This window comes from Streptosporangium roseum DSM 43021 (assembly GCF_000024865.1).
GTDB lineage: Bacteria > Actinomycetota > Actinomycetes > Streptosporangiales > Streptosporangiaceae > Streptosporangium > Streptosporangium roseum.
This window is the reverse complement of record NC_013595.1, coordinates 4,346,976-4,808,348: the sequence shown is the minus strand read 5'-3', so window position 1 is coordinate 4,808,348 and position 461,373 is coordinate 4,346,976. Positions and strand designations below refer to the sequence as shown.

Here is a 461,373-nt window from a genome sequence, read left to right as displayed (position 1 = left end):
GTTTCGACCCCGCAGACGGCGCATCTGCGGGTGTCCACACCCCAGCGGTACGGCCTGCCGATCACGTCCCGCCGAGCCCGGCGCAAGGTCTCGTCCACGCATGACGACCTGTGGCAGAGCCCCACCAACTCGGCCAGGTCTCCGTCGCCCATGAGCGCCGCCGAAGGCGGATCCGCCGGCGACGGTTCTCGCCCGGCCGATCTCACCGCACCGTTCCGGGACGCCTCGACGCGTAAGGTTTCGCGGGCAAGCGCCACAGCACCGCCGAGCGGCGTCGGCCGGTCTTGTTCGCGTGGACGCTCGCCGGAGATGAGCCTCACCCAGCTGCCGAGAGGTGCCCTCTCCGCGGACGAGACCTGAAGGAGCACCGGGATGCCCAGCTCTCTGGCAGTCGCGCAGCGCCGGCCGACGCCGGAACCTGTCACGAAAGCGCATGCCCGTACGCCGTGGGCGAGGAGATCGCGGACAATGCCCGAGGCCACGTCCTCGTCATCCGATCGAGTGGCTATCACGCCGACCTGTATCGGTGCGATGTCCGGATGAAACCTCGGGCCGGTCACCGTACCGGAGTGCTGGAGCAACGCCAGCACCAGCCTTGCCGAGAAGGCGAAGTTCAGCATGGGCATGGACGCACCGTCGTACCGCACCCCGAAGGTGTCGCTGAACCTGACCCCGAGGTCGTAGACCGAGGTCAGAATCGTGATCTCGCCGTTGGGCAGAATCGTCACGAGCTCCAGCCGACGGTCCGCGTAGAGCTTGGGGGCGGTGGAGTCGTAGATCCGCTCGACGGCGAAGGTGGGAAGGCCGATGTCCAGGCACACCTGTTGCGGACCCCGCACCAGGAAGTCCAGGTCCGAGACGAATCCGTCGGCCCCGCCGTGTCCACCTGGCCGGCTGCCCGGCGGCACGGCTACCTGTGCCTCGAAGAACGGCCAGACAAAGCGCTCCTTCCACAGGGGCCGCGGAGTGCTCGTCTCGTGCCGCCCCACGGTGCGGACGCAGAACACCCGGTAGGGCGGTGTCCGCCCCTGGGCGACCCACCCGGCGAACAGGCCGCATACCTGCGCCTCGATGGACGACGCGACGACCTGGCGGGAGTCCTCCGAGCCCACGAAGTACAGCTGCCGGCGGAAGTCCTTGATCGACTCTGCCTGCCGCTCCAGAATCTCCTCGTTGACCAACGTGGGGAGAAGGATCTCTTCGTAGCCGGCTGTCCGGAAGAGATCACTGAACCGGGTGAGCACCCGATCCACCAGGTCGAATCCGTGCGGCAGCCACGCGCTCGCCCCGGCGAACGGATAGCCGGGGTCGATCAGCTCGGTCCTGCGAAGGTCGTGCGGGCTGTGCGGCCACAGCCCCGCGGGCTGTCGCGACATCATCGCACCGCCCCGTCATGGTCACTCTCGTGACGGGGAACAGCCGAGCCGGACGCGGACAGGCCGCTCGGGCCGATGTAGACGAGAGCCACCCGGCATGGTTCCAAGGCTCCCCTGCGGTTCATGTACCGTATCCGCGCCTTGGCCACCAGCTCACCCGGCAGTTCCTGCCAGATGCCGACGATCTCGCCACCGACGCGCCAGATCCGAGCGGGCATGCCGGTGACGCACCATTGCTGTTCGGACATGACTGCGGCCGGAGCGAGGTCCCTCAGCACGTCCTCTACGGCCCCGGCAGCCTCTCCCAGCGTGTCACGGCCGAGGTCGTCGTGGTCGGAGGCGTGTGCCGCCGCGACGGCTCCGCCGAGACAGACGACATCCTCCGAGGTCCCGCGGCTGTCGATACCCGGCCCGTGTGCCGCGCTCACGAACTGGTAACCCAGCGGCAACTGCCGCCAGGACCATTGCCGGGAGGCCAGCATCGGCAACGGCTGCAAGCAGAGGCCGGCCATGCCCAGCCATCCGCAGATCTTGCTGGAGTCTCCGGCGGTGATGGGCAGCATGGTCACCCCCGGAGCCAGCCACGGGCGTACGAGGTCGACCACCGACGGAGGGACCACGAAAGGCAGGTGCGTGCGGTGGAAGCCGTGAGAAGCCAGCGCCAGCTCAACGCCTCGCAACCGGTCCTTGACCCGGAGGAGCGACTCGCCCGTCAAGACGGTCATCGGGGCACGCGGAGCAGGTAGTAGGTCAAGAACCCGAACCGCAGCCGCTGCTCCCGGTCCAGCTCACGTTCGATCCGGCGGAGGTCCTCCACGTGTATCCCGCTGAAGTCGAGATCGGGAAAGGCGGCGTACCGGTCGGGGTCCAGGTCGCGCAGCCGCTCGCCGACTTCCTCGTAGAACCGGTCCAGGTCGGCGTCACCCCGGTTGTAGTACTCCCTCTTCCCCAGGAACACATGTGCGCCGTCGCTGATTGTGATCTCCAGCCCGAGCTCGGCGGCGAGATCGGGCACCGAGATCTCTTCATGATCGTCCTCGTAGACCCTGTCGGCTCGCTCCATCGCCGTGATGAACGACCGGAAGACCGGAGAACTCTCGTTCGGTACGGCCACGAGCACGTGAGACCTGGCCAGGCTTCTGCTCAGGTCCAGAAAGGACAGTTGACCGGCCCGATCGAAATGCTCGATCACACCGACGTGCAGGACGAGGTCAGCCTGCAGGTTCCCGACTGTCACAGGGTCGTTGAAGTCACCGAGGATCAGCGTCGGCGCATCCATCCCCATGCTTTTCACAGCGGCTTCGGCGAGACGCAGTGCCGCCGGGTCCCTGTCGACGCCGACCGACTCCACGCCGCACGAGGCCAGCTGCGACAGCAGCGTCGCCGATCCGCAGCCCAGTTCCAGCGCGGAGCGTTCCGTGGTTCCGGCCGGCCAGCAGTTCTCCAGCAGGATGTCTCGCACGTTGAGCAGTGACTGCCACTTGGTCGGCTGCCAGTCGATGTATCCCGAGCCGGGTCGATCCGACAGGAACTTTTCGAAGTCTTCCAGTGTCCGCTGCCAATACGATGCCATTGGTATCCCCAAGAACGATGAAGGTTACGGGTCGTTTCGTTTCGGCCCGCCCATGGGTGGCAGGATCTCGAAGCCTCCCCTGGTCAGGGCTGAAGCGCGATGCCGTTGAGCCGGGGCACCAGTTGCAGTTCGCGGATGTCGTCGCTGCGGAGCAGCCACATGAGCCAGCGTTCGATTCCGAGGCCGAATCCCGCAGTGCGCATCGGCCGGGCGCGTTTCATGCGCAGGTACCAGTCGTAGGAGGCCGGGGACACCTCGTGGTGCTCGAGTGCCCGCAGGGCTTCCTCGCCGTTCATGTGGCGCTCCCCGCATCCGACGACCTCACCGATTCCGAAGAGGAGGTCCGCGTTCAGCGCCGTGCGCGTGGAGTCGCCGGCGTACGCCTGGTAGAAGGGGACCGACAGGTGGTCGTAATGGCTCACCCAGAGCACTGGATGGACAGTGCGCAGCAATTCCTGCTCGCCGGCGCGGGTCAGAGTCCGCCAGCCGTCCTCATGCCGGACGAAACGTGGCTGGTCGTCGAGGAGCGAGACCGCCTCGTCGAAGGTGATGCGTGGATACCGGTCGGCGCCGATGACCGCGTCCACGTGTCCGAGCCCACCGGCGACTTCGGCGATCCTGGATCCGAACTCGTTGACCGCGGCGCCGGTCAGGTGCCGCACGTAGGCGTCCACCAACGTCATGACGTCGGTCAGCCCGCCCGGTATCTCGGCCTCGCTGTGGAAGAACTGGTTGAGGTGGGTGGGATCGGCGTCCTCACCGCGAAAGCTCGGCATGATGTACCAGGCGCCCGCACCGTTCAACCGGCACCCGTACTCCAGCATGAACTGCATCGAGTCCGCGAGATAGGTCTTGACGCCGAACATGTCGACGCTCACCGGGACCGAGTCGCTTCCCCGCCCCATGGGGCTGGAGATCGTGTCCGTGGTGATCGGCAGGTTCAGGAACTTGGCGTTGCGCTTCTTCCAGAATGCTGACGACTCGACGAGGACCAGGTCCTGGAGGTCGGCGAGCAGACGATAGAACGGCTCGTCCAGGATATCCAGGAAGCGGGAATCGGCGGGACGCCATCCATAGTGCGAGTCGGGTCCGAAAACTGTATCCAGCTGAGTCAATGTCGCTCCTCCGAGTTGCGATGACCTGGCCCACTCACCGTCTCCTGCCCGCATTCCGATCCGGTCCTCTCTGCCTCCCCCTCCCGTCATGGCGAGCGGAAACGGAACGGGAATCACGGATCGTAGGTTGGCAGCCAGAACGCCGGCCTGGTTGACCGTCATGGGTTGTTCGTGGATCGCGCGGCCCCGTTCGGGCACCCCCGACCCGGCCCTGCGGCTGATCCTCGCCGTTGGGAAGCGAACGAGCTGGACGCATGTGCGGTGACGCCTTGAGGCGCCTCGCCGGCTCGTCATGCTCCGCCGCATTCGATTTTCGGAGGTTCATTGCGTGCCGAGACGATTCTGGGTGCCCTGCGGTTGCGTTTCGCCGTCTTCTCCGGGCGCGTGGCGGCCTGGTATTACTGCCGCACGTCGAAACCGGGCGGCGGGGTGATAGCCGGAAGAGTGACGTTGGCACTCGCGCCCGACGCCCTGGGCAGACTGACGGCTTCGAGGAACGTCGTTGTGGTCAGCGGAACCAATGGCAAGACCACGACGACCAGGATGATCGCTGAAATGCTCAGATCGGTTGGCCGGATAGCCAGCAACGACACGGGAGCCAACATGCCCGCCGGGCTTGTCACGGCGATAATCCAGGACAGGCCGTTCGACTTCGCGGTGCTCGAGGTCGACGAGCGCTACTTACCCGGGGTCTGCGCCGAAACCAGTCCGGAAGTGGTTGTGCTCCTCAATCTCAGTCGCGACCAGCTCGACAGGAATCCGGAGCCCTCACTCGTCGCCGAGGCCTGGCGGAGGATGTCCAGCGATGTGACGTCGCACGTCGTCGCCAACTGCGACGACCCCCACATTGTCTGGGCGGTCTCCGGCTTTCCGCAGGTCACCTGGGTATCCATGGGAGACGAATGGCGTGATTCGTGGTGGTGCCCGTCCTGCAGCCAGGCTCTGACCCGCAGTTCCTCCCGCCACTGGGCCTGTCGTGGTTGCCCGCTGGAACGCCCCGTCCCCCAGTGGTCGGCCGGAGAACGCTCCGTGACCTACCTGCCCGGAGCCGAAACCTTCGATCTCAGGCTCCGCCTGCCCGGACGTGTCAACGTCGCCAACGCCGCCATCGCGCTGGCCGTGACCACCACGCTCGAACAGCCCGCCACAACGATGGCGGCGGGTCTGGCCGAGGTCAGGTCGGTAGCCGGGCGCTACCAGGTGCTGGAAACTTTTGGACGGCAGATACGGTTGCTGCTGGCCAAGAACCCCGCGAGCTGGACCGAGATCTTCCACGCGATCGAGCGGGCACCGGGCGTGTTGATCATGCTCAACGCCCGGGAGCTCGACGGCCAGGACACTTCCTGGATCTGGGACGTGGACTTCCGGCGGCTGAGGGGGCGGACCGTGCTGGTGAGCGGGGAGCGCCGGCTCGATCTCGCGGTGCGTCTGGACGTGGCGGAGGTGGAGTTCAAGCTCGTCGACTCCCTGCAGGACGCTTGCGCCTTGGCACCGATCGGCATTCTCGAAGTGGTTGCCAATTACACGGCGTTCCTCGACCTGATCCGGCAGTTCAAGTAGTCCCGCGCCGCGCTCGGGTCAGCCTGTGATTCGAGTGCGCCGGGAACGCGCCCTGCGGAACAGAATCAACAGGATCAAACCCCCTCCGAGAAGCGGGCGGATCTCCACTGTGTCAAACACCTGGGGTCATCAGTGATCGAGTCAATCCTTGTCAGGGAACGGCGGAGGGCCGCCGACGCATGTGCTTGAAGAAGACTGAAGCCGTAAGCCCGATCCCCGCCATCATCGAGGTCGCCGCCGTGTTGACGATGCAGGATGCTCTCCGTGCCCTCACTGACTACTGGTCGCGTCACGGATGCACGCTGATACAGCCGTACAACTCCGAAGTCGGCGCGGGCACGCTCAATCCGGCGACCGTACTGCGGGTGCTCGGTCCGGAGCCGTGGCGGGTGGCATATGTGGAGCCCAGCGTACGGCCCGATGATGCCCGGTACGGAGAAAATCCGAACCGCCTGCAGACGCATACCCAGTTTCAGGTGATCCTCAAGCCGGACCCGGGTGATCCGCAGGAGCTTTATCTGGGGAGCCTGGCGGCCCTGGGCATCGACCTGCATGCGCACGATGTCAGATTCGTGGAGGACAACTGGGCCTCGCCAGCGTTGGGCGCATGGGGTCTCGGGTGGGAGGTGTGGCTCGATGGCCTCGAGATCACCCAGTTCACCTATTTTCAACAGGCCGGCGGGATAACGCTCGATCCCGTGCCGGTAGAGATCACCTATGGTATCGAGCGGATCATGATGGCCCTGCAGAGAGTCGATCATTTCAAGGAGATCCGTTACGCCACAGGTGTTTCGTACGGTGAGATATTCGGCCAGGCCGAGTACGAAATGAGCCGCTACTACCTCGACGAAGCGAGCACGGACGCCAACGGGCGCCTCTTCGAGGAATATGCCGCAGAGGCCCGGCGGATGCTGGACGCCCGGCTGCCGGTGCCCGCGCACAATTACGTGTTGAAGTGCTCGCACACCTTCAATGTGCTCGACTCCCGAGGGGTGGTCTCCACCACGGAGCGGGCAGCGGCCTTCAAGCGGATGCGAGGGCTGGCACGGGACGTGGCACACCTGTGGGTGGAGCGGCGGGCCGAACTCGGCCACCCGCTCGGAGTGGTCGGTCCTCCGGCGCCGGCCGAGCTGCCCGTATCGACCGCGGTGCCCGGCACTCCCGCCACCTTGGTCTTCGAGATCGGCACCGAGGAGCTGCCGGCCGGCGACGTGACCCGGACGGCCGCGACGGTGCGTGACGCGGTAGCTCGGAAGCTCGCCGCGACGCGGCTCGGCCACGGTGGGATACGCACGTACGCCACCCCCCGCCGCGTGGTCACAATTGTGGAACAGGTGCAGCCGCGCGAGCCGGACAGCGAGCAGACCGTACGCGGTCCACGCGTGAGTGTCGCCTACGCCGACGACGGCGAGCCGACCAAGGCCGCGGTCGGCTTCGCCCGCGGCCGGCAGGTGGATGTCGCCAAGCTGCGACGGATCGATGTGGACGGCGTGGCACATGTCGGGGTGGTCAGGCCAGACCCGGGCCGAGACGCCGTGGCAGTTCTCAGCGAGCTCCTGGGACAGGTCGTCGCGGAATTGCGCGCCGACAAGAACATGCGATGGAACGACCCGAAGTTGTCGTTCGTCCGGCCGTTGCGGTGGTTGCTCGCACTTCTCGGCGACGTCCCCGTGCCTCTGGCGGTCTCGGCGCTGGCCGGCGGGACCACCACCCGGGTGCTCCGGAACGCGGCCGAGCCCTCGGTCGAAGTGCCGAGCGCGGACGGCTACCTGGAGTTGCTGGCAGGAGAAGGGATCGTACTGGATCCCGCCGAGCGGCGGACCCGGATCGTCAGGGCGGCGCAGCGGCTGGCCAGGGACGTGGGCGGCGTCGTCGACGTTGAAGGCGAGTCGGCTCTCATCGACGAGATCACCAACTTGGTCGAGGAACCGACGCCGATCCGGGGCGGATTCGCCGAGGAGTACCTCGCGCTGCCATCCGAGATCCTCATGACGGTCATGCGCAAGCACCAGAGGTACTTGCCCGTGCGCGCCGCGGACGGCACGCTGATGCCGTACTTCATCACGGTCGCGAATGGCTCCTGCGATCAGGAGGTGGTCGGAACCGGGAACGAAGCGGTGCTGCGCGCTCGATACGAGGACGCGCTCTTCTTCTGGCGCGCGGATCTTGACGTGTCCCCGGACAGGTTCCGTGCGGCTCTGGACAAGCTGTCCTTCGCGGAGAATCTCGGCTCCATGGCCGATCGTGCCGATCGGATCGCCGCTGTCGCGCAGGACCTGGGTGCGTTGCCCATGGTCTTCATGACCGAGGCCGAAAGGCGGACCCTGACCCGCGCCGCCGCACTGGCGAAGTTCGATCTCGCGTCACACATGGTGGTGGAGCTCACCAGCCTCGCCGGCACCATGGCTCGAGAGTATGCCCTCCGGGCCGGCGAACCAGAGCCGGTTGCGCAGGCGCTCCATGAGATGGAACAGCCCCGGTCCGCCGGCGGACAGCTGCCACGCAGCACCCCGGGCGCGCTGCTCGCACTCGCGGATCGGCTCGACCTGCTCGTGGGGATGTTCGGCATCGGGTCCGGCCCCACCGGCCGGTCCGACCCCTTCGGTCTGCGCCGAGCGGCATCGGGCCTGGTGAGCATCCTCCGCGACCACACGGCTCTACGGTCGATGGACGTGAGCGCCTGCCTGGCCGTCGCCGCGGAACACCTCCGGGCGCGAGCCGTCGACGTTCCGGCGACGACGCTGGACGAGATCCGGGAATTCGTCACCCGCCGGTACGAGCAGCAACTTCTGGACTCCGGACAGGACCACCGGTACGTCGCCGCTGTGCTCCCCCTGGCCGGCAGTCCGGCCCGAGCAGACGAAACGCTTGCCGAGCTGCACAAGCGCGCGAAGGCACCCGACTTCGCCGAGCTTGTTGCCGCTCTCCTGCGAGTGAGACGGATCGTGCCGGCGGGCACCGCGGCGGGATACGACGCGAGCCGGCTGGTCGAGCCCTGTGAGCTCTCCCTCCACCAGGTCCTGGGCGAGGTACGGACCGCCCTGGGCGAGCAGCCCACGCGGTTGCGGGACTTCGTCGATACCGCTGCCGCGCTCGTCGGACCGGTCAACACCTTCTTCGATGAGGTCCTGGTCATGGATGAGGACGCCGACCGGCGTGCGACCCGGCTCGGTCTCCTCGCCCACATCCGCGATCTGTCGGCAGGTGTCCTCGACTGGTCCGCCCTGGGCGCCATGCCGGCCGCCGGCAAGTAGGCCGGCCGGCCGTCAGGCCGGTGGAGAGATCGAGGAGCACCGATCTACGGATGCGGCGCGGGTACGCTGCTCACCTGTCGGGCCAGCCTCCTGCGCACCGCGAACACCTCGTGCGTCCCCATCTCCTCGAAGTGATCGAGGGCTTCTCGCCACACCGTCCTCGCCGCCTCACACTGGCCCAGCCCGGCCAAGGCCCGAGCGATCCCGTCGAGCGCACGCGCGGTCTCGAGGCGATGGCCCGAGCGCAGAGCGAGCCGCTGGGCGTACCTGTGCCGTTCGAAAGCGAGGATGTAGTCACCACGATCACAGTCGATCGAACCGAGGAGGTTCTGCCCGCGAATGGCGGTGACGGAGCGCCGGGTCGTGCCGAGGATTTCCATGGCGCGCCGGCCGGCCGCCGTAGCCTCGTCCAGTTGCCCGAGGCGTCGATGCAGGTGGCCCTGCTGCACGAGAACGGCGGCCTCGTAACCGGGCATCTCGTCCGTGTGCACGAGCTCGTACGCGGTGTTCAGGGACGAGGCCGCTCCTTCGAGATCGTTCATACCCGCTTGGGCGGTTGACATGGCGAGCAGCCCCATGACTTCTCCGTTCCGGTAGCCGGAACGCCGATCGATGGAGACCGCGCGACAGGCGTCACGATGCGCGTCATCGAAGAGCCCGAGCGTTGCCTTGGTCGAGCTCGTGCTCACCAGCGTCATGCTCACCTCGCTCCAGTTCCCATGACCTTCGTGGATGTCCAGCGCGCATTTGTAGTGGTGCAGGGCCTCCTCGTAGCGTCCCAAGGCCGCGTGGAAGATACCGATCCGGCTCAGGCAGGCACCCTGGAAATCCGCATCTCCCAGCTTCTCGGCCACGGCCAGGGCCTGAACAGCCCTGTCGAGAGCCTCGCTGAACCTGCCGTAGAACCAGTCCGACACGGCGAGGTTGAGCAGAGTGCGCCCCTGGGCATGGTGATCATTGAGCTGGGCGGCGGCGTCGAAAGCCGTCTTCAGGAGAGTCAGCTGATCGTCGGAACACCCCCTGAGCTGGAGGTAGTGCGCCATCATATGAGGCAGGTGGTAGCAGTGACCATGCAGGCCCTGGCGCTGGGCCTCTTCCACCGCCATGCGGAGGTTGTGGCGCTCGGTGTCGAACCACCGCAGGGATGCTTTCCCGTCGGCCAAGGGCGGAACATGCGACGGAGGGCAGCTCAGGCAGAGCGCTACCTGCCGGCGGCCGAGATCCAGGAGGTTCGCGGCCGCCTCCGCCGTATGCAGGTAGTAGTCGAGGAGGCGATGGATCGCACGCGTGCCGGTGTGCTCGGTTTCGTGGGAGGATGCGGCGTCGCGGGCATAACTCAGGACCAGGTTGTGGTAGTTGTAGCGACCGACCTCGCGTTGGACCAGAAGCCTGGAGTCGAGTAGACCCTCGAGTAACGACTCCGCCTCGTCGACAGGTATCCCCGCCAGCGCCGCAGCGGCATAGGCGTCGTAGTCATGCCCGGGGTGCAGCCCCAACAGGCGGAAGAGCCGTTGCTGATCCGGCCTCAGCGAACCGTAGGAATGCGCGATCGCCGCGTGGACGCTCCGGTCCCCCACAACCAGCTCGCTCAGCCGCCGCCGTTCGTTCCCCAGGCGGTCGACCATGTGGGCGACACTCCACTGTGGACGGTTGTTGAGCCGGGCGGCGACGATACGCAGGGCAAGGGGCAGGCGCCCGCACATCTCTATCAGCGTCGTTACGGTCTCTCTCTCGGTGGCCAGCCGCATCGTCCCGACTACGCGCTCCAGGAGCGCACGGCTCTCGTCCGGGGTGAGAAGCTCCAGAGACTGGAGAACCGCGCCATCCACTCCGGACAGGGGCGCACGGCTGGTGATCAGCGTCACGCACCCCGGCATGCCGGGCAGGAGCGGAAGCACCTGAGCCGCGTCCGCCGTGTTGTCGAGCAGGAGTAACAGGCGCCGGCCGGCCGTCCTCATGCGCCACATCGCGATCCTGCCTTGCAGGTCATGCGGTATCTCGCCGTCCGGAACTCCCAGGGTGGAGAGCAGGGTGGCGATCGCCTCGGCCACCGGGATGGGTTTCCGACCCGGTGTGAAGCCGTTGAAGTCCACGAAGAGCTGGCCGTCGGGGAAGAGCCGAGCGAGCTTGTGGGCGGCGTGGACCGCGAATGCGGTCTTGCCGATACCCGCCATCCCGTCGATGGTGACGATCAGTGCCGTCCGATCGGCGTTCTCGGCCACCATACTCGTCAGCCTTTGGAGCTCGGCCTCCCTACCTGTGAAGTCGGGAACGTCGTACGGCAGGGCGCAAGGTCTGACCATCACGGGAACGCCGATGCCGCTCTTCGTCCGGCGGGACGGGCAATCCAGCGTCGGATCGTTTCTGAGGATCAGCTCATGCAACTTCATCAACTCGATCCCCGGATCGACCCCGAGCTCGTCGGCCAGGAGGCAGCGGACGTCTTCGTAGGTCCGCAGAGCCTCAGCATGACGGTTCGACCGGTACAGGGCCAATATCAGCTGGGTCCACAGCGTTTCCCGTAATGGATGCTCGGACACCAGGGCACGCAGGTCGGAAATCAGATCACGCGCGTGACCATGGGTAAGACGGAGATCCATCAGCCGCTCCGTCACAGCGACCCGGCGTTCGTCGAGCAACTCGGCAGCCGCCCGGATCACCGGGCCGTCGATTCCGCTCAGCGCCTGCCCCGTCCACAGGTCGAGCGCTTCCTGCAGCTCCGTCATCGCATTGACGGGTAGTCCGGACTTCTCGGCCTCGCCGGCTCGCCGTGTACGGATATCGAAAAGGCTCAGATCCAACTGGTCCTCTTCGACCACCAGGCGATAGCCGGGGCCGTCCGTCACGATGCTCTGCCCGCCACCGCCCAGGCGATTGCGTAGATCGGCGACCATTTTCCGGATCTGATGGTGCGCTGTAGCGGGGGCCGCCTCCCCCCAGGTCGCCTGGACCAGGCGGGAGACGGGAATGATCCTGTTCGATTCCAGCAGTAGCGTGGCCATGACACGTTGCTGGCGCATGCCTCCGAGCGGCACCTTCCGGCCGCCTGACGAGACTTCCAGTGGGCCTAAAATCTTATAATTCAACCCTGCCCCTTCGTGTTCGGAATACGGGTGTGCGGCAAGCGCTTACCACAGGCATGCCATGCGACCCGTGGCGCATGTGTGGCGAATGAGGCTCCCACCGGGGATCTACCGAACTTTCGGTCCCCCGGTTGATCGGAGCCCCAGTGAGCCGGCGTTGGCGCCGGCAGCCGATGAACTCAGCGTCCCATCCCATGGTGTCCGGACAGTGATTCATGGCGTTCGGCCTTGTTCGGAACAGTTCGAGACGCAGATCGTGCCGGTGACGAGCGGGTGTGCCCCTCCTGACAGCCGTCGCACCCCGGGCAGGGCTGAAGCGTTCTCGGCTGGTGAGACGGCCCGGACCGGGCCGGGACACGGACCCGGGGGCCCCGGGTGCCGGATGGCCACACGCGACCCCCGATGACCGCCGGTCGTCCAAGCCGGCCGATCACGGAAGGGGCCGCGTCAGTCGTCCTCCAGGCCCTCCAGCGCGACCCTGATCTTGGCGAAGGGCAGGAACGGAGCGGCCTCTTTCGAGAGGACCAGGTAGCCCACCGTGTCGGTGTCGACCCAGTAGCAGTGGGTCCCGTCGTCGGTGTTCTGGCAGGCGGCCGCGGCACGGGGCGGGCCGGGGCTCACGGGCACCCATCCCGTCTTCGCCCCGGCCGGCTCTCCGGCCCGCTCGGTCAGCGAGTCCAGGGCGCCCTTGATGTCGGTCACCTCGGCCTGTGCCCCGGTGGCGGAGAAAGACTGGGAGAGCTGGTCGTTCCGGTAGGTCACGGTGAGCTGCCTGCCGGCGACCTTGTGGTGCGTCCCGTCCGGGATCTCGAGCCGCTCCTCTGCGGGAGTCGCGGAAACGAAGTCCAGCGCCCCGAATTTCTCGGGGAACGGCTCCGTGAAGGATCCCGGGGTCTTCGCCGCCTCGGCCGCGACCCTCACCGGGTCCGTCTCGAGGGAATAGGTGCATCCCGCGAGGACGCCCATCATGAGCGCCACCAGGGGGATTCTTACGCTGTTCATGATCAGAGGATTCTCCGGCGCACTTGCATGACGCTTGGATCTCTCTGGTGAACACCGTCGCCCGCGGCCGTTCCCGGTACGCGGGATGAAGCCGCCCTGGACGCGCTCATCACCGATGACCGGCTAATGGCAGATCCGGGCGTCCTCGATGGTGACCGGGAGGACGGGCTTGCCGTCCACCGGTGGTGTCGGGCCTCCCGGAGCGGGCTGGATGCCACCGGCGGCGATGCGGTCCAAGACGGCGAGTCCCGCGGCGTCGACCGTCCCGAAGATCGTGTAGTTGGGCGGCAGCCCGGAGTCGGCGTAGACCAGGAAGAACTGGCTGCCGTTGGTGTCCGGTCCGGCGTTGGCCATGGCCAGTACCCCGCGCGCGTACGTCCTCCGTTCCCCGGTGGGGGTGCCCGGCCACGGCGGCAGGTCGGTGGGCAGCTCATCCTTGTACCGGTAACCCGGTCCGCCCTCGCCGGTGAAACTGGGATCGCCGCACTGCAGCACCTTCAGCCGGTCGTGGGCGGTCATCCGGTGGCACGAGGTGACGTCGTAGAACTTGTGCCGGATCAGGTGCACGAAGCTCTGCACCGTGCACGGCGCCTTGGCCGGGTCGAGGGTGAGCCCGATGTCACCGTGGTTGGTCTCAAGGACCGCGGAGACCCGCCGGGTGGGAGTACGGCGCGGGTCCGGCGGCAGCGGCACCTTGCGTACGGCCGGCTCGTCCGGAGTCTCGGTGTAGTGGCACGGGCCCTTCGTCGTCCTCGGCGGCCTGTCTCCGGCCGCGTCCGTGCCCGCCGAAGCGGGCAGCGCTCCGAACGCGACCAGCGAGCCCGTCACCGCTGCGGCTATCGCGGCGCGTGCCGCGAGACGTGACAACGCTCTGTCAGACATGGTGTCCTCCTGGGGGATGATCGACGGGCTCCCTGTGGTCTAATCGATCTGACCGAAGCCGTCAAGGGTCGCAGCTCGGAACCGCGGATCGCCCGGTCCGGGCGACCTCCGAGCCGCCGTCGCGGGCAGGAGGTCAGGTCCGCCGACCTGCCGTCGCCGGCCGGGGCCGTGGTCATGAACTCATGGAGGCCAGGGATGGCCGTTCACCGGATCGGCTCCGTGCCCCGCCCGAGGCGCCGTCCTTCGTGGAGGCGCTGCACCGGGCCTACCAGGCCGAACCACTCACCTCGCCGTAAGGGCCGGTCCGGCCGCGTGTCCGGCGGAGACGTCGACGCTCCGGGGGTCGGGGTGGGCGGCGGACCGCCGTCATGACGGCAACATTACCGGTAAGTTTCAGGAAATTTACTGAAAAGCCTTGCTGCTCTTTCATGGATCAAGCATCGTTCTGCTCACGTACGGCCGTCCCCTCCCAGCGCATCTTCGCTCTCGGAAGAAGGTCCACCCCCCCATGGAACGAACGAGACCGCCTTTGGGCCGCAGGATCCGTAATGTCCTCTTCGCCGTCGCGATCGCCGCGTGCGGTGTCACCCCGATGACCGTCACGGTCGCCACGCCTCTCGTGAACGCCGCAGCCACGCTGAACAACAGCGAGGTGACGGCCAGCCTGTGGGAGTGGAACTGGACGTCCGTCTCGGCTGCCTGTACCGATCATCTTGGCCCCGCCGGGTTCGGCGCGGTCCAGGTCGCGCCGCCGCAGGAGTCGGTCAGCCTCCCCAACAGCAAAGACGGGGTGCACCCGTGGTACGAGGTGTACCAGCCGGTCTCCTACAAGCTCGAAAGCCGGTTCGGTAACCGCCGGCAGTTCGCCGACATGGTCACCGCGTGCCACAACGCGGGTGTCCGCGTGTACGTGGACGCGGTCGTGAACCACATGGCGGGCACGGACAACCCCGGCGGCGTAACCGGCTACGCCGGAACGTCCTTCACCGGTTACGGCTACCCGGCCGTCCCGTACGGGCACGGCGACTTCCACCACCCGGGCGACAACTGCCCGACCGGCGGCGGGATCGACGACTGGAACAACGAGTCCCAGGTGACGAGCTGTGAGCTGCTGGCGCTGTCGGACCTGTACACCGAGAAGGAGGAGGTCCGCACCAAGATCGCCGGGTACCTGAACGACCTGATCGGGCTCGGCGTGGACGGCTTCCGCGTCGACGCGGTCAAGCACATGAAGAAGCCCGACTTCGCGGCGATCCTCGGCAAGCTGAACAACACCGTCGCGGAGAACAAGCGCCCGTACATCGCCCAGGAGATCTTCGACGGGGCCGGCAACGACGCCCTGAAGGCGCGGGCGTTCATCGGCAACGGCGACGTCCTGGACTTCGCCTACGCCAAGGGCGTCAAGGCCCAGTTCCAGGGTTCGATCTCCAACCTCGGGAGCATCGGGAGCTGGAACCTGGACGCGCCCAGCGCCAACGTCTTCGCCATGGTCACCAACCACGACCTGGAGCGCGACGGAGTCGTGCTGTCCTACAAGAACGGCAACGACTACAAGCTCGCCAACTACTTCGTGCTGGCCTACCCGCACGGCAAGCCGTCGGTCTACGACAGCTTCACCTGGTCCGACCGCAACCAGTCCCCGCCGGCCGACGGCAGCGGGTTCGTCACCGACACCACCTGCGGGAGCAGCTGGAACTGCCTGACCCGGTCCACCGGGATCAAGGGCATGGTCGGCTGGGCCAACGCCGCCAGGTCCGTCAAGTCCGTCTCGGACTTCAAGGCCGTCAACAGCAACGTGATCGGCTTCCACCGCGGTGACCGCGCCTGGATCGGCATCAACGACTCCGGCAGCGACAGCACCGCCGAGTTCACGACCGGCCTGGCCGACGGCGACTACTGCGACGTCATCTCCGGCGCCGCCACCACCACCGGCTGCACCGGCACCGAGGTCACCGTGTCCGGCGGCAGGGCCACCGTCAAGATCCCCGCCAACGACGCGGTCGCCATCCACGTCAACGCCAGGGCGGACACCACCAGGATCGCGACGACCTTCGACGTCACCGCCTCCCCGGCGGCGGTCACCGGAGCACGCTGAAGGTCACGGCCGGGGCGTGCCCCCTCAGCGGGTGCCCGCCGGGGCCTCCTCCCAGGCGGTTCCGAGACGGCCCGTGGAGCCGAGGTCGATGAGGCCGCTGACGCGCCGCCGGGAGCCGCCGGGGCCCGCCGCGGTGACAATCACGGTGGCACCGACGGCCGGTGGGGTCGCACAGGGGCCGTCCGAGGTTTGTGATCTGTCACAGATTTGACCGCTCAGATTTACTGCCCCCTCCAGTTCCCAGAAGACCTCCGCCAGCCCATGGTTTGGGGGGGAGAAATGTAGGCGATCACTGGAGCCCCTATGCAACGCCGCACCTTCATCGTGTCCCTCTCCGCCGTCGCTCTGTCCGGCACGCTGTGGCAGAACGCCGCGCTCGCCTCCTCGGTGGTCGCGGGAGAGAGCCCGTACGGCCCGCTCGGCGAGCCCGACGCCAACGGCGTCGCGCTGCCTGCCGGGTTCAGCAGCAGGGTGGTGGCCAGGTCGGGCCACTCCGTCGGCGGCACCCTCTGGCATCCGGCCCCGGACGGCGGCGCCTGCTTCGCCGACGGCACCGGCTGGATCTACGTCTCCAACTCCGAGGTCCCGCTGGTGGGGGGCGCTTCGGCGATCAAGTTCGGGGCCGATGGCTCGATCGAGCGGGCCTACCGGATCCTGTCGGGCACCAACCTCAACTGCGCGGGCGGGCGCACGCCATGGAACACCTGGCTCTCGTGTGAGGAGATCTTCCGCGGCAAGGTCTACGAGACCGATCCGTACGGCGCGCGCGGCGCCCAGCAGCGTCCGGCGATGGGCAAGTTCAAACACGAGGCCGCCGCCTGCGACCCCGATCACCGGGTCGTCTACCTGACCGAGGACGAGGATGACGGCTGCTTCTACCGCTTCGTTCCGAACGTCTGGGGCGAGCTGTCCAGCGGCCGTCTCGAGGTCTTCTGCACCGACAACCTCTGGCGGGCGGTACCCGACCCGGCGCCCGGCGTCTTCCAGAAGCAGACCAGGCACCAGGTGAGCGCGGCCCGGCACTTCGACGGCGGCGAGGGCTGCCACTACGCGGACGGCGTCTGCTACTTCACCGCCAAGGGCGACCGCACGGTGTGGGCCTACGACACCGGCCGCCAGACAATAACCGCGATCTATGACAGCACCGGCACGCTCACCGGCATCGACAACATCACCGGCACCCAGGGCGGTGACCTCTACGTCGCCGAGGACGGCGGCAACATGGAGATCAACATCATCACCCCGGGCCGGGTGGTCGCGCCGGTCCTGCGGCTTGACGGCCAGAGCGAGTCCGAGATCACCGGCCCCGCCTTCTCCCCCGACGGCACCCGCCTGTACTTCTCCTCCCAGCGCGGCACCAGCGGCGAGCGTGCGGGGACGGGCGGCATCACCTACGAGGTCAGCGGCCCCTTCCGCCGCTGACCCCTCCCGAGGAGCACCCCCCATGGCCCTTGCCGGAACCCTCCTGCCCATCGCACTGGCGATCATCATGTTCGGCCTCGGGCTGAGCCTGACGATCTCCGACTTCCGCCGCGTCGTCGTCTATCCGAAAGCCACCGTCGTGGCGCTCGGCTGCCAGATCCTGCTGCTGCCGGCGATCTGCTTCGGCCTGGTGATCGCCTTCGACCTGCCGGCCGCCCTCGCCGTCGGCATGATGCTGCTGGCCGCCTCGCCCGGCGGCACGACCGCCAACCTCTACAGCCACCTGTTCGGCGGTGACGTCGCGCTCAACGTGACGCTGACCGCGATCAACTCGGTGCTGGCCGTGGTGACGTTGCCACTGGTGACCAACCTGTCGCTGTCCTACTTCGACGGCGGCTCGGGCACGCTCGGCCTGCAGTTCGACAAGACCCTGCAGGTGATGGCGATCGTGCTGGTGCCGGTCGCCGCCGGCATGGCGGTCCGTGCCATGGCGCCGCGGTTCGCCGAACGGATGAACACGCCCGTGAAGATCGCGTCGGCGGTCATCCTGGCGCTGGTGATCGCCGGCGCGCTGCTCCAGGAACTCGACAACCTCGGCGGCTACATCCAGTCGGTGGGCCTGATCACGCTGGCGTTCAGCGTGATCAGCCTGACCATCGGTTACTGGGCGCCGCGCCTGGCCGGGGTACGGCGCGACCAGGCCGTCGCCTCCTGCATGGAGATCGGGATCCACAACGGCGCGCTGTCGATCGCGGTGGCGCTCTCCCTGCTGAACAGCACCCAGATGGCCATCCCGGCCGCCACCTACGGCGTGCTGATGTTCTTCACCGCGGCAGGAGCCGGGTTCCTGCTCAGATCTCGTACGGCAGAGCCGATCCTTTCCGAAGGGAGTTCAGTGTGATCCGATCAGTGATCGCCGCAATCGTCCTGGCGGTCGCCATCGCCCCGCCCGCCCAAGCCTCGGCCGGTGAGGTGTATGTGGCCCTGGGTGACTCGGCCGCCTCCGGGCCGCTGGTGCCCGACCAGGTGGTACCCGACCTCGGGTGCTGGCGCTCCAACCGCAACTACGCCCACCTCACCGCGGGGGCCATCGGAGCCGCCACGTTCCGCGACGTCACCTGCTCGGGCGCCGACACCGGGGACATGTACAGCGCGCAGGGCACCGACCTCGGCTCGGTGCCACCGCAGCTGGACGCACTCAGCCAGGACACCACGCTGGTCACCGTACAGATCGGCGCCAACGACGTGGGGCTGACCGGCTTCATCGAGGACTGCCTGAACCTGCTGCCGCCGCCCGTCGGCGACGCCTGCAACGACGACTACACGGAGAACGGGCAGGACGCCTGGCGGATCAAGACCGACGCGCTGCGTCCGAAGCTGACAGCCCTGGTCGCCGACATCCGTACCCGCGCGCCGCGGGCCAGGATCTTCGTGGTGGGCTACGGGACCTACGCCCCGCCCAACGGCTGCTACCCGCGGGTGCCGATCATCAAGCAGGACGCCAACTACATCCGCGCGACCTTGCAGTACTTCAACCGGGCACTCGCGGAGCAGGCGGCGGCGGCGGGCGTCGCCTTCATCGACCTGCAGACGCCGAGCACGGGTCACGACCCGTGCACCTCGGCGGGGACGCGGTGGATCGAGCCCTACGTCCCGGCTTCGCCGGCGACGCCTTTCCACCCCAACGCGCGTGGGATGCGCGGCTTCGCGGACGCGGTGATCACCGCCGTCAGCGGGGCGTGAGCCTCCTGGCCGCCAGCGCGGCTCCGATCTGCTGGAGCTGCGCCGGGTCGGCCGGGTCGAGGCCGGTCAAGCTCACCGCCCGCCGCAACCGGTAGTCGACGGTGTTCGGGTGCACGTGCAACAGCTCGGCCGTGCGGCGGCGGTCGAGCCCGGTCTCCAGGTAGGCCTTGAGCGTCCTGAGCAGGTCGGGGTTGTCCAGCAGGGGGTCGAGCAGACCCGCGAGCCTGGCGGTGGCCCTGCTCGGCCGGGTGAGCTGGTACTCCAGCAGCACGTCGGCCAGCAGGTAGGCGCCCGGCGGGCGCCCGAAGATCCGCGCCACCTCCAGGACCTCCTCGGCCACTCCTGCGGCGGCCGAGACCTCGGCGGGCGTCGCCTGCTCGGTCGCCGCCCAGATCGGCACCCCCGCCGCCCCGGACATCGCCTCGACGACCTCGGTCACGATCGGCACCTCGCCGCTGCAGGGCAGCAGCACGAGGCCGCCCGTCGCGTCGAGCACGAACAGGACCTGCTCGGAGGCGTAACGCTGCACGGCGGCCCTGATCCTGGCCAGCTTGCGCCGGGCGGCGATCGATCCGCCGGGCTCGTCCTGCTTCTCGTCGGGGTGCGCACCCACCGCGATCGCCATGACCAGGTAGCCGGGCGCCAGCCGTACCGCCGCCAGGGCCGTGTGATCGCCGCCGAGCAGCGCGGATACGGCGGCGTGCATGGCGTGCTGCTCCTGGCTGAGCATGCCCTCGCGCTCGCTCAGGTAGGCGGTGCATACAGCGGAGGTCACCACCTCGCTGTAGAGCAGGACGAGGCGGTTCATGTCGACCACCGCCGCGAAGTCGGCCGGCGTGGCGGTGGTGATCAGGCGGTCCCAGACCCAGCGGGTGCCCAGGTGGTAGGCCGCCAGCAGGGCTTCGAGCGGTACCCGTTCCTGGGCGCGGCGCGCGGCCGAGTCGCGTAGCGGGGCCAGCTCGGCGGAGGAGGGCGGGCGCCCGTGGCGGAACATCTCGCAGATCATCCGCAGGTTGTGCTCGGTGATCCTGGTGATGTCGCCGTCGAGCTCCTCCCTGGGCAGTCGCCGGTAGATGGGGATCTCCTCGACGAAGACGTGCACGAGCTGCCTGGCCAGGCTGGTCGCCTGGCGCTCCAGCAGCTCGTGCACGGGACATCCAGCCAGGATGAGCACGTCTGCCACTGTCTCACACCAGGTTGTGATATCTACCCATTCACTGGGACAGCGGGGAGCGAGGTGCCGGCGCTGTTTCCCGGGCCGGCGTGGCTGTCTCCGGTCGCGACCGTCCCGAGATCGGCGCGGGCCCGCCCGCCCGTGCACGCCACCCGGGACACTCCGAGGTGCTCCGGGGGCGTTGAGGTGTTGTGCATCCCGAAGGCGGTCGGGCACGCTTGGGCGGCATGGCGGAGCGTGGCGGCGGACTTGTCCACCTGAGGGTCTTCCTTTCGTCCCCGGGAGATGTGGCCGACGAGCGGGAGATCGCCCGCACCGTCGTCGAGCAGCTCCAGTACGACCCTTTCGTGCGCGGCCGCGTCACGTTCGACGTGGTCGCCTGGGACCAGCCGGGCGGCGGCGCGCCCATCACGGCGACCGAGACGCCCCAGGCCTCGATCGATCGGGGCCTCCCGCGCCCGTCCCAGTGCGACGTCGTCGTCGTGATCCTGTGGTCCCGGATGGGCACGCCGCTGCCGTTTCCCGAGTACCGCAAGCCGGATGGCGGGGCCTACCTCTCGGGCACCGAGTGGGAGTACGAGGACGCCCTGCGTGGCGCGGCGGCCGCCGGCCGGCCCACGGTGCTCGTCTACCGTCGCACCGCCAAGGTGATGCTCGACTCGGATGCCGCGGACGTGGAGGAGCGGCTGCGAGACAAACGGCTGGTGAACGAGTTCTTCGAACGGATGCGTGACCCGCGCACGGGCGCCGCGCTACGCGGCCACAAGCGCTACGGGTCGCCGGACGGCTTCCGCGCCGAGTTCCAGCACGACCTCAAGTCGCTGGTCCACCAGATCATCAACGCCGCGCCGGGCGGCGCGAAGCCGCCGCGCCGCTCGGCGGATCTGCCGCCGCCGTGGGAGGGGTCGCCGTTTCCCGGGTTGCGCGCGTTCACACCGCAGGACGCGCCGATCTTCTTCGGCAGGGGCAGGGAGACCGACGAGCTCGTGGCACGGGTGACCGCAAGCGGATTCGTGGCCGTGGTGGGGGCGAGCGGGTCGGGCAAATCCTCGCTGGTGGGTGCCGGTCTGATCCCTCGCCTCGAACTGAGCGGGACCGGGTGGATCTTTCCACGCTACGACAGGACGGACATGCGATGGTCAGGTCTGCGGTTCACCCCCGGCGAGGTGGGTGACAACCCCTTCCTCGCCACCGCGGCGAAACTCGCTCCGCTGGTGGGAGCCGACGCGGCCGTGCTGGCCGACGAACTGGCCGCCGGGCCGTACGGCATCGTCAGCCGACTGCCCGGCGGAACATCGATGATCTTCGTCGACCAGTTCGAGGAACTGTTCACCATGGTGGACCCGGCCCGCGTGCGCCCGTGGGTGCGGCTCCTTGAAGCGGCCGCGCTGTCCGGGCGGTGCCATGTCGTCATCACCCTGCGAGCGGACTTCTACCACCGTTGCCTGGCGGTCCCCGAGCTCGCCCGCCTTCTGGAGGCCGGGCAGTTTCCGCTCGGCGCCCCCACCGACACTCTGCCCGACATGATCATGCGGCCGGCCGAACGGGCAGATCTCCGGTTCGTCGAAGGACTGCCCGGCCGGATCCTGCGTGACACCGGTGGCGACGCGGACGCGCTGCCGCTGCTGGCCTACACCCTGGATGAGCTCTGCCGGGCCGGCCAGGCGGAGCGGCTGCTGGACTTCGCCACCTACGAGAGGCTCGGTGGCGTGCAGGGCGCGATCGGCACCCGGGCCGAGCACGTCTTCACCCAGCTGCTCGACGAGCAGGCGCGTGCCGCGTTCTCCCGGGTGTTCCGCGAGCTGGTGAAGGTGGACGAGCGGGGCAGGTCCACCCGCCGGAGGGCACGGCTGGCGCAGATCGCCGGGGACGGCCCCGCGCGCCGGTTCGTCGAGGTGCTGACGAACGCCCGGCTCCTCGTGCAGAGCAAGGACGAGCGCGACCAGCCCATCGTCTACGTCGCGCACGAGGCGCTGTTCGGAAGCTGGGCCCGTCTCTCCGGCTGGATCCAGGCGATCCGGGAAGACCTTCTGCTGGAGCACAAGGTCACCGCCGCCGCCGCCGAATGGGCGCAGCACGGCCGGGACGAGGCGTTCCGCTGGCCGCACGAGCGGCTGGAACCGGTCTACGCGATGGTGCGGCGCCTGGGTGCCGACCTCGACCCGGTCACCGCGGAGTTCGTCGAGCCAGAGCACGATCGGCTCTTCCCCGTGCTCCGCGATCCGGATGTGGAGACCTACCGGCGGCAGAACACCATGGACCGGTTGTTCACGATCGGCGCCACGACCGTGCCCGGCCTGCTCGACATGCTGGGCGATCCGTCAGCCGTGGCGCGGCAGGCCGCGGCCGGCGTGCTGGCCAGGCTGGGGGAACCGGCGATCGAGGGGCTGGTCGCGGCGCTGGGGCACGGCGACCCGGAGGTTCGGCTGGCGGCCCTCGGCGCGCTACGGCAGCTCGGCGACCCCCGGGTCGCGGGGAAACTCGCCCCGGCGCTGCGTGATCCCGACATCAGGGTGCGGTCAGCGGCCGTCGGCGCGCTCACCTCGTTCGGCGGACCGACGGCCAGGGATATGCTCGGCGCCGCGGTGACCGATGAGCAGGCCGACGTACGCTGGCTGGCGGCGGGCGCGCTCGGGGCGTTCGGCCCCGAGGCGGTGCCGCACCTCCTCTCCGTCGGGGATGACGACGACACCGCGACGGAGTCCGCGAGGCGCGCCCTGCTGGCGATCGGCGACCGGGGCATCGAGCCGCTGCTCGAGGGCTTACGCGGCCTGGACCCACGCCGGCGGGTCAACGCTGCGGCGACCCTCGCGGGGCTGGGGGCGTCCGCGGTTCCCGGACTTGTCGTGGCGCTCGGCGACGCCGATCCGGATGTGCGGTGGCAGGCGTGCGAGGCCCTGGCCGTGATCGCCGACGACGGCTGCGTGTCGTCGCTGACATCGACACTGGACGATGCGGAACCGGCGGTCCGCGCCGCGGCCGCGCACGCGCTCGGCGCGCTGCGCGCCGAGGGCGCCGTCGCCCGGTTGACGGCCGCACTGGTCGACGACGACCACGTCGTGCGGTGGGCGGCGACCGACGCGCTCGCCCAGATCGGCAGGACTTCGGTCCAGCCGCTGCTCGCCGCGGCGTCGGCGCCGGGCCCCGGCGGCTCGATGGTGTCGGCGGCACTGATCAGATGCGCGGACCCCTCGCTGGTCTCGGCGCTGCGGTCGGAGCACGAGTGGATACGCCGGCGGGTCATGGACGTCCTGATCAAGTGGGGTGAGCCCGCGCTGCCGGACCTGTTCGGCCTGCTGGAGGATCCCGATCATCGGACGCGCGACACGGCCGCCAGGGCGCTGGCCGGGATCGGGCACCTCGCCGTGCCCGGCCTGATCCGGCAGGCCGGCAGCGACGACCCCGACACCCGCTGCGCGGCGGGGCGCGCGCTGCGATGGATCGCCGTCGACGACACGCTCACCGAGCGTACGCCGGGCGTCCCCGGTGCCCGCCGGGCGCTGCCCGCGCTGCAGCGACTTCTCAGCGACGCCGAACCGCGTTGCCGGGACACGGCCGCCGACGCGCTGGCCGGTTTCGGGCAGGACGCGCTCCCCGTGGTGTGGCGGGGGCTGGCGGCGCCGTCGCAGCCGACCCGTGCCGCAGCGGTGCGTGCCGCCGTCAGGATCGGTCCGGCGGCGGTCCCGGGGCTGCTGGTGATGGCCGGTAAGTCCGGGAGCGTCGCGCGAGCGCCCGCGATCGAGGCGCTGCGCGCGATCGCGACACCGGCCGCGCTCTTCGGCCTCGCCGAACTGGGCATGGCGCCGGAATGACCTAGTACTGCAACGGCGCTTATGTGACGGTGTAGCCACGTTTTCGGTTTCGGCGGGCCGTGCGGATGCAGCGCGGCGGCCTCGGCCCGGCGCCCGCCCGCAGTCCTGTCCGCGTGAGCGTGTCGCGCATGACGTCGGCAAGCTCCTGCGCGGGCCTGGAACGCCCCCGCTTCCGCGGAGACCCCGAAGGCATGCGCGGACCAGAAGGTCGGTGCTGCCGGGGTGGCCACGTTCGCGGTTCTCGGCCGGCAAGTGCGTCACGGGAACATCTTCAAGCCGGCGGCAAGAGGGCCCACAAGCCGGCGGCAAGTAGCGATCGTCATCATTCGATGCGCTGGAACAGCGGGCTGCGAAGGTGCGCGTCCTCTCCTCCGGCCGCGGTGACTCCGCGCTGCTCCCCCAGGCACGCGGCGCAGAGTCTCCCGCCTCCGCCCAGAAGCCGTAACAGGGAAAAACCGCCATGAGCTTGAACCAAGAAACTACATCCGCCTCAGAGCCGATCGCCGTCGTGGGGATGGCCTGCCGACTGCCCGGCGCCCGTTCCCCCGAAGAGCTGTGGGAGCTGCTGTGCCGTGGCGAGAACACGATCTCCGAGATTCCGTCGGATCGGTTCCCCGTCGAGGAGGTCTATCACCCCGCCTCCGGCGTGCCGGGCAAGCTCGCCTCCAAGTACGGCGGTTTCGTCTCGGGCATCGACGAGTTCGACGCGGCGTTCTTCGGCATCTCGCCGCGCGAGGCGGCCACGATGGACCCCCAGCACCGCATGGTGATGGAGGTGGCCTGGGAAGCCTTCGACGACGCCGGTCTGGTGCTGGAGGAGATGCCGCAACGGACCGGAGCGGTCTTCATGGGCGTCATCACCAGCGACTACTGGGACCGCCAGTCGGGAGCCGCCGAAGAGCTCGACGTGCACACAGTGACGGGAAGCACCCGTGGCGGCAACGCGGGCCGGATCTCCCACGCCCTGAACCTCAAGGGGATGAGCGTGGCACTCGACGCCGCCTGCTCCTCCTCCCTGGTCGCCGTGCAACTCGCCGTCCAGTCACTACGCGCCGGGTCGTGCGACCTGGCCATCGCCGGTGGCGTGAACGCCATCCTCACCCCCGACCACGCCATCGGCTTCTCCCAGGGATCGATGATGGCCCTGGACGGCCAGTGCAAGGCGTTCGACGCGCGCGCCAACGGTTACGTGCGCAGCGAAGGCGCCGGCATCGTCGTGCTGAAGACCCTGTCGCGGGCGCTGGCCGACGGGGACAGGGTCCACGCGCTGATCCGCGGGGCCGCCGCGAGCAACGACGGGCACTCGGACAGTTTCATGACCCCGCAGATCCCTGGGCAGCAGGCCGCCCTGACGGCGGCCTATCGCGACGCCGGGGTGGATCCGGCGAGCGTCGCGTACGTGGAGGCGCACGGCACCGGCACCAGCGCGGGAGACCCCGTGGAGATCGCCGCCCTGGACTCGGTGCTCGGGCGGGGACGGCCCGAAGGTCGGCCGCTCCTCGTGGGGTCGGCGAAGACCAACCTCGGCCACACCGAGGGCGCGGCCGGTATCACCGGCCTGATCAAGGCCTTGCTGTGCGTGCAGCGCGGCTGGCTCCCGGCGAGCCTGAACTTCACCACGCCCAACCCTTCCATCCCCTGGGACAGCATCGGCGTGCGGGTGTGCGACAAGGGACAGCCTTGGCCGGACCTGGACGGCCCCCGCAGGGCCGGGGTCAGCAGCTTCGGCATCACCGGCACCAACGCGCACATCGTCGTCGAGGAGCCGCCCTCCGCTTCGCGGCCGGACGAGTGGAGCCGGCAGGAGGAGCGGCGCGAGGACGGCGACCGCGCGGTGCTGCTGCCGATCTCGGCGCGTACTCCCTCCGCGCTCGGCGCGCTCGCCGCACGTTACCGGGACCTGCTTGCCTCCTCGCTGCACCAGATCGCCGGCGCGGCGGGAACGCGGCGCAGCCACCACGACCAGCGGCTGGCGGTCGTCGCCGGCACGAGCGAGGAGGCCGCCGCCAAACTGGACGCTTTCGCCGCGGACGGCCACGCGGAGGGCGTGTACGCCGGCGAGGCCGATGACGTCCGTGATCCCGGCGCCCCGCACCTGACAGCGTGGGTGTTCCCCGGCCAGGGGGCGCAGTGGGTCGGCATGGGCCGCGACCTGCTCGACGAGGAGCCGGTCTTCGCCACGGCGATCGCCGACTGCGAGAACGCCATGCGCCGCTACGTCGACTGGTCACTGACCGCCGAGCTCAACGCCGCCCCTGAGACCTCCCGCCTCGCCGAGATCGATGTGGCCCAGCCGACGATCTTCGCGGTACAGGTCGCGCTCGCCCGCCTGTGGCGATCCTGGGGCTTCGAGCCCGACGCCGTGATCGGGCATTCCATGGGAGAAGTCGCGGCCGCTCACGTGTCCGGAGTCCTCGACCTCGACGACGCCGCCCGGATCATCTGCGGCCGCAGCCGGCTGATCCGTGCCACCAGCGGTCAGGGGGCGATGGCCGCGGTAGAGCTGTCGTCCGAGCGCGTCCAGGCGCTGATCGCGGAGCGGGGCGGCGCTGCGGTCCTGGCAGTGAGCAACTCCCCTACGTCCTGCGTGCTCGCCGGCGGGCCCGAGGAGATCGACGCCATCCTCCGCGACCTTGACGCCGAAGGCGTCTTCGGGCGCCGCGTACAGGTGGACATCGCCTCGCACAGCCCGCAGATGGACCCCCTCCGCGAACCGCTCCTCGAACTGCTCGCCCCCCTGCGCCCCCGGCGGGGCGACGTCCCGCTGTGCTCCACGGTCACCGGCCGCTTCCTGGACGGGGCCGGGATGGACGCGGCGTACTGGGTGGACAACCTTCGCGAGCCGGTGCTGTTCGCGGACGCCGTCCAGCATCTGGTGGAGGAGGGATTCGACACCTTCATGGAGTTCAGCCCCAACCCGCTGCTCGCCCGAGCCGTCCAGCAGAACCTGCGCCATGTCGGCAGGGACGGGGCGGTCGTCACCGCACTCGCCCGCGACACGCCCGGCCGTACCTCCCTCCTGGAGGCCGCGGCCGAGCTATACGTCAAGGGGCGGGCGATCGACTTCTCCCGGATGCAGCCCCACAGCGGACAGCACGTCCCCCTCCCCTCCTACCCCTGGCAGCACGAGCGGTACTGGAAGGACCCGGTCAGGCGGGCCGCGACCGTCCGGGACGGCGGCGGACACCCGATCACGGGCACGGCGCTCACGCTGGCCCCTGCTGGAACCCTGGTATGGGACTTCGACCTGGACGTCGAGCGACTGCCCTACCTCAACCACCACCGCGTGCACGAGATGCCGATGCTGTCCGGTACCGGCTACCACGAGCTCGCCCTGGCCGCCGGGGAGGAGGCATACGGCGACCGGTCCTTCGCCGTGGAGGAGCTCCACCTGGAGCGAGCCGTGTTCCTGACCCCTGGAACACCCCAGCGCCTCCAGGCTCGCCTCGATCCGGATGAGGCCGAGCGCGGCCGCCGCTGGACGTGCTACCTCGCCGATGTGAGCACCGGCGGGACCACGGAATGGACGCGGGTCGCCACGGCGCTGGTGCGCCACTGCTCGCCCACCGCTGGAGACCGCCACATCGACCTGCCCGACGTCGCCGGCTATCGGGAGACCGTCGACGTGGCGGAGCACTACTCCGAACTGCGCCGCCGCGGCATCAAGCAGACCGGCCCCTACCAGTCGATCGTCGCGCTCCACCGCACGGACGCGGCCGTGGCCGCCGAACTGCGGATCGACGACGCAATCACCACCGGACTGCAGCGCTACCTATGCCATCCGGCACTGCTCGACGCGGCCCTCCAGCCTGTGATGGCCGTGCTCGGCAACGGCGACACCGGGGACGACACCTATCTGCCGGTGCGCACCAGGCGCTGCCGGGTGCACGCCCGCCCGCAACCAGGCGCTCGGCTGTGGTCGACCGCCGTGCGGACCTCGACCGCGCAAGAGCCCGACCTGGTCGAGTTCGACGTGCTGGTCAGCGACGACGAGGGCCGCGTGCTCGCCTCCATCGACGGCTTCCAGATCCAGCGGCTGGTCGCCGATCCGCCGGAGGTCGTCGAGCGCAAGGCCGGCCGTCTGCTGTACGGCGTCGAGTGGGCGGAACTGGAGCCTCTCACCGACCCCGTACCCGAGCGGGCTCCCTGGCTGGTGGTGAGCGACTCCCCCCTCGGCGCCGAACTGTGCGCCTCGCTGGCGGCCGCTGGAGGCGAGCCGCTGCTGGTCCAGCCGGGTGCCGGCTACCGGAGACTCGGCCCCCACCGGTGCGTGCTCGACCTCGCCTCCACCGAGGACTGGACGATGCTCATCAAGGAGCAGTCGGAGAGCGGAGCGTGGCCCCCGAGAGCTGTCGTGCGCCTGTCCACCGCGCCCCCCGTCGAGGAGGCGACCCGGCCGGACGCGCTGGAGCGCTCCTACGAGGTGCTCGCGTTGGTCAAGGGGCTCACGAGTGATCAGCAGGCTGCTCCCCGGCTCTGGCTGGTCACCACCGCTGCCCAGACTCCGGACGGTAGCAGCGATGTCAATCCCGCGGAGACCGCCGTGTGGGGCATCGGCCGCGTGATCCCCTACGAGCATCCCGAACTGCGCTGCTCGATGATCGACCTTCCTGAGGATCCGGACTCCGGCATCCTCCGCGCCCTCTCAGCCGAGATCAGGACCGACGGGATCGAGACGGAGATCGCCTTGCGGGACGGTCGCAGATACACCGCGCGGCTCCGCCACCGACCGCTTCCCTCCGCGAGCCCGGTCCCCGTACGGCCGGATGGGACCTATCTGATCACCGGCGGCTGCGGCGGGGTCGGACTGCTCACCGCGGAGTGGCTCGTCAAGAACGGCGCGCGCCACCTCGTCCTGGTCGGCCGCGGCGGCGCTCCGGAGGGCGTGACGGACCGGATCGCCGCGATGCGGTCCGCCGGCGCGCAGGTGCTGATCGCCAGGACGGACATAGCGTCCCGGGTAGCGGTGGCGGATCTCCTCGACGACATCGCCCGGCACATGCCTTCCTTGCGGGGAGTCGTCAACTCCGCCGTCGTCCTCGACGACGGGACGCTGGCGCAGCTGGACCGTGCGCGGTTCCTCGCTCCCATGCCTCCCAAGGTCCACGGGTCATGGCACCTGCACGAACTCACCCGCCACCTGCCCCTCGACTTCTTCCTCCTCTATTCGTCCGCGGCCTCCGTGATCGGCTCACCGGGACAGGGGAACTACTCCGCGGCCAACGGCTACCAGGACGGGCTGGCCTGGCACCGGCGGGCCAACGGGCTCCCGGCCCTGACCGTCAACTGGGGACAGTGGTCCGCCACCGGACAGGTCGCCAAGGCGAGCAAGGACCTCCGGCTGAACGAGCGCGGCTTCGCCGGTTTCGCTCCCGCCGAGGGCCTGGCCGTCCTCGACCGCCTGCTCCCCTCCCTGCATGCCCAGGCGTCCGTCATGTCGTTCGACCCCACCGCCTGGACCCACTACTTCCCCGCTCTGCGCACCTCGTCCCTTCTGCGGCACCTTGTGGAAGGCGGTCCAGGGGACGCCGCCCCCGCGGCGGAGCTCGAACCGGCCGACCTTGCAGGCCTCGGCAACGAGCAGGCCGAACAGCTCATCGCGGCGTACCTGTGCACGCAGGTCGCGGCCATCGTCCAGCTCCCCCGGGCGAAGGTCGACGCGGCGCAGCGCCCGCACCGCATGGGCCTCGACTCCCTCATGGCGGTCCAGCTGCGCAACCGGATCGCGGCCGACCTCGGCGTCACCCTGCCGGTGGCGGTCTTCCTGCAACGCCGCACGATCGGCGATCTCGCCACTGTCACCCTCACCCACCTGAAGGAACCCGAAGCCGTTCCAAGCGGCTCCGATCGCTCGACGGCGGGAGGCCCCGCGGTCACGAACTCCGGGGACGGCAGGAATGACTCCGGGAGGGGACTGCAGTTGATCTGACATCACGTACCCCGCCACATGACGGATTCCGCCCGGCCTGATGGATCGGGCGGAATCTTCGTCATGATCGTCCGGCTGCTCAGGGCGGTCGATCACTCGCTACTCCTCGCCCTCCGAAACGGCGATGCCCATGCCCGGGTGCTCAGCCGGTCGACGGCTCCCAGCCCGCCGCGCTCGCGCTTCGCACAGGGCTCGCCACACCTTGACATCCGGAAGCAGCACCCTCGGCGGCATCGTCTGCGGCTCGGGCCCGACTCGCGCGTTCCCCGCCGGTGAACCCCGACGACGATCCGCGTGTGCGCCGGCTCCGCGCGGACGGCTTCTCCTGCGCTGCCCTCGCCCGGGCGTACTCCCCATGATGCCGGCGGTCACCGTTGGCGTCGCCCCAGTCAGCTCCGGCTCCGAATATCGACTTTCCGATCCAGGACATACGCCCTACGATCGGGCATCCGCCTTCCAGCGGATTCGATATCACCCTTACAGGGGACGATTTACGACAAAGCGAGCAGTCACGATACATCGGATGTCGCACAGCTTTCTTCCCCACGAGTCACTCGATGTGAGACAAGGAAGCAGAGCCCCGGCAAGACAGGGGAGCCGTTCATCGGGTTTCACGAACCCATGGACATCCTCGTAGCGACGTGCCGCTGAGATCGTAGGTGGTAAGGGTGGAGTTTCGGGTTCTTGGCCCGGTAGGGGTCCACAGCGATGGCGGGGTTCAGGTCGACCTCGGCGGTCCGCGCCCGCGTGCGGTGCTGGCCCGGTTACTGCTCGCGCAGGGGGCGGTCGTGTCTGCGGACACGTTGATCGATGACCTGTACAGCGGGGCGCCCCCAGCCAGCGCCCTGTCCAGCCTGCACTCGTATGTGTCGAATCTGCGCCGGATCATCGAGCCCGGCCGCAGCCCCCGAACTCCTCCCCTGCTGCTCCTCGGGCAGCCTCCCGGCTACCTGCTCGCCACCACGAACGTCGACGCGATCCGGTTCACCAAACTGGTCACCCGATCGGAGTCACGTCCCCCCGGTGAGGTGCTCGTCTCCCTGGACGAGGCGTTGCGGCTCTGGCGAGGCCAGCCGTACGGCGAGTTTGCCGATGAGACCTGGGCCGTCACGGATGTCAGCCGCCTTCGCGAGTTGCGCCTGGTCGCGGTCGAGCGGCGCGCCCAGGCCCTGCTGGACCTCGGCCGCCCGCAGGCGGTGATCACCCATCTGGAGACCGAGGCGGCCGCGCACCCGCTGCGCGAGCGGCTGTGGTGGCTGCTGGCCGTGGCCCTGTACCGCAGCGGGCGGCAGGCCGACGCGCTCGCCGTGCTCCGCCATGCCGGGAACCTGCTCGCCGAACAGCTCGGCCTCGACCCCGGCCCGGAACTACGGGCGCTGGAAAACGACATCCTCCGGCACTCCGACTCGCTCACGAACCCGCTCTTGACCTCCACCGCGGTGTCGGTGCCCGTACCTCCGCAGTCGCCACCGCGGCTCCTTGTCGGGCGGGAGCGGCAGCTTTCGGAGTTGAAGATGCTGCCGATACGTGCGAGTCGAAACGGCGTAGCCGTCGCAGCGGTGAGCGGTGAGCCGGGCATCGGCAAGACCCGGCTGCTGGAGGTGTTTCGCGACCAGTGCGCCGACCTCGGCTACGTGGTGCTGTGGGGCAACTGCCACAGCATGGAGGGGGCCCCGGCCCTGTGGCCGTGGCTTCAGGTGCTGCGCACGTTGGATGAGATCTGGCCGCCGCCGGACCGCCAGGCGCTGGCCGGGTTCCTCGATGAGGAGATGCCCAGCGGCTCCACCGCGGCGGCACTGCTCCACCGCAACCAGGTCATCGCTCGCTGGCTCACCGTGACCGCGCAGACCCAGCCATTGGTGATCATCCTTGACGACCTGCACTGGGCCGACCCGGCCTCACTCGCACTGCTCAGAGATGTCGCCATGCTGGCGGGCGGCGAGGCGGCGAACGTCCCGCTGACGCTGGTCGCCGCTTTCCGCGAGACGGCTTTCCGCGAGACGGCGATTCATGGCACAGCACTTCCCCGTGGCTCGTTCCATCTCTCACTGGACGGTCTGCTGGGTGAGCTCGCCCGGTACGACCTGCTTCGCATCCGGCTGACCGGCCTGGAGGTGGAGGAGGTGCGGGCGATCGCCTCGGCCATGGGCGCCGAGATGGACGAGTCCTCCGCCGAGCGCCTGTCCGAGCGGACCGGCGGCAACCCCTTCTTCGTGCGGGAAAGCGCTCGGCTGCTGGCCCAGGGGCGAGATCTGGAGGCGGTTCCCGAGGCGGTGGCCGACCTGATCCGCTGGTGGCTGGGCAGACTGGGCGCGCAGGCCGGTGAGGTTCTGGGTGTCGCCGCACTGATCGGTCGGGACTTCGACCCGGCCGTGGTCGCCGAGGTGTGCGAGACATCCGAGATCGGATGGGTGGAAGTCTACGACACGCTGGACCGGACAGCCCGGGCCGGGTTGATCGTTCCCGGTGAGGTTTCCATGGCGTTCGCCCACGACCTGGTCAGGGAGACCCTTGTCCGCGAGATCCCGCCGCTGCGCAAGGCGGTCATCCACCAGGCGGTCATGACCGCCCTGTCCTTCCGGCCAGGCGTGGACGTCACGGTCATCGCTCACCACGCGGTGGAGGCCGGCCCGGCCGCGTACGCCGATGCCACGCGCTGGGCGATCGCCGCCGCCGAACAGGCGAGCCTGCGCCTGGCCTACGAGGAGGCGGCTGTCTGGTGGGGCCGGGCGGTCGTCGCGCACGGCGCCTGCGCGGGTGACCCGGTAGAGCACGTGGAGCTGCTGCTGCGGCAGGTCCGTGCGCTGCTGGAGGCCGGGGACGTGATCGGCGCGCGACAGGCCCGTGCGAAGGCCGTACGTGCCGCCGACCGAGTCGGGGGGAACTCGGAGCTGACCGCCCGCGCCCTCACCGCACTGGATGCCCCGGCGATCTGGACACTGCGTGATTTGTACGGGGCGGCGGAGTTGTGGCTGGTGGATCGGTTCGAGGCCGCGCTGCGAGCGCTGCCCGAGGCTGACAGCCACGAGCGAGCCCTGCTGCTGGGGGGACTGGCACAGGAGCTGCACGGGACTGATGACCCCCGCGGTCACGCCTTTTCCGCCGAGGCTGTCGCGATGGCTCGCCGGCTGGGCGACCCGTATCTGCTGATGCGGATGCTCAACGCCCGGCACCTGTCGCTGCCTCAGCCGCTGCACATCCCCGAGCTGCTGGAGCTCACCGAGGAATTGCACGAGCTCGCACTGCGCACACGAATGCCGGGATTCGAACTGCTCGCCCAGATGATGTTCGCCCACCACCGGTTGGAGCTGTTCGACCTGGCCGCCGCGGACGCGGCCGCCGCCCGCTGCGACGTCATGCTGGAGCGGCTGTCATTGCCATGGCCGCGCTTTCAGCACACCATATGGCGGATCACCAGGCTCGTCCTGAGCGGGCGGTTCGACGACGCCGAAAACCTGTACGGGGAGGCCGAACGCCAGGCCACCCGGATCGGCTACTGGTATGCGGGCGGAGTGGTGGCGATCGGGCGTCTCATATTGCGCTACAACCAGGGCACCATCGCGGAGGCAGGGCCGCTGATCGACGCGATCACCGGCGTTCATCCCAGTGCGGATCACGATGCTCGGGTGCTGCAGCTGTGCGCGCAGGGCCGCGTGCGGGAGGCCCGCGCCTTGGCCGCGAACGGCTGGCCGGCACCGCCGCCGGACTGGTCGTGGCTCTCCATGACCTGCCTGCAGGGCGCGGCCCAGGCCGCCATCGGGGACCTGCCGGCCTGCCAGGTGACCTACTCGGCGCTGCTGCCGTATTCCGGGCGGATCTCAGTGGTTTCGGCGGTGGTCTGCATGGGGCCCGTCGACTGGTACCTGGCCCTGCTCGCCTCCGCGCTGGGCGACAACGCCGCCGCCTCCCGGCACCTTGAGACGCTGACACGACTGGCAGGCCAGAACGGGCTCATGTGGTGGCGGGACCGGGCAAGGTCGGCAAGTTGTGAGGTCTTTCCCCACGTGCCTTGATACTCCAGCCGAGACTCCTGACCTCATTATTGATCTCTTTATCGGTTCGATGATGTAGCACGCCGACGAAAGATCCTGCCCGCGCACTGGATGGACGGGATCTGCGTACCTTTCGGGGTTTATTTAGGGGTTTGTGGGCGGGTGGGGTTTGATCCGGATGTCCGCGGACCTCAGGTGGGGTCTCTGAGGCCCGCGGAACTGTCAGGCTCAGCCGCTGACGCGGATGACGCCACTCACCGGTGCGGGCTTGCCGCTGTTGTCGTAGATGAGCTCTCCGTTCTTCTTCCAGACCCTGACCACCAGCTGGTCGGTGTTGTCGGCCGGTTTGCCGGAGTCGATAGTGGTGATCTCGTAGGTGACGTCGACGGTCTTGTTGACCTTTCCTTCTCCGCGCAGGATCGCGGTGCCGCCGGCCACGGCGAGCACCGTGGAGGAGTCGTCGCGCAGGTCGAACCCGGGGGCGTTGTAGTGCAGCTCACCGGTGGGGGTGGTGTCCTTGTCGCGGTAGTGGGCGGTGACGTTGAGGTTCGCCTCGCCCTCCTTGGCGCAGGCGGCGTCCAGCTTGCACACTCCGGCGGGTGAGACCGTCTGCCCGGCGCCGACCAGCGAGCCGGCCGGGTCGTAGACCACCACGTAGGCCTGCTTGCCGTCGGCGGTGTCGGCCTTGGTGGCGCCGCTGTGGTTGTCGGTGACCGTCACCGAGATCGGGTACAGCCCGGCCTTGGTGAACACATGCGACCCGCTCACGGTGCCCTTGCCGCCGTGTCCGGCGACCGCTGCGGGCACCGGCTCGCCGCCGATGCTCCAGGTGGCGGTGTGCGTGTCGGCCTTACCGGAGTCGGTGAACGAGGCGCTGAGCGACACCGCCTCGCCCACCTTCGCCACCTTCGCCGGCTGCTTGGCCACCGCCGGCGCCGTCAGGGCCACCTCGGGTGCGGCGTTGGTGACGTGCACGGTCACCTGGGCGCTGCCTGAGGCGCCCTTGTCGTCGGTGACGGTCAGCACGACCGTGTAGTCACCGGCCGAGGCATAGACGTGCTCGAGCTTCAACTGCCCGGCGACCTTGGACAGCGGCTGCGGCCCGGCCCCGGCCCCGTAGTCGACCATGTAGGTCCAGGAGGTGGAATCAGAATCGGTGAAGGAGGCCGGCGCGACCCAGACGGCTCCCGCCTCCACGGTGTCGAACGCCGGGCTCACCCTGACCGTCGGGGCCTGGTTCGGGGTCTCGGCGGCCACGACCGTGGCGATGAAGGTGGCCGTGGTCTCCAGGTCGCCGTCGTCCTTCACCTTGACGGTGACCGGGTAGGTGCCCGGGGTGGCCCACTGGTGCTCCAGCGTGATCTGCTTGGCGGCGTTGGGGGTGACCGGCTGGGGGCCGGACCCGTCGCCGTAGTCCACCGTGGCCGTCCAGGAGGTGGAGTCCGGGTCGGCGAAGGTCACGGTGCGCTGCAGAACTTCGCCCGCGGTCAGCTCGACGTCGGCTCCGGCGGTGACCACCGGCGCGGTGTTGGGCGCCGCCTCGCTGATCACGTACGGCACGCCCGCATCCCCGAGGTTGTTGCTGCTGTCGTAGACCATCACCATGGCGGTGCCGCTCTTCGGGGCGGTGAAGGTGCGGGTGAGGGTGACGGTGCCGCCCCCGGGCCGCGGGGTCACCACGGCGTCCACCGGCGGTCCGTCTCCCCAGGCGACCTTGGCGGTGTGGGTGTCGCCGGCTTCGGTGTCGGTGAAGTCCACCCGCAGGGTGAACGGCTTGCCCACCTGGCCCCGCAACGGCGCGGCCGGGGCCTGCACCGCCGGGATGTCACCGGCCTTGATGCCCTTGCCGGTCAGCGGCACGGTGTAGGCCGGTGCGGCGCCGTCGGCGGTGGTGAAGGTCAGCGCACCGGTGGCCGGGCCTTCCGCGGTGGGGGCGAACTTCACCTCCACCGTGCACGCCTTGCCGACCGCCAGCTCCACCGGGCAGGCGTTGCTCTGGGTGAACGGCCCGCTGACCGCGATCACCTTCAACGGGATCGGATCATTCAGCCGGTTGGTCAACGTCACCGAACTCGGGTAGCTGACCTGGCCGACCTCCACCGGATCGGTCCAGTTGATCCCGGACGGGATCAGCAGCGGACGCACCGTCGCGGTGGTCGAAGCGGTGTTGTCGGCCGGCTTGGGGTCGGTCACCGCCAGGCTGTAGCCGCCGGTCCCCGCCTTGAGCTCGGTGCCGTTGGCTGCGTTGTCCGGGACGGTCGCGCTCACCTCGACGGTGGCGCTCCGGCCCGGCTCCAGCACCTTGGCCGTGTTACGGAACCCGCCCTTGATCGCGGTGCAGATGCCCCGCCAGGTGTCACACGTCGCGCCGGTGACGGCCTGCGGGATCAGTATGTCCAACCGCACGTCGGTCGCGGTGTCGTCACCCTTGTTGGTCACCGTGGTAGTCCAGGTCACCGTCGAGCCCGGCCCCGGCTCGGTCGCCGACACCGTCTGTTTGACCTCCAGATCCGCCCGGGCGGTGGTCGGGGTCAGCAGGAACGACCGCGCATGGGTGGAGAAGCCGGTCGGATCCGTGGTCGAACGGTCGCGGATGAAGCCCTGCGCCACGATCTGGCCGGAGGAGTTGACGTCATACAGGCGATCAAGGCCCATGCACGGCCCGGTTGTGTTCTCCTGCTCCCGCGGGCACAGCGGCCGGGGCAGCAGATCTGCCAGCGCGTACTTCTCGCCCTCCAGCCATATCACCGGCTCCCAGATCGTCTTGACCGGGGTGGAGGCGTCCTGGTCGAGCGCGCGGCCGACCACCAGCCCGTGGTCGTTGAGGGCGGTCGCCTCGCCTTCACCGAGTTCGGTCGGCTGACCGTCCTTCCACAGAACGGCGCGCGTGGGATTGTTGGGGCCGCAATCCACGCTACCCGCCACCACCTCGGCGGTGTTGACGTCATAGGCGTCGCCGTACTCATTGTCCTTGTACGGGCAACCTGGCACCGCAAGCGGCGTGGTCACCCCGTCCCGGTAGAGCGCGGGCCCCCAGTTGACGGGCTTACCGTAGATCGGGTCTCTTCCCATCACATAGTTACCAGCCACCGTGCCCCGGGCGTTGATCCGGGATGAGAAAGCGGAGGCATACCCGGAGACATAGGTGTACTTCGTGTCGAACACCGGGTTGGCGGGCAGCTGGACCGCGCCCCCCTGATCCCAGATCACATGGTCACCGCCCGCCATGCCGAACACCTGGCCGTTGTCGTTCAGGCCCAGGGCCAATCCGCCCGATTCCGGCTGCAGACTCCTGACCGAACCGTCCTTGCGGTAGACGACAGCGCGGTTGGTCCCACCCTCTCCCGACGTAGCCCAGCCGGAGACGTCCCCGGCCTCGTTGATCCCCGTGGCGACCGCCATGCACCTGTTGGTGCTGCGGGGGTCGTCGGTGCACGGCAGGTCACCCAGATTGGTGAACTCACCGGCCTGCCAGCGCACAGCGCTCGTCCTATGGGTATGGTTCTGGTCCACCGTGGCGGCGACCTGACCGCGGTCGTTGAGCGCGACGGCCCTCGTCTCCGCCGCACTTCGACCAGGCGACGCCGCACCCAGCTCGGTCACCGTGTAGGTGCCGAACCGCGCCACCACCGTGTGCGGGCCGTTCATGGTCAGCCTCAGCGCACCCGCGCCCCGCTCCTCACCGTCCACGGTCCACCCGATCGGGATCCGCCCGGCCTCAGGGGTCGCGGTCACCGTCACCTTGGTGCCGGCACGGTAGGTGTCCTGCGCCGGCGACACCGCCACCGAACCACCGGGCTGCGCCGACAACGTCAGCTCGAACTCCCGCAGATCGGGCTTCTTCACCTCGACCACATCAAGTGCGGCCCGCAGGCCCTTGGCGGTGTCGGCCTTCACCGTGACCGAATACACACCGTCGGCCAACGACTCAGAAGTGGCACCGTACACGCCGTCACCGGCGCCGCCGTCACCGCTGTTGCCGTCATCCTTCAACGACAGCTCAACACGCGCGCCGTCCTCGCCGATCACGATCGCCTGCACCGGCACCGCGGTAACCGGCTTACCGGCATCGGTGACGGTGCCTGTCACCTTGACCCGGCCATCCTCCGACGGCTGCTCCACCGTGGCCGCCACCTTCACCGGGTTACCGGCGACCCAGGCACCCAGATTGGCCGTGACCGGCTCAGTGGCCGAGTTCGTGATCTCCAGCTTCCACGCACCCGCCCGCGGTTTGGCGACGCTCAACCCCTGGACCGGCTGCTTGGCCTCATCACTGCCCGCCGCGTACTGCGCGGCCGGCTCCCCGGACGGATTACGCAACACCAACCCGACGGTCGACGGCAACGCCCCCGTCACACCGAACGCCGAACCCTGCGGGACGTCCAACGGCACACTCACCGTCTTCCCCGCCTCCACCGCAGTCGACGACGCAGCGAACACGGAACCCGCGTCCGTACCGCCATCATCCGTGGCCATGGCGGCCGGCGCGGCGGCCATGGCCGAGTCGCCGGTGACCCCCTTGGTCAACCTGGGCAGATCCGGGTCACCGTCCTTGCCCGGCACCGACGCCAGCCGCGGTTTGACGTAGGTCTCGAAATCCCACGCCGAGTCGGTCATCGACATGTGCACGGTTCCGGTCCTGGGGACGTCGGGGTAGAACCGCGCACTCCACAACGGAACGATCAGGTCACTGTCGTAGAACTCCGTGTGCTCGGGGGGAGCGACGCAGGGCAGGGGCCTGCCCACACCCGCCAGGTTGGAGGGTGTCACGCCCTTGAGGTTCGTGTACTGCTGGTTGAACACGCCGCGTACGAACCGGGTGGTGTTCTGCTCCGTGGCCGGGGAGAACGGAACGGAACCATCAGTCAGGGTGGCGTTCAGCACGACCATGTCCGCACAGGGAGTCCCCCGGTTCGGGGTGCCCATCTGCAGCATCCGATTCACCACCGGCTTGTGATCCGGCGAGCTCGGCATCTCGGTCTGGATGTACTGCCGCGTGATCAGACCGCCCATCGAGTGGGCGATGACATCGACGTGCGACGCGCCCGTCCGCGTGCGCACGTTCTCCAGGTACTTCGCCAGCTCCTTGGCGTTCTCGGCAAGCGTATTGGTCTGCTTCGACGAGTCCGACAGGTCACCGGTGTCAAGGGTGCCACCATCGGGGCCGAACTCGCCGTTACCGACGGCGAATGACCCGATATAGGGATGCAGGCCGTCCAGGATCGCATGAGCGTACCCCCATGCGATCTCTGCGTTGGACTTCCAGCCGTGCACCAGAACCACGGGCTTCGGCCTGGTAGTGATTTTCGCCGACTCGGCGAACCCCTGCCTGACACCGCCCATGTAGAGCCGCGCCTTCACATACCGGACCAGGTTCGCCTCGCCCCTCTCCCAGGCGACCCCAGCGGTGTCCCAATTCGCCCGCACGTTGACGGTCTGGTTCGGTTCGAGCTCAACCTCGATCGGTTCCACCTTGGGCAACGGCGTGTAGTCCACGGCCTCGCCCGGATTCGGCGCCTGGTACAGCCTGATCTGCGCGGAAACGGGCATGGAGCCCGGATTGGTCACCGAAACCGTGATGCGCGCCGGGTCGCCGTCGGTCACGGCCCCGGCCTCACCCCACTCCTCGGACGGGTATCTCTTGGTCTCGAGGGTGACCGAATTGATGACGGGCTTGGCGAGTCCCAGGTCGAGCAGGAAGGCATGCCCCACGCCTGTGGTCGTGTTCGTTGCGACACCGGTGATCTGACCGAGGTCGTTGATGCCGAGGGCCCTTGTCAAGCGCAGGTTCGTGCCCGCCGGCACCAGGGTGTTCAGGTCGATTCCGGCACCGCCTGCGTACATGGCGGCTCTCGTCGGCCCGGAGGAGGTCCTCATCAATCCCACGGCGATGCCCGCATTGTTGATCGCGTACGCTTCGCCGCCGAGGGGGGTGTCCTGCTCTACGGCCACACCGCTCGCGTTCCAGATGATAGGGACGATACCGCCGTTCATATTCTTCCCGTGGCCGGCGACCTGCCCCTTGTCGTTGATGTCAGCGGCCTTGGTCTCGCCGGCGTACTGCAGAATGTCCTTGGCCAGGTCGAGGGGCTGTCCGGGCTTGGTGCGGAACGCGCGTATCTCAAAGACGGACCGGTCGGGGTCCATGTCGGCGTTACCGGCCACCGAACCTGAGTTGTTCAGCGCCGAGACCCCCATGTTCTGGTCCTTGAACGCACGGAGCTGCAGTACGGACCCGTCCGGATCGCGTACCCAGCCGCCGCCCCCGATCTGCCCTTTGTTGTTGATGACCCTTCCGAAGCGCTGCTCTATGAGAGTCGCCTTGCCATCTTTGAGGACGAAGGTCTTCTCGTCATCCGGGCCCATGTCCGAAAATGTGCCGACCACAGTGCCGTCGTCGTTGATGCCCCAGGCATGGCTGTTGACGATCCCGCCGTCGCCGAGGCCCTCGAGGCTGTCGTGCAGCTGCCTGACGGATCCGCCGGAGAACAGAACGGCTCTCTGGTGGTCGTTCAAGTGAGAGACAGTGGCTGTCCCGACGACCTGGCTCATGTTGTTGATGCCCCGGGCATTGACTTTATAACCGAGGCTGCTGTAGACCCCGTCATCGCGGCCGTTGAGGGAGCCGAGATCGATGAGCTTGACCTCGCCCGCCGCGGATGCCACCTCGTTGTTCGGAGGCGGTTCGGGGGCGGATGCGGCGATCGCGGATGTGGGCAGGACGAGAGAGCCGGCCACCGCAGTGATCAGCGATATCCCTGACCATCGTGCCGCGATCCGCCGAGAGGAGGCTCGACTGAATAACCAGTGCAAAGGAGTGACTCCATGACTATGGCCGTGCCCTCCCGGGCGCGGCTTGGGAACTGGCAGTCGCCGATCGTGACCGGTCGCACCTGTAGGTCGCTTGGCCTCGCTTGTAGATCGCTTGGCCTCGATGTCAGCGAGCTTGTCGAAGATCCACAGGCGTGTGGAGGCCTGACAAGCTTCACCTGTTCCTCGTCCAGGATGAGTGGCAGGTTGCGCCGCAAGACCCCGGTGATGCGCGTGGCCGGCAAGGACTACGGCCGGGTGGCACTGGCTGGGCTGGTGTGCGCCAAGCCCGGGCAGCACACCCGGCTGATGTACCGGATGCTCCTGCGGCGGGGCAAGCCCGGGGAGGTCAAGGGCTTTGATCCCCGGCGGTTCGCAGCTGTGCTGAATGCCGCGCACGCCCGGCTCGGCGGGGCGATCGTGCTGGTGTGGGACAACGACCGCCGCCACTTGTCTGCCGCGATGCGCTCGTTGATCGATGCCCGCCCGTGGCTGACGGTCTTTTCACCTGCCCGCTTATGCGCCGGAGCTGAACCCGGCCGAGGGCGTGTGGTCGGCGCTCAAGCGCGCTTCGGCCAACCTCGCGCCTCGCGACATCGACGAACTCGCCGGAGTCGTCGCCACCAAGCTCAAACGAATAAGGACTACGAATACCTGCCCGCCACCTCCGAGAACACCATCTATCTGGCGATGGCCTCACCCCTGCTTCACCGCCTCACCCGAGCATCAATCTGATGCTTTTCAGATACCCTCTAGCTATATAACCGGTTTACGGACATGCCGGAAAGGAGTCAACGAATCGGTTGCGCTCGACGCCGCCATGTTTCAAGCTCGGCGGAGAATCGGACGAGCGAAAGGCAGCACCGAATGCGCAATCTCAGCCCGGATGAGCTCGAACGTCTGATCCGTTCTCACCGCCGCCTGAAGGTGTCACTGCTGGTCACAATCGCCGTGATCATCGCAGGGTTCGTCCTCATGGTGCTCTTCGATGTGCCGTTCCCCTCTGGGCTGGGCGTGGGCATCGGCGTGGGCATCGGGTTACTCTTGCTCATCCCGCAGCGGCGCTTACTGAACAAGCTAGGGCTCACCAACGTGGAAGCGAAGGCGATCATCGGGGCCGAGCGGGAACGCCGTACCGGCATCGCCGACCTGCCGCCGGAGGCACGCGCCAGACGTGAGGCGCGGCGGGCGAGCATCTTCCTGATCGCGGGTCTGATCCTTGTGATCGTCTTCTCCGTCGCGGCCTTTTATTTCTTCGGCCAGGCCGGTCAGACGGTGGAAGAGGATGCCCCGGTCGACCCATGGTTCGCCATCAGCTTCTTCACAGGATTCGCCGCCCTGTGCGTCGGGCCCGCCTCTCTCTGGCAGGCGAACCTGCATAAAAGGAAGGCTGACTCCTGGCGTGAGATAGCGGCGCAGGAAGTTCACTGACGGACTTGGCCCGCTGGCTGCGCCCCCTGTTTCCTCCAGCGCGAAGGGCAGGAGCGTCTTGGTGCTGTACGGCTACCACTCCGGCTCGCTCTCCTCGGCAGCCTTCAGGCGTAGCTCCTCCAGGCGCGGGGCGAGAGCGGCCAAGATGCGGTCGTGGAGCCATGCCCGCGCTCATCGGCCGGCGGCTCCTCGGGCAGGTCTGCGTTCATGCCGCCCATGCTCGCCCCGCCGGGTGATCGCGCGCAGAGAAACGGCCGCAGGCGGCTGTAACGCCACCTTGTGCACAGACGCTTACCTTTTGTGCTCATCCCTCCTCGATCTGACGCTGCTCAGCGCTTCAACCCGCCACCTGGGAGGCCATGGTTGCCTACCCTCACCTGGGAGGCGGACTCCTCGCGGCCAGCCGTCACCCGATGGGTGGCAGTAGTGGGCCGCGACTGAAAAAGCGCCCGAGCACGCGCCTCCCGCACGATGCGCACCGCACCCGCCCGAAACTCCGGATCGAAACTCCGTCTGGTCTCTCCCATACCCCGACCTCCCCCTTAGGTCAGATCTCCACGGTACGAGGGGAGGCTCAGTTGATGCCCGCACGCTTAAGAAGTCCCAACAAAATGATCTAGGAATACCGGTGATCATCTACAGGTTGATCACCTGTGTGAGGAAGGGCGAGCAGCCGCCGTGGATCATCCCGGATGAGGTGTGGGTGCGGATCGAACCGTTGTTGCCGGTCTTGCCACGCCGTACAGATCATCCGGGCCGCAACCGCCTGGACAACCGGAAGGTCCTGTCGGGCATCTTGTTCGTGCTCTACACCGGTATTGCCTGGGAGTTCCTGCCGCAAGAGCTGGGTTTCGGCTCGGGGATGACCTGCTGGCGGAGGCTACGGGACTGGCACCAGGCCGGGGTGTGGCCAGCGGGGTCGGCCCCGTCGGCGACCGAAGGCGTTGTACGCCGATCGGCGCTATGACCATGACAAGTACCGCCGGATGGTCTGGGCCGCAGGGGTCAAACCGGTCATCGCCCGCCGTGGCACGCCGCACGGCTCCGGCCTGGGTGGGCATCGCTGGGTGATCGAGCAGACGATCGCCCTGTTGCATTGGTTCCGCCGCCTGCGCATCCGCTGGGAGATTCGCGACGACATCCACGAAGCCTTCATGACCCTCGCCGCCGCCATCATCTGCTGGCGACGTGTCATCCACTGATCGTTCCGGTAGGACTTTTCATAGCAGTCGGGCCCGCGCAGCCTCACAGCCGGGATCTCAGCACGTCGACCTCACAGCCCGGCGCGAACGGGTCGAAGCCATGCTCGACCAGCCAGCGAACATTCAGCAGGCTTCGCAACGACCACCACGCGCGGATCACGTCGAGGTCGACGTCGGTGCCGTAGCCGGCGACGACGTCGCCGAGGTGCTCCTCGTGTCCGAGCGTCAAGGTGGCGAGGTCGTACAGGGCATCACCTTGGCCTGCCTCGGACCAGTCGATGATGCCCGTGATCCCGTCGCCGTCGACGAACACGTGATCGATCTGCAGGTCGCCGTGCGTGAAGACCGGTGTCCACGGCCGGAGCGCGGCCTCGGCGACCTGGCGGTTGCGGGTGACCAGGTCGGCGGACAGGACGCCGTTCGTCACGAGCCACTCGCACTCGCCATCGAGATCCGCCGCCAACTCGTCGAGGCCCCGGCCGGCCTGGCCGGGCCTGGGCGGCAACGGCGCGTCGTGCAACCTCCGGATGGCGGCGCCCGCCGCGGCCCACGATGCCGGGGACGCGGTCGACGGCTCGCCGAGGCGGCCGAGCGCCGTCCCCGGGACTGCGGCGATCGCGAACACTGGCGGCTTGTGCCACAGGACCTTTGGGGTCGGGACCGGCGCCAGGGCCATCGCCTCGACCTCGACGTCGATGCGCGCCTGATCGGCGTCCACCTTCAGGAACACGTCGCCGACGCGCAGGGTCGCGCGCTCGGAATGGGCGACGACCATTTTGACCTCATCCATGGGCGACCAGTATCCCGGGGATGATCGTCGACGTCACCGGGTTTATCGCGTGCGATTGCGCAGCTGACCGCCTCCCGCTACCAAGCGGCCTCATGCGCGACACTGACCGCTGACCAGGTCAAGTCCACCACTTTTGTTAGGAGCCCTTAGCCACGTTCTCCACTCCACGTCACGCCGCAGCGATCGTGACCCGCGGCACCAGCTTGGCCGCCATGCTGGAACACACCTACCCCCAAGCGGCAGTAGTCGCACAGTTCCGTCAAGGGGTGGCCGAGCTCAGCGCAGGATCGTGAGAAGCCGCACGCCGAAAAGCGGCGCCGAGTCCTGGCAGGCCGCCCTGGGCGCCGCACGGGAAGTCGCTCTTGTCTTGGGTTGCTAGCCTCTTCTCGCAGGTCAGGACGAGATGATCTTTTCTGGCACATGAGGCACGTTGCATTGAACACGTTTCCAGGTGTTTCGATAGGCGTCGGCGAACTGGCGCTCCCTCTTGGCTGGAGGCCCCGGCGACGGTGCTCCAGGCCGTCGGCGGGGTGGCGGATGGCGGCCAGGGGCGATCGGCTGACCGAGGTGATGGGCGAACAGATCGCGCTGCCGCTCCGGCGCACGCTGCGGTCCGAGGAGCGGGCGATGGTACGGGGGCCGGCCGAGGCGGCGCGGCAGGACCAAGAAATAACCCTTGAGTTCGTTGGGCTCGTTGTGGCCTGCACAGCCCCAGGACCTGGGCTTATCAGCTGGCGCTCCGGCTTCTTCGAGAGTTGATGAGATTTCAGGGATTCTGAAGGTCTATCGTCCTCGTCGTTCGTCTTGCTCTAACGGTGAAGGCGAGGAGGCCGGAGTTGGCGCTGGCGGTGGTGGCTTCGAGGCCGAGGCTTGATCTGGGGCCCGGGGCGGCTTGGGGCAGTGCGGTTAGCGCAGGGACTTCATGTGCGGTACGAATCGCCAGATCCGGAGGATGCTGCCCTCGATCATCCAGGTGAAGGAGTCGCGGGTAGGAGAGGGTGTGTTGCGGCCTGTCGTTAAGGAAGCTGTCACCAAATACACCCGAGCGGAGTTGACCCAGGTAGCAGGGCAATCGCGCGCCGTGAAATAGCTCTTCAGGCAGTCGTCCCAGGGGATCAGCCAGTAACGGCCCACCTGCTGCCACTCGACCTGCGGCACAGGCCAGGCCGGGTCGGATTTGGCCAGCTGCATGACCCGCTGCCGCGTCATCGACTCGCATAGCCGAGCGCGACGGCACGGCGGCGATCTCGGTCACCCTCACCAGCTCACCCGGCTTCGCGAGCGTCGCCTATGATCATGCGGATGAGCGACATCAGCGGCCCCCCGATCGCCCGAGTGGACGTGGTGCGCGACGTTCACCACGGCATCACGCTCGACGATGCCTACCGGTGGATGGAGGCGGACGGCGAGGAGTTCCACCGCTGGCTCGACGGCCAGGCCAGCCATGCCCGCGAGCAGCTGGACACCCTGCCCCGCCGGGAGGAGCTGCTGACCCGGATCCGCGAGCTGGGCGGCGCGCTCCCGCAGTACTCGGACTTCACGCTGGCGGGCGACAGGATCTTCTACCTGGCGCGCGAACCGGGCGCCAGCGTACTCGTGCTGATGGTGCGTGAGCCCGAGGGAGCGAGCAGGGTCCTGTTCGACCCGGACACCGTGCCCGGCGAGGCGCACCACGCCATCGCCTGGTACGTGCCCTCCCCCGACGGCCGCCACATCGCCTGCGCCGTCTTCCCGTCCGGGTCGGAGGAGAGCACGATCCAGGTCATTGACGTCGGCTCCAGTGCCATCCTGGAGACGATCCCGCCCACGACGCGCTTTGCCTTCCTGAGCTGGCTGGAGGACGGCCGGTCGTTCGTCTTCCACCGCTTCGTGGCTCCTCCGGCGGGCGCTCCGCCGGAGGAGCGCCGCCTGGACAGCCGTTCCTTCCTGCACCGGCTGGGCACCGACCCGGCGCGGGATGAGGTGGTGCTGGCGCGCGGGCTCAACCCCCACGTCGAGCTGACCCCGCAGGATCGGCCCTTCCTTGTGGTGCCGCCGCGCGGTGAGTGGATGCTGGCGATCGTCTCCCACGGCGCGCTCGGCCCCTGGACCAGCGAGCAGTTGAGCGATTGCTCGCTGTACGTGGCGCCACGAGCCGCGCTCGCCGATCCGGCCACCTGCCCGTGGCGGAAGGTAGCGGGCGCGGCAGACGGTGTGACCGCCTTCGCCACCAGCCACGACACCCTCTATCTGGTCTCCCATCGGGACGCGCCCCGCTCCCACGTGCTGGCCGTTCCGTTCGCCGTACCGGATCTGTCTCGAGCGCGGGTGGTCGTGCCCGCGGGTGAGCGCGTGGTGGAGGCGGTGCGGGTCGTCGGCGACCGGCTGCTGGTGCGCGATCTCGACGGTGGCGTCCATCGGGTACGGCATGCGCCCCTGCCCGGCGGCGAGCCCGCCGACCTCCCGCTGCCGGTAGAGGGCGCCATCTGGGAGTTGACCACCCACCCGGAACGGCCCGAGGCCCTGCTGCTGACGGCCGGTTGGACAGACGCGCCGCGGCTCTACCGCTACGACGGCGAAACCCTCGAGGACACCGGGCTGGCGCCCCGCTCACCGGTCGACTTCGGCGACGTGCACGCCCGCACCCTGCATGTGCCCGCGAGGGACGGAACACGGATCCCGCTCACCGTCATCCACCACAAGGACCTGGAGCTGGACGGCGACAACCCGGTCCTGCTCACCGGCTATGGCTCCCATGGCATGTCCGAGCTGCCTGAATTCCGTCCCGAGATGCTCGCCTGGTACGAGCGCGGCGGCGTCTACGCCGTGGCGCACCTGCGCGGTGGCGGCGCCTATGGCCGGGAGTGGCACGAGGCCGGGCGTGGCCTGCGCAAGGAGGCCACCATCACGGACTTCATCGACTGCGCCGAGCACCTCATCGCCCTGGGCTACACCCGGCAGGGACGGCTGGCGGGCGAGGGCGTCAGCGCCGGCGGCATCCCCACTGGCGGCGCGCTGGTGCGCCGGCCGGAGCTGTGGGCTGCCATGGCGATGCAGGTGCCGACGGTCAACGCCACACGGACCGAGTTCAGTGAGAACGGGCCGATCAACGTGCCGGAGTTCGGCAGCGTCACCACTGAGGATGGCCTGCGCGGTCTGCTGATCGCCGATGCCTACCTGCGGGTCGAGGACAGCGTGCCGTACCCGGCGGTGCTGCTGACCACCGGACGGCGCGACGCGCGGGTGCCGCCGTGGCAGCCGGCGAAGCTGGCCGCCCGCCTGCAGGCGGCCAGCGCCTCCGGCCGGCCGGTACTGCTGCGTGTTGAGGAGCACGGCGGTCACGGCGCCGGCTCGACCCGCGAGCAGGAACATGCCCTGCTCGCTGATGTGCTGGCCTTCCTGTTGCACGCTTTCGAGGCGTCACGATGAGTACGACTGAGCAGCGAGCCCTTCGTCATGGCGCGTCGCTGTCGTCCGGCGGGCCGCTCGATCCCGGCCTGCGGGTGACGCCTCCGAAGTGACCGCATGGTGCCGCCGTGCCGTCGCTGAGTACCTCGTGCCCGCCCCCGACCCGGTCGCGGCTGGCATCGACGGGTCCGGTGCACCGCGCAGCAGGAGCAGACGGACCTGTGCGGTGTCGGTCGGGGCATCGAGCGCTCTCCTCAGCGAGTTGTGGCCGGTCAGTGGCGTCGGCGGCCTGGGTCGTGTTCGGCGAGCGCGGCGGCGACGGCTTCGGTGCTGGGCCGGACGTAGATGCCGAGGGAGCGTAGGTTCCAGTGGCCGGACAGGGCCATGAGCATGGAGGATGACCAGCCGTCCTCGCCCAGGTGGGTCAGCCGGGAGTGGCGCAGCTGGTGGAGGGTGTAGCCGGCACCGGTTGGATCGATGTTCTTGGTGGCCTGCTTGAACAGGTACTCAGCATGCTCATAGGACAGGCGGGCGCGTCCGGTGAGCGGGCACAAGTCGACGGCCGCCGGAGTGCGGCCCGCACCTGGCCAGCGTATGGCCGTAGGAGAGCAAGGTGTCGGTGTCCAGGTCACGACGACGGAGAAAGGCGTCGGCGGCTTGGCCCAGGGTGGTACCGGGCAGCGGCGTGGCGGCCGCGATCACCGGGTTTTGGGCTGGATGGCGGTGACCGGTCCGTACTCGGTGAGCAGGTGCGGGGTGAGGTACACACCGGCGGCGGCGCCTTCGTGCTCGTCGGGGTCGTGGTCACGCATGATCCAGTGATTACGCTGGGTGCTGGCGGGGTCGGACGGCCGGCGAAGCCAGATGTCGCCGTCGAGATCGGCAACGGAGGTGATGTCGTAAGGGATGTCGTCGCCGGGTCCGAAGTGCGCGCCGCCGGGGACTTGCTCACGCCGCACGACGGCGACCAGGATCCGGGCGAGGGTTTCCGCTTCCCGGATGCCGGCCGCCTTGATCGGGGTACCGGTAGTAATGGCGCGGGATCCAACGGATATGCCTTCCACCTGCGCTTATGCGGAGGTCTCAGGCTGACAGGCCAGACCTGAGCCCTGTTGTCCATCCAGGCCAGAGGCATATCCGTTGGACTTCCGGCCGAAGCCACGGGGACCCCGGTCTGCGGTGTCGGGCAGGAGGTAGTGCTCCTCCAGCAGGGCGCGTGCGGCGTCGTTGTCGCTGACGGCGCACTCCCAGATCACCTGCTCGCCGTCGCCGGTGACGTGGAAGGCGAAGAACGCGCAGCATGCCTTTTCGCGGGCGGCAGTGGCGGTTTCTACCCGTGACCGCGGTGGACGCAGAAGAGCTGGTCTTCGGTGCCGTAGGGTTCGCGGTAGGAGACGATGGCGGGGCCTTGAGCGCTCAGGTGGCCGGGCAGCCGGGTGTCGGGGCTCCAGTCGGCTGAGTTGAAGCTGGTCCACCACAGGCTCTGGTCGCCGGAGCCGCGGTGCACGCAGTACAGCCTGTTGTTGAAGACGGCCAGGGCAGGGCCCTCCGCACTCCGGTGGGCGGGCAGCCGGCGAGCGGTGCTCCAGCGCGTGCCGTCGAAACTGGTCCACCACAGGAAGTGGTCAGAGCCGCCGCCGCGGAACACGCAATACAGCACGCCGGCGTAGACGGCCAGAGCGGGGTTGGAGGCCGTGAAGTGGCTGCCGAACAGCTGGTCGTTGCTCCAGCTGGTGCCGTTGAAGCGGGTCCACCACATCTGATCGCTGTTGGCGTCCCGGTAAGCGCAGTACAGCATGCCGTTGAAGGTCGCCAGGGCCGGGCCTCGGCTGGACGCGCCGTTCATGCGGGTGTCGGGGCTCCAGCGGTTGCCGTCGAAGCGGGTCCACCACAGGCGCCTGTCGTTGCCGCCGCCGCGGTGCACGCAGTACAGGAAGTTGTTGTAAACGGCCAGGGCAGGGCCGTCGGCGCTGCGATGGGCGGGGAAGGCGATATTGTCGCTCCAGCCCTCATTGCTGCCGGGGTCGTAGGCGGTCCACCAGAGCGATTCGTCCCGGTCACCGCGGTGCACGGCGTACAGCCGGCCACGGAACTCCGCCAGCGCCGGATTGGACCTGGACAGGTGGCCGGGGAATCTCTCGTTCTCGCTCCAGTTGTGGGAGGTGTTCATGGCTGTCCACCACAGCGAGGTGTCCTGCCTGGGGGCCAGAGAGATGGGGAGGAGCATCCCCGGGGCGAACCAGGGCGACACCAGCCGACAACCGTGGTCCCTGCCGACGATCTGGATGATAAGAGAACGGATCTGGAAGGAGAGCTCGATCAACCGGCCGAGCGTCCTGGGACGGATCGCCCTGGCCACGATCTCCCCTACCAGCTCCGAGATCTCGGCGGCGGCTTGGGCGGCTGCGGCGTTGAGGACGATCTCAAAGCCCCACCATCTCGGGTTGGCGTACACCTGCATACCGTTGGCGTTCAGCTGTGTCTCGATCTGGCGAGCCCTGTCTTGGTCGGCTTGGGGGAGCTGGCTGGTCTGCTCCCCGAATTCCTTGCGGGCCTTGTCCAGATACTCCTGGGAGATCCGCTGCGCCTCCTCGTGGGGGACGGAGTACGGGATGGCCTGCCAAGCGGCGAGGGCGTCGGCCTCGGCTCTGGCGTGGTCCTGGCTGGTGCTTTCATCGGGCATGCGATCACGTCCCATTCCATAGGAGGATCCGCCGTGAAGATCGTCAGCGGCCTTGAGTATCCGGCCGTGCCCCACTACCGGCAAGAGCGTGCGGGTGGCCGGATGCGGCCACGGGCACCACGGACCGTCTCGGGCCGCTTGGATACGTGGTCGCAGGCCACTGGGCCTCCGCCGTCCGGTCCGACGTCGGCAGCGGCTTCTGGACGCAGCGGCTTGTCTGTGTCGTGACGGGGTCGGGGCAGCGTGAACAGGCCAGAGTTCGGCTTCGATCAGGACGCCTCCGGCGGGCGTGTGTCGGGGTCCCCGTGGCTTCGGCCGGAAGTCCAACGGATATGCCTCTGGCCTGCATGGACAACAGGGCTCAGGCCTGGCCTGTCAGCCTGAGACCTCCGCATAAGCGCAGGTGAAAGGCATATCCGTTGGATCCCGCGCCATTACTACCGGAACCCCGATCGGCCCCGGCAGGCGTCCGTAACTCCGTCCGAAATCAATGTCCCGCAACTTGCGGATCGGAGCCGGGTTCCGGAACATGACCAATCTCCCGAGCCACTGTCCGATACCGCGTCCGAAAGCTCATTCACCCTCGACGATCAGTCCAACGGCCCTCTCGGCATCCCGTTGACCTGCATGAACAGAGCTAACCGTGCGTTCTGGTTCCGTTGCAGGTCCAGCCCCGGAGCGGGCGTGGCAAAGCCCGCACGATCGCAGTGCTGCGGCCCCCTGCCATGCCGAGGCCAGGGCGGGCCCGGCCGCGCGAGGTCCTGGTGTCGGCCGGGTGCTGCTGCGGTGAAGATCCTGGGGCCGCGACCATGGCCGCACTGCGGCGAAGACCGCCCCCTCGCGTGCGGCACGTCGCTGGGCACGGCCTACCGTCGATGTGTGAGCCTCAAGCATGGGTTGGCCTCACCGTGCACCCCGCTGCGGCGCTTCCTGGACCGGGAGCTGTCGGCGGGCAGCCGGCCTTTGCGCGCCGCCTACCGGGCCCGGCTTCCCGCCGGGCCTTTGGTCCTGCCCGGCGGGGGGCGGGTACGAGGCCGGGACGGTGGGCACCACCATTGATCAGCGGCTGCGGCCGGCCTTCACCTGCGCCGTACCGGTCGACGCCGCCACCTTGGCCGGGATCGACGTGTGCGCGACTACCACCGATGAGATCAGCAGAATGAGGGCCAGGCCGGGGATGAGGACCAGGGCGGGAATCACGCCGAGCAGTAGGCCGCCCAGCAGAGCGCCGGCGATCGAGCCGGCGACCATGATGGCGGTGAAGCGGAGGTTGGCGCCGAGCACAGCGAAGCTGCCGTCGCGGCTGTAGCGGGCGAAGCCACCAGCATGGTGGGCAGCGACACCAGCAGCGACAGGCTGCCGACGGTCTTGATGTCGACTTGAGTTTCGCCTCTCAGCCGTGCGTGTTCTCGGAAGTCGTGGTCGTCTCCGCTTCCGAAAACATGATCCTCTCGGAAGTCCCGTTGACCTGCGCAGATCGGCTCACCTTGGGGCTGAGGACACGTTCGGGAGGAGGGCGCCTTCACGGACGCCAGTGACGCATGGTCCCCATGCGTGTCAAGACGCTGATGATATTGCCGGACCGCCCTGTTATGGCCACCTCGAGTGGCCTTGTCACGCTCCAACGCCGGGCGATTGGATCGAGAGGTGATCTTCTGCGGTGCGTCACAGGCGGGTTTTCGGATGCGCCACCCGTGTCGCCGCCTGTCCTGCCCGGCCCGGTCCTCCTGCCGCGGGCGGGCCGTCGGCCCGCACCGTCCTCCAGGAAAAGGAGTCGTGACCATGACCATGCTGACCTACACCGTCCTCACCGACCCGGCGCCCCTGGAAGCGTCAGCGGCCGGGCGACCGTCCACGGGGACGGTGTACCTGGTCATCACCAACACCGGGCAGCAGGCGGCATACTGGTCCACGATCGAGGTGAAGGTGCCCGTCGGCAATGGCATCGGCGACCTCACCTCGAACTTCAACAAGATCAAGCACAAGGGCGAGTACAACGGCACCCAGTTGGTGAACTTCCAGCCGCAGGGCTCCAACGCCTTCCAGGCCACCGCCACCAGCAGCACAACGCGTTTCGCCCCCGGCGACTACATGGTGCTGAGGCTGGAGGACGTCACCGTCGCCGCCGCCGGGCTGGCCGTGCTGAAGGTGACCGAGAAGGCCGGTAGAACCAAGACCGGGCACCGGAACAGCTTCGCGGCGGTGGCGCTGGTGAAGACCACGCCAAAGGAGCTCCCAGCGCCGCGCGACTTCCGCCCGGACAAGGCCATGGTGGACGCCGGTGAAAAGCTCACGCTGAGCTGGCAGGGGTCCGCCGGCTTCCGCTACGAGATCACCTACCCGGGCGCGTCGCAGCCCGTCCCCGTCTCCGGGGGCAGCTGGTCACCGCCTAACGCCCCGAAGCGGGCCACCACCTACATCCTCACCGCCACCGACCCCGCCACTGGGCAGCGGCACTTCCTCACCACGACCGTTCAAGTGCGCAATCCCGAACTCGAAACCCTCACCGCCACCACCGAGATCAAGACACCCCGGGTCCAGGGGACCGCGACCGACTGGGGCCTCACCATCACCGGCACAGGGGCGGAGATCTCCGACGGCTCCGGCGTGAAGGGGCCGTTGACGGCCGGCAGGGCCGTGTTCGACGGCGTGCTCACCGGGTATGTGGAGGGGCCCAATAGCGGCGAGGGAGTCATCACCTTCCTCCAGGGCGGGGTGAAAGTCTGGGGCGCAGGCGGCTCCAGCGAGCGGGGCACCCTGGAGGCCCGCGGCGTGTTCACCGAGTGGGTGGAGGGGCCCAATAGCGGTGAGGGAGTCATCACCTTCCTCCAGGGCGGGGTGAAAGTCTGGGGCGCAGGCGGCTCCAGCGACCCGGGCACCCTGTACGCCGACGGCGTGGCCACCAGGTACATGAAGGGGCTAAATGACGGCGAGGGAGACATCACCTTCGTCCAGGGCGGGGTGAAAGTCTGGCGCACAATCGGCTCCAACGACCTGGGCACCCTGTACGCCGACGGCGTCGCCGCCACGTATGTGAAGGGGCTTAATCCCGGCGAGGGAGACATCACCTTCGCCCAGGGCGGGGTGAGAGTCTGGCGCAACCGCGATTCCAACGACCCGGGCACCCTGTACGCCGGCAAGGTCAACGGCATGGCCTCAGGACGGAGCACCCCCAGCTCCAGCTGGAGGCCCACCGGATGGAACTCCCTCGACATCTACGTCGACACCTCCGCAGCCGGGTTCACCAGAAGCCCCATTTACCTCATCTCCTTCGAAGGTGACGGTGGCATGCACCACGACCTCAGCATCAGTGGCGTCTACAACGTCACCGCCACCAGCTTCAGCGTTTACCTCATATGTCGCGACGACATGCCCCTGTCGCTCGCCGAGGCCGAGCGGAACGGCTGGCATATCAACTGGGTCGGCTACGAAACTCCCTGACTTCACCACCGCTCAAGGAAACAACCCCTGCACACGACATGGGCCCGGAGGATGCTCCGGGCCCATGTCGTCGTGGAGGTGATGCAGGTAAGGCGCGTTGATCACCGGTGCCCCGGCAAGCGCGTCACGTCTGTCCCGGTCCAGCGGCTCGTGCACCCTCTCACTGCACAGGAGGGGAGAACCGCCCCGGCCGCGACCGACGGTGATCGTGGACATGTGACGCCGTCGGCCAGAAATTGCACCGGCGGCGAGACCTCCGGGGTTTGATGCAACCTGAACCTGCTCGGCCGCTACAGCTTCACCGCCTCGACCCCGGCCGCTGGCGCACCAGGGGTGCGGCCGGAATACGGCAGAAACGTACCGCGCCGATCCATGATCGACAGAAGCATGGCTCTGTCCGGTCAACCGAACGACATCTCCGCAGGTAGGCGCGTCGGTAGCCATGCCGACCGCAATCCGACCCCAGGCTGAGCACGGTCATCCGCAGCCGAAACCCCCAGCCCTCGGCTTCACCGTCCGACCTGCGGATTCGACTGACCGCGGCCCGTTTCTGCCGTATTCCGGTGGCACCCCTAGTGGGCGAACGCCTCCCCGAGGCCGGTGGTGCGGCCGTTGGCCGACAGCATCCGGATCAGGTCGTAGGCGCGCATGCTGCCGGTGGTGAGCAACCCGGCCACCCGCACCATGTCCGCCCAGTGGGCGCGGATGCGGTCCAGGCGGACAGTGTGGCGGGACATGTGTTCCAGCGGCCCGTAGACCGCGCGGGTGTTGGTGCGCCACAGCCGGGTGTCGGCCAGGTCGGCGATGCGGGGCGAGAACTGGTAGCCGCAGATGGCGAACAGGCCGAACACGATGTCGGAGCAGGAGCCGGTATCGGTGATCACCGTCTCCGGTTTCGGGCCGCCGTCCAGGTTGAAGATGGCGTCCAGGATGAACGGCGAGTCACGCAAGGTACCGGGCACGACCAGGCCGCCGATGCCCATCACCTGGTCGTTTACTGGGGGAGATCACTTATTCGAGGGGTGCAGTATTCCCCTGCCGGAGGTCCTCGGCTCGGGCGGCGAGGTAGGCGCTCCAGTCCCGCTTGGCGATGTTGGCCCACCGGACGGCGGTGTTGATGTGCAGGCCGAGGATGTCGGCCAGGATCGGCGCGGGGATGTCGTCGACCAGGGCGACCAGCCCACCGCCCCAGGCGCCGGCCAAGGCGATGGACTGCTGCGCGGTGATCAGCGCGGCGTTGGCCGCATTTAGGCTGGAGCTCGCCCCGCCCTGAAGCCGCCACCAACGACCTGTCGTCGACGACAGGTCGTGCTTAGCCGTTTCCAGCAGCGGCGGGTTCTGGCGGCGCCGCTGGCAGGGTGCGGAGCCGGCTCACCGGGGAGATGATGAGCCCGATCACTACGGCGGCCGAGCCGACGGACGCCGCGGTGAGCGCACCCTTGGCGCCGACCGCACCCGTGAGGAGGCCGGCGGACAGACCGCCGAGTGCGCCGCCACCGAACAGCAAGGTGCGGAAGACCGCGGTCATGCGGCCCATCATCGCCTGCCGGGTGCTGGTCTGGCGCAGGCTGACGATGATGACATTGGCGACGCCGAGGCCCAGGTAGGTGACAAAGAAGGACAGGACGAACATTCCCACCATCACCGGCCTCGGGCCGCCCGCCAGGACGATCAGTGTCGGGCCCAGCAGGAGAGCCGTCTGAGCCACGAGATAGACCAGCCCGAGCCGGAATCGCGCGATGATCTTCCGGGAGATCACCGCGCCGATCAAGCCGCCCACGGAGGCCGTCGCGAAGATGCCGCCCAGGGTCGTGGAGTCCAGCTGCAGATCACGCGTGCCGTACAGCAGGAACATGGTCCAGACGGTGACCATGGAGAAGTTGCAGCAGAACCCGACGAGGGCCAGCGCTCGCAGGATCGGATTGCCGAAGACCCAGCGCAGACCCTCGCGCAGTTCGGTCAGCAGGCGTCTCTTCGCCGCAGGTGGTTCTGGGCATGGCTCGTGCGTGCGGATCAGCAGCAGGGACGCCAGTGACACCAGGTAGGAGAACGCGTCGACGACCAACGCCGCCGGCGCCGTCAGCGCACTGATCAGGGCACCGGCGAGCCCGGGACCGGCCACGTCAGCCGCCGACGAGCTGATCCCCATCTTGGCACCGGCCTCGACGTAGTGCTTGGGGTCCTTCACGACGGTGGGCACGAAGGACATCCAGCTCACGTCGAACAGCACCGACGCGACGCCGATGACGCAGGCGATGACCAGTAGCGGTGCCATGCTGAGGACGTCCAGCCAGGACAGGACCGGGATCAGGGCGAGCAGGACCATCCGGGTGAGGTTGGCCCACACCATGACAGGCCGCCGCCTGACCCGGTCGACCCAGACCCCGAACAGCAGAGCGAGCCCAAGGTAGGGCGCGAGCTGCAGGAACCGCAGAAGACCGACCTGCTCGTCGGTGGCATGGAAGGCATAGATCGCGGTCAGCGGCAGCGCGAGGTTGGTGACCTGGGTGCCGAGCAGCGACAGGGTCTCACCGAGCCAGAACTTCAGGAAGTCGCTGTTGCGCCACAGTCCTTCCCGCACGGAGGCAGCACCCGGCTCGGTGAGAGGTTCAGCGGTCGTCACGGCTGCCGCCTGCGACGCTGAGGTCGGCGACCGCCGCGACGACCTGGTCCACTTCCTGTTCGGTGTTGTAGTAGTGCGGCGACAGGCGCAGGCACCAGTCGATGTCCTTGTCGCCGAAGTCGAACTGCGCGAAGTGGCGGTAGCTGAGCGCCGAGTTGATACCGCGTGCGTCCATGGCGGCCTTGAACGGCTCCGGCTGCCAGCCGTCGATGGCGAAGGTGACCAGGGCGCCCAGTTGCCGGCCGTGGTCGAGCACGCGGACTCCGGGCAGATCGGCGAGCCTGTCGCGTAGGCCGGCGGCCAGGGCGGGGGTACGGCGGGCGATGGCATCCATGCCGACCTGGCGGGCGTAGCGTGCGGCGGCGGCGCAGCCGAGGACGATGGCGTAGGGGAACTCCCAGTCCTCGAATCTGGCCGCCGTCTCGACGGGCTGGTAGCGGCCCGGCTCGACCCAGCGCGCGCCGTACATGTCGATGAACAGCGGTTCGTAGCCAGCGCGCAGGACGCGGTCGGACACGTACAGGAAGCCAGAGCCGCGGGGGCCGCGCAGGAACTTGCGGCAGGTGGCGGTGAGCAGGTCGCAGCCGATCTCCGCGACGTCGATCGGGTACTGGCCGACCGACTGGCAGGCGTCGACCAGGTACAGCAGATCCAGTTCGCGGCAGAGCCGGCCGATGTCGGCGACCGGCTGGACCAGGCCGGAGTTGGTGGGGATGTGGGTGGCGGCCACCAGCCGGGGCCGGTGCTCGCGCATCAGGGCGGCCATCGCCGCCACGTCCACCCCGCCCTCGGGCACGTCAGGAGCGTGCACCAAACGCACGTCGAACCTCTTGCTCAGCGACAGGAAGGCGATCTGATTGGAGATGAAGTCGTTGCGGGTCGTGAGGATGACATCACCGGCCTCGAACGGGATCGCCGACAGGGCGGTGGAGAACGCGTGGGTGGCGCTACCGGCGAACGCGATGTTCTCGGGAGCACCGTTGATCAGGGCGGCGGTCTCGGCGTAGAACTCGCGGACTTGCTCGGCGCGGGCGGCCGAGGCCTCGTAGCCACCGATGCTCGCCTCCAGTTGCAGGTGGTCGACCATCGCGGCCAGTACAGGCGCGGCCAGCAGACCACAACCGGCGTTGTTGAAGTGCACGACGTCGCCGGCGCCGGGGGTGTCCGCGCGCAGGGCCGCGATGTCCAGAAGCGATTCTGGGGAAATCGTGGAAGCGCTATTATCAATTCTCATGTCAGACAGTAGCAGTTCTGCGGAGTTGGCGACCAGGATGCGCACGATGATCGACCGGCTGTCACCGGGTGAGCGTCTGCCCAGCAGCCGCGAGCTGATCCGGCGCTACCAGGTCGGCCCCGCCACCGTGTCACAGGCGATCGCCACGCTCGCCGCCGAAGGCCTGGTGGTCACCCGTCCAGGCAGCGGCACGTACGTGGCAGCACACGCCCAGCGGCGCGCCAAAGTGGCCGATACCGCCTGGCAGACCGTCACCCTCGCCGACCGGACCGTGGACACCCGAATCCTCACCGGCGCCGTCGGTGCGCCGCCCGCAGGTACGATCATGCTGGACGGCGGCTACCTGCATCGATCGCTCCAGCCCACCCAGATCCTGACCGCGGCGCTGGCCCGCGCCGCACGCCGCCCCGACGCCTGGGACCGCGCCCCCGCCAGCGGCCTGGCGGCCCTGCGCAGCGTGTTCGCCACCATGGCCGGCGGCGGCGTGAGCGCGGACGACATCCTGGTCACGGCCGGCGGGCAGAGCGCCCTGTCCATGGCGTTCCGGGCCATCGCGGCGCCGGGTGACCCCGTCCTGATGGAGTCGCCCACCTATCCGGGAGCGATAGCCGCCGCCAGGGCAGCCGGCCTGCGCCCGGTACCGGTGCCGATGGATGCCGACGGCCTGCAACCCGACCTCCTGGCCGACGCCTTCGCCATGACCCGCGCACGCCTGCTGTACTGCCAGCCGGCCTATCACAACCCCACCGGCACCGTGCTGGCGCCACAACGCCGCCGACAGATCATCGATGCGGCCAGGGCGGCGGGCGCATTCGTGATCGAGGACGACTTCGCGCGACACCTCGGCCACGGCACGCCGGTGCCACCGCCCCTGCTGGCCGACGATCGCGACGGCACGGTGGTCTACCTGACCTCGCTCACCAAACCGGCGGCGCCGAGCCTGCGCATCGGCGCCCTGGTGGCCCGAGGCCCGGTGATGGAACGCCTGCGCGCCACCCGCCTGGTCGACGACTTCTTCGTCACCCGCCCGCTCCAGGAAACAGCGCTCGAACTCCTTAGCTCTCCCACGTGGGAACGGCATGTCCGTTCTCTGGCCGCAGCCCTGCGGGAGCGGTGCGGAGCGCTGGCGGCCGCCGTCACGCACGAACTTCCCCACTGGACCCTCACCCGCATCCCCACGGGCGGACTGCACCTGTGGGTCCGCCTGCCGTACGGCACGGACGACACCGTGATCGCCGACACGGCTCGTCAGCACGGCGTCGCCGTCAGTGCCGGCAACCGCTACTTCGCCACCGAGCTCCCGGCGGCCTATCTACGCCTCGGCTTCGCCGCCACCGCCGACCGCACCGAGCTGATCGAAGCCGCACGCCGACTCGCATCCGCCCACGAGCACGCCGCCGGCACGCGCTGATCGAAGCGCCAAAACCACATCCACCGCCCGCGGACCTCCTAGCATTCCGCTGACCTGCAGGTCGGCCTGGGCCTTGATCCGGCGGCGACAGCCGGGTTCGTCGGCCATCCGCAGGATGTGCAGCGTCTTGGCGATCCGGCCGTAGTGCGCGATCGCATCGCCCAGCGGGGTGGGGCGGCCGTCGCGCGACAGCATCCGGATCACGTCGTGGGCGCGGACCGCGCCGGTGTGGATCGAACCGATGATGCGCAGGATGTCCCTCCAGTGCCGCTCGATGCGTCCCAGGTCGATGCCGGGCATGACGAGCATCCGAACGAAAAGTCCCGTTAGCGGAGCAGGGTCCCGCGGCTTAGAGCGCCCGGCAGTAGGCGTGCTGGGCGGTCTTAATCGAGTGCGAGAGTCCCGGTCCGGGTGATACAAGGTCTGCGTGCCTGAGCATCTCTACTTCCCCACCCTGCTGCGGATGATTGACGAGCGGTCCGCCGCGTTCCGCGCCACCGTCGCCGCGGCCCCCAGCCTCGACGCCGACGTCCCGTCCTGCCCGGGCTGGACGCTGTACGACCTGGCGAACCACCTCAGTGAGGGGGACCGCTTCTGGGCCTACATCGTGCTGAACACCGCGCCGGGCGACGAGCGGCCGAGCAAGGACGGGCTGGCGGCGCCCAGGGAGCGCAAGGCCCTCATAACCTGGCTGGCCGACTCGACGGAGCAGCTGCTTACTGCTCTGCGCGAGGCCGGCCCGGACCGGGGCTGCTGGGCCTGGTGGGAGCCGCTGGCCTCGCCGCACACGGTGGCCGCCGTGGCCCGCCGCCGCGTCCCGGAGTCGCTGATCCACACCTACGACGCCCAGCTGGCCTCCGGTACCCCGCAGGAGCTGCCGACGACCGAGGCGGGCGACGCCATCGAGGAGTTCCTCGCCACCGTCTGCACCGGCACGGTCCCGTGGCCGGGCGAGCCCGCCACCATGGACTACCACGCAGCCGAGGCTGGCTCCTGGCGCCAGACGGTGGACGCCACCGGTTCCCGCTTCACCCGCCTCACTGCGGCGGAGGCCGCCGAGAGCAAGCCCACCGCCGCCATCTACGGCACGGCGAGCGAGATGGCCCTGCTCATGTACATGCGCATCCCGGCTGGCTCGCTGCGGATGGAGGGCGACGCCGACCTGCTCCAGCAGATGCAGGGCTGGGGCTAAGACCGACCGGCAAATGGATCACTTGAGGCGTCGGGTGGTGGGGCGGCCGTCCCAGCGGTAGCGCGGGGTCGCGCGGCGGATGAGCATACGCAGCGTGACGATCGCTGCGGACAGATAGAGGTAGAAGTCCACGACGCGGCTGCGCTTCTCGGTACAGCGCCGCAACTTGCCGAAGCCGTTCATCCATGCGTGGCTCCGCTCCACCACCCACCTCTTGCCGGCCTGGATCGGGGCGGGGATGCCTTTGCGGGCGATCTCGCCAGTGAAGCCCAACTCACCAAGCGCAGATCGGGTCTTGTCGCTGTCGTAGCCGCGGTCCAGGTTCACGTTGACCCGGTCGGGCAGCTCGCCGACCTGTTCCTTGGTGACCTTCAGGGTGGGCACGAGCAGCGGGGAATCGTGCCGGTTGGCCCCGGCCGAGACGATGCCGAGCGGGACGCCGGTGGCTTCGGTGGCCACCGAACGCTTCAGGCCCTGTTTGCCTCGGTCCACCGGGGAGCGGCCGGCGCTCTCCCCGCCGCCAGGTGCCTTGGTGATGCAGCCATCCACGGAGAGTTCGTCGAGTTGCAGGCCGATCATACGGTCGTACGCCTGTAGGGCGAGCGCGTGGATCTTCTCAACTATCCCAATCTGGGCCCAGTAGTTGACGCGGCGTCTGATCGTACGGTCGGAGCAGCCCGGAGTGGCGATGCGCTCGTAGCCGGAGCCGTGGACCAGCGCAGCGATCACGTGCTCGAAGACGGTCCGGTCCGGGATGCGCGGGTTGTGGCAGCCAAGCGGGTGCGCGTCGACGTGTTCGGGAAGCAGAGCCACGAACTGGTCCCACAGGGGTCCGAGCAGGCATGATGGCAGGACAGGCACGAGCCCTCCGGTGATCACTGAGCGTAGAGAACTCCATGATCACCTGGGCTCGTGCCTGCTCGGTATCCGGGGGCGTGCTGGGCATGCCCAGCACGCCTACTACCGGGCGCTCTTAACGTGACATTCCGTTCGGGTGCGCTTCGCTGATGGATTTCCTCAGGTCGAGACCGTCAGATGAGGCAGCGGGTGTGGCATCCCTGGTTCGGAAGGGAAGTGGTCTCCTGCGGGGCTGTTCGCTCAGGTGATCGGAGTCCGTCCGGTTGGCTGGTCGGGCAGGAGGTCCGCGATTGCGGTACGTATGGCAACCCGACTCACCCCATGAGCACGCGCAAGGGCCGCGATCGAGGCACCGTTGTCCTGGAAGGCCGCCCTCACTTCCTCCAGCAGCACCTCATCGGCCGGGTGGAACCCCTCTGCGACGCCTTCGGTCCGGACCAGGAGCCCGGCCTCGGCGAGGATGTGCCGCTGCCGCAGCAGCGACTGGGTCGCGGTGGACGAGCGGGAGTAGACGATCCGCATCGGCGCTCCCCGGGAGAGTCGGACCCCCTTCTATCTGTTGGGAAATCCTGTCGTCAATTCAGACCCGTATCGGCCGTCCAGAGCGGTGTTTAATCCGCCAATGCCCGGTTTTCCGGGCTGTTCGGGGCGTGTCGGCTGCCTGTCGGGAAACCTGCTAATCCCGACACCACCGGAAAGCGCGACGCGACGCTACGCGACTCGGCTCCGTGATCTGATCGCCGAATATCACCTGAGCGGACCCCTCTCCGGCGGCTCAGGCCAGCGCGCCGGCCAGCAGGAAGATCGCGGTTCCGTGCGCGAGAGCAGCGGCGATAACACCGCTGCGCAGCCGCAGGAAAGCACAGATCAGACCCTCGTACAGGGTGAAGGTCAGCAGTGGCCAGCCGGCATCGGTGACTGTCGAGGCGAGGGAGGCGTGACAGGCGGCGAACAGCAGCGCCGCACGGATGGCGCTGGTGCGCTGTTCCAGTCGGCCCTGCAGGAATCCGCGAAACAGCACCTCCTCGGCGAGGTTGCCCGCCAGGCTGAAGGCCGGCAGCACCGGCAGCAAGGTGACGGCGACCGCTCCGCCTCGATCGGCCATCGGCGTCAGGAGCGACAGCAGCAGGACCGGGCCGGCGGCCGGCACACCTCCGCCGATGCCCCAGGCGAGCGTTGTCGGCGTGAGGCGGCCCCAGCGCACCAGCGAGCGGAGCCCGCCCTCCAAGCGCAGCACGCCGACGGTCAGGGCCAGTGTGCCGAGGCCGGACAGCAGCAGGATGCCCGCCTGGTCAGTGAAGCGCAGCCACGGTCGGCGTGGCGGCTGGCGATGGATGTCGGATCTCGACAAGGTCGTGCAGGTGTCTGCCGAACTGGTCCCTGATGATCTGTGGGAGCGGGTGGCACCGCTACTGCCGCCCCATCCCCCGCGTCGCCGGCGCCACCCTGGACGTCTGCCGATCGATGACCGTATGGCCTTGGCCGGTGTCATCTATGTCCTCCACAAAGGCGTGGCCTGAAGTGATGTGCCTGCTTCAGTCGTCGGCCGTTCCGGGGTGAGGTGCCGGCGACGGCCGCGGGACGGGACCGCCGCCGGCGTCCGGCCACGCCTGTATGAGCTCCTGCCGGCCGAACTACGTGCAGCAGGCCTGCTCGATCTCAACCAGGCGGCCGTCGATGGCTCCCACATCCGTGCCCTGAAAGGGGGGACCACGTCGGCCTCTCACCCGTCGACCGAGGCCGTCCCGGTTCCAAGCAGCACCTGATCGTCGACACCCACGGCACACCCCTGGCCGGGTGTAGCTCGTTTTCAGGGACTGGTTGACCTGGGGTTTTGAGGGTCTGCTCGCGGTGGGCGGGGTCGTTGTAGGTTCTCAAGCCGCGTGTCACTTTCTCACCGGCGATGACACCTGGATCGCACAAATGACACGAGGTTGAGATTTCCTCGCCTACGAGCCACGCAGCCCGTCTGATCAAGTGAGTGAGAAGCCACCTGGACGGGCGCTGCCTGCCTGCTGCGCCACTTCGCCAACGACGACCAACAGCGTGACGCTCCGCCGGCACCCGCTGACGATTCCTGATCAGTATCGGCGCGTTCACTCACCGGATGCGACCTCCTGTCGCGCAACTCTGAGGCTGTTTCTCCCACTGCGGACAGGCGCATCCCCGCCACCTCTTATTTGACAGTTCATTCTAGAAAGCCGTAGGTTCTGCCGTATGGCAAGGACCAAGGAGTTCGATCCTGACGCGGTGCTGCAGGCGGCCCTGGAACTGTTCTGGCAGCGGGGGTACGAGGCGACGTCGATGGCCGACCTCGTCGAGCACCTGGGAATCGGCAGAGCCAGCATCTACGCCACTTTCGGCAACAAGCGCGACTTCTACCTGAAGGCCTACGAGCGCTACCTGCAAAACGGGATCGACTTCGTCGGCCTGCTGTCACAACCGGGGCCAGTGCTGCCCGCCGTACGCGCGCTGATCGAGCGTTTCGCCGAGGAGTCCGCGCACGACGAGAAGCGCCGCGGCTGCCTGGTGGTCAACACTGCCGTGGAGGTGGCACCGCACGACCCCGCGCTAGCCCGGCGGGTGGAGTCCAACTGGGATTTCATCGAGACCACGCTGACCTCAGCGCTGACCAGGGCCCGCGCCCAGGGCGAGCTCACCGAGGAGAAGGATCCTCGGGCGCTCGCCCGGTTCCTGCTGACCGTGATGCAGGGCATGCGGGTCATCGGCAAGGGTTCCAGCGACCCCGAGCGCCTCTACGACACCGCCGCACAGGCGCTGCGCGCTCTCGAATAGCCCCGTCCTCCTCTGGCGTGGAGTTTCCGCACCCTTGAAGCGGAGCTTCGACGCCCTCAAATGAAGCGAGGCTTTCACGCCTTCAAACTAGAACGATCAGTCTAGAAAGGAAGGGTCTGTGACTACCCCACTGGCCGTCTCGCCCGCACCCACGCGGCCGACCGCCCCCGCCTTCGCTCTGCTCGGCACCGTCCAGATCGTGCTGATCTCGGGCATAACCGTCGTCTCCGTCGCCCTGCCTGCGATCCAGGACGAGTTGCGGCTCAGCGGTGGCGACCTGGCGCTGGTCAGTACGGCGTACGGGCTGGCGTTCAGCGGGTTACTGCTGCTCGGCGGCAGGCTGGCGGACCTGTATGGCAGGCGCCAGGTGTTCATGCTGGGCCTCGGTCTGTTCGGGGTTTCCTCGGCTGCGGCCGCCCTGGCCCCCGGGCTCGCCCTGCTGCTCACCGCGCGGTTCGCTCAGGGCATCGGTGCCGCCCTGGCGGCTCCCTCGGCCATGGCCCTGCTCGGCGTGCTTTTCCCCGACCCCCACAGGCGGGCCCGGGCCACCGCCGTCTGGGGTGGTCTGGCGGGCATCGGTGCGACCGGGGGCATGCTGCTGTCCGGCGTGTTCGCCGAGTGGGCGTCATGGCGGTGGGCATTCGGCGTGCCGGTGATCGCCGCGGCCCTCGCCATCGTGGCGGCACCCCGGCTACTCCCCGCCGATCGGCCGGTACGGCGTGCTCGCATCGACATCCTCGGCGCCGCACTGGTGACGGCAGGGCTCTCGACACTGAGCTACGGGCTGGTGGAGAGCTCGTACGGCCCGCTCATCGGCGGAGTCGTTCTGCTGCTCACCTTCATGGTCGTGGAATCCCGTACGGCTGCCCCTCTGGTGCCGCCGGCGTTCTTCGCCGCACCGCGAAGAGCCGTCGCGCTGGCGGCGATCGTACTTGGCTCAGCGGGCATGGCCACCAGTCTCTTCTTCCTCTCGCTCCATCTCCAGCAGGTTCGTGGCCTATCTCCGCTGCTGACCTCTGCCGCGTTCCTGCCGTACGGCGCGGTCCTGATCGGTACGGGCGCGGTCGCCGGGCGGCTACTGGGGCGCTTCGGCATCCGGATCGTTCTCACGACCGGCCTGATCATGGCCGCCGCCGGACTGGCCCTGGTCAGCAGGTTCGACGGCGCCCTCGTCGCCGGACTGCTGGTCCTGCCGTTCGGCATCGGCCTGACGTTCGCCGGCGCGACCGTGGCCGCGGTCGCCGATGTGCCCGACGAGCAGGCCGGGCTCGCCGGTGGCGTGGTCAACACCGCGATGGAGATCGGACCGACCCTCGGTCTCGCCGTACTGGTGTCACTGGCCGCGGTACAAGCCGGTGACACAACCTCCGGCTACGGCTTCGCGCTCGGCATCGCCGCTGTCGCCTTCATCCTCATCGCCCCGATCGCAGCCCTGCTACTGCGCACCCCTCAATAAGAACCCGACAAGAACTCGATAAGAAGGAGAACATCATGACCGCTCGATTCATCGGCAAGGTCGCCCTCGTCACCGGCGGCGGCTCCGGCATCGGCCGTGCGACCGCGCGGGCCTTCGCCCGTGAAGGCGCCACCGTCGTCGTCTCCGGGCGTGACGCGGAGAATCTCGACCAGACGGTCAAGCTGATCGAGGCCGAGAGCGGGCGCGCGAGTTTCGTCACCGCCGACGTCACCCGGCAGGAGGATGTCGCCCGGATGGTCGCGACGACCGTGGAGCGTCACGGCGGCCTGCACATCGCGCACAACAATGCCGGTGTCTTCGGCCAGGCCGCTCCGCTCGCCGACCTCGACGTCGACGGCTGGCGTGACGTGCTGGACGTCAACCTGACCGGCGTGTTCCTGTCGATGAAATACGAGATCCAGCACATGCGCTCGAATGGCGGAGGCACGATCGTCAACACCGCCTCCAACATCGGTGCCCATCGCAGGCTTCCGGGGGCGAGCGCGTACGCCACTTCCAAGGCGGGCGTGAGCTTCCTGACCCGCGCCGCGGCACTCGACCACATCGATGACGGCATCCGCATCAACGCGGTCAGCCCCGGAGCCAGCGACGGCCCGATGTCATCGCTGCCCGGCGAGAGCCGCGAGGAACGCGACGCCCGTCTCGCCCCGTCGATTCCGCTCGGTAGGGTCGGCAACCTCGAGGAGGTCGCCGCCACCGTGCTGTGGCTCGCCTCCCCCGAGTCCGGATTCGCCGTCGGCCACGACCTCGTCATCGACGGCGGCGCCACCGCCTGATCACAAAGCGACCCGGGATCCCCTGATCACAAGGAGAAGGTGCGCCGGCGCCATATCCGCTCTTGAACCGCATCGACCGAGTACGCGAGCAGCACAGGCTGACCCAAGAACGTTCGGGGAACCGGCTGATGTTGATCGTAAGACGATCAACCGGATCGAGAACGGCATGCACAGTCCATCACTGGACCAGGCACTTCAAGATCTCTGACGTTCTTGAAGCGCCTGCGCGGGAGCTGTTTCCCGATATGGACGGGCGCCACGGGAGAGATCCGCACCGGGCTCGTAGCTGAATCTTCTGTCGAAGTTGAAGCGGATGACTGAGCGGGGCTGGCTGAGTGAGGACGCCCCAGGCATGTTCGCGGTGACCGACAGGTGGAGGACCGGATCGCCCGGTAGAGGGGGATGTCACCGCGTCGTCACCGCCACGGTGCTTGCGCAAGAGGGCTCTTCTTCCCCAGGTTCGAAGGTGCGAACCAATGTCGGACCTAAAGAAGAGGAGCCCGGTGAAACCGTACGACACGGCCACGGTGACTGACGCGTTTGCGGCGTCGAAGGAGACCTTTGCGTATCCGGTGGGTCGGTAAACGGCAGCTCGAGCAACTGGTGCAGGCGGCTGCGGTCGATATCGACGCCTTCTACCAGCAGAAGATCCCGATCCCATGCACCACGAGCACCTTGTTGGTGCTCAGTGTGGACGGCAAGGGCATCGTGATGCGCCCCGAAGCGTTGCGGCCCGCCACCGCCAAAGCGGCCGCCCGCCGCACTCCGGCCTTCCGCACCCGTCTGGCGGCCGGGGGAAATCCTGCCGCAAGCGGATGGCCACCCTGGGGGTCGTCTACGACGCCGAACCCGCGCCACGACGTCCGCACGATGTGATCGCCGTTCCCGGCGGGCGCCACGGCCGGCGACCGTCCCGTGCCGGGCCGCACGCCAACCGCAAGTGGTTGTGCGGCTCGGTGATTGCCGACCCCCACACCGTGATCGAGAAGGTCTTCGACCACGCCGAACGCTGCGGACCCGGCTCATCGACGCTGACCCGAAATGGGGTACGGCCGGAACGCGGCGGAACCGGCCGTATCGCGGAGTTCGGTGAGCAGCGGGTTCAGCCGAGGTCGGGGAAAACCGGCCATGGGCCGATCGTGTTCGTAGTCTCGGAAGTGGACCTGGACCTCTGCGGGCCTCCCTCCTGAGGACTGCCGTCATCGCTCAGGCTGACCGCGGCCGCGATCCCCTCGGCATGCTCTTACCCGTAGCAGCACTGCCCGGGGGGGTCGCCCGCCTGGACACTGCACGGTGATGATGAGCGGCCTGAGCTGATTCCGCCCGATTCTCCATCCGTGGCAGTTCGCGGACCAGCATCGCCGGTAGCTCGAAGCCTTCCGCCGCAACAGACATCGGCAGGTGACCAGGGGCCTTTCCCTTCGGGACTTTGGCCACTACGCCGCCTGTGCGTGGGCCCGGTTGACTCTTTCCCACGCCCGCATCCAGCCGGGGCGGCCGGTGCCGCGTCGGCGGACTCGCCGCCGAGCAGGAGGTTTCCCCCGTGCCGATCGCCGAACCGCAGGCCTGCCCAGGTGAACCGGGTGAGCGGACGGCCTGCCCGGTCCGGCACGTCCACCGCGACGTCGCCGCCGCCCCCTTCATCGTCATCTGGGAGGCGACCCGCGCCTGTCCCCTGGCCTGCCTGCACTGCCGGGCCGAGGCCAGGCCCGAGCGCGACCCCGCCGAGCTGTCCACCGCCGAGGCCGTGGACCTGATGCGGCAGATCACCGCGTTCGGCCGCCCCGCCCCGCTGTTCGTCATCACCGGCGGCGACCCCTTCGAACGCCCCGACCTGTACGACCTGGTCGAGCGCGCCCGCGAGCTCGAACTGTCCCCGTCGGTCTCCCCGTCGGCCACCCCCGCCCTCACCCCCGTCGCCCTCACCCGCCTGCGCGACGCCGGCGCCTCGGTCATCTCCCTCAGCCTTGACGGGGCCACCGCCGGACGCCACGACGGCTTCCGCGGCTTCGACGGCGTCTTCACCCGGACCCTGCGCTCCTGGCAGGCCGCCTGCGACACCGGCCTCAAAGTGCAGATCAACACCACCGTCACCAAGACCAACCTGATGGACCTGCCCGACATCGCCCGCCTGGTCCGCGACCGGGGAGCACTGCTGTGGAGCCTGTTCCTGCTCATTCCCACCGGCCGGGGCCGCAGCCTGACCTCGCTGACCGCCGCCGAGACCGAGGACGTCCTCAACTTCGCCTACGACATCGGAGCCGCCGTCCCCGTCAAAGCCACCGAGGCCCACCACTTCCGCCGCATCGCCATCCAGCGGCACATCCTGCAGGCCCGCGGCGCCGACCATGTGCAGGCCCTCGGACTCGGACCGGTCTACCGCGCCCTGCACCGGCGCGCCGTACGCGCCGGTCTCGTCCGCGCCACCCGCACCCGTCGCCCCCCGATCGACGTCAGCGCCGGCCGCGGCCTGGTGTTCGTCTCCCACAACGGAGAGGTCTCCCCGTCGGGATTCCTGCCGTTACCGGCCGGAAACGTCCGCGACCGTCCGCTGACGGAGATATACCGGACCTCGCCGGTCTTCACCTCACTGCGCGACCCCGGCCTGCTGGCCGGACGCTGCGGGGCCTGCGAGTTCCGCGCCGTGTGCGGCGGATCCCGCTCCCGGGCCTACGCTACCAGCGGCGACGTCCTGGCCGAGGAACCGTGGTGCTCGTATGTGCCCGGCGGCTTCCCCTACCAGGACGAGCTGAGGAAGTATCTCGGCGCAGCCGTTGGAGCGCCGGGGCTGGGACATGACGGCGGGCCGCCACCCCGTCCGATCGGAGACGGCGGCCCGCTGAGGCCGGGCACGGACGGTGGGGTCAACTGCCGGTGATCCGGCGGCCGGAGACCTGCTCGGCCTCGATGACGATGAAATGGTCCCGCTCACCCGGCGCCCACGGCATCAGCGGCAGCCCCGCCAGCCGGGCCGCCTCCTGCGGGTCGTCCACCGCCCGCGCATGCCCCACCACGGTCACCGACCAGCCGGTCCGGCCTTGCGGGTCGAAGTCGTCGGCTTCGAAGGCCACGATGGTCCGGCGCGTCGCGGCGGCCAGCTTGGAGCCGACCGTGGTACGGATGACAATGTCAGTGCCGTCCAGCACGAAGTTGACCGGCTGCACCGCCGGCAGGGCGCGGTCGGTGAAGACGATCCTTCCGATCGGCGCCGTCGCCAGCAGAGCCATGCACTCCTGGGGGAAGAGAACCTGCAGACCGGCGGAGTCAAGTTTCATACCTTTCAGGATCGCTGAACGTCTGCGTGCGTGGGCAGGGACGAAAGTCCTTTCCTGCCCGCGCCGATGTCCCTTCCATCCGGCTCTCAGATGTCGTCGGCGGTGACAGACGAGCTTCGGAAACTTCTCAGATCCTTCCGTCGGCGACGACCAGGAGCAGTAGACGACCAGGAGCAGTAAGGGACACGATCCGTGACGGCCTCGGTCAGGTGGCCTCACCCGGTGAGGGGGCCAGTGCGCTGGTGGGGGTCGATTCGGCCGGCGCGAGTTTTCACCCTCGCCGGGCCGACCACCGATACCGATCGGGCCAGGGCGATCGCGATGCAGATTCTCGGGTGGCCGCAATGACGGCGGGCCCGGCCCGGTGAGGATCGGGCCGGGCGCGACGGTGTGTCATCCACCTGCCTGGTCCGTCGAGAGAACGACGAAGGACTTTGGTCCCTATGGCGGTGGCCTTTGAGCCTGGTCTGCGCCGGACCGGCGGGGTCTAGCGTGAATGAAGCCCCTACATGACAATCAGTGGAGAGATCCCGGACCGTGGCCGCAGAACCGATGATGGCGCGCTTTTGCGGGCACTTTCCTGGGCGCCGCCCGTTTCCGGAGGGTGGTCCGGCCGCCGCGCCCCGGGCTCCGGCGCCCGGCTCCCGTTGCTGGCCGGTGCCGCCGCCCTGCTCGCCGGCCTGTACGGGGGGCGTCGCGCTGCTGATCACCGGGGTGCCCGTGCCGGCGGCGTTCGCCGAGCAGCACGGGCCGCTGATGGCGCTTGGCTTTCTGGGCACGCTGATCTGCCTGGAGCGGGCGGTCGCGCTGCGCAGCCGCTGGGGGTACACCGCCCCGGCACTGTCGGCGCTGGGTGCCGTGGCGCTGGCGGCCGGGGCCGAGCAGACGGGCCGGCTGGCGCCGCCACGCTGGTACGGCTGGCGCGCCGGGCATCGATGGGAAGGTGACCCGAGGTGACACCGGTCGAGGTGCGTATCGAGAAGGGCCCGCCGGCCAGGTCACTCCCTGGGCCGGTGCGCCGCCGCGCCCCCTGGCACCTGCGGGCCAACGCGCTCGTGGTGGTCTGGCTGGGATTGTCGGTCGCGACCGCGCTGGCCGGTGAGGGGCTGCCGGCACCGCGCTGGCTGCTGATCCATGTTTTCCTGCTGGGTGCGGTCAGCACCGCGATCCTGATCTGGAGCGAGCACTTCGCCGTCGCGCTGCTGCGCACCCGCACACCGGATCCGCGCTGGAGCCTGGCCCGGCTCGCTCTGCTCAACGCCGCGACGGCGGCCGTGCTGTACGGCATGGCAGCCGGTCCCGCGGCGGTGGCGGTGGCCGGGGCAGGGGGGATCGTGGCCGTCGTGCTCTGGCACGCCGTCGCGCTGATACGGCTGACGCGGCGGGCGCTGCCCGGCCGGTTCGGCCACGTCATCGCCTGGTACGTGTGCGCGGCCGGGGCGCTGGCGACCGGTGGCGCCCTCGGCGGCCTGCTGGCCGCCGACGTCGGCCACGGAGCCACGCACGAGCGGTTGCACGCCGCGCACGCCCAGGTGAACCTGCTCGGCTGGGTTGGCCTAACCGTGCTCGGCACGTTGTTCACGCTCTGGCCGACCGTGCTCCGTACCCGCATGCCGGAGCGCACCCGCAAGGCCTCCTCAACCGGGCTGCGACTGGCCGTGCCCGGGCTGGCGTTGCTGACCGGCGGCCTGCTGGCGGATCTGCGCTGGGTGGCGGCGGCTGGGCTGGCGGCGTACGCGGCCGGTGCGCTGGCTGCGCTGCTGCCGCTGGCCGAGGCGGTGCGCGCGCGCCGCCCGCACACCGGGGCGGCCTGGACGCTGGCCGCCGGCGTGGTCTGGTTCGAGATCGTGCTCGCCGCCGACGCAGTGATCGTGGCCACCCGCCCGGCGGGCGAGGTGGCCGCCGCGCTGGAGCCGCTGCTGCCGCTGGTGCTGGCCGGGTTCATCGGCCAGGTGCTGCTGGGCTCGCTGCTGCACTTGCTACCGGCGGTACTGGGCGGAGGCCCGGCCCGCTTCAAGGAGAACATGGCGCTGCTGGAGCGCGGCTGGACGGTCCGCCTGGCCGCACTCAACGTCGGCGTGCCGCTGCTGGCGCTGCCGGTGCCGCGGCCGCTGACCCTGCTGGGCTGGGCCTTGGTGCTGGCATCGGCCACGGCGTTCGTCGTGCTGGCCGTGGCCGCCCTGGCGCGGGCCTGGACGGCCGAGCACCTTGAACGCCGGGCGCTCGCCTCACCCGCGCTGGCCGGGGTGATGGCCGGGTGCCTGCTGACGGCCGCCGCAGTCGTCGTCTCCGTCACCGGAGGCTCCAGCCCCGCCACCACCGTCGTCGCCACCGGCACTCGGGCGGTCGAGGTGACGCTGTCGGGCATGCGGGTCCGGCCTGCGGTGATCGAGGCCCCGCCGGGCACGGTGCTGACGCTGCGCGTCACCAACACCGACGCCCAACGGCACGACCTGCGACTGGCCACCGGGGAACGCACCCCGCTGCTGGGAGCGGGCGAGAGCGCGATGCTGACGCTCGCCCCGCTCGGCGAGGCGGTCGACGGCTGGTGCACCGTGGCCGGGCACCGGGCGGCGGGCATGACGATGCGCATCGTGCCCACCGGCGCGCTCGCCCGGCCCGGCACCGATACCGGGCACGGCGCGCACGGTTCGGCCGGACAGGCGACATCCCCCGATGGGAACGGCGGCCCGGCGACCGGCACCGGGCAGACCGGCCTGGACCTGGCCGCGCCCATGTCACCGGGGTGGAAGCCGTACAACGCGGTGCTGGCGCCCGCGCCCGGCGGCGCCGAGCACGAGGTGGAGATCCGGGTGGATGACAGCGCGGTACTGGAGGTCGCGCCCGGCGTGCGGCAGCGAATGTGGACGTTCAACGGGACCGTGCCCGGACCGGTGCTGCGCGGCACGGTGGGCGATGTGTTCACGGTGACGTTCGTCAACGGCGGCACGATGGGGCACGGCATCGACTTCCACGCCGGGGCGAACGCGCCGGACCAGGTGATGCGCACGATCCAGCCGGGTGAGCGGCTGACCTACCGGTTCCGCGCCGAACACGCGGGGGCGTGGCTGTACCACTGCTCGACGATGCCGATGACGCAGCACATCGCAGGCGGCATGTACGGGGCGGTGGTCATCGATCCGCCGGACCTGTCGCAGGTGGATCGGGAGTTCCTGCTGGTCCAGGGTGAGCTGTACCTGGGTGAGCCGGGCAGCGACGCACAGGTCGCCAAGATCCGCGAGGGCCGTCCGGACGGATGGATGTTCAACGGTACCGCCGCCGGTTACGATCATGCACCGCTGGAGGCGAAGGCGGGTGAGCGGGTGCGGATCTGGGCGGTGGCCGCCGGGCCGAGCTCGGGTACGGCACTGCATGTGGTGGGGGCGCCGTTCGACACCGTCTACAAGGAGGGCGCCTACCTGCTGCGCGAGGGGGACGCGGGGGGTGCTCAGGTGCTGGACCTGGCGCCGGCGCAGGGCGGGTTCGCCGAGCTGGTCTTTCCCGAGCCGGGCAGGTATCCGGTGGTGGACCACACCATGCGTCAGGCCGAGAGCGGGGCGCACGGTCTGTTCGAGGTAGCTGTGCCGTGAGGTTCGAAGGGCGGTCGGTGCCGATGAAGGTGAGTGTGCGGTGACGTGGTGGTCGGTGGTGCGGTTTTTGCACGTGTTGTCGGCGGCGCTGTGGGTCGGCGGACAGCTGACGGTCTCGCTGGTGGTGTTGCCGCTGGCGCGGCGGCTGCTGGACGGTGAGCGGCGCGAGCGGGTGATGCGGGCGGTGGGACGGCGGTTCGGGATGTTCACCGGGGCGGTGTTCCTTCCCGTGCAGTTGGGCAGCGGGGTGGCCATCGCCTGGCACAAGGGGGTCACGTGGGTGTCGCTGGCCGAGCCGGGTTACGGGCGGATCCTGGCGGCGAAGCTGGCGTTGTTCTGCGCGGTCATGGTCGCGGCGGGTCTGCACGGGTGGGCCACCGGCGCGGGGCGTCCCGGCTTCGCGCGGGCGATGGCGCTGGCGGCGCTGGTCGGGTCGGTCGGCGTGGTGCTGCTGGCCACCGCGCTACCGGCCACCTGAATCAGGCACTTTGCCCCGGGTATCGCTGTTCGGGCTGCCCGCGCTCAGCGCGCTGCTGCTGTTCGCGATCTGGCCGTTCACCCGGCTGGTGCACATGCTGACCGCGCCGGTCGGTTACCTCACCCGGCTGTATGTGGTCTACCGCAGCCGTGATGAGCATCGGGCCGGCGCGCGCGATCCCCGGCGCGGCCGGGAGCCGACCTCCCGGCGAACAAAGCTCCGACCGGCACAGCAGGGAGGAGCGCCGGCCGGTCGGCCGTCCCCAGGCCGGGGCACCTGACGTGGACACCGATACCCCGGCCTCGAACATCTCCGGCCAGCGGTACCGGATCGTTGCTCATGTGAGTTTCGATTACCGCTCCACCCGTCAGGCTGTCGCACGCCTCAGGTGAGCATGCCGATCTTCCCCTAGTCGCAGAAGTACAGCAGGCGGAAACTGGACGTGAAACCATCCTCCAGCTCGATGGTGCAGTCGATGTACACGCTTCTGTCGTCGCCGAACGGGCCGCTGTCGTAGCTCACCCAGAAGGCGTCTTCAGGGGTGTCCCCCCACAGTGCCCCGCTGCGCCACAGCAGGTGCAGGAAGTCCCTGATGTCCGCGGCGATGCGCGGACGCAGGCTGAGGTCGTCCGGTCGTTCGAAGATCGCCCACTCGGTTCCCCTGCGAATGTTGCGGAGGATGAAGTTGACCACCCGGCGACGGTGGATGTAGCGCCAGTCGGGATTGCTGCTCAGCGTGCGACTGCCCCAGACCACGACTCCACGGCCGGGCGACATGACCAGGGTGTTGACGCCGATCGGGTTCAGCACCTCCTGCTCGCTGTGGGAGACGACCAGCTCGACCGAACGGGCGCTCTCCAGCGACTGGTTGGCCGGCGTGTGATGGAAACCGCGCAGGAGGTCCACCCTGGCGTAGACGCCGGCGACGTGCCCGCACGGCGGCACGGAACGACTCATGCCGGTGAACGGGTCGTACACCTTGATCCACGGGTAGTACAGCGCCGCCTGGGCGCTGTCGTAGGCCGTCAGCTCCATCCGCCAGTCTCTGGCCTGCTGTGGGGAGAGGCCGGGGGGACAGTCCAGGATGACCATGCGGTCGCCGCTGAACTCGCAATGGGCTATCAGCGCGACCTGGGCGGCCCTGACGGCGTCGAGATCCATGCGACGGCGTCCGTAGGAGGTCATCAGATCCGGCGCGCAGATGATCGAGACATCCTCCAGGGGCTGCAGGGCGGCGACACCGGTACGGTGATCGACGTCTCCGACGAACGTGTCACGCAGGTCTTCGGAGTCGTGCCCGACCCGCACCACCACGCAGGCCTGCCCGCCGTTGGCGAAGAATCCGTAGACCGCGTGCGCCAGCGCGAAGCCCTCGGCGAAGTCCCCGAAGTTCTGCTGGAACTGTGCCCAGCTGTGCAGCCAGGTGGGCAGGTGAAAAGGTCCCGCCGCGGCGAAACCGACAAAGGCCGCGTGCGTATGCTCCGGTAGCCAGCGAGGCCTGGGCCGGCCCCCGAGGTCGTCTTCGACCTCTGGAGGCCGCTGCCGGAGCGGGGGCTTCGGCCCCTGCGAATACGCCACCTCCTCGAGGTAGATCCCGGGGCGAAGGTAACTTGGCATGCGCAGACTCCTCCGCGGTGGTGTGGCCGGCGGTCCGCCGCCAACCCTTGATCGCGCGCGGTCCGTTGTCAACCGGCCTTCAGCCCCCGATCCACGGCGTCTCTTCTCCGCTCGGGTCGGCGGGCGGGGAATCCGGCCGGCGTCACCGATCCGGGAAACCGGCTCCCCGATCGCCCGACGCGGCACCCCCGGGCATGCGGTGCGCCGTCAGGATTCGGACGTGGCCGTCCGGGGTGACGGCGGCACTATACACCGAACCAAGCGCTTGCTACGCTCCGGCCATGGTGTCCACGATTGTCTGGGGTACCGGCAACGTCGGCCGTGCGGCCATCCGCGCCGTCGAGGCCCACCCGGCACTGAAACTCACGGCCGTACTCGTCCACGATCCCGGCAAGGTCGGCCGCGACGCGGGCGATCTCGGCGGGCTCGGCCACGATCTGGGGGTCGCGGCGACCGACGACATCGACGCGGTGCTGGCCACCGGCCCCCGCGCCGTGGTGTACGCGGCGTCCGGCGACATCCGCCCCGACGAGGCCCTCGCCGACATCACCAGGGCGATCCGGACCGGAGCCGTGGTCGTCACCCCCTCGATGTACGCGCTCTACGACCAGCGCAACGCCCCGCCGGAGCTGCGGGAACCGGTGCTGGCCGCGATCGCGGACGGCGGCGGCTCGCTGTTCGTCTCCGGCGTCGACCCCGGCTGGGGCAACGACGTGCTGCCACTGCTGATCAGCGGGCTCGGCACCGTCGTGGACGTGATCCGCTGCCAGGAGATCTTCGACTACTCCACCTACGACCAGCCCGACTCGGTCCGGTACCTGGTCGGCATGGGCCAGCCGATGGACTACGAGCCGCCGATGATCGCGCCAACGGTCCCGACCATGGTGTGGGGCGGGCAGGTGCGGCTGATGGCCAGGGCCCTCGGCGTCGAACTCGACGAGATCCGCGAGACCCTGGACCGGCGCCCGCTCGACTCCACGGTGAGCACCAGGACGATGGGCGAGTTCGAGGCCGGCACCCAGGGCGCGGTCCGGTTCGAGGTGCAGGGCATCGTCGGGGGCGAACCCCTCATCGTCATCGAGCACGTCACCCGCATCCACCCCTCCTGCGCACCGGACTGGCCGGCGCCGCCCGACGGCGACGGGGCACACCGGGTGATCATCGAGGGCCGCCCGCGCATCGAGGTCACGGTCGAGGCCACCGACGAGGACGGCAGCCGGGCCGCGGGCGGGAACGCCACCGCGGTCGGCCGGCTGGTGAGCGCCATCGACTGGCTCGTGGAGGCGGAACCCGGACTCTACGACGCGCTCGACGTCCCGCTGCGCCCCGCAGCCGGCAAGCTCGGGAGGAGACAACCATGAACATCGACATCCCCGAGGGCAGGGACGCGATCGAGTACGTGTGGGGCGAGATGGTTCCCGGCATCGGGATCGCCGCCTCGAATTTCTCGCTGTCGGTGTACGCCAACACGACCCTCGGACTCCGCGAGTTCGAGGCCGCGCGGCTGCGGATCGCACAGATCAACGGGTGCGTCTTCTGCCTCGACTGGCGGACCGAACGGGACGGGCAGAAGGTCGAGGAGGAGTTCGCCGAGGCGGTGACCCGGTGGCGCACCACCGACGCCTTCGACGACCGCACCCGGCTGGCCGCCGAGTACGCCGAGCGGTACGCCCTGGACCACCATGGCCTGGACGACGAGTTCTGGACTCGGATGACCGCGCACTACAGCCAGCTCGAGATCGTGGAGCTGAGCATGAGCATCGGCTCCTGGCTGGCGTTCGGCCGGCTCAACCATGTGCTGGGCCTCGACACCGTGTGCACGCTGCCCAGCGGCACGTCGCCCTCCGCCGGGCGGGCAGCCGCGCCGTGACCCGGCGCTCCGGGCATGCGATCGGACAGAGGTCACTCATGAGGCATGGAGCGGCTCAACGCGTGAGCAATATGTAGAACCCGTTCTCATTTTATTGAGAGTGAGGAACAGCACATGAGCGACAACACCTCGGGCAGCACCGACTCCAAAGGGATCTCACGTCGTGGATTCATCGCTGGAACCGGTTCCATCTTGGGGGTCGCGGCCCTTACGGGTCGCGCCACCGCAGCCCAGGCGGCGGCCCTCCCCGCGGCCGCTCCGATCAGCAGTGGGGCACACGTCCCGGCCCTGGTGATCGGCACCGGATACGGCGGCTCCGTCGCCGCCCTGCGTCTCGCCCAGGCGGGCGTCGACGTGCACATGATCGAGATGGGCATGGCCTGGGACACTCCCGGCTCCGACGGCAAGATCTTCTGCAACACGCGCGAGCCGGACTACCGGTCCTACTGGCTGCGCACCAAGAGCAAGGCGCCCCTCAACTACTTCCTCGGCTTCCCGATCGACAGGAACATCCCCCGCTACACCGGGATCCTGGACGCCGAGGACTTCAGCGGCATCACGGTCTACCAGGGCCGCGGCGTCGGCGGCGGCTCGCTGGTCAACGGCGGCATGGCGGTCACCCCCAAGCGCGAGAACTTCGGCGCCGTCCTCCCGTCGGTGAACGCCGCCGAGATGTACGACATCTACTATCCGCGCGCCAACGCCGGGCTCGGGGTCAGCTCCATCGATCCGGCCTGGTTCGATTCCACCGCCTGCTACCAGTACGCCCGGGTCGGCCGCAAGCACGCCCAGCGTTCCGGCTTCCCGTTCGTCTTCGTGCCCGACGTCTACGACTGGGACTACATGAAGCAGGAGGCGGCCGGGACCGTCACCAAGTCGGCGCTGGCCGGAGAGATCCTCTACGGCAACAACCACGGCAAGAAATCGCTGCAGCAGACCTACATCGCCCGGGCCAAGGCCACCGGCAGGGTCGCCATCTCGCCGCTGCACAAGGTCACCTCGGTCGCTCCGGCGGCCGGCGGCGGCTACACGGTCGTCATCGACCAGATCAACACCAACGGCGACACCACGGCCACCAAGACCGTGACCGCGGACAGGGTGTTCTTCGCCGCCGGCAGCGTCGGCACCAGCAAACTGCTGGTCAAGCTGAAGGCCACCGGCGCACTGCCCAACCTCAACGACGAAATCGGCAAGGGCTGGGGCGACAACGGCAACGTCATGTGCGGCCGCGCCAACCACATGTGGGACCCGACCGGCAGTCTCCAGTCGGCCATCCCCTGCGCCGGCATCGACAACTGGGCCGCCGGCGGCGCGTTCGCCGAGGTCGCGCCACTGCCCACCGGGATCGAGACCTACGCCTCGTTCTACCTGTCGATCACCAAGAACCCGAACCGCGCCCAGTTCTCCTGGAACGCCGCGACCGGCAAGGTCGACCTGAACTGGCAGACCTCCTGGAAGCAGCCGTCCATCGACATGGCCAAGACGATCTTCGACAAGATCAACTCGAAGGAGGGGACGATCTACCGGACCGACCTCTTCGGCACCTACAAGATCTGGGGCGATCACCTCACCTACCACCCGCTCGGCGGCGCGGTCCTGAACAAGGCCACCGACAACTACGGCCGTCTCGCCGGCCATCCCGGCCTGTATGTCATCGACGGCTCGCTGATCCCCGGCAACACCAGCGTCAACCCGTTCGTCACCATCACGGCGCTCGCCGAACGGAACATCGAAAAGATCATAGCCACCGATCTGTGACGATGACCCGACGTGGTGGTCGGCCACGGGCGCGTGTGGCCGGCCTTCTCCGCGGGATGCACATGGTCATGCCGGATCGAACCGTGCGAGCGGTGACGGACCGCGATCGGGTAGCCGTACGCGAGCCCTGCAGGCCGTCGTCGTCGGCGCCGAGCGGTGTACGGACCTCGACCGGGTTCGGCGCCGGGCCGGCGGAACCGCCCTGGTCATATGCTTGGATCAGCGGGTTCGGTGAGATGTCCGCCTCGGTCGTCGTGGCGATCGACACAGCAGACTCCCCTGAGCGGCGGCCGGCCGGAGGGGAGGCGGCTACGTCGCACGCGTCAGCCCGCCAGGAGGAGGGCGACACCATGACCGATGCCCGGGAGGTGCGCGACAAGTACACCGCCGCGTTCAACGTGCATGACATGGACGCGCTGCTGCGCACCGTCAGCCCGACCGGGGTGACCCTCAGCCCGGAAGGCCTGTCCCAGGGCCACGAGGAACTCGCCTCATACATAGAGCAGTTCTGGGAAGCCTTTCCGGACGTCTACGCGATGGTCGTGGAGTCGTTCGACGCCGGTGACGTGGTGATCGACGAGCTGTTGATGGTGGGCACCCACAAGGGACCGTACATGATGCCCGACGGGCAGGTGATCACGCCGACGGGGCGTCCCGTGTCGCTGCGCTGCTGCTATATCTGCACGGTCGAGAACGGGCTCATCGTGAGCCTGCGCCTCTACTTCGACCAGTTGGAGCTGCGCACCCAGCTCGGCTTCCCATGTTGACCTCCTGACCCGGCGTGTTCACGGCGCAGGCGGCCGCCTTGTGGCCGCCGGCACGCCGGTCGGCCCGCCCCCGGTCCTGCGGTGGGCGCCGGATTCCGGCAACGCGGCGGGGTCACCGCCGGGCCCCGGAGAGAGCCGATCGGCCCGGCTCCGGAGGAGTGCGGTGAGGCGGGTCGCGACGGGCTGCCCGAGGAGGATTCCGAGGAGGACCAGCACCAGCCCGCAGAGCTGTCGCGCGGTGAGCGCCTCTCCTGCCATCGTGGTGCCGAGCAGTACCCCGGTCACCGGGTTCAGCAACCCGACGAGTCCCACGGTCGCCGCCGGCAGGTGCCGCAGTCCCGCGAACCAGGCGGCGAAGGCGAGAGCCGTCGCGACGACGGTGACGTAACCGAACCCGAAGATCGCGGATCCCTCCAGGGCCGGCGGCGGGCCCTCCACCGCGACGGCGAAAGGCACCAGGACGACTCCCCCGGCGATGAGCTGCCACGAGGTCGACGACAGCACGTCGACCTCCGCGCTCCATCTCCTGGCCAGTACGTAGCCGAACGACGACATCACCATGGCCGCGATGGACGCGAGCACGCCGGGCGCGCCGACGGCGGCCGCGCCGGTGAACAGCATGAGGCACACGCCCGCGATGCCGATGCCGGCTCCGGCCAGGTGCGGGATCCGCGGGCGCTCCGAGAGCAGGGACCAGGCCAGGAGCATCATCACGACGGGCGACGTCGCCATGATCGTCGAGGCCACGCTCGTCGGAAGCAGCTGAGCCGCCAGGTAGATCAGCGCGAAGAAGGCGCTCATGTTGAGAGTCCCGAGGACCAGGGATTTCCACCACCACGATCCACGCGGGCGCTGCCGGCGGACGAGGAGGAGCAGGAGTCCCGCGGGCAGTGCCCTGATGGCCGCCCCGTACAGCGGGTAGTCGGCCGGGAGGAACTCGTGGGTGACGAAGTAGTTCGTCCCCCACGCGACCGGCGCTACGGCCGTGACCAGCACCCAGCGAAAGGTAGCTTCCACGGAAGACAATATAGCTTCCTTGGAAGCTATATTGTCCTCATGAGCGAACCGCTGGATCACGTCGCCCGCATCCAGAAGGAATGGGCTCGCGAGCGCCCGGACCTGGATGTGAGCCCGCAGGGGGTGATCGGACGGCTCCACCGCCTCGCCGGGCACCTCACCGAACAGCTCTGTGTCGTCTACCGGCGGTACGGGCTCGGGGAGGGAGAGTTCGACGTCCTCGCCGCCCTCCGGCGTGCCGGCGCGCCGTTCGAGCGCGCCCCCGGAGAGCTCGCCGCCTTCACCATGGTCACCACCGGCGCGATGACCAAACGCGTCGACCGGCTCGAACGCGACGGGCTCGTCACCCGTCGCCCGAGCGAGAACGACGGCCGCGGGCGGGTGGTCGCGCTCACCGCCGCGGGCAAGGAGCTGATCGACCGGGCGTTCACCGAACACATGCGCAACGAACGCCGCCTCGTCGAGGAGCTGACCCCCGAAGAGGCCGCACAACTCGGATCACTCCTCGCCACCTGGCTGGCCCGCTTCGAAGCACCCCTCCGGCCGGAGATCTGAGCCCTTCGAGGAAAGACGCACCCCTCCGGCCGGAGATCCGGGCCCTTCGCGGAAGTACGCCGCGGTCCCGGCGCCCGCGCGTCCGGCTCCGGGCAGGGCGTGGGACCATCGAACCGGTCCGGCTCCGGTCCCCCGCACGACCTCGACGGCCGCCTCCGGCGCGCGGGTCGTCGGAGATCCCGGCTCCGGGGCATCCCCTTCCCGCTCTCACCCAGGACACGGCAGGCGCACGACGATGGGCGGTACCGAACAGACGCGGCGGCGAGGCATCCTGAACCCCCGGACGGCCGCCGAGCGCTTCCGGCTCACCCGGGAACCCGCGCCTCCGGATCTGGCGCGGTCCGTCGACGGCTACTGGATCCTCCACTGGGACCTGACCAGGCCGCACCGGCAGCGGGTCCTCACCGATCCGACGGTTCATCTGAGCTTCGCCACCGGCGGGCGGGCACGGATCACCGGCGTCGTCCGTGGCACGTTCACCGAGGAGATCTCCGGCGCCGGCCGGGTCGTGGGCGTACGGTTCCGGCCGGGAGGCTTCCGTCCCTTCCTCAAGGCCCCGGTGTCCACCCTCACCGGCCGCGTCCTCGACATCGAGGAGGTCTTCGGCCCGGCCGCCCGTACGACGGCGGACGCGATCATCGCCGAACCCTCGGTCCCCGCCGCGCTCGAACTCGCGGCCGGACTGCTGCGAAGCCGTCAGCCCGAGCCGGACCCGGCCGTCGACGAGGCCGCCGGGCTGGTCGCGGCGATCACCGGCGACCCGTCCATCCTGCGGGTGTCCCAGCTCGCCACGGCCACCGGCGTGAACACGCGCCGGCTGCAGCGACTGTTCGCCGAGTACGTCGGCGCCGGCCCCAAGTGGGTGATCCGCCGTGCCCGCATGCAGGAGGCCGCCGCACGCGCGGCCGCCGCCCCACAGGACTGGTCCACCCTCGCCGCCGAGCTCGGCTACGCCGACCAGGCCCACTTCACCCGCGACTTCACCGCCTCGACAGGCACCTCCCCGGCACGGTATTCGTGGTGCGCTCGCGCCGTGTAGCCGGCTCTCGGTGAGCTGCGGCCTCGTAGGCCGCGCGCCGGGCGCGGGGCGCGGGGCGCGGGGCGCGGGATGCGGAGCGCGGGATGCGGAGCGCGGGATGCAGGGTGCCACATCGGACATGGATCGGCCCCCTGGCGCCACCTGGGCCGGGACTCCCGGACCACGGCGCGCCGCCGCCCGGTTGGTCATCTGGCCGGCGGGGCGGCGCTCTGCTCTCTGTTCCGTAACCATTCGCGGAAGCCGGAGCCCCGGCGGGAAGAGCGACCGTATCCTTGACACTGATCGGTCCGGGAAGGGTAGCGACTGCTCCTCGGGACGGCTATGACGCCATCACGTGCACGTATTCTGATCATGGCGGGAATCCTCGGCCTCGTGGCGATCGTCGGGATCGTCTGGCTGGTCGGGGTCGCAACCGGCGGCGGCGAGGGAGAGCCGGTCGGGCGGGCAACGGATGCCCCGGCCGCGCCGGACGCCACCACCGGGCCGACCGCCTCGGCCACCGGGCGGACGGACGGCACGGGGGCACAGCCGTCGGCATCCGGCGGCGGTCCGTCGCCGAAGGCGCCGCAGAGCGGCCGGCGCAGCATCCACTGGAACGGCGTGCACCTCAACGGCAGTCCCGGCGGCGACGGCTGCCTCACCGTCATCAACAAGACCTCCACCGTCGGAGTGGTCGAATCGGTCTCCTTCACCGTGGCCTCCGGTCCGGGGTCGGCCACCGCCCGCGCCGACGTCGCGCACTGCAGCCCCACCGGAGATCCCCCCTGCGAGGAGATACGGCTGAGGGCCGGCAGCCAGTGCCTCGCCGGAGCGATCCTCACCGGCGAGGCCTCACCGGACCCCTATCTCGTTCAGGCGACGGTCCACTTCCGGTACGTGTGCGTCAACGTGGAGGACGCCCCCTGCGACGAGGTCGAGGACTGGCAGGGGCCGCCTCCGACGGTGGAGGCACCGGTCGAGATCAGCGGGACGACCACCGACATCCCGCGGGTCGAGGCCTACATCGACGCCCCCTCCCCCGCTCCCCCGCCCTCCTCCCCGGAGGGACCGTCCCCCGACCCGTCTCCCGCCACCGTTCCGGAGAGCCCCGGCGCGTCGCCGGAGGGAGGGTGACGAGCGGGGAAACGGCGCCGCAGGAACCGCCCCCGGCGGCTCAGGAGCCGATCTCGACCCGGATCCGGCAGCTCACCGAGGCGGTCGGCCCGACCACGCTGGCGACCGCGCTGCTGATCTACTTCGGCTATGTCGCAACGCGCGCCCGCTTCGACTACTTCGGCGTCTCCCTGGAGATGACGGGCCTGTCCAACCAGAGCCTGCTGTTGTACGGGCTTGAGGTCGTCTACGTGCCGGCGGCACTGATCTCCCTGGGCGCGCTGATGGTCGTCGGGGTCCACGCCGCCGTCACCCGGCAGCTCGCCCGCCGTCCGGACGACATCGCCAACGCCTTTCTCGCGGCCGGGATCGGACTCGTCGGCCTGCTCCTGATCGGCCGCGCGCTGATCGGCATGTTCGTCGAGGACGCCGACACGAGCGTGTCCATCGGCACCACCCCGCTGTCGCTGGCGTTCGGCCCGGCCACCGTGGTCTATGGCGTCTGGGTCCACGGGAAGAACCGCGATCGCCCGCTGCTGCCGGAGCGTCTCGCCAGGAACGGCGTGATCTGTGTCATCGTCCTGGCCGTCGCCGGCCTGTTCTGGGCCTCGACCCAGGTCGCCTGGGCCTACGGCACCGGCAGGGGCGAGGAGGACGCCCACGAGCTCGCCAGACGCCCCGAGATCATCATCGACACCAAGGAGCCGATTGTGGGGCTCCCGTCCGGCGTCACCCAGACCGCTCTCGGCACCACCGGCAAGGATCCCGCCTTCGCCTACCGGTATCGCGGCTTCCGGCTGCTCCTGGCCTCCGGCGGCCGTCTCTTCCTCGTCAGCGGGACCTGGACCCTCGGCCGTGACCAGACGATCGTCGTCCCCTATGACAACGGCATCCGGATCCAGCTTGTCTCCCAGCCATGACGTCATGGGCGAGGCCCACCGTGAAACCCCCGCACCACCGGCGGCGCACGACGCCGGCGTGTCCCGGCCGCCGGCATGCCGGGCCCGGCCACACCGATTGCAGGTCTGAATTCAGCTGAAACTGCTGGTCCGAATGTCGCCGTTCCCGGGCCGCACGCCCGCATTAGCTTTGCCGTCATGGAGATCCCCCGCCGATCGGCTCGGGCTCGCCATTGAGAGCATGGAAAGGACATTCATGGATCTGCAGCTTTCCGGCCGCGTCGCGGTCGTCACCGGCGCCTCCAAGGGCATCGGCCTGGCCGTCACACGCACCCTGCTCGACGAAGGGGTCCGCGTCGTGGCCGCCTCGCGTAACCGCACCCCGGAGCTGGAGGCGCTCGGCGGCACCGGCCTGCTCCACGTGCCGGCCGACCTGATGGATCCCGAGGCGCCCGGCCGGATCGTGGCGCGGGCCGTGGAGGAGTTCGGCGGGCTCGACATCCTGGTGAACAACGCCGGCGGCCCTCCGCCCGGCGTTTCCCTGCCGCGCTTTTCCTTCCTGGCCCCCACCGACGAGGGCTGGCGGGTGATGTTCGAGTTCAACCTGTTCTCGACCGTGCGGGCCATCCGTGCCGCCATCCCGCCGATGCTCCAGCGTGGCGGCGGTTCGATCGTCAACGTCTCCTCGGGCAGCGCCAGGCTGCCCGCCCCGATGAACGTCGACTACAGCGCCGCCAAGGCGGGCCTGAACAACCTGACCAAGGCGCTGTCGGAGGAGTTCGCCCCGCAGGGCATCCGGGTGAACACCGTCTCCCCCGGGCCCGTGCGGACGGCGTGGTGGACCGAGGAGGGGGGCGCGGCCGACATCATCGCCGCCCAGGCGGGCACCGACCGTGACAGCGTGATGAACAGCGTCGCACCGGAGATGATGAAGCTGTCGACCGGGCGCCTCGTCGAGCCGCAGGAGGTCGCCGACGTGATCGCCCTGCTCGCCTCGCCCCGCTCGGCGAGCACGACCGGCGCGGACTTCGCCGTCGACGCCGGGTTCCTCAAGGAGATCTGACAGTGAGGATGTGGTCGAGCGCCTCCCGGAGGGGCTGACCGCGGATCCGATCGGCGCCGTGCCCTCAGGATCTGCCGGCCTTCAGCCGGGAGGCGCTCGACCGCACTCCCCGGACATGGCGTCGTTCGGACGCCGGGCTCACCTGTGCGAATGCCGTCCGAAAACCGACGTCCGAGAAGTTCCCGCCGCCCGGCGCCGGGCTTGGGAGTATGGACGGATCCGCCGGTGAGGCGCGGCGAACGCTCCGATGTGGGGATGTGGGGATGTGGTGATGACGAAGATCCCGGGTGCGCGCGAGGAGCTGGATCGGGCGGCTCACTGGCTGCGCGGCCAGGTCCGGTCGGTCGTCGTGGAGCTGACCGGAGATCAGGACCTGGAGGTGGCGCTACCGGAGGCGCCGGCCATCACCTCCTGGGAGGAACCGCTGAGGTTTTCCTATTCCGTGTACGTCCGGCACGCCATGAGTGGTGAGCCGGGTGTCGATCCGGTGGAGGGCGCCCGGCTTCTGCTCGCGTCCGCCGGCTGGGACGTCACCGTGCTGAGAGATGTTCCCGGAGTGCCGACCGACGTCGAGGCCAGGACCGGTGAGTTCCGCATGTCGCTGCTCATCTCCCAAGCGCGTGACTCCCTCACCGTCACCGGCCGGACCCCGGCGGTGGCACTGCACGAACCCCGCAGGCTCCACCCCGTGCGCCCGGAATGCGCACGGTGCCGGCAGAAGCTGACGGCTCTGCAGGTTCTGCGTCGCCGCAACCTCTGGGGCGGTCGGAAACCACAGCCCAGGCACGAACTGTGGTGGGAGTGCTCCGGGTGCGGCTGGCTGGGCTACCAGCACCATGAGGGCGAGCAGTTGCATGCGATGCGGCGCCTGAAGGGCAGCGAGGGGAACTGTTTCTTCTGCGGCGAAGATCAGAGCAATGTCGCCGGTGAGGTATGGGAGCAGGACGGCGAGCTGCGGGACTGGATGGTGTGCCTGGACTGCGGCACCAGCAACGCCCGCCGTGTCGGGCCCGCTCCCCACGACGGCGGACCACCGAGCTGACGGAGCGAAGCGGTCCGGCTCGGGCGGTGACCTGCCCCGGCATGGCGCGTCACCGGAGCCGGTCGCCGGTCGCCACAGCCGTCTTGCCCCGGGTGGGGCGGAGGGCGCCTCCGGGGCGGCTCGACCGGCCGGCGGCGCCGGCACTCGCGGGCCCCCTTCCGGACTCACCTCGGCCGGACCCCGTCAGGCGGGTGCGGACGGTAGCTGAGCAGATCGCCGGGCTGGCAGTCCAGCACCTCGCAGATAGCGGTCATGGTGGAGAAGCGGACCGCCTTGGCCCGGCCGTTCTTCAGGATCGACAGGTTCGCGATCGTCACGCCCACCCGCTCGGCCAGCTCGGTGAGGGTCATCCCGCGCTCGGCCAGGACGGCGTCCAGGTGTACCTCGATGCGGTGCGGCCCGTCCTGGCCCGATGTCATGTCAGATCAGCCCTTCCACCTCGCTGCGCAGCTTGCCGCCGTGGTCGAAGGCCTCGGCCAAGGCGAACAGCGCCAATCCTCCCAGCAGCGGCAGGAACGAGGTCTCCAGCGGGACGGTCAGGGCCGTGCCGCTCGCGGTCCGGCCGATCAGGAAGGTGTGGCACCCGTAGGTGAGAAACTGCACGGCCGATCCTCCGATCGCGGTGATCGCGCCGCACTGACGCAGACGGCGGGGGATCCGGGCACGGAACGGGTCACCGGCCTTCATCGCACCGGCGAGCGCGTACAGCGGGATCGCGGCCGCGAGGACGACGAACAGCGGCGCGGCGATGGACAGCCGGGCAGCCACGTGCTCGGCGACGCCCAGGTCTGACAGCCGCACGAGCATTTCACCGCCGGTGATGTCCGCGGTCGGCCCGGCGACGGCGGGGACGGCCCGCTCGATCGCGCTCTCGGCGATCTCGACCCGTACCTCGACGAGACCGAAGGTGCGTTCGGCGATGAAGCGGCCCAGCGTGTTGCCGGTGACGAGCGCCACCGCGGCACCCACCGCGGACACGGCGATGGTCCCACCCAGCAACGTGCGGAACAGCCCGGACGCCTCACGGCCCGTTCTCCTGGCGAGGAGGTCGCCGACCACGATGAGGCACACGGCGGCCGACACGATTACCGTCCCCCCGTCGACCAGGTCTTCGAGCCGGTTGCGCAGCAGGTGCAGAACGACCGCCACGGCGACGACAAGGACCAGGACCGCCAGGCCGCCGAAGACCTCCTTGGCGGTGGGGCCCTTGTCGTCTTCAGGCGCGCTCCCGCCGGTGGTGGCGGGCTGACGGTCGGTTGTGCTCACAGGTGTTCCTCCGAGATTGACCCGCTGTGACGGACGCCAAGGGGGTATCGAAAAGCGATATTATCGTTTGTCGATGCTAACACCATCCGGAGTATCTTCGCATATTGCCTGCAAGCTCACTTATAAGTCGAAATCCGCCATATCGGACTCCCGGACTGTCGATGCGGAGCCGGCTCTCCACCGCCTTCGACCGGGCGCGCCCTGAAGTCCCTCCGGCGACGGCCGACGCATTGCATTACTGTGTGGCACACAATATTGTGTTTTCATGCTGGACGATGAGCTGCTCTCGACTCACCTGCAGGAACTTCGACGGGGCACCGTCGTGCTCGCCTGCCTGCTCATCCTGAAGCAGCCGAACTACGGGTACGCCCTGCTCGACCTGCTCGGCCGGCGCGGCTTCGCCGTCGACGCCAACACCCTCTATCCGCTCCTCCGCCGCCTCGAGAAACAGGAGCTGCTGACCAGCGACTGGAACACCGAGGAGTCCCGGCCGCGCAAGTTCTACCGCACGAGCGACAGGGGCGTCGCACTCGCCGACACCCTGAGCCGCGGCTGGGATGAGCTCGACACCGCATTCCGCACCCTGAAGGGCGAGTCATGACCCCCACGAGCACCCTCACCGACCGCTACGTCGAGACGATCCTGCGCCGCCTGCCCGACAGGCAGCGCCCCGACATCGAAAAGGAACTCCGCGCCTCGATCGCGGACGCCGTCGACGATCGTCTCGACGCCGGAGGCGACCCCGCCGAGGCGGAGCTCGCGGTGCTCACCGAGCTCGGCGACCCGGAACGGCTGGCCGCCGGCTACGCGGATCGCCCGCTCCAGCTCATCGGCCCCGCGCTGTACCTCGACTACGTGCGGTTGCTGACCACCCTGTTGGCGACGGTCGTGCCCGCCGTCGCAGCGGCCGTCGGGCTCGTGCGGGGTCTCCAGGGCGCCCCCGCCCTCCGCGTGATCGGCGACCCCCTCGAAGCCGCCCTCACGGCCGGCGTCCACATCGTCTTCTGGACGACGCTCGTCTTCGCGATCATCGAACGCACCGCCGCCCCGCGCCGGACGTCGGCACGGTCCTGGACCCCCGCCGCGCTGCCGGAGCCGCCCAGCCGCCGCGCCCGGTACGGCGAGCTGATCACCCAGACGGTGCTGCTGGTCCTCTTCACGACCTTCGTGCTGCTCTCACCGGTGGTGAGCACCGAGACGGACGCGGCCGGCGACCCCATCGGCATGCTCTCGCCCTGGCTGTGGGAGACCGGCATCGTGTACCTCTTCATCGCCCTCGTGGTCGCGAGCCTCGGATTCTCCTTCGCGAAGTACTACGTGCGCTGGAGCGTTCCCCTGGCCGTCGCCGGGTCGCTGGTCCTCATCGCCTGCGCGATCGCGTTGATCTGGCTCGCCGCGAACGGCAGGGTGCTCAACCCGGCCTTCGTCGAGGCGGCCGGGTGGCCGCCGAGCGTACCGCGGTGGATCGCCACGGGACTCGTCGTGACCTCCGTCGGCACGCTCATCCACACCGTCACGGTGCTCGTCAACGGAGCCTCCGGCGGGGTCGGCACCTTCACCGTCCAGCTCGCGAGGACGCTCGGCGCGGAGGTGACCGGCATCTGCAGCACCCGCAACGCGGAGCTGGTGCACTCGATCGGCGCCCATCACGTGATCGACTACACCCGTGAGGACGTCACCCGAGGCTCGGGCCGGTTCGACGTCGTCATCGACCTCGCGGGCAACCACCGGCTCTCCGAGTTCCGCCGGGTGCTCACGCCGAAGGGTGTCTACGTCTCCTCGAGCAGCGCCGGCGGCGTGGTGCTCGGCCCCCTGCCACGGCTGATCGCCGCCGCCGCGACCTCCCCGTTCCTGAGCCAGAGGCTCCGGGGACTGGCCTCCAGGCGCAGCACCGAGGACCTGTCCCTCCTCGCCGGGCTCGTCGCGGAGGGAAAGGTCACCCCGGTGATCGAGCGGACGTATCCCCTGAACGAGACCGCCGACGCCATCCGCCTCCGCGAGGCGGAGCACGCCCGCGGCAAGATCGTTCTCACGGCGTGAACCCCGCCTCGGCCCGTCGTTTCGCCTCCTGGCGAAACATTACGGCCCGTACGGCGGGCTCCCCCAGACTCCGATCATGCGTACTTACCGCGAGCTCCTGCGCACGCCGGAGTTCACTCCGCTCTTCCTGACCGTCTCCGCGCAGGTGGCGGCCGCGACCGTGAGCGGGCTGGCGCTGGGCGTGCTGGTGTACGCGGCCACCGGGTCACCGCTGCTGGCCGCCCTCAGCATGTTCGGTCCCTCGCTGGCCCAGGCGATCGGCGCGGCCGCGCTGCTGTCGGCCGCCGACCGGCTTCCGCCGCGCGCCGCGATGACGGGAGTGGCCCTGGCCTTCTGCCTCGGCACCGCCGCCCTGGCCGTGCCCGGGCTGCCGCTGCCGGGCATATTCGCGATCATCCTGGGGCTCGGCCTGGTCGGCTCGGTGGGCGGCGGGGTGCGCTACGGGCTGCTGAACGAGATCGTGCCCGCGGACGGCTACCTGCTCGGGCGGTCGCTGGTCAACATGTCCGTCGGGATCATGCAGGTCTGCGGGTTCGCGGCGGGCGGCGTGCTGGTGTCGGTGTTGTCGCCGCGCGGCACGCTGCTGGCCGGGGCCGCCCTGTATCTCGTCGCCGCGGGCACCGCCAGGTTCGGCCTCAGCGCGCGGGCGCCACGGGCCGTGGGGCGGCCGTCGGTGGCCGCGACGTGGCGCTCCAACGTGCGGCTGTGGTCCTCGGCGCCCCGTCGCCGCGTCTACCTCGCGCTCTGGGTGCCGAACGGGCTGATCGTCGGTTGCGAGTCGCTGTTCGTACCGTTCGCGCCCGAGCAGGCCGGGACGCTCTTCGCCTTCGCCGCGTCCGGCATGCTGGCCGGGGACGTTCTGGTCGGCAGGTTCGTGCCGGCGCGGTGGCAGGCGCGGCTCGGCGCCGCGCTGCTGCTCCTGCTGGCCGCGCCGTACCTGGTGTTCGCCGTGGACCCGCCGGTGCCGCTCGCCGTCGCGGCCGTGACGGTGGCCTCGATCGGATACGCGGCGAGCCTGGTGCTGCAGCAGCGGCTGATGGACCTGACCCCGGCCGAGATGAGCGGGCACGCGCTGGGGCTGCACTCCTCCGGCATGATCACCATGCAGGGTGTCGCCGCCGCCCTCGCCGGCACGCTCGCTCAGTACACCTCGCCGGGGACGGCGATCGCCGTCATGGCGGCGGCGTCCGTGACGGTCACGCTGGCGCTGGCGCGCGGCCTCTCCGGGCCGGCACGCACAGGCCCGTCTCAGAGAGCGCGCGCCGACATCGAGCGGCACGGCGACGCCGGGAACCCGGCGGCACCGCCCCAGGCCGGTCACCTCGCCGGGAACGCTCCGCCGGCCACCGGAAACCGGCGGACGACGTGAACTCGTCAGGCGCAGGACACTAGCGGGTGGTGCGGGCCAGCTGCCACAGGAGGAACGGGGCACCGAGCACTCCGGTGACGACGCCGACCGGGAGGACGGAGTCGGTCAGGAGACGCTGGCTGATCAGGTCGCTGATCAGGACGAGCGTCGAGCCGGTGAGGGCCGCGGCCGTGAGGGGCGGGGCGGCGGTGCGGGCCAGGCGCTGGGCGATCTGGGGGGCGGCCAGGGCGACGAACAGGATGGGCCCGGCCGCCGCGGTGGCGAACGCAGCCAGCGCCGCACCGCACATCAGCAAGGCCATCCGTGTGGACTGCACCCTCATGCCGAGCCCGGTCGCCACCTCGTCGCCCAGGTGCAGGGCGCGCTGCTGGCGGGCAAGCAGGAGCGTGAGCGGCACCAGTACGGCCAGCGCCCAGGCGAGCGGCTGGGCGTGGAGCCAGCCTCGCTCGTTGAGATTGCCGACGAGCCAGCCGAGGACCTTCTGCGCCTGGTACTGCTCGGCCCGGCTGAGCAGGTAGGAGGTCAGGCTGACGCAGATCCAGCTCACGCCGATGCCGACCAGGACGATCCGGTAGCCGGTCGTGCCCCTGTTCCAGGCGAGGGCGTAGATGAGCAGGCCGCTCAACAGCGCACCGCCGAGGCCGAGCGACTGGGGGCCGAGGCCCGACGGGGCCCCGAGGCCGAGCACGACCCCCGCGGTGACCGCCGTACCGGCTCCCTGGGTGATGCCGAGCACGTCGGGGCTGGCCAGGGGGTTACGGGTGGCGGCCTGGAAGATCGCGCCCGACAGGCCGAAGGCCGCGCCGGCGAGCAGGGCGACGACGGCGCGCGGCAGGCGCAGTTCCTGGACCACGAACACGGCGGCGGGGTCGTCGCCCGCACCCCACAGCGCGGAGACCGGCGCGGTGTAGTCGCCTGAGCCGATGGCCAGGGTCAGGCCGAACGCCAGCGACACGATCACGGCCAGGACGCACCAGACCAGGACGAGGCGGAGCCGTACCGCGCCCGACACCGCGGGCAGCCGGAGGACGAACCGGCCATGGGACAGGTGGAGACCGGACATCGCTCAGAGCTCCGCGAGTCGACGGCGACGGGCCAGGGCGATGAAGAAGGGCGCGCCGAGGAAGGCGGCCACGAGGCTCACGTCGATTTCCTGGGGGCGGGCGACCACGCGGCCGAGGATGTCGGCGGCCAGGAGCACGCAAGGCGCGACCAGCATCGAGCCGGGCAGCAGCCGGCGGTGGTCGGGGCCGGTGGCCGCTCGTACGAGGTGCGGGACGACCAGGCCGACGAAGACGATCGGGCCCGTGACCGCCACGGCCGCGCCGGTGAGCATGGTGACCGCCACCGCCGCCCTGATCCTGAGCCGGCCGAGGCTGCGGCCGAGGGCGACCGCCACGTCGTCACCGAGGGAGAGGCTGTTGAGCGCGAGGGCGGTGCTGAGCGCCAGGCCCGCGCCCACGACGAGGAACGGCAGGACCTGCAGCAGCGTCACACCGTCGTGCCCGGTCAGCGAGCCCGCCGACCAGTACCGGTAGCGGTCGAGCGCCTCCGGATCCGTCAGCGCGATGCCGCCGGTGAGCGAGTCGAGGAGGTAGGTGACCGCGACGCCGGCGAGGGCGAGCTTCACCGGCGAGGCACTTCCCCTTCCCCGGGTGCCGAGCAGGAACACCGCGACGCCGGCCAGCGCGGCCCCGCCGAAGGCGAACCAGATCGACTGCAACACTCCGGTGAGGCCGAGCAGCCCCGCGGCGACGACGGTGCCGAAGGCCGCTCCCGCGCTGACGCCGAGCAGGCCGGGATCGGCGAGCGGGTTGCGGGTCAGGCCCTGCATGACGGCCCCCGCGAGACCGAGCGCCGCGCCGACGAGCACGGCGACCAGTGTGCGCATCAGCCGGGTGCCCGTGACGATCGCCGCCACCTCGGGCTCGACTGCTTGAGGGTCGAACAGGGCGCGGGTCACCTGGTCGAGGCCGATCGCACGGCTGCCCACCGCCAGGGAGAGCAGGCACAGGCCGGTCAGCGCCAGCATGGCCAGAGCGAGGAGTGGGAGACCGCGCCTCGATCGGATCCGTGGGGGTGGGGACTTCTGATGTGTCACTAGGATCCGATCTTGCAGACTTCGGGCAGCCTAACCTTACTGGAGTGATTGTATGAAGGTAAGCCTTGCCTTAGTATCACCCCTCGTACCGTTTGTCCGCATGAGACTGCATGTCGCATCGAAGAGACAATGAGAAACCGAATGCTCCCCCCTCTCAAGACGAACCGCCTGCTGACGGCATTCGCCGCTTTGACGTTGGCCGTGACCGCCTCAGCCTGCGGCGGCGACGGCCCGTCCAGCCCCCGGGCTGAGGCCACGACCGTGGGGGCGCCCACCGCCGGAACCGCTTTCCCGCTCAAGGTCGAGCACCTCCACGGCACCACGGAGATCACCAGGAAGCCGGAGCGGATCGTCACCATAGGCCTCAGCGACCACGAGCCCCTGCTGGCCCTCGGGCACAGGCCGGTGGGCGTGGTGGACTGGTTCCAGCGCACGCCGTTCACCGACTGGCCGTGGGCCAAGGAAGCGTGGGGCGGCGTCGAGCCCACCGTGCTCGGCCTGCGCGAGGACGGCGTCAAAATGGAGAAGGTCGTCGCGCTCAAGCCCGACCTGATCTTCGCCATGTACTCCGGGATTCAGAAGGAGCAGTACGACCAGCTCTCGAAGATCGCCCCCGTCGTGGCCCAGCCCAAGGGCTTCGACCCCTACGCCGCGCCGTGGCAGGAGATGACGCTGCTCGCCGGACGGGCCCTCGGCGAAGAGGCCGAGGCCAAAACGCTCATCGACCGCATCGGCGTGAAGTTCACCGAGGTCCGCGAGGCCAACCCGCAGTGGAAGGGCCTGACGGCCGTCGCCGCCGACAGCTTCAAGGCCGGGACGTACTCGGCCTTCCAGAAGGGCGATCCCAAGTCGGCCTTCCTCGCCGAGCTCGGCTTCACGATCCCCGAGAGGATCACCAAGCAGGCGGGCCGGTCCAATGTCGCCGAGTTCGGCTCGGAGGGGTTGAACATGCTGGAGGTCGACCGGCTGGTCTGGCTGACGACCGGCAAGGAGCCCTGGGCGCGCATCAAGAACGACAGCGTGTACAAGGAACTCAAGGTCGCCAAGGAGGGCCGCGACCTCTTCCTGACCTACCAGGACCCGCCGATCGGCGCGGCACTGTCCTTCAACACCGTGCTGAGCATCCCCTACGCGATCGACCAGGTCCCTCCGTTGATCAAGAAGTGACACCCCGGCACTCCCGGCGGCGGCCGCCATCTGCGGCAGTGGCCGCCGCCGCGATTGCCCGGCAGGTGGGTGCCGCCTCCTGACCGCCCCGCCTCACGGGCGCGGAAGGTGGCGCAGGCGCTGTCTGACGGTCCGGCGTCTCTCCTCACGACCGTTACGGACGCCGCCGGGACGCGAAAAGGCCGGCTCGGCACTCCCGGTCGCACTCATGCTCCGGCGCGGCTTCCTCCCGAGGCCGGGCCTGCCCCTTGGTCACCCGACGGCCAGAAGTCCAGCAGATGGATCTGCTGGAAGTTAGAATCTGTATTCATGGAACTGAGGCAGCTGGAATACTTCGTCGCGGTTGCCGAGGAGCGGAACTTCACCCGGGCGGCCGAGCGGGTGCACATCAGCCAGTCCGGCGTCAGCGCCCAGATCCGCCAGCTGGAACGCGAACTCGGCGCCGAGCTGTTCGACCGGTCGGCGCGCACCGCCACCCTCACCGTCGCGGGAAAGGCCGCGCTCGAACACGCCCGCGCCGCGCTCGCCGCCGCCGGCGCGCTCGGCCAGGCGGTGGGCGAGGTGACCGACCTGATCCGGGGCCGGCTCACGGTCGGGATGGTCATCGGCTGCACCGTCACGCCGCTGTTCGACGCCCTCGCCGCCTTCCACCGGGCGCATCCCGGCGTGGAGATCTCGCTGCTGGAGGACAACTCCGACCGGCTCGTCGAGGGCGTGCGCGCCGGCACCCTCGACCTGGCGCTCGCCGGGACCGCGACCGCCACCCCCGACGGGCTGGACGCACTGACGATCATCAGCGAGCGGCTCGTCGCGGCGGTCCCGGCCGGGCACCCCCTGGCGGAGCAGCGGCGGATCACCCTGCGCGAGCTGAGCGCCCACCCGATCGTGTGCATGCCCCCCGGCACCGGCCTGCGCACGGTGTTCGACCAGGCCTGCGCGGCACAGGGCATCCAGCCGGTGATCGCGCTGCAGGCCAGCGCCGCGGACGCCATCGCCGACCTCGCCGCCCGCGGGCTCGCCGTCGCCGTCCTCAGCGACTCGATGGCCGCGCACTACCGTGACCGGCTCACCGCCCTCATCATCGACGACGTCGAGACACCCGCCCTGCTCGCCCTGGTCTGGAAGGACACCCACAGTCCCGCGATACGCGAGTTGCTCGTGCACAGCCGCCGGGCATTCGCCGGGCCCGCCCCTGACGGGAAACGCCCCCGCTGAGGCTCCTGCCCGCCTATCGCGCCGAGGCCTGCCCACGGGCTCAGGGGCAGACCGGACAGATCGGCGGTCGCCTGGATGGCGAGTCCCGCGTTCGCCGCGCTCACCCCTCGCGAGACGCAGGTCCTGCGGCTCGTCGCCGAGGGCCTGTCCGATCCGGAGACGGCGAGCTGTTTGACGGTCACCGAGGAGACGGTGAAGACGCTCGTGCGCCGCGGTTCCATCGCCGGCGCACGAACCAGGCAGTCAATCATTCACTTGACCATTCCCGGAAGAGCTCGCGTTCCGCCCGGCGGACGCGGAGCCGGCGACCGGGACGCGAACGGGCGCGGAGGTCCCGGCGGATCCGCTCCCGGCGCGCCGGAGGTCGAGCAGGCCGCAGGCCCCGGCGGACAGCAGCGCGACCAGGCCGAGGGCGGCCAGCGCCATCGACGGCCCCCACCCTCCGGCGTCGAAGAGCCGGCCTACCGCGAGCCCTCCCAGGAAGGCGCACGCTCCCGACAGGAAGCTGAGCACCCCCAGATACGCCCCGAAGCGATGGGCCGGCGCGCACCGCGTGACGGTCTGGAACAGCGCCGGTTGCATGAGCCCGTTGGCCAGCCCGTTGAGCACGGCGGCCGCCACGATCCCGGCCATCTGGCCGCCGCTGCCTTCCGACGGCGTGGCGAGCAGCACCAGATAGCCGGCCGCCGCGCAGAGCAACCCGCTCCGCAGCACCCACGGGTGCTCTCCCCGTCCGCCCGCCGCGCACCACGGCTGCACCGCCGTCGCGACCATCGCCACCAGCGAGAAGAACAGGGTCGTCGCGCCCGCCCCGACGTCCTTGAGCGGGACGACGGTCACGATCTGGTCGGCGAGCAACGTGCTGGGCGCGGCGACCACGGCGAAGCGCACGAACCTCCGATCGCGCAGCGCCTCCGCCACTCCCCCGGCGACCATCCGTGTGCCGAGCCGGGCGCCGGCCCACCGCCCCGTACGGTGACGCGGGTCCGCGCCGGGAGCGGTACGACGCTCCTCGCCCAGCAGGGTGAACAGCACGGCGGCGAGCGCCCACGCGGCCGCCGCCGCGGCCGCCAGCACCCAGAATCCGGCGGTCAGCAGGAGCAGCCCGGCAGGCGGGCCGGCCACCGCGGCCACCTGCCCGGCGATCACGTAGGCCGCGAACCCCCGGGAGCGGCGGGCCGGTGCCAGCCCGGCCAGCAGGGACTGGGCGGTGGGATGGAACAGCGCGCCGCCCACGCCCAGCAGCACGGCCGCACCGAGCAGCCCGGCGAGCTCGTCGGCGGTCCCGAGCAGCACGAAGCCCGCCGCGCGCAGCACGCAGGCCAGCACCCCCGCCCTGGTCGCGCCGATCAGATCGGTCACCGCGCCCACCGGCAGGAACAGCGCGTACTGGACCGCGATCCGCGCGCCGAGCACCAGGGTGATGGTCCCGGCCAGCATGCCGAGATCGTGCCGCAGGTGGGACACCAGGTGCGCCATCACCGCGAAGAATCCGAGCGAGATGGCCAGCTGCACCCCCACGACCACCACGATCACCCGCCGATCCGATGGCCTGCCCGCCCGGCGGCGGACCACGGACCGCCGAGGAGAATTCACGCGGACACGGTCAGGACGGCACCCGGCTCCGCCCGGGACCGCGGCCATCGGATGGGGGTACGGCGATGCGGCATGGGGACTCCTCGCTCTCGGTGAACGGTGAGAGCAGACCAGGTCGATCGGGTCATGTCCAATATCGGGAGCAAGATGAGATCGATACCGGAATGGATAATCATACTGGTCAGGCCTGGTCCAGCGGCCGGCTGCCACCGAGCCGTCCGGCCGCGCGAGCACGGTGTCCGGGGGCCGCGCCATGGAGATCCGCAGCCCGGCGGCGGGGCCGGGTCAATCTGATCGGTGGGTGGCACGCTCGTGATCGGCGAGGACTTCCCGGATCACGTGCCGCGAGTTGGCCGCGAGCGACGGATTCGTGCTCCGGTAGTACGGGAGCTGGATGAGCGCGATCGACAGCGCCCAGCCGCGGCCCCGCGCCCAGGTCGCGTCATCGACCCGCAGAGCGGCGCGGAGGACGTCCCGCGCGGCGGCGGGCAGCAGGTTCCACGCCACGACCAGGTCGACGGTGGGATCGCCCACGCCCACGCACCCGAAGTCGATGACGGCGCTGAGCCGCCCGCGGGTGATCAGCACGTTCCCGGGTGACAGGTCTCCGTGGACCCAGGCCGCCGGGCCGGACCACGCGGGGATCCGCAGGGCTTCCTCCCACGCGGCGGTCGCCGCACCGGTGTCGATGACTCCGCGCAGGTCCCCGATCGCGGCGCGCGTGGGAGCGTCCCGCGTCGCCAGGGGCACGCCGCGGCCCGCGGGCGGCCCGTCGGTGGGATCGATCCGGCGCAGCGCGGTGACGAACTCCGCCAGATCCTCGGCGAGCAGGGCGGGGTCGGTGATCCGGCCGACGGCCGGGTTCTCGCCGTCGAGCCAGCGGTAGACGGACCAGTGCCAGGGATAGCCGTCTGCGGGCACTCCCTTCCCGAGCGGGGCGGGGATGGTGACCGGAAGCAGCGGGGCGAGCCGCGGCAGCCACCGCTGCTCCCGCTCCACGTTCCCGACGGCCCACTCGATACGAGGGAGTCGTACGGCCATGTCCTCACCGAGCCGGTACATGGCGTTGTCCGTCCCTGCGGAGTCAACCGGTTCGACGGGAAGATCCGCCCACTGCGGAAACTGCCCGGCGAGCAACCGGCGCACGAGAGGCATGTCGATGTCCACCTCGTCGGCATGCATCTTGCCGGCGCGCATGAAAACCTTCCTGACCGGGGTGAACCCACCGAGCGGCACGGACCACGCGACGCAGCGGAGGGACTGGCGGCAGCCGGCTGGACTGCCGGCCGATGTCCATACCACCGTCCGGCGCGTCTTCTGTCGACTCGTTTTCGGTCTCTCCCCACCGGCGCAGCAGGGCGGCGGGCCGCCGGAGGATCTCGCCGACGGTCAAGGGCGGGAGTGGCTGAGCTGGTGGAGGGTGTAGCCCGCGCCTGACGGGTCGAGCGGCCTGGTGGCCTGTTTGAAGAGGTATTCGGCGCGTTCGTAGGAGAGCCGTCCCCGTCCGGTGTCGGGGCAGAGGTCGGCGGGTCCGGGCATCCGGGCCGGTGCGGGTCTCCGGTCGGCCAGGAACAGCGGGCCTCGCGTCCGGCCCGCCACGAGGTGGGGTAACAGGCGGGCGGTGCCGGACTGCCAGGACAGCCAGACCTGCCCGTTCTTGGCGGCGACGCGTCCGCGCCGGTCGTCCAGGTCGAGGTCTTCGACGTTGAGGGACAGGGCCGTTCTGGCGGCGGCCGCCGACTCGTGGAGGAGCCGCCACAGCACCTTCTCGCGTAGCGCCGTGCCCGGGCGCTCCCAGAGGGCGTCGAGCTGTGACGGGCCGATGGACGGCCTGCGCTCGCGGCTCTCCGGCTTCCGGGCCAGTCCGGCGGAGAGGTCGTCGACGGACGCCCAGGAGGAGAAGGAGCGGACGGCCGCGCGGTGCCGGTTCCAGGTCTTGGCCGCCGCCCCGTCCCAGGCGACGGAGAAGACCGTGGACAACTTCCCGGCGGTCACCTCGGCCAGCGGGGTGCCGGCTCCAAGGTCCAGGCACATCCGGCGCAGGGTCTGGCCGTAGGAGCGGATCGTCCCGGCGTCCAGGTCCTCGCGGGCCAGGAAGCTCTCCGCGGCCTGGCCCAGGGTGACTCCCGCCACCGGGGTTGTGCCGGTAGCGGCCCGCCTGAGCAGGAAAGCGCGTTCGGGGGCGTTGTGAGTGAGCGAGGCCGCGCGCTCGAACTCCGTCCTGGCCTCGTCGTGCCGTCCGAGCTTGGCCAGGAAGTCGCCGCGCACGCCGGACAGCAGGTGGTAGTTCTTGAGCGCGGGATCGGAGGTCAGCGTGTCGACGATGTCCAGCCCCGCCTGGGGCCCGCGGGCCATCCCCAGCGCCACGGCACGGTTGAGCTGGACCACGGGCGACGGCACCAGCCGGACCAGCGCTCCGTAGAGGGCCGCGATCTGACCCCAGTCCGTCTCCTGCGCGGTCTTCGCCTGCGCGTGCGAGACGGCGATCGCGGCCTGCAGCACATACGGGCCGGGCGGGCCCCCGGCCTCCTTCGCCCGTAACATCGCCGCGAAACCGCGGCGGATGAGGAGCTGATCCCAGCGTCCGCGGTTCTGCTCGTGGAGCTGGATGGGCTCGCCCGAGGGGCCGGTCCGCGCGGCCGAACGCGACGCCTGGATCTCCATCAGCGCGACCAGGCCGTGGACCTCGGCCTGCCGGGGCGCCAGCTCGGCCAGCAGCCGGCCCAGCCGGAGCGCCTCCAGGCACAGCGACGGGCGCATCAGGTCGTCGCCGGACGTCGCCGAATAGCCCTCGTTGAAGATCAGGTAAATGACTTCGAGCACGGACGCCAGCCGTCCGGCGAGTTCCGGTCCGGGAGGCAGTTCGAACGGGACCCGCTCTTCGGCGAGGGTGCGCTTGGCCTTCGCGATGCGCTGGGCGACGGCCTGCTCGGACACGAGGAAGGCCCGGGCGATCTCCAGGGCGGTCAGACCGCCGAGCAGCCGGAGCGTCAGCGCGGCCCGTGCCTCGGCCGGCAGCACCGGGTGGCAGGAGACGAACATCAGCCGCAGGACGTCGTCGTCCACACCTTCTTCGAGACCCTGCTGTTCCAGCGCGTGGGCGATCTCTTCGTGCTTGCGTTCCAGCCGCTCGCCGCGGCGGAGGTGATCGATGGCCCGGCGTTTGGCGGTGGTCATGAGCCATGCGCCCGGATTATCCGGGACGCCCTGTCCGGGCCACTGTTCGAGCGCGGCTACCAGCGCGTCCTGCGCGAGCTCCTCGGCGAGGCCGACGTCGCGGACCATTCTGGTGAGCCCGGCGATGATCCTCGCGGACTCGAACTTCCAGACCGCGTCGATCGCACCATGGACGTTCCGGGCCGTCATGGGCACGATAAGAGCACCGCCCCGGCTCGTGCGCAAACCGGGGGCGGCGCTCCCGCGGGGTGTCATCCGAAGATCTGCTGGATCCGCCCCTCGCCATCACCGAAGATCTTGAAAAAGCGGCGGGAGACCTCCAGCGCCTCCTCCTTAGAGCGGGCTTCGATCAGCGCGAACCCGCCGGCTGCCTCCTTCGCCTCGGTGAAGGGGCCGTCGATCACGGTGATCTCTCCGCCGGAGGACTTGATCAGACTGCCCTCCAGCTCCATCCCGCCGGTGGCCAGCAGCACACCGGACTTGGTCAGCTCCTCGATGAACTTGCCCATCTCGATGTGGAGCGCCTCGTCCGCCGCCCGCTCGCTCTTGCTCGTCATGAGGAATCGCATCGCCCTGTCTCCTTATCCACATCCATCGGGTTCTGCCTTCAGGTCGGACAAACCATATGACAGGTAATGGCGGCGTTCCCTGTCACATCGCTGGATCGACGAGTGAGTGAGAACCGAAGAAGACGGACCCGAGAAAGGCACCGGCCATGACCACCGTCCAGATCCCCGCCCTCGCGGCGGTCCCGGCCGGTCCCTTCACTGAGGAGATGCCATGAGAAAGATCATCGCTGGACTGTTCATGTCGCTGGACGGTGTCGTGGAGGCACCCGAGAAGTGGCACTTCCCCTACCTGAACGAGGAGATGGGCGCGGCGGTCGGGTCGATGCAGGCCCAGGCGGACACCCTGCTGCTGGGACGGGTGACCTACGAGTCCTTCGCCTCGGTCTGGCCGCACCAGACCGGTGAGATGGCAGACCGGCTCAACGGCATCCGCAAGCTGGTGGTGTCGGCCACCCTCGAAAAGGCCGAGTGGACCAACTCGACCGTCATCGGTGGCAACGTCGTCGAAGAGCTGACCAGGCTCAAGCGGCAGCCCGGTAAGGACATCAGCGTCTCCGGCAGCATCACCCTGACCCGGGCACTGCTGCACGCCGGGCTCATCGACGACCTCCACCTGCTGGTCCACCCGATCATCCTGGGGGCCGGGCAGCGCCTGTTCGAAGACGGCACCGAGCAGCGGAAACTGGTCCTCGCCGACTCTGCGACCTTCGGCACCGGCGTCGTTCACCTGACCTACCAGCCCGCCTGAACCTCTCCCACAAGCAGCAAGGACATCGACATGGCCAAGTTCGCCACCGTCCAGGACTACCTCGCCTCCCTCCCCGAGTCCCAGCGCGAGATCGCCGGCGAACTCCTTCCGCTCATCGAGGCGGCGCTGCCGGGGGCCGGCGCGGTCTGGCAGGGACATCCGGTGTGGAGTCTGGGCCCGGCCCCGGGCAGTAGCCCGGTCTGCTACGTCAAGGCCTACTCCACCTACGTGACCTTCGGGTTCTGGCGGGGCCAGGAGATCGCCGACCCGTCCGGCCGCCTCGAACCCGGCGCGCGGCAGATGGCCGGCGTCAAACTCCGCACCCCGGCCGACATCGACGCCGAGGCGTTCAGCACCTGGCTGCACGCGGCACGCGACCTGGAGGGCCGGACCGCCGGCTGACCCGGAGCCAGGGACGCGGAGACCGCCGGTGCACGGAAGACCGTTCACCCGGCGGTCTCCGCGCGTCCGGCCTCCCCGTACGTCCGGTGGGGCGGGGGACGCCGTCTCCCGCATCGCCCGCCGCCGCGGTCCCGCCCGGGATTCCCGCTGCGACGGTGCTCGCCGCCTACGCTGATTTGCGTATTTCATCACTCCGACCCACTTCGACGCGTCTCGGCGGGCCATGCTTCTACACATCCGGAAGACAGGAGTGCAGAAGGTGGCCGGACTCGGCAGGAACTTCAACACGTTGTGGGCGGCCACCACCGTCTCCAACGTCGGCGACGGCATAGCGGCGGCCGCCGCGCCGTTGATGGTCGCCTCGGTCACCGATGATCCGGTGCTGGTCGGCCTGGCCGTGTTCGTCCAGCAACTACCCTGGGTACTGTTCTCGCTGGTCAGCGGCGTCTTCGTGGATCGCCTCGACCGCCGGCGGCTGATCGTGGTGGTCAACGTGCTCCGCGGTCTGGTCGTGGGCGTGCTGGCTCTGGCCGTGTGGCGGGACGTGGCGACGATCCCGGTCATCTACGCCGCCGGGTTCCTGCTCGGCGTGTGCGAGACCCTCGGTGACAACGCCTCGGGGACGCTCGTCCCGATGGTCGTGAAGTCGGAGGACCTCCCCCGTGCCAACGCGCGCATGCACGCTGTCTTCTTCGCGGTCAACCAGTTCGCCGCGCCACCGCTGGGCGCCGCCCTGTTCGTGATGGCGGCGGCGCTGCCGTTCGGGATCAACGCCGCGACGTTCGTGCTGGCGGCCGTACTGATCTCCACCCTGCGCGGGATACGGCAGAGCGCTCCGGCCGAGCGGCGGTCCGTGCGCGCCGACATCGGCGAGGGCATGCGCTGGCTCTGGAACCACTCCGCGATCCGGATGCTCTCCCTCGCGCTGTGCCTGATGAACGTCACGCTCATCGCGGGCTTCTCGATCCTCGTGCTCTACAGCCGTGACCGGCTCGGGCTCAACGAATACGGCTACGGCGTTCTCATCACGGCGTCCGCAGCCGGCTCGCTGGTCGGTGTGATGGTCGCCCCTCGTCTCCAGGCACGGTTCTCCGACTCGCTGCTTCTCCGGGCCGGCCTGGTCATCGAGACGCTGACGCACGTCGGGCTGGCGCTCGCCACCACGGTGTGGGTCGCCGGGCCCGTCCTGATCGCCTTCGGCGTCCACAGCTCGATCTTCGGCGCGGTCAGCGTCACGCTGCGCCAGCGGGCCGTGCCCGACGAGCTGCGGGGCCGCGTCCAGAGCGTGTACATGATGTTCGCCGTCGGCGGCTCCGCGCTGGGAGCCCTGGCCGGCGGGCCCATCGCCCGCTGGACCGGCATCACCGGCCCCTTCTGGGCGTCGGCGGTGGTGATGGCCGTGCTCACGGCCGTGGCCTGGCGCTTCTTCGGCCGCCGGTTCGTCGCCTCCGGCGCAGTCGCCCCGATCGACGACGACGGCTCCCGGGACCATCCGGGTGAGCGGGTCGCCCTCGACCGTTAGGAGTGCGACCCGCCGACGCCGGGAAGCGACGCCATCCGGGCGCCACCGGCGGCGCCCGGATGGGCCGAGCCGCTACGGGATGAGCTCGACCGCCGGGTACCGCCCGCTGGGACCGTCGAACAGCGGCGTGTCACGCCCCTTCAGGTGCAGGTCGAAGAAGGCCGCGACGTAGGCCCGCTGTGCCGCGATCGCCTGGCCGGGGCCGATCGTCCCGATGAGCTCGCGCACCGTGCTCTCCGGCAGCCCGGTGAGCTGGGGCGCGAGCGCCTCGGCGTCGGTGAACGAGTAGTGCCTGGCCCCGGTGAACCGCAGCTCCCGCTTCCAGCCCTTCGAGCCGTCCCAGAAGGACCGCCACGTGGGGTCGCCGGCGCGGGTGTGCGGCTCGGCCGCCACCTGCAGGAACGGCTTGGCCAGCCCGGTCCGGGCGACCGCTCCGCGGTGTCCGCCGTCGAGGTTGACGCCCGCGTCGACGCGCCGATCGTCGTGGACGACCTGTGCCGCCGTGGCGCCCCCCATGGAGTGGCCGAACATCCCGACGCGGGACAGGTCCAGGCCGCCGCGCAGCCCCTCAGGGAGCGGGCGCCGTCCCGCGTCGGGGTTGTGCCCCCGGTCGAGGCCGGCCAGCTGGTCGAGGACGAACCGCGTGTCCGCGACCCGTACCTCCAGTGCCTTGTTCATGGCGTCCTGTGTGGGCTGAGGCGGGAACGTGCTCCTTTCGAGCCGGCCACCGGGGAACTCCACCTGCGCGGCCTCGTAGGTGTGGTCGACGCTGACCACGACGTACCCCCGGCCGGCCAGGTCCTCGATCACCGTGGTCCCGACCGACCGCGGGGCGCCGAACCCGGGCGAGAACAGCACGACCGGCAGCCTTCCCGCCCTCCGGCTCACCGGGGCGCCCGCCCTGGCGTGCGTCTCCGTCGCGGCCCAGTCCACCTCGCCGGGTTCGGTGCCGAACAGCGCGGCCGCGAGAGTCCCGCCGAAGTCCTCCGCCGCGCGCGGTGACATGTGCGGCGCCACCGGCAGGTTCGGCGATCTTCTCGCCGGATACCAGACGCTCACCATGAGCTCGCGGTACGGCGGGGACGCCACCCAGGGATCGGGGCGTGACCGGTCCACCAGGTGCAGCGAGACCGTGCCGACGGGATACCTCCCGGTCGGGGCGGGCAGCGTCAGGGTGGCGGCCTCGTCCGAGGACCGGGCCAGGGCCGGTGTCCCGGCCGGCGCCACGAGGGCGGCCGCCACCGCCAGCCCTGCGATCACTTTCCCGGTGGGTACGGTTCGCGCGGAAATCGGCATGGATCGTCTCCTGATAGGCGCTTCACGTCTCCGGAAAAGCCTTTCAGCCATCTCTCGCGCGTCCTTCCGCCCGCAGGAGGAACCGGCCGTCATACCCCGGTCTGCCGGCGCGACCGATCATCATCTCGCGGGATCACCCGGCGTCCAGGGGGGAGAGCCGCGGCGAGCGGCGATCGCGTTCAGCCGTTCGCCGGTGTTGCGGGGCGGGGCCGGCGCGTGCGGGGTGGCCCGCACGTCCGTCGTCGCCCCGGCACCGGATTCACGGGACACGCCTGGCGGGCGTCTCCCCGGCTACCGGGCCGGCGAATATGTCCGAGACCACCCGTGGGTTCGACGCCGCCGCGTCGACGTACCACTCCCGTCCGAGCAGCAGGCCGAACAGCGGCACCGGAAGCCGGACCAGCACCCGCATGACCGGTGCCAGCCGGCCGCGGCCGGTCACCTCGGAGCGGTGCGCGGCGAGCGCCGCCTGCTTCTGGCGGGCGAACCGCCGTACATCGACCCTGTGTGTGATGGCCGCGCCCGGGCTGTAGAGGGCGCGTAGCGCTTCGGCGTCGAAGCGGAACGGAATCCTCAGCAGGCGTGTCAGCCTCACGAACCGGTCGGCGACATCGCGGGGAAGGGTGGCCTCCAGCACGTGCGAGACCCCGGCCAGTCCGGCCGCGCGCTTGCCGACCTCGTGCACTTTCACGTGGTCGCGGTGGCCGTACCCGCCGTTGGCGTCATAGCTGAGCAGGACCGCCGCGTTCTCCTCGCGGAGAACGGCGGCGAGCCGGGCGGCAGCCTCCTCGGTGTCCGCCCTGGCGAAGCGCGTCCGGTCCGGCGGGTCGGGATAGAGCACCGGCCCGTGCCCGCTGTCGGCGTAGCCCAGGTGCACGACGCGTCCCACACCGAGTATCCGGGCGCTCGCCCGCAGTTCGTCCATACGGGTCGAATCGCTTTCCGACGCCGCCCCCATGACGCCGTCGGTGGCGACCACGATCACCACCCGATGGCCCTCGGAGGAGGCACGGGCGAGAGTGCCCCCCGTCATCAACACCTCGTCGTCGGGATGGGCGTGAAATGCCACGACAGTCGCCATCGGTACATTGTGGATCACAGACGGCCCCGGCGCGGCCAACGGCAGGCCCGCCGGCGCCCACACGCCCGGACCACCCACCCGGCACGCGGGCCGTCCGTGCCCGTTCTCGGACCACCCACCCGGCACGCGGGCCGTCGGTGCCCGGCCACGCCGGACGGCGGCCGTACCGGCGGGCGTCCCGCCCCACGTCAGGCGAGCCCGGCGTCGTGGGCGAGCAGGGCGATCTGGGTCCGGTTGTCGAGCTCGAGTTTGCTGAGGATGTGGGAGACGTGGGCCTTGACCGTGGTCACCTTCATGTAGAGCTCCACGGCGATTTCGGCGTTGGTCCGCCCCCGGGCCACGGCGAGAACCACCTCGTTCTCACGGGGGCTGAGGGTGGCCAGTGCGGCACGGGCCCGCTGGTAGGCGCCGGCCTGGGTGGCGGCGCGGTCCATGAGCCGGCGGGTGATCCGAGGGGACAGGACCGGGTCTCCGGCGGCGACCCGGCGGACCGCTTCGACGATCTGCGCGGGCGGGGTGTCCTTGAGCAGGAAGCCGGCGGCGCCGGCGCGCAGCGCGTGCAGGATGTTCTCGTCGGCGTCGAAAGTGGTCAGCACGACGACCTCGGGCGGGTGCCGGCGGCTCCGTAGCCTGCGGGTGGCGGTGATGCCGTCCACACGCGGCATCCGAAGGTCCATGAGCACGACATCGGGGGCGTATGCGTCAGCGGCCGCGGGCACCTCGTCGCCGTCGGCGGCCTCGCCCACCACGGCGATGCCGTGGATCCCGTCGAGCATCATGGACAGCCCGGCGCGGACGAGGGCGTCGTCGTCCACGACGAGGACGCGCAGCGGGCGGCTCACGCCGGCCACGGCAGCCAGGCGCGCAGGCGGAACTCGCCGGCGGTCACCTCGTGGTCGAGCCGCCCCCCGGCGAGTTGCACCCGCTCGGTCAGCCCGACCAGGCCGGTGCCGGTGCCGGGTGTGATCGACGTGGCGGCCCCGTCCTCCGGCAGCGGGTTGCGGATGTCGATCACGAGCCGGGCACCCGGCCGGCCCTCCAGCATCACCTGGACCGGCCGGCCCGTGGCGTGCTTGCGGGCGTTGGTCAGCCCCTCCTGGACGACACGGTAGGCAGTCCGGCCGGCGGCGGCGGGCAGGGCGTCCGGGTCGACCACCTCGTTGCGCAGCCGCACCCGGCCTCCGGCGTCGCGGGACTCGTCGACCAGCCGGGGAAGGTCGGCCAGCACGGGCTGCGGCCGTCCATCGGGCTCGTGGCCCTCGACCGTGTCCTCGTCGCGCAGCAGGTTGATCACGTCCCGGAGCTCGTCGAGTGCCTGGTGCGCTCCGGCGCGGACCACGCCCGCGGCACGGGCGAGCTGCTCAGGCGGGGAGTCCGGGCGGTACTCCAACGCACCCGCGTACGTCGCCAGCAGGGACAGCCGATGGGCCAGCACGTCGTGCATCTCCCGGGCGATCCGGGTCCGCTCGAGCATCCGGCCCTCGGCCACCCGGCGGCCCTGCTCGGCCTCGGCGCGGCGGGCGCGTTCGCGCAGCGAGGCGACGAGCGCGTGGCGCGCCCGGGCCAGCGCGCCCCAGCCGACCAGCGCGCCGTACCCGACGGTGATCAGGACCAGCCACCAGCCGAAGGAGATCCCCCCGTTCGGCCGCCATGTGCCCTGCACCGCGTGGGCCACGATCCCCGCCGCGGCCACCGCGACCGCGACCGGGAAACCGCGCCGCTGGGCGACCAGCAGCGCGCCCAGCGTGGCCGCCGGGGTGGCCGCCGGCGACAGCGCCGCCAGCAGCGTGAGCCCCAGCGCGCCGGTGACCGGCCACCGCAGCAGAACCGGCGACAGGACGCATCCCAGCACCCCGGCCGCGATGTCACGACCCAGCGACTCCCCCGTCGGATGCGCGTCGGACAGGCCCCAGATCGTCAGCGCGACCAGGGCGCCCATCCCGACGACCATGATGACCGCGGCGGGGATCCCGGTTCCGGGGGCGCGCGGGCGGGCGGCTCCCGCCCCTTCGCCGCAGTGGATGTCGCCGTTCATGGGCCAAGGGTAGCTCCGGGTTCCGCGGTGCCGGCACCTACCAAAGTAGGTGGCCGGCCCTCCCGCGGTCGGACTCGCCGCAGCCGCGCGCCCGATGCGGTGACCGCACCGCGACGGCGACGCTGGTGGACGTGAACCAGACGGGACCGGCCGCGGCGACCATCGGCGGATGGCTCGCGGGACGGCCCGCCCCGTCCTTCGAAAGGGGAAAACACATGTCCGGTGAGACCACTCCCACTCGTTCCGTACCGGGGCGCGCCGGCGGCGGCGCCACCCGGCGGGCACTGACGGTGGCCGGCGCGACGGCCGCGGCCCTCGCCCTCTGGACGCTGGCGGGCCCGGTGGCCGGAATCGACCTGACCGTCCGGCTCGGCGAAGGGGTCCAGCCCGTCGGGCCGGGCGCGGTCGTCGTGGCGAGCCTGCTCGCCGGGCTGGCAGGCTGGGCGCTGCTCGCCTCGCTGGAACGGATCACGAAACGGCCGGGGCGGACCTGGACGGTCATCGCGGTCGTGGTGCTCGCGCTGTCGCTGGCCGGGCCGCTCGGCGGCGCCGTCGGCACCGCGAGCACGGTGACGCTGGCCGGCATGCACCTGATCGTCGCGGCGGTGCTCATCCCCGGCCTGGGGCGACCGGCGCGCGGCGCATGACAGCGCCCCACCTGGCCGCCCGCTCCCGCCACGGCCGTGGCGCGACCACCCGCGCCCCGGTCGGCGGGCGCGCACCCGGATATCGGGTCGAGCCGGTGGTCGCGGCCCGGCACGCGCCGCCTGCGCCCCCATCGGAACCGGCGTCACACAGCACATCGGAGTGCCCATGCCCCTCGGACACCTGGTGGACGCGACAGGTCGGGCCATCGCCCGCCGGCAGGAGCGGCACCGGCCCGGCACGCCGGAGGTCACGGCCCGACGGGACGGAACGTGGCCGTCATCCTGACGGCGGAGAAGGCGGGGCGGGGGGCAGATGGGCGCGCATGCCCTCCAGGATCATGGCCAGGCCGTGCTCGAAGGTCTCCTCCCCCTGCGGGTGACCGCTCTGCGCGACGGCCTCGAACAGGCCGAGGTGGTCGGCGAGCCATCGGCGGGCCTGGTCAAGGTCCTCTCCCGGCCCGCGCGGGTGATCTGCCTGCTCTTCCAGCACGAATCCGCTGACGTAGTGGCCCAGGGTGAACAGGCCGCGCAGCGCCTCGCGCGGCGCGAAGCCGGCACGCTGCAGCGATTCCAGCGCGGTCCGGAGAATCGGCAGGGCGCTGGGGCCGGGGCGGGCGCCGACGAACAGCCGGGCGGCATCGCGGTGAGCGTTGAGCATGCGCCGCTGATCGCGCATGCGTTCGGCGAGCCAATCCTGCCAGGACTCGCCCTCGGCCAGCGGGCGCAGGGGGATCTCCCTGGTCAGCGCGTCGGCCATCTCGTCGAGCAGCTCCCGCTTGTTGGCGAAGTGCCAGTACAGCGCCGGCGCCTGCACATCCAGCTTGCCGGCCAGCCTGCGCAGGGTCAGCTGGTCCAGGCCGACCTCGTCCAGTAGCTGCAGCGCGGCGACGACGACCGTACCGCGGTCGAGTTTCATGGTTGACAGCTTAACAACGTTCAATACATCCTTAACGGCGTTAAATATAACAGCGTTAAGGAGACCGCGATGAACTCTCTCGACGTGCTGATCGTGGGCGCCGGGCCTACCGGGCTGACCCTGGCCTGCGACCTGATCCGCCGCGGCCTCACCTGCCGGATCGTCGAGCAGGCCCCCACCCCCCAGACCGGCTCCCGGGGCTTCACCCTCAAGCCCCGCAGCCTGGAGATCCTTGACGACCTCGGCGCCGCCCACCGTGTCCTGGCCGCCGCCCAGGTGCAGTCCCGGACCCGTTTCCACCTGGGCGAGCCGCTGCTGTTCGACCTGCGGGTGCCGCCCGCGGCGCCCGACCCGCGGCGTCCCCATCCCAACTCGCTGGCCATTCCCCAGTGGCGGACCGAGGCCATCATGCGCGAGCGGCTGGCCGAGCTGGGCGGCGTGGTCGAGTTCGGGCGCCGGCTGACCGGCTTCCGCTCCGGCGACGGCCAGGGCGAGGACGCGGGAGTGACCGCGACCCTGCGACGCGACGGCGTCACCGAGACCGTGCGCGCCTCCTACCTGGTCGGGGCGGACGGCGGCCGCAGCACCGTCCGCCGCCGTCTGGGCCTGGCCTTCTCCGGTTCCACCGACGGCGACGCCCGCGCGTTGATCGCCGACGTGCACGTCGACGGACCGCGTCACCGCGACGCGGTGCACCTCTGGATGGCCGCCGACGGCCACATCGTGGTGCTGCGGCCCACCCCCCACGCCCCGACCTGGCAGGTCGTGGCCTCACTGGCCCCTGACACGGACGGCACCTGGCCCGAAGCCTCGCTGGAACACCTGCAGCGGGCGGTGACCGAGCGCACCGGCCGCGACGACATCCGGCTGAGCGAGCCGGCCTGGCTGTCGGTCTGGCGCTACAACCTGCGCATGGTCGACACCTACCGAGTCGGCCGGGTGTTCCTCGCCGGCGACGCCGCTCACGTGCACAGCCCGTTCGGCGGGTTCGGCATGAACACCGGCATCCAGGACGCCTACAACCTCGGCTGGAAACTCGCCCTGGTCCTGCGGGGCGCGGCCGGCGACGCCCTGCTGGACACCTACCAGGCCGAGCGGCTCCCCGTCGCCCGCGCGATCCTCGCCGAAAGCGACAGGCGCTTCGCCGCCGCCACCCCGCCCCGCCTGATCCGGCCGTTGCTGCGGTTCGTGCTCAAGCCGTTCTTCGCCCGGCAACAGCTCAGCGACCGAAACGACCATCCCACCTACCGCACCAGCCCGCTGAGCCTGGACCTGACCGGCCGCCGCAGCCCCCTCCGCGCCGGCGACGTCGCCCCCGACGGCCCCGTCCAGCTTGACGCCGACGCCTCCCGCGCCCGGCTGTTCGACCTGTTCCGCGGGCCGCACTTCACCGTCCTGACCTTCGGCGCCCAGCACGCCCGCGCGGCCGCGCACGCCACCCGCGGCCTCGCGGACCACCTGCGCGTCTGCACGGTCATCGCGCCAGGACAGCAGCGGCCCCTCACCGGCACCACCGTCCTGATCGACACCGAGGGCCGCATCCGCCGCGCCTACGGCGCCCGCGACAGCACCCTGATCATCGTGCGACCCGACGGCTACGTCGGGCTCATCGCGCACCGGCCCGCGGAATACACCCTGCGCGACTACCTCGCCCAGGCCCACCTGCGCCCCGTCCCCGCAGCGCCCCCTCGCGCGGCCGCCTCGCGATGAGGGACCGGCCCCGCCCAGGGCCGATCTCGCACCGGCCGAAATCCGCCGGGCACGCACCCGGCGATCCGGCAGCACGCACCCGGCCCTCACTCTTGGCCCGGCCCCCGCGCTTTCGGCACGTCACCGCCGAGGGCGGATCAGATCAGCCGGGCCGGACGGCCTCGGGAGCGCACGCCGGGGCACGCAGGGCCTGGATGAACCAGTCGAACACCGGTGCCAGGCTCTCCGGGGCCGGCCAGCCGTTGATCACTGCGAGCAACCGGAGGTACAGCTCCCTGCGAGGGTCGTTCGCGGTCTCCAGCCGGGCCAGCAGCCGGCGCCGGAGGCCGGCGTCGTCAGGGCAGCCGAAGACGTGCGCGTATCGAGCCGTGACCGCCGCGACGATCGGACGGGCCTGGGGCGAGGCCGGGTCGACGCCGGCCGCCAGGGCCGGGCCGACCTGCTCACGGACCATCGCGGCGGAGTCGCGGCGCAGGACCGCGGGGTCACCCTGGGCGCGCTCGGCCGCGTGCTGCTCGGCCATGCGCCGCATGCCGGCGCGGAAATCCGGGTCCTGGGAGAGCTCGGCCAGCTCCACCCACGCCTCGACCTGCTCGGCCTCGGGGTTGTCGGGCAGCTCGGGGGTCATCGAGCGTCTGATCCCCGCGAATCCGGCGTCGGCGTCCAGGCCGCCGAAGGCGGTGTCGAGGAAGTCGCCGATCAGACGTCGGCGTTCGTCCTCGGAGAGTTTTGCCAGCTTGTGCATGAGATCCATCTCCTCAGGGGTGGACCCGCGCCTGGCTACCGCCGTAAGAACCGCGCGCCGCAGGCGCAGCGCGCGGATCTGCACCGCCAGTGCTCCGGCGTGCGCTGCGGCGACCTCGGGAAGCGAGATCTCCCGGTCCACGACCCTGCGGATCGTGGGGAGGTCCACTCCCAGCTCGCGCAGCGTCCGCACGAGGTCCAGGCGCGCGACGGCGTCGATGCCGTAGAGGCGGTAGCCGGCCGGGCTGCGGCCGGTCGGCGGCACGATCCCCCGGTCGGAGTAGAACCGGATGGCCTTGACCGTCAGCCCGGTCCGCCTGGCCAGATCACCGATCGAGTAGAGCGTGTCGCCGTCCATGCCCCTCACCCTCGTGTCTCCCCTTACTGGAGACTCAAGCCCATTCGCCCGCCGGCGGCAAACCACTCCTCACCCGCGCGCGGCCCTCCGCGACGTGGCCGGGCCGGCTCCCCCCGCCCAGGCCCGATCGGCGCTCCGCGCGCGGGCGGGGACACATCCCCTCACTGCTCGCCCGCGACCGCCGGCCCGGCTGAGCGCTTACCCGTCCGGGCCGAGACCGTCGCCGGCGCGGGTCACGACCACGGCGCCGTCGGGTACCACGGGATGATCTCTCGCCGGGCGAGCATCCGCACGTCCCAGTACAGGAAGGTGAACACCCCGGCGACGATCAGGGAGGATGCCGTCAGAACCGCGATCCGGCTCGGCTTGGCCGTCAGCCACCGCTGCAACCGGCTGCCCGCGACGAACGACAGGATGAGGAACAGCACCGTCATGATGACGATGTTGCCGAGCGACTGCAGGACAAAGGCCGCCGCGCCGTACAGGGGGTTGCCGCTCTCGGCCGCGTCCCGGAACATCTGCCTGAACAGCGCGAACGGCCGGCCGATCAGGAACCCGCCGATCAGCGCGCCCATGAACACCATCGGCGCGTTGGGGAAGCGCCGGGAGACACGGGCGAACGGGTCGCGCACCACGCCGAGCGCGGCCAGCCCCATGTAGAGCATCACCAGCCCGATCAGGCCGTAGACCACCATCGACTGGATGCCGCGCGGCGAGAGGGTTCCGGGCGTGTTCTGCGCGGTGGAGAACTGCGGCATGCTCGTGCCCACGAACCCGACGATCGCGCCGTAGACGGCGGACACGGTGATCATGCCGATCGACAGCCAGCCCAGCGGCTTCAGCGTGTGGGCCAGACGGCCCCACCGGCTGCCGACGTTGCCCAGCATGGGGGCCACCGCGCCGAACGCGGCGATGTTGCAGGCGGTGAACGAGCCGGCGAGCCCGCTGACGAACGCGAACGCGATACCGGCGGCGATACCGGCGATCGGCGTCTCCTTTGCGTCGTGCCCGAGCAGCGTGTTGGCGACGTTGTCGCCGATCGTCTGGTCGACGAACTCGGCCGACCAGACGATCGTCAGCAGGAAGCCCACGAGAGCACTGACCAGGATGATCAGTCCGCGTCTGCGCGGGAACCGCCCGTTGACGAAGATGGATGTGGCCACCGGCGCGACCTGCGCCCCTGCGCGGCCGGGCGTTTCGGATGGGACCTGCACGGTGTGGTCTTGCGTCATGGCCATCTCCTCAAAGGCACGACAACAACCTCGCGAAACGTGGTTTAAACGATCAGCACTGTAGCTCCCCATCCCTTTTGGGGACAGCCTTGACAAGGCCGTCAAACGCCCACAACATAAGGCGATGAGCCGGGCGATGTTTTCTCTGAATTTCGCGAGCGTCGAAATAATCGGGGTGATTTCTTCATTCTGAAGGACCAGGACCTCACCGCGGATCCCCCTTCGCCATCATGACGGCGCCCACCTGCGGAAATACCGACCTATCGGAGCATGTAGCGGGACTGCGCATTCCGACCGTCCATTCTCGGCGGAGCAGGGGTGCCACTACCTCACCCGCGTATAGGCTCGCGGCCCCAAAACCACTCCCGGCCGCAAAGCGGCCGAACATAATCGGCTATTGCGAAACCCGATGACATGACCGCGACTCTCGGACGTCACGCCCCGGACAAGCGCACCCCACCCGCCTTACCGCCGCCGGACCCCGGATCGGTCATCGGCACTCCGGGCCGGAACACGATGCCGGACCGGTTTCGGGCCCGCGGACCGTCGCCCGCCCGGCGCCATCGGGTGCCGGCCGGGTCTCCCCCCGTCCGCCGGCGGGCTCGCGGAGCATCCGGTGGGACGCCCTCTCCCGCAGGTGGGCGCCCGTGCGGGCGCCCCGGCCCGGTGGCGCCGGCCACCCGGTCGCCGCGGCCCCGGAGAGTCATCGCGTCTCCCGGGCCGGCCGCGAAGTACGATCGGTCAATGACCGAAATGACCGAAGCCAAGCCCGGCTGGCTTTCCCCCGAAGAGCTGGAGTCGACGCGCGCGCGGATGCCGATCCTCTACGTCGACGCCGTGCCGGTGCGAGTCGACGACACGGGAGTGGTCACGCATGTCGGCCTGTTGCTGCGCATCGGATCGGCCGGGACGGTCAGCCGCGCCCTCGTCTCCGGGCGCGTGCTCCACCACGAGCGGGTCCGTGACGCGCTCATGCGCCATCTGGAGAAGGACCTCGGCCCGGTGGCGCTGCCCCACGTGCCCGCCTCCCCGCAGCCCTTCACCATCGCCGAGTACTTCCCGACGGAGGGCGTCACCCCGTACCACGATCCCCGGCAGCACGCGGTGTCCCTCGCCTACGTCGTCCCGGTCGCCGGTGACTGCCGGCCCCGGCAAGACGCCCTCGACCTGGTCTGGTTCACCCCGCAGGAGGCCGCGTCACCGCTGGTGCAACAGGAGATGTCCGGCGGCCACGGCGTCCTGCTGAAGCAGGCCCTCGCGCACGTCGGCTGCCTTCCCTGAACCCTGGGAGCAGGATCACCGGGGCGTCGTCCGGCCCGGACGACGCCCTCTCCGTCACGGCGACCCGCTGAGGGCCCCGCCCCCACACCACCGGGGGACCCGCACCGCACCGCCGAGGGGCCCGGCCCCACATCACGCCGCCCGGTTCACCCCGGCGCCGGTCAGGGCGCCTCCGACGGGGCCGGGGCGGAGGTCGGCGACCTCCACCCCGGCCCCTCACCCCGGACGGTCAGGCCGGTTCCGCCTCGGCTCCGGAAGAGCCGGTCGAAGGCGGCAGCAGCGCGACGAGCGCCACCAGGGCCAGGGCCGCCGGCACGCCCCAGGCGAGAACCTCGGGGATGGCGGCGGCCATGGCCTCGGGAGACTGAGCCTGCCCCTGGAGTTCCCTGGTCAGCAGGCTGCCGGAGATCGCCACCCCGAGCGACATGCCGAGCCCCCGGACGGACACGGCGGCGGAGGTGGTGGCCGCCAGGTCCGCCGGTGAGGCCGCGTTCTGCGCGACGACCACCAGGTTCTGCAGCAGAAGCCCGAAGCCGACGCCCAGTACACCGAGCTCCACGGCGAGCAGGGCGTAGGCGGTGCCGGGTTCGAGCCGGCTCAGCAGCGCGAATCCCAGCACCGCCACCGCCGAACCGGCGAGCAGGTAGGGCTTGAACCGGCCGCTCGCGCCGATCCTGGCACCGGCGACGGCGGACACCGTGATGAAGGGGATGACGTACGGGTTGAGCGCGAGGCCCGCCTGGGTGGCGCTCATGCCGTACGCGGCCTGCAGATAGGTGGGCAGGTACACGATCGAGCCGCCGAGCATCGCCCCGAGCAGCGCGGTGGCGGGCAGGGCGACGCGCAGGGCGGGGGCGGCGAACAGCCGCGGCGGGATGAGCGGGCTGGCGGCACGCCGCTCCCACCACACGAAGAGCGCCAGGAGGACGGCGAAGGCCCCCATCAGGGCGAGGGTCACGCCGGAGGTCCACGGGTAGGCGCGGCCACCCCACTCTGCCACCAGCAGCAAACTCACCGCGGCGCCGGCCAGCAGTACGGAGCCCGCGATGTCGACCCTCGCGCCCCCGCCCGCCCTGGGCAGCCGCAGCGCGAAGGTGACCAGGACGATGCTGAGCAGGCCGAGAGGCAGGTTGATGTAGAAGATCCAGCGCCAGCCCGCGGTGTCGGTGATCATTCCACCGGCGAGCGGACCGCCCACGCCGGCGAGCGCGAAGATCCCGCCGGTGAAGCCCTGAATCCGGCTGCGCAGGCGCTGCGGGTACAGCTCGGACAGCGCGATGGTGGGCAGGACGAACAGTGCGCCCGCCCCGATGCCCTGCAGGGTCCGGGCGGCCACCAGCTGGGGCACCGACTGCGCCGCGCCGCACAGGGCGGAGCCCGCGACGAAGACGGCGGTCGCGGCGACGAAGACCGCGCGCCGGCCGAAGCGGTCGCTGATCCGGCCGTAGAGGGCGCCGGTGGTGGTCGAGGCCAGGACGTAGGACGTGACGACCCAGCCGATCGCGTCCATGCCGCCCAGGTCGGCGGCCATGTCCGGCAACGCGATGGCGACCACCGTCTGGTCCAGGACGGACAGCAGCATGCCGATCACGAGACCGGCCGTGGCGAGGGTTACGTTGCCGCCGCGGGCCGGCTCCTCCGGGGCGCCGGCCTGCGGCGTGGCGGCGGCGGCCGCCGGGGAGACCTCACGGGACACGGGGCTCATCCACTCTCCGCGGGAAGGGGTTGGACAGGCCGAAGTCCGCGCCGAGCAGGTCCTGGTCGATGACCGCCGCGGCGACGGTGCCGCTGGCCGCGGCACTGATGACGGCGGCCAGCGGCACCGGTACGGTGGCCCGCCGCGCCATGTCCCCGGCCGCGTACACGCCCGGCACGCTGGTCCGGCCGAACTCGTCCACCTCGACGCAGGCGTCGGCGAAGGCCGCGCACCCGAGGCGTGCGGCCAGGTCGGAGCGCTGGCGTGGCACGTTGACGACGAACACCGCTTCTCGGGCGAGCGGCGGGCCGCTCTCGAACACGATCCGCTCCAGCGCGTCACCCGTGGCCTCCAGGCGGGAGATGGCCTCGCACCGCACCGGGACGCCGTGGGCCTCCAGCTTCGCCCGCAGCGCCGGGTCGACGGGGGCGCCCCCGGTGCAGAGCACGACGTCGGAGGCGAAGCGGCTCAGCTGCAGCGCCAGCCGTACCCGGGCCGGTTCCGCGCCGATCACCGCGACGGGCTTGCCGGTGCACTCATAGCCGTGGCAGTAGGGGCAGTGGAAGGCGGATCGGCCCCACAGCGGGCCGACCCCGCGCAGGTCGGACATCTCATCGGCCAGCCCGGTGGCGAGCAGGAGCCGCCGCGCGTCCACCGTACCTCCGCCGGACAGCGACAGGCGGAACCCGCCTCCGTCCGGAACGCCGACACCGGTGACGGCCCCGTCGCGCACCTGAACGCCCGGATAGGCCGACAGCTCGTCGCGGCCCAGCTCGCGCAACCGGGAAGGCGGGGTTCCGTCCCTGGTCAGGAAGTTGTGCACCGCCTCGGCCGGGGCGTTGCGGCCCTCACCTGCATCGAGCAGAAGCACCGCGCGGTGAGCCCGTCCCAGCGTCAGCGTCGCGGACATCCCGGCCGGGCCTCCCCCGACTACGACGACATCGAACATGTCTGCCTCCATGGAGCAGTCGTTGCTTGACACGGAGGAAAGTCTGCAAGTTAATGTCAACATGAAGTCAAGTGGCTCCATGAGCATCGGAGAACTCGCCGAACGGTTCGGCCTCGCACCGCACGTGCTGCGCCACTGGGAGGCGATGGGCCTGCTGGTCCCGGCCGCCAGGGTGAACGGCCGGCGCCGCTACACCCGTGACCACACCGTCCAGGTCATGACGATCATCCGGGCCAAGGCCGGCGGGATGAGCCTGGAGCAGATCCGGGAGCTGCTCGCCATCTCCGGCCAGGCCGGACGCCGGGAGTTCCTCCAGCGGCAGCACGCCGAGCTGGAGCGGCGGCTTCAGGAGATAGCGGCGTCCAAGGCGCTGATCGAGCACATCATGGAATGCCGGGCCGACGACTTCACCCGGTGCCCCGACTACCGGCGCGTGGCGGAGAACGCGGCCGGAGGCCCGAACCTCCACGAGAACACGTGCGTGGCGCCGGAGCACTCTCGCCGTCCACCGACCTGACCGACGCTCTGCGGTACGGCGTGGCGTCCGGGACCGCGGCGATTTCCGCCTGACAATCTACGCGTGAACGGATATTCCAGGCGATTATTTCTGCAGCTCGGCGGAGTCGCCACGGCTGGGACGCTGATCCAGGCGCGTTCCGCGCACGCGGAGGACGATTCCTTCGCCCTGCTGCGCCGCCGATGGCGGGACGTGACGGCGGGGTCGGGATTCGACGCGGCGGCCGAACCGTACCGGACCCGGCTGGCGGAGCTGGGGACGACGGCGGCCCGATACCGGGATACCATGGCGCCCGCCGACGCGTCGCTCTGGCCCGGCCTGGCGTTCCCCTCCTTCATCGGCACCCCCGCGCGGCTGCAGACCATGGCCCGCGCGTACGCCCTGCCGGGGACCGGCCTGACCGGCGACGCGGGCCTGGCCTCGGCCGTCGCCGCCGGCATCGACCACTACCGGCGGCGGGTGTACACCGCGGGCGCGGACCCGGCCGGCAACTGGTGGAACTGGCAGATCGGCACCCCCGGAAGGCTCCTCGACGCGGCCGTGCTGATCGGCCCGCACCTGGCGGACCGGCAGAGCAGGGCACTGCGGGACGCGGTGGACCACTTCCTCCCCGAGTGCCGCCTGAACGACTACAGCGGCACCAGCACCGGGGCCAACCGGGTGGACCTGTGCACGGTGACGCTGCTGCGCGCCATCCTCGGATCCGACCCGGGGAAGGCCGCGCTGGCCGCCTCGGCCCTCTCCCCGGTCTTCCCCTACGTCTCCGAGGGCGACGGAATCTACCGGGACGGCTCGTTCGTCCAGCACACGTCCGTCCCCTACCAGGGCGGGTACGGGGCGGTGATGCTGTCCGGTCTCGCGACGCTGTTCGCGGTGCTGCGCGGCTCGCGGTGGGAGATCACCGACGCGGGCAGGCAGATCGTCTTCGACACCGTCGAGAGGTCGTTCGCGCCGTTCGTCCACGACGGCTTCTGCATGGACCTCGTCAGCGGCCGCGGGATCGGCAGGGAGCCGTACGGTGACCACAGGAGAGGCCGCGGGATCGCCTCCTCGATCCTGCTGCTGGGGGACGCGGCCTCCGCCGCCGAGCGGGCCCGCTGGCAGGGCATGGTGAAGGGGTGGGCGCTGCGGGACACCTGCCGGCCCATGCTCGGCGCGGCCGAGAGGAGCGACCTGGGGTTCCACGCCCGCCTCGCCGCGGTCCTGGATGACGACGCGATCCCCGCGGCGGACGAGCCCATCGGGCACCGGCTGCTGGCGATGAGCGCCCGCGCCGTCCATCGCAGGCCGGGCTGGTGCGCGGGGCTCAGCATGGCCTCCTACCGGATCGGCCACTACGAGCACGGCAACGGCGAGAACCTCCGGGGCTGGCACACCGGCTCGGGAATGCTCTACTGGTGGGGCGAGGGCCACGGCGACCAGTATTCCGACTCCTTCTGGCCCACCGTCGACCCCTACCGCCTGCCGGGCACGACCGTCTCCACCCGGCGGCTGGCCGACGGCGCCGGTGAGGGGTGGGGCGACACCTGCCCGCCAGGCCGCTGGGTGGGTGGCGCCACCGACGGCACGTACGCGACGGTCGGCCAGCACCTGAACGGCTTCGAGAGCACGATGGAGGCCTTCAAGTCATGGTTCTTCCTCGACGACGCGGTGGTCTGCCTGGGCGCCGCGATCACCGGCGAGGACGGCGTGCCGGTCGAGACCATCGTGGACAACCGCAGAACCGACGCGTTCCTCACCGTGGACGACAGGGCGGGCTGGGCACACCTGGAGGGGCACGGCGGCTACGTCGTGCCCTGCGCCCGCCTGCACACGCTGCGCGAGGAACGCACCGGCGGCCCGGAGCCGGTCACCCGGAGCTATGTGACCCTCTGGCTCGACCACGGCGTCGACCCCCGCTCGGCCGGCTACGTCTACCTGCTCCTGCCGGGTGCGAGCCTGGCGCGGACCCGGGCCCGCGCCGCCGACCCCGGCTGGGCGCGCGTGCTCGCCAACACCGCCCGCCGGCAGGGTGTCCAGGTCCCTTCGCTCGGGATCACCGCGGTGAACTTCTGGAACGACGGAGCCGCCGGCGGCCTGACCGCCTCCGCCCCGTGCGCGGTCCTCGTCAGGGAGCGCGGCGACGGCACGGCCACGCTGACCGTGTCGGACCCCCGGCGCGACCTGGACGGGCTGACCGTGACCTGGGACCGGCCGGTGACCGGGGTGCTCCGCGGGCACCCGCTCCTGACGGGCGCCGCGACCGGCGCGAAGCTCACGCTCACCTTCGGGCGGCTGTCGGACCGGGGCGGCAGCTCGAAGACGGTCACCGTACGGCTCGGCTGAGTCCCGTCTCGCGGGCGGGCCGCCGCGGCCGGTCAGATCACTTCGAAGTCGGCCATCATCGCCATGTCCTCGTGTTCGAGGTTGTGGCAGTGCAGCATGTAGCGGCCCCGGTATCCCTCGAAGCGGACCAGGACGTCGACGACCTCGTACGGCCGGACGTCGACGGTGTCCTTCCAGCCCGCGTCCGTCGGGGCGGGCGGCCTGCCGCCGCGTGACAGCACTTGGAAGTGCGCCAGGTGCACGTGCACGGGGTGATGGAAGTCGCTGGTGAACCGCCACACCTCGGTGGTGTTCAGCCGCGGCCTGGCCAGCGGGCTGCCGGGCCGGAACGGCCGCCCGTTGATCGTCCAGGCCGCTCCGCCGCCCTGCCCGGTCATGCGGAAGTCGAAGACCCTCGTGGCCACCGCTCCGGACCGGTCAGGGGGGTCGATCCGGGACAGCCGCCTGGGCACCGCGCTGTCGTCCTTCGCCTTGCGGGCGACGCGGAACCGCATCACGTCGCGCGTCGATCCGGTGCCCAGGGTGTTGACCAGCGTCACCTCGGTGCCGACGGGGTAGGCGGAGAAGTCCACGACCACGTCGAACCGCTCGGCAGGGGCGATGGTGATCGCCTCATGGGTCACCGGGGCGGCCAGCAGCCCGAGGTCGCTGCCGACCTGGACGAACCTGCCGCCGGGGGCCAGCGCGAGGCGGTAGCGACGGGCGTTGGAGGCGTTGAGCAGCCGCAGCCGGTAGCGGGCGGCGTCCACGTCGAGCACCGGCCAGGGGGCGCCGTTGACCAGGATCACGTCGCCCTCGACACCTTCCATGAAGTCGTCCTCCACCCCCGCCTTGACCAGCAGGCTCGGGTCCACCTCCGGGTAGCGGAACGCGCCGTCCTCCTCGAAGGACCGGTCGCAGATCATCAGCGGGAGGTCCCGCGCGCCCTTCGGCAGCGGCAGCGCGTCGTCCTCGTCGTCGCGGACCAGCAGGAAGCCGGCCAGGCCACGCCAGACCTGCGGGGCGGTGAAGTCCATCCGGTGGTCGTGGTACCAGAGCGTGGCGGCCCGCTGGTCCAGCGGGTAGACGTAGTCCCTGGCCCCGGAGTGGAAGGTCCACTGCGACAGGTCGTGGCCGGCGTGCGCGCCGGGCGGCGGCCGGAACCCCCTGCCCTCGGCCACCACCAGGTCGGTGGGGTAGCCGTCGGAGCCGGGCGGGGTGACCCCGCCGTGCAGGTGCGTGGAGGTGGGCACGGGCAGCTCGTTGCGGACCCGGATGACGGTACGGCCGGCGCGGCGCAGGTCGAAGGTGGGGCCGGGGAAGGTGCCGTCGTATCCCCAGATCTCCGTCGTCGTGCCCGGGATGATCTCCACCCGGGCGGCGCGCTGGACCACCTCGTAGTGGCCCGGCCGTACGGGAACGGCGGTCTTGGGGATGGGGAGCGGCACGGTGAACGGCGCGGGCAGCGCCCGCGCGCTGGTCAGGGTCTGGCCTGCGGTCTCGCCGGCCGACGTCCCGCATCCGGCGACGGCGAGCCCGGTGCAGCCGAGCAGGCCGAGGAAGCCCCGCCGGGAGATCACGCCGTCCCCCGCCAGGCCCAGGCGGCCATCACCGCGGAGGCGCCGAAGACGGCCACGCCGAGCGGGAAGTGCGCGGCGATGACGCGCTCCTGTCCCAGCACGATCTGCAGCATCTCGGCGGCCACGAGCCCGGCGCTCGCCAGGGCCGGCCACAGGGGGCCCCTTCCGGGGCGCCACAGCAGGATCGCGGACACGAGCTGCACGTACAGCATGGCGTGGGTGAACCCGGCGTTGTCACGGTGCGCGGTAAGCATGTCCACGTCGCCGGTGACGAACAGCCCGGCCAGGACCGCCTGCCCGAGCACGCCGAGAAGGTGCAGGGTGGCGCCGGCGCGTAACGACCAGACGATCCAGCCGGGGGCACGTGTCCGGCGGGCAGTGGAGGGGAGGCTCATGGGCACCATGCTGGCGCGCCCGACCCGGGAGATCGTCCTCCCCCGGGTGGCCCTCCGCCCTACATCCCAGGATGTACGGCGGGCCCGCACGACACGGGATGTACACCCGTGGGTGTAGGCGCGAACTCATCCGCCCGCGTGTCGGCCCAGCCGGCCCGGCACCGGCATGAAGCCCCGGCGATAGTGACTTTTGTGGCATTAGGGACTTAAATATCGCGTGGTTACGGCGAGAACTTAATGGCGGGGCCGGTGGCTGGATGCGGAGCGGATGAGCGCGGACGGACGTAGGGGCGTGGGCCGGACGGTCTCTCCGGTCCTGGTCGGGCGTGATGCGGAGCTGGCACGGCTGGCGGCGGCGGTGGCCGCGCGGCCTTCGGTGGTCGTGGTCGAGGGCGAGGCGGGCATCGGCAAGTCCCGGCTGGTCGCGGAGCTGGCCGCGCGGCCGGAGATGGCGGGGCTGCGATTTCTGAGCGGCGGGTGCAGCCAGATCAGGGAGCCGTTCCCGCTCGGGCCGCTCGTCGAGGCGCTGCGGTCCAGTGGCGGCGACCTGGCCGGGGTGGCGCTGTCGCCGGTGGCCGGTGCGCTGAGATCCCTGTTTCCCGAGCTGGCGGACGTCCTTCCCGGAGCGCCCGGACCGCTGGACGATCGGGCGGCCGAGCGGCACCGGCTGTTCCGCGGACTGGCCGCGGTGCTGGCCGCGCTCGGTCCCGCCGTACTCGTGGTCGAGGATCTGCACTGGGCCGACGAGCAGACCGTCGAGTTCCTGGCGTACCTGCTGGCGAATCCGCCGGGTGCGCTGTCGGTCGTGCTGACCTATCGGGGCGAGGAGGCGCCGGCCGGGGTACAGGCGCTGACCGCGCGCCCGGCCGACACGATCATCCATGAGCACATCGCGCTGGCGACGCTGGACGAGACGCAGACCCGCGCGCTCGCGGCCGCGATCCTGGGCAGTGAGGAGGTCTCCGCAGAGTTCGCCGGGCACCTGTGCACGCGGGCCTCCGGCCTGCCGCTGGCGATCCAGGAACTGCTGGCGCTGCTGCGGTCACGTGGGGCGCTGATCCGGTGGGAGGGCGGCTGGGCACGCCGCGCCCTCGACGCGCTGGACGTGCCGGTGGGGGTGCGGGCGTCGGTGCAGGAGCGGGTGGGACGGCTGTCACCCGCGGCGAGGGGGGTGGCGGAGGCGGCCGCGGCGCTTCAGCTGGCCTCGCCCGTCGCGGTGTTGACCGGCGTCACCGGCCTGTCCCCGGCGGAGGCGGCCGACGGGGTGGACGAGGTGCTGGACTCCGGCCTGTTCGTCGAGCGGGACGGGGTGGTGCGATTCCGGCACGTGCTGGCGGCCCAGGCGGTCCACGAGGGAATCTCACTGGGGCGCAGGCAAGCGTTGCACGCCGCCGCCGCGACCGCCGTGCGGGACCTGCGCCCGGTGCCCCTGGGGCGGGTGGCGTACCACCTCCGGCAGGCCGGTCGCCTCGGGGACTGGGTGGACGCCGCCGAGAGCGCCGCCGACCAGGCCTTCGCGCTGGGTGACGACGCCGAGGTGGCACGGCTCCTGGAGGACGTGCTGCGCCACGCGGATCTGGCGCCCGAGCACCGGGCGGCCCTGGCGATCAGGCTGGGGTGGGCCGCCTCGGAGTTGTTGCACCTGCCGGACGTCGGCGACCTGCTCGCCGAGGCGCTCGACAAAGCCCCTCCCGGGCCCGTCCGCGGCGAGCTGCGGTTCCTGCTGGGGATGCAGCTCGAAGTGACCCGGACGGACCCGGCGCGCAGGTATCGGATGTTCACCGACGCCCTGGAGGAACTGGCCGAGCGGCCGGAGCTGGCGGCCTGGACCATGGTGGCCCTGGCGTTGCCGGCCACCATGGACGTGCCCTCCCAAGAGCGCCTGGGGTGGTTGGAGCGCGCCCTGGAGACGCTGCCCGAGGTCGGTGACCCCGCGACCCGTCTCCTCGTGCTGAGCAAGGTCGCGATGGTGTTCACCGTGGTCGGCGATCCGCGCTGGGCCGAGCTGACCGACCGCGTCGTGCGGGAGACGGGCGGCTACGCCGGTCCCCGCAGGGAGGTCTCCGCCTATCGCTCCATCGGCGACGAGGCCTGTTTCAGCGGACATCACGAGGTGGCGCTCCGACTGCTGACCAAGGCGCTGGAGAGTGCGGCGAGCGCTGACGTCACCGGCGGCATGGAGTTCCGCTGTCGCGCCTCGATGACGATGGTGGCCTATTGCCGGGGCACCTGGGACGGGCTGGGCGAGGAGGTCGAGGCGCTGCGTCACGGGCGCAGTGACCGCCCGGTCGAAGTGAACCTCCTGGATGCCGTGGCGGCCTGCCTGTCGCCCGCCCCGGGCCGTATGGACGCCGCTCAGGATCTCCTGCGTGAAGTCGTCCAGCGGGTGGGGGCCATGGGAGACGTCGATCTGCTCCCGTTTCCGGTGAGCATGCTGCTGCGGGTGGCCACCGCCCGTGGTGAGGCCGCCGCAGCGATCGCGGGGACTTCGGAGGCCGTCGCCCTGTGGGAGGCCAACAGCTTCTGGCCGGTGGGGGTCCGGGCGGTTCCCGCGCTGGTCGAGGCGTTGCTGGCAGCGGGCAGGCCGGCGGAGGCGGCCGAGGTGGTGGTCCGGTACGAGTCCCGGCTGCTGGGGCTGGACGCGCCGCTGGCTCCGGCGGGGCTGCGGCAGGCCCGCGGGCTCATGGCCGCCGCGGAGCAGCGGTGGCGCGAGGCCGCGGAGCACTTCACGGCCGCCGCCGCCGACTTCCGGCGGCTACCGGCCCCCTACGAGGCGGCCCATGCGGACGAGCAGGCCGCGGCCTGCCTCTTCGCTCTCGGCGACCCCGCCGCGGAACCCACCCTCAAGGCGGCCATCACCGTGTACGGCGGGATGGGCGCGCGATGGGACCTGGATCGGGCCACCCGGCTGGCCCGGCGATGGGGCCTGCGCCCAGCTCCTCCCGCCCCGTCGCGCGACGGGGCGAACGACTCCCTGTCGGCACGGCAACAGCAGGTGGCGCGGCTGGCCGCGGCGGGACTCACCAACCAGGAGATCGCCAGGGAGATGTTCCTGTCGCCGAAGACCGTCGACAAGCATCTCGGCGCGGCGATGCGCAAGTTCGGCGCGCGTTCGCGCACGGAGCTCGCCCGCCACCTGGACCACCCCGCAGGACCTTGATCGGGAAAGTTGGGGCGTTTACCCCATCTGTCACCCCATACCCCCGCGAGGGGGTCGCGACGATGCTTGCCTCATGTCTGACCAGGATGCGCCCGAGCCCACATCGGACGAGGGCCCCGGCCACGAGGCGCAGTCCGAAGAGGTGACCCAACCGGTCGCCGTAGCACCCCGGCTCCCCGAGGGATTCGAGCCCCTGTGATCCCGCTCTCCCCGCTCTCCCCTCATCGTGATCACGCAGAAAGGCAGTGCCCCGCCATGTCCGAGAACGGATTCCGGCCGTCACCCCCTGGGAGGACCGCGTGAAACGCACCGTCCTGCTGACCTCACTCCTCGCACTGGCCGCGACCGCGCTGCCGCAGACGCCGGCGGCACTGGCCGCCGGGCCGGCGCAGCCGCCCCCGGCGGCTCCCGTCACACTCCAGGGTGTCGGCCCGGGCCCGCACGTCATCACCCTGGTCACCGGTGACAAGGTCACGCTCACCCAGGCCGCAGCCGACCGCTTCGACGTGAAGACCGAACCCGCCGCCCGCTCGGACGGCCGCCGGCCGCGGCTGGTCACCCGGACCACTCCCGAGGGCGTCTACGTCCTGCCCACCGACGCGATGCCCGCCATTCAGGCGGGGCGGCTGGACCGGCGGCTGTTCGACGTCAGATATCTGGCGGAGAACGGCTACGCCGACGACCGGACCAAGCAGGTCCCGGTGATCGTGCAGTACCCGAAGGACCGCGAGGGCGCCACCCTCAAGCGGGCTGCCGACGAGATCCCGGCCAGCGTCCCCACCAAGACGCTGGACAGCATCCACGCCTCCGCCGTGAACGTCACCAAGGCGGAGGCGGGGACGTTCTGGGAAGCCGTACGGACCGCCCCCTCAGCCGGTCTGAAAGCGTCCGACACGCTGAGCGGCGGGATCGCCAAGCTGTGGCTGGACGGCAAGGTCAAGGCCGTCCTGGACGAGAGCGTGGCCATGATCGGCGCGCCGCAGGCCTGGGCCGGCGGCCACGACGGCACCGGGGTGAAGGTCGCGGTGCTGGACACCGGCATCGACGCCACCCACCCCGACTTCGCAGGGAAGATCGCCACCTCCCAGTCCTTCGTCCCCGACGCGCCGGTCACGGACGGCCACGGGCACGGCACCCACGTGGCCTCCACCATCGCCGGCTCCGGAGCCGCGTCCGGCGGCAAGTACAAGGGAGTCGCGCCGGGCGCGCAGCTGGTCGTCGGCAAGGTGCTGGCCGACGACGGCTCCGGCCAGGACTCCTGGATCATCGAGGGTATGGAGTGGGCCGCCAACAGCGGCTCCAAGGTCGTCAGCATGAGCCTGGGCGCCGGCCCCAGCGACGGCACCGACCCGATCAGCCAGGCGGTCAACGACCTGAGCGCGTCCACCGGCACCCTGTTCGTCATCGCGGCGGGCAACTCCGGCGCCCTCCCCGGGACCGTGGCCCTGCCCGGCGCGGCCGAGGCCGCGCTCACCGTCGCCGCGGTCGACAAGCAGGACCAGATGGCCTACTTCTCCGGCCGGGGGCCGCGGTTCGGCGACTCGGGGCTCAAGCCCGACATCGCCGCGCCCGGTGTGGACATCGCCGCCGCCCGCGCCACGGGCACCACGATGGGCACCCCCGTCGACGACCGCTACACCGAGGCGTCCGGCACCTCGATGGCCACGCCGCACGTGGCGGGCGCGGCGGCGATCATGGCGCAGCAGCACCCCGACTGGAAGGGGCCGCTGCTCAAGGCCGCGCTGATGTCCACTTCCAAGGACGACGGCTTCACCGTGTACGAGCAGGGCGCCGGGCGGGTGGACCTCGCCAAGGCGTACACCCAGCGGGTCTTCGCCACCACCGGCGGGATCGACTTCGGCTCGGTGACCGAGGAGGGTGAGACCCTGCAGCGGGAGCTCTCCTACAGCAACCTCACCGACCAGCCGGTCACCCTCACGCTCACCCCCGCCCTGCGCACCGTCGGCGGGACCGCGGTGGAAGGCAGGCTGAGCACCGATCCGACCCTCACCGTGCCCGCGAACGGCACCGCCACGGCGACCGTCACCCTCGACACCGCCGGCCTGGAGTTCGGCACCTACACCGGCGCCGTGACGGCCGAGGCCGACGGCGTCCGGCTGACCACCCCGGTGGGCACGGTGCGCGAGGCTCCGCTCGTCCAGCTCACCGTCCGCACCATCGGCAGGGACGGCAAACCCGTCTCGCCCTGGTACCAGCAGACCCTCGACGTCGGCGGCGCGAAGGGATACATCGACGGCACCGTGGTGTCGGACGAGGGGATCACGATCACCCGGGTTCCGGTCGGCACGCACTCGGTGATGCAGCTGGTGGCCGCGGTGGACTCCGACGACCGGCTCAACGAGACGTTGCTGATCAACCCGGAGGTCACCGTCACCGGTGACACCGAGATCACGCTCGACGCCCGGCAGGCCTCCCAGGTCCGCTTCAGCACCCCGAAGCCCGCCGAGCCGCTGAACAACTTCTGGGTCGCCGCCACCCAGCGGACCATCGCCAACGGCCTGACATACGCCACCCAAATGACCCCGGGCTCGTCGGCCAGCGCATGGGCGAAGCTCTGGGTCACCCCCACCAAGCCCGTCACCAAGGGCAAGTTCCGCTTCTCCGGCCAGTGGACGCTGGGACAGGCCCAGGTCACCATGAGCGCGGGCAAGCGCAAGCCGATCACCCTGGATCCGGTTGCCCCCCAGCACCAGGGCTTCTCGGACGGCCAACGCCAGAACGAACTGCCCGACTGGAGGCCGTTCAGCGGGACGCAGAACCTGCCGCTCATCGACGTCGGCGAGGGCCGGCCCGAGGACCTCGCCGGGAAGGACCTGCGCGGCAAGCTCGTCCTCATGGAGACGGGATCCACGGCCAACTATGACTTGAGCTGCTCCACCATGATCACCCAGATCATCCCCATCCGTGAGGCCGGTGCGGCCGGATTGGCGCTCTTCCCGTCAAAGAGCGGCTCCTGCTCCCTTCCGGTCAACATCTACCAGAAGATCAACACCGGCGATCCCAAGCCCGTCGGTATCCCGAACGTCTCCCTGTCGAACAAGGAGGGACTGGAGCTGCGCGCCCGGCTCGCGAGCGAACCGGTCAGCGTCCGGGTGACCGGCACACCGGAAACGCCCTACTCCTACTTCCTCAAGCCGTACGCCGAGGGCAGCGTGCCGAAGTCCCTGCACTACACCTTCACCGGCAAGCAGCTCGCCCAGGTCGACATGGACATCCATGCCACCCAGCCGACCAGCCACAACAACTGGCGCATGATCTACAAGCAGGACGACGTGGCGACCACGGTGACGGCCACCTCGATGTGGTCGCCGGTGGCCTTCACCGGCCCGACCAGCAGGACCGATTGGGTCGGGCCCATCGATCCCGAGGTCATCAACTCGCACGGCATGAGCTCCGCCAGCCTCGACGGGACGGTGCCCTTCGAGACCCGGTTCCGCGTCGAGAAGCTCGACCGTCCCGGCCGTACCCGGCAGCAGTGGTTCACCGCCGGCCTGACGCCGGGCGCCTTCACCGCGTCGGAGAAGGTCTACGCGATGGCCGACAAGGACGCGCCGCCGCTCACCACGATGGGCATCGACCTGGTGTGCACGATCTGCGTGCAGGGTGACACCCTCTGGGCCGAGTTCGCCCCGGCAGGCACACCCGACAAGCATCCGACCAGCGACGGATTCTGGAAGTCCGACTCGCTCCTCACCCCGGACTACGATCTCCACCTCTATCGGGACAGCAAGGAGATCCCGCGCGTCACGGTGCCCGGCCTGGACAACCTCCCCGCGTTCACCCTGCCCGAGGGCGCCGGCACCTACCGGCTGACCGCGAAGAACGCCCAGCACGACACCGAGTGGACGTTCCGCGCCCCGCCGGCCAAGGAACACGTGCTGCCGGGATCGTTCTGCAAGTATTGGATCATCGAGGGAGTCACCGAGCAGTGCCGGCCCACCCCGGTCGTCTTCGCCGGCTACGACCTGGGCGACACCCTGGCGATGGACAACACCGTCCGCGCCGGCCGATCCCACACGTTCACCGTCGAGGCCTACCACTCGCCGTCCGCGGCGAAGATGCCGAAGATCGCCGGGCTCAAGCTGTGGATGAGCACCGACGACGGCGCCAAGTGGACGCCCGTCCCGGTCAAGCGCGACCGTGACGGCGCCTACACCGCCAGCACCCGCTACCCGTCCCTGCGCGACACCAAGGGCGCGGTCAGCCTGAAGGTCGAAGCCTGGGACGCCGAGGGCAACCGCCTCAAGCAGACCAGCACCCGCCTGTTCAACCTGCGCTGAACCGCCCGCTGACCGAAGAGTCCGCCGGGTGGCGGGGATCTCCCCGCCACCCGGCGGCTCCGTGTCCGGGTGGCAGGCGCCGGTCAAAAGCCGCTGCGCGCCAGGAAAGGGTGGATATCGCTACGCTTACCAGAAGTTTTGTCTGTAGCAGACACTCTGGAGAAGCCCATGTCTCTTGCCGGAGCCCCGGAGCGGGCGGATGTCGCGCTCGCCCGCCGCCAATCGCTGGCCGACCTGCTCCGCCGGTCCGCCCGGCGCCATCCCCACCGGCTCGCCGTGTCGGACGGCGCGAGCGGCCGTACCTACGCCCAGCTCGACGAGGACGCCTCCAGGATCGCCAACGCGCTCCTGGAAAGGGGAGTGCGCCCCGGCGACCGGGTGGCGGTGCTCTCGCGCAACAGCGTCGCGTACGTCCAGACGATCTTCGCCGTCGCCCGGGCGGGCGCCGTACTGGTGCCGATCAACTTCATGCTCCGGGGCGAGGAGGTCGGATACGTCGTCGGCCACTCCTCGGCCGTCGCCCTGATCGCGCAGGATGAACTCCTGCCGGTCGCCGAAGAGGCGATCAAGGCGACGGACCGCCTGCGGACCCGGATCGTGTACGGCGAGGCGGCCGGAGACTGGGAGCCGTTCTCGGCCCTGCTGGACCACCGGGACTCCCGCGAGCCCGCGGTGCCCATCGCGCCGGACGGCCCGGCCCAGATCCTCTACACCTCGGGCACCGAGTCGCGCCCCAAGGGCGCGGTGCTGTCCCACGCCGCGCTGATCGCCCAGTACGGCAGCTGCGTCATCGACGGCGGCATGGACCGCGACGACGTCGAGCTGCACTCGATGCCGCTGTTCCACTGCGCGCAGCAGCACTGCTTCCTGGTGCCCGACATCCAGCTCGGAGCCTCCAGCGTCATCCTGCCCGGCCCGGACCCGGCCGCGGTGCTCGCCGCGATCGAGAGCCACCGGGTGACCAAGTTCTTCGCGCCGCCCACGGTCTGGATCGCCCTGCTGCGCCACCCGGACTTCGACAGGCGCGACCTCTCCTCGCTGCGCAAGGGCTACTACGGAGCGGCGATCATGCCCGTGGAGGTGCTCCGGGAGATCGGCGAGCGGCTGCCCGGCGTGCGCCTGTGGAACTTCTACGGCCAGACGGAGATGGCGCCCGTCGCCGTCATGCTCCAGCCCGAGGACCAGATCCGCAAGGCCGGATCCGCCGGTCAGGCCGCCCTGAACGTGGAGACCCGCGTCGTGGACGCCGAGGGCCGGGACGTGCCCGCCGGCGAGATCGGGGAGATCGTCCACCGGAGCCCGCACGCCATCCTCGAATACCTCGACGACCCGGAGAAGACCGCCGAGGCGTTCCGCGGCGGCTGGTTCCACTCCGGCGACCTGGGGACCATGGACGAGGAGGGCTACCTCACCGTCGTCGACCGGATCAAGGACATGATCAAGACCGGCGGGGAGAACGTCGCCAGCCGCGAGGTCGAGGAGACGATCTACGAACACCCCGCCGTCGCCGAGGTGGCGGTCGTCGGGGTCAGGCACCCGAGCTGGATCGAGGCGGTCGTCGCGATCGTGGTGGCCAAGGCCGGTGCGGCCGTCACCGAGGAGGAGCTGCGGGCGCACGCCCGTGAACGGCTGGCGCCGTTCAAGGTCCCCAAGGCGTTCGCGTTCGTCGACGCGCTCCCGAAGAACCCGAGCGGCAAGATCCTCAAGCGTGAGCTCCGGGAGCGGCACGGCGAGCTCGCGGACCGGATCGCCGGCGCGGGCGCCGGGCGCTGAGACCCCGGGACGTCATCCGCCGTACGGGCGGCGCGCCCCCGGCCGCCCGTACGGCGGCGTCCGCCGGCGCGGCGGGTGCGCGGCCGCCACCTCGGAGGACGCTCACCCGCGACGCCGGGCTTCGCGTGCCACCTCGGAGAACGCTCACCGGCGCCGGTTTCCGCCTGCCACCTCGGAGGACCTGCCGTGCCCGGCCGCCGTTCACCCGGCCGCGGGGGCGGGGTGTTCCATCCACCACTCGGTGAACTCGCGGCAGCGGCCATCGGCGTCAAGCCGGATCACCCACAGGTTGCTGTACGTGCGGTCCGGGTAGGCGGTGGTCCCCTGGACGATCGCCACCTCGTCGGTGACGGTCACCGGACGCCAGTCGAACACGGTCTCACCAGGCTCGTCCCGGTCCGCCAGCCAGCTCTCGACGATCCGGCCGCGGCCCCGCCAGGGCGGCCGGAACGGCGCGGTGTAGTACTCGGCGTCCTCGGTGAAAAGGGCGCCGATGTGCGCCGGATCGTTGGAGTTCCATGCCTGGAGGTAGCCGTCGATCCACGCGGTGACGCGGCTGAGATCTGTCATGGGACCGTTCTACTCCGCCGACCGGCGATCTCGGGACTCCGGCCCCGGCCTGGGGGAAGAGTTTCCAAAACTGCTGGTCAGCGAAGGTATCGTCCATATATGTGCGTTAAGTCACGTCGATCGACAGGGCGGGAAGCAACGCCTGGCCGTCCTGTCGCCGGCCGGGGAGTCGGCCTGCGGCGGCGAGGCGACATGATCGCCCCGCGGTCGCGGGCCGGGGAATGAGGCGCTGACCGTGGCGGGACGATTCCTTCCCCCGGACGGCGGGGACGGCCTGGCCGGGGACCTCATCTCCATGCTGGAGGATGTCGGCGCCCACGCGGGAGCGATCTACCGCCTGGCCCCCGGCGGCCAGGTGCTGGAACTGACGGTGATGGAGGGGTTGCCGCGGGAGTTCGCCCGGCCGTGGGAGCGGGTGAGCCTGACCGCTCCCGTCCCGGTGGCCGACGCCTCGCGGGAGGGGCGGCTGGTGTGGGTGGGAGGCGAGGAGGACATGGTGCGCTGCTACCCGGGCATCGCGCTCGCCCTGCCCTACGACTTCCGCATGGCCGCCCTGCCGCTTGCCACCGCCACGGCCGACTACGGGGGGATGTTCCTGCTCTGGCCCGGCTCCCATCCCTCGCGGCTGTCCTCCGGCCAACGCGACCGTCTCACGGCCGCGGCCGCCCGCCTGGCGCGAGCGCTTGAGGAGTCCGGCCGGCCGGACCCGCCGGGTCCGGGGCCGCGCGCCCCCGTCCCGGCCGGCGCGGTTCCCCCCGGAGGGCTTGAGGCGATGGTGGCACGGCTGCCGGAGGGGGTGTGCGCCCTGGACGACCACGGCCGCCTCACCTTCATCAGCCCGCGGGGAGCCGCGCTGATCGGCGAGTCGCCCCGGCGGCTGATCGGCGCCCAGCCCTGGAGGGTGCTGCCCTGGCTGAACGATCCGGTGTACGAGGACCGCTACCGCGCAGCGATGATCAGTCAGCAGCCGACCTCGTTCGTGGCGCTGTGCCCTCCGGACCGATGGCTGACCTTCGACCTGTACCCGGCCGTCTCCGGCATCACCGTGCGCGTCACCCCGGCTCTGGTGGAGCCGGAGAACGTCCCGGTGCTCACGTCGGCGGTCGACTCGGCGGTGCCCACCCGCGTCGGGGCGATCTACCACGTCCTGCATCTGGCGAGCGCGTTGACGGAGGCCGCCGGCGTGCAGGACGTGGTGGGCCTGGTCGCCGACCAGATCATGCCTGCCTTCGGCGGCCAGGCCCTGGCCCTGCTGGTCGCCGAGGACGGCCGGCTGCGCGTGGCCGGCCACCGGGGCTACCCGCCCAACATCACCGAGCAGTACGACCGCCTCCCGCTGACCTCGCCCACCCCGAGCGTGCGGACGATGGTCACCGGGGTGCCCAGCTTCTTCGAGTCCCACGAGGAACTGGACCAGATCTACCCGATGGCCGTCGCTCCGGACGACGGGATGGCGGCCTGGGCGTTCATACCGCTGATCGCCTCGGGCCGGCCCATCGGCACCTGCGTGCTCGCCTTCTCCCGGCCCCACCGCTTCACCGTCGAGGAACGCGCTCTGCTGACCTCGCTCGGCGGGCTGATCGCCCAGGCGCTGGAGCGCGCGCGTCTCTACGACGCCAAACTGGAGCTCGCCCAGTGCCTGCAGGAAAGCCTGCTGCCCCACGCCCTTCCCCTGCTGCCCGGCCTGACCGCGGCCGCCCGTTACCTGCCCAGCACCGAAGGCATGGACATCGGAGGCGACTTCTACGACGTCATCCGGCTCACCGATGACACCGTCGCCGCCATCATCGGCGACGTCCAAGGGCACAACGTCACCGCCGCGGCCCTCATGGGCCAGCTACGCACCGCGGTGCGCGCCTACGCCACCACCGGCGCCGGTCCCGGCGAGGTCCTGGCCCGCACCAACCGCCTGCTGGCCGACCTGGACCCCGGCCTGTTCGCCACCTGCGTCTACGTCCAGCTCGACCTGCGCCGCCGCACGGCGTGCCTGGCCCGCGCCGGCCACCCCTACCCCCTCCTGCGCCACCCCGACGGCGGCGTCCGGGTACTGGACGTGCCCGGCGGCCTGCTGCTGGGACTCGACCCCGAGGCCGGGTATCCGTGCACGGAGATCCCCCTGCCGGCCGGCGCCGTCCTGGCCCTCTACACCGACGGCCTGATCGAGACCCCCGGGACCGATCTCGACGACGCCCTGGCCGAACTCGGCATCGAGCTGGCGCGCGTCGGCGACCAGCACCTCGACGGGGTGGCCGACGCCATGATCCGGCACGCCCAGCAGACCAGCCGCCGCGGCGACGACATCGCCCTGCTGCTCCTGCGCCTCACGGCCGAACTCGGTCCCTGACGCGCTGTCATCCGTCTCTCTGCGCCTCCACCAGGACCTCGCCGGCGTCCGTCCGGTAGTAGAGCACGGACCGCCCGGCACGGCGGCGCCGGACCAGCCGGGCGTCGAACAGGACCTTGAGGTGGCGGCCCACCGACCCCAGTCCCTGGCCGGTCAGCGCCACCAGCTGGGAGGTGCTTTTCGGGGTGTCGAGGAGGACGAGGACACCCGCCCGGGCGGGCCCCAGCAACGCGCGCAGGGCGTCGGGCACCGGCACCCCGCCCGCCTCGGCCAGGGCGCCCCAACAGGGGTACACCACGGCGTACCGGTGCGGCGCGTCCCACGAGACCCAGCTCTGGCAGGGCGTGACCGGGACGAGCATCAGCCGGGCAGCGGAGAGCTCCCGGGGCGGGTCGTCGCCCGTGGTGATCTGCAGCCGGCTCTCCCCGAGCCAGCGCATCCCCGGGCGCATGCCGTCCAGGACCGCGGCCCAGCCGCCCTGGCTCAGCCGCGCCGTCCGCGCGATGACGTCGGCCTCGATGATCCGCCGGCTCCGCGGCCAGGAGGGGAGCACCGCTTCCGTCCACACCCACTCCAGGAGCTCGGCGGCGCGTGCCGGCAGATCGGAGCGGCGCAGCACGGCAGGGAGCGGGCCGCCCAGCGACACGGCCAGGTCGGCGCGGGCGGCCTCGGGCGGCGTCTCGCGTATGCGCGCCAGCTCCTCTTCGAACACCTGCTCGCCCTCGCCCGCCGGCGTGGGGGTGAGGAAGGTCGCGTTCCAGCTGCGCCCCAGAGCGGCCCGTACGAGCAGCGCGGTGACCGGGTCTCCGGCCAGCCGCTCCCGGTAGCCGGGCAGGTGGGCGTCGAGCCACGCGCGCTCGCCCGGGTGCGCGGCCGTCCCCCGTTCCAGGGTCTTCAGGCTCGCGGTGACCTCGGCCAGCGGGGAGACGACGAACCGGCTTCCCGCGAGCGTGTCCGCGTTGACCTGCCACCAGCCCACTGTTGCACCTCCCCGCGGAACAGTAACGTGCCGGCGGCCGGATATGGACCGGCCGTCCGGGACCGCGCCCCGGCCGCCGCCGCGCCTCACACGGTGATGACGACCTTGCCGCGCGCGTGGCCTCCCCTCAGGTACCGGATGGCCTCGGGAACCTCGCTCAGCGGGTAGGTCCTGTCGACGACGGGCGTGACCTTGCCGGCCTCGATGAGCTCCCTCCAGTACCGAAGGTCCTCCTCGCGCTCCACCGACATCAGCGCGCGCAGGTTCTGGTGCACGAACGGTGCCAGCACGGATGCCCGGAGCTGGCGATCCGTGCCCTGCAACCACCGCCCTCCCCCTTCGCCTCCGATGATGACGAGGGTTCCCCGGGAGGTGAGGGCGCGCCGGAGGCGCGACAGCGAGCGGCGTCCCGCGGTGTCGAGGATGAGGTCGTAGCGGCGCGCCCCGTCCGCGAAGTCCTCGCGCGTGTAGTCGATGACGTCGTCCGCGCCGATCGACCGGACCAGGTCCGTCTTCGTCGGGCCGCACACGCCGGTGACGTCCGCGCCGAGCGCCTTGGCCAGCTGCACCGCGAACGTCCCCACGCCTCCGCCCGCACCGATGACCAGCACCCTCTGCCCCGCCTGGACCCGCCCCCTGTCGCGGAGCCCCTGGAGGGCGGCGAAAGCGGAGGTGGGGACCGCCGCCGCCTGCTCGAAGGTGACGTTCGCCGGCTTCCCGGCGAGCCTGTCCTCCCGGGCGCACGCGTACTCGGCGAAGGAGCCGTCGCAGGTGCCGAACACCTCGTCGCCGGGCCGGAACCGGGTCACGTTCCGGCCGACCGCCTCGACGCGCCCGGCGACGTCCAGGCCCGGCACCCGGGCCCCCGGCCTGAGCGGCCTGAGGACCGCGATGCGAACGAGGTACGGCAGGCCCGTGACGAGGTGCCAGACGCCCTGGTCGACGCCGGCCGCGTGGACGCGTATGAGCACGTCGCCGTCCCCGGCGACCGGCCTGCCGATGTCGCCGAGCTCCAGCGCGTCAGGTGAGCAGTAGGTGTCTCGGACTATCGCCTTCATCGTCGTCACGTCGCCTCCGGTGTCAGTGGGCATGATGGTGAGCCTTCCGGGGTGAGCGCGGCTCGGGCCGCGGCGGGAACACGCCCGTCCCGCCGCCGGAGGTTCCCGCCCTCCACCGGCGACCAGGCGACGGCTCCGCTTGCGTCATCTCTCCGTGCGCGAACCGGAGGAGCCGGATCGCGTTCGTGACTCTGGTGGGCTTGACCACGACTAGAGGCCTCGGCGGTAGGCGACGATCTTCGTGACCGAAGAGGTGAGCGCGTCGAGGACGAAGGCCAGGTAGAGCGCGTTGGCGATCCAGAAGTTCTCGTAATCCGCCAGCGTCAGGCCGAGCGCCGCCACGACGCCGATGGCGATGAGCATCGGCCGCACGTAGGCGACCTCCGTGACCCCCACCGCCTGAACCCGCCCGAGGACGGTCGCGAAGTATGCCAGGGGCACGCCGACCGCGACCACCGCGTAGATCCACGCGCGCTTCTCTTCGAATGACACGCCCGCTCCCATGTAAAACAAGTTTGACATTGATGAATGTAAAGAAAAGTCGACACGACGTCAAGTATTGTTAACTTCCGACCGGCCTCGGGTAGGCGGGCGGCACCGTCCGCCCGCCGTCGCCACGGCCGCGGTACGGCAGCCGCCGACGCACCTCCTCGCGCCGGCCACGGCGCCGGTCCGCACGGGAGGGGGGCGCCCTCGTGGCGCGTAGCGGCGGGAAGGCCGGCATACGACCTTGACTTATATAAGCAGCCTCTAATATTTTTTCCCGGCGCGCAGGCGTCCGGGACGCAGGCGCGCGGGACGCAGGCGCGCGGGACGCAGGCGCGCGGGACGCAGGCGCGCGGGACGCAGGCGCGCGGGACGCAGGCGCGCGGCGCGCCCCCTGCCGGCGCTCCCGCTCTCCGCCTCCCGGAGCCGCCGGAGCCGCCGGTGGTGGAAGCGGCCCGGGGCGGACGTGAACGCCGGCTCCGCGATCCCGGCGAGGAACCGGCTCAGAGGAGAACTTCGTGATCGATGTCACTCAGCAGATCAACGCCGTGCGCCGCCAGGTCGGCAAGCGCGTGCTGGAGGCGGGTGAGGCCCGGATCGTGACCGTCAGCCAGACGTACGAGACCGATGTCGACGACCTCTGGGACGCCTGCACCGATCCCGAGCGCATCGCCCGGTGGTTCCTGCCCGTCTCGGGTGACCTGCGACTGCATGGCCGCTACCAGCTTCAGGGCAACGCGGGCGGGAGGATCGAGCGCTGCGACCCGCCCGTGGGCTTCTCGGCCACCTGGGAGTACGGCGGGAACGTCAGCTGGATCGAGGTCCGGCTGACGCCCGTCTCCGGGGGCGGGACCCGGTTCGAGCTTGAGCACACCGCCCACGTCGACGACGAGCAGTGGGCCCGGTTCGGGCCCGGCGCCTTCGGCATCGGCTGGGATATGGGACTCATGGGCCTGGCCACCCACCTGTCGACCGGACAGGCCGCGGCCCCCCTGGAAGGCGCCGCATGGGCCGTATCCGACCAGGGCAGGCGGTTCATGTCGCTCAGCAGCCGGCAGTGGGGCGACGCGAGCGTCGCCGCGGGCACGGACGGAGCCGAGGCGCGGGCCGCGGCGGACCGGGCCACGGCCGCCTACACCGCCACCCCTGACGGGCCCGCTGCGTCCTGACCACCGGCCCTCTCCGGCGGTGCGACCGCCCGGTGACCCGCTCTCCTTTTCGGGCCGGCCGTCCTCGACGACGCGTCGCGCCGGCCGAAGCCCGCCCGTCTCGGCCGGCGGGGCGTCACGGTGGGACACGAGGGCCTTTCGGGCCTCGGCGCGGATGTCGCGATCCACACCGAACCCGAAGGCCCTCACCCACCACAAGATCATCTGCTCCGTGTCACCCCGTCCCGAACCTCCGTGGCCAGTACGGCTAGGCGTCGCCGGTACCCATGTCGTCGACCAGGGCCGTCGTGTGCTTGGCCGCGCGGAACACCGGGTTCTCCAGCACCTCGCGCAGGAAGTCCCTGGTCGTGTGCACCCCCCGCCCGGAGACGCGGAACTCCTCCAGGGCGCGGCCGGCCCGCGCGATGGCCTGCCGGCGGTCCGGGGCCCAGACCGCGACCTTGGCCAGCAGCGGGTCGTAGTCCGCCGTCACCCGGAAGCCGGGATACCCGTGGGTGTCCACCCGGACGAACGGGCCGCTCGACGGCTGGAACTCCTCGACCACGCCGGGCGTCGGCAGGAACCCGCGACGGGGATCCTCGGCGTTGACCCGGCACTCGATCGACACGCCCCGGGGCCGGACGTCCTCCTGGCGGATGGACAGCCCGTCCCCGGCCGCGACACGGAGCTGCTCCCGGACCAGGTCGATGCCGGTCACCAGCTCGGTCACCGGGTGCTCGACCTGGATCCGGCAGTTGACCTCCATGAAGAAGAAGTCGTCACCGTCGACGAGGAACTCGTAGGTGCCGGCCCCGGCGTAGTTCACCTCCCGGGCGGCGTGCACCGCGGCGGCGCAGATGCGGTCGGCCATCTCCCGGGGGAGCCCCGGGGCGGGCGTCTCCTCGATCAGCTTCTGCCGGCGCCGCTGTACCGAGCAGTCCCGTTCGCCGAGCTGGACCACGCCCCCCGCGCCGTCACCGAGCACCTGCACCTCGATGTGCCGGGCGTTCTCCAGGAACATCTCCAGGTAGAGGCGGGGATCGCCGAAGGCCGCCTGGGCGCCGGCACGCGCCTGCGCGTAGGCGCGCGGCAGGTCCCGGGCGTCCCGCACCACGGTCATACCGCGCCCGCCTCCGCCGGCGGTGGCCTTGATGATCACCGGATAGCCGATCTCTCCGGCGACGGCCTTGGCCTGCTCCAGCGTGGCGAGCGACCGCGAGCTGCCGGGGAGCACCGGCAGCCCGGCGGCCTGGGCGATCTCCCGGGCCTGCGCCTTGTCGCCGAGCCGGCTGAGCAGGGACGCGGAGGGACCGATGAAGGTCAGCCCCTCGGCTTCGCAGATCTCCGCGAAGTCGGGGTCCTCCGACAGGAAGCCGTACCCAGGATGCACGGCGTCGGCACCGGTCTGCAGCGCCGCCGTGACGATCGCGGCGGCGTTGAGGTAGCTGAGCCGCGGGGCCGGGGGGCCGATGCGGACGCACTCGTCGGCGAAGCGGGCGACGGCCGACTCGCGGTCGCTGTCCGAGCAGACCGCGACGGTCCGGATGCCCATTTCACGGCAGGTGCGGGCGACACGGAGCGCGATCTCGCCTCGGTTCGCGATCAGGATTGTCGAAAACAATGGGTTCCTCTCAATCGCGGTGTTTCCGAGGACTCGGCTCACACGGGGGCGAGCACGAACAGCGCTTCGCCGTACTCCACCGGCGACCCGTCGGGCACGAGCACCTCGACGACGCGGCCGGGCCGATCGGCCTCGACCGCGTTCATCAGCTTCATCGCCTCCACGATCGCCACCTGCTGCCCCGCCGCGATCTCGTCTCCGACGGCGGCGAACGGCGGCGCACCGGGTGAAGGGGCGTGGTAGAACGTTCCGACCAGGGGCGCGTGGACGACGAACGCGCCGTCGTCCTCCCCCGGGGCGGCCTCCGGCCCGTCGGGCGCCGCGGCCTCGGGACGCCCCCAGGCGACGGCCTGCCCGTTCGGAGCAGCCTGCCCGTCCGGTGCCGCCCACCCGTTCGGAGCGGGACCCGGTTCGGGCCACTCGACCTGGACGAGCAGGTCGCCCGCCTGTACGCGCACGCTCTTCAGCGGCCCTTTGGCGGCCTCGATGAGGTTGGTGGCCTGCCGGCAGAGTTCGTCGATCCCGCTCGGCACGGCACCAGTGGATTCGTTGTTCATATGCACCTCGGCATCTCGACGCCGTATCGCCGAAACCGTCGTCGGCGTTGTGCCACCAGGTCGTCAGGGGAGATGGCGACGACCTCGCGCAAGGTCTCCGAGAGCGCCGCGCGCAGCAGCTCCGCGGCCGCCACGGGGTCTCGGTGCGCCCCGCCCTCCGGCTCCGGTACGACCGCGTCGACGATCTCGTGCCGGAGCAGGTCGCGCGCGCCGAGCCGGAGCGCCGCCGCCGCCATCGGGGCCGCGGACCGGTCCTTCCAGAGGATGGCCGCGCAGCCCTCCGGGCTGATCACCGAGTACATCGCGCCGGAGCAGGCGAGCACCCGGTCGGCCACGGCCAGGGCGAGCGCGCCGCCGCTGCCTCCCTCGCCCGTTATCACCGCCACGATCGGAACGGGGAGTCCGGACATGAGCCGGATGTTCTCCGCGATCGCCCACGCCTGTCCCCGCTCCTCCGCGCCGATGCCGGGATGGGCGCCGGGCGTGTCGACCAGGGTGACGATCGGCAGCCCCAGCTTGACCGCCAGCCGCATCAGCCGCGCGGCCTTGCGGTACCCCTCGGGCAGCGCCATGCCGAAGTTGCGCTGGACCCGTTCGGTGGTGTCGCGGCCCTTCTGGTGCCCGAGGACGACGACCGGCCGGCCGTCGAAGCGGCCGATGCCGCCCACGACGGCCGGGCAGTCGCCGGACATCCGGTCGCCTTTCAGTTCCTGGAAGTTGTCCAGCAGCTGGTTCATGTAGTCGAGCGCGGTCGGCCGCTGCTGGTGGCGGGCGGTCTCCACCACCTGCCCGGGTTCCCGCTCGGGCAGCTCGCCGGGATCGCGGACGAGGCACTCCCCCGCGGTGGTCGCCGCGGAGGGCTGCGCGGGCGCCTGGGCATCGAGCAGGCACGCGATCGTCGGCCGGAGCGCGGAGCGCGGCACCACCGCGTCCACGAGGCCGCGGGCCAGCAGGAACTCTGCCGTCTGGAAGCCCTTCGGGAGGTCGGCCTGGATCGTCTGCTCGATCACCCGCGGACCCGCGAAGCCGATGCGCGCTCCGGGCTCCGCCAGGATGACGTCTCCCAGCGTCGCGAAGGAGGCGGCCACACCGCCGTAGGTGGGGTCGCTGATGAGCGAGATGGTGAGGATCCCCGCCTCGTCCAGCTCCGCGAGCGCCTGGCTGGTCTTCACCATCTGCATCAGCGAGAAGGCGCCCTCCTGCATGCGGGCGCCGCCCGAGGCGGTGACGATGATCAGAGGGGTGCGCGCGCGCAGGGCGGTCTCCGCGGCCACCGCGATGGCTTCGCCCACTCCAACCCCGAGGCTGCCGCCCAGGAAGCGGAAGTCCATGACAGCCGCCACCACCGGATGCCGCATCAGCGTGCCCGTGACGCAGACGACGGCCTCCTCCATCCCCGTCTGCTCGCGCGCCTGGCGCAGCCGTTCCGGGTAGGGGCGGGAGTCCACGAAACCGAGGGGATCTTCGGCCACCACCGGCTGTTCGAACTGCCGGACCGAGCCGGCATCCAGCAGCTGGCCGATGCGCTGCCAGGCGGTGAGGCGGCTGTGCGCGCCACAGCCGGGGCAGACTCGCAGGTCGCGTTCAAAGCGCCTGCCGTAGGTCAGTTCTCGGCACCGGGCACAGCTGACCCACTCCGCCGCTCCGGAAGCCATTGTTCGGACGCTCACCCCGGCAGGCTGACAGCATCGGCTCAACGACCGCTGGAAGGCGGCTGAACCTTCCCCGCAGGGCTCGTCCCCGGGCGCCCGCGGCCGGGCCGGTGAGCGCCGTCGCCGGTCCGGTCACGGCCGCCCCCGGGTACGGCGACGGCGTTCGGACCCCGGCGGCGGGGCGGGGACCGGCCCCGGGCCTGGGGGGTCTCATGCGCTCTCAAGCCGCTCGAGGGCGCCTCGCGGCACTGCTGGGGCCACGGCCCTGCGGGGAGCCGCGCGATCAGGCCGCGCTCCCGCCCTGCACCCAGCTGAACTCGCCGGCCACGCGCCTCTTCAGGCTCGGGACCTGATTGGCCACGCGCAGGCGGGTGCGGGTGCCCGCGGCGAGCACCGGGCCGATGACCGGCCTGTTCATCCGGATCTTGCGGTTCAGGCACTTCCAGTATGAGCGGCCGGCTCCGAAACCGGATCCGCGCACCTGCGCCTCGTAGTCGCGGATGGCCGCGACGATCGGCCACTGATCCGTCACGGCCCCGGTGAGCAGGCGGCACAGCAGCCCGGCCGCGCGGAGCGTCGCGTTCGCCCCCGCCCCCGAGTCGGGGAACCTGACGTGGCCGGCGTCGCCGAGCAGGGTGACCTTGGTCGCCTCCAGCCGGCCGACCGGACGTGACACGACGGCCCGGGTCGCCGCGACCGTGGCCGGGTCCGTCATGTTGACCAGCGCGTGCAGGGCCGGATCCCACCGCCTGGTCATGTCCGCGACGGCGTCGACCACCCTGGTCCCGCACAGCGCCTCCGGCTCGGTCCGGAACAGGCGCGATGAGCTCATGAGGCCCCACATGAGGTGATCCCGGGTGTTGTCGTACTGCATGCCGGGCCAGGTCTTGATGAGGGCCGCGTCGACGTTGCCGATGTGGCTTTTCAACTCGCCCTCGCTGTCCCACCGGAACTCCATGGGCTGGGCGATGAAGGACAGCCCCTGGCGGCTGCGCACCAGCGATATCCCCCGGAGCATCTTCTCCCAGGGCAGCAGCCGGGCCGCCTCGCCAAGGTCCACCTGCCCGTACGCGGCGACGAGACCGCAGTCCCGGACGTCGGCCTGGGGCAGGTACTGGTGCCGTACCTGGGAATGCGGGCCGTCGGCGCCGACCAGCACGTCACCGACCGCGGAGGTGCCGTCCGCGAAGAACGCGGTTATCCGGCCGTCCGGCCGCCGCTCGTAACGGGTGAACTCCTTTCCGAACCGGACGACGTCCTCGATCCCGGTGAGCAGCAGTTGCCGCAGCGTCATGAGGCTTGCCGACTTCATGTTCACAGCGGCGTCCGCGCCCTCCCGTCCTGCCACCGGCAGGCTGGTGGTGAACAGCTCGTCAAGCCCTTCCGAGTAGATCGTCAGGTGCCGCGGCGGCTTGGCGCACGTCGCGACGAAGGTCTCGTAGAGGTCAGGAGGGAGGACATCGCGCAGCGCGCGGCTGCCGCCCGGCCCGATCGCGACACGGAAACCGAAGGAGCCGTCACGCCGGGCCGGTTCCCGCTCATAGACGGCCACGCTGATGCCGGCCCTTTTGAGCCCGTGCGCCAGGCTCGCACCGCCCAGACCGGCCCCGATGATCACAACGTGAAGTGCGTGTTCGGACATTCGAGCACCTTCCTTACCGCCTCGGCTGACGCGGCTGTGCCGCGGGGTCGGCTCGGCGCGGTTCTACGAGACGTGGCGGCGCCCCGGGTACCGCCGCCCCGAGCGGGTGGGTCGGTGGGCAACGTGAACTCGCGATGAGCACCGGGCCCATCGAGATATATCTCATATTTACTATCGGTAACATCATTAGTCAACCGCCACCTTCCTTGGCGGCCGTTATACAAATAGTGTTCTGCCGGATCAATATCGTGACAACGGATGACACCGCGAGAACAGGTTATGTACGAGCGGATATCGAACGGGGTGATCTGTTTTAACAGCCACGCTCACCTCGCCTCGCCGTGTATGCACGACCCGACCTTTGCCAGCGGCCCGAACGGCTGTTTTCGGCACACACATAATGCCGTACGCCACACCTGGACAGCAGGATCGTATACATCACATGCCCTGGTTCCGCGCATTGAATCCGCAGGCACGGAGATCGGACGCATTCCGGCTCCCGGGGCCATTACCGGCCCTCCGCGGGTACGGCGCCGCCCCGATGGCGGCGGAGGCTCACGCGGCCTTTTCCCGGTCCGCCGGACGCCGTATCAGGCGCGGGAGACACCGCGGAGACCCGGCCGCCGGCGGGTTCGCCTATCCCGGCGCCGCGAAATGCCGCCCGGGTCGTGAACCATTGTTTTGGTCTTACGGACGCGTGTGCGCCACCGAACAAGGTTTTTGCGTAAAAGCACCGGAGCGTGGCGTGACAGCGGCGATTCGGACAGTCACCGCCTCGTGGTCGCCCGCGTTCCACGCCGTCGGCGGCATTGCCCGAGGTTGCGTCCACGGATGTGATGTACGGGTTCCGCCGATGGCGGGCGGCGGTAGCGGCCCGCGTTCACCTCCACTCCGCCTCAGGGGTGTCCATCCGGGCGGCGCCGTACGAGTAGAAGGTCAAAAGCACGGCGAGGGTGGGTAGTGGCCGGGGCCGGCCCATCCGTGCGGCGCCGGTTGACGGTGTACGTACCGCTACGCATGGCTTCCGTAGCCGATTCGCCGATCACTCATGTGATCGGCGAGAAACCCTCCGGCGTCGGGCGTGACCGGGTGCGCCGCCGGCGATCGGCTCTCGGGGAAGGACCCGTCAGAGAGCGGGGCGGCGCACCACCAGGCAGCCGACGTTGCCGTCGTCCCCGACGGAGGTCACCAGGGCCACGGGGCCCATGGCGGCGCCGTTGGCCCGCCACCCCGCGAGCAGCCCGGCGATCTGCAGAGCGCCGCTCGCGCTGAAGCTCTCGCCCATCAGAGCGGCGGTCCTGATCTGGTGGGGCGGCAGGGCGCCCAGGGCGCCGCGGACGCCGTCCTCCTCGGCCGCTCCCAGGCCGCGCAGGCCGGTCGCGCTCAACGAGACCGCGGTGACCGCCTCACCGGGCACGCCGCTGCGCCGCAGGGCGCGCTCGACGCACACGGCCAGGCCGCGGCGCACATCGGACATGCCCAGGGTGCCGACCTCGCAGGCGAGCAGCTCGGCCAGCGGCGCCCGGCCGGCCGCGGCGGCACCCTCGGACGTCTCGACGACGAACACCGCGGCTCCCTCGCCGACGGCCGCGGCCGGCGTGAGCGCGCCCGACAGGTACCAGGCCCATGCGGACTGGGGGCACAGCTCCTCCACCGCGCCGACCAGGGCGCGGTCGACGTGACCCTGGACGATCGCGTTGCGGGCGTACCGGACCGCGGCCAGACCCGACACCCGGCCGTCGGCGATCGTCGCGTTCACGCCGCGGAGCGCGTTCCAGATCGCGATCTGGCTCGCGCAGAAGTTCATCACCGAGTTGGGGAAGAAGCTGGCCCGCACCAGATACGGCTTCTCCCGCACGAGCGTCTCGCGCGAGAACTCGCTGGAGCTGCGGATGCTGCCCGTACTGGTCCCGATCACCACGCCGGTCCGCGCGCGGTCCTGGTCCGCCAGCGGCGCGCCGAGCCCCGCCAGCGCCCGGTTGCTCGCCACCAGAGCCAGCTGCGTGGTCCGGTCCAGGGACCGGATCCCCTTCCTGCCCAGGTACTCCTCCGGCCGGAGGTCCGGCGTCGCGGCCAGCGGCATGGGCGGGAACTCCCCGCCGATCGCCTCCAGATCGGCCTCCTCGCACCCGCCCCCGCTCATCGCGCCGGCGAGCGGCTCCAGGCCGACACCCGCGGGAGAGACCACCCCGCAGCCGGTGATCACGAGCGGGGCGACGGTCGTCATGGTCGTCACGCGGCTCTCCCCAGGATCGTGATCGCGTTGTTGCCGCCGAAGGCGAACCCGTGGTTCTGCACGATCCGCGGCGACGCCGCGCGTCCCGTGCCCGGGACGCAGTCCACGCCAGGGCCCAGCGCCGGATCGGTCTCCGTCACGTTGGCCGTGGGCGGCAGGAAGCCGTCGTGCAGCGCCATGCAGCAGATCAGCGCGCCGAAGCCGCTGGCGGCGCCCATCGTGTGGCCGATCATGGATTTTATCGAGCTGATCGGCGGCAGCTCGTCACCGAACACCTCCCGCACCGCCTTGACCTCGGTGGCGTCGTTGGTCGGGGTCCCCGTGCCGTGCGCGCAGATGTAGTCGATGTCCTCCGGGCGCACGCCGGCGTTGCGGTGTGCGGCTCGGATGCACTCGGCGATGCTGGTCGGGTCGGGCGCGACCGGGTGCTTGGCGTCGCAGTTGACGCCGTATCCGAGCACCTCGGCGTAGATCCGCGCCCCGCGGGCCACCGCGCCCTCCAGCGGCTCCAGGAACAGCGCCACACCGCCTTCGGCGGTCAGGATTCCCGAGCGGTGGGTGTCGAAGGGCCGGCACACCGACTCGGCCAGGGCGCCGAGCCGGTAGAAGCCGGCGTGCTCCCACCGGTTGACGGAGTCGGCCCCGCCGCTGATCATGAACTCGGCCTCTCCGGTCCGGACCATGTCGTAGGCGTAGCCCAGCGTGTAGTTGCTCGCCGAGCAGGCTGTCGCGATGGTGTGGGCCTCTCCGGTGAGCCCGAGCTCCGCGTTGACCGCCGTGGCGATCCGGCCGGCCGGGGCCTGGCGCACCAGCGCCGGGTCGAGATCCTTCAGGCCTCCGTGGACCCACTGGCTCGTGAGCGCCTCGATGACCGCCGACTCGCCGAGGGTGGTCCCCATCGCGGAGCCGGCGCGGGCGGCCGCGACCTGGCCGGGGTCGATGTCGGCGTCCATCAGCGCCAGCCGCGCGGCCGAGGCGGCGAAGAGGCTGCTGCGCCCCCACTCGTCGACGCGCAGCCTGCGCAGCAGCCGCTCCGGCTCGAAGTCGTGCACCTCGCCCGCGAAGGTGTAGGGGAACCCGCTGGCGTCGAAGCTCCGGATGGGCGACACGCCGCTGCGCCCCTCGCGGATGGCCTTGGCGAAGGTACGGGCTCCCGTGCCGAGGCTGCTCACCGCCCCCAGCCCGGTCACCACCACGCGGCGCGGGGCCCCTTCAGGCATCGAGGTCCGCCTCTTTCGCGTAGCGCGTCACGAGGCCGAGGACGGCGTTCAGGTTGATCATCTCGGGGAGGGCCTCGCTGGGGATGTGCACGCCCATGTCCCGCTCGATGCTGGCGATGATGTCGATGGCCAGCAACGAGTCGGCGCCGTGGTCGTTCACGAAATTGCTGGTCTCCGTGAGCTCGCCTGGTTCGAGGTCGAGAACGTCGGTGAGGATGTCGCGCAGCTGCTGGAGCCGCTCGTACCGGGTCGTTGCCGCTTGGGACATTGTTCTTCCTTTTCGAGGAGGTGCGACTTCGAGGAGGCGCGACTCGGATCTGACTCGTGCCGTGCCGTCTGGGCGATCGAGCGGCCGCCGATCGACGGGCTCCGACGGAGCGGCGGCTCTCACAGCGGGCGCGGCACGCTCCCGGCGGCCGGCGCCCCCGCGAGAGCCTGGTGGATCATCTCCGCGGCCTGCAGGTTGCCTCCGTCCGTGAAGTGCACGGTGTCGGCGAAGGAGTCTCCCGTGAACCGGTCCGCGGCCAGATTCAGGAAGGACACCCCCAGGCCGGCGCAGCCCTCGGCGAGCCGGTCGGCGTAGGCGTCCCAGTTCCTCTCGATGGCGCTGTGCAGGATGCCGAAAACGGGGGCGTCGAAGTCGTAGCGCTCCCTCTCCTCCGGGGTGATCGCGCGCGTGCGGGAGCTCGCGAACGGCTGGAGGCAGAAGAGGATCCGGGTCCCCTCGCCCGCCGCCCGGGACAGGAACGCGAGGTCCCGCAGGCGCCTGCGGGCGGCCTCCTCCATCCGGGGCAGGGTGTCGGCGAGGTCCCATGCGGCGGGTTTCCGGTGCGTGCGGCGGTAGGCCTCGAGGTCGGGGAGGGACTTGCCCGAGGCGAGCGTCGCGAGGTCGAACAGCGGGATCTCCCCCAGCTCGGCGAACGTGCGCTCGTAGGACACGGTGCCGAACAGGGTGTCCGGGGTCAGCGACCCCACCAGATTGACGAAGTCGGGCCCCCCGCCAATGATCACCACGGTGGACGCGGCGTGCAGGAAAGGCATGGCGGCGACCAGCTCCTGGAGGGAGACGGCCGCGCAGAGCCCCAGGTTGAGCTGCCGGACCCCGGTCAGGAAAGCGAGACGCGACGCCGGGGTGGCGCTGTCGGAGCTGGCCGCGAGGCCGATGGCCACCGAGTTGCCGAGCACGAGGCCGCCTCCGTCGGCGGAGAGCCAGGTGGCGCTGTCGACCGTGCCGAACGGCGAGTCGGAGAGGCGGAAGCCCTCCTCGTCGGTGTTGAGCACGGCCGAACGGTGGCCCGGAGCGAGGGTGAATCCCAGGAAGGGATGCAGGTAAAGGTCGAGGCCGTGCCTCTCGAGCAGCATTCCCCCGCGATGCCGCTGCGCGAAGGATTCGTGTTCGAAGTTGGGAGAGGAGTTCATCAAATCTCCTTGAGCGTGGATACCCCCGCCCTCGGGCGGGGGGGGGAAACCCGGCGCGGCGGGGCGCGATTCGGCAACGTGTCCGGCAGCGGCGATGGCCAAGCCGCTGCTCGCGTGATCGGCGATACCCTCGCCGCCGGGCCGGCGGAGAGGTGAAACGCCTGTGGAGCCGGTGTAAGACCTCAACGGAGACTCCCTCCTGGCGGGCGACCGGCGGTGAAGCAGGAAGTCTCACGGGCGTCCGTGGGAATCCCCTCCCCTCGAAGAGGGGAGGAGGTCAACCCGGCCGGTCTCGTTCAGAGGCTCGCACCGGAAGATCGAGAGTGGCTCGTGAACGGCTCGACAGCGGCCGGTGCCGGTCACGGCCGGGCGGCACCCGTCGCGAGGAGTTCGAGCTCGCGCACGACCCGCGCCGGCGACGGCTGGCCGCGCATCTCCTGCCGCAGCTCCTCCGCGGCGGCCCGGTAGGCGGGCGTGGCCAGCAGCTCGGCCAGCCGGTCGCCGATCGCCGCCGGGTCCTCCACCGGCGCCGCGAGCACGGTGCCGGCCCCCGCCTCGGCGAGCCGGCCCGCGTGGCGCACGTGGTCGGGCAGGCGCGGGAGGAGGAGCTGCGGCAGGCCGTGTGCCACGGCGGTCAGCAGCGTGCCCGCGCCGCCGTGGGCGACCACGGCGTCGCAGGTGGGGAGCAGCAGATGCAGCGGCGCGGATTCGGCGACGCGCACCTCGGGCGGCAGCGGGCCGAGCAGTGCCCGCTGGCCGGGCGTGACGGCCACCACCACGTCCACCTCAAGCGCGCTGATCGCCCGTACGGCCTGGCCTGCGAGGAAGAGCCCGGGGTCCACGCGGCTCAGCGTGGTGCCCCAGGTGACGCACACGCGCGGGCGGCCGGACGGCGCCGGTAGCTCCGGCGGCAGCATGCCCGGGCCGTTGTACGGGACGTAGCGCACCGGCAGCCGCCGGGAGCCGAGGGGCACCTGAAGCCCGGCGGGGCACGGGTCCACGGTCGCCACGCCGAACGGGTCGACGGTGTCCAGGCCCAGCTTCCCGGACAGCGGGCCGAGCGCGTCCGGGAGGAACCGTCCGACGACGCTCATGAGGTCGGTGCCGTACAGGTGCCGCACGGCCGGGATGCCCAGCGCGGCGGCCGCCAGCGGCCCGGCGAAGGCCGTGGGCTCGAACACGATGAGGTCGGCGCGCCAGCTCCTGCCGAGTTCGACGAGGTCGTCGACCATGGCCTCCGCCAGCGCGGTCAGCAGGCCGAGGACACGCGGGCCGCCTGCGCCCGGCTGCCGCCCCGGCGGCGGCAGCGCGATGTCCCGGAAGGTCGCCACCGCGTCCACGTCGCGGCCGACCGACGCGCCGGGCAGGCCGGTGCGTGAGATCGCATCGGTGAGCTCCGGCTGGCTTGCCACCAGCACCTCGTGGCCGGCGGCCCGGCACGCCCACGCGACCGGAACCATCGCGTACAGGTGTGACGGCCATGCCCAGGCAGTGAAGAGTATGCGCATCCGCCCATGGCAGCACCTGCCGCTTGTCGACGCCTCCACCGCCGCTCAAGGCCGGGCGGTCACCATCTCCTCGTCCTCCTCGTCACGGACGGCGGACCGGGGGCCTCCCCCGGAAAGTCGCGGGGAACTCCCGCGGGACGGGCGCCGGCCCGCCGTACGGGCCGGGAAATGGCGTCGATTTCCGGCGCGTCGGCGGGAGGGCGGCCCCGGGTGAATTGGACGGAATAAAAAGAATGCCCGGCCTGAATGCCGTTCCGGATATTGCTTGACGGGCCGGTGGGCCATAAACAGAATGACGTTTTACGCTGAGGCGAAGTTCGAGGTGATGCAATGGCGGAGCTCACGATCGAGGCGCGGGGACTGGTCAAGCGTTTTGGCAGGAAAACGGCTCTGGACGGGCTTGATCTCGCGGTCGAACCGGGACAGGTCGTGGCGGTCCTGGGCCCCAACGGCGCCGGGAAGACGACATTCGTCCGGGCGGTGGCGACCCTGCTGCGCCTCGACGGCGGCACGCTGCGGGTGGCGGGCTTCGATGTGCGGCGCGAGCCGGAGGAGGTCCGCCGCGCGATCGGGCTCGCGGGCCAGTACGCCTCGGTGGAGCCGGCCATGACCGGACGGGAGAACCTGGAGATGGTGGCGCGGCTCTACGGCCAGCCGGCCCGTACGGCCCGTACCAGCGCCGCACGCGTCCTTGAGCGTTTCGGCCTCGCGGGTGACGCCGACCGGCTCGCGCGGACCTATTCGGGCGGGATGCGGCGCAAGCTGGACCTGGGAGCCAGCCTGGTGAGCACGCCCCGCCTGCTGCTGCTGGACGAGCCGACGACCGGCCTGGACCCGCGCTCCCGCATCGAGCTGTGGGACGCGATCGACGGTCTCGTCGAACAAGGCACCGACGTGCTGCTCACCACCCAGTACCTGGACGAGGCGGAACGCCTGGCCGGCCACATCGTGATCATCGACCACGGGCGGGCGGTGGCCTCCGGGCCCCCCGCCGAGCTGAAGCGGCGTGTCGGCGGCAACGTGCTGGAGGTGCACGTGCGCGACCGCGCGGACCTGGCGGCGGTCGCCGCCGCCCTGGCCCACCCCGGTCACGCCGCGCCCCAGGTCGACGAGGCGACCCGCCGCGTCAGCGTGGGCGCGGGCGACGGGGACGCCGTCGGGGGGCTGCTCGCCGGCCTGCGGGCCGTCGAGGACACGGGGGTGGAGCTCTCCGGCGTCAGCGTGCGCCAGCCCGGCCTCGAAGAGGTCTTCCTCGCGCTGACCGGCCAGGACGCGGTGGACGGGACGCTCGGCGCACGCGGTGAGGCGATGCGGTGAGATCGGGAGAGGAGACGGCCATGACCTCCGTCACGGCTGCCGGCCGGCGCAGGGCCGGCCTGGTGACCGGCACGTTCCTCGTCGCCAGGCGGGCCGTGCTGACCTTCCTGCGGACGCCCCAGCTCGTCATCGTCGGCACCGTGCAGCTCGTGGGCTTCCTGGTGACCTTCCGCTACGTCTTCGGCGGCGCGTTCGGGACCAGCCGGGGCCTGCCCTACGTCGACTTCGCCGTTCCCGGCTTCATCGCCGCCGGAGTGCCCTTCACCCTCATCGGCACCGCTGTCGTGATGGCCGAGGACCTCCAGAGGGGGTTCGTCGACCGCCTGCGCTCGCTGCCGTTCCCGTCCGCGGCCGTGCTGACCGGACGCGTGCTCGCCGACAGCGTGGTGCTCACCTGGAGCCTGGCGGTCGCGACGCTGGTCGGTTTCGCCATCGGCTTCCGCCTGCACGGCTCGATCCCGCAGGGGCTGGCGGCGTTCGGGCTGTGCCTGGTGTTCGGGCTCGCCTTCAGCTGGGTCTTCATCACCCTCGGACTGGTCGCCGGGAACGGCCAGGCCGCGCAGGGCATGGCGATGCTCGTCTTCCCGCTGACCTTCGGGTCGAGCGCGTACGTGCCGGTCGAGACCATGCCGGGCTGGCTGCGCGCGTTCGCCGACAACCAGCCGGTCACGTGGATGGCCAACGCCGTACGGGCGCTCACCCTCGGCGACCGCTCCCGGGACTTCCTCGGCCACAGCGCCGCGTACTACGTCACGCACTCCCTGATATGGGCCGCCGGCATCATGATCGTGTTCTCCGCCCTGGCCGTGGCCTGCTTCCGGCGGAGCTGATCCGCCTCCGAGACGCCCCCGGCCGGCGGCCCCGCCTCCTCCCCCGGCGGCCGTCGGCGGTCCGCCCGGCCCTGCCACGGCGGAAGCCGGCTGTGGCGGGCGCGTCGCGGATCCCCCGGCGCGCCCGCCACGGCTCTCCCCCTCGAGACCGGCTGGAGCCGTCCTCGAACCGCCGGCCTAGGCGAGCTGCCGGGGCACGGACAGCTGGGTGACGCAGCGCAGCATGCTGCTCTTGAACGTCCGGACGAACCCCTCGACCGTGGTGGTGTCGCGCGGCGAGTTGAGGTACGGCCTGAGCTTGCGCTCCACCTCCTGAACGCCCGGCTGGGCGGCCATGTGCCGCGCCACCGCGTCCAGGTCGCCTTCGAACTCGATGAACCGCACCAGCAGGCTGTCCCTGATGAACACCGCGGTGGCCAGGATCCGGCCGGCCTGCCCGCCGTCGGCGCCGGGGACCACAGCGGATCTCGGCCGCTGGAAATTACTGAAGACCTCGGCGACCCTGTCCTCATTCCCGCCTTTTATGTCATAAGTGATCGCTACGAACGGCATCGCATTCTCCCTCGGCATCCGTTGATGTGCCGAGAATGCGCGGCCGAGCTCGGACGCGGCTCGAACGGCGGTCGGCCGCGGGCGTCGTCCAACCGCCCCAGCGATGTTCGAGCCGGCCGTGAAAACCTCACAGGAGGAAGGCTGGAGGTCGAATATGCCGAGTAACCGGTTGGCGCGCTGGAAAAGCACCGGAAAAGGGAGGGCGAAATGACGGCGCATGACGAGACCACGCCGGTCCTCATCGTCGGCGGCGGATACGCGGGCCTGGCATCCTCACTGTTCCTGTCGCACCACGGTGTGCGCTCGGTGCTGGTGGACCGCCATCCGGCCGTGTCCATCCAGGGCCGCGCGCGCGGGATCAACCAGCGGACCATGGAGATCTACCGCCCGCTCGGCATAGAGGCGCGCATCAGGGAGGTCGGCCGGCCCTTTGACGAGGAGGCGGGCGTGGTCCGCTGCGAGAGCCTCGCGGGCGAATGGGACTGGATCCTGGAGGAGGACACGCGCGGTGCACTGCCCGAGCTGACCGCCTGCGAGTTCGGCATGGCCGACCAGCGCAGCGTGGAGCCCATCCTGATCGACGCCGCGCGCGGCGAAGGCGCCGACATCCGGTTCGGCACGCAGTGCGTCTCGGTCGAGGCGGACGCCGACGGCGTCACGGCGGTGACCGAGGACCGCGCCACCGGGCGACGGCGCACCGTGCGGTCGGACTACCTCATCGCGGCCGACGGCTTCCGCGGCACCATCGGGCGGCGGCTGGGTGTCGCCCGCTCCGGGCCGGGTGTCACCCAGCACTGGGTGACCTTCGTCGTCGAGGCCGACCTGTCGGAGATCGTGAGGAAGAGGGCCCTGTTCTGGATCGTCGTCAACCCCGAGATCGGCCTCGGCTCGTTCCTCACCACGGCGGTCCCGGACCAGTGGGCGATCAGTGTCACCTACGACCCCGGGAAGGAGTCGGCGGCCGGCTTCACGCCCGAGCGGTGCGCCGAGGTGGCGAGGGCGGTCATCGGCCGGGACGTCGCCGTCAGGATCCTGGACATCGCGAGCTGGGAGGAGGCGGTCGGGGTCGCCGACCGGTTCCGCAGCGGCCGGGTCTTCCTCGCCGGGGACAGCGCGCACGTGTGGCCGCCGGCCGGCGCGATGGGGGCGAACGCCGCCGTGCAGGACGCCCACAACCTGGCCTGGAAGCTCGCCGCCGCGATCAACGGCTGGGCGGCTGACAGCCTGCTCGACACCTACGGAGCCGAGCGCCGTCCGGTCGCGGAGGCCCTGGCGGACATCACCGTACGGCGCCAGCAGGCCCGGTTCGGCGGCGACCCGGACGGGGACGACGTGGACGACGTGCTGTGCACCCTCGGCCAGCGGTACCGGTCCTCGGCGGTCGCCGGCGCCGGGCACGACACGGTCTACGGCGACAAGCTGGAACAGCGGGCCGTCCCCGGCACGCGCGCTCCGCATCTCCGGCTCGGCCTGGACGGCGGCCCGATCGCCGTGCACGACCTCTTCCACGATGCCTTCGTCCTGCTCACCGGATCCGCCGGCACCGCGTGGACGGACGCGGTGCGCGAGGTCGCCGGCCGGACCTCCATCCCGCTGCGGGCCTACCGCGTCGGCTCGGCCTCGGCCGGCGCCGAGCTGATCGACCTCGACGGCAACTGGCAGTCCCGTTACGACCTCGGCCGTGACGGCGCGGTGCTCGTCCGCCCCGACGGCTACGTGGCCTGGCGGAGCGCCGCCCCGGGCGGAGACCCCGCGGCGCTGCTCACCGACACGCTCCACCGGCTCCTCGGCACGGCGGGCTGACCCGCGGACGACGACCGCCGCGGCCGGGGGCGGGCTGGACACCCGCCCCCGGCCGCGGCGTTCACACCGCTCGCAGGATGTCACCGGCGCGCGGCGGGACCGTTCACGCCGGGCGGTTGTAGTGCGCCGGAGGGGCCATGCCGGCGTCGATCGTGTAGTCCGAACCCGTTATGCTCCGCACCTTGCCGGACGCCAGCAGCACCACCAGCGCCGCCACCTCGTCGGGTTCGATTATCTTGCCGGTGGACAGCCCGGCCATCTTGGGGACCGACGCGAGAAACTCCTCCGGTGACAGCCCGGCTCTCCGCGCGATCTCCGGATTCGTCCAGAGCCTGGTCCGTACCGGCCCGGGAGAGATGGTGTTGACGCGGACGCCCAGCGAGCTGAACTCCGCGGAGAGCGCCTTGCCGATGTTGGCGAGCGCGGCCTTGGCCGCGGAGTAGTGGGCGAGGCGGGGATCCACCATGCTCGCGTTCATCGACCCGATGTTGACGATCGCGCCGTTGCGTTCGATCAGGCTGGGCAGCGCCGCGCGGGTCGCCCGTATCGTGGTGAAGACGTTGAGCTCGAACGCGTGCTGCCAGACGTCGTCATCGATGTCGAGGAAGCCGGACGCCAGCTTCACGCCGCCACCGACGTTGTTGACGAGTATGTCGACGCCGCCGAACTCGGCGAGCGCCCGGTCCACCAGCAGCTGCGGCCCTTTCGGGGTGACGAGGTCGACCTCGAACACGTGCGGGGTGGCGGCGAGCAGCTCCGGGGTGATGGTGCGTGCTCCGCCGAACACGTCCGCGCCCGCCGAGGCGAGTGCCTGTACGACTGCCAGCCCGATCCCGGCGCCGGCCCCGGTGACCACGGCCTTCTTACCGGAAAGGTCGAATTCCATGCCGTCTCCTGTTCTTGGGACGCGGGCCTCAGCCCTGGCCGCGTCTCTCGGTGAGGAACTGCCCGGTCGGCCCGTCGGCTGGAAGGGTCGCCACGTCGGCGATGAACCGGGCCGCCTCTTCGGGAGTGGTCTGCTGGGTCGGCATCATCCTGGTGCGCACCCGTCCCGGGTTCACCGCGTTCACCAGCACTCCCGACCCCGCGGTCTGGGCGGCCAGCATCGTCGTGAGCCCGTTCAGCGCGCTCTTCGAGATCGAGTAGCCAGGCGCGCCGGTGAACAGGGCGCCGCCGAACTCGGCGGTGGTGCCGCTGGAGACCAGCACCACGCGGCCCCACCCCCGGCCGACCATGGGCGGCACGAACGCCTGCGCCACCCGCCACGACCCGAGCAGATTCACCCGCAACGTCTGCTCGACGAGTTCGAGCGGCGCCGACAGCGGATCGGTGCCCGCGTCCAGCAGCACGCCGGCGTTGCACACCAGCACGTCGACCGGGCCCGTCTCCTTGCTCAACCGGGCGGCGCCGTCCGGATCCGTGATGTCCAGCTCGTGCGAGCGCGCGCCGGGACCGATCCCGGCGGCCGCTGCGCGGGCCTCGTCGGCGTTCCGCGCGGTCACCACCACCCGCAGGCCCCGGCCGTACAGCTCGGCGGCGACCGCGCGGCCGATGCCGCGGTTGGCTCCGGTGACAAGAGCGGTGCGCCGCTCGGCCGCCGCGTCGCCGTACGTCATCCGTCCACCTCCATGGGGTAGCAGGCCGGCCGCGTTCCGGAGGGACCTGCGCCGGCTCGGATCACCCGCTCACCAGGTGACCGGGATCTCGCTGAAGCCCTCCATGAATCCGCCGAGGCCCCGGGGCATATCGTCGGCGGGGACCGCGAGGCGGATGCCGGGGAACCGGCGCAGCAGGCTCTCGGTCGCGACCTGGAGCTCCATCCGGGCCAGCGCCGCCCCCACGCAGTAGTGGATGCCGGCGCCGAAGGTCATGTGGTGGTTCTCCTTACGCCGGATGTCCAGCGTGAAGGGGTCGGTGAAGACGCTCTCGTCCATGTTGGCCGACTCTTCCGACAGCAGGACGCTGGACCCGCTCTTGATCGTCGTGCCGTCGGACAGCTCGATGTCCGTCAGCGCGTAGCGCAGGGTGCCGATCGAGGACCCCATGATCTGCGTCCGCAGCAGTTCCTCCACCGCCGACGGCACCAGCGAGTAGTCGGCCCGGATCTCCTCGACCAGATCCCGCCGGTGCAGCAGCACGGCGGTCCCGGTGCCGATCTGGCTCGCCGTGGTGACGTAGCCGGCGATGAGCAGGCTCTGCGTCCAGAAATGCAGCTCGTGCTCGGAGAGCCGGTTGTCGTCCTCGTCCCGGGCCTTGATCAGGGCGCCGATCAGGTCGTCCTCCGGATCCGCCCGCTTGGCCGCGATCAGCTCGACGAGATAGTCCCACAGGCCCTTGCGGCATTCCTCGACCTCCTCCGGCGGCAGCTTGGTCACCGAGAGGAATCCGTCCACCAGCCTGCGGAACTTGTTCCTGTCCTCGGGCGGGATGCCGAGCAGCTTGCAGATCACCAGGATCGGCAGCGGGAAGGCGAGCGCCTCGTTCAGATCGACCGGCCCCCGCCCCTCCGCCATCTTCTCCATCAGGTCATCGGTGATCGCCTGCGCGAACGGGCGCAGCAGCTCTATCCGGCGCGCGGTGAACGCCTTGGTCACCAGGCCGCGCATCCGCGTGTGGTCCGGCGGGTCGGCGTCGATCTCGGGGTCGACGAACAGCTCGTTGTCGGCGGAGATCCTCGCGACACCCGGCCTGGCTATGTTCTTGCTCAGCCGTTCGTCCGCGAACAGCCTCCTGACGTCCTTGTAGCGGGTCACCATCACCGCCGTGTCGCCGCTGGGCAGCCTGACCTCGACGAGGGCCTTCTCTCGCAGCCCGCGCAGCCCGTCGGGGACCTCCATCGGCGGTGTCCACTGGAAGGGGTAGGGGATCGGACTTCTGGTGTTCATCTCGCTGGTGGCCTTTCTCGTCGGCTGCTCGTGTCCAGGACCCACGTGTCACACCGGCCATGAGGGCTGTCGTATGCAGCATTCGGCGAATGCCCATTCGTAACGGACGCTGATGGAGAACTGCTCGACGATCAGCTGACGCTCCCGGGCGGAGCAGCTCTCACCGGCCCGGTCGACCATGTCGAGGAACGCCCGCACCGCGTACCCGTAGGAGTCGCCCGGGTGGTAGACCTCGATCCACGGCAGGTAGCGAGAGCCGGGCGCCGCGTCGCGCCTCAGGTTGTCGGACACCTCGGCGTTGAACCACACCATGGGGAGCAGCGCGCCGACGCCCGCGTAGAAGGACCGCGCGCTGGCGGCCGCGAAGAACGACGCGTGCGCCTGGGTGGCCGGATCCGCCGGAAGCCCCGCCTGGAGTTCCGGCAGGCCGAGCTCGCCCGCCAAGGTGGTGTAGGCCCGGCGCAGCCGGTCCCGGGCCGTCAGCGTGCCGACGACCGACTGCCCGAGCAGGAGCGTGTCCGCGTCGTCCGGGGCGGCCGCCGCGCACCGGGCCAGGGCGCGGGCGTAGGCGGGCAGCAGGAACCCGGTGTCCTGCTGGACGAAGCGGGCGAGCGCCTCCCCCGGTAGCGAGCCGTCCCGGAGGCCGGACCAGAAGGGATGGTCCTGCACCTTCCGCAGCAGCGGGTCCCTGATCTCCATGAGTTCTTCCTGCAGCATGGGCCTTCCTCCGTCACGGCGCGGACTCCGGTGGGGACGGTACCGGCCCCTGCTTGACGCCTCCTGGAGTTCCGGCCCCGGCGTACCCCGCAGGCGCGCTCCAGCCTGTCTCGAGCCCGTCGGCGGAGAGTGATGAACGGCATGTCCTCGATGCCGGGCAGCAGACACAGCCGAACAGCGAAGCCGGAGGAATACGCGATGGACCTTGGCCTGGAAGACAAGCGGGTACTGATCACCGGCGCCACCCGCGGCATCGGCCTCGCGACCGCGCGCGTGTTCGCCGAGGAGCGGGCCCGGGTCGCCATCACCTACCACACCTCCGACGCAGTGGCCAAGCGCGTGGTCGAGGAGCTCGGCGGCGAGGATCGGGCGTGCGCCCTCCGGTGCGACCTCGCCGATCCGGCCTCCATCAGGGAGGCGGTGGGCGCGGTCGAGAGCCGCTGGGGCGGGGTCGACGTCGTCGTGGCCAACGCCCAGACGTGGGTGTGGGTCAATCCCGAGGACCTGCCTCCGTACCAGGACTTCCCCATGGACTACTGGCTCGCCCGGTTCCGCGAGAACGTCGAAGGCCACATGTGGACCGTCCGCCAGGCCCTGGGCGGGATGCGCGAACGCGGCTGGGGGCGGATCGTGCTGCTGTCCTCGGTCACCGCGACCCACGGGAATCCGGGCTCGGAGCTCTACAGCGCGGCCAAGGCGTCGCTGCACGGGTTCGCGCGGGCGCTGATGTGGACCCGGGACGGCGTGCTCGCGAACGTGGTCGCGCCCGGGGGCACGCTGACGGAGAGTCTTGAGGCGGTGGCCCCGGAGCTGCTGGAGCAGGCGGCGCGGGAAACTCCGAGCGGGCGCCTGAGCACCGCGGAGGAGGTCGCGCGCGTGATCGTTTTCCTCTGCTCCGAGGCGAACGGCAACATCAACGGTGAGGTCGTCCACACCGCCGGCGGGCGCTGATCGATCAGGGGGCCGGCATCCGGCCATCGCGCCGCAGAGTTCCCCTGCCCCCCTGCCCCTCCTCCTTCCCCTCCCCGGCTAATGGGAGCTACCGGGTCGGCTGTTCGGGCAGACTCGGTACCTGTAGCCGCTGGTGAGTGAGCACCCTCGTCGGCCGGACCTTGGAGTCCTGGGGTCAGATCGTGCCCTCACCGGTGGTCAGGGGTCTTGATCGCTGATGGGATGTCGTGCCCCCCGAGGATCTGGGGTGAGCACTGATCCATTAGTTCGCGGGCCGGCCCCTGCAGGCTGCTGACCGCTGTTGTCGATCGTCGTGGAGGTCGGGTTGCTGTTCGTCGGTGATGACTGGGCTGAAGACCATCACGATGTCGAGGTCCAAGACGAGGACGGCAAGGTGGTCAAGCGGGTCCGGCTGCCCGAGGGGATGGCCGGGATCACCCGGCTGCACGACCTGGTCGGCCGGTTCGTGGCCGAGGACGCCGACCCGTCCGACGTGCTCGTCTGCATCGAGGTCGATCGGGGCCCGTGGGTGCGGGCGCTGGTGGCCGCGGGCTATCGGGTGTTCGGCGTCGATCCCAAGCAGGCCGCCCGGCACCGGGAGATCCTCGGCAGCTCGGGGGCCAAGAGCGACAAGGGCGACGCCCACGCCCTGGCCGACATGATCCGCACCCGCCGCAACCAGCTGCGCCAGGTCGCCGGGGACTCGGAGATCGCAGAGGCCGTCAAGGTCGTCACCCGGGCGCATCAGACGTTGCTGTGGGAACGCACCCGGCACATGCTGCGCCTTCGGGTGGCGTTGCGGGACTACTTCCCCGCCGCCCTTGCCGCCTACAAGCCGCTCGGCCTCACCTCGGAGGCGGTGCTGAGGCTGCTGGCCAAGGCCCCCACCCCCGAGACGGCGGCCAAGCTGACGATCAACCAGATCAGCGCGACGCTCAAGGGCCGCCGCGACATCGGCGCCAAAGCCGCGGCGATCCAGGACGTGCTGCGGGGCGAGCACCTCGGCCAGGCCCCGCTCGTCACAGGTGCCTACGCCTCCACCGTGAAGGCCCTGGCCGCCGTCATCACCGTCCTGAACAGCGAGATCAAGACGCTTGAGGGTGAGGTCGAGGCTCATTTTGGCCGGCACCCGGACGCTGAGGTCATCCTCAGTCAGCCGGGCATCGGCGTCGTCCTCGGCGCCCGGGTGCTCGCCGAGTTCGGAGACGCCGAAGGCCGCTACGTGAGCGCGAGGGCCCGCAAGAACTACGCCGGAACCTCGCCGATCACCCGGCAGTTCGGCAAGACCAAGATTGTCCAGGCCCGGTTCGTCCACAACGACCGGCTCGTCGACGCTCTCCATCTCCAAGCCTCCTGCGCCCTCCTTCACGATCCTGAGGTCCGCGCTTACTACGACCAGCTCAAAGCCCGTGACGTCAGCCATAACGCCGCTCTCCGCCAAGTCGGCAACCGCCTGGTGGGCATCCTCCACGGCTGCCTCAAAACCCACACCACCTACGACCAGGCAACCGCATGGTCACATCGCAACCACGACCTCGCCGCTTGACATCTAACGTCCAGGGATGTCTGACCCCTGCCCCTCCCCGGCGGGACCGGACAGGTCCGGCCTCCATGGCTCCGACCGGATCGCCGACCGGGCAGGTCCGGCTTCCATGGCTCCGGCGGGCGGGATCGTTCATCTCGGTTCCGAGGGGGCGCCGGCCGGGCGGCGCCGTTCACCTCCGCGGGCGAGGCCGCGGAGTGCCCTGTGAGCACGGTGGGCCGCCGCTGCGCCGGCACCGCCGGCGAGCGACTGCCCGCCAGGAGGCCCTCCGGCGTCCTCCCGGATGAGCTCTCCGGCGTCCTCCCGGATGAGGCGGAGTGCGACGGCGCCGGCCCGGGAGGGAGGGCGCCGCTCCCGGCCGCGGCTGCCCCGACCCCGACCCCGACCGTGGCCGCGGCCGCGGCCGCGCGGGTGACCGTTGATCGTGACCGTCCCCGATCGGCGGCGGCGGATCGGCCGGCGCGGTGCCGTATCACGCACCCGGGCATTAACACGGCGGATGGCGGAGACCAACCGATGTCGTGAGTGGCGGCCTCAATCGGCCAGGCCCGTGGAACTCGTCGGCTGTTTGTGCTTACGCTACATTTCACATGCCACGATCACCCCATTTACTGCGTTCTTGATCCAGCGCAGATGATTTGTTGGCACACCCCGTCTTCCAGCGGATATATCACACCGTAATCGCTCGACTACGTCCTGACCGTAAAGCCGCCCGGGACCAACGACAGCACCGGGCCCACCGGACACCCCGAGGGCGACAGACTCCCCACCCGGGAAGCGTGAGCCCGCAAAAGCGCCCACCACCAGCACAAATGCCCCATCGACAATCACATGGAAACGGACATCTTCCCCATGCGCATCAGGAGACCCATCGGAAACGACCGCAGAGAGCAACTCGCGATCACACTCCGCTTAACTTGAGCTTACGCTCAGCATGCCATTTTGTCGCACCCGATATTATCGCGGAGCGGAGTCGGATCAGGACAGTCGGCGCATTCTAGACGGCATATTGAAACGGGGAAGAATGCGACTAGGCTTGGCCTCGGGTCAACCTGGAAGCCACATCCACCACCGCTGCAACCCACCTATGGGCCGTGCGTATATTCACCTGACAGATCCCTGACCCGACGCTGTACGGCACGGCCGACGTCGCGAGCCCCCGGGACTCCCCCCACCCGGAAACCCGCCTTACCCAGAGCGGAGCGGGCCGGGCCGGCACGCCGGCCACCAAGGTCAACGACTCGGGACCGCGACAAACACCCGGCGAAGATCGCAAATGGCCGGGACTGGGTGACATTTCGAAACAGGCAAGAAACGGGGGCGAAACGGGGATGGAAAACACAATGGGGTCAACTAGGCTTCGAGTGTATTTCTAGTGGGGCGAGGTTAGCATCCTAGGCGTGTGCTCATTGTGAACATATGTGAACATATGTGATCGGAGGGGGCAAAATGGGTTTCTGCATTCTCGGCCCGCTAGCCGTAACCCATGAGGGCCGGGATATCACTCCGACGGCACCCAAAGTTCGTCAGGTTCTGACGTTTCTTCTGGTGCGCAGGAATCAGATTGTGCAAGTCAGCGAATTCGTCGATGAGCTATGGAGCAGCCATCCGCCCGACAGCGCCATGACGACTCTCCAGACCTACATCTACAAGCTCAGGAAAGACGTGCTGGACCCTTCCGGGCTGGCCCGCCTGCACACCCAGCCCTCCGGATACCTCCTTGACGTCGCCGACGAGACCATCGACGTCTGCGACTTCGAACGGCTGTCGCGGCAGGGTCGCCTCGCGCTGGAGAAGGGCGACCCGCTGGGCGCCAGCGAACTGCTGACCGAGGCCCTGAGCCTGTGGCGCGGTCAGGCGCTCGTCGGCGTCACCGCAGGAGAGATCCTGTCCGCCCACGTGACCCGCCTGGAGGAGAACAGGCTGCGGGCGCTGGAGATGCACATCGAGGCGGACATGCGGCTGGGGCGCTACCAGGAGCTCATCAGCGAGCTGAAGGTGCTCGTCTACACCTATCCCCTCCACGAACGTTTCCACGGCGACCTCATGACGGCCCTGAACCGCTCGGGGCGCCGGTACGAGGCGCTGGAGGTCTACCGGCAACTGCGCGGGGTGCTGATCGACGAGCTCGGGCTTGAGCCGTCCGCCGCCATGCAACGCCTCCACCAGTCACTGCTGAGCGCCGACTCCGCCGACCCGGCCAGGACCAGGCCGGCCCCGCCGGTGGCCACCGCCACGCGGTACGCCGCCACCCTGACGGTCCCGGCACAGCTACCACCAGACATATCCGACTTCACCGGCCGGACCGAGCCTCTTGCTCAAATTCGCCGGATACTCGCCGCCGACCAGGACAACCGCACCACAGCCCGCGCGGTCTCGATCTGCGGCATGGCCGGAGCGGGGAAGACGACTCTGGCGCTGCACGCCGCCCACATCAACCGGGCACAGTACCCCGACGGGCAGCTCTTCGCCGACCTGCGCGGCGCCTCCGCCACCCCCACACCGCAGACCGACGTCCTCGCCAGCTTCCTGCGCGCCGTAGGCGTGCCCGACCACCAGATCCCCCCCTCCCTGGAGGAACGCAGCAACCTCTTCCGCACCTGGAGCAACGGCCGGCGGGTCCTGGTCATCCTCGACGACGCGTGCGCGGCCTCCCAGGTCGCCTCGCTGCTGCCCGCGACACCCCAGTGCACAGTGATCATCACCAGCCGCGAGGGGCTGCAGAGCCTGCCCGGCGTGCAGACCGTGGAACTCGGCGTCATGAACCTGACCGAAGGCGTGGAGCTGCTCGGCCGCATCATCGGAGCCGGCCGCGTCGCCGCCGAGCGGGAGCAGGCCGAAAAGATCGTCGATCTGTGCGGGCACCTGCCGCTGGCGCTGCGGTCCGTCGGCGCCCGACTGGCCGCCGCGCGGACCTGGCCCCTGCAGAAGATGGCGGCGCTGATCGAGTCCGGTCCGGCCCCCCTCGACCAGCTGCGGTTCGCGGAGTTCGACGTACGGGCCGACTACGACGACACCTACTTCCGGCTCGATCCCCACGACCGCAGCGCTCTCCGTCTCCTCAGCCTGCTCCCCCCGCAGGATTTCACCGCCGCGACAGCCGCCGGCCTGCTCGGCAGCGCCGCCGACGCCGTAGAAGCCCAGCTCACCCGGCTGGTCAGCTGCCACCTGCTCGACGTCAAGTCGGAAGGCGGCATCGACGGCATCCGCTACGAGATGCACAAGCTCACCCGGCTCTACGCCCGGGAACGGCTGAACCGCGAGTTCATCCAACCCGAGATGAGCTCTCCCCCGCAGCACGACCACTCCACCTGAGGCGCTCCCGGAGCGGACCTCTCCGGGCAGGCCGGCGGCCGTACGGCTCGAGGGTGGCTTGAGTGGGCCGTCGGCAGGTGGCCGGGAGAGAGCCGCGGGGCCAGCGAGCTGCCAGCGATCGACCAGCGCAGCGGGGTCTGCTTGACGATGACGGCCCACACCACGACCACCCGCTGGACGGCACACGCTTCATCCGCCGGGCCCGGCAGTCCGAGGGAGGAACCACCATGCCCACACCACAACCGACACCACCAACCAAGACACAGCCCGCACCACCGCCTGAGGCGTCGTCCGGGTCGTCGGTGTTCCGGGTGCTGCTGCGGATGCAGATCCACTCCGGGATGGAGCAGGAGTTCGAACAGACCTGGTTCCAGGTCGGCCAGGCGGTCACCGACCATCCGGCCAACCTGGGCCAGTGGCTGGCCAGGAGCCAGGAAGAAGAAGGGGTCTACTACATCGTCAGCGACTGGGCCGACGAGCAGCGCTTCCGGGAGTTCGAACACAGCCAGGGCCACCTGGCCCACCGCACCAGACTGCATCCGTTCCGCTCAGGCGGAACGATGACCACGATGCAGGTGGTCTACGCGATGACCGGCACCGGAACGGATCCCCGATGACCGGCACCGGGGCGGGTCCCCGATGACCGGCGACCCCACCCCCACCACAGCGGAAGGCACCGGCGGATCCGGCACCTCGCGGGCCAGGGTGCTGATCTACACCGCCGCGCCCTCGGGCGAGCCCGGCGCCGTCGAAGCGGCCTACCACCAGATCAGCCGTGACCTCGCGGGCACGCCGGGCCTGCTCGGCAACGAGCTGCTGCGCGCGGCCGACGACCCGGCGGCGTTCGTGGTGATGAGCGAGTGGGAGAGCCTCGCTGCGTTCCGCTCGTGGGAGGAGGGCGCGGCGCACCGCGGCACCACGGCTCCACTCCGCCGCTACCAGCGGGCGCCGGGCGGCAGGCCGTTCGGCATCTACGAGGTGACCGCCGCCTACTGAGCCGCCCGCGGACCCGGAACCGTCCAGGCGAGCGGGTCGTTCCCGACGGCGACGCGGGGCCGAGGCCCCCGTTGCCGGCGGGGCGTCGTGGACCCTCCCGGCGCGGCGTACGGCAGGCGGAGGAGCGCGGCGCGGCCGGATGCCCGCTCCGGGTGGCCGTAGCGCGACGCTCCCGCCGCCGCGCCGTCCTTCTGCCGCGTGACGGTGCCGGGAGAGAACTCCCGGCACCCTCGTGTCACACGTCAGAGGTGGGACTCCGGCGGAGGCCCGCCTCCCGGTCCACCGCGACCTCGCCCCGCCCGGGAGCGGAGCCCGCGGTCCGGGAGCGGAGCCCGCGGTTCAGGAGCGGAGCCCGCGGTTCAGGAGCGGAGCCCGCGGTTCAGGCGGTGGATCTCGGCCGGGCCGCCAGGACGATGGCGCGGAGCTCCTGGCGGTCGGGCCCGGCCTTCGGGGCCGGCGCGGAGGTGAGCCTGTCGTGGGCGTGCCTGGCCCGCGAGATGATGTCGGGGTTGTCGAGCACGGCATCGGCGGGGCCCGCGAGGTTGACCCGGCGGCAGAAGGCCCGGCCGAGTTCGAGGTCGAAGAACACCCCGGCCGAGACGCCCTCGGCGATGAGGTGCTGGCGTTCCATCTCGGCACGGTCGTGCTCGGGCACGTCCTGCCCCGTGTGGCGGTAGATGCGGGCCCGGTCCATGGCGGCCGACTCCCGATAGACGGCGTCGGCCTCGCTTGCGGTGGCGGCGTCATAGGCGAGCGCCACGGCGACCGGATCCGGGTCGTGACGGGCGACGGCCTCCGCGGCGGCGAAGGCGTAGGTGAGCGCCATCGACGCCCCCCAGCCGTAGGCGGGGTTGGTGGTGCACAGGGCGTCGCCGACGGCGAGCAGGCCGAGCACGATCGGCTGGCCGTCGACCACGTAGCGCCGGCGGACGTTGTGGTGCCCGCCCATGGTCTGGACCTCGTTCACGGGGGTGGCGTTGGCCGGGTCGATCCAGGGCGCCACCTCCTCGATGCTGCGGGCGGTGGCCTCCCATGCCCACGTGTGGCGCAGGAGCCGCATGTCCCTGTCATCGGGACGGGCTTCGAGGCAGATGGCGAAAGTGTCGTGGTCGCCGGGGAAGCCGAGGTACATGACGCTCTCCAGCTCGCCCCGGAGCACGGCGACGGCGGTCTTGGGCAGGTCGCAGCCGGGGGTGAAGCGGTAGTAGCGGCTGAAGTAGACGGTCTGGCAGTCCTGGAGGTCGGTGCGGACGTGGGCCTCCTCGGCCGCGAGCCACCGGGATACGGGTGAGCGCCGGCCGCCGCAGTCGAGCACCAGGTCCGCGTCCAGCTCGCGGCCGTCGGCCAGGCGGACCCCCGTGACCCGCGGCGGGCCGCTGGGGGACCGTTCGAAGCGCAGCCCGCTCGCGACCTCGGGGCTGAGGAGGCGGATGCCCGGTTCGGCTTCGGCGCTGCGCCGCAGGGCGAGCTCGAAGGCCGAGCGCCGGGCCCACACGACGGTGAACTCGTCGTCGGAGGGTTGCCAGAGTTCCGGGGCGACGAGTTGCTTGAAGACGTTGATCTCCTCGATGCCGTCGGCCCGGAGCCGTTCGAGGACGTCGGGCGCATGGGCCGCCAGCAGGCTGCGGGCCCGGGCCGAGAAGCCGTGGGGCAGCCGGAACTGGGGGACGCCACGGCGCTTCCACGCCAGGAAGGGGTCCTGGTCGCGGCCGGCCGGCGGCGGCGGGTCCCGCTCGATCAGCGTGACCGGATAGCCGCGCCTGGCCAGGGCGATGGCTGCCGCCAGACCGGCGATGCCCCCGCCGAGGACGACGATGCGCCGGTCCGCCGGAGTTGCCGCAACTTTCCTCACGGTTGTCTCTCCCTATCCGATGATGTCCCTGAACGCCGCCGTCTCGGCCCGGCCCGGCCTACCGGCGCCACTCGATGAGCTCATCGTTCGGCTTGCGGAAAACGGCGTTCGCGGGGATGGGGAGGGAGCGGCCGTTGTCAGGGTGCCCGATGGTGAGGACGCCGGCGAGGGCGACGTCGTCCGGCAGGCCGGCCACCTGTGCCAGGGCGGCCAGCTCGTCGGTGTAGACGGAGCTGAAGTACCCGGTCGCGAGCTGCTCGTTGATCGCGGCGAGCTGCAGCAGCATGAACAGCGCCCCGCAGTCGAACCACCAGAACGGCACCGGCCAGGGGATCTCCGTGTATCCGGGCCGGACCTCCTCGGCTCCCCCGTAGCGCTCGTGGTAGGAGTTCTCGCGCGTGCCGACGTAGATGTGCACGGGCGCCTCGGAGATCCACGGGGGGAAGCCCAGCTCGACATACCGGCTCTCGGCGATGTCGGCGGCCTGCTGCCGGAGCTTGGCGTCGGTGACGACGACAAGCCGGTGCCCCTGGCTGAACCCCGCGCTGGGCGCGCGGCGCAGCGCCTGCAGGATGCGGTTCAGCGCGTCGTCGGACACAGGCTCGTCGGTGTAGCTGCGCACCATCTGGCGCCTGCGCAGCACGTCGGCAAAATCCATGCTTGACCACCTCGTGGATGTCAGATCGCCAGCTCTACGTTGTAGTGCCTCAGCCATGTGTTGAACTGCAGTGCCATCTCGATGTGCATCCTGCTCACCCACTCGTGAGCGATGCTCGAGGGATGTTCGAGTGTGTGCCGTACCGCGTCGGTGTCCAGGAACGGCAGGGCCGGCGACGAGGCGTCGGCGACCAGGGCGGACAGTTCGTCGTGCAGCATCTTGGTGTAGGCCGGGTCCTGGGTGACCGGCCACGGGCTCTTCGTGCGCTCCAGGACGGACGGCGGCACCAGGTCGCGCACCGCCGCGCGCAGGATGCTCTTCTCCCTGCCGTCGAAGGTCTTGAAGCTCCAGGGGGTGTTGTACATGTACTCGACGAGCCGGTGGTCGGCGTAGGGCACCCGCAGTTCGAGGCCGTGCGCCATGGAGAGCCGGTCGTCGCGGTCGAGCAGCATGGGCAGCCAGCGCGTCAGCGTGACGTAGCCGACCGAGCGCATCCGCCGCTCCTTGGCGTCCTCCCCGTCCTGGTGCGGCGCCTCCGCCAGTGCCTGGCGGTAGTGGTCGGCGTAGTAGTGGTTCATGTCGAGCTTCCGCATGAGCCCCTGGTCGAAGAGTCTCCTGCCCTGGCCCGTGGGAGAGCCCTGCTGGCGGGTCTCGTTGGCCACCCAGGGGAAGACGTCGGCGTTGAGCAGGTCCGGGTTGTACATCCAGTTGTATCCGCCGAAGATCTCATCCGCCACCTCCCCCGCGAGCGCCACGGTGGAATGGGTCTTGATCTCGCGCGAGGTGAGGTAGTTCGAGGTGTCCATGTCGCCGAGCGTGGTCGGCATGTCCTGCGCCAGGAGCACCGCCAGGCGCGTCTCCGGATCCATCAGGTCCTGGGTGTTCAGCATGATCTTGACGTGATCGGAGCCGAGGTGCCGGGCGACCTCCGCCGCGTACGGCTCGTCGGGTGAGAACCGGACGTCGTCAGGCTGGAAGTTCCTGGCGTAGTCGTCGAAGGTGGTCACGAAGGTCCGCACCCGCTCGCCGTGCAACTGCCGGCGCCACTTGGCGGCGATCGCGGTGATGGCGCTGGAGTCCACGCCGCCGGAGAGCGCCGTGCACAGCGGGACGTCCGCCTCCAGCTCGCGGAGCACGATGTCCTCCAGCAGCGAGCGGACCTTGGTGATGGTCCCGTCGAGGTCGTCGGTGTGCGGCCGCGCCTCCAGCGCCCAGTATGTCCGGTCCACCACGCCCCCGCGGCCGACGGTCAGCGTGTGACCCGGCAGCAGCGCCCGCATGTCCCGGAAGACCGACTGTCCCGGCTTCTTGGCGGTGGCGAAGAGCTCCTGGAGCCCTTCGACCGCGACGACCGGGCGGACCAGCGGGTTGGCCAGCAGCGCCTTCGGCTCGGAACCGAACAGGATGCCCTCGGGCAGCCTGGTGTAGAACAGGGGCTTGACGCCCAGCCGGTCGCGGACCAGGACGAGCTCCTCGCGGCGCAGGTCCCAGACGGCGAAGGCGAAGATACCCTCAAGCCGCTTCGCGCAGTCGGGCCCCCATTCGAGGTAGGAGCGCAGGACCACCTCGGTGTCGCTGCGGGTGCGGAAGCGTTGCCCCCGTGCCTGCAGCTCGGTCCGGAGTTGCTTGAAGTTGTAGACCTCGCCGTTGTAGACGATCACCGCGACGGGGCGGCCGTCCTCCTCGACGGTCAGCGGCTGCGCGCCGCCGGCCAGGTCGATGACGGCGGTGCGCGTGTGCCCGAGTGCGACGTCGCCCCTCACCCACAGCCCCTGGTCGTCCACACCCCGGTTGGCCAGCGTGTTGGTCATTGCCTGCAGCGTCGGCCGCTCCCGCGTCAAGTCGCGCCCGAAGTCCACCCAGCCGGCGATGCCGCACATCCACGTCTCCCTCGGTCAGTTCCGCAGCTCTCCACAGCATGCGGCCGGTGCTTCCAGACGTCCTCGACGATCACTCGACGTGTATCGACCTGGTCGGGCAGCCGCGCGCCGCGCTCCGGACGGCTTCGTGCAGCTCAGCGGGGGGATTCGGGTCGATGACCTCGACCGTGCCGTCCTCGTCCTGATCGAAGACCGCAGGCGCGCGGTAGACGCACATGCTGCTCACCGCGCACGTTTCCTTGGTCGCGCTCACCTGCATCGCCATCACCGTTCCCGAGGTCGTCGTTACGTTGCCAGGAGTACTGTGCGACCGGATCTTCGCGCCGGGCTCGAGAACCGGTGTAGCGGCCGCCGGAGACGACCGCCCGCCTTCGAGTGATGTTCCAAGGTGGTGCGGCATGATCGCGGCGTGGTGGTCGGCGATGGGAAAGGAGGCCCGGCGATGGTGAGCACAGCTCCCGACATCGGCTCCGTGCACGGCATTCTCCGGCTCGGTAATGCTTTCTGCCAGGCGCAGGCGTTGCTCACGGCGGTCGAGCTCGATCTGTTCACCGTGCTGCACGACGGCCCTGCCACCGAGGAGGAGATCAGCGGGCGGCTGGGGCTGCACGGCCGCGGGCTGCGCGACTTCCTGCGGCTGCTGGTCGTTCTCGGCCTGCTGGAGCAGGAGAACGGCCGTTACCGCGCGGCCGCCGGCCCGGACCGCTACCTTGTCAGCGGCCTGCCCGGCTACGTCGGCGGCGCCCTGCTGGGGGCCAAGGCGAACCTGTACCCGGTCTGGGACGGGCTGACCGAGACGCTGCGCAGTGGCCGGCCGCGGTCGGCGGCCGACGGTTTCGCCGCCATGCTGGACGATCCAGAACAGTTGCGGCGCTACGTGCGCATGATGGAGGGCACGCTGCGGCCGCTCATCCCGCGGCTGGCCGAGGCGGTCGACTGGTCGGGATACCGTTCGGTGCTGGATGTCGGCGGCGGCCGCGGCGGCCTGGCGGGGCAGCTCGTCATCACGCACCCCGGGCTGGCCGGGCACGTGTTCGACCTGCCGCAGATGGAGCCGCTGTTCCGGGAGCACATGGCCGAGCTGGGCACGGCCGGGTCGGTGCGCTTCCACGCCGGAGACTTCTTCCGCGACCCGCTGCCCCGCGCCGATGTGCTGATCCTCGGGCACATCCTGCACAACTGGCCGCACGGGCAGCGCGAGGAGCTGGTGCGCAAGGCCTTCCAGGCGGTCAACCCCGGTGGAGTGCTGCTGGTGCACGACCGGATGCTGGACGACGAGCGCCCCAGCATCGACAACCTGCTGGCGAGCCTCATCATGGCGCTGGTCACCGAGGAGGGGTCGGAGTACACGATCGGCGAGCTGACCGAACTCGCCGCGTCCGCCGGCTTCGCCTCCGTGAGTCACCGGCGGCTCGACGACAACGAGACACTGGTCCTCTGCCGCAAAGCCGCCGGCCGGACTCCCTCGCACGGCTGACACCCGGGCGGTCAGCCGTGGAGTTCCGTCAGATGCCGGGCCAGCCAGGAGTCGAACGTCGCCGGTGGGCGGCCGGTGATCTGCCGCACGGTGGATTGCGGCGTGCCGCCCCGTAGCGGGCCGGGATCCGCCATCGAGGAGAGGAGCCCGTCCACGAGCTCCGGCGGCATCCCCGCGCGGATCATGCCGTTCCTGGCCTGCTCCGGATCGACGTCGACGAACTCCAGCGGGCGGCCGAGCGCGACGGAGACCCTGGCCGTCTGCTGGGGTGCCGTCAGCGCCTCGGGCCCGGTGAGCTGGTAGGCCTTTCCGTGATGGCCGGCCGTCGTCAGGCAGGCGACCGCGACGGCGGCCACGTCCTCCGGATCGATCACGGCCCGCCGGACCTTGCCGTAGGGCTGGTAGACCCTGCCCTGCGATGTGATCGACGATCTCCACTGCAGCACGTTCGACATGTATCCGGCCGGACGCAACACGGTCCACTCGGCGCCCGAGTCCATGAAGGCGTTCTCGGCGGCCGCGTGCGCCGCCCCGTAGGAGTCGGTCACCGGCGCGTTGGCGGCGACGGACGACAGCTTCACCACCCGGCCGGCCCCGGACCGGCGCAGCGCTGCGGCCACGGCGAGTTCGTGTGCCAGCGCGTCAGGGCTGGTCGCCACGTAGACGCCGTCCGCACCGGTGAGCGCGGCGAGCACGGTGCCGGGGTCCCTGAGATCTCCCGCGACGACCTCCACGCTCTCGTCGAACCGGGCGCGGGCGGGGTCGCGGGTGAACGCGCGTACCCGTTCACCGGCGGCCACCAGCCCGGTCACGACGTGCCGCCCCACATTGCCGGTGGATCCGAACACCACGATCATCGGTCGCCTCCTTCGGCGGAACTTGCCGGACAGGTCCTCGGCCGGCCGCGGCGGGCACGCCGTCCTCCCGCGGCGGACGGTCACCGCCTCGGTGGAAGGTCACGGCGGGCGAGGCCGCGTCTGCTCGCCCGCCGTGACCGGATCCTGCGGTCAGCGCGCCTTGCGGGCCACCACGAGCGTGTCGTCGTCGCCGAGCGGACGGTCCTCGATCGAGGTGAATCCGGCCCCTTCGGCGTGTCCTCGCAGCTCGGACACGGTGTACTCGGAGCCGCCGTCGGTGACCAGCAGCATGTCCAGGCTGATCACCAGGTTCTCGACACGGCTGGACTCACGGTCGAGCATGCGGTCGTAGACCAGCAGCACGCCTCCGGGGTTGACGCTCCGGTAGGCCTGCTCCACCAGGAACTTCCGCTGCTGCGGGTCCCAGTCGTGCAGCACGTGCCCGAGCATCACGATGTCCGCCGTCGGGAGCGGGTCGGTGAAGAAGCTGCCGCCGTGGAACGTCACCTTGCCCGCCAGGCCCTGCTCGGCGACCTTCTCCTCGAAGAAGGGCGCCATCTGCGGCAGGTCGAACACGGCACCGGAAAGGTGCGGGTACGCCCTGACGACCTGCGACACCAGACCGCCGCGGCAGCCGCCGACGTCCAGCACGGACTGGTAGCCGGACCATCCGTCGTAGGCCTCGATCAGCTGCGGGCCGAGCACGCCGGTCAGCGCGTCCATCGAGTTGATGAACTGGGCCAGCACCTTCGGGTTGTCCACCACCGCCTCGAAGTCGCTCCCGGACTGCTGCTTTCCGCTGCGCAGCGCTTCGGACAGCCTGCCCCATGCCGGATACAGGTTGCGGTTGGACCGCTCGATGAACCCGCCGATGTAGGAGTCCGCGCCGCGCACCAGATGGCGGTCGGCGCCCGCGCCGTTGCGGTAGCGGGCGCCGTCCCGCTCCAGCAGGTTCAGCTCGACGAGCAGGTCGAGCCAGTCGGAAAGGCCCCGGCCGTGCAGCTCCAGGCGGCGGCGGATCTCCTCCTCACTGGCCGGGCCGGCGTGCAGGACGGTGAACAGGTCGAGTTCTACGGCGGTCAGCAGCGCCTTGGCGTCGCAAAAGGAATTTGCCAGCCGCAGGATCCCGGCTGGACGGCTGGTGTCCGTGGGAATGCTCGTCACTTGCGTGGCTCCTTTTACGCTTGGGAGAGCTTCTTCTCACTGAGGTCGATCTTCTGCATGGACCATTTGGCGATCTTCAGCGACATGTTCGTCGCCTCGGTCGCGTACCGGACCATCTCCGCCTGGTATTCGGCCACGGCGTCCAGCAGTGGCCGCTCGCCACGCGTCACCGCGGTCAGCGCGCGGCACAGCGAGGCGGCGTCGCGCAGCGCCGTGTTGGCTCCGACCCCGCCGGTCGGCGGCATCGTGTGCACCGCGTCGCCGAGCGGGATCACGTTCCCCGGCGCCCAGGGCTCGACGGGCAGGGTGGCCCTCAGCGCGAGCGGGTAGGTCTCCTCCGCCTCGGAGTGGGCGAACACGCCGCGCAGGTGCGGATGCCAGCCGGCGGTGCGTTCGAGCACCAGCTCGCGGAGCTCCTCGCCGGTCATGGCGAAGAACGAGTCGTCGGGCAGCCCCAGAACCTCGCGGTGCACGCTGAACACCGACATGTAGTAGTCCTCGGTGTCGTCGAATCCCAGGCCGGGCCAGAACCGCTCGGCGGCCTCCCGCGGTGGGGTGCGGAAGACCATGGGCATCAGCGCGAGACGGAGTCCGTTCGATCCCGTCACGTTGACGAACCGGTCGCGCAGGACCTCCGGCAACCCGGCCTCGATCGCGCCGGCCCGCGGGGTGCGAGACAGGATCGCGCGCACGCCGAGGTCGTGGGCGCGGTCGGCCGGCCGTAGCTGGGCCCGTACCTGGGAGTTCGCCCCGTCAGCGGCCACCAGCACGTCGCCGGTGTCCGAGCCGCCGTCGGCGAAGTGCGCCACGACCTCCCCGTCCACCTGCTCGTAGTGGGTGAACCGTTTGCCGAAGCGCACCACACCGTCGAGATCGGCGAGCAGTATGCGGCGCAGCGTCACCCGGTCGACCGCGTCCACCTTGTCCGGCGCGTCGCCGCGCGGATCGTCGAACGCGGGGGCCCACTGCGGGTTGAGCTGATCGTCGTAGGCCGCCAGGCCCTCCTCGTGCCGCTTGTTCGACGTCGCGGTGAGCAGGTCCTGCGCCTGGCGGGGCAGGCACTGCCGTAGTGCCCGCTCCCCCTCGGGACTGATCCGCAACCGGTATCCCTGCATCCGCCCCCGGGCGGATTCGTCACGTTCGTATACGACGATGTCGTCGATACCGGCCTGCCTCAGCCCTTGGGCGAGGCACAGTCCGCCGATGCCGCCGCCGATGATGATGATCCGCAGCGGCCGGCCCCGGTCGCGAGGGGTGTCCATCAGGTCCTCCGAATCAGCGCAGCACCACGTCGGCTATCCGATCGAGGTGGTCGGGATCGGCCGTGCACGACAGCAGCAGCAGCTCGTCGCAGCCGTTGGCCGCGTAGCCGTCCACCACGTCGCGCAGCCTGCCCTCGTCCGTGACGGCTCCCGCCGCGAGATGCTGCGCCATCGTGCCCATGTAGGAGTAGTAGCTGAGCATGTGCTCGGTGGCCTGCTCCTTGCCGTCCGGGCCGAGCGACACGTAGCAGTTGGCGCCCATCCTCGGTGAACCGGTACGGCCTTCCTCGGCCCAGAGTTCCTTGATCTTCGTCACCAGCTCCGGGTACTTGTGCGGCGGGCCGCCCGGCGAGATCCAGCCGATTCCGTACTTGGCGGCCCGGCGGAGACCGGCCGGCGAGTGGCCGCCGGCCCAGATCGGGATGTCGCCGTTGGTGGGGCGGGGGCCGACGCCCGGTACCGGGCCCTCCCCCTTCCACACCTCCCTGATCTCCTCGATCATCGCGTCCAGGCGCCGGCCGCGGGTGCCGTAGTCGGCGCCGGTGGCGACGTAGTCGTCCTGCCGCATCCCGGCGGAGACGCCGAGGATGAGCCGGCCGCCGGAGAGGCGGTCCAGGCTGGCGAGCTGCTTGGCCAGTTCCACCGCGCTCGGCCGGTAGGCGGCCAGCAGGATCGCCGTGACGAGCTTGATCCGCTCGGTGACCGCGGCCGCGGCGGAAAGCGCGACGATGCCGTCGTAGTTGTCGTAGACCACTCGGTCGACCACCGTCAGGCTGTGGAATCCGAGGCGATCCGCACGGCGCGCGAACTCGATCAACTGGCTGCCGTCAGCACCGGGAATGGTGGTCGGCAGGCAGACTCCGATATCCATTACGCTCCTCTTAGACTCTTACGCGGCCGACGGGCAGGTCTCGCGCGGCGTACCGCGTCAGCAGCCGGGCTACCAACGTGAGCAAGTGTCCGGGCGGCCGCTGGGGCCCTGGTCGAGCCCCGGTCGACACGGGCCGCCGGAGCTTGCCCGGCGAGGCCGCCCTCCCCCGCCGGACAGCGTGTACGGACGTCCCGGGCACGGCGCCGCCCAGCCGGGCGCACGGACGCGCCACCCGGCGTTGACGGGGAGGCCGCGCCCCCGGAGCGTGTACGGCCCCGCGACGGCGGAGCATGTGGAGCCGTATTACTGGAATAAGGCATTTTGGTGCCGGCGGTCGCCGTCGAGCGCCGCTTGACGGCACCTCGAACCATATTGCGCACGCCATATTGATTTATTTATGTTCCTCGTGAAGCCGAGCGTGATTATTTCGTGGAGGAATGATTCGTGAAACTAGGCGCGATCATAGAGTGGATGGACGACCTCTCCACATTCCGGAATCTGGTCCGGCTGACCGACGATCTCGGATATGACGTCATCGGGGTCGGGGACACACCGGCCCGCGCATACGAGTTGTACGTGTCGCTCACGGTGGCGGCGCAGGAGAGCCGGAACGCGATTCTGACGCCGATGGTCACCACGCCGTTCCTCCGCCACCCGGCCGCCACCGCCACCGCGATCTCCACGTTGCACGAGCTGACGGGGGGCCGCGTCATGCTCGCCGTCGGGAACGGCGGCAGCACCAGGCGGGTCGTCGGACGGTCCCCGGTGGGGACGCCACAGGAACTGCACGACTACGTCACGGCGGTACGGGCGATCCTCGACGGCGGCACGGCACATGTCGACGGCCACACCACCGAGCCGCTCACCCGGGTCCATCCCATGCCGGTGTACCTCGCCGCGGACTACCCCAGGAGCCTGCGACTGGCGGGCGAGATCGCCGACGGGGTGGTCACCACCGTCGGCATGTCGGCCGAGCTCGTCGAGCGGAAGGTGGCGACGGTCCGGGCGGCGGCGGAGAAGGCCGGGCGCGATCCCGAGGCGATCGAGATCTGGGGGTTCAGCTTCATCTCGGTCAAGGACACCCGCGCGGAGGCGAACGCCGAGCTCGGCGCGGCCCTCGCCTCCGACGTGGCCCTGCGCCTGAAGGCGCCGCACATGCGGGCGCTCATCCCCCCCGACCTGCTGGGCGCGGTCGAGGAGATGGAGCGCCGCTACGACGTCTGGGACTTCGCCGTCGGAGGGAAGAACGCGAGGCTGCTGGAGGAGCTGGGACTCGTCGACTTCGCGGCCGGGCTGACCGGCGTGACCGGGGACGTCCCCGAGGTGGCCGCCCACCTGAAGCGGCTGGAGTCGATCGGCGTGTCGGGGGTGTTCGCGGCGCTCCCCGTTCTCGCCGACCCGGAGGGGACGCTCCGCCGGCTCGGCCGGGCGGCGGCCTCCGCCTGATCGCCGCCGGGCCGCACGGGCCGCACGGCCCCACAGACGATGACCGGGACGCCGCCGTAACTGGCGGCGTCCCGGTCGTCGTCTGTGTCAGGTCATCGCACGGGCCCTCTGACCTGCCGGCCGTGCGAGGACGTCGTGAGCTCCCGGACCTGCCGGCCGTACAGGACGCGGGTTCCCGGACCTGCCGGCCGTACAAGGACATGAGCTCCCGGATCCGCAGGCCGTACGGGAGGTGAGCCCTGGGATCCGCCGGCCGTAGGAGGCGGCTCGGCGGATCCGGAGCGGTCAGGAGGGGTCGGACGGCGTGGCCCCGTTGGAGCGCAGGCCGAGCCGGGGCTCGGTCACCAGGTACAGGCCGCCGACGGCATTGGCCGGGTCGAACGGCGACTGCTTGACCTCGTGCACCCGGTTGAGGTTGTTCAGGGGGTTGGGATCGCCGCTCTCGCCTCCCCGCAGGTGTTCCTGGACCAGCCGGTAGGCCTGTTCGGCGTCGTTCAGGTCGGCGATGCCGGTGATGATGCGGTCGAAGGCCGCCTGCAGGTTCAGATGATCGCGCTCGTCGGAGGTCAGCCGCTGCGCGTTGTAGAAGTGGTGCTCCTTGCCCCGGTAGCTCTCGTAGAACACCGAGACCAGGATGAGAAGCCGTTGGTAGGCGTGGTGGTAGACGGTGTTGTAGAAGCGCCACGCGTCCTGCTCGGCGACCTCCCCGCGCAGCACGCTCGACAGGCTCGCCGCGCCGAGCATCGCGCTGTAGGTGGCGAGGTGGACGCCGGTGGACAGCAGGGGGTCGAGGAAGCAGGCGGCGTCGCCCGAGAGCAGGTAGCCGGGGCCGGCGAAGTTCTCCGCGACGTAGGAGTAGTCCTGCTCGACCTTCATCCCGCTCACCTGCTCGGCGCCGTCGAGCAGTTCGAGGACGGTCGGGCACTTCGCGAGCGCCTCGTCGTAGACCGCCTGGATGTCGCCGTTCAGCCGCCCGCGGCTGTCGTTGAACAGGTCGCGTCCGGTCACCAGGCCGACGCTCAGCGTCCCGTCGTGGAGGGGGATGGCCCAGAACCATCCGTCCTCGACCGAGCACACCGCGATCGCGCCGCTGGGCCCCTTGCTGAGCGGCTTGGCGTTCTTCCAGTACGTCCACGCGGCGACGTTGCGGAACACGTCGTGGAACCGGCGGTTCTTGAGATGGCGGGTGGCCAGCACGCCGCCGCGGCCGGAGGCGTCGATGACATGGCCGAACTCGATGCGGCCGCTGCGCTCGGGATCCTTGGTGTCGTACCAGCGGGCCGCGACGGCGCGGTCGCCGTCGAACTCGATGTCGCGGACGCTCACCCCTTCGATCACCTCGACGCCGAGCTCGCGGGCGTGGTCGAGCAGGAGCTGGTCGAACTCGCTGCGGATGACCTGCCAGGCGTTGGGGGTGTCGTCGCCCAGGTTGCTGAAGCGCACCTCCCACTCCTCGGGGCCCCACTGGAAGAACGCGCCGCCCTTGGGCTGGAAGCCGTGGGCCTCGACCTTGTCCCAGACTCCGAGCAGCTCGAAGATCGGGCGGCAGGACGGCAGGATCGATTCGCCGATGTGGTAACGGGGGAAGCGGTCGCGTTCGAGGAGGGTCACCTGGAAGCCCTCACGGGCCAGCAGGCCGGCCGCGGTCGAACCCGCCGGGCCACCACCGATGATCAAAATCTGGGTCGATTCACGCATGACCGCATGCTCGCCGCTCCGGTTGGAAGATCGCTCGAGCACCGTTCAACGGTGGTTCCGTAGGTGGGAACGGACACCGCTCGGCGGCCGGGAGGTGTCTTCCCTTCCCTGTCCGGTGATGCCGGGGTTGCTGATCAGGATGTTCTCGGTGGTCTGCCAGAGCCTGGGCAGGAGCCGGGTCACCTCTTCGGCCCTGTGGAGGAGGTCGTGGGTGGAGCTGATGCCGAGATCGGCGACGGCCGCCTGGAAGGCCGGGGTGAGGGCCTCGTGCAGTCGGGGGGCGTCCGTGGCCAGGATGGTGTGGCAGCGGGCGAAGGTCGCGACGATCCAGAAGACCGCCTCGCGGTGGTCCCCCGAGTCGATGAGCCTCTGGCTTCCGTCGATCGCGATCGGCCGTGCGGCAGGGGTGATGTCGCTGCTGAAGAAGAACGGGGTCTTCGCCACCGGGACGGTCGCGTCGAACGTCGCGGCGAGTTCGCGCAGATGGTGCTGGACGCGTTGCGCGGGCAGGTGTGAGCAGCCGAGAAGGCTCAGGATTTCCGGGTAGAGGCCGACGTGGCCGTAGTCGGTGAGGACCTCGCGAGCTGCCAGGTAACGCAGGCGGATGGTGGGGTTGCGAAGGGCGGCGACGAGGAGCACGTGGCACGTCACGCCGGTGGGGAACAGCCAGGAGGCCACCTGCTCGTGGAATGGCGCCGAGGTGTCGATCGCAGCGAGGCGGGTTTCGATCCGGTGGCGGGCGTCCTGGCACCTGCGGCGGGCCCAGGGCAGGGCGGCGAAGCGGGGTGAGACGTGTGCGTGCAGTCGGCGCAGATGGCCGGTGGGGTCGTCGATGATCGCGTCGGTGCGGAAGCCGCCGGCCAGGTGGTAGGACGCGAGGACGTCGCCGGGGGAGGCGATCTCGCTCCAGCGCAGGTAGCTGACTTCCAGCAGGGCACCCTGGAAACGGAGTTTCCCCGGCTTGGCCGGCGGATCCTCCTCGGCGGTGACGACGAAGATGTCGATGTCGGAGGAGCCTGGCAGCTCGGCCTCGTCCGGCAGCCCGATGGTCGATCCGCTGAAGTACGCGCCCCGGAAGCCGGCATCGGGTCGGGCATACCGGGCGACCCACTGGACTGCGGCGGAACGCGCCTCTCCGACCTTCACAGACGTACCTCCCCGGTGACGCGTGCAAGGCCTTCATTGTTCCAGTCGCGGAGGCGGACGGGTCCGATGCCTCCTGGCGAGGTCGGCCTCAAAACAGTCGGCCTGCCCTGCCGTCGGCGTGTTCAGGTGGTCCCGCCTGTGTTGCGGACCTTTTCGACCGCGTGGCTCTCCTCGCGCAGCCGCTCCTCGGCGGTCTGCTCGACCCGTGCCATCGTCAGGCGCAGGATAGGCGGCGCCATCAGCGACGTCACGATGGCCACCAGCACGATGACCGTGTACATCTCGGCGCTCAGCACGCCCAGCCGGAGACCGACCATCGCGATGATGACCTCGATGACGCCGCGGGCGTTCATGCCCGCGCCGAGCGCGAGGGCCTCCCAGTGGCCGAGCCGGCTGAGCCGGGCCCCGAGATAGGCTCCCGCGAACTTGCCCAGGATCGCGGTGAGCAGCACGCCGACGCCGGCCAGCAGGACCGTCGGCTGGGTCAGGGCGGCGAGGTCCATCCGCAGCCCGGCGGTCGCGAAGAACAGCGGGGCGAGGAAGGACAGGACCGTCGTGCGCAGCGGCGCCAGCCGGGCGGGGTTCAGCGTGCCGCAACTGCTGATCACGATCCCGCACACGAAGGCGCCGAACACCGCCTCCAGCTTCATGGCCTGCGTCGCGGCCGCCGCCAGCACCACCAGGATGACCACCAGCGTGACCGTCACGCCGCCGTCCCTCCTGCTGTCGGAGCGCTCCGCCGCCCGCAGCGCGGTCCGTACGAGCGGGCGGGCGAGTACGGCGACGGCGACGACGGCGGCCACGTAGCCGACGGAGAGGGCGATGTTCCCCGCCCGTACCCCCGTGGTCGCCATGGCGGAGACGACGGACAGCAGCAGCCAGCCGACGATGTCGTCGACCGTGACCGCGCACAGGATCAGCTGCCCGATGTTGCGGTGCAGCAGGCGCATCTCCATCAGCGTCTTGGCGATGACCGGGATGGCGCTGACGCCCATCGCCACCCCCAGGAACAGCGCGAACGTGCTGCGGTCGGCGGAGCCGGGGACGAGCGAGTCCGGCAGCAGGAGACCGACGGCCACGCCGAGCGCGAGGGGGATGACCACACCGGCGAGGCTGATCCGGGCCGCGGTGACTCCCCGGCGGCGTACCAGCCGCAGGTCGATGTGGATGCCGGTGATGCCGACGAGCAGCAGCACGCCGACCTGGCCGACCGCGTCGAGCATGTGGAACTGGGCGGTGTCGCGGGGCAGCAGCCAGTCGCTCAGTCCCGGCGCCACCCGCGCCAGCACCGAGGGGCCGAGCAGCACGCCCGCGCACAGCTCGCCGACGATGGCCGACATCCCCAGTCGTTGGGTCAGCCGTCCGAGCAGCAGCGCGCAGAGCAGCAGCAGCCCGACCTGCATCAGGAAGATCAGTAACTCGTCCGGGCCGATCAGGCCGACCGGCGAGGTCACGGGCGTCATGGCGGTCTCCGATCTCAAGGGTCTGCCGATGTTGACCGACCCGGATCGAGAACCCCTCGGGTGCCGGGCGAGCATGGAGCAACGGCCCCGTCGACTCCGCCCGCGGGCCACGGCCGGACAGCGGACGGGCAGCCTCCCCGTACGGGGAGGCTGCCCGCTGTGAGTCGCGCGGAGCTAGGAGCTAGCGGCTGGCGCACGGCCCCTGGTAGGCGCCGATGTTCGGCGCCGCGTCGCTCGGCACCCGGAAGCCGTAGAGGTCACGGCCGCCGTTGTCCGGGATGACGGTGCCCGCGCCGATGGCCGGGGAGCCGCACTTGAGCCGGTATCCGAGGACGCCGACGGTCCCGGAGGCTCCCGGCCTGACGAACAGGGGGTCGCCGGTCACCGCGTGGGTGTCGCCCGGCTGCACCGAGGTGATGTTGCGGTAAAGGTTGTGGTCGTAGACCCCCACCGTGTCGACGATCGTCGACCCTTCCGGCCGGCCGACGAATATGTTGTTCTTCACCGTCATCGGGGTGGGGTGGAGGGTCCCGACGAGCGCCGTGGCGGTTGTGCTGTAGACCACGTTGTTGTAGATGTTCACATCCGTTATGGGGACGTCGCAGCCGTTGGCGATGACGGGGATCTGGAACGTCCCCAGCAGAAGGTCCTTGTCGTTCTGGCTGACGTTGTAACGGATCGTCGCTCCGTCGGTGTTCGTTCCGGTGAAGGCGCACAGGAGCATGAACGGGCCGTTGTTGTCGTGACTGTAGTTGTACTGGTAGACGATGTCGGAGTTGGCGGCGTCGACGCTGAAGGCGAAGGACGGCGGGAAGGCGGCGCCGCCCGTCACCTCGTTGTGCTGTATCACCGGGCGGTCGGAGTTGAAGGCGAGGATCGCGGCGTGAGAGGCCGTCGCGCGGAGGCCGAACCCGTTGACGATGTTGAACTCCGTGAGCGAGTCCACGCCGTTCTGCACGAGGATGCCGTCGCCGCCCATGTCGCTGAGCTTGTTCGCGAATATGTGCACGTCGGTGATCGGGACGAACGAGTTCGACCCGGACGGATACAGGGGCGTACGGCGAGACCACTGCGACAGGGTGCCGATCCCGATGTTGTCGACGCCGGAGACGACGTTGCGGGACACCCTGATCTTGTCGAAGCCGGTGGGCGTGCTCGACCCGGCGGCCTTGAACAGGATGCCGCCGCTGTTCTCCAGCTCCGGCTGCAGGCAGTCGCAGCCGAGCACGTCATGGACCTTGACGTCCTCGACCACGTAGTGCTTGCCGGTGCCGTAGTCCTCCAGCAGCACGTAGATGCCCGTGCGCGGGGTGCCGTCGGCGGCGCCCGGGTTGGAGACGTCGAGGTTGCGGATCTCCCAGCCCTGGACGTTGCGCAGGAACACGGCCGCGCGGGCGCCGCCCCCGACGATCGCCGGGCGGGCGCCGCTGCCGTAGGCGCTGACGGTGATCGGCTTGGCGGCCGTACCGGACCCCTGCGGCTGCAGGACACCGTTGCAGGTGCTGCCCCTGCGCAGGAGGATGGAGTCGTCGGGCTGGAAGGTGACCGTGTTGACGCGGGCGAGGGTCCGCCACGCGGTCCCGGCCGACGTGCCGGTGGCGGAGTCGTTGCCGGCGCCGCAGTCAAGGTAGTACTTCTTGCCGCTCGACGCCTGCGATCCGGCCTGTGCCGAGGCGCCGGGCACGACGGACGCGATTCCGACGCTCATACCGGCAGCGAGTATGAGTGCTCGAATGGCTCGTGTCCGATACCACGCACCGCGATTTCTCCGTGTCGAACTCGGTGTGATACCCATGCCGCATACTCCAAGAATGTGCTGGTCACCGGATAAACCGGGAGTTGTCGGGCCGAGTCTGGTCCCGCAGGCTCGACGCCTGCTCGAAACGCCGCCCCGAAGCATGGTCCTACATCAACCACCCCTTCCGCTGCCACGCTGCGTCAGCGAACGAAAACTCATAGCGAGCACCGAGCAGGAAATGGTCGACGAGCCGCTCCCGCTCGCCGGCCGAGCACTGCCCGCCCACCTCGTCGACCATGTCCAGGTACGCCGCGACGTACTCCTGGTAGAAGCCGCCTTCGGGGCAGTACTGGTCGATCCAGGCGGCGTAGCGGGACCCGGGTTCGTACCGTTCCCTCAGATCGTTGGAGACCTCGAGGTGGAACCAGGTCATGGGCAGGAGCCCGCCGACGCCGGAGGCGAACGAGACGGCGGGCGCCGCGAGCATGAAGGAGGTGTGCGCGTGGATCGGCGGGGCGGGTGTGACGGCGGCGGCGCCCGGCGGCTTGCCGAGCGCCTCCGCCAGCTTGGTCAGCTCGCTGTCCAGCCGGGAGAGCGAGCCGAACGTGGCACTGGCCGCCGAGCAGAGCAGCGCGCCGTGCGCGTCCTGGTCGGCGACCGCGCCGCAGCGGGCCAGTGCCCGCGCGTACGCGGGGACGACATGGCGGGCGTCCTGCTCGGCGAAGTACCACAGCGAGGCCGACGGCAGCGTGCCGTCGCGCAGTCCGGCCCAGAAGGGATGCTCCCTGATCCGGGCCAGTATGGGTCCGGCGATCGCCGACAGCTCGTCGTGCATCCTCTTGCGCTCCCCGGTCGGCGCCGTCATCGTCAGCGCGCCATCGCGGCCACGGTCGCGGTGCCGGCCGCCTGGTCGAGGACGTCGGCGAGGACCTTCTCGGGTCCGGGCTGGCCGTCGCCGCTCCGCCAGGCCACGAACGCGTCCGGCCGCACCAGGACCGCGCCGCGCGCCGAGACGCCGAAGGCCGCGGCCCAGTCGCCGTCCACCGCGGCGTAGTCCCCGCCGGCGCCGATCCGCACGACGCGCAGCGGCACCGCGGTGCGCCCGGCCAGCCGGTCGGCCGCCTCCTGCCACGCCGTGCCCTCGGGGCCGGTGAGGAGCACGAAGGAGTCCCAGAACAGGTCGATCGTGGACAGCCGCTCACCGTCCCGTTCGAGCCAGAGGTGCGGCGCCCGGGTGCCGGGCTCCCCGGTGAGTTCCAGCGGCGCCGTCAGCACCGGCCTGTACTCCTCGGTCACGACCGCCTGGGAGCGGTACCGGTAGCCGAGCGTGATGATGATGTCATCGACCATCCGGGCGCGGACCTCGTCGCTGGCGTGCCCGTGCCGGATGCGGTTGCGGACCATCGCCTGCTCGGCCATCGCCTCGCCCACCGCGTGACGCTCGTCGTGGTAGGTGTCGAGCAGTTCGGCACCCGCCCAGCCGTGCAGCGTGGCCGCGAGCTTCCACGCCAGGTTGTGCGCGTCGTGGATGCCGGTGTTGGCGCCGAACCCGCCGGCCGGCGGGTGCACGTGGGCGGCGTCCCCCGCCAGGAAGACCCGGCCCACCCTGAAGTGCTCCGCCACCAGCTGGGAGCCTTCCCAGGGGACCTTCGCCATGATCTCGACGTGCATGTCCGGCTTGCCGGACGCCGTCCGGACGATCTCGACGCAGCGCTCGTCGGTGAAGTCGGCCGGGGATTCGCCTTTCTCGGGGTGGTACACCGGGGCGGCCAGCCACGGGTCCCGACCGTGCAGGCGGGACAGCCCGGTCATCGTTCCCCCGGCGGTGGCGTAGCACAGGATGAACGGCCGGTCCGCCAGGATCTCCTCCAGCTCAGGGGCGCGGAAGTAGATGCTGAGCGCGTTGAACACGGTGCCGCGGCCGGAGCGGGAGACGCCCAGCGCCCGGCGGACCGAGCTGCCCGCGCCGTCCGCGCCGACCAGGTAGCCGGCGCGGATCGTGCGGACCACACCGGTCCGCACGTCCTCCACCTGGGCGGTCACCCCGTCGTCGTCCTGTTCGATCGACCGCAGCCGGCTGGCGAAGCGCACCTCGCAGCCGAGCTCCCTCGCCTTCTCGGCCAGCACCACCTCGTAGCGGTCCTGGCCGCACCCCATGACCCGCTCCGGGCTGATGGCCGGGCCGTCCAGCGACGGGGCCTCCAGGACCTCCGCGTCCACGATCTCCGAGAAGGTGTTGACCCGCAGGATGCCGCCCTCGAAGAACGGGTGCGAGTCGCCGATCTCCAGCGCCCGGATCTCCTTGCCCAGTCCCGCCGCCCGGAACAGCTCCATGGTGCGCGCCTGCAGGCCGGGGGCGCGCGGCAGCAGGGAGGTGTCGGCCCGTTTCTCGACGAGCAGGGACCTGATGCCGTGCCGGCCGAGGAAGACCGCGGTGGACAGCCCGACCGGGCCGCCTCCCACGATCAGTACCGGGACGTTCTCGTCGTACATCAGATCCCCCCGTCGACATTGATCGTTTCGCCGTTCACGAACCGCGACAGGTCGCTGGCCAGGAACGCCACGACCCCGGCCACGTCCTCGGGGGTGCCGAGCCGGCCGAGCGGGATCATCTTCTGGTACCGCTCCCGCACCTCGGCCGGAGCGGGTTCCTCCGTCTCGACCGGCCCCGGCGCCACCACGTTCACGCGCAGCCCCCGCGGGCCCAGCTCCTTGGCGAGGGAGCGGGTGAGCCCGACCAGGCCGGCCTTGGTGGCGGTGTAGTGGGAGCGCAGCGGGATCCCGACGGTGGCCACCCTGGAGCCGATGAAGATGATGGAACCACCGGCCGACAGCAGCGGCAGCGCCCGCTGCGTCACCAGGTACGGCCCGCCCAGGTTGTTCTCCACCACGCGCCGCCACTCCTCGACCGGGAGCTCGGCGAACGGCACGTGGCTGATGACGCCCGCGTTGTGCACGACCACGTCGAGGGAGCCGAGCGAGGTGCGGCAGTCCTCGACGAGCGCGTCGACCTCGGCCGGGTCGCTCACGTCCGCCTTGACGAGCTGATGGTTGCCGCCGGTCTCCTTGAGCTCGCGGGCCAGGCTCGTGACGGCCTCGCTCTCGGTCCGGTAGCACGTCACCACGTCGGCGCCCGCGCGGGCGAGGCCGAGGACGATTCCCCGCCCGATACCGCGTGAGCCTCCGGTCACGAGTGCCTTCTTGCCTGTCAGCTTGAGTTCCATCGTCCCTCTGCCATCTCTGTGACGTTTCTGGATCGGCCGCCGAAGGCGGCTAAAGGAGGACTGCCGCTCCCGCCAGATTGGCGATCAGCGCGGCCATGGAGAGCACCACCCGCACGTTGTTCCAGTTCTTCCAGCTGGCGCGTGGATCGCGCTCGGGCCAGTCGTCCGGCGGGCTGGCCGGATCGAGCGCGGTCACGTACTTGTTGATCGGAACGTTCTTGAGCAGCGAGATCGCCATGAGTACGGCGAGCAGCGCCGCGGCCAGCCCGAACAGGCCGGAGGCGCCGGTGGTGCCCCGCTCGCCGTGGACCGTCACCGCGATGGCGACGTCCAGCCCGAACCCCAGCACGTTCGTGATGGGCAGGAACGGGTCGTAGCGCGGCCACATGAACTTGATCAGATCGACGTACCCCGCGTACGGCAGCCGGAGGGCGTGCGCCGCCAGCCCTATCGCGTTGCCGAGCATGACGCCCGCCGCGATGCCGTTCGCGAGGAGTGCCAGCGGGACGAGCGCCCGGATCATTCCACTGCCCGCCGGCCCGGTCCGGCGAACGCCGCCGCGGCCGCCTCGACCAGCCCCTTGATCCGGTCCATCTGGATCGCGGTGTTGCGGTTGAGGTGCTCGGTCATCCCGTCGTCGTCCGCCGGTGCCTGCGGCTTCATGTGGAAGTCCTGCACCCAGCGCATCCGCACGCCGTCCTCGACCTCGCGGTACTCCCAGTAGATGTTCATGAACTCGAAGGGGCCGGTCTCGATCCGGTGCGCGCGCACCTCGCGCTTCACCGGGTCGGCGGTCCGCTCCGAGACCCAGCTCCACACTCTGCCCTCCTCGTCGGGATGCATGGTGAGGCGGAAGGTGACCGTGTCGCCGCCGCGTTCGAGGATCTCCGCGGTGGCGTACTCGCTGAACAGCTGGGGCCACGACGCGACGTCGTTGGTCATGTCCCAGACCAGCTCCATGGGCGCCTTGATGACGATCGCGTTGTCTGTGTGTCCTGCCATGAGGTTCTTTCCTTGTCTGGCCTCCGCGGCCGCTGCGCGACGCTGGTCCGGCCCCTGCTCTCAGGCCGCCAGCCGGACGTTTACGTACTCGGCCAACGCCCGCGGCGTGGGCAGCTGCTCCGCCACGTCGTCGGGGATCACGACGCCCAGGTGGTTCTGGAGCTTCGCCGCCATCTCCAGAACCGCGAGCGAGTCGTATCCGAGATCCGTGAACGTGATGTCGGCGATATCGCTGTCGAGGTCCACGGAGTCGGTGACCCCGGCGCAGGCGCGCATGACCTCTTTCAGGTCGTCGAGGGTGAATGAGCCAGGCTGTGCCATCGGTTACTCCGTCAGTCGGTCTTCGTTACGACGATTGCCGCGTTGAATCCGCCGTAGCCGCGGGCGACGACCATGGCGGTGCCGACCCGCGCCTCGCGTGCCGCGCCGCGGACCAGGTCGATGTCGCATCCCGGCGCCAGCTCGGTGACGCCCGCCGTGGGCGGGATGACACCGTCGCGGATGGCCAGCAGCGCGCCGGCCAGGTCGAGCGCCGCGCCGCCGGCGTAGAGCCGGCCGGTCATCGTCTTGGGCGCGGTGACCGGCACCCCGTCCGGGCCGAAGACCGCGCGGATCGCGGTGGCCTCCTGCAGGTCGAGTTCCGGCACCCCGGCCGCGTCCGCGAAGACCACGTCGACCCCGCCGGCGGCGAGGCCGGCGTCGGCCAGCGCCAGCTCCATCGCCCGGCGCAGTCCCGGCTCGCGGCCGGATCCCGGTCGCGGGTCGAAGGTCGCGGCGTAACCGGCGATCTCCCCGTAGATGACCGGCGCGGATCGGGCATGCGCGTCGGCCGCGTTCTCCACGACCAGCATCGCGCCGCCCTCGCCGGGCACGTAACCGGCCGCGCCGACGTCGAAGGGCAGGTAGGCCCGGCCTGGGTCGTCGCCCTGGCTGAGCCTGCCGGTGCTGTGCTGCGCGGTCAGGCCGTAGGGGCACAGCGACGCGTCGGTGCCGCCGGTGACCACCAGCCGGGTCCCGGTCCGGATCAGCTGGCGCGCCTGCCCGGCCGCGTCCAGGGCCCCCGCCTGTTCGGCGCAGACGACCCCGCACGAGCCGCGCATCCCGTGGCGGATGGAGATCTGCCCGGTGGTCGCGGCGTAGAACCAGGCGATCGACTGGTAGGCGCCGACCCACGAGGGCCCCTTGGACCACAGCCGTTCGATCTCCCGCTGCCCGAACTCCGTCCCCCCGGAGGAGCTGGCGGTCACCACCGCCATCTCGTACTCGGGGAACGCCGCCGGATCGGCGCCCGCGTCGTCCAGGGCCCAGGCGGCCGCGGCCAGTCCGAGGTGGGTCCAGTTGTCGGTCTGCGGGATGAGACGGCTGGGCACGTGCTCGGCGGCGGTGAAGTCGCTCACCTCCCCGGCCACGCGGACCGGGTAGCCGGCGGGGTCGAACCGGCTGATCGGCCCGATGCCGCTGCGCCCTTCGAGCGTGGCCGCCCAGTACGCCTCGGTCCCGAGCCCGTTCGGCGCGGTGACCCCGATCCCGGTGATGACAGCCCGTCTGCTCATGCCGCCCGGTCCCGCACGATGACCATGGCGGTCTGGAAGCCGCCGAACCCGCTGCCGACGCTGAGCACGGAGTCGATCGGGTGCTCACGCGCGGTCAGCGGCACGTAGTCCAGGTCGCACTCGGGATCGCGGGTGTGCAGGTTCGCCGTCGGCGGCACCACCTGGTGCTCGATGGCCAGCGCGCAGGCGGCCACCTCGATCGCCCCGATGGCCCCGAGCGAGTGCCCGATCATCGACTTGATGGAGCTGACCGGCACCTCGTAGGCACGCTGGCCGAGCGCGCGCTTGAAGGCCGCGGTCTCGTGCCTGTCGTTCTGCTTGGTGCCCGAACCGTGCGCGTTGATGTAGTCGATGTCCGCGGCGTCCACGCGCCCCAGGTGCATGGCCTGGCGGATCGCCTCGGCCATCTCGCGCCCGTCGGGCTTGAGACCGGTCATGTGGTAGGCGTTGCTGCGGCCGGCGAACCCGACGATCTCCGCGTAGATGTGCGCTCCGCGCCGGCGCGCGGCCTCCCGCTCCTCCAGCACGAAGACGGCGGCGCCCTCTCCGAGCACGAACCCGTCCCGATCGGCGTCGAACGGCCGGGAGGCATGTGCCGGGTCGTCGTTGTTCGGCGAGGTCGCCTTGATCGCGTCGAAGCACGCCGACGTGATCGGCGAGAGCGGCGCGTCGGTGGCTCCGGCGATCACGACGTCGGCCCGGCCCGTCCAGATCAGCTGGCAGCCGTTGCCGACCGCGTCCAGCCCCGCCGTGCACCCGGTGGAGATCAGCGACACCGGCCCCTCGGCCCCCGCCGCCCACGCGACCTCGCACGCCATCGTGCTCGGCACCATGTAGCCGTACAGGTGCTGCACCGCGTAGGCGGGGTCGACGAGCCAGCGCCGGCCGCCGTCGCTCAGCACGACGTACTCCTGCTCAAGGCCCATCGTGCAGCCCACGGCGCTGCCGATGCTGACGCCGATCCGCTCCGGCGGGACCGCGCCCTCCTCCAGGCCGCTGTCGGCCAGGGCCTCCCTGGCGCACACGACGCCGAACTGCGCGGCCCGGTCCATCCGCCGGATCTCCTGCGGGCTCAGGCCCTCCGCGGCGGGATCGAAGTCGCACTCCGCCCCGATGCGGGAGCGGAACCCGGACGCGTCGAACAGCGTGATGTTACGGGTGGCGGTACGGCCGGCCGTGAGCAGCTCCCAGAACGCCTTGGTCCCGATGCCGCCCGGCGCCGTCACGCCGATCCCGGTGATGACGACGCGCCTGTCGTTGACCATCAGCGCGGCCCTCCCACGTCGGGTACGGGTTCGGCGATCCCCGACTGCGGCAGCGGCTCGGTGTCGACGTGGCCCAGGTCGGGCCGCGGCGCCAGCGGGCTCAGGTGGAAGACCGCGTGGGTCTCCTCGTCGCCGTCGTTCCAGACCCGGTGCCGCAGCCCCTTGGGGACCATCAGCCCCTCACCGGCCGCCAGCTCGATGGTCTGCGCGCCCTCGATCCGGGCGGTGAGCCGGCCACGCACCACGTAGAGGAACTCCTCCGAGTAGGGGTGGTAGTGCTCGGCCACGTACTCGCCGGGCGCGAGAGTCAGCGTGCCCATGAAACCGGAGGTCGAGGCGACGGTCTTCGGGCTGAGGACCACCCGGATGTCACCACCGCGGCGCCGGTTCGGCACGACGTCGCACGCGGCGACCTTCGCCGGCGCGGACAGCTGGTCCACTTGCTCACTCACCGTCTGCCTCCCAGATGTAGAAGGGGCTGGCCATCGCGTCCTTGGGCTCCCGCCAGTTCGGGTCATACGGCCGGATGTGCTTGGACAGCCGCTGGTTGATCTCGTCGTAGAGCGGGTGACTGCGTGCTTTGTAGAGGTTCGGCGTGATGTCCTCGTCCGCCTCCACCAGGTGGAAGTAGAGGTCGTGGAAGCGGAAGAGCGTGCGCCGTGACACTCCGACCATCCGGGGCAGGTCGCTGGCGTCCGAGTCCGCGAATATCTGCGCCACGTTGTCTGCCTCGGCCGGTTCCATCCGGGCGACGATCAATGTCCGATGCACCCCGGAACTCCTCTCGTTCGGTGCCGCCATGCTGATGCCGTTGTGTCTGGTTCCGGTCGAATCCGGCTCGAAACAGCCGTCGAGCCTGCTCCCAGGGAGCGCGGGCCCCCGGCGGCGGGCCGGATGCCCGCCGGACACGCCGGTGGGCGGCCGTGGGAGAAGGAGGCCGCCGGCGGCCGGGCGGACGCGTCACGGGCCTCGGGGCGCGGCGCCGTCCCGGCGGAAACCGGCCGCCGGCGCGGCCGCGAGGTCACCCGGGCGCGCCCTACACCGCGCTCCGAGCGCAGCTCGAGTGCGGGGCCACAGGGTAACGGCAGGCACATCAGCGCCAACGGACCGTCATCGTCGAAGGGTGACCGTGGTGAGCAGCGACAACGAGCTGGCGTTCGTCGGACTCGGCGGGATGGGCGCCGGCATGGCACTGTGCCTGCGTGGCGCCGGATTCCCTCTCGTGGTGCACAACCGCACCGCGGCCAAGGCCGCGCCCCTCGCCGAGGCGGGAGCGCGCGTCGCCGCCTCGGGCGCCGAGGCCGCCCACGGCGCGCGGATCGTCATCCTCAGCCTCAGCGACCAGGCAGCGGTCGAAGAGGTCCTCTTCGGCGAGCTGGCCGGGCGGCTGCGTCCCGGCGCGCTCGTCGTGGACACTTCGACCGTCTCACCCGCCTACTCCGCGGACGCGACCGAGCGGCTGGCCCGGACCGGCGCCCGGCGCGTGGAGGCCTGCGTGCTCGGAAACCCCGCCATGGCGCGTGCGGGCAAGCTGCGGATCTTCACGGCCGGACGGCGTGAGGACGCCGCCGGGGCACATGACGTCCTGGAGGCACTCGGCCAGGACGTGCTGCACGTCGGCCCGGCAGGCTCGGCGTGCGTGCTGAAACTGTCCTTCAACCTGATCCTCGGCAACCAGATCGCCGCACTGGCCGAGGCGGTGCTGCTGGCCGACAGTGCCGGGCTCGACCGGGACCTCCTTCTCACCGCCGTCACCAAGAGCGGGTTCAGCTCGCCGACGCTGGCGTTCCGGGCGGAGCTGATGCGGACCCGCCACTACGAACCCCCGGCGTTCCGCAGTGCCCTGATGGAGAAGGACCTGCGCCTCGCGGTGGGCGAGGCCGCCCTGCACGGCCTTGAGCTGCCTGTCACGGCGGGCGCGGCCGACCGGTTCACCGAGGCGGTCCTCGCCGGTGACGGCGACAAGGACGCCGCCGTCGTCGCCGAGCTGCGCTCCACCGTCCGCTGAAATCAGCCGGCCTCCGGCAGGCGCGGGCGGCCACGGGCCCCGCGCCCGCCCCGGCCGCGTGAGACCGCCGGCGGATCCCAGCCGGCCGGGCGGGCGGGCAGCAGCGACGGATCGCCGAGCGTCGCGCCCGCGTGGACCTCCGGCAGCAGCGGGCGGCCGGTGATCCGCGACGCGCACATGATCCCGCTGACCGCCACACCGGTGATCCCGCTGCCGAAGTGCGTACTCTGGCCGACCACGTACAGGCCGGGCACGCTGGTGCCGACGCCGGGGCGCCTGTCGGGCCGGCGGCCCGGCGCCCCCCAGCTGTTCAGCCCGTACGGGGTCCCGCCGCTGCTGAGGGTGTATCTCTCCTGGGTCAGCGGCGTCGCCGCCTCCAGGTGCACGATGTGGTCGCGCAGCGGTCCGACCGCCTTCTCCGCGGCCGTCAGCATCGCCTCGGTCAGCCCTCGCTTCGCCGCCAGATAGGCGGGATCACGCCGGTAGCGGACGCCGTCGGCGGGGCCGCCCGGCATCCCCCACCGCCCGTGGCCGGGCGGGCACACGGTCATCACCTGAAGGCTGCTGTGCCCGGCCGGATGGGACCGGCCGTCCTCGGCGGCGAAGGAGACGAACACGAACGGCAGCTCGTCGCGGTCGCCCTCGTGCAGGCGCGCGTAGCTCCGCTCGATGTCCTCGCCGGGGAACCACCAGACGTTGGCGTCGGGGGTGTACGGCCTGGCGACGTCGAGAGCGACGTACAGGACAGCCCACGGCAGGCGCATCGTCGAGGCGCTCGCCCGGGCGAGGAGCTTCGGCGGGAAACCCGCGTCGTCGTCGCACAGTTCGAGGATCGTGCGGCGGTAGTCGGCGTTGGAGACGACGACCGGCGCGGCGATCCGGCGTCCGTCGGCCAGTTCGACGCCTCGGACGCCGCCGTCGTCGAGCGAGATGCGCCGGGCCGTGCAACGCGTCCACAGCTCACCGCCGTACGCCTCCAGCACCTCCACCAGCGACGCGATCAGCGTCTGCCCGCCACCGGCCAGGCGGTAGGCCCCTCTCAGGTAGTGGTCGGTGACGGCCGCGTGCGTCGCGACGGAGACGTCACGCGGCGCCGCGCCGTAGTTGCCGGACTGCGCGGCGAGCACCGTGCGGGCGACGGCGGAGAGCCCGCAGTGGTCGAAGAGTTCGGCGAGCGAGCGCCGGGCCCAGCGGAGCTCCCGCCGTCGCTCGGTGACGCCGTCCAGGCCCTGCGCCAGCAGGCTCCGCCGGCCGGCGTCGGCGACGCCCTCGCAGATGCCGGTGAACCGCGTTATCCCGTCCGCCTCCCGGGGCAGGGCGGCGACGAGCCGCCGGCGGTAGCGCGACCATCCGGCCGGGACGTCGACCGTCAGGCTCGGCGTGACGATCCGGTCGAAGCCGTCCCGGTCCATCTCGAGGAAGCGGACGCGGTCACGGAGGCCGAGGCCGTTGAGGATGGCGGGCAGGATGCCGTCCGGCCCGCAGTCCCCCAGGTAGTGCACGCCGACGTCGAACCGGTAGGACCTGCGGCGGAAGGCGTGGCCGTTGCCCCCGGCCACGTCGTGCTGTTCGACGACGAGGACCCGGCGGCCGCTCGCGGCGAGGTAGGCGGCGCACACCAAGCCGCCCACCCCCGCCCCGACGACGATCACGTCCCATGCGGGCGGGCGCTTGTCAACGGAGACGTTCATGTCGTGGCGCGCATTCAGATCGCGATCCCGCCGTGGATCTCGACGACGCTGCCGGTCATGTACGCGGCACGGTCGGAGGCCAGGAAGGCGACGAGCTCGGCCACCTCCTCCGGGCGGCCGAACCGCCCCAGGGCTGTCGCCTCCGTCAGCCGCTGCCTGGCCCGCTCGCTGAGCTTGTCGGTCATGTCGGTGTCGATGAGTCCCGGCGCGACCACGTTGGCCCGCACCCCGCGGCCGCCGACCTCCTTCGCCAGCGCGCGGGTGAAGCCGATGATGCCGGCTTTGGACGCCGAGTAGGTGGTCTGCGCCGCGTTGCCGTAGATCCCCGACACCGAGGAGATCGTGATGATGCAGCCCGACCGGCGCTTCATCATGCCGAACACCGCGGCGCGGCACAGATGGTAGACGCCCCCGAGGTTGGTGCGCATCACCTCGTCCCAGTCGGCCTCCTCGGTGAGCACGAGCGGCCCGTCCCTGGTGATGCCGGCCGACGTCACGACCGCGTCGATGGGGCCGAGCTCCTCCTCGGCGCGGGCGACCCAGGCGCGCATCTCCTCGCCGCGGGTCACATCGGCCCGCACCGGGAGCATCCGTCCACCGAACTGCCGGGCCTCCTTGACGAGCTGCGCGGCCGGTCCTTCGGCGCTGCGGTAGCAGAAGCTGACGTCGAACCCGTCCTGTGCCAGCCTCAGCACGATCGCGCGGCCGATGCCGCGCGAGCCACCGCTGACGAGCGCGATCTTGGTGCCGGTCATCGCGACCGCCGGTGACCCGGAGCGGGCAGCGGCCGGCGCCGCCGGCGGGCTTTCCGTGTGGTCGTCATCGGAGGACCTCCAGATGATGCGTCGTCAGGGCATGCGGCCGGTCGATGGGGATGCGCGCCGCGGTCCGCGACCCGCCGCAGAAGACTCCCACCGGTGGTGCGGGGACGGCTCGAGGGTGGCTTGAGTGGGCCGTCGGCAGGTGGCCGGTAGAGAGCCGCGGGGCCAGCGAGCTGCCAGCGATCGACCAGCACAGCGGGGTCTGCTTGACGGTGACGGCCCACACCACGACCACCCGCTGGACGGCACACGCTTCATCCGCCGGGCCCGGCAGTCCGAGGGAGGAACCACCATGCCCACACCACAACCGACACCACCAACCAAGACACAGCCCGAGACACCGACCGAGACACAGCCCACACCACCACCCGAGGCATCCGCATCATCGCCGGAGTCCGAGGCATCATCCACCTCACCGCCTACGTCGCCGCCCGGGTCGCAGCCGCCGTCCGAGGCGCCACCCGAGTCGCCGTCCAGGTCGCAACCGCTACCCGAGGCATCATCCGCGTCGTCGGTGTCCGGGTCGATGTCCGGGTCGGTGTCCGGGTCGTCGTCTGAGGCGTCGTCCGGGTCGTCGGTGTTCCGGGTGCTGCTGCGGATGCAGATCCACTCCGGGATGGAGCAGGAGTTCGAACAGACCTGGTTCCAGGTCGGCCAGGCGGTCACCGACCATCCGGCCAACCTGGGCCAGTGGCTGGCCAGGAGCCAGGAAGAAGAAGGGGTCTACTACATCGTCAGCGACTGGGCCGACGAGCAGCGCTTCCGGGAGTTCGAACACAGCCAGGGCCACCTGGCCCACCGCACCAGACTGCATCCGTTCCGCTCAGGCGGAACGATGACCACGATGCAGGTGGTCTACGCGATGACCGGCACCGGAACGGATCCCCGATGACCGGCACCGGGGCGGGTCCCCGATGACCGGCGACCCCACCCCACCACAGCGGAAGACACCGGCGGCCGGGCCGCCCGCCTGCCGGCCGAGCGGGACTCCAGCCCGTCGCGAGTGACCCGGACCATCTTCGTCAGGTATCTGCCTGACGGAGGTTAATCGTGGATCTTGGACTGGCCGGCAAACGTGTCCTCGTCACCGGTGGCACTCACGGGATAGGCCGGGAGACCGTGCTCGCGTTCGCCCGGGCCGGGGCCTGCGTCGTGGCCTGCAACCGCAGCCCGGGCGACGCGGCCGACGACCTCGCCCGTGAGCTGAAGGGACTGGGCGACGGCCACCGCGTGGTGCAGGCCGACGTCACCGACACCGCCGGCGTGGCCGCGCTCGCGGACGCCTGCCGGGAGGCTCTCGGCGGGCTCGACGTGGTCGTCAACAACGTCGGCGTCGACGGCCGGTCGCCGTTCGGGGAGCTCACCGGGGAGAAATGGCACCGGGTCATCGAGACGAACCTGACCAGTTGCTTCCTGGTGACCCAGGCCGCGCTCGGGTTACTGGCCGACAACGGCTCGATCGTCAACATCGGAGCTTCGGCCGGCATGCGCGGGCGGCCGGAGAGCGCGCACTACGGCGCCTCCAAGACAGCTCTCATCGGGCTGAGCCGGTCACTGGCCAGGGAGCTCGGAGGCCGCGGCATCCGGGTCAACACGGTGGCGCCCGGCGTGATCGTGACCGAACCCGGAGGCGGGCCGCCGCCCCCGGTCGCCGACCTCATCCGCGCCGTGACCGCGCTCGGCCGCCTGGGCACCAGCGCCGACGTGGCCGCGGCCGTGCTGTTCCTGGCCAGCGACGTGTCCCGGTACATCACCGGTGTCACTCTCAACGTGGACGGAGGCATCTGATGCCCTTTGCTGCCATCACCTACCGGGTCAAGCTCGGGTTCGAGGACGAGATCGCGGAGATCTTCGCCGGATTCCAGCGGGTGAACACCCCTGTCATGCGCGACGAGGAGGGCGAGCAGGCAGGCCGCCTGCTCGGCACGGCCGTCTTCATCAAGGACGACGTGATGGTGCGCGTGATCCACTACGAGGGCGACTTCAGGGCCGTGGCCGCGCACATGGCGGGACAGCGGGGCGTGCACCTGATCGAGGAGAAGCTCGCGCCCTACCTCGCCGAGCAGCGTGACACATCCACACCGGGGGCGTTCGGAGCCTACTTCCGCGACGCGGTCATGCGCTGCGTCTCCCAGCTCTCGGTGGACACCCATCCGGTGGAGCGGTGAGGGCACAGCCGTGACGGCCGAACCGCCGGTGCGAGCCGGCCAGGACGCCCAGCCGGGCTGAGACATGGAGGGTGGCATGGAGGTTGGGATCGGGCTACCGACGATGATCCCCGGGATCGCCGGCCGGGACATCCTCGTCTGGGCCCAGCGCGCCGAGGAACTCGGGTTCTCCTCCCTCGGCGTGCTCGACCGGCTGATGTACGACGGTTACGAGTCCCTGATCGCGCTCGCTGCCGCGGCCGGCGCGACGAGCCGGATCCGGCTGGCCACGACCATCCTGATCGCCGCGTACCGGGGCGACAGGGCGCTGCTGGCCAAGCAGCTGGCGAGCCTGGACCGGCTCTCCGACGGCCGGCTCGTGGTCGGCGTCGCGGCCGGCGGCCGGCCGGACGACTACGAGGCATGCGGGACGCCGTACGCAGGGCGGGGGCACCGGCTCGACGACCTGCTCGGCGAGCTGCGGCGCTCCTGGGACGGGACGGCCGCCGGTCCGGTCCCCGGCCCGCGCTGGGCGAAGGACGGCCCGCCACTGCTCGTCGGCGGCCACTCCCCCGCGGCCATGCGCCGTGCCGCCGCTTTCGGCGACGGCTGGATCGCCGGAGGCAGCTCGGCCGCGGGCTACGGCGAACTGGCCGAGCGCGTCCGCACGGCCTGGCGCGCCGCAGGGCGCGCCGACCGGCCACGCCTGGTGGCGATCGCCTATGTGGCGCTGGGGCCGGGCGCGCGCGAGCAGGCCGAGCGCTACCTGCTCGACTACTACTCCTTCATCGGCTGGAAGGCCGAGATGGCCGTGCGCGGCGTGCTCACCGACGCGCGGCTGCTCCAGGAGTTCGCCGCCGGTTACCGGGCCGCGGGCTGCGACGAACTGATCCTGTTCCCGTGCGTCCCGGACCCGGCTCAGGCAGACCTGATCGCCGATGCGGTCTGGAGGTGATCACGATGATGCATGTGCTCAGCGTGCTGGCCCTGCTCGGCAGCGGAACGGTGGCCGGCGTGCTGTTCGCGGTGGCTCTCAGCACGGTACCGGCCCTGGCCGCGATGTCGCCGGACCGCTATGTCTACACGCACACGCTGCTGGGCAGGAACTGGGATCCCACCATGCCGATCATCGTGCTGGGCACGACGCTGCTGGACATCGTGCTCGCCGTACAGGCGTCCGCGCCGGCGGCCCGCTCACTGATCATCGGCGCGGCCGTATGTCTGGCGGGGGTCTCGGTGGTCTCCCACCTGCGCAACGTGCCGATCAACAAGCGGGTGCACCGCACCGATCCCGACGCCATCCCGCCCGGCTGGCAGGATCCGCGCCCGCTGTGGCGGCGCTGGCACCTGCTGCGCACCGCGCTCGCGATGGTGGCGCTCGCCGCCAACAGCATCGCCGTCACCCTGCTCTTCTGAACCGCTCCCTCTCGTTCCATACTTTCCGTGTTTTCCGGAACGGTCCGTACGGCCCGGCTGGAGGCGGAGTCCAGCGGTTCTCGAGCGGCCCGAGAGGTGTCGCGGCCAGGCTCGGACGCGGGATCGATCACCGGAGGCCCGTATGCGCGAGAACACCCCGGAGAGAGGGGCTCTGCGGCGGATGACACGCCGCCTCAGGAGAGGTCTGAGCTACCTCGGAACAGGTCTGATGTATCTCGGAGCGGCCTCGTGGCCAAACCCCGAGGTCCTGGCCGCCCTGCGGGCGGAGGCCGCCAAGCTCTCCACGCGGCCGGCGCGTCACGAGCCGGAGCGGGCACCCGGCCGGCCACCGCACCCGGAGCGGATCACCTCCCACAAGCACCTGCCCTACCGGGAACGCCGCCTCTTCCTGAAGCTCGAAGAGCAGTTCAGGCAGGAGAAGGAGAAATGACAGGAAAGCGCCCGGCGGCGGTACGGCCGGGGCCACCGCGCCGATCTTGACCCCCCGGCTCCGGCCGCGCCACCTCGCGCCGCTCCCCTCTGTGAGGAGGGCGGCGCGGGCCTATCCACGGCTGCCCGCCGGGCGCGAGAGACTCGCCGTGACCGGCGCCTGCCAGTCGATCCGGTAACGCTGCTCGGCCCCCAGCGTCTTCTCCGGATTGAGGAAGGTCTTCATCGCCAGCGGCATCATCAACCCCATCATCGCGATCGCCACCGGCCCCAGCGCCTTGCTGTTGTTGGTCTTGGACGCCCGCCAGGCCACCTTCTCCACCCGCTCCCGGCGCAGCCCCTCATAGGCGGCGAACGCGCTCGCCACATCGGGCAGGTCCCGCAGGCAGCGCGCCAGCTGGATCGCGCTCTCCATCGCCAGCGACGCCCCCTGCCCCGAACTGGAGGAGGGCGCGTGCACCGAGTCGCCCACCAGCACCATCCGGTCGCGATACCAGTGCGGCACCTTCGGCATGATCTCCAGCGACCCCAGCACGACCAGCTGGTCGACACTGGTGCGCTGGAGCAGCTCCCGGCCGGGCACGTCGTCGGCGAAGATCTCCCGCAGCCGCTTGAGCCACTCGGCCGCCGGCGTCTGACGGGCCTGGGCGATCGACATCGGCTCCTTGTGCGGGACGTTGCCGAACCACGCGGTGGTGCCGTCGGGCTGCGACCAGTAACCGAGGAACGCCTTCTTCCCGAAGGAGAAGTAAGTGGCGGCACGCCTGGCCGGCACCGTGACGTCGGCCACGGCGCCGAAGTTCAGCAGGGGGACGTGATCCGGACCGGGCGCGGCCGGGTCGATCAGGTCGCGGACCGTGGAGCGGATGCCGTCGGCACCGACGAGCACGTCCCCGGTGGCGGTGGTGCCGTCGGCGAAGCGCGCGGTGATGCCGGTCGGCGACTCCTCCACCCCGACCAGCCGCTTGCCGTACTCGGTCCACACGCCCTGGGCCAGGGCGTGGTCGTGCAGGGCGCGGTAGAGGTCCGCGCGCCACAGGGCCCGGCTGGGGGGCAGGCCGGCCAGGCCGGGGAACTCCCCCATCCGCTTGCCGCTGCCGTCGGTCATGATGGTGCGGACCATCGGCAGGCCGATGGCCCGCACGACCTCGTCCGCGCCGACGATGCCCAGCGCGGCGAGGCCGTTCGGAGCGATCGTGAGCTGGCCGCCGACGCCGTCGGCGGTGATCGCGTACGCCTCGTAGACGGTCGCCTCGATGCCCGCCGCGCGTAACGCCAGTGCCGTGACCGGCCCGGCGATTCCGCCGCCGATGACCAGTGCTGTCTTGACTGCTGCCATGTCTGGCTCCCGGATGTCTCCTGCCGTGCCCGGATGTGGTCCGGCTGCTTGGGCGACTCGATGAGTCCCGCACGGGTGTGTCGGCTCCCATGGGCCCGTACGGGTGCATCGGCTCCATCGGCAGTGCGGCGAGCGCCGCCGGCCCCGGCGGATCGGCGTCTCACCTCGCTTGTCCGCGACACCTCACCTCTTTAGTCGATTTCAACTATTCAATAGTTTCTAGTCAGTGTCAACTATATGCCCGCCATGGTGGGCGCCACGCCTTCACGGGGAACCGGACGGACAGCCGCTCCGTCATGTGGCGGGCACGGCCCGGTGACACGGATCGGCGGCCGACCGGTCGCGGTTCGCAGTTCGCAGTTCGCAGTTCGCAGTTCGACCGGAGTCCGCGCAGCGGGGCAGCGGGGCAGCCCCGGAGTCCGCACGGTCGGACCGCCGCCGGGCCGGTGGCCCGGGCCACCCGCCCGCTGATATCCTTATGTAATAAAGAGATCGCTCGGCAAGGTTAGTTTATATCATAAGGAGTTGCAGGTGGTCGTCTTTGCCGGACAGGGCGATGCGCGCCGTTCGATGGCCCTGCTGTGGCGTACCGGGGGGCCGGGGGACGCGCGGCCGGGACCCAAGCCGGGGCTGAGCGTGGACGTGATCGTGGATGCGGCGATCGCCGTCGCCGACACGGAGGGGATGGCGGCGCTCTCCATGCGCGCGGTGGGCGAGCGGCTCGGGCGCACGGCCATGGCCCTGTACACCTACGTCCCCAGCAAGAGCGAGCTGGTCGACCTGATGCACGACCGGGTCCTGGCCGAGCTGCCCGCCGGCTACGGCCCACCGGCGGGCTGGCGGGCCGGCGCGACGGCCTGGGCCGAGGACACCTGGGCGTTCTACCTGCGGCATCCGTGGGTGCTGCAGGTGTCGCAGGCACGGCCCGTGCTGGGGCCCAACGAGTACGTCATGCTCGACACGGTGGTGGGCGTCCTGCGCGAGACCGGCCTAGGGCCCGGCACGCTGCGGCGCATCGTCGGGACGCTGTTCTCCTTCGTGCGCGGGGCGGCGCAGACGGTCGCGGAGTCGCGGCAGGCCGCGGCGGCGACCGGGGTGTCCGACGAGCAGTGGTGGCAGGCCCGCTCGGCCCTGCTGGGGGAGGTCGCACCCGACTTCGCCGAGCGCTTCCCGATGGTGGCCTGGCTTGAGGGCGAGGCGGCGTCCTCACCCGAGGACGCGAGCGTCCCCTACCTGGAGCGGGAGGCGAGGAAGACCTTCGAGGCCGGGCTCGCCGTCCTGCTGGACGGGATCGAGGCGGCCGTGGGCAGAGCCGGGGCGTGATCCCCTCCCCCGGACCCATCCGCGGCTTTCCGTGACGCGCGGACGCGCCCTGCGGCTGCGGGCGGGCCGCCGGCCTGCCCGCACTCCCCTCCCGGCAAGGTCCACTTGACACAACTCCTTACGCTATAAATTATTGTTGCAGGAGGCCATACTTTACGGCCTAAGGAGTTGTCCGCCATCGTGGCGGATCGAAATTGGAGATGACTTCAGTGACCAAGGCGAAATTGCATGACGGGAGCACTGTCGAAGTGGAGGTCCACGGCGCCGGCCCCACCGTGCTGCTCCCGGTCAACCCGCGCCCGGTAGAGGGACCGCAGGCCGAGGCGATGCGGAAGTGGGGCGCCGACCCGGCCCTGGGCCGTTCCCTCATCGAAGGCCTCAGTGACGCGTTCCAGGTGGTCGCCTTCGACTACGAAGGTCATGTCCTGGGCGCGCCCAAACCAGACACCCTGACGCCCGCCAACGTCGCCGCAGACCTGCTCGCCGTGGCCGACGCGGTGGGGGCCGACCGGTTCGCCTATTACGGATACTCCTGGCTGGCGCTGAGCGGGCTCCAGCTCGCGATCAGGACCGACCGGCTCTCGGCGCTCGTCATGGGGGGCTTCCCGCCGATCGGCGGGCCGTACGCGGAGATGCTGCGCGTGACCACGGCCACCCATGAGATGGCCGTCTCACCTCAGAGTCCCCCTACGACCCCGCAGACCTCGGAGACCTCGGAGGAACCCGACTGGTCGTCGGTGGAGGTTTCCATGTCGGAGGCGCAGACCCGGCAGTTCCTCACGCTTTACCAGGCGCTGCAGGGGTTCGACGACCTGGCCGCCCAGGCGCGGATCAGCTGCCCCCGCCTCTGCTTCGTGGGCTCGGCGGACGAAATAGAGTACGGCGAGCGCTGGGGCGATGTGCACGTGAGCATGGCGGGCCCGATCGTGAGCCGGCGCGCGGAGCTCGACGCTCTCGGCTGGGACGCACGCGTCCTGGATGGGCTTGACCACACCCAGGCCATGCAGGCCGCTCACGTCCTGCCGGTGATGCGTCCGTGGCTCGCCTCCGCGATGGGCGTCCGGCTCCCGCGCTGAGCCTCCCCGCCAGGCCGTACGGCGCGGCAGGGATGGGCGGGCGGTGACCGGTCCGGGAAGCCGGGAGACTCATCGGATCCGCCGGAGTCCTTCGTCCACACGGACCTCGGGTAGGCCCGGCACCGGCGCCGTGGCCGCGTAGAGCACGGACCGGCCGTCCTCCTCCTCCATCGCGGCGAGGAGACGGCCGCCGTCCGCCAGGATCACGGTCCACAGTCCCGGCGGTTCGGTGTCGCCGTACAGCACGTATGCACCGAAGCGCGCGGCGAACCTCTCGGCGAACTCCCGGCGGTCCACCCTGTCGGCGAGACGTCCCTCGACGCCGACGTCGAAGGCCATTGCAAAGTGGCCGCGGGCCTGCCGGTAGGTGCAGAAGGCGGCGAACACCACGTCCTGCGGGACGTCCCGCAGGTCCTCGGCGACCCGGTCGGCGTGGCCGACGAGCAGCTCGTGCCCGGCGATCCCGAAGCAGTCCAGCAGGAATCGCCTCAGCTCGGCCTCCGGGACGAGGCGGGACGACAGGCCGTCGTATCCCGTGGCCCGCGTCTCCGTCACGAGGCCAGCCTACGCACCCGCCGGCCCGGCACCCCGAGATCGCCCGAGGGGCGGGAGCGGGAGGACGGGGGCTACCGGGGCCGCCCGCCGGAAACCTGCTGCCCACCGGCTCCCGGGAGGCCCGCCGCCGGGATCCGGTCCGGCCCCTGCGCGGAGAACCACCCGGAGCCGGCGAAGAAGTCGATCAGCACCGGGGCGAGGGCCTGCGGCTTGACGATGTGAGTCTGGCCTTTCAGGGTGTGGCGCCGGGCGTCGGGGAGGGCGTCGGCGACGGCCGCCATCGCGCTGTGCATCCACCCGGGGCTCTTCCCGCCGGCCGCCACAAGCGTGGGCATCGTGACGGAGGCCCACCGGCCGGCAGGCAGGGATTTCCCGGACTGGGTGCCGGCCATGACGGCGGCGTCGTAGGCGAGGGTGTGCGCGACGGCCGTGAGCCCCGCCCAGGCCGGCATGAACCGCATCATGGCCACGACGACGGCGGGGAGGCCGACAGCTCTCCGCATGAAGTACTTGACGGTGTCGCCCCGCCGGCCGGCCGCGAGCAGATCGGAGATCTGGGCCCGGTAGTCCTGCGGCACGGGAGGGCGGCTGTCGTCGACGATGAACGGCGCCTCGTACAGAGCGAGCTTGCTGATGGCCAGACCGCGCTCGGCCGCCTCGAGCGCGAGGGCCGCACCGGAGGAGATGCCGTACACGAACGCCGATCCACCGGCCTCCGCGATGAGGGCTTCGATGTCCTCGACCTCACGCTCGACAGCGTAGGGAGCGGTGTCACCGCTGTCGCCACGGCCCCTGCGGTCGTAGGTGTACACGGTGAACCGCTCCGCCAGCAGCGCGGCCAGCGGTCCGTTCGGTCCGGAGGACCGGTGGCAGAGCGCACCGTCGACCAGGATGACCGCCGGCCCTTCACCGATCCGGTCGAACGCGAGGGTGGTGCCGTCTTTCGAGACTACGGTGCTCATGAATCGGTCTTCCGTTCGTGCGGGTCGTCGGACATTCGATGCTGGGAGTGCGCTGCCGTCAGCGAGGGCCACCGCCGCCGAGCCCGGCCCCGGGCGGGCATCACCGCGCGGGCCACGGCGGTGCCGCAGGCCGGCAAGCGCCCTTCGGGGCCGCGCGGTCGTCTCGGAGGGCGCGACGGCCGCCTCGGCGCCAGGTGTCGCGAGCTTCGGAGTCATCGCCGCGCCCTTTCGCATGACAGCTGATCGGCCGTGACCGGGTCCCCGATCACATGTGCCAACGATCTCACCGATGATTTTTATTGTCAAGACTGCTTTAGTTGTCGGTACACGTCGTGACCAGGCGCATTGCCGGCATGCGTCATGACCAGGCACAGGAGACCGGCGCCCCTCCCCTGCCCGGGCTCGACGGCCGGCGGGGAGGCCGCCAACGGGGACACCGAACTCCCGGCCCCGGAGACGGCAGGCGCCGGGGCCGGGGCCGGGAGACGGCGGGCGCCGGGGCCGGGAGACGGCGGGCGCCGGGGCCGGGAGACGGCGGGCGCCGGGGCCGGGAGACGGCTCAGCCGTTATCGGGTCGCGGCTCCGTAGCGGTCGGCGAGAGCGCGCAGGAGATTGCGGAGCGCGGGGGGTTCGATGACGGTGAAGGCGACGTCGAGACTGCCCAGAAAGGCCGCCAGTTCGTGCAGGGAGTCGCCGCCGGTCTCCAGGACGCAGCTGTGCTCGTCGACGCTCTGCAGCAGACCTGCCGCCGGGGTGAGCCGCTCGGCGAGCGTCTCGACGGGGGCGTGCAGCCGCACGCGGGCCTGATGCTTCCAGGCCTTCGAGCCGACCCCGCGCATGACGTGTACGGCGGCGTCGCCGCCCGGCGGCTGTCGAGGGGTGAAGCGGGGACCGTTCGGGGTGCGCGGGCGGATGCGGTCGGCGCGGAAGGTCCGCCAGTCACGGCGATCGTTGTCCCAGGCCAGCAGGTACCAGCGCCGCCCGGTGTAGACGAGGCGGTGCGGTTCGGCGGCGCGCTCGCTCGCCGTCCCGTCGTGACCGCTGTAGTCGAAGCGCAGCTGTTCGTGATCGCGGATGGCGGCGGCGATCGTGGCCAGGGTCTCGGCGCTCACGGTGGGGCCGCGCCCGGCCACCGAGACCGTGGCCGCGCCCACCGCCTCGATCCGGTGGCGCAGCCGCGAGGGCAGCATCTGCTGAAGTTTGACGAGCGCACGCAGCGAGGTCTCCTCGATGCCGGTCACGGTGCCGCCGGCGGCGGCGTGCAGGCTGACAGCGACCGCGATCGCCTCCTCGTCGTCGAGGAGCAGCGGCGGCAGGGCCGCGCCGGCACCCAGCCGGTAGCCGCCGGCCGTCCCCGTGGTCGACTGGACCTGGTAGCCCAGGATGCGCAGCCGTTCGATGTCGTTGCGGACGGTTCTGGTCGTCACCTCCAGCCGGTCGGCCAGTTCGGCGCCCGACCAGTCGGGCCGTGCCTGCAGCAACGACAGCAGGCGCAGCAGCCTGACCGAGGTTTCCAACATTCCTGAAGTCTGCCAGGCATTGAGGAACCGTAGGTTCCACAAGGACCCGTAATGTTTCCCCCATGACGCACCACACCAGCGGCAACCGACCGGTATCCGCGGCTGCGAAGGGGACACAGATGTTGCGAGGACTCACCACCGTCAGTTTCTGGGCGGCCGATCTGGCGGCGGCGAAGCAGTGGTACACCGAACTGCTGGGCATCGCCCCCTACTTCGAACGGCCGGGTTATGCCGAGTTCCGTCTTGGCGACTACCAGCACGAACTGGGCCTGATCGACAGCCGCTACGCGCCCGACGGCTCAGTGGCCGGCCCGGCCGGCGCCATCGTGTACTGGCATGTCGACGACGTGACAGCGGCCTTCGAGAAGCTGCTGTCCATGGGGGCCAAGGAGCACCAGGCCCCCATTGAGCGCGGCGAGGGGTTCGTCACCGCCTCCGTGACCGACCCGTTCGGGAACATCCTGGGCGTCATGTACAACCGGCACTACCTGGAGGTTCTGGAGTCGGCCGGAACGGCGTGACCCACCTCCGCCGATCGGGCCGGCGGGCGCGGCAGCAGGAACAGGCCGCGCGGCCCGCACGGGGCTTGGTGATCGCCGGCGGCCGGATCCGCCCCTCCGTGCGGGCCGGCCGCAGCGTGCGCGCTGCGGCCGGATCGGCCGCTCTCCACGGTCGTCGGCCGGGCGCGGGTTGCCTTGACGCCGGTGACAAGGTTCTAGCGTGACCATGACAGCCGGGTGGCAGGGGTCGTCGGCGGGTGGCGGGGTCGCGATGACTCCGCGGCACCGGCCGTGCCGGCCGGCGACCGGCCATTCATCGCCCGGGCGACCGTAGGAGTGACATTGAAGTTCGGAATCAGCTACAGCACGCCCTACCACGGCATCGACCCCGACAAGATCGTGGCCTACGCCCAGCACGCCGAGGACTGCGGCTTCGAGTCGCTGTATGTGCCCGAGCACATCGCGCTGTATCCCGGTGCGACGGTCGGCCGCTTCGAGCTCCCGCCGGCGCTGCCGTACTTCGATCCGCTCGATTGCCTGAGCTTCGTCGCCGCGGCTACGCGGCGGATCCTGCTGGGGACGGGTGTGCTGCTGCTGCCGTACCACCATCCGGTGGTCCTCGCCAAGCGCCTGGCGACCGTCGACGTCCTGTCCAAGGGGCGGATGCGGTTGCTGACCGCGGGGCTCGGTTCCCTACCTGGTGAGGCCCGGGCGATGGGGGTCGACTTCAGCACCCGCGGCCGTCGTGCCGACGAGGCGATCGACGTGATGCGGCTGCTCTGGGCCGGCGGTGAAGACGGCGTCAGCTTCGACGGGGAGTTCTTCACCTTCGACGGCCTGTGCCAATTTCCAAAGCCGCACGGGGCGACCCGCCTGCCGATCCACATCGGTGGATCGAGCCGGGCGGCTGCACGCCGCGCCGGCCGGCGCGGCGACGGCTACTTCCCTGGCGGCGCGCTCGATCCGGGCGAACGCGCCATCCAGATGGACATCGCCCGGTCGGCCGCCGTCGAAGCCGGCCGTGACCCGGGAACTCTGGAGTACACGCGATCGGGGCCGATCGACATGACCGCCGACCAGGTCGAGGCGTTCGCCGCGCAAGGTGTGACCCGCGTCGTCGTGAGCGCCACCGCCACCGAACCCGGTCGGCAACACGAGGAGATGTCCGCGTTCGCCCAGCGGTTCGCCCTCCTCGAACGCCTCTCCGGCTAAGGCCTGTCCGGCGGATCTCGCCGCGGTCGCGGCCCCTGCCACTTCCCCAGGCTCTCGGCCCCGCCCGAGCAGGAAAGACCCCATTTTTTGCGGTTTTGTCGTCGGTTGCCCACGCTCTGCTTTTCCGGACTGAGGAAGCGGCTGGAGGAGTCGGATCGGCATTCGAGCAAGTTGCCTTGCGCATGACCGCTCTGTCGGTCAGCCCTGGCAGCATGGGGACGTGATCGCGACGGCAGCTGACTACGTCTGGTTCCATGAGGGATTTCCGAGCTTGTGGGAGGCGTACTGCTTCACCTTGGTTGAGGGCTTGCGTCCCGAGGACGTCGTGGCGCGACTGGATGCCCGGACTGAGGAGGTTGTGACGCAAGTCGGCGACTGGATGGACAACGTTCCTTCTCGCATGAACTTTGACGATCTGAACAGCGCCGCTTCCTGTGGTCCAGGTCCCTACGGCACCTGGGGTGACCACTTCTTCGGAGCCGTGGCGGTCGAAGGCTGGTGCCTCGTCGTCGAGCCCAACGGCTTTATGGGAGTAACCCGGGAAATCATCAAGCCGTTGTCGGCCGGCACGCGGCTGGTGTCTCACTTCCGCAACGTCAACGCGGTCAAGCGCTTCTGCTGCGTGGAGGACGGCGAGATACGCCTTACGTTCGAGCCCCCCTTCGCTTCCGATCGGTATGGCAGCGATCCCGACGGAGCGGTGGATGCCATGCGGCGGGCGGGGTTTGATCTGGAGGACAACGACGGACCAGAGAAGCTCGTCGCCACTGACGACGTAGCGGCTCGTACTGGGGCCGTCTTCGCACTGGCCGAGAATCTGACCGGGGTCAAGTTGACAGCGCAACTGCTGGTGGAATCGACCTATCTGTGCGCGGTCGCGCCGCGCACCGGCTGAGCGGGTCATGACGCGGCGGGCTTCGAGGCACGGGGCAGGTGGACGTGAAGGTGTTCGACCTCGACTTAATGGCCGCGTTCTACCAGACCGCATGCCCTTTTCCGGATCAAGGAAGTGATCGCGATGCGTGGTGCTTCAGGTCGTCCCGGTGCGGTCGGCAGCGAACGGGTGGAGCAGGCCGTCGGATGGCGCTCCGGCCCATCACCCGGATAATGGCTTTCCAAGCGGAGTGACGGCCCGTCATGATCAGCTAATGCATGTATCCCGATGCGAGCTGCTGCGCTGGCAGTTCGACTTCACCTGGTCGCTGTTCGATTACCACCTGGAACGACTGCAACCCGCGGACTTCCTGTGGGAACCCGCCGCTCTTTGCTGGACTGTGCGCCCTGACGCCACGGGAACATGGGTGCCCGACTGGGCGGAGACCGAGCCTGATCCCGTCCCGGTTCCCACCATCGGCTGGGTGAGCTGGCATATCGGTTGGTGGTGGAGCGTGACCATCGATCACGCTCAGGGACACAAGCCTCGGGACAGGACCGAGATCACCTGGCCGGGTGATGGAACGAGTGCCGTCGAGTGGTTGCGCAGCCTCCGTGAAGACTGGTTGGCGATGCTGGATCGCCTTACGGACGCCGACCTGGATGCCCCGGCGCCCCCCTTCCCGTGGCCAAAGGACTCCGAGCACACCGTCGCCCACTTGGTCGCCTGGGTGAATTCCGAGCTGATGAAGAACGTCACTGAGATTGGACAGCTCCGGCTGTTGCGGGCCGCCTCGGGGTGAGGTGAGCGGTTCGGGGACCGAGACAGGCGAGAGCCTGGTCGGCGACTCTCGTCAGGACTGCGCAAGTGATCATTAGGTGGGCGTGCAGGTGTTCCACTTCGACCTCGCGGCCGCGGACGCGTTGGGCTGTGAGTTCCACAAGCTCGCATGCCCTCCTCCGCACGCATCCCGACGCGCCGGTCCCCGCTCACCAGCACAGAAGGCGAGCGGGGCCCCTGACGCGGCCTGATCGGCCAGGCAGGCCCCAGCCGATCCCTGCATGCCCCCGCATCGGACTTCAGCGCCGCGCCAGCGCCAGCACGCTCAGTCCGAACATCAGGACGCCCAGGGGGAGATGAACCGACGGTATGTGCGCGATGCCGAGCACGACCTGGACCGAGGCGAGGACAAGGAAGCCGGACGCGTGCCAGACGGGCCGGGGCGAGCCGCCGCCCGGCTTCCACGCCAGCACCGCCGCGAGCACATACAGTATCGACGCCCCGTACATCACGCGGGCTCCGGCGCTGTGCAGCGTCTCTCCGTAGGACGTGGTCAGCAGCAGTCCGGCGGAGACCGCTTGAAGGAAGATGGTCAAGGTCTGCAGGGTGATCGCGATCTGCAGAAACGAGAAGCGGCGCTGTGCCGTCGCCTGGGTAGCCATGCCACGGTCCCCTTTCCGCCCGGGGGCGGTAAATCGATAAGGTCTCACCAGCCCGACGACGCGGGCCCGCGAAAGGTAAGGCGAGGAGGCGGTCGGGAGCATGGGGACGGCCGGCACGAGCATCGATGAGATGGCCGGTGAGCGACGCCAGCTGATCAATGTCGCCTACCGGTTGCTCGGTTCACTGGCCGAGTCCGAGGACGCCGTACAGGAGGCCTACGCGCGCTGGTACGCGCTGCCACGAAGCCGGCAGGACGAGATCGTGTCCCCCGGCGCCTGGCTGACGACGGTGACCAGCCGCATCTGCCTGGACGTGCTCGGCTCGGCGCGGGCCCGGCGTGAACGCTATGTCGGCGCGTGGTTGCCCGACCCGCTGCCCGACCACGCCGAGTGGGACCACAGCCATGGCACCGACCCCGCCGACCAGATGGTCCTGGACGAATCGGTGACCATGGCCTTCCTCGTCGTCCTGGAGTCGATGACACCCGCCGAGCGGGTGGCGTTCGTCCTGCACGACGTCTTCCGATACCCCTTCGCCGAGATCGCCGACATCCTCGGCCGGACCCCTGCGGCCTGCAAGCAGCTCGCGGCGTCCGGCCGTCGGCGGGTGCGCGTCGCACAGGCTCCGGTGACGGCGGCCGGGCAGGCCGACACGGTGCGGCATGTCAAAGAGGCATGGGAGACCAAGGACATCGCGGCCCTCGTCGACCTCCTCGACCCGGCCGCCGTGATGACCGCCGACGGCGGCGGCATGGTCGGTACCGTCCTACGCCCGATCGAAGGCGGTGCGCGCATCGCCCAGTACATGGTCGCCATCGCCGACAAGGCTCCGGGGCTCGAACTCCTGGAGCGGTCGGTCAGCGGTGTGCCGGGCCTGGTGGCCCGGCATGCCGGCGCCGTCACGACCGTAGCCTCGTTCGATGTCGCCGACGGCCGCGTCACCCGGATCTGGGCGGTCCGCAATCCGGAAAAGCTGCGGCCGTGGGTGCGGGAGGGCGGACCTGTCCGGCCGATCATGTGACTAGCCGGTGCCCTGGTCGTTGTTGCGGACATGGGGCGGGGAGATCTGGCGGATGCCGGGTGGGAACGCCTGCGGCCCCTCCTGCCGGCCGGTAACGGGCGTTGCGGCAGGTGGCGTGATCACCGGCAGGCGATCGACGGGATTCCGCACCGGGTGCGGACCAGTGCTCAGAGGCATGACCTGCCCGAACGGCTCGGTCCGTGGAAGACCGTCCATGAACGGCACCGGCTCTGGTCGGCGGACGGGACGTGGGAGCGTCCGCTCCAGCGGGTCCAGGCCGCGGCCGATGCGGCAGGCGAGGTCGACACGGCGCCCGCCTCTCAGGGCGAGCCGTGGAATCGGCGGTGCAGGTCGCGGACCTGCTCGGCGAGGCCGGGAACGGGCCCCTCCACCACGAGGCCGGGGACGACCTCCCGGATCGGCAGGGTCCGTACCGGAGGTGCGGGAACCCCCAGCTCGGCGAGCCAGGATGAAAGCTGTTCCGAAGAGCTCGCATACACGATGCGGCCCAGCCCGACCCAGCCGTGGGCGGCGGCGCACATCGGGCAGTGTTCCCCGGAGGTGTAGACGGTCGCCGCCGCCCGGTCCCCTGGGGTCATGTTCGCCGCCGCCCAGCGCGCCAGCTCGAACTCCGGGTGGCGGGTCCGGTCGCCGGAGGCCACGCGGTTGTGGTCCTCGGCGAGGACGGTCCCGTCCGCGGCGACGAGCACGGAGCCGAACGGCTCGTCGCCCACCTCCAGGGCCTCGGTCGCCAGTTCCACGCAGCGGCGCAGGTGCCGCAGGTCGGTGTCGTCCGCCACGATGGCCTCCCCCAAAAGTGATCTTCAACGCCATGATAGCCACGGCCGCGTTCCCGCCTCTCCGCCCCTCAGCCCCGGCCGCCCCTCCGCCCTGGCCACCTCTCCGCCCTGGCCACCTCTCCGCCCTGGCCACCTCTCGCCCGGCCGCCCCTCGCGTCGCCCGGCCGCCCCTCGCGCACCGGGGTGTCGCCGGCACGGGGCCTGGGCGAGAACCGCTCAGTCGGCCCGGCCGGCCCGCGCCTCACGGAACGGCATGAGGGACTCGTCGCCGAGTGTCAGCGCGGCGTCGGCGATACGTTGCCGGAAGGGACGCCGCCGCAGCGCCTCGGACAGCGCCGCGAGCAGCTCGCTGAGCGGGAAGGGAAGCTCGGCGTCCAGGGCGGCAGGTCGCACCGGGCGCGGGCCGCCCGGGCGGCCCGCGCGTTCCCGCGCGGGAATCCGGCGGGAACGCGGGCCGTTCGACGCCGATCCTCACGCGCGCCGGCGCCCCGCGGACGGCGCCTGTCGCGCGCCCGCCGCTCGATCGATTCAGGCCGCCCGCACGACCTTGAGCGCGGCGCTCCAGGCGACGAGCTGGTCGAGCATCCTGGCGAGGACGTCCTCCTGGCGGGCGGCGGGAGCGAGCACCGAGAAGTTCTCGAAGTCGGTGAACAGGCTCAGCTCGACCTGGGCGCGAACATCGGCGAGCTGGAGCTCGCCCGCGACCAGCCGCAGGTGCTCGACCGCCCGCACGCCGCCGGACCCGCCGTAGGAGACGAAGCCGACCGCCTTGTTGTTCCACTCCCTGTAGAGGAAGTCCAGGGCGTTCTTGAGCGCGCCGGAGGTGGAGTGGTTGTACTCGGGGGTGACGATGACATACCCGTCGAACTCATCGATCTTCCGAGCCCAGGCCAGCGTGTGCGGCCGTGCGTACTGGCCCATCGCCGGCAGGACCTCCTCGTCCAGGTGCGGCAGGTCGTAGTCGGCGATGTCGACCAGCTCGAACCGGGCGTCGTCCCGCTTCTCGGCGAGCCCGAGGACCCAGCGGGCGACGGGCTCGGCCGTACGGCCGGGGCGGGTACTGCCGATGATGATGCCGATCTTGGTCATGCAAGCCACCCGAAAGTCGAGTTGATGTGTCACCTCGATAGTAGGAGGCGTTGAGTTGATGCGTCAACTCAACGTGAGGTCTCCGGCGCGACGCGCGGCATCCGCCGTGAACGTGATGCTGCGCTTGTGGGGCAGATGTAACCGCGCGGGATCGGTGGTTGTGACAGCCGCGTAACAGGGCCTTCTTATGGTGCCGTGCGTGACGCCCCCGCCGCCGGCGGGGGCGGCGGCCAGGAAAGGACTCAGGTGACGGCAACCGACCCGCAGATCACCACCTCGGCCGTGAAGACGGTCTGCTCCTACTGCGGTGTCGGCTGCGGAATGGTGCTTGAGGTCGCGCAGGACGCCGCCGGGCGGCGCAGGGTCGTCAGGGCCTCCGGCGACAGGTCCCACCCCGCCAATTCCGGCCGTCTGTGCACCAAGGGCGCGACCAGCGCCGACATGCTCGCCGCCCCCGGTCGGCTGACGACCGCCCTGGTGAGGGCGGATCGCGGCGCCGGACCCGTGCCCGCCGGCATGGACGCCGCGATCACGGAGACCGCGCGGCGGCTGCGCGGCGTCCTGGACGAGCACGGTCCGGACGCGCTGGCCTTCTACGTCTCGGGCCAGATGACGCTGGAGGCGCAGTACCTGGCCAACAAGCTGGCCAAGGGGTTCGTGCGGACCAGCCGGATCGAGTCCAACTCCCGGCTGTGCATGGCCAGCGCGGGCAGCGGATACAAACTGTCGCTGGGTTCGGACGGCCCGCCCGGTTCGTATGAGGACTTCGAGCACGCGGACGTCTTCCTCGTCATCGGCGCCAATATGGCCGACTGCCACCCGGTCCTGTTCCTGCGGCTCATGGAGCGGGTCAAGGCGGGTGCCACGCTCATCGTGGTCGACCCCCGGCGTACCGCCACCGCCGCCAAGGCCGACCTCCACCTGCAGATCAGGCCGGGCACGGACCTGGCCCTGCTCAACGGGCTGCTGCACCTGCTGGTCGAGAACGGGCACGTCGACGAGGGCTTCATCGCGGAGTTCACCGAGGGCTGGGAGGTGATGCCGCCGTTCCTGCGGGACTACCCGCCCGCGAAGGTCGCCGAGGTCACCGGCCTCGCGGAGGCGGACATCCGCCGCGCCGCCCGGCTGATCGGCGAGGCCGGCGAGTGGATGAGCTGCTGGACGATGGGCCTGAACCAGAGCACGCACGGCACCTGGAACACCAACGCGCTGTGCAACCTGCACCTGGCCACCGGCGCGATCTGCCGCCCGGGCAGCGGCCCGTTCTCCCTCACCGGCCAGCCCAACGCCATGGGCGGGCGCGAGATGGGCTACATGGGTCCGGGCCTGCCCGGGCAGCGCTCGGTGCTGGTGGAGGAGGACCGCCGTTTCGTCGAGGACCTGTGGGGGATCGCGCCGGGCACGCTCCGCACCGACGCCGGCGAGGGCACCGTCGAGATGTTCTCCCGCATGGCCGACGGCGAGATCAAGGCGTGCTGGATCATCTGCACCAACCCCGTCGCCTCGGTCGCCAACCGCAGGAGCGTCATCCAGGGGCTGGAGGCCGCCGAGTTCGTCGTCACCCAGGACGCCTTCGCCGAGACCGAGACCAACTCCTACGCCGACGTGATACTCCCGGCCGCGCTGTGGGCCGAGGGCGAAGGGGTGATGATCAATTCCGAACGCACCCTGACCCTGCTGCGACCGGCCGTGGACCCGCCCGGCCAGGCGCTGCCCGACTGGCAGATCATCGCGCGGGTCGCCTGCGAGATGGGCTTCGCCGACGCCTTCGGCTACAGCTGCGCCGAAGAGATCTTCGAGGAGATCAAGCGGGCCTGGAACCCGAAGACCGGCTACGACCTGCGGGGCGTGAGCTACGACCGGTTGCGCGCCACGCCGGTGCAGTGGCCCAGCGCGTCCGCCGGCGGCGGCGAGCGCAACCCGATCCGCTACCTCAACGACGGCGTCAGCCAGGAACTCTTCGAGGGCCCCGGCGGCACCCGGCCGCGGCTGTCCTTCCCGGGCCCCGGCGGTCGCGCGGTGTTCTTCCCCCGCCCGCACCTGCCGGCGTCCGAGCTGCCCGACGACGACTTCCCCTACGTCCTGAACACCGGCCGGCTTCAGCACCAGTGGCACACCATGACCAAGACCGGCAAGGTCGCCAAGCTCAACAAGCTCAACCCCGGGCCCTTCGTGGAGATCCACCCGCAGGACGCGGCCACCCTCGGCGTCGGCGAGGGCGACTCGGTGGAGGTCGCCTCCCGGCGCGGCCGGGCGGTGCTCCCGGCCGTCGTGACGGACCGGGTGCGGCCCGGCGGCTGCTTCGCGCCCTTCCACTGGAACGACCTGTTCGGCGAGTACCTCAGCGTCAACGCCGTGACCAACGACGCGGTCGACCCCATCTCCTTCCAGCCCGAGTTCAAGGCCTGCGCGGTCTCCCTCACCCGGGTCCCGGCGGCGCCCGGCGGCACAGGCGACGGCGCGGCCACGGCCTCCGCCACCGCGGCCGATCCGCCGCCGGCCGCCGCCGCGCCGGAAAGCGGCGCCGTGACGGAGCTGGCCCGGCTGCTGGGACTCGCGGACGTCTCCCCACCCGTGCTCTCCGCCCACGAGCGCCGCTACCTGGCCGGTTTCCTGTCCGGGCTCGACGCGGCACCCCCGCCTGACGGCGGCGCCGTACCGGTTCTGCCAGATCTCGCACCCTTCGATCCAGGCCACGCGCTGTGGATCAACGGCACGCTGGCGGGGATGTTCTCCCGGACTCCGGCGGGCCGGGCCGGACCCTCCGCCGGTCCACCTCGGGCGCAGCCGGCCGCCGCCCGCGAAGGACGTGAGCTGGTCGTCCTGTGGGCCTCCCAGACGGGCAACGCGGAGGACTTCGCCGGCGCCGCCGTCCGCCACCTGTCCGAGAGCGAACGGACCCCGTCCGTCCTCAGCATGGACGAGTGCACGCCGGCCACCCTCCCCCGCGGCGCGGACCTGCTGGTCATCACCAGCACCTTCGGCGACGGCGAGGCCCCCGACAACGGCACCGGTTTCTGGGAGTCGCTCGCCGCGCCCGAAGCACCGCGCCTGGACGGCATGCGCTACTCGGTCCTGGCCTTCGGCGACTCCAGCTACGACGACTTCTGCGGGCACGGGCGCCGTCTCGACCGGCGCCTCGGAGAGCTCGGCGCCGTGCGCCTGCTCCCGCGCGTGGACTGCGAACCGGACGACGAGCGACCCGCCCGGCGCTGGCTCGACGAGGTGCTCGGGGCGCTGGCCCCGTCCCCGTCCCCGGCGGGCGCCGCCACCGGCTCCGGCCCCACCGGCCCGGCTCCCGCCGCGACCGCGGCGGACCGGAGCGGCACGGCGAGCCCGGCCCCGGCCCGCCACGGCAAGAACGCGCCGTTCACCGCGCGGCTGTCGGGCAACCGTCTCCTCAGCCTGCCCGGAGCGGCCAAGGAGGTGCGGCAGTTCGTGTTCGACACCGGCGACGCCCTGCCGTACGAGGCCGGTGACGCGCTGGGCGTCTGGCCGGTGAACCGCCCCGACCTCGTCGCGGAGTGGCTGGCCGTCACCGGCCTGGACCCCGCCGACACCGTCACCGTCGCCGACGGCCCGGTGCCGCTCGGCGAGGCCCTCCACCGCCACCGGGACATCACCAAGATCACTCCAGATCTGCTCCGGTTCGTCGCCGACCGCACCCGGGACCGCCATCTCAGGAAACTCCTGCGCCCGGACAACAAGAACGAACTGGCGCAGTGGATCTGGGACCGGCAGGCCATCGACGTCATCGCCGAGTTCCCCGTCCGCGTCGGCGCGCAGGAGTGGGCCGGCGTCCTCAAGCGCCTGCAGCCCCGCCTCTACTCCATCTCCTCCAGCCCGCTCACGAGTCCTCGCGAGATCCGTCTGACGGTGTCGGTGGTCAGGTTCGGCAACCAGCACGGCGGGCGGCGCAACGGCGTGTGCTCGGCCCACCTGGCCGACGCGGCGGCCGGCAGCCCCGTGCCGGTCTTCGTCCAGCGCTCACCCCACTTCCGGCCCCCGGCCGACCCCTCCGCACCGATGGTGATGGTCGGCCCCGGAACGGGCGTCGCCCCCTTCCTCGGCTTCCTCGACGAGCGCCGCGCCCGCGGTGATCGCGGGCGCAACTGGCTGTTCTTCGGCGAGCAGCACCGCGCCACCGACTTCTACTACCGGGACGAACTCGCCGGATTCCAGCGGGAGGGCACCTTGAGCCGGCTGGACCTCGCCTTCTCCCGCGACCAGCGCGCCAAGGTCTACGTCCAGGACCGGATGCGCGAGCACGGCGCCCGGCTCTGGTCCTGGCTCCAGGACGGGGCCCATTTCTACGTCTGCGGAGACGCCGGCCGGATGGCCAGGGACGTCGACCGCACCCTGCGCGAGATCGCCACCGTCCACGGCGGCCTGACCGAGGACGGCGCCGACGCCTACGTCAGGAAGCTCGCCGCGGACAAGCGCTATGTCCGCGACGTGTACTGACACCGCGACGGCACCCGGGTAGTCCCGCCCGGTCACTGATCATCCGCGTCCCGTGTCAGCGGCGGGTCCCGTCCGCGAGCGCATGTGCAACTCGCTTCCAAGGCGGCTGCAAGGTGCGTGGCCCAGTCTCTTGATCGTAGAAGTTGATCAATTAGGCGATCTGCACAACTTCCCGTCATCAGACGTGATCTTGGCTGGGAAAGAGGACGAAGTGACCGTTGATGTGACGCGTGGCGATCTGGCGGGCCGCCTTCCCGCAGCGGCGGCCGGGAGGTTCGACGCACCGGGTTGCGTCCACGAAGCGATAGAGGCCCAGAGCCGGCGCACCCCCGGACGCACCGCCGTCGTGGCGGGCACCAGGCGACTCAGCTACGCCGAATTGGACCGCAGGGCCAACGACATCGCACGTGCCCTGGCCGGACGGGGCGTCGGACGCGGCCATCTGGTCGGAGTCTGCCTGGAGCGCGACGAGTGGCTGGTTCCCGCGCTGGTGGGGGTGTGGAAGGCGGGGGCGGCCTACGTGCCGCTGGACCCCGCGTACCCGGCCGAGCGGCTGCGGTTCATGGCCGAGGACGCCGCCGTGACCGCGGTGCTCACCTCGGCCGCGCTGCGCCGGACCGCCGTCCTGACCGGGGCCGAGGCCGTCCTCGTCGACGACGTGGTGCCGGGCGAGGGGGCGCCCCCCGTGGCCGGGGACCCCGGCGACGCGGCGTACGTCATCTACACCTCCGGCTCCACCGGGACGCCCAAGGGCGTGGTGGTGGAGCACCACAACACCCTGAACCTGCTGCGCTGGGAGGCGTCGGCGTACACCGCCGAGGAACTGAGCGGCATGCTGGCCGGCTCCTCGGTCTGCTTCGACGCGTCGATCAGCCAGCTCTTCTCGCCGTTGATCGCCGGCGGGACGGTGATCATGGCCGACAACCTGCTGGCGCTGCCGAGCCTGCCGGCCCGGGAGGAGGTGACCACGGTCTACGGGGTCCCCTCCGCGCTGTCGGTGCTGCTGCGTGAGCCGCTGCCGAGCGGGGTGCGCGCGGTGTTCTCCGGCGGCGAGCCGCTGACCGGCGCCCTGCTGCGGCGGATCTACGCCAACCCCGGGGTGCGCCGGGTGCTGAACCTGTACGGCCCGACCGAGTGCACCACCGCCTGCGCCGGCGTCGAGGTGGGCCGGGACTACGAGGGTGAGCCGCCCCTGGGCGGACCGATCGCCGGCGCGGTGTTCTCGGTGCGGGACGCGGCCGGAGACCCCGTCCCGGACGGAGAGACGGGCGAGTTGTGGATCGGCGGGCCCGGGGTGACCCGCGGCTACCTGGGACGTGAGGCGCCCGCGTTCCGCACCGATCCGGACGGCGGCCGGGTCTACCGCAGCGGGGATCTGGTCCGCTGGGTGGACGGCGAGCTGCGCTTCGCCGGCCGGGCCGACGACCAGGTCAAGATCCGCGGCTACCGGGTGGAGCTGGGCGAGGTGGAGGCCGCGCTGGCCCGCCACCCCGCGGTACGCCGGGCCACCGTGCTGGCCGCCACCGACGACGACGGGATCGCCTACCTGGCCGGTCACGTGGCGGCCTCCGAGGTGAGCGAGCCGGAGCTGCGGGACTGGCTGTGCGCCCGGCTGCCCGATCACCTGGTGCCGACCCGGATCGGGGTGGCCGAGGAGCTTCCGCTCGCCCCCAACGGCAAGGTGGACCGTGCGGCCCTGCCCAGGCTCGGCGCCTTCCGGTCCGCCGGTGCGGCACCGGTCGCGCCCCGCACCGACGACGAACGCCTGGTGGCCGAGGTGATCGCCGGCGTGCTGGGCCTGCCGCAGGTCGGCGTACACGATCGTTTCAGCGACCTGGGCGGCCATTCGCTGGCCGCGGCCAGAGTGGTCACCGAGCTGTCCCGCCGGCTGGGGCACACCGTGCCCCTGGCGGCCTTCCTGACCTCCCCCACCGCGGCCGGCCTGGCCATCCGGCTGCGCCAGGCCGGACCGGCGCCGGTGCGGCGGAGCGGCCGGACCCGGCATCCGCTCACCGACGCGCAGCGCCAGTTCTGGACCCTGAGCCAGCTCCACCCGCGCAGCCCGGTCACCACGCTGGGGATCCGGCTGCGCGTGCGCGACCTGCGCGGAGCCGCGCCGCTGAGGTCGGCCCTGGACGCGGTCGTACGCCGGCACGAGGTGCTGCGCAGCACGGTCTCCGTCGACGAGGACGGCGTGCCGTACGCCGTGGTGCACCCGCCGGCCGCCGTACCCCTGGTCGAGCACGCCGTGGGAGAGGACCCGGAGAAGGTGGCCAGGGCCGCGGCGGCGCACGTGTTCGACCTGACGAGCGAGGTGCCGCTGCTACGGGCCGGCCTGTGCTGGGTGGGCGACGCGGAGGCCGAGCTGGTGGTCGTGGTGGACCACATCGCCTTCGACGGCGGCTCGGTCGGGGTGCTGATGGACGAGCTGGCCGCCGAGCTGGCCGGCGATCCTGTCGTCGGGCCGGCGGTCCAGGTCGGCGATGTGGCCGTGCAGCAGCGGGAACAGCCGGACCTGCCGCGGCTGCGCGAGTTCTGGCGGGCCGAGCTGGCCGGCGCGCCGGTGGCGGACCCGGCGCCCGCGGACCTGACGGCGGACAGGGTGATCCGGCCGCTGCCCGAGGAGTTCGTGACGGGTGTGAACGCGCTGGCCCGCGAGTGCGGCGCCACCCCGTTCGCGGTGTACCTGGCCGCTCTGGCCCTGGCCGGCGGCGAGCCGGACACGCTGGTCGGGGTGGTCGCGGCGCGGCGGGCCCGGCCGGAGCTGACCGAGGTCATCGGCCCGCTGGTGGACACGGTGCCGGTACGGCTGCGGCCGACCGGCGCGCTGACCTTCCGGAACCTGGTCCGGCAGGCCGCCGCCGCGACCACGCGGGCACTGGTCCACCAGGAGATCCCGGCCGCCGACCTGCCCCGCGCCCCGGTGCTGCTGGCCATGCAGCACGCCGAGGTTCCGGTGTGCCTGGGCGACCTGGAGCTGCTCACCGAGCTGGGCTCGGGCTCCTCGGTCCACGAGCTCAGCGTGCTCGTCAACCGGACCGTGTCCGGCACCGAGCTGCAGCTGGAGTACGGCACCGCCCACCTCGATCCGGTGCGGGCCGAGGCGTACCTGGACCGGCTGGTGTGGCTGCTGCGGTGCGCGCTGACCGACCCGGACCGGCCGCTGTCGGCGTTCGAGCTGGTCACCCCGGACGAGCGCGCCGCCCTGCTGGCCGCCGCGGCCGGGCCGGAGCTGCCGGAGATCGCGGAGACGGTGCCGCGGGCGCTGGCGGTCCGCACCGCCGGGACGGCCGTGATCGGCCCGGACGGCACCTCGCTCGGCTACGCCGAGCTGAACGACTGGTCCGGCCGGGTGGCGGCGGCGCTGCTGGAACACGGGGTGGCGCCGGGCGAGGTGGTCGGGGTCTGCCTGCCCCGAGACCACCTGATGCCGGCGGCCCTGCTGGCGGTGTGGCGGGCCGGTGCGGCGTACCTGCCGCTGGATCCGGAGCACCCGGCCGAGCGGCTGCGCCGGCTGGCCGAGGACGCCGGGGTGCGCGTGGTGCTCACCAGGGGCGGTGCGGCCGCCGTTCCCGGCGTCACCACGCTGGACGCCGACGACCTGGCCGCTGTCCACAGCGAGCCGGCGGAGCTGCCGGAGGTGCGGGCCGGGGATCTGGCCTACGTGCTCCACACCTCCGGCTCCACCGGGACGCCCAAGGGCGTGGAGGTCACCCACGGCAACCTGGCCGCCTATGTGGCCGGCCTGGTGTCCGAGCTGCGCCTGGGCCCCCGGGACGTCCAGCCGGTCGTGGCGCCCCTGACCTTCGACACCTCCGCGTCCGAGCTGTGGAGCCTGCTGAGCGTCGGCGGCACCTGCGTGGTGGTGGACCGCGCCACGGCCGTGGACGGGCACGCGCTGGCCGAGCGGATCGCGACCAGCAAGGCCACCGTGGTCGACCTGGTCCCGACCACGTACCGGATGCTGCTGGCCGCGGACTGGGCCGGTGACCCGGCACTGCTGGCCATCAGCGGCGGGGAGACCCTTGATTCGGCCCTGGCCGGGCAGATCCTGCCCCGGGTCCGCGAGCTGTGGAACACCTACGGCCCCACCGAGGCCACTGTCGCCTCGATCCAGCACCGGCTCGACGCGCACGGGGCGGGAGCGGTGCCGATCGGGCTGCCGATGCCCGGGGAGCGGGCCTACGTGGTCGACTCCGAGCTGCGGCTGGCGCCGCCGGGCGCGGTGGGCGAGCTTCTGCTGGGCGGCGCCGGTGTGGCCAGGGGCTACCGGGGCCGACCCGACCTGACCGCGACCGCGTTCGTCGACGACCCGTTCGTCCCCGGCGGCCGGTGTTACCGGACCGGGGACCTGGTGCGGTGGCGGCCGGACGGGACGCTGGAGTTCCACGGCCGCCGGGACCACCAGGTGAAGGTGCGCGGCTACCGGATCGAGCTGGGCGAGATCGAGACGGTGCTGAACGAGGTGGCCTACGGGGCGGTGACCGTGTCCGGCTCGGGCGCGCAGGCACACCTGATCGGCTACGTGACGCCGGAGACGGCCGACCTGGCCGCGGTCGAGCGGCACGTCCGGTCGCGGCTGCCCGGCCACATGGTGCCCCGGCGGTGGGTCGCGCTGCCCACCCTGCCCACCCTGTCCAGCGGCAAGGTGGATCGGGAAGCCCTGCCCGAGCCGGTCGACGACCCGAAGGCCGGACGGGTGGCGCCCGCCACCGATCCCGAACGCCTGGTGGCCACCGTCTGGGCCGCCGTACTGGAACGCTCCGCCGTCTGGGCCGATGACGACTTCTTCGCCCTGGGCGGCCATTCCTTCGCCGCGACCCGCGTGGTCGGCCGGCTGCGGGAGACGTTGGATCTGGCCGTGCCGGTGCGGTTGCTGTTCGAGCGACCGGTACTCGCCGACTTCGCGGCCGGACTGGAAGAGCTGTTGATCGCCAAACTGATGGATGGGAACGACGCATGACCGAGGTTCGTCAGGACCGGATCGCCGAGATGGTCCGGTCCCGGTTCGCCGCCGCCCGGGTCGCGGCCGAAACCCCCGGCGCCGCGGTCATTCCGGCACTGTCCACACTGGACATGCCGTTGTCACCGGCCCAGGAACGGCTGTGGTTCCTGGCCCAGCTGGAGCAGGACACCCCCGCCTACAACGTGCCGCGGGCGCTGCGGCTGAGCGGGCCGGTGGACGTCGCGGCCCTTACCGCCGCGGTGTCCGAGCTGGCCGACCGGCACTGGATCCTGCGCGGCGTCATCGACGGGGCGAGGGTACGGCCGGCGGACGGCGTGCCCGTCTCCGTGGTGGATGTGGACCCCGCGGCGCTGGAGCGGGAGCTGGCCGAGCATGCCTGGCGCCCGTTCCGGCTGGACGCCGAGCCGCCCATGCGGGCCGCGGTGTTCCGGCTCGGCGAGGACGAGTACGTGCTCGCGCTGACCCTGCACCACATCGCCACCGACGCCTGGTCGGAACAGCTGCTGCTGCGGGACCTCTCGGCCCTGTACGCCGCCCGGCTCGGCCTGGCGCCGCAGCCGGAGCCCCCGGCCCTGCAGTACGCCGACGTGGCCGCCTGGGAGGCCGAGCAGCCCGAGGTCGACCTGGACTGGTGGACGCAGCGCCTGGCCGGCCTGCCGCCGGTGCTGGACCTGCCCATCGCCGGGCCCCGCCCGGCCGTCCCCACCTGGCGGGGGGCCGCGGTCGGGTTCGAGGTGCCGGAGTCCCTGTCCTCCAAGGTGCGCGCGGTGGCGGGCATGACGCCGTTCATGGTGTTCCTGGCCGGCCTGCAGGCGCTGCTGTCCCGCCTGTCCGGCAGCGACGACATCGCCGTCGGGGTGCCGCACGCCGGCCGGCACCATCTGGACGCCGAGCGGGTGGTGGGCTGCTTCATCAACACCCTGGCGGTGCGCACCGACACCTCCGGCGACCCCACCGGCGCCGAACTGCTGTCCAGGGCCCGTACGGCCGCGCTGGACGCGTTCACCCACGCCCGTACACCGTTCGAGCGGATCGTGGAGCGGCTGCAACCGGAGCGGAACCTGTCGGTCACCCCGCTGTTTCAGGTGATGCTGAACGTCTACGACGCCGCCGCGCCGGTCAGCCTGGCCGGGGTGGAGGTCCGCGCCGAACCGCTGCCCGTGCCGACGGCCAAGTTCGACCTGAACCTGACGCTCGGCGACGAAGGGGACCGGTTCGCCGGCGAGCTGCGCTACCGGGCCGACCTGTTCGAGGAGTCCACCGTCCGGCGGCTGGTGGAGTGGTATCTGGCGCTGCTGGAGGGGATGCTCACCGATCCGGACGCACCGGTCCGGCTGCCCGCCGGCGCCGACCTGCGCGGCCCGGCCGGGGACCTGCCGACGGACGTGCCATTGCACGCGCTGGTCGAGCGGATGGCCGACGCCGGCCCCGACGTGACCGCGGTCGCCTCGCTCAGCTACGCGGAGCTGGACCGGCGGGCCAACCAGGTGGCGCACTGGCTGCTGGCCCGCGGGGTAGGGCCGCAGGAGCCGGTCGGGGTGCTGCTGGAGCGGCGGCCGGAACTGGTGGTCGCCCTGCTGGGGGTGCTCAAGGCCGGCGCGGCCTACCTGCCGCTGGATCCGGTCTACCCGGCGCGACGGACCGAGGCCATCCTGGCCGACGCCGGCGCCCGGATCGTGCTCACCGAGTCCGAGATCGCCGCCGCCGCGGACGGCCCCGGGCACCGCCCGGACGTGGCCGTGCGGCCCGACCACCTGGCGTACGTGATCTACACCTCCGGTTCCACGGGGGAGCCCAAGGGGGTCGCGGTCGAGCACCGGCAGATCACCCACTACCTGGGCGCGGTGGCCGAACGGATCCCCGCCGGGGTGACCTCCTTCGCGCTGGTGTCCACCGCCGCGGCCGACCTGGGGCTGACCAACGTGCTGTGCGCGCTGACCTCGGGAGCCACCCTGCACCTGATCGACCACGAGACGGCCACCGACCCGGTCGCGTACGCCGCCTACATGGCCGCGCATCCGGTGGACGTGATCAAGATGGTGCCCAGCCAGCTGGAGCTGCTGGGCGTGGACGCCCTGCCCCGGAAACTGCTGATCCTGGCCGGTGAGGCCGTGCCGTCGGACCTGGTGGAGCGGGTGAGGGCGGCGCGGCCGGCCCTGGCGGTGCAGATCCACTACGGGCCCACCGAGACCACGGTGTCGGTGCTGGCCTGCGACGCGGCCGAGGTGGCGCCCGGTGTGGCCCCGCTGGGCCGGCCGCTGGCCGATGTGGAGTGCCGGGTGGTGGACTCCGCCGGGCGGCCGCTGCCGGCCGGCGTGCCGGGAGAGTTGTGGATCGGCGGCCCCAGCCTGGCCCGCGGCTATCTGGGCCGGCCCGACCTGACCGCGCAGCGGTTCGTGGACGGCTGGTACCGCACCGGCGACCGGGTGCGGGTGAACCCGGCCGGGCTGGTGGAGTTCCTGGGCCGGATCGACGACCAGGTGAAGGTACGCGGATTCCGGGTGGAGCTCGGTGAGGTCGCCGCGGCGCTGCGGGCCCTTCCGCAGGTGGCGGAGGCCTTCGTGCAGCCGGTCGGCGCCGGGGCGCAGCGCCGCCTGGCCGCCTGGGTGACCCCCTCCACAGTGGACACGGCACAGGTGCGGGCCACGCTGCGGGAGCGGCTGCCCGACTACATGGTGCCGCCCGCGATCGCCGCGCTGGAGGCGTTGCCGCTCACCCCGAACGGCAAGGTGGACCGGGCGGCGCTGCCGGTTCCCGAGGCCGGTTCGGCGGTGCGGGTGCCGCTGGGCACGCCGCAGGAGCACCTGGTCGCCGAGGTCTGGGCAGAGGTGCTGGACCTGCCACAAGTGTGGGCGGACGACGACTTCTTCGCCCTGGGCGGGCACTCCTTCGCCGCGACCCGGGCGGTCGGCCGGCTGCGGGAGCGGCTGGGCGCGCCGGTTCCGGTGCGGCTGCTGTTCGAGCATCCGGTGCTCGCCGACCTGGCCGCCGCCCTGCCCCGCCCGGTTCAGGTGGTCAGGGCGCGGCGGGAGCGGGCGGACGGGCCGGCCGCGCTGTCCGGGGTGCAGGCCAGGCTGTGGTTCCTGGCGCAGCTGGAGCCGGAGAGCACGGCCTACAACGTGCCGGTGGCGCTGCGGCTGCACGGCCCGCTTCAGGTGGAGGCGCTGCTGGACGCGGTACGCGACCTGGCCGAGCGGCACCACGTGCTGCGCAGCGTGATCGACGATTCCGGCGCCGAGCCGGTTCTGGTGGTACGGCCGGCCGGAGAGGTGCCGGTGTCCACGGCGGACATCGACCGGTCACGGGTCGAGGACGCGGTGGCCGCGCAGCTGGCCACACCGTTCGCGCTGGACCGGGAGCCGCCGATGAGGGCGGTGCTGTTCGCGGTCGGCGACCGGGAGCACGTGCTCTCGCTCACCTTCCACCACATCGCCACCGACGCCTGGACCCGTGGGCTGCTGCTGTCCGAGCTGTCCGCGCTGTACGCCGCCCGGATCGGCCTGCGCCCGACGCCGGAGCCGCCGCCGGCCCAGTACGCCGAGGTGGCCCCGGTCCCCGACCTGGCCGACCTGGACTGGTGGGCCGAGCAGTTGCGCGGCCTGCCGCCGGTGCTGGACCTGCCCACCGACCGGCCTCGCCCCGCCGTGGCCGACCCGGGCGGCGCCTCGGTGGACCTGGAGCTGCCGGCGGAGCTGAGCGAGCGGGTCCGGGCGGTGGCCACCGCCTACCGGGCGACGCCGTTCATCGTGCTGCTGGCCGGCCTGCAGGCCCTGCTGGCGCGGCTGTCGGCCGGCACCGACATCGCGGTCGGCGTGCCGGTCGCCGGCCGGGACCACCCCGACTCCGAGGGCGTGATCGGCTGCTTCCTCAACACGGTGGTGGTCCGGACCGACGTGGGCGGCGAACCGACCGGCCACGAACTGCTGGCCCGAGTCCGGGAGACCGCGCTGGGCGCCTTCGCCCACGCGAGCGCGCCGTTCGACCGGGTGGTGGACCGGCTGCGGCCCGAGCGGAACCTGGCGGCGACGCCGCTGTTCCAGGTGATGCTGAACTACTTCCCCGACACGGGCCGGCCGGAGCTGCCCGGCCTGGAGGCGGCCGAGATCCACCTGCCCGAGCAGACGGCGAAGTTCGACCTGAACTGGCATGTGATCGACAGCGGGCCCGGCCGGCCTCTGCGCGGCGGGCTCGGCTACCGTACCGACCTGTTCGACGGCGCCACCGCGGCCCGGTTCACCCGGTGGTACCTGGCGCTGCTGGACGGGATGCTGTCCGACCTGGAAGCGCCTGTGGGCGCGCAGCCGCTGGAGCCGGTCACCGGCCCGATCCTCGCCGGCGAGCCGCTGCCGGCCGTGGCGGACACCCCGGTGCACCGGCTGATCGAGCGCTGGGTGGACACCACCCCCGACGCGCCGGCCGTGGTGGGCGCGGACCGCGGCCTGACCTACGCCGAGCTGGAGACGGCCGCCAACCGGATCGCCCACTGGCTGCTGGCCGCCGGGGTGGGCGCCGACGAGCCGGTCGGCGTACTCCTGGAGCCGGGTGCCGACCTGGCCTGCGCCCTGTTCGGGATCCAGAAGTCAGGCGGCGGCTACCTGCCCATGGATCCGGCCTATCCGGCTGCGAGGATCGCCACCATGCTCGACGCCGCCGGGGTGCGGGCCGTGGTCACCACGGCCGAGTTCGCCGGCCTGATCGGGCCGGACCGCTGGGTGCTGGCGCTGGACCGGCTCCCGTCCCTGCCGCGGACCCGGCCGGAGGTCGACGTCCGGCCCGAACACCTGCATCACGTGATCTTCACCTCCGGGTCCACCGGAACGCCCAAAGCCGTGGCCGCCGAGCACCGCGGCGTGATGAGCTACCTGAACGGCATGCTGCCGCGGATCGGCGTGCCCGGCGGGTCGTACGCGGTGGTGTCCACACCGGCCGCCGACTTCGGGCTGACGTGCGTGTTCGGCGCCCTGACCACGGGCGGCACGGTGCACCTGGTGCCTCGGGAGACCGCGATGGATCCCGCGGCGTTCGCCGGTTACCTGAGCGCGCACCACGTCGACGTGGTCAAGTGCGTGCCCAGCCACCTGGAGCTGCTGGCCTCCGGCGGAGACCTGGCCGCGGTGCTGCCGGACAGGCTGCTGATCCTGGCCGGGGAGGCGTGCCCGTGGGACCTGGTGGAGCGGGCCAGGGCAGCGCGGCCGGGCCTGCGGATCCAGAGCCACTACGGGCACACCGAGTCCACGATGATCTGCCTGGTCTGCGACACCGAGGAGATCGCGGCCGAGCACCGGACCGGGATCGTGCCGCTGGGCCGGCCCCTTCCGGGGGTGTACGGGCACCTGGTGGACGCGAGCAGGCGGCCGGTGCCGGCCGGGGTGCCGGGCGAGCTGGTGGTCGGCGGCCCGGGGGTCACCCGCGGCTACATCGGCCTGCCCGAGCTGACCGCGGAGCGGTTCGTGCCCGATCCGCTGACCGGGCAGGGGCGCTGCTACCGCAGCGGCGACCTGCTGCGGGTCACGGCCGACGGGCGGGTGGAGTTCCGCGGCCGGGTGGACGACCAGGTCAAGGTGCGCGGCTACCGGGTGGAGCTGGGCGAGGTCACCACCGCGCTGCGCGCCCTGCCGCAGATCGCCGACGCCGTGGTGCTGCCGGTGGGTGAGGGCAAGGCCCGGCAGCTCGCCGCCTGGGTGACGCCGTCCACTGTGGACACCTCGGCGATCCGGTCCGCGCTGCGGGAGCGGCTGCCCGACTACATGGTCCCGGCCCAGTTCGTCGTACTCGACCGGATCCCGCTCAACCCAAACGGGAAGGTGGACCGGGCCGCCCTGCCCGAACCGCGGCCGGAGACCGCCGAGTTCGTGCCGCCGTCCACGGCCGGCGAGGAGCTGGTCGCCCGCGCATGGGCCCAGGTGCTCGGCGTGGCGAGGGTCGGGGCGCACGACGACTTCTTCGCCCTGGGCGGGGACTCCTTCGCCGCGGTGCGCGCGGTCAAGGAGATCGGCTGCGGCCTGCGGGTGATCGACCTGTTCACCCGGCCCACGGTCGCCGAGCTGGCCGCGTTCCTGGACCGCCGGGACGGCGGCGGGCTGCTGCACCGCCTGGGCGGTGGCCGCACCAGCGAGTTCACCCTGGTGTGCCTGCCGTACGGCGGCGGGTCGGCGGCGGTGTACCAGCCGCTGGCCTGGGCGCTGGGCGAGCGGGTGGAGGTGCTCTCGGCGGAGTTGCCCGGCCACGATCCGGCCCGGCCCGACGAGCTGCCGCTGCCGCTGGAGGAGCTGGTGGAGGCCCTGTCCGCGGAGGTGGCCACGACCGCGTCCGGCCCGATCGCGATCTACGGTCACTGCGTGGGCTCCGCGCCCGCGGTGGCCCTGGCCCGCAGGCTGGAGGCGGACGGGATCCCCGTGCTGGGCGTGATCGCGGCCGGCAGCTTCCCCACCGCCCAGCTGCCCGGCCTGGCCCGGCGGATCTTCCGCAGTGACCGCTGGGTCTCCGACCGGATGTTCCAGGACGCGCTGCGTGCCACGGGCGGGCTGCTGGACGACATGGACGAGGCCGCCAAACAGGTCGCGGTGCGGGCGATGCGCCACGACGCCGACCAGGCGCAGGAGTGGTTCAGCCGCGAGCTGACCGGTGGGGGGCCGCCGCTGCGCGCCCCGATCCTGTGCGTGGTGGGGGAACGGGACCGGGCCACCGAGCTGCACCAGGAGCGGTACGCCGAGTGGACGGCCTTCGCGCCCAGGGTGGAGCTGGCCGTACTCCCCCATGCCGGCCACTACTTCCTGCGGCACCAGGCCGAGCCACTGGCCGCCCTGGTCATCGAGCACCTGCGGAGCTGGGCGGCCGGTCGGCTGCCCGATCCGGTGCGCCCGCCCGACCGGACCGGCCTGCGCCCCTTCTACACGGTCGCGGGCGGGCAGTTCGTCTCGGTGGTGGGCACGGCGCTGAGCTCGTTCGCCCTCGGCGTCTGGGCCTACCAGGACAGCGGCCGGATCCTGGACCTGGCCCTGATCGTGATGCTGTCCCAGATCCCGGCCGTGCTGCTCACCCCGCTGGGCGGGGCGCTGGCCGACCGGGTGGACCGGCGCCGGATCATGCTGGTCAGCGACGCGGTCTCCGGGCTGGCCATGGCGGCGCTGGTCCTGCTGCTGGTCACCGACCGGCTGGCGTTGTGGAACGTCTGTCTCATCGTCGGTGTCACCTCACTGGCCACCGCGTTCCAGCAGCCCGCTTATCTGGCCGCGATCGCGCAGCTGGTGCCCAAGCCGTACCTGCCGCAGGCCAACGCCGTGGCCAACCTGGGTTTCGGGATAGGCAACGTGGTGGCCCCGCTCGCGGGCGGCGCGCTGATCGGCATGTTCGGGCTGTCCGCGGTGGTGGCCATCGACGTGGCCTCGTTCGGGGTGGGAGTGGCGACCCTGCTGGCGGTCCGGTTCCCCGACCGGCTGTTCCACCGGCAGGAGGAGACGTTCCGGGCGGCGCTGACCGGCGGCTGGCTGTTCCTGCGCCGGCGCCGGCCGCTGCTGGTGATGGCCGTCTACTTCGCGGTGGTCAACTTCTGCACCGCGCTGATGTGGGTACTGATCACCCCGGTCGTGCTGGCTCTCGGGTCCTCGGCCGCCCTGGGCGCGGTGACCGCGGTCGGCGGCCTGGGCGCGGCCGTGGGCACCGCGGTGGTGCTGGTGTGGGGCGGGACCCGGCGCCGGGCCACCGGCATGGTCGGCTTCGTGATCGGGTCCGGGATCGGCGTGGTGCTGATGGGCGTGTGGCCGGCGCTGTGGCTGGTCGCGGCCGGCCTGTTCCTCCGGCTGGCCTGCATGAGCATCGGCAACGCGCACTGGCTGTCCATCATCCAGGTGAAGGTGGGGCCGGAGCTGCAGGGCCGGGTTCTGGCCGTCAACGTCATGCTGGCCACGGCCATGCAGCCGCTGGGCTTCCTGGCCGCCGGACCGCTGGCCGACTGGGCCCAGTCGTACACCTCCGGCCCCGGCCGGGGCGCGGCGGCGGTGCTGCTGGTCAGCGGCGTGTTCCTGGTGGTCTGGGGGGTGATCGGGTTGCGTTACCGCCCGCTCCACCACCTGGAGGACCTGGTCCCCGACGCCGCGCCGCCGCCCGAGGCCGAGGCCGACCTGGACGCCATCCAGGCCAAGGTGCTGAGCGGATGAGCCTGGTGACGGTGGCCGACGTGATCGCCGCCTCGGCCCGCATCGCGCCGTTCGTACGGCGCACCCCGCTGCTGCACCTGCCCGGCGAACGGCTCTGGGTCAAACCCGAGAACCGGCAGCCCACCGGCTCCTTCAAGGTGCGGGGCGCGGTCAACGCCGTGGGACGGCTGGCCGAGCGGGGCGTCCAGCACGTCATCGCCCAGTCCTCCGGCAACCACGCCCAGGCCATCGCGTACGCCGCGGGAAAGCACGGCCTGCGGGTGACCGTGGTCCTGCCCGACACCGCGCCGGAGCTGAAGGTGGCGGCCGCCCGCAGGCTCGGCGCCGAGGTGGTGATCGTGCCACCGGCCCTGCGGGAGGTCACCTGCCTGGCCCTGGCCGACCGGCTCGCGGCCACGGTGGTCCGCTCCGACGATCTCGACGTCATCGCCGGGCACGGCAGCGCCGGGACCGAGATCGGCAGGGACCTGTCCCGCGCGGGCACGATCCTGGTGCCGGTCTGCAACGGCGGCCTGCTGGCCGGGGTCGCGGTCGCGGCCAGGGCCGTCGACCCGGCGATCAGGGTGATCGGCGTCGAGCCCGAGCTGGCCGCCGACGGCGTGGCCAGCTTCCGCTCCGGCCGGCGCACCGCGTGGCCGGTGCAGCAGACCTACCGCACCCGGGCCGACGGCCTGCGCGCCCCGGTCCTGGGCGCCCTGGCCTGGGAGCACATCCACCGGTACGTGGACGACATGGTGACCGTGAGCGAGGACGGCATCGGGGCCGCCGCCGACCTCCTCTGGCAGGAGCTGGGGGAACGCGCCGAGCCCAGCGGCGCGGTGACCACCGCGGCCTACCTCGCCCACCGGGACACGCTGCCGGCCGGGCCGGTGGTGGCGATCCTCTCCGGCGGCAACGTGGCGGTCCATCCCGATGCCGACGACACGAGGGGGCGCTCACTCATCCGGGGCCTGTGACCGGCCGGGCACCGGCAAGGGGGCGCGGGAACGCAGGGGCCGGGGGACGCGGGCGTGCCGGTGGCCGCACGGTGCCGGGGGACGCGGGCGTGCCGGTGGCCGCACGGTGCCGGCGCCCCCGTGCCAATGACCGCATGGCGCCGGCACCCCCGTGCCTCCCTGCCGCTATTCCGACTAAAAGTGACATATCAGGCGCTTTGTGCCGCGTTACGATGGAAATGTTCGGATGGGCGGAACAAGCAGGACCGCGCCTGACGGACAGGCACCTCCGGGAGGCGTCCCGTGCTCGGTGACCGCGGACGCGAGACGCCGCGCGAGATCCGGCGCCGGACGCCGGTCGAGGACCCGGGCTCCGCGCGGCCCTTCGTCGCCGGCGCGCCGCCCCCGCCCCCGCCGCCCCGTGATCGGCCGGCCTGCCCGCCCCGGGCGGGGCCGGTGGAACCGGTCACCGATCCAAGAGGCCGCCGGGCCGCCGGGAGAGTCGGGCCGGCGGGACCGAGGGGGACAAGGGAGGATGAAATGATCACCGTCGTCACCTCCGCACTGATCGCGATCCTGACACTGGGCGCGATGTTGCTCGGGACGAGTGTCCGGATCGTCAAGCAGTTCGAGCGGGGCGTCGTCTTCCGGTTCGGGCAGGTCCGCTCCGAGATCCGTGGTCCCGGGCTCGCCGTGATCATGCCGGTCGCCGACCGCCTGCAGAAGGTCAACATGCAGATCGTCACCATGCCGGTGCCCGCCCAGGACGGCATAACCCGTGACAACGTGACGGTTCACGTGGACGCCGTCATCTACTTCCGGGTCGTCGACCCGATGCGCGTGGTCGTCGACGTCCAGGACTACGAGGCCGCCATCCGCCAGGTCGCGATGGCCTCGCTGCGCTCGATCATCGGCAAGAGCGAGCTGGACGACCTGCTGTCGAACCGGGAACGGCTCAACCAGGGGCTGGAACTGATGATCGACAGCCCGGCCGTGGGCTGGGGCGTGCACATCGACCGCGTCGAGATCAAGGACGTGGCACTGCCGGACTCGATGAAGCGGTCCATGTCGCGGCAGGCCGAGGCGGAACGCGAACGGCGCTCCCGCGTCATCACCGCCGAGGGTGAGCTGCAGGCCTCGCAGAAGCTGGCCCAGGCCGCCGAGACGATGGCCCTGCACCCCGCCGCGCTGCAGCTGCGCCTGCTCCAGACCGTCGTCGAAGTCGCCGCCGAGAAGAACTCCACCCTCGTGCTGCCCTTCCCCGTCGAACTGCTCCGCTTCCTGGAACGGGCGACACCCCCCGAGCCCCAGCCGCCCGCCGGCCCGGCCGTCGCGAACGCCACCCCGGCCACCGCGAACGCCACCCCGGCGCTCTCCGCCGGTCTGCCTGCGCCGGCCGACCAGTGCCTCCCGGACGCCGCCGTCCTGGACCGGGCCGCACCCAACGGGGTGGGAGCCGACCGGTAGGCCGGAGACACGCCCGGCGCGGGCGCCGAGGTCACCCCGCCACGGCGTCGCCGTACGCCCCGGGTGACCTCGTTGGCGGTGTTGTGCGTCAGCGGCTCGATCCGCCGGCCGTCATACCCGTCCTGAGACACCCGGCCGATCTCATCGGCCAGGCAGCGGCTGTCCATTCGCATGATCGTAGTCACCGGCGGCGGGCGGCAGCGCCCGGGAGCGGAGGGCGCCGGCGAAGCTCAGCGCGATGACGCAGAGGATGAGGAGGTCGGCGGCCAGCGGAGCGATCCACGGGCGGTAGGTCTCGGCGATCCACCGGGTCAGCGCGGTGGGCTGGAGCTGGAGGAGGCCGACGGCACCGGGCAGGTAGATGAGGCTCGTCATGATGCCGCGGGTGATCAGCAGCCCGTCGAGGCGGCCGGCCGGCATGAGTGCCAGCAGGGGGAACAGCAGGGCGTCGTACCAGGGATGCTGCACCGGAGAGGTGAGCAGCCAGCACAGGCACCACGCCAGCGCCGGGCGTACGGAGGCCAGGCCGGGCGGTCCCGGAGGGAGCCGCCGGCACAGCAGGAGACCGATGAGGAGGGCGGCACCGAGGGCGAGCTGCCCCTCCAGGGTGGACGACCGCGCGCCCAGGCCCAGCGCGTCGGTGATCACACGCCACGGATCGGCCAGCGAGCGGGAACCGATCTTGCCGACCAGGTTCCCGAAGGCCTCCGGGCCCTGCGTCGCGTACGCCACGACCAGCGCAGTGCACGCGCCCATCACCATTGCCAGGAAAGTGGTCATCGACCGGCGGGCCGCCCAGGCCAGGCCGGCGCCGGCGAGGATGAACGGCGCCTTGACGGCGGCCGCCGCGCCGAGCAGCGCCCCCGCCGCCAGGCCCGCGACCACGCCGCCCCCGCGCAGGGCGAGGAAGGCCGCGACGAGGAAGAACGCTCCCAGGCCGTCGATGTGGCCGCCCAGCACCACGTGCCACAGCATCAGCGGGTTGAGGCTCCACAGCAGGTGGGCGCGGACGCGCCGGTCGCGGTCCGGTCCCGCCAGCCGGTCGAGCATGTACGCGGACAGCAGGAACGCCAGGCCTGTCATGACCTTGAGGGCGAGCACGGTGCCGGCCATCGTCCCGCCGCCGAGCCACGAACCGGCCATCTGCGCCCAGGTCGCCAGAGGCCCGTACACCGAGGGTGTGTTGCGCCACGCCAGGGGGGCCAGCTCACCGACCGGGTCCGCCATCTTGTGCAGCCATGCCGGGGTCAGCACGTACGGGTCGTGTCCGAGGGCGGCGATGCGCCCGTAGACCGCGTAGTTGAGCACGTCCGTCGATCCGGCGGGCGGTACGAGCGTGAGGGTGAGGACGGCGATCACCGTGCCGGCGAGAAGGACCCCTCGCGCCGGACGCCATCTCCGGCGCAGCCCGTACAGCCCGGCACCCACGCCCAGCCCGCCGATGATGACGGCCGCCCAGCTCAACTGGATCACCAGCGTGTCGGAGGGGGCGGCCCGGAAGGACCAGGGCGGATCACCGCCACCGAGGTCGGGCACCGCCGCGGACGGCCCGAGGAGGGCGACGGCCAGCATGGTCGCCACGGCGACCCCGATCATGGTGAGCCCCGCGCGTCCGGCGAGCCGCGCGTGCCGGAGCGGCTCGGCGGCACGGGCCGGCTCCGTCGTCGGGGGGTACGGGACAGGTCGGACCAACGTCGGCACCTGCCAAACCTCCAAGGGGAACCACCGGGACGGTCACGGCATCGCGGCGGCCGGAGCGCGGGCCGGCGTGGCCACCGGACCCGCCCCGTGATCGGCTCCCACCGGGACGCGAGCGGATCGCCGACCTCATGGTGGAACAGCCGGGGCATAGGCGGCCCGGCGCGGCGTTGACGCGATGCCTGCCCCAAGCATAGATCGTCCAGGACGTTGATCCACCGGCTCCGCGGCCCGCGGTCCGTGTGAAACCGCGCCCCGCCGGGCCGTACGGCCACCGCCCGGCCTCCACGGTGGTCATCAGAACCACGCCGCCGGGGAAGCCCGGCCAGCGACCGGTCAGCGACCGGTCAGCCGTTGGTCAGCACGCCGGACGAAAGTGGCCGCCATGAACGAAATTTCCATCGTGGCCGGCGGTCACGACGATTTCATGACCGTCCGGCACATGGTGCTACGGGGCAGCCAGGAACAGATCGGCCGGGCACTGGCCGAAGAGGCCCGCACGAGCGCGGGCTGGCTGCCCGCCGAGACCGATCCGTTGATCAACCAGGCACGCTCGACCTGGTTCGAACGCAACTGGCCCCAGCATCACGCCCGCCTCGCCGGGGTCGCCGCCGCATTCGGCATCGACCCCGGCGACGATCGGTTCCGCCTGGACGACATCCCCGCCCTGCCCTCGGGATCGGCCTGCTCGGCGGTCTGGTGCCCGCCCGCCCACGCCACCGACGGGCGCGGCAGGATCGCCCGCAACTACGATTTCTTCACCCTCAGCGCCCCGGACCTGATGGCCTCGCTCACCGGACCCAGCCCATGGGGACAGGAGTGCCGATGGCCGCACGCCCCTGTGTCATCACCACCATCCCCGACGACGGGCCGGCCTCCACCGTCCTGACCATGTCCGATCTGGACGGCTGCACCGAAGGCATCAACGAGAGCGGCCTGACCGTGGTGCTTCTGCTCGGTGACGTGGCCGCCACCGAGCCGCCCGCGGGCCCGCCCGTGCCGCAGGCCGGGCTCAACGTCACCCAGCTACCCCGATTCCTGCTGGACACCTGCCAGAACGTCGAACAGGCCAAACGAGCACTGCTGGGTGCCAAGCAGTACAGCGAAGGCGCTCCCTGCCACTACCTGATCGCCGACGCCTCCGGCCGGTCCTTCGTCTGGGAGCGCGGCGCCCAGGACAGCGAACACATCATCGAAGCCGCCGCCGGACCGCTGTGCGCCACCAACCACCCGCTGCACCGGCACCCCGACGTCACCCGGCTCCCCGAAGACACCCCGGAGTCCTTCCACACCTACGAGCGCGCCCGCACACTGGCCAAGCGGACCGTCGGACCGCTGTCGGCCGACGGCCTGCGCCAGGCGCTGGACGCGGTATCCATGCCGGCCGTCCCCGAAGAACCGTGGCGGACCCTGTGGCGCAGCGTGTTCGACCCGGCCCGGCGCACCATGAACGTCCGCTTCTATCTCGGCGACGGCCCGCACGGCACCGCCCGCCACTCCCCCGAGATCTCCTTCGGGGTGGGCACATGACGTGACCGGGGCGGAACGCCGCCGCCACTGACCCTCCCGGACCTGGCCACGATCCGTGCAGAGCTCATACGCGGGGGATCTGGCCATGTTCGTAGGCCCAGATGACCGCCTGGACGCGGTCGCGGAGCTGGAGCTTGGCCAGGATGCGACCGACGTGGGTCTTGACCGTGCCCTCCGAGAGGAAGAGGCACCCGGCGATCTCGGCGTTCGTCTCGCCCTGCGCGATGTGCCGGAGGACCTCCCGCTCTCGGTCCGTGAGGGGGACGGGCGGATCGGCCGGCAGCGGCAGGGTGGGGGCGACGTGGTCGAGCAGCCGCCGGGTGGTGGAGGGTGCGATGACCGCGTCGCCCTCGTGCACGGTCCGGACGGCGGCCACGATCTCCTCGGCGGGCGCGTCCTTGAGCAGGAACCCCGAGGCGCCCGCACGGAGCGCGGCGAAGGCGTATTCGTCCAGGTCGAACGTAGTGAGCACGATGACCTTGGGCCCGGCCCCGGCCCCGGCCAGGAGCCTGCGAGTGGCCTCCACACCGTCGAGGAGAGGCATCCGCACGTCCATGAGCACCACGTCGGCGACGACCTTCCCGAGCCCGGCCAGGGCTTCGAGGCCGTCGCGCGCCTCCCCCACGACGGTCATGTCGCCCTGAGCCTGGATGACCATGATCGTGCCGGTACGCACGAGGTCCTGATCGTCCACCACGAACACCCGGATCGTCACACTGCGCCTTTCTGGTACGGCAAGCGGGCCGTCACCACGAAGCCCCGCTCCCCTGCGGCCCCGGCGGAGAGCGTGCCACCGACTGCCAGCAGTCTCTCGCGCATCCCGGCCAGCCCGTTGCCCGGCACCGTGCCCGCGGTCGGTGTGGGAGCCCGGCCGTCGTCCGCCACGGTCACTTCCAGGTGCACCGGCGTCCACGACAATCCGACCGACGAGCTCGCTCCGCCGCCCGCGTGCTTGAGCGTGTTGGTCAACGCCTCCTGGACCACCCGGTAGAGCGCCAGCTCCGCCCCCGGCCCGATCGGCCGCGCCCTGCCGGAGGTGGTCATGGTCACCGCGAGCCCGGCCGCGCGAGTCCGGTCCAGCAGTTCCGGGAGCTCGGCCAGCCCCGGTTGCGGCCGCAGATCGCCGGCCTCGGAGCTGACGGCGGTGTCCGAGCGGAGCACGCCGACCAGACCGCGCATCTCGGTGAGCGCTTGGCGTCCGGTCTCCTCCACCGTGGCCAGCACCTCGGCGGCGCGGTCGGGGATCAGTCGCCCGCCTCTGGCCTGGGCGACGATGACGGCCAGGGCGTGGGCCACTACGTCGTGCATCTCGCGGGCGATCCTGGCCCGTTCCGCCAGGGTGGCCTGAGCGGCTGACACGGCGGCCTGTTCCTTCAGGAGGTCGACGTAGGCGAGCTGAGTCCTGCGGTACAGGCCGAGCCCCCAGGCCGCCACCACAATGGCCGCCAGAAGACCCAGCAGCATCCACGGATCCGGTCCCAGATGGGCGGCCGCGACGCTGGAGTCCGTGGCGAACCTGGCCGCCGCCAGTCCCGCCCCCGCCAGTCCCACGGCCACGGGCAGGTACGACCTGCCGTACGCGGTGCAGGAGTAGAGGGCGAGCGGGAAGAGCACGACGGTCGGCAAGACGATGAAGAGCCCGGTCACGACCGCTTGTACGGCCAGCGCCACGGCGATCACGAAGAATGCGCGCAGGTCCCGGCGGAAGGCGAACGCCACGTGCGCCAGCAGGCAGGCCGCCACCAGGATCGCCGCCCGCTCCCCCGGCACCGACAGCACCGCCACCACGACCGAGAGCAGGAACAGTGGCGTCCCGACCACGAACGCGGCCACAGCGTCGAACGCCCGCGGCCCCGCCACCCACCGCGTCATCGCGCGAGCACCCTGGCGGTCTGCCGCTGGTAGGCCAGCGTGGCCCCGGCCACCGCGAGCCCGAACAGCAGCCAGCTCCCGTACACGCAGGAGACCATGACGACCGCTGAGGCGTCACCGAGCGGCACCGGCCCGTCGGTCACGCCCATGAGTTGCGAGAGGGTGCCGAACACGGACATGCTTCCCATCGTGCTCAACATAGCGGCTCCCGTCCAACCGCCGGACAGCACCAGCCCGCGCGGCAGCCGCCTCCCCCACGCCTGAACGAGGGCCAACGACCCGACCGCCCCGATGGCCAGCATGATCAACTCGCCGTACGGAAATCCCTCGGAGTAGTCGGCGGGGCGCAGGAACGACCCGCCCAGCGACCAGTACAGCTTGACCGTCGGATAGATGAACCCGAGCGCGAAGGCCGTGTAACCGAGCCACGGCCCGCTCGGCAGCCGGGTGCGCCGCAGCACCAGCGCCCCGACGAGCCCGGTGGCAGCGAGGCTGAGTGCCCGTCCCGCCATCCCGGGCCCGTCCACCCGAGCGAACTCCCCCGCCGGTATCCCGGTCACCACGAAGAACGCGCGGAAGCAGTCGAGCACCAGCCCACCCGCCGACCAGAGCAGCAGCACCGACGAGAGCCAGCCCACGGCGACCGGCCGTTCGAAGAAGGCGAAGCCCGCACCGGCCAGGGCGGCGGCGGCCGTCACCCAATGCGGCGCGAACCCGGTGGTGTAGGGCAGCGAGGGCAGCGCCTCTGTGGCCAGTGCGGCGATGAACGTGAGCACGGACGCGGTCGACGCCGCGATTTGAAGTCTGGATAGTCGCATGCCTCCAACGATTCCGCCCGGGAACGGCCTGCCGCGTCTGCACGGAGTCCACCAAGGAGGTGACCTGCGAGGTATTGACAGACCTGGGTCACAGCTCCGGAACCCCCTGGGTTCCGCCGACCGTGACGACCCGGCCCTCGCGCAGCCGTACGGTCGCCGTCCACGACCTTCTCGCCGTCCTCCAGGACTTGGCGCAGGCCGGCTTCTTGCCGTCCTCTTTCGAGGTCGCCTGCACGGATTTCCACGCTCGGCTGCGCTCCTGTCCGGGCGCGGCGAGACGTGCGCCGAGGAACGAGCTATGCACCGTCGTTGCCATCGCGCAGGGAATGGATCATGCTCTGCAGGATCCGGAACGCGCCCGACTGCTCGGCCTCGGTCATGCCGGCCAGCATTCTGACCTCGACGGACCGGACCGCCACGGTCGCCTTCTCCAGGCTCCGTCGGCCGCGAGGCGTGAGCCGCGCGGGAAGAACCTTCCCGACGGGCGCCTCCGCGGGCCTGGTCACGTAGCCCTCTCGTTCCAGGGCCTGGAGCAGCACGTTCATCGACTGCCGTGTCACGAACGCGCCACGCGCGAGCTCGGAGTTCGACAAGCCCGGCCGTTGAGCCAGCAGCTCGAGGCAGGAGTAGTGCGTCACGCTCATCCCGAGTGGCCGCAGCACCTCCTCCATGGCCGCGCGCAGGGCGCTCGAAGCCTCTTTCAGCAGGTAGCCCAGTGATTTGTCCAGGTCGACGCCGACACCGTTTTGACTCATGTCAGAATTCTGACATACATTGGCCTGTGTCAGGAATCTGACACGAAGAGAAGGAGCATCATCATGCCCGCCACCGGCCCCGACTTCATCTCGCTCCAGGCGCGCGACCTCGACGCTTCGCAGGCGTTCTACGAGCAGTACCTCGGCCTCGTCCGCTCGCAGGCCGGGCCTCCGCACGCCGTCGTCTTCGAGACGGAGCCGATCGCGTTCGCACTCCGCGACGTCGTTCCCGGCACCGATCTCGCATCCGTTGCCCAGCCCGGCATCGGTGCCGCGATCTGGCTCCACGCCACCGACGTCCAGGCCATCCACGATGCTCTCGTCGCCGACGGTCACACCATCGTCTCCGCACCGGTTGACGGCCCCTTCGGCCGGACATTCACCTTCGCCGACCCCGACGGCTACCAAGTCACTCTCCACGACCGCGCCTGACAAGCCGAACACCACCGACCATCACCGTTCCCCCGAAGACCGCCGGTTGCGCCCGAGGCGCGAGAATCCGGGCGACATTCATTGGCTCTTCGCATTTAACCGCGTAGACCGGTCTGGCGCGTCGGTGCCGGGGGGAGAGGTCGAGGTCTTCCGATGTCGTGCTCGACCAGGGCAGCGGCACGGTGACCACGGGGGGAATCACATACGCCTTCCAGCGCTAGCGCGTTTCCGTAATCCGCCGCATTGATTCGTTGAAGCAGCCATACGGTGTTGATCGCGGCCTCCATCCCCACATGTGGCGGCATGGGCGGTCCATGATCTCATCAAGGGGTCAGCCGACACCTCAGAGAGCGAACGGACGCCGTAGAAGATGCGCATCGCGGTATACCTGGCACACCCCCGGCCGGGCAGCTTCAACCACGCCTTGTTCGACGCCGTCGTCGACGAGTTGCGCGGGTGGGGCGCCGATGTCCGCCCGCATGACCTGTGCGCCGAGGGCTTCGACCCGGTGCTCGCCGCCGCGGAGACGGAGACCGTGGCGGCGGCCACGCCGTCGGCGGATGAGCAGGTCCGGCGGCACCGCGCCGAGGTCGCCGACATGGACGCCCTGGTCTTCGTACATCCCAACTGGTGGGGCATGCCGCCGGCCGTCCTCACCGGGTGGGTGCAGCGGGTGCTCGTTCCGGGCGTCGCCTACAAGCTGGGCACCTCCGACGGGGAGCCGGCCGGGCTGCTGCGGGCCGGGCGGACGCTGGTCCTCAACACCTCCGACACCCCCGCCGAGCGCGAGGAGAGCGAGTTCGGCGATCCGCTGGAGCGGATCTGGGCGGCCTGCGTGCTGCCGTACGTGGGGGTCACGGACATGCGCCGGGTCGTGTTCCGTACGGTGACCGACTCCACCGACCAGGAGCGTGCGGCCTGGCTGCGGCAGGCGCGCGAGCACGCCGCCGCCCTCGTCGCGGGGGCGTGACCCGCGACGAGGACGGCTCGCGGCTTCGAGCACAGCCGGACGGAATCCGGAGGCAGGGCGTTCTCACCGTGATCTCGCGGGTCAGGGGCGCCGGGCGCCGTCGGGCACCCCGGGCCGACCGCCCACGAGACGGGGACCGTCACCTGCCCGCGAGGATCCTTCCGTCACGGGCGTCGATCATTATGGAGCGCTTGGTCCTACTGCTGTCGACGACATCGCCCTCCCACACGGTCTTGCCGTTGTGGCCGTCGAGGCTGAGCTCGGTGATGCGCCCGCCCGGCACCTGGGCCTCGATCTTCGCGGCGGCCTGGAGGTAGTCGATCTTCGCCTCCTCGACGCGCCGTTTGTGCTCGGCCTTGTCTCCGGCGTCCCCGGCCTCCACGCGCGGCTTCCCGACGATTTTGCCGGTGCCGGCCTCGACGTCCAGCTCGTGCTCGGTGCCGTCGACGGTGACCACCTGAACCTCCCAGAGCCGGCCGTTCTCCTCCGACTCGATCGAGATCAGCGTGGAGTCCGGCACCGCCTTCAGCGCCGCCCCGCCTGCCCGCCGCAGGTCCTCCGTACCGGTCGTGCCGCCCGGAGCGGTCGGGCTCCCGCTGTCCTCCGGCTCACCCGGCGCCGGCGTGGTCTGCGGGCCGGTGGTGGCCGGTGCCGCCACCGGCGCGACGGCCACCACCGGCGCCGCCGCGGGCGGTGGCTGGGTGCCGCTTCCGCACCCGGTCGTCACCAGCATCGCACCGAGCGCCAGCGCCCCCGTGCCGGTCCACCGTCGTGACGTCTTCGCTGAAACGGTCCGCATCTCTGAAACGGTCTTCGACATGATCCCCCCGATCGTGCGGTCAGGATTCCCCCAGGAGGTGCCGTCAAACGGGACGGGCCTGGCCGTACGGCCTGCGGGCGGGGTCCGGCGCGGGCCGGCTGCTGGAGACCGCCGGTCCCGCCGGTCGAGCGCGGCTCGCTGAGCGCCTCCAGCGGCGCGGCATCCGTGCGGCCCGGTACGGCGGCCGGCCCCTCGGGCACGGCCCCGCGAGCTCCCGGAGCGTGCCGAGCCCGCGCGCGCCGGGTAGCGGAGCGGACCGGCGCGCTGCGGTGGCGTGGCGATTCCGGCTGTGACAGGGTCGTGACATGCTCAAGCACAGCCACGTCGCAACCCGGCTCCCGGCTCAGGACCTGGACCGGGCGCGGGCGTTCTACGCGGAGAAGCTCGGCCTCGAACCGGTCGAGGAGCGGCCCGGCGGCCTGCTCTACCGGTGCGGCGGCGGGCGGTTCGCGCTTTTCGCCTCGACCGGCACCTCCTCGGGCGACCACACCCAGATGGCATGGGAGGTCGACGACATCGAGGCCGTGGTCGAGGAGCTGCGGAGCCGGGGCGTGGTGTTCGAGGAGGTCGACGTCCCCGGCTTCCGGACGGTCGGCGGCATCGCGCGGGTGGAGGGGAACTACCCGTCGGCCGGCACCGGCGAACGGGCCGCCTGGTTCCGCGACAGCGAGGGGAACCTTCTCGGCATCGGCCAGCCCGTGCGCTGAGGCTGTCCCCCTTCCGGACCACCCACGCCGGAGGCCCGGCCGGTCCTGACGGCCGCGGGCCGATCTCCGGCTGTGGCCGCCCTCCGGCTATGCGGCCCGCGCCCCGGTCACCGTGCCGCTCCGCAGCTCCAGCCGTGAACCCGTGAACGCGGCCCGCATGCGCCGGTCGTGCGTGACGATGACGAGCGCGCCCTCGTAGCGGGCCAGCGCCTGCTCCAGTTCCTCCACCAGGGCCGGAGACAGGTGGTTGGTCGGCTCGTCCAGCAGCAGCAGGTCGGCCGGATCGCTCACCAGCCGGGCCAGTTCTATCCTGCGGCGCTGGCCCACGGAGAGCGCCCCGACCGGCCTGCCGAGGTCGGCCGCGCGGAAGAGCCCCAGCGCCAGCAGCTCCTCGGCGTGTCGCTCCAGGCTCCCCGGGCGCCCGGCCGCGAAGGCCCCCAGCACCGTGCGCCCGCCGTACCCGGCGAGGTCCTGCTGGCGCAGGTGACCGACGCGCGCGGGGCGGCGGACCGAGCCGGCACCCGGCGTGAGCTCCCCGGCCAGGACCTGCATGAGCGTGCTCTTGCCCGCTCCGTTGGGCCCGGTGACGAGCAGCCGCTCACCCGGCCGGACGCGCAGCGACTCCACGTACAGGCGGCCGTCCACCCGTACGCCGGTCAGCTCCGCGAGCGGACCGGCGGGGGCGGCCTCGGCGGCGGCGACGCGGGCGGTGAAACGCAGGGGCCGCGGCAGCGGGGGGACCGGGTCGCCGGTGAGCCGCTGCAGGCGTTCGCGGGCGTTGCGGATCCTGCTCATCGCCCCGTGCGCCCGCGACCTCGCGCGGAACGCGCCGGCACCGCTGAAGGCGGCCGGAGCCTTCCGCGGGATGGCGGCCAGTCTTCCGATGTTGGACTCGGCCAGCGCCGCCTGGCGGGCCACATCCGCCCGCCAGGCCTCGTGCTCGTGCGCCCAGCGCGCCCTGGCGGCCGCCTTCGCCGCGAGGAACCCGCCGTAGCCGTTCCCGTAGCGGCGGACGGTGCGCGAGTCGTGGTCGACCTCCAGGATCGCCGAGGTGACGCGGTCGAGGAAGACCCGGTCGTGGGTGACCGCGACCACGGTGCCCCGGTGGCCGCGCAGGTGGTCCTCCAGCCAGGCCACGGCCTCGTCGTCGAGGTCGTTGGTGGGCTCGTCCAGCAGCAGCAGCTCGGGCGCCGCGGCCAGGGTCGCGGCGAGCGCGAGCCGCGACCGCTGCCCGCCCGACAGCGTGCCGATCGGGCGATCCCGGTCCAGGCCGGGCTGGCCGAGCCCGTGCAGCGCGACCTCGACCCGCGTGTCGGCCTCATAGCCGCCGCGCGCCTCGAACCGCGCCACCAGCTCGCCGTAGGCCGCCAGTCCGGCCGGGGTCGCCTCGCCCAGCCCGGCCTCGGCCCGGCGCATGCGGACCTCCAGGTCACGCAGGTCGGCGAGTGCCAGATCGATGGCATCGCCCACGGTGGCGTCGCCGGGAAGGTCGAGGGTCTGGGCGAGGTATCCGATGCCACCGGGCGCCGTGACGGTGACGGCGCCGTTGTCGGGCCGCTCGCGGCCGGCGATGAGGCGCAGCAGCGTGGACTTGCCCGAGCCGTTGTCGCCGATCACCCCGACCCTCTCCCCGGGCTTGACGGTGAGACAGACCCGGTCGAGGACGATGTGATCGTCATATCTCCTGGTCACGTCGGACAGGACGAGCTGGGTGCCGGGTGATGGATGGGCGGTGCGCACAGGCGTCCTCCTCACTGCCGGCATGGCCGGCCGGAACGGGCGGCGGACTGGAGCACGGGCCCCTCCACCGCTTGCCGAGACGGATCGTCTCGGCAAGCGGTGCCAACTATGCCCGCCCGCCGCCATTCCGTCAAGACGGACCGCACCGTCTCGTGTTGCGGTGGGTCCGATCCCCGACGGACACGGCATGGAGCCCGCGCCGGCGGGATCGGGGGCCGCCCGGCACTCCTCGGCCCCGCACTCCTCGGCCCCGCGTCCCTCGGCCCCGCGGTCGTCAGCCTCCGTCCCGGGCGGGGCCGGCCGGAGTGAGGTCACGCCGCACCGGCTCAGCCCGTGAGGTGATCACCGAGTTGGTCGGCGGTGAGGAGGGCGACCGCCCGGGTGCCGACCTTGAAGGACTCGCGGGCACGGATGCGCCCGCCGAGCGGCACCTTCCGCCCGCGCGCGGTCACGACGACCACCGCCCGCTCGGTGAGCACCGGGGCCAGCGCCGCCAGCATGCCCGGCACGCCGCTGTCGCCGCCAGGCCCCTGCCACGTGGTCTGCTCGCCGTAGGGCACGTCGGTGACGACGATGTCGGGTGCGTACCCGGCGGCGGCCTCCGCCAGCTGGCCCGGATCGAAGACGTCCGCGCGGCGCACGTCGTGCGGGACGTCCCCTCCCCCGGCGGCGAGCATCCGGCCGATCCGCCCGGCCGCCTCGGCGGCTGCGGCGTAGGAGGGCTTGGCGAACCGCTCGGCCTTCTCCCGCAGGACGCCCGCCCTCGCCGACAGGCCGGCCTGGCCGAGCAGGTCGAGGTTGGCGCGCGCGAGGCGCAGGGCGTCGTCGGAGACGTCCGAGGCCAGCAGCGCCTGGATCCGGCCGCGGTGGAGAAGTCCGATCACGGTCAGCAGGTATCCGCTGCCGCAGCACGGGTCCCACACCGTCGCCGGCCCGCCGCCGCCGCGCAGGGCCAGGGCACGCTGGAACGCCTCGGAGGCCAGCCGTACCGGGAAGGCGGGAAATCCGGGCGCCGAGTGAAGGACCGCCCCGCTCGCGAGGTCCTCGTAGTCGCCTCGGACGGTCGCGTGGCGATACACCAACCTGGCTCTCCCTTTTCTCACCGAGAGGACCGCCGACGCGGCCGAGCCCGCCGGAGACCGGATGCGGCGCGAGCACACGCCACCAGCTGTGACCTTACCGGTTCTCCCACCCGGCCAACCGGGTCGCGGGGGCGCGCGTGCCGGGCCTGCCGTCTCCGGGCCGGGATCATCGGCGCCGCCGAGCGGGCCGGCCGCGGGCGGCGCCGGGGAGCCGAAGGCCGATCGCCCGAAATGAGGGGACCTTCGGCCCTGCCCCCCGGCGGGACACCCGGCCAGCCTGGAGGGTATGAACCGTGATTCGGCCGGGCTGCACGTGCTCTCCCGGCAGGAGTGCATCGATCTGCTGGCCTCGACGCCGATCGGGCGGATCGTCTTCACCGACCGGGCCCTTCCCGCGGTGCAGCCGGTCGGCTTCTGCATCGACGGTGAGGACATCGTCATCCACACCGGCGTGGGCACCAAGCTCGCCGCCGCCACCCGTGACGCCGTGGTGGCCTTCGAGGCCGACGACTTCGACCCGCAGGCGCACACCGGCTGGTCGGTCACCGCCGTGGGCCGCGCGCGAGCCGTGTGCGACCCTTCGGAGATCGCCCGGCTGTCGGCGCTGCCGCTGACGACATGGGCCCCCGGCGACCGGGGCCATTTCATCACCGTGCGGACCGAACAGGTCTCCGGCCGCCGCATCCGGCATTAGCCCGGCGGCGCGCCCCCGCCGGCCTGCTGCCACCGGCTCCTCATCCCCGACCAGCCGCTGACCGAGGAGTTCGCCGAAGCTCTCGTCGCCGACCTGCTGACCGGGATCACCCGTCCCGGAACCCGGCAGGCCTGCGGTGCCGACGCGGGGATCGTCGTAGTGCCCGATGACGATCCCGTCACGGGATGGAAGGGAGCGGCTGATGCGTGAATTATCGACCGTTGATGGGAATTCCTCCTGGACGGTGAGTCTTATCGGCTTCCGCCGGGGGCCATGCACTACTTTCGGGTGCACCCGGGACAGTTGGACCACCGGCCGGCGATGCCGCGCGCGATGGGCCTGAGCACGGTGGAGGCCTACGTCCCGCGGAACCTTCACGAGCCGCGCCGGCGCGACTTCAGGCGGGTGACTCCTCCGTTCCCGCACCGCACATCCGATACACGACGGACGGAGAACTCCGATGCGCAGACCGGACAGGGCACCGCACGCTCGGGCCTCGACGGCCCTCCCGCTCCCGATTCCCCCGTCACCTGAAGGCGACGGTCCCCTCGGGAGCATCTGGTGGGAAGACCCGGCAGGACGGGCGATCACCGGCCGCCGCATCCGGCGGGCCCGGTGACCACCGGGACACGCGAGATGGACGCCTGGGTGGTCGCCCGTCCCGGCCCGATCACCTCGCGCCCCCTTGAACGGACCAGGCTCCCGGTCCCCTCGCCGGGTCCCGGCGAGGTGCTCGTCGAGGTGGAGGCGTGCGCGGTGTGCCGCACCGACCTCCATCTGGCCGAGGGCGACCTGCCCCCGCGCCGTCCCGGGACCGTGCCCGGTCACGAGGTCGTCGGCCGCGTGGCGGCGAGCGGCCCGGACACGGTACGGCTCGCGCCCGGCACCCGGGTGGGCGTGGCCTGGCTCCGCTCGACGTGCGGGCGCTGCCGCTACTGCCGCCGGGGCGCGGAGAACCTCTGCCCCGCCTCCACCTACACCGGCTGGGACGTCGACGGCGGCTACGCCGGATATCTCACCGCCCCCGAGGACTACGTCTACCCGCTCCCCGAGGACCCGCCGGCCGAGAAGCTGGCTCCCCTGCTGTGCGCCGGGATCATCGGATACCGCGCCCTGCTCCGCTGCGACCTGCCCGCCGGCGGCCGCCTGGGCATATACGGCTTCGGCGCCTCGGCCCACCTGACCGCCCAGATCGCCATCGCCCAGGGCGCGACCGTGCACGTCCTCACCCGGTCGGCCGGAGCGCGTGAGCTGGCCATGACCCTGGGAGCGGCCTCCGCCGGCGGTGCGGCCGACGCCCCGCCCGAACCGCTGGACGCCGCGATCCTGTTCGCACCGGCCGGCGAGCTGGTGCCCGTCGCGCTGGCCGCCCTGGACCGGGGCGGCACCCTCGCCGTGGCGGGCATCCACCTCAGTGACATCCCGGCGCTGGACTACCGGCGGCACCTGTTCCAGGAGCGGACGCTGCGCAGTGTCACCGCCAACACCCGCGCCGACGGCCGGGCGTATTTGGAGCTCGCCACCGCGCATCCCCCGCGTGTCGCGACCGTCGCCTACCCCTTCGACGCGGCGGACCGGGCGCTGGACGACCTGGCCGCGGGCCGCGTCGAAGGCGCCGCCGTGCTCGTCAGGTAGCCCGGACCTCGCCGGGGCGCGCGGCGACGTGGACCGTCGCGGTGGATCGTCGCGTCACCGCCCGGCCCACCGGGGCGGCACCGCCCGGAGTTGGCCGGGCCGGCGCCGCCACCGGGGGCATCCGGCCGGAGCGACCGCGGAGGTCGTCCGTCCGGAGGCCGACCGCGGACGCCGCCGGCCTCGTGCCCGGCCGGTCACGGAGTCGTGATCGGCGCCCGGTTCCGCTCCTCGTCCGGCAGGTTCCCGCCGGTCATCACGTGCGCGTCGGGACCGGGGAACACGAGGCTCTCGTGATCGGCGCCCATCCACCGCACCACGTAGGGCGGGGAGCCGTCCGGGTGGCGCAGCTCCACGATCACGCCGACCCGCCGGACCTCACCGTGCCGGGTGCCCTCGACGATCAGCTTGTCTCCTATCGACGCCTTCATCGTGCTCTCCTTCCACCGTTGTCATCCGCGCGGCGTCGTCGCTGTCATCCGCGCGGCCGGCGCCGCCGCCCTCCCCGGGGAGGGCCTGCCCGCGCTCAGGTCTGCCGTGGCCGGCGCCACCGCTGGTCGGCGAGGGCCCAGGCCCGCTCCCACTCGGCGTCGCGGCGCCGGTTCAGCAGCCCCCGCGTAGCGGCTAGGCAGAGCAGCAGGATCGTTCCGGCCCCACCGGCCACCGCGATCGCGGCGACCACACCGTCGGTGACCGTCTTCATGTGACGCTGCGGGGGCGCGGTGATCCCGCCGGTTCCGTCGATCCAGATCTGGGTGCGGGAACCGGCGGGCGTGCTCGGCGGGAGCACCACCTGGCCCGTCTGCGGGCTCCCCTTCGGAGTGGTCCACCGCACCGTCCGCGGCCGCCATCCCAGGCCGCGCGCCGGGTCCACGACCTCGGCGATGACCGCCTGCCGGTGACCGGGACCGGCGAGCTCGGCCTGGAGGCCCTTCGCGTAGACCTGCCGCCCGAGTCCGGCCGCCGGCCACAGGAAGGCCATGAAGATCATCAAGCTCACCAGCACGATCGCCGTGTCGATCCGGTCCGAACGCCTGCGCAGCGGATTGCCGTCGAAGCGGTGAAGACGCAGGCAGCGCATCGCCCAATGGGCATGGGTACGCATCGGGCCACCTCCTGCCGCCGATATGCACACTCTCACGTTCCGGCCCGCGCCCGGCTTCACCGGGGTCTTCGGACGTGGCCATCCGGGACCTTCGGCCTCACCGCTTGCCGGCCGGTACCTTCATTCTTCCCCCGCCCGCCCTCACGACACCGTACGGCGGTGCGGACGTGTCCGCCGGTACGTCACCGTGCCGGCCGGCATGGCTTCCGGCCGCCGAAAAGACCACCGGGCGGGTCTCGGATCCCCTCTGCCCCACCCTGTACGGCTTGCGCTTATTACGCGTTATGCATAGCCGTACCCCGATAGGGACCAAGGGCTGACGCATAGGGGTCGTGCGCCTCTGGGAGAGCCCGCCCGATGGCGTCAGAGTGTCTGCGCACGCCTTTCTCTCAAGGAATGTCCGAGAAACGGAGCCCGATCGAGATGCCTCTCCCCGCATCACGCCACGTCGTCGTCGCCCTCGACGGCTCCCCGCGCTCCATCGCCGCACTCCGCCGTGGCGCGGCGGAGGCGGACAGGACGGGTGCGCAGCTGGTGGTCGTACACGTCCTGCAGGACAGGCCTGACGGTCCCGCCGGCGAGCGGGAGCGCCTCAGCGCGAGCGAGACGGAGATGGACGCGCTCATCGCCGCCACCCTCCGGGGCGGGCCCGCCGCGACGGCGCGCACGGTCGTCGCCTACGGTGATCCCGCCCGCGTGATCATCCACCACGCCAGGCACGCCGACCTGCTGCTGGTCGGCGCCGGGAGCGGCGGGGCACCCCTGAACGGCTCGACGCTCGACCCCGTCCTCCAGGACGGCCCGTGCCCCATCCTGGTCTGCTCGTCCTCGGACAGGGCGGGCCGGATGTCGTGGACGGTCCGGCTGCCCGCGCGGTCCCACGGCCGGCCGGCCTCCTGACCCCGCGGGTCGCCGGCGCCTCCCCCGGCGGCGTGGCGGGGTCTTCGCCGGACGATCGTCACGGCCGGCGGCCGCAGGCGCCGCCGGCGGGCGACGGTCAGGAGCGGCCGTCGAGACCGTGGTCGCGTTCCCAGCGGCCGCCGGAGGGGGCGGTGTCGAAACGGACCGCGGCGACGGCGTTGCCCGCCAGGTCGTTGTCCTCCACCGCGCCCGACACGCAGCTGCCCTCGGCGGTGATCCACAGCCCGTGGGTCTGCGTCTTGGGATCCTGGTTGTCCCAGACACGGTTGCCCCGGACGGTGGGACTGAGGGTCGGCGCGTTCAGGCTGATACCGGCCCGGACCGCGGGAGAGCCGGGCAGGCTGTACGGGGTGCCCGGCGCGGGGGGATCGCCGATCCAGGCCGTCGTCACGCCGGGGCGGAAGGGGGCGAGGACGAGTTCGGTGGCGGTGTTCGCGGTGACGACCGCCGTGCGGGCGCCGGCGGTGAGTATCTTGCCGCGGTGCCCGTCGGGCGGCCAGGCGGCCGCGGCGTCGGTCAGGGAGGTGGCGGTGTAGGTGACGCCGGCGCCCCCGCCGGACGCCTCGGGGGCCGCCCGGCACCCGTTGTCGCGGATCCGGTTGCCGAGCAGGGCGGCGTCGACGAGGGTGCCGTCGACCCGGACGCCGTCGAGGGCGTTGCCCCAGATGTCGTTGCCGTCGAGGACCATCTCGATGGAGGCGTGCGCGGGCCCGCCGGGCAGGTTGTGCTGCCGGTAGCCATGGCGGCCGTTACGGCTGATGCGGTTGCCCTCGACGGTGTAGCGGCCGGGGGTGTTGCCGATGCTGATGCCGTCGCGGACGTTGCCGTCGACGACGCAGCCGGTGACGATGCCTCCCCTCCCGGCGACGGAGGTCGTGCCCAGGCCGGAGACGTCGTAGCCGGCCACCTGGTTGCCGATCATGGTGCAGGCGGCGACGATCAGCCCGTCGGCACCCCAGTCGGAGATGCCGTACCTGTTGCCCTCGGCGTGGCAGTTGGTGATGCGGATGCCGCGCGGCGGGGTCCACTCCCGATCCTGGAGTTCCAGGAAGACGCCGTTGGTCCCGTTGCCGACGGCGGTGCAGCCGATGATGGTGAGGCGTTCGACCGCGCCCCAGCCGCCGATCCCGATGCCGAGACCGGCGCCGCCTATCTGCTCGCCGCTGTCCAGCCGCCCGCAGCCGATGGCGACGATGCTCTCCACCACCGAGTCCTGCAGGAAGTCGCAGCCGAAGCCCGAGGCGGCGGTGTGATGGATGTACAGGTTGCGGAACCGCCCCCGGAGCACGTACTGCAGGCCCAGTCCCTTGGCGAGCACGTCGTACTCCGCGAGGGCGACGCCGGAGCCGTCGATCTCGAAGTCGGCGAAGGTGCAGTCGGCGAGGTGGTTGTCGGGGCCGGCGCCGTGCTGGATGGCGGTGAAGAAGGCCAGCGGTGTCGGGTCGGCGGGATTTCCGGAGTTCGACAGGACGAACCGGGTCGCGGCCGCGCCCGCGCCGATGAGCGACACCCCGCTCCGCCACACGGTGCCCGAGTCCCGGATGGAGTAGACGCCGGGCGGGCAGTGGATGACGCGCGCCCGGCCGTCGGCGGCGCAGGCCGCGCCCGCCACGTCGACCAGCTCCGCCAGGGCCGGCTGGTCGTTCGTGACCCCGTCACCGGTGAGGCCGTGCTCGCGGGCGTCGTAGACGAGGGAGTCCATGGCTCCGGCCGCGGGCCTCCTCCCGTCGCCCGCGCGTCCCCGGGCGCCGGCCGTACCCGCCGGAGGGTCTCCGGCGGGGTCGTCGCCGGCGGCGCGCGCCCTGCCGGAGAGAGCGGCCTCGGGCAGGGAGACGGCCGGCTCGGCGGCTGGCAGCTCCAGGGAGTAGCTGCGGTCGGGAGCGTCGGGCCACCGCTCGGTGACGCGATAGGCCCAGCTGGAGGGGGTGACCCCGGCGGCGTCCGTGGCCAGCAGTTCGAGGCTGAAGCGGCCGGAGTCGTCGAGCTGCGCCTCGGTCCCGCCGAGGACGATGAGGCCGTGCTCGGCGCTGGTGAGGGCGTCGGGCTCCGGCTCGATGAGCACGCTGCCCCGGCGGGGCTCGCCGTCGGGGGTCAGATACTGTCCGGTCACGACGACGGTCTGCAGGCCTCCGGGCAGGGACATCCCGGTCTCCTCTCGGCGAAGCTGGGCGCGCCGGGCGGTGCGGGGGCGAGGACGGCGGGCCGGCGCGCGCCGGCTACGCCGGCGGCCGACAGCCCTCGGCGTCACCCGCCACGGGGACCGGCCGGCCCGGGCCGTCCGGTCATGGATTCCGTTCCCTCCTTTGGCGTGGAGTAAGCGCAGGTCAGAGGGGAGCCGGAGCGATTGATCACTTTAGGTCATGATATGACTACTTTTAGCGGAAAATCTGGAGATATGCGCCCCTGCACTCCCCCCCAGGAGCGCACCGGAGACGGTGAACGCCGAGCGGAGAAGTGAGGGGGCGGCGATGGAGTGGTTTCCCGCCATGCCACTGGAGGACTGGATCGGCACAAAGGAGACCGTGCACCGGTTCACGCAGATCGTCGGCAAGGTACGGCTCGCCACCAGCGTCCGCCGTAACCACTGGTGGAACGTCCCCTTCCATCTGACCGGGCGGGGCATCACCACGCGCCCGTCAGGGGGCTTCGACGGCACGCCGATCTTCACCGTCGACTTCGACTTCGCCGGCCACCGGCTGATCGTCAACCGGCTGGACGGGCACAGCGTGAGCTTCGGCCTGATCGGCCAGTCGGTCGCCTCCTTCCACCGGAACCTGTTCGAGGCCCTGGAGGACCTGGGCGTCGAGGTCGGGATCGAGGCCGTGCCGTTCGGGCTCACCGACGGCACACCGTTCGCCCAGGACACCAAGCACGCCGACTACGACCCGGCGATGGTGACCCGGTACTGGCAGATTCTGTCCCAGGTCAACCTGGTGCTGGAACGCTTCTCCGCGGAGTTCTGCGGCAAGATCAGCCCGGTGCACCATTTCTGGCACACCTTCGACATCGCCGTCACCCGCTTCTCGGGCCGCTCGGCCGGCCCGGAGCCCCAGGCCGACCCCGTCACCAGGGAGGCCTACTCCCGGGAGGTCATCAGCAGCGGGTTCTGGTTCGGTGACGACGCGATGCCCTGGCCGGCGTTCTACTCCTACACCGCGCCCGAACCGGCGGGCCTGGCCGAAGAACCGCTCCGTCCCGAGCAGGCCGCCTGGCTGCCGCAGCGGGGCAGCCACCTGGCCGTCCTGCGCTACGACGACGCGCGCGCCCACGACGACCCCGTCGCCACCGTGCTGGACTTCCTCGAAAGCGCCTACCAGGCGGGCGCCCGGCGGGCTCACTGGGACTCGGAGCTGCGCACCAGCCCACCCGGGGTCACCGACCCGGTCCTGGAGCAGGAACCCCCGGAGGCGCCGGCGGGCGGAGCGTAGCCGGGAGCGCCGGGCGGCGGCGTCCCTTGCGGCGCCGGCGACCTCACGGCTCGGATCGCCGCCGGCCGCCTCCGCGGCGACCTCTCAGCCGGTGACCGCCTCCGGGACGGCCCGCTCCACGGCCGCCGCCACCAGGTCGCGGACCTCCTGCTCCGTGAAGATCTCCGGCAGCGTGAGCCGCTCCACGATCAGCCAGTTCAGCGCGAGGTAGAGCAGCAGCACCGAGGTGGCGTCGCCGGGCATGCGGGCCTCCGCGTGGTTGCTCAGGTTGGCGTCGATGTCCGCGCGCACCCGCTCGGTCAGCACGGCACGCAGCTCCGGCCGCCTGGTCGCCTCCAGGCGCAGCTCCAGCAGGGCCAGGTAACCGGTACGGAACGCGGCGATCCGCCCCACCAGCTCGTACATGAGATCGGTGAGCGCGGCCCGGTCCCGCGACACGCCGGCGGCCTTGGCCATCGTCGGCGCGTCGGGCTGCAGCCGCTCGTAGATCCGCCCGCCCGCCTGGGTGAACAGGTCGTCGCGGCTGGCGAAGTAGTTGGACGAGGTGCCCGCCGGCACCCCCGCCTCCACGTCGACCGCGCGGAAGGTCAGCCCCCGCGCCCCTTCCCGCGCCAGCACCTCGATGGCCGCATCGACCAGCGCCGCACGCCTTTCAGGGTTTTTCCGCATTGACACCACTCCGCCTGTAGTACTACGTTTAAATCACTTCATTCATAGTACTACATGCGGAGTTTTGGTATGCGGAAGCTTGTGTACTACGTCGGCGTCTCCATCGACGGCTACATCTCCGGCCCCGGCGGCGAGTGGGAGTTCTTCCCGCTCGGCGATGACATGGCCGCGTGGATCAACGCGCGCTACCCGGAGACCGTCCCCACCCATGTCCGTCCCCACGTGGGCATGGCGGTCGAGGAGCCCAACAAGTCCTTCGACACGCTCGTGATGGGCCGCGGCACCTACGAGCCCGCGCTGGCCGTCAACGTGACCAGCCCCTACGCCCACATGCGCCAGTACGTCGTGTCCACCACCCTCGGCGAGATCGCCGACCCGTCGGTCGAGCTGGTCACCGCCGACCCGGTCGACCTGGTCAGGAAGCTCAAGGCCGAGGAGACGGGCAAGGACGTCTGGCTCACCGGCGGCGGCAAGCTGGCCGGCGCCCTCCTCCCGGAGATCGACGAATTGATCATCAAGAGCTACCCGGTGGTCGCGGGCGCGGGCATCTCCGCCTTCTCCGGCGACTTCCGCCCCACCCTGTTCTCGCCCACCCAGACCGAGACTTTCAGCAACGGCGCCAGGGTCACCTGGTTCACCCGGTCGTGACCCCACCGCGGGGCCCCGCCGCGCGGGTGACCCGGGTGCCCAGCGCGCGCAGGTATTCGACGAGCTCCGGCGGCTCGTGGACCTCGAACTCGCAACCGAGCATGGCCAGCCGGAACGCCGCCCACTCCAGGGTCTCGGGACGCCCGCGCAGCCGGCAGCTGCGCTCGTCGATCGGCTCCAGATCGCCCGGAGAGCCGCCCAGGCGCCTCGCGACCTCCTCGACCGGCGCGTGCAGGGTCGCCACCGCCCGGTAGGTGGGGACCAGATTGTGGAGCTTGCCGGTGACGTAGGCGGCCGCGTCCTCGGCGGGTAGCTCGCGCGGGGTGATCCGCGCGCCGGTCGGCCGCGGCTGCCGGATGCGGTCGACGCGGAAGATCCGCCAGTCGTCGCGGTCGATGTCGTAGGCGACCAGATACCAGCGGCGTCCGGCCGCCACGAGGCGGTGCGGCTCGGCCAGCCGGTTGCTCTCGGCCCCCTCCCCCGACCGGTAGCCGAAGCGCAGCCGCTCGCGGTTGGCGATCGCCGCGGCCAGCACGGTCAGATCCTCGGGATCGACGGTCGGCCCGCCCCCGGACGGCATCGGGACGGTGGCGGCGTTCAGGGCGCCGACCCGGTGCCGCAGCCGGGAGGGCAGCACCTGTTCGAGCTTGGCCAGAGCCCGCACGGAGGCCTCCTCGATGCCGTCCACGGGATGCCCTGCGGCCGTGCGCAGGCCGACCGCGATGGCCACCGCCTCCTCGTCGTCGAGCAGCAGCGGCGGCATGGCCGCGCCGGCGACCAGGCGGTAGCCGCCCACCGCGCCCATGCTCGCCTGCACCGGGTAACCCAGCTCGCGCAGGCGGTCGATGTCACGGCGGATGGTGCGCGGGCTGACCCGAAGCCGCTCGGCCAGCTCGCTGCCGGGCCATTCACGCGGGGTCTGGAGCAGGGAGAGAAGGCTCAGCAGCCGCGCCGGAGTGTCGCTCATGGTTTCCAGGATGCCACCCATCTAGGACACTAGCTGTCCTAGCTGAGCTCTAAAGTCGGGCACGACGCCGCATCGCGGCCCGGAACGGACCACGGTCCCGCCGGCCGCACCCGCCGTCGCGTTCGGTGGCGCCGCGGCCGAGCGCGACCACCGAAGGAGTTGTGCCCGATGATCACCCCCACGAGCCGGGAGACGCACCTGTCATGGAGCGAGGTCCACGCCAGGCGCCTGGAGCGGCACGCGCTGTCGGCCCCCTCGCGGGACGCCCGGCCGGCCGACGTCGTCGCCGCCATGTGCGGCGCGCACGCCCAGGTGCTGTCCGCCGCGGAGCTGTCCATCGGGCTACGGATCTCCGGCCTCACCCGCGAGGACGTCCGCCGGGCCCTGTGGAGTGAGCGCGACCTGGTGAAGACGTTCGGGCCCCGCGGCACCGTGCACCTGCTGCCCGCCCGCGACCTGCCCATGTGGACCGGCGCGCTGTCCGCGCTCCCCTCCTTCGGCAACCCCACCAAGAACGCACGGATGACGCCCGAGCAGACCGACGAGGTCGTCGCGGCGATCGCGGACGCGCTGCGGGACGCCGAGCTGACCGCCGACGAGTTGAGCGAGGCGGTCATCTCGGCCACCGGCCCGTGGGCCGGGGACCTGGTCATGCCGGCGTTCCAGGGCATGTGGCCGCGCTGGCGCCAGGCCCTGTCCACGGCGGCGAACCGGGGCGCGCTGTGTTTCGGCCCCAACCGGGGCCGGAAGACCACCTACACCAGCCCGCAGCGGTGGCTGCCCGGCTTCCGGCCCGACGACCGGGCCGGCGCCCTCTCCGGTGTCGTCCGGCACTACCTGCACGCGTACGGCCCGGCCACGCCGGCCCAGTTCGCCCAGTGGCTGGGCGCGCCGCGGCGGTGGGCGGCCGAGCTGTTCGCGTCCCTGGCCGGCGAGCTCCAGACGGTGGAGGTCGACGGCGGTACGGCCTGGCTGGTCGCCGGGGACACCGTGATGCCCTCCACGCCACCCCGGGGAGTGCGGCTGCTGCCCTACTTCGACGCCTACACCGTCGGCTGCCATCCGCGCGAGCTGCTGTTTCCGGGCCTGGCCGCCGAACGCGCCCTGGCCGGCGGCCAGGCCGGGAACTTCCCCGTGCTGCTCGTCGACGGGACGGCGGCCGGAGTCTGGCATCTGCGCCGCTCCGGCCGCAGGCTCGACATCACCGTGGAGCCGTTCGCCCCTCTCACCGCGGCCCGGCTCCACGAGCTCGACGAGCAGGTGGAGCGGGTCGGGGAGTTCCTCGAAGGCGTCCCCCGGCTGACGGTCGGCACCGTGACCGTGGGCGCCCACGCGTAGACCGGCGCCCGCCGGACGGGGAGCGCGGGCCCCGCGCCGCCCGCCCCACCGTCGAGGCCGTACGGCAGAAGTTCGGCTACGTCCCCGCGCCGGCCGGAACGCCCTCGAAGTCGTCCTCGGGGTCGGCGTCTACACGATCTCGACCTTCGCCAACCGGATGACCGACGCCCCCTCGACCCGCAGCTGAAGGCCTTCGCCCGGGACGGCGACGCCGTCTAACGGGGCGCCGCGCCGCCGGAGGCCCCGGCGTCGCCCGGACCGTTCCGCACCAGGGCGAAGGCGTGCCTGGCGGCACGGACGGCCTCGGGGTAGGCCTGCGCGGCGGTCTCCCCGCCGGCGAGCCTGCGCCAGTTCCGGCGGGCCAGCACGCGCTGCACGGCGAGCACCTCGCCGGCCAGGAGAGGCGCGGTCAGGTCGTCGGCCCCCTCGGCGAGCGCCTCGGCCAGCGCCTCCTCGTCCATGGCCATGTAGTGGAACAGGCGGGCCGCCAGGCTGGGGGTGGAGAAGACCATGTGGTGGTAGGCGAGCACCTCCGCGTGGTCGTTGAGGCCGGTGACGGGGTCGCGCCGTTCCAGGCCGGCCAGGAAGTGGCGCTCCAGCGCGTCCAGCGGCCCCTCCTCCGGGCCGCGCCGGCGCACGACGCGCGCGGCCTCGCCCTGGTGGTCGGCGATCCGGTGCAGGACGAGGTCCTCCTTGGTGGCGAAGTATTTGAACAGGGTCGGCTTGGAGACCTCCGCGGCCGCCGCCACCTCGGCGACGGACACCTCACCGAAGCCCCGCTCCAGGAACAGCGTGATCGCCGCCATGGAGATCGCCTCGTGGATCCGCTGCCTCTTGATGTGCCGAAGTCCTGTCACGCATTCATCCTACAGGGCTGTTAACCTGGTTAATAAATTAACCGAGTTAAGGGTTGGTGGTGTGGGATGACCCTGCTGGAAGACGAGAAGGACTACCTCGCACGCTGCGAGACGGCATTGCGCAGGATGCTCGACGGCGCCCGCCTGAACGTGGTCGTCGGCGAGCGGGTGGCAGGCGACCGCTACAGCGCCGAGCGGCTCGGACGGCACCTCAAAAGCCTCGCCAAGGAGCTGGCCGAGGAGCCCGACGGCCCGCCGTTCTTCGGCCGCCTCGACTTCGGCTCCGGCCCCGCCGCCGGCGACCACCGCGCCCAGCGCTACTACATCGGCCGCCGGCACATCTCCGGCGACGCGGGGCAGCAGCCGATGGTGATCGACTGGCGCGCCCCCGTCTCGCGGGCGTTCTACCGGGCCGGCGCCCGCGACCCCCAGGGCGTCGCCGTACGCCGCCGCTTCGGCTGGGCGGGCAGGACGCTGACCGGGTTCGAAGACGAACGGCTCGACCGCGGCGAGGACCTGGGGGCCGCGAGCCGGATCGTGACCGCCGAGATCGAGCGTCCCCGCGTCGGCCCGATGCGGGACATCGTCGCCACCATCCAGCCCGAGCAGGACGAGCTGGTCCGCGCCGGGCTGGAGGATTCGATCTGCGTCCAGGGAGCTCCGGGGACGGGCAAGACCGCCGTCGGCCTGCACCGGGCCGCCTACCTGCTCTACGCCCACCGGCAGCGGCTCGAACGCGGGGGCGTGCTGGTCCTCGGCCCCAACCACGCCTTCCTCGGCTACATCTCGGCGGTGCTGCCGGCGTTGGGCGAGGTGGACGTCGAGCAGACGACCATGGAGCGGCTGCTGGCCCACGCCCCGATCCGGCAGGTGGACGGCGAGGCCGCCGCGACCGTCAAGCACGACGCCCGCATGGCGGACGTGCTGCGCCGGGCCCTTTACGGCCGGGTGCGCAGGCCCGCCGAGCCGCTCACCGTCCCCGACGGCTCCTACCGCTGGCGCGTACCGCAGGAGGACCTCCGGCGCATCGTGGACGACACCCGGCGCGAGGCCCCGCCCTACGCCGTCGGACGCGAGCGCGTGCTCTCCCGCACCGTGGCCGCGCTGCGACGGCAGGCCGAGGCGCGCGGGCAGACCACCGGCGCCGCCTGGACACGCAAGATGGGCAGGGCCGTCACACCGTTCCTGGACGCGGTGTGGCCCGCCGTACGACCGCACGAGGTCGTCGCGGAGCTGCTCGGCGACCCCGCCGCGCTCGCCCGCGCCGCGGACGGGACGCTGACGCCGCGGGAACAGGCGGCGATCACATGGGCCAGGCCGCCGCGGACGTTCAAGAGCGCCAGGTGGTCGACGGCCGACACCGTGCTCATCGACGAGGTCGCCGGCCTGCTGGAACGCCCGCGGAGCTACGGTCACGTGATCGTCGACGAGGCACAGGACCTGTCGGCGATGCAGTGCCGGGCCGTCGCCCGCAGGAGCGAGCACGGCTCGATCACCGTGCTGGGGGACCTGGCGCAGGGCACGACGCCGTGGGCCGCTCGCGACTGGCGGGAACGGCTGGCGCACCTGGGCAAGCCGGAAGCCCAGGTGATCGCGTTGACGACAGGTTTCCGCGTGCCCTCGGACGTGGTCGCGCTCGCCAACCGCCTGCTCGGGGCGCTCAAGGTGGACGTGCCGCCGACGCGCTCGTTCCGGACCGACGGCCGGCTCCGCGTCGAGGAGGTGTCCGATCTGCCGCACGCCACCGTCGCCGCGGTGCGCGACGCCCTGCGCCATGACGGCTCGATCGCCGTCGTCGCCGCCGACGCCGCCGTGGAAAGGCTGGCGGCGGCACTGTGGAACGCGGGCGTCACGATCGCCGAGGCCGGCGAGACGGGCGGCGGCGCGCGGGTGACCGTGGTGCCCGCGACGATGGCCAAGGGCCTGGAGTACGACCACGTGGTGGTGGCCGAGCCGGCGGAGATCGTCGGAGCCGAGGAGCGGGGCCTCAACCGGCTGTACGTGGTGCTCACCCGCGCCGTCTCCCGGCTGGACGTGCTGCACCGCCGCCCCCTGCCGCCGCAGCTGACCGGCGCGTGACGTGACCGGCGACAGGGGAACCGGCGGCGAAGGAGCGGCCGCCGGTACAGGGAAGGGGCCGCCCCTCACCGGGACGGCCCCTCCGCCGACTCGCTCAGCTCAGGGGATAGCGGCCGTAGTAGCCGCCGATCTCCTCACGGTAGCCGGGCTCGCGGTAGGTCGACTCGTCGAACTCCGGAGCCTCCTTGATCTCCTCCTTGGTACGCGCGACGTGCACCTTGCGCGCCTGGGGATCAATCCGGGTGACGGTACCGGCCGGCAGCACGACCTTCTTACCGAAGATCCAGAAACCGGTGTCGACGACGATGTAGCTGTCGCCGACCACGTTGCTCTCCTCGTCCACCGAGCCGATCTTCCCGTCGGTGGCCTCCACGTCAAAACCGATCACGCTCAGCCCCTGGTCCGTCTCGGAGACACCGGAGCGGTAGGTCCACAGATTCTCGCTCGTCATCGTGAGGCTCTTTTCGCTAGTGAGGGGGTCGGGCATCGGGTCGGCTACCCGGTCCGGCCGCGATAAACGCCCCCCAGCGGGCCCCGGGGCGATCAGCCCACCTGGTGCAGGCCGATGAGGTTGCCGCAGGTGTCGTCGAACACGACGCTGGTCACCTGCCCGGCCTCCACCGGCTCGGCGGTGAACACCACGCCCAGGCCTGCCATCCGGGCGTACTCGGCATGGATGTCGTCGACGGCGAACGTCGTGGCGGGTATCCCGGCCTCGAAGAGCCCCTGCTGGTAGGTCTTGGCGATCGGGTTGCCGTTGGGTTCGAGGAGCAGCTCCACGCCGTCCGGCCCGGCGGGCGAGGCCACCGTCAGCCACCGGGCGTCCCCGAGCGGGATGTCCTGCCTCTTCTCGAAACCCAGGACCTCGGTGTAGAAGGCGAGCGCCTTGCTCTGATCTTCGACGAAGACACTGGCCACTGCGATTTTGATCACGTTTCCTCCTGCTCCTCCCGCCCCGTTCGCGGGCTGCCGAACATATGAGCGACAGTTTTTCAGTGGCTACTTATATAAGTCAACCCTGAAGTTCACGGGAGAAGGGCAGACGTCACCGACCCGGCGACCGCTCCGTCGTCGCCGGCTCGCGGCATGCCCGGGGACGGCGACGACGGCAGGTCACGGCATCGCCGGATCGGGGAGAACCACAGGAACAGCGCGGCCAGCGGGACGCCCGCCGTCATGATCCACATCGCCGGGCGGACCCCCAGTGCGGCGCCGAGCGCGCCGCCGAGCAGCGCGCCGAGCGGGATGGTGCCGTAGTTGAGGAACGCGGTGCTCGCGGTGAGCCGGCCGAGCAGCCCGGGCGGGCAGTAGCTCTGCTGGAAGCTCGCCTTGATGACGTTGCCGGCCACCACGCCGGCGGAGACGCAGAAACCGCCCGCGACGTACAGCAGCAGCCCCGCGCCGCCGAAGGTGAGCGGGATGAGCACGGCGAAGAGGGCGAGCCCCAGCTCGAACAGCAGCGTCGCGCGGGCGGTGCCGATCCTCGCGGCGACCCGGCGGGCGGCGAAGGCCCCGGCGACCCCTCCGGTGCTCGCCGCCGCGATCAGCCCGCCGACGGCCCCGGGGGCCAGGCCGACATCGCGGACCAGGAAGACCACCAGGATCGACTGGTAACCGACCAGGGCGATGTTGGAGGTGGCCCCGAAGAGCGTCAACGTGCGGAACCACGGGTCGCCGGCGACCAGCCGCAGACCTTCGCCGACCTCCTTGACCAGCGCCCCGGGCGGGCGTTCGGCCTGGGCGGGACGCGGCTCGCGATGCCGGATGCCCGCCAGGCACAGCAGGGACACCAGGAACGTCGCGGCGTTGGCGAACATCCCGTTCACCGCCCCGGCCAGCTGCGCGATCAGACCGCCGGAGCCGATCCCGGCGATCTGCGCGGCGGAGGCGCTTCCGTGCAGCTTGGCGTTGCCTTCGGGCTGATCGGCGGGCTCCAGGATGGAGGGGAGATAGGCGCTGTAGGCGGTCTGGAAGAACACCGCCGCCGTGCCCGCCAGCAGGGCGACGGCCAGCAGCAGGCCGATGCTCAGGAGACCGCACCAGGCGGCGACCGGGACGCCGGCGAACAGCAGGAGGGAGACGGCCGCGGCGCCCAGCATGATCGGCCTGCGGCGCAGCCGGTCCACCCAGACACCGGCCGGCAGGGCGATGAGGAGCCAGGGCAGCCAGGTGGCGGCGGAAATGAGGCTGACCTCGAAGGTGCCGGCGTGCAGGGTGGAGACGGCGATCAGCGGCATCGCCACACCGGTGACGGCGGCGCCGAACTTGCCCGCGACCTCACCGCACCACAGCAGCCGGAAGTCGCGGTGACGGCGCAGCAGGCCACCGCGCGCGGTCCCGCTCACTCGCCGCCACGCCCCTTCCGGGGAAACGACTGGATCTGCACGACGACGGGGAGCGCCTCCGGGTCGGGCTCGGCGTCCGGATCCGGGGCGTGGCGCTCGACGACGGCCGTCAGCTCCTCGTTCAGCGCATGGAGCTGGGCGGGCGTCATCCGCATCTCGGTCCATTCGGAGACGGACCGCGCGCCGCGCCAGCGGTCGTCCCATTCCTCGCCGACGGAGTCGGCGACCCGCCTGAAGTTCCGCCGCACCAGCTCGTCCAGGTAGAGCGAGAGCGCGCCTCGGCTGCCGGGATCCTCGCGGAAGTCGGCGGTGTTGAGGACCGTCCTGCTCGCGACCACCCGCCACCAGCGCTCACGCCTGGTGCCGCGGCCGGTCTCCTCCTCGATGAAGCCGTGCTCGGCGAGGAGGCGCAGGTGCCAGCTGACGGTGCCGGTCTTCTCCCCCAGGCGCTCGGAAAGCCCCGCGGAGGTCGCCGGACCGTCGAGCTTCAGCAGGTCCAGCAGCCGCATGCGCAGCGGGTGCGCCAGCCCGCGCAGGCTGCGGGCGTCGATGACACGGACGGGCCTGTCGGATCCGGCCGGGGGCTCGGGGGCGTCGATCATGCCCGCCAGGGTACAGATGCAGAGGACCCTCTGCATAGAGTGCTCGGCAGATGGTCCTCTGCAAGTAGGTAGGGAGTGCTACCGGCGGCGCATGAGGGTGCGCGACGGTGCGCGACCACCGGAAGTGCCGGGCGACGGCCGTCTCCGGTCCGCGCGGCGGAGCGGGCCGGGGCCGGATGCCGCAACAGACCGATCAAAGCGGGGCGCCATGGCGGGAAGGGGCCCGGCTCTCCTGGCGGAACACGATCGCGACGCCGAGCGCCGCCCCGGCCGGCACGAAGATCTCCCCCGCGGCCGTCCTTTCGAGCGGGACCCCGCTTTCGCGCAGGAGGCGCCCGGTCGCGGCGAGGTCGCGCACCGCCACCGTGTACGCGACGAACGCGGGCAGGGCCGGAGCGCGCTCGCCCGGCAGCAGGCCGGCGAGGGCCGACCCTGCGACCAGGACGACCTTCGCGCCTTCGAGGTCGAACACCCGCACGAGCCCGTCCCGCCGCGCGGGCAGGCCCAGATACCTCTCGTAGCGTCGCTCGACCTCGGGCAGTTCCGTGTCCTCGACGCACATGACGCACTCAAGAAGGCCGACCGCGCCGTTGGGGTGGCCCATCTGCCGCTGCGCGTCGGCCACCTCGGGGGCAGGGTCGCCGGCGAGCCCGACCCTGCCCTCCGGCACGCGGCCCCGCGCCACGCCCGGCTCGGGGCCGTCGATCTCCAGATAGCGGACGGGCTCCATCCGCGTGCCGCCCGCGGTCTCCACCGGGCGCTGCACGGTGTGCACGCCGCCGTGCCCGACACCGTTCGCGCTCAGCCGTACGGCGGCGGCGGCGATGTCGGGCGAGTCGAACATCAGGATGTGCACGCCCTCGAAGCGCCGCAGGCAGGCGGCCAGATTCGCGGCGGTGCCGCGGACCGCCGCCACGAGCCCCGGCAGCCTGTCGTCGGGAACGCGGAGCGGGATCAGACGGGCGTCGGCCGGAACGCGTCCGGTCGCGCCGTCGCCGACGACGGTCACCAGCTCGATGAAGTTACGCGGGAAATACACGTGGGTGTTGGCCGCGCCGAACGGCTCGGGGGACGCGCCGGCGACCGCCGGCAGCGCGGGACACGACGGCGGCGGCAGCGTGAAGCCCAGCCGGCGGTACAGCTCAAGCGCCTGTCCCATGTCCGCGACGACGTGGCCCACGTGATGCAGGCCGCTGACATCGTGACCCATACCGGGGTCACCTCCCGTTCCTGTGTCGAGACGTGAGCCGTCGTGTGGCCGGGGTCCGGCGACACGACGGCTCGCGAGGTCATTCACCGGTGATCCCGCGGGCCGCGTCCCGGTAGTCGAGGGCGAGCCGCTCGAAGATCTCGATCACCTTCGCCGCGGCCGCGGCGAGATCCGCCATGGAGAGCGGCGCCGCGGGCTCGAACGTCCGGCGCAGGGTGTCGGCCAGATGATCGGCCTTGTCCTCCAGCCCGAGCTCGATGCCCGGGGGCAGCAGCGGCTCGATGGCGAAGAAGCCGAACACGATGGTCGGCAGCGAGTAGTCCAGCTCCTCGGGGCGCAGGCCCTCGCGCAGTAGGTGGTGCTCGATGAGCACGCCCAGGTATTCGCGGGAGGCGACGAGCTTGGCGCTCTCCAGCGGCTTCCTGGACGGGCTGGACAGGAACTTGCCCAGCGTCTCGTCGTCCCTGGTGAAGATGGCCCGCAGCACGGGCCTCCGCATCGCCTCCACGAAGAACCGGCGCATGTACCTGTGCAGCGCGATCTGGGCGGGATCGGCCCGCATCGCGGCCACCACCGCCTCGATCATCGCGACCGCCTCCCGCGCACCGACCGCGAGGAACAGCTGCTCGCGCGTGCGCCAGTGCAGGTACACCGTGCCCTTGCCGACGCCGGCGTGTTTGGCGATCTCGTCAATCGTCACCCGCCGGTATCCCCAGCGCAGCAGCAGGTCCTTGGCCGCGTCGAGGATCCGGTCGGCGCGTGCGTCCTGGCCCGCGTGCCGGGGTTCGGCCATGGAATATCTCCTCCATCGTCGCGTGACTGATGACTAATGACTAAATTAGCATTCTGGTCATCAATGCCCAAGCCCCTCCCCGCCCCCTTTCCGTCCTGACGTGACCCCGGCGCGCCTCGACCCCTTTCCGCCACCCCCGTCCTGACGTGACCCCGGCGCGCCCCGGCCCCTTTCCGCCACCCCCGTCCTGACGTGACCCCGGCGCGCCCCGGCCCCTTTCCGCCACCCCCGTCCTGGCGTGACGCCGCGCGTTGCGGGGTGTGCCCGGCCCGGTGGGCGCCCCGCCTCAGGAGGTCGCGCCCGGGCCGGACGGCGGCCACGGCCACGTCCCCCGCCCTACCCCGGCGACGGCCGGATCCGGCCGTCTCTCCGGGGCCGTCTCTCCTAGAGAGCGGGCGCTCCCTGGAGATGGATGCCGTTCTCCAGCGTGCGGATCACGGCAGAGGTGACGTCGTGGCGCGGACGCCTCCCCCTGGCGACCTCCTCGCACCCGGTGTACACCAGCGCCCACAGCACGTGCTCGATCCAGGCGGCGCCCACCTCCGGGTCGAACACCCCCTCGGCCTGCCCCCGCTCGACGAGGTCGATCACCGGCCGGCCGGCCGCGTGGAATCCCCGCGAGAGGTGCGGATCGCCGTACAGGAACCGCAGCCGGTCGCCGACGTCCACCATTGCCGCGACGAGCCTGCGCAGCGCCTCCAGCGGTGGGCCCTGGTCGGGCGCCGCCCCGTTCAGCGACCGGCCGACCTCCTCCAGGGAGTCTTCGACGACCGCTCTGACGAGCTCTTCGCGGTCGGGAAAACAGCCGTCCAGGGTCGTACGGCCGACACCCGCGGCCTCGGCGATGTCCGCGAACGTCGCGGTGCGGTCACGGGCGAGCACTGAGGCGGCCGCGCTCAGGATGGCGCGGCGCGTGCGGCCCCGAGCCCCGGGCCCGGGCGGTGCGGTGCTGCTCACGATCGCACCGTAACACCGGCCTCCCCTGGTGAAAGGCCCGCGGATCTCAAGGGAGTCCCATGCCCTGAAGCGGCGCGCGGCGCCCTCGCACCGCCCGTGGAGGCTCGCGGGGAGGAGCGGGGGCACGGCCGGCGGAACCGTCCGGCATCAGCGGCGGCCGGCCGCATCTGACGGGCAGCCTGCGGGCCAGCCGGGCAGGCGGGCGACCTGCGGGCCGGCATGGTCAGCCGGGCAGGCGGGCGGCCGTGCTCTCCCGCACGACGAGCTCGGGCTCGATCATCCGGTGCGGCGCGCCGGCCCTGCCGTCGATCCGGTCGAGAAGCAGCTGGAAGGACAGGCGGCCGACCTCCGTGAAGTTCTGCCTGACCGTGCTCAGCGGCGGCCAGAGGTAGGCGGCCTCGGGGACGTCGTCGAAGCCGACGACGCTGACGTCCTGGGGCACCTGGCGTCCCGCCTCGCGGAGCGCCCGCAACACCCCGGTGGCCATGTGGTCGTTGGCCACGAAGACCGCGGTGACCTCGGGGTCACGGGCCAGGCGCTTGCCGTGCTCGAAGCCCGAACGGGCGCTCCAGTCGCCGAGCAGCGGCTCGGGGATCTCACGCCCCTCCGCCTCCAGCACCGAGCGCCAGCCCGCGATGCGCCCGCTGGCGTCGATCCAGTCCTGCGGCCCCGACACGTGCCACACGGTCCTGTGCCCCAGGCTGAGCAGGTGTTTGGTGGCTCGCACGGCGCCGGTGACCTGATCCACCGCGGCGACGGGGACGGGGAGGTCGTCTCTCGCGCCGACCACCACCGCGGGAAGGTCGGGAGGCAGGTGGCGCAGACCGTCGGCGGCCGACTCGTGGGGGGCCACGATGACGACGCCGTCGACGGACTGGAAGCGGAGCCGGTCCACGGCCTCGCCGATGGACCGCCGGCTCAGCGCGCTCACGCTCACTATCGTGACCAGGTAGTCCTCCGACCGGGCGGCCTGTTCGATGCCGTGGAGCGTCGAGGCGGGGCCGTACAGGGTGGTGTCGAAGCTGACCACGCCGAGCACCCCGGAACGGCCGGTCACCAGCGAGCGGGCGGCGGAGTTGGGCCGGTAGCTCAGCTCGCGCACCGCGTCGAGAACGCGGGCCCGGGTGTCCGGGCGCACCTTCTCGGGAGTGTTGAGCACGCGGGAGACGGTCATCGCCGAGACGCCCGCCCGCTCCGCGACGTCTTCCATAACGGTGGCCCTCGGGCGTTCTGGGAGCGCCTCGCCGGATACCTGCTGGGTCAACCTGTCCGCCTCATCGAAGTTGTTCCCAGGATATCCGACTGTTTGCGCTAACAGGCCAGATTCACACCACGACGGGACCGACCTCCATCGCACCCACTCGATCTGCGGGAACAAGGGAAATGATCAATTCTCTCCCGACAAATCGATGGTAGCGATAACATAAGTTGACCTACATCGGCGGACCACCGCAGCCGCCAGACCCCTGGGAACGCCGGAAGGGCCCCCGCCGCCCCGCCGGAATGATCGCCACGGCCGGCTGTGACTTAGCGCTTCAGTTGGCGGGAATCGCCCGCTGAAGCGCCAAGTCATGAGAATTGATCGTTACGGGGCGCCGTCAGCCGGCTTCCAGAACGAAGAACAGGAAGCACAGGAACCTCGTGCCGGTGATCTCGCGAAACTCCTCGGGGAACAGTTCGCGGGCTTCCGGCACAAACGGCGGTTCGCTGATGACGCTGATGCGAAAGCCGGCCGCGGCGAAGGCCTCGGTCATCGCGTGCAGCGGCCGGCCCCAGAAGCTCATCTGGGCGGCCTGCCCGCCCATGGTCCATTCTTCGGTCCGGTTACGGGTCTCGAAGTACTTGGGCTTTTCCCCGGCCATGTGCTGCATGAGAGGGATGACGAAAGGATGATCGACCGAGACGAGGAGTCGGCCGCCAGGCCTCAGCACGCGTCGCAGCTCGGCCAGTGTCGGTCCCCAGTCTTCCAGGTAGTGCAGCACCAGGGACGCGGTGACGTCGTCGAACGCGTCGTCGGGGAAGGGCAGTGGGCCGGCCAGGTCGGCGACCCGTAGATCCGCGTCGGCGCCCAGCCGCCGTCGGGCCATCTCCAGCATCCCGGCGCTCGCGTCGACGCCGGTCACGGTGGCGCCTCGATCGCGCAGCGCGGAGAACAGGGGACCCGAACCGCAGCCGACGTCGAGGATGCGCCTGCCGGTCACGTCCCCGGCGAGCTCCAGCATCGCGGGCCGTTCGTAGTACGCGTTCAGGAGGCTGGTCTCGTTTTCGGCCGTGTACCCCTCGGCGATCCTGTCGTAGTCGTTGAATCGCGACGAAGATGCGGCCTCAACATGCTTCTCGGGCATAGCAGACATCAGGCCATTGTGGCCCATCAGTCACGGGCGCCACAGGCGTACAGCCTGGTTGCCGGGATTGAGCGTTTCGATTGGCGGAGATCGCCACCTTGTTCAGTAAGGGTCTGCTCACGCTGCGCTGAAATGAGACGCCCGCATCCTCCCCAAACCTGCGCAACCGCAGCACCGACCCCAACATCTCAATGATCCGACAACGCGCTCACCAGGGAAAACCCAGAAGGCGAGCTCACACTCGGCGACTCGGAAGTTGCACCGACTCCGCCGACTCACCTGCACATCCGCCGGCTCAAGCGCTGATCCGCCGACTGAAGCGCCAAGTCACACGGCCGCCCCGCACGTCGCCGCCCCGTGGACGGCGAGAGTATGACTCAACTACCCTCGCCGGTATGACTAAGCGGATCACGATCTCCCTCCCGGATGATCTCGCGGACGAGGCCCAGGAGTCCGGCAACGCCTCGGGTTACATCGCCGACGCGCTGCGCGAGCAGCGCCGCATCAGGGACGGCATGGCCGCCCTGGAGCGGCTGTGGGGTCCGGGCTGGCAGGACGGCATCACCGACGCCGACCGGGAGCGCGCCAACCGGCTCTTCGACTCCGCGCGGGAGGTCGCGTGACAGCCGAGCCCGAAGGGCTCACCGGCCACGTCCTCGATCTCGACGCGGTCCACCACGTGCTCGACGCCAAGAGCGACTACGGCCGCGAGATCGTCCGGCAGTCGGTCCTGCGCAACACCACCCTTCTCCTGCCGGCGGTGGCCGCGCAGTGTCTGGCCGGCCTCCGCCCCCAGCAGGCCGAGGCCCTGCTCGCGGTGCCGGTGGTGACGATCGGAGGGCTGCCGGCCGCCGACGTCCTGAGCGCGGCCCAGATCGGCCGGAAGATGACGGCGAACCTGGAGCGGCACGCGCCGGGCGTCGCGACCGAGTCCGAGATCGTGGCGGTCCTGGCCGCCGCCCATGCCGTCGTCCTGGCCGAAGCGCGCGGAGGCTGGCGGATCGTCACCTCGGCACCGCACCTGTACGACGACATCGCCGGCGTCCGGCTGGAGATCCTGCCCTGAGCGGACCGGCCGCCCTCCCCCGCGCCTGCGCGCCGCCCTGCGGAAGACCCCCGTACAGCGGCCGCGTACGGTGACGCGGAGCCGCTCCCGGGTCTCCCTGCGCCGCGGGGCATCCGGCCGGCTCATGTTCAAGAAACGATCAATAAGCGGGTGACCTGCGAAAACCGGGGAAGGAGCATGCTTTTACGGCTCTGCCGACCATTGGGAGGACTCATGCGGCTCCTGGCCCGCCCCCATCAGTTTCCGGTCCGGCTCGCCACGGGCGCCTTCATCCTGAATTCGGGGCTGACCCTGGCGGACTCCACCAGGGAGGGGGCCGCCCACATCCACGGGATGGCGTCGACGGCCTATCCCTTCCTGAAGGACATGGACCCCGAGGAGTTCACGCGGTGGCTCGCCAGAGGGCAGATCGCCGTCGGCACGGCGCTGCTGATCCCGCTGGTGCCGTCGCTGCTGGCGGGCGCCGCGCTCACCGCCTTCGCCGGCGGGCTGGTCGGCCTCTACCTGAGGGTGCCGGGCCTGCGGCAGGAAGGCAGCCTGCGTCCCACCCAGGAGGGCCTCTCCGTCGCCAAGGACGTCTGGCTGCTGGGGATCGGCGCCGGCCTGGTGGCCGAGGAGCTCACCCGCGACTGAGCCGGATCGATCTCGCCGGTCCCGGTCCCTCGCGGCCTGCTCGACGGCAGCCGCGCCGGCCGCCCTGACCTGCCGCTCTGACCGGTGGTCCTCCCACCTCGGCCGCCGCCGGCCGGGACCGCGGCGGTCCGGGACGGGCAGCGCGGCCCCGGGCTCGTCACACGATCAGCGCGTACAGCCCCAGGCCGACCCCCATGACGACGATCAGGAAACACGTCCCCGCGAGGAGCCATCCGAGCAGCCGCCGCCGGCCGGTCCGGGCGCCGCCGGCCGCGGCCGACAGGCTCGCGAGGCCGAGCGCGTACAGCGCGACCAGTCCGGCGCCGCCGACGAGGCCGGTCGCCATGACCTTCACCAGGGCGTCCAGGTCGATGTAGTCGTTCATGACGTCGGCTCCTTGCCTGACGCCGGCTCCGCGATCGGCTCCGGATCATTGATGCGCGTCACGGCCGCGTCCTCATCGTGCCCCTGATCACCTCCGATGACGGATAATCCCCACATCCCGCAAAATCCAGGCCTGGCGAGGTCCCTCGCCCGCGTGCCGGGCGAGGCCGTGGAGGTCACCGGCTGCCTTGATCATCCCCGGCCGGGCCACCGCCCGGAGTGGGCCGCCTCCCGCGGCCCTGCCGCGCTCATGCCCGAGGCCGGGCTCCGAACCGGCGGGGCGGGGTGTGGATGTCGAAGTGCAGCCGCCGCTGGGCCAGTATCGAATGGGGCACCGACTCCGGCGTGGTCAGGCCGAGCCGTTCGAAGACGCCGAACCGCGCGGACACCGCCGCGAAGTGCCTGGGACGCATCGGTGGATGCCAGACGCTGTAGGTGCCGGTGTGGCCGTCGCGGTGGCGGTACCAGCCGACGGTGGGATGGGTGAGCATGCTCATCCAGTGGCTCTCACCGGTGAAGCCGTCGATCCACGAGGGGGGCGCGGCGAGTTCGGCCGCCTCGCAGCGGGCGTCGCCGGCGCTCAGCCGCCAGGTCGCCGGCGTCGCGTCCCAGTCCGCGGCGATCTCGATGGGGGTGCGGTGCCAGGGCATGCCCCACAACCGCTCCGGCACGGCGACCAGGGGGTGGTCCAGGCTGGTGCCGAAGAACCAGACCCCGGCCCGTCCTCCCGCGGTGACGTAGGCGCGGTAGTTGATCTGGCCGCAGTTGATCGCCAACGGCGGGCAGAAGCGGAAGTGGAAGTCCCTGTCGCGGAAGGCGACCGCGGAGACCAGGGCCGCGGTGCCGCCGTCGGCGAAGGTGAACTCGACCGGGGCGAAGCCCGCGGGCAGGAGCCGGACGACGGCATCGGAGGGGACCCGGTAGCTGACGATCGCGAAGTCGTCCAGCTCCGTCTCGGCGTGATACCAGCGCGGGCGTGGCCGCGAGGTCCCGTTGAAGGTCATGACAGCAGAGGATAGGCAGGCGCGGACGTGGCGGCATCACGACGCCGCCGGGCGGCCGGGAGCCGTCAGGAGGCGCGCGTGAACGTGCCGAGGCCGGTCCGGTCGAGGTTCTCGACCGTGACCCGGGCCGCCGTGCCGGCGGGCCCGACGGTGAACGTCACACCGGACAGGCCGGCGGCGTTCTCCCCCGCCGTCCGGTAGGCGAACACGTCACCGTCATGGTGGCGCAGCGGGAACCGCATGCCCGCCGGACCGAGCCGCATCACCAGACCACCACCGCCGCCGGGGCCGACCGTGAGGGGACCGTAGAAGTCGTTGGCGTAGGTCCCGGTGTAGGCCCGGTCCGGCCTCGCCGGAGCCGCGCCCGCCGGCGGCCTGGAGTAGTCGGTCTCCGAGCGGTCGCTCCGGGCCGCCTCCGCGAAGACCTCGCCGAACAGGCCGAGCCAGTCGACCGTGGCCCCGCCGTCCTGGGCGACGGCGAGAAAGGTGGCGGACACCGCCTCGGCGGCGCCCACCGGCTCGCCGTTGGTGAGCACCACGATGCCGAGCCGCTCGGACGGCAGCAGCGTCACGGTGGTGGCCGCGCCCAGGGCGAAGCCGCCCGAGTGGCTCAGCCGGAGCCGGCCGTGGTCGTCGTAGCCCACGTTCCAGCCGAGGCCGTAGAAGCCGGCCCGGCCGGCCTGGGCCCTCGGCGGAGCCGAGACGATCTGCGGCAGGTGCGTCCGCTCCAGAGCTGCGGCGTCGATCAGCCGCCTGCCCCCGGCCTCTCCGTTCGCGAGCTGCAGGCTCATCCACCGGGCCATGTCGCGCACGGTCGAGCTCGCCCCGCCCGCCGGTGACTGCGCGTCGGGGTCGCGTGTGTACTTCGCCTGCCACCGGCCGTCCGCCCTGACGTGGGTCACGGCCTTGTCCGCCGCCCGGTCGTAGTCGGCGAAGCGGGAACTGGTGGAGCCCATGCCCAGCGGCCTGTACAGCACCTCGGCCGACAGCTCCTCCCAGGTCGTGCCCTTCGCCTTCGCCACCGCGACCGCCGCCTCGGTGAACCCGAAGTTGGTGTAGGCGTAGACGGCGCGGAAGGGCGCGAGAGGCTCCTGGCGCAGACGCGACAGGATGTAGGCGCGGCCGTAGCCGAGGTCCTCAAGGAGGTCGCCGGCGTGGTCGGGCAGGCCGCTGCGGTGGGCGAACAGGTCGGCGAGGGTCACGTGAGCGCTCACCCAGGGGTCCTTGAGGGCGAATCCCGGGTCGTGCCTGACCACCGGATCGTCCCACGACACCACCTTCTGCCCGACAACCCCGGCGACCACGGTGGAGGCCAGCGGCTTGGAGACCGACGCGAGCTGGAAGACCGTGTCCGGGCCGACCGCTCCGGGCCCGCCGGCCCGCCGGACGCCGAACCCCTTCAAGTACGGCTCCTCGTCCCGGTAGACGACGCCGACCGCCATCCCCGGCACGCCGGTTCTCGCCATCGTGTCCCGGACGATCCCGTCGAGCTTGGCGACGGCAGCGGCGACCTTCGAACGGGTGAGCAGCGGCGGCGGCTGAGGCGGTGGCGTCCGCGGGAGCGTCGCGACCGGGTCCGCCCCGGCCGGCCGTACGCGGTGGGGATCGGCGGGCGCGCCGCCGCCGGCGCAGGAGGACAGCAGTGCCCCCAGGCTGAGGGCCGCCAAGCCGGCCCAGCCCCGGCGTCCGGCCCGCCGCCCCCGGTCACGCCACTCCCCCATGCTCCGCAGGTTAGGCGGTGGGTCCACGCCGTACACGGTCCGCATCCGGCGTGTCGCCGGGCCGCGGACCGCCCGGCCCGCGGCCGGACGGGCTCAGCCGGACTCGGCGGCCAGGCGGACGCCGAAACCGATGAAGACGAGCCCGGTCAGCTGTTCCATGCGACGGCGGACGACCGGCCGGCTCAGGCTGCGCCGCATGAGGCTCGCGGCGAGGACCACAAGCGCGAACCACGCCGCGCCCAGCAGGTTGTGGATGGTGACCAGGAGCAGGGTCGCGGGCAGCACAGGGACGTCCGCGGGGACGAACTGCGGCAGCAGGGTCATGTAGATGACCCCCACCTTGGGATTGAGCAGATTGGTGATGAATCCGGTGCGCATGATCGCCAGCGCCCTGACAGGAGGACCGCCCGTGCCGCCCGCGGCCTCGGCGACTCCGGTGGCTTCGGTGGCTTCGGTGGCTTCGGCCGGGACGGCGCGGCGGGCGTTCCAGAGCGCACGGACGCCGAGCCAGACGAGATAGGCGACACCGGCGATCCGCACGGCGGTGTAGGCGACATCGGAGGCGGCCAGCAGAGCGGTCAGGCCGAGCGCGGTGGCGACTCCCCAGACATAGCAGCCGAGGTTGACCCCCAGCCCCGCCAAGAACCCGGCCCTGCGGCCCGAGGAGACCGTGGTGCGCAGCACGATCACGGTGTCGGGGCCGGGAGAGACGGTGAGAATCAGTGCGACGACCGTGAAGGCGAGGAGGGAAGCGACCACTCCAGAAGTGTAGATTCCCGATGAAATCCACCCCGGCAAGGGGGGCGGCACCCGATCGGCGGTCCTCGAGGTCCACGGCAGTGCTCGGAATGCAGGCCAGCCGGTTGCACGGCGGCGCCCAGAACGCGGGGTAGTGCCTGGAATGCACGGCGGTGACGCCGCCGTCCGCACCCCGTGATCACCTCGCGTCGACGATCGGCGGCGCCGCTCAGCCCCCGATCCCGGTGTGCCGACGGGTTGCGTCCACGGATGTGCTGTACGGGTTCCGCCGATGGCGGGCGGCGATAGCGGCCCCCGTTCCCTCCACTCCACCCCAGGGGTGTCCATCCATGCGGCGCCGTACGGAGTGCTCCCCGCTGCGCGGGCCGAGGGAGGGGGCGGTGCGGGGTTTTTCCTTGATCTGTTGGGATTGGACGTCCTATCGCACCGCCAATCCCAACAGATCAAGGAAAACCCCTGATGACTGCCGCTTGCGGGGCTCATCGGTGCCCGCCCTGCCTCGCCCGGTCCACCACCGCCCCTCGCCAGGCCTTCCCACTCGCTCACCAGGCCTTCTCACCCGCCCATCGGCAGGCCCCTCCTGAGCACCTCCCCCGGACCACGAGACACCGGCCCGCACAGCGGGGCAGCATTCCGTGCGGCGCCGCGCGGATGGGGCGGCCCTGGGCCACTCCACTCACCCCTCGCTGTGCTTTTGACCTTCCACCCCGGTACGGCGCCGCGCCGGTTGACGGCGAACGACCCCGACCCCACCCCCGACCTCGGATACTCGTATCCCACGCCACTGGACGTGACCTTACCGACGGCCGCCGCCGCTCAGCCCCCGATCACCACACTTCGGCGGCCGAGCTCAGGTCGTGATCATCGCGCGCGAGCGGTCGGTGGCGATGCGTAGCGCGAACACCGCCAGCGCGGCACCCATCAGATAGCGCTGCACACGCGTCCAGAGCGGCCGCCGGCCCAGGAACCCGGCGATCGCCCCCGCCGACAGCACGATCATGCCGTTGACCGACAGGGCGATGACGATCTGGGTCAGCCCGAGGACGAGGCCCTGCGCGGCGACATCGCCACGCGCCGGGTCGATGAACTGGGGAAGCAGCGACACGTACAGAATGGCGATCTTGGGGTTGAGGAGGCTGGTGAGCAGCCCCATGGAGAAAAGCCGCCGCGGCGGGTCCACCGGCAGCTCACTCGGCGCGAAGGCCGACTGCCCACCCGGCCGCACCGTCTTCCAGGCGAGCCAGAGCAGGTACACCGCCCCGGCGATCTTGATCGCGGTGTAGACGGCGGGCACCACGGCGAAGAGGGCCGCGATGCCCGCCGCCGTCGCGGTCAGATACACCAGGAACCCCGCACCGACGCCCGCCAGCGAGATCAGGCCGGCGCGACGCCCCTGCGTCACCGACCTGGAGATCAGATAGATCATGTTGGGTCCCGGAGTGAGGACCATCCCGAGGGCTATCGCCCCGAGCCCGATGACAGCGTTGACAGAGACCATGGGCGAATCCTCCCGCGCTCGCCCCCGACGATAGAACGGCCAATTACACAAAATGGCCCTGAACTGGCGAGGGCCAGGTCCGACGGGCCGGAAAAATCCGCAACTCCGAGTTGCGATAGGATGACGACGGCACACGTATCCCGACAAGGCAACTAGGAGTTGCGTTGGAGTCCGGTCCCTCCCCCTCGGATCACGCGCACCCCGTCGGCCGTGGCCCGAAGGTCCGCGCAGCCGTCCTCGCCGCGACGCTCGCCGAGCTGACCGGGGGCGGCTACGCGGCGCTGACCGTCGACAACGTCGCCCATCGGGCGGGGGTCCACAAGACCACGGTCTACCGGCGCTGGAAGGACCGCGAGAGCCTGGTCGTCGACGCGCTGAGCGAGCACATGGCGGCCGACATCCCCGTCCCCGACACCCGTGCCGTCGAGACGGACCTGCGCGAGCTCGCGCGCTCGCTGGTCAGGACGATGACCGGCGCGACCGGCCAGGCCGTCGTCGCCACGATGCTCTCCGACGCCGTCCGCGTGCCGGAGATCGCCGAGCTCCGGCGCCGTCTCTTCGACGACCGCCTCCAGAGGGCGCGGCCGGTCATCGCCCGCGCCGTCGAGCGCGGCGAGCTGCCCGCCGGCACCGACCCCGACGAGCTCCTCAAGACCCTCGCCGCGCCGATCTACTTCCGGCTGCTGATCACCGCCGAACCCGTCGACGAGACCACCGCCGACGACGCCGCCCGGGTCGCGCTCGCCGCCGCGCTCGCGGGAGCGCTCAGCCGCCCGCGCGAGGCCCCCTGAGGACGGTGCACGGCGGAGCCGGACGGGATCGCCGACCGGCTGTCCCGGTCACCGCTTCAGCACCTTGATCAGGCTGGTGAGGCTGTCCTGGCCGTGCCCTGCGGCGACGCCGCGGCGGAAGACGTCCAGGACGGCCGCCGGCAGGGAGCCGTCCACGCCGGACGCCTCCACAGTGTGCAGAACGTGTTCCATGCTGGCCACGCCCATGGCCAGCCGGTCCACGTCCCCCTCGTGGTTGCCCGCGGCGATGCGCGGGGCGTAGAACTCCAGGAAGTAGCGGAAGTCCATGGTCTTCACGGCGTTGGGGAGGAACCGCTCCGCCGAGATGCCGTTGGCTTCGGCCACCGCCTGGGCGTGCACGTAGCTCAGGATGCCCGTCCAGAACATGTCCATCCCGATCTGGTAGAACAGCGCCGCCAGCCCCGGGTCTTCGCCGAGGTGGTCGATCTCCGTCAGCACCTCCAGGGCGGGCCGGTGGGCCTCGATCGCGTCCTCGGGACCGCTGTAGTAGGTCGTGGCCCCCGGCTTGCCGATCCCCGGGGGCGGCACCTGGACCCCACCGGTGATCTGTACGGCGCCGCGCTCGGCCAACCACGCCGCCGCCTGACGCGCCTTCTCGGGGGTGTCGGAGGTGAGGTTGGCCACGGTACGGCCGGCCAGGGCGGCGGAGGGGGCCTGCTCCAGGATGGCGTACATCGCGTCATAGTCGGTCAGGCTCAGCACCACCAGGTCGTTGGCGGTCAGCGCGGCCTCGACGGTCGGCGCGCGCCGGGCGCCGCGGGCCACCAGCCGGTCGGCCCGGGCGGCCGTACGGTTCCACACGGTCACCTCGTAGCCGCCGTCCAGGTAGGCGTCGGCCATCGCCTGCCCCATGGGACCCAGGCCGATCACAGTCACGGACTTCGTGTTCATCGATCTCTCCTCCACGCACTAAAACGAACGCTCTACTTAGAACGAGGACACTAGCATGCGATAGAACGAGCGCTCTATTCACTAAGCTGAGGAGATGGCGACCAAGCACGAGCTCGGCACCCGGGAGCGGATCATCCGGGCGACCTCCCGGCTGATGCAGCGGCAGGGATACGAGGCGACCGGCCTCAAGGAGATCTCCCGGGAGGCCGAGGCCACGCTCGGCTCGGTCTACCACTTCTTCCCCGGCGGGAAGCGGGAGCTGGCGGTCGAAGCCGTCCGCCACGGGGACCGGGAGTTCACCGAGCTCCTGCGCACGGTGCTCGGCCGCATCGACGATCCGGCTGCGGCGATCATCGTCTGCGCCCGCGACCTGTCCACGGGTCTGCGCGACTCCGGCTGGCTCGACGGCTGCCCCGTCACCACCACGGCACTGGAGAGCGCGGGGCGCCTCCCCGACATCCAGCGGGCCGCCGAGGAAGCCTTCGAGAACTGGCGCGGCCTGGTCCGCGACAAACTCCGCCGATCCGGCTTCGACGAGGACGTCGCGCACGATCTCGCCCACACGGTGATCAACACACTGGAGGGCGCGGAGATGTCCGCGCAGGTCTCACAGAGTGAGGCACCACTGGAGATCGCCGGGCGGCACCTCGCCCGGCTCATCGACTCCTATCGGTGACACCCGCGGACAGCTCCGCGCCGGCTCGCGCCGGGTCGCAGCGCCCGTCCGGGCTCTCCGCGGGGCGGTCAGCTGAAACGGATGTCCCGGATCTTCGCGGGCGCGGCGGCGAAGTCCAGCATGCGCATTCCCTCCCGCTCCAGCTCCGCCCGCTCCAGCGCCGACACCGGCTGGAACAGCTCCACTTCGAGCACCGCCTCGTCCCGCTTCCGGACCACCTTCCACAGGCCCCGCACGAACCCGTCCACCAGCACCGTCGCCTTGATGATGCCGTTGACCGTGAAGACCCTCGCGCGATACTCGTCCGCCATGATCCGGGTCCGGGTCCGCTCGCCGAACGACAGCAGCATGTTGTCGAACTCCGACAGGTAGCGGACCGGGGCGGGGGTGTCCGGGCCGGGCCGGGAGGCCTCCGGCAGATCCACCAGCTCCGCGCCCTCCTCGGTCACGAAGCGCGGCAGCCTCATGCCCCCGACGACCTCGCCGAGCCGGGTCAGGCCCGACCACTGCTGGATGTCCATCACCGTGGCGGGACCGTAGGCGGCCAGATAGCGGCGGACCATCTCCTCCAGGGAGGCCCGCCCGTCCAGGGGTCGGCCCAGCCAGGCCTCGGCGCTGGTGTGGGCGGGCAACCCGCCTACCCCCCAGATGCCCCTGGGCGGGACCTGCACCAGCGCCACCGTGTTGCGCACGCCGTTGACCAGGTCGGCCGCGGGGCGCTCCGGCCACCGCTCCCGCAGCCGCTCCCCGAGCTCGCGGAAGGTGAGCGGGGTCTCGTCCACCAGGGCCCGGCCCGCGGCGGCCAGCTCGTCCAGGTCGAGCCCGGCCAGCCCCTTGCCGCGCGCGCTCCCCCGCAGGGCCCGCGCCAGCATCGGCTGGAGCAGCGGGCGCAGGGCCAGGCAGTCGTCCGCGGTGACCAGGTGGATGGTGGAACGCATCAGGACCAGTCGCACCACCCTGCGCCCGTGCAGCAGACCGGCCAGGTCCTCGTGGCCGAACCTGGCCAGGCGGCTCCACAGCCCGATGTAGGGCGGGTTCGGCGCCTGGGCCTGCATGCCGTACAGGTGCCGGATCGCGTCGAAAGCCGACAGCTCCGCCCGGGTCAGCAGCAGCTGCCGGTCCAGGGTGGCTCGGTTGAGCGCGCGCCTGCTGAGCACCTCGGGCATGTGTGTCCTCTCACCGGATTCCGCCGGACACCAGAATATCAGAATGGAATAGTCTGTTCCCAATAATCGGGAGGCCGGGACTCGACCTTGACGTGAAGGTCGACGTCCACCGTCCCCGGCCGGCGGACATCGACGGCGGCCCGCGTACCGAGGCCGCGCGCGTCACCCGGGAGCGTCCGAGCGCCCTCGACGACCGCGTCGAGCGGCCGAGCCGGATCCGCGACCGGCTCGGCAAACGCGTCGTCCCATCCGGCCCGAACCCGTCATCCCATCCGGACCGGTCATCCCACCCGGCCATCCGGACCGGTCATCCCACCCGGCCATCCGGACCGGTCATCCCACCCGGCCATCCGGACCGGTTGTCCCACTCGGTCCGGTCGCCTCACCCGGTCAGACGGTCGGCGGCACCCACACGTAAGGCGTCGTCGTCGCGATCGCCTCCAGACCCAGCCTGGCCAGGATCGGGCGGCTGTCATCGGAGGCGTCCACCTGCACCAGCCGGAACCCCCGCGCTACCGCCAGCCCCGTCCGATAGGCCACCATCGCCCGGTAGATTCCCCGCCCCCGCCACTCCTTCAGCGTCGAGCCACCCCACAGCGAGACGAAGTCCGTGCCCTCGTGGAAGCGCATCCACGCCGCGCACACCACCCGCTCGCCCGCTTCGGCCACCACCACCGCGCACCGGTCGCCGGGTCCGGCGATGTCGCGCTCCAGGAGGTCGGGCAGCCAGCTCCGGTCGGCCTCCCAGACCAGCTCCTCCATCTCCCGGATCCGCTCCAGATCGGCCCGCCCGGTCACCTCCCGCAGCCGGACCCCCTCCGGGAGCACGGGGGACGTGGCCAGCGCGGCCGCCTCCCCGACCATGACGGTCTCCTGCTCCTCGGCCTCGAACCCGGCCGCCGTCAGTCGCTCGGGCAGGTCCACCGGCCGGTCGTAGCCGTGGTACTTCCACTCCACCGGCCGGCCGATCCCGGTGAAGAAGTCACGCTGACCCGCGATGAACGCATCCAGCTCGGCGCCGTCCAGCCCGCCCAGATCCCGGTAGGTCAGGAATCCCTGCCCGTACCCGTCGGAGACGACCCGGAGCACCGGCCCGACCCTCTCGGCCGTACGGCCGGGCACCGGCCTGGCCCGTAGCTGCTCGTCATAGGCGCGAAGGTAGGCCGGAGCCCGCGATGAGGTGTCCATTGCGCCCACCCAATCACAGAGCGGCCCTGCGGACATCGAGCGGCCAGGCTAGACCCGGTCCAGGGGCCGGTGCGGCGGCGGCGGCAGCTCGACCTCGATCGCGTCGCCGGGCCGCACCTCGCCGCCGGCGACCACCACGCCCATCACCCCGGCCCTGCGGATCAGCCGGCCGGCCTCGTCCCGGCCCACCACCTGCCGGAGCAGGCCCGGCCGGAAGGCGTCGATCTGCAGGCAGGGGTTGCGCAGTCCCGTGATCTCGACCGTCGCCACGCCGCCCAGCCGCAGCAGCGCCCCCACCGGGAGGCCCAGCAGGTCGACGCCCCGGGTGGTGATGTTCTCCCCCAGCTGCCCAGCCGCCACGGAGAATCCCGCGCCCTCCAGCTCGTCGTGGAGCTCGGCGGGGATCAGGTGCACCTGGCGCAGGTTGGGCTGGGTCGGATCCTGGGCCACCCGGGACCGGTGCCTCACCGTCACCCCGAGGTGCGCGTCGCCTTCGACGCCGAGCCCGGCCAGCAGCCGGATGCCCGGCCGGCGGGTCTTGCCGAAGGTGTGCGTGGCGCTGAGGCTCACCGCCGTCACTCGTCCGTCCGTCATGAGATGATCCTGCCCCGTTCCCGCGTGGCCCGCATGTTCATGATCGTTTTTATCCAGCCGGACGCCTTTACGATGTAGATTAACAAGAGTGGATAGGGTCGGCGGCGTGAACGTGCCAGCCGTACCCGAGTCGCCCCGGACCCCCGTCGAGCCCGCGCGGGACCCCTACCAGGTCTACCTCGACTCCCTGTCCAGCGCCGAGTCCCGCCGCGCCATGCGCGGCTGCCTGGACCGCCTGGCCGCCCTCGTCTCCGGTGACGAGGTCTCCTCCGGGGCGGGCCGGCCCTGGCACCTCCTCCGCTACGAGCACACCGTGCGCATCCGCGCCCTGATGACCGAGCGCGGCTGGTCGCCCGCCTACGTCAACAAGCACCTGGTCGCGCTGCGCAGGGTGCTGCGCGAGGCCTGGCGGCTCGGCCAGATGACCGCCGAGGAGTACCAGCGCGCCGCCGACCTGCCGACCGTCGAGCACACCCGCCTGCCCACCGGCCAGCACGTCCCGCCGGAGGTCGTGGGCGCCGCGCTGGCCGCGTGCGACCGCGACGACTCCCCCGCCGGGACCCGCGACGCCGCCCTGCTGGCGGTGCTCTACTCCACCGGCTGCCGCCGCGCCGAGATCGCCGGGATGACGCTGGGCGACTACGACCCCGGATCGCGCTCGCTGCGGGTGCGCGGCAAGCGCGACAAGGAGCGGATGGTCTATCTCACCACCGAGGCCGTCGGCCGGCTGGAGCGCTGGCTGGCCGTACGGGGGCGTCCGGCGGGGGCGCTGTTCTCCCCCATCGGCGCCTCCGGGCGGCTCCGGGTCAGGGACGGCGGGCCCGCGCCCATGACGGGGCAGGCGATCGCCGACATCCTGGCCAGGCGGCTGGCCGAGGCGGGAGCCATGCCGCGCACCCCGCACGACTTCCGACGCACCTTCATCGGCGAGCTGCTCGACGCCGGCGTGGACCTGGCCACCGCCCAGGCGCTCGTCGGCCACTCCTCACCGGCCACCACGGCCCGCTACGACCGGCGCCCCGAGCGCCGCCGCCGCGAGGCGGTCGACAGGATCACCCTGCCCGCCCCCAAGCCGCTGTGACCGATAGGCTCACCCCGATGGAACACAGCAGCAAGGGGGATCCGGCGCGCAGCCTGGCGCTGCTCTGGCGGACCAGTGAGCGGGCCAGCCGCAAGGGCAAGCCCGACCTGAGCGTGGACCGGATCGTGCGGGCCGGGATCGAGATCGCCGACACCGAGGGGCTGGCCGCGCTGTCGATGCGCCGGGTCGCCGAGCGGCTCGGGGTCGGCACCATGTCCCTCTACACCTACGTGCCCGGCAAGGCCGAGCTGCTCGACGTCATGCTCGACACCGTGTACGGCGAGACGGCCCGCCCCCGGGACGTCTCCGGGGGCTGGCGGGCCCGGCTCGTGCTCGTCGCCCGGGAGAACTGGGAGCTGTGCCGCCGCCATCCGTGGATGCTCCAGGTCGACACCGGGCGCCCGCCCCTGGGCCCCAACCTCATGGCGAAGTACGACTACGAGCTCAGGACGATCGCCGGCACCGGCCTGACCGAGGTCGAGATGGAATCGGTGCTCAGCCTGGTCCTGGGTCACGTGCACAGCACCGTGCGCGGTGCGGTGGCGGCCTCACGGGCCGAGCAGGAGACCGGCGTCACCGACGAGCAGTGGTGGCAGGCCCACCGGCCGGTCTTCGAGAGGATCTTCAACCCGGCCGTCTATCCGACGGCCGTCAAGGTCGGCGGGGCCGTGGGCGAGACCTACCAGGCCGCCTACGTCCCGCCCGAGCACCTCTTCGAGTTCGGCCTGGAACGGCTGCTCGACGGCGTCGAGATGCTCATCGCCAGGCGTCGCGGCTGAGACGGTAGAGCACGTGCGGCCGGACCCGGCTGTCGGCGGGGACCCGCGGGTGGTCGAAGTCGTCGGCCGGATCCCTGGTCATGCCGAGGCGTTCCATCACCGCCCGGGAGCGCAGGTTGGCCACCGCCGTCATGGAGACGATCTCGTCCTGCCCCGCCGGGCCGAAGCCGTACCCGATCGCCGCCCTGGCCGCCTCGCTCGCGTAGCCCCGTCCCCAGGCGGAGCGGGCGAGGCGCCAGCCGACCTCCAGCGCCGGGGTGAAGTGCGCCTCGAACGTCTGCCACGCCAGCCCGGTGAAACCGACGAACTCCCCTGTCGCACGCACCTCCAGCGCCCAGAGCCCGTAGCCGTGCTCGTCGAACGCCGACTCGATCCGGTCCACCATGGCGTCGGACTGCTCGCGGGTGAGCGGCGCGGGGAAGTGCTCCATCACCTCGGGGTCGGCGTTCAGCTCCGCGAACGGGCGCCGGTCGGCCTCCCGCCACCGGCGCATGATCAGACGTTCGGTCTCCACGGAAGCCCCTCCTCCGGATCGGCGGCTCCGGCGGCGGCCGCGCGCCGGACGTACGTCATGGGAGCATACGGAACCGGCCGGCTCCCGTAGCCGCCCCTCCCCCGGCCCCCTCTCCCGCCGGCCCGCTCCGGCTGCCGCTCCTCGACCGGCGTCCCCGGACGGACCGCTCCCCGGACTCCCCGGACGGCGCCCTCGGCCGGCCCGCTCGTGGGGCGCCGCCGGACCGCGGCGCCCGGTCTCCACGGCGGGGGACGCGTGTGCGATCGTGGCGGCCATGGCCCTGCTTCCCCCGATGGACGAGCTCCGCTCCCGCGTCACCGCGAACCTGGCAGGGTTCCGGCGGCAGGGGGCTCTCCCCCTCGCCGAAGGCCTGCGGCACGCCGCGGTGACCGTGTGCGTGCTGGAGGACGACGGGCGCGGGCCGTACACGATCGTGATCAGGCGGGGCGCCCACGGCCGCAACCCCGGGCAGTGGGCACTGCCCGGGGGCAGGCTGGAGGAGGGCGAGGACGCCGTGACGGCGGCGCTGCGGGAGCTGGAGGAGGAGGCCTCGGTCCGGAACGTGGAGGTGGCCGGGCTGCTGGACGACTTCGTCGCCGACTCCGGATTCGTGATCACTCCGGTGGTGGCGTTCGGCGGGCGGCAGCGCCCCCGCCGCGACCCCTACGAGGTGGCCTCCGTCCACCGGGTGCCGCTGGAGCGGTTCCTGGCGCCGGGGGTGCCGCGCTGGCGGACGGACGAGGAGGGGCGGAGCCTGCTGCAGATGCCGCTGGGCCCCTCGATCGTGATCCACGCCCCCACCGGGGCGATCCTGTGGCAGTTCGCCGAAGTGGCCCTGAAAGGCCGCGACCTGCGGGTGGCGGGAGTCGCCCAGCCGCACTGGACACGCCGGTGACCCGATGTGGAATAACTACCGGCGGAGGTCGGTTACAGTAATCGTGCCGATGTGGTTTGTGTCCCCCGGGCCGCAAATTACCGCCTTCACGGAATACCGTTCGGCTGGAGCCGTGTTGTGCCTCTCGCCGAGGAGGCGACCGCCACATCGGCACTAAACGTCTACGCCCCATGAGCGCCCCGGCCCTCATGGGGCGTTTCGTTTTTCCTGGCCCCGCCCTGAGACGGAAGCGGGGTTTGGAGAAGGGCTACAAACGTCGAGGCCCTGCTTGTGCGGATGCGCACAACCATCGGCCGTCAGGCAACCACCTAGTGTGGTGAACCCGTCCCATGAGGAGAGCCCGTGCTCTATCGCCTGACCAAAATCGTCAGCGCCCCCTTCCTCCACCTGCTGTGGCCCACCGAGGCCACCGGGGTTGAGCACGTGCCCGGGTCTGGTCCGGCCATCCTGGCCTCCAACCATCTGTCCGTCCTCGACTCGACCTTCCTGCCCCTGGTGCTCCCGCGCCAGGTCCGCTTCGTCGCCAAGGCCGAATACTTCACCGGCAACCCCGTCACCGCGATGTGGATGCGGGCCACCGGCCAGATCAGCATCGACCGGCAGAGCCCCACCTCGGCCCAGGACATGCTGGACGCGGCCGCGCAGGTGCTCAGGGACGGCGAGCTGTTCGGCATCTATCCCGAGGGCACCCGTTCCCCCGACGGCCGCCTCTACCGGGGCAAGGTCGGAGTCGCCTGGCTGGCCCTGGCCACCGGCGCGCCGGTGATCCCGGTGGCGATGAGCGGCACCGACAAGGTGCTCCCGATCGGTGCCTCGGTGCCCGCGCTGGGCCGGGTCGGGGTCCGGATCGGCAAGCCGCTGACGTTCACCGGATCGGAGACCAGCGCGCGCGACCGGCGCGAGGTGACCGACGAGATCATGACGGCGATCCACGAGCTGTCCGGGCAGGAATACGTGCCGAGCTACGCGCCCAGCCGCTCCCGGAGCAAGTGATCATTTACGGGAACGCGGTGCCTTGACCGCGCTAGGCTGCGGCCCTTGGGGCTAGAGGACTGGGGGTAGTCAGATGCAGCGTGGCAAGAAGATCGCGATCGCCTCGGTGGCCGTCGTGCTGGTGGCGGGGGCTGCCGGGGGTGGGGCCTGGTGGTTCCTGCACACCCGGGGCACCCCCCAGGAGACCGCCCAGCGCTTCACCCAGGCCTGGCAGCGCGGCGACCTGGCCGCCATGCGCGCCGAGCTCTCCGCGGCCGATCCCGCGTTCGGCAAGATCTACGAGGACATGCGCAAGAACCTCGCGGTCGAGGGCACCGCGGTGCGGCTGGACTCGGTGCGCGAGACCGGCGACGGCACCGGCCAGGCCGCCTACACCGCCACGCTGAAGCTGAGGAACGTCGGCGAGTGGAGCTACGCCGGCGTCCTGGACCTGGCGGTCGTCGACCGCAACTGGCGGGTCAAGTGGTCTCCCGCGGCCGTGCACCCCGACCTGACCGCCGGGGCCACGTTCGCGCTGAAGGCCAAGTGGCCGGAGCGGGCGGCGATCACCGCCGCCGGCGGCGACCGCATCGACGGCGGCGACGTGGGAGGCTCGGTGCAGCAGCTCGTCGGGTATCTGGACAAGGCCACCGAGAAGGACCTCACGAAACTCGGCTCCTCCTACAAGGTGGGCGACGCGGTCGGCCGGGGCGGGTTGCAGGAGACCTTCCAGCGGCGCCTGGCCGGCACGCCCGCCACCGAGATCCAGCTCGTCGCCGCCGACAAGAAGACCGTCAAGCCCATCCACAAGATCGAGGGCGAGAAGGGCGAGGCGCTGGAGACCAGCCTGGACCTGCGGATCCAGCGGGCCGCGGCCGACGCGGTCCGCGACCTGAAGCAGACCGCCTCGCTGGTCGCGATCAAGCCGTCCTCCGGCGACATCCTCGCCGTGGTCAACAACAAGGGTGGCTTCAACCGGGCGCTGGACGGCAACTACCCTCCCGGTTCGACCTTCAAGGCGATCACCGCCGTCGGGCTGCTGGAGGCCGGGATGACCCCCGGCGAGCGGGTCACCTGCCCCAAGGACGTCAACATCGGCGGCCTGCCGATCCGCAACTCCCACCACGCCGGATACGGGGCGGTGACCTTCTCCGACTCCTTCGCCTACTCCTGCAACACCACCTTCGCCCCGCTGACCCAGGAGCGGCTGGGCGCGGACAAGCTGCTGCGCGCCGCGGAGCTGTTCGGCTTCAACAGGCCGCTCAGCATCGGCGTCCCGGCCGCCAAGGGCAGCTTCCCCAAGGCGCAGGGCGACGCGGACCTGGCCGCGGAGTCCTTCGGCCAGGGCCGGATCACCGCCAGCCCTCTGCTGATGGCCTCGGTCGCCGCCGCCCTGGCCGACGGCACCTGGCGACCGCCGACGCTGGTCCCCTCCGTCCAGCAGAAGTCCGAGCCGCAGGAGCTCCCCGAGGGCGTCACGCCGCAGATGCACCGGATGATGTCCGCGGTGGTCACCAAGGGCACTGCCAAGGACGCGGGCCTGCCGTCCGGCACCCGGGGCAAGACCGGCACCGCCGAGTACGGCCCGCAGGGAGCGCTGAAGACCCACGCCTGGTTCATCGGATTCCGGGGCGACCTGGCCTTTGCGGTCATCGTGGAGGAGGGCTCGGGCGGCGGCGCGGTCGCCGCGCCGGTGGCCGCGCGGTTCCTGCGCGGCCTGGGCTGACGACGCCGCCGGCGCCCTCCCGGGCACGCGTCGGCCCCGTGAGCGCCGGGGTGCCGGGAGGGGGCGCGGCCGTCCCGTGAACGCCGGGAGGCCGGGAGCCTGTGAGGGCCGGGAGCGAGCGGCGGCGCTACAGCGGGAGCGCGGCGGCCTCGTGGCGCAGGACCAGGATGAGCAGCGTGGCGATCAGGGTCGCGATCAGCACCCAGCTGACCATGATGACGATCGTCGACCGGCGGGGACGGCGCGACGACCGCTTCCCCTTCTTCGCGTCGCGCCTGCGACGGCCGTGCTCCTTGCGCTGGACGCGCTCGTTGAACGACTCGAGCCGCGCCACCAGTCGCGGATCCTCATCGATGAGATGACGCTCTATCTGCAGCAGTAGTCGCTCCTCGTCTTGCGACCAGGCCATGCCGCACCTCCCCGGAACGCAAGGCGTGTGCGGATTTCCTGCCCAATCATGAAGATCGTTATCCATTCCGAGGCCCGCGATTTACCGCTTCTTTCCGCACCCGTCATCAGCGCCGTCACCGGCGGATGTACGGGGTCGCCGGGGGGCGCGGGCAGGGCGTCCGCACCGCCCTGTGGAGCGCGGGGAGCGGTCCGATGATCATTGTCTGCCCCCCTCGCGGGGCGGCCCGCTCCCATCACACCGCGAATCGCCGAACAATGGGTGATTGATGCCTTTAAAGGGCATTAGGCAGAATAATGCCCGAAAAATGCGTATTGCCATACTCTGCACATCGGAGGGCCCGCGACAGGCGCGGAGCGGAAATCCACCAGGGCGCCGAAGGGCAAGGAAAGGCCGCGATCAGGGTCATGCGCGCGGCCGGACAGGCCGGCCGGAAGGGTAAAAGCCCCGAAACCCGGCAAAGCAACCAAGGGGCCCGGAACGGATCCGGGATGCCACGGCCGTGAAATCATGATCGGGCGACCGGAGCGGCCCCCACCGGTCATCCGATCATGGAGTGACACGATGTCCGCCTACCTGCGATTCCCGACGATCTTCGGCGACCGGGTCGTCTTCGCCGCCGAGGACGACCTGTGGATGGTGCCCGTCACCGGCGGACGGGCCTTCCGGCTGACCGCCGGGGTGGCCGAGGCGGGCTACCCCCGGTTCTCCCCGTGCGGCGACCAGCTCGCCTTCGCCGGCCGCGAGGAGGGGCCGGAGGAGGTCTACGTGATGCCCGCCGACGGCGGGGCGGCCCGGCGGATCACCTATCACGGGGCCCGCTCCACGGTCACCGGCTGGGATCCCGACGGCGCCGTCCTGTACGCCAGCGACGAGTCCCAGCCCTTCGAGGGGCAGAAGTGGCTGCACCGGATCCACCCGGACGGGATTCCGGAGCGCCTGCCGTACGGCCCGGCCAACTCCATCTCCTACGGCCCGCAGATCGTGCTGGGCCGCAACACCGCCGACCCGGCCCGCTGGAAGCGCTACCGGGGCGGCACCGTGGGCGACCTGTGGATCGGCACCGAGGAGTTCCGGCGGCTCATCGCCCTGCCGGGCAACCTGGCCTCGCCCTGCTGGGCCGGGGAGCGGGTCTACTTCATCTCCGACCACGAGGGTGTCGGCAACGTCTACTCCTGCACCGCGGACGGCGGGGACCTGCGCAGGCACTCCGACCACGCCGACTACTACGCCCGCAACCTGTCCGGTGACGGCCACCGGCTGGTCTACCACGCCGGAGCCGAGCTCTACCTGGTCGAGGACGGGGAGTCACACCGTGTCGAGGTGTGCCTGCGCAGCTCCCGCACCCAGCGCAACCGCCGTTTCGCCGCGGCCGAGGACTTCCTCGACAGCGCCACGCTCAGTCCCGACGGCAGCGGCCTGGCCATCACCACCCGGGGCAAGGCGTTCTCCTTCGCCGACTGGGAGGGCCCGGTCCGCCAGCACGGCGCGCCGTACGGCGTCCGCTACCGCCTGCTGACCTGGCTGAACGACGACGAGCGGCTGATCGCGGCGGCCAGCGACGACGGCGACCGCGAGGTGCTGTCCATACTCACCGCCGACGGCAGCGCCGAACCGGTCCAGCTCGACCACCTCGACACCGGGCGCGTCACCGCGCTGGAGGTCTCCCCCAAGGACGACAGGGTCGCGATCGCCAACCACCGCAACGAGCTGCTCGTGGTCGACCTCACCGGGGGCACGGTGACCGGCGCCCGGAGCACGGTGATCGACGCCAGCAGGTTCGGCGCGATCGAGGACCTCGCCTGGTCTCCCGACGGCCGCTGGCTGGCCTACGCCTGCCGTGACACCGCGCAGACCATGGCCGTCAAGCTGTGCCGGATCGAGACCGGCGAGACGTTCTTCGCCACCCGCCCGGTGCTGTGGGACAGCGGCCCCGCCTTCGACCCCGGCGGCGACTACCTCTACTTCATCGGCCAGCGCGTCTTCAACCCGGTCTACGACGAGCTCCAGTTCGACCTGGGATTCCCCCTCGGCTCCCGCCCCTACGCCATCGGGCTCCGCGCCGACGTCCGCTCCCCCTTCGTCCCCGAACCCCGGCCGCTCAAGGACGACGACGATGACGACGACGGTGACGGTGACGGTGACGACGGGCAGGAGACCGAGGTGGTCATCGACCTGGCGGGCATCCAGGACCGCGTCGTCGCCTTCCCCGTCCCCGAGGGACGCTACGACCGCATCGCCGGGATCAAGGGCAAGGCCGTCTACCTGACGTTCCCCGTGGAGGGCAGCCTCGGCGACGACTACGCCGACTCCTCCGACGGCACGCTGCAGGTCTACGACTTCGCCGGCCAGAAGCAGGAGACCCTGGTCGGGGACGTCTCGGAGTTCCAGCTGGGCCGTGACGGCACCACCCTGCTCTACCAGGCCGGAAAACGGCTGCGGGTGATCAAGGCGGGCGAGGCGCCCGAGGACGACGACACGCCGAGCCGCGGCAGCGGATGGGTCGACCTGTCGCGGGTCAAGGTGTCCATCCGCCCGGAGGCCGAGTGGCGGCAGATGTTCCGCGAGGCCTGGCGGCTGCAGCGGGAGAACTTCTGGACCCAGGACATGGCCGGGATCGACTGGGAGGGTGTCTACCGGCGCTACCTCCCGCTGGTGGACCGGGTCACCACCCGGGGAGAGTTCTCCGACCTGCTGTGGGAGCTGCTCGGCGAGCTCGGCACCTCCCACGCCTACGAGAGCGGCGGCGCCTACCCGTCCCGGCCGCACTACCGGCAGGGCAAGCTCGGCGTCGACTGGTCCTTCGAGGACGGCCTCTACCGGGTCGCCCGGATCGTCAACGGCGACCGCTGGGATCCCGAGGTCACCTCGCCGCTCAACCGCCTCGGGGTGGACGTACGGCCCGGCGACGTGGTGCTGGCCGTCAACGGCCAGCCCGTCGGCCCGTCGGCCGGCCCGGACGAAAGGCTGGTCAACCAGGCCGATCAGGAGGTCCAGCTCACCGTCAGGCGCGGGCAGGACAAGCGGACCTTCAACGTGAAGGCCATCGGCGACGAGCAGCCGGGCCGCTACCGCGACTGGGTGGAGGCCAACCGGACCCACTGCCACGAGCGCAGCGGCGGCCGGGTCGGCTACCTGCACATCCCCGACATGGGGCCGGACGGCTACTCCGAGTTCCACCGCGGCTTCCTCACCGAATACGACCGGGAGGGCCTGATCGTGGACGTCCGGTTCAACGGCGGCGGCCACGTGTCGGCCCTGCTGCTGGAGAAGCTCTCCCGCCGCCGCCTCGGCTACAACTTCCCGCGGTGGAGCGTGCCCGAGCCCTACCCCGACGAGTCCCCCCGGGGTCCGATGGTCGCGATCACCAACGAGTGGGCCGGCTCCGACGGCGACATCTTCAGCCACACCTTCAAACTGCTCGGCCTGGGCCCGCTGATCGGCAAGCGCACCTGGGGCGGGGTGATCGGCATCTGGCCCCGGCACCAGCTCGCCGACGGCACGGTCACCACCCAGCCGGAGTTCTCCTTCGCCTTCGACGACGTGGGCTGGCGGGTGGAGAACTACGGCACCGACCCCGACATCGAGGTGGACATCACCCCGCAGGACTACGCCCGCGGCGTGGACACCCAGCTCGACAAGGCGATCGAGGTCGCCCTGGAACGCCTGCTCCTCCATCCCCCGCACACGCCCAATCCGGCCGACCGGCCGCGGCTCACGGTCCCGCGCCTGCCACCTCGCTGAGCTGGGGATCAGGGCGCGGCGACGGAGGCGGCCTCCATGAGCCGCCCGGCCAGCGCCCTGATCTCCCCGCGCAGCTCGTCGGGGGTGATCACGGTGAACGGCCAGCCGAGCCCGGCCAGCATCTGCGCCATCCCGCCCAGCTGCTCGGCCCTCGTCTCCAGCAGGATCCCATCGGCGGTCTCGGTCAGCGTCGCCGTCTCCGCCGGGATCCTGCCGCGCGCCTCCTCCAGGGGGACGGCCAGCAGCACCTTCACCTCGTGCCGGTACGGCACCGCCGACAGCGACCCGACCACGTGCGCGACCGCGTCGAAGTCGCCCGGGTCGTCGAAGGACCGCCCGGCCCGTACGGCGCCCGCCACCCGGTCCACCCGGAAGGTCCGCACCTCCCCGCTGCCGTGGTCGAATCCGGCGGCGTACCAGCGCCCGGAGTGGAAGACGATGCCGTAGGGGTCCAGGTCGCGTTCCGAGGACTCGCCCCGCCAGGACCGGTAGGCCAGCCGTACCGTCTGCCGGTGCCGGGCGGCGTCGGCGAGCGCGAGCAGGGGCCCGGCCTTCGGGGCGCTCGCCGACGCCGGCGCCCTGGTGTGCTCCAGCGTCGCCGACACCGCGGCGACGCGCTCGCGCAGCACCTGCGGGAGCACCCGCTGGATCTTGGCCAGCGCGCTCTCGGTCGCCGTCTCCCCCACCGCGAGACCGGTCCGCCGCCCGGCCAGCAGCCCCAGCACGACGGCCGTGGCCTCGTCGTCGGTGAGCATCAGCGGCGGCAGCTTGTAGCCGGGCAGGAGCCGGTAGCCGCCGTGGCGCCCGCGCTCGGCCTCCACCGGCACGCCGAGCTCGGAGAGCTTCACCGCGTAGCGGCGCACCGTGCGCTCGTCCACCTCCAGCCGGGCGGCGAGTTCGGGCCCGGTCAGACCGGGGCCGGCCTGCAGGATCTCCAGCAGCGCGAGGACCCGGGTGACGGTCATTCGAAAGTCCTCCAAAAATCAGGACCGATTCTGTCCGGATTCCACTCTAAGCTAAAACCACACAAAGAAGGAGATAATGCGATGAGCACCTATGTTCTGGTCCCCGGTTTCTGGCTCGGTGCCTGGGCCTGGGAGAAGGTCGTCCCGCCGCTGCGCGAGGCCGGTCACGACGTCCACCCGGTCACCCTCACCGGACTCGGCGACCGCTCCCACCTGGCGGGCGCCGGGGTCGATCTTGAGACGCACATCCAGGACGTCGTCAACGCCGTCGTCTTCGCGGACCTGCACGACGTGATCCTCGTCGGTCACAGCGGCGCCAGCGCGGCCGTCACGGGCGCGGCCGACCGGATCCCCGAGCGCGTGGCCCGCCTTGTCTATCTCGACGCCGGCCCGACGGCCGACGGCCTGACGTTCATGGACCTCAACGAGCCCGACTGGAAGGCGGTCATCGAGGCCCGGGTCGCCGAGCAGGGAGGCGGGACGAGCTACCCGCTGCCCTCCTGGCAGGAGCAGGAGCAGGCCGGCGCCAGCCTGGAGGGGCTGGGCGAGGCCGAACTCGACTGGTTCGCCTCCCGCGCGACGCCTCAGCCGTACGGCACCATGACCCAGCCGCTGACGCTGACGGGCGAGGTGGACAAGCTGCCCAAGACGCTCGTCGCGTGCTCGTTGCCGCTGGAGCAGGTCCAGGCGATGATCGCAGCCGGGCACCCGCTCTTCGCGGCGCTCGCCGGACCGGAGTGGAGCTTCGAGGTGGTGCCCACCGGTCACTGGCCGATGTTCTCCAAGCCCGTGGAGACCGCGGCCGCGCTCGCCGCGCTGGCGGGCTGAGGTCCGGAGGGGAGGCCGGGATCCCGTGGGGGCCGCGCAGGGCGGCCCCCGACGGTACGGTGGGGCCGCGGGCGCCCCGGGCGGCTCTCCCCTCCCCATCCACGTCGGAGCCCATGATGATCTTTTGGTTCAGGCGGGCGGTGGCCGCGCTGCTCGCGGTGGCACTCGGCGCCGCCACCGTCCTCCCCTGTCCCGTCACGGCCTCGGCGGAGTCCAACGGCGGCACGCGGATCATGCCGCTGGGCGACTCCATCACCGACGGTTTCGCCGACCCCGGCGGGTACCGCGTCGCCCTGTGGAGGTCGCTGGCCGACGCCGGTCACCTCGTCGACTTCGTGGGCTCGGGATACAACGGGCCCGCCGAGCTGGCCGATCACGACCACGAGGGCCACCCCGGATGGCGGATCGACGAGATCGACGCCGGCGTCGCCGGATGGATCGGATCGACGTCCCCGCGCACGGTGCTGCTGCACATCGGGACCAACGACATGGTCCAGAACCGCGACCTGGCCGGCGCCCCCGCCCGGCTCTCCGCTCTCATCGACCGCATCACCGCGGCCGCCCCGGCCGCCGAGCTGTTCGTCGCCACGATCATCCCGCTGGCCGACCCCGTGCTGGAGGCCCGCGCCGCCGCCTACAACGCCGCGATCCCCGGCATCGTCCGGAGCAGGGCCGCCGCGGGCCGGCGCGTGCACCTGGTCGACATGCACGCCGCCGTCGCCGCCGCCGACCTGGCCGACGGCGTCCACCCCGGCCGCACCGGCTACGACCGCATGGCCGCGGCCTGGCATGCCGCCCTGTCGTCCGTGCCCGGCAGCGCCGGCTTCCGCGGACACGGCGGCCGGAGGGCGACCGGGTCGCCACCCCGCCCGGCGGGTCCGTGGGGTTCCCGGCGGGCGTGACGGATCGGCGCGAGGACACGGTCGCCGCCCGGCACGACAAGGCGCGTGATAGAGATGAGCGGTGCGGAGCGAGCATGAGCGGTCAGGCGAGTCCGCGTTCTACCCGTGGCTGCTGCTCGCCTACCCGCCGGCCCGCGACCTCGCCGAAGGACTGGTCCGGCAGGCCGGCCCTGCCGCGATCTGCCTGGCCGCCTTCGTCGTCCTCTACACGCTGTCGGTCGCCCTCTCCTTCCGTGACCGTCACCGCACGGCGGCGGCCGCGCTGGCCGCGCTCGTGGTGGTGACCTTCCTGCTGCTGACCCGGTTCGCCGAGAGCTGGTTCCATCTGACGACGCTGATGACCATCGCCTGCGGGGCCGTGGTCCGGGGCAGGGCGGTCTACGCCGTCCTCACGGCGCTGACGGCCACGCTGGCCCTGCTGATGTGGCGCGCGGGGGCCGGCGGGGAGGACATCTCGATGACTCTCTGGGGGGCGGCCGTCGGCGGTCTCGTGGTGAGCATCGTCATGAAGCTGTTCTCCATGATCGCCGAGCTCCGCAGGACCCGCGAGGAGCTGGCCCACGCCGCGGTGGCCGAGGAACGGCTCCGGTTCTCCCGGGACCTGCACGACCTGCTCGGGCACACGCTGTCGGTGATGGTGGTGAAGGCGGAGGCCGTACGGCGTCTGGCCCCCCGCGACGCGGAGGCCGCGGCGCGGCAGGCGGCCGACATCGAGACCGCCGGCAGGCAGGCGCTGAGGGAGGTCAGGGCCACGGTCACCGGCTACCGCGGCCGTGGCCTGGCCGCCGAGCTGGCGTCGGCGCGCACCGCCCTGGCCGAGGCGGGCATCGCCGCCACGGTGAGGGTCCCCGAGTCGAGGATGGCCCCGGAGGCCGACGCCCTGATGGGCTGGGCCGTACGAGAGGGGGTGACCAATGTCATCCGTCACAGCGGCGCCCGCGCCTGCGAGATCAGGTTGGACGGGGCCATCCTGGAGATCCACGACGACGGCCGGGGACCCGGCGGCTCCGGCAACGGCAACGGACTGCGCGGCCTGGCCGAACGGGCCGTGGCCCTGGGCGGGACGCTGGAGACGAGCGCCGCGGACGGCTTCCTGCTGAGGGTGACGATTCCATGATCAGAATACTGCTGGCCGAGGACCAGGGCATGATGCGCGGCGCGCTGGCCATGCTCCTGAACCTGGAAGAGGACATCGAGGTCGCGGTCACGGTCGGCACGGGCGACGAGGTCGTGCCCGCCGCGCTGCGGGCACGACCCGACGTCGCGCTGCTGGACATCGAGATGCCGGGGATGAACGGCCTGGACGCCGCCGCCGAGCTGCGGGAGCGGCTGCCGGACTGCCGGGTGCTGATCCTGACCACCTTCGGCAGGCCGGGCTACCTGCGCCGGGCGATGGAGGCCGGCGCCGCCGGGTTCCTGGTCAAGGACGGGCCGGTCGAGGAGCTCGCCGCGGCGGTCCGCCGGGTCCTGGCGGGCGAGAAGGTGATCGATCCCGCGCTGGCTGCCGCCGCGCTGAGCACCGGCCCCAACCCGCTGACCGACCGGGAGCGGGACGTGCTGGCCGCCGCGGCCGACGGCGCGACCGTCGCCGACATCTCGCTCCGGCTGCACCTGTCGGAGAGCACCGTCCGCAACTACCTGTCGGCGGCGATCGGCAAGACCGGCACCCGCAACCGCATCGAGGCCGCCCGCAGCGCCCGGCACAACGGCTGGCTCTAGGTCACCGCGCCACCCGTCGCCCGTTGCCGGCCGCCCGGCGGTCAGGACCGGGCCTCCAGCTCCCAGACGGGCTCCTCGGCCCAGTCGCTGATCGCCTGGAAGGTCTTCTCGGCGATCAGCTCCTGGCCCGCGGCGTTGGGGTGGAAGAAGTCCCATTTGCTGACGTGGCTCAGCGTGAAGGGCGTGTTGAACAGGGCGTTGCCGTCGAACCTGCAGGCCGGGCCGTACGCGGCGCAGGCCCTGGCCAGGACGGCGTTGTAGGCGGTGACCCTGCCGCGCACCCGGTCGCGGCGGGCCCGGTCGGCAGCGGCGGTCGAGGTGGGCTTGGCCAGCATGGTCGGGCAGATCCGGCCGATCGCCCAGAAGCCGCGCGCCACCACGCTGTCCCTGCCGACCCGCCACAGCCGCTTGAGGTCGGGGATGCTCGCCACGAACACCCTGGCGCCGGGCCGGCCGGCCCGTAACACCCTCAACGCCTCGGTCACCCGGCTCTGGTAGAGCGCCACCGGGGTCATCCGCCGCTCCTCGGACATGCACGCGTCCTGGGCCCCGACCAGGACCGTCACGTAGTCGGCGCGCTGCGCGACGGCCCTGGCCATCTGCCCGGCGAGGTCGGCGCTGGTCGCGCCGGGGACGGCGAGGGTGATGTTGTGCCCGGCGATGCCGTCGTCCAGGTCGCGCAGCCTCGTGTAGTGGCTCCGGACGCTCCGGCTGTCACCCGAGGACCAGGAGCGCGAGACGCAGGGGACGTACCAGCCGCAGGCGTTGAACCCGGCACTGATCGAGTCTCCGACCGCGGCCATCACCACCGGGCGCCACTGCTCGGCGGCCGCCGCGGCCGAGGGGACCGCACAGGTGGCCGCGAGCGCCACGATCCCTGTGAATGCGGTCACAGTCTTGCAGGCCATGGCACCTCCGGCTGAGCGATCACGTCTGCTTCGGATGTATCACCGCAGGACAGCGTGGCGCTCTCCGTTGACCGAGTGCCTTGGTTTTCTTGACAGAGCGTGGCGGCTGTGCAGACTGGGGGATGCCCGCCGAACACGTTCAGTTTCCCGCATAGAGTGTTCCGGGTGAGTGTCGCGCTCGGATTGAACCGTCCCCTCGTGGTGAGAACCACGCTCGTCGGCGACCCCGGCGACCTGCTCGCGCGACTTCCCGCGGCCGCCCCCTACGCCTGGATCAGGCACGGCGAGGGTATGGTGGCCTGGGGAGAGGCCGCACGGGTGGCTGTGCCACCCGGCCCCAGGCGTTTCGAGTGGGCTCGTGACTGGCTGTCGGAGACCTTCGGCGAGGCCCATGTCGACGACGACGTGGGCGTCCCCGGCTCGGGCCCGGTCGCCTTCGGTTCCTTCACCTTCGACCCCGACGCCCAGGGCTCGGTCCTCGTCGTCCCGCGGGTCGTCCTGGCCCGCCGCGACGGCCGCGCCTGGCTGACCACCCTCGGCGAGGAGCGGCTCGACCTGGTCACCCCGCTCCGCGACCCCGGCAGGATCCGGTACGGCGACGGCAGCCTGACCGCTCCCGAATGGGAGCACGCCGTGGCGCGGGCCGTCGGGCAGATCAGGTCCGGGCGCCTGGAGAAGGCCGTGCTCGCCCGCGACCTGACCGCCACGGCGGAGCGGGAGATCGACGTCCGCCTGCTGCTGTCACGTCTGGCCCGCCGCTATCCCGGGTGCTACACCTTCTCCTGCGCCGGCCTGGTCGGCGCCACCCCCGAGCTGCTGGTCCGGCACACCGGCGAGACGATCGAGTCCCTGGTGCTGGCTGGCACGGCCTCCAGGGGCACGGACGAGGCCGACGACATGGCGCGCGGCGCCGCCCTGTTCGCCTCGGAGAAGGACCGCTACGAGCACACCTGCGCGGTGGAGTCGGTCCGGGAGGCGCTGGCCCCGCTCTGCTCCGAGCTGAAGGTGCCCGAGGAGCCCGAGCTCCTGGTCCTGTCCAACGTCCAGCACCTGGCCAGCCCGGTGACCGGGCGCCTGTCGGCCGGGGCCTCGGTCCTGGACGTGGTGGCCGCCATGCACCCGACGGCCGCCGTCGGCGGGACGCCCACCGAGACGGCGCTCGGCGTGATCCGCGAGCTGGAGGGCATGGACCGCGCCGGTTATGCCGGGCCGGTCGGCTGGATCGACGCCCGGGGCGACGGCGAGTGGGGCATCGCGCTGCGCTGCGCCCAGATCGAGGGCCGCCGGGCCCGCCTGTTCGCCGGCTGCGGCATCATGGGCGACTCCGCGCCGGCCGCCGAGCTGGCCGAGGCCCAGGCCAAGCTCCGCGTGATGCAGTACGCCCTGGAGGGCTGAGCGGGCGGGGCCAGGGCCGGGTCATGAGGGAGCGGGGCGGCCGGGCCGGGCCGCCATCCGCTCGGCCGCCTTGGCCCTGTACTCCCATGCCTGCCGATGCGAGGGCATCCGGACGAGGACCGCGTCGAATCCCCTCATCGCCGCGGGATAGTCGCCGGCCCAGTAATCCTCCAGGGCGGCGCGGTACAGCCGGTCCAGGGCGCCCTGCTCGTTTTTCACGCCGTTGCGGGCGAGGATCTCCCGGATGAGGGAGGAGGGGGCCACGAAGTTGAATTGCTGCTCGTTGTCGATTTTGAAGGTGAGCAGCCCCATGGCCTTCGCCGAGGCTGTTTCGACCGCGGGTCCCCCGCTCATGCCCTGCGATATGGCTGCGCTTATCTCGTAGAGAGGCACCCCCTTACTCGTGATTTTCGCGCTCACCTTTCCGTCCTTGTTGGTCGGCTCCAGCACGCGGTCCTCCATCGGGCGCTCGAACCCGGGATAACCGATCGCGAGAACGGGCGTCCCTATCTCGACCGTGCTCTCCGGGGCGAGCTCGACGCTCGGCAGGTCCGCACCGTCGACCTTCAGCAGCGCGACGTCGCCCTTGCTCGTGGGCTCGAACGAGACCACGCGGGCGAACTTCGGCAGGGCGCCCATGGGACCTGGAGAGGCGAACACGTCGGTCGGGCTCACCATGGGGGCGACGCTCTGGAAGACGCGGACGATCATGTCCGGCGGCGTGCCCGCGACCTCGCCCTCGACGACCCAGTTGCCGGTGAACTCCTTGTCCAGCTGTTCCTTGGTCTTCTTGTTGCCCTTCTCCTGCTCCTTGCGTATCACCTCGTCGAAGAACGCCCGTGAAGCGCCCTCGATGCCGGGGTCGACGCAGTGCCCGGCGGTGACGACGTGCCCGTCCGGGTTCACGGTGAAGCCGGTGCAGGCGGCGAGGAAGCTGATGGGCTCTGCCGACCAGAACTGCCCGGACGACAGGTTCCGGAGGTATCCCCTCCACTCCACCTCCACGTACATGACGGAGGGGCGGATCAGGGCGGACGCCCGTTCCTCGGGGGTGACGGGGGGCCTGCCGCTGGGTGCCGACCGGGACGGGGAGGCCGGCGGCGGAGAGGCCGGCGTGGTCGTGGGAGAGGCCGCAGGGCTCGCGGCGGAGGAAGTGGGGCTCGCGGGCGAGGAAGTGGGAGCGGCCGGCGGAGCCGGGGAGCCGGCGCTGCTGCCGCATCCCGACGCGGCGAGCGCCGTCGCGGCGGTCGCCGACGCGACCGCCCGCAGGAATCCACCCATGACATGCCGCCTTCCGTCTCCGCTGAATCCATGGGATCCTCCCCGCCCACCGGCACCCCGTTTCCGGAACGTGGGAGACGCGCCGTGCTCCAGGCCTGGCAGGGGGATGGGTTCCGGCGGCTCAAAAGGTTTCCGTGGAATCAGTGGAGCCAGGGAATGAAATCGCGGCCACGCGAAGAATCCGGGATATCGGCGCGCGGTTCCCCGACCGGCTCCGGCCTGGACGGCCGACCGGCCGCCATTCCCTCTCGTCCGGCTTCCCGCCCGCAACCTGGTTCAATCGATATCGTACAGCTCGAAAAGATTCCTCAATCTAAGAGGTCAGGTAATATTCACATTTTTCGCGCCATACGACCATGAGAATCCACAGAACCGGCAAAAGGTCCGGAATAGTTTATTGTCCCGCACGCCCCTGCGGCGGTCCTGCAGCGCCGGTGCCGTAGGCGGCGGTGCCGCAGGTGGCGGTGAGCGCGGGGTGTGGCCGCGGGTGAGCGGCGGCCCTACGACCCCAGATAGCGCAGTACGGCCAGCACCCGGCGGCTGTAGCCGGTGACGTGCAGGAGCCCGAGCTTGTCGAAGATGGAGTTGACGTGCTTTTCCACCGCGCTCTGGGAGACGACGAGCTGCTCGGCGATGGAGGCGTTGGTGCAGCCCTGCGCCATGTGGTCCAGCACGTCGCGTTCGCGGGGCGTCAGCCGGCTCAGCGGGTCGACGTGGGTGGTGCGGGCGAGGAGCTGCCGCACCACCTCGGGGTCGAAGGCGGCTCCCCCGGCGCCGACCCGATCGAGCGCGTCGAGGAAGTCGCCGATCTGGGCGACCCGGTCCTTGAGCAGGTAGCCCACCCCGTCCACGTCGCCGCTCATCAGCTCGGTGGCGTAGTGCTTCTCGACATACTGCGACAGGACCAGCACGCGCGTGCCGGGCCGGCGGCGGCGGATCTCCAGCACCGCCCGCAGTCCCTCGTCGGTGTGGGTCGGCGGCATCCGCACGTCGGCCACCACGATGTCGGGCCCGTGCTCGTCCACCGCCTCGATGAGCGCCGTACCGTCGCCGACCGCGGCCAGGACCTCGTGCCCCTCCTCCACCAGCAGCCGGACCAGCCCTTCGCGCAGCAGCGTGGAGTCCTCGGCCAGGATCACCCGCATGGGAGCTCCGCGGTGATCGTGGTGGGCCCGCCGTACGGGCTGTCGACGTGGAAGCGCCCGTCCAGGGCGGCCACCCGGCGGGCGAGGCCGGAGAGCCCTCCACCGGAGGGGTCGGCGCCGCCGCGCCCGTCGTCCTGTGCCCGCACGACGACCACCGTGCCTTCCTTGAAGATCTCGACGGTGACCGCACCGGCCGCCGCGTGCTTGGCCGCGTTGGTGACGGCCTCGCAGACCACGAAGTACGCCGCCGTCTCCACCTGCCCGACGGGACGCTCGTCAAGAGCGTAGTGGACCGTGACCGGCACCCCGGCACGCTCGGCGACGGTGGCGAGGGCGTCTCTGAGGCCGAGGGAGTCCAGGCCGGTCGGGTAGACCCGCCAGGCCACCTCCCGCAGGTCGCCCAGCGCCCCCCGGGCCTCCTCGTGGGCCTGGCGGAGCAGCTCGTCGAGCAGTTCCGGCGCGCGGCCCCGGCGGGCCCGGCCGATCAGCATCGCCAGCGCGACCAGGCGCTGCTGCACGCCGTCGTGGAGGTCGCGCTCGATGCGCCTGCGTTCCTGGTCGACGGCCACCACGATGCCCGAGCGGGTCTCGGCCAGCTCGGTGATGCGGCGTTCGAGCAGCTCGGTGGCGCTGGGCCCGAGCGCCCACCGGGCCACCCGCCGCTCAAGGGCGACCAGCCCGACGAGCCCCATGATCTCCAGGAAGAGCAGGACCAGCCCGAGGACCAGCATGTAGAGCACGAGCAGCGTGGTCGGCTCCATGCCGTCGAACCGCTCGCCCCGCCCCCATTGCCAGGCGAGCCGTCCTCCGGCACCGGCTCCGATGACCAGCAGCGCGAGCACCAGGCCGCCCAGCACCCCCACCGGCCAGCGCCATGCCGCGTAACGCAGCGCCCGCCGCCCGTCGTAGCCGGAGACCTCGGCCCCGCCGAGCAGGCCCAGCCGCCGGACCTCGACGTCGGCCAGCAGCGTGGCCGCGGCGAGCACGTGCCGCCGCGCCCGGGGGAAGGCCAGGAGCGGGGCCGTGACCAGGAGGAAGACCAGCTCGACGAGGGCCGTGGGGACGCCCAGCGCGAGTCCGGCCAGCGACCGGAGGGCCCTTGTCGGCATGTTCATCGCTGCGCGTGGTGCTTGCCCTTGCGCCTGTCCATCAGGCGGATCACGATGAAGATCACCACGGCGAGCACCACGATGCCCAACACGGCCTTGGACAGGATTCCGGCATAGTCCTCGACCAGCGACCAGTTCTCGCCGAGCAGGTATCCGGCCATCACGAAGGCCGTGTTCCAGATGAGGCTGCCCAGCGTGGTGAGGAGGGTGAAGATCGAGATCGGCATGCGCTCGACCCCGGCCGGGATCGAGATGAGGCTGCGGAAGATGGGGATCATCCGGCCGAAGAAGACCGTCTTCTTACCGTGCCTGGCGAACCAGGCCTCGGTCTTCTCGATGTCGGAGACGCTGATCAGCGGCAGCTTCGCCGCGATGGCGACCACCCGCTCACGGCCCAGCAGGGCCCCGATCCCGTAGAGTGCCAGCGCGCCGATCACGGAGCCGAGGGTGGTCCAGAGGATGGCGTCGAACAGGGTCATGTTCCCCTTGCTCGCGGTGAACCCGGCCAGCGGCAGGATCACCTCGCTCGGCAGCGGCGGGAACAGATTCTCGAGCGCGATCGCCACCCCGGCCCCGGGCGCCCCCAGGGTCTCCATAAGGTTGATCGCCCACCCGGCGATTCCGTCAACGTTGGTTGCACTCATGGCAATAAGGCTAGAGAAATTTGAATATGCCGAGAATGAGGGCGACCATCGAGCTTGCCCCGCACGCACCCCAGTGCGCGGGGTGGGGAAAACCTCAGGTCCCCGCCGGGTGCCCGCGACGGCCGGGCCGGCCGCGTGGGTGATCGGCGAATTCGGGGATTCCCGCACGTCAGGCCCCCTGTCGGCCGTCGGGACGAGAGCGGCGGGGCGGGGCGGAGATCGGGCCCCGGCGCGGGGCGGGCGGGGCGCGTCCGCTGGTCAGCGGCGAAGTTCCGCAATCGCCTGTGATCTATCCCACAGTTTTCGCCACCGGGCGCGGGACACCGGCGCACACCGGTCAGGCACTCCTGAGATAGACCGTCTCTCCTGTCCCGACCTCCGCCCGGCCGGCCGTCAGCGTGGCGACCCAGCCGGGGAAGGCGGCCAGGTCGGCCTCCCGCACCGCGATCCGGAAGCCGACCTCGGCGCCGTAGACGACCTCCCTGACCTCGTACGGCGAGATGCGCAGGTCGTTCTCCAACCGCCCGGCCAGGACGTGGTCCACGGTCACCGACATGACCCTGGCGGGCACCATCTCGACCAGGGACGTGAGGTCCAGCGTCTTGCCGACCGATGAGCCGTAGGCCCGGACGAGGCCGCCCGCGCCCAGCTTCACCCCGCCGAAGTAGCGCGTGACCACCGCCACCACGTCGCCGAGCCCGCGGCGCAGCAGCGTCTCCAGCATCGGGGTACCGGCGGTGCCACCGGGCTCCCCGTCGTCGTCGGCCTTCTGGACCAGCCGGTCACCGCCGATCACGTAGGCGGAGCAGTTGTGCGTGGCGTCGCCGTACAGCCGCCTGCGCTCGGCCACGAACCGCCTGGCCGCCTCCTCCGAGACCACCGGGGCGATCGCGCAGACGAACCGTGACCGCTTGATCTCGATCTCGTGCTCGACGACGTCTTCCAGCGTGAGGTACGGCGCAGCCATCCGGACAGGCTACCGGCGAGTGCGGATCGCCCGGCTGGACGGTCCGGGCTGTGCGGAGCGCCCAGGAACGGGAGATCACCCTCGCATACCTTCGGCACATGAGCTTCCGAACCGCCATGGACATCGGCGGTACCTTCACCGACGTCGTCCGCTACGACGAACGGACCGGCCGCGTGGTGGCCTCGAAGGCGCCGACCACACCGGGAAACCTCGCCGACGGCGTGTTCTCCGCGCTCGGCCGGGTCGTGGACGACCCCTCCGAGATCTCCTTCTTCGTGCACGGCACCACCCAGGGGCTCAACGCGCTGCTGGAGCGCAAGGGGGCGCGGGTGCTGCTGGTCACCGGGGAGGGGGCCCGGGACGTCTACCGGATCGCCCGGGGCAACCGGGACCGGATGTTCGACCTGCGCTACCGCAAGCCCGAGCCGCTGGTGCCCCGCTCGGACGTGACGGAGGTCGCCGGACGGCTGGACTGGCGCGGCGAGGAACTCGTCCCCCTGGACGAGGGCGCGGTCAGGGCCGCGGCCCGGCGGGCCCGCGGCGAGAGCTTCGACGCGGTCGCGGTCTGCCTGCTGTTCAGCTACGTCAACCCCGCCCACGAGATCCGCGCGGGCGAGATCCTGGCCGAGGAGCTGGGCGAGGACACCCTCGTCGTCCTCTCCCACGAGGTGGCCCGCGAATGGCGCGAGTACGAGCGGACGTCCTCCGCCGTGCTGGAGGCCTACACCGGACCGGTGGTCCGCCGTTACCTCGCCGGGATCGAGGAGCGGTTCGCCGAGCGGGGCCTGACCGTCCCGGTGCACGTCATGCAGTCCTCCGGAGGCCTGGTCAACGCCTCCCACGCGATGCGGCGCCCGCTGCAGACCCTGCTGTCCGGCCCGGTCGGCGGCACCATGGGCGGCGTCGCGGCGGCCCGGCTCCTGGGCCGGCCCAACGCCATCTGCGTGGACATGGGAGGCACCTCCTTCGACGTGTCCCTGGTGGTCGACGGCAGGCCCGACATCAGCACCGAGGCGCGTGTCGAGGGCTTCCCCGTGCTGATGCCGATCGTGAACCTCCACACGATCGGCGCCGGCGGCGGCTCGATCGCCTACGCCGAGGCCGGTGCGCTGCGGGTCGGCCCCGAGTCGGCAGGAGCCGTGCCCGGACCGGCCTGCTACGGCCGGGGCGGCGTCCGGCCGACCGTCACCGACGCCAACGTGGTGCTCGGCAGGGTGGACCCGTCCTGGTTCGCCGGCGGGCTGATGTCCCTGGACGTCCATGCCGCCCACACGGCCGTGGCCGACCTGGGGCGCGAGCTCCGCCTGGAGACGCTCCAGATCGCCGAGGGCATCTGCAGCGTGGCCAACGCCAAGATGGCCCAGGCCATCCGGACCCTCACCGTGGAGCACGGGGTCGAGCCGCGCGAGTTCGCCCTGGTCGCCTTCGGCGGCGCGGGCGCCATGCACGCGGTCTTCATCGCCCGCGAGCTCGGCATCTCCGAGGTGGTCGTCCCCCGCTTCCCCGGCGCGTTCTCGGCCTGGGGCATGCTGGAGGCCGACGTCCGCCGCGACCTGAGCCATCCGTACTTCCGCTCGGGCGGGGAGCTGGACGGCGCCGACATGGCGTCCCGGCTGAAGGACCTGCAGGACCAGGCGCTGGAGGAGCTGGCCGGGCAGGGCGTGGCCGGCGGCCGGATGCGGATCGAGCACGCGGTGGACATGCGCTACGAGGGCCAGGACTACACCCTGACCGTTCCCCTGCGGGACGCCGCGGAGCCGGGCACGCCCGGCTTCCCGGAGCGGATCGCGGCCCGCTACGCCGACGCGCACACCAAGCGGTACGGCCACGCCACCCCCGAGGCGCCGGTGGAGTTCGTGACGCTCCGCAGCACCGGTTTCGGCGTCTTCCCCCGGACCGCCGCCACCCACGCCGCCCAGCCGGACGAGGGGACGCGGACCGTACGAGAAGTGATCTTCGACGGCGAGGCGCACCCCACCCCCGTGCTGCGCCGCGGCGCGCTGGAGGGCGAGCTCACCGGTCCGGCGATCGTCGTCGAGGAGACGGCGACCACGGTGATCCCGCCGGGCTGCGTGGCCTCGGTGGACGGCAACGGCTTTCTGATCATCAAGGTGGGAGGAGTCAAGTGATCGACCCGGTGACCACGGAGATCATCCGATGCGCGCTGCTGCAGGCGGCCGAGGACATGAACACCACGCTGATCAGGTCCTCCTACACTCCGGTGATCTACGAGGCGAAGGACTGCGCGGTCGCCCTGCTCGACCGCGACCACAACGTGCTCGGCCAGTCCTCCGGCCTGCCGATCTTCCTGGGCAACCTGGAGGTCTGCACCCGCGAGACCGAGCGCCTGCACGGCCGCCAGGTGTGGCGGGAGGGCGACGTGTGGGTGCTCAACGACTCCTACATCGGCGGCACCCACCTCAACGACGTCACCGTCTACGGGCCGATCTTCGTCGACGGCGAGCTGGCCGGCTTCGCCGCGTCCCGCGCGCACTGGCTGGACATGGGGTCCAAGGACCCGGGCGGGTCGATGGACTCCACCTCGATCTTCCAGGAGGGGCTGCGCCTGGGCCCGGTCAGGATCTACGAGGGCGGCGAGCCCCGCGCGGACCTGCACGAGGTGATCGCCCGCAACGTGCGGTTCCCCCACGCCACCCTCGGCGACATGCGGGCCCAGGTGGCCTGCGTGACGACCGGGCGGCGCCGCCTGGCCGAGATCGTCTCCCGCTGGGGCCTCGACACGGTGACGGCCGCCAGGGACGAGATCTTCGCGCAGACCGAGCAGCTGGAGCGGGCCGCGATCGCCGCCGTCCCCGACGGGGTCTACCGGGCCGGGGGGTTCCTGGACAACGACGGCATCGACCTGGCCACCCCGCTGCCGGTGAACGTGACCGTGACCGTGGCCGGCGAGAGCGTCACGGTGGACCTCACCGACTGCGCCGACCAGGCCACCGGGCCGGTCAACTGCGGCGCCGCCCAGGCCGTGGCCGCCGTCCGGGTCGCCTACAAGCTCCTGGTCAGCGGTGAGGTGCCGCTCAACGGAGGGTCCTTCCGGCCGCTCTCGGTGGCGACCCGGCCCGGTTCGATGCTCGCCGCCGAGGCGCCCGCCGCCTGCCAGTACTACTACTCCCATCTGGGACTGGTCATCGACCTGGTGGTCAGGGCCCTCGCCCCGGCGCTGCCCGGCAAGGCCGCGGCGGCCAGCTACGGCGACTCCCTCATCGTCCAGATGTCCGGGGTGGACCCGCGCACCGGCAAGCTGTACGTCTCCCAGGAGGCGACCGTCGGCGGCTGGGGGGCCTGGGACGGCGGCGACGGCGAGACCTGCCTGATCAACAGCGTCAACGGCTCCCTGCGCGACATGCCGATCGAGGTGCTGGAGACCCTCTTCCCGGTCCGCGTGACCCGCTACGAGATCCGGCCCGGCACCGGCGGCGCCGGGCGGTGGCGTGGCGGCAACGGTGTCGTGCGGGAGTACGAGTTCAGCGGGGACACCTCGCTGTCGCTGTGGTTCGAGCGCTCGGTCACGCCCGCCTGGGGCCTGGCCGGGGGCGGCGCCGGGGCCCCGCCCCGGGTGACCCTCAACCCGGGCAGGCCGGGCGAGCGCGAGATGCTCAAGGTCAACGCCCTCGCGGTCCGCAAGGGGGACGTGCTGCGCTGCGAGTCCGGCGGCGGCGGCGGGTACGGTCCCGCGGAGCTCCGGGACGCTCCGGCCCTCGCCCGCGACCTCGCCGAGGGCATGGTCACGCCGCCGGGTCGCGCTCAGGTCGGCCCGGCCGCCGCGCCCGTCCCGCCGGTGAGGTAGTCGAAGCGGGGAGGCAGGGGAGGCGCCGCGCTCGCGGCGCCTCCCCGACGCCGTCCGGCGGCCTGAGAAGACCCGCGACGATCTCCCGCACGGCGGCTCCCGGGAGTCCTGGTGACGGGTGCGCGCGCTGTCCGCCCGGCAGGCGGCCGGTGGCGGATGTGCGCGCTGGCTGCCGGACGGGCGGCCGGTGGCGGATGCGCTGTCAGACGGGCAGCCGGGTGAGCCAGGCCCGCCAGGCCCGCTCGGTCTCCTCGATGTCCGCCCCGTCGGAGAAGATGTGGTGGCCGATCATCAGCCCGCCCCGGAAGGCGCGCAGGAACCGGTACATCGCGTCGCCCGTGCGCACGCCCAGGGTGTCGGGGTTGACGGCGTACACGACGCCCTCGACCGGCGCGAGCCCGTCCGGGGTGAAGCGGACCCGGTCGCCTTCGGTGACCGGGTCGCTCAGCCCGAGCGCGCCGACGAGCGCCGCCCGCGTCCGCTCCCAGCCGGCCACCGGCGGTCCGAACACGGTGAAGGACGACGCGGCCCGGCCGGGGAAGTGCGTGAGGCGCTCGACCAGCGTGCGGAAGTACATCTCCCCGCCCTTGGTCATGGCGTCGTACTCCGCCTCCCAGTCGTCGCCGGGCAGGAAACCGCTGGCCACGGTCCGCAGGACGGTGCTGCCCCTGCCGCGTCCCTCGATGAGGTATTCGAACGCGACGAATCTCCCGTTCTCGCCGTCGCTGCGGTAGGCGAACTGCTTCAGCGGGTTCCACGCGGTCACGACGGACTCCTGGACATGGCCGTTCCCCATGTCCGTGCGGACCGCGCCGCCCTCGGCGGGCTCGACATGGCTGCGCCCCACGAACCAGGAGTCGACCCCCGGGCCGGTGGCGATCGCCTCCCACACCTGCTCCGGGGCCGTGCCGAGCTCGGCCTCCCGATGGATCTCGAATTCGCGCGGCACCTTCGGAACTCCTTCGCCGTACTCGTGTCCGTCTCGATCGTGGCGGCGGGACGGGCCGCGACGGTCACGCGGTGATCGCGCCCGCCTCCGGCCGCCCGGCCGGGTCGCCCTCGCGCCGCTCCTCGACCGGCTCCACCGGATCCTCGATCACCGCCACGTCCAGCATGCCCCAACGATCTCAATGGAGAGTTTTCCTGTCAAGACAGATAAAGTTTTCGGCACTGCCGGCGTGGCGGGAACCGGCCGGCGCCGCCCCACCCTCACGGCCGCTCCGAGGAGGTCAGCGCAGCACGTGGCAGGCCAGGTGCAGGGCGAGCCGGGTCGCCGGGTCGTCGACGTCGAACCCGGCCGCGCGGATCCGGTCGAGGCGGGTGGTAACGGTGTTGCGGTGGACGCCGAGGCGATCGGCCGCCCGCGAGGCCCCTCCCTCGTCCAGGACGGCGGCCAGGGTCTCCAGCAGCGTCCCCTCCCGGTCCACCGCCAGCAGCGGCCCGAGGATCACCCGCGCCTGGGCGCGGAGGACTCCGGAGGGCAGCGCGGCCAGCAGCCTGGCCGGGCCCAGCCGGTCGGCGCGGGCGACCACGCCCGCCGGGGAGACGAGGGCGGCGGCCTCCGCCCCGAGCAGCGACTCCTCCATACCGCTCAGGTCGGCCGCCTGGGCGCCGACGCCCGCCGAGCAGGGCGCGGGCAGGGCCCGCAGGCACTCGGCCAGGCGTCCGGCGAGCCGGTCCGGCGGCAGCCCCGACCAGCCCGCCCAGCTCCCGCCGCGGCGCAGCACGGGACCGGGCCCCAGGGAGGCGGCGATGACCGGCCCGATCACCCCTGCCCCTTCCCACCCGTCGTCGAAGGGCCGGACGGCGTAGCCGGTGAGCGGACCGGTGACCGGCCAGCCCAGGGCGACCGCCCGCCCGAGCACTCCGTCCGCCCCCTCCTCCGCCGCCGCACCGGCCGGGCCGCCGCCCGCCGGGGCGGCCTCCGGCGCACCGGCGGGCTCCGTGAAGGCCCCCGGCCGCGTGGCCCGGGCCAGCAGCCGCGCGGCGAGGGCCGACTGGAGCGCCGTGTCCCGCTCGGCGGCCAGGCGTCCGGTGGCGGCCCACGCGGCCAGCGGGGCGGCCGCCAGGGCCAGGACGGCGCTCACCACGGACGGCCAGCCCGGCGAGCGGAAGGAGCCGTAGGCCACGAGCACCCCCAGCGGCCTGCCCTCCGCGTCGGGCACCTCCACCTCCGCCAGGGAGTGCCCCTGGCCGCGACGGCCCGCCAGGTGCGAGCCGTACGGGTCCAGGAAGGCCACGGCGGTCCCGGACAGCTCGGCGTTGAGCACGCCGAGGACCCGCCGGGCCGACGATCCCGCCTCCGCCAGCCTGGTCGCGCAGCGGGCCACCAGCTGGGTCCTGGCCGCCTCCGGACGGGCCGCCGCCGACGCCACCCGCACCGCCGTCACCAGCGGGTCCTCGTCAACGACGATCAACGTGACGCCGAGCCGTTCGGCCAGCACCTCACCGGACCCCGCGCCCCCGCCCGCCGAGGAGGCGATCACGCACGCGGCGGCCTGCTCCCACGCCCGGCGCATGGCCATCTCCACCGCCCAGCCGCCGCCGGCCGCGGCCCCGATCAGCACCACCGCCGTGTGCGGGACCACCGACCCGAACACCGCCAGGTCGTCGACGATCCGGACCTGGCGGACCGGGTTCTCCCCCGTGCCGTACATCCGAGCCCCGGCCAGCGGGCCGGCGTTGACCAGCTCGGCCACCGTGACCGGCGTGGCCCACCCCGCACGCCCCCTCAAGTCGGTCATCATCTCTCCCCCGGCCGCCCGTCCCGCCTCACAACGGCACCCCGAACGCCCTCAGCCCGCCCAGCGCCCTGCCCCGCCCGGTGTGCCACGCGGGCGCGGCCCTCACCACCATGACCTCCACCTCCAGACCCGGATACGCCTTGTCGACGTCCACCACCACCCCGTCCAGTGCCGAGATCATGCAGATCTGGTCGGGCGCCATGGCCGCCACCGCGCCGTCGGCCAGCGCCAGAACGATCTCGTTGTGCGCCTCCAGCCGGACCAGCCTGCCCAGCCCCTCGCTCTCCTGGACCACGATGCTGGACGGCAGCGACGGCAGCGGCGGCGCCGACAGGTCCCTGACGTACCCGGTGCTGCCCCCCACCTCGGTGATCCGGCCCCGGCACAGGGTCCGCACGCCGTACGGCGCGGCCAGGGAGCGCGGCGCTCCCGGGACGCCGGCCGCCAGCAGGCGGCTGACCGTGCCGGGGACCAGGACACGCGACAGGACCCCGGCGGGCATCGGGTAGCAGGCGGCCAGCGCCCAGCCGCCCAGGGCCAGGACCAGGGGGCGCGCCAGCTCCTCCACCCGGTCGGGCTCGGTGTCCAGCCCCACCAGGTCCCCGGTGGGACCGGCGAGTTCGAGCGGCGTGGCGGCGACCCCGCCCAGCGTGAAGGTGGTCTGCTCGATCAGCGGGAACACCCGCCCGGTGCCGTCGCCGTCCACCAGCGGCACGTCCAGCAGCGCCGCGGTGATCACCGGGAGCAGCGCGTTCTCCGCGGCGAGGTTGAGCGCCACGACCGCGCCCGCCTTCCGGCCGAGCCGCCGCTCCAGCGCGTGGACCACCCGCCGGGGCTCGTCCCCGCCGGGCAGCTGCTCACCGAGGGCCGTGGTGGAACCGTAGAGGCTGATCGCGACGGAGAGCGTCTCCGGCGGCAGCGCGTCCGCGCCGACCACCGGCACCCCGGCGCCGAGCACCGATCCGGCCCAGTCGAGCGCGACCTGGAAGGACGAGTCGGCCGCGCCGGTGGCGAACAGCCGCGACCCGGCGGCGAAGGCGCCGAGCGAATCGGGGCCGATCACTCGGGGATCCCCTCCGGCCCCGTCCCGGAGGCGGCTCACGGAGCCGTCCCCTCCGCCTTGACCTGGACCCGGTAGAGACCGTCGGGCAGGTAGGAGAGCGGGTTGACGACCGTGGTGGCGACGCGGGCGGATCCGGGGACCGCCCCGGCGCTCACCACGCGCGTCAGCGCCTCGTCGCGGGCGTCGTCGATCGCCCGGTCGAGCTCGGCCCGGCCCCGGGCGTGCACGATCCGCTCCACCTCGGCGGCGGGCCCGGCCAGCGCCGCCCCGTAGGCCACGGCCAGCTCCGCCCGCTCCGGCACCTGCCAGCCCGGCCCCGCCTCCCGTGCGAAGGGCCCCACCGCGACGCCCCCCGGAGCCGACACGAGCATCGGCAGCGGCACGTTGACCGGGACGTCCGCGCCGCGCCGTCCCCCGGTCCTGGGTACTCCTCCGGCCACGAGGCCGGTACGCACCGTCCTCCCCCGCTCCTGGACCGCGGTGTCGCCCAGCCCGGCCAGCGCCGCGCCGCCGCGCAGCGCGCAGGTGAAGGCGCCCAGGTAGCAGACCAGCGGGTAGCGGCGGAAGTAGTGGGCCGAGACCAGGCCCGTCCCGGTCCTGGCGAAGAACAGCGGCGTCCCCGGCAGGTCGCGGGCCACCCCGGCGGCGACCCGGCCCGCGATCCGGTCCGCCTCCGGACCGAGCGCCGCGTTCAGGATCGCGCTGTTCTCCCTCTCCCGCAGCCCGGCCCGGCCGAACTCGTACGACAGGGTGATCCGCGCCCCGGGCACCTCGGCCGTGATGATCTCGGCGACGGCCAGCTCGTGGTCGGGCAGCCCCGGCGACCCGGTCGCGGTCACCGCGAAGTCCGTCAGGCCGCACCCGGCGGCGAACCGGGCCACCGCGGCGGCGTCCAGCTCGGCGATCGGCCGCCCGGTGAGGCTGTGGCCGCCCCGGACGACCTTCCCCACCCCCGAGCCGTCCGGCCAGCCCGCCAGGGGGCCGAGCCCCGGCGGGCACGGCCCGGCGACCCTGATCGCCGCGACCCGTGCCCGCCGTACGGTGTCCAGGTCCACCGCGACCGACACCGCCCTGACCGCCGCTCCCGCCTCCGTCAGGGCACCGTCCCGGACGGCCGCCACCACCGGCGCGTGCCATCCGAGATCGACGCCGAGGATCATTCCAGGCCGCGCCCCTCGGTCTCCGGCAGCGGTACGGCCAGCAGCGCCGTCACCACCATGAACGCGTTGATCACCAGCATGGTCGCGGTGAAGCCGGTGGCGTGGGCGAGCAGCATCCCCACCGCCGACGGGGCGACGGTGGTGGCCACGAGCTGGGAGGCGGTCGCCCAGGAGTAGCCGGTGCCGCGCAGCGCGGTCGGGTAGAACTCGCCGTTCCAGGTGTTCCACACGCCCCAGGCGCCCAGGCTGAAGAACGACAGGACGAAGTTGCCCACGTAGAGGCCGGTCATCGTGGACGCGGTGGCGAAGCCCAGCCCGCCGAGGGCCGCGGCCACCACGTAGACCAGGAAGACCTTCTTGCGGCCGAAACGGCCGGTGAGCAGCGACGCGCTGACGTAGCCCGGGATCATCATGAGGGCGCTGAGCGCCGCGAAGCCGAGGCTCGCGTCCATGCTCAGCCCCTTCTCCTGCAGCAGCGTGGGCAGCCAGGTCTGCAGGCCCCAGTAGCCCCAGTTGAAGGCGAAGTTCAGCAGCAGCATCAGCACCGTGATCCTGCGGAGCCTGCCGCGCAGCAGGTCCAGCGGGTGACCGGCGCGCTCGGTGGCGACCGTGAAGACCGCGTCGGCGTCGGGGCTGCCCAGCCGGCGCAGCACCGCCCGGGCCTCGTCCTGGCGGCCCCTCGCGGCCAGCCAGTAGGGCGACTCGGGCACCCAGGCCCTGATCGCGAACGCCCACAGGCCCGCCACCGCGCTGGCGATGACGACCACGTGCCAGCCGAGGTCGCCCAGCCAGACCGAGGCGCCGATGGCGGCCAGCATGCCGATCGGCCAGCCGATCGACAGGTAGACCGCCGCCCTGCCCCTGCTCCTGGTGGGCAGCAGCTCCAGGAAGTAGGGGAAGGTGACGGTGTAGACGCCCGCCAGCGCGAGCCCGGAGGCCACTCGCAGCGCCACGAGGGTCTCGACGTTCGGCGCGAACGCCGAGGCCAGCGCGATCACCCCGTAGGCGGCCAGGGACCAGACGCAGGCGGGCCGGCGGCCGATCCGGTCGGCGACCGGCCCCCAGATCAGCGCGCCGGGGATCATGCCGAACGCGACGGCCGACAGCACCAGCCCGATCCCGCCCTCGTCGAGGCCGAAGGCCGTGCCGAGGTCCGCGGACACGTAGATGAGGGCGAGCTGCTCCCAGGACTCGATGACGAACGCGACGAACAGCGCCAGCGCGATCAGAACGTGCCTGCGGGTGAACGGCATCCGGTCGAACGCGTCGCCGATGGGCAGCGTCCTGGTTTCGGTGGCGGTCATGGAGCTCCTCGGGAGGGGGGCGCGAAGTCTTGCCGCACCATAGATCCCGCCCCCTCCGGAGGAACTGTGCACTCCGCCCGCCCGGCTCCGCACCGGGCGTGCACCCGGCCCTGTCCTCTCAGGATATCCGCAGGTCAGATCGTGTTCTCATGGATGTGCACGATGAGCCACTCCCCCTCGACCAGCCGCAGCACCGCGGTGGTCCGCACGATCTCCGGCTCCCCTTCGGCGAAGTCCACCCGGAGCAGGTAGCGGGCCAGCGCCGTCTCCCCCCAGACGTCGACGACCTCGTCGCCGGCGGCCACCCCGGTCTCCCGCGGGCCGTCGGCGGGCCGGGCGTCGCGGACCTTGTCCAGCTGCGCCGTGCTGGTGATCAGGACGGGGTCCACCGAGTCCCAGATCGTCGCCTCGGGGTGCAGCAGCCGGTCGATCCCGGCCCGGTCACCGCGCCGGTACGCGTCGTACATCGCGGTGATGACCGCCCAGACGGCTTCGCGTGCCACTTTTCACGTCTCCCTTGCAGAGTGGTTGTCTTCTCACGTTATGGGTATGCCGAACCGGTCCATGTCCTTTACAAAGTAGATCGATACTAGGAGGCCGTATGTCCGAGCAGCTCCAGGCGATGCCCACTGACTGGCAGCGGGCCCTGGCGATCGTGGCCCATCCCGACGATCTGGAGTACGGCGCCGCGGCGGCGGTCGCCGCCTGGGGCGACGAGGGCAAGGAGGTCTCCTACCTGCTGGTAACGCGGGGCGAGGCCGGGATCGACTCCCTGGAACCGGTCGAGGCCGCGCCCCTGCGCGAGCAGGAGCAGCGGGCCGGCGCCGCGGTGGTGGGGGTGACGACGGTGGAGTTCCTCGACCATCGGGACGGGGTGATCGAGTACGGCCCGGCCCTCCGCAGGGACCTGGCCGGGGCCATCCGGCGCCACCGGCCGGAGCTGGTGGTGACCATGAACCACCACGACACCTGGGGCGACACCACCTGGAACACCTCCGACCACCGGGCGGTGGGCCGGGCCGCGCTGGACGCCGCAGCCGACGCGGGGAACCGGTGGATCTTCCCCGAGCTCGCCGACGACGGGCTCCTCCCCTGGGACGGCGTGCGGTGGGTGGCCGTCGCCGCCTCCCCCCTGCCGACCCACGCGGTGGACGTCACCGGCGCGCTGGACCGGGCGGTGCGCTCCCTCCTGGAGCACCGGACCTACATCGCGGCGCTCACCGACGAGGACCCCGAGAGCTACTGCCGTGCCTTCGCGGAGCAGGCCGCCGTCGAAGCGGGCGCCCGCTTCGGCGGCCGGCCCGCGGTCACCTTCGAGCTGTTTCCCCGATGACCTCCGGCCCCGCGCTCAGCCCGGCGGCTCGCCCCGGTCCAGCTCGTGGGCGAGCCTCTCCAGCTCGGCTCCGCCCGCCATCAGGGAGGTCAGCTCCTCGCGGGTGATGCCGGCCTTGCCGTACTCGCCGAGGCTGGTGCCCCGGTTGAGCAGCAGGAACCGGTCGCCGATCGGGTAGGCGTGGTGGGGGTTGTGGGTGATGAAGACGACCCCCAGCCCCCGGTCGCGGGCCTGGGCGATGTAGCGGAGCACCACCCCGGCCTGTTTGACGCCCAGGGCGGAGGTCGGCTCGTCCAGGATGAGCACGCGGGCGCCGAAGTGGACGGCGCGGGCGATGGCCACCGACTGGCGCTCGCCGCCGGACAGGGTGCCCATCGGCTGGTCGACGTCACGGATGTCGATGCCCATGGAGCGCAGCTCCTCGCGGACCACGCGCCTGGCCCCGGCCACGTCGAAGCGGCGGAACGGCCCCCGGCCGAGCACGGGCTCGGAGCCGAGGAAGAAGTTCCGCCAGACCGACATCAGCGGGATCATCGCCAGATCCTGGTAGACCGTCGCTATGCCCCGGTCCATGGCGTCGCGGGGGCTGGTGAAGGCGGCGGGCGCGCCGTCGAGCAGATACTCCCCCGAGTCGGGCGCGTGCATGCCCGACAGGATCTTGATCAGCGTGGACTTGCCGGCGCCGTTGTCGCCGAGGACGCAGGTCACCTCCCCCTCGCACACCCGCGTGGAGACGTCCCGCAGGGCGATCACACCCCCGAACGTCTTGCCCACGGCACGGACCTCCAGCAGAGGGGGAGCGGCCTCCGCCGCCCGTGCCGCCCCCGCGCCTGGGGGCGGCTCCGCGACCTCCGGCCCCGGCCCTCCGGGCGAGGGCCGTCCACGGGCGGCGTCCGCGGGGACGCCGTCGGTTCCGGTCAACGCCTCACCTCCTCCGCGTAGCGGCGCACCAATCGGTTGGCGAGGGTCGCCAGCAGCAGCATGGCGCCGAGGAAGAACGTGAACCAGTCGGCGTCCCAGCCGGCGAACACGATGCCCTTGTCCGCCATGCCGAAGATCACGGCACCGATCGCGGCACCGATCGCGGAGCCGTACCCGCCGGTCAGCAGGCAGCCGCCGATCACCGCCGCGATGATGTAGACGAACTCCTGCCCGATGCCCGAGTTGGCCTGCACCGAGGTGAAGCGGAGCGCCAGGATGGAGCCGACCAGCCAGGCGGCCACCGCCGTCGTCATGAACAGTGCGATCTTCGTCCGTTCGGCGGGCACTCCGGCGGCGCGGGCGGCCTGGGCGTCGCCGCCCACCGCGAAGATCCGGTTTCCGGCCCTGGTCCGCATGAGCACCCAGGTCGCCAGCGCGGTGACGCCCAGCCACCAGAGAATGGCCACCCGGAAGTCGGTCCCGCCGGCCGAGACGGTCCCGGCCAGCACGGCCCGCGCGCTCTCGTACCCCTCGGCCCCGCGCAGCCCGCCGACCTGGACGGTCCCGGTCAGGGCCTTGGTGACGCCCAGGTTGACGCCCTGCAGCATCAGGAACGTGCCGAGCGTGACGATGAAGCTCGGCAGCCTGGTGCGGACCACGATCAGCCCGTTCAGGAAGCCGACCAGCAGGGCCGCCGCGAGGGCGACGAGCATCGCCGTCCAGACCGGGAAGCCGTACCGGGTCGCGAGGATGACCATGATCAGGCCGGTGGTGCCGGTGAGCACCCCGGCCGACAGGTCGAACTCACCGCCGATCATCAGCAGCGCGATCGCCACCGCCATGATGCCGAGGGTGGAGGCCGGGTCGAGCCAGTTGGCCACGCCCTCGATCGAGCGGAACGTGGCCGACTGGCTCGCGAAGAACGCGAAGACCGCGACCGCGCCGACCACCGCGCCGAGCTCCGGCCGGACCAGGAGCCGCCGGGCCGCCCCCGTCCGCGCGAGCCGCTCGTCGGCCACCGTCACCGGGTGCCGCTCTGGGCCAGGTCGGCCACCTGCCCGGCGTTGTCCTTGGTGACGAAGCCGGGGCCGGTGTTGACCGGCAGGCCGCCGCCGACGGTGTTGAGGTTGTCGCGGTAGAGCGTCAGGAAGGTGATCGGCAGCCAGCCCTGGAGGTACTGCTGCTGGTCGACCGCGAACAGGATCTCGCCGTCCTTGACGGCGGCGACCACGTCGGCCGACAGGTCGAAGGTGGCGAGCCGGGCCTTGGAGCCGCCGTCGGCGATCGCGTCACGGGCGGCGACGGCCACGGCGGGGTTCAGGGTGAGCACGCCGTTGACGGAGGTGTCCGACTGGAGCCTGGCCTTGATCTTGGAGGTGGCGTCGGCGAGGTTGCCCACGTCCACCTGGAGCCTCTCCACCGTGCCGCCCAGGCCTTCGGTGGCGCCCTTGCAGCGCTGGTCGAGGCCCACGTTCCCGGCCTCGTGGATCACGCAGAGCAGCTTGGTGACCCCCTCGGCCCTGAGTTTCTCCCCCGCGCCGCGCCCGGCCACGTCCTCGGACTGGCCGACATGGGTGATCGCGCCGAACTCCCGGGACCTGTCCCCGCCGGAGTTGATGGTGATCACCGGGATCCTGGCGGCCACTGCCTTGCCCACGGCCTCCTTCAGCGCGTCCGGGTTGGCCATGGAGACCACGAGGCCGTCGACCTTCTGGCTCACGGCCTGGTCGATGAGCTGCGACTGCCGCGCCGGGTCGCCGTCGCCCTGGTAGTTCACCGTGACGCCGTACCGCCTGGCCGCGGCCTCGGCGCCGTTCTTGACCACGTCCCAGAAGGCGTCTCCCGAACCCGCGTGGGTGATGACGGCGAAGGTGGCCGCCTTGGCCGCCGGGGGCGGGGCCGCCGCCGGAGGCCCGCCGTCCTGCCCGGCCGGACCGCTCGAACAGCCGGTCAGGGCGGAGAACCCCAGCGCGGCCACGACGGCCAGCCCTGCTGTCCACTTCATCGGTAACCTCCGTGCGTCGTCTCGCCGGATCCCCCCGCCCCTGGTTTGTAACCACCGCATCACCGGGCTGTCAATGATTTGTCGTGACATTAGGACTTAGGAACTCGCGTACGGCCGGCCGTCGTCACGCGTTCCCGGGTCCGGGCCGCGCCCTGCGCCGCCGGGCACCCGCGGGACGCCCCGGGAGTCCTAAGCTGTCCGATCATGCGCTTCCTCCCGCCCGGCGCCGGCCCCCTGCGTCCCGCCGCTCTCACCCGACCGGCCCTCCTGGTGACCGTGTGCCTCGCCCTCCTGCCGTCCGGGGTCGCACAGGCCGCCCCGCCCGGGAGCCCGCTGCTGAGGGTCGGCAAGCCGGCGGCCGCGTCGTGCCCGGAACCGCCGATCATCGACGGCGGCATGCCCCGGACGCGCGAGTACCTGACGGCGGCCATGAGATGTATGGACAGGCTGTGGTCCGCCCGCTTCGCCCGCGCCGGGCTGAGGTTCCGCAAGCCCGCGGTCCGCTTCTACGAGGAACCCGCGCAGCGCGTGTGCGGGGTGCCCTGGCCCGCCAACGCGGCGGCCTTCTACTGCACGGAACGGGCCACCCTGGTGTTCCCGCTCACCGGCGGCTGGATCGAGGGCCGGACCGACCTGTACCCCCTCAAGGTGGCGGCCCACGAATACGGCCATCACCTGCAGAGCCTCACCGGCGTCAGGGGCGACTACGAGGCCCGCGTCCGCTCCGGCCGCGCCCCCGCCCGCCAGGCCGAGCTCGGCCGCCGCTACGAACTCCAGGCGGACTGCCTGTCGGGGGTGTTCCTGGGCAGCGTGCGAGGCTCCCTGTCACGCACCGAGCAGGACTGGCAGGCGCTGTCCGACGCGCTCCGCGCCAGCGGCGACGACGGCGACTACCGCACCCACGGCACCGGCGCCAACCGGCTCCGCTGGTTCGGCCGCGGCTACCGCGCGGTCTCCCCCGCCGCCTGCGACACCTGGACCGCCACGCCGGCCCAGGTGTCCTGACCCTCCGGGACACGGCCCGGGGCCCCGGCCCGCCTCCGTTCCGTCTCCGTTCCGCGAGGTCGGCGGGCGTCACCACCCGGCCGTCCTTGAGGGCGCCCAGCCGTCCCGGGGATTCGGACGGACGGGTTCAATGCACCTTTTGTCGGGAAAATCCCCAAAGGTAGGACCGACGATCCGCGGCGGCGCGGGCACATCCGCCGCACGGGACGGGGAGGCCGGCTTCATATCCGCGGACCGGGGCGAGGCCACCGGACTTCCCCGGCCCCGACTTCCCCCGACGCCCGGCGATCACCTTCGCCGGGCGCTTGTTTTTACCCCGACGGGAGCTATATTTACTATAATATCAGTAGGGATTAAGGGTAATAACGATGCCCCTTCCGGACTTCCTCACGATCGGTGCCCCGAAAGCCGGGACGACCGCGCTGCACGCGGCGCTGGCCCGCCACCCGGGGCTCTTCCTGTCGCCGGTGAAGGAACCGAAGTTCTTCCTCACCGACGGGCCGCCACCGACCAGGGGCGGGCCCGGCGACGCCCAGACCTACCGCGAGCACATCTGGCGGCGAGAGGACTACGAGGCCCTGTTCGGCGCGGCGCCACCGGGCACCCTGACCGGCGAGTCCACCCCGTTCTACCTCTACGACCTGGCCGCGCAGCGGCGCGTCCGGGCCGCGGTCCCCGCGGCCAGGCTGATCGTGGTGCTGCGCGACCCGGTGGAGCGGGCCCACTCCAACTGGACCCACCTGTGGTCGGCCGGGCTGGAGCCGGTCGGCGACATAGTGCGGGCGTGCGGGGAGGAGGAGCAGCGGATCAGGGCGGGCTGGGCGCCGTTCTGGCACTACCGCGGGCTCGGCCGGTACGGCGAGCAGCTCGCGCACCTGTTCACCCTGTTCCCCCGCGAGCAGGTGCTGGTCTTCCGCTACCGCGACCTGGTCGACCGGCCCGCCGACACCCTGGACCGGATCTGCCGCTTCCTCGGCGTCGAGACCGGCGTCCTCACCGAGCTCCCCCGCGAGAACGTGACCGCCCATCCCGAGCCGACGCGGGGCCACCGGCTGCTCTCCCGGGCGCTGCGGACCGGGGCGGCGGTCGGCCGGTTCCTGCCGGGGCGGCTGAGCGGGGCGCTGACCGACCCGCTGGAGCGGCGGCTGCAGCAGCGGGCCCGCTCCCGCCAGCCCCTGACCTGGGAGCAGCGGGAGCAGCTGATCGGCTACTTCGCCGAGGACGTGGCGCTGCTGCAGAAAGTGACCGGCGAGGACTTCAGCGACTGGCTGCGTCCCCGTGAGCGCTCCGGCGGCCTGGTGGGCACCCGCCCCGCCGGCCAGCGCCAGGCCCGCAACGGGCGCCCGCAGGCGTAGGCGCGACGGCGGGACACGCGCCGGGCCGGGGCTGCGACGCGGCCCCGGCTTCGGCTTCGGCTTCGGCTTCGATCCGGATGATCCGCCCGGTCCGGGCCCGGCCGGCGTGTCAGCGCAGCTCGGTGCGGAGCTCGTGCGCCCCGTCCGGGCGGGTGTACTCGTAGTAGAGCCGCCGTCCGCCCTCCGGCAGGTCCACGATGTCCATGTAGCGCAGGCCGCCGCCCGCGTGCGGCGAGGCCGCGGCGGGCACGGCGCCGACCGGGGTCAGCTCGGCCGGGTCGGTCCCGACGGCCACGCCGGTCTTCTCCTCGTAGTTCTCCGCCGCGGTGGCCCGGCCGTCGTAGAGAGCGACGATCCTGTCGTCCAGGAAACGGACCGCGGCGATCCGGGCGCCGCGGGCGTCCCACATGCCGGGCCTGCCGCTGAGCGCCGTGCCCTGCCAGGTCCACTCAAGGCCGTCCGCGCTGGTGGCGTAGTCGCTCACCATCTGGTCGGCCTCCTCGGCCTCGGCCAGCGGGTGGCAGGAGGCCCACAGGTGCCAGACCCCGTCCCGCCGTACGATCACGGGGTCCTTGACGCCGGTCTTGGGGTCGCCGGGCAGCACGACCCGGCGGTGCCGGGCGTCGAACCCGGCCGGGTCGCCAGCCTCCAGCACCTCGACCCGCCAGTGCTTGCTGCCGTGGGTGGCGCAGCTCAGGTAGAGCCGCCAGCGGCCCTCGGGGGTGCGCACCAGGGTCGGACGCTCCAGCGACTCGGTGTCCATCTCCCCACTGCCGATCGTGAGCAGGGTCTCGAACCGCTCACCGTCCGCCGACCGGGCGACGACGACCGCGTAGCCGCGTCCTTCGCCGACCGGGCGGCGCAGCCGGTAGGCCAGGTAGATCGACCCGTCACTCGCCACCGCGCTCGGGGCGCCTGCCCAGTGGCCCGCGCCCGGTGCCGCGGGCTCGATCACCACGACGGAACGGTCAGGATCGGGAAGCAGGTCTTCGATGGTCAGCACGGCACCGACAGTAGGCAAGGATTGCGTGGTACTCACGGAGAATCACCAATCGTGGTCACGAGTTTGATCGTCTTTTGGCGATCACATGGCTCGGATCGTTTTCAGGCTCCCCGCGCCGGGGCCACCGGCGCCCGCCGCCGTCGACCTGTCACCACGACGCCACCGCCACGCTCAGGTGCGGCGGAGCGTCGCCGTGGGCAACGGGATGGCCGGGAACGGGTTGTCCGGGGGCAGCATGAGCCGCCGCACCTCCTGCGGGCGGGTGGTGGCGTCCAGGTGGAGCAGCGCCGCCCCGATCCCCGCCGCGCCGATCATGTATCCGGTGTCGGCGGTGACCTCCCAGGGCCGCAGCCGGCGGTACGCCTGGTACCACCGGGAGCCCTGCTCGCCGTGCCGGGTGGCCCGGCCGATCAGGTTCACTCCCAGCTCGTGGGCGAACTCCAGGTGGGTCTGGCGGCCGGTCGCCGCCCAGAGGCCGACGAACAGCTCCACCAGGCCGGCCGTGCCGCAGCACTGGCACGCCACGTTCCAGTGGCCGTCCGTCTGGCGGCCGGGGGTGCCGCTGCGGACGATCCCCCGCGCCAGCCGCTCCACCCAGTCGAGGTCTCCGGCGTCGCCCGCCACCCGGTACAGCTCGTAGAACATGCGCGCGACCCCGGCGGAGCCCGAGCAGAATCCCAGGTAGTGCAGGTCACGGCCCTGCGGGATGTGGTGGGGGACCATCGCGCACCGCTCGGTCACGACGCTGATCGCGCGGACGAAGTCGGCCCCTCTCCTGGCGGCCTTCAGGAAACCGGTCTGCCCGGTCAGGCCGTACAGGCGGGCGAGCAGGAAGGCGGTGCCCGCCGTACCGGACAGGAAGCCGGGCGTGACCGCGTCCAGCGGCAGGTCGGCGCAGGCTCCGTCACCGAACCGGTGGCCGGGCACGGCGAGCTCGGCGATGCGCGCGCCCGCCTCGACGGCGATCTCCTGGTAGGCGGGGACGCCCAGGATGCCCGCGGCGTGCAGGAGCCCGAGGATGATGCCGCCGTCGCCGCGCTGCGCGGGGTCGCCGGTCCAGCCGAGGCCCCCGTCGACGGGACGGGCGCTGCGCACGATGTGGTCGGCGACGGCCCCGGCCTCGACCTCGAAGGAGCTCTCGCCGGTGGCCCAGCCCGCCTCGGCGAGCGCGAACATCACTCCCGCCAGGCCGTGGTGGAGGGAGAGGTCGGCCTGCTCCCGCCAGGTGGCGGCGAGGTAGCGCGCTCCGGCCACGGCGTCGTCGAAGTAGCTCTCGTCTCCGGTGGCGGCGGCGAGTTCGAGGAAGAACAGGACGATGCCGGCCGCCCCGGAGTACAGCGACAGCGGCTGGCCGGGCAGGGCGGATCGGCCCCGCACGTCGGGGTTGGCCCGCCAGTGCCGCCCCTGCCCGTCGTCCACGGCCGCGGAACGGATCCAGCGCGCGGCCATGACGGCGGTGCGCAGGGGGCTCTCTGCCCCCGGTTCCGGGCTCATGGCGGCTCCTTCATGTGACCAGACCACCACTTTACCCCCATTTCCTACAGGATCAATAGGTAATATTGGCGTCCATGGTGCCGGTGACGGCTCCCCGGGTACACACGCAGGTTACTACGCCCGGCGCCCGCCCGCAGGAACAGCAGCACCTCCGGAACGTTGGGCCACATTTGTCATGACATTCTGATGTCCGCTAGCCTGATCACGGAGCGTATCCACGGGAGGGCAGATGACGGCGAAACTCTCCATCGATCTAGACCGGTCCAGTCCGGTGCCGCTGTACTTCCAGGTGGCCGAGCAGATCTCCGAGGCCATCCAGCGGGGCGACCTGCCCCCCGGATCCCGGCTGGACAACGAGATCCTGCTCGCCGACCGGCTCGGCCTCTCCAGGCCGACCATCCGCCAGGCGATCCAGTACCTCGTGGACAAGGGCCTGCTGGTCCGCAAGCGAGGCGTCGGCACCCAGGTCGTGCACGGCCAGGTCAAGCGCTCGGTCGAGCTCACCAGCCTCTACGACGACCTGCGCAGGGCAGGCCAGGAACCGGCCACCCGGGTGCTGGCCCTGGAATCCGGGCCCGCGGACGAGAGGATCGCCGCCGTCCTCGGCGTCGCCACCGGCGCCGAGGTGCTGCACCTGGAGCGGATCCGCTACGCCGCCGGGGAGCCGCTGGCCCTGCTGCACAACTGGCTGCCCGTCGGCCTGGCCCCGCTGACCGCCGAGAGCCTCCAGGAGCGCGGGCTGTACGAGCTGCTCCGCTCCGCCGGGGTGCGGATGCGCGTGGCCAACCAGCGCATGGGGGCGCGGGCCGCCACCGCCACCGAGGCCAGGCTGCTCGGCGAGCGGCGCGGCGCGCCCCTGCTCACCATGCTCCGCACCACCTACGACGACCAGGGCAGGGCCGTGGAGCACGGTTCCCACGTCTACCGGGCCTCGCACTACTCCCTGGAGGTCACGCTCATAGAGCGCTGAGCGCCCCCCTCGGTCACGCGCCGCCCGCTGTCGCTCGGCCCCCTCTGGGCCAGAACCCATGAAAAGGGTTATGACCTGGGTACTTCTTCCAATGAGGTTTTTGTCCCCCCGGAACACGACAGGGGAACAACCGGGAGGAAGCTAGCCGTATGACCTCAGATCCAAGGAAAGATGATGCGTGGCCGGGGGCCTGAGTGGGCGGTGATCCTCAGACTGCTGGGGACCACCGCGGACACGACCGGGAGCATGGTGCTCGTGGAGGGCGAGCCGGGGATGGGCAAGAGCCTCCTGCTCGCGGAGGCGGCGACCGTGGCCGCCGCGCGCGGGACGGCGGTCGCGACCGGCCGGGCGGACGAGCTGGGACGGCTGACGCCACTGGGACCGCTGCTGTCCGCCCTGGCGGAGTGGCCGCCCCCCGTGGCCCTCGCCAGGGGCGACTCCCCCGACGGGCCGGGGCTGCTGTTGTGGCTGGCCGAGCAGGTGCGGACCACGCTGGAGAGGCGGACGGAGTCGGAGCCGCTGCTGGTGACCCTGGACGATCTCCACTGGGCCGACCCCGCCACGCTCATGGCCCTGCGGACACTGCCCTCGCGGCTGGCCTCCCACCCGCTGGCATGGCTGCTGGCCCGGCGTACCACCTCCGAGCACGACGACTCCGGCCGGCTGTTCGACCTCCTGGAGGAGGAGGGCGCCACGCGGATCCGCATGCTCCCCCTCGACGACGGCGCCGTGGCCGAGGTGATCGCCGACACCCTGGACGCGGCTCCCGGGGAGGAGCTGGCGGCGCTGTCCGCCCAGGCGGGCGGCAACCCGTTCCTCCTCCTCGAACTTCTCACCGGACTGCGAGAGGAGGACGCCGTCCGGGTGAGCTCGGGCGTCGCCCGGCTGACCGGGACGGCGCTGCCCCAACGCGTCCACACCGCCGTCCGGCGGCGCCTCGGCGAGGTGAGCACCAAGACCCGGCACCTGCTGGAGGCGGCAGCGGTGCTCGGGCGCTCCTTCTCCCCCGCGTACGCGGCCGAGATGCTCGGCGAGACGCCGGCCGCGCTGCTCCCCGCCCTGGAGGAGGCGATCGCGGCAGGCGTGCTCGCCGCGACCTCCGACGAGCTGACGTTCCGGTACGAGCTGGTGTGGCGGTCGATCGTCGAGACGGTGCCCGCGCCGGTACGGCAGGCGCTGCATCGTCAGATCGAGCGGAACCCGCCTGCCCGGCAACCCCCTCGCCACCAGCGCGCGGACGGCTCGTCCGCCGAGACCCTCGTGCTGCTGTCGCTGCTCGCGTGGGACGAGGGCCGGCTCTCGCGCGGGCTGGACCTGGCCCGCGAGGCCGCGGAGATGCCCGGCAGCGGGCGCCATCCACAGCCGCGCGCCGTCCTGACGACGATGCTGACCGACCTCTGGCTGCTCGACGAGGCGGAGACGGCGCTGGCGGGCGCCGCCGAGGAGGCGGTGGGGCAGCCCGAGTGGACCGCGGAGATCCCCGTTCTCCGCGCCCGCCTCGATCTCACCGCCGGCCGGCTCGGCAGCGCGATCGAGCACGCGGAGGCGGGACTGACCGCCGCCGACACCCTGGGCGTCCCGGCCCTCGCCGCCTCGGCCCTGTCGGTGCTCGGCGCCGCTTCACTGCGGGCGGGCGACCTTCCCCGGGCGATCAGGTATCTGAAGAACGATCTGGCCCGGGGGCCCCAGGGCGCGCCGCCGTACGTGCGGCTGCGGTCGGAGCTGGCGGCCGGGCGGATCGACGAGGCGCGCGGCGGGGCGGCGAGCGGGATGAGCTCGCTCAGCCGGGTCTACGACGCGCTGCCCCGGCACACCGGGGCGCTGACCAGCGAGCCCACCGCCGCCGCATGGCTGGTGCGGGTGGCGATGGCGGTACGGGACGAGCGCCGGGCCGATGCCGTGGTGGACGCGGCCGAGGGCATCGCCTGGCGCAATCCCTGCCTGCTCAACCCCTCCGTGGCCGCCGCCCACGCGCGCGGCGTGCGTGACCGCGACCCGGAGGCGCTGGTCCGCGCCATGACCGAGCACACCGATCCATGGGCCAGAGCCTCGGCGGCGGAGGATCTCGGCGTGCTGCTCAGCGCGGACTTCGACGCCCGCGACCTGGCCGTCGACAGTCTCAACAGCGCGCTGGTCTGCTACGGATCGGTGGAGGCGGCCCGCGACGCGGCACGGGTCCGGGGCAGGCTGCGGGGGCTGGGCGAGCGCCGCCGCCACTGGGTCCGGACCGATCATCCCGTGTCGGGGTGGGCCAGCCTGACCGGCACCGAGCGGGCCGTCTGCGATCTCGTCGCCCAGGGGCTGACCAACCGGCAGGCGGCCGAGCAGATGTTCATCAGCGAGCACACCGTGGCCTTCCACCTGCGCCAGGTCTTCCGCAAGCTGGGCATCCACTCGCGTGTCGAGCTGGCCCGGCTCGCCGCGCAGCAGAGCGTCCGGCCGGATCACTGAGACGCCTGCCGCCGCGTGAAGTGCTCATGCACCAGCCGGATCGCCATGGATCCCTCGCCCACCGCCGAGGCGACCCGCTTGACCGACTGGCTTCTGACGTCGCCCACCGCGAAGACGCCCGGCATGCTGGTCTCCAGGGGCAGGCCGTCGTCGAAGCCGGTGAGGACGAATCCCCTGTCGTCGAGGGCGATCTCGGGGGCGAGCCAGGTGGTGCAGGGGTCGGCGCCGATGAACACGAACATGGCCCGGGTGTCGATGCGCAGCCGCTCCCCGGTGCGGGTGTCCTCGGCGACGACGGCCTCCAGGGCGTGGGCGCCGACCAGCTCGCGCACCTCGGTGCGGAGCATCACCTCCACCTTGGGATGGCTCTCGATCCGGTCGATGAGATAGCGCGACATGTCCTGGGCGAGGTCGTCCGCGCGGACGAGCAGGCGGACCGAGTCGGCGTGCCTGGCCAGGAAGATCGTCGCCTGCCCCGCCGAGTTGCCCCCGCCCACGACCACGACCGGCTCCCCCCGGCAGAACGCGACCTCGGCCAGGGTCGCGGCGTAGTAGACACCGTTGCCCTCGAAGTCCTCCAGCCGTGGCACACCGAGTTTGCGGTAGCGCGCTCCGGTGGCGATGACGACCGTGCGGCCCTCGACCGGCGGCTCGTCGCGCAGCCCCACGGTGTAGTGCCCGTCCCGCCGCTTGAGCGAGGTGGCCTCGGCGGGCACGCCGAGGTGCGCGCCGAACTTCTTGGCCTGGATGACGGCCCGCTCGGCGAGTTCGCCGCCGGAGATCCCCGCGGGGAAGCCGAGGTAGTTCTCGATGCACGACGAGGTGCCCGCCTGACCGCCGGTGGCGACCGCGTCGAGCACCACCGTGCGCAGTCCCTCCGACGCTCCGTACACCGCGGCGGCCAGGCCCGCGGGGCCCGCTCCCACGATGACGAGGTCGAAGACGTCCTCCGGCGCCGACGGCACCGGCAGGCCGATCTCGCGGGCCAGCTCGGCGTTGCCGGGATTGCGCAGGACCCGCGTCCCGCCCAGGATCACCACGGGCGTCTCGTCCGGCGCCATGCCGAGGTTGCGCACCAGCGCCTCGGCCTCCTCGTCCTCCTCCAGGTCGATCCACCGGTGCGGCAGCCGGTTGCGGGCGGCGAACTCCCGCAGCCGCCGGGTGTCCGGCGAGTAGCGGGAGCCGATGATCCTCAGGCCCGCCCCGCTGCCGATGAGCAGCGAACGGCGGATCAGGAAGGCCCGCAGGATCAGGTCCCCCAGCTCCGGATCGTGGGCGACGATCTGCCGCAGGCGCCAGGTGGGGACCGCCAGGACCTCGCCCGCCTCGCAGACGACCGACGTCGTGAACGCCTTCTGGCCGGTGAGCAGCCCGAGCTCGCCGAGGAACCGGCCCGGCCCGTGGACCCGCACCACCCGTTCGTCCTGGATGACGGCCGCCTTGCCCGCCAAGATGACGAAGAAGTCGGGGCAGTCCTCGCCCTCCCGGAACAGGATGTCGCCCGGCCGGGTGGGCCGCCGGACCCCGTGGGGCGCCAGCCTCGCGATCTGCTCGTCGCTCAGCCGGGGGAAGGCGCCGTGGTGGTCGGGAGTCTCGGCGAAGGCGTCCATCTCAGCCGCCCTCCCGCCCCGCCGTCGCGATCGCCCCGTCCACCCAGGTGCGCAGCTCGGCGGCCGGCGCGGCGCCCGCCCGCTCGGCCACGACCCGCCCGCCGCGCATCACCATCAGGTAGGGGATGTTGCGGACGGTGAAGCGCTCGGAGAGCTTGGGCGAGCGGTCCACGTCGACCTTGACGAGTTTCACCGTGCCCGCGAGGTCCTCGGCGACCCGGTCGAGCGCCGGGCTGACCATCCGGCAGGGCCCGCACCACGCCGCCCAGAAGTCCACGATCACCGGGACCGGCGAGCCCTCGGCCACCTCGGCGAAGTCGTCGTCGCCGGCCTCGGCGAGCCACGGCAGCGGCCGATGGCACCTGCCGCAGCGCGGAGCGCTCGACCCGACCGCGGGGACCCTGTTCTTCTGCCCGCAGTTCTTGCATTGCAAGATATTTGATGACATGCCCGCTTCTCCTCACTCGTAGGTGACGACGAGCTCGCCTTCGGCCAGGCCGACCCGGACCACGGCGCCCTCGTGCACGTCACCGGTGAGCAGCGCACGGCCGATGCGGGTCTCGACCTCCCTGGCGATGAACCGGCGCAGCGGGCGCGCGCCGTACACCGGGTCGTATCCCCGCTCGGCGATGTACCTGCGCGCGTCTTCGGACACCTCCAGCCCTATCCCCCGCTCGTCGAGCCGCGCCCGCAGCTCCCCGAACATCAGCTCGACGATGTGCTCGATCTCCTGCGGCGTGAGCGGCTTGAAGATCACGATGTCGTCGACGCGGTTGAGGAACTCGGGACGGAAGTGCGAGCGCAGCTCCGCCATGACCTGCTCCTGCACGTCGTGCTTGATCTCCCCGCTCGGCGTGACGCCTTCGAGCAGGTAGATCGAGCCGATGTTGGACGTCATGATCAGGACGGTGTTCCGGAAGTCGACGGTCCTGCCCTGCGCGTCGGTGAGCCGCCCGTCGTCCAGGACCTGCAGCAGCGTGTTGAAGACGTCGGGATGCGCCTTCTCCACCTCGTCGAAGAGCACCACCGAGTACGGCTTGCGCCGTACCGCCTCGGTGAGCTGGCCGCCCTCGTCGTACCCGACGTAGCCGGGAGGGGCGCCGACCAGACGGCTGACCGTGTGACGCTCCTGGTACTCGCTCATGTCGATGCGGATCATGTTGTCCTCGGTGTCGAACAACGCCGCCGCGAGCGCCTTGGCCAGCTCGGTCTTGCCCACGCCCGTCGGTCCCAGGAAGATGAACGACCCGATCGGACGGCGCGGGTCCTTGATGCCGGAGCGGGCCCTGATGACGGCGTCGGCCACCAGCCGCACCGCCTCGTCCTGGCCGATCACCCGCTCGTGCAGGATCTCGTCCAGGTGCAGGAGCTTCTCCCGCTCCCCCTCCTGCAGGCGGCTCACCGGGATGCCCGTCCACCTGGAGACGATCATCGCGATCTCCTCCTCGGTCACGACCTCACGCAGCAGCCGGCCGGCGCCCTGCTTGGCGAGCAGGCGTTCCTCCTCGGCCTGCAGGCGCCGTTCGAGCTCGGGCAGCTTGCCGTGCCGCAGCTCGGCGGCGCGGTTGAGGTCGTAGTCGCGCTCGGCGCGCTCGGCCTCGGTGCGCACGCGCTCTATCTCCTCGCGCAGGGTCTGGACGCCGCGCAGCACCTGCCGCTCGGCCTCCCACTGCGCCCGCATGGCGTCGGCCTCGGCGCGCAGGTCGGCGAGCTCCTTGCGCAGCTCCTCCAGGCGGGCCCTGCTCGCCTGGTCCTCCTCCTTGGCCAGCGCGGCCTCCTCGATCTCCAGCCGCATCACCCTGCGGGTGAGCTCGTCGAGCTCGGCGGGCATCGAGTCGATCTCGGTGCGGAGCATCGCGCAGGCCTCGTCCACCAGGTCGATGGCCTTGTCCGGCAGGAAGCGGTCGGAGATGTAGCGGTGGCTCAGCACGACGGCGGCCACCAGCGCGCCGTCCTGGATCGTCACGCCGTGGAAGACCTCCAGCCGCTCGCGCAGACCGCGCAGGATCGAGATGGCGTCCTCGACGGAGGGCTCGTCGACCATCACGGGCTGGAAGCGGCGCTCCAGGGCGGCGTCCTTCTCGATGTGCCTGCGGTACTCCTCCAGGGTCGTGGCCCCGATCATGTGCAGCTCGCCGCGGGCCAGCATGGGCTTGAGCATGTTGCCCGCGTCCATGGCGCCCTCGGCCGCGCCCGCGCCCACGACCGTGTGCAGCTCGTCGACGAAGAGCAGGATCCGCCCCTCGGCGGCCACGACCTCGGTGAGCACCGCCTTGAGGCGTTCCTCGAACTCGCCCCGGTACTTCGCACCGGCCACGAGGGCGCCCATGTCGAGGCTGAAGACCGTCTTGTCCTTGAGGCCGTCGGGCACGTCACCGTTGTTGATCCGCTGGGCGAGGCCCTCGACGATGGCGGTCTTGCCGACCCCGGGATCGCCGACCAGGACCGGGTTGTTCTTGGACTTGCGGGACAGGATCTGGATGACTCGGCGGATCTCGCTGTCGCGCCCGATGACCGGGTCGAGCTTGCCCGCCGCGGCGTCGGCGACCAGGTCGCGGCCGTACTTCGCGAGCGCCTCGTAGGCGACCTCGGGCATCGCCGAGGTGACCCGCTGGTTGCCGCGGATCTCGGTGAGCACCCGGAGGAAGGCGTCCCTGCTCAACCCCTGCTGGCGGAGCAGCCGGCCGGCGGAGGTCTCGCTGCCCTCCTCCAGCAGGGCGACGAGCAGGTGCTCGACCGAGACGTAGTCGTCCTTGAGCCGGTCGGCCTCCCTCTTGGCCGTCTCCAGCAGGCGGGACAGGCGCTGGGTCACCCGGACCTGGCCGGGGTCGACCCCGGGGCCGCTGACCTTGGGCCTGCGGCTCAGCTCGGCCTCCAGGTCGGCGACGAGCCGGTCCAGGTCGACGTCGGCCTTGGTGAGCAGGCGGGGGATCAGGCCGTCCGGCTGGTCCAGCAGCGCCAGCAGCAGATGCTCCCCGTCGATCTCGGTGTGCCCGAAGCGCAGCGCCTTGGTCTGGGCGTCGTGCAGCGCCTCCTGCGACTTCTGTGTCAACTGGTTCACGTCCACTGCGGTCCTCCTGGGATGCCTGTGATGCGGGAGCGGTCGCGCTGGGCTGCCTCCAGCTCCGCGATGCGGTCGAGCAGGTCCACCACCAGGCCCAGTGCGGCGTAGTTGAGGCCGAACCCGGCGCGCAGGCGCTGGATCCGGGCCATGGCGTACAGCTGGGCCGGCGGGAACCACAGGGCCCCGGCCGCGTCGCGCTGCGCGTCGAGCACGCCGAGAGCCACGAGACGGCGCACCAGATCCGGATGCGTCCCGGTGGCCCGGGCGAACGCCTCCAGGTCCAGCCGCGCGGGTCTGACGAGGGCGTAGATCATCGCCGCCTCCTCGGGAGGAGCCTCAGGGATCTCACGGACGGACGGCGGGTCATCGCCGCCTCCTCGCGGGACGCCGGGCCCGCGCGTGCGGGCAGGCCATCACCGCCTCCTCGGGTCGAACGTCGAGACCGCGGCGAGCTGCTCGAACAGCCGCCGCTCCTCGTCCGACAGCGCGGCCGGAACCATGATCCGAACCTCGGCGAACAGGTCTCCCGGCGTGCCCCGCGGGTTCGGCATCCCCCGGCCGCGCAGCCGCAGCCTCCGGCCGCTGGAGCTCCCGGCGGGCACCTTGACCTTGGCCTCGCCGGCCGGGGTGTCGACGGCGACGGACGCGCCCAGCGCCGCCTCCCACGGGGTGACCGGGAGCTGGACGCGGATGTCGCGCCCCTCGACCCGGTAGCGGGGGTGCGGCGCGATCCTGACGATCAGGTAGAGATCTCCGGCGGCGGCTCCGTCACTGCCCCGGCCGCCCTGCCCCGCCAGCCGGATGCGCTGCCCGTCGGTCACGCCCGCCGGGATGTTGACGTCGATCCGGCGGCCGCCCACGGTGATCGAACGGCGGCCGCCCCGGTAGGCCTCCTCCACGGTGAGCTCGATCTCGGCCTCCTGGTCGGCGCCGGGGATCGGCCCCCAGCCCCGGCCCGCCCGGCCGCCGCCCCTACCGGAGAACAGGCCCTCCAGGAGGTCCTCGAAGTCGACGCCCTCCCCGAAACCCGCCGGCCCGCCCGGACCGGCCCCGGCCCCGGCTCCCGGCCGCCTGCCCCGCGCGCCCCGACCGGCTCTGGCGCGGGCCCAGGTGTCCGGGTCCACGTCTTCGGGCACCTGGCGGAAGTCGGGCCCGAACGCGTCGTAGCGGCGGCGCGTCGCGGGGTCGGACAGGACGCTGTAGGCCTCCGAGATCTCCTTGAAACGATCCTCGGCACCCGGGTCCTTGTTGACGTCGGGATGGTAGGTCCGCGCGAGCTTGCGGTAGGCGCTCTGGATCTCATCCTGGCCGGCGTCCCTCGACACTCCAAGACTCTCGTAGAAGTCGCGGGTCGTGGTGGCCATCATCCCTCCCTGGCCACCACGACCAGCGCGGGCCGCAGTTGCCGGTCGCCGTCTCCGTAGGCGGGCCGTACCACGTGCAGGACCGTCCCCTCGGGGACGCCCTCCTGGGCGAGTGTGGCCACCGCCTCGTGCCGGGCCGGGTCGAAGGCCGTCCCGGCGTCGTCACGGCGCGGGAAGCCCAGGCGGGCGAGCACGTCCTGGGCCTGGTCCCGGATCGCCCGCAGCCCTTCGATGATGGAGGGCGGATCGCTTTCGGCGTGCTCCAGCGCGCGTTCCAGGTTGTCCAGCACGGGCAGCCATTCGGCGGCGGCCCGCGCCCGCTCCTCCGCCCGCACCCGTTCGGCGTCGCGGCTGACCCGCTTGCGCAGGTTGTCGAGATCGGCCAGGGCGCGCCGCCACCGGTCCTCCAGCTCGATGATCCGCTGCTGGAGCTCGGCCACGTCCGCGGGGGCTCCCTCGGCGCCCTCCGGGACGGTCTCTTCCCGCTCGGACGCGTCACTCATCGGTTCCCGCTCGGATGCGTCACTCATCGGTCGTGAACTCCGCGTCGATGACGTCGTCGTCCCCGCCACCGCCCCGAGCGTCCTGGGAGCCCTGGGCTCCCGGCCCGGCTCCCGCCGGCTGGCCCGCGGAGGCGACGGCGAGGCTCTGGTAGACCTGCTGCAGCTCGGAGGTCAGGGACCGGAGCCGGTCGACCGGGGTGTCCTGCTGCTTGACCGCGTCCCGGGCGTCGTTGACGAGCATCTCGGCCCGCGCCTTCTCATGGACGGGCACCGCCTCGCCCAGCTCGTTCAGCCGCCGTTCCACCTGGTAGGCGGCGCTGTCGAGCTCGTTGCGCGCGTCGACCGCCTGCCGCAGCCGCACGTCCTCCTCACGGTGCTGCTCGGCGTCGGAGACCATGCGCTCGACCTCGCTCTGGTCAAGGTTGGAGCTCTCGCTGATGGTGATGCGCTGCTCGGCGTTGGTGTCCTTGTCCCTGGCCGAGACGTTCACGATGCCGTTCGCGTCGACGTCGAAGGTCACCTCCACCTGGGGCTCGCCGCGCGGCGCGGACCTGATGTTCTCCAGCCGGAACCGGCCCAGGGCCCGGTTGTCGGCGGCGCGTTCGCGCTCCCCCTGGAGCACCACGACGTCGACGGCGCTCTGGTTGTCCTCGGCGGTGCTGAACACCTCGGTACGGCGGGCCGGGATCGTCGTGTTGCGCTCGATGACCTTGGTCATGATCCCGCCGAGCGTCTCGATGCCGAGCGAGAGCGGCGTCACGTCGAGCAGGACGACGTCCTGCAGCTCACCCTTGATGACGGCCGCCTGGACCGCGGCGCCCAGCGCCACGACCTCGTCGGGGTTGACCGTCATGTTCGGGTCCTTGCCGCCGGTCATGCGGCGCACCAGGTTCTGCACGGCGGGCATCCTGGTCGAGCCGCCCACCAGGATCACCTCGTCGATGTCGTTGGAGGAGAGCTTGGCGTCGGCTATCGCCTGCTCCACCGGGCCCTTGCAGCGTTCCAGGAGGTCGGCCGTCATCTCCTCGAACGTCGCCCGCCGCAGCGTGGTGTTGAGGTGCTTGGGGCCGGAGGCGTCCGCTGTGATGAAGGGCAGGCTGATCTGCGTCTGGGTGACCGAGGACAGCTCGACCTTGGCCTTCTCCGCCGCCTCGAACAGCCGCTGCAGCGCCTGGGGGTCGTTGCGCAGGTCGATGCCGTTGTCCCGCTGGAACTCGTCGGCGAGATAGTCGACGATGCGCCGGTCGAAGTCGTCGCCACCCAGGTGGGTGTCGCCCGAGGTCGACCGTACCTCGACGACGCCGTCGCCGATGGTGAGGATGCTGACGTCGAACGTCCCGCCGCCCAGGTCGAAGACGAGGACGGTCTCGTTCTCCTTGCGGTCCATGCCGTAGGCGAGGGCGGCCGCGGTCGGCTCGTTGACGATCCGCAGCACCTCCAGGCCCGCGATCTTCCCGGCGTCCTTGGTCGCCTGGCGCTGGGAGTCGTTGAAGTAGGCGGGCACCGTGATGACCGCCTCGGTGATCTTCTCTCCGAGGAACTTCGAGGCGTCGTCGACCAGTTTGCGCAGGACCTGGGCGGCGATCTCCTCCGGCGCGTACAGCTTGCCGTGGACGTCGAAGCGCACGGCCCCGTCCGGGCCGGGCACCACGTCGAACGACACGGCGTTCATCTCGCTGGTGACCTCGTCGAAGCGGCGCCCGATGAACCGCTTGGCGGAGTAGATCGTGCCCTTGGGGTTGAGGATGGCCTGACGCCGGGCCAGCTGCCCGACCAGGCGTTCGCCCTGCTCGGTGAAGGCCACGACCGACGGCGTCGTCCGGGATCCCTCGGCGTTGGGGATCACCGTGGGCTGGCTACCCTCCATCGTGGCGATCACCGAGTTGGTCGTGCCGAGGTCGATCCCGACAGCTCTAGCCATTTCTGACCTCCAGTGTGCGCTGTACCGCCGACGTTCGTCCTCCGGCGGGCTTGTCACATCCTCAAACCTTGTAGTTCTGTCCCTCCGCGGGCCGGGGGTCCGGGTGGGACGCCGGAGCAGGCGGGCGGCCGCCTCCTCGCGGCGGCGCCGTACCGGGAGGGGGACGGCGCGGGACCCGAGGGCGCCGCGGCCCCGGGGGCGGCGCGGGCGCGCGCCACCACCGCCTGGAGGCCCTCTCCCGCCGCGGGCCCGTCCCGCTGGAGCCGCGGAGGGCGCGAGGACCGCACGGCCGTCGCGGCCGACGCAGTCGGGACGGCCAGCGCGGTCGGCGCGGTCGGGACGGCCGGCGCGGTCGGGACGGCCGGCGCGGTCGGGACGGCCGGCGCGGTCGGGACGGCCGGCGCGGTCGGGACGGCCGGCGCGGTCGGCGCGGACCGTCCCGCTAGAACTGCGGAGTGTGCGGGGTCTGCGGAGTCTGGGGGACCTGCGCGGCCTGCGGGGTGCCGACCTCCAGGAGCCTGCGCGCCTCCGCCGCGCGGTCGGTCGTGACCAGCACCTGGTACCGGTTGGCGACGATCGAGCTGGAGGACAGGAAATCCCGTTTGCCGCCGGTCAGCGCGTGGCCGATCAGCCCGAAGATCGCTCCCGCGATCGCGCCCCAGACCAGTGCCCACAGCACCAGGAGAAAGGGGAACCGTCCGGGGGTGAAGATCGCCAGGAACAGGCCGATCAGCAGGCCGATCCAGGCGCCCGTCGCCGCTCCCATGCCGGCGGCGCGCAGGTAGGTCAGCCGCCCGAGCACCTTTTCGACGAGCCTGAGGTCCGTTCCGACGATCTTGGCGTGCTCGACCGGGAACTTCTGGTCGGAAAGATAGTCGACGGCTTTCTGAGCCTCCAGGTAGGTGTTGTAGGAGGCCACCGGTTCGTAGGCGATCGAAGTGTCGTCAGTGCGCATGGCGCTTCCCTTCACGGTGAGTCGTACTCCCTCACCGTGACCGCATCACCGCGGGCTCCACATCCCCAGGTCTGGTAGTCAGACCGCGCCCGCGGGCTCCTCGGCCTCCTGGGCGACCATCCTGGCCGCCCGGCGCTTGACGAGCAACGTGGTCGCGACGCCGAAGAGCACCGCGAGCACCAGCCCCGCCCAGGAGAAGCCCTTGAGCCACTTCTCCGCGACCCTGCCCAGGTAGTAGACGACCGCGGTGGTCCCGCCCGCCCAGGCGATCCCGCCGAGCACGTTGGCGGTCAGGAACCTCCAGTACGGCATGCGCAGGGCCCCGGCCAGCGGGCCCGCCAGGATGCGCAGCAGCGCGACGAAGCGGCCGAAGAACACCGTCCACATGCCGTAGCGCTCGAAGTAGCGCTCGGCCTTGGCGATGTGGGACGGGCCGAAGTGCTTGGGGAACCTGCGGCCCAGCCGGTCGAACATGGGTTTGCCGCCCTTGCGGCCGATGGCGTAGCCGACGGAGTCGCCGACGATGGCCCCGACGCTGGCGCAGATCCCGACCCAGAGCGGGTTGACCACGCCCTGCGCCGCCAGCAGCGCGGAACTGACCAGGACGATCTCCCCGGGCAGCGGGATGCCCAGGCTCTCCAGCCCGATCACCAGTCCGACCAGGGCGCAGATCCAGAGCGGGGGAATCGCCTGGAGCCATTCGTCGACATGCATGACGGACACCTTATTGGGTCAGCCAGGCCGTTCCCTCCGGGATGGCGGAGCGCCCCGGAGGGTCCGGTTTCGCCGTCCGCACGGCCCCGGGATCCCGCGGCCCGCCGGGGAGGGCGACCGTGTCCTGCCCGGACCGCCCCCGCCGCGACCTCACATGACCTCGCGGATCGCGGCGTGGGCGGCGTCGCGCATCATGGCGTGCAGGACCGCGTTGGACTCCCGGTCGCTGCGGACCTCGACGATCCGCAGCCCCTCCCCGCGCAGCGCCTTGGAGAGCTGGTCGGGCTCGCTGACGAAGGTGTACGGAGTGCCGGTGGCGGCGGCCACGTGGGCCAGGTCCACCCCGTGCGCGGTGCCGAAGACCCGCTCGAACGGGTCGCGCAGCGCGGCCTGGGGCAGCAGCGAGAAGATCCCGCCGCCGTCGTTGTTCACCACGACCACGCACAGGTCGGGGCGGGGCTCGCGGGGGCCGAGGATTAACCCGTTCTGGTCGTGCAGGAAGGTCAGGTCGCCCATCAGCGCGTAGGCGGGGCCGTTGTGCGCCAGGGCCGCGCCCATCGCGGTGGAGACCACGCCGTCGATCCCGGCGGTGCCCCGGTTGGCCAGGATCCGCAGGCCCCTGCGGGGGCGCATCGCCTGGTCCAGGTCGCGGATGGGCATGGAGGAGCCGGAGAACAGCAGCGACCCGTTGGGCAGCATGTCCACCAGGTCGCGGGCCAGGCGCGGCTCGCTGAGCCCGGCGCCGTCCAGCACCTCGTCGATCGCGGCCCTGGCCGCGTTGTCGGCGCGGCGCCAGGAGTGCAGCCAGGCGTCGTCGCCGGCCGCGACCGGGATCTCCACCGCCTGCGCCACCTGGGTGGCCGAGCGGGTCGGGTCGGGCCAGCGGGTCAGGTCGGGGGCGACCACGATGTGCTCGTCGGCGTGCCTCAGCCAGTTCAGCAGCGACCGGGACAGGCCCGGGCGGCCCAGGGTGACCACCAGCTCGGGCCGGTGCCGGTCGGCGAACTCGGGGGTGCCGAGCAGGAAGTGGTAGGTCGACATTGCGTGGTCGCCGTAGCGGGCGCCGCCGTTCGGCTCCGACAGGACCGGCCAGCCGGCCATGCCCGCCGCCGCGACGTATCTGCGCACGTTGGAGGCGCCGTCGCCGACGACCAGCACGCCCCGCCGGGTCGGCGGCAGGTGCAGCGCCACCGCGGGGGGCGCCACCCGGGCCCGGATCCAGGGCCCGTTGGCGTCACCCTCCAGGGACTCGCACCAGGAGGCGTCGCCGTCGGGGATCAGCGGCTCGCGGAAGGACAGGTTCAGCTGGACCGGGCCGGGGTCGGTCGGGCCCAGCGAGCGCTGGTAGGCGCGGCAGGCCAGCGACCGCCAGTAGGCGACCTGGCCGGGACGGTCCTCGGGCAGGCCGACCTCGCTGAACCAGCGGACCGCCGTACCGTACAGCTTGATCTGGTCGATGGTCTGGCTGGCGCCGGTGTCGCGCAGCTCGGGCGGCCGGTCGGCGGTCAGCAGCAGCAGCGGCACCCCCGACTCGTGCGCCTCGATGACCGCCGGGTGGAAGTTCGCGGCCGCGGTGCCGGAGGTGCAGATCAGGGCGACCGGGCGCTCGCCGCGCCGGGCCAGGCCCAGCGCGAGGAAGGAGGCCGAGCGCTCGTCGACGCGCACGTGCAGCCGGATCCGGCTGTCGGCGTGGACGGCCAGGGCCAGCGGGGCCGAGCGTGAGCCGGGCGCGAGGACCACATCCGTAAGGCCGCAGCGCACGAGCTCGTCGATCAGCACCGTCGCGAGCGCGGTGGCGGGGTTCACCGCACTGCCTCCTCTGGCCGTCGCCCCCGGAGGGACGGTTCCGTTTCCGCTGCACCGAGGCGCTCCTCGGCTGTTGTCCGGCTTGTCGGCACTAACCTTACGACTGTGATGACCGGTTCCGCGCACCCGGAGCAACCTTGCCCGCGACGGGAGCTGCACGCCGTCGTGCTGCCGCCGGGCCCCGAGCTGTTCCGGGCCGTCGGCGCGGCGCTCGACGGCCGGGGCCCCGCCGTGCTGCCCCTGTCCCCCGCCCTGCCCACCCGGGCGCTGCGGGCCACGCTCGACGCGCTGCGCCCCACCCACGTCAACGGCGTACGGCACGAGCACGGCGTGGGGGTCTCCCCCGAGGTCGCCGTGGTCATCGCCACCAGCGGCACGACCGGCACCCCCAAGGGGGTCCAGCTCCCGGCCGCGGCCCTGCGCGCCTCCGCCTCGGCCTCGCTGCGCCGCCTGGACGCCCGGCCCGGCGAGCGCTGGCTCTGCTGCCTGCCGCCCTCCCACGTGTCGGGGCTGCAGGTGCTTGTCCGTTCGCTGCTGAGCGAGACCGAGCCGATCGTGCACGACGGCTTCTCCCCCGAGGCGGTGCTCGCCAGCGGCGCCGATCACGTCTCCCTGGTGCCGACCCAGCTCCGCCGGCTGCTCCCGGCGGACCTGTCGGTTTTCCGGACGATCCTGCTGGGGGGCGCCGCCGCCCCCGCGGACCTGCTGGCGGCGGCGCGTGCCGCCGGCGCGCGGGTGGTCACCACGTACGGCATGAGCGAGACCTGCGGCGGGTGCGTCTACGACGGCGTCCCCCTCGACGGGGTGGATCTCGGCGTCGGTGACGACGGCCGGGTCCGCGTCGCCGGCCCGGTGCTGTTCTCCGGCTACCGGCTCCGCCCCGACCTCACCGCCGCCGCCCGTGACGGCGACTGGTTCCTCACCTCCGACCTCGGCTCCCTGGCCGGCGGGCGGCTGCGCGTCCTGGGCCGGGCCGACGACGTGATCAACACCGGCGGGGAGAAGGTCGTCGCGGCGGCCGTGGCCGCCGTCGTGGCCGAGCATCCGGCGGTCGCCGACGCCGCCGTGGTCGGCCGCCCCGACCCCGAATGGGGTGAGCGGGTGGTCGCCGTCGTGGTCTCCTCCGAGCCCCCGACCCTGGCCGAGCTCCGTGCCTTCGCCAAGGAACGGCTGCCCGCCTACGCCGCCCCCGCCGAGCTGGTCGTCATGTCCGAAATACCGCTTTTACCCAATGGCAAGCCGGACCTCGCGACCCTCCGTTATGGTCTCCAACGGGAACCATAAGGACACCTTCGCACGTCAAACAGACAGCCGAAGCAGGAAGGACGAGCCCGATGAACGTAACCCGCAAGACGTGGGTCTCCGCCGGCATCGTCAGCGTGGTCCTCGCCGGCGGCATATCCGTCGCGGCGGCCGCCGCGACCGGCGGGATCAGCAAGAACGGGGAGCCCGTTCCCGCGGTGAAGGGCGGTCAGCCTCTCCCCGAGGGCGCTCGGGCCTCCCAGGACCCGCCGGACCTCTCGGCCGGCCCCGAGGGAGACACCCCGGCGCAGGAGGACCCGTCCCAGGGGGCGACCCCGCCCGCGGAGGAATACGTGGTCTCCAAGGAGGTCAACCCCGACCCGCAGCAGGTCACGCGCTACTGGACCGAGCAGCGCCTGGAAGACGCCCAACCGTTGCCCATGCCCGTGGTCGAAGGTCCTGTGGACATCACTGAATAGGCCATACCAGGCGCCCGGAGAGGGTGGATCGCGGTAATGGCGATCCACCCATCATATTTTCCCCGTCAAGTCGGGAACAGAAAGTTCTTGAGTGGGGTTATTGGTACTGGTGCGCAGAGCGGCTCCCTCGCCGCCCCACCCCACAACCTGTAAGCAGACGACTCCGTGATGGAGGAGGTGTCCTCATGCCCCAAACCGCCGTGGCGACCTCACCTGAGGCCCCGACGACCCTCGAACAGCTCCTTGACCGAGGGCGAGTCCAGGGCCACCTTTCACTCGCGGAGCTGCGTCACGCCTTCGCCGAGGCAGGGATCAGCCCGACCGAGGGCAGGTCGATCCTGCGGGAGCTCACCGAGGCGGGCGTCAGCCTTGCCGCCGAGAACGAGCCCGCGCTCGCGGCCGGGGCGAAGAAGCCCGCGGCCAAGAGCACCGCCCGCAAGACGACCACCCGCAAGACGAAGGCCGCGTCCGACAAGACGGCCGCCCCCGAGAACAACAAGTCGACGGTCCGGGCCGAGCCCGCGGCCAAGGACCGCAAGGACGCCGGCCCCGAGGCGGGCGACGAGGAGTGGACCGCCCCCGAGGAGGCCGAGCTGGAGGCCGAGCCGACCCTGGACCTGGACGACCAGTCCTCGGTCATGGGCGACTCGGTGCACACCTACCTCAAGTCGATCGGCCGCCGCACGCTGCTGACCGCCGCCCAGGAGGTCGAGCTCGCCAAGCGGATCGAGGCCGGCCTGTACGCCGAGTCCAAGCTGGAGGCCGAGCCGGGTCTGTCGGCCGCCGCACGCGACGACCTGGAGTGGGTGGCCGAGGACGGCCGCCGCGCCAAGGACCACATGCTGGAGGCCAACCTCCGGCTGGTCGTGTCGGTGGCCAAGAAGTACACCGACCGCGGCATGGCCCTGCTCGACGTGGTCCAGGAGGGCAACCTCGGCCTGATCCGCGCGGTGGAGAAGTTCGACTACACCAAGGGGTACAAGTTCTCCACCTACGCCATGTGGTGGATCCGCCAGGCCATCCAGCGCGGCTTCGCCGACTCCGCCCGCACCATCCGGCTGCCGGTCCACGTGCTGGAGATGCTCTCCAAGCTGTCGCGCGTCGAGCGTGACATGCACCAGCGTCTCGGGCGCGAGCCCACGCCGGAGGAGCTGGCGGTCGAGCTGGACAAGACCCCCGACCAGATCGAGGAGCTGCTCCGCACCAGCCGCCAGCCGATCAGCCTCAACGCCACCATCGGCGAGGACGGCGAGACCACCATCGGCGACCTCATCGAGGACGTCGACTCCCCCGAGGCGTCCGAGGTGGTGGACCGCCAGCTCCTCGGCGAGCAGCTACGGGGCGTGCTCGGCAACCTCTCCCCCCGGGAGGCCAAGATCATGGCCCTGCGCTTCGGCCTCGTCGACGGCAAGCCCCACACCCTCGACGAGATCGGCAAGCACCTCGGCCTGACGCGCGAGCGCATCCGCCAGCTCGAGAAGGAGTCCCTCTCCAAGCTGCGCCACCCCAGCAACACCCGTCCGCTGCTCGACTGGGCGAGCTGACCTGACGCGCGAGGCGCCGTCGTGACCTTTCCGTCGCGGCGGCGCCTTCGCATGTCCGGCCCCGCGGGTCCCGCCGCGGGCCGCTCAGCCGAGCGCCCGGGCCAGCACGATCCCACCGATGATCAGCGCGAGCGCCGCGACGCGGCCGAGGTTCACCGGATCGCCGTGCAGCGCGATCCCCAGCCCGATGGCGCCGACGGCGCCGATGCCCGTGAACACGGCATAGGCCGTTCCGACGGGAAGGGTCTGCATGGACTTCGACAGCAGCCAGACCGCGACGGCCGCCAGCGCGAAGCAGATCACCGTGGGGATCGGCCGGGTGAACCCCTCGGTCGGCTTGATGCTCTGCGACCAGGCGATCTCCACCAGCCCCGCCAGCACCAGCAGGACCCAGCTCATCGCCCGGCCAGCTTCCCGCCGAGCTCGGCGGCGGCCTCCAGGGCGGCCTCGTAGGACTTCTCGTGCTTGTCCCGCAGGCCGGCCAGCGCGGGATCGATCAGCGAGTTGGTCAGCTCGGCGTGGATGAACGTGACGTCTTCGACACCGAAGTGCCCGAGGAAGAAGTCACGCAGGAAGCGCTCCTCGTGGTCGAAGGCCTCCCTCGGCGTGCCGGGTCCGTAGGCTCCCCCTCGCGCGCCGGCGACGACGAACGACCGGCCTTTCAGGCTCATCTTGGGGAAGGTCACCTGGTCGATCCAGGCCTTGAGCGCCGACGGGACCGAGTAGTTGTACATCGGCGTGCCGATCAGCACGACGTCTGCGGCCTCCAGCTCGGCCAGCAGGGGCTCCACGATCGCCCAGGCGTCCTCCTGGGCCGGGGTCCGCACCACCTCCCGGTAGCGGCCGATTTCGGTGATGCCCTCGGCCAGGACGGCGTAGCAGAGCTCGGTCCAGGCCTCGCCGACGTGCGGGACCGGGGCGGCGGCCAGGTCCCGGTAGACGTATGCACCGTCGGGGTCGGCCTCGCGCCACGTCCGGGCGAAGGCTTCCGACAGGGTGCGGGAGAAGGACGCGCGGCGGGCGCTGGCGTCCAGGTGCAGCAGGTGGCTCATGACTCTCCAATCCATAAGTGGACATCGTGTCCGCTTGTCAGGATAGCGATAAGCGGGCATGGTGTCCACATGACGGGTCGGAGGCCGTACCCGCGCACCGCCCGGACGGCGAGACCGGATCCGATCTCGCCCGCACGACCGGAGGGCTCGGGAGCCGGCCACCCGGGAAGGCCCGGGAGAGCCGCGCGGCCAGGAAGGCCGAAAGAGCAGAGCGGCCAGGACAGCCCGGGAGAGCCGGCCACCCAGGAAGGCCCGGGAGAGCCGCGCGGCCGGGAAAGGCCGCGACACCTGGATATCCGGGAAAAAAAGAACACCCACCGCGGGCTGCGCGGTGGGTGTCGGAGGAGGGTCGCCCCGAGGAGGGGGTCAGCGTGCGGCGAGGGCGACCGGACGCGGGACGCGGGCGATGCCGGTCAGGCGGTTCTGCTCGCGGAGGGTGCGCAGGCGGTTGACCTCGGCGGTCCACTCGGCGCCCTTCGGGGTGGCCCTGCCCTTGCGGCGGCGGATCCGGTCGTCGTAGGACTTCACGCCGAACGTCGCCCGCTGGTTGGCCTCGGCCGCGCGCAGCGCCTCGGTCAGGGCGGCGTCGAAGGCCCGGCCGGCGGCCCGGCGCTCCTCGGCGGAGGTCGAGGTGGCCTGGACCCGGCGCAGCTCGGCCTCGGCGGCGCGCGCCTTCTCCAGGAGCTCGGGGAAGCTCTTCCCGACCTCCTGGTCAGCGTGGTAACGGACCTCCGCCTCCCGGCTCACGCTCGGTCGGAAAAACGCCATCTTCTTCCCTCTCTCACCCGTCGCCGGGCATTCCCCGGCAGATCACAGGCCGTAGCCTACGCCGTCGGCTCCCCCCTCACACACTCAGGCGGCGTCCTGTCCGGCGCGCCCGCCTTTACGCAGTAAGGCCCAGGCTGGCAGGATGTCCCCCATGCCTGCCAAGCGACCGCCCATCCCGCTCTCCAGGGAGCGCATCATCGAGGCGGCCCTGCACATCGCCGACAGTCAGGGGCTGCGGCGGCTGACGATGCGGCGGCTGGGCGACGCGCTCCAGGTCGAGGCGATGGCCATCTACCACCATCTGCCGCGCGGCAAGGACGCCCTCATGGACGCACTCGCCGAGCACGTCACCACCGTGCACGCCGAGCCCGGCGAGAGCTGGCAGGACAGCGCGAGGGCGTGGTGCCGGGCGAGCCGGGCCGCGCTGCGGGAGCATCCCGGCGTGCTGGCGCTGGCCCTCACCAAGCCGCCCAAGGGGCGGGCGGCGATCGCCGTACGGGAGCAGACCGACCAGCTGGCCGACGCGGGGCTGGCCGATGCGGCGCGCGCCGTGCGCGCGATGCGGGCCTACGTCTTCGGGGCGGTGGCGGTGGAGGTGCAGCAGTCCGGCTGGGCCGAGCCGGCGGGCGACGACGACGAGCCGTGGCGGCCTCCGTCGCGGGGCGGCGGCAGCGCGGCGGCAGACGACGACTTCGAGCTCGGCCTGAGCGCGCTCCTGGCGGGCCTGGATGGGGCCTGAACAGCCCCGGAGCGATGTCAGGAAGTCGTAACCGATCATTTACCGGACCTGCGGCGTGTCGCACTTGGCCTGTTATCAGTCCATGAGGCATGCTGTGTTATAGGTCACACCCCCGAAAATCCCCAAAGGACTCACCCTTTCCACGCTGCAAACAGTCCTAACGGGCTATGTCGCCGGGTGCGGCCAGATCCCACACTTGTGCGTGCGGTCAGATCGCACGTTCAAGGATGCGATCCGACCACAGGTTTGATCTGCTTGATGTGCGGGCCTCACCCAGCCCGAGGCGCGCATGGCCATATAGTCCATCCAGATGCTCGTCCCCCCGTCACAGGTGGGAACGGAGTCCCATCGGGACGGTTGCCCGCCGGTGTCCGATGTCGATTCCAGCGAGCCGACAAGAGAGATCCGGAGGCACGCCGATGTGCCCGCACCAGCCGTCCTGTCCGTCCGCCGAGGCGCTGGACCGCGAAGCCGCCCGTACGATGGCAGCCCACCCCGAACAGGGATGGAGCCTGCTCTGCAACGGTGTGGTGCTGTTCGAGGACACCGGCGAGCTCCTGCCCGACGGTGCCGTCATCGAGCCGCACCGGCCGCTGGCCGGCGTCGCCTGACCATCACGCCGAGCCAGGCCGCATCCTCACCTCAAGCCACTCGGCGACGACCTCGCCCACGCGGGCGGGGTCTTTCTTGAGATCGTGCCCCTCGCCCGGCAGCACCACCAGGCGCGCGGCGTCCGCCGCCCCGGGCACGCCGAACGGGTCGCGATCCCCGTTCACCACGAGCACGTCCACACCCGCCGCGCGCAACTCCCCGGCGCGGGACCGTTCGGGCCTGCCCGGCGGGTGGAGCGGGAAGGCCAGCGCGACGACCGCCTCGGCCCCCACTCCGAGGGCCGTACGGCAGGCGACCCGGGCGCCGTTGCTCCGCCCGCCCTGCGCGAGCGGCAGCCCCGGATAACGCCCCCGGAGCTCGGCGACCAGCGCCGTCCACGCCTCGTCCTGCTTCACCGCCGAGCCCGGAGCCCGGGCGCCCCGCAGCCGGAACGGCTGGAGCACGCGCGCGACCACCCCGCCGACGCCCGCCGTGGCGTCCCGTACGGCCAGCAGGTCCGGGGCGTCCACTCCCCCGGCCGAACCGTGGGTGATCACCAGCAGGAAACGCGGGTCGGCGACCTCGTCGACCTCCGCCACGGCCGGGCCGTGCGGGGTCATGATCTCCAGATGGGGCGCCGTGCTCCGGGTGGACACAGATCTCGTCCTAACGGCTGATGCCAGGGACCGCGCGGGGGCGGAGAATCGGGACGTGCAGGATCATCAAGATATCCGACAGGACATGCGCGCCACCATCGAGGCCCGGCGCGACCTCGGTCCGGAGTACGAGAGCGCGCTGGTGGAGTCGTTCGTGGAACGCCTCGACGCGACCATCGCCGCCCGCGTGCGGACCGAGATGCACCTCGCCGGAGGCCCGCCGCCCTACCCCGGCCCCCACGAGCAGGGGCGGCGCCAGCGCAGGAGCGGCAACTCCTCCGTCCCGATCGCGCTGGGCTCGATGGGCATCGGCATCCCGCTGACCGCCATCGCCGCGGGCGAGGCGGGCACCGCGGGACTACTGCTGGCGTGGGGCGGCATCGTCGCGATCAACTTCGCCCACGCGATCAGCCGCTGGCGCGGCCGCGACTGACCGCGGCCGGGGATCAGGCACCACGGTTCAACCGGAGGCGGACATCCTCCGCGAGCTCCCCGTCGGCGCTGTCCAGACCGTAGCGCCACACCTGCTCGGCGTCCTCGTCCCGGCCCCTCAGGGGGAGGGTGCGGGCCAGCAGCTCGATGGCCAGCGCGGCGGTCTCCGCGTCGCCGCCCTCCTCGATCGCCCCGGCGAACTCCGCGCACGCCATCTCCAGGTGCGCGATGCCGAGCAGGACCCGCAGCCTGGGCGCATCTGCCACCTCCGGCACCGAGAGCGCCGCCAGTAAGGCCTCCGCGGCCTCACCCGCCTCGCCCTCCTCCAGCAGGAGCTCGGCCAGCAGCTGCGCCGCGCGGGAGGCGACCTCCGGGTCGGCGGTGGCCAGGGCGGCCCGCAGGGCCTCCTCTGCCTCCTGCTGCCCCGCCGCGAGCCTGGCCAGGGCCATGTGCGCCAGCGGGACGTAGGCGGGATTACCCGCCCCGAGAGCGGCCTGCCAGGCGGCTCGGGCCTGGTCGAGCAGATCCTCCTGCTCGAAGCTCCGGGCGAGCAGGCAGGCGGCCTGCGCGGCGAACTCCGGATGCCCGGTCGCCAGCGCGGTCCGGGCGGCCGTCCGGGCGCCCGGCGCGTCCCCGCGCTCCTGGAGCACCACCGCCAGCCCCACCGCCGCCTGTGCCCGGTCGGGCTCCGCGGGGTCGGCGGCCAGTTCCGCGAAGATCTTTGCCGCGCCGTCCAGATCGCCGCTCTCGGCCAGTTTCCGCGCGGTGTCCAAGGGGTGCGTGTCCACCTCTGGCATGCAGGGTCCTCCCGGGTAAAGGAATGCCCCGAGCCTAACGACTCGGGGCCACGCCCGTCCCCCGCGCGGGGGCGGAAAATACGGGCCCGCGCCGGGAGACGCGGGCCTCAGCGGGCGGGGATCAGTCCTCGTAGGCCTCCAGCGGCGGGCAGGAGCACACCAGGTTGCGGTCGCCGTAGGCCTGGTCGATGCGGCGGACCGGCGACCAGTATTTGCCCTCGCGCACCGACGGCAGCGGGTAGGCCGCCTCGGTGCGGGTGTAGGGGTGGGCCCACTCGTCGGCGACCAGGCAGTCGGCCGTGTGCGGGGCGTTGCGCAGCGGGTTGTCCACCCTGTCGTAGGCCCCGGAGGCGACCTTCCCGATCTCGCCCCGGATCGCGATCATCGCGTCGCAGAAGCGGTCGAGCTCGGCCAGGTCCTCGCTCTCGGTCGGCTCGATCATCAGCGTGCCGGCCACCGGGAAGGACATGGTCGGCGCGTGGAAGCCGTAGTCGACGAGGCGCTTGGCCACGTCGTCCACGGTCACGCCGGTCTCCTTGGTGATCTGGCGCAGGTCGACGATGCACTCGTGGGCGACCAGGCCGCCACGGCCGGTGTAGAGGACCGGGTAGTGCGGGGCCAGCCGGCGTGCCAGGTAGTTGGCCGACAGGATGGCCTGCTCGGTGGCCGCAGTGAGGCCTTCGGTGCCCATCATCCGGATGTAGGCCCAGGAGATGGGCAGGATGCCCGCCGAGCCGTACGGCGCCGCCGAGACCGGGCCGACCGCCGAGCCCTCGCGCAGCGGGTGGCCGGGCAGGTAGTCGGCGAGGTGCGCGCGGACCGCGACGGGGCCGACGCCCGGGCCGCCGCCGCCGTGCGGGATGCAGAAGGTCTTGTGCAGGTTCAGGTGGGACACGTCCGCCCCGAACTCGCCCGGCTTGGCCAGGCCGACCAGCGCGTTGAGGTTGGCGCCGTCGACGTAGACCTGGCCGCCGGCCTCGTGCACCCGCTCGCAGATCTGGGTGATGGTCTCCTCGTAGACGCCGTGCGTGGAGGGGTAGGTCACCATGATCGCGGCGAGCTGGCCGCGGTGCTTGTCGATCTTGGCGTTGAGGTCGTCGAGGTCCACGTTGCCCTCGTCGTCGCAGGCGACCACGGCGACGCGCATGCCCGCCATGACGGCGCTGGCGGCGTTGGTGCCGTGCGCGGAGGACGGGATCAGGCAGACGTCGCGGCCGGACTCACCGCGCGCCTTGTGGTAGGCGCGGATCGCCAGGAGGCCGGCGAACTCGCCCTGGGAGCCCGCGTTGGGCTGGATCGACACGGCGTCGTAGCCGGTGACCTCGGCCAGCCAGCCCTCCAGCTCCTTGATCAGCTCAAGGTAGCCCGCGGCCTGCTCCTCCGGGGCGTAGGGGTGCAGCCCGGCGAACTCCGGCCAGGTGATCGGCTCCATCTCGGTGGTCGCGTTGAGCTTCATGGTGCAGGAGCCCAGCGGGATCATCGACCGGTCGAGCGCGATGTCCTTGTCCTGGAGCCTGCGCAGGTAGCGCAGCATGGACGTCTCGGACCGGTGGCTGTGGAAGACCGGGTGGGTCAGGTAGTCGCTGACACGCGCCAGGGCGGCGGGCAGCGCGTCGTGCGCGGCGGCGTCCAGGTCGGTCAGGACCGCGCCGCTGACCTCGAAGGCGGCCAGGACCTGCTCCAGGTGGAGGAGCTCGGTCTTCTCGTCGCAGGTGACGCCCACGTGGTCGGCGTCGACCAGGCGCAGGTTGACCCCGTTGTCGCGGGCCGCGGCGACGACCTCGGCCGCGCGGCCGGGCACGCGGGCGAGCACGGTGTCGAAGAAGGTGTCGTGCACGACCTCGACGCCGCCGTGGCGCAGCCCCTCGGCGAGCACGACGGCGTGCCGGTGGATGCGCCGGCCGATCCGGCGCAGGCCCTCGGGCCCGTGGTAGACGGCGTACATGCCGGCGATCACCGCGAGGAGGACCTGCGCGGTGCAGATGTTGCTGGTCGCCTTCTCCCGGCGGATGTGCTGCTCACGGGTCTGCAGCGCGAGCCGGTATGCGGGACGCAGGTCGGCGTCCTGGGAGACGCCCACCAGCCGGCCCGGCATCTGCCGCTGCAGGCCGTCCCGGACGGCCATGTAGGCCGCGTGCGGGCCGCCGAAGCCCAGCGGGACGCCGAAGCGCTGGGAGGAGCCGATCGCGATGTCGGCGCCGAACTCGCCGGGCGCGGCGAGCAGGGTGAGGGCCAGCAGGTCGGCGGCGGCGACCACCTGGGCGCCGCGCGCGTGGGCGGCGTCGGCGATGGAGCGGAAGTCCCTGACCCGCCCGCTGGCGCCGGGATACTGCACGAGCACGCCGAAGCACTCGGGGAGCTCGGCGGTGAAGTCGCTCTCGACCAGCTCGATGCCGAGCGGCTCGGCCCTGGTGCGCAGCACGGCCTTGGTCTGCGGCAGCGCGTCTGCGTCCACCACGAACACGTCCGACTTGGCACGGCCGGCGCGGCGGGCCAGGGTCATCGCCTCGGCGGCGGCGGTGGCCTCGTCCAGCAGGGAGGCGCCGGCGACGTCGAGCGCGGTCAGGTCGGAGACGACCGTCTGGAAGTTGATCAGGGCCTCCAGCCGGCCCTGGGAGATCTCCGGCTGGTAGGGCGTGTAGGCGGTGTACCAGCCCGGGTTCTCCAGGAGGTTGCGCCGGATGACGCCCGGGGTGATCGTGTCGTGGTAGCCCAGGCCGATCATCGAGGTGAGCACGCTGTTGCGCGCGGCCAGGGCGCGCAGCTCGGCGAGTGCCTCGGTCTCGCTCGCCGCCGGGGGCAGGCGGAGGCGGTCCTTGGCCCGGATCGCCTCCGGCACGGTCACCGCGACCAGGTCGGCGGTGGAGGCGAATCCGACCGCCTCCAGCATGCGGGTCTGGTCGGCGTCCGCGGGCCCGATATGGCGGGTGGCGAACGGCGGAGAGATGAGCTCGCTGAGCGGTGACAGGTCGGTCATGGGAAGCCTCCCGAGGTGGTGGAGACCGGCGCTGGGCGCGGGCGTATGCCGGATCTCCCCCTCTGTCACCTCGACCTGAGAGCTTCACCCCCCCTTGCCGGGGAGGCTTTCACCGTCGGTGAGACGCGCCTGGCGGACGCACCTGCTTTCCAGAGTCGCCTCGTCCGTGCGGTACCGGGTGCCTGAGAGATTCCGGGGAGGTTGCTCCTTCGGCGCCCCGATCATGTCGGGGTCTCTCCCGCACAGGGTCAGCAGCGAGACTAACTTTACCCCGTACGCCGAGCTCTGCGGCGGCGGGCCAGCTCATCGGCGTGATGATCGTCTAAAGGGCCCTGGCCGGACTCCGCGCGCTCGCCGGGAAGATCCGCGAGGGAGCCCTCCACCTCCTGCCACACCCGGCCCAGCGCGATACCGAAGACGCCCTGACCGCCCTGGAGAAGGTCGATGACCTCGTCGGGCGAGGTGCACTCGTAGACGCTGACCCCGTCGCTCATCAGTGTGATCTGGGCGAGGTCGTTGACACCTCGGTCACGCAGGTGCTGTACGGCGATGCGGATCTGCTGGAGGGAGACGCCGGTGTCGAGCAGTCGTTTGACGACCTTGAGCACCAGGATGTCGCGGAAGCCGTACAGTCTCTGGGAACCCGAGCCGTGGGCGGCCCGCACGGTGGGCTCGACCAGGCCGGTGCGCGCCCAGTAGTCCAGCTGCCGATAGGTGATATCGGCGGCCGCGCACGCGGTGGGCCCTCGATATCCGATGTCGGCGGGCGCTTTCACCGGCTGCCCGTCGAAAAGCAGACCCTCTTCACCCGCGCGCTGACGTGCCGACTGGCGCCGTTCCGGGTCATCCTGATCGGCGTTTCTACCCTCGCCGCTGCTGACCGCCACGCGGACCTCCGGCTTTCTCTCATCCCACGGCCTGATCTGGGGGTTTGCGCACGGCCGTGGGTTTCACTTGCACCGTAGGACTGGGGCCAAGCTCAGTCAACGACCCCACTCGGCGCGTCGTGAAGCGTAAATGCACCGAAATTCCTACCCCGCGCGACCGAAGTCCTCGGGCGTGATTGTGTCAAGGAACTCCCTGAACTTCTCCACCTCGTCCTCCTGGTCGTCAGGGATGATCACCCCGGCCTCCCGGACCACGTCCTCACTGGCGAAGATACGTGCGCCGGTGCGAAGTGCCAAGGCGATCGAGTCAGAGGGACGGGCACTCACCTCGACCCCGTTGGAGAACACGAGGTCGGCGAAGAAGATCCCGTCACGGAGGGCCACGATGTTCACCGTGCTCAGCCGGACGCCGAGCGCGTCGAGCACGTCACGGAACAGGTCGTGAGTGAGCGGCCGCGGCGGCGGCTCCTCGGCCTGGGCCATGGCGATCGCCGTCGCCTCCGTCATGCCGATCCAGATCGGCAGGTAACGCTCCCCATGTGCCTCCTTCAGCAGAACAATTGGCTGGTTGGAGGGCATCTCAACCCGAACGCCCACGACCTCCATCTGCAACACGGGCTGCTCCGTCTTCGCTGGATTCCGACCGGTTTGTTCAACGTAACACTCGTGGGGGTACGAGTGCCTGGTCAGGTTGTCACCGGCCCAGCACCCCACGCACGCCGGAACGCAGCAGAGAGGCGTGCAATTCCAGCAGGAGGCCGGAAATCTCCCTGGCCGTCTCGTCGGCCCGGTCGATGGCGCCGGGGCCGCGACGGCGCAGCAGCGGGGCGATGGCCTGCTCCACGAGGCCGGCCTCGCGCTCGGCGGCGGCCTTGACCGCACGCAGGTGGCGGGCGTGCAGCCCGAAGGCGGCGAGGGCCCCGACACTGCGGGCCACGGCCAGGGCCTCGGCGTCGTAGTAGCGGGCCACCGCGGCCAGCAGGCCGTAGTCCTCCAGCTCGGCGAGGGTCTCCTCGTTGAGCTCGGCGGCGGCGAGCAGCTCCTCACGGGTGAGGCGGACCTCGGGGGGCGCGTCGTCGGGGACGGCGCGCGGGCGCGCGACCGGCCGCTCCTCGCGGTCGGCCGCCTCAAGCTGATCCTTGATCACACGCAGCGGCAGGTAGCGGTCACGCTGCTCGCTGAGGATGTAGCGGAGCCGCTCGACGTCGGCGTAGGTGAATTTTCGATAGCCGGAGGGACTGCGCTCCGGCTCGATCAACCCCTCGCCCTCCAGGAAACGAATCTTGGAGATGCTGACATCGGGGAACTCGCCCTGCAGGAGAGCGAGCACCTCCCCGATGCTCATGTGCGCACGAGCGGCCTGCGAGCTCATCATCCTCCAGCGGCGCCACGGGTGAGGAAGACCAGCCGGAACTTGCCGATCTGGACCTCGTCCCCGCCGTACAGCGGGACCTCCTCGATCCGCTCGCGGTTGACGTAGGTGCCGTTCAGGCTGCCGACGTCACGGACGGTGAAGACGCCGCCGCCGCGGCGGTAGAACTCCACATGGCGGCGCGACACGGTGATGTCGTCGAGGAAGATGTCACTCTCCGGGTGGCGGCCCACGGTGGTGAGATCGCTGTCCAGCAGGAAGCGGCTACCGGCGTTGGGACCGCGCATGGCGACCAGCAGAGCGGTGCCCGGGGGCAGCTGCTCGACGGCGTGCCGCTCGGCGAGAAGCGTCTCTCCGGTCTCCGCCTCATAGGCCTCGATCCCGGAGAGGGAGATGGTCGAGGTGCTGTCTCCGGGGGTGTCGACGGCCCTGGTCAGCGGCGACCCGCATCGTGAACAGAAACGGGCATCCTCAGGGTTGGCATGACCGCACTGCGTGCAGTAGACGCTCGGCATCGATCGGCTCGGCCTCCTACCGCGAAGACGCGGCAACGGTACTCAGGGATGCGCGCCTCGCTTCTTCGCTTCTCAAGTATTTTCTCAGACTGCGAATGCCGCAACATACACCGTTGAGAAGCAGAGATCAAGGCAGACGCTCGACCGCGGGTTCGGTCGGTGACAAAGTTACAGCCGGGTGGCGCCCCCGGTCCATGCCGCCGCGCGGGGTTTGTCACACCTGGTCGCGCGGACCGCCCCGCGTCCCGCGGCGCCGGGTGTCCCTCCCCGCCGCCCGGAGCGCCGGGCCGGCCCCGGCGGCCGGGCTCCCTCACGTGGCCGCCGCCTCCTCCACCACCCGCGCCCAGTGCTCCAGCAGGCTCTGCGCCGAGTCGACGTCCGTCCCCTCGGCCCACAGGTGGGTGACGGCCTCGGCCGGGTCGGGCAGCACCAGCGCCCAGCTGCCGTCCTCGGCCACCACCCGTACCCCGTCGGTGGTGTCGATGCGGTGGTGCTCGGCGGCCTCGATCACCGAGCGCATCACCACCCCCTTGGCCGCCCAGGGGGTCGGGACGGTACGGCGAAGCAGCTTGGCCTCGGGGATCCTGGCGTCGATCTGGCTGAGCGACAGCCGGGTCCTGGCGACCAGGCCGAGCAGGCGCAGGAACACCGCCAGGCCGTCCACCGTGGGGCCGAACTCGGGCACGACGAAGCCGCCCCGCCCGTCCGCCGCGAAGATCATGTCCTGGCCCCGGGCGGAGGCGGTGAGCGCGTCGATCGCGGTGGAGGTCCATTCGACCTGCACCCCGTGGAAGCGGGAGACCTGCTCGGCCACGCGGGTGGTGGTGACCGGCAGCGCCACGCGGCCGCCGCGCCGCTCGGCGGCGACCAGGTCCAGCACCACCAGCAGGGCGCGCTCCTCGCTGATCAGCTGGCCCATCTCGTCGACGAGCGCGACCCGCTCCCCCACGGGGTCGAACCGCACCCCGAAGGCCGCCCTGGAGGAGCTGACGAGCTCCGACAGGCGCTGCAGGTCACGCCGGCGCTCGGCGAGGGTCTCGGTGGGCGAGGCGTCGTCCAGCCGGTTGTTGACGGTGAGCACGTCCACCCCCACCCGGCCGAGGAGGCTGGGGAGCACCAGGGAGGAGGTGCCGCCCGCGCAGTCCACCACGACCTTCATGTCGGCGTCGCGGACCCCGGCCATGTCGACGCAGCGCAGCAGCTCGTGGGTGTAGTCCTCGACGGCCCTGGCGGGGAAGCTGAGCTCGGCGATCTCGCCGGGGAAGGCCCGGCGGAACTCCTGCCGGGAGAAGACCCGGTCCAGCTTGCGCTGGGCCGCCTGGGACAGGTCCGCGCCGCGCTCGTCCATGAAGACGATGTCCACGCTCTGCGGGTCCCCCAGGGTGGTGCGCAGCGCGATGCCGCCGACGGCGTTCTCCCTGGCGGTGTGGAAGCGGGTGACCGGCAGCGGGGCCGCCTCCAGGTCGAGCACGTTGATCGCGCTGGCGTTCAGGGCGCTGATCACGGCCCGCTTCAGCGCCCGCGCGGCGCGCGAGGAGTCGCGGGAGGTGATGACCGAGGCGCCCTTCTTGAGCGTTGTGGCGTAGGCGCTGGCCAGCCGTACGCACAGCTCGGGGGTGATCTCCACGTTGACCAGCCCGGACACGCCGCGCGGGCCGAACAGGTTGCGCTGGCCGCGCGGCTCCCAGATGACGCTGGTGTTGACCACCGCCCCGGCCTCGATGGTCTTGAACGGGTAGACCTTGACCCCGGAGGAGACGTAGGCCTCGGCCTCGATGATGCACTCGTCGCCGACGACGGCGCTCTCCTCGATCCTGACGCCGGTCATCAGGTCGGTGTTCTTGCCGACGACGCAGCCGCGCAGGTGGGCGCGGGGCCCGACGTAGACGTTGTCGTGGACGACGGCGCGGTGCAGGAAGGCGCCCTCGCGGACCACCACGTTGCTGCCCAGGACGGTGTATTCGCGCAGCTCGGCCCCCGCCTCGACCTTGGCGTAGTCGCCGATGTAGAGCGGGCCCTTGAGCACGGCGTCGGTGTCCACCGAGGCGCCCTCGGCCACCCATACGCCGGGCGAGACCTCGAAGGCGTCGGTGTCCACCCTGACCCGGCCGGACAGCACGTCGGCCTGGGCCCTGAGGTAGCTCTCGTGGGTGCCGACGTCCTCCCAGTAGCCTTCGGCGACGTAGCCGTACAGGGGGGCGCCGCGCGCCAGCAGGCGGGGGAAGACGTCCGCCGACCAGTCGACCGGCACGCCGGCGGCTATCTCGTCGAGGACCTCCGGCTCCATCACGTAGATGCCGGTGTTGACGGTGTCGGAGAAGACCTGGCCCCAGGTGGGCTTCTCCAGGAAGCGCTCCACCCGGCCGTGGTCGTCGACGATGACGATGCCGAACTCCAGCGGGTTGGGCACCCGTTTGAGCCCGATGGTGACCAGCGCGCCGTTCTCACGGTGGAACCGGATCATGTCGGTCAGGTCGATGTCGGTGAGCGCGTCGCCGGAGATGACCAGGAAGCGGTCGTCGCGGAGCTTGTCGGCGGCGTTCTTGACGCTGCCGGCGGTGCCGAGCGGGGTGTCCTCGGTGGCGTAGTACAGGCTCATGCCGAGCTCGTCGCCGTCGCCGAAGTAGTTGCGGACCAGGGCCGCCAGGAACTGCACGGTCACCACGGTCTCGGTGAGCCCGTGCCGTCTCAGCAGGCGGAGCACATGCTCCATGATCGGCCGGTTGATCACGGGCAACAGGGGTTTGGGCTGGTTGGCGGTCATCGGCCGGAGCCGTGTCCCCTCCCCGCCCGCCATCACGACGGCCTTCACACATCACCTCTTAAGGCGTTTGGCTCCTTTGGCGAGCTGCCGCACCTGTACCCAATACAGCACCCCGGACCACCAGTACAGACCTGTGCCCCAGATCGCGAGCGACCAGCCGACGATTCCGGCCACATCCGCGTACCAGGCGTCGTGGTGGGCGAGGAAGAGCAGGGGGAAGGAGTAGAGCAGGTTGGCGGTGGCGGCCTTGCCGAGGAAGTGCACCGGCAGCGCCGGGCCGTACCCCAGGCGGCGCAGGATGGGCGGGATGCCCAGCAGCATGACGTCGCGCAGCGGGATCGCCAGCGCCAGCCACCAGGGGATGATGTCCCGCATGGCCAGGCCGAACAGGGTGGCCAGGATGTAGAGCCGGTCGGCCAGCGGGTCGAGCAGGCGGCCGAGCCTGCTGGTCTGGTTCCACGCACGGGCGATCTTGCCGTCGAGCCAGTCGGAGAACCCCGCCAGCATCAGCAACGCGACGGCCCAGCCGTCGGCCTTGGGCCCCAGCACCAGCCAGAGGAAGACCGGCACGCCGAGGAGCCTGGCCAGGCTCAACGCGTTGGGAACCGTCCAGATCCGATCTTCGGCTCCCGATGCTTCCGGATTCACCCGTATGTCTCCCCTCCCGCACTTGATGCCGACCCTACCGGTGCGGGGGGCGCACGGACCGTTTCGCCTGTTCCGGATCCGTCCTCCGGACCGGCGCGGCCGGCCCCGGCCAGGGGATTCTCCCGGACGCGCGGCGGGGACCGAGGCCGTGACGGCCTGGGACGGCCCAGCGGGAGCCCAGCCCGCCCCAGGGCGCCGGACGGACGCGACCGGGCGGAAAACACGCCGAGGCGCCACCGAGGCCCCTGTGGGCCGCGGTGGCGCCTCGGTGAAGCTCAGGAGCGGCGTACGGCCGCGCGAGGCGACCAGGCCCAGATCAGCACGGCCACGGCCAGGCCGAACAGGGCCAGCCCGCTGGGCACGTGGGTGCCGAGCATCTCCCAGCTGAAGTGCTGGCCCATGCCGATCAGGAACAGGCCCAGGCTGGCCAGCGCGGGCCACCCCGCCCCCCGGCCCGGCCGCCAGACCAGCACGGCCGCGACGATCTGCAGCAGCGCGATCAGGTGCACCACCATCCCGACCATGACGTGGGTCTCCGCCAGCTCCGCCCCGCCCTGCACGGCCTGGCCGGCGAAGGAGGCGGCGACGACCAGGGCGACCGCCTGGGCGGTGACCAGGATGCGCAGGCCGTAGAGCAGGCCCGCGGAAACGGGGCGGCCCTGTGCTGCGGACGGCGGGGTGACGACCTCCTGCATGAGATGTGTCCTTCCTCCGGTGAGTGGTTCGGAGCACATCGTGGCGGCGGCGGGCACCCCGGGTCGTCAGCCTGGGGGGTGACTCCTCGATCCGCCTCGTGGTGGATTCGCGACCGGCCGGAACCCCGCGTCGACCAGGCCGATCCGGTGCGCGACCACCGCGGCCTGGGTGCGGTTGCGCAGGCCCAGCTTGTCCATGGCGGTCGAGACGTGGGTCTTGACGGTGGTGACGCCCACGTGGAGGGCGTCGGCGATCTCCGCGTTGGACAGCCCCACCCCGACCAGCGCCAGGACCTCCAGCTCGCGGTCGGTGAGCCCGGCCGGGACCTGCACGGCGGCCTGCTCCTCGGCGGCGAGCGCGCGCTCGACCACGCGGCGCAGCACCGAGGGGGCCAGCAGCGGCTCCCCGGCGGCGGCCCTGCGCACGGCGTCGACCATCCTCTCCGGCTCGTCGTCCTTGACCAGGAAGCCGATCGCCCCGGCGCGCAGCGCGGCGTAGACGTTCTCGTCCTCGGCGAAGGTGGTGAGGATCACGATCCGCGCGGCGGGCCAGGACCCCAGGATCCGCCGGGTCGCCTCCAGCCCGTCCATCCTGGGCATGCGCAGGTCCATCAGCAGCACGTCGGGGCGGAGCAGCTCGGCCTGCTGGACGGCCTGCGCCCCGTCGACGGCCTCGCCGCAGACCTCCATCTCCCCGGCGGCCTGCAGCAGCATCCGCACGCCCGCGCGCACGAGCGCCTGGTCGTCGGCGATGACAACCCTGATCACGGGGCCTCCCCGGACGGCTCCGGGATCCCGGCGACACCGCACTCGCTCACGAGGTCTCACTTTCCTCACGCCACCAGGGCAGTCTCCTGCGCGAAGGGGTCTCCGCGCCCACGCGGTCGGCGCGTTCCAGGGGGAGCGTCGCCGCCAGCCGCCAGCCGCCGGCCCCGTCGGGACCGGCGGAGAGGTCTCCGCCGAGCGCCCTGGCCCGTTCCCGCATGCCCGCGATGCCCTGGCCGGAGGAGGGCAGCGCGTCGCGGGGGCCGGGAGGCGCGCCGCTGAGCACGTTCACCCCGAGCGAGCCGCCGGCCACCGCAAGCTCGACGACCGCCGAGGTGCCGGGGCCGGCGTGCTTGAGGACGTTGGTCAGGCCCTCCTGGACGATCCGGGCGGCCGAGGCCCGGGTCACCAGGGGGGCGAGCTCGGCCTCCGGGCCGAGGCGGAGCTCGACCCTCAGCCCGGCCGCGTTCATCCGCTCCACCGCGTCGCGCACCACCTCCTCGGGGTCGGCCACGGGCAGGTGGGCGAGATCCGGGTCGCGCAGCACGTTGAGCAGGCCGCGCAGGTCCTCCAGCACCTGGTGGCCGGTGGACCGGATGTCCGACAGCGCCTCGGCCACCGGGCCGGAGGGCGCCGCGTACTGGGCGGCGCCCGCCCGCAGCACCATGGCGCCGACATGGTGGGCCACGATGTCGTGGACGTCGCGGGCGATGCGCTCGCGCTCGGCCAGCAGGTCGGCCCGGGCGCGCTCGGCGGTGAGCTGCCTGGCCTCCTCCGCCATGGCCAGCTCCAGATCCGCCGCGGCCCGGCGGACGCCGACGTAGCGGCCGATGACGATGGGTGCCGCCACCATCGCCAGCAGCGCGGCCACCCGGGGCGGGGTGACGTGTGACAGCTCGCCTCCGACGATGTTCAGCGCGGTCACGCCACTGGCGATCAGGTAGGCGGCGGCCGTCCAGGACCACGGGGCGCGCATCGCGAACGCGCCGAGCGTGACCAGGAACAGCCCCTGCATCGAGTTGGCGGCGAACCCCGCGTTCTGGTCGGCCAGGAGCACCAGCAGCGCCTGCAGCGCGAACGCCGTGGCGGGCAGGCTGCGCACCAGGCCGGCGGTGAGCCCGCAGCCGATGGCGAACCAGCCGGCCGCCCAGACCGGCAGCTGCCCGCTGTCCCACTCCGTCCAGGTGTCGAGCACCATGAAGGCCACCCCGCCGCCCGCGAGCAGCAGGTCGAGGCCGGGACGCCGCTCCACCTCGGACACCGGCTCGATGGGGCTGCGCAGGTAGCGGCCGATGACGACCGGGACGGCGCTCATCCCGATCGGCAGGTACCAGGTGCCGGCGGTGAAGGCGATCCCGGGGTCGGCGAGGTTGATCGCCGTGGCGACGCCGGTCAGGACGGCGGCCGGGGCGATCCATCGCCAGGTGCCGCGGTAGGCGAGCGTCGCCACCGCGACGGGGAGCAGGATCTGCAGCGTGTTGGAGGTGTGGGCGCCGAGCTGGTCGCACACGACCAGGAAGATCGCCTGGTGGAGGCAGACCGCGAACGGGCGGCGCCGGACGAATCCCAGGGGGACCCCGGCGAGCAGCGCGAAGGCCCCCGCGACCCACCAGGGCGCCGTGCCGCTCTGGCCGGACTTGCCCGAGATCAGCAGGTCGAGAACGACTCCCGCGGCGGCCAGGCAGATGTCCAGGACCGGACCACGGGATCGCATGGGGAAAAAGGTATCGGGGTCCGGTCCCGGCTCTCTCATCCTCCAGGAGGGCGCCTCCTCCTCCAAGTGGCCGGAAGATCGACCGAATGGCGGGGGCGCGCGCCTCGGGGAGCCTCTACCCTTCACAGCATGACCAATGACACCACGCTGTTCCTGGGTCAGTGGATGCGTTCGCCGGGGACGGTCGGGGCGGTGGCACCGAGCTCACGACGGCTCGCCGAGACGGTGACGACACCGGTCCCCCACCGGGGCGACCCGGTGATCGTCGAGCTGGGGCCCGGCACCGGCGCGTTCACGGCGGAGATCCAGCGGCGGCTGGCCGGCCGGGGACACCACATGGCTGTCGAGATCAACCCGAGGCTGGCCGACTTCCTCGCCGCCCGGCACCCGAAGGTGGACGTCGTGGTCGACGACGCGGCGCGGCTGCCGCAGTTGCTGGAGGGTCGCGGTTTCTACAAGGCCGACGCGATCGTGAGCGGGCTCCCCTGGGCGGCGTTCTCGGAGGAGACGCAGACCCGCCTGATGACCGCCGTCACCGCGATCATGGATTCGAACACGGCCTTCACCACCTTCGCCTACAGCTTCGCCAAGCGCCTGCCCCCCGCGCAGCGCTTCCGGCAGCGCCTGCTCGACACCTTCGAGGAGGTCGTCGTGGGCCGTACGGTGTGGGGCAATCTCCCCCCGGCCTTCGTCTACCACGCGCGCAGGCCCCGGGAGGGCATGGCCGACCCGGCCTGAGCCGGGAGGCGCCCCGCCGTACCGGTCCCCCTGCCGGGACCGGATCCGGGCCGGGTGGCCCCGCTCCGGGGCTGGAGCCCGAACAGAACTCCGTTCTACTATTGCGCACGCAACGAGAACGGAGTTGATCACGGTGGACTTCACTCTTCCCGACAGCGCCCTCGCCGTCCAGCGCGGTGTCGCCGACATCTGCTCGCGCTACGACCTGGACTACTGGCAGCGCTGCGAGAGCGAGAAGCGCTGGCCCGAGGAGGTCTGGGCGGAGCTGGCCAAGGGCGGCTGGCTCGGCCTGGCCGTCCCGGAGGAGTACGGCGGAGGCGGCCAGGGGCTGCTCGAGCTGGCCGTGGCCACCGAGACGCTGTCGGCGTCCGGCTCCGCCGGGGGGTCGGCGTTCACCTACGTCCTCACCCCGGGCTTCGGCGCCATGACCCTGGCCAGGCACGGCAGCCGGTGGCAGCGCGACGAGCTGCTGCCCAAGCTCGCCACCGGCGAGCTGGAGACCTGCTTCGCCCTGACCGAGCCCGACGCCGGATCCAACGCCCTGGGCATCACCACCTTCGCCCGCCGCGACGGCGACGAGTTCGTCGTCAACGGCCAGAAGATCTGGATCACCGGTGTGCAGCGCGCCACCTGGATGCTGCTGGTCACCCGGACCGTCCCGGCCGCCGAGGCCAGGCCGCGCACCAACGGCATGACGGTCTTCCTGGTCAACGTGCCCGAGGCGGTCGCCGCCGGGCGGCTCTCCTTCCAGCCGATCCCGAAGATGGGCGCCAACACCACCCCGTCCAACATGGTCTTCATCGACGACCTGCGGGTGCCCTCGGCCAACGTCGTGGGCGAGGTCGACCAGGGCGCGCTGGTGCTGTGGGACATCCTCAACCCCGAACGCGTCCTGCTGGCGGCCTCCGCCCTGGGCGGCGCCGAGGTCGCGCTGAGGGTGGCCGTGCAGTACGCCAAGGAGCGCGAGGTCTTCGGCCGCCCGATCGGCGCCAACCAGGCCATCTCCTTCCCCCTGGCCCAGGTCAAGGCGAAGATCGAGCTGGCCAGGCTGATGCTCTACAAGGCCGCCTGGCTGTTCGACCGGCAGCTGCCGTGCGGCACCGAGGCCAACATCGCCAAGCTGACCGCCTCCCAGGCGGCCTGGGAGGCGGCCGACCACGCCTTCCAGACCCACGGCGGCATGGCCTACTCGCTGGAGTACCCGGTCGCCCGCCTGCTTGCCGACGCCCGCATCGGCAAGGTCGCCCCGGTCACCGAGGAGCTTCTGCTCAACTACCTCGCCACCCAGGTGCTGGGACTGCCCAGAAGCTTCTGAGCCGATTGCGGGGCGGCCCGTGCGGGCAGATCATGAGCAGGTCGGGACGAACACGAGGGAGCGGCCCATGTCCGCCTACGCCAGCACCGTGGTCAACGCCTCAGCCGAGGAGGTGTGGGGGTACCTCAGGGACTTCGGCAACCTGGCCGAATGGCTGCCCGGGATCACCCTCTGCGAGATCGAGGAGGGCGACGCGCTCCGGCCCGGGGCGGTGCGCAGGATCGAGGGCCCGGGCGGCACCTTCCGGGAACGGCTGCTCACCGTCGACGACGGCTCCCGCTCGGCCACCTACGAGATCTTCGAGAGCCCGTTGCCGGTCCGGGACTACCGGGGCCTCTACCGGGTCTCCCCCGTCACCGACAGCGGCCAGGCCTTCATCGAGTGGTCGGCCACCTTCGAGGCCGACGACGCGGCGAAGATGGCCAAGATCGTCACCCGCGGCATCTTCGAACCGGGGCTGGCCGCCCTGCACAAGCGCTTCCCGGCCTGAACGGGCCGCGGGGCGCGCGATCCCGGGTTCCGCCCGCGCACCCCGCGGCGGCACGCCCTCCGATGACCGGCGGCATGCCGGCGAAGGCGGCCGGACGGCTGCCCGGGATCAGGCGATGACGAGCGTACGGCCGGCGATGACGAGCGTATGACCGGAATGGAAGCGTCATTCCGGCCAGAGGCGGACGGCATGCGGGAACCGCCCGCCTCCTCCGGCCCGATGCCCGGTCAGCCGAACCTGGGCGGCCGCTTCTCGCGGACGGCCCGCACGCCCTCGGCCACGTCCGGCCCGGTGAACCCGAGGAACTCCATGGCCAGGGAGGCATCGAAGGAGGGGCCGGCGAGACGGAGCCAGTTGTTGAGGGAGTATTTCGTCAGGCGGATCGCCTCGGCGGAGCCGCCGGCCAGCCGGGAGGCGATCTCCAGGGCCCTTTCGTGCACCTGGTCGTCGTCGACGCAGAGGCTGACCAGGCCCATCGCCTCCGCCTGCTCGCCGGTGACCGGCTCGCACAGCAGCAGGTGGTATTTGGCCTTGGCCAGCCCGCACAGCAGCGGCCAGACGATGGCGGCGTGGTCGCCGGCCGCGACGCCCAGCCGGGTGTGGCCGTCGATGATGCGGGCCGTACGGCCGGCGACGGAGATGTCGGCCAGCAGCGCGACCGCGAGCCCCGCGCCCACCGCGGGGCCCTGGATGGCCGAGACGACCGGCTTGGCGCAGTTGAGCACGTTGTAGACGATGTCGCGTGCCTCGGCGAAGACGCGCAGGCGCGTGCCGTGGTCGCGCGTCATCTCCTCGATCATCGACAGGTCGCCGCCGGCGGAGAACGCCTCGCCCTCGCCGCGGATGACGACCGCGCGCACGTCGTCGTCACGGTCGACGTCCCGCCAGACCTCGGCGAGCTCGCGATGGCCGGTCATGTCCACGGCGTTGAGCCTGCGCGGCTCGCTGAGCACGATCCGGAGCACTCCGTCAGCGGCCCAGTCGATCTTCAGCTTCTCGTAGTCCCTCACCGGAAGGCCTCCCCGAGCCGCAGGGCGGCGTACTCGCGCGCCTCGACCGCCTGGTCGAAGAAGCCGGGCAGGCCGAAGAAGCCGTGGATGGCCCCTCCGTAGCGTCTGAGCTCGACCGGGACCCCCGCCGCCGCGAGCTGGGCGGCGTAGGCCTCGCCCTCGTCGCAGAGCGGGTCGTACTCGGCGGTGATCACCGTCGCCGGGGCCAGGCCCGTCTTGTCGGCGAGCCGGAGCGGGGCCAGCCTGGGGTCGGCCGGGTCCCCGCCGTACTGCTCGATGAACCAGGCCATCTCGTCGGCGCCGAGCCCGAAGCCGGTGGCGTGGTCGCGGTAGCTCCGGGTGTCCATGGCGACGTCGGTCACCGGGTAGACCAGCAGCTGGTGGACCAGCCGGAGCCCCGCGTCCCGGGCCTGCCAGGCCGCCACGGCGGCCACGTTGCCGCCGGCGCTGTCGCCGCAGACGGCGATCCGCCCCGGGTCGGCCCCGTAGGCCCCGGCGCGGGCGAAGACGTCCTTGACCACGGTCCACGCGTCGTCGGCCGCGGCCGGGAAGGGATGGTCGGGGGCGAGCCGGTAGTCCACCGAGACCACGACCGCCCCGTTGCGCACGGCCAGGTCGCGGCCGAGCGCGTCGTTCCGGGCCACGCTGCCGAACACCCAGCCTCCGCCGTGGAAGTAGACGATCGCGGGGAGCGGGTGGTCGCCCTCCTCCGGCCGGTAGACCCGGACCGGCACCCCTTCCACGACCTCGTCCCTGACGACCGGCAGCGGCACGATCGGCCCCCGCTGCTCGGCGAAGCCGTCCAAGGTCCGCATCTGGGCGATCACCTCGGGGGTGAGCGAGGAGACAGGCGTCTCGAGATCCGTCGGGAACAGCTTCAGGTAGGCCTCGGCCTGGGGGTGCAACGGCATGACCGCACATTACCCGGCGGCGGTCCGGATCAGCCGGTGGCGGCCTCGACCAGCGCCTCGACGAGCCGGTTGTCCTCCCCGCGCTCGGGGTGCCACTGGACGCCGACGGCGAAGCGGTGTCCCTGCAGCTCGACCCCCTCGACGATCTGGTCGTCGGCCCACGCCACGGCCTGCAGTCCCGCGCCGAGCCGCTTGAGCGCCTGGTGGTGGGGGGCGGTCACCTCTGCGCGGTCGCCCACCGCCTTGCCCAGCTTGCTCGACACGCTGATCTGGATGAGGTGCGCGCGGCCGGCGGCGACGTGGCGGTCGTGGTCGACCGCCTCGGGAAGCCAGGGGATCAGGCTGCCCCCCTGCGCGACGTTCAGGACGTGCATGCCGCGGGCGACCGCGAGCAGCGGCAGGTCGGCCTGGACCGCGGCGCGGGCCAGCGCCAGCTCGAAGCGGTCGCGGTGGGGCTGGAGGTCCTCGCCCCGGTCCTCGCGGGCCGCGCCGTACAGGGACGGGTCGAGCTCGCCGCCACCGGCGAAGATCACTCCGGACAGCTCTCGCGCGTAGTCGTCGACGCCGCCCAGGTTCAGCGGCGGCAGCAGCACCGGCAGGCCGCCCGCCTTCTCGACCGCGCGGGCGTAGGAGGGGGGCGACAGGACGGCCTCACGGACCCAGGTGCCCCAGCGGGCGGCCTCAAGGTAGGCGGTGATACCGATCAGGGGTCGGGACATACGTTCTCCAGGGGGCCATGCGGAAGGCGGTGTTCCCTATTTCGGGCGGCACCCATCCCATCTCCGGCAGGATCCCTATCATGACGCACACCATTTCGGTTATGTCACGCATCTGAGGTATCAGTGTCGTCTCGCCGGGAGCCGCCCCCGCCCCCGCCCGGGGAGGGCCGGAGCCCCTGGAGCCCGAGGTGGGGACCATGACACGGATCTACAGATCGGGTAAATCGGCGACTTCGGATGAATGTGATTCTTATTCGCTTATCCCGCAGAAAACAAGTGGTGCGGTCACGGACAATAACTTTCCCATTACAGATAGTTTGAATTCGCACTATATTACGGGGAAACGGTTGTGACGTCCACATGGTGATGGAAGACTTAAATTCGAGCGTCCAGGTGCGCCGGGGCCGCCGGACGCTCATCACCCGGAACCGTCAGGGAGGTGGATCTGCATGATCGGACTCTGATCCGATCAATTAGGGTGGGTTCGGTCACATGTCTTTGAATCCGCGTCTCGTCAAGGAAAGCTTCGCCGTCGTCGAGCCCGTCGCGGACAAGGCCGCGGCATACTTCTACGGCCGCCTGTTCGCCGAGAGTCCGCACCTGCGGGGACTGTTCCCGCCGGCCATGGACGTCCAGCGCGACCGCCTGTTCACCGCTCTGACCAGGATCGTCTGGAGTCTCGACAGCCCGGACAGCCTGTCGTCCTTCCTCGGGCAGCTCGGGCGCGACCACCGCAAGTACGGGGTGATCGCCGAGCACTACACCGCGGTCGGCAACGCGCTGCTGGCCACGGTCAGGCGCTTCGCCGCCGAGCTGTGGACCGCCGAGATCGAGGCGGCGTGGGTGTCCGCGTACACGGTCGCCGCCAAACTCATGATCGATTCAGCCGAGTCCGACTCGGGGGTCTCGCCCGCCTGGTGGCCGGCCGAGGTGATCGACCACGAGCTCCGCACGCCGGACATCGCGGTGATCACGTTACGTCCCGGCCAGCGCCTGCCGTACCTGCCGGGCCAGTACGTCAACGTGCAGACCCCGCGCTGGCCGCGCGTCTGGCGGACGTTCTCCATCGCCAACGCGCCACGGGAGGACAACACGGTCCGCCTGCACGTCCGGGCGGTCCCCGGCGGCTGGGTCTCCTCCGCCCTGGTCGAGCACACCAGGATCGGCGACACCCTGACGCTCGGCCCGGCGGTCGGCACGATGACCCCCGCCGACTCCGGCCGCGACATCCTGTGCGTCGCGGGAGGCACCGGGCTCGCCCCGCTCAAGGCCATCGTGGAGCACGTGATCGCCTCGGGGCGGCGGCCCAACATCCACCTGCTGTGCGGCGCGCGCAATTCGCGGGAGCTGTACGACCTGCCCGACCTGCTCCGGATGGAGTCCGCCTTCCCCTGGCTGAGAGTCGTGCCCGTGGTCTCCGACCAGCCCGGCTACGACGGCATGCGGGGGCGGGTGCCGGAGGTGATGGAGCGCTTCCACTCCTGGGCCGACCACGACGTCTACGTCTGCGGCCCGGTCGCCATGGTCAACGAGGCCGTCCGCAGGCTCCAGCGGAGCGGGGTGCCCCTGGCGGACATCCACAGGGACCTCATCCACGGCGAGCCCTGAGCGACGGTGTTTGGAAGCCTGCTTCACACGCCGGGCCATGGCGCGTATCATGGCGCAGCGCGACCAGAGTCGTACGGGTGTTCGAAAAAATCTCGCGTGGCGCTGCACCGCGTTTCCTCTCCGTCCTGAAGGACGGGATCTCCACACTGGAGGTAGTCGATGAAACCTGACCTGGAAAGGAGACCCGCCATGCCCGACACACTCCTCGCCGTGGGCACCCGCAAAGGCCTGTTCCTCGCCCGCTCCACCGGGGACGGCCCGTTCGAGGTGGAACCGGTCCGCTTCTCCACCATCGGCGTGCACTCGGTCGCCATCGACACCCGAGGCCCGGTGCCCCGGATCCTCGCCGGGATCGAGTACGGCCATTTCGGCCCCTCCGTGATGTGGTCGGATGATCTCGGCGAGACCTGGCAGGAGGCCGAACAGGCCCCGATCGCCTTCCCGCCGGAAACCGGGGCGGCGCTCACCCGCGTCTGGCAGCTCCAGCCCTCCCCGTCGGAGCCGGGGGTGGTCTGGGCCGGGGTCGAGCCGGGGGCGCTGTTCCGCTCCGAAGACGGCGGCGTCACCTTCTCCCTGGTGGAAGGCCTGTGGAACCATCCGCACCGGGCCCAGTGGCAGCCCGGTTTCGGCGGGCTCTGCCTGCACAGCGTGCTACAGCACCCGAGCGATCCGAAGACCATGGCGATCGCGGTCTCCTCCGGCGGCTTCTACCGCAGCAGTGACGGCGGAGCCTCCTGGGAGGCGGCCAACAAGGGGATCCGCGCCCCGTTCCTCCCCGAGGGATCGCAGTACCCCGAGTTCGGGCAGTGCGTGCACAAGGTCGGCATGCATCCGTCCCGGCCGGAGCGGCTCTTCCTCCAGCACCACTTCGGCGTCTACCGCAGCGACGACTTCGGCGGCTCCTGGACCTCCGTCGGCGACCCGCTCCCCTCCGACTTCGGCTTCCCGCTGGCCGTGCACCCCGACCGGCCCGACACGCTGTACGTCTTCCCGCTCCAGGCCGACATCGACCGCACGCCCGTCGACCACCGCTGCCGGGTCTTCCGCAGCGACGACGCGGGCGCGTCGTGGCAGCCCCTGAGCAAGGGACTGCCCGAGGGCCCGGTCCACGCCGCCGTGCTGCGCGACGCCCTGTGCGCGTCGAGGGCGGGGATCTTCTTCGGCACCCGCGACGGCGAGGTGTACGGCTCCCGCGACGACGGCGAGAGCTGGTTCTCCGTCGCCGAGCACCTGCCGGACGTCCTGACCGTGCGTGCGGCGGTGCTCTGAGCCGGTGGAATCCCGCCCGGGCGGGGGATTCCGCGCGTTCCCAGGGGCACTCCTGCCCCTGGGGCCGCGGGCGGCAAGGCCGGAGAGGGGACGCGGCCTACAGGCCTCCGGGGAGGATCGCCAAGGCGATGGCGTACGCGCGCACGATCAAGACGGCCGTCCCGCATCAGCGGGTGATCCTCACGGTGCCGGCCGACCCTTCGATCGGGCAGCGTTTTCCCGTCCGGGGCAAGACGCTGGCCGGACGCACCATGGTGATCCACGGCGGCCAGGTGCCGTCCACCTACACCCACGTCTCCGATCAGTGGTCGACGTACGGCACAAAGATCATCGTGCCGGCGGCGAGAGCGGCGCACTTCGTCCTGGACGACTTCCTCGGCAACGCCACCGATCTGCCGATCACCGAGCACGCGACCGACACACACGGCGCCACCTTGATCAATTTCGTGTTGTTCGACTTGGTCGGCAAGGCGCTCACGCCGCGGATGCGCGACCTGACCCGGGTTCGGACAAGCAAGCCGACCGCACCGGCGATCACGACGGACCAGACACGATCGTGATCGATCGGGCCAGGCGCCAACAGGCTGCGCCCCAGCTCGACGACCGCCAGCAGCGGTGCCAGACCCGCGACGGCGCCGATCACCTGCAAGACGACAACGGCGGCGAAGCTCCATCGGTAAGGGCGCAGCAGCCCTGCCATGGACTGTCCCGCCGCGTCATCGGCGTCCGGTGAGGGCGGGGACTGCTCCCTCGTCGGCGCAGAGTCGGTCGTGGTCATCGCTCTCCTGTCTTCGTGGCGGGCCCCCGTCAGCCGACAGGCCATCCGGAGGAACTCGAGGATCTCTACCTGCACGGCCTTCGCTTGCGGAGCAAGGCAGGCATGCTGACGAAGGCTCGCCCTGACCGCCGTCTCCACGACCTGGAGCCCGCCGTGGAGCTCCCGATGCAGGTCGGGGCCGGCGAGGTCGCACGCCTTCGCCGGCATCACCGCCAGGAGCCTGCGGCGTCGCAGTGCCGAACGTGCTGCGGCCGTTCCTGCTGCCATCCCGTCTCGGCATGCTTGTCGTCTTGGTGAAAGCGACTTTCTCCGGCACGGTCAGCCGTACATCGCCATGCCGTACAGAGCCGCGAGCGCCTCGTCGATGGGATGGGGCTGCGGCCTGCCCGTGGAGTCGAGCCTGTTCCACCTCTGCATGTTCACCGCGACGGACATCTGCCGCTTGCCGTCGGCGCTGGTCATGGCCAGTGCTCCGGCACCCCAGACGGTGCCGCCATGCCCCCAGAAGGTGCCGCCGCCGGGCATCTCCATCGGGTACAGGCCCAGCCCGTAGTCGATGATCTTGCTCTCCTGGGAGATGACGCGGACGGTGCGCCGCATCTCCGCCAGCGACGACGGGCTGACGATCTCACCGGCGAACAGCAAGCCGAAGAACCGGTTGAGATCCGCGACGGTCGAGATCAGCGAACCCGCCAGCCCCGCAAAGGACATGTCGAAGACGCTGAAGTCGCGCGGCGGCTCGATCATGCCGAACCACGCCTCGTAGATCTGCGACTGCGGCCCGCTGAACCGCGATCCATCGGGAAGCTCGGTGTCCCGCAGCCCAGCGCGCTCGATGACGTTCTGGGTGATGTACGTCTCGGCCTTCGTACCGGTTACCTGCTCCAGAAGCTGGCCGAGCAGCAGGTAGTTGGTGTTGGAGTACAACCCCGGAGTGCCGCCTGGCGCGCTGAAAGCGGGTGCGGAGACGCCCTTCTCGATCAGCTCTACGGCGTGAAACCGGGTGAGCCGGTGGTCGTCCAGGCTCTGCGGCCTCGTGTCAGCCACGACCGGGAAGGCCTTGAGGGAGGGGTAGACGTACGGGAGGTATTCGGCAAGACCACTGGTGTGGTTGATCAACATCCGGACCGTGATCGCATCGCCGCGTTCTCCGGGAACCAGCTTCGGCAGGTAGCGGCCGATCGGCGCGTCGAGACCAATCTGACCACCTTCGACCAGCTGCATCACCGCGGCGACGGTGAATGACTTGGTGATGCTGCCGACGCGGTGCCGCATGTCGGCGGAGACAGGGCGGCCGGTGGCGACGTCGGCGACCCCGGCGGCACCGCGCCAGACCTCGTCGCCGTCACGCACCTCGGCGAACAGGCCGGGCATTCCGGCGCGGTGGACGTTCTCCAGGGCGGTGTTCAGCTCTTCGGGACTTCTCATGACATGCGTCCTTCCGTAGGTGCCGGGCTTATGTCCCTATTATGCACGCAGTGCGTGCAACACCAAGTGCATAGATATGCTGATCTCCGACGAGAGGGATGAGATGGCAGGTAGAAGGCGCTGGTCGACCGGAGAGATCCTGGATGCGGCGGCGGAGCTGCTGCGCACGGGCGACGCCGATTCGTTCAGCGTGCGCAAGCTCGCGGCAGTGCTCGGCACCGATTCCTCCAGCCTTTACCGGCACTTTCGCAGCAAGACCGAGCTGCTGCGCGCGGTCGCCGACCGGATCCTCCTGGCCGCCATGGACGGCTACCGGCCCGAGGGTGACTGGAAGCAGCGCATCATGACCCTGGCCCTGCGCGTGAGAGAGGCCTTCGGCCGGCATCCCCAGCTCGCTGCGGTCTGGGGACGCTACGCCTCAGGCGGCACCGGTTCCCGTCTGATCATGGAAGAGGTGCTGCAGGCGCTGCGCGCCTCGGGACTGCCCGACGAGGAGATCCCTGTGCGCTACCACCGGATCGCTGTCCTCATCGCCGCGTTGATCGCCTCCGAGGCCGGGGTCAGCACCATCACTCCCGAAGAGCACGAACAGGGCATGGAGCTGTTCCGCGTCGCGGTACTCGGCGCCGACCCCGAACGCTTCCCAGCTCTGGCCCACTTCGCCCGCGACGTCCGCCCTCTCGGGGTGGACCGCCGCGCCGCGTTCGAAGAAATCCTCGCCGTCCAACTCGCCCACATCGAGGCCGCAACCTGCCTGAGCTAGCCGACCTGGCCGCGCTGCTGCACACCGCGCCTGAACCACCACCTGAACCAGCCGCTGGTCTGGGCTCAGATGCTCTCGGGAGCGCTGTCGTGGAAGGGGCGCAAGCCCCCCGGCCACGTCGACGCGGGGAGAAGGCGTAGCGGCCCAGGAAGTTGATGTGGTCGTACTGGATCGGCGGCAGCCGCACGCACGTCTCATCGGTGACCGGGAACCCCTGCTCGCGCAGGTGCTCGACCAGGGCAGACAGCCGTCGTCACCGAAGTGTCGTCAAGATCGTCTCTCTGGCGCCAAAATCCGGTCGGATCCTCCCCGGGGGCCTACAGCCGGTAGACCCGGCGGGCGTTGCCGGAGCCGATCATGTGGGCCACCCGGGCGGCGTCCGGGACGCTCCACTCGCCGTCGGCCAGCCGTACGGCCAGCGCCCTGGCCAGGCTCCGCCGGTAGTACAGGGCGCCCAGGAGACAGGTCTCGGCCACGCCGTAACCGTCGGAGCTGAACAGCTGCTTGTGGAAGGGGACGAGCTCCAGCAGCTCCCCCATGACCGCGGCCGACCCCGCGGCGGTGTGGGTCAGCACGAGGCCGACGTCCACGTAGACGTGCGGGAAGACGTTGGCCAGATAGGCCGCCTGGCGGTGGAACGGGTAGCAGTGCAGCAGGATGACCGGCACGCCGATCGGCTGCAGCGCCCGGATGAAACCGGTCATCAGCGCCGGGTCGGCGCGGTGGAGGTCCAGGCCGGGGTCGCCGTAGCCGGTGTGGAACTGCAGCGGCAGGCCGCGTTCCCTGGCCACGTCGACCGCCGCCCAGAGCAGGTGGCGCAGGAGCACCGGATCGGTGAGCCGCGCGCCGGGGTGGGCCAGCCGCCGGGTGGCCGCCGCGATCACCGATCCCCGGCCCGGCCTCGCCGGGTCGAAGTCCAGGCCGTGACGGTAGGCGATGGCCGAGGTGAAGCCGACGGCGCGGTCGGCCCTGCCGGCGAGCGCCTCGCCGAGGGCGGTGATGTAGGAGACCCCGGAGGCGGCCGTCTCGGCGACGCCCTGCTCGATCTGCTCGATCCGGATGATCTCGTCGGCCGCCGCGCCGCCCAGCCGGCCCATCTCGGCCGCCGAGAGCAGGTCTGGGCCGTTGAGACCGGTGTCGACCAGGAAGGCCATGATCCCGGCGGCGCGCAGCAGCCGCCGGTTCACCTCGACCGGCCCGAGCTCGCTCCTGCGGGCCAGGTAGACGGCCGGCGGGACGTGCGGGTCCAGGTCGAGGACCGGCGCGCACCAGCGGCGGACCGCGGCGCCGGCGGGGGTGTCGAAGTGAGTGGTGCCGGGCGGCGCCGGGGTGCCCGCCTCGGTGATCAGCATCTCGAAGCGGGCCCGGGTCAGCCCGTCGCGGCGCACGCCGTGGCAGTGGTGGTCGACCAGCGGGGCCAGCAGGGCCTCCCGCACCGGATCGGGCAGGTCGACGGGCAGCCCGTCCTGCGGTCTCATGCCGGCTCCTCCCACGGCTACGGGCGGACCGGTCCGGCCGGTCCGCCCGCGGTCTACGGCAGGAGCACTCTACGACTACCGAGCGTGATCTCGTGTGCCTTTACCCAGAGGTACGGCAGAGCCGGAGAACGTTGGAGATGATCTTCGCCCCGGCCCCGCCCTCGGCCGTGAGGATCGACTCGGGGTGGAACTGCACGGCGAAGCGCCTCCTGGCCACGTCCTCGATCGCCATCACCGCGCCGTCGGGGGTGAGGGCGGTGGCGGTGAAGCCGACGACTCCGGGCTGCTTGGCGTGGAGGGAGTGATAGCGGGCCGCGGTGAACTCCTCCGGGAGCCCCTCCAGCAGCGCGCCGGGACCGGTCCGCCGCACCTGACCGCGCTTGCCGTGCTCAGGGTGGGACAGCAGCTCCAGCGTGCCGCCCGCCTGCTCGACCATGCCCTGCAGGCCCAGGCAGACGCCGAACACCGGCAGGTCGCGCTCGTAGAGCGCCCCGACCAGCTCCGGCAGGCCGAAGTCCGACGGCCAGCCGGGGCCGGGCGACAGCACCACGAGGGACGGCGCGATCTCGTCGATCATGCTCACGGGGAAGCCGTGCCGGAGGGTGACGACCTCCGCGCCCTGCTGGCGGAAGTAGTCGGCCAGGGTGTTGACGAAGGAGTCCTCGTGGTCCACCAGCAGCACCTTCATCCCCTCCCCCGGCTGCTCCCGGACCGGCTGCGGCACGTCCCGCTCCTGCGGGGTCCGGGCCGCGCCGACCGCGGCCAGGGCGCCGAGCAGCGCGCTGGCCTTGAGCTCGGTCTCACGCTCCTCGGCCTCCGGGTCGGAGTCGAACAGCAGCGTGGCACCGGCCCTGACGGTGGCGACGCCGCCGCGGATCTGCGCGGTGCGCAGGGTCAGGCCGGTGTTCATGGAGCCGTCGAAGCCGATGTAGCCGACCGCCCCGCCGTACCAGCGCCTGGTGGTGGCCTCGTGGTCCTCGATGAACTGCATCGCCCAGGACTTCGGGGCGCCGGTGACGGTGACGGCCCACATGTGGGTGAGGAAGGCGTCCAGCGCGTCGAACTCCGGCCGCAGGCGGCCCTCGATGTGGTCGACGGTGTGGATCAGCCGGGAGTACATCTCGATCTGCCGCCGCCCGATGACCTGCACGGTGCCCGGCACGCAGATGCGGGACTTGTCGTTGCGGTCCACGTCGGTGCACATGGTCAGCTCCGACTCCTCCTTCACGCTGGACAGGAGGGTGCGGATCGCCTCGGCGTCCTCGATCGGGTTGCCGCCGCGGGCGATGGTGCCGGAGATCGGGCAGGTCTCGACACGGTCGCCGCTGACCCGGACGTACATCTCCGGGGAGGCGCCGACCAGGTGCTCGCCCTCGCCGAGGTTGAACAGGAACTCGAACGGCGCCGGGTTGGCCTTGCGCAGCCCCCGGTAGAAGGCGGCGGGGTCGGTGCACGCGGCGTGGAAGACCTGGCCGGGGACGACCTCGAACAGGTCGCCGCGGACGAACTTCTCCTTGGCCGCGGCGACGACCTGCGCGTAGGTGCCCTTCTCCGGGTCGGCGGGCAGCTCGGCCGGGGCGGGGGGCAGCGGGATGCTCTCCCCCTCGCGGGCCAGGCCGCGGGTGGAGACCCCGTCCACGGTGAACTCGTAGAGGTATTCCTTGCTGGTCTCCCGCTTGCGGTCGATCACCATCACCCGGTCGGGCAGGTGCAGCACGAGGTCGCGCTGGTCGTCGGCCCGGGTGAGGACCTGCCGGATCGGCTCGAACTGGAAGGCCAGGTCGTATCCGAAGGAGCCGTACAGCCCCAGGTGCTCGTTCTCGCCCTTGAACGCGGCGATGACCTCGCGGATCGCGGTGAAGACCGTGGGGCGGCGGCTGCGCATCTCCTCGGGGAGGATGTCCTCGGACTCGGCGACGTAGACCTCGACGTGCTCGGCGGTCGGTTCCCCGGTGGGCTTGCCGGTGGCCAGCAGGCAGGACGCGACGGCCGGAAGCACGACCCTGCCCCGCGCGTTCAGGGCGCGGGCGGAGATCCTGCGGCCCCTGGCCACGATCTCCAGGCAGGGGTCGACGTAGGCCAGGTGCCATCGGCTGTAGCGGCCGGGATACTCCATCCCGGAGGAGAGCACGCCTCCGCGACGCTCGCCGAGCGTCGTCACGACGTCCTCAAGCACCGTCTCGGGCACATCGGACGCCGTGACCTCGACCTCGATGCCACCGGCGGTGGTATATCCGCTCGTCTCCACTGCAGTCTCGCCCCTTTGTGATCTCTCTGATGCCCAGAGGGGGCGGACATGGAAAAGGCCACCTCTCCGGGCGGCCGCCCTGTCTGCTCGCGAAATGCGAAACCTGCGCCGCCTAGAAGCGGCGCCACCACTGAAGGGTGTCGAGGTGTCGCATGCCGCCCAGAGTACCGGCGGAAACCGTGATCATGCAACGTGGCGGCGAAGGCGGCGAGTCGCATGACCGGGCTCACACCGGCCGCCTCTGGCTCATCCGGGGTGCGATCTGTTACGAGTGATGGATGCCCCCGTATCGCGTTCTCCTCCAACGTGACCTGCCGGTGCCGATGACCGACGGGGTCACCCTTCTGGCCGACCGCTACGTGCCGGTCGGCGCCGTGCGCCCGCCCACGGTCCTGGTCCGCTCGCCGTACGGCAGGCGCGGCGTGTTCGGGCTGGCCTTCGGCCGGGCGTTCGCCCGGCGGGGGTTCCAGGTCGTCCTGCAGAGCTGCCGGGGCGGGTTCGGCTCCGGCGGCCTGCTCGACCCGCTCGGCGACGAGCACGAGGACGGGCTGGCCACGCTGGCCTGGCTGCGCGGGCAGCCCTGGTACGGCGGGAGCCTGGCCATGCACGGCCCCTCCTACCTGGGCTACGCCCAGTGGGCGATCGCCCCGTTCGCCGGCCCCGACCTGAAGGCCATGGCCACCTCGGTGACCGCCTCCCAGTTCCGCGACGCCGCCTACGTGGGCGGGGCGTTCGCGCTGGAGTCCTCACTGATCTGGACCACGCTGACCGCCTCGATGGACACCCGGTTCGGCGGGGCCGGCGCGCTGCTGGCCCCCCGCAGGACCCGGCGCGCGGCACTGTCGGGACGCCCCCTCGGGGAGCTGGACGTGCTGTCGGCCGGCAGGGGGCTGCCGTTCTTCCAGGACCTGCTGGCCCACCACGCCGATCCGGCCGCCTACTGGGGCAGGCGCGACTTCTCGGCCTCGGTGGGCGAGGTGGAGGCGGCGGTCACCATGGTCGGCGGATGGTACGACGTGTTCCTGCCGTGGCAGGTCAAGGACTACACGACGATGCGGGCGGCGGGGCGGCGGCCGTACCTGACGATCGGCCCGTGGTACCACGCCGACATCCGGCACGGCCGGGTGGCCAACGCCGACGCGCTGGCCTGGTTCAGGGCGCACCTGCTGGGCGACCCCTCGGGGCTGCGGGAGCAGCCGGTCAGGCTGTACGTCACCGGTGCGGGCGAGTGGCGCGACTATCCCGACTGGCCGGTGCCCGGCATGCGGGAGCAGCGCTGGCACCTGCAGCCGGGGCTCGCGCTCTCGACCGGCAACCCGCGGGAGGGCGACCCCGACCGCTACCGCTACGACCCCGCGCACCCCACGCCCGTGCTGGGCGGGCCGGTCCTGCTGGGCAACTCCGAGCCGCGCGACAACCGGCGCCTGGAGGCCCGGCGCGACGTGCTCGTCTACACCGGCCCCGAGCTGCGCGAGGACACCGACATGATCGGTCCGGTCTCCGCCGACCTCTACCTCCGGTCGAGCACCGAGCACGCCGACGTGGTGGTGCGGGTCTGCGACGTGCACCCGGACGGCGCGTCCTACAACGTGTGCGAGGGCGTGCGCCGCCTGTCGCCCGGCGCTCCCCCGGCCGGCTCCGACGGGATCCGCCGCGTCCGGGTGGACCTGTGGCCGGTCGGCCACCGCTTCCGGCGCGGCCACCGGATCCGCCTGCACGTGGCCGGCGGCGCCTATCCCCGCATCGCCCGCAACCTCGGCACGGGAGAGCCGCTGGGCACCGGCCGCACGATGGTCGCGGCCGACCACGAGGTCTTCCACGACCCCGCTCACCCCTCCGCGGTCGTGCTGCCCCTCGTCCGCGGCTGACCCGTCCCGGACCGGCCCCGGCCGGCCCGTCCCCAGCCTGACCCGCCCCGGCCGCCCCCTCCTCCGGCCGGCCGTACCCCCGGCCGGTCCGTCCGCGGCCGGTCCGTCGACCGCTGAGCGGCCGGGTTAGGGTCGGTGGGTGCGTGCGGCCAGGTTGATGTCGTTGGTGCTGTTGCTCCAGGCCCGTGGAGGCATGACCGCCACGGAGCTCTCCCGAGAGCTGGAGGTCTCCGAACGGACCGTCCACCGGGACGTGCTGGCCCTGTCGGAGGCCGGGGTGCCGGTCTACGCCGACCGCGGCCGGGGCGGGGGATACCGGCTGCTGGACGGATACCGCACCCGCCTGACGGGGCTGGACCGCGCGGAGGCCGAGGCGCTTTTCCTGTCCGGCGTGCCGGAGGCGCTGCGGGAGATGGGGCTGAGCGGGGTGGCGGCCACGGCGCGGCTGAAGGCCTCGGCCGCGCTGTCGCCCGGCGTGCGCGACGCGCCCGCGACGGCCGCCCAGCGCTTCCACCTGGACGCCCCCGGCTGGTTCGCGAGCGAGAGGCCGCCTCCGGAGGCGCTGGCGCCGCTGGCCAGGGCCGTGTGGGGCGACCATCCGGTCACCGCGCTCTACCGGGGGGCCGAGCGGACGCTGGAGCCGTACGGGCTCGTGCTCAAGGCCGGTGTCTGGTATCTGGCGACCCGATCCGCGATCTACCGGGTGGACCGCTTCGCCGAGGTCGGGATCCACTCCGACCGGCGCTTCGAGCGGGACCGCGGCTTCGACCTGGCGGCGTTCTGGAGCGGTCGCGCCGCCGAGTTCGCCCGCTCCCTGCTCACCACGCGTGTCACCGTACGGCTCAGCCCCGCCGGCCACCGCCTGCTGCCGCACGTGGCCGACCCCGCGGCCCTCGGCGACGCGCTGGCGTCGGCCGGGGAGCCCGACGGCCAGGGCCGGATCACGCTGTCGCTGCCCGTGGAGTCGCTGGAGGTCGCCTACGCCCAGATCCTCCGGTTCGGCCCGGAGGCCGAGGTCCTCGACCCGCCCGAGCTCCGCGCCCGCCTGGCCGGAGCCGCCGCGCGGCTGCGGGCCCTGTACGGCCGGGCCTGAGGCCGCCGGTCGCGGAGCTCCGCCTGTACAGCCGGGCCTGAGGCCTCCGGCCGCGGAGCCACCCGTACGGCCGGGCCCGGGGCCCCCGGCCGCGGGCACGGATGTTCACATCCCGCCTACGGCCGGTCCCGGCGGACCCGGCCGCCGAGCACGCGGGCACCAGCCCCCCACTCGTAAGGCCGGGCCCGGCGGACCAGGCTCCGGCCGTCAGCGGTATCCGGTCGCGTCGGCGGGTCCGCCCCTGTCCTGGACCTCCACGATGTAGCGCCAGGCGTCCGGCCGGCTGCCGTCGACGTCGGTGAATCCGTAGACCTGGGCCAGCTGCCCGCTGGAGAGGGACTGCCCCGACCAGCGGCCCCGGTCCTCGTCGGCCGCCAGCGCGACGACCGCCCGGCCGGTGTAGACGGGCGACTCCGAGATCACGAAATGCGGCTCCCGTTCGGTGGCGTCGCGCCAGTTCTCCTCCGTGACGCCGAAGTGCTCCAGCATCACCTCCGAACGCAGCCAGCCGGGGGTCAGCGAGACCGCGGCGCACCCATGCGGGCGCAGCTCGTGGGCCTGGGCGAACGCCAGGCGGTTCACCGAGACCTTGGCCAGGTCGTAGAAGAAGGAGACCCGGTAGTTGTCGGCGTTGTACTCCGCGGTGCCGTCGGTCACCTCGACGACCAAGCCGCCGGGGTTCCTGATCAGCAGGGGCAGCGCGTGGTGGCTGGTGATGAGGTGGGTGTCGATCGCCAGCCGGAGCAGGCGCAGCCCGTCGTCCAGCGGATGCTCCCAGAGCGGGGTGTCCCACGCCGCCAGCGCCTCGCCGCCCCAGATGTCGTTGACGAGCAGGTCGAGCCTTCCCTGCTCGCGGTCGATCCGCTCCACCAGCCCTCGGACCTGCTCGGACTCCAGGTGGTCCACCTGGAGGGCGATGCCCTCCCCGCCGGCGCGCGTCACGAGCTCGGCCGTCTCCTCGATGGTCTCCGACCGGTTCATCTCCGAGCGCCGTTCCCGGGTGCTCCTCCCTGTGCAGTAGACGGTGGCTCCCGCGCCGCCCAGCGCGACCGCGATCGCCCGGCCCGTCCCTCTCGTCGCCCCGGCGACCAGGGCGACCTTTCCCTTCAGCGTGTTGTGCATGGGGACGATGCTGGCAAGAAAACAGGACATCTGATGTCATGTTTTTGTCGGCCTTCCCCAGGCGGTGCGCGGCGGGCGCGGCCCGGGAGATGCCACCCCGGGCCCTCGGCGCAGCGGCGCCCGCGTCGTCAGGGACCTGCCGCGGCCCCGAGCGACGGGCGGGCCGCCCCCGACCGCCTCCTCGGCCTCCTCGGCGCGGTAGGCGCCTCCCGGCCCCGCCCCTTCAGGGAGGACACGGCTTCAGAGAGGACGCAACGCGGAAAATAGCGTTAAAAGCATATTTATGGCGGGAAAGACGCCGATATGGTCTTCAGCCAGCAGGAAGGATCACCGGCGGTGCGTTGACGCGCATCCGCCAGGGCCCAGGGAGCAGCGGCCAATCGGTCATCGGTGTCACCCCTCCTCGGCGGGGCGGCGCATCACCGCACACGGACGGAGAGATCACCATGACCACTGCAGCCTTCGGCGTGCACTCCGAGGTCGGCCCCCTCCGCAAGGTCATCGTCCACCGGCCCGACATGAGCCTGAAACGGCTGACCCCCACCAACAACGACAAGCTGCTCTTCGACGACATCCTGTGGGTCGAGCACGCCCAGAAGGAGCACGACAGGTTCGTCACCCTGATGCGCGAGCGCGGCGTCGAGGTGTTCTACCACCAGGAACTGCTGGCACAGGCGCTGGAGGCGACCCCCCACGCCAAGCGGAACGCCGTCGAGCAGGCCGTCACCCATCTGACCGTCGGCCCCGCCCTGGTGGACGCCGTCCGTGAGGAGCTGTCCACCTGGAGCGGCAAGGACCTGGCCACCCACCTCATCGGCGGGCTGACCAAGGAGGAGTTCGACGTCCGCGGGTTCGACACCCGGTCCCTGGTCGCCGCCTCGGCGGACCCGCAGCAGTTCGTGCTCCCGCCGCTGCCCAACTCCCTCTACCAGCGCGACCCCGCCGCCTGGCTGTACGGCGGCGTCTCGCTCAACCCGATGTTCTGGCACGCGCGCCTGCTGGAGACCATGAACCAGAGCACGATCTACCACAACCACCCGATGTTCACCGGCGAGGACTTCTCCTACTGGTACCCGCCGAGCGGCGACGAGGCCGACTTCGACGAGGAGGACTTCGGCAAGGCCGCGCTGGAGGGCGGCGACATGATGCCCATCGGCAACGGGACCGTGGTCATCGGCATCAGCGAGCGGAGCACCCCGCAGATGATCGAGCACATCGCCCTGGCGACCTTCGCCGCCGGGGCGGCCGAGCGCGTCATCGCCGTCAACGTCCCCAAGCGCCGCTCCTACATGCACCTGGACACCGTGTTCACCTTCCTGGACGTCGACAAGGCCTCCGCCTACCTGCCCTTCCTGGAGACGGCCGTCACCCACTCGCTGCGTCCCGGCGACAGGGACCGGACTCTGGACGTCCGCCCCGAGAGGGGCTTCGTCGACGCCGTCGAGGACGCGCTGGCCATCTCCCGGCTCGACATCATCCCCACCGGCGGGGACGACAGCCAACAGGCCCGGGAGCAGTGGGACTCCGGCAACAACTTCTTCGCCCTCGAACCCGGCGTCGTCGTCGGCTACCACAAGAACCAGTTCACCAACCGCAAGCTGCGCCAGCACGGCGTCGACGTCATCGAGATCGAGGGCTTCGAACTGGGCAAGGGCCGGGGCGGCACCCACTGCATGACCTGCCCCATCCTGCGTGAGGGCATCTGAGACCGCTCCGGCGGGCGGGTCATGCGCCCCGGAGGACCGTCCGGGGCGCACAACCCGCGGGATCGGGCTAGATGACCAGGTCCAGCAGCAGGACCAGCACCAGGCCGGTCACCGAGATGACGGTCTCCATCACCGACCAGGTCTTGATGTTCTGGCCCACGGTGAGCCCGAAGTACTCCTTGACCAGCCAGAAGCCCGCGTCGTTGACGTGGGAGAAGAACAGCGAACCGGCGCCGATGGCCAGGACGAGCAGCGAGATCTCCCCGGTGCCGAGGTTGACGACCAGCGGGGCCAGGATCCCGGAGGCGGTGACGGTCGCGACGGTGGCCGATCCCGTGGCGAGCCGGATGAGCACCGCGACCAGCCATGCCAGCAGCAGCACCGAGAGGCCGCTGTTCTCCACCCAGCCGGCGATGAGGCCGCCGATCCCGGTGTCGATCAGGGTCTGCTTGAAACCGCCGCCGGCGGCCACGATCAGCAGGATGCCCGCGATCGGCGGCAGCGACTGCTCCAGGGACTTCGCGATCGCCTTCTTGTCCATGGCCGCACCGCCGCCGAGGGTGAACATCGCGACGATGACGGCGAGCAGCAGCGCCACCAGCGGCGTGCCGAGGAAGTCGAGCACGGTGCGGACGGCGTTGCCCTCCGCGGCGAAGATGTCGGCGAGGGCCTTGCCCATCATCAGCACGACCGGCAGCAGCACGGTGGCGAGGGTGACGGGGAACGACGGCCGCCGCGCGCCCTCCGCTCCGGGTTTGGCCTCGAAGAGCTCCGGCGGCGGGACGTCCACCCAGCGGGCGGCGTACTTGGAGAACAGCGGCCCGGCGACGGCCACCGTCGGAATGGCGACGAGCACGCCGAGGGCCAGCGTGATGCCCAGGTCCGCCTTGAGCGCGTCGATGGCGACCAGCGGTCCCGGGTGGGGAGGCACGAGCCCGTGCATCACCGACAGTCCCGCCAGCGCGGGGATGCCCACGCGCACCAGGGAGAGCCCGGAGCGGCGGGCGACCAGGAAGATGACCGGCATCAGCAGGACGAGGCCGATCTCGAAGAACATCGGCAGGCCGATCAGCGCTCCCACCGCGGCCATCGCCCAGGGCAGGGAGCGGGGACTGGACCGGCCGACGATCGTGTCGACGATCTCGTCGGCCCCGCCGGAGTCGGCGAGCAGCTTGCCGAACATCGCGCCGAGCGCGATGAGCGTGCCGACGCCGGCCGCCGTGCTGCCGAACCCGGTGGTGAAGCTGGTGATGGTGTCGGCCATCGGCAGTCCCGCGATGGCGCCGACGGCCAGCGATCCGAGGGTCAGGCTCAGGAAGGGGTGCACCTTGAAATAGGTGATCAGCAGGACGATCAGCGCGATGCCGACGAGCGCCGCGGGGATCAGGCGGGCGGGAGAGACCGCGGCGGGGGCGGCGAGTGCGATCAGGGCGGAGGTCACGTCACTCTCCTGGGTCCGCCGGGGTTCCGTGGCCCGGTCTCGGATCGGTGGTTCCGTGGCCCGGTCTCGGATCGGTGGTTCCGTGGCCCGGTCTCGGATCGGTGGTTCCGTGGCCCGGTCTCGGATCGGTGGTTCCGTGGCCCGGTCTCGGATCGGTGGGGGATGCCGGGCGGGAGCGCGCGGGGCGCGCCGGGGCCGCGGCGAGGTAGGCCTCCACGAGCTCGGCGACGGGCCTGTCGAAGTCGAGGACGATTCCGCGCTCGTCCGTCTGAAGAGGCTCCAGGGTTTCGAACTGCGAGGTGACCAGCGATGCCGGCATGAAGTGTCCCGGCCGGCCGGCCACCCGCCGCCGGACGACCTCGGCGTCCCCGTCGAGATGGACGAAGCTCACCGACGGCGCCGCGCGCCGCAGCAGGTCACGGTAGCCGCGCTTGAGCGCGGAGCAGCTCGCCACGCCACCGGTGGCGGCGTGCTCGGCGAGCCAGGCGCCGATCGCCCGCAGCCAGGGCAGCCGGTCGGCGTCGTCGAGCGGGATGCCGGCCGACATCTTGGCGATGCTGGCCTCGCTGTGGAAGTCGTCGGCGTCGGCGAACGGCACTCGCAGCCGCCGGCCGAGAGCGATGCCCACGGTGGTCTTGCCCGAACCGGTCACGCCCATGACGACCAGCAACGGAACGGCAGGGACGGAGTCAGGAGAGTCTTGAACGAAATCCATCGGCAGGCCTCTCGTGTCGAGCTTTGCGTTAGCGTGACACGATTAGTCATATGTAATCAAGAGTTAATGGGCAATAAATCATATCTTTAAGGCTTGATAAGCGTATTGATGAAGAGCCGTGCCAGGATTGGTCGCCGTGGGAGACAATGAACAGACCACTGGGGGGCTGCATCAGAGTGTCCTCGACAAGCTCGGCTCGCTGATCGCCTCAGGCGGCCTCGCCGCCGGCCAGGTGCTGACGATCGAGGAGCTGGAGCTCCGGTTCGGGGTCTCCCGTTCGGTGGTCCGTGAGACGATCCGCGTCCTCGAATCGATGGGACTGGTGAGCAGCCGCCGCCGCGTCGGCGTCACCGTGGCCACGCGCGCGGAATGGAACCTGTTCGACCCGCGGGTCATCCGGTGGCGGCTCGCCGGCGAGGGCCGCGGCGAGCAGCTCAGATCCCTCGGCGAGCTGCGCCACGGCGTCGAGCCGGTGGCCGCGGCCCTCGCCGCGCGGCACGCGACCCCCGAACAGTGCGGCGCGCTGACCGGCGCCGTCATGCAGATGGCCGTGCACGGCAGGTCCGGCGACCTGGAGGCCTACCTGGCCGCGGACATCCTGTTCCACCGCACGCTGCTGGAGGCCTCCGGCAACGAGATGCTGGGGGCGCTCACCGGAGTGGTCACCGAGGTCCTGACCGGCCGGACGCGTCATCACCTGATGCCGTCGCGTCCCGAGCCGGCGGCGATCCGATGGCACGCCGAGGTCGCGCAGGCGGTGCAGTCGGGAGACGCCGCGGCCGCCGAACGCGCCATGCGCAACATCGTCGACGAGGCGGCCCGGGCGGTGGAGGGCGACGTCCGCGGGTAGAGCGGGCGGTGCAGGGCGACGTTCGCGGGCAGAGCGGGCGGGCGGGTGATCTGCGCGCTCCGGACGGGCGATGACGCCGCCGGCGCACGGGGCGGGCCGCCGTACCGCACGATGTGGCCCGGTCATGTTTCGGGTGGCGCCAGGTGTGATAAGTAACTCATTACTTCGACGAGCGAGGAGACCATGGGCGACAACACCGAGTTCGAGCTGCGCGGGGTCAACCATCTCGCGCTGGTGTGCTCGGACATGAAGCGGACGGTCGACTTCTACTCCGGCGTCCTGGGCATGCCGCTGATCAAGACGATCGAGCTGCCGATGGGCTGGGGCCAGCACTTCTTCTTCGACTGCGGCGGCGGCAACGCACTGGCGTTCTTCTGGTTCCCCGACGCCCCCGACGCGGTGCCCGGCATCTCCGCGCCGAAGAACCTGCCCGACCGGGGAGAGCTGCTGTCGGCGGTCGGATCGATGAACCACATCGCCCTCGATGTCGCACCGGACAGGATCGAGGAGTACCGCGACAAGCTCATCGCCAAGGGCGTGGACGTCGGGGTGCTGCTCAACCACGACGACAGCGAGTTCGGCATCGCGCCCGCGATGCAGGAGGGGGTGTTCGTCCGGTCCATCTACTTCAAGGACCCCGACGGGATCCTGGTGGAGTTCGCCGCCTGGACCCGCGAGCTCGGCCTGCCGGAAGACGTCCGTCACGAGCCCAGGACCGCCGCCGACAGGACCGTGTGATGCCGCGGCTGCGCCAGGTCCCCCGCGACGAGGTCACCGACCCGCTGACCCTGTTCTTCTACGATCGGCTGTTCGGCCCGGACCGGGATCCGGTGGCCGACCCGGGCACCGCGACCGGCTCCCCCGGCGACTGGTGGACGGTCTTCGCCCTGGACCCGGTCATCCTCAAGCACTGCGTGAAGGGCTTCCAGCTCTACCGGGAGGCCGAGCTCGACCCCGTGCTGCGCGAGCTGGGCCAGTCACGGGCCGGATGGGCGCGGGGAAGCCAGTTCGTCTTCTCCCAGCACTGCAAGCAGATGCGGGCGCTCGGCATGCCGGACGAGAAGGTCAAGGCGGTCGCGCACTGGCAGGTCAGCCCGCTCTTCGACGAGCTGGAACGGGCCGTGCTGGCCTACACCGACGGCCTGGTGCTCGACGGCGGCCGGGTGCACGACGAGATCTTCGCGGTCCTCAGGGCCCACCTGTCCGACCGGCAGATCCTGGAGCTCACCTACATCACCTGCCTGTACGAAATGCACGCCACGATGTCAAGGGCGCTGCGCCTGGAATTCGACGATCGGCCCGAACCGGTCGTCGAAGTGGACTCTCCTGACAGGTACGGCGTTCGCGACATCGCAGACGACTTCCAGGTCGGAGGCTGACCTACCGTTCGTCGCGCCAACCACTCCGCTCGGCGCTCGGCGACCGCAATGAAACGCTCGCGTAATTACGCTGCCGGTCAGCCTAAGGAGACAGTCGTGGCCGACTGCCTCCGCTCCATCTGGAGGAGACCGTGTTGACCACTCCCGACACCCCCGACACCCCCGACAAGGATCGGAGCGATCGCAGCCCGTGGAACTGGCTGCTGATTTTGCCGATCATCCTACCTTTGCTGCCTTTCCTCTTCAACTTCGACGAGCCCCGGATCTTCGGTTTCCCGCGCTTCTACTGGCTCCAGTTCCTCTTCATCGGGGTCGGAGTCACGTGCACCACGATCGTCTACCAGATGACCAAGCGGAGGCGATGATCCCGTGAGCGAGCACCTGACCGAGATCATTGTCTTCTCCACACTGTTCCTGCTCGTCAGCGGCATGGGCTTCGTGGCCGCGCGCTGGCGCCGGCCGGACAACCTGGCCACCTTGGACGAGTGGGGGCTGGGCGGCCGGAGTTTCGGTCCCTGGATCACCTGGTTCCTCGTCGGCGGCGACCTCTACACCGCCTACACCTTCGTGGCCGTGCCCGCCCTGCTCTGGAGCGCGGGCGCGATGGGCTTCTTCGCCGTGCCGTACACGATCGTGGTCTATCCGATCGTGTTCCTGGTGCTGCTGCGACTCTGGTCGGTCTCGCACGTGCACGGGTTCGTGACCCCGGCCGACTTCGTCCGGGCCCGGTTCGGCTCCCCCACGTTGGCGCTGCTGATCGCGATCACCGGCATCGTCGCGACGATGCCCTACATCGCGCTCCAGCTCGTCGGCATCGAGGCCGTACTGAAGTCGATGGGGGTGACCGGCCACCTGCCGATCATCATCGCGTTCGCCATCCTGGCCGCCTACACCTACCAGTCGGGCCTGCGCGCCCCGGCGCTGATCGCCTTCGTCAAGGACACGCTGATCTACATCGTGATCCTGGTCGCGATCATCGTCATCCCGGCCAAGCTGGGAGGCTGGGGCACGATCTTCGACGACGCCCAGGCCAAGTTCGCCGCCACGCCCGCGCCGGGGGACGGCATCCTGCTCAACGCCGGCAACCAGCTCCAGTACGTCACGCTGGCCCTGGGATCGGCGCTCGCGCTGTTCCTCTACCCGCACAGCATCACCGGCGTGCTGGCCTCACGCAACCGCGATGTGATCAAGCGGAACATGTCCGCGCTCCCCGCCTACAGCCTGCTGCTCGGCCTGATCGCGTTGCTCGGCTACATGGCCATCTCGGCCGGGGTCAAGCCCATCGGCACGGACAACAACACGATCGTGCCCCAGCTGTTCGACAAGATGTTCCCCGACTGGTTCACCGGCGTCGCCTACGCCGCGATCGGCATCGGCGCGCTGGTCCCCGCGGCGATCATGTCGATCGCCGCGGCGAACCTGTTCACCCGCAACATCTACAAGGAGTATCTGAAGCCGGCCGCCAGCGAGGCCGACGAGGCCCGCGTCTCGAAGATCACCTCACTGCTCGTCAAGATCGGCGCGGTGCTGTGCATCCTGTTCCTGGACACCGGCTTCTCCATCGACCTCCAGCTCATCGGCGGCGTCATCATCCTGCAGACGCTCCCGTCGGTGGCGCTCGGCCTCTACACCCGCTGGTTCCACCGGATCGGCCTCATCGCCGGATGGGCGGGAGGCATGGCCGCCGGGACGCTCCTGCTCTACAACATCGGCAACCCGGCCACCGGCAAGCTGCACTTCGCCGGATCGGCGTTCCCCCTGGAGAAGCTGGGCCTGGACACCAAGATGACCATCTACGCGGGCGTCCTCGCCCTGGCCGTCAACCTGATCGTCGCCGCCGTCGCCACGCTCATCGCCCGCGGCGCCAAGGCGTCCGAGGGTGACGACGCCACCCGGCCCGACCACTACCTCGCCGACGAGGGCGACCCCCGCATCAAGGACCTCGACCTCACCCACTGACATCCGGTACGGCCCGCACCCCGCGTGGGCGGGTGCGGGCCGGAGCGCGTGCCCGTTACGCCTCCGGCGGGCGGGCATAGCCGGGGTTGGCAACGGCCAGCTTGTCCTGTACGGCCCGCGTCAGGGCGTCGACCAGGGCGGAGCCGTCCAGGCCCCCGCGGATCGCGGCGGCGAGCTCGGCATCGGAGGAGAAACCGAGCCCGCCGAGCCGGTCGGCGTGGGCGGCGGCCTGCTCGGGGCCGAGTTCGAGCTCCCGCTCGACCATGCCGAGCACGTTGACGGCCACCCGGGTATGGAAACGGACCCGGCCCTCGACGACGGGCAGCACGTCGCTCTGGAGGAAGTCTCGGACCGCGGCGACGAGCTGGGCGGCGGAGGGGACGTCGTGGGGCGTGTCCCGGAACATAAGGGCCTCCTTATCCGTTGACTCCGCAACGGATCTCGGATGAGATCCTTCCATGACTTTCGCGGTCCCCGACAGCGTCCGGCCGATCCGTGACGCCGTCCACGCGTTCATGACCGAGCGGGTCGAGCCGGCGGAGGTGGTGCTCCACGGAAACGGGCCCGAGGCCGCCGCGACACTGCGCGAGCTGCAGGAGCAGGCCAGGAAGGAGGGCCTGTGGGCCCTCGGGCACCCCGCCGAGCTGGGCGGCGGCGGACTGCCCTTCCTCGACTACGTGTACGTCAACGAGGTGCAGGGACGCAGCGACTTCGGGCAGCTCGCGCTCGGCACGTTCACCCTGCAGGACTCGCTGATGCTGCACGAATACGCGAGCGACGAGCAGCGCGAGCGTTTCCTCACCCCGCTGGTCCGAGCGGAGATCTGGCCGAGCTTCGCGATGACCGAGCCCGACGTCTCCAGCAGCGATCCGACCCAGCTCCGGACCTCGGCCGTGCTGGACGGCGGCGAATGGGTGATCAACGGCCACAAGTGGTTCACCACCGGGGCGGACCGGGCCGCCTACACGACGGTGATGTGCCGGACCGAGCCGGACGCACCGCCACACCTCGCCTTCTCGATGATCCTGGTGCCGACCGACACCCCCGGTTACACCATCGTGCGCGACACGCCGGTGCTGGGCATCGACGGCGGGCACTGCGAGGTCCGCTACGAGGACGTGCGGGTGCCCGCCTCGAACCTGCTCGGGCCGCGCGGCCAGGGCTTCGTCATCGCCCAGCGGCGGCTGGGACCGGGCCGGATCTTCCACTGCATGCGCTGGCTCGGCCAGGCACAGCGGGCCTTCGACCTGATGTGCCGCCGCCTGAACGAGCGCAGCGTCTCCGGCCGGCCGCTGGCCGGCAAGCAGCTCATGCGCCGGCACGTGTTCGACTCCTACACCGAGATCCAGTCGGCCCGGCTGCTCACCCTGAACGCGGCCCATGCGATCGACCAGGGCGGGCAGGCCCGGGTGGAGATCGGAGCCGTCAAGGTCGCCGCCGCGCGGATGCTGCACAACGTGATCGACCGGGCCATCCAGGTGTACGGCGCGGCGGGGCTGACGGCGGACACCCCTCTGGAGCGGATGTACCGGCGCGCCAGGGCCGGCCGCATCTACGACGGGCCCGACGAGGTGCACATCGACTCGGTCGGCCGCCGCATCCTGGGCGAGTACGCCACGGGCGGCAACTGGGAGTTCGGACTGCGATGATCGACGACCTCGTCTCCGGCGTCTTCGGCCCCGGTACGGCTGTCGCGTCCCGGATCCGGCTGCCGGGGGGCGCCTCACGGGAGACGTGGGCGCTGGACGTGGTGGATCCGGGCGGCGTGACCCACGAGCTGATCCTTCGGCTGGACTCCCCCGGCGCCGCGCTGGACGCCGGGATCGGGCTGGCCGGCGAGGCCGCGCTGATGCGGGCGGCCCGCGCGGCCGGCGTGCCGGTGCCCGGGGTCCTGGCCGCCGCCGGCTCGCACATCCTGATGGAGCGGGTGAGCGGCGAGACGATCCCCAGGAGGATCCTCCGCGATGACGCCTTCGCGGAGGTGCGCCCCGGGCTGGCCGCGCGGTGCGGGGAGATCCTGGCCGCGATCCACCGCATGCCGCTGTCGTCGCCGGCGCCGGCCGCGCCCCGGGACGACGCGGCACGGGCCATGCCCCCGCAGGCGGCGCCGCCCGTCGTACCCGACGATCCGCTCCGGTCGTGGCGGGATCTGCTCGATCTCACCGGGCAGCCGCACCCGGTGTTCGAGCTGGCCTTCCGGCGGCTGGCGGACTCCCGTCCGGCGGGCGGCCGGGTGACGGTCGTGCACGGCGACTTCCGCAACGGCAACCTCGTCGTCGGCCCCGACGGGATCCGCGCGGTGCTCGACTGGGAGCTGGCCCACGCCGGTGACCCGCTGGAGGACCTCGGATGGCTCTGCGTGAAGTCCTGGCGGTTCGGCTCGCCGCTGCCGGTGGGCGGCTTCGGGGAGTACGACCTGCTCGTCGAGGCCTACGAACGGGCGAGCGGCCATCCGGTGGATCGCGGGGCACTGCGCTGGTGGGAGACGTTCGGCGTGCTCAAGTGGGGGGTCATCTGCGTCATGCAGACCATGCGCCACCTCACCGGCGGTGCCCGCTCCGTCGAGCTGGCCGCGATCGGCCGCCGGGTCTGCGAGACCGAGTGGGACCTTCTGGAGGCCCTGGCCCGGGAGGCCCCTGGCTAAATCATGTATTCCCTACCTTGTTAGTTGACAATTATCGGCGAGGGGTCCTACGTTGATGGCGTGACCCCCCGGCTGTACCTCACGACACGCCACCACGTGGACCTCTGCCGCGTGGCCAGCGCACTGTGTCCTTCCGCCCGGCCTCGATCCCTCTGAAGATCTTCGTCTGGAAGGAAGAACGCAATGTCATCCCCTGTCATCAGCCCGGTAGCCGGGCGCATCGGTGCCGAGGTGAGTGGTGTCCGGCTCGGTGGCGACCTCCCCGCCGAGACCGTCCAGGAGATCCGCGCGGCGCTGCTCCGCCACAAAGTGATCTTCTTCCGTGGCCAGGAGCATCTCGACGAGCGGGGCCAGGTGGCCTTCGCCGGCCTGCTCGGAGACCTGACCACGGCCCACCCGACCGTGCCCGCGCTGAACGGCAACTCCTCCATCCTGGACCTGGACTACAGCAACGGCCACAAGGTCGACCGCTGGCACACCGACGTGACCTTCGTCGACCGTCCCCCGCTGGCCTCGGTGCTGCGCGCCGTGACCGTCCCACCGGCGGGCGGCGACACCCTGTGGGCCAACACGGTGACCGCCTACGAGAACCTGCCGCAGGAACTGACCCGCCTGGTCGAGGGCCTGCGTGCCGTACACACCAACCAGTTCGACTACGCCAGGATCGCCACCTCCGACGACCCCGAGCGGACCCGCAAGTACGCCGAGGTCTTCACCTCCACGGTGTTCGAGACCGAGCATCCCGTCGTCCGCGTCCACCCCGAGACGGGTGAGCGGTCGATCCTGCTGGGCGACTTCGCCAAGCGCGTCGTCGGCCTGCCCGCCGACATCTCGGCCACCCTGATCCGCCTCGTCCAGGAGCAGGTCACCCAGGTCGAGAACACCGTCCGCTGGCGCTGGTCCCCGGGCGACGTCGCGATCTGGGACAACCGGGCCACCCAGCACCGGGTGGTGCACGACTTCGGCGACCAGCCCCGCCGCCTGCACCGGGTCACGGTCACCGGTGACGTACCGGTCGGCGTGGACGGCCGGCCGAGCACGGTCCTGTCCGGCGACGCCTCGGCATACTCCTCACCGTTGGCCGCCTGACACTCCCCGCTCACCCTTGGCCGCCTGACACTCCCCGCCCTCCCCGGGAACCGCGATCCCGGGGAGGTCCGCTCCGCGCGTCACGGCCCGGCCCTCTCCAGGGGCCCTGGGGTCCTGGCCGAAAATCCAACGGATACAGCTCTGGCCCGCGGTGATGCGGTCAGGCACCTGCCTTGGACTCGGCGAAGTCGGCGCGGGCTTGGGCGACGGCTTCGGGGTACGCCTGGGCCTTCTCGTACTCGACGAGCGCCCGGTAGACGCCGAACAGGCCGGGATTCTGCCCTTTGCGCCTGCCGATGGGGATGATCAGGTCGGGGCGGATCTGTCCGACGGACTCGCCGCCTGCCCGGTGGCGGAGCACGGTGTGCAGCTGAGGGCGGGCCGGTGCGACCTGCGCCGTCCGGCCGACTGCAGACGTTTTGCAGCAACACCGCGCCGGGCGCCATGGCGTCGCCGACCGTGCATGTAAATAAACTTTGACATGGTGTCCAGGGCGCTTTACATTGGTTGATGTCAGCTTTGTTTTACATGAGGAGCGGGCATGGCCTTCGAGGAAAAGCGTGCCTGGGTGATGATCGTGGTCTCCGTCGGCGCGTACACGATCTACGTGGCGACCATCCTGGGCCTGGTCGGCGACGGCCCGCTCGCCGACGTCGCCTACGCGGGAGCCCTGCTGTGGACCATCGGTGGCGCCATCGTCGCCGCGATCGTGGCCCACATCGCAATGGCTATCGCGGGCGGCCACGGCGCCGACCGCACTGACGAGCGCGACCGTGAGATCAACCAGGTCAGTGAGCGCATCGGGCAGTCGATCGTCGTCATCGGCGCACTCGCCGCACTGGTCATGGCCATCGCCGAGCTGCGCCACTTCTGGATCGCCAACGCCGTCTACCTGGCGTTCGTGCTGTCCGCGGTGCTCAGCTCGTTTGCCAAGATCATGGCGTACCGCAAGGGCGGCTTCCAGACGTGGTGAAGCCGACGCGGGTCACCAACGCGATCCGGGCCCTGCGGTTCGCGCACGACGAGATGACCCAGGCCGAGCTGGCCGACCGGGTCGGCGTCACTCGCCAGACCATCATCGCGATCGAACAGGGTCGCTACTCCCCCTCTCTGGAGATGGCGTTCCGCATCGCCCGGGTGTTCCGGGTCGGACTCGACGACGTCTTCCAGTACCCCGACACCGAAGGAGACCCCTCATGAGGGCGATCGTCCAGGACGAGTACGGCCCGCCGCACGTGCTGAGCCTCGGCGAGGTCCCGATCCCGACGCCCGGTGCCGGCGATGTGCTGATCCGGGTGCACGCGGCCGGCGTCGACTACGGCGTGTGGCACGTCATGACCGGGCTGCCGCTCATCGGCCGCCTTGGCTTCGGTCTGCGCCGGCCCCGCAACCGCGTGCCGGGCATGGACGTGGCCGGCGTCGTGGAGTCCGTCGGTGCCAACGTGACTGCGTTTCGCCCCGGCGACGAGGTGTACGGCGCGGCGACCGGCGCGTACGCGCAGTTCGCGCTCGCCCGCCCGGGCAAGCTCGCCCGCAAGCCCGCCAAATTGAACTTCACCGAAGCGGCGGCCGTACCCGTGTCAGGGGTGACCGCGTTGCGGGCCGTCGGCCAGGTCACCGCCGACGAGAAGGTGCTGGTCATCGGCGCCGGCGGCGGAGTGGGCAGCTTCGCGACGCAACTTGCGGTCGCCGGCGGCGCCCATGTCACCGCCGTGTGCAGCACAGCCAAGGCCGACCTCGTCCGGTCACTGGGCGCCCAGGCCGTCATCGACTACACGTGCGAGCCGCTCACCGGGACGTACGATCTGATCATCGACATCGCGGGCATCCGGCCGCTGGCCCTGCTGCGCGGGCTGCTCACCGAGCGCGGCCGGCTCGTCATCGTCGGCGGCGAGGGCGGCGGTCGGTGGTTCGGCGGGCTCGGCCGGCCGCTGGCCGTCCGGCTGATCACCCTGTTCACGCGCCAGCGCCTGGGTGCGCTGATCGCGCTGACCCGTACCGCCGACCTGGACGCGCTGCGCGACCTCATCGAGGCCGGGGCCGTGCGACCGGCCGTCGGGCGCACGTACTCCCTGGCGGAGGCCTCCACCGCGGTGGGTGACCTGGCGGCAGGCAACGCGCCCGGAAAGCTCGTCATCACGGTTGAGTGACCCCGGGGGCGCCGGGATCAATCAGGGACTCGCCCTTGTTGAGCTGCCAGGTGATCTTCCGCCGACACAGCGGGTCGGAGCCGGCCGAAAAGGGTCCAGAAAAGCAGAAAAGGCCACCCCGAAGGATGGCCTTTTCCAAAAGATTGTCCGGCGGCGACCTACTCTCCCACACCGTCCCCGGTGCAGTACCATCGGCGCTGAAGAGCTTAACTTCCGGGTTCGGAATGTAACCGGGTGTTTCCCCTTCGCCATAACCGCCGTAACTCTATGAAACTGTCAAACACACACGGTGCTTGCTGTTTCAGAATTGCATAGTGGACGCGGGCAAGAACCTTGGTTTCGCGCTGCTCCGGACCCGGCGAAGGGACAGAGCGCTGCAGAAACCAAGCTTATGCTTTGTGGTCAAGTCCTCGGCCTATTAGTACCGGTCAGCTCCACACATTACTGTGCTTCCACCTCCGGCCTATCAACCCAATCGTCTATTGGGGGCCTTACCCACTCACGTGGTGGGAGACCTCATCTCAAGGCGAGCTTCCCGCTTAGATGCTTTCAGCGGTTATCCCTTCCGAACGTAGCCAACCAGCCGTGCTCCTGGCGGAACAACTGGCACACCAGAGGTTCGTCCGTCCCGGTCCTCTCGTACTAGGGACAGCTCCTTTCAAGTCTCCTGCGCGCGCAGCGGATAGGGACCGAACTGTCTCGCGACGTTCTAAACCCAGCTCGCGTACCGCTTTAATGGGCGAACAGCCCAACCCTTGGGACCTACTCCAGCCCCAGGATGCGACGAGCCGACATCGAGGTGCCAAACCATCCCGTCGATATGGACTCTTGGGGAAGATCAGCCTGTTATCCCCGGGGTACCTTTTAGCCGTTGAGCGACGGCGCTTCCACAAGCCACCGCCGGATCACTAGTCCCAGCTTTCGCTCCTGCTCGACCCGTCGGTCTCACAGTCAAGCTCCCTTGTGCACTTACACTCGACACCTGATTGCCAACCAGGCTGAGGGAACCTTTGGGCGCCTCCGTTACTCTTTAGGAGGCAACCGCCCCAGTTAAACTACCCACCAGACACTGTCCCTGATCCGGATCACGGACCGAAGTTAGACGTTCAAAACGACCAGAGTGGTATTTCACCAATGACTCCACCGCCACTAGCGTGACAGCTTCACAGTCTCCCACCTATCCTACACAAGACGTTCCAAACGCCAATGTCAAGCTGTAGTGAAGGTCCCGGGGTCTTTCCGTCCTGCTGCGCGTAACGAGCATCTTTACTCGTAGTGCAATTTCGCCGGGTCTGCGGTTGAGACAGCGGGGAAGTCGTTACGCCATTCGTGCAGGTCGGAACTTACCCGACAAGGAATTTCGCTACCTTAGGATGGTTATAGTTACCACCGCCGTTTACTGGCGCTTAAGTTCTCAGCTTCGCCACATTACTGCAGCTAACCGGTCCCCTTAACGTTCCAGCACCGGGGCAGGCGTCAGTCCGTATACATCGTCTTACGACTTCGCACGGACCTGTGTTTTTAGTAAACAGTCGCTTCCCCCTGGCCTCTGCGACCCCCACCAGCTCCGAGTGCAAGACTCATCACCAGCGAAGGCCCCCCTTCTCCCGAAGTTACGGGGGCAATTTGCCGAGTTCCTTAACCACAGTTCACCCGATCGCCTTGGTATTCTCTACCTGACCACCTGAGTCGGTTTCGGGTACGGGCCGCCACGACACTCACTAGAGGCTTTTCTCGGCAGAATAGGATCACCCACTTCGCCACAATCGGCTCGGCATCACATCTCAGGATACATGAGAGGCGGATTTGCCTACCTCTCTCCCTACATGCTTACCCCAGGACTACCATCGCCTGGGCTGGGCTACCTTCCTGCGTCACCCCATCGCTTACCTACTACCAGATCAGGCCAGGCGTTCACTCTGACGCCGTCCCCGAAGGGACAACCGAGTTAAGGACCCTTAGTATCACTGGATTCAGTATTGGCGCATCGTAGCGGGTACGGGAATATCAACCCGTTGTCCATCGACTACGCCTGTCGGCCTCGCCTTAGGTCCCGACTTACCCTGGGCGGATTAGCCTGGCCCAGGAACCCTTGGTCATCCGGCGCAGAAGTTTCTCACTTCTGATTCGCTACTCATGCCTGCATTCTCACTCGCACGGCCTCCACAACTAGATCACTCTGCTGCTTCGCCGGCCGCACGACGCTCCCCTACCCATCCACACACCTAAACCACAAAGGCTCGGTTAATGCGTGAATGCCACGACTTCGGCGGTGTACTTGAGCCCCGCTACATTGTCGGCGCGGAATCACTTGACCAGTGAGCTATTACGCACTCTTTCAAGGATGGCTGCTTCTAAGCCAACCTCCTGGTTGTCACTGCGACTCCACATCCTTTCCCACTTAGCACACGCTTAGGGGCCTTAGTCGGTGGTCTGGGCTGTTTCCCTCTCGACTACGGAGCTTATCCCCCGCAGTCTCACTGCTGCGCTCTCACTTACCGGCATTCGGAGTTTGGCTGACGTCAGTAACCTTGTCGGGCCCATTAGCCATCCAGTGCTCTACCTCCGGCAAGAAACACGCAACGCTGCACCTAAATGCATTTCGGGGAGAACCAGCTATCACGGAGTTTGATTGGCCTTTCACCCCTAAACACAGGTCATCCCCCAGGTTTTCAACCCTGGTGGGTTCGGTCCTCCACGCGGTCTTACCCGCGCTTCAACCTGCCCATGCCTAGATCACTCCGCTTCGGGTCTACAGCATGCGACTCAAACGCCCTATTCAGACTCGCTTTCGCTACGGCTCCCCCACACGGGTTAACCTCGCCACACACCATAACTCGCAGGCTCATTCTTCAAAAGGCACGCAGTCACATCACAAACAGGCAAGCCTGTTTACGCTCCTACGGCTTGTAGGCACACGGTTTCAGGTACTATTTCACGACCCCTCACCGGGGCGCTTTTCACCTTTCCCTCACGGTACTTGTTCACTATCGGTCATCAGGGAGTATTTAGGCTTACCAGGTGGTCCTGGCAGATTCACACAGGATTTCTCGGGCCCCGTGCTACTTGGGATCCCCTCAAACAGTCGACAAGATTTCGCCTACCCGGCTCTCACGGTCTACGGCGCAACTTCCCAGAAACTTCGGCTATCCCATCGATTTCTCACTGCTTGGAGAAGCGGCAGCCTCTCCCAGAGGGTCCCACAACCCCGCACACGCAACGCCTGCCGGCTATCACACGCATACGGTTTAGCCTCTTCCGCTTTCGCTCACCACTACTCACGGAATCACTAAATTGTTTTCTCTTCCTACGGGTACTGAGATGTTTCACTTCCCCGCGTTACCACCAACCGCCCTATACATTCAGGCGGAGGCAACACCACATGACTGGTGCTAGGTTTCCCCATTCGGACATCCCCGGATCAAAGTCAGGTTGGCGACTCCCCGGGGCTTAACGCAGCCTCCCACGTCCTTCATCGGCTCCTGATGCCAAGGCATCCACCGTGTGCCCTAAAAAACTTGGCCACAAAGATGCTCGCGTCCACTATGCAAATCTCAAACAACAAACAGCGACCAAACCCACTCCGCCACCAGACACCCACCCTGAAGATGAGCCGGTCTGACAGAAGGCCGGTCCCGCACGAGGTCAAACAGACAGCAAGCCCGCCTCAGCGGGCCCGCCCGGTCCGTTTCCTCAGGACCCAACAGTGTGTCCAACCAGTCCGACCCTCCGCAGCCGGCGTTCCCACTCCCAGCTCCTCCGAAGAAGAGACAGGCGGTACTAGCGGCCCGGCGAATGCGGTCCGGTTGAGTAGCCAGTGCTCCACTAATGAGCGCGTCACGTGCAGAACGTTCGCCTGCAGACATGACATGGACCACGGACCACCAGGTGGCCGCAGTCGATGCTCCTTAGAAAGGAGGTGATCCAGCCGCACCTTCCGGTACGGCTACCTTGTTACGACTTCGTCCCAATCGCCAGCCCCACCTTCGACCGCTCCCCCCAGACAAGCTGGTTGGGCCACGGGCTTCGGGTGTTGCCGACTTTCGTGACGTGACGGGCGGTGTGTACAAGGCCCGGGAACGTATTCACCGCAGCGTTGCTGATCTGCGATTACTAGCGACTCCGACTTCATGGGGTCGAGTTGCAGACCCCAATCCGAACTGAGACCGGCTTTTTGGGATTCGCTCCACCTCACGGTATCGCAACCCTCTGTACCGGCCATTGTAGCATGTTTGCAGCCCAAGACATAAGGGGCATGATGACTTGACGTCATCCCCACCTTCCTCCGAGTTGACCCCGGCAGTCTCCAATGAGTCCCCACCACCCCCGAAGGAGCGTGCTGGCAACATTGAACAAGGGTTGCGCTCGTTGCGGGACTTAACCCAACATCTCACGACACGAGCTGACGACAGCCATGCACCACCTGTCACCCGATCCGAAGAGGCACCCATCTCTGAGTGTTTCCGGGCGATGTCAAGCCTTGGTAAGGTTCTTCGCGTTGCGTCGAATTAAGCAACATGCTCCGCCGCTTGTGCGGGCCCCCGTCAATTCCTTTGAGTTTTAGCCTTGCGGCCGTACTCCCCAGGCGGGGCGCTTAATGCGTTAGCTACGGCGCGGAAACCGTGGAAGGTCCCCACACCTAGCGCCCAACGTTTACAGCGTGGACTACCAGGGTATCTAATCCTGTTCGCTCCCCACGCTTTCGCTCCTCAGCGTCAGGTAAGGCCCAGAGAACCGCCTTCGCCACCGGTGTTCCTCCTGATATCTGCGCATTTCACCGCTACACCAGGAATTCCGTTCTCCCCTACCTACCTCTAGCCAGCCCGTATCGAATGCAGACCTGGAGTTAAGCCCCAAGCTTTCACACCCGACGTGACAAGCCACCTACGAGCTCTTTACGCCCAATAATTCCGGACAACGCTTGCGCCCTACGTATTACCGCGGCTGCTGGCACGTAGTTAGCCGGCGCTTCTTCTGCAGGTACACGTCAACTTCGTCCCTGCTGAAAGAGGTTTACAACCCGAAGGCCGTCATCCCCCACGCGGCGTCGCTGCGTCAGGCTTTCGCCCATTGCGCAATATTCCCCACTGCTGCCTCCCGTAGGAGTCTGGGCCGTGTCTCAGTCCCAGTGTGGCCGGTCGCCCTCTCAGGCCGGCTACCCGTCGTCGCCTTGGTAGGCCGTTACCCCACCAACAAGCTGATAGGCCGCGAGTCCATCCCCAACCGAAAAAACTTTCCACCACCATCCCATGCGAGAAGTGGTCGTATCCGGTATTAGACCCAGTTTCCCGGGCTTATCCCAGAGTCAGGGGCAGGTTACTCACGTGTTACTCACCCGTTCGCCGCTCGAGTACCCCGAAGGGCCTTTCCGCTCGACTTGCATGTGTTAAGCACGCCGCCAGCGTTCGTCCTGAGCCAGGATCAAACTCTCCAAACAATGTTTGAAAGGTTTTCCCAGCTGAAAGCACCCGATTCGCATCGGATGTATCAACCAAAGGAATCCGTCCCCCACTAAAAATGGGTTGGACGGGGTTGTGCTTCATGCACTGGCTTTTAACACACTGTTGAGTTCTCAAGAAACGGACGCGTTCTCCGTCGCCGTGACCGTGGTCCCGACTTCGGGGCGTTTCGTTCGTTCCGTTGTGTCTTTATTCTTTCAGGCCCGCTTTTTCGTGTCAAACCGGCTCGTTTGGAACCACTTGACTTGATCTAGCTGGACTTACCGGAATTCCGACCGCCCCGTTTCCGGAGCAACCCTTCTAACTTACTCCGTTGTCCGGTTCGTGTCGAATCGGACCTCATCGAGACACAATGATCTCAATGAGCGGATGTGATCAGAGAGGGTTCCTGAGATCTTGGCGCTGCCGCCGACTCCCTCAGGCCTGGTGAACTTTATGGACCCCGGTCCACCTCGTCAAATCGACCGCGTCGGCCGGGACTGACAACCGGTCAGCGGGGCAGCGTGGCGGACATCGTCGCGACGACCACGCTGACCAGTCCCTCGACGACCTCCGCCCGGTCCACCTCGGGGTGCTCCAGCCACCAGTCACCGGTGGCCTGGACCATGCCGACGAAGGCGTGCCCCAGCACCTGGGCACGGACCGGGTCAGGGACCGCGGACTCCGCGGCGATCACCGCGCCGAGCTCCTCACCGAGGCTGCGCACGATCGCGGTCATCTGGGAGTGGGTACGGCTGTCCTCGGCGCCGGCCCGGTGGAACAGGAAACGGTAGAGGTTGAGGTTCGCGGCGATCATGTCGAGATAGGCGGTGATGGTCGACCGGGCACGGCTGCGCAGGTCCGTCCTGTCCCGGTCGAACTCCGGGCGCAGCAGGCTGACCACGGTGCGGACGTGCCGGTTGGCGAGGGCCTGGTAGAGCCCGCTCTTGTCGCCGAAATGCCGGTAGAGGATGGGTTTGGTGATCCCCGCCTCGGCGGCGATCGAGGCCATCGACGCCTCCGGCCCCTCCCGCCTGATCACCCGGTCCGCGGCGTCCAGCAGCGCCCGCCGCCTGTCGGGATCCCGTCCGCTCACCGCTCTTCCCCTCTCAGAGGGAAACAGCATAGGCGGGAGATGCCCGGAGGCGTCGATGGCCCCGATCGCCGGCCGTTCGGACGGGCCCACGGTTCGCGTTCTGTCCCAAAAGTCCCAAAAAAGAGGGGCTTACACATATCCAACGCGCTCCCGGGCAGGGTGAAACCTCCGTCCGGAGCGAGCCGTACGGCGGTGAAAGCGGTTGAGAAGGGGGCTCTCAATTGTCGGGGAAGATGCGCGGGGCGGTCAGGCGCGGGGCACTGTGGCTGCTGAGGAGACTCAACGGGAGACGGGCACGGCGTGCGCCCGCGCCGGACACGGGAACGGTCCGCATCGTGCTGCAGCACGCCTACGGGATGGGCGGAACCATCCGGACCGTGCTCAACCTCGCCGCGTACCTGGCGCGGGAGCGCGACGTGGAGATCGTCAGCGTGGTCCGGACGGCGGAGGAGCCCTTCTTCCCGATGCCTCCCGGCGTGCGGGTGTCGTTCCTGGATGACAGGACCAGGCCCCGCGGCCGGCTCGCCCGGATGCTGTCGCGCTTCCCGAGCCTGCTGGTCCCGGAGCAGGAGAACGTCTACCACGCGCTCACCCTCTGGACCGACCTGCGCCTGGTCGCCTTCCTGCGGTCCATGCGCACCGGCGTGGTGATCTCCACCCGGCCGGGGTTCAACCTGGTCACCGCGCTGTTCGCGCCTCCGGGAGTCCTCACGGTCGGCCAGGAGCACGTGGCCCTGGACGTCCACTCCCCCGAGATCCGGCGGCTCATCAAGAGGCGGTACGGCAGGCTGGACGCCTTCGTGACCCTCACCGACGCCGATCTGCGCCAGTACGCCAGGACGCTGCGGGCCGATCCGCCGGGACGGCTGCTGCGCATCCCCAACGCCCTGCCCCACCTGGCCGGTGACATCTCCCCTCTGGAGGAGAAGGTCGTCATCGCCATCGGCAGGCTGGTGCACGCCAAGGGCTTCGACCGTCTGGTCAGGGCGTGGGCACACGTCGCGGCGGCGCATCCGGACTGGGTGCTGCGCATCTACGGCGGCGGTACGGCGAAGGCCGAGACGAAGCTCCGCACCAGGATCGAGGACGCGGGTCTGGCGGACCGGGTGTTCCTGATGGGCAGTTCTCCGGAGATCGGGGTCGAGCTGGCCAAGTCGTCGATCTACGTCGTCAGCTCGCGCTACGAGGGGTTCGGCATGACGATCCTGGAGGCGATGAGCAAGGGCGTGCCCGTGGTGAGCTTCGACTGCCCGCACGGTCCCAGGGAGATCATCACCGACGAGCACGACGGGCTGCTCGTGCGTACCAAGAAGGCACAGGATCTGGCCGAGGCCGTCTGCCGCCTGATCGAGGACCGGCGGTTGCGCGGCACGCTGGGCGGCAACGCGGTGCGCACGGCCGCCCGTTACGACCTCGACGCCGTGGGCGCGCGCTGGGACGCCCTGCTGGCCGACCTCGCCGGCGACGCGTCGCCGCCCGCCTGAAGTCCGGCGATCCAGCCCGTGATCACCGGAGGGACCGCGATCACCAGGGGGATCGCCCCCGCCAGGAGGACCGCACCGGGCAGGCGCGTGGATCGCCCCGCCGGCCCGGCGGTCGCCTCTGCCCACTGAACGCTGGGAAGCGACGACCTTCGTCGTCATAAGTCCGGTAATCTGCCGATCTCTCCAGGAGGTGGCGGGTGGCCGAAGCAGGTGCCGTGACGGTGCCGGGCTACGAGGTGTCCGGCGTGCTCGGGCAGGGCGGTTTCGGAATCGTCTACCGGGCCAGGCAGTTGGCGGTGGAGCGCGAGGTCGCGCTCAAGGTCGACAACCGGGTGCTGGTCTCGGAGCGGGACAGGCGCCGCTTCATGCGCGAGGTCACCTCCGCGGGAGCGCTCTCCGGGCACCCGCACGTCGCCCACGTCTATGACGCCGGGGTGCTGCCCGACGGCCGGCCGTACATGGTGCTGGAACTGTGCCCGGGCGGGTCGCTGCTGGACCGGATGCGGGCCGAGGGGCGGCTGGCCCCGGCCGAGGTGGCCGACATCGGCGCCCGGATCGCGGACGCGCTGTCCGCCGCGCACGCCGCCGGGGTGCTGCACCGCGACATCAAGCCCGCCAACATCCTGATCAACCGGTACGGCAACGTCGTGCTCTCCGACTTCGGCCTGGCCACCATGCCGTCCGCGGGCGGCGAGGTCTCGGTGACGCGCGAGTCGCTCACCCCCGCCTATGCCCCGCCCGAGGCGTTCGAGCTGACCGAGCCCACCACCGCCGGGGACGTCTACTCCCTCGCCGCCACGCTCTACGCGCTGCTGTCGGGCCGCCCGCCGCGCTTCCCCGAGAGCGGCGTGGCCAACATCGCCGTCATCATGGCCCTGCACCGCCTGCCCGTCCCCGAGATCCCGGATGTGCCGGCGGAGTTCACCGAGGTGCTCCGGCAGGCCATGGCCAGCGACCCGGCCCGGCGCACCCCCTCCGTGGCGGCGCTGCGGGACGCCCTCACCGACCTTCGTCTGGACCGTGCCGCCCAGGCGTCCCGGCCGGCCGCCCCGCGCCCCGTCCCCTCCGTTCCTTCCGTTCCCGCCGCTCCCCCCGCGGCGCCGTTGACCGGTCCGCCCTCGCCGTACGGCATGCCGCCGGCGCGCTCGGCGGGCGCGGTGGGCGCGGCGGGCAGGGATCCGGTGCGCGCGCACCTGACCTCTCCGGGAGCGCGGGACCTGGCGACCACCGGAGCACGGGCGGCGGGCGCCCCGTCCCCGGGCACGTCGAACTCCCGCGTGTTCGTCGCGGTGGCCGTGGCCTTCACGATCCTGCTGCTGGCCGGGGCCGGGGTGATGTTCCTGGAGAACCGCGACCGGGAGCCGCCCGCCGGTCAGCGGCAGGACACGGCCGGCGAGATCGGCAAGCCCGGTACGGGCACGGAGGCCGGGAAGGTCGACACCGTCACGGCCGCCTGTCCGGCCGCCGGGGTGCCGGGCGCTCAGGCCGCCTGCGTGAAGGAGGCCGAGTGCTGGGGCGGCCTCGTCGTGATCTCGGGTGACGCGACGGCCAAGCGGATCGGCTGCGAGGAGTCGCACTCCTGGGAGACCTTCGCGATCGCCCCGCTGCCGGTGGACTCCCTCACCCACGATTACGCGGCCCTGGAGAAGCACCCGGTGGTGAAGAAGGTGTGCGCGTCGCAGGTCCTGCTCGCCTCCCGGTACGGCGACGCCCGCGCGATCGGCTCGGGCAGGTGGCACAGCACGGTCCTGCCGCCGTCGAAGGAGCAGTTCGAGCTGGGCGTGCGGACCTACCGCTGCCTGGGAGGAGTGCTCGGCTCGGAGAAACCGGGCACCGTCTTCCGTCCCTGAGCCGGCCCGAACCACCCCGAACCATCCTGAGCCACCCCGGGCCGGCCTCGCCCGGTGCCTGATCTGGCGTGACGTCCTCGGCCGCCCCGCCGGCGACCCTCCAGGAATGGGACCTGACATTCTTGGAACCGAAGGGGGTATCAGAGAATGGCTCAGGCACAGATCGGTGTTACCGGCTTGGCGGTCATGGGCGCGAACCTCGCCCGCAACCTGGCAAGACACGGACACGCAGTAGCCGTACACAACAGGTCGCAGTCCCGGACCAAGGCACTGATGGAGCAGCACGGGGACGAGGGCACGTTCGTCGCCTGTGAGACTCCGGAGGAGCTGGTCGCGGCGCTGGAGCGCCCCCGGCGCATCCTCATCATGGTGAAAGCGGGCGCCCCGACCGACGCGGTGATCGAGGAGTTCGCCCCCCTGCTGGAGCCGGGCGACATGCTCGTGGACGGCGGGAACGCGCACTTCCTCGACACCCGCAGGCGGGAGGCGGCGCTGCGCGAGCGGGGCATCCACTTCGTCGGGGCGGGGGTGTCCGGCGGCGAGGAGGGGGCGCTGCTCGGACCGAGCATCATGCCGGGCGGCTCCCGGGAGTCCTACGAGGCGCTGGGCCCGCTGCTGGAGGACATCGCCGCGAAGGTGGACGGCGTGCCCTGCTGTACCCACATCGGCCCCGACGGCGCCGGGCACTTCGTCAAGATGGTGCACAACGGCATCGAGTACGCCGACATGCAGCTCATCGCCGAGGCCTACGACCTGCTCAGGCAGGGGCTCGGCCTGAGCCCGGCGGAGCTCGCCGACGTCTTCGAGGAGTGGAACAAGGGCGAGCTGTCCTCCTACCTCATCGAGATCACCGCCGAGGTGCTCCGGCAGGTCGACGCCACCACCGGCAGACCGCTCGTGGACGTCATCGCCGACCGGGCCGAGCAGAAGGGCACCGGCCGGTGGACGGTGCAGATCGCGCTGGATCTGGGCGTCCCGGTGAGCGGCATCGCCGAGGCGGTGTTCGCCCGCTCGGTCTCCGGTCACGCGGATCTGCGGGAGGCCGCGCGCGGCCTGCCCGGCCCCTCGGGCGTGCCGGCCGGGCCGGTCGGCGAGGGGTTCGCGGAGGACGTGCGGCGGGCGCTGTACGCATCGAAGATCATCGCTTACGCGCAGGGGTTCGACCAGATCAGGGCCGGGAGCGCGGAGTACGGCTGGGACGTGGACCCGGGCTCGCTGGCCACGATCTGGCGCGGCGGCTGCATCATCCGGGCCGTCTTCCTCGACCGCATCCGTGAGGCCTACGAGGGGGAGACCCCGCCCGTGACCCTGCTGACCGCCCCCCTGTTCGCCGAGGCCCTGGGCCTGGCGCAGGATTCGTGGCGGCGGGTGGTGGCGAAGGCGGCGGAGCTGGGCATCCCGGCGCCCGGTTTCTCGACCGCGCTGGCCTACTACGACTCCCTGCGGGCCGAGCGCCTGCCCGCGGCCCTGATCCAGGGCCAGCGGGACTTCTTCGGCGCGCACACCTACCAGCGGACGGACCGGGAGGGCTCCTTCCACACCCTGTGGTCCGGCGACCGCACGGAGATCGGGGCCTGAGGCTTCCGGGCCGGCGACCGGCGGTTCCACGGCCGCCGGCACGGGGTCGCCTGGCACGGGGTCGCCGGCGCTACCCCTTCTCCGCGCCCTCGTTGGCCCTGCGGACGAAGTAGCGCTGGAAGACCACGAAGACGACCGCCACCGGGATGGTGGCGAGCACCGCCGCGCCGAGTTTGAGCGGATACCGGGTGCCCGCCCCGAGGGATCCGCTGACCAGGTCGGCCAGCCCACGCGGCAGGGTGAACAGGCTCGGGTCCTGCACCGCCACCAGGGTGTGCGGGAACTCGTTCCAGGTGCCCTGGAAGGAGATGATCGTCAGCGTGATCAGGGCGGGCCGCGCCATCGGCAGCACCACCGACCAGAAGGTGCGGAACACCCCGGCCCCGTCGATCCGGGCGGCCTCCTCCACGCTGACCGGGATCGACTCGAAGAACTGCTTCATGATGAAGACCCCGGCCGCGTCCGCGATCACCGGCACGATCAGCGCCGTGTAGCTGTCGTAGATGCCGAGCTGGTTGAGGACGAGGAACTTCGGGATGAAGAGCACCACTCCCGGGACCGCCATCACCGCGACGATCGCCGAGAACAGCGCCCGCCGCCCGCGGAAGCGCAGCCGGGCCAGGGCGTAGCCGGCCAGGGAGTCCAGGAAGACCCGGCCGGCGGTGACGACGAGGGTCACCAGCACCGAGTTGCCCAGCCAGAGCGGCATGCCGGTGTCGAGGAACACCCGTTCGAACCCGGCCGTCGACACCGGGTCCGGTATCGGGGAGAGCGGGTTGGCCGCGGCGTCGGGCTCGGTCTTGAAGGCGTTGGCGACCTGGATGACGAACGGGTAGAGGAAGACCAGCGCGGAGAAGACCAGTACGGCGTACCCGGCGAAGGCGGAGGCCAGCGCGCGGGCGTCCGCTCCGGCGCCTCGGGGGCGGCCCGCCGTACGGGCGGGGGCGCTCCGGTCCGCGGCCGGGGGCGTCATGATCTTCCCGGGCGCGGCCGGCGGCGGTCGCGGACCGCGTCGCGGCCGCGCGTCACCCACCGCCGGAGCACCGCCGGCAGCACGATGAGCAGGAACAGGACGAACGAAATCGCCGCTCCCGAGCCGTAGTCGAAGTCGCGGAAGGCGGTCCGGTAGGACAGGTAGGCCGGGGTCAGCGTGGTCTTCGCCGGGCCGCCCTGGCTCATCACGTACACCTGGTCGAAAACCTGCCAGGTGGCGATCAGCCCGAGGGTGAGCACGAGGAACAGCGTCGGCCTGAGCACCGGCAGCGTCACGTGCCGCAGGCGCTGCCGGCGGCCGGCGCCGTCCAGCATGCTCGCCTCCTCCAGCGCCACCGGAATGTCCTGCAGGGCGGCGAGGAACATCAGCATGAACGTGCCGGAGGTGGTCCAGACGGCCAGCATGATGATCGTGCACATGGCCACGCTGGGGCCCGACAACCACTCCCACCACGACAGCCCGAACGGGCCGCCGCCGGTCAGCACCGGGGGTGGCGCGTCCACGTCGGCCAGGCCGAGGGCGCTCAGGAGCAGGTGCAGCAGGCCACGCGAGTCGGAGAACCACTGCGGACCCTCGACGCCGATGATCGCCAGAAGCTGGGTGACCGCGCCGGAGTCGCTGAAGACGAACAGGAACAGGACGCTGATCGCCACCGAGCTGGTCACCGACGGGAAGTAGAAGGCGGTGCGGAAGAACGCCTTGCCCCTGAGCGTCCGGCGGTGCACCACCAGGGCCAGGCCGAGCGCCAGCACCGTCTGCGCGGGCACGACGATCATCACGTAGTAGAAGGTGTTGCGGATGCTGATCATGAAGTTCTGGCGGCTCAGGTCGTCCCTGGCGAACAGCCCCGTGTAGTTGTCCAGCCCGACGAACGGCACCCCGGCGCGGAACGGGCTGCCCTGCCCGTTCCAGTCCGTCAGGCTCACCCAGAGGGCCATCAGGATCGGCAGCAGCAGGAACAGGCCGAGGATCGCCACCACCGGCGCCACGAAGAGCCAGCCGGCGACGTTCTCCCTGTTCACGCCGGTACGGCGGCGCGCGCGCCGGCCTGTCCCGACCGTGGTTCCGGCCACGCCGGCCTCCTTTCCGCCGGCGCGCGCCCCGGCCCGGCACCGGACGGGACCGCGCGCCGGTCAGCTTCAGTCGCCGAGCGCGGCCCGGGTGTTCTTCTGCAGGCGGGCCAGGAGCGTCTTCGGGTCGGTGGAGGCGAGCTGCTGGAGGCCGTCGTCGAAGTCGGCCAGCACATTGGCCATCTTCGGGGTGTTCACCGGGCCGTGGGCGTGGTCGGCGCCGTTCACGAACGGGGTGTCGTCCGGGAACTCCCCGGTGAAGGCGGCCCTGGCGGACCGGCGGGAGGGCATCACGCCGAACGCCCTGGCGAACTCCATCTGCCGGCCGGCCCTGGTCATCTCCTCGACGAAGCTGATCGCCTGCTTCTTGTGCCTGCTCTTGGCGGCTATGCCCCAGCAGGTGGTGAAGGACAGCGTGCCTTTGCCCGCCGGCCCGGCCGGCAGCTCGTGGACGGTGTAGGCGACGCCGGGGTGGTCCGCTCTCATCGCCCCCCTGATCCAGTTGCCCTCGACGGTCATCGCGGCCCTGCCCCTGCCGAAGGCCTCACCGCCCCATCCGGCGTCGAGCTGCTTGGGGAACCGGGCGAGCCCGCCCTTGAGCAGGCCCCGCACGTACTGCAGGGCGGTGACGTTCGCGGCGCTGTCGGCGGTGGCCCGCCTGCCGTCGTCGCTGGTGATCCAGCCCCCGGCCTGCACCATGAAGGCCCCGATCCGCTCATGGGTGTCGCCGACGACCAGCGGGGTGACCCCCGCGGCCTTGATCCTCTCCGCCGCCGAGGTGAGCTGCTCCCAGGTGGTGGGCACGTCCGCGCCGGTCAGCCCGGCCTTCTTCCACAGGTCGTCGTTGACGATCAGCGCCAGGGTGGCGAAGTCCTTCGGCGCGCAGTAGAAGACGCCGTCGTGGCTGAAGGTGGTGCGCAGGCTCGGGTAGAAGTCCCCGGAGTCGGAGATCCTGTCACCGTACGGCTCCAGCGCCCCGACGCTCGCGTAGTCGGCGAAGCGCGAGGCGTCCACGTAGAACACGTCCGGGGGGTCGCTCCCGGCGAAGGCCTGGCCGAGCTGCTGGGAGAGGTCCTGGGCGGGAGTGACCGTCGCGGTGTTGCCCGTCGCCTTGGCCCAGGCGCCGGCCGCCGAGCGTACCGCGGCGGTCTCGGCGTCGCCGGAGGAGCCGATGAGGATCCGCAGGGCCGCCGGGCCGCCGCTCTGCTCGGTGTTCCCGCCCGCGGGGCCGTCGAAGCCGCTGCCGCAGGCCGCCGAGGTCAGCAGGGCAGCCGCAGCGACGGCGGCGAGTGCGGCGGTACGGGCACCCGGATGTCTCATCGTGATTTCCCGATCTTCGTGTGCGTGCGGGCGAAGGAGGGGGAAGTTCGATGATCATGCCGGACCTGAACCTGCGGAGCGGCAGATGACTTGATTGGATCGTCGAAGTAAAGAAAATTTAATGATTAGACCGTTCAAGTAAAGAGGGTGTGTCGTGACCTGCACCTGAGGGATACGGTCTGTCAAGACTTCACCGGCTCGACATGACCCAGGGAGCCATCCGTGCTCGACGGAGCCACATCCCCATCGCCGGCCGTCACGGTGATCGAACCCCCCGCCCCCGCCCCCGCCCACCGTCTCCAGCCGCTGCTGCACGATCTCGTCAGCGCCGTCATGGCGCCGACGACCGCGCTGAGCGGCGGCGACGGGCAGATCCGGCCGGCCGGCGTCCAGGGCCTGTTCCACGCCGACTCCCGTGCGCTGTCACAGGTCAGGCTGGAGATCGACGGCCGGGAGCCCGAGGCCGTCGGCTACGCGCCGCACGGGGCGGGCGGCGCCCGGTTCGTCGCGCTGGCGCGATGGCTGGGGGACCCCTCCCCCGACCCCACCGTCCGGATCCACCGCGTCCGGCAGGTCGTGCCGGGCGGAATGAGCGAGCGCATCGAGATCGTCTCCACCGCCTCCAGGCCTGTCACCGCTACCATCACCCTAGCCCTGAGCTGCGACTTCGCCCCGATAGAGGTGGTGAAGTCGGGGGGTGAGACCACACCGGCCGCCGTCGCGGGCGGCGGGCCCGGCGAGCTGACGTGGGGTTCGGGCGGCATCCGGGTCACGGTGGCCGGCGTGGACGCGCACGCCGAGCCGGCGGAGGCCGGACGGGCGGGGCGGCTGTGCTGGCCCGTCACGCTGGCACCCCGCGGCCGGACCACGCTCCGCTGGGACGTCGCGGTGCGCGACCCGGAGGCCGTGGTGATCGCCCCCGCCCGCCCCGCCGAGTGGGTCACCGAACGGGGCGGGCCCCGGATCACCGCCACCGACCGCCGGCTGACCCGGCTCTTCGAGCAGTCCCTGGACGACCTGCGGTCGCTGCGGCTGGCCGAGACGGGCGCCCCCGCCGACGCCTTCCTCGGCGCCGGCGTGCCCTGGTTCCTCACGCTCTTCGGGCGCGACAGCATCTGGGCCGCCCGGATGCTGCTGCCGCTCGGCACCGAGCTGGCCATGGGCACCCTGCGGGTGCTGGCCCGGCGGCAGGGCACCCGGCTCGACCCCGGCTCCGGCGAGGCACCCGGGAAGATCATGCATGAGCTGCGGCGGCACGAGTTCGCCCTGGAGGGCGACAACCTGCGCCTGCCGGCCGCCTACTACGGCACGGTCGACGCCACCCCGCTCTGGATCAGCCTGCTGCACGACGCCTGGCGCTGGGGCGCGCCCGAGGCGGAGGTGGCCGCGCTCCTGCCCCATCTGGAGGCCGCCCTCGGCTGGCTCGCCGAGCACGCCGATCCCGACGGCGACGGCTTCGTGGAGTACGTCGACACCAGCGGCCGGGGACTGGCCAACCAGGGCTGGAAGGACTCCGGCGACGCGGTGCGCTTCCACGACGGCCGCCAGGCCGAGCCGCCGATCGCCCTGGTCGAGGTGCAGGGCTACGCCTACCAGGCGGCCCGGCAGGCCGCGGACCTGCTGGAGGCGTTCGGCCGTCCCGGCGCCGGGCGCTGGCGCGAGCACTCCGCGGCGCTGGCCGAGCGCTTCCGCGCCCGCTTCTGGGTGGACGGCCCGCGGGGCAGGTTCCCCGCGCTGGCCCTGGACCGCGACAAGCGCCCGGTGGACGCGCTGACCAGCAACATCGGGCACCTGCTGGGCACCGGCCTGCTCACCGGCGCCGAGGAGGCCGAGGTCGCCGCCCTGCTGGTCTCACCGGCGATGGCCGGCGGCTTCGGACTGCGTACGATGTCGGCGGAGGAGGGCGGGTTCAGCCCGCTGTCCTACCACTGCGGGTCGATCTGGGCCCACGACACCGCGATCGTGGTCGCCGGCCTGGCGCGGGCCGGGTTCGGCGCGCAGGCGGCGGAACTCGCCGGGGGGCTGCTCACCGCGGGCGAGACGTTCGGCTACCGGCTGCCGGAGCTGTTCGGCGGCGACGACCGCGAGACCCTCGGGCATCCCGTGTCCTACCCCGCGGCCTGCCGCCCGCAGGCGTGGTCGGCCGCGGCCGCGGTGACGATCGTGCACGCCGCGCTGGGCCTCTACCCCGACGTGCCCGCCGGCCGGGTGCTGCTCCGCCCGCTCGCGGGCGCTCCCCTGGGCGCGCTCTCCGCGCGCGGGCTCCGGATCGCCGGTGCCGAGGTGAGTGCGGCGGTGGACGCGGACGGCATGGTCAGCGTGGCCGGCCTGCCCGCCTGGATCCTCCCGGAGACCGCCGCGGGCAGGCCGTGAGGATCGCTCCCAGCCCGATCGTGCCGATCCCTGCCAGGGCCGTCCGGCGGCTGACCCGCCGCCCCTCGTCGTGCTCTTCCATGCCCTCTCCCTTCGGTGCTGCGCCGTGTGGCCGAAGGTGGACGGGGAGCGTGAGGATTGTCTGGGAGCGGGCCGGGAACCGCCTTCGCCCGGCGCCCGTTCAGCAGGCCTGCTTGCCCAGGCAGGTGAATTTCGTGTGGTCGGGGTACACATGGGCGACCGGCGACAACTTGCGCTGCGACCAGTCGTCCATGCCGGACGACCCGACGGTGACCTCGGTCTGGTAGGCCAGCGGCCGGGCGGTCCGCTCGGCCGCGCACCGGCCCTCGGGGGTGACCGTCACCCCGCGGGCGGGCACCTTGACACGCCAGGGGCCGGGGTCGGGCAGGCATCCGTGGGTGCGCCCGTCACTCCACCAGGAGACCCGGACGGCCGCGCCGTACGGCTTCGGGGCGGGGTTGGTCAGTCTGACGCTGAACAGCACCTGTCCCGCGGTGACCCTGATGCACGAGCGGAACTGCAGGCCGGAGGGGCCGTCCTGGGGGTCGCTGCACCTGCTGTCCGGTCCGAGGGGGTTGCTCAGGACCACGTCGGCCTCACGCGGGAACGGCTCCGGGGTCTCATCGTGCCCGGGTTCGGCCTCCGGCTCCGGATCGACTGTGGGGGTCCGGTCCGGCCGGGCCTGCCGGGAGACCTTCACGGTCGGCGTCGGAGACGGCGGGTGCCCGGTCGTCCGGGAGGCCGGCTCCGTGGCGGGGGCGGGGGGCCTGTGCTTTTTCGGCACGGGCGGGGAGGAGACCGCCTCGGGGGATGCCTGCCGGGGAGAGGCGGAGGAGACCGCGGTGACCGCCATGCTCAGGGGAGGGCGCGCCTGCCCCGCCCCGGGATCGGATCCCGCCCACCGCGAAAGGCCCAGCGCGAGCCCGCCCGCCGCCAGCGCGAGCGCTGCCACGACGGAGACGGCCCGGCGCCGCCGCGCGCCCCCGCCCCGGCTCGACGGCGGCACCGTGGCCCCGGAGGCACCGGCCGGGCCGCCGGACGGACCGAGCGGGCTCGCCGGACCGGGCGGGCCGACGGAGGGATCGCCGGGCGAGAGGGGGGCTGCGGGGAGCGGGCCGGTCGCCCCGATCAGGGAGTGGAGCAGCTCGATCGCCGCGGGACGATGGGAGGGGTCCTTCGCCAGGGCGCGTGCCACGAGCGGGCCGAGCCGGCTGGGGAGCCCGCTGAGATCGGGTTCGAGGGCCAGGACGCGATGCATGGCCGCGGCGGGTTCGGCCGCCTCGAACGCGGCCCGCCCGGTCGCGGCGTAGACGAGGACCGCGCCCCAGGCGAAGACGTCCGCCGCGGGGCCCGCCCGCTCGCCCTTGAAGATCTCCGGCGCCATGTACATCGGCGTGCCCAGCATCTGGCCGGACCCGGTCATCGTCATGCCCACCGTACGGGCGACGCCGAAGTCGATGAGGCGCGGGCCGTCGGGACCGAGGAGCACGTTGTCCGGCTTGAGATCGCGGTGCACGATCCCCGCGCCGTGGATCGCGGCCAGGGCGGTGGCGGTGTTCGTCGCCAGCCGGTGTACGGCGTCGGCGTCGAGCGGCCCCCGCTCGGCGACCGCCGCGCGCAGGCTGGGACCGTCGACGTATTCGCTGACGATGTACGGCCTGGGTGCGTCCAGGTCGGCGTCCAGGATCCGGGCCGCGCAGAGCGGGCCGACCCGCTGGACCGCCGCGAGCTCGGCGGCGAAGCGCGCGTGGAGCTCGGGGTCCGCCGTGGCGATCGCGTGCAGGACCTTGATCGCCACGGCCGTGCCCGCGGGGTCCTCGGCGAGGTAGACCACGCCCTGCCCCCCGGCACCCAGCCGACCGATCAGCCGGTATCGGCTGATCTGCCGGGGATCAACGGATGTGAGGGGGTTCGGCGTCCGCATGGGGAAAGATCATAATCCTCCGCCGCCCGGAGCGCCTCCACGCCTCGCTCCCCCGCGGGCCGGGCGGCGCGGACGGTCAGGCCGCCAGGTCCAGCGAGATGACCTGGGCCGCCGTACGGCGGAGCCGGCGGTTGAGTGATTCCGGGCGGGAGACCACCACGACCAGGACGCCCCGCCCGGACAGCCAGCCGGCGAAGTCGGCGAAGATGCCGTCGCCGGAGCCGATGACCACGCGCTCGAACCGGTCGGCGAGGTGGTCCAGGCGGATCACCTCGCCCAGCGCCCCGTCGGCCCCGTCGGGGCCGGAGCGGACCAGGAGCTGGATCCCCGCCAGGGCCAGGCCGACGGGGACCAGGGCGCCGTGGTTGACCGCGGCGACATACTGGTCCATGCCTCCGGTGGGGACGCGTTCGTGGTAGCGGGCCATCATGGTCCGGACGTCTCTGGTGGCGGGGCGCGCGTTTCCTACGAGGTTCTCCACGTCCAGCAGGTGGACGGCGCGACCTTCCGATAGGTTCCGCATGAAATGCCCCTTTCGGCCCAGTATTACCTTGTCATGGTCTGCACTTTAATGCTGGAATTCGCTGGAATTCAAGGGAGACTGGTGGAACTCCTGTTACGCTCCGGGCCGTGAGTGAATCACTGGACGCGCTGGAACGGCGGATAGCCGAGCTCCGCGCCGAAGTGCGACGGGCGGTGAAGGCGAAGGAGAACTCGCTCGCCCGGTCGCTGCGCGGAGACCTCCGCCGGGCCGAACAGGCATGGGACGCGGCGATCACCGCCGAGGAGCCCCCGCCGCCACCGCCCTGCGAGCCCGAGACCTCGCTGCTGCCGATCAGGGAGCAGGCGCACCAGGCACTGGCGCTGCTGGGCGTGCCCACCGCGGCCAAGCTGATCGTGGCGGTGAACAACGCGTTCTTCTCCGGCGCGCTGCGCGGCTCCCAGCTGACCAGCCTGCGCAGGGATGAGGAGCGCTCCTTCCGCAGCGATCCCTACGCCCGCCCCTACTACCTGTGCGCCGCGCTGACCGACCGGCTCTCCCCCGCCCGCGGGCTGCTCGCCGACAGCACCTGGGCGCCCGAGCTGCGGGTGCTGGGGCCGCTGAGCCCGCGCGTCGACTTCCTCACCTCGACCACGCGCATCGCCGAACACCTCGCCCGGCTGGCCGAGCCGCCGGCGGGCGCGCTGCGGCTGCTGTCGCGGATGGCGCAGAACATCCCCGGCGCGGTCGAGGGCTTCGTCCAGGCCGACCCGGCGACCGCGATCCGCGCGGCCCGGGCCGAGCTGGAGGTGCACCGGGCCGCCGACACCGCACAGCGGGCCGAGGTGGCGGCGCGGGCGAGCAGGCAACTACCGGACGTGGAGCGCCTGTTCGGCGTCGCCGCGATGAGCACCTTGAGAGGGGCCTGTTGATGGACAGGCAGAGCACGGCGTGGGTGGCCCGCCCACCGGAGACGCCCGCCGTACGGGCCGAGGGCGGCACGCGCCGCCGGGGACGGCCGGCGGACCGGCGGGGCCCGGCACGCGACGGCCGCACCGGGGGTGGCCGGTGAACCGGCTGGACGAGCTGCGCGGACCGGTACCGTCCCGCGCGCACGACGCCCGCGCCATCGCGGCGCTGGCCGCCAACCCCGGCTGCGCCCGCCGGGCGCTGATGGACGCCGCTGGGGTGGACAAGGACCGTACGGCCCGGCACCTCGGCTTCCCGGCCCCCTTCGGCCAGTCGCAGTTCGCGATCACGCGCGGCAACGTGTTCGAGGCGCTGGTGAAGGAGAACGGCTGCGCCGAGCTGCTGCGGCTCCTGCGCGAGCTGCTCGGCCTGCCCGTGGCCCAGGTCGGCTACCAGGACGTGGAGAGCGTCGGCTCCCACCTGCGCCACTCCCACACCCGGACGCTGATCGACCGGGCGGCGCGCGAGAACGACGACGCGGCGGTCTTCTACGACCACCCGCTGTTCAGCCTGGAGATCGCCGGGCACACCTCCTACCTGGAGCCCGACGTGGTGGCCTTCCAGCTCGGGGGGCGCTTCCGCATCGTGGAGATCAAGTCGTTCGGCGTGATCGACGGCCAGGCCGAGCCCGAGAAGGTCGCCGCCGCGGCCAGGCAGGCCGCAGTCTACGTCCTGGCGCTGCGCACGCTCCTGGCCGACCTCGGGCACGACCCCGAGCGCGTCTCCCACGACGTGGTGCTCGTCTGCCCGGAGAACTTCGCCAACCGGCCGACCGCGACGCTGGTGGACGTGCGCAAGCAGCTCGCCGTGCTCAAGCGGCAGCTCGCCCGGATGACCCGGGTGGACCGCCTGCTCGAAGGGCTCCCCCAGGGGCTCACCTTCGACCTGGCCCCCGACGCGGACGGCGTGCCCACCCGGTCGGCGGAGGAGCTGGCCGGCGCGCTGTGCCAGGTGCCCGCCCGCTACGCGCCCGACTGCCTGTCCACCTGCGACATGTGCATGTTCTGCCGTGACGAGGCCCGTGGCTGCGGCTCCACCGACCTGCTGGGCCGCCAGGTCCGCGACCAGCTCGGCGGCGTCTCCCTGATGACCGAGGCCCTCGGCCTGGCCGAGGGCACCGTCGAACCCGCCGAGGGCCAGGAGGAGGTCGCCCGCCTGCTCCGCCTGGCGGACCGCCTGCGCGAGGAGTGCCTGAATTGAGCGAGCGAACCGACAAGTACAGCAGCGCGGCGCTCACGGAGCCGACGGAGGAGGTGACGTGAGTGCTCTGACGGCCCTGGCGCAGTTGCGCGCCATCCGGGACGGGGCCGCGCAGCGGATCACCACGGTCCGGCACTGCCACGTCGCCCCCCGGCCGATGGTGTTCATCCCGCTCAGGCTCGCAGGTGAGGCCGCCGCGCCGCTGGCCGCCATGGTGGGCACCGACCCGGACCACCCCCGGCTGCTGGTGGTCCCCCAGCCGCGCAACCGGGACCTGCGGTTCGCCTTCGCCGCCGGCCTGGCCGAGGTGCTCCTGCCGTACGTCGAGGGGTTCGGCAAGACCACCGAGACGGTCGAGAAGAAGGGCGGGGAGCCGTACGAGCGGTGCCTGGACGCGCCGCAGATCCTCGTCCCCAACCGGTCGGCGGCCGCCTTCGTGGCGCTGCTGGGCCGCTCCACCCGGTTCCGCCGGGCCGACGGGCCCTATCCGGTGCATCCGTCGGTGCCGCTGCTCGGCCGGTGGCTGACCTACTTCGCCGACCGGTCGCAGCAGCCGGGCTCCTCCCTGTTGCTGGTGGCGACCGAGGCGCTGAGCATGCACTGGGCGACCGGGCAGAGCGGGCTGGAGGACGCCAACCTCGCGGCGCTGCTCGGGTGGATCGCCCCTCCCCCGGGGATGAGCGGCCGGCGGGCCGCCGAGGAGGCCGAGGACCCGCTGCTCTGGCCGCCGGCCGGCCCCACCACCGACCCGGGCTTCGACAACGAGGTGCTCGGCCCCGCCGTACGGGCCTATGAGGAGGCCCCGACCGACCGCGCCGTGGAGCGCGTCACCCAGGCGCTGCGGACCCAGCTCGAACCGACCTGGCGGCTGATGTGGCGGGCGGCCCGCCTGCTGCGCGAGCTGCCCGAGGGCCGGCGGGTGAAGGACCGCTGGGACACCGACCGCGGCTCGTTCACCAGGTTCGCCGAGCGGGTCGCCGAGGGCGGCCCGCCGCAGGCGCGCAGGGACGGCGCGGTCGGCGCCGCCGCGCGGCTGGGCCGGGCTGGAGAGGGCCCGGGCGAGCTACGACGTGCAGCGGGCCTATGACGACCCGCTGGTCATGGCCGAGTACCGGCTGACCGGTGAGGCGTTCTCCGGGACGGTGACGGGCGCGGACCCGGAGCACAGCGAGGGCGAGGGCCGCTCACGCAAGCTGCGCCCGCTGATCACGGTCCGGACCGAGGACCCGGTACGGCTGGCCCCCGGCACCACGGTCGGCAGCCCCGACCGGCGCGGCCACGCCGCCGAGATCGTCGAGATCGCGGACGGCGAGATCACCCTGAAGATCACCAAGGGGATGGGCCGGGGGAAGACGCCCGCTCCGGGCGCTGTGCCCGAGCCGGGTGAGCGGGTCTCCTACACCTCGCTGACCGACGACTTCCAGTCCTCGGCGGCGCTCCCCGACCCCGAGCGGACGCCGTGGACCCACGGCGGACCGCCGGAGGAGTACGTGCCCAGCGACGACGACGCGCAGGAGGAATGGTCGTGAACGTCCAGACGCCCCAGCAGGAGGCGGCGGCCGTCGTCGACGCGGTCCTGGCGGACCTGCCCCGCAACCGGGGCGTGGTGGTGGACTCCCCTCCCGGGGCAGGCAAGTCCACCCTGGTGGTCAAGGCCGCCGGGCACATCGCCGAGACCGGCGAGCCGCTGATGATCGTCGCGCAGACCAACGAGCAGGTCGACGACCTGGTGGAACGGCTCGCGACCGAGCACCCCGACCTCTCGATCGGCCGCCTGTCGGCCGGCGGCTACATCACGCCCGGCCGTATCCTCGCCCATTCCAACGTCTCGGTCGCGGGCAAGCTGCCCGACCTCGGCGACCCGGCCGTGGTGATCGCCACCGCCGACAAGTGGGCCTGGATCGGCGACCGGACCTGGCCCTGGGCGATCGTGGACGAGGCCTACCAGATGCGTTCGGACAAGCTGCTGCGCATCGCCTCGCTGTTCGAGCGGTCGCTGTTCGTGGGCGACCCGGGCCAGCTCGACCCGTTCTCGATCGTGGACGGCGACCGCTGGGCGGGCCTGTCGTGGGATCCGGTGCAGAGCGCGGTCTCGGTGCTGCTGCGGCACAACCCCGACCTGCCGGTGCACCGGCTGCCCGTCTCCTGGCGGCTGCCCGCCTCGGCGGCGCCGGTGGTCTCCGAGGCGTTCTACCCGTTCACCGGCTTCCGGGCCGGGACGGGCCACGCGGACCGGTCGCTGGAGCTGACCGTCGACGGCATGCGCACCTCCTACGACCGCGCGCTGGAGGAGGCGGCCTCCTCGGGCTGGGCGCTGTACGAGCTGCCGAGCCGCCACACGGTGCGCACGGACGCCGAAGCCGTGCAGGCGGTGGCGGTGCTGGCCGTACGGCTGCTGCAGCGGGCGCCGGTCGCGCACTCCGAACGCGGCAGCCACCGCGTCACGGCCGACCGGATCGCCATCGGTGCCGCGCACCGCGACCAGGTCGCCGCGATCCGCGCCGCCGGGGTGCCGGAGGAGATCACCGTGGACACCGCCAACCGCCTCCAGGGGCGGGAATACGACGTGACGATCGTGCTCCACCCCCTGTCCGGCCGCCGCGACGCCACGGCCTTCCATCTGGAGTCGGGGCGGCTGTGCGTGCTCGCCTCCCGCCACCGGCACGCCTGCGTCGTGGTCGCCCGGGCGGGCATCCCCGAGCTGCTGGACGCCCATCCGTCGGCCGAGCCGGTCCAGCTCGGCGTGCCGGTGAAGTTTCCCGACGGGTGGGAGGCCAACCAGGCCGTACTGGCCCATCTCGCCAAGCACCGGGTGGTCCCCGCCCACTGAGGGCTCTTGCCGTATCCCCTGCCGGAGGTCAGTGGGTGTGCGAGGGCACGGCCGGGACGTGCGGGTGCGCCCTGATCCAGGCGATACGTTCGCGGCTCTCCTCGTCCATGGGGGTGTAGACCACCATCCGCGTCTCCGGCGGCGACGCCAGCGCCATGCTCGTGGAGATCGTGCGCACCTGCCCGACCGCGGAATGCTGGAAGATCTTCATACGGCTCCCCGGCCGGGCCACGTCGTGGGTGGCCCACATGGCCGCGAACTCCGGGCTGGCGGCCGACAGCCGCCGGACGAAGTCGGTCCAGGAGGGGTCCCGCAGGTGGCGTCCGAACCCCGCCCGGAGGGTGGCCACCATCTGCGGCAGCTCCTCCTCCCGGTTGACCACCGGGTTGCAGCACTCCTTCGTGACGAAGATCTGCCACAGCGCGTTGCGGGTGCCGGAAGGCCGCGACGTCATGCTCGCGAACAGCGCGCCGTAGGTGTCGTTCCAGGCCAGCAGGTCGTAGCGGCTGTTGTAGACGGAGGCGGCCAGCGGGCCGAGCTGGTCGAGGATGTGCTGGATCTCGGGGTCCAGGGCGGCGTGGACGTCGGAGGCGGGCACCGCGGGCATGTCGGCGAGCCGGTAGAGGTGCTCGCGCTCGGCCTCGTCCAGCTTGAGCGTCCGGGAGATCGCGTCGAGCACCTGCGCGCTGACGTTGATCGGCCGCCCCTGCTCCAGCCAGGTGTACCAGGTGACGCCGACCCCGGCGAGCAGGGCGACCTCCTCGCGCCGCAGGCCGGGGGTACGGCGGCGCAACCCCGGGGGCAGGCCCACCGCGGCGGGGGTGATGCGGTCGCGGCGGCTGCGCAGGAAGGACGCGAGCTCGACACGGCGGGCACGCGCGTGGGTCGTCATGGTCACCCCTTCATGCTGGCCGACGGGTGAGGCGTCTGCCAGGTGCTGTCAGTACCAGGATCGACAGGCACTCGTTACCGGTACCGGCCCGACGCCACAGTCGTCTCCATGACCGCGACATCCACTGTTGAAGCTCCGGCCCTGCGCCGTGTTCCCTGGTTGCTGACGGTGATCCTCACCGGGCAGTTCATGGCGATCCTGGACGTCTCCATCGTCAACGTCGCCTCTCCCGTGATCCGCGCCGACCTCGGCACGTCCGGCTCGGGACTCCAGATGATCATCTCCGGCTACACCATCGCCTATGCCATGTTGCTGATCACCGGTGCCCGGCTGGGCGGCCGGTACGGCGGGCGCCGCCTGTTCCTGTACGGCCTGGCGGGTTTCACCGCCGCCTCCCTGGCCTGCGGCCTGGCCGTCTCCGCAGGGCAGCTCGTCGCCTTCCGGCTGCTCCAGGGCGCGGGGGCCGCTCTGATGGTGCCTCAGGTGCTGAGCATGATCCAGATGAACTTCGAGGGGACCGCGCGGGCCCGCGCGCTCAGCCTCTACGCGACGGTGATCTCGGGGGCCGCCGTGGCCGGCCAGGTGCTGGGCGGGGTGCTGGTCTCCGCCGACCTGTACGGCACGGCGTGGCGGCCGGTGTTCCTGGTGAACGTGCCCATCGGGCTCGGGCTGCTCGTCCTGGGCGCGAGGCTGCTGCCGGCCGACGGTCCCGTGCGCCACCGCCCGCTGGACCTGCCCGGCCTGGTCACGCTCTCGCTGACGGTCAGTCTCCTGGTGGTGCCGCTGGTGCTGGGCCACGAGCAGGACTGGCCGCTGTGGGGCTGGGCCGCGATGGCCGCGAGCGTGGCGTTCGCGGGGGTCTTCGTACTGATGGAGCGGCGGGCCGCCGCGCCTCTGGTGCCCCTGCGAATTCTGCGGGCCCCCGGGGTGGTCACCTCCGCGCTGGCCGTCTTCGGGGTGATGGCGACCTACGGCGGATTCCTGTTCGCCCTCGCCCTGCACCTGCAGGGCCCCCTGGGCGACAGCCCGCTGCGGGCGGGCCTGACGTTCGTTCCCGCCGCGGCCGCCTTCGCGGTGGTCAGCCTCAACTGGCGGCGGATCCCCGAGCGCCTGCACCGCCGTATGATCATCGCCTCCTTCGGCCTGGCCGCGCTGGGATACCTGGGGCTGGCACTGGCGTTGGGCGGCGGCGGCCACGGCCTGCCGTGCCTCTGGGTGGCCCTGGCGGTGACCGGGGCCGGCCTGGGCGGGGCGTTCAGCCCGGTGCTCGCGGTCGCGCTCACCCACGTCGCGCCCGAGGACGCCCCCGACACCAGCGGCCTGTTCGTCATGGTGACCCAGCTCGGCCAGGTCGTGGGCGTGGCCACCTTCGGCACGCTGTACCTGAGCACGGGGTCGATCACGGGCGCCGCCGTGGCCCTGGCGGTCACGGCGCTGGCCACCGGGGCGTGCGCGCTGCCACTGCTGCGCCGGCGATGAGCTCTCCGGGCACGGCCCGCGCGGCGCCGTACCCGCAAGCGCGGCCCCGCCCGGCCTGTCCCGGAGCGCGGCCGGACGGCCGCGGGCCCGGCCGTGTCCGGGAGAGGTCAGACCGTGTCCGGGGAAGGTCAGACCGTGTCCGGGAGAGGTCAGACCGTCCGCCGCCACACGTCGATGGCCAGCACCTGGCGCATGCCCACCGACAGGTACAGGTCCAGGGCGGGCGTGCTGTTGTTGGCGTCCACGTGCAGGTAGGTGCCCACCCGGCCGCGCCGGGCGTCGTCCGCGAAGGCCCTGCGGAGCATGAGACGGCCGAGGCCGCGCCCCCGGAAGGCCGGCAGTACGGCGAGCTGGCGCACGTAGCCGCAGTTCTCGTCCCCGGCGAAGGCGTTGGTGCCCAGCAGCATCGCCGCCGGCTCGCCGTCGATCCGGGCGACCGCCAGCTGCGACCAGTCGCTGCTGGCCGAGGAGTCCAGCTCTCCGTACCACTCGTCGTAGTCCTTGGGGGTGAACCCGAAGTGCTCGGCGAAGCCGGCCTGGTGGACGGCGTGCCCCTGGCGGCGGACCTCCTCGGTGAGCCCCTGGTGGACCGTGAGGCCGGGCGGAAGGTCGGGTCCGGGCACCGAGGTCCCGTGGTCGACGAGGAGCCGGATGAAGCTGGTCGCCGCGCTGAACCCGCGGGCGGAGGCGATGGCGCGCTTGCCGCTGTCCTCCCGGTACAGGCCGATGTCCAGCACGGCCCTGTCGTGGCCGAGCGCGGCGGCGATCTGCCCGGCCCGTTCGGTCACGGTGTCCCAGAGCCGGCCGGTGAGCCCGGGGGCGTCGGGGTGCACGACCACGTCGATGTCCACGTTGTCGCTGGTGCCCTTGCGGCAGGCCCAGGCCCAGGCGACCAGGCGGCCGGCCGCGTCGTGGACGAGCCAGCCGTCGCTCTCCCTGTCGAAGGAGGGGTCGTTCAGCTGGTCGGCGACGTCGTCGAGGGTCATGTCCGCCTTGCCGATCACCTGGGTGTCACACAGGGAGATCAGCTCGTGGACGTCGCGGGCGTCTTCGGCCAGAGGCCGCCGGGTGACGTACCCGGCGGCGGTGGTTGTTTCCATGTCCCCAGTCTGCCCAGCGTGACTTGGGGCTCGCTGGGTCGCGACTTGGCGTCAGTCGAGGGCCGGGGCCGGCACCGGGGCCGGGTTCTCGGCGTCGCCGGTCTGCTCGGGGCCCCCGCGCAGCGGGATCTCCTTGATGAAGGCGGCCAGCAGCGGCACCAGGACGGCGAACAGGATCGCCCACCAGAACACGCTGGAGATGGACGTGGCCAGCGACTCCAGGAAACCGGTCCGCACGTTGGCGGGCAGTTCGTGCAGGGCGGCCGGGTTGAACTGGCCGCCACTGGAGGCGAGCTTGTCGCCGACGGGCCCCAGCTTGCTCTCCAGGTTGGAGGCGAGCTGGTTGTTGAAGACCGCGCCGAACAGCGAGACGCCGAACGAGCCGCCGATGGAGCGGAAGAAGGTGGAGGTGCTGCTGGAGACACCCAGGTCCTTCTGCTCCACGCTGTTCTGCGCGATCAGCATGGTGGTCTGCATCAGGAAGCCCATGCCGAGGCCGAGCACCGCGATGAACACGCCGGTCTGCCAGGAGGGTGTGTTGACGTCCATCAGGGAGAGCAGCCACATGGCGACCGCCATGATCACGCCGCCGAGGACCGGGTAGAGCTTGTACTTGCCGGTCTTGGTGATGGCCTGGCCGACGAAGAGTGAGATCACCATGGCCGAGCCCATCATCGGCAGCAGCAGCAGGCCCGAGTTGGTGGCCGAGGCGCCCTGGACCGTCTGCTGGAACAGCGGCAGGAAGTTGATGGCGCCGAACATCGCGAAGCCGAGCAGGAAGCCGACCAGCGAGATCAGCGTGAAGTTGCGGTTGCGGAACAGCTGGAGCGGCATGATCGGCTCGACGGCCCGGCGCTCCACCGGGATGAACAGCGCCAGCGTGACGATCGCGAGCGCGGCCAGGCCGAGGATCTGCGGCGAGCCCCATCCGTAGTCGTTGCCGCCCCAGGTGGTGATGAGCACCAGCGCGGTGATGCCGACGGAGAGCAGGATCGCGCCGAGCCAGTCGATGCGGTGCTCGGTGCGGTACTTGGGCAGCTTCAGCTTGGCCGCCAGCAGCGCCAGCGCGACGAACCCGACGGGCAGGTTCACGTAGAAGGCCCAGCGCCAGTCGAGGTGGTCGGTGATGAACCCGCCGACGAGCGGGCCGGCGATCATCGCCAGCGACATCACGCCCGCCATGATGCCCTGGTACTGCCCGCGCTCGCGGGGCGGGACGAGGTCACCGATGATCGCCATCGCGTTGACCATCAGGCCGCCGGCGCCGAGGCCCTGGAGCGCGCGGAAGGCGATGAGCTGGGCCATGCCGTCGGTGGGACCGCCCAGCATCTCGGATCCGGCCATGCCGCAGAGCACGGAGCCGATCATGAAGATGACGATGGACCAGAGGAAGATGTTCTTCCTGCCGTACAGATCGCCGATCTTCCCCCAGATGGGGGTGGAGACGGTGGTGCCGAGCACGTAGGCCGTCACCACCCAGGACAGGTGGGTCAGCCCGCCCAGTTCCCCGACGATGCGCGGCATCGCGGTGCCGACGATCATGTTGTCGAGCATGGCCAGGACCATCGCGAGCATCAGGCCCGGCAGCACCACCATGACCTCGCGCCGCCGCGCCGGTGCGGCTGCGGTCTCCTTCACTTCTGTCGCCCCCAACTTCTGTCGCCCCTCAGAAAAAGATCTTACTTACTTGCCGACCGGCTAGTGTCGGATATGCTGGGAATGTAGGCCGATCACTTACCGGCCGTCAAGTTGATTTCGCTGCAAAGGGAACCATGAGGGAAAACGCCGACACCCGGACACGGATTCAGGAGATCGCCCTGAAGCTCTTCGTCGAGCAGGGGTATGAGGCGACCTCGCTCCGCGAGATAGCGGAGGCGCTCGGCGTGACCAAGGCCGCACTCTACTATCACTTCAAGAGCAAGGACGAGATCGTCACCAGCCTCGTGGAGGACCGGGTGCGCTCGATCGACGAGCTGGTCGCCTGGGCCAGGGAGCAGCCGCGCACCGACGAGACCCGCCGGGAGCTGGTCCGCCGCTACTCCGATGACCTGCACAGGGGCCGGCACCGCGAGATCATGCGCTTCTTCGAGCGCAACCAGACCGCGCTGAAGCACCATCCGGTGATGGAGAAGAACCGCGACCGGATGTTCGAGGTGCTCGCCTTCATCGTCGACCCGGACGACCCGCCGACCGTCCGGCTGAGGAACTCGATGGCCATGTTCGCCCTGCACGCGGCCTGGTTCGCCCTCAAGGACGACAAGATCTCCGAAGAGGAGAGCAGGGCCGCCGCCCTGGAGGTCGCGCTCGAACTCCTCCAGCGGTGAGCGTGCTCATCGACCCGCCGAACTGGCCGGGTCCCCGCGATCTGCTCTGGTCACACCTGGTCAGCGACAGCTCGACCGAGGAACTGCACGCCTTCGCCGCCCGGCTGGGCGTGCCGCTCCGGGCGTTCGACCGCGACCACTACGACGTCCCCGAGACCGTCTACGACAGGGCGATCACGCTGGGGGCGGAGGCCGTGTCGTCGCGCGAGCTCCTCACCCGGCTCATCGCCTCGGGTCTGCGCAGGCGCAAGGTCCGTCCCCGGCCGGACGTCCTTGGCATGGATCCCCACCGGCCCGCATAGATGGCGACATGCCGGGAATGACGGCCCCCTGAAGGGCATCGCCGCACGTCAAAGGGGAAATCATGCTCAACGACAAGACGATCGCGTTCCTCGTGGCCCCGGAGGGTGTCGAGCAGGTCGAGCTCACCGAACCCTGGCAGGCCGTCAAGCAGGCGGGGGCCACGCCCAGGCTGATCTCCACCCGGGCGGGCGAGATCCAGGCGTTCAACCATCTCGACAAGGCCGACCGGTTCCCGGTGGACGAGACGATCGACGAGGTGCTGGCGGCCGACTTCGAGGGGCTGGTGCTGCCCGGCGGCGTCGCCAACCCCGACATCCTGCGGACCGTGCCCAGCGCCGTCCGGTTCGTCAAGGACTTCTTCGAGACCGGCAAGCCCGTCGCGGCCATCTGCCACGCGCCCTGGACCCTGATCGAGGCCGACGTCGTGCGCGGCCGGAAGATCACCTCCTGGCCCAGCCTCAGGACCGACCTGCACAACGCCGGGGCCGACTGGGAGGACCGGGAGGTCGTGATCTGCACCTCGGGTCCGAACACCCTCGTCACCAGCCGCAAGCCCGACGACCTCAAAGCCTTCTGCCAGGCCGCGGTGGACGCCTTCTCGGGCTAGGTCGTTTCGTTCGGATCTCGCTTCGCCGCACGCCGGGTACGTGGTAACGGCAGAGGTTCTGCGGTCCCGGGCCGATATGCCGAGCTAGCTAAAGTGGTCGCCATGAGTGATCATTCCGGACCTCAGGCCATATCGCCGGTGCTGCTCAGCGTGGGTGGTGGCGACTGGTTGCCTGTCACCGCGGGCGAGTCGGGAGCCGCTGTCTTTCGCAACGCGGACGCCACCCGGTATGCCAAGTGCGTGCCTGCTGCGGATGCAGCCGACCTGAAGGCCGAGCGTGACCGGGTCGCATGGCTGAACGATCAGGGTGTACCTGGTCCCCGGGTGCTCGACTGGCACTCCGGTGACGTGGGCGCCTGCCTGATGACCAGTGCCGTTTCCGGCATATCTGCTGATCAGGTGCCCGCTGAGAAGCTACGGGTCGCCTGGGAACGCATCGCGGACGCGGTCCGCCGACTGCACGAGGTGCCGGTGCCGCAGTGCCCATTTCGCCGGGACCTGGACGCTATGGTCGCCGTGGCGCGCGGCGTCGTGGCCCGTGACGCCGTCAACCCGGAGTTTCTCCCCGTCGAGCAGCAGCACACGCCCCCTGGGGAGTTACTGGACCGCCTCACCCGGCAGGTGCCACGGCGACGGGAGCAGGAGGCCGCCGACACGGTCGTCTGCCACGGGGACCTGTGCCTGCCTAACATCATCCTCGATCCGCGGACCCTGGACGTGTCAGGCTTCATCGACCTGGGCCGCCTCGGACAGGCCGACCGCTACGCGGACTTGGCGCTGCTGCTCGCCAACGCACGAGAGACATGGAAAGACGAGGAGCGGGGGCGGGCCGCGGACATGGCGTTCGCCGAGAGGTACGGCATCGCCCTAGACCACGAGCGCCTGCGCTTTTACCGCCATCTCGACCCGCTCACCTGGGGCTGATCAATTTTTTAGGGATCATCAGGCGGACCAGAGGAAGATGCCGACGATATGGAGTCCGGCCAGGTAGATGGTCGCGTTCTTCTCGTAGCGGGTGGCGATGCCGCGCCACTGCTTGAGGCGGTTGATGCAGCGCTCGACGGTGTTGCGCTGCTTGTACGCCTCACGGTCGAAGGACGGCGGCCTGCCACCCCGGCTTCCCCGACGCAGTCGGTGGCCCCGCTGGTCGGCCGGAACCGGGATCACCCCGGATGCCACGTCTGCGCAGGTGCTCACGGATCGCGCGGGAGGAGTACGCCTTATCGGCCAAGACAACCTCCGGCCTGGTCCGAGGCCGGCCGCGTCGGCGGGGAACGCGCAGGCGTGCCATCACCTCGGTGAAGGCGGGCGCGTCACCGGCTTGGCCGGCGGTGAGGTGGAAGGCTAGCGGCCGGCAGCGATCGTCGGCGGCGAGGTGGATCTTCGTGGTCAGTCCGCCGCGGGACCGGCCGATGGCATGGTCGCCCGGCTCGTGGGCTAGGGCCCCTTTTTCGCGGGCCCCGGCCGCGTGCTGATGAGCCCGCACGATCGTGGAGTCCACCGACACGGCCCAGGTCAGGTCCTCGTCCGCGTCGGCCTGGGCCACCAAAGTGATGAACACCCGCTCCCACGTGCCATCGACGGCCCACATCCTCAGCCGGTTGTAGACACCTCGCCAGTTGCCATACCTGTCGGGCAGGTGGACCCACTGGGTCCCGTTCTGGAACTTGAAGGCGATCGCATCGATCACCTGCCGGTGCTCCCTCCACCGGCCGCCTCGCTTCGGCGTCCGGTTCGGAAGCAACGGCTCAATCCGCGCCCACTGCGCGTCAGTCAACGGCACACCCGGACCAACGACCGGCTGATCCAAACGAAACTGCCTAGCGGTGGACGCCTTCCCGGGCTAGACGTACTGCCCCGAGAGGTCGGGCAAGCGGCCGGCGGTGCCGCTGTACCAGGGCGGAGACTCGGAAGGGGCCGTTCTTGAGATGGCCTGGTGGAAGGTGACGGGATCCCGCCCGATCGGCTCGATCGGGCGGGATCTGGGAGAACGAGTTGTTCGTCGAGGACGTCAACCACTTTCACACGCTGGCCGGTCTGCCGACGCCGGCCGCGTCCCTGTATCGCGTCACGGGCAGGCATCCGGCGCGGAGCTCCCGCTACCACAACGTGAACCTCTCACAGGGGCTCGGCGACGAACTGCGGTGCGTGTTCCGGGCCGGCCGCGACGTGTGGGGCTACATGTGCCTGTGGCGAGCCGCGGACGCGCAGCCGTTCAGCCTCGGAGAGGAACACCTGCTCGCCGCCCTCTCCACTCCGATCGGCGAGACCTTCCGGCGCTCGGCGCTGCTGCGGCCGAACCCGGTGATTGGGGTGCCCGACGGCCCCGGGCTGCTCGTGTTCGACCGGACCGGAGCCCTCGAATCGCTCAACGAGCCCGCGGAGGCATGGCTGCGACGACTGCCGCTCACCCGGTTGAGCCACGACGACCCCGGCGCCACCCCCATACCCGCCGAACTGCGCTCGGTGGTGAACAAGGCCCGTGCCATCGCCGCCAGGCGCGACACGGGTGTCGCCCGGGCTCGGCTGCGGGTCGGCGGCCGGTGGGTGGTGATCCACGGTTTCGCGCTGCGAGAGGCCGGCAGCGAGGGCGGCCGGACGGCTCTGGTGATCGAGTCGGCCAAGGCCGCGGAGATGGCACCGCTGATCGTCAGGACGTATCAGCTGGGGCGACGGGAACAGCAGGTCATCCGCCTGATCGCCGCGGGCCTGACCACTGCCGAGATCGCAGCGAGGCTCTCCCTGTCCACCCACACCATTCGCGGCTACCTCAAGCGGATTTTCGAGAAGGTCGAGGTGTCGACCCGCGGCGAACTCACCGCGAAGATCTTCGCCGACCACTACGTGGAGACGATGAATCCGGACTTCGCCACCGACCTGTGACACCTGTTGTCACGGAGCGTGTCATCGGTTACCCAGCGAGGCGACATGGCAGGGAAGGTGTTCTCGCCGAACGATGTCAGGGCCTGGTGATGGCGCCGACCGGCCCGCTGACGAGCTCTCCATATGACAGGCGCTCCCCTGCTCCCTGGCACATCGGCCCTCCACTCGGGCCGGCGCCGCCAGGGGTCCGGGATCGGGCCCGTTCCCCCAGGGGCAGGCGGAGCTCGATCTCACGGGCCGTTCGCCGTCGGTGAGGTCTCCACGCGCCATGGCGACGGCCTGCCAGGACCGTGGAATCCCTCCGGTCTGAACGCCGTACAGGCTCTAGGAGCTGTTTGGGGTTTGGATCTAGGTGAGGTCCGGTGGTGAGCCGGCCGCGGCTGATAGAACTCGGATGTGGCGCGCTTTGATGTGACGGATGCCGAGTGGGCGTTGATCGAACCGTATCTGCCGGTAGCAGCCACCGGGCCGCTGCCGCGGCGGGTGCGTGATCAGTTCAACGGAATCCTGTGGCGCTTTCGCACCGGATCCGGCTGGCGTGATGTCCCGGAACGCTATGGGCCGTGGTCCACGCTCTACTCCCGGTTCAACGGCTGGGCCAAAGCCGGGGTGTTCCAGACTCTGATGGACGCGCTGATCGCCGAGGCCGCCTCGCGCGGGCAGGTCGGGTTGGAGCTGGTCAGCGTGGACTCAACAATCGTGCGGGCGCATCAGGAGTCGGCCGGACTGGCGGTCGCCGGGGAGAGTCTGGATGCGCTGGAGCAGGCGCTGACCGAGGAAAAGGGGGCTCCGCTTGCACAGCAGCCGCCGGTGCTGCGGGTGATGCGCCGCAGGTCGCACCCGGCGCGGACGCGTCGCCCGCGCCGAATCGTGCTGCCACGCGGCGTCGCCGCGAGGCCCGGGCCAAGGCTGCCGGGCTTGGCCGATCCCGAGGCGGACTGAGCAGCAAGGTCCATGCCGCGGTTGACGCCGCCGGGCTACCGCTGGCTTTCGTGCTCACGCCCGGCCAAGCCGCCGACTGCCCGCGGTTCATCACCGTCTTGGACAAGATTCGCATCCCCGGTCCGATCGGCCGGCCCCGCACCCGGCCGGGTGCGGTCGCCGCGGACAAGGCGTACTCGTCCCGCGCCAACCGCTCCTACCTGAGGAAACGCCGCGTCAAGGCAGTCATCCCAGAAAAGAAGGACCAGGCCGCCAACCGCAAGAAGAAAGGCAGCCGGGGCGGCCGACCCATCAGCCACGACACCGATCTCTACAAGGAGCGCAACACCGTTGAACGCTGCTTCCAGAAGATCAAGACATGGCGTGGTCTGGCGACCCGCTATGACAAAGCCCCGGAAAGCTACGAGGCTGGACTCTACCTTCGAGGGTCGGTCATGTGGCTGAAGCTCCTCACTTCAGCCACATGATCCGAACCCCAAACAGCTCCTAGTCCGGCTGGGGCGGGTCCTCGCCCACCAGGCCGTCGATCGCCTCGCGGAACAGGTCCGCGTGGCCGACGTGCCGGGCGTATTCGTCGTGGACGTCGACCAGGATACGGCGCACGTTGGGCGATCGGCCGTCCTCGGTGACGGTGAACCCGGCGGGCCGGTCGAGGCCGCCGTCGGCCAGCACCTCGGCCACGGCGGCCCGGGTGCGGGCGACGGCCTCGCGCCAGCGGGTGTAGAGCTCGTCGGGCGTGTCGGCGGCGGCGGCTTCCCATTCCCAGCCGTGTTCGGCGGTGTCCCAGGGCGGCGCGGGCCGCTCCCCGAACAGGCGCCAGGCCGCCGTCTCTTCCTCGACCCGGGTCAGGTGCTTGATCAACCCGGCCAGGGTCATCGTGCTCGGCGGGTGCGGCCGGTTCAGGGCGCCGGCGTCCAGGCCGCCGGTCTTCCAGGCGAATGTGGCACGGGAGCGGTCGAGGGCGAACAGCAGCATCTCGACTTCGCCGGCGGTCAGGGACGGCTCGTTGATGACGGTGTCGTCGGTCATGGCCCGCATGCTAGGACCGGTTCCGGACGTTTTCCTTCCGGAATGCCCGCAACAACCGGGGCGCTCTGCGTCCCAGGCCGTGGCGGCGCGCCGCGCCCTCATCGGCGCGTACGGCTTCGGCGTAGTCGTCGCCCCGCAGCAGCGACCGGGCGACGTCGACGGGGAATCCGGCCTCAGCCGCCAGTGCGACCAGCGTCGCGTGGTCGGCGAAGTGGGTGCCGGTCATATGGGGCCGGGCGGGGTTCCAGATCTGGCCGGAGCCGAAGCCACCGGAGCTGCTGGAGATGCGCAAGCCGCACGCCCAGAGCGGCGGCCTCTTCGACCTCCTCGGGGTGTACACGCAGGACACGGGCCCGGACTGCGCCGGCACCCTCCTCAACCACAACGGCAGCATGAGAGGCTACGGGACGCTGATTTACAGCACGCCCGACGGCAGGAAGACCCTGCACGGGTACCTCAAGACCGGCACCCTCTACGAGGAGGCCACCGCTTGGCCACACCACGACGATGCCGCTGCTTGACACCCGAACCCCTGGAATGTCTTTGCGGCTCACCGGAGCTTCGGGAGTGCTGGGCCTACACGAGCGCCGGGCCGGCTTGCTTCGGCAGCAGAGGCGAGGTGCGTCTCACGTGGCGGTGTCGGGGCTCTGCCTCCGGCGAGCTTCGAGCGCATCCAGAATGAGGGCCAGGCCGTAGCCGAACTCGCTCGTGTGGTCGTAGCCCGGTCGCAGGGCGTGGTCGACGATCATCTCCGTGAGGTACGGGTATTCGTCCGCCGGCAGGTGCTTGAGGATACTGCCGGCCACTTCCTCGACATCGTCCGGCGTCGTCACCGGCAGGTTCGCCTCCTGAAGGACGAACCCGCCGATGTAGCTGTCGATGAGCGAGACGGCGTGCGCGGCCATCGGCAGCGTGAACCCCGCCTCCCGTAAGACACCGAGGACGGCATCGTGGTGGCGCAGCGTCGCCGTCCCCGGGTTGCGACGGGAGTCCATGAGGCCGAGAGCCCAGCTGTGCTGCGACAAGACCACACGCGCAGAGGAAGCCCGCGCGCGGATCGCGTCGCGCCAATCGTCGCACTCGGCACCGGGCAGCTCGATCGCCGCGAACACCATGTCGACCACGCCGTCGAGGATCGCGTCCTTGTTCGGTACGTGGTGGTAGAGCGACATCGCCTCCACGCCCAGCTCCTGCGCCACCCGTCGCATCGTGATCGCCTCCACGCCGCCGCGATCCGCGACCCGGATCGCGGCTTCCAGCACGCGACCTCTGCTGAGCGGTTGCCGCGGCAGTAACGGTGGTGAGGATGACACGACGGCTCCAGGGTAGGGGCGGGTTGACAACCTTACACGCGTAAGTCAGCCTTACACACGTAAGCCATCTTACGAGCGTAAGTCCCGGGGCTGGAATCAGCGGGGAGCTCGGCGAACGTCTGACCCACGACGCGCCCCGCCGGGGTGAGACAAGGAGATCCCGATGCCGATGCCGAGGTGGTGGGGGCACGTGAACAAGCGGGTGTTCAACCCTCGCGCGATCGCGAGCGGGACGTGGCCGGTGCTGACTCACGTCGGTCGCGTCTCCGGCACGACGTACCGCACGCCGCTCGACGCGCACCCGGTCGACGGCGGCTACCTGTTCGTTCTGGTGTACGGATCGCGCTCGGACTGGGTGCAGAACGTCCTGGCGGCCAATGGGGCGAGGCTCCGGGTCGACGGGAGAGAGGTGGAACTCGCCGCCCCACGCCTCGTCGGGAAAGACGAGGCGTTTCAGGCTCTCCCCGATGAGGTGCCACGCCCACCGAGACTGCTCCGCATCACCGAGTTCCTCCGCATGGACCTGGACGCGGGCTGACGATCGGCGTCCAGCGCGGAGCCAGGTGGCGGGCGAGCACGTCGACCAGGGATGGGGGCGCGCGAACGCGACCCCTGTTCCTGATCGACCGGCCTAGATGATCAACTCCAAGGGATCGTTCAGGCCGAGGATAGGCGGACAGCATGCGCGGATGTCCTCGGTGCATCTGCGTCGTTCGGTCCGCGCGGTCATTCTCGACGAAGACGACCGCATCCCACTGGGCCACGTCCAGTGGCGTGGTGTACGGGTATCCGATGCCGGGGCTGGGGTTGAGGGTAATTGCCGGGACCGGGGGTGGGCTCGGGGTCGTTCACCGTCAACCGGCGCGGCACCGTACCGGGGTGGAAGGTCAAAAGCCCAGCGAGGGGTGGGTGGGGTGGCCCGGGACCGCTTCTTCCGTGCGGGCCGGTGTCTCGTGGCCTGGGGGGGGTGCTCAGGAGGGGCCGGCTGATGGGCGGGTGGGGAGGCCTGGTGAGGGCGGTGGTGGATCGGGCGAGGCAGGGCGGGCGCCGATGAGCCCCGGGAGCGGGTAGTGATCAGGGCTTTTCCTTGATCTGTTGGGATTAGCAGTGCTATAGGACGCCCAATCCCAACAGATCAAGGAAAACCCCCCGCACCGCCCCCTCCCCCGGCCCGCGCAGCGGGGAGCACTCCGTACGGCGCCGCGCGGATGGGCCGGTCCCCGGCCACCCACCCACCCCTCGCCGCGCTTTTGACCCTCCACCCGGTACGGCGCCGCACGACCGGCTGCTCCGCACGGTCCTGCCGTGACCGGAGCCATCAGGGTGGAGAAGCCTCACCACTCACCGCCAAGGGCGGTGGACAAGCTTCTTCGCGGAACGGCCGGGGTAGACGATGATCAGGTGCTCCTCGACGGGCGCATCGGGGTCGTCCTCGTCCCACTCGAACGGGCGGGCGTAGACGCGCATCCGGTAGTGGCCGGGGCCGTCGACGGCCAGATTGGGCAGCGGCTTGATCGTCCCGCTGTCGCCGCCCTCGGGGTACGACGGTACGACCAGGCGGCCGCTGCGGCTGACGACGCCCACCTCGACCACCCGGTCCCAGCCCTTGAGCCGGAGCGGCGGGGCGGCGCCGAACGCCTTGACCGTGAGGCACATCGGCTCGTTCTCGCCGTAGGTCGTGATGGCGGCGCTGCTGCCGGCGGCATCGATGAACCCGTCGTCGATGGCCTTGAAGATGTCGCCGCCCGCGCCCTCGGTGCTGTCCCGGTCGTCGAAGACGGTGTAGCCGCCCCCTTCGAAGAGCAGGTACGCGGCCGTGCCCTGCCGCCTGGCCCGCAGCTTCGGCCAGGGGTCGGCGCATCGGGCGTTCATCTCGGCCTCCCACGCGGCCAGCTCCCGCTCCCGCTCGGCCTGGTCGCGCGCCTCGTCCGCCCGCTGCTGGGCGACGACGCCGGGGCACAGGAACTCCAGGGCGTCGCCGAGCCCGGCCGTGCCCGCCGACCCGCCCGCCCGCCGGAGCAGTTCCTGCCGCCCCTCGACGCCGGGCACCGCGCACAGCTGCTTGCCGTACGCCAGGACGCGCTGGTCCGGCAGGTCCTCGGGGAACATCGGCTTCCCTGTGGAGGTGTCGTCCCTGGCGAGGCAGAGGAACGCCCGCCACCGGTCCTGCGGCCGGGTGTCGGCGTAGGGCCGGATCCGCTCGCGGCAGCCCTCGTCCGCACCGGTGAAGCTGAGCCGGGCGTCTTCCTCGGCGCCGACCACGACGAGCGGCAGCACGAGCGCGACGGCGACGGACAGCCGCGGCCCGCGGCCGGTGGCGGGCCGCGTGGCGGTTCCAACGGCGGGCATGTCGGCAGGCCTGGCGGCGGTTCCAGCGGCGGGCATGTCGGCAGGCCTGGCGGCGGTTCCAGCGGCGGGCCTGGTGGCGGGCCTGGCGAGCTCGTGCGCGGTGCGCGCCAGCCACACCGTGTTGAACACGCCGAGCGCGCTCACCACGAGCCCCGGGCCGTCGAACGGCAGTTCCTCGCCCTGAAAGGCGAAGCCGAGCACGGGGAAGGCCAGCGGGGCAACCAGCGGGGTGATGAGGGCGATCCGCCCGATGTCGATCGTGGCGCTGCTCCACCGCCCGTCGCGGCGCTGCCCGATGAGGATCATCACCGTCGCGCCGAGGCTCGCCAGTCCCAGCAGGCTGATCACCTGGAGGCCGGGGCCGTCGAAGAGGACCAGCGGCGCCGGGGTCAGCACGCCGATCAGGCCGAGCGCGAGGGCGATCGCCCGGAACCGGGCCGAGACCCCGGAGACGACCCGCACCAGCAGGATCAGCGTGGCGGCCCACATGACCAGGCTCGCGACGTACGCCACGGTGCCGGACAGCTCGTCGACGAGCTCCCAGAGCACCAGGTCGCCGGCGAGGCCCGCATAGAGCAGGCGCCGGAGCCAGACCACGCTGCGCGGCAACCCCTCGGCGCGCGGCAGCGCGGGACCGCGCAGCACCTGCCACAGCATCCACGCGTTGAGCCCGCAGATCCCGGCGACCAGGGGCCCCAGCCAGTCTCCCCACGCGGAGAGGTTCCACGTCGTGGCCGTCGCGGCCACCGACAGCGCCGACAGGTCGCCGGACGCGGCGGCGACGGCCACGGCGGCCAGGTAGAGCGCGACGACGACGGCGGCCACACGCCCGAAGCGATATCGGCAGGCGGCGGCCCAGATTCGAGTGACGATGCAAATGATCTTAACGGCGCATCCGGGACGCCCGTTCCGTCACGCTACGCCGGCTGCGCGGGAGCCGCCGACGGCACACCGGGTGGCGGCGGGCCAAAGCGATCGAGCAAGACCGGGGACCGGAGAACATCGGAACCGGATCCCGGGCGCCGCCGGCGCGATGTGCCGGTCGCCGGCGGCCGGTGGGACCGCGGCGACAGCCCGGCCGGCAGGGGCCGCACTGCCGGCCACGGCCGTCACGCGACCTTCGGGCGTCTTCACGGACCCCGGATGATCATGTGGTGGCCGTCTCCGTGCGACCCCGCCCGCCGAAGATCGCAGAGCGTCACCGGGCACCGGCCGCGCCGCTCGCGCGGGCCGGTGCGCAGACGCACTCCCTCCAGTCGATTAGGACGACCGAGGCGGGGCAAGGCTCTAGAGGTCATCTGTGAAGGAGGAGCTGTGGAGGCTACGATTTCGTTGCGTCTGCCGCGCGACGCCGCGAGTGTTCCCGTCATCCGGCAACTGCTGGACGCATCGCTCTGCGCCCTGGGGGTGGAGAAGCAGATCCGTGAGGACATTCAGCTCATGCTCTCGGAGGCGTGCTCCAACGTGATCCAGCACGCCGCTCCCAGTGACGACTACATGGTGAGCACCGAGCTCTACCGCGACCGCTGTGTGATCAAGGTGGTGGACGCCGGGAACGGTTTCGACTTCTCCGGGCCGCGCTCGTCGCCCCCGTCGACGTCCGAGCACGGCCGCGGCCTTCTCATCATGAGGGCTCTGGCCGATGACATCCGTTTCGTCAACCGGCACGAGCGGGGCTCGATTGTCTGCCTGGAGAAGAACCTGCGCTTCGTCAAGGACGCCCCGGGGCTGTCACTCCTGCTCAGCGAGGAGCTTGAGTTCGGAGAGGGCGTCCCGGAGGTAGTCGGTGACGACCCACACATCCGGGACCATCTCCCTGCAGGCGATCACGCCCACGTCAAGTGAGCCGTCGTAGGAGAAGACCGTGATGTTGAGACCGCCGCTGACATCGGTGATCACCGAGACGGGGTGATAGGAGAGCAGCCGGACCCCGCTCACGTAGAGCGGGAGCTGCGGGCCGGGGACGTTGGAGATCACCACGTTGATCGGGCCCGCGGTCCCGGCGAACAGGTTGAAGGCGGCACGGGCGGCCAGGCCGGTCAGGGCCGAGGGCATCATGTCGCTGACCTCCTGGATCCAGCGGGCCGGGGCCAGGGACGAACGGTCCTTGATCAGGGCCATCGCGTCGTGTACGGCCCGCAGCCGCTCCAGTGGGTCGGCGACCTGTGTGGCCAGTGTGGTGATCATGATGGTGACCTGGTTGCCCCCGCTCTCGTCGCCCGGGGTGCGGAGGGAGAAGGGCACGCCCGCGACGAGCGGCTGGTCCGGCAGCGCGTCGTGCTTGAGCAGCCACTGCCGCAGCGCTCCCGCGCACACGGTCATCACCACGTCGTTCACCGTGACGCCGAAGGCGTTCTTGACCTGCTTGACCTCCTCCAGCGGCAGGGCGGTGAAGGCGAAGCGGCGATGGCCGGTGATCCGGCCGCTGAAGGGCGTGCGAGGGGGTGTCATGCGGGGCAGGGCGGGCACCGGGGCCTCGCCGGACAGGCGGTGGGCCAGATCCCGGGTGACCCGGGAGACCAGCCCGGCTCCGGGAAGCTGCGAGAGCACGGGGATCTCGTCCAGGTGGGGAACGGCGTTGGCCAGGAACCTCACCGTGTTCGCCGGGTTGAGGACGACGTTGGCGACGCCTCTGACCATCATCTCCCGCGTGTCGATCCGTTCCTCCGGCTCCTTGTCGGGCGCCATCGCGATCTCGGCGGGCTCGGGGGAGGTGTCCAGCAGGGCGGCGAGGACGTCGGCGCCGGTGACGCCGTCGACCGCGGCGTGGTGGACCTTCATGTAGAGGGCCGTCCGGCCGCCGGACAGGCCGTGGATCAGATACATCTCCCAGAGCGGGCGGCGCCGGTCCAGGCGCCGGGCGTGCAGCCGCGCCACCTGCTCGCCGAGCTGCTCGTCGGTTCCCGGCGCGGGCAGCGCGAGCTCCCGCACGTGGTAGTCGAGATCGATCCTGCCCTCCTCGGTCCAGTACGGATGGTCCAGGCCGAACGGCACGAGGGCGAGTCGCCGCCGGAACGGCGCGGCCAGGTGGAGCCGCCTGGCCAGCAGGGAGAGCAGGTCACCTCGGGTCAGCCCGCCGGACAGGATCGCCAGTCCGGCGATGTTGGCGACGTTCGTCGAAGTCTCGAAGTTCAGAAACTGCGTATCCACCGCGCTGAGCTGCCGCATCCTCTACCTCCTGGGGGTCCTGGATCCATCCTGCTCCCGCGGGGTCGTCAGGGCCAACGCGGCCAGCGCGAGCAGGACGACCACGGAGGCGACGAGCATCGCCAGCCAGATGAGCCCGAGAACGACCGTGATGGTGATGACCTCGCTGATCAACTGCAGCACCGCAGAGCTGTGCCCAGATTTATCCGCCTCTACACCGCATTCCACCGGGCGAGCTTCAGCGCGAGATGGAGTTCTAACCGCTGGGTTCCATCCTTCAGGCTCCTCCCGGTCAGCTCCTCGATCCTGGCCAGACGGTAGTAGAGGCTGGTGCGGTGGAGGTGGAGCAGGCGGGCCGTCTCCTGGGCGTCTCCCCCGTGGTCCAGGTAGGTCTCCAGCGTGACGGCGAGCGCCGGATGCTCGCGCAGCGGGCCGAGCGGGTAGGCCGTGGGCTCGGCGAGCAGCCGGTAGACGCCCAGCTCCGGCCAGCGGGCGACCGGCCCGAGCGCCGGCTCGGCCGCGGCGGCCCTGGCCGCGGCGACCGCCTCGCCGTACGCCTTCCGGAGCGAGCCGAGTCCGGGGTGGACCGCGCTGATCCCCGCGAGACCGCCGGCCCTGGCGGCCAGCGACTCCCCCAGCGCGGACGCGTCCTCACCGCCGTTGAGCAGCAGCACGGCGTGCCGGTCGACGACCGTGAAGGCGGGGGGACGGCGCATCCGGGAGAGCTCGTCGCCGACCGCTCCGGCCAGCCCTCCAGGGTCCCCGGGTACGGCATCGCCGCGTGAGCCGTCACCCGGCGCGACGTCACCGCGTGGGCCGTCACCCCGCACGATGCCGCCGCGTGAGCCGTCACTCCGCCCGGCGGCGCCCCCCGCGACGTCACCGCGCACCACGTCACCGCCACCGGCCAGGACGCGCACGGCCAGAACCCGCAGCGGCCCCTCGCCGAGGATCCCGGCCGCCCGCCGTACGGCGATCTCCCCGTTGAGCAGGCTGCGCAGGGTGTGGGAGCTGCCGCCGCCGTCGAGCAGGGCGGCGATGGCCGCGGCCTCGCGCACGGTCCTGGCCTCCTCCTCGGAGCTCAGCGGGCCGTCGCCCTCGATGACCCAGAGGAAGCCGACCCGCCTGTCCCGGTGGAGCAGCGGCACGCAGAGCCTGGCCGCCATGCCCAGCGCCGGGTTGGCCGGGATCCTGACCGGCTCGCGGGTCGTGGCCACCCCGTGGGCCTCCTGCCAGGCCTCGACCTCGGCGGGCACGGATCTGGACAGGATCGCCTGGGCCCGGACCTGATCGACCTCGCCGTAGTGGACGCTGTGCGCGACGACCCTGCCCTCGGGGTCGTCCACGGCCATTCCCCGCCCGACGGCCATGGCCAGGGAATCAAGAAGGTCCTGGACATCATGCGCAATCACCCAAGAATCCTACAGATGTAGGAATGATCTCCACTGGCGGGACGATGACGACTTTCCAGCCCGAGCCGTACCGTCGCATCAATCCCCTTTCCGGAAGGAACCGCCGTGGAAGAGCGCAGCCGAGTTGCCCCCTGGGCCTCGTCCCGGGCACAGCGACGCCTGATGGAGCTGGAGTCGGAACTGGGCGGACTGGACCTTCACGAGGTCACCCGCCTGGTCGACGCGGTGCTCGCCGAGCACCGGGGCCGTCTCGACGAGGACGGGATCGTCCTGTACGCGGGCACCAACACGATGAGCGAGCGGGCCCGCGCCGCCCATGAGGTCTCCCTGGGCAGCCGTCCCTCCATGGGCTGGCCGGGAGAGAAGTTCCAGACGGGGCTGGATGAGCTGGACGTGCTGGAGGTGCTCGCCCCGCTCCAGGTCGCGGCGCTGATGGGCGGCGAGTTCGCCGAGGTCAGGCTGCAGAGCGCGACAATGGCCAACCTCGCCTGCTACACCGCGTTCGCCCGGCCGGGCGACACGATCGCGGTGCTGCCGGAGGCCGCCGGCGGCCACGCCAGCCACCACGCCCAGGGCGCGGCCGGGATCCGGGGCCTGCGGGTGGTCGACCTGCCCTACGACGCCGGGCGGTTCGACATCGACTACGACGCGCTGCCGGCGTTCCTGCGGGAGCAGCGGCCGGCGCTGGTGGTGGTCGGCGCGAGCCTGATGCTGTTCCCGCACGATGTCGCGCGGGTCCGGGCGGCGTGCGACGAGGTGGGCGCGGTCCTGGTCTACGACGCCTCGCACATGGCCGGTCTGATCGCGGGCGGCCGGTTCCAGCGGCCGCTGGACGAGGGGGCGCACCTGGTGACCATGTCGACCTACAAGTCCTTCGGCGGCCCGCCCGGCGCGGCCATCGTGAGCCGCGACGAGGATCTCGCTCACCGGGTCTCCACCGCCGCCTATCCCGGCCTGACCGCGAACTACGACGCCTCCCGGCTGGCCCCGCTGGCCGTCGCCGCCGCGGAGCACGCCGCCGCCGGTCCCGCCTACGCCGACCGCTGCATCGCCAACGCCAAGACGCTGGCCGCGGCCCTGGAGGGCGAGGGCTTCACCGTCGCGGCCTCCCACCTGGGCTGGACCGTCTCCCACCATGTGGCGGTGGACGCCGCCGCGTTCGGCGGCGGGGACGGCGCGGCCCGGCTGCTGGCCGAGGGCGGCGTCTACCTCAGCGGCATCGGCCTGCCCGACCAGGCTCCCGGCGATCCCATGCGGGGCCTGCGGATCGGCACCCAGGAGGTGACCCGCCGCGGCCTCGGACCGGAGGCCATGCGCGAGGTGGCGACGCTGATGCGCCGCCTGCTGATCGACGGCCAGGACCCCGTCAAGGTCCTCCAGGACACGGTCGCCCTGCGCCGCTCCGCCACCCCATGATCTCGGACCGGCCCGCTCGACCCCCTGGGGCGCGCCCCCTGGCGGGCCGGTCCGTATGGTTTCCCAGGCCCGCGAGGGCAGTCTGGACGTGCCCCTGAAGCACCCGGCACGGGCTGCCGGAGCGGCCGCCCCCGCCGCCGGCTCAGCCGATCCAGACGGTCTTGAGGTTGCAGAACTCGCGGATGCCGTGCGCGGACAGCTCCCGGCCGTACCCGGAGTTCTTGACGCCGCCGAACGGCAGCTCGGGGTAGGAGACGACCATGCCGTTGATGAAGACCATGCCTGCCTCCAGGTCGCTGATGAAGCGCTCCTGCTCGACCACGTCGGTGGTCCAGGCGTTGGAGCCGAGCCCGAAGGAGGTGATGTTGGCCAATGCGAGCGCCTCGTCGATGTCGCCGACCCGGTACAGCGAGGCGACCGGGCCGAACACCTCCTCGCTGAACAGCCGCATCTCCGGGGTGATGTCGGCGACCACGGTCGGCTGGTAGAACCAGCCGGGCCGGTCGGGGCTCCATCCTCCGCACAGCACCCGCGCGCCGCGCCCGGCCGCGTCGGCCACGATCTTCTCGACGTCGTCGCGCCCCTGCCGGGTGGCGAGCGGCCCCACGTCGGTCGACTCCTCCTCCGGGTCCCCCACCCGCAGCGCCTCCATCCGCGCCACGAACCGGTCGGCGAAGTCGTCGTACACCTCGGCGTGCACGATGAACCGCTTGGCCGCGATGCAGGACTGGCCGTTGTTCTGCACCCGCGCGGTGACTGCGGTGGCCACGGCGCCGTCGAGATCGGCGGACGGCATCACGATGTAGGGGTCCGAACCGCCCAGCTCCAGGACGGTCTTCTTGACCTCGCCGCCCGCGATCGACGCGACCGACCGGCCGGCCGGCTCGGACCCGGTCAGCGTGGCCGCCACCACCCGCTGGTCCCGCAGGACCGCCTCGACCTGCCCGGAGCCGATCAGCAGGGTCTGGAAGCAGCCGTGCGGGAAGCCCGCCCGGGCGAACAGCTCACCCAGGTAGAGCGCGGTCTGCGGCACGTTCGAGGCGTGCTTGAGCAGCCCCACGTTGCCGGCCATCAGCGCCGGGGCGGCGAACCGGACCGCCTGCCAGAGGGGGAAGTTCCACGGCATCACCGCGAGCACCGGCCCGAGCGGCTGGTAGCGCGCGTACGCCCGGCGCGCTCCCACCGCGGGGGCGTCCGCCGGCTCGTCGGCCAGGAACTCCTCGGCGTGCTCGGCGTAGTAGCGCATCCCCTTCACGCACTTGGCCACCTCCGCACGGGCCGAGACCAGCGTCTTGCCCATCTCGGTGGTCATCAGCCGGGCCACCTGCTCCTGCTCGGACTCCAGCAGGCCGGCGGCGCTCTGCATCCAGGCCGCCCGCTGCTTGAAGTCGGTGGCGCGGTAGGTCTCGAACTCCGCGGCGGCGAGCACGAGCCGCTCGTCCACCTCGTGTTCGCTCAGCGGTTCGAAGGTCTTCAGCGTCTCCCCCGTGGCGGGGTTGATCGTCGCGATCGCCATCGCTACCTCCTCGGCAACCGTCGCCCTCGGACGACGGGGCAGTCGGGCTTGAGAGCTTTCGGACGGGGACCGGGCCGGTGGTACGGCGGGTTCCCGCGGGAGCGGGCCGCCCTACGGCGCCGGCCACGCGCGGGACGCGGGCAGGCGGCCGCGGAGATCGGCGTCCTGTCCCCCTGTCATCGGGATCGGCTCCGCTCCACGGGGAGCGGACGAGACGGATCCGGTACCGGCCACTTGCCCCTTTTCTAGGGATTTACACAATCACTTAATGAAAGGGGATATTCAGGAGATAAGTGGGAGATGCGAGCACTCCGGTAGTGGGTACGGGACACCTCACGACCCTGTTTCGGGAGGTCAGGACATGAATGCTGAACGCGGCAGCGCCAAGCACGGCCCGCGCGTCGATGATGAGCAGAAGCATGAGACCCAAGGCGTCATCCGCGGCAGCGGCCCCACCCACGCCGAGGAATGGGCGGACCCCGAGGGGATCGTGGACCCCGATGAGGAGGCGACCCCCAAGAGGTATCCGCCGGGACACGAGCCCGGCACCCCCGAGGGCATCACCGCCGTGGAGGTCGAGCGCCGCAGCGCCATCGCGAAGTGGCTGAGCGACGCCCACTGGCCGTCGGACCGCGACGAGCTCATGGCACACGCCGAGGCGAAGATGGCCCCCGACGCCATCGTCGAGAGCCTGCGCGACCTGCCCGACGGGGAGTTCCACAACGTCGGCGAGGTGGCCCGGGCACTCGGGCTCGGGGTGGAACGCCGCCGCTGGTAGTGCCCGTTCGGGCGCGCCTCGGAACTGGTCGGCCGTGCAGGGCGCGGCGGGGGACCGACGCGGCGCGGATATCACCGCTCGGCCGGGCCCCGCCGAGCGGGCCTCACCGCACGGCCAGCCAGCGCCAGCGCGGGATCTCGGTGACCACACAGGCCACGGCGAGCAGGCTCACCACGATCGCGACCGGGGCGGACCAGGCCGTCCAGGCGGAGACCACGGCCGCGGCCAGCTGCATGAGGACCAGGACGACGGTCACCGCACCGGGCACGGGGATCATCCCGTGGGCCTTGTCGCCGGGGGTGGTGAACACGGTCGGCAGGCCGATGAGCACCACGACCGACAGCAGGGCCAGGGGGACGGAGAGGGACCACAGCGCCCAGGGCGTGGCCACCCAGGCGACGAGCTCGGTGGAGAAGCGCAGGACGGAGGCAAGGCGGCTGTCGGGTGACTCTCCCCCGGGACCGGTCCGCTGATTCGACACGGACCGCACCGTAGTGGACCGGCGCGGGCGGCCGGTCAGCGGGCCGCGCCTTCGCGGACCGGCGGGGCGGCCGGTCAGCGCGCCACGCCTTCACGGACCGGCGGGGCGGCCGGTCAGCGCGCCACGCCTTCACGGACCGGCGCGGGCGGCCGCTCAGCGCGCCGCGCCGCGCACGGCCTCGCCGCCGCGCTCGCCGAGGGTCCGGCGGAAACGGACCAGCAGCAGGAACGCGGTGACGGCCAGCCCGGCGAGCAGGCCCACCCAGGCGCCGACCGGCCCCGCTCCGGCGACGTGGCCGAGCAGCCAGGCGGCCGGCAGGCCGACGGCCCAGTAGCCGATCAAGGTCATCCGGAAGCCGGACCTGGTGTCGTCGAGACCGCGGAGCAGGCCGACACCGATGTTCTGGGCGCTGTCGAAGTACTGCAGCACGGCGGCCACCACGAGCAGGTCCGCGGCCACCGCGAGCGCGGCGGGATCGGCGTCGAGGAAGGGACTCAGCACCGCGTCGGGCAGGAGGAGGTAGACGACGGCGACCACGGTCGCGACCAGGGCGCCGTGGACGAGCGCGGTCCGGCCGACCCGCGCGGCGGAGCCGTACCCGGCGACCGCGACCTCGCCGCTGACGCTGATCGAGGCGGCGTGGGACAGGCCGACGCTCACCTGGAAGACGATGTAGACGAGCTGGTTCACCGCAGTGTGCGCGGCGAGCGCGGCGGCGCCGAAGCTGCCCATGAGCAGCGCGACCACCGAGAAGAAGCCGGCCTCCGAACCGTAGGTCGCCGCGATCGGCACGCCGAGGCGGGCCAGCCCGCGCAGGCGGTCCGGGCGGACGCGCCAGGCGTCCAGCGCGAGCATCGGGGCGAGCACGGGATCTCGCCGGGTGATCGCGTAGAGCGCCAGGAAGGACAGCAGGTAGACCAGCGCGGTCGCCAGGCCCACCCCGGCGAGGCCGAACGGGTGGATGAGCACCCAGTTCAGGCCGGCGTTCACGGCGATGGACACCACAGTGATCCACACCAGCGCCTTGGGCCGCCGCATCCCGACGGTGAACTGGCGGATCACCTGGAACCACAGGCAGGGCACCAGGCCGGGCGCGAGGGCCAGCAGCATCGGCCGGGCGAGCTCGATCACCCGGGGGTCCTGGCCGAGCCAGGCGAGCAGATGCCCCAGGCCCACCATGAGCAGGGCGCCCGCCACACCGGCGAGCGTGGCCAGCGCCATGCCCGCCCGCACCAGGTCACGGAGCTCCGACCGCTCGCCGCCGCGCGCGGACGCCGCCGCCACCTGGTTGCCCAGGCCCGTCACCAGGCCGACCCCCATGGTCCTGAGCTGGTTGAACAGCACGATCGCCAGGCCGCCCGCGGCGAGCGCCTCGGTGCCGAGCAGACCCATCATCACCGTGTCGGTGGTCGTCAGCGCGACCTGGGCCAGCTGGGTGAGGGCCAGGGGCAGGGCGAGCGCCGCGAGCTTCCGACTCTCCTGGAACACCTTGTCCTCCCGTTCGCCATGACCGCAGCTTTAGGATAGGCATACCTTACCTTGATCTACGGATGCGAAACGGGACGGTCGCGAGTCTGACGAGGCGGCACCGCCGGCGGTCACCCCGCCGGACATCACGGGCTCATGGCGTTGGAAGCGACAAAAACCATGCCACACCGCTACGGTTTCCCCCGAGGGGCGGCTCCTGGACGTGCTTCCTTCTGACACTCTTATTTCAAAAGACAACTAGCGCGTCCGCTCTCCGCCCCTCTTCGCGTTCCCGAGACGGGCAGGAGACCGTGATGGACCCGCTGGCCGAGATCCTGCTGCGCCGGCGCCGGCTCGTGGCGCTCCGCCTGCTGGCCGCCGGGGACACACCCGTCCTGCCCCGGGAGCCGTCCTCCCCGCGGGGGGAGTCCCGCGTGATCGCCTCCCCCACGCTCCGGCAGGGCGTCCAGGCGCTGGAGGCCCAGCTCCTGGAGTACGGCTTCCTGCTGTCCCCCGGCCTCAGGGACGCGCTGGGCCGGCTGGACGCGGGCGAGCTGACCCGGGCCGGGCGCAGACTCGCGCAGGCCGCGCCGGCCGAGCTGGGCGGTCACGTGGAACACGTGCCGATGTTCCGCGGGTTTCCCGGGAGCGTGCCCGCCGACACGGCGGAGTTCTTCGTCCGCCGGATGTTCGCCGTCCTGCTCCAGCACCCCGAGCAGCCGTGCGTGCTGTGCGGGAAGGCCGGTGCCGTGCACGCGGTCTCCCCCTGCGCGCACCTGGTCTGCCACGCGTGCTGGGACGGCTCCGACTTCGCGGGCTGCCCGATCTGCCACCGCCGGATCGACCCGGCCGACCCGTTCCTGCGCCCCTCCGCCGCCCCGGCCGCCACGGACGCCCCGCTCCCCGGCCACCGCCTCGTCCTGCTCTCCCTCTGCGAAGATCCCCTGGCGGTCTCCGGGGAGATCCTGGACACCCTGCTCGACCGCCGCACCCCGCTCTCCCCGCAGGACCGCGCCGACGTGGTCACGCTGGTCCGCGCGGGCGGGCCGGAGGCCGCCGGGCGGCTGCCCGAGCGCATCCCGGTCCGCGAGACGCGCGCCGCCGTGCTCGCCGCGCTGCTGCCCGTGCTCGACGCGGCGGCCGTACGGGATCTGCTCGACCGGCACGTGGACACCGCCACCGACGTGCTGCGCCTGCTGTACGCGCTCATGGGCGGCGACCCCGGCCTGCGCACCCGGCCCGCGCGCCGCGCCTCGCTCCCCCGTCCGGTACGGCGGGCGCTGCTGGCCCGCCTGGACGCCCTGGCCCTGCCCTCCGTCGTGGAGGACCTGCACCGGCACGCCGAGGCGTGGAAGCGCATGGCCGAGGTGCTGCATCCGCACGAGTTCCACCGCCGCCACCCCACGGTGGCGCTGGCCTTCGCGGTGCTGCGCGGCACCCCGCTGACCGGCGAGCTCGGCGAGGCGATGCTGGAGCGGGCAGCTGGGTATCCCGAAGTGCTGCGGGTGGAGGGCGCGCGGCTACGCCTGCACACCTTCGCCGGCCGGGTCGAGGCGGCGCTGCGCGCGGGCGAGCCGGCGCTGCCCCTGCTCGCCGCCCGGCCGGGCGAGCTGGTCCGGCGGCTCGGCCAGGTCCTGGGCACCGGCGAGAAGGGCGCCGCCGAGGCGGTCGGCGCAGCCGCGCCACGCGTCGCCCCCGGGGTGCTGATCGCCGCCCTCGGCGGCCTGCGGACGCCCCCCGGCGGGACGCGGCTGTTCTTTCCGCGCGGCGACACCGCACGCGCCTGGGCACAGCCGGACGAGCGGCCGGAGCTGCCCTCCGGCGAGATCACGCCGGTCCTCGCGGCGCTGACCGCCGAGATGCTGCGCCGGGCCGCCGCACTGCCCCCGCTCGGGCGGGTGCTGCTGGACGAGGGGCTGGCCGACCTGATCGCTCCCACGGCGGAGCGCTCGGACTCCACCGCCCTGGTCCGGATGCCGCGCGGCAGCGTGCAGCCGCTGCCCCGCGACGAGCGGCTCCGGCTGTTCCTGCACTGGGCCGAGCCCGGGGACGAGCGCGTGGACCTCGACCTGTCGCTGGCGCTCTACGACGCGCGCTGGAACTTCGTGGGCCTGTGCGACTACACGGACCTGCGCCTGGGCCGGACCGCCGCCGTGCACTCGGGCGACCTCACCTCGGCCCCGGAGCCGCTCGGCGCCTCGGAGTTCGTGGATCTCGACGTCACGGAGCTGAGGGGCCTGGGCGGGCGCTACGCGGTGCCGATCGTGTTCAGCTTCGACGGCGTGCCCTTCGACAGGCTCGTACGCGGCTTCGCCGGGTTCATGAGCCGGCCCGCCGGCCTGTTCGACCCGCGGGCGGTCGAGCAGCGGTTCGATCTGACCGGCTCCGCCAGGATCCACCTCCCCCTGGTGGCCGACCTGTGGTCACGCACGATGCGCTGGACGGATCTGCGCCAGAACGGCACCTCTTCCTGGCACGACGTGGCCGGCAACTACCGGCGGCTCGCCCTCCTCGGATCCGCGATGGAGGACGCCTACGGGCTGGCCGAACGGGTCACGCTGTGGGAGGTGGCATGCTGGCACGCCGCCGCCCGGGCCGGGGAGGTGCTGACGCGCCGCCCCGACGGCTCCGTCCGCCGCTACGCGCGCCGGGCCGGCGAGGACGTCGCCGGCTTCGCGGACCGGCTGCTCCGGCGCGAGGACGACGGGCCCTGGCGGGGTCCGGTGGACGGCGCGGATCTCGCCGCGCTCGTCCACGCGGATGTGGAGCTGCCCGCGGGCTCCCAGCTCTACGCGCTGTATCCGTGGAGCGTGGACACCGACCGGGTGGACCTGCTGGACGCGGCCGACCTGGTCGGTCTCCTGGCTCCGGAGCCCGCGGGCTGACGGTCAGTCCCGGACGCGGGAGGAGCGGAACAACTTGGCCGCGAACATGACCACCACGGCGACCAGGCCGATGATCAGAGCCCACTTGAGCAGTCCGAAGACGAAGCCCAGGAGCGAGCCGAGCAGGAAGAAGGCGAGCACCACGGCCGCCACGATCAGCAGAATTCGTCCCATGCCCCAACGCTATGCCCCGGTACGGCCCGGCGGCAGGGCCGGGAGCCGAAGTCAGGGACAAGCCAGGGTCATCCCCTCAGGGATGTCCCTGCGTCACGGCCGGCGGGCCCGGCCAGCGGCTGGCGCCGCGGCCCCGCGCCCCGCCCCCGGCACCGCGCTCCCGGCCTCCTCCTCCCCGAACGTGTCCCTAGCACTGGCGGAAAATCGGCATGACTCGATCTTGAAGCTTTGAGTGGGACCGCGCAGGCCCAGGTTCCGCTCGCGCAGGCGTAGGGTGACGCCACCAGGGCGGCTCGGCGAACGGGTCCCCGCTCGCGTTCGAGCTCGAGGTGCTGCTCGCGGAAGGCGGCGTATTGCGGGGAGCGGCCGCACCAGATGACCGACAGCAGCAGGCTGGCCTCGGCTTCGGTGAGCGGCTGGTGGTAGTCGGCGGCGCTGTGGATGGCCTGTTGCTGGGCGCGGCTGAGCGTCCGGGGTTCGGGTCGCTGACAGCGCACAGTGCAGAAACCCCAGCCGGGCACAGCCAGGCTGGGGTTTCTGCATTGTACGGCTAAGCCTTCCGCAGGCGACCAGTCACCCGTCAGCTGGTGAAACGTCCCTCACGGGTGTACTTGCAAGCCCCACCGAGGCAGTTAGGGCTGGACCCCCAGCCGTCGTCATAGGTGACCTTGCGGTGGCGCTTGACCTTGCCCTTGACCTCTTCCGCCTGAAGCCCAGGGCCGACCTTCTCGTCTGCATGCTTCCACCAACTGGTGCCGTTCCAGTAGTACAGCCGGTGCTGGGCCCACAGGTGACTCGGCGAGCCCACCGGCAGGCAGTTGAAGATGAAGCTCTCCGCGCGACGCTCCTTGAAACCGCCGAAGTCGAGGGTGGTGTACGACTTGGGAGCCAGGCCGGCCTGGGCGTTGTCGTGCCAGAGGTGCCAGCCCCAGTGTTCGGCGGTGCACGAGGCGGAGAGCACGGCGCCGGCCGGAGCGGTCAGGCCGCGTACGGTGACCGGCTCGCCGGTGATCCGCCGCCGCTGCAGCTCGGCGGGGAGGTCGGTGCCGTGGTCATCGACGAGGCGCTGGGGCACTGGCACGTCGGGCGGGGTGATCTCCAGGTAGGTCTGCAGGTAGCTGTTGCTCCGCTCCCAGGCGATGAGCGGCGCGCGGCCGATGATCCCGAGCTGGGACATCCCCACTTCGTTGGAGGGCTGGCTGTCGGAGAAGCTCACGGTGAGACCGGTCGTGTATTCGATGTGCGCCAGGGGGATCTCCCGGTCGCTCTCCTCGGGTTCGGCCGCGGCCGGGGAGGAGGTGAGCACCATCGTGGCGGCGATAGCTGCGATTAACCTCATGTCACTCCTTGCGGTTGAAGCTGCCCGCGCAGAACGTTAGGAACCGACACTTTCAGTTGCCTTAAACATGAGCTCAGCGCATGCTTCCAGCGCGCCGGCGCCGTCTAATCCCGACACCCTGGCGAAGGTTCCGCAGCGCGATCAAGACCCTGCCCCGCAGATCCAGGAGAAGCAGCAGGCCCTGTCCAGCGGCTGAGGACACGTTCGGAGCGGAGAGCCACGTCAGCGTGTCGGGTAGGCGGGCAGTTCGAAGTCGTAGGCCGCGGGGACGAGGAAGCGGCGCACGACCTTGCTGACCGGAGGTGTGGTGGCGGCGCGCAGGACGGCGTGCAGAACGTTGATGCCCGCCTGGGTGCGGGGCAGTGCCAGGCGCGGGGTGCCGGGCGGCAGATCTTGTGCCTGGGCGACGTAGGGGCGCAGCACCTTCTCGTAGGCGGCGAAGGCGTCGCGGTGGTCGTCGTGCGTGCCGAGTTCCCCAGCCAGGATGTAGGCGCCGACCAGGGCGAGGTTGGTGCCCATGCCGCTGAGGGGCGAGGCGCAGTAGGCGGCGTCGCCGACGGCCGCCACCCGTCCTCGTGACCATCGGGGCATGTGGACCTGGGCCACTTCCTCCAGGTAGAAGTCGTCGCAGTCGCGCATCTCCCCGAGCGTCCTGGGCACCGGGCCGCCGTGTCCGGCGAAGGTGTGGCGCATGAGCTCCTTCTGCTCCTCCTCGGGCATGCGGTCGTAGCCGTGGGGCGGTGACAGGAAGGACATCAGCGCTCTGGTGGTGCCCAGGTTGTCGGGGCGCAGGGTGACGCTCTTGCCGCCGGGGAAGTTGTACCAGCGTGCCCAGTTGCCGTCGGAGGGATGGCGGGGAATGGTGAAGTAGGCGGTGTAGAGTCCCCGCGACCTGATGCGCGTGGTGTCGCCGAAGACCAGGTCACGGGTTCGCGAGCGGATCCCGTCGGCGGCCACCAGCAGGTCGGCCTTGCGCTCGGCGCCGGACTTGAAGGCCAGACGCAGGTGGCCGGGCTCCTCGTGCACCTCGCTGACCTCATCGCCAAAGATGTACTCGGTGTTCCGGCGGGTGCGCTCGTACAGCAGTGCGGACAGCTCGCCGCGCAGGATCTCCAGTTCGGTGACGAACCCTCGGCCGCCGAAGGCGGCGGAGGAGAACGCGGCTTTGGTGCGGCCGTCGGCGTCCAGGAACCGGATGCCTTCCTCGCCGGTCGAGCCCGCGCGGATCTCCTCCTCGATGCCCATCAGCCGGGTGACGTTCTGGCCGGCGCCGCGGATGTCCACGGTCTGACCTCCCGGCCGCAGGTGTGGGAATCGTTCGACGACGACCGGGTGCATGCCGTGGCGGTGCAGCCAGAAGGCCAGGGCGGGCCCGGCGATGCTGGCTCCGGAGATGACAACGGTACGGCTGGGCATCGGGTGCTCCTCGGAGTGGGGGTGCAAGCGGCCTGGCGGTCAGTGGTGGGCTGGTTGCCTGTCGCGGCCGGTGTTCCTGGCGGCGGGGATCGCGGCGGTGGCCAGCAGCGCCAGGAGCAGGAAGCCGGCTCCGACATAGGCGCCGAGGGCCAGCCCGCCGGTCATCGCCTCGCGCGCGGCCGTGGCCACGGCCGCGGTGTTCGGGTCGGCGGCCAGCGGCGCGATCGCGGCGCCCGCGCTGTCGGCGACGGTGCGCGCCAGCTGCTCGGACTGCGCGACGGGCAGGCCCGACGTCGTCAGCGTGTCCTGCAGGTTCGCGCCGAGCCCGGTGAAGAACACCGTGAACAGTACGGCGATGCCGAGTGCCGAGCCGAGCTGCCGGAAGGCGCTCTGCACGCCGGAACCCTGCCCTGAACTCGTCTCGGGCACATCGGCCAGGACGACGTTGGTGACCTGGGCGGTGGCGAACCCGACGCCCACGCCGTACAGGCACAAGGCCCCCGCGATCGTCCACCACGGGCTGTCGGTCGCGGCGATCAGCCCGAGCACGACCAGGCCCGCCGCCTCCAGCGCCAGCCCGATCCGGACCAGGCCGAGAGCGGAGACCTTGGCGGCCAGGCCGAAACTGGCGCCGCTGGCCACGAAGCTGCCCACGGCCACGGCCAGCAGGGACAGGCCCGCCTGGACCGCGCTGTAGCCGAGGGTGAACTGCAGCCACAGCGGCAGGACCGCGATGATGCCGTACTCGCCGAGACCGATGATCGTGGTGGCGATGTTGCCGTTGCGGAAGGAGGAGATGGAGAACAGCCGGACGTCCATCAGCGCCTTGCCGGGGTCGGCGCCCCTGGTGAGGACGGCCTGCCGGCGGACGAAGCCGATCAGCGCCAGCGCGGACAGCACCAGCGCCACCAGGACGGGCGAGGGGCCGCCGCCCCAGGTGAACCCAAGAATCTCGAGCGGCTCGATGGTGGCCAGCCAGCCGTAGGTGCGGCCTTCGACCAGCGCGAAGGCGAGCAGTCCGAGGCCGAGGATCGACAAGGCCGCACCGGCGGCGTCGATGCGGGCGGGCTTTTGCGGCGAGCGGGCCAGGAACACCATGCCGCCGGCCAGGATCAGCAGCGACAGCGGGATGTTGATGCCGAAGGCCCAGCGCCAGGAGGCGTGCTCCGACAGCCAGCCACCCAGGGCGGGGCCGAACGCGGCGGCGGCGCCGATGGTGGAGCCCCATACGGCGAAGGCCTGGCCGCGTGCCTTGCCGGTGAAGGTGGCGTTCAGCAGTGCCAGCGAGGTCGGCAGGATCATCGCCGCCCCCGCGCCCTGCATGAAGCGGGCCAGGATGAGCAGGCCGCCTCCCGGCGCGAGCCCGGCCAGCAGGCTGGTCGTGCCGAAGACGACGACGCCGGACAGGAAGACCCGCCTGGCGCCGAGGATGTCGGAGTAGCGGCCGGTCAGCAGCAGCAGCGCGGCGAAGACGATCGCGTAGGACTCCTGGATCCACTGCGCCTGGGTGGCGTTGACCTTCAGGTCCTCGATGATCGGCGGGATGATCACGTTGACGATCGTGGTGTCCACCACGATCAGCGCGACGCCCAGCGCGATGGCTATCAGACCGAGCCAGCGGCGGGCGGGGGAATGCGTGGACATGCGTAGAACTCCGAACGGGGAAAGGGGCATGCTTCAGTACCGGTCCGCGCTTGGGCGCGACCGGGCGGGCGTGTGCCGCGGTGAGGCGGCGGGGGTTCAGGGCGAGGTCATGCCTTCCGCGGCGGCGGTGTAGATCTCGACGACACCGGCCAGGAAGTGTTCGATGACCTCCCGTTCGGCGCCGCTGAGCTTGCCGACGCGCTCGCCCACCCCGTCAAGCAGGGGGGTGAGGAGCTCGAAGAGCCGGGCCTTTGAGGTGTCGGCGAGCAGGACGAGAACCTTGCGGCGGTCGGTGGCGTGTGGCTGCCTGGTGACATGACCGGCCCGCTCCAGGCGGTCGACGATGTGCGTGCTCGCCGCCGTCGACACCTGCAGCCGATCAGCCAGGTCCTTGGCGGTCAGCGGACCGTCGGTGATCAGATGTTCGATCGCCGACAGATCGGTGGAGTTGATGCTTAGGGCCTGGCTCAGGCGCTGTTCCACCAGACGGGTCAGCAACCCGATCAGCTGCAGGCCCTCCAGGATCGGGTCCTCGGCCGTCCAGTTCTGCCCGGCTGACATCGCTCCATTAGTCACGAAGTTACACTACCAGATAATTCGCTAACTAACTTAGCTACTTAGGCATGGTTGATCCTGGACGGCCGGTCTTCATGATCGACTTGGACCCTCGAAGGCATCTGGCCCGGGCACGCGGCGTTCCAGGCTGAAGCCCAGTCGGGTCGCGCCGCCTTGTCCCCTCAGCCTCAGTCGCCATCCAGCAACGATCAGCTCCTCTGACTCCCACCAGCCACATTCACCGCTCCGCAACGGTCACGAACCGCAATCGTGACCTCTCACCCCCGCTACCTGGCGGCTAGGGACATGCTCGGGAGCGGAGGGCCCTCCCCGCCGTCGCCCGCTTTCTGTCGGACCCGGCTGCCAAGATCTCTTCGACCCTTCCCCGAAGAGAACCGGACCCCCCATGCGTGACTACGACTGGCTCGACGACGAGGCCTTCTGTGCGACCTTCGTGCGCGGTCTCACCCCCCGGGAGGCCCTCGCCCGCACGGGCGCCGAGGACATCGGAGACGACGAGCCGGACGACTACGACGATGGCCTCATCGAGGCCCGCGCCGCCGAGGGCGGCACCATCCTCAGCGAGTCCAACGGCTTCGCCGGGACCCTGCCGGAGATCCTGGTGTCGCTGTCGGCCGGGACGGTGACGGCGAGCGTCTTCCGCAACGTGAACGCGGTCGCGGTCTTCGTGCACTACGCCGACGGGCGGCGGACCCTCGAGTTCGACCCGCTGTTCCCCGGCGACGAGGACGGCATCGCCGAGGACCACCTCTCCGAGCGGATCGAGCTCGGGCTGGTGGGCGAGCGGTCGGAGGGAGGTCTCGCCGCCGCGCTGAAGCTGGCCGAACGCGTCACGGGGGTGCGGCCGGCCGCTGAGAGCGGCACCGTGGTCGCCCACGGCGTCCTCGAACACTACTGATCGCCGCCCGCCCCGCCGGCGCCCCGCGTCAGGGCGTAGACGACGCCGAGCGCTCCCCCGGCCCCGAGGACGACGGCCAGGGCCGGGGGAATCGCGGAGGCGCCGCCGGTCACCACGGTGACGGGCAGGCACACGGCGGCGGACGCGGCGAGCGCGCCCCCGGTCCGGCCCAGCCAGCCGGCCGCCAGCGGCACGGGGATGCGCGCTCGCACCGGTATGTGGGCGGCGATGGCGGCCATGCCGTGGTGGACGTAGAGGAGCGCCCCGATGGCCAGGGCCACGGTCCAGGACGGGGCGTGGCCGTACACGACGGTGGTCAGCAGCCAGGCCACCACGGTCACGACCTCCAGGCAGAGCACCCAGGCGTTCTCCGGCTCCGCGGCCGCGAGCAGGCCGATCAGGGCGGCCAGCAGCGGCATGACGATCCCGGCGCGGTAGTCCGGCGGCATCGCCACGAGCAGGGCCGTCGTTCCGCAGGCCCACATCAGCATCCGCCAGCTCAGCGAGTGCAGCGTGGTCACCGCGGCACCGCGGCGATCCGGGCGGCGTCGCGCAGGATCGCGTCCAGGCTGCCCGAGCCGCGCCACGCCTCGACCGGAACCCCGGCCTCGCGCAGGCGGCCGATGGTGTTCTCGCGTTCCAGCCGCCAGAGCCGCTCCGCCAGGTCCGACCATTCGGCCTCGGCCCGGCGGCGGAGTCCGTCGGGCAGGGTGTCGACCGCGACCAGGGGGCGGCGGGTGCGGGCCAGGGTGGCCAGGGCGGTGGCGCTGCGCGGGTCCAGGAGCGGGGTGAGCATGATGACCAGGGCGTTGGAGGCCGGCGGCCCGGCGATCGGCGGCCGGTCTCCGAGCGCGTCCCAGCCGTCGGGCATGGGCCTGATCTCGGCCAGCCAGGCGAGCTGGGCCAGATGGTGCCGCCGGCCCGTGCCGGGGCGCAGCCTCCGCAGCCGGGGCCCGAACTCCGCCAGGGAGACCCTGTCGCCCTGGCGGGTGTAGTGCTCGGCGATCGCGGCGGCGGCACGGACCGTGACGTCCAGCACGCTCGCCGTGCCGTCGTCGCCGCCCGCCTCGTGCAGGACGTCCAGCAGCAGCACGATCTCGGCGTCGCGTTCGGGCTGGGTGGCGTTGACGTACGGCTCGCGGGTGCGCAGGGTGGTCCGCCAGTCGATGCGGCGCAGCCGGTCACCCGGCCGGTAGGGCCGTACCCCGGCGAGCTCCCCGCCCTCCCCGAGCCGGCGGGACCGGTGGATCCCGGACATCCCGTCGGCCCGGGGCACGGAGACGTGCGAGGCGAACGGCTCGGCGACGGGCAGGGCCCGCACGTTCCCGGCGGGCAGCACCAGTTCGGGGAACTCCAGCAGCCCGTCACAGGCGATCACCCGGACCCGCACCGGCCCCAGCGGATGGACGCCCCAGCGCCGGGCCCTGCCGGTGAGCGCCACGTCGGCGGGCAGCGCCGCGACGTGGTGCCCGACGTCCTGGTCCAGGCCGGGCGAGACGGCGGGGCTGACCACGCACAGCGTCGAGCGGGCGGCCTCCACGGTGACCGAGGCGCTGACGGCGCCGCCCTCGGTGACGGCGGCGCCGGCGAGGTGGAGGGCGGCCCGGGGGGACCCGGCCGGCCGGGAACGCAGGCCGAGAGCCGTGCCCAGTACGAACGGCGCGGCCATGACCAGCAGGTCCACCCGGCCCAGCGTCACCGCGAGCAGGCACAGCCCGGCGCTGAGGACGACGGCACGCCGCAGCGCCGCGGTGGAGGTCCACATCACTCGCCACCGGTGTAGGCGGGGAGCTGCCCGGAAGGAGGGACGGGGGTGCGGGCGCAGACCTCCTCGATGATCGAGACCGGGTCGACGCGGCGCAGCCACATCTCCGGACGGAGGCTGATCCGGTGGGACAGCGCGGCCGGGGCGACCCGCTTGACGTCCTCGGGGATGACGTAGTCGCGGCCGTCGAGCACCGCGCGGGCGCGGGAGGTCAGCAGCAGGGCCAGCGAGCCGCGGGGGGAGGCCCCGACCTGGAGCTGGGGGTGCTCCCGGGTGGCGGACACGAGGTCGACGATGTAGCGGCCGACCGAGTCCTCCACGGCCACGTCCTCCAGGGCCCGCTGCATCTCCTGGAGGGTGACGGCGTCCACGACGGGTTCGAGCGTGCTCTCCTCGGTACGGCGGGCCATCCGGCGTCCCAGCATCGTCCACTCCTCCTCCGGGGAGGGGTAGCCGAAGGACACCCGGAGCAGGAACCGGTCGAGCTGGGCCTCGGGCAGCGGGTAGGTGCCCTCGTACTCGATCGGGTTGGCGGTGGCGAGCACGTGGAACGGGGCCCGCAGCGGGTGCGTGACGCCTTCGACGCTGACCTGGCGTTCCTGCATGGCTTCCAGCAGGGCCGCCTGGGTCTTGGGCGGAGTGCGGTTGATCTCGTCGGCGAGCAGCAGGTTGGTGAAGACCGGGCCCCTGCGGAAGACGAAGTCGCCGTCGCGCTGGTTGTAGAGGAACGAGCCGGTCACATCGGCCGGCAGCAGGTCGGGGGTGAACTGCAGGCGGGTGAAGTCCAGGCCGAGGACCTGCCCGAAGCAGCGGGCGGTGAGGGTCTTGGCCAGGCCGGGGAAGTCCTCCAGGAGCACATGCCCGCCGGCCAGGATTCCGGCCAGCACCAGCTCCAGCGCCTCACGCTTGCCGACCACGACGGTGTTGACCCGGTCGAGCACCTCGCGTGCGTGCCTGCCCACCTCGGCGGGTTCCATTTATATCTCCTCGATGCGCGCGATCAGGCGGGCCAGCTCGGCGCGGGTCGGGACCGCCGCCACGGGGACGGTGATCAGCTCGTACAGCTCGCCGCCGAGGATCTCCGCGGCCCGGCCGGGGCCGATCGCGCCGTGCCGCCGACGGAGCCGTTCCACGGCCAGTTCGGCCAGGCGGCGCTGGACGAGCGAGCGGAACCTGGGCAGGTCGTCCCGGGTGGAGGCGAGCCGATGCTCCCACCACCGGGCCTGGGCGAACGCCCGGTCCGCCGGCTCCGCGGCGGCGGCCGCGCGGGGCGGCACGGGCGGCTTCGGCGGGATGACCGGGATCCGGCGGACGATCACGACGGCCAGCGCGGCGGCGGCCGTCAGGATCCCGAGGTGCCACAGGAGGGCCGTCAAGGCGACAGCTCCGCGTCCACCTCGGCCAGCGCTCGCCGGGCCGTGCCGCGCAGCGATCCGGTCACCTCGTGGGGGGCGTAGCGCGCCTGGCGGTAGGCGGCGGCGAGGCGGCCGAGCGCCGGGCCGCTCACCCTGTGCGCGGCGAGCAGCCGGGTGACCAGGTCGCCGGGGGTGTCGGCGGCCAGGCGCGGGGTCCCGGCCCCGGCGGCGGCGTGTTCCAGCCGGAGCCAGCAGGCGATCACGGCGCGGCGCGGGTCGTCCCCGGCGTCGAGGTCGGTCAGGCCCGCCCGGAGCGCGGCCCGCATCTCGGCGGCGGCGGCCGGCCTCTCCTGCGCGGGGCGGACCGCGGGCGGCCGGTCGCCGGAGCGCATGAGCATCCTGACCAGCATGACGATCACGGGCGCGGCGAGCATGGCGCCGATCACGACCACGGCCCAGAAGGCGAACCGCCCCGTCGGGTCCTCGCCCACGGGCAGGACGTCGGCGCTCCGGTTCCGGACCGGGACGGGACTGCGCACGGGGGGCTCCGGGACGAGGACGCCGAGGTCGAACGCGCCGTCGAGCCGGATCCCGTCCGCGGCGAGGGCGACGGCCGTCAACCCCGCGACGGCCAGGGCGAACGGTGTCCATCGATGCCACCGGCCCGCCGATGAACTCCCTGAACGGCGCATATCGCGGATCACTCCATCAGTGGTCCGGCTCCCCGTCAAGAGCCGGCACCCGTACGGGCCGCCGCCGGGCGTCGATCCCCGGCGACGGCCCGCCCACCGGAAGGGCGGTCAGTACAGCCGGCCGAGAGCCGATCGGCCACCGACCAGGGGGAGCTCGACGGAGCTGTCACCGGGCTCGACCGAGACGCCGGTCCCGGCGGGCAGCCGGAGCGTGAAGTCGCGGTCGGTGGAGATGAGCACGACACCGATCCGGTGACCGGCCTTGACGACGTAGTCGGTGGGCTGGAGGTCGAAGTCGAAGTCGTAGAAGCGGCCCTCGCGGAGCAGTTCGGTCCGGGAGGCGGAGTGTCGGTTGCGGACGTCGATCCAGCCCCTGGTGATGATCTTGTAGGGGGCGGTCACCGGGACGTGCTCGGCGAGGCGGGCGCAGCCGGTGTCCCCCGGCACGCCCTGGCCGTAGCAGACCGGGGTGGGGCCGTAGCTGACACCGCCGTAGGCGCGGGCGTCGGTGCCGTAGTCGACCAGCAGGGCCGTCAGGTACGGCGAGCGACCGCCGCCGAACGCCGCCTTGACCGAGACGCTCGGCGTGCCGGAGAGCCGGGCGTCCGTCGCCAGCGCCGGCGACAGGTAGGCCAGCCGGTTGGGGTCGGTGGCCGTGACGTTCTCGGCCAGCTGCTCGGCCGTGCGGACGTTCTGGTCGGTGAAGGACTCCACGGCGCGGCCGCCGGAGCGCTCCCGGCTCAGGGTGCCGTTCTGGCCGCCCGTCCCGGCCGCCAGGCGCAGCCGTACGTCACGGGTGCCGGGCAGCGGCCACGAGGCGTGCTGGGCCCACTGGCCCGGCCCCGACTCCACGTCCGCCTGCGGCTCGTCCATGATGCCGTTGCGCAGGCCGTACAGGTAGAAGTCGAACCAGTGGTGGAGCTGGCGCAGCCACTCGGTGTTGCGCTGGGCGAAGGAGAAGGGGTTGAAGTGGGCGCCCTGGTGGAGCCAGATCTTGCGCGGCACATCCCGCCGGTCGAGCGCGTCCCACCACTGGACGGCCTGCTTGGTCTTGACGTTCCAGTCGTTGAGGCCGTGGACCACGAAGACGCTGGCGCGGACCTTGCTCACGTCGTTGAGGTAGTTGCGCCCGTCCCAGAAGGCGGAGTAGTCGCCGGTGACCCGGTCCTGGTCGCGCTCGATCTCGTCCATCAGCGCGCCGCAGGCCTGCTCGGCGTTCTCCCTGGTGAGGACGTAACGGGCCAGCACGTCGGCGTCCTCGCCCTGGTAGCCGCCGGCGGCGATCACGCCGCCGTTGGCCCGGTAGTAGTCGTACCAGGAGGAGATGGCCGCGATCGGCACGATCGTCTTGAGCCCCTTGACGCCGGTCGCGGCGACGGCGTAGGAGAGCGTGCCGTTGTAGGAGACGCCGGTCATGCCGACGTTGCCGGTCGACCAGTCGGCCCGGATCTCGTTCCCGGACGCGTCGAAGCCCCGGGCCCGGCCGTTGAGCCAGTCGATGGCGGCCTTGGGGCCGGCGGTCTCGTTGGCCAGGCCGGTCGTCGGGCAGCCGGTCGCGCGGCCGGAGCCGAGGTTCTCCACCAGCGCGACCGCGTAGCCGCGCGGCACGAAGTAGTTGTCGTAGTAGCCGCGGAAGGGCGGCGCGGCCGCGCGGGAGGTGGCCATGTCCTCGTCGAGGCCGAACATCTCGTCGCGCAGGTCGTTGAACTTGTTGCGCCGGTACTCCATGCCCGCGGGGTCGGACCCGTCGAGGTCCACCACGTGGTTGGGCACGTCGTTGCCGCCCGCGTAGTAGGGGCTGGCCTCCATGATGACGGGGACCTTCAGCCCGGAGGCGGTCTCCTTGGGCCGCATGATGTCGACGGCGACCCGGTCCGGACGGCCGTCACGGTCGCTGTCGACCCCGGCGACCTCGACGAACACGGTCTCGGCCAGGGCGTCGGCGCGCGAGTAGACGGGCTGGGTCTCGTTGTTCTGGATCGGGGCGGACGCGGATCGCGCGACCGCGCTGCTCTCCATCGGGGCGGTCGCGGATCGCGCGGCCGCGGCGGGCAGGGCGCCGGAGGGCACGGCGACCGCCAGGGCGATGAGGACTGTCTTCCATCTGGTCATCGAGGGGGACTCCGAGAGGGTCGATGGAAATCTGACGACTCCGGTCAATGTCCTGCGAAGCAATCTTCACCTGCAAGATCCATGGTGTAAAGGATCGAGCGGTTATCCCGCGTTTCGCGCGAGTTCCAGGGCGTAGGAGGAGAACCACTCACCCGGCCGGGGCTCTCCCCGGTGGCAGTCGCCGTCGGACTCCCCGGGCCGTTTGATCCACAGGAAGGCGTCCACCCGGTCGTGCCCGGTCCGGGTCGTCGGCTCCGCGCCCAGGGCCCGGCCCCTGGGGTTGCACCAGGTGTCGGCGCCCTCGCGCAGCGGGCCGTTGCCGTTGCGCGAGGTGTCGATCACGTAGTGCGCCCCGCCGAGCCCGTCCGACAGGCGCCGGGCGGCGGCGACGCTCTCCTCGGTGGTGAAGAAGTTGCTGACGTTGAAGGCGAAGCCGTCCGCCTCGGTCGCCCCGGCCTGCCGCATCGGCTCGGCCCATTCGTCGGCGTTCTGGATCCAGCCGGCGTTCCCGGCGTCCAGGTAGACCTTGGTGTTGGGCTGCTTCTTCAGCGTCCGCACCGCCTCCCGGAGCAGGCCGAGGCGTTCGGCCGCCCTGCCGCCCTGGGTGCAGCTGTCGAGGATGTGGGCCAGCGCGTCGGGTTCGACGACGACCCAGGCGGGGCGGTCGCCGACGGCCTCGGCGAAGCGGCCGATCCACGAGCGGTACTCGTCGGCGCTCGCGGCGCCGCCCGCCGAGAACTGGCCGCAGTCGCGGTCGGGGATGTGGTAGGCCACCAGGACCGGCACCTGGCCGGCCTCCTGCGCCTTGGCGGTGATGTCGGAGACCCTGGCGTGCGGGTCCTGGTCACCGATCCAGATCGCGTTCGGCTGTTCGGCGATCCTGCGGATCAGCGCCGCGTCCTCGGTCTTCCCCTCCCCCTCCAGCCTGCGGAGCTCGCCGACGGCGGTGCCTTCGGGGTCGACGTAGAAGCGCGTCGCGCCGGAGCCGTCCGTGGTCGAGGGGGGACCTTCGCCGCAGGCCGTCGCCACGAGGGCGAAGGCCAGCGCGGCGGCCGCGCGGCCGTACCTGTTCATCGATCTCCTCCGAGGTGGACCCAGCGGGCCGGGGACGGGGTCCCCTTCGCGGTGACTCCGAACAGCATGTACCAGCCGGGCGGAGCCAGGGCGGGGTTGGTCGGGACCGTGACGACGATGCCGGTGGGCACCCGGGTGAAGTCGAGCTTGATGGAGCGCTGTTCCACGTCCGTGACATGGGTGACCGCGCTCGGCCGCATCAGCCGGACCTCCTGGATGCGCTCGGCGTCGGGGGTCTTGAACCCCGCCCGGGAGCCCATCCGGAGCATCCGCCGCCCATCGGTGATCATCGGCCGCTTCTCGCCGTTGTGCAGGTAGGGCGGGGTGTAGATCTCGATCCGCTGGTCGAACGAGCCGGGCACCGTGCCCGCCTCGTCGGCGAAGAGCGGGTCGGAGCCCATGCTGAGCACCCGGCCGTCGGGCAGCAGCAGGCCCTCGGCGTGGTAGTTGCGGCCCACCGCGGGCGCTGCGGCCTCGTGGAAGCTGTTGCTCTTGGGGCGGTAGACCTCGGCCCGCAGGATGTCGCTTTCGCCCCTTCCGCGGTAGTCGCTGGAGCCGTTGAAGGAGAACACGGTGTCGTCGGGGAGCAGCACCGCCGACGGGTAGCGCACCGGGTCGGAGAGGTTCGGGCCGCGGACGTAGCGGGGCTCGGGCTGCTTGAGGTCGATGATGGCGGTCCGGGCGGTGGCGTTGGGCAGGCCCGGCTGGCGCTCCCCGACCGGCCCGCCGCCCATCACCATGATCCGCTGGTCCTGCGCTGGGGGCAGCAGCACCGAGGCGCCGGTCTCGTTGAGCTCCGGCTCGGGCAGCCCGGGGACCGGGGTGAAGGCCTCCATCTCGTCGGGCGCCACGCCGCCGACGCCGCCGGCGGACTTGATCAGGCGGTCGGTGTCGCGGCGGTAGTCCCAGATGCCGGGGGGACGGAGCGCGAGCTGCCCCGGGCCGTATCCGGCGCTCATGCCGGAGAAGAACAGGGTGTCGTCGTCCAGCAGGAACAGCGCCGGGTAGCTGGGGAAGAACCGCTTGGGCCCCGGGATCCAGCTTCTGGTCTGCGGGTCGTAGAACTCGTTGTCCCTGGTGATCTGTCCCACGGTGTCCAGGCCGGAGACCGTCATCACCTTGCCGTCGGGCAGGGCGGTCATCGTCGGGTACCAGCGCCCCTCGGCCATGTCCTGGACCTTGATGTAGCGCTCGGCGATCGGATCGAACTCGTAGGCGTCCTTGATGCCCTGGAAGTCCTGCTTCTCAAGCGTCATGTCGGCGCCCATGGCGTACAGGTTCCGCTTCTCCCTGCCGGTCAGCCCCTGGATCTCGTACTTGACGTAGCCGCCGGGCGAGGTGAAGACGCCGGGGACGCCCTCGACCACGGACTCGGCGAAGACCTTGGTCTCGCTGGGCTTGATCCGGGCCTTGCCCGGCACGCCGCTCTCGATCTTCTCGGCGGGGGGCACCGTGATGTGCGCGGTGGTGCGGTAGAGCCTCCCGCTGGGGGCCGCGATCAGGGTGCCGGGGTGGAGCTGCCTCCTGATGTGCGGGCTCTCGTTCTTCACCACCAGGGCCCCTCCGGCCCTCTTCACCTTGCTCTTGAGCACCTCGAAGCGGAGCGTGCCACCGGCGATGAGGAGGTTGCCGTTCGGCAGCAGCACGTGTCCGGCGCAGAAGAAGTCGACGGGCGTGTCGATCATCTTGAACTCGCCCGCCTGCCCCGGCTTGGTCGGGTCCCAGAGCACGGTCTTGAAGGTGCCCTTGTCGAAGTTGGCGGCGTTGTTGCCGGAGCCGGCGACGATGAGCACCTTGCCGGTGCGCAGCAGCGCCGCGTGGATGGCGTTGACCTTGAACTCGTCGGGGACGTCCAGGAAGCTCCAGTGGCCGTAGCGCGCCTTGTAGTCGTCCCGGTTGATCCGGTAGTCGTGCCACTGGCGGGAGGCGAAACCGGCGACGGCCGGCAGGTTGACCCCGACGATCACGGCGATCACGGCGGCGGCGATCAGGTTCTTACGCAGACGGCTCAACGGTTACCTCGGCTGCTCCACGCCCAGGTCGCCAGGGGCCCCAGGCAGATCACGAGGGCGAGAAACACCCACAGGGTCATGACCAGGTGCACGTGCCCGGTCCAGAAGACGGTGAGCAGCAGCCCCCCGCCGAAGATCACGGCCCACCACAGGTGGATGCGGAAGGTGGCGATCTGGTCGGGACTGGCCGAATCGCCCTTGGGGGTGACCACGAACTTGCTCGGCCGCCGCAGCGCGGCCCCGATCAGCGAGGCCACGTAGATGGGCGCCGACAGCGCCGACATGACCATCCCCGCGACCCCGGAGGAGCCCTCCGGCTCGTGCGGGCTGACGTTGTGCCGGCGGTTCCAGGTGTAGAGCATGATCTGCAGCAGCGCGGCGTCGCCGTACAGCATCAGCCACACGTCCATGGGCACGGTCACGCCCGAGCCGCCCACCGCCATGAAGAGGGTGGCGCTCAGCCCGGCCAGCAGCCAGTTGAGCGCGGACATCGGATAGAACGTCACCATCAGGCCGTAGTTGAACAGCCGTCCGGGCGACAGCCGGAACGCCGCCCGCCAGAACTGGGTGAGCAGCGTCTCGTAGGTGCCCCTGCTCCAGCGGAGCTGCTGGGTGAAGAAGTCGGTCCACGACGACGGCCCCTCACCCACGGCGAGCACGTCCGGGGTGTAGACCGACATCCAGCGCTCACCGGTCTCCGGGTCGCGGGAGCGGTGGAACTCGATGCCGGTGGCCATGTCCTCGGTGATCGAGTCGTACAGGCCGCCGATCTGCTTGAGCGCCCGGATCCGTACCGCGTTGTTGGTGCCGACGAACATCGGCGCCCCGTACAGGTTGCCGGCGCGCTGGATCAGGGAGTGGAAGAGGAACTGCTGGCTCTCGGCGGCCTTGGTGACCCCGGCGGTGTAGTTGCCGTAGACCTGGGGGCCGACCACGAAGGCCACGCGCGGGTCTCGGAAGTATCCGAGCATGCGCTCGCAGAACTCCGGCAGCGGCACGTGGTCGGTGTCGACCGAGACGAAGAAGTCGTAGTCGTCGCCATGGGCGTCCAGCCAGCTGTTGTAGTTGCCGTGCTTGGTCTTCGCCCGGAAGGAGCCCTTCGCCTGGTTCCACTCGGGCACGCCCTTGCGGCTGAAGTGGCGGGCGCCCAGCCAGTCGCAGAGCTCGCGGATCTCGGGGTCGTCGCCCTCGTCCAGCAGCCACACGTCGAGCACGCCGTCATGGCGGATCTGCAGGGCGGCGGACAGGGTCTCCCTGACCATCTCCAGCGGCTCCTTGCCGGGCACGCAGGTGGTGATGAACGCCACCCTGCTGCCCGGCTCGGGCGGGACCGGGAGGGGGTCCCTGGCCGCCAGCATGGCGTGCACGTTGGAGACCACGCTGACCAGGCGGAATATCTCGATCAGGGCGATCGCCACGAGCATGACCTTGTCGGCGGCCGGGATGTACCACGGGAGCATGTCGTAGGGGTCGACGCGCACGGTCCAGTGGCTGGGCAGGAGCAGCCAGGCCATCATGGTGAACTCCACGACGAGCGCGGCGACCATCAGCAGCACCGCCCGCACCCGGTGCGGCTCGCCGGCGAGCATGGAGCGGTACTGGACGCGGTACGGCCGTCCGGGCTCCGGTTCGGTCACGGGCCCGGCGAGCTGGCTGAACCGCTCGTAGTCGTAGAGGGTGATCTTCGCTCTGTCGGCCGGGGAACTCATCGGTTCGACGACCTCACAACACGCACGACGAAGGCCGGCACTGTCCCCCCAGATGGATCACACCGGCCGCCCGCACAAAGACACGGTCATGTCCGGCCCGTAGATCGGTAAACCGGGAAACATCATATTGGCGCGGTAAGGCGGATCTCACCCGGTTCGACAGCCGCGAGACGGCGTGAACCCCCTCGGCCCTCGAAAGATCACGAGAGCCGCCGCGGCCCGGCCGGGGGCACGGCGCCGGAAAACCCGTGTCGGGGACCGCTGCCGGGCTGGCAGGCTTGGCGGATGGAAGTACGGTACGTCCCCGACCACCTGGTGCTGTCGGTCGTGGTCGGCTCCCGCGCCTACGGGCTGGAGACCGAGGACTCCGACGTGGACCGGCGCGGGGTCTTCGTGGCGCCGACCCCGCTGTTCTGGCGGCTGGCCAAGCCGCCCACGCACGTCGAGGGGCCGCTGCCCGAGCAGTTCTCCTGGGAGGTCGAGCGCTTCTGCGGCCTCGCCCTGGAGGCCAACCCGACGGTCCTGGAGTGCCTGTGGTCGCCGATCGTCGAGCAGGTCACCCCCGCGGGCGAGGACCTGCTCGCGATCCGGCGCGCCTTCCTGTCCGGGCGGGCCCACCGCACCTTCACCGGATACGCCGACGCCCAGTTCCGCCGCCTGGACCCCGAGCGCCCCCGGTGGAAGCAGGCGATGCACATGATCCGGCTGCTGATCAGCGGCCTGCACCTGGCCCGCCACGGCGAACCGCTGGTCCGCATGGACGACCACCGTGACCGGCTGCTCGCCGTACGGCGGGGCGAGGTCTCCTGGGCCGAGGTCCAGCGGTGGCGCGCGGAGCTGACGGCGGCCTTCCCTGACACGAGCGCGCTTCCCGGCGAGCCGGACCGGCGGCGCGTCGAGGACTACCTGACGACCACGAGAAAGGCCGCGCTGTGACCGTCACCCTGCCCGCCTGGCTGGCCGAGATCCCCGCCGAGCAGGCCGCCCCGCCGGCCTTCGTGACGGTCAGCGGCGCACACCTGTACGGCTTCCCCTCCGCGGACTCCGACGTCGACCTGCGCGGCGTGCATGTCCTGCCCCTGGAGCAGGTGGTCGGCCTGCGCACCGGCGAGGAGACCGTGACCCGCTCCTGGACACGGCACGGCGTCGAGGTGGATTTGGTCACCCACGACCTGGCCAAGTTCTGCCACCTGCTGCTGCGCCGCAACGGCTACGTGCTGGAGCAACTGCTCTCCCCGCTGGTGGTGGCCACCTCCCCCGTCCACCGGGAGATGGTCGCCGCCGCCCCCGGCTGCCTCACCCGCCACCACGCCCACCACTACCTGGGCTTCGCCCGTACCCAGTGGCGCCTGTTCGAACGCTCCGGCGAGCTCAAGCCGCTGCTCTACACCTTCCGGGTGCTGCTGACCGGCATCCACCTGATGCGCACCGGCCTCCTGGTCGCCGACCTCACCCTGCTCACCGGTCTCGTCGCCGGGGCCCCGCCGTACCTGGCCGACCTGATGGCCGCCAAGCGCTCCGCCGAGCACGGCCCGACGCCCCCCGGAGCCCCCGGCGCGGTACGGCTGGCGCACGACGTCGCCCGCCTGACCGCGGAGCTGGAGGAGGCGAGGGACGCCTCTCACCTCCCCGACGCCGCGACCTCGGCCGGGGTCCTGAACGACCTCGTCGTCCGCACCCGTCTTTCGGCGCGCGCCTCGCGGGCCTGACGCCCCGTCCGCGCGTCAGATGCCGAGCAGCTCCCACCAGCCGTCCAGCAGGGGGACGTCGTCGGTATCGACGCGATCACCGGGCCGGGGCACCGCGAGCCGGACGCCGCGGGCCTTGGCCTCGTGCCGGAGCCGGTCGACGGGCTCGGCCCACGGGTGGACGGCCAGGGTGAAGGTCGCCCAGTGCACCGGCAGGAGCAGCCTGCCGCCCAGGTCGAGGTGCGCGTCGATCGCCTCCTCGGGATCCATGTGGATGTCGGGCCAGGCGGGGCTGTAGGCGCCGATCGGCATCAGCGTGAGGTCGAACGGGCCGTGCGCGGCGCCGATGCCGGCGTATCCGTCGAAGTAGCCGGAGTCTCCCGCGTAGAAGACCCGCCTGGTCCGCCCCGCGACAACCCATGAGCCCCAGAGGGTGGTGTTGCGGGTGAGGGCGCGCCCGGAGAAGTGCCGGGCGGCGGTGGCGACGAACCGCAGTCCGGCGACGGTCGCCTCCTCCTCCCAGTCGAGCTCGACGATCCGCGAGGCGGGCACGCCCCAGCGCTCCAGATGGGCGCCGATGCCCAGCGGGACCAGGAAGGGGGCGCTCTGGAGGGCGGTCAGCGCGCGGACCGTGGCCCTGTCGAGGTGGTCGTAGTGGTCATGGGAGATCACGATCGCGTCGAGGACCGGGAGGTCGGCCAGCGGAGCCGGCAGCGGGTGCAGCCGCCGCGGGCCGACGAGCCGCGAGGGCGACGCGCGCTCGCTCCACACGGGATCGAACAGCACGCGGCGTCCCTCGATCTCCACCAGCGTGGTGGCGTGGCCGTACCAGACGACGCTCAGCCCGCCCGCGGACGGCGGGGTGGCCGGGGAGGTCACCAGCGGGATCGGCCCGCCCGGCTTCCGCCCGTCACGATCGAAGATCAGCTCCCGGAGCATCGCCGGGACGCTGCTCACCGGCGGCGTGTAGGAGCCGGGCACGGGATTGTGGAAGACGCCGTCGTGGAAGCGCGGGGAGCGCAGCATCCGGGCCAGCCGCTCTCCTGTGGCCCGGCCGCCCAGTTCCGCCGGGATGTCCTTCAGCGCCCATCCGGCGGCGGCCAGAGCCAGCCCGCCCACGAGGACACGCCCGATCGATCCGTTTCCCGCC

At 71.2% G+C, this 461,373-nt stretch carries 389 protein-coding genes, 3 rRNA genes, 5 pseudogenes and 1 riboswitch (2 of these 398 running past the window's edge); of the genes and pseudogenes, 175 read left to right on the top strand and 222 right to left on the bottom strand.

Translation table 11 applies throughout. The annotated features are described in order from the left end of the window. The 4 genes from SROS_RS20880 to SROS_RS20865 all read right to left on the bottom strand — a co-directional run. On the bottom strand, positions 1–1,379 hold the 5' portion of the coding sequence (locus SROS_RS20880) for a prolyl-tRNA synthetase-like protein (protein ID WP_012890933.1). It extends 46 nt beyond the left edge of the window; the window shows 1,379 of its 1,425 coding nt (coding positions 1–1,379); its start codon is at positions 1,377–1,379; its stop codon lies beyond the left edge, outside the window. Beyond that, positions 1,376–2,101 (bottom strand): hypothetical protein, encoded by a 726-nt coding sequence (locus SROS_RS20875; protein ID WP_012890932.1) that lies wholly within the window; start codon positions 2,099–2,101, stop codon positions 1,376–1,378. The genes SROS_RS20880 and SROS_RS20875 overlap by 4 nt, the downstream gene beginning before the upstream one ends. Then, positions 2,098–2,949: a class I SAM-dependent methyltransferase gene (locus SROS_RS46075; RefSeq protein WP_012890931.1), complete on the bottom strand. Its 852-nt coding sequence runs from the start codon at positions 2,947–2,949 to the stop codon at positions 2,098–2,100. The genes SROS_RS20875 and SROS_RS46075 overlap by 4 nt, the downstream gene beginning before the upstream one ends. Before the next feature lie 83 nt (positions 2,950–3,032). Continuing rightward, positions 3,033–4,064 carry an amino acid--tRNA ligase-related protein gene (locus SROS_RS20865; RefSeq protein ID WP_012890930.1) on the bottom strand — a complete coding sequence of 344 codons (1,032 nt, stop codon included), beginning with the start codon at positions 4,062–4,064 and terminating at the stop codon, positions 3,033–3,035. A gap of 324 nt (positions 4,065–4,388) precedes the next feature. Between SROS_RS20865 and SROS_RS20860 the strand changes: the two genes are divergently transcribed. Further along, the gene (locus SROS_RS20860) at positions 4,389–5,624 is read left to right on the top strand and encodes a MurT ligase domain-containing protein (RefSeq protein ID WP_012890929.1); all 1,236 of its coding nucleotides are present in this window, start codon (positions 4,389–4,391) and stop codon (positions 5,622–5,624) included. A gap of 179 nt (positions 5,625–5,803) precedes the next feature. Continuing rightward, the gene (locus SROS_RS20855) at positions 5,804–8,878 is read left to right on the top strand and encodes a glycine--tRNA ligase (protein ID WP_012890928.1); all 3,075 of its coding nucleotides are present in this window, start codon (positions 5,804–5,806) and stop codon (positions 8,876–8,878) included. Positions 8,879–8,922: 44 nt separating this feature from the next. Here SROS_RS20855 and SROS_RS20850 read toward each other — a convergent pair whose 3' ends face one another. The 3 genes from SROS_RS20850 to SROS_RS20840 all read right to left on the bottom strand — a co-directional run bounded on the left by SROS_RS20850 (position 8,923) and on the right by SROS_RS20840 (position 13,845). Next, on the bottom strand, positions 8,923–11,898 hold the full coding sequence (locus SROS_RS20850) for an AfsR/SARP family transcriptional regulator (protein WP_052316991.1): 2,976 nt from the start codon (positions 11,896–11,898) through the stop codon (positions 8,923–8,925). 510 nt (positions 11,899–12,408) lie between these two features. Further along, positions 12,409–12,963 (bottom strand): hypothetical protein, encoded by a 555-nt coding sequence (locus SROS_RS20845; RefSeq protein WP_012890926.1) that lies wholly within the window; start codon positions 12,961–12,963, stop codon positions 12,409–12,411. A gap of 123 nt (positions 12,964–13,086) precedes the next feature. Beyond that, the gene (locus SROS_RS20840; protein ID WP_012890925.1) at positions 13,087–13,845 is read right to left on the bottom strand and encodes a peptidylprolyl isomerase; all 759 of its coding nucleotides are present in this window, start codon (positions 13,843–13,845) and stop codon (positions 13,087–13,089) included. Positions 13,846–14,353: 508 nt separating this feature from the next. Here SROS_RS20840 and SROS_RS20835 point away from each other — a divergent pair. The 4 genes from SROS_RS20835 to SROS_RS20820 all read left to right on the top strand — a co-directional run bounded on the left by SROS_RS20835 (position 14,354) and on the right by SROS_RS20820 (position 19,105). Continuing rightward, on the top strand, positions 14,354–15,940 hold the full coding sequence (locus tag SROS_RS20835) for an alpha-amylase (RefSeq protein WP_012890924.1): 1,587 nt from the start codon (positions 14,354–14,356) through the stop codon (positions 15,938–15,940). 303 nt (positions 15,941–16,243) lie between these two features. After that, a complete protein-coding gene (locus SROS_RS20830; RefSeq protein WP_012890923.1) occupies positions 16,244–17,362 on the top strand; it encodes an alkaline phosphatase PhoX in 1,119 nt (372 codons plus the stop codon). Further along, the gene (locus SROS_RS20825; protein ID WP_425358634.1) at positions 17,310–18,263 is read left to right on the top strand and encodes a bile acid:sodium symporter family protein; all 954 of its coding nucleotides are present in this window, start codon (positions 17,310–17,312) and stop codon (positions 18,261–18,263) included. Before SROS_RS20830 ends, SROS_RS20825 begins: the two co-directional genes overlap by 53 nt. Beyond that, on the top strand, positions 18,260–19,105 hold the full coding sequence (locus SROS_RS20820) for an SGNH/GDSL hydrolase family protein (protein WP_012890921.1): 846 nt from the start codon (positions 18,260–18,262) through the stop codon (positions 19,103–19,105). Before SROS_RS20825 ends, SROS_RS20820 begins: the two co-directional genes overlap by 4 nt. Here the strand turns inward: SROS_RS20820 and SROS_RS20815 are convergent. Beyond that, positions 19,092–20,279, bottom strand: a complete 1,188-nt coding sequence (locus SROS_RS20815) for a PucR family transcriptional regulator (protein ID WP_043652482.1) — start codon at positions 20,277–20,279, stop codon at positions 19,092–19,094. The genes SROS_RS20820 and SROS_RS20815 overlap by 14 nt on opposite strands. 227 nt (positions 20,280–20,506) lie before the next feature. On the opposite strand from SROS_RS20815, the gene SROS_RS20810 reads away from it, so the two are divergent. The 3 genes from SROS_RS20810 to SROS_RS20800 all read left to right on the top strand — a co-directional run bounded on the left by SROS_RS20810 (position 20,507) and on the right by SROS_RS20800 (position 34,033). After that, the gene (locus SROS_RS20810) at positions 20,507–24,091 is read left to right on the top strand and encodes a HEAT repeat domain-containing protein (protein ID WP_012890919.1); all 3,585 of its coding nucleotides are present in this window, start codon (positions 20,507–20,509) and stop codon (positions 24,089–24,091) included. 460 nt (positions 24,092–24,551) lie between these two features. Next, positions 24,552–30,020 (top strand): type I polyketide synthase, encoded by a 5,469-nt coding sequence (locus SROS_RS20805; protein WP_012890918.1) that lies wholly within the window; start codon positions 24,552–24,554, stop codon positions 30,018–30,020. Positions 30,021–30,688: 668 nt separating this feature from the next. Next, complete coding sequence (locus SROS_RS20800; RefSeq protein ID WP_012890917.1) at positions 30,689–34,033, top strand: ATP-binding protein; 3,345 nt, start codon at positions 30,689–30,691, stop codon at positions 34,031–34,033. Positions 34,034–34,240: 207 nt separating this feature from the next. Here the strand turns inward: SROS_RS20800 and SROS_RS20795 are convergent, their stop codons facing one another. Further along, positions 34,241–41,122: a PKD domain-containing protein gene (locus SROS_RS20795; RefSeq protein ID WP_148269143.1), complete on the bottom strand. Its 6,882-nt coding sequence runs from the start codon at positions 41,120–41,122 to the stop codon at positions 34,241–34,243. Positions 41,123–41,131: 9 nt separating this feature from the next. On the opposite strand from SROS_RS20795, the gene SROS_RS53030 reads away from it, so the two are divergent. The 3 genes and pseudogenes from SROS_RS53030 to SROS_RS47570 all read left to right on the top strand — a co-directional run bounded on the left by SROS_RS53030 (position 41,132) and on the right by SROS_RS47570 (position 43,455). Further along, complete coding sequence (locus SROS_RS53030; RefSeq protein WP_245564685.1) at positions 41,132–41,557, top strand: hypothetical protein; 426 nt, start codon at positions 41,132–41,134, stop codon at positions 41,555–41,557. Positions 41,558–41,689: 132 nt separating this feature from the next. Continuing rightward, a complete protein-coding gene (locus SROS_RS20790) occupies positions 41,690–42,253 on the top strand; it encodes a hypothetical protein (RefSeq protein WP_043652477.1) in 564 nt (187 codons plus the stop codon). 682 nt (positions 42,254–42,935) lie between these two features. Further along, a pseudogene (locus SROS_RS47570) lies at positions 42,936–43,455 on the top strand (transposase). Positions 43,456–43,498: 43 nt separating this feature from the next. On the opposite strand, the gene SROS_RS20775 reads toward SROS_RS47570, so the two are convergent. Together SROS_RS20775 and SROS_RS20765 are read right to left on the bottom strand one after the other, a co-directional pair. Next, entirely contained in the window at positions 43,499–44,245 is a 747-nt protein-coding gene (locus SROS_RS20775) for a phosphotransferase family protein (RefSeq protein ID WP_043652471.1), read from the bottom strand. Positions 44,246–45,151: 906 nt separating this feature from the next. Beyond that, entirely contained in the window at positions 45,152–45,436 is a 285-nt protein-coding gene (locus tag SROS_RS20765) for a hypothetical protein (protein ID WP_052316989.1), read from the bottom strand. A gap of 111 nt (positions 45,437–45,547) precedes the next feature. Here SROS_RS20765 and SROS_RS20760 point away from each other — a divergent pair, with 111 nt between their 5' ends. After that, positions 45,548–47,653 carry a prolyl oligopeptidase family serine peptidase gene (locus SROS_RS20760; protein ID WP_052316988.1) on the top strand — a complete coding sequence of 702 codons (2,106 nt, stop codon included), beginning with the start codon at positions 45,548–45,550 and terminating at the stop codon, positions 47,651–47,653. 251 nt (positions 47,654–47,904) lie between these two features. On the opposite strand, the gene SROS_RS20755 is transcribed toward SROS_RS20760, so the two are convergent. The 4 genes from SROS_RS20755 to SROS_RS52220 all read right to left on the bottom strand — a co-directional run bounded on the left by SROS_RS20755 (position 47,905) and on the right by SROS_RS52220 (position 51,599). Beyond that, positions 47,905–48,186: a tyrosine-type recombinase/integrase gene (locus tag SROS_RS20755; RefSeq protein ID WP_052316987.1), complete on the bottom strand. Its 282-nt coding sequence runs from the start codon at positions 48,184–48,186 to the stop codon at positions 47,905–47,907. A 144-nt stretch (positions 48,187–48,330) separates the two neighbouring features. Continuing rightward, on the bottom strand, positions 48,331–48,696 hold the full coding sequence (locus SROS_RS20750; RefSeq protein WP_012890911.1) for a hypothetical protein: 366 nt from the start codon (positions 48,694–48,696) through the stop codon (positions 48,331–48,333). Positions 48,697–48,962: 266 nt separating this feature from the next. Beyond that, positions 48,963–50,315, bottom strand: coding sequence for a PLL family lectin (locus SROS_RS20745; RefSeq protein WP_012890910.1), 1,353 nt, complete (start codon positions 50,313–50,315; stop codon positions 48,963–48,965). A 1,059-nt stretch (positions 50,316–51,374) separates the two neighbouring features. Next, entirely contained in the window at positions 51,375–51,599 is a 225-nt protein-coding gene (locus SROS_RS52220) for a hypothetical protein (RefSeq protein ID WP_043652468.1), read from the bottom strand. A gap of 498 nt (positions 51,600–52,097) precedes the next feature. On the opposite strand from SROS_RS52220, the gene SROS_RS20735 reads away from it, so the two are divergent. Then, complete coding sequence (locus SROS_RS20735) at positions 52,098–53,756, top strand: hypothetical protein (protein WP_012890909.1); 1,659 nt, start codon at positions 52,098–52,100, stop codon at positions 53,754–53,756. A 572-nt stretch (positions 53,757–54,328) separates the two neighbouring features. On the opposite strand, the gene SROS_RS20730 is transcribed toward SROS_RS20735, so the two are convergent. The 4 genes from SROS_RS20730 to SROS_RS48685 form a co-directional block, all read right to left on the bottom strand. Then, positions 54,329–54,742 (bottom strand): Tn3 family transposase, encoded by a 414-nt coding sequence (locus SROS_RS20730; protein WP_425358633.1) that lies wholly within the window; start codon positions 54,740–54,742, stop codon positions 54,329–54,331. 25 nt (positions 54,743–54,767) lie between these two features. Continuing rightward, entirely contained in the window at positions 54,768–54,959 is a 192-nt protein-coding gene (locus SROS_RS20725; protein WP_043652463.1) for a hypothetical protein, read from the bottom strand. 109 nt (positions 54,960–55,068) lie between these two features. Further along, the gene (locus SROS_RS20720) at positions 55,069–56,337 is read right to left on the bottom strand and encodes an MFS transporter (RefSeq protein WP_043652461.1); all 1,269 of its coding nucleotides are present in this window, start codon (positions 56,335–56,337) and stop codon (positions 55,069–55,071) included. A 28-nt stretch (positions 56,338–56,365) separates the two neighbouring features. Beyond that, positions 56,366–57,613 (bottom strand): aminotransferase class V-fold PLP-dependent enzyme, encoded by a 1,248-nt coding sequence (locus tag SROS_RS48685; protein WP_043652458.1) that lies wholly within the window; start codon positions 57,611–57,613, stop codon positions 56,366–56,368. Here SROS_RS48685 and SROS_RS20710 point away from each other — a divergent pair. Next, positions 57,612–59,024 carry an aminotransferase-like domain-containing protein gene (locus tag SROS_RS20710; RefSeq protein ID WP_043652455.1) on the top strand — a complete coding sequence of 471 codons (1,413 nt, stop codon included), beginning with the start codon at positions 57,612–57,614 and terminating at the stop codon, positions 59,022–59,024. The genes SROS_RS48685 and SROS_RS20710 overlap by 2 nt on opposite strands. On the opposite strand, the gene SROS_RS47565 is transcribed toward SROS_RS20710, so the two are convergent. Then, the gene (locus SROS_RS47565) at positions 58,926–59,324 is read right to left on the bottom strand and encodes a Tn3 family transposase (protein ID WP_169369324.1); all 399 of its coding nucleotides are present in this window, start codon (positions 59,322–59,324) and stop codon (positions 58,926–58,928) included. The two genes, SROS_RS20710 and SROS_RS47565, sit on opposite strands and share 99 nt — an antisense overlap. 127 nt (positions 59,325–59,451) lie before the next feature. Between SROS_RS47565 and SROS_RS20700 the strand changes: the two genes are divergently transcribed. Further along, positions 59,452–60,216 (top strand): maleylpyruvate isomerase family mycothiol-dependent enzyme, encoded by a 765-nt coding sequence (locus tag SROS_RS20700; protein ID WP_012890905.1) that lies wholly within the window; start codon positions 59,452–59,454, stop codon positions 60,214–60,216. 18 nt (positions 60,217–60,234) lie between these two features. Here SROS_RS20700 and SROS_RS20695 read toward each other — a convergent pair whose 3' ends face one another. From SROS_RS20695 to SROS_RS52215, 3 genes are all read right to left on the bottom strand, one after another. Then, positions 60,235–61,077: an IS5-like element ISStro1 family transposase gene (locus SROS_RS20695; protein WP_012890904.1), complete on the bottom strand. Its 843-nt coding sequence runs from the start codon at positions 61,075–61,077 to the stop codon at positions 60,235–60,237. 237 nt (positions 61,078–61,314) lie between these two features. After that, a complete protein-coding gene (locus SROS_RS20690; protein WP_012890903.1) occupies positions 61,315–61,596 on the bottom strand; it encodes a hypothetical protein in 282 nt (93 codons plus the stop codon). Between the two features lie 253 nt (positions 61,597–61,849). After that, entirely contained in the window at positions 61,850–62,425 is a 576-nt protein-coding gene (locus tag SROS_RS52215) for a CPBP family intramembrane glutamic endopeptidase (RefSeq protein ID WP_218919882.1), read from the bottom strand. 10 nt (positions 62,426–62,435) lie between these two features. On the opposite strand from SROS_RS52215, the pseudogene SROS_RS53025 reads away from it, so the two are divergent. From SROS_RS53025 to SROS_RS20660, 6 genes and pseudogenes are all read left to right on the top strand, one after another. Next, positions 62,436–62,869: pseudogene (locus SROS_RS53025) on the top strand (transposase); the annotation flags it as partial. A gap of 422 nt (positions 62,870–63,291) precedes the next feature. Beyond that, positions 63,292–63,870 (top strand): TetR/AcrR family transcriptional regulator, encoded by a 579-nt coding sequence (locus tag SROS_RS20680; protein ID WP_012890901.1) that lies wholly within the window; start codon positions 63,292–63,294, stop codon positions 63,868–63,870. A gap of 118 nt (positions 63,871–63,988) precedes the next feature. Further along, the gene (locus SROS_RS20675; protein ID WP_012890900.1) at positions 63,989–65,326 is read left to right on the top strand and encodes an MFS transporter; all 1,338 of its coding nucleotides are present in this window, start codon (positions 63,989–63,991) and stop codon (positions 65,324–65,326) included. A gap of 35 nt (positions 65,327–65,361) precedes the next feature. Beyond that, a complete protein-coding gene (locus tag SROS_RS20670; protein WP_012890899.1) occupies positions 65,362–66,123 on the top strand; it encodes an SDR family NAD(P)-dependent oxidoreductase in 762 nt (253 codons plus the stop codon). A gap of 561 nt (positions 66,124–66,684) precedes the next feature. Beyond that, positions 66,685–66,999 carry a hypothetical protein gene (locus SROS_RS54445; RefSeq protein ID WP_052316986.1) on the top strand — a complete coding sequence of 105 codons (315 nt, stop codon included), beginning with the start codon at positions 66,685–66,687 and terminating at the stop codon, positions 66,997–66,999. Positions 67,000–67,666: 667 nt separating this feature from the next. Continuing rightward, positions 67,667–69,001 carry a TIGR04053 family radical SAM/SPASM domain-containing protein gene (locus SROS_RS20660; RefSeq protein WP_012890898.1) on the top strand — a complete coding sequence of 445 codons (1,335 nt, stop codon included), beginning with the start codon at positions 67,667–67,669 and terminating at the stop codon, positions 68,999–69,001. On the opposite strand, the gene SROS_RS20655 is transcribed toward SROS_RS20660, so the two are convergent. Continuing rightward, positions 68,988–69,398: a pyridoxamine 5'-phosphate oxidase family protein gene (locus SROS_RS20655; protein WP_012890897.1), complete on the bottom strand. Its 411-nt coding sequence runs from the start codon at positions 69,396–69,398 to the stop codon at positions 68,988–68,990. The genes SROS_RS20660 and SROS_RS20655 overlap by 14 nt on opposite strands. A gap of 657 nt (positions 69,399–70,055) precedes the next feature. Between SROS_RS20655 and SROS_RS20650 the strand changes: the two genes are divergently transcribed. From SROS_RS20650 to SROS_RS20635, 4 genes are read left to right on the top strand one after another with little or no spacing between them, the layout of a single operon-like run. Then, a complete protein-coding gene (locus SROS_RS20650) occupies positions 70,056–70,355 on the top strand; it encodes a hypothetical protein (RefSeq protein ID WP_012890896.1) in 300 nt (99 codons plus the stop codon). Further along, positions 70,352–72,988 carry a multicopper oxidase domain-containing protein gene (locus SROS_RS20645; RefSeq protein ID WP_012890895.1) on the top strand — a complete coding sequence of 879 codons (2,637 nt, stop codon included), beginning with the start codon at positions 70,352–70,354 and terminating at the stop codon, positions 72,986–72,988. The genes SROS_RS20650 and SROS_RS20645 overlap by 4 nt, the downstream gene beginning before the upstream one ends. Before the next feature lie 40 nt (positions 72,989–73,028). Further along, a complete protein-coding gene (locus SROS_RS20640; RefSeq protein WP_012890894.1) occupies positions 73,029–73,466 on the top strand; it encodes a hypothetical protein in 438 nt (145 codons plus the stop codon). A 10-nt stretch (positions 73,467–73,476) separates the two neighbouring features. Next, positions 73,477–73,746 carry a respiratory nitrate reductase subunit gamma gene (locus SROS_RS20635; RefSeq protein ID WP_043652448.1) on the top strand — a complete coding sequence of 90 codons (270 nt, stop codon included), beginning with the start codon at positions 73,477–73,479 and terminating at the stop codon, positions 73,744–73,746. Positions 73,747–73,874: 128 nt separating this feature from the next. Here SROS_RS20635 and SROS_RS20630 read toward each other — a convergent pair whose 3' ends face one another. Then, positions 73,875–75,083: a phage tail sheath family protein gene (locus tag SROS_RS20630; protein ID WP_012890893.1), complete on the bottom strand. Its 1,209-nt coding sequence runs from the start codon at positions 75,081–75,083 to the stop codon at positions 73,875–73,877. A 281-nt stretch (positions 75,084–75,364) separates the two neighbouring features. Between SROS_RS20630 and SROS_RS20625 the strand changes: the two genes are divergently transcribed. The 4 genes from SROS_RS20625 (at position 75,365) to SROS_RS51025 (ending at position 79,478) form a co-directional block, all read left to right on the top strand. Beyond that, on the top strand, positions 75,365–76,444 hold the full coding sequence (locus tag SROS_RS20625) for an NAD(P)H-dependent amine dehydrogenase family protein (RefSeq protein WP_012890892.1): 1,080 nt from the start codon (positions 75,365–75,367) through the stop codon (positions 76,442–76,444). Beyond that, on the top strand, positions 76,441–76,953 hold the full coding sequence (locus SROS_RS20620; RefSeq protein WP_012890891.1) for a carboxymuconolactone decarboxylase family protein: 513 nt from the start codon (positions 76,441–76,443) through the stop codon (positions 76,951–76,953). Before SROS_RS20625 ends, SROS_RS20620 begins: the two co-directional genes overlap by 4 nt. A 114-nt stretch (positions 76,954–77,067) precedes the next feature. Next, entirely contained in the window at positions 77,068–78,711 is a 1,644-nt protein-coding gene (locus SROS_RS20615; protein WP_012890890.1) for a GMC oxidoreductase, read from the top strand. A 350-nt stretch (positions 78,712–79,061) separates the two neighbouring features. Further along, the gene (locus SROS_RS51025) at positions 79,062–79,478 is read left to right on the top strand and encodes an ester cyclase (RefSeq protein WP_043656197.1); all 417 of its coding nucleotides are present in this window, start codon (positions 79,062–79,064) and stop codon (positions 79,476–79,478) included. 18 nt (positions 79,479–79,496) lie between these two features. On the opposite strand, the gene SROS_RS20605 is transcribed toward SROS_RS51025, so the two are convergent. Beyond that, on the bottom strand, positions 79,497–80,495 hold the full coding sequence (locus SROS_RS20605) for a DMT family transporter (RefSeq protein ID WP_148269140.1): 999 nt from the start codon (positions 80,493–80,495) through the stop codon (positions 79,497–79,499). Positions 80,496–80,534: 39 nt separating this feature from the next. Between SROS_RS20605 and SROS_RS20600 the strand changes: the two genes are divergently transcribed. The 6 genes from SROS_RS20600 (at position 80,535) to SROS_RS53015 (ending at position 86,185) form a co-directional block, all read left to right on the top strand. Beyond that, positions 80,535–81,050 (top strand): MarR family winged helix-turn-helix transcriptional regulator, encoded by a 516-nt coding sequence (locus SROS_RS20600; protein ID WP_012890887.1) that lies wholly within the window; start codon positions 80,535–80,537, stop codon positions 81,048–81,050. A gap of 235 nt (positions 81,051–81,285) precedes the next feature. Continuing rightward, positions 81,286–82,089, top strand: a complete 804-nt coding sequence (locus tag SROS_RS20595) for a helix-turn-helix domain-containing protein (RefSeq protein ID WP_012890886.1) — start codon at positions 81,286–81,288, stop codon at positions 82,087–82,089. 351 nt (positions 82,090–82,440) lie between these two features. After that, positions 82,441–83,202, top strand: a complete 762-nt coding sequence (locus SROS_RS20590) for a hypothetical protein (protein WP_012890885.1) — start codon at positions 82,441–82,443, stop codon at positions 83,200–83,202. Beyond that, entirely contained in the window at positions 83,199–84,101 is a 903-nt protein-coding gene (locus SROS_RS20585) for a hypothetical protein (protein ID WP_012890884.1), read from the top strand. Before SROS_RS20590 ends, SROS_RS20585 begins: the two co-directional genes overlap by 4 nt. A gap of 235 nt (positions 84,102–84,336) precedes the next feature. Further along, on the top strand, positions 84,337–85,143 hold the full coding sequence (locus SROS_RS20580) for an SDR family NAD(P)-dependent oxidoreductase (protein ID WP_012890883.1): 807 nt from the start codon (positions 84,337–84,339) through the stop codon (positions 85,141–85,143). A gap of 271 nt (positions 85,144–85,414) precedes the next feature. Continuing rightward, positions 85,415–86,185 carry a hypothetical protein gene (locus tag SROS_RS53015; RefSeq protein ID WP_012890882.1) on the top strand — a complete coding sequence of 257 codons (771 nt, stop codon included), beginning with the start codon at positions 85,415–85,417 and terminating at the stop codon, positions 86,183–86,185. Positions 86,186–86,349: 164 nt separating this feature from the next. Here SROS_RS53015 and SROS_RS20570 read toward each other — a convergent pair whose 3' ends face one another. Both SROS_RS20570 and SROS_RS20565 read right to left on the bottom strand, forming a co-directional pair. After that, positions 86,350–86,604 carry a helix-turn-helix domain-containing protein gene (locus SROS_RS20570; RefSeq protein WP_012890881.1) on the bottom strand — a complete coding sequence of 85 codons (255 nt, stop codon included), beginning with the start codon at positions 86,602–86,604 and terminating at the stop codon, positions 86,350–86,352. 1 nt (position 86,605) lies between these two features. Then, positions 86,606–87,451 (bottom strand): DUF2975 domain-containing protein, encoded by an 846-nt coding sequence (locus tag SROS_RS20565; RefSeq protein ID WP_012890880.1) that lies wholly within the window; start codon positions 87,449–87,451, stop codon positions 86,606–86,608. 265 nt (positions 87,452–87,716) lie between these two features. Here SROS_RS20565 and SROS_RS20560 point away from each other — a divergent pair, with 265 nt between their 5' ends. From SROS_RS20560 to SROS_RS20545, 3 genes are all read left to right on the top strand, one after another. Next, a complete protein-coding gene (locus SROS_RS20560; RefSeq protein WP_012890879.1) occupies positions 87,717–88,052 on the top strand; it encodes a PadR family transcriptional regulator in 336 nt (111 codons plus the stop codon). Further along, positions 88,049–89,491, top strand: a complete 1,443-nt coding sequence (locus SROS_RS46070; protein WP_012890878.1) for a zinc-binding dehydrogenase — start codon at positions 88,049–88,051, stop codon at positions 89,489–89,491. The genes SROS_RS20560 and SROS_RS46070 overlap by 4 nt, the downstream gene beginning before the upstream one ends. A 76-nt stretch (positions 89,492–89,567) precedes the next feature. Continuing rightward, positions 89,568–90,860 carry an MFS transporter gene (locus tag SROS_RS20545; RefSeq protein ID WP_012890877.1) on the top strand — a complete coding sequence of 431 codons (1,293 nt, stop codon included), beginning with the start codon at positions 89,568–89,570 and terminating at the stop codon, positions 90,858–90,860. Between the two features lie 19 nt (positions 90,861–90,879). On the opposite strand, the gene SROS_RS20540 is transcribed toward SROS_RS20545, so the two are convergent. After that, positions 90,880–91,923, bottom strand: a complete 1,044-nt coding sequence (locus SROS_RS20540) for a FecCD family ABC transporter permease (protein ID WP_012890876.1) — start codon at positions 91,921–91,923, stop codon at positions 90,880–90,882. Positions 91,924–91,926: 3 nt separating this feature from the next. Beyond that, entirely contained in the window at positions 91,927–92,892 is a 966-nt protein-coding gene (locus SROS_RS20535; protein ID WP_081453164.1) for a FecCD family ABC transporter permease, read from the bottom strand. Between the two features lie 210 nt (positions 92,893–93,102). On the opposite strand from SROS_RS20535, the gene SROS_RS20530 reads away from it, so the two are divergent. From SROS_RS20530 to SROS_RS54440, 3 genes and pseudogenes are all read left to right on the top strand, one after another. After that, entirely contained in the window at positions 93,103–94,128 is a 1,026-nt protein-coding gene (locus tag SROS_RS20530; protein ID WP_012890874.1) for an iron-siderophore ABC transporter substrate-binding protein, read from the top strand. Between the two features lie 309 nt (positions 94,129–94,437). Beyond that, entirely contained in the window at positions 94,438–95,343 is a 906-nt protein-coding gene (locus tag SROS_RS20525; RefSeq protein ID WP_012890873.1) for a LysR family transcriptional regulator, read from the top strand. Positions 95,344–95,418: 75 nt separating this feature from the next. Then, positions 95,419–95,496, top strand: a pseudogene (locus tag SROS_RS54440) (hypothetical protein); the annotation flags it as partial. A gap of 90 nt (positions 95,497–95,586) precedes the next feature. Here SROS_RS54440 and SROS_RS20520 read toward each other — a convergent pair. The 4 genes from SROS_RS20520 to SROS_RS20505 form a co-directional block, all read right to left on the bottom strand. Next, positions 95,587–96,939, bottom strand: a complete 1,353-nt coding sequence (locus SROS_RS20520; RefSeq protein WP_169369322.1) for an MFS transporter — start codon at positions 96,937–96,939, stop codon at positions 95,587–95,589. Positions 96,940–97,224: 285 nt separating this feature from the next. After that, the gene (locus tag SROS_RS20515) at positions 97,225–98,136 is read right to left on the bottom strand and encodes an aminoglycoside phosphotransferase family protein (protein ID WP_012890871.1); all 912 of its coding nucleotides are present in this window, start codon (positions 98,134–98,136) and stop codon (positions 97,225–97,227) included. Positions 98,137–98,328: 192 nt separating this feature from the next. After that, positions 98,329–100,305 carry an RNA polymerase sigma factor gene (locus SROS_RS20510; RefSeq protein WP_043652441.1) on the bottom strand — a complete coding sequence of 659 codons (1,977 nt, stop codon included), beginning with the start codon at positions 100,303–100,305 and terminating at the stop codon, positions 98,329–98,331. Positions 100,306–100,367: 62 nt separating this feature from the next. Further along, on the bottom strand, positions 100,368–100,685 hold the full coding sequence (locus SROS_RS20505; RefSeq protein WP_012890869.1) for a YciI family protein: 318 nt from the start codon (positions 100,683–100,685) through the stop codon (positions 100,368–100,370). Positions 100,686–100,896: 211 nt separating this feature from the next. Between SROS_RS20505 and SROS_RS20500 the strand changes: the two genes are divergently transcribed. The 3 genes from SROS_RS20500 to SROS_RS20490 all read left to right on the top strand — a co-directional run bounded on the left by SROS_RS20500 (position 100,897) and on the right by SROS_RS20490 (position 103,357). Then, positions 100,897–101,433 (top strand): dihydrofolate reductase family protein, encoded by a 537-nt coding sequence (locus tag SROS_RS20500; protein WP_012890868.1) that lies wholly within the window; start codon positions 100,897–100,899, stop codon positions 101,431–101,433. Positions 101,434–101,463: 30 nt separating this feature from the next. Beyond that, the gene (locus SROS_RS20495) at positions 101,464–101,835 is read left to right on the top strand and encodes a DUF1801 domain-containing protein (RefSeq protein WP_012890867.1); all 372 of its coding nucleotides are present in this window, start codon (positions 101,464–101,466) and stop codon (positions 101,833–101,835) included. 250 nt (positions 101,836–102,085) lie between these two features. After that, positions 102,086–103,357 carry an MFS transporter gene (locus SROS_RS20490; RefSeq protein ID WP_218919881.1) on the top strand — a complete coding sequence of 424 codons (1,272 nt, stop codon included), beginning with the start codon at positions 102,086–102,088 and terminating at the stop codon, positions 103,355–103,357. 72 nt (positions 103,358–103,429) lie between these two features. On the opposite strand, the gene SROS_RS20485 is transcribed toward SROS_RS20490, so the two are convergent. The 4 genes from SROS_RS20485 to SROS_RS20470 form a co-directional block, all read right to left on the bottom strand. Beyond that, complete coding sequence (locus SROS_RS20485; protein WP_245564684.1) at positions 103,430–104,617, bottom strand: alpha/beta hydrolase family protein; 1,188 nt, start codon at positions 104,615–104,617, stop codon at positions 103,430–103,432. Between the two features lie 295 nt (positions 104,618–104,912). Further along, positions 104,913–105,734 (bottom strand): PIG-L deacetylase family protein, encoded by an 822-nt coding sequence (locus SROS_RS20480; protein ID WP_012890864.1) that lies wholly within the window; start codon positions 105,732–105,734, stop codon positions 104,913–104,915. Positions 105,735–105,922: 188 nt separating this feature from the next. After that, on the bottom strand, positions 105,923–106,585 hold the full coding sequence (locus SROS_RS20475) for a response regulator (RefSeq protein ID WP_043652438.1): 663 nt from the start codon (positions 106,583–106,585) through the stop codon (positions 105,923–105,925). After that, a complete protein-coding gene (locus SROS_RS20470) occupies positions 106,573–107,769 on the bottom strand; it encodes a sensor histidine kinase (RefSeq protein ID WP_012890862.1) in 1,197 nt (398 codons plus the stop codon). Before SROS_RS20470 ends, SROS_RS20475 begins: the two co-directional genes overlap by 13 nt. A gap of 131 nt (positions 107,770–107,900) precedes the next feature. Here SROS_RS20470 and SROS_RS20465 point away from each other — a divergent pair, with 131 nt between their 5' ends. After that, the gene (locus SROS_RS20465; protein ID WP_245564683.1) at positions 107,901–108,416 is read left to right on the top strand and encodes a DUF6069 family protein; all 516 of its coding nucleotides are present in this window, start codon (positions 107,901–107,903) and stop codon (positions 108,414–108,416) included. A 277-nt stretch (positions 108,417–108,693) separates the two neighbouring features. Here SROS_RS20465 and SROS_RS20460 read toward each other — a convergent pair whose 3' ends face one another. Next, positions 108,694–109,332, bottom strand: coding sequence for a TetR/AcrR family transcriptional regulator C-terminal domain-containing protein (locus SROS_RS20460; RefSeq protein WP_012890860.1), 639 nt, complete (start codon positions 109,330–109,332; stop codon positions 108,694–108,696). A gap of 69 nt (positions 109,333–109,401) precedes the next feature. On the opposite strand from SROS_RS20460, the gene SROS_RS20455 reads away from it, so the two are divergent. Next, on the top strand, positions 109,402–111,042 hold the full coding sequence (locus tag SROS_RS20455; protein WP_012890859.1) for an FAD-dependent monooxygenase: 1,641 nt from the start codon (positions 109,402–109,404) through the stop codon (positions 111,040–111,042). 142 nt (positions 111,043–111,184) lie between these two features. Here SROS_RS20455 and SROS_RS20450 read toward each other — a convergent pair whose 3' ends face one another. Beyond that, complete coding sequence (locus SROS_RS20450; protein ID WP_012890858.1) at positions 111,185–112,144, bottom strand: MerR family transcriptional regulator; 960 nt, start codon at positions 112,142–112,144, stop codon at positions 111,185–111,187. Positions 112,145–112,377: 233 nt separating this feature from the next. Next, positions 112,378–113,376 (bottom strand): hypothetical protein, encoded by a 999-nt coding sequence (locus tag SROS_RS20445; protein WP_012890857.1) that lies wholly within the window; start codon positions 113,374–113,376, stop codon positions 112,378–112,380. 744 nt (positions 113,377–114,120) lie between these two features. Between SROS_RS20445 and SROS_RS20440 the strand changes: the two genes are divergently transcribed. After that, positions 114,121–114,657: an NUDIX hydrolase family protein gene (locus tag SROS_RS20440; protein ID WP_012890856.1), complete on the top strand. Its 537-nt coding sequence runs from the start codon at positions 114,121–114,123 to the stop codon at positions 114,655–114,657. Between the two features lie 229 nt (positions 114,658–114,886). Here SROS_RS20440 and SROS_RS20435 read toward each other — a convergent pair whose 3' ends face one another. Both SROS_RS20435 and SROS_RS20430 read right to left on the bottom strand, forming a co-directional pair. Then, the gene (locus SROS_RS20435) at positions 114,887–116,362 is read right to left on the bottom strand and encodes an MDR family MFS transporter (RefSeq protein WP_012890855.1); all 1,476 of its coding nucleotides are present in this window, start codon (positions 116,360–116,362) and stop codon (positions 114,887–114,889) included. Then, positions 116,343–117,302: an NAD(P)/FAD-dependent oxidoreductase gene (locus SROS_RS20430; RefSeq protein WP_012890854.1), complete on the bottom strand. Its 960-nt coding sequence runs from the start codon at positions 117,300–117,302 to the stop codon at positions 116,343–116,345. The genes SROS_RS20435 and SROS_RS20430 overlap by 20 nt, the downstream gene beginning before the upstream one ends. A 79-nt stretch (positions 117,303–117,381) precedes the next feature. On the opposite strand from SROS_RS20430, the gene SROS_RS20425 reads away from it, so the two are divergent. Together SROS_RS20425 and SROS_RS20420 are read left to right on the top strand one after the other, a co-directional pair. After that, entirely contained in the window at positions 117,382–117,819 is a 438-nt protein-coding gene (locus tag SROS_RS20425; protein ID WP_012890853.1) for a helix-turn-helix domain-containing protein, read from the top strand. Positions 117,820–117,882: 63 nt separating this feature from the next. Next, the gene (locus SROS_RS20420) at positions 117,883–120,144 is read left to right on the top strand and encodes a polysaccharide lyase 8 family protein (protein ID WP_012890852.1); all 2,262 of its coding nucleotides are present in this window, start codon (positions 117,883–117,885) and stop codon (positions 120,142–120,144) included. Between the two features lie 32 nt (positions 120,145–120,176). On the opposite strand, the gene SROS_RS20415 is transcribed toward SROS_RS20420, so the two are convergent. Beyond that, positions 120,177–121,703, bottom strand: coding sequence for a multicopper oxidase family protein (locus SROS_RS20415; RefSeq protein WP_012890851.1), 1,527 nt, complete (start codon positions 121,701–121,703; stop codon positions 120,177–120,179). Continuing rightward, entirely contained in the window at positions 121,700–122,098 is a 399-nt protein-coding gene (locus SROS_RS20410) for a hypothetical protein (RefSeq protein WP_148269139.1), read from the bottom strand. The genes SROS_RS20415 and SROS_RS20410 overlap by 4 nt, the downstream gene beginning before the upstream one ends. Before the next feature lie 268 nt (positions 122,099–122,366). On the opposite strand from SROS_RS20410, the gene SROS_RS53905 reads away from it, so the two are divergent. The 4 genes from SROS_RS53905 (at position 122,367) to SROS_RS20395 (ending at position 131,332) form a co-directional block, all read left to right on the top strand. Continuing rightward, the gene (locus SROS_RS53905; RefSeq protein ID WP_012890849.1) at positions 122,367–125,258 is read left to right on the top strand and encodes a helix-turn-helix transcriptional regulator; all 2,892 of its coding nucleotides are present in this window, start codon (positions 122,367–122,369) and stop codon (positions 125,256–125,258) included. A 73-nt stretch (positions 125,259–125,331) separates the two neighbouring features. Further along, positions 125,332–125,457 carry a hypothetical protein gene (locus SROS_RS53900; protein ID WP_012890848.1) on the top strand — a complete coding sequence of 42 codons (126 nt, stop codon included), beginning with the start codon at positions 125,332–125,334 and terminating at the stop codon, positions 125,455–125,457. A 100-nt stretch (positions 125,458–125,557) separates the two neighbouring features. Beyond that, positions 125,558–129,559 carry a S8 family peptidase gene (locus SROS_RS20400; RefSeq protein WP_012890847.1) on the top strand — a complete coding sequence of 1,334 codons (4,002 nt, stop codon included), beginning with the start codon at positions 125,558–125,560 and terminating at the stop codon, positions 129,557–129,559. 168 nt (positions 129,560–129,727) lie between these two features. Then, the gene (locus SROS_RS20395; RefSeq protein ID WP_012890846.1) at positions 129,728–131,332 is read left to right on the top strand and encodes a fatty acyl-CoA synthetase; all 1,605 of its coding nucleotides are present in this window, start codon (positions 129,728–129,730) and stop codon (positions 131,330–131,332) included. 201 nt (positions 131,333–131,533) lie between these two features. On the opposite strand, the gene SROS_RS20390 is transcribed toward SROS_RS20395, so the two are convergent. Continuing rightward, the gene (locus SROS_RS20390; protein WP_012890845.1) at positions 131,534–131,902 is read right to left on the bottom strand and encodes a nuclear transport factor 2 family protein; all 369 of its coding nucleotides are present in this window, start codon (positions 131,900–131,902) and stop codon (positions 131,534–131,536) included. A gap of 235 nt (positions 131,903–132,137) precedes the next feature. On the opposite strand from SROS_RS20390, the gene SROS_RS20385 reads away from it, so the two are divergent. Then, on the top strand, positions 132,138–134,246 hold the full coding sequence (locus SROS_RS20385; protein ID WP_012890844.1) for a PP2C family protein-serine/threonine phosphatase: 2,109 nt from the start codon (positions 132,138–132,140) through the stop codon (positions 134,244–134,246). 7 nt (positions 134,247–134,253) lie between these two features. Here the strand turns inward: SROS_RS20385 and SROS_RS20380 are convergent, their stop codons facing one another. The 3 genes from SROS_RS20380 to SROS_RS20370 form a co-directional block, all read right to left on the bottom strand. Next, on the bottom strand, positions 134,254–135,225 hold the full coding sequence (locus tag SROS_RS20380; RefSeq protein WP_012890843.1) for a helix-turn-helix domain-containing protein: 972 nt from the start codon (positions 135,223–135,225) through the stop codon (positions 134,254–134,256). 86 nt (positions 135,226–135,311) lie between these two features. Beyond that, entirely contained in the window at positions 135,312–136,316 is a 1,005-nt protein-coding gene (locus SROS_RS20375) for an NAD(P)-dependent alcohol dehydrogenase (protein ID WP_245564682.1), read from the bottom strand. A gap of 177 nt (positions 136,317–136,493) precedes the next feature. Continuing rightward, positions 136,494–136,775 carry a hypothetical protein gene (locus SROS_RS20370; protein WP_043652429.1) on the bottom strand — a complete coding sequence of 94 codons (282 nt, stop codon included), beginning with the start codon at positions 136,773–136,775 and terminating at the stop codon, positions 136,494–136,496. A gap of 512 nt (positions 136,776–137,287) precedes the next feature. Between SROS_RS20370 and SROS_RS20365 the strand changes: the two genes are divergently transcribed. Further along, the gene (locus tag SROS_RS20365) at positions 137,288–137,938 is read left to right on the top strand and encodes an SRPBCC family protein (protein ID WP_012890840.1); all 651 of its coding nucleotides are present in this window, start codon (positions 137,288–137,290) and stop codon (positions 137,936–137,938) included. Between the two features lie 247 nt (positions 137,939–138,185). On the opposite strand, the gene SROS_RS20360 is transcribed toward SROS_RS20365, so the two are convergent. The 9 genes from SROS_RS20360 to SROS_RS20320 all read right to left on the bottom strand — a co-directional run bounded on the left by SROS_RS20360 (position 138,186) and on the right by SROS_RS20320 (position 149,772). Beyond that, positions 138,186–139,538 (bottom strand): acetyl-CoA carboxylase biotin carboxylase subunit, encoded by a 1,353-nt coding sequence (locus SROS_RS20360; RefSeq protein ID WP_012890839.1) that lies wholly within the window; start codon positions 139,536–139,538, stop codon positions 138,186–138,188. A 38-nt stretch (positions 139,539–139,576) separates the two neighbouring features. Further along, positions 139,577–140,095 carry an acetyl-CoA carboxylase biotin carboxyl carrier protein gene (accB, locus tag SROS_RS20355; RefSeq protein WP_012890838.1) on the bottom strand — a complete coding sequence of 173 codons (519 nt, stop codon included), beginning with the start codon at positions 140,093–140,095 and terminating at the stop codon, positions 139,577–139,579. Next, entirely contained in the window at positions 140,092–141,750 is a 1,659-nt protein-coding gene (locus SROS_RS20350; RefSeq protein WP_012890837.1) for an acetyl-CoA carboxylase carboxyl transferase subunit, read from the bottom strand. The genes accB and SROS_RS20350 overlap by 4 nt, the downstream gene beginning before the upstream one ends. A 280-nt stretch (positions 141,751–142,030) precedes the next feature. Then, positions 142,031–143,389 carry an FAD-dependent oxidoreductase gene (locus SROS_RS20345; protein WP_012890836.1) on the bottom strand — a complete coding sequence of 453 codons (1,359 nt, stop codon included), beginning with the start codon at positions 143,387–143,389 and terminating at the stop codon, positions 142,031–142,033. A 1,126-nt stretch (positions 143,390–144,515) separates the two neighbouring features. Beyond that, positions 144,516–145,616, bottom strand: a complete 1,101-nt coding sequence (locus SROS_RS20340; protein WP_043656161.1) for a beta-ketoacyl synthase N-terminal-like domain-containing protein — start codon at positions 145,614–145,616, stop codon at positions 144,516–144,518. A 5-nt stretch (positions 145,617–145,621) separates the two neighbouring features. After that, entirely contained in the window at positions 145,622–146,845 is a 1,224-nt protein-coding gene (locus SROS_RS20335) for a beta-ketoacyl-[acyl-carrier-protein] synthase family protein (RefSeq protein ID WP_012890834.1), read from the bottom strand. Continuing rightward, on the bottom strand, positions 146,838–147,113 hold the full coding sequence (locus SROS_RS20330) for an acyl carrier protein (protein WP_012890833.1): 276 nt from the start codon (positions 147,111–147,113) through the stop codon (positions 146,838–146,840). The genes SROS_RS20335 and SROS_RS20330 overlap by 8 nt, the downstream gene beginning before the upstream one ends. Positions 147,114–147,232: 119 nt before the next feature. Continuing rightward, on the bottom strand, positions 147,233–148,264 hold the full coding sequence (locus SROS_RS20325; protein ID WP_012890832.1) for an SGNH/GDSL hydrolase family protein: 1,032 nt from the start codon (positions 148,262–148,264) through the stop codon (positions 147,233–147,235). A gap of 359 nt (positions 148,265–148,623) precedes the next feature. Then, positions 148,624–149,772 carry a nucleotide disphospho-sugar-binding domain-containing protein gene (locus SROS_RS20320; RefSeq protein WP_012890831.1) on the bottom strand — a complete coding sequence of 383 codons (1,149 nt, stop codon included), beginning with the start codon at positions 149,770–149,772 and terminating at the stop codon, positions 148,624–148,626. Positions 149,773–150,102: 330 nt separating this feature from the next. Here SROS_RS20320 and SROS_RS20315 point away from each other — a divergent pair, with 330 nt between their 5' ends. Then, a complete protein-coding gene (locus tag SROS_RS20315; RefSeq protein ID WP_012890830.1) occupies positions 150,103–151,089 on the top strand; it encodes a daunorubicin resistance protein DrrA family ABC transporter ATP-binding protein in 987 nt (328 codons plus the stop codon). A gap of 20 nt (positions 151,090–151,109) precedes the next feature. Beyond that, on the top strand, positions 151,110–151,919 hold the full coding sequence (locus SROS_RS20310) for an ABC transporter permease (protein WP_012890829.1): 810 nt from the start codon (positions 151,110–151,112) through the stop codon (positions 151,917–151,919). Between the two features lie 177 nt (positions 151,920–152,096). Here SROS_RS20310 and SROS_RS20305 read toward each other — a convergent pair whose 3' ends face one another. Beyond that, a complete protein-coding gene (locus SROS_RS20305; RefSeq protein WP_012890828.1) occupies positions 152,097–152,471 on the bottom strand; it encodes a SchA/CurD-like domain-containing protein in 375 nt (124 codons plus the stop codon). A 207-nt stretch (positions 152,472–152,678) separates the two neighbouring features. Here SROS_RS20305 and SROS_RS20300 point away from each other — a divergent pair, with 207 nt between their 5' ends. Beyond that, a complete protein-coding gene (locus SROS_RS20300) occupies positions 152,679–154,274 on the top strand; it encodes an FAD-dependent monooxygenase (RefSeq protein ID WP_012890827.1) in 1,596 nt (531 codons plus the stop codon). 103 nt (positions 154,275–154,377) lie between these two features. Here SROS_RS20300 and SROS_RS20295 read toward each other — a convergent pair whose 3' ends face one another. From SROS_RS20295 to SROS_RS20280, 4 genes are all read right to left on the bottom strand, one after another. After that, complete coding sequence (locus SROS_RS20295; protein ID WP_012890826.1) at positions 154,378–155,160, bottom strand: SDR family NAD(P)-dependent oxidoreductase; 783 nt, start codon at positions 155,158–155,160, stop codon at positions 154,378–154,380. A gap of 28 nt (positions 155,161–155,188) precedes the next feature. After that, positions 155,189–155,890 (bottom strand): SDR family oxidoreductase, encoded by a 702-nt coding sequence (locus SROS_RS20290; RefSeq protein WP_012890825.1) that lies wholly within the window; start codon positions 155,888–155,890, stop codon positions 155,189–155,191. A gap of 69 nt (positions 155,891–155,959) precedes the next feature. Beyond that, positions 155,960–157,159 (bottom strand): cytochrome P450, encoded by a 1,200-nt coding sequence (locus tag SROS_RS20285; protein ID WP_012890824.1) that lies wholly within the window; start codon positions 157,157–157,159, stop codon positions 155,960–155,962. Positions 157,160–157,207: 48 nt separating this feature from the next. After that, a complete protein-coding gene (locus SROS_RS20280; RefSeq protein WP_012890823.1) occupies positions 157,208–157,876 on the bottom strand; it encodes a TenA family protein in 669 nt (222 codons plus the stop codon). 198 nt (positions 157,877–158,074) lie between these two features. Here SROS_RS20280 and SROS_RS20275 point away from each other — a divergent pair, with 198 nt between their 5' ends. The 5 genes from SROS_RS20275 (at position 158,075) to SROS_RS20255 (ending at position 164,681) form a co-directional block, all read left to right on the top strand. Further along, on the top strand, positions 158,075–158,827 hold the full coding sequence (locus SROS_RS20275; protein WP_012890822.1) for an SDR family NAD(P)-dependent oxidoreductase: 753 nt from the start codon (positions 158,075–158,077) through the stop codon (positions 158,825–158,827). Between the two features lie 325 nt (positions 158,828–159,152). Beyond that, positions 159,153–160,373: an IS110 family RNA-guided transposase gene (locus SROS_RS20270; protein WP_012890821.1), complete on the top strand. Its 1,221-nt coding sequence runs from the start codon at positions 159,153–159,155 to the stop codon at positions 160,371–160,373. 1,446 nt (positions 160,374–161,819) lie between these two features. Continuing rightward, positions 161,820–163,685 carry an AfsR/SARP family transcriptional regulator gene (locus SROS_RS20265; protein WP_012890820.1) on the top strand — a complete coding sequence of 622 codons (1,866 nt, stop codon included), beginning with the start codon at positions 161,820–161,822 and terminating at the stop codon, positions 163,683–163,685. Positions 163,686–163,912: 227 nt separating this feature from the next. After that, entirely contained in the window at positions 163,913–164,302 is a 390-nt protein-coding gene (locus tag SROS_RS20260) for an antibiotic biosynthesis monooxygenase family protein (RefSeq protein ID WP_012890819.1), read from the top strand. 22 nt (positions 164,303–164,324) lie between these two features. Continuing rightward, positions 164,325–164,681, top strand: coding sequence for an antibiotic biosynthesis monooxygenase family protein (locus SROS_RS20255; RefSeq protein WP_012890818.1), 357 nt, complete (start codon positions 164,325–164,327; stop codon positions 164,679–164,681). 379 nt (positions 164,682–165,060) lie between these two features. On the opposite strand, the gene SROS_RS53000 is transcribed toward SROS_RS20255, so the two are convergent. From SROS_RS53000 to SROS_RS20235, 4 genes are all read right to left on the bottom strand, one after another. Further along, entirely contained in the window at positions 165,061–166,533 is a 1,473-nt protein-coding gene (locus SROS_RS53000) for an FAD-dependent oxidoreductase (protein ID WP_012890817.1), read from the bottom strand. A 58-nt stretch (positions 166,534–166,591) separates the two neighbouring features. Further along, a complete protein-coding gene (locus SROS_RS20245) occupies positions 166,592–167,191 on the bottom strand; it encodes a nitroreductase family protein (RefSeq protein WP_012890816.1) in 600 nt (199 codons plus the stop codon). Positions 167,192–167,211: 20 nt separating this feature from the next. Continuing rightward, positions 167,212–169,071 carry an asparagine synthase (glutamine-hydrolyzing) gene (gene asnB, locus SROS_RS20240; protein WP_012890815.1) on the bottom strand — a complete coding sequence of 620 codons (1,860 nt, stop codon included), beginning with the start codon at positions 169,069–169,071 and terminating at the stop codon, positions 167,212–167,214. Between the two features lie 70 nt (positions 169,072–169,141). Beyond that, on the bottom strand, positions 169,142–169,336 hold the full coding sequence (locus tag SROS_RS20235; RefSeq protein ID WP_012890814.1) for a ferredoxin: 195 nt from the start codon (positions 169,334–169,336) through the stop codon (positions 169,142–169,144). Positions 169,337–169,513: 177 nt separating this feature from the next. Here SROS_RS20235 and SROS_RS20230 point away from each other — a divergent pair, with 177 nt between their 5' ends. Then, positions 169,514–170,548, top strand: a complete 1,035-nt coding sequence (locus tag SROS_RS20230; RefSeq protein ID WP_012890813.1) for a methyltransferase — start codon at positions 169,514–169,516, stop codon at positions 170,546–170,548. Positions 170,549–170,559: 11 nt separating this feature from the next. Here SROS_RS20230 and SROS_RS20225 read toward each other — a convergent pair whose 3' ends face one another. From SROS_RS20225 to SROS_RS20210, 4 genes are all read right to left on the bottom strand, one after another. Then, on the bottom strand, positions 170,560–171,405 hold the full coding sequence (locus tag SROS_RS20225) for an NAD(P)H-binding protein (RefSeq protein ID WP_012890812.1): 846 nt from the start codon (positions 171,403–171,405) through the stop codon (positions 170,560–170,562). A 150-nt stretch (positions 171,406–171,555) separates the two neighbouring features. After that, positions 171,556–172,569: a methyltransferase gene (locus SROS_RS20220; protein ID WP_012890811.1), complete on the bottom strand. Its 1,014-nt coding sequence runs from the start codon at positions 172,567–172,569 to the stop codon at positions 171,556–171,558. A gap of 14 nt (positions 172,570–172,583) precedes the next feature. Continuing rightward, positions 172,584–173,831: an FAD-dependent oxidoreductase gene (locus SROS_RS20215; protein ID WP_012890810.1), complete on the bottom strand. Its 1,248-nt coding sequence runs from the start codon at positions 173,829–173,831 to the stop codon at positions 172,584–172,586. 13 nt (positions 173,832–173,844) lie between these two features. Then, entirely contained in the window at positions 173,845–174,702 is an 858-nt protein-coding gene (locus tag SROS_RS20210) for an LLM class flavin-dependent oxidoreductase (protein ID WP_012890809.1), read from the bottom strand. Positions 174,703–175,173: 471 nt separating this feature from the next. On the opposite strand from SROS_RS20210, the gene SROS_RS20205 reads away from it, so the two are divergent. Beyond that, a complete protein-coding gene (locus SROS_RS20205; protein ID WP_043652425.1) occupies positions 175,174–176,148 on the top strand; it encodes an LLM class flavin-dependent oxidoreductase in 975 nt (324 codons plus the stop codon). Positions 176,149–176,433: 285 nt separating this feature from the next. Here SROS_RS20205 and SROS_RS20200 read toward each other — a convergent pair whose 3' ends face one another. From SROS_RS20200 to SROS_RS20135, 14 genes are all read right to left on the bottom strand, one after another. Continuing rightward, the gene (locus SROS_RS20200) at positions 176,434–177,846 is read right to left on the bottom strand and encodes an NAD(P)/FAD-dependent oxidoreductase (protein WP_012890807.1); all 1,413 of its coding nucleotides are present in this window, start codon (positions 177,844–177,846) and stop codon (positions 176,434–176,436) included. A gap of 45 nt (positions 177,847–177,891) precedes the next feature. Further along, positions 177,892–178,992 (bottom strand): hypothetical protein, encoded by a 1,101-nt coding sequence (locus SROS_RS20195; RefSeq protein WP_012890806.1) that lies wholly within the window; start codon positions 178,990–178,992, stop codon positions 177,892–177,894. A 122-nt stretch (positions 178,993–179,114) separates the two neighbouring features. Next, the gene (locus SROS_RS20190; protein WP_012890805.1) at positions 179,115–180,455 is read right to left on the bottom strand and encodes a cation:proton antiporter; all 1,341 of its coding nucleotides are present in this window, start codon (positions 180,453–180,455) and stop codon (positions 179,115–179,117) included. A 181-nt stretch (positions 180,456–180,636) separates the two neighbouring features. Then, positions 180,637–182,163, bottom strand: coding sequence for a right-handed parallel beta-helix repeat-containing protein (locus tag SROS_RS20185; protein ID WP_012890804.1), 1,527 nt, complete (start codon positions 182,161–182,163; stop codon positions 180,637–180,639). Positions 182,164–182,359: 196 nt separating this feature from the next. Beyond that, positions 182,360–183,058 (bottom strand): TenA family protein, encoded by a 699-nt coding sequence (locus SROS_RS20180; protein WP_052316982.1) that lies wholly within the window; start codon positions 183,056–183,058, stop codon positions 182,360–182,362. 2 nt (positions 183,059–183,060) lie between these two features. Beyond that, positions 183,061–184,686, bottom strand: coding sequence for an FAD-dependent monooxygenase (locus tag SROS_RS20175; protein WP_012890802.1), 1,626 nt, complete (start codon positions 184,684–184,686; stop codon positions 183,061–183,063). Beyond that, on the bottom strand, positions 184,686–185,417 hold the full coding sequence (locus SROS_RS20170) for an SDR family NAD(P)-dependent oxidoreductase (RefSeq protein ID WP_012890801.1): 732 nt from the start codon (positions 185,415–185,417) through the stop codon (positions 184,686–184,688). The genes SROS_RS20175 and SROS_RS20170 overlap by 1 nt, the downstream gene beginning before the upstream one ends. Positions 185,418–185,466: 49 nt before the next feature. Further along, positions 185,467–185,940 (bottom strand): anthrone oxygenase family protein, encoded by a 474-nt coding sequence (locus tag SROS_RS20165; RefSeq protein ID WP_012890800.1) that lies wholly within the window; start codon positions 185,938–185,940, stop codon positions 185,467–185,469. Further along, positions 185,937–186,419 (bottom strand): SRPBCC family protein, encoded by a 483-nt coding sequence (locus SROS_RS20160; RefSeq protein ID WP_012890799.1) that lies wholly within the window; start codon positions 186,417–186,419, stop codon positions 185,937–185,939. Before SROS_RS20160 ends, SROS_RS20165 begins: the two co-directional genes overlap by 4 nt. A gap of 60 nt (positions 186,420–186,479) precedes the next feature. After that, positions 186,480–186,740, bottom strand: coding sequence for an acyl carrier protein (locus SROS_RS20155; protein ID WP_012890798.1), 261 nt, complete (start codon positions 186,738–186,740; stop codon positions 186,480–186,482). Positions 186,741–186,751: 11 nt separating this feature from the next. After that, positions 186,752–187,972 (bottom strand): ketosynthase chain-length factor, encoded by a 1,221-nt coding sequence (locus SROS_RS20150; RefSeq protein ID WP_012890797.1) that lies wholly within the window; start codon positions 187,970–187,972, stop codon positions 186,752–186,754. Beyond that, the gene (locus SROS_RS20145) at positions 187,969–189,237 is read right to left on the bottom strand and encodes a beta-ketoacyl-[acyl-carrier-protein] synthase family protein (RefSeq protein ID WP_012890796.1); all 1,269 of its coding nucleotides are present in this window, start codon (positions 189,235–189,237) and stop codon (positions 187,969–187,971) included. Before SROS_RS20145 ends, SROS_RS20150 begins: the two co-directional genes overlap by 4 nt. Next, entirely contained in the window at positions 189,237–189,689 is a 453-nt protein-coding gene (locus SROS_RS20140) for a cupin domain-containing protein (protein WP_012890795.1), read from the bottom strand. Before SROS_RS20140 ends, SROS_RS20145 begins: the two co-directional genes overlap by 1 nt. Then, positions 189,682–190,008 (bottom strand): TcmI family type II polyketide cyclase, encoded by a 327-nt coding sequence (locus SROS_RS20135; protein ID WP_012890794.1) that lies wholly within the window; start codon positions 190,006–190,008, stop codon positions 189,682–189,684. Before SROS_RS20135 ends, SROS_RS20140 begins: the two co-directional genes overlap by 8 nt. Positions 190,009–190,369: 361 nt before the next feature. Here SROS_RS20135 and SROS_RS20130 point away from each other — a divergent pair, with 361 nt between their 5' ends. Continuing rightward, complete coding sequence (locus SROS_RS20130) at positions 190,370–191,245, top strand: NAD(P)-dependent oxidoreductase (RefSeq protein WP_245564680.1); 876 nt, start codon at positions 190,370–190,372, stop codon at positions 191,243–191,245. Positions 191,246–191,247: 2 nt separating this feature from the next. Here the strand turns inward: SROS_RS20130 and SROS_RS20125 are convergent, their stop codons facing one another. Together SROS_RS20125 and fabG are read right to left on the bottom strand one after the other, a co-directional pair. Then, positions 191,248–192,936, bottom strand: a complete 1,689-nt coding sequence (locus SROS_RS20125; RefSeq protein ID WP_012890792.1) for a phytoene desaturase family protein — start codon at positions 192,934–192,936, stop codon at positions 191,248–191,250. A gap of 14 nt (positions 192,937–192,950) precedes the next feature. Then, positions 192,951–193,691 (bottom strand): 3-oxoacyl-ACP reductase FabG, encoded by a 741-nt coding sequence (fabG, locus tag SROS_RS20120; RefSeq protein ID WP_012890791.1) that lies wholly within the window; start codon positions 193,689–193,691, stop codon positions 192,951–192,953. A gap of 592 nt (positions 193,692–194,283) precedes the next feature. Between fabG and SROS_RS20115 the strand changes: the two genes are divergently transcribed. The 6 genes from SROS_RS20115 (at position 194,284) to SROS_RS20090 (ending at position 197,771) form a co-directional block, all read left to right on the top strand. Next, on the top strand, positions 194,284–194,649 hold the full coding sequence (locus tag SROS_RS20115; protein ID WP_012890790.1) for an antibiotic biosynthesis monooxygenase family protein: 366 nt from the start codon (positions 194,284–194,286) through the stop codon (positions 194,647–194,649). Positions 194,650–194,807: 158 nt separating this feature from the next. Continuing rightward, positions 194,808–195,545, top strand: coding sequence for an SDR family NAD(P)-dependent oxidoreductase (locus SROS_RS20110; protein WP_012890789.1), 738 nt, complete (start codon positions 194,808–194,810; stop codon positions 195,543–195,545). Continuing rightward, positions 195,545–195,925: a SchA/CurD-like domain-containing protein gene (locus SROS_RS20105; RefSeq protein WP_012890788.1), complete on the top strand. Its 381-nt coding sequence runs from the start codon at positions 195,545–195,547 to the stop codon at positions 195,923–195,925. The genes SROS_RS20110 and SROS_RS20105 overlap by 1 nt, the downstream gene beginning before the upstream one ends. A 76-nt stretch (positions 195,926–196,001) precedes the next feature. Further along, a complete protein-coding gene (locus SROS_RS20100; RefSeq protein WP_012890787.1) occupies positions 196,002–196,859 on the top strand; it encodes an LLM class flavin-dependent oxidoreductase in 858 nt (285 codons plus the stop codon). 5 nt (positions 196,860–196,864) lie between these two features. Next, on the top strand, positions 196,865–197,320 hold the full coding sequence (locus tag SROS_RS20095; protein WP_012890786.1) for an anthrone oxygenase family protein: 456 nt from the start codon (positions 196,865–196,867) through the stop codon (positions 197,318–197,320). A gap of 229 nt (positions 197,321–197,549) precedes the next feature. Beyond that, a complete protein-coding gene (locus SROS_RS20090) occupies positions 197,550–197,771 on the top strand; it encodes a hypothetical protein (protein WP_043652420.1) in 222 nt (73 codons plus the stop codon). A gap of 111 nt (positions 197,772–197,882) precedes the next feature. On the opposite strand, the gene SROS_RS20085 is transcribed toward SROS_RS20090, so the two are convergent. Continuing rightward, positions 197,883–199,109 carry an FAD-dependent oxidoreductase gene (locus tag SROS_RS20085; protein WP_012890784.1) on the bottom strand — a complete coding sequence of 409 codons (1,227 nt, stop codon included), beginning with the start codon at positions 199,107–199,109 and terminating at the stop codon, positions 197,883–197,885. A gap of 531 nt (positions 199,110–199,640) precedes the next feature. Between SROS_RS20085 and SROS_RS20080 the strand changes: the two genes are divergently transcribed. Then, positions 199,641–200,432 carry a TetR/AcrR family transcriptional regulator gene (locus tag SROS_RS20080; protein ID WP_012890783.1) on the top strand — a complete coding sequence of 264 codons (792 nt, stop codon included), beginning with the start codon at positions 199,641–199,643 and terminating at the stop codon, positions 200,430–200,432. Positions 200,433–200,632: 200 nt separating this feature from the next. Continuing rightward, positions 200,633–201,508, top strand: a complete 876-nt coding sequence (locus tag SROS_RS20075) for an alpha/beta fold hydrolase (RefSeq protein WP_012890782.1) — start codon at positions 200,633–200,635, stop codon at positions 201,506–201,508. 69 nt (positions 201,509–201,577) lie between these two features. Here SROS_RS20075 and SROS_RS20070 read toward each other — a convergent pair whose 3' ends face one another. The 3 genes from SROS_RS20070 to SROS_RS20060 all read right to left on the bottom strand — a co-directional run bounded on the left by SROS_RS20070 (position 201,578) and on the right by SROS_RS20060 (position 204,545). Next, positions 201,578–202,063 carry a hypothetical protein gene (locus SROS_RS20070; RefSeq protein WP_012890781.1) on the bottom strand — a complete coding sequence of 162 codons (486 nt, stop codon included), beginning with the start codon at positions 202,061–202,063 and terminating at the stop codon, positions 201,578–201,580. Between the two features lie 71 nt (positions 202,064–202,134). Further along, a complete protein-coding gene (locus SROS_RS20065; RefSeq protein ID WP_012890780.1) occupies positions 202,135–203,025 on the bottom strand; it encodes an alpha/beta fold hydrolase in 891 nt (296 codons plus the stop codon). Between the two features lie 566 nt (positions 203,026–203,591). Further along, entirely contained in the window at positions 203,592–204,545 is a 954-nt protein-coding gene (locus tag SROS_RS20060) for a helix-turn-helix transcriptional regulator (RefSeq protein WP_012890779.1), read from the bottom strand. A 119-nt stretch (positions 204,546–204,664) separates the two neighbouring features. Here SROS_RS20060 and SROS_RS20055 point away from each other — a divergent pair, with 119 nt between their 5' ends. The 4 genes from SROS_RS20055 (at position 204,665) to SROS_RS20040 (ending at position 207,933) form a co-directional block, all read left to right on the top strand. Beyond that, positions 204,665–205,066, top strand: coding sequence for a VOC family protein (locus SROS_RS20055; RefSeq protein WP_012890778.1), 402 nt, complete (start codon positions 204,665–204,667; stop codon positions 205,064–205,066). A 321-nt stretch (positions 205,067–205,387) separates the two neighbouring features. Continuing rightward, on the top strand, positions 205,388–206,257 hold the full coding sequence (locus SROS_RS20050) for a TIGR03619 family F420-dependent LLM class oxidoreductase (RefSeq protein WP_012890777.1): 870 nt from the start codon (positions 205,388–205,390) through the stop codon (positions 206,255–206,257). A 220-nt stretch (positions 206,258–206,477) separates the two neighbouring features. Next, positions 206,478–207,152, top strand: coding sequence for a DUF6461 domain-containing protein (locus SROS_RS20045; protein WP_012890776.1), 675 nt, complete (start codon positions 206,478–206,480; stop codon positions 207,150–207,152). Between the two features lie 253 nt (positions 207,153–207,405). Next, positions 207,406–207,933 carry a DinB family protein gene (locus tag SROS_RS20040; RefSeq protein WP_012890775.1) on the top strand — a complete coding sequence of 176 codons (528 nt, stop codon included), beginning with the start codon at positions 207,406–207,408 and terminating at the stop codon, positions 207,931–207,933. A gap of 277 nt (positions 207,934–208,210) precedes the next feature. Here the strand turns inward: SROS_RS20040 and SROS_RS20035 are convergent, their stop codons facing one another. Beyond that, complete coding sequence (locus SROS_RS20035) at positions 208,211–208,573, bottom strand: hypothetical protein (protein WP_012890774.1); 363 nt, start codon at positions 208,571–208,573, stop codon at positions 208,211–208,213. A gap of 130 nt (positions 208,574–208,703) precedes the next feature. Here SROS_RS20035 and sigJ point away from each other — a divergent pair, with 130 nt between their 5' ends. Both sigJ and SROS_RS49685 read left to right on the top strand, forming a co-directional pair. Further along, complete coding sequence (gene sigJ / locus SROS_RS20030) at positions 208,704–209,594, top strand: RNA polymerase sigma factor SigJ (protein WP_245564679.1); 891 nt, start codon at positions 208,704–208,706, stop codon at positions 209,592–209,594. 30 nt (positions 209,595–209,624) lie between these two features. After that, positions 209,625–209,900 (top strand): annotated as a pseudogene (locus SROS_RS49685) (transposase); the annotation flags it as partial. Positions 209,901–209,914: 14 nt separating this feature from the next. Here the strand turns inward: SROS_RS49685 and SROS_RS20025 are convergent. The 3 genes from SROS_RS20025 to SROS_RS20020 form a co-directional block, all read right to left on the bottom strand. Then, positions 209,915–210,394 carry a nucleoside deaminase gene (locus SROS_RS20025; protein ID WP_012890772.1) on the bottom strand — a complete coding sequence of 160 codons (480 nt, stop codon included), beginning with the start codon at positions 210,392–210,394 and terminating at the stop codon, positions 209,915–209,917. A 216-nt stretch (positions 210,395–210,610) separates the two neighbouring features. After that, complete coding sequence (locus SROS_RS51020; protein ID WP_169369198.1) at positions 210,611–210,787, bottom strand: hypothetical protein; 177 nt, start codon at positions 210,785–210,787, stop codon at positions 210,611–210,613. A gap of 135 nt (positions 210,788–210,922) precedes the next feature. Next, entirely contained in the window at positions 210,923–211,483 is a 561-nt protein-coding gene (locus tag SROS_RS20020; protein ID WP_012890771.1) for an NADPH-dependent FMN reductase, read from the bottom strand. Between the two features lie 246 nt (positions 211,484–211,729). On the opposite strand from SROS_RS20020, the gene SROS_RS20015 reads away from it, so the two are divergent. The 5 genes from SROS_RS20015 to SROS_RS19995 all read left to right on the top strand — a co-directional run bounded on the left by SROS_RS20015 (position 211,730) and on the right by SROS_RS19995 (position 231,471). After that, positions 211,730–215,947 carry a bifunctional nitrate reductase/sulfite reductase flavoprotein subunit alpha gene (locus SROS_RS20015; RefSeq protein WP_012890770.1) on the top strand — a complete coding sequence of 1,406 codons (4,218 nt, stop codon included), beginning with the start codon at positions 211,730–211,732 and terminating at the stop codon, positions 215,945–215,947. A 211-nt stretch (positions 215,948–216,158) separates the two neighbouring features. Continuing rightward, on the top strand, positions 216,159–220,910 hold the full coding sequence (locus SROS_RS20010; protein WP_012890769.1) for a non-ribosomal peptide synthetase: 4,752 nt from the start codon (positions 216,159–216,161) through the stop codon (positions 220,908–220,910). Then, the gene (locus SROS_RS20005; protein WP_012890768.1) at positions 220,907–229,069 is read left to right on the top strand and encodes a non-ribosomal peptide synthetase/MFS transporter; all 8,163 of its coding nucleotides are present in this window, start codon (positions 220,907–220,909) and stop codon (positions 229,067–229,069) included. The genes SROS_RS20010 and SROS_RS20005 overlap by 4 nt, the downstream gene beginning before the upstream one ends. After that, on the top strand, positions 229,066–230,025 hold the full coding sequence (locus tag SROS_RS20000; protein ID WP_012890767.1) for a threonine ammonia-lyase: 960 nt from the start codon (positions 229,066–229,068) through the stop codon (positions 230,023–230,025). Before SROS_RS20005 ends, SROS_RS20000 begins: the two co-directional genes overlap by 4 nt. 519 nt (positions 230,026–230,544) lie before the next feature. After that, positions 230,545–231,471 (top strand): slipin family protein, encoded by a 927-nt coding sequence (locus SROS_RS19995; RefSeq protein ID WP_012890766.1) that lies wholly within the window; start codon positions 230,545–230,547, stop codon positions 231,469–231,471. 141 nt (positions 231,472–231,612) lie between these two features. On the opposite strand, the gene SROS_RS19990 is transcribed toward SROS_RS19995, so the two are convergent. Continuing rightward, positions 231,613–233,163: an MptA/MptB family glycosyltransferase gene (locus SROS_RS19990; protein ID WP_148269137.1), complete on the bottom strand. Its 1,551-nt coding sequence runs from the start codon at positions 233,161–233,163 to the stop codon at positions 231,613–231,615. Between the two features lie 391 nt (positions 233,164–233,554). On the opposite strand from SROS_RS19990, the gene SROS_RS52205 reads away from it, so the two are divergent. Together SROS_RS52205 and SROS_RS52200 are read left to right on the top strand one after the other, a co-directional pair. After that, complete coding sequence (locus SROS_RS52205) at positions 233,555–234,058, top strand: C45 family peptidase (protein ID WP_218919879.1); 504 nt, start codon at positions 233,555–233,557, stop codon at positions 234,056–234,058. Then, the gene (locus SROS_RS52200) at positions 233,995–234,699 is read left to right on the top strand and encodes a carcinine hydrolase/isopenicillin-N N-acyltransferase family protein (protein ID WP_218919878.1); all 705 of its coding nucleotides are present in this window, start codon (positions 233,995–233,997) and stop codon (positions 234,697–234,699) included. Before SROS_RS52205 ends, SROS_RS52200 begins: the two co-directional genes overlap by 64 nt. A 64-nt stretch (positions 234,700–234,763) precedes the next feature. Here the strand turns inward: SROS_RS52200 and SROS_RS19975 are convergent, their stop codons facing one another. From SROS_RS19975 to SROS_RS19960, 5 genes are all read right to left on the bottom strand, one after another. Then, positions 234,764–235,414: a response regulator gene (locus SROS_RS19975; protein WP_012890764.1), complete on the bottom strand. Its 651-nt coding sequence runs from the start codon at positions 235,412–235,414 to the stop codon at positions 234,764–234,766. After that, the gene (locus tag SROS_RS19970) at positions 235,411–236,571 is read right to left on the bottom strand and encodes a sensor histidine kinase (RefSeq protein WP_012890763.1); all 1,161 of its coding nucleotides are present in this window, start codon (positions 236,569–236,571) and stop codon (positions 235,411–235,413) included. Before SROS_RS19970 ends, SROS_RS19975 begins: the two co-directional genes overlap by 4 nt. Next, complete coding sequence (locus SROS_RS47540; protein ID WP_012890762.1) at positions 236,568–237,389, bottom strand: hypothetical protein; 822 nt, start codon at positions 237,387–237,389, stop codon at positions 236,568–236,570. The genes SROS_RS19970 and SROS_RS47540 overlap by 4 nt, the downstream gene beginning before the upstream one ends. Positions 237,390–237,477: 88 nt before the next feature. Next, complete coding sequence (locus SROS_RS51015) at positions 237,478–237,624, bottom strand: hypothetical protein (protein ID WP_169369318.1); 147 nt, start codon at positions 237,622–237,624, stop codon at positions 237,478–237,480. A 61-nt stretch (positions 237,625–237,685) separates the two neighbouring features. Further along, entirely contained in the window at positions 237,686–238,144 is a 459-nt protein-coding gene (locus tag SROS_RS19960) for a MarR family winged helix-turn-helix transcriptional regulator (protein WP_012890761.1), read from the bottom strand. A gap of 63 nt (positions 238,145–238,207) precedes the next feature. Here SROS_RS19960 and SROS_RS19955 point away from each other — a divergent pair, with 63 nt between their 5' ends. Continuing rightward, positions 238,208–238,576 carry a VOC family protein gene (locus SROS_RS19955; protein ID WP_012890760.1) on the top strand — a complete coding sequence of 123 codons (369 nt, stop codon included), beginning with the start codon at positions 238,208–238,210 and terminating at the stop codon, positions 238,574–238,576. Positions 238,577–238,946: 370 nt separating this feature from the next. Further along, complete coding sequence (locus tag SROS_RS19950) at positions 238,947–239,546, top strand: NAD(P)H-dependent oxidoreductase (protein ID WP_012890759.1); 600 nt, start codon at positions 238,947–238,949, stop codon at positions 239,544–239,546. 139 nt (positions 239,547–239,685) lie between these two features. On the opposite strand, the gene SROS_RS19945 is transcribed toward SROS_RS19950, so the two are convergent. Continuing rightward, positions 239,686–240,345, bottom strand: coding sequence for a PepSY domain-containing protein (locus tag SROS_RS19945; protein WP_148269136.1), 660 nt, complete (start codon positions 240,343–240,345; stop codon positions 239,686–239,688). Between the two features lie 326 nt (positions 240,346–240,671). Here SROS_RS19945 and SROS_RS19940 point away from each other — a divergent pair, with 326 nt between their 5' ends. After that, the gene (locus SROS_RS19940) at positions 240,672–241,073 is read left to right on the top strand and encodes a VOC family protein (protein WP_012890757.1); all 402 of its coding nucleotides are present in this window, start codon (positions 240,672–240,674) and stop codon (positions 241,071–241,073) included. 87 nt (positions 241,074–241,160) lie between these two features. On the opposite strand, the gene SROS_RS19935 is transcribed toward SROS_RS19940, so the two are convergent. Next, entirely contained in the window at positions 241,161–242,837 is a 1,677-nt protein-coding gene (locus tag SROS_RS19935; RefSeq protein ID WP_043652407.1) for a TlrC/CarA/OleB/SrmB family ABC-F type ribosomal protection protein, read from the bottom strand. 302 nt (positions 242,838–243,139) lie between these two features. Next, positions 243,140–243,895, bottom strand: a complete 756-nt coding sequence (locus tag SROS_RS19930; RefSeq protein WP_043652404.1) for an rRNA methyltransferase — start codon at positions 243,893–243,895, stop codon at positions 243,140–243,142. Positions 243,896–244,181: 286 nt separating this feature from the next. Between SROS_RS19930 and SROS_RS19925 the strand changes: the two genes are divergently transcribed. From SROS_RS19925 to SROS_RS19920, 3 genes are all read left to right on the top strand, one after another. Further along, positions 244,182–244,589 carry a pyridoxamine 5'-phosphate oxidase family protein gene (locus SROS_RS19925; protein ID WP_012890754.1) on the top strand — a complete coding sequence of 136 codons (408 nt, stop codon included), beginning with the start codon at positions 244,182–244,184 and terminating at the stop codon, positions 244,587–244,589. A 237-nt stretch (positions 244,590–244,826) separates the two neighbouring features. Then, positions 244,827–245,123 (top strand): beta-galactosidase, encoded by a 297-nt coding sequence (locus SROS_RS47535; RefSeq protein ID WP_425358636.1) that lies wholly within the window; start codon positions 244,827–244,829, stop codon positions 245,121–245,123. Positions 245,124–245,225: 102 nt separating this feature from the next. Further along, positions 245,226–246,224, top strand: a complete 999-nt coding sequence (locus tag SROS_RS19920) for a zinc-dependent alcohol dehydrogenase family protein (RefSeq protein ID WP_012890753.1) — start codon at positions 245,226–245,228, stop codon at positions 246,222–246,224. A 194-nt stretch (positions 246,225–246,418) separates the two neighbouring features. Here the strand turns inward: SROS_RS19920 and SROS_RS19915 are convergent, their stop codons facing one another. Together SROS_RS19915 and SROS_RS19910 are read right to left on the bottom strand one after the other, a co-directional pair. Further along, positions 246,419–246,652, bottom strand: a complete 234-nt coding sequence (locus tag SROS_RS19915; protein WP_012890752.1) for a DUF1918 domain-containing protein — start codon at positions 246,650–246,652, stop codon at positions 246,419–246,421. Positions 246,653–246,747: 95 nt separating this feature from the next. Continuing rightward, positions 246,748–247,326 (bottom strand): Rv1733c family protein, encoded by a 579-nt coding sequence (locus SROS_RS19910; RefSeq protein ID WP_012890751.1) that lies wholly within the window; start codon positions 247,324–247,326, stop codon positions 246,748–246,750. Positions 247,327–247,722: 396 nt separating this feature from the next. Between SROS_RS19910 and SROS_RS19905 the strand changes: the two genes are divergently transcribed. Beyond that, the gene (locus tag SROS_RS19905; protein ID WP_169369316.1) at positions 247,723–248,226 is read left to right on the top strand and encodes a universal stress protein; all 504 of its coding nucleotides are present in this window, start codon (positions 247,723–247,725) and stop codon (positions 248,224–248,226) included. A gap of 97 nt (positions 248,227–248,323) precedes the next feature. Here the strand turns inward: SROS_RS19905 and SROS_RS19900 are convergent, their stop codons facing one another. Further along, complete coding sequence (locus SROS_RS19900; RefSeq protein ID WP_012890749.1) at positions 248,324–250,390, bottom strand: right-handed parallel beta-helix repeat-containing protein; 2,067 nt, start codon at positions 250,388–250,390, stop codon at positions 248,324–248,326. Between the two features lie 325 nt (positions 250,391–250,715). Between SROS_RS19900 and SROS_RS19895 the strand changes: the two genes are divergently transcribed. Then, positions 250,716–251,675 carry a DUF5996 family protein gene (locus SROS_RS19895; protein WP_012890748.1) on the top strand — a complete coding sequence of 320 codons (960 nt, stop codon included), beginning with the start codon at positions 250,716–250,718 and terminating at the stop codon, positions 251,673–251,675. Positions 251,676–251,759: 84 nt separating this feature from the next. On the opposite strand, the gene SROS_RS19890 is transcribed toward SROS_RS19895, so the two are convergent. Next, complete coding sequence (locus SROS_RS19890; protein WP_012890747.1) at positions 251,760–252,344, bottom strand: TetR/AcrR family transcriptional regulator; 585 nt, start codon at positions 252,342–252,344, stop codon at positions 251,760–251,762. 69 nt (positions 252,345–252,413) lie between these two features. Here SROS_RS19890 and SROS_RS19885 point away from each other — a divergent pair, with 69 nt between their 5' ends. Further along, positions 252,414–252,992 carry a dihydrofolate reductase family protein gene (locus SROS_RS19885; RefSeq protein ID WP_012890746.1) on the top strand — a complete coding sequence of 193 codons (579 nt, stop codon included), beginning with the start codon at positions 252,414–252,416 and terminating at the stop codon, positions 252,990–252,992. Here SROS_RS19885 and SROS_RS19880 read toward each other — a convergent pair. Then, on the bottom strand, positions 252,979–253,959 hold the full coding sequence (locus SROS_RS19880; RefSeq protein WP_043656130.1) for a helix-turn-helix transcriptional regulator: 981 nt from the start codon (positions 253,957–253,959) through the stop codon (positions 252,979–252,981). The genes SROS_RS19885 and SROS_RS19880 overlap by 14 nt on opposite strands. 168 nt (positions 253,960–254,127) lie before the next feature. Between SROS_RS19880 and SROS_RS19875 the strand changes: the two genes are divergently transcribed. Further along, a complete protein-coding gene (locus SROS_RS19875) occupies positions 254,128–255,297 on the top strand; it encodes a winged helix DNA-binding domain-containing protein (protein WP_012890744.1) in 1,170 nt (389 codons plus the stop codon). A gap of 215 nt (positions 255,298–255,512) precedes the next feature. Here the strand turns inward: SROS_RS19875 and SROS_RS19870 are convergent, their stop codons facing one another. Next, positions 255,513–256,154, bottom strand: a complete 642-nt coding sequence (locus SROS_RS19870) for a TetR family transcriptional regulator (protein ID WP_012890743.1) — start codon at positions 256,152–256,154, stop codon at positions 255,513–255,515. Positions 256,155–256,220: 66 nt separating this feature from the next. On the opposite strand from SROS_RS19870, the gene SROS_RS19865 reads away from it, so the two are divergent. Further along, the gene (locus tag SROS_RS19865) at positions 256,221–258,233 is read left to right on the top strand and encodes a HelD family protein (RefSeq protein WP_012890742.1); all 2,013 of its coding nucleotides are present in this window, start codon (positions 256,221–256,223) and stop codon (positions 258,231–258,233) included. Positions 258,234–258,327: 94 nt separating this feature from the next. Here the strand turns inward: SROS_RS19865 and SROS_RS19860 are convergent, their stop codons facing one another. From SROS_RS19860 to SROS_RS19820, 9 genes are all read right to left on the bottom strand, one after another. Then, positions 258,328–258,684, bottom strand: a complete 357-nt coding sequence (locus SROS_RS19860) for a PRC-barrel domain-containing protein (RefSeq protein ID WP_052316977.1) — start codon at positions 258,682–258,684, stop codon at positions 258,328–258,330. A gap of 92 nt (positions 258,685–258,776) precedes the next feature. Next, a complete protein-coding gene (locus SROS_RS19855) occupies positions 258,777–259,166 on the bottom strand; it encodes a VOC family protein (protein WP_012890740.1) in 390 nt (129 codons plus the stop codon). A gap of 92 nt (positions 259,167–259,258) precedes the next feature. After that, positions 259,259–260,578, bottom strand: a complete 1,320-nt coding sequence (locus SROS_RS19850; RefSeq protein ID WP_012890739.1) for an MFS transporter — start codon at positions 260,576–260,578, stop codon at positions 259,259–259,261. After that, positions 260,575–261,180: a winged helix-turn-helix domain-containing protein gene (locus SROS_RS19845; RefSeq protein ID WP_043656125.1), complete on the bottom strand. Its 606-nt coding sequence runs from the start codon at positions 261,178–261,180 to the stop codon at positions 260,575–260,577. The genes SROS_RS19850 and SROS_RS19845 overlap by 4 nt, the downstream gene beginning before the upstream one ends. 193 nt (positions 261,181–261,373) lie before the next feature. After that, the gene (locus SROS_RS19840) at positions 261,374–262,390 is read right to left on the bottom strand and encodes a VOC family protein (protein ID WP_012890737.1); all 1,017 of its coding nucleotides are present in this window, start codon (positions 262,388–262,390) and stop codon (positions 261,374–261,376) included. A 79-nt stretch (positions 262,391–262,469) separates the two neighbouring features. Beyond that, a complete protein-coding gene (locus SROS_RS19835) occupies positions 262,470–263,183 on the bottom strand; it encodes a TetR/AcrR family transcriptional regulator (protein WP_012890736.1) in 714 nt (237 codons plus the stop codon). 384 nt (positions 263,184–263,567) lie between these two features. Beyond that, entirely contained in the window at positions 263,568–264,140 is a 573-nt protein-coding gene (locus SROS_RS19830; RefSeq protein WP_043652395.1) for a TetR/AcrR family transcriptional regulator, read from the bottom strand. Between the two features lie 223 nt (positions 264,141–264,363). Beyond that, positions 264,364–265,350 (bottom strand): LacI family DNA-binding transcriptional regulator, encoded by a 987-nt coding sequence (locus SROS_RS19825; protein ID WP_052316976.1) that lies wholly within the window; start codon positions 265,348–265,350, stop codon positions 264,364–264,366. Between the two features lie 388 nt (positions 265,351–265,738). Then, positions 265,739–266,512, bottom strand: coding sequence for a class I SAM-dependent methyltransferase (locus SROS_RS19820; protein WP_012890733.1), 774 nt, complete (start codon positions 266,510–266,512; stop codon positions 265,739–265,741). Positions 266,513–266,880: 368 nt separating this feature from the next. Here SROS_RS19820 and SROS_RS19815 point away from each other — a divergent pair, with 368 nt between their 5' ends. From SROS_RS19815 to SROS_RS19805, 3 genes are all read left to right on the top strand, one after another. Next, complete coding sequence (locus SROS_RS19815) at positions 266,881–267,108, top strand: ribbon-helix-helix domain-containing protein (protein WP_012890732.1); 228 nt, start codon at positions 266,881–266,883, stop codon at positions 267,106–267,108. Next, a complete protein-coding gene (locus tag SROS_RS19810) occupies positions 267,105–267,551 on the top strand; it encodes a hypothetical protein (RefSeq protein ID WP_012890731.1) in 447 nt (148 codons plus the stop codon). The genes SROS_RS19815 and SROS_RS19810 overlap by 4 nt, the downstream gene beginning before the upstream one ends. Positions 267,552–267,764: 213 nt before the next feature. Next, the gene (locus SROS_RS19805; RefSeq protein WP_012890730.1) at positions 267,765–268,184 is read left to right on the top strand and encodes a hypothetical protein; all 420 of its coding nucleotides are present in this window, start codon (positions 267,765–267,767) and stop codon (positions 268,182–268,184) included. Positions 268,185–268,341: 157 nt separating this feature from the next. Here the strand turns inward: SROS_RS19805 and SROS_RS19800 are convergent, their stop codons facing one another. The 5 genes from SROS_RS19800 to SROS_RS19780 form a co-directional block, all read right to left on the bottom strand. After that, positions 268,342–268,569: a hypothetical protein gene (locus tag SROS_RS19800; protein WP_012890729.1), complete on the bottom strand. Its 228-nt coding sequence runs from the start codon at positions 268,567–268,569 to the stop codon at positions 268,342–268,344. Positions 268,570–268,816: 247 nt separating this feature from the next. Beyond that, complete coding sequence (locus tag SROS_RS19795) at positions 268,817–269,572, bottom strand: YqjF family protein (RefSeq protein ID WP_012890727.1); 756 nt, start codon at positions 269,570–269,572, stop codon at positions 268,817–268,819. Positions 269,573–269,637: 65 nt separating this feature from the next. Beyond that, the gene (locus SROS_RS19790; RefSeq protein ID WP_043652389.1) at positions 269,638–271,293 is read right to left on the bottom strand and encodes a serine hydrolase domain-containing protein; all 1,656 of its coding nucleotides are present in this window, start codon (positions 271,291–271,293) and stop codon (positions 269,638–269,640) included. A 93-nt stretch (positions 271,294–271,386) separates the two neighbouring features. Continuing rightward, a complete protein-coding gene (locus tag SROS_RS19785; RefSeq protein WP_012890725.1) occupies positions 271,387–272,052 on the bottom strand; it encodes a LysE family translocator in 666 nt (221 codons plus the stop codon). Positions 272,053–272,902: 850 nt separating this feature from the next. Further along, entirely contained in the window at positions 272,903–273,550 is a 648-nt protein-coding gene (locus SROS_RS19780) for a LysE family translocator (RefSeq protein ID WP_012890724.1), read from the bottom strand. Positions 273,551–273,714: 164 nt separating this feature from the next. On the opposite strand from SROS_RS19780, the gene SROS_RS19775 reads away from it, so the two are divergent. Further along, positions 273,715–274,341, top strand: coding sequence for a TetR/AcrR family transcriptional regulator (locus SROS_RS19775; protein WP_012890723.1), 627 nt, complete (start codon positions 273,715–273,717; stop codon positions 274,339–274,341). A 48-nt stretch (positions 274,342–274,389) separates the two neighbouring features. On the opposite strand, the gene SROS_RS19770 is transcribed toward SROS_RS19775, so the two are convergent. Further along, positions 274,390–275,253 carry an NAD(P)-dependent oxidoreductase gene (locus SROS_RS19770; RefSeq protein ID WP_012890722.1) on the bottom strand — a complete coding sequence of 288 codons (864 nt, stop codon included), beginning with the start codon at positions 275,251–275,253 and terminating at the stop codon, positions 274,390–274,392. Positions 275,254–275,347: 94 nt separating this feature from the next. On the opposite strand from SROS_RS19770, the gene SROS_RS19765 reads away from it, so the two are divergent. Further along, the gene (locus tag SROS_RS19765) at positions 275,348–275,929 is read left to right on the top strand and encodes a TetR/AcrR family transcriptional regulator (protein ID WP_012890721.1); all 582 of its coding nucleotides are present in this window, start codon (positions 275,348–275,350) and stop codon (positions 275,927–275,929) included. 68 nt (positions 275,930–275,997) lie between these two features. Here SROS_RS19765 and SROS_RS19760 read toward each other — a convergent pair whose 3' ends face one another. The 3 genes from SROS_RS19760 to SROS_RS19750 form a co-directional block, all read right to left on the bottom strand. Then, positions 275,998–277,095 (bottom strand): winged helix DNA-binding domain-containing protein, encoded by a 1,098-nt coding sequence (locus tag SROS_RS19760; RefSeq protein WP_012890720.1) that lies wholly within the window; start codon positions 277,093–277,095, stop codon positions 275,998–276,000. Between the two features lie 390 nt (positions 277,096–277,485). Continuing rightward, positions 277,486–278,283 carry a GNAT family N-acetyltransferase gene (locus tag SROS_RS19755; protein WP_012890719.1) on the bottom strand — a complete coding sequence of 266 codons (798 nt, stop codon included), beginning with the start codon at positions 278,281–278,283 and terminating at the stop codon, positions 277,486–277,488. A 48-nt stretch (positions 278,284–278,331) separates the two neighbouring features. After that, positions 278,332–278,877, bottom strand: a complete 546-nt coding sequence (locus SROS_RS19750) for an MOSC domain-containing protein (protein ID WP_012890718.1) — start codon at positions 278,875–278,877, stop codon at positions 278,332–278,334. 106 nt (positions 278,878–278,983) lie between these two features. On the opposite strand from SROS_RS19750, the gene SROS_RS19745 reads away from it, so the two are divergent. Continuing rightward, entirely contained in the window at positions 278,984–279,958 is a 975-nt protein-coding gene (locus SROS_RS19745; RefSeq protein ID WP_012890717.1) for a tyrosine-type recombinase/integrase, read from the top strand. A gap of 17 nt (positions 279,959–279,975) precedes the next feature. Beyond that, positions 279,976–280,737, top strand: a complete 762-nt coding sequence (locus SROS_RS19740; protein ID WP_012890716.1) for a TetR/AcrR family transcriptional regulator — start codon at positions 279,976–279,978, stop codon at positions 280,735–280,737. Here SROS_RS19740 and SROS_RS19735 read toward each other — a convergent pair. Beyond that, on the bottom strand, positions 280,715–281,251 hold the full coding sequence (locus SROS_RS19735) for a GNAT family N-acetyltransferase (RefSeq protein WP_012890715.1): 537 nt from the start codon (positions 281,249–281,251) through the stop codon (positions 280,715–280,717). The genes SROS_RS19740 and SROS_RS19735 overlap by 23 nt on opposite strands. A 274-nt stretch (positions 281,252–281,525) precedes the next feature. Here SROS_RS19735 and SROS_RS19730 point away from each other — a divergent pair, with 274 nt between their 5' ends. From SROS_RS19730 to SROS_RS19720, 3 genes are all read left to right on the top strand, one after another. Next, positions 281,526–282,146 carry an NUDIX hydrolase gene (locus SROS_RS19730; RefSeq protein WP_012890714.1) on the top strand — a complete coding sequence of 207 codons (621 nt, stop codon included), beginning with the start codon at positions 281,526–281,528 and terminating at the stop codon, positions 282,144–282,146. A 342-nt stretch (positions 282,147–282,488) separates the two neighbouring features. After that, positions 282,489–283,139, top strand: coding sequence for a lysophospholipid acyltransferase family protein (locus SROS_RS19725; RefSeq protein ID WP_012890713.1), 651 nt, complete (start codon positions 282,489–282,491; stop codon positions 283,137–283,139). A 73-nt stretch (positions 283,140–283,212) separates the two neighbouring features. Then, positions 283,213–284,844: a penicillin-binding transpeptidase domain-containing protein gene (locus SROS_RS19720; protein ID WP_012890712.1), complete on the top strand. Its 1,632-nt coding sequence runs from the start codon at positions 283,213–283,215 to the stop codon at positions 284,842–284,844. A 127-nt stretch (positions 284,845–284,971) separates the two neighbouring features. On the opposite strand, the gene SROS_RS19715 is transcribed toward SROS_RS19720, so the two are convergent. Continuing rightward, on the bottom strand, positions 284,972–285,253 hold the full coding sequence (locus SROS_RS19715) for a DUF3040 domain-containing protein (RefSeq protein WP_012890711.1): 282 nt from the start codon (positions 285,251–285,253) through the stop codon (positions 284,972–284,974). A 564-nt stretch (positions 285,254–285,817) separates the two neighbouring features. On the opposite strand from SROS_RS19715, the gene SROS_RS19710 reads away from it, so the two are divergent. Then, positions 285,818–288,997, top strand: coding sequence for a S41 family peptidase (locus tag SROS_RS19710; RefSeq protein ID WP_012890710.1), 3,180 nt, complete (start codon positions 285,818–285,820; stop codon positions 288,995–288,997). 8 nt (positions 288,998–289,005) lie between these two features. On the opposite strand, the gene SROS_RS19705 is transcribed toward SROS_RS19710, so the two are convergent. After that, positions 289,006–289,962: a helix-turn-helix transcriptional regulator gene (locus tag SROS_RS19705; RefSeq protein ID WP_012890709.1), complete on the bottom strand. Its 957-nt coding sequence runs from the start codon at positions 289,960–289,962 to the stop codon at positions 289,006–289,008. A gap of 81 nt (positions 289,963–290,043) precedes the next feature. Between SROS_RS19705 and SROS_RS19700 the strand changes: the two genes are divergently transcribed. The 4 genes from SROS_RS19700 (at position 290,044) to SROS_RS19685 (ending at position 293,411) form a co-directional block, all read left to right on the top strand. Further along, complete coding sequence (locus SROS_RS19700; protein ID WP_012890708.1) at positions 290,044–290,790, top strand: alpha/beta fold hydrolase; 747 nt, start codon at positions 290,044–290,046, stop codon at positions 290,788–290,790. Positions 290,791–290,903: 113 nt separating this feature from the next. Further along, the gene (locus SROS_RS19695; RefSeq protein ID WP_218919877.1) at positions 290,904–291,692 is read left to right on the top strand and encodes an SGNH/GDSL hydrolase family protein; all 789 of its coding nucleotides are present in this window, start codon (positions 290,904–290,906) and stop codon (positions 291,690–291,692) included. Between the two features lie 61 nt (positions 291,693–291,753). Beyond that, complete coding sequence (locus SROS_RS19690) at positions 291,754–292,809, top strand: sensor histidine kinase (protein ID WP_012890706.1); 1,056 nt, start codon at positions 291,754–291,756, stop codon at positions 292,807–292,809. After that, positions 292,806–293,411, top strand: a complete 606-nt coding sequence (locus SROS_RS19685; RefSeq protein ID WP_012890705.1) for a response regulator transcription factor — start codon at positions 292,806–292,808, stop codon at positions 293,409–293,411. The genes SROS_RS19690 and SROS_RS19685 overlap by 4 nt, the downstream gene beginning before the upstream one ends. Before the next feature lie 41 nt (positions 293,412–293,452). On the opposite strand, the gene SROS_RS19680 is transcribed toward SROS_RS19685, so the two are convergent. Next, complete coding sequence (locus SROS_RS19680; RefSeq protein WP_245564678.1) at positions 293,453–294,304, bottom strand: GDSL-type esterase/lipase family protein; 852 nt, start codon at positions 294,302–294,304, stop codon at positions 293,453–293,455. Positions 294,305–294,484: 180 nt separating this feature from the next. On the opposite strand from SROS_RS19680, the gene SROS_RS19675 reads away from it, so the two are divergent. After that, positions 294,485–295,714: an isochorismate synthase gene (locus SROS_RS19675; protein WP_043656117.1), complete on the top strand. Its 1,230-nt coding sequence runs from the start codon at positions 294,485–294,487 to the stop codon at positions 295,712–295,714. A gap of 21 nt (positions 295,715–295,735) precedes the next feature. On the opposite strand, the gene SROS_RS19670 is transcribed toward SROS_RS19675, so the two are convergent. The 5 genes from SROS_RS19670 to SROS_RS19650 form a co-directional block, all read right to left on the bottom strand. Then, entirely contained in the window at positions 295,736–296,995 is a 1,260-nt protein-coding gene (locus SROS_RS19670; RefSeq protein ID WP_012890702.1) for a S1 family peptidase, read from the bottom strand. A gap of 500 nt (positions 296,996–297,495) precedes the next feature. Then, positions 297,496–298,140, bottom strand: coding sequence for a response regulator (locus SROS_RS19665; RefSeq protein WP_012890701.1), 645 nt, complete (start codon positions 298,138–298,140; stop codon positions 297,496–297,498). Further along, positions 298,131–299,255: a sensor histidine kinase gene (locus SROS_RS19660; protein ID WP_012890700.1), complete on the bottom strand. Its 1,125-nt coding sequence runs from the start codon at positions 299,253–299,255 to the stop codon at positions 298,131–298,133. The genes SROS_RS19665 and SROS_RS19660 overlap by 10 nt, the downstream gene beginning before the upstream one ends. Continuing rightward, complete coding sequence (locus SROS_RS19655; RefSeq protein ID WP_012890699.1) at positions 299,252–299,893, bottom strand: DedA family protein; 642 nt, start codon at positions 299,891–299,893, stop codon at positions 299,252–299,254. The genes SROS_RS19660 and SROS_RS19655 overlap by 4 nt, the downstream gene beginning before the upstream one ends. 337 nt (positions 299,894–300,230) lie before the next feature. Further along, the gene (locus SROS_RS19650) at positions 300,231–300,860 is read right to left on the bottom strand and encodes a YigZ family protein (protein WP_012890698.1); all 630 of its coding nucleotides are present in this window, start codon (positions 300,858–300,860) and stop codon (positions 300,231–300,233) included. Between the two features lie 98 nt (positions 300,861–300,958). Here SROS_RS19650 and SROS_RS52195 point away from each other — a divergent pair, with 98 nt between their 5' ends. Both SROS_RS52195 and SROS_RS52190 read left to right on the top strand, forming a co-directional pair. Next, positions 300,959–302,989 carry a hydantoinase/oxoprolinase family protein gene (locus tag SROS_RS52195; protein WP_012890697.1) on the top strand — a complete coding sequence of 677 codons (2,031 nt, stop codon included), beginning with the start codon at positions 300,959–300,961 and terminating at the stop codon, positions 302,987–302,989. Then, positions 302,986–304,665 carry a hydantoinase B/oxoprolinase family protein gene (locus SROS_RS52190; RefSeq protein ID WP_012890696.1) on the top strand — a complete coding sequence of 560 codons (1,680 nt, stop codon included), beginning with the start codon at positions 302,986–302,988 and terminating at the stop codon, positions 304,663–304,665. Before SROS_RS52195 ends, SROS_RS52190 begins: the two co-directional genes overlap by 4 nt. A gap of 202 nt (positions 304,666–304,867) precedes the next feature. On the opposite strand, the gene SROS_RS19635 is transcribed toward SROS_RS52190, so the two are convergent. The 6 genes from SROS_RS19635 to SROS_RS19610 all read right to left on the bottom strand — a co-directional run bounded on the left by SROS_RS19635 (position 304,868) and on the right by SROS_RS19610 (position 311,439). Beyond that, complete coding sequence (locus SROS_RS19635) at positions 304,868–305,614, bottom strand: SRPBCC family protein (protein WP_012890695.1); 747 nt, start codon at positions 305,612–305,614, stop codon at positions 304,868–304,870. 280 nt (positions 305,615–305,894) lie between these two features. Beyond that, positions 305,895–307,409 (bottom strand): PucR family transcriptional regulator, encoded by a 1,515-nt coding sequence (locus SROS_RS19630; protein ID WP_012890693.1) that lies wholly within the window; start codon positions 307,407–307,409, stop codon positions 305,895–305,897. Positions 307,410–307,437: 28 nt separating this feature from the next. Continuing rightward, positions 307,438–308,472, bottom strand: coding sequence for a DUF917 domain-containing protein (locus tag SROS_RS19625; RefSeq protein WP_012890692.1), 1,035 nt, complete (start codon positions 308,470–308,472; stop codon positions 307,438–307,440). Between the two features lie 35 nt (positions 308,473–308,507). Continuing rightward, positions 308,508–309,632, bottom strand: coding sequence for a hydantoinase (locus SROS_RS51010; RefSeq protein ID WP_012890691.1), 1,125 nt, complete (start codon positions 309,630–309,632; stop codon positions 308,508–308,510). After that, positions 309,629–310,936 carry an MFS transporter gene (locus SROS_RS19615; RefSeq protein ID WP_012890690.1) on the bottom strand — a complete coding sequence of 436 codons (1,308 nt, stop codon included), beginning with the start codon at positions 310,934–310,936 and terminating at the stop codon, positions 309,629–309,631. The genes SROS_RS51010 and SROS_RS19615 overlap by 4 nt, the downstream gene beginning before the upstream one ends. Positions 310,937–311,070: 134 nt before the next feature. Continuing rightward, on the bottom strand, positions 311,071–311,439 hold the full coding sequence (locus tag SROS_RS19610; protein WP_012890689.1) for a nuclear transport factor 2 family protein: 369 nt from the start codon (positions 311,437–311,439) through the stop codon (positions 311,071–311,073). A gap of 98 nt (positions 311,440–311,537) precedes the next feature. Here SROS_RS19610 and SROS_RS19605 point away from each other — a divergent pair, with 98 nt between their 5' ends. Then, positions 311,538–312,269, top strand: coding sequence for a PIG-L deacetylase family protein (locus SROS_RS19605; RefSeq protein ID WP_012890688.1), 732 nt, complete (start codon positions 311,538–311,540; stop codon positions 312,267–312,269). 15 nt (positions 312,270–312,284) lie between these two features. Here SROS_RS19605 and SROS_RS19600 read toward each other — a convergent pair whose 3' ends face one another. From SROS_RS19600 to SROS_RS19590, 3 genes are read right to left on the bottom strand one after another with little or no spacing between them, the layout of a single operon-like run. Beyond that, complete coding sequence (locus SROS_RS19600; RefSeq protein ID WP_012890687.1) at positions 312,285–313,190, bottom strand: ATP-binding cassette domain-containing protein; 906 nt, start codon at positions 313,188–313,190, stop codon at positions 312,285–312,287. Further along, positions 313,187–314,215 carry an ABC transporter permease gene (locus tag SROS_RS19595; RefSeq protein ID WP_012890686.1) on the bottom strand — a complete coding sequence of 343 codons (1,029 nt, stop codon included), beginning with the start codon at positions 314,213–314,215 and terminating at the stop codon, positions 313,187–313,189. The genes SROS_RS19600 and SROS_RS19595 overlap by 4 nt, the downstream gene beginning before the upstream one ends. Continuing rightward, on the bottom strand, positions 314,212–315,195 hold the full coding sequence (locus tag SROS_RS19590; RefSeq protein WP_012890685.1) for a sugar ABC transporter substrate-binding protein: 984 nt from the start codon (positions 315,193–315,195) through the stop codon (positions 314,212–314,214). Before SROS_RS19590 ends, SROS_RS19595 begins: the two co-directional genes overlap by 4 nt. Positions 315,196–315,399: 204 nt before the next feature. Between SROS_RS19590 and SROS_RS19585 the strand changes: the two genes are divergently transcribed. After that, positions 315,400–316,200, top strand: coding sequence for a neutral zinc metallopeptidase (locus SROS_RS19585; RefSeq protein WP_012890684.1), 801 nt, complete (start codon positions 315,400–315,402; stop codon positions 316,198–316,200). Positions 316,201–316,568: 368 nt separating this feature from the next. Next, positions 316,569–317,555: a sulfotransferase family protein gene (locus tag SROS_RS19580; RefSeq protein ID WP_012890683.1), complete on the top strand. Its 987-nt coding sequence runs from the start codon at positions 316,569–316,571 to the stop codon at positions 317,553–317,555. Between the two features lie 109 nt (positions 317,556–317,664). Here SROS_RS19580 and SROS_RS19575 read toward each other — a convergent pair whose 3' ends face one another. Together SROS_RS19575 and SROS_RS19570 are read right to left on the bottom strand one after the other, a co-directional pair. Next, on the bottom strand, positions 317,665–318,558 hold the full coding sequence (locus SROS_RS19575) for a glycoside hydrolase family protein (protein WP_012890682.1): 894 nt from the start codon (positions 318,556–318,558) through the stop codon (positions 317,665–317,667). Between the two features lie 171 nt (positions 318,559–318,729). Next, positions 318,730–320,052, bottom strand: a complete 1,323-nt coding sequence (locus SROS_RS19570) for a lanthionine synthetase LanC family protein (protein ID WP_012890681.1) — start codon at positions 320,050–320,052, stop codon at positions 318,730–318,732. A gap of 229 nt (positions 320,053–320,281) precedes the next feature. Here SROS_RS19570 and SROS_RS19565 point away from each other — a divergent pair, with 229 nt between their 5' ends. After that, positions 320,282–321,022, top strand: a complete 741-nt coding sequence (locus SROS_RS19565; RefSeq protein WP_012890680.1) for a GntR family transcriptional regulator — start codon at positions 320,282–320,284, stop codon at positions 321,020–321,022. Positions 321,023–321,193: 171 nt separating this feature from the next. Then, positions 321,194–323,473 carry an AAA family ATPase gene (locus SROS_RS19560; RefSeq protein WP_081453156.1) on the top strand — a complete coding sequence of 760 codons (2,280 nt, stop codon included), beginning with the start codon at positions 321,194–321,196 and terminating at the stop codon, positions 323,471–323,473. On the opposite strand, the gene SROS_RS19555 is transcribed toward SROS_RS19560, so the two are convergent. The 10 genes from SROS_RS19555 to menD all read right to left on the bottom strand — a co-directional run bounded on the left by SROS_RS19555 (position 323,467) and on the right by menD (position 335,410). After that, complete coding sequence (locus SROS_RS19555) at positions 323,467–325,083, bottom strand: FAD-dependent oxidoreductase (RefSeq protein WP_012890678.1); 1,617 nt, start codon at positions 325,081–325,083, stop codon at positions 323,467–323,469. The genes SROS_RS19560 and SROS_RS19555 overlap by 7 nt on opposite strands. A gap of 1 nt (position 325,084) precedes the next feature. Beyond that, entirely contained in the window at positions 325,085–325,531 is a 447-nt protein-coding gene (gene trxA / locus SROS_RS19550) for a thioredoxin (RefSeq protein ID WP_012890677.1), read from the bottom strand. A 12-nt stretch (positions 325,532–325,543) separates the two neighbouring features. Next, positions 325,544–328,150: an ATP-dependent chaperone ClpB gene (clpB, locus tag SROS_RS19545; RefSeq protein ID WP_012890676.1), complete on the bottom strand. Its 2,607-nt coding sequence runs from the start codon at positions 328,148–328,150 to the stop codon at positions 325,544–325,546. Next, positions 328,141–328,461: a chaperone modulator CbpM gene (locus SROS_RS19540; protein ID WP_012890675.1), complete on the bottom strand. Its 321-nt coding sequence runs from the start codon at positions 328,459–328,461 to the stop codon at positions 328,141–328,143. The genes clpB and SROS_RS19540 overlap by 10 nt, the downstream gene beginning before the upstream one ends. A 99-nt stretch (positions 328,462–328,560) precedes the next feature. Next, positions 328,561–329,511, bottom strand: coding sequence for a DnaJ C-terminal domain-containing protein (locus tag SROS_RS19535; RefSeq protein ID WP_012890674.1), 951 nt, complete (start codon positions 329,509–329,511; stop codon positions 328,561–328,563). Further along, positions 329,511–330,041 (bottom strand): nucleotide exchange factor GrpE, encoded by a 531-nt coding sequence (locus tag SROS_RS19530; RefSeq protein WP_012890673.1) that lies wholly within the window; start codon positions 330,039–330,041, stop codon positions 329,511–329,513. Before SROS_RS19530 ends, SROS_RS19535 begins: the two co-directional genes overlap by 1 nt. After that, complete coding sequence (gene dnaK, locus SROS_RS19525) at positions 330,034–331,935, bottom strand: molecular chaperone DnaK (protein ID WP_012890672.1); 1,902 nt, start codon at positions 331,933–331,935, stop codon at positions 330,034–330,036. Before dnaK ends, SROS_RS19530 begins: the two co-directional genes overlap by 8 nt. Before the next feature lie 442 nt (positions 331,936–332,377). Further along, positions 332,378–332,890 carry a YflT domain-containing protein gene (locus SROS_RS19520; protein ID WP_012890671.1) on the bottom strand — a complete coding sequence of 171 codons (513 nt, stop codon included), beginning with the start codon at positions 332,888–332,890 and terminating at the stop codon, positions 332,378–332,380. Positions 332,891–332,968: 78 nt separating this feature from the next. After that, entirely contained in the window at positions 332,969–333,604 is a 636-nt protein-coding gene (locus SROS_RS19515; protein WP_012890670.1) for a DedA family protein, read from the bottom strand. Between the two features lie 150 nt (positions 333,605–333,754). Continuing rightward, positions 333,755–335,410 (bottom strand): 2-succinyl-5-enolpyruvyl-6-hydroxy-3-cyclohexene-1-carboxylic-acid synthase, encoded by a 1,656-nt coding sequence (menD, locus tag SROS_RS19510; protein ID WP_012890669.1) that lies wholly within the window; start codon positions 335,408–335,410, stop codon positions 333,755–333,757. Positions 335,411–335,518: 108 nt separating this feature from the next. On the opposite strand from menD, the gene SROS_RS19505 reads away from it, so the two are divergent. The 3 genes from SROS_RS19505 to SROS_RS19495 all read left to right on the top strand — a co-directional run bounded on the left by SROS_RS19505 (position 335,519) and on the right by SROS_RS19495 (position 338,675). Next, positions 335,519–336,694 (top strand): AMP-binding protein, encoded by a 1,176-nt coding sequence (locus SROS_RS19505; protein WP_012890668.1) that lies wholly within the window; start codon positions 335,519–335,521, stop codon positions 336,692–336,694. 50 nt (positions 336,695–336,744) lie between these two features. Then, entirely contained in the window at positions 336,745–337,131 is a 387-nt protein-coding gene (locus tag SROS_RS19500; RefSeq protein ID WP_012890667.1) for a hypothetical protein, read from the top strand. A gap of 185 nt (positions 337,132–337,316) precedes the next feature. After that, on the top strand, positions 337,317–338,675 hold the full coding sequence (locus SROS_RS19495; protein WP_012890666.1) for an RNA polymerase sigma factor: 1,359 nt from the start codon (positions 337,317–337,319) through the stop codon (positions 338,673–338,675). A gap of 84 nt (positions 338,676–338,759) precedes the next feature. Here the strand turns inward: SROS_RS19495 and SROS_RS19490 are convergent, their stop codons facing one another. The 3 genes from SROS_RS19490 to SROS_RS19480 all read right to left on the bottom strand — a co-directional run bounded on the left by SROS_RS19490 (position 338,760) and on the right by SROS_RS19480 (position 340,495). After that, positions 338,760–339,074 carry a DMT family transporter gene (locus SROS_RS19490; protein WP_012890665.1) on the bottom strand — a complete coding sequence of 105 codons (315 nt, stop codon included), beginning with the start codon at positions 339,072–339,074 and terminating at the stop codon, positions 338,760–338,762. After that, entirely contained in the window at positions 339,071–339,727 is a 657-nt protein-coding gene (locus tag SROS_RS19485) for an FMN-dependent NADH-azoreductase (RefSeq protein WP_012890664.1), read from the bottom strand. The genes SROS_RS19490 and SROS_RS19485 overlap by 4 nt, the downstream gene beginning before the upstream one ends. Before the next feature lie 366 nt (positions 339,728–340,093). Then, positions 340,094–340,495, bottom strand: a complete 402-nt coding sequence (locus SROS_RS19480) for a hypothetical protein (RefSeq protein WP_012890663.1) — start codon at positions 340,493–340,495, stop codon at positions 340,094–340,096. Positions 340,496–340,646: 151 nt separating this feature from the next. Here SROS_RS19480 and SROS_RS19475 point away from each other — a divergent pair, with 151 nt between their 5' ends. Together SROS_RS19475 and SROS_RS19470 are read left to right on the top strand one after the other, a co-directional pair. Then, the gene (locus SROS_RS19475) at positions 340,647–341,234 is read left to right on the top strand and encodes a TetR/AcrR family transcriptional regulator C-terminal domain-containing protein (RefSeq protein WP_012890662.1); all 588 of its coding nucleotides are present in this window, start codon (positions 340,647–340,649) and stop codon (positions 341,232–341,234) included. Positions 341,235–341,653: 419 nt separating this feature from the next. Beyond that, a complete protein-coding gene (locus SROS_RS19470) occupies positions 341,654–341,845 on the top strand; it encodes a DUF5999 family protein (RefSeq protein ID WP_012890661.1) in 192 nt (63 codons plus the stop codon). Positions 341,846–341,848: 3 nt separating this feature from the next. Here the strand turns inward: SROS_RS19470 and SROS_RS19465 are convergent, their stop codons facing one another. Next, on the bottom strand, positions 341,849–342,445 hold the full coding sequence (locus SROS_RS19465) for an alpha/beta hydrolase family protein (RefSeq protein ID WP_043656109.1): 597 nt from the start codon (positions 342,443–342,445) through the stop codon (positions 341,849–341,851). A gap of 121 nt (positions 342,446–342,566) precedes the next feature. Between SROS_RS19465 and SROS_RS19460 the strand changes: the two genes are divergently transcribed. Then, complete coding sequence (locus tag SROS_RS19460) at positions 342,567–342,914, top strand: hypothetical protein (protein WP_043652379.1); 348 nt, start codon at positions 342,567–342,569, stop codon at positions 342,912–342,914. Between the two features lie 13 nt (positions 342,915–342,927). Here SROS_RS19460 and SROS_RS19455 read toward each other — a convergent pair whose 3' ends face one another. The 11 genes from SROS_RS19455 to SROS_RS19405 all read right to left on the bottom strand — a co-directional run bounded on the left by SROS_RS19455 (position 342,928) and on the right by SROS_RS19405 (position 356,047). Further along, positions 342,928–343,710 carry a YfgM family protein gene (locus SROS_RS19455; protein WP_012890658.1) on the bottom strand — a complete coding sequence of 261 codons (783 nt, stop codon included), beginning with the start codon at positions 343,708–343,710 and terminating at the stop codon, positions 342,928–342,930. Positions 343,711–343,831: 121 nt separating this feature from the next. Continuing rightward, positions 343,832–346,687 (bottom strand): aminomethyl-transferring glycine dehydrogenase, encoded by a 2,856-nt coding sequence (gene gcvP, locus SROS_RS19450; RefSeq protein WP_012890657.1) that lies wholly within the window; start codon positions 346,685–346,687, stop codon positions 343,832–343,834. A 159-nt stretch (positions 346,688–346,846) separates the two neighbouring features. Further along, a riboswitch (glycine riboswitch) is annotated at positions 346,847–346,938 on the bottom strand. A gap of 15 nt (positions 346,939–346,953) precedes the next feature. Continuing rightward, positions 346,954–347,574, bottom strand: a complete 621-nt coding sequence (locus SROS_RS19445; protein ID WP_012890655.1) for a MerR family transcriptional regulator — start codon at positions 347,572–347,574, stop codon at positions 346,954–346,956. 144 nt (positions 347,575–347,718) lie between these two features. Continuing rightward, a complete protein-coding gene (locus tag SROS_RS19440) occupies positions 347,719–348,189 on the bottom strand; it encodes a bifunctional nuclease family protein (RefSeq protein ID WP_086012361.1) in 471 nt (156 codons plus the stop codon). Between the two features lie 79 nt (positions 348,190–348,268). Continuing rightward, entirely contained in the window at positions 348,269–348,919 is a 651-nt protein-coding gene (gene ftsR / locus SROS_RS19435; protein WP_043652374.1) for a transcriptional regulator FtsR, read from the bottom strand. 26 nt (positions 348,920–348,945) lie between these two features. Then, a complete protein-coding gene (locus SROS_RS19430; protein WP_012890652.1) occupies positions 348,946–349,461 on the bottom strand; it encodes a double zinc ribbon and FHA domain-containing protein in 516 nt (171 codons plus the stop codon). Between the two features lie 310 nt (positions 349,462–349,771). Then, positions 349,772–352,273 (bottom strand): mannose-1-phosphate guanyltransferase, encoded by a 2,502-nt coding sequence (locus SROS_RS19425; protein ID WP_043652372.1) that lies wholly within the window; start codon positions 352,271–352,273, stop codon positions 349,772–349,774. Positions 352,274–352,276: 3 nt separating this feature from the next. Beyond that, the gene (gene clsA / locus SROS_RS19420; RefSeq protein ID WP_012890650.1) at positions 352,277–352,873 is read right to left on the bottom strand and encodes a cardiolipin synthase ClsA; all 597 of its coding nucleotides are present in this window, start codon (positions 352,871–352,873) and stop codon (positions 352,277–352,279) included. 275 nt (positions 352,874–353,148) lie between these two features. After that, positions 353,149–353,568, bottom strand: coding sequence for a hypothetical protein (locus SROS_RS19415; RefSeq protein WP_012890649.1), 420 nt, complete (start codon positions 353,566–353,568; stop codon positions 353,149–353,151). 66 nt (positions 353,569–353,634) lie between these two features. Beyond that, the gene (locus tag SROS_RS19410) at positions 353,635–354,336 is read right to left on the bottom strand and encodes a response regulator (RefSeq protein WP_012890648.1); all 702 of its coding nucleotides are present in this window, start codon (positions 354,334–354,336) and stop codon (positions 353,635–353,637) included. Between the two features lie 46 nt (positions 354,337–354,382). Then, entirely contained in the window at positions 354,383–356,047 is a 1,665-nt protein-coding gene (locus tag SROS_RS19405) for a sensor histidine kinase (RefSeq protein ID WP_148269132.1), read from the bottom strand. A gap of 129 nt (positions 356,048–356,176) precedes the next feature. Between SROS_RS19405 and SROS_RS19400 the strand changes: the two genes are divergently transcribed. The 3 genes from SROS_RS19400 to SROS_RS19390 all read left to right on the top strand — a co-directional run bounded on the left by SROS_RS19400 (position 356,177) and on the right by SROS_RS19390 (position 358,590). Continuing rightward, on the top strand, positions 356,177–356,785 hold the full coding sequence (locus SROS_RS19400; protein WP_012890646.1) for a class I SAM-dependent methyltransferase: 609 nt from the start codon (positions 356,177–356,179) through the stop codon (positions 356,783–356,785). Positions 356,786–356,918: 133 nt separating this feature from the next. After that, positions 356,919–358,100, top strand: a complete 1,182-nt coding sequence (locus SROS_RS19395) for an acyl-CoA dehydrogenase family protein (RefSeq protein ID WP_012890645.1) — start codon at positions 356,919–356,921, stop codon at positions 358,098–358,100. A gap of 67 nt (positions 358,101–358,167) precedes the next feature. Continuing rightward, positions 358,168–358,590, top strand: coding sequence for an SRPBCC family protein (locus SROS_RS19390; protein ID WP_012890644.1), 423 nt, complete (start codon positions 358,168–358,170; stop codon positions 358,588–358,590). Between the two features lie 227 nt (positions 358,591–358,817). On the opposite strand, the gene SROS_RS19385 is transcribed toward SROS_RS19390, so the two are convergent. The 3 genes from SROS_RS19385 to SROS_RS19375 are packed head-to-tail and all read right to left on the bottom strand — an operon-like array spanning position 358,818 to position 361,230. Beyond that, entirely contained in the window at positions 358,818–359,600 is a 783-nt protein-coding gene (locus tag SROS_RS19385; RefSeq protein WP_012890643.1) for an enoyl-CoA hydratase/isomerase family protein, read from the bottom strand. Beyond that, complete coding sequence (locus SROS_RS19380; RefSeq protein ID WP_012890642.1) at positions 359,597–360,511, bottom strand: alpha/beta hydrolase; 915 nt, start codon at positions 360,509–360,511, stop codon at positions 359,597–359,599. The genes SROS_RS19385 and SROS_RS19380 overlap by 4 nt, the downstream gene beginning before the upstream one ends. Before the next feature lie 29 nt (positions 360,512–360,540). Next, positions 360,541–361,230 (bottom strand): gamma-glutamyl-gamma-aminobutyrate hydrolase family protein, encoded by a 690-nt coding sequence (locus SROS_RS19375; protein WP_012890641.1) that lies wholly within the window; start codon positions 361,228–361,230, stop codon positions 360,541–360,543. Between the two features lie 492 nt (positions 361,231–361,722). Between SROS_RS19375 and SROS_RS19370 the strand changes: the two genes are divergently transcribed. The 3 genes from SROS_RS19370 to SROS_RS19360 all read left to right on the top strand — a co-directional run bounded on the left by SROS_RS19370 (position 361,723) and on the right by SROS_RS19360 (position 364,667). Further along, complete coding sequence (locus SROS_RS19370) at positions 361,723–362,838, top strand: globin domain-containing protein (RefSeq protein ID WP_012890639.1); 1,116 nt, start codon at positions 361,723–361,725, stop codon at positions 362,836–362,838. A gap of 189 nt (positions 362,839–363,027) precedes the next feature. After that, positions 363,028–364,107, top strand: coding sequence for a WD40/YVTN/BNR-like repeat-containing protein (locus SROS_RS19365; protein WP_012890638.1), 1,080 nt, complete (start codon positions 363,028–363,030; stop codon positions 364,105–364,107). A 128-nt stretch (positions 364,108–364,235) separates the two neighbouring features. After that, a complete protein-coding gene (locus SROS_RS19360; protein ID WP_043652367.1) occupies positions 364,236–364,667 on the top strand; it encodes a Tn3 family transposase in 432 nt (143 codons plus the stop codon). A 536-nt stretch (positions 364,668–365,203) separates the two neighbouring features. On the opposite strand, the gene SROS_RS19355 is transcribed toward SROS_RS19360, so the two are convergent. Continuing rightward, positions 365,204–366,313 (bottom strand): serine hydrolase domain-containing protein, encoded by a 1,110-nt coding sequence (locus tag SROS_RS19355; RefSeq protein WP_012890637.1) that lies wholly within the window; start codon positions 366,311–366,313, stop codon positions 365,204–365,206. 103 nt (positions 366,314–366,416) lie between these two features. Here SROS_RS19355 and SROS_RS19350 point away from each other — a divergent pair, with 103 nt between their 5' ends. Further along, entirely contained in the window at positions 366,417–367,076 is a 660-nt protein-coding gene (locus tag SROS_RS19350; RefSeq protein WP_043656107.1) for a TetR/AcrR family transcriptional regulator, read from the top strand. 317 nt (positions 367,077–367,393) lie between these two features. Here the strand turns inward: SROS_RS19350 and SROS_RS19345 are convergent, their stop codons facing one another. Together SROS_RS19345 and SROS_RS19340 are read right to left on the bottom strand one after the other, a co-directional pair. After that, complete coding sequence (locus SROS_RS19345; RefSeq protein ID WP_012890635.1) at positions 367,394–368,554, bottom strand: amidohydrolase family protein; 1,161 nt, start codon at positions 368,552–368,554, stop codon at positions 367,394–367,396. Between the two features lie 100 nt (positions 368,555–368,654). Further along, on the bottom strand, positions 368,655–370,802 hold the full coding sequence (locus SROS_RS19340; protein WP_012890634.1) for an anthranilate synthase component I: 2,148 nt from the start codon (positions 370,800–370,802) through the stop codon (positions 368,655–368,657). A gap of 278 nt (positions 370,803–371,080) precedes the next feature. Between SROS_RS19340 and SROS_RS19335 the strand changes: the two genes are divergently transcribed. Together SROS_RS19335 and SROS_RS19330 are read left to right on the top strand one after the other, a co-directional pair. Next, on the top strand, positions 371,081–372,670 hold the full coding sequence (locus SROS_RS19335) for a CocE/NonD family hydrolase (protein ID WP_012890633.1): 1,590 nt from the start codon (positions 371,081–371,083) through the stop codon (positions 372,668–372,670). 139 nt (positions 372,671–372,809) lie between these two features. Further along, complete coding sequence (locus SROS_RS19330; protein ID WP_012890632.1) at positions 372,810–373,763, top strand: helix-turn-helix transcriptional regulator; 954 nt, start codon at positions 372,810–372,812, stop codon at positions 373,761–373,763. Positions 373,764–373,970: 207 nt separating this feature from the next. Here SROS_RS19330 and SROS_RS19325 read toward each other — a convergent pair whose 3' ends face one another. Continuing rightward, the gene (locus SROS_RS19325; protein WP_012890631.1) at positions 373,971–374,885 is read right to left on the bottom strand and encodes an SDR family oxidoreductase; all 915 of its coding nucleotides are present in this window, start codon (positions 374,883–374,885) and stop codon (positions 373,971–373,973) included. Positions 374,886–375,331: 446 nt separating this feature from the next. Here SROS_RS19325 and SROS_RS19320 point away from each other — a divergent pair, with 446 nt between their 5' ends. Further along, on the top strand, positions 375,332–376,591 hold the full coding sequence (locus SROS_RS19320; RefSeq protein ID WP_012890630.1) for an arginine deiminase: 1,260 nt from the start codon (positions 375,332–375,334) through the stop codon (positions 376,589–376,591). Positions 376,592–376,658: 67 nt separating this feature from the next. Here the strand turns inward: SROS_RS19320 and SROS_RS19315 are convergent, their stop codons facing one another. Together SROS_RS19315 and SROS_RS19310 are read right to left on the bottom strand one after the other, a co-directional pair. After that, a complete protein-coding gene (locus SROS_RS19315) occupies positions 376,659–378,032 on the bottom strand; it encodes a GntP family permease (protein ID WP_012890629.1) in 1,374 nt (457 codons plus the stop codon). Between the two features lies 1 nt (position 378,033). After that, positions 378,034–378,747, bottom strand: a complete 714-nt coding sequence (locus SROS_RS19310) for a gluconokinase (protein ID WP_012890628.1) — start codon at positions 378,745–378,747, stop codon at positions 378,034–378,036. A gap of 136 nt (positions 378,748–378,883) precedes the next feature. Between SROS_RS19310 and SROS_RS19305 the strand changes: the two genes are divergently transcribed. The 5 genes from SROS_RS19305 to mctP all read left to right on the top strand — a co-directional run bounded on the left by SROS_RS19305 (position 378,884) and on the right by mctP (position 382,935). Further along, the gene (locus tag SROS_RS19305) at positions 378,884–379,597 is read left to right on the top strand and encodes a FadR/GntR family transcriptional regulator (RefSeq protein ID WP_012890627.1); all 714 of its coding nucleotides are present in this window, start codon (positions 378,884–378,886) and stop codon (positions 379,595–379,597) included. Between the two features lie 183 nt (positions 379,598–379,780). Further along, the gene (locus SROS_RS19300; protein WP_012890626.1) at positions 379,781–380,335 is read left to right on the top strand and encodes a VOC family protein; all 555 of its coding nucleotides are present in this window, start codon (positions 379,781–379,783) and stop codon (positions 380,333–380,335) included. Beyond that, the gene (locus tag SROS_RS19295; protein WP_012890625.1) at positions 380,335–380,976 is read left to right on the top strand and encodes a carboxymuconolactone decarboxylase family protein; all 642 of its coding nucleotides are present in this window, start codon (positions 380,335–380,337) and stop codon (positions 380,974–380,976) included. The genes SROS_RS19300 and SROS_RS19295 overlap by 1 nt, the downstream gene beginning before the upstream one ends. A 131-nt stretch (positions 380,977–381,107) precedes the next feature. Beyond that, positions 381,108–381,341 (top strand): DUF3311 domain-containing protein, encoded by a 234-nt coding sequence (locus SROS_RS19290; RefSeq protein ID WP_012890624.1) that lies wholly within the window; start codon positions 381,108–381,110, stop codon positions 381,339–381,341. Between the two features lie 4 nt (positions 381,342–381,345). Then, positions 381,346–382,935, top strand: coding sequence for a monocarboxylate uptake permease MctP (gene mctP, locus SROS_RS19285; RefSeq protein WP_012890623.1), 1,590 nt, complete (start codon positions 381,346–381,348; stop codon positions 382,933–382,935). 55 nt (positions 382,936–382,990) lie between these two features. On the opposite strand, the gene SROS_RS19280 is transcribed toward mctP, so the two are convergent. Then, positions 382,991–383,341, bottom strand: coding sequence for a DUF6285 domain-containing protein (locus SROS_RS19280; RefSeq protein ID WP_012890622.1), 351 nt, complete (start codon positions 383,339–383,341; stop codon positions 382,991–382,993). A 52-nt stretch (positions 383,342–383,393) separates the two neighbouring features. Here SROS_RS19280 and SROS_RS19275 point away from each other — a divergent pair, with 52 nt between their 5' ends. The 4 genes from SROS_RS19275 to SROS_RS19265 are packed head-to-tail and all read left to right on the top strand — an operon-like array spanning position 383,394 to position 386,668. Beyond that, positions 383,394–384,584 (top strand): acyl-CoA dehydrogenase family protein, encoded by a 1,191-nt coding sequence (locus SROS_RS19275; protein ID WP_012890621.1) that lies wholly within the window; start codon positions 383,394–383,396, stop codon positions 384,582–384,584. Further along, entirely contained in the window at positions 384,581–385,579 is a 999-nt protein-coding gene (locus tag SROS_RS19270) for a phosphotransferase family protein (protein ID WP_012890620.1), read from the top strand. Before SROS_RS19275 ends, SROS_RS19270 begins: the two co-directional genes overlap by 4 nt. A 60-nt stretch (positions 385,580–385,639) precedes the next feature. After that, positions 385,640–385,735, top strand: a complete 96-nt coding sequence (locus tag SROS_RS54435) for a putative leader peptide (protein WP_352037183.1) — start codon at positions 385,640–385,642, stop codon at positions 385,733–385,735. A 27-nt stretch (positions 385,736–385,762) separates the two neighbouring features. Further along, positions 385,763–386,668, top strand: coding sequence for a TauD/TfdA dioxygenase family protein (locus tag SROS_RS19265; RefSeq protein ID WP_012890619.1), 906 nt, complete (start codon positions 385,763–385,765; stop codon positions 386,666–386,668). 160 nt (positions 386,669–386,828) lie between these two features. On the opposite strand, the gene SROS_RS19260 is transcribed toward SROS_RS19265, so the two are convergent. Then, positions 386,829–387,029 carry a hypothetical protein gene (locus SROS_RS19260; protein ID WP_012890618.1) on the bottom strand — a complete coding sequence of 67 codons (201 nt, stop codon included), beginning with the start codon at positions 387,027–387,029 and terminating at the stop codon, positions 386,829–386,831. A 180-nt stretch (positions 387,030–387,209) separates the two neighbouring features. Between SROS_RS19260 and SROS_RS19255 the strand changes: the two genes are divergently transcribed. Genes SROS_RS19255 through SROS_RS19245 form a run of 3 tightly spaced genes read left to right on the top strand, consistent with a single transcriptional unit; the run spans position 387,210 to position 388,818 of the window. Next, on the top strand, positions 387,210–387,641 hold the full coding sequence (locus SROS_RS19255) for a hypothetical protein (RefSeq protein WP_012890617.1): 432 nt from the start codon (positions 387,210–387,212) through the stop codon (positions 387,639–387,641). Then, positions 387,635–387,868 carry a helix-turn-helix transcriptional regulator gene (locus tag SROS_RS19250; protein WP_012890616.1) on the top strand — a complete coding sequence of 78 codons (234 nt, stop codon included), beginning with the start codon at positions 387,635–387,637 and terminating at the stop codon, positions 387,866–387,868. Before SROS_RS19255 ends, SROS_RS19250 begins: the two co-directional genes overlap by 7 nt. Further along, positions 387,865–388,818: an NAD(P)-dependent alcohol dehydrogenase gene (locus SROS_RS19245; RefSeq protein WP_012890615.1), complete on the top strand. Its 954-nt coding sequence runs from the start codon at positions 387,865–387,867 to the stop codon at positions 388,816–388,818. The genes SROS_RS19250 and SROS_RS19245 overlap by 4 nt, the downstream gene beginning before the upstream one ends. A 145-nt stretch (positions 388,819–388,963) precedes the next feature. Here the strand turns inward: SROS_RS19245 and rrf are convergent. The 4 genes from rrf to SROS_RS19225 all read right to left on the bottom strand — a co-directional run bounded on the left by rrf (position 388,964) and on the right by SROS_RS19225 (position 395,352). After that, positions 388,964–389,080, bottom strand: a 5S ribosomal RNA gene (rrf, locus tag SROS_RS19240). Positions 389,081–389,216: 136 nt separating this feature from the next. Then, positions 389,217–392,342: ribosomal RNA gene (locus SROS_RS19235) — 23S ribosomal RNA — on the bottom strand. 388 nt (positions 392,343–392,730) lie between these two features. Beyond that, positions 392,731–394,255: ribosomal RNA gene (locus tag SROS_RS19230) — 16S ribosomal RNA — on the bottom strand. Together the 16S, 23S and 5S rRNA genes form the textbook arrangement of a ribosomal RNA operon. Before the next feature lie 512 nt (positions 394,256–394,767). Then, positions 394,768–395,352 carry a TetR/AcrR family transcriptional regulator gene (locus tag SROS_RS19225; protein ID WP_012890614.1) on the bottom strand — a complete coding sequence of 195 codons (585 nt, stop codon included), beginning with the start codon at positions 395,350–395,352 and terminating at the stop codon, positions 394,768–394,770. A 335-nt stretch (positions 395,353–395,687) separates the two neighbouring features. Between SROS_RS19225 and SROS_RS19220 the strand changes: the two genes are divergently transcribed. The 3 genes from SROS_RS19220 to gndA all read left to right on the top strand — a co-directional run bounded on the left by SROS_RS19220 (position 395,688) and on the right by gndA (position 400,264). Then, the gene (locus SROS_RS19220; protein WP_245564676.1) at positions 395,688–396,836 is read left to right on the top strand and encodes a glycosyltransferase family 4 protein; all 1,149 of its coding nucleotides are present in this window, start codon (positions 395,688–395,690) and stop codon (positions 396,834–396,836) included. 197 nt (positions 396,837–397,033) lie between these two features. Next, on the top strand, positions 397,034–398,686 hold the full coding sequence (locus SROS_RS19215) for a serine/threonine-protein kinase (RefSeq protein WP_012890612.1): 1,653 nt from the start codon (positions 397,034–397,036) through the stop codon (positions 398,684–398,686). Positions 398,687–398,833: 147 nt separating this feature from the next. Beyond that, positions 398,834–400,264 carry an NADP-dependent phosphogluconate dehydrogenase gene (gndA, locus tag SROS_RS19210; RefSeq protein WP_012890611.1) on the top strand — a complete coding sequence of 477 codons (1,431 nt, stop codon included), beginning with the start codon at positions 398,834–398,836 and terminating at the stop codon, positions 400,262–400,264. 70 nt (positions 400,265–400,334) lie between these two features. Here gndA and SROS_RS19205 read toward each other — a convergent pair whose 3' ends face one another. The 3 genes from SROS_RS19205 to SROS_RS19195 all read right to left on the bottom strand — a co-directional run bounded on the left by SROS_RS19205 (position 400,335) and on the right by SROS_RS19195 (position 403,648). Next, a complete protein-coding gene (locus tag SROS_RS19205; protein WP_012890610.1) occupies positions 400,335–401,237 on the bottom strand; it encodes a carbohydrate ABC transporter permease in 903 nt (300 codons plus the stop codon). Beyond that, positions 401,234–402,331, bottom strand: a complete 1,098-nt coding sequence (locus SROS_RS19200) for a carbohydrate ABC transporter permease (RefSeq protein ID WP_012890609.1) — start codon at positions 402,329–402,331, stop codon at positions 401,234–401,236. The genes SROS_RS19205 and SROS_RS19200 overlap by 4 nt, the downstream gene beginning before the upstream one ends. 66 nt (positions 402,332–402,397) lie before the next feature. Next, positions 402,398–403,648, bottom strand: a complete 1,251-nt coding sequence (locus SROS_RS19195) for a sugar ABC transporter substrate-binding protein (protein ID WP_012890608.1) — start codon at positions 403,646–403,648, stop codon at positions 402,398–402,400. A gap of 222 nt (positions 403,649–403,870) precedes the next feature. Between SROS_RS19195 and SROS_RS19190 the strand changes: the two genes are divergently transcribed. Continuing rightward, positions 403,871–406,021 (top strand): amylo-alpha-1,6-glucosidase, encoded by a 2,151-nt coding sequence (locus SROS_RS19190; RefSeq protein WP_012890607.1) that lies wholly within the window; start codon positions 403,871–403,873, stop codon positions 406,019–406,021. A gap of 181 nt (positions 406,022–406,202) precedes the next feature. Here the strand turns inward: SROS_RS19190 and SROS_RS19185 are convergent, their stop codons facing one another. Further along, positions 406,203–407,966, bottom strand: a complete 1,764-nt coding sequence (locus SROS_RS19185; protein WP_012890606.1) for a serine/threonine protein kinase — start codon at positions 407,964–407,966, stop codon at positions 406,203–406,205. A gap of 76 nt (positions 407,967–408,042) precedes the next feature. Then, positions 408,043–408,489 carry a PIN domain-containing protein gene (locus tag SROS_RS46060; RefSeq protein WP_012890605.1) on the bottom strand — a complete coding sequence of 149 codons (447 nt, stop codon included), beginning with the start codon at positions 408,487–408,489 and terminating at the stop codon, positions 408,043–408,045. A 107-nt stretch (positions 408,490–408,596) separates the two neighbouring features. Between SROS_RS46060 and SROS_RS19175 the strand changes: the two genes are divergently transcribed. The 5 genes from SROS_RS19175 to SROS_RS19160 all read left to right on the top strand — a co-directional run bounded on the left by SROS_RS19175 (position 408,597) and on the right by SROS_RS19160 (position 413,446). Continuing rightward, positions 408,597–409,379, top strand: coding sequence for a hypothetical protein (locus tag SROS_RS19175; RefSeq protein ID WP_012890604.1), 783 nt, complete (start codon positions 408,597–408,599; stop codon positions 409,377–409,379). 136 nt (positions 409,380–409,515) lie between these two features. Next, a complete protein-coding gene (locus SROS_RS19170; RefSeq protein ID WP_012890603.1) occupies positions 409,516–410,616 on the top strand; it encodes a hypothetical protein in 1,101 nt (366 codons plus the stop codon). Between the two features lie 58 nt (positions 410,617–410,674). After that, on the top strand, positions 410,675–411,703 hold the full coding sequence (locus tag SROS_RS19165) for a hypothetical protein (RefSeq protein WP_245564675.1): 1,029 nt from the start codon (positions 410,675–410,677) through the stop codon (positions 411,701–411,703). Then, on the top strand, positions 411,687–412,145 hold the full coding sequence (locus SROS_RS52995) for a hypothetical protein (RefSeq protein ID WP_245564674.1): 459 nt from the start codon (positions 411,687–411,689) through the stop codon (positions 412,143–412,145). Before SROS_RS19165 ends, SROS_RS52995 begins: the two co-directional genes overlap by 17 nt. After that, positions 412,136–413,446 (top strand): AAA family ATPase, encoded by a 1,311-nt coding sequence (locus SROS_RS19160; protein ID WP_043652354.1) that lies wholly within the window; start codon positions 412,136–412,138, stop codon positions 413,444–413,446. The genes SROS_RS52995 and SROS_RS19160 overlap by 10 nt, the downstream gene beginning before the upstream one ends. A gap of 28 nt (positions 413,447–413,474) precedes the next feature. Here the strand turns inward: SROS_RS19160 and SROS_RS19155 are convergent, their stop codons facing one another. Next, entirely contained in the window at positions 413,475–414,338 is an 864-nt protein-coding gene (locus SROS_RS19155; RefSeq protein WP_012890601.1) for a helix-turn-helix transcriptional regulator, read from the bottom strand. Between the two features lie 108 nt (positions 414,339–414,446). Between SROS_RS19155 and SROS_RS19150 the strand changes: the two genes are divergently transcribed. Next, positions 414,447–415,817, top strand: a complete 1,371-nt coding sequence (locus SROS_RS19150; protein ID WP_218919876.1) for an MFS transporter — start codon at positions 414,447–414,449, stop codon at positions 415,815–415,817. A gap of 149 nt (positions 415,818–415,966) precedes the next feature. Here SROS_RS19150 and SROS_RS19145 read toward each other — a convergent pair whose 3' ends face one another. Next, on the bottom strand, positions 415,967–416,917 hold the full coding sequence (locus SROS_RS19145; RefSeq protein ID WP_012890599.1) for a GNAT family N-acetyltransferase: 951 nt from the start codon (positions 416,915–416,917) through the stop codon (positions 415,967–415,969). Between the two features lie 51 nt (positions 416,918–416,968). Further along, positions 416,969–418,555, bottom strand: a complete 1,587-nt coding sequence (locus SROS_RS19140) for an MDR family MFS transporter (RefSeq protein ID WP_012890598.1) — start codon at positions 418,553–418,555, stop codon at positions 416,969–416,971. Between the two features lie 134 nt (positions 418,556–418,689). Between SROS_RS19140 and SROS_RS19135 the strand changes: the two genes are divergently transcribed. The 4 genes from SROS_RS19135 (at position 418,690) to SROS_RS19120 (ending at position 421,075) form a co-directional block, all read left to right on the top strand. Next, a complete protein-coding gene (locus tag SROS_RS19135) occupies positions 418,690–419,241 on the top strand; it encodes a TetR/AcrR family transcriptional regulator (protein WP_012890597.1) in 552 nt (183 codons plus the stop codon). Continuing rightward, entirely contained in the window at positions 419,238–419,543 is a 306-nt protein-coding gene (locus SROS_RS19130; RefSeq protein ID WP_012890596.1) for a DUF4031 domain-containing protein, read from the top strand. The genes SROS_RS19135 and SROS_RS19130 overlap by 4 nt, the downstream gene beginning before the upstream one ends. A 62-nt stretch (positions 419,544–419,605) precedes the next feature. Then, the gene (locus tag SROS_RS19125) at positions 419,606–420,151 is read left to right on the top strand and encodes a type 1 glutamine amidotransferase domain-containing protein (protein WP_012890595.1); all 546 of its coding nucleotides are present in this window, start codon (positions 419,606–419,608) and stop codon (positions 420,149–420,151) included. A 102-nt stretch (positions 420,152–420,253) separates the two neighbouring features. Beyond that, on the top strand, positions 420,254–421,075 hold the full coding sequence (locus SROS_RS19120; protein WP_012890594.1) for an APH(3'') family aminoglycoside O-phosphotransferase: 822 nt from the start codon (positions 420,254–420,256) through the stop codon (positions 421,073–421,075). Positions 421,076–421,093: 18 nt separating this feature from the next. Here the strand turns inward: SROS_RS19120 and SROS_RS19110 are convergent. After that, a protein-coding gene (locus tag SROS_RS19110; protein ID WP_148269615.1) for an IS5 family transposase occupies positions 421,094–421,934 on the bottom strand; the annotation gives its coding sequence in 2 pieces (ribosomal slippage) (positions 421,094–421,319 and positions 421,318–421,934; 843 coding nt in all). A 212-nt stretch (positions 421,935–422,146) separates the two neighbouring features. On the opposite strand from SROS_RS19110, the gene SROS_RS19105 reads away from it, so the two are divergent. Beyond that, on the top strand, positions 422,147–423,034 hold the full coding sequence (locus SROS_RS19105) for a helix-turn-helix transcriptional regulator (RefSeq protein WP_012890593.1): 888 nt from the start codon (positions 422,147–422,149) through the stop codon (positions 423,032–423,034). Between the two features lie 396 nt (positions 423,035–423,430). Beyond that, a pseudogene (locus tag SROS_RS47520) lies at positions 423,431–424,443 on the top strand (IS5 family transposase). Between the two features lie 19 nt (positions 424,444–424,462). Here the strand turns inward: SROS_RS47520 and SROS_RS19090 are convergent. Beyond that, a complete protein-coding gene (locus SROS_RS19090; protein ID WP_043656082.1) occupies positions 424,463–425,005 on the bottom strand; it encodes a mycothiol transferase in 543 nt (180 codons plus the stop codon). A gap of 10 nt (positions 425,006–425,015) precedes the next feature. Further along, positions 425,016–425,297, bottom strand: coding sequence for a thioredoxin domain-containing protein (locus tag SROS_RS19085; RefSeq protein ID WP_148269130.1), 282 nt, complete (start codon positions 425,295–425,297; stop codon positions 425,016–425,018). Between SROS_RS19085 and SROS_RS19080 the strand changes: the two genes are divergently transcribed. Further along, positions 425,290–425,526 (top strand): hypothetical protein, encoded by a 237-nt coding sequence (locus SROS_RS19080; RefSeq protein WP_043652337.1) that lies wholly within the window; start codon positions 425,290–425,292, stop codon positions 425,524–425,526. The two genes, SROS_RS19085 and SROS_RS19080, sit on opposite strands and share 8 nt — an antisense overlap. Positions 425,527–425,631: 105 nt before the next feature. On the opposite strand, the gene SROS_RS19075 is transcribed toward SROS_RS19080, so the two are convergent. Further along, positions 425,632–426,267, bottom strand: coding sequence for a TetR/AcrR family transcriptional regulator (locus tag SROS_RS19075; RefSeq protein ID WP_052316973.1), 636 nt, complete (start codon positions 426,265–426,267; stop codon positions 425,632–425,634). 214 nt (positions 426,268–426,481) lie between these two features. Between SROS_RS19075 and SROS_RS19070 the strand changes: the two genes are divergently transcribed. Beyond that, positions 426,482–426,856 (top strand): nitroreductase family deazaflavin-dependent oxidoreductase, encoded by a 375-nt coding sequence (locus SROS_RS19070; RefSeq protein ID WP_012890590.1) that lies wholly within the window; start codon positions 426,482–426,484, stop codon positions 426,854–426,856. 803 nt (positions 426,857–427,659) lie between these two features. Here the strand turns inward: SROS_RS19070 and SROS_RS19065 are convergent. Then, entirely contained in the window at positions 427,660–429,492 is a 1,833-nt protein-coding gene (locus tag SROS_RS19065; RefSeq protein WP_012890589.1) for a hypothetical protein, read from the bottom strand. A 489-nt stretch (positions 429,493–429,981) separates the two neighbouring features. On the opposite strand from SROS_RS19065, the gene SROS_RS47515 reads away from it, so the two are divergent. Further along, positions 429,982–430,512, top strand: coding sequence for an ATP-binding protein (locus SROS_RS47515; RefSeq protein ID WP_012890588.1), 531 nt, complete (start codon positions 429,982–429,984; stop codon positions 430,510–430,512). Here the strand turns inward: SROS_RS47515 and SROS_RS19055 are convergent. From SROS_RS19055 to SROS_RS19050, 3 genes are read right to left on the bottom strand one after another with little or no spacing between them, the layout of a single operon-like run. Continuing rightward, positions 430,399–431,835, bottom strand: coding sequence for a WS/DGAT/MGAT family O-acyltransferase (locus SROS_RS19055; protein WP_012890587.1), 1,437 nt, complete (start codon positions 431,833–431,835; stop codon positions 430,399–430,401). The two genes, SROS_RS47515 and SROS_RS19055, sit on opposite strands and share 114 nt — an antisense overlap. A gap of 3 nt (positions 431,836–431,838) precedes the next feature. Next, positions 431,839–431,997, bottom strand: a complete 159-nt coding sequence (locus tag SROS_RS51000) for a hypothetical protein (protein WP_012890586.1) — start codon at positions 431,995–431,997, stop codon at positions 431,839–431,841. Between the two features lie 29 nt (positions 431,998–432,026). Continuing rightward, complete coding sequence (locus SROS_RS19050; RefSeq protein ID WP_012890585.1) at positions 432,027–433,226, bottom strand: helix-turn-helix domain-containing protein; 1,200 nt, start codon at positions 433,224–433,226, stop codon at positions 432,027–432,029. A 105-nt stretch (positions 433,227–433,331) separates the two neighbouring features. Between SROS_RS19050 and SROS_RS19045 the strand changes: the two genes are divergently transcribed. Further along, entirely contained in the window at positions 433,332–434,642 is a 1,311-nt protein-coding gene (locus SROS_RS19045) for a serine hydroxymethyltransferase (protein ID WP_245564673.1), read from the top strand. A 142-nt stretch (positions 434,643–434,784) separates the two neighbouring features. Here the strand turns inward: SROS_RS19045 and SROS_RS19040 are convergent, their stop codons facing one another. Then, complete coding sequence (locus tag SROS_RS19040) at positions 434,785–436,158, bottom strand: NADP-dependent succinic semialdehyde dehydrogenase (RefSeq protein WP_012890583.1); 1,374 nt, start codon at positions 436,156–436,158, stop codon at positions 434,785–434,787. A 361-nt stretch (positions 436,159–436,519) separates the two neighbouring features. Between SROS_RS19040 and SROS_RS19035 the strand changes: the two genes are divergently transcribed. Further along, entirely contained in the window at positions 436,520–436,936 is a 417-nt protein-coding gene (locus tag SROS_RS19035) for a DUF2795 domain-containing protein (protein WP_012890582.1), read from the top strand. Between the two features lie 103 nt (positions 436,937–437,039). Here the strand turns inward: SROS_RS19035 and SROS_RS19030 are convergent, their stop codons facing one another. Both SROS_RS19030 and SROS_RS19025 read right to left on the bottom strand, forming a co-directional pair. Further along, on the bottom strand, positions 437,040–437,417 hold the full coding sequence (locus tag SROS_RS19030) for a hypothetical protein (protein WP_086012421.1): 378 nt from the start codon (positions 437,415–437,417) through the stop codon (positions 437,040–437,042). Between the two features lie 153 nt (positions 437,418–437,570). Then, positions 437,571–438,905, bottom strand: coding sequence for an MATE family efflux transporter (locus SROS_RS19025; RefSeq protein WP_012890580.1), 1,335 nt, complete (start codon positions 438,903–438,905; stop codon positions 437,571–437,573). A gap of 293 nt (positions 438,906–439,198) precedes the next feature. Between SROS_RS19025 and SROS_RS19020 the strand changes: the two genes are divergently transcribed. Then, positions 439,199–441,769, top strand: coding sequence for an MXAN_6230/SCO0854 family RING domain-containing protein (locus SROS_RS19020; protein ID WP_012890579.1), 2,571 nt, complete (start codon positions 439,199–439,201; stop codon positions 441,767–441,769). Positions 441,770–441,772: 3 nt separating this feature from the next. On the opposite strand, the gene SROS_RS49675 is transcribed toward SROS_RS19020, so the two are convergent. The 5 genes from SROS_RS49675 to SROS_RS19000 form a co-directional block, all read right to left on the bottom strand. Beyond that, positions 441,773–441,943: a DUF4175 domain-containing protein gene (locus tag SROS_RS49675; protein WP_143121072.1), complete on the bottom strand. Its 171-nt coding sequence runs from the start codon at positions 441,941–441,943 to the stop codon at positions 441,773–441,775. A gap of 580 nt (positions 441,944–442,523) precedes the next feature. After that, positions 442,524–443,282 carry a hypothetical protein gene (locus tag SROS_RS19015; protein WP_012890578.1) on the bottom strand — a complete coding sequence of 253 codons (759 nt, stop codon included), beginning with the start codon at positions 443,280–443,282 and terminating at the stop codon, positions 442,524–442,526. A 222-nt stretch (positions 443,283–443,504) separates the two neighbouring features. Continuing rightward, positions 443,505–444,698, bottom strand: coding sequence for an FAD-dependent monooxygenase (locus SROS_RS19010; RefSeq protein ID WP_012890577.1), 1,194 nt, complete (start codon positions 444,696–444,698; stop codon positions 443,505–443,507). Between the two features lie 39 nt (positions 444,699–444,737). Continuing rightward, on the bottom strand, positions 444,738–446,342 hold the full coding sequence (locus SROS_RS19005) for an MFS transporter (RefSeq protein ID WP_012890576.1): 1,605 nt from the start codon (positions 446,340–446,342) through the stop codon (positions 444,738–444,740). A 96-nt stretch (positions 446,343–446,438) separates the two neighbouring features. Then, positions 446,439–446,918 (bottom strand): MarR family winged helix-turn-helix transcriptional regulator, encoded by a 480-nt coding sequence (locus SROS_RS19000; protein ID WP_218919875.1) that lies wholly within the window; start codon positions 446,916–446,918, stop codon positions 446,439–446,441. Between the two features lie 385 nt (positions 446,919–447,303). Between SROS_RS19000 and SROS_RS46055 the strand changes: the two genes are divergently transcribed. Beyond that, positions 447,304–447,816 (top strand): DUF6461 domain-containing protein, encoded by a 513-nt coding sequence (locus tag SROS_RS46055; RefSeq protein WP_012890574.1) that lies wholly within the window; start codon positions 447,304–447,306, stop codon positions 447,814–447,816. On the opposite strand, the gene SROS_RS46050 is transcribed toward SROS_RS46055, so the two are convergent. The 9 genes from SROS_RS46050 to SROS_RS18950 form a co-directional block, all read right to left on the bottom strand. After that, positions 447,810–448,337, bottom strand: a complete 528-nt coding sequence (locus SROS_RS46050) for a hypothetical protein (protein WP_012890573.1) — start codon at positions 448,335–448,337, stop codon at positions 447,810–447,812. The genes SROS_RS46055 and SROS_RS46050 overlap by 7 nt on opposite strands. After that, positions 448,334–449,581 carry a DUF58 domain-containing protein gene (locus SROS_RS18985; protein ID WP_012890572.1) on the bottom strand — a complete coding sequence of 416 codons (1,248 nt, stop codon included), beginning with the start codon at positions 449,579–449,581 and terminating at the stop codon, positions 448,334–448,336. Before SROS_RS18985 ends, SROS_RS46050 begins: the two co-directional genes overlap by 4 nt. Then, a complete protein-coding gene (locus SROS_RS18980; RefSeq protein ID WP_012890571.1) occupies positions 449,581–450,558 on the bottom strand; it encodes an AAA family ATPase in 978 nt (325 codons plus the stop codon). Before SROS_RS18980 ends, SROS_RS18985 begins: the two co-directional genes overlap by 1 nt. Then, positions 450,559–450,957, bottom strand: a complete 399-nt coding sequence (locus SROS_RS18975; protein WP_012890570.1) for a hypothetical protein — start codon at positions 450,955–450,957, stop codon at positions 450,559–450,561. After that, the gene (locus tag SROS_RS51840) at positions 450,954–451,628 is read right to left on the bottom strand and encodes a DUF4129 domain-containing protein (protein ID WP_012890569.1); all 675 of its coding nucleotides are present in this window, start codon (positions 451,626–451,628) and stop codon (positions 450,954–450,956) included. The genes SROS_RS18975 and SROS_RS51840 overlap by 4 nt, the downstream gene beginning before the upstream one ends. Before the next feature lie 108 nt (positions 451,629–451,736). After that, positions 451,737–453,740 carry a Xaa-Pro dipeptidyl-peptidase gene (locus tag SROS_RS18965; protein WP_012890568.1) on the bottom strand — a complete coding sequence of 668 codons (2,004 nt, stop codon included), beginning with the start codon at positions 453,738–453,740 and terminating at the stop codon, positions 451,737–451,739. Between the two features lie 102 nt (positions 453,741–453,842). Continuing rightward, positions 453,843–454,814, bottom strand: a complete 972-nt coding sequence (locus SROS_RS18960) for a glycoside hydrolase family 6 protein (protein ID WP_012890567.1) — start codon at positions 454,812–454,814, stop codon at positions 453,843–453,845. Further along, entirely contained in the window at positions 454,811–456,826 is a 2,016-nt protein-coding gene (gene glxA, locus SROS_RS18955) for a radical copper oxidase GlxA (RefSeq protein WP_012890566.1), read from the bottom strand. The genes SROS_RS18960 and glxA overlap by 4 nt, the downstream gene beginning before the upstream one ends. Continuing rightward, positions 456,823–458,535 (bottom strand): glycosyltransferase family 2 protein, encoded by a 1,713-nt coding sequence (locus SROS_RS18950; protein ID WP_012890565.1) that lies wholly within the window; start codon positions 458,533–458,535, stop codon positions 456,823–456,825. Before SROS_RS18950 ends, glxA begins: the two co-directional genes overlap by 4 nt. A 285-nt stretch (positions 458,536–458,820) precedes the next feature. Between SROS_RS18950 and SROS_RS18945 the strand changes: the two genes are divergently transcribed. Beyond that, positions 458,821–459,471, top strand: coding sequence for a nucleotidyltransferase domain-containing protein (locus tag SROS_RS18945; RefSeq protein ID WP_012890564.1), 651 nt, complete (start codon positions 458,821–458,823; stop codon positions 459,469–459,471). Next, positions 459,468–460,244 carry a nucleotidyltransferase domain-containing protein gene (locus SROS_RS18940; protein WP_012890563.1) on the top strand — a complete coding sequence of 259 codons (777 nt, stop codon included), beginning with the start codon at positions 459,468–459,470 and terminating at the stop codon, positions 460,242–460,244. Before SROS_RS18945 ends, SROS_RS18940 begins: the two co-directional genes overlap by 4 nt. Before the next feature lie 15 nt (positions 460,245–460,259). Here the strand turns inward: SROS_RS18940 and SROS_RS18935 are convergent, their stop codons facing one another. Further along, a protein-coding gene (locus tag SROS_RS18935) for an MBL fold metallo-hydrolase (RefSeq protein ID WP_012890562.1) crosses the window boundary here: on the bottom strand, positions 460,260–461,373 show its 3' portion. The gene runs 2 nt beyond the window's last position; only the last 1,114 of its 1,116 coding nucleotides appear in the window; only part of the start codon is in view: it crosses the right edge, with 1 base visible at position 461,373; its stop codon occupies positions 460,260–460,262.

Excerpts from the sequence above, each read along its gene's own strand:
- SROS_RS20875 (WP_012890932.1), bottom strand. The coding sequence starts at position 2,101 with ATGACCGTCTTGACGGGCGAGTCGCTCCTCCGGGTCAAGGACCGGTTG.
- SROS_RS46075 (WP_012890931.1), bottom strand. The coding sequence starts at position 2,949 with ATGGCATCGTATTGGCAGCGGACACTGGAAGACTTCGAAAAGTTCCTG.
- SROS_RS20855 (WP_012890928.1), top strand. The coding sequence starts at position 5,804 with ATGTGCTTGAAGAAGACTGAAGCCGTAAGCCCGATCCCCGCCATCATC.
- SROS_RS20850 (WP_052316991.1), bottom strand. The coding sequence starts at position 11,898 with ATGCGCCAGCAACGTGTCATGGCCACGCTACTGCTGGAATCGAACAGG.
- SROS_RS20845 (WP_012890926.1), bottom strand. The coding sequence starts at position 12,963 with ATGAACAGCGTAAGAATCCCCCTGGTGGCGCTCATGATGGGCGTCCTC.
- SROS_RS20840 (WP_012890925.1), bottom strand. The coding sequence starts at position 13,845 with ATGTCTGACAGAGCGTTGTCACGTCTCGCGGCACGCGCCGCGATAGCC.
- SROS_RS20835 (WP_012890924.1), top strand. The coding sequence starts at position 14,354 with ATGGAACGAACGAGACCGCCTTTGGGCCGCAGGATCCGTAATGTCCTC.
- SROS_RS20830 (WP_012890923.1), top strand. The coding sequence starts at position 16,244 with ATGCAACGCCGCACCTTCATCGTGTCCCTCTCCGCCGTCGCTCTGTCC.
- SROS_RS20810 (WP_012890919.1), top strand. The coding sequence starts at position 20,507 with ATGGCGGAGCGTGGCGGCGGACTTGTCCACCTGAGGGTCTTCCTTTCG.
- SROS_RS20805 (WP_012890918.1), top strand. The coding sequence starts at position 24,552 with ATGAGCTTGAACCAAGAAACTACATCCGCCTCAGAGCCGATCGCCGTC.
- SROS_RS53030 (WP_245564685.1), top strand. The coding sequence starts at position 41,132 with ATGTACCGGATGCTCCTGCGGCGGGGCAAGCCCGGGGAGGTCAAGGGC.
- SROS_RS20790 (WP_043652477.1), top strand. The coding sequence starts at position 41,690 with ATGCGCAATCTCAGCCCGGATGAGCTCGAACGTCTGATCCGTTCTCAC.
- SROS_RS20775 (WP_043652471.1), bottom strand. The coding sequence starts at position 44,245 with ATGGATGAGGTCAAAATGGTCGTCGCCCATTCCGAGCGCGCGACCCTG.
- SROS_RS20765 (WP_052316989.1), bottom strand. The coding sequence starts at position 45,436 with ATGCAGCTGGCCAAATCCGACCCGGCCTGGCCTGTGCCGCAGGTCGAG.
- SROS_RS20760 (WP_052316988.1), top strand. The coding sequence starts at position 45,548 with ATGAGCGACATCAGCGGCCCCCCGATCGCCCGAGTGGACGTGGTGCGC.
- SROS_RS20745 (WP_012890910.1), bottom strand. The coding sequence starts at position 50,315 with ATGCCCGATGAAAGCACCAGCCAGGACCACGCCAGAGCCGAGGCCGAC.
- SROS_RS20735 (WP_012890909.1), top strand. The coding sequence starts at position 52,098 with ATGACCATGCTGACCTACACCGTCCTCACCGACCCGGCGCCCCTGGAA.
- SROS_RS20710 (WP_043652455.1), top strand. The coding sequence starts at position 57,612 with ATGTCAGACAGTAGCAGTTCTGCGGAGTTGGCGACCAGGATGCGCACG.
- SROS_RS48685 (WP_043652458.1), bottom strand. The coding sequence starts at position 57,613 with ATGAGAATTGATAATAGCGCTTCCACGATTTCCCCAGAATCGCTTCTG.
- SROS_RS47565 (WP_169369324.1), bottom strand. The coding sequence starts at position 59,324 with ATGCCCGGCATCGACCTGGGACGCATCGAGCGGCACTGGAGGGACATC.
- SROS_RS20690 (WP_012890903.1), bottom strand. The coding sequence starts at position 61,596 with ATGCGGATCGTCTACTCCCGCTCGTCCACCGCGACCCAGTCGCTGCTG.
- SROS_RS20680 (WP_012890901.1), top strand. The coding sequence starts at position 63,292 with ATGGCAAGGACCAAGGAGTTCGATCCTGACGCGGTGCTGCAGGCGGCC.
- SROS_RS20670 (WP_012890899.1), top strand. The coding sequence starts at position 65,362 with ATGACCGCTCGATTCATCGGCAAGGTCGCCCTCGTCACCGGCGGCGGC.
- SROS_RS20655 (WP_012890897.1), bottom strand. The coding sequence starts at position 69,398 with ATGAAACTTGACTCCGCCGGTCTGCAGGTTCTCTTCCCCCAGGAGTGC.
- SROS_RS20630 (WP_012890893.1), bottom strand. The coding sequence starts at position 75,083 with ATGCCAAGTTACCTTCGCCCCGGGATCTACCTCGAGGAGGTGGCGTAT.
- SROS_RS20625 (WP_012890892.1), top strand. The coding sequence starts at position 75,365 with ATGGTGTCCACGATTGTCTGGGGTACCGGCAACGTCGGCCGTGCGGCC.
- SROS_RS20620 (WP_012890891.1), top strand. The coding sequence starts at position 76,441 with ATGAACATCGACATCCCCGAGGGCAGGGACGCGATCGAGTACGTGTGG.
- SROS_RS20615 (WP_012890890.1), top strand. The coding sequence starts at position 77,068 with ATGAGCGACAACACCTCGGGCAGCACCGACTCCAAAGGGATCTCACGT.
- SROS_RS51025 (WP_043656197.1), top strand. The coding sequence starts at position 79,062 with ATGACCGATGCCCGGGAGGTGCGCGACAAGTACACCGCCGCGTTCAAC.
- SROS_RS20600 (WP_012890887.1), top strand. The coding sequence starts at position 80,535 with ATGAGCGAACCGCTGGATCACGTCGCCCGCATCCAGAAGGAATGGGCT.
- SROS_RS20595 (WP_012890886.1), top strand. The coding sequence starts at position 81,286 with ATGGGCGGTACCGAACAGACGCGGCGGCGAGGCATCCTGAACCCCCGG.
- SROS_RS20590 (WP_012890885.1), top strand. The coding sequence starts at position 82,441 with ATGGCGGGAATCCTCGGCCTCGTGGCGATCGTCGGGATCGTCTGGCTG.
- SROS_RS20580 (WP_012890883.1), top strand. The coding sequence starts at position 84,337 with ATGGATCTGCAGCTTTCCGGCCGCGTCGCGGTCGTCACCGGCGCCTCC.
- SROS_RS53015 (WP_012890882.1), top strand. The coding sequence starts at position 85,415 with ATGACGAAGATCCCGGGTGCGCGCGAGGAGCTGGATCGGGCGGCTCAC.
- SROS_RS20570 (WP_012890881.1), bottom strand. The coding sequence starts at position 86,604 with ATGACATCGGGCCAGGACGGGCCGCACCGCATCGAGGTACACCTGGAC.
- SROS_RS20560 (WP_012890879.1), top strand. The coding sequence starts at position 87,717 with ATGCTGGACGATGAGCTGCTCTCGACTCACCTGCAGGAACTTCGACGG.
- SROS_RS46070 (WP_012890878.1), top strand. The coding sequence starts at position 88,049 with ATGACCCCCACGAGCACCCTCACCGACCGCTACGTCGAGACGATCCTG.
- SROS_RS20545 (WP_012890877.1), top strand. The coding sequence starts at position 89,568 with ATGCGTACTTACCGCGAGCTCCTGCGCACGCCGGAGTTCACTCCGCTC.
- SROS_RS20540 (WP_012890876.1), bottom strand. The coding sequence starts at position 91,923 with ATGTCCGGTCTCCACCTGTCCCATGGCCGGTTCGTCCTCCGGCTGCCC.
- SROS_RS20535 (WP_081453164.1), bottom strand. The coding sequence starts at position 92,892 with ATGCTGGCGCTGACCGGCCTGTGCCTGCTCTCCCTGGCGGTGGGCAGC.
- SROS_RS20530 (WP_012890874.1), top strand. The coding sequence starts at position 93,103 with ATGCTCCCCCCTCTCAAGACGAACCGCCTGCTGACGGCATTCGCCGCT.
- SROS_RS20525 (WP_012890873.1), top strand. The coding sequence starts at position 94,438 with ATGGAACTGAGGCAGCTGGAATACTTCGTCGCGGTTGCCGAGGAGCGG.
- SROS_RS20515 (WP_012890871.1), bottom strand. The coding sequence starts at position 98,136 with ATGCGCGCCGGCAAGATGCATGCCGACGAGGTGGACATCGACATGCCT.
- SROS_RS20510 (WP_043652441.1), bottom strand. The coding sequence starts at position 100,305 with ATGACGGCCCGGAACGTCCATGGTGCGATCGACGCGGTCTGGAAGTTC.
- SROS_RS20505 (WP_012890869.1), bottom strand. The coding sequence starts at position 100,685 with ATGCGATTCCTCATGACGAGCAAGAGCGAGCGGGCGGCGGACGAGGCG.
- SROS_RS20500 (WP_012890868.1), top strand. The coding sequence starts at position 100,897 with ATGAGAAAGATCATCGCTGGACTGTTCATGTCGCTGGACGGTGTCGTG.
- SROS_RS20495 (WP_012890867.1), top strand. The coding sequence starts at position 101,464 with ATGGCCAAGTTCGCCACCGTCCAGGACTACCTCGCCTCCCTCCCCGAG.
- SROS_RS20480 (WP_012890864.1), bottom strand. The coding sequence starts at position 105,734 with ATGGCGACTGTCGTGGCATTTCACGCCCATCCCGACGACGAGGTGTTG.
- SROS_RS20470 (WP_012890862.1), bottom strand. The coding sequence starts at position 107,769 with ATGAACGGCGACATCCACTGCGGCGAAGGGGCGGGAGCCGCCCGCCCG.
- SROS_RS20460 (WP_012890860.1), bottom strand. The coding sequence starts at position 109,332 with ATGAAACTCGACCGCGGTACGGTCGTCGTCGCCGCGCTGCAGCTACTG.
- SROS_RS20455 (WP_012890859.1), top strand. The coding sequence starts at position 109,402 with ATGAACTCTCTCGACGTGCTGATCGTGGGCGCCGGGCCTACCGGGCTG.
- SROS_RS20450 (WP_012890858.1), bottom strand. The coding sequence starts at position 112,144 with ATGGACGGCGACACGCTCTACTCGATCGGTGATCTGGCCAGGCGGACC.
- SROS_RS20445 (WP_012890857.1), bottom strand. The coding sequence starts at position 113,376 with ATGACGCAAGACCACACCGTGCAGGTCCCATCCGAAACGCCCGGCCGC.
- SROS_RS20440 (WP_012890856.1), top strand. The coding sequence starts at position 114,121 with ATGACCGAAATGACCGAAGCCAAGCCCGGCTGGCTTTCCCCCGAAGAG.
- SROS_RS20435 (WP_012890855.1), bottom strand. The coding sequence starts at position 116,362 with ATGAGCCCCGTGTCCCGTGAGGTCTCCCCGGCGGCCGCCGCCGCCACG.
- SROS_RS20430 (WP_012890854.1), bottom strand. The coding sequence starts at position 117,302 with ATGTTCGATGTCGTCGTAGTCGGGGGAGGCCCGGCCGGGATGTCCGCG.
- SROS_RS20425 (WP_012890853.1), top strand. The coding sequence starts at position 117,382 with ATGAGCATCGGAGAACTCGCCGAACGGTTCGGCCTCGCACCGCACGTG.
- SROS_RS20410 (WP_148269139.1), bottom strand. The coding sequence starts at position 122,098 with ATGAGCCTCCCCTCCACTGCCCGCCGGACACGTGCCCCCGGCTGGATC.
- SROS_RS53905 (WP_012890849.1), top strand. The coding sequence starts at position 122,367 with ATGAGCGCGGACGGACGTAGGGGCGTGGGCCGGACGGTCTCTCCGGTC.
- SROS_RS53900 (WP_012890848.1), top strand. The coding sequence starts at position 125,332 with ATGTCTGACCAGGATGCGCCCGAGCCCACATCGGACGAGGGCCCCGGC.
- SROS_RS20395 (WP_012890846.1), top strand. The coding sequence starts at position 129,728 with ATGTCTCTTGCCGGAGCCCCGGAGCGGGCGGATGTCGCGCTCGCCCGC.
- SROS_RS20390 (WP_012890845.1), bottom strand. The coding sequence starts at position 131,902 with ATGACAGATCTCAGCCGCGTCACCGCGTGGATCGACGGCTACCTCCAG.
- SROS_RS20375 (WP_245564682.1), bottom strand. The coding sequence starts at position 136,316 with ATGCCCACTGACACCGGAGGCGACGTGACGACGATGAAGGCGATAGTC.
- accB (WP_012890838.1), bottom strand. The coding sequence starts at position 140,095 with ATGAACAACGAATCCACTGGTGCCGTGCCGAGCGGGATCGACGAACTC.
- SROS_RS20350 (WP_012890837.1), bottom strand. The coding sequence starts at position 141,750 with ATGGCTTCCGGAGCGGCGGAGTGGGTCAGCTGTGCCCGGTGCCGAGAA.
- SROS_RS20345 (WP_012890836.1), bottom strand. The coding sequence starts at position 143,389 with ATGTCCGAACACGCACTTCACGTTGTGATCATCGGGGCCGGTCTGGGC.
- SROS_RS20340 (WP_043656161.1), bottom strand. The coding sequence starts at position 145,616 with ATGACGACCGTCGCCCCGCTCGTGATCACCGGCTGCGGGGTGGTCTCT.
- SROS_RS20335 (WP_012890834.1), bottom strand. The coding sequence starts at position 146,845 with ATGCCTGAAGGGGCCCCGCGCCGCGTGGTGGTGACCGGGCTGGGGGCG.
- SROS_RS20330 (WP_012890833.1), bottom strand. The coding sequence starts at position 147,113 with ATGTCCCAAGCGGCAACGACCCGGTACGAGCGGCTCCAGCAGCTGCGC.
- SROS_RS20325 (WP_012890832.1), bottom strand. The coding sequence starts at position 148,264 with ATGAACTCCTCTCCCAACTTCGAACACGAATCCTTCGCGCAGCGGCAT.
- SROS_RS20320 (WP_012890831.1), bottom strand. The coding sequence starts at position 149,772 with ATGCGCATACTCTTCACTGCCTGGGCATGGCCGTCACACCTGTACGCG.
- SROS_RS20315 (WP_012890830.1), top strand. The coding sequence starts at position 150,103 with ATGGCGGAGCTCACGATCGAGGCGCGGGGACTGGTCAAGCGTTTTGGC.
- SROS_RS20310 (WP_012890829.1), top strand. The coding sequence starts at position 151,110 with ATGACCTCCGTCACGGCTGCCGGCCGGCGCAGGGCCGGCCTGGTGACC.
- SROS_RS20305 (WP_012890828.1), bottom strand. The coding sequence starts at position 152,471 with ATGCCGTTCGTAGCGATCACTTATGACATAAAAGGCGGGAATGAGGAC.
- SROS_RS20300 (WP_012890827.1), top strand. The coding sequence starts at position 152,679 with ATGACGGCGCATGACGAGACCACGCCGGTCCTCATCGTCGGCGGCGGA.
- SROS_RS20295 (WP_012890826.1), bottom strand. The coding sequence starts at position 155,160 with ATGGAATTCGACCTTTCCGGTAAGAAGGCCGTGGTCACCGGGGCCGGC.
- SROS_RS20290 (WP_012890825.1), bottom strand. The coding sequence starts at position 155,890 with ATGACGTACGGCGACGCGGCGGCCGAGCGGCGCACCGCTCTTGTCACC.
- SROS_RS20285 (WP_012890824.1), bottom strand. The coding sequence starts at position 157,159 with ATGAACACCAGAAGTCCGATCCCCTACCCCTTCCAGTGGACACCGCCG.
- SROS_RS20280 (WP_012890823.1), bottom strand. The coding sequence starts at position 157,876 with ATGCTGCAGGAAGAACTCATGGAGATCAGGGACCCGCTGCTGCGGAAG.
- SROS_RS20275 (WP_012890822.1), top strand. The coding sequence starts at position 158,075 with ATGGACCTTGGCCTGGAAGACAAGCGGGTACTGATCACCGGCGCCACC.
- SROS_RS20265 (WP_012890820.1), top strand. The coding sequence starts at position 161,820 with ATGGGTTTCTGCATTCTCGGCCCGCTAGCCGTAACCCATGAGGGCCGG.
- SROS_RS20260 (WP_012890819.1), top strand. The coding sequence starts at position 163,913 with ATGCCCACACCACAACCGACACCACCAACCAAGACACAGCCCGCACCA.
- SROS_RS20255 (WP_012890818.1), top strand. The coding sequence starts at position 164,325 with ATGACCGGCGACCCCACCCCCACCACAGCGGAAGGCACCGGCGGATCC.
- SROS_RS20245 (WP_012890816.1), bottom strand. The coding sequence starts at position 167,191 with ATGGATTTTGCCGACGTGCTGCGCAGGCGCCAGATGGTGCGCAGCTAC.
- asnB (WP_012890815.1), bottom strand. The coding sequence starts at position 169,071 with ATGTGCGGCATCGCCGGCTGGGTGGACTTCGGGCGCGACTTGACGCGG.
- SROS_RS20235 (WP_012890814.1), bottom strand. The coding sequence starts at position 169,336 with ATGGCGATGCAGGTGAGCGCGACCAAGGAAACGTGCGCGGTGAGCAGC.
- SROS_RS20230 (WP_012890813.1), top strand. The coding sequence starts at position 169,514 with ATGGTGAGCACAGCTCCCGACATCGGCTCCGTGCACGGCATTCTCCGG.
- SROS_RS20225 (WP_012890812.1), bottom strand. The coding sequence starts at position 171,405 with ATGATCGTGGTGTTCGGATCCACCGGCAATGTGGGGCGGCACGTCGTG.
- SROS_RS20215 (WP_012890810.1), bottom strand. The coding sequence starts at position 173,831 with ATGGACACCCCTCGCGACCGGGGCCGGCCGCTGCGGATCATCATCATC.
- SROS_RS20210 (WP_012890809.1), bottom strand. The coding sequence starts at position 174,702 with ATGGATATCGGAGTCTGCCTGCCGACCACCATTCCCGGTGCTGACGGC.
- SROS_RS20205 (WP_043652425.1), top strand. The coding sequence starts at position 175,174 with ATGGACGACCTCTCCACATTCCGGAATCTGGTCCGGCTGACCGACGAT.
- SROS_RS20200 (WP_012890807.1), bottom strand. The coding sequence starts at position 177,846 with ATGCGTGAATCGACCCAGATTTTGATCATCGGTGGTGGCCCGGCGGGT.
- SROS_RS20190 (WP_012890805.1), bottom strand. The coding sequence starts at position 180,455 with ATGACGCCCGTGACCTCGCCGGTCGGCCTGATCGGCCCGGACGAGTTA.
- SROS_RS20185 (WP_012890804.1), bottom strand. The coding sequence starts at position 182,163 with ATGAGCGTCGGAATCGCGTCCGTCGTGCCCGGCGCCTCGGCACAGGCC.
- SROS_RS20180 (WP_052316982.1), bottom strand. The coding sequence starts at position 183,058 with ATGACGGCGCCGACCGGGGAGCGCAAGAGGATGCACGACGAGCTGTCG.
- SROS_RS20175 (WP_012890802.1), bottom strand. The coding sequence starts at position 184,686 with ATGTACGACGAGAACGTCCCGGTACTGATCGTGGGAGGCGGCCCGGTC.
- SROS_RS20170 (WP_012890801.1), bottom strand. The coding sequence starts at position 185,417 with ATGGAACTCAAGCTGACAGGCAAGAAGGCACTCGTGACCGGAGGCTCA.
- SROS_RS20165 (WP_012890800.1), bottom strand. The coding sequence starts at position 185,940 with ATGATCCGGGCGCTCGTCCCGCTGGCACTCCTCGCGAACGGCATCGCG.
- SROS_RS20160 (WP_012890799.1), bottom strand. The coding sequence starts at position 186,419 with ATGGCAGGACACACAGACAACGCGATCGTCATCAAGGCGCCCATGGAG.
- SROS_RS20155 (WP_012890798.1), bottom strand. The coding sequence starts at position 186,740 with ATGGCACAGCCTGGCTCATTCACCCTCGACGACCTGAAAGAGGTCATG.
- SROS_RS20150 (WP_012890797.1), bottom strand. The coding sequence starts at position 187,972 with ATGAGCAGACGGGCTGTCATCACCGGGATCGGGGTCACCGCGCCGAAC.
- SROS_RS20145 (WP_012890796.1), bottom strand. The coding sequence starts at position 189,237 with ATGGTCAACGACAGGCGCGTCGTCATCACCGGGATCGGCGTGACGGCG.
- SROS_RS20125 (WP_012890792.1), bottom strand. The coding sequence starts at position 192,936 with ATGAACGTCTCCGTTGACAAGCGCCCGCCCGCATGGGACGTGATCGTC.
- fabG (WP_012890791.1), bottom strand. The coding sequence starts at position 193,691 with ATGACCGGCACCAAGATCGCGCTCGTCAGCGGTGGCTCGCGCGGCATC.
- SROS_RS20115 (WP_012890790.1), top strand. The coding sequence starts at position 194,284 with ATGTCCGGGTCGGTGTCCGGGTCGTCGTCTGAGGCGTCGTCCGGGTCG.
- SROS_RS20105 (WP_012890788.1), top strand. The coding sequence starts at position 195,545 with ATGCCCTTTGCTGCCATCACCTACCGGGTCAAGCTCGGGTTCGAGGAC.
- SROS_RS20100 (WP_012890787.1), top strand. The coding sequence starts at position 196,002 with ATGGAGGTTGGGATCGGGCTACCGACGATGATCCCCGGGATCGCCGGC.
- SROS_RS20095 (WP_012890786.1), top strand. The coding sequence starts at position 196,865 with ATGATGCATGTGCTCAGCGTGCTGGCCCTGCTCGGCAGCGGAACGGTG.
- SROS_RS20090 (WP_043652420.1), top strand. The coding sequence starts at position 197,550 with ATGTATCTCGGAGCGGCCTCGTGGCCAAACCCCGAGGTCCTGGCCGCC.
- SROS_RS20085 (WP_012890784.1), bottom strand. The coding sequence starts at position 199,109 with ATGGCAGCAGTCAAGACAGCACTGGTCATCGGCGGCGGAATCGCCGGG.
- SROS_RS20075 (WP_012890782.1), top strand. The coding sequence starts at position 200,633 with ATGACTTCAGTGACCAAGGCGAAATTGCATGACGGGAGCACTGTCGAA.
- SROS_RS20065 (WP_012890780.1), bottom strand. The coding sequence starts at position 203,025 with ATGAGCACCGTAGTCTCGAAAGACGGCACCACCCTCGCGTTCGACCGG.
- SROS_RS20060 (WP_012890779.1), bottom strand. The coding sequence starts at position 204,545 with ATGTTGGAAACCTCGGTCAGGCTGCTGCGCCTGCTGTCGTTGCTGCAG.
- SROS_RS20055 (WP_012890778.1), top strand. The coding sequence starts at position 204,665 with ATGTTGCGAGGACTCACCACCGTCAGTTTCTGGGCGGCCGATCTGGCG.
- SROS_RS20040 (WP_012890775.1), top strand. The coding sequence starts at position 207,406 with ATGCATGTATCCCGATGCGAGCTGCTGCGCTGGCAGTTCGACTTCACC.
- SROS_RS20035 (WP_012890774.1), bottom strand. The coding sequence starts at position 208,573 with ATGGCTACCCAGGCGACGGCACAGCGCCGCTTCTCGTTTCTGCAGATC.
- sigJ (WP_245564679.1), top strand. The coding sequence starts at position 208,704 with ATGGCCGGTGAGCGACGCCAGCTGATCAATGTCGCCTACCGGTTGCTC.
- SROS_RS20020 (WP_012890771.1), bottom strand. The coding sequence starts at position 211,483 with ATGACCAAGATCGGCATCATCATCGGCAGTACCCGCCCCGGCCGTACG.
- SROS_RS20005 (WP_012890768.1), top strand. The coding sequence starts at position 220,907 with ATGACCGAGGTTCGTCAGGACCGGATCGCCGAGATGGTCCGGTCCCGG.
- SROS_RS20000 (WP_012890767.1), top strand. The coding sequence starts at position 229,066 with ATGAGCCTGGTGACGGTGGCCGACGTGATCGCCGCCTCGGCCCGCATC.
- SROS_RS19995 (WP_012890766.1), top strand. The coding sequence starts at position 230,545 with ATGATCACCGTCGTCACCTCCGCACTGATCGCGATCCTGACACTGGGC.
- SROS_RS52205 (WP_218919879.1), top strand. The coding sequence starts at position 233,555 with ATGAACGAAATTTCCATCGTGGCCGGCGGTCACGACGATTTCATGACC.
- SROS_RS52200 (WP_218919878.1), top strand. The coding sequence starts at position 233,995 with ATGGCCGCACGCCCCTGTGTCATCACCACCATCCCCGACGACGGGCCG.
- SROS_RS19970 (WP_012890763.1), bottom strand. The coding sequence starts at position 236,571 with ATGACGCGGTGGGTGGCGGGGCCGCGGGCGTTCGACGCTGTGGCCGCG.
- SROS_RS47540 (WP_012890762.1), bottom strand. The coding sequence starts at position 237,389 with ATGCGACTATCCAGACTTCAAATCGCGGCGTCGACCGCGTCCGTGCTC.
- SROS_RS19960 (WP_012890761.1), bottom strand. The coding sequence starts at position 238,144 with ATGAGTCAAAACGGTGTCGGCGTCGACCTGGACAAATCACTGGGCTAC.
- SROS_RS19955 (WP_012890760.1), top strand. The coding sequence starts at position 238,208 with ATGCCCGCCACCGGCCCCGACTTCATCTCGCTCCAGGCGCGCGACCTC.
- SROS_RS19950 (WP_012890759.1), top strand. The coding sequence starts at position 238,947 with ATGCGCATCGCGGTATACCTGGCACACCCCCGGCCGGGCAGCTTCAAC.
- SROS_RS19945 (WP_148269136.1), bottom strand. The coding sequence starts at position 240,345 with ATGCGGACCGTTTCAGCGAAGACGTCACGACGGTGGACCGGCACGGGG.
- SROS_RS19940 (WP_012890757.1), top strand. The coding sequence starts at position 240,672 with ATGCTCAAGCACAGCCACGTCGCAACCCGGCTCCCGGCTCAGGACCTG.
- SROS_RS19935 (WP_043652407.1), bottom strand. The coding sequence starts at position 242,837 with ATGCCGGCAGTGAGGAGGACGCCTGTGCGCACCGCCCATCCATCACCC.
- SROS_RS19925 (WP_012890754.1), top strand. The coding sequence starts at position 244,182 with ATGAACCGTGATTCGGCCGGGCTGCACGTGCTCTCCCGGCAGGAGTGC.
- SROS_RS19920 (WP_012890753.1), top strand. The coding sequence starts at position 245,226 with ATGGACGCCTGGGTGGTCGCCCGTCCCGGCCCGATCACCTCGCGCCCC.
- SROS_RS19915 (WP_012890752.1), bottom strand. The coding sequence starts at position 246,652 with ATGAAGGCGTCGATAGGAGACAAGCTGATCGTCGAGGGCACCCGGCAC.
- SROS_RS19910 (WP_012890751.1), bottom strand. The coding sequence starts at position 247,326 with ATGCGTACCCATGCCCATTGGGCGATGCGCTGCCTGCGTCTTCACCGC.
- SROS_RS19905 (WP_169369316.1), top strand. The coding sequence starts at position 247,723 with ATGTCCGAGAAACGGAGCCCGATCGAGATGCCTCTCCCCGCATCACGC.
- SROS_RS19900 (WP_012890749.1), bottom strand. The coding sequence starts at position 250,390 with ATGTCCCTGCCCGGAGGCCTGCAGACCGTCGTCGTGACCGGACAGTAT.
- SROS_RS19895 (WP_012890748.1), top strand. The coding sequence starts at position 250,716 with ATGGAGTGGTTTCCCGCCATGCCACTGGAGGACTGGATCGGCACAAAG.
- SROS_RS19890 (WP_012890747.1), bottom strand. The coding sequence starts at position 252,344 with ATGCGGAAAAACCCTGAAAGGCGTGCGGCGCTGGTCGATGCGGCCATC.
- SROS_RS19885 (WP_012890746.1), top strand. The coding sequence starts at position 252,414 with ATGCGGAAGCTTGTGTACTACGTCGGCGTCTCCATCGACGGCTACATC.
- SROS_RS19880 (WP_043656130.1), bottom strand. The coding sequence starts at position 253,959 with ATGAGCGACACTCCGGCGCGGCTGCTGAGCCTTCTCTCCCTGCTCCAG.
- SROS_RS19875 (WP_012890744.1), top strand. The coding sequence starts at position 254,128 with ATGATCACCCCCACGAGCCGGGAGACGCACCTGTCATGGAGCGAGGTC.
- SROS_RS19865 (WP_012890742.1), top strand. The coding sequence starts at position 256,221 with ATGACCCTGCTGGAAGACGAGAAGGACTACCTCGCACGCTGCGAGACG.
- SROS_RS19860 (WP_052316977.1), bottom strand. The coding sequence starts at position 258,684 with ATGACGAGCGAGAATCTGTGGACCTACCGCTCCGGTGTCTCCGAGACG.
- SROS_RS19845 (WP_043656125.1), bottom strand. The coding sequence starts at position 261,180 with ATGATCGACGCCCCCGAGCCCCCGGCCGGATCCGACAGGCCCGTCCGT.
- SROS_RS19840 (WP_012890737.1), bottom strand. The coding sequence starts at position 262,390 with ATGGGTCACGATGTCAGCGGCCTGCATCACGTGGGCCACGTCGTCGCG.
- SROS_RS19835 (WP_012890736.1), bottom strand. The coding sequence starts at position 263,183 with ATGGCCGAACCCCGGCACGCGGGCCAGGACGCACGCGCCGACCGGATC.
- SROS_RS19825 (WP_052316976.1), bottom strand. The coding sequence starts at position 265,350 with ATGGAAGACGTCGCGGAGCGGGCGGGCGTCTCGGCGATGACCGTCTCC.
- SROS_RS19820 (WP_012890733.1), bottom strand. The coding sequence starts at position 266,512 with ATGGGCCACAATGGCCTGATGTCTGCTATGCCCGAGAAGCATGTTGAG.
- SROS_RS19815 (WP_012890732.1), top strand. The coding sequence starts at position 266,881 with ATGACTAAGCGGATCACGATCTCCCTCCCGGATGATCTCGCGGACGAG.
- SROS_RS19805 (WP_012890730.1), top strand. The coding sequence starts at position 267,765 with ATGCGGCTCCTGGCCCGCCCCCATCAGTTTCCGGTCCGGCTCGCCACG.
- SROS_RS19800 (WP_012890729.1), bottom strand. The coding sequence starts at position 268,569 with ATGAACGACTACATCGACCTGGACGCCCTGGTGAAGGTCATGGCGACC.
- SROS_RS19795 (WP_012890727.1), bottom strand. The coding sequence starts at position 269,572 with ATGACCTTCAACGGGACCTCGCGGCCACGCCCGCGCTGGTATCACGCC.
- SROS_RS19790 (WP_043652389.1), bottom strand. The coding sequence starts at position 271,293 with ATGGGGGAGTGGCGTGACCGGGGGCGGCGGGCCGGACGCCGGGGCTGG.
- SROS_RS19780 (WP_012890724.1), bottom strand. The coding sequence starts at position 273,550 with ATGGTCTCTGTCAACGCTGTCATCGGGCTCGGGGCGATAGCCCTCGGG.
- SROS_RS19770 (WP_012890722.1), bottom strand. The coding sequence starts at position 275,253 with ATGAACACGAAGTCCGTGACTGTGATCGGCCTGGGTCCCATGGGGCAG.
- SROS_RS19765 (WP_012890721.1), top strand. The coding sequence starts at position 275,348 with ATGGCGACCAAGCACGAGCTCGGCACCCGGGAGCGGATCATCCGGGCG.
- SROS_RS19760 (WP_012890720.1), bottom strand. The coding sequence starts at position 277,095 with ATGCCCGAGGTGCTCAGCAGGCGCGCGCTCAACCGAGCCACCCTGGAC.
- SROS_RS19755 (WP_012890719.1), bottom strand. The coding sequence starts at position 278,283 with ATGGACACCTCATCGCGGGCTCCGGCCTACCTTCGCGCCTATGACGAG.
- SROS_RS19750 (WP_012890718.1), bottom strand. The coding sequence starts at position 278,877 with ATGACGGACGGACGAGTGACGGCGGTGAGCCTCAGCGCCACGCACACC.
- SROS_RS19740 (WP_012890716.1), top strand. The coding sequence starts at position 279,976 with ATGGAACACAGCAGCAAGGGGGATCCGGCGCGCAGCCTGGCGCTGCTC.
- SROS_RS19730 (WP_012890714.1), top strand. The coding sequence starts at position 281,526 with ATGGCCCTGCTTCCCCCGATGGACGAGCTCCGCTCCCGCGTCACCGCG.
- SROS_RS19720 (WP_012890712.1), top strand. The coding sequence starts at position 283,213 with ATGCAGCGTGGCAAGAAGATCGCGATCGCCTCGGTGGCCGTCGTGCTG.
- SROS_RS19715 (WP_012890711.1), bottom strand. The coding sequence starts at position 285,253 with ATGGCCTGGTCGCAAGACGAGGAGCGACTACTGCTGCAGATAGAGCGT.
- SROS_RS19710 (WP_012890710.1), top strand. The coding sequence starts at position 285,818 with ATGTCCGCCTACCTGCGATTCCCGACGATCTTCGGCGACCGGGTCGTC.
- SROS_RS19705 (WP_012890709.1), bottom strand. The coding sequence starts at position 289,962 with ATGACCGTCACCCGGGTCCTCGCGCTGCTGGAGATCCTGCAGGCCGGC.
- SROS_RS19700 (WP_012890708.1), top strand. The coding sequence starts at position 290,044 with ATGAGCACCTATGTTCTGGTCCCCGGTTTCTGGCTCGGTGCCTGGGCC.
- SROS_RS19695 (WP_218919877.1), top strand. The coding sequence starts at position 290,904 with ATGATGATCTTTTGGTTCAGGCGGGCGGTGGCCGCGCTGCTCGCGGTG.
- SROS_RS19685 (WP_012890705.1), top strand. The coding sequence starts at position 292,806 with ATGATCAGAATACTGCTGGCCGAGGACCAGGGCATGATGCGCGGCGCG.
- SROS_RS19670 (WP_012890702.1), bottom strand. The coding sequence starts at position 296,995 with ATGGGTGGATTCCTGCGGGCGGTCGCGTCGGCGACCGCCGCGACGGCG.
- SROS_RS19665 (WP_012890701.1), bottom strand. The coding sequence starts at position 298,140 with ATGCGGGTGATCCTGGCCGAGGACTCCACGCTGCTGCGCGAAGGGCTG.
- SROS_RS19660 (WP_012890700.1), bottom strand. The coding sequence starts at position 299,255 with ATGAACATGCCGACAAGGGCCCTCCGGTCGCTGGCCGGACTCGCGCTG.
- SROS_RS19655 (WP_012890699.1), bottom strand. The coding sequence starts at position 299,893 with ATGAGTGCAACCAACGTTGACGGAATCGCCGGGTGGGCGATCAACCTT.
- SROS_RS19650 (WP_012890698.1), bottom strand. The coding sequence starts at position 300,860 with ATGGCTGCGCCGTACCTCACGCTGGAAGACGTCGTCGAGCACGAGATC.
- SROS_RS52195 (WP_012890697.1), top strand. The coding sequence starts at position 300,959 with ATGAGCTTCCGAACCGCCATGGACATCGGCGGTACCTTCACCGACGTC.
- SROS_RS19630 (WP_012890693.1), bottom strand. The coding sequence starts at position 307,409 with ATGACCGACTTGAGGGGGCGTGCGGGGTGGGCCACGCCGGTCACGGTG.
- SROS_RS51010 (WP_012890691.1), bottom strand. The coding sequence starts at position 309,632 with ATGATCCTCGGCGTCGATCTCGGATGGCACGCGCCGGTGGTGGCGGCC.
- SROS_RS19615 (WP_012890690.1), bottom strand. The coding sequence starts at position 310,936 with ATGACCGCCACCGAAACCAGGACGCTGCCCATCGGCGACGCGTTCGAC.
- SROS_RS19605 (WP_012890688.1), top strand. The coding sequence starts at position 311,538 with ATGTCCGAGCAGCTCCAGGCGATGCCCACTGACTGGCAGCGGGCCCTG.
- SROS_RS19590 (WP_012890685.1), bottom strand. The coding sequence starts at position 315,195 with ATGAAGTGGACAGCAGGGCTGGCCGTCGTGGCCGCGCTGGGGTTCTCC.
- SROS_RS19585 (WP_012890684.1), top strand. The coding sequence starts at position 315,400 with ATGCGCTTCCTCCCGCCCGGCGCCGGCCCCCTGCGTCCCGCCGCTCTC.
- SROS_RS19580 (WP_012890683.1), top strand. The coding sequence starts at position 316,569 with ATGCCCCTTCCGGACTTCCTCACGATCGGTGCCCCGAAAGCCGGGACG.
- SROS_RS19570 (WP_012890681.1), bottom strand. The coding sequence starts at position 320,052 with ATGAGCCCGGAACCGGGGGCAGAGAGCCCCCTGCGCACCGCCGTCATG.
- SROS_RS19565 (WP_012890680.1), top strand. The coding sequence starts at position 320,282 with ATGACGGCGAAACTCTCCATCGATCTAGACCGGTCCAGTCCGGTGCCG.
- SROS_RS19560 (WP_081453156.1), top strand. The coding sequence starts at position 321,194 with ATGATGCGTGGCCGGGGGCCTGAGTGGGCGGTGATCCTCAGACTGCTG.
- SROS_RS19555 (WP_012890678.1), bottom strand. The coding sequence starts at position 325,083 with ATGGACGCCTTCGCCGAGACTCCCGACCACCACGGCGCCTTCCCCCGG.
- trxA (WP_012890677.1), bottom strand. The coding sequence starts at position 325,531 with ATGTCATCAAATATCTTGCAATGCAAGAACTGCGGGCAGAAGAACAGG.
- SROS_RS19540 (WP_012890675.1), bottom strand. The coding sequence starts at position 328,461 with ATGATCTACGCCCTCGTCAGACCCGCGCGGCTGGACCTGGAGGCGTTC.
- SROS_RS19535 (WP_012890674.1), bottom strand. The coding sequence starts at position 329,511 with ATGGCCACCACGACCCGCGACTTCTACGAGAGTCTTGGAGTGTCGAGG.
- SROS_RS19530 (WP_012890673.1), bottom strand. The coding sequence starts at position 330,041 with ATGAGTGACGCATCCGAGCGGGAACCGATGAGTGACGCGTCCGAGCGG.
- dnaK (WP_012890672.1), bottom strand. The coding sequence starts at position 331,935 with ATGGCTAGAGCTGTCGGGATCGACCTCGGCACGACCAACTCGGTGATC.
- SROS_RS19520 (WP_012890671.1), bottom strand. The coding sequence starts at position 332,890 with ATGCGCACTGACGACACTTCGATCGCCTACGAACCGGTGGCCTCCTAC.
- SROS_RS19515 (WP_012890670.1), bottom strand. The coding sequence starts at position 333,604 with ATGCATGTCGACGAATGGCTCCAGGCGATTCCCCCGCTCTGGATCTGC.
- SROS_RS19505 (WP_012890668.1), top strand. The coding sequence starts at position 335,519 with ATGACCGGTTCCGCGCACCCGGAGCAACCTTGCCCGCGACGGGAGCTG.
- SROS_RS19500 (WP_012890667.1), top strand. The coding sequence starts at position 336,745 with ATGAACGTAACCCGCAAGACGTGGGTCTCCGCCGGCATCGTCAGCGTG.
- SROS_RS19495 (WP_012890666.1), top strand. The coding sequence starts at position 337,317 with ATGCCCCAAACCGCCGTGGCGACCTCACCTGAGGCCCCGACGACCCTC.
- SROS_RS19490 (WP_012890665.1), bottom strand. The coding sequence starts at position 339,074 with ATGAGCTGGGTCCTGCTGGTGCTGGCGGGGCTGGTGGAGATCGCCTGG.
- SROS_RS19485 (WP_012890664.1), bottom strand. The coding sequence starts at position 339,727 with ATGAGCCACCTGCTGCACCTGGACGCCAGCGCCCGCCGCGCGTCCTTC.
- SROS_RS19480 (WP_012890663.1), bottom strand. The coding sequence starts at position 340,495 with ATGGCGTTTTTCCGACCGAGCGTGAGCCGGGAGGCGGAGGTCCGTTAC.
- SROS_RS19475 (WP_012890662.1), top strand. The coding sequence starts at position 340,647 with ATGCCTGCCAAGCGACCGCCCATCCCGCTCTCCAGGGAGCGCATCATC.
- SROS_RS19470 (WP_012890661.1), top strand. The coding sequence starts at position 341,654 with ATGTGCCCGCACCAGCCGTCCTGTCCGTCCGCCGAGGCGCTGGACCGC.
- SROS_RS19465 (WP_043656109.1), bottom strand. The coding sequence starts at position 342,445 with ATGACCCCGCACGGCCCGGCCGTGGCGGAGGTCGACGAGGTCGCCGAC.
- SROS_RS19460 (WP_043652379.1), top strand. The coding sequence starts at position 342,567 with ATGCGCGCCACCATCGAGGCCCGGCGCGACCTCGGTCCGGAGTACGAG.
- SROS_RS19455 (WP_012890658.1), bottom strand. The coding sequence starts at position 343,710 with ATGCCAGAGGTGGACACGCACCCCTTGGACACCGCGCGGAAACTGGCC.
- gcvP (WP_012890657.1), bottom strand. The coding sequence starts at position 346,687 with ATGACCGACCTGTCACCGCTCAGCGAGCTCATCTCTCCGCCGTTCGCC.
- ftsR (WP_043652374.1), bottom strand. The coding sequence starts at position 348,919 with ATGAGCATCGGGGAGGTGCTCGCTCTCCTGCAGGGCGAGTTCCCCGAT.
- SROS_RS19430 (WP_012890652.1), bottom strand. The coding sequence starts at position 349,461 with ATGCCGAGCGTCTACTGCACGCAGTGCGGTCATGCCAACCCTGAGGAT.
- SROS_RS19415 (WP_012890649.1), bottom strand. The coding sequence starts at position 353,568 with ATGCAGGAGGTCGTCACCCCGCCGTCCGCAGCACAGGGCCGCCCCGTT.
- SROS_RS19405 (WP_148269132.1), bottom strand. The coding sequence starts at position 356,047 with ATGCGATCCCGTGGTCCGGTCCTGGACATCTGCCTGGCCGCCGCGGGA.
- SROS_RS19400 (WP_012890646.1), top strand. The coding sequence starts at position 356,177 with ATGACCAATGACACCACGCTGTTCCTGGGTCAGTGGATGCGTTCGCCG.
- SROS_RS19390 (WP_012890644.1), top strand. The coding sequence starts at position 358,168 with ATGTCCGCCTACGCCAGCACCGTGGTCAACGCCTCAGCCGAGGAGGTG.
- SROS_RS19380 (WP_012890642.1), bottom strand. The coding sequence starts at position 360,511 with ATGCCGTTGCACCCCCAGGCCGAGGCCTACCTGAAGCTGTTCCCGACG.
- SROS_RS19375 (WP_012890641.1), bottom strand. The coding sequence starts at position 361,230 with ATGTCCCGACCCCTGATCGGTATCACCGCCTACCTTGAGGCCGCCCGC.
- SROS_RS19370 (WP_012890639.1), top strand. The coding sequence starts at position 361,723 with ATGTCTTTGAATCCGCGTCTCGTCAAGGAAAGCTTCGCCGTCGTCGAG.
- SROS_RS19365 (WP_012890638.1), top strand. The coding sequence starts at position 363,028 with ATGCCCGACACACTCCTCGCCGTGGGCACCCGCAAAGGCCTGTTCCTC.
- SROS_RS19360 (WP_043652367.1), top strand. The coding sequence starts at position 364,236 with ATGGCGTACGCGCGCACGATCAAGACGGCCGTCCCGCATCAGCGGGTG.
- SROS_RS19355 (WP_012890637.1), bottom strand. The coding sequence starts at position 366,313 with ATGAGAAGTCCCGAAGAGCTGAACACCGCCCTGGAGAACGTCCACCGC.
- SROS_RS19350 (WP_043656107.1), top strand. The coding sequence starts at position 366,417 with ATGGCAGGTAGAAGGCGCTGGTCGACCGGAGAGATCCTGGATGCGGCG.
- SROS_RS19345 (WP_012890635.1), bottom strand. The coding sequence starts at position 368,554 with ATGAGACCGCAGGACGGGCTGCCCGTCGACCTGCCCGATCCGGTGCGG.
- SROS_RS19335 (WP_012890633.1), top strand. The coding sequence starts at position 371,081 with ATGCCCCCGTATCGCGTTCTCCTCCAACGTGACCTGCCGGTGCCGATG.
- SROS_RS19325 (WP_012890631.1), bottom strand. The coding sequence starts at position 374,885 with ATGCACAACACGCTGAAGGGAAAGGTCGCCCTGGTCGCCGGGGCGACG.
- SROS_RS19320 (WP_012890630.1), top strand. The coding sequence starts at position 375,332 with ATGACCACTGCAGCCTTCGGCGTGCACTCCGAGGTCGGCCCCCTCCGC.
- SROS_RS19310 (WP_012890628.1), bottom strand. The coding sequence starts at position 378,747 with ATGGATTTCGTTCAAGACTCTCCTGACTCCGTCCCTGCCGTTCCGTTG.
- SROS_RS19300 (WP_012890626.1), top strand. The coding sequence starts at position 379,781 with ATGGGCGACAACACCGAGTTCGAGCTGCGCGGGGTCAACCATCTCGCG.
- SROS_RS19295 (WP_012890625.1), top strand. The coding sequence starts at position 380,335 with ATGCCGCGGCTGCGCCAGGTCCCCCGCGACGAGGTCACCGACCCGCTG.
- SROS_RS19280 (WP_012890622.1), bottom strand. The coding sequence starts at position 383,341 with ATGTTCCGGGACACGCCCCACGACGTCCCCTCCGCCGCCCAGCTCGTC.
- SROS_RS19275 (WP_012890621.1), top strand. The coding sequence starts at position 383,394 with ATGACTTTCGCGGTCCCCGACAGCGTCCGGCCGATCCGTGACGCCGTC.
- SROS_RS19270 (WP_012890620.1), top strand. The coding sequence starts at position 384,581 with ATGATCGACGACCTCGTCTCCGGCGTCTTCGGCCCCGGTACGGCTGTC.
- SROS_RS19265 (WP_012890619.1), top strand. The coding sequence starts at position 385,763 with ATGTCATCCCCTGTCATCAGCCCGGTAGCCGGGCGCATCGGTGCCGAG.
- SROS_RS19255 (WP_012890617.1), top strand. The coding sequence starts at position 387,210 with ATGGCCTTCGAGGAAAAGCGTGCCTGGGTGATGATCGTGGTCTCCGTC.
- SROS_RS19245 (WP_012890615.1), top strand. The coding sequence starts at position 387,865 with ATGAGGGCGATCGTCCAGGACGAGTACGGCCCGCCGCACGTGCTGAGC.
- gndA (WP_012890611.1), top strand. The coding sequence starts at position 398,834 with ATGGCTCAGGCACAGATCGGTGTTACCGGCTTGGCGGTCATGGGCGCG.
- SROS_RS19205 (WP_012890610.1), bottom strand. The coding sequence starts at position 401,237 with ATGACGCCCCCGGCCGCGGACCGGAGCGCCCCCGCCCGTACGGCGGGC.
- SROS_RS19195 (WP_012890608.1), bottom strand. The coding sequence starts at position 403,648 with ATGAGACATCCGGGTGCCCGTACCGCCGCACTCGCCGCCGTCGCTGCG.
- SROS_RS19185 (WP_012890606.1), bottom strand. The coding sequence starts at position 407,966 with ATGCGGACGCCGAACCCCCTCACATCCGTTGATCCCCGGCAGATCAGC.
- SROS_RS46060 (WP_012890605.1), bottom strand. The coding sequence starts at position 408,489 with ATGCGGAACCTATCGGAAGGTCGCGCCGTCCACCTGCTGGACGTGGAG.
- SROS_RS19160 (WP_043652354.1), top strand. The coding sequence starts at position 412,136 with ATGGTCGTGAACGTCCAGACGCCCCAGCAGGAGGCGGCGGCCGTCGTC.
- SROS_RS19155 (WP_012890601.1), bottom strand. The coding sequence starts at position 414,338 with ATGACGACCCACGCGCGTGCCCGCCGTGTCGAGCTCGCGTCCTTCCTG.
- SROS_RS19150 (WP_218919876.1), top strand. The coding sequence starts at position 414,447 with ATGACCGCGACATCCACTGTTGAAGCTCCGGCCCTGCGCCGTGTTCCC.
- SROS_RS19145 (WP_012890599.1), bottom strand. The coding sequence starts at position 416,917 with ATGGAAACAACCACCGCCGCCGGGTACGTCACCCGGCGGCCTCTGGCC.
- SROS_RS19135 (WP_012890597.1), top strand. The coding sequence starts at position 418,690 with ATGAGGGAAAACGCCGACACCCGGACACGGATTCAGGAGATCGCCCTG.
- SROS_RS19125 (WP_012890595.1), top strand. The coding sequence starts at position 419,606 with ATGCTCAACGACAAGACGATCGCGTTCCTCGTGGCCCCGGAGGGTGTC.
- SROS_RS19120 (WP_012890594.1), top strand. The coding sequence starts at position 420,254 with ATGAGTGATCATTCCGGACCTCAGGCCATATCGCCGGTGCTGCTCAGC.
- SROS_RS19090 (WP_043656082.1), bottom strand. The coding sequence starts at position 425,005 with ATGACCGACGACACCGTCATCAACGAGCCGTCCCTGACCGCCGGCGAA.
- SROS_RS19080 (WP_043652337.1), top strand. The coding sequence starts at position 425,290 with ATGCGCAAGCCGCACGCCCAGAGCGGCGGCCTCTTCGACCTCCTCGGG.
- SROS_RS19070 (WP_012890590.1), top strand. The coding sequence starts at position 426,482 with ATGCCGATGCCGAGGTGGTGGGGGCACGTGAACAAGCGGGTGTTCAAC.
- SROS_RS19055 (WP_012890587.1), bottom strand. The coding sequence starts at position 431,835 with ATGCGGCAGCTCAGCGCGGTGGATACGCAGTTTCTGAACTTCGAGACT.
- SROS_RS19040 (WP_012890583.1), bottom strand. The coding sequence starts at position 436,158 with ATGGCGATCGCGACGATCAACCCCGCCACGGGGGAGACGCTGAAGACC.
- SROS_RS19035 (WP_012890582.1), top strand. The coding sequence starts at position 436,520 with ATGAATGCTGAACGCGGCAGCGCCAAGCACGGCCCGCGCGTCGATGAT.
- SROS_RS19020 (WP_012890579.1), top strand. The coding sequence starts at position 439,199 with ATGGACCCGCTGGCCGAGATCCTGCTGCGCCGGCGCCGGCTCGTGGCG.
- SROS_RS49675 (WP_143121072.1), bottom strand. The coding sequence starts at position 441,943 with ATGGGACGAATTCTGCTGATCGTGGCGGCCGTGGTGCTCGCCTTCTTC.
- SROS_RS19015 (WP_012890578.1), bottom strand. The coding sequence starts at position 443,282 with ATGAGGTTAATCGCAGCTATCGCCGCCACGATGGTGCTCACCTCCTCC.
- SROS_RS19010 (WP_012890577.1), bottom strand. The coding sequence starts at position 444,698 with ATGCCCAGCCGTACCGTTGTCATCTCCGGAGCCAGCATCGCCGGGCCC.
- SROS_RS19005 (WP_012890576.1), bottom strand. The coding sequence starts at position 446,342 with ATGTCCACGCATTCCCCCGCCCGCCGCTGGCTCGGTCTGATAGCCATC.
- SROS_RS46055 (WP_012890574.1), top strand. The coding sequence starts at position 447,304 with ATGCGTGACTACGACTGGCTCGACGACGAGGCCTTCTGTGCGACCTTC.
- SROS_RS18985 (WP_012890572.1), bottom strand. The coding sequence starts at position 449,581 with ATGTGGACCTCCACCGCGGCGCTGCGGCGTGCCGTCGTCCTCAGCGCC.
- SROS_RS18980 (WP_012890571.1), bottom strand. The coding sequence starts at position 450,558 with ATGGAACCCGCCGAGGTGGGCAGGCACGCACGCGAGGTGCTCGACCGG.
- SROS_RS51840 (WP_012890569.1), bottom strand. The coding sequence starts at position 451,628 with ATGCGCCGTTCAGGGAGTTCATCGGCGGGCCGGTGGCATCGATGGACA.
- SROS_RS18965 (WP_012890568.1), bottom strand. The coding sequence starts at position 453,740 with ATGACCAGATGGAAGACAGTCCTCATCGCCCTGGCGGTCGCCGTGCCC.
- SROS_RS18960 (WP_012890567.1), bottom strand. The coding sequence starts at position 454,814 with ATGAACAGGTACGGCCGCGCGGCCGCCGCGCTGGCCTTCGCCCTCGTG.
- SROS_RS18950 (WP_012890565.1), bottom strand. The coding sequence starts at position 458,535 with ATGAGTTCCCCGGCCGACAGAGCGAAGATCACCCTCTACGACTACGAG.
- SROS_RS18945 (WP_012890564.1), top strand. The coding sequence starts at position 458,821 with ATGGAAGTACGGTACGTCCCCGACCACCTGGTGCTGTCGGTCGTGGTC.